This window comes from Winogradskyella maritima, from assembly GCF_042650215.1.
Taxonomy (GTDB): domain Bacteria; phylum Bacteroidota; class Bacteroidia; order Flavobacteriales; family Flavobacteriaceae; genus Winogradskyella; species Winogradskyella maritima.
In genome coordinates, this window is record NZ_JBHSAT010000004.1 from 1 (window position 1) to 461,373 (window position 461,373).

Sequence of the window (461,373 nt, forward strand, 5' to 3'; positions counted from 1 at the left end):
GTAGAAAAAGAGAGGGGATTTTCAATGTTGACGAAGTCTAGGCTTCTACGTGTATAATAACCTTGATCCTCTCTTTTGTCTTTTCTGTTTATAACTCTAAATTTAATGGATTGTAAACTTAAGACGTATATAAGCTATGGCTTGGTCAGTCCACACTTGGAAAATCCTGCGGATTTTCCAAAGCCAGTTTTTATCAGGATAGGTCTATGCTAAAACACGCCACAGCTCATATACATTAACGTTGCCAGCAATATGAACAAAAAAACGCAAAGAAAAATTGAATTAATGAAATTACCTTTTTTTATACTACTTATGGGAATTACATTCTCATTAAACGCCCAAAATCTCTTCCCTGTAAAATTAGACAACTGTAAGACTGATAAATTTTGTCTGGACTGCGGAGACATCCAAGCTGGTTATCAAGAAAAGGAGTTTTCAAAACTTCAAGAAAAATTGAACGATGAATTAAAATTGGATGGAATTAAAGGAGCTGTTATGTTTCAAGTTCTTGTTAATTCAAAAGGACGCGCTTGTGTCTTGAGTCATACAGACAAATCAAAAAACTTCATAACAAAGAAATTAATTAAAGAGCTGAATCGATTCAAAAATTGGACACCCGCAATAACAAACGGTAAAACAGAAGAAAAATCTTCAATCAATATTGTTTTCAAAGTAGATAATAACAAAATTACAGGACAAATTGAGAGAGTTGATAAAAAGGCTTTTGAGAAATCTTTTGACAAGCCAAATAGCCCAGAAATCTATAATGAAAATTATGTTTACAAAAACGAGAACTTAAGTAATTATGAAATAACTGTTTGGAATTCAAAAAACTCAAATCTACCTAATAATTGGAATGACCATATTTCCATTGATAAAAATGGCTTAATATGGCTTACTGTGAGCCAAGGTTTGGTAACTTTTGATGGAAGCGAATTTAAAAATGCCGAACAAAATATTTCTGATAAAGGTAAATACTTCGGCTATTACGAATTAGCAACAGATAACAATAATGTAAAATGGATTTATGCTAAAAAAAACATATACAGTTATGATAATGATAAATGGATAAAATATGACTCAACACAAATTGGAATTAATTCTGTCTATAATATTGTTAACAACCCAAAAACAGGCGAATTATTTTTCTGTTCAAAAAATGGAGTAACTATTCTTAAAGATGGTAACTGGTCAAAAATTGATAAAAGCTTATACAAAGACTTACCTGGTGATAGAGTTTCATTTGCTAAAAGAGATTCAAAAAATAGAATTTGGATTGGAACTTATGATGGAACAGCAATGATAGATGAAAACAATCAAGTAACAAATTTCGAGAAATCATCCACAGTTTTAAAAGGGAAATGCATCACTTCGATGGATGAAGACGAAAACGGAAACCTATATTTTACACTTTACGAATTTGACAGAAAAAACAAAAAGCTGGTTAACAATGATGAGGGAATAGCAATAAGAGATGTAAATGGAAACTTCAAACAATTCACAACTGAAAATTCTGGTATGCCCTTTAACCATACAACGTGTGTTCTTTATGACAAAAAAGAAAAAATTATTTGGATTTCAACTGATAGAGCAGGATTGGTTAGATATGATTTAAATGGCAATTGGGAGAATTACCATACTGAAAACTCTGAAATTCCTACCTCTTACATTTCAACAATGACCTTTGACAATAACGGAGATTTGTATTTGGCAACGAGACAAGGATTAGTAAAAATTGAAAGAAAATAAAATACTGCTGGCAACAATGGCTATAAGTAATTGCCTGTTCTCGCCTACTTTGGCAGTACTTATAAAGTAAAGTACCAACCCACGCCCCTACTCAAAAATAAGCCGTCCCGTAAACACTTCTTCCACCTCAACTGTTGGCGGTTGATTTTTAGAAATGACATTCCCCGTAGAGCGAATAGACCCTGTTAAGGATTGCTGGGGATTTAGTATCATATCATTAGAGCCTCTATGAAAGATGGAGATGTTTTGTGCTATGAGGTTTTCGCCTTCAAATCGGCCGTTGCCTGAAAAGAAGTTAACCACCAAGTTCTCAACTTGTCCTTCCAGATAGTAAAACGATAAATTGTTACTCCCTATTCTTAGATTGTCCGCTTGTATATTGAGCTTAAAATCACCAATTGGAAAAGAGTCGGGTTCGTTAAAATTTTCTGATATAAGGCGTAAAGTCGGAAAGGTTAAAACGCCATCTGACGATATATCATATTGCGTAGAACAGCGAATTTCGGTTAATGTTGGAGTAGTCACATAAACTTTGGTTATCCCGAAATCGCGCACATAATTACAGGTATTATTATCGGTTAGCACCAGACGTCCATCCAAGACTTCAACGGAAATGTCGTTCAGTAAATTCTCGCCGGTTTCTACTGTAACTTCGTAGTTTGGCCCTTCTGAAATGACCAATTCAATCTCGCGGTTGATTAAGATTTTATCAAAGCTGTCCACGGTAAAATCTTGCTGGATGATTGAACCAGCCGTTTGAATGCAGTCTGGCGCATTTTCGGTATCGCAAGACCAAAATCCTAAAATTAATATGATGACACACAGTTTTTTCATAATCTCACACCTATTCCAAATTCAACAGCTTCAGCTTTAGCGCCGTGTGATTTTAAGGTCACAGCACCGAAAAATTTCTCACCGAAATAACGTTTCAGACCAATTCGAATATAGGTGCTTCCTTCAAAATCGAAAGGGTAATAGACGTAATAGCCCAATTGACTTTCAATCGATAATTTATTGATGAATAATTCGTGCCCAACAAATAGACCGATACGTTTATAATCTTCATCGCCAGTAATCTCGCTATTTTCTAATTGTGCCGTACTTTCAAACCGAATCAACTGCTTTAAAAAGTTAGAAAAGAAAACATCCGCCCCAAACTGAACGGCGCTTTTATGATTCAAGCGTTTGTCCGCATAGGCCGACACAATATAAAACGGAAACTGCCCAGAACCGACAATATCGCTTTCGTTAATACCGCTTCTAAAAGCGATGTTATAACGAATTGGTTCTATAAATCGCTCCGAGTTCTCCAGCGGTTGAAACGCCCGGTCTTCCTCTTCAAAATTGTAAGTCAAACCCAAGTTAAGCGCCAGTGTGTTGATGCTGGTGTTTGGCGCTTTTACATTGGCATTGCTGTAATGCACAAAAGACAGACCACCTTGAAGCCCAATGTTTTTAAAAAGACGCTCTTTCTTATAATTCAGCATCAAATAAGTACTGCTTAAAATCCGCGAACCAAAGGCAATATTTTTGGGGTTGCTTTCACGGTCATATGGGTTTGAAGTATGCGCCAAGCCTTGGCCGATACGCATCTGCATATTCCGATTGAAGAAATAAAAATTGAAATGTCCGTAAACGCCTATGTTTTTTCCGAGGTTATCATTCCGAAGGTTTTGAAAAATCACCGACGCTCCGTAATCTGGGTAGTTGTAACGTGCTTCCCAAGCTTTATCACCAAAGGTTTTTTTGTTGTAGCTAAGGATAACACCTTCAGGATGATCCGAAATTAAATGCAGAATATCATTGTTGTGTAAAGCGATATTTCCAGAGAAATACTGAAGGTCTAGATAGGCATCGGACGTTAGATGTTGCGCCCAAAGACTATTGCAACAAAGAAGGAATAAAAACAGGAGTCGCCTCATATATCGAAAAATCGAAAGCAAATGTAACTATAAATTACAATTGCCGTTGATTCATTTGAGTTAGGCTTGCATAAAGTATGCTGTAAGCAAGGCCAAGGCTGTCAATACCACAATCTGAATGGCAAATCTCAATTCAGGTTTTTGTTTTTTAATTGTTTTCATAGTTCATTTAAATTCAGTGCAAATTTGAACAGAATATATGACTACAACAGCACCGCAATGCTATTAAATTGTTAGGTTTTAAGATTAAAACACTTCCGAAGCTATGGTCTTTATATTCTCACTTTTCCCCATGGAATAATAGTGAAGTACTGGTACACCAGCCATCATCAGTGCTTTGGATTGTGTAACGCACCACTCAATTCCCACCTGCCTTACCGCAGTATTATCTTTGCATTTAATGACTTCCAGAATTAAATCTTCCGGCAAATCCACATGAAAACGGTAGGGAACAATATTCAGTTGTTTCTTAGTTGCAATTGGCTTTAACCCAGGAATTATAGGTACCGTTATCCCTGCGGTTCTGCATTTTTCAACGAATTGAAAATACTTCTCGTTATCAAAAAACATCTGGGTCACAATGTAAGTGGCACCCTTTTCAATCTTTTTCTTCAAAAAATGAATATCACTATCCAGACTCGGTGCTTCCATATGCTTTTCGGGATAGGCACCCACACCGATACAAAAGTTGGTTTCGCAACAATTTTCTAATTCCTCATCTAAATATTTACCTTCATTAAGTTCACTAATTTGGCTCACTAAATCACTGGCAAAGGTATGACCGTCTGGCTCTGCCTTAAAATAGGTTTCAGATTTTACGGGGTCGCCACGAAGCGCCATAACGTTATCAATGCCTAAAAAATCGAGGTCAATCAAAAAATTCTCCGTGTCTTCCTTAGAAAATCCACCACACAAAATATGCGGAATAGCATCCACGCCATATTTATTCTGAATCGCCGAGCAAATCCCAACAGTACCCGGGCGTTTTTTAATAATCTGCTTCTTTAAAAGACCATTCCCCGCATCTTTATACACATACTCTTCACGATGATAAGTCACGTCAATAAAAGGCGGATTAAACTCCATCAGAGGGTCAATATTATCAAAAATCGACTGAATATGTTGCCCTTTTAACGGCGGTAAAATCTCAAAAGAAAACTGGGTTTCCTTAGCTAATTTTATGTGTTCTGTTACTTTCATAGGCCTCTTCTAACTCTTCCGACGGAGGAGCATAGTTTTACATTTTAGTTTTTTATTTTTCTTTGGCGTTACCTTTTGCTTATACCTACAAGGTTTTGAAAACCTTGCAGGAGCGCAAAACGTCGGGCTTTCACTACTCGCTTGCTGACAGAAAAAGTCAGCAGAGCTCAGACATGCCGCTCAATCCCTAACGCACTAACCCGCTAAATTGGGGCTTAACCATTTTTCAGCCTCTTGTTTGCTGATGTCTCTGCGCTTGGCGTAATCTTCCAATTGGTCATCGGTGATTTTTCCCAAGCCAAAATACTTGGCGTCCTTGTTTCCAAAATAGTAGCCACTGACGCTAGATGCAGGCCACATTGCCAAACTCTCCGTCAGTTTTACACCGATGGTTTCCTCAACCTTTAGTAAATTCCAAATGGTGTTTTTCTCCAAGTGGTCCGGACATGCCGGATAACCAGGTGCGGGACGAATCCCTTTATACGCTTCTTTAATTAAATCTGCATTGCTTAGGTTCTCATCTTTAGCATATCCCCAATGTTTGGTGCGTACTTCTTTATGCAAATATTCTGCAAAGGCCTCTGCCAAGCGGTCGGCCAGTGCTTTAACCATAATACTATTGTAATCGTCGTTATCCGCTTCAAACTGCTCGGCAAGTTCTTGGGTACCGAAACCAGTAGTGACACAAAATGCGCCTATATAATCTTGAATTCCCGATGCCTTCGGTGCTACAAAATCCGAAAGTGCGAAATTTGGAACACCTTGTCTTTTTTTGAGTTGTTGGCGTAGGGTTAGGAATTTGTATGGCTCATCTTGGTCTTCGACTGCCTGCCTGTCGGCAGATAGGGCGCTCAGACTGACAGATGAGACTTCAATATCATCGTCATCAACCGCGTTGGCTTCAAACAAACCAAAGACCGCTTTGGCTTTAAGTGATTTGTTAGTAATGATGTTTTGAAGGAGTTCTTTAGCGTCGGCAAATAATTCCGATGCCTGCTCGCCCACCACATCATCCTTCAGAATTTCGGGGAACTTGCCATGTAAATCCCAACTTCTAAAAAATGGGGTCCAATCGATATAATCAACCAACAACTTCAAATCAAAATCTTCAATAACCTGTATTCCTAATTGATTAGGTTTTACAATATCTAAGGCTTTCCAATCGATTTTAAATTTATTGGCTCTGGCTTCTTCAAGGCTGATGTATTCCTTTTGCTTCGTTCGGTTTAAGAACTGCTCTCGAAATTTATCATACTCCTCCCGAATCTTCAATTTGTAAATCGTATTGTTCTTATTGAGTAAATCACCAACAACTGTCACCGCTCTTGAAGCGTCATTAACATGAATCACCGTATTGTTATAATGTGGTGCAATTTTTACTGCGGAATGCGCTCTCGATGTTGTTGCGCCACCAATCATCAAGGGAATCTTTAGTCCTTGGCGCTCCATTTCCTTTGAGATGTAAACCATCTCATCCAACGACGGCGTTATTAATCCACTAAGCCCAATTATATCAACCTGTTCTTCAATAGCGGTTTGAATGATTTTTTCGGGCGGTACCATAACACCCAAGTCTACAATCTCATAATTGTTACAGGCCAAGACCACACTGACGATATTTTTTCCGATGTCGTGGACATCACCTTTAACCGTGGCCATGAGAATCTTGCCAGCACTAGACGCTTTCCCGTCTTTTTCAGCTTCGATATACGGTTGTAGATAGGCTACGGCTTTTTTCATAACACGAGCTGACTTTACGACTTGTGGCAAGAACATCTTTCCACTTCCGAATAAATCGCCAACCACATTCATACCCTTCATCAAATGGCCTTCAATCACATCAATCGGACGCTCAGCCTGTTGCCTCGCTTCTTCAATATCCTCAATAATAAAGGCATCAATACCTTTTACTAAGGCATAGGTAATCCGTGCTTGTAGTTCCTTGTTTCGCCATTCCAGCTTGGTGGTATCGGCGTCTTTGGTTGTGCCTTTTACCGTTTCAGCAAAGTCCAATAATCGTTCGGTGGCATCATCCCGTCTATCAAACAACACATCTTCTACGTGCTGTAATAAGTCCTTCGGGATTTCGTCATAAACTTCTAACAACACAGGATTGACAATTCCTAAATTCATACCATGCTGAATGGCGTGATACAAAAACGCAGAATTAATCGCTTCCCTAACCGTGGTGTTGCCTCGGAATGAAAAGGACACATTACTCACGCCACCAGATACATTGGCATACGCTAAATTTTCCCGTATCCATTTGGTGGCTTCAAAAAAGTCGAGCGCATTTCTACGGTGCTCTTCCATACCAGTTGCTACGGGGAAAATATTAGGGTCGAAGATGATGTCTTCGGGCGGAAAATTGACTTGATTGACTAATATGTCATAAGACCGTTTACAAATATCGATTCGTCTTTGGTAGTTATCGGCCTGACCAACCTCATCAAACGCCATAACAATGACACTAGCTCCGTAACGTCTAATCAATTTTGCCTGACGGATAAATTCATCTTCACCCTCCTTTAAGCTAATGGAGTTGACCACGCATTTACCTTGAACCACTTGAAGGCCCGCTTCAATAATTTCCCATTTGGAGCTATCAATCATTACCGGAACACTAGCAATATCTGGCTCAGAGGCAATGAGATTAAGAAATGTGGTCATGGCTTTGACACCGTCTAACATACCTTCATCCATATTGACGTCAATAATTTGCGCACCACCATCCACTTGGTCACGCGCGACGGACAAGGCTTCTTCGAACTTTTCCTCTTTGATTAATCGTAAGAACTTCCGTGAGCCTGTAACATTGGTGCGCTCGCCCACGTTAATAAAATTGCTTTCGGGAGTGACGACCAAAGGTTCTAGGCCGGAGAGGGTTAGGTATCTCCCATCTCCAACCTCTTCCCCAAGGGAAGAGGCTTTTTTGTTTAGTTCTAGTATGCCATCTTTCATTTACTCGACGTTTAAAAGTCCCTTTACTTTGGAAAGGGATTTAGGGATAGGATTTCTCGGTTGATACTTTTCAGCGACTTCGGCAATCGCTTTTATGTGTGCTGGGCTTGTTCCGCAACAACCACCGATGATATTGATAAGGCCGTCTTTTAAATAAGCTTCAATATAACCTTGCATTTCTTCAGGGTTTTCATCGTATTCTCCAAAAGCGTTTGGCAATCCGGCGTTCGGATGCGCCGATATATTAAATGATGAAATATGCGCCAATCGCTTTAGATAGGGTTGTAATTGTTGGGCACCTAATGCACAATTAAAGCCTACGCTCAGTAACGGAATATGCGAGATTGAGGTTAAAAAAGCCTCAACGGTCTGTCCAGATAGTGTTCGGCCAGAGGCGTCGGTTATTGTTCCAGAAACCATAATTGGGATATCGATTTGGCGTTCTTCCTTCACTTCTTCAATAGCGAATAATGCTGACTTTGCATTTAACGTATCGAAAATAGTTTCGACCAAAAGGACATCGACACCACCATCAATCAAGGCCTCGACTTGCTCTTTGTAAGCGACTCGTAATTCTTCAAAAGTGACGGCTCTGTATTCTGGTCGGTTAACATCCGGGCTTAGACTTGCCGTTCGGTTGGTTGGGCCAATACTTCCGGCGACGAAACGCGGTTTTTCGGGATTTTGCTTTGTGAATTTATCCGCAACTTGTCTTGCTATTTTTGCTGATTCAAAATTCAGTTCGTACACCAAATTTTCCATGTGGTAATCAGCCATCGCAATAGACGTCCCCGAAAAGGTATTGGTTTCAACGATGTCTGCACCAGCTTCAAAATACTTGGCGTGCACTTCCGCAATAGCTTCGGGCTGTGTTAAAGATAATAAGTCGTTATTCCCTTTCAGCGAATGTTCGTAGTCTTTAAAACGTTCGCCCCGGAAATCGTCTTCTTCAAACTGATATTGTTGAAGCATGGTACCCATGGCGCCGTCTAGGACTAGGATTCGTTTTTGTAATTGGTCTTTTATTGTGCTCATAAATTTAAAAATGAAAGCTAGTGTTTGGCGTTTTCCAAAGCTTGTTTTAAATCGCTAATAATATCATCGATGTGTTCTAATCCTACAGAAATTCGGACTAATCCAGCCGTAATTCCAGCTTCTAGCCGTTCTTCTTCGGTGACTTTTGCATGCGTGGTTGATGCGGGATGCGTGACTATGCTTCGGGTATCGCCTAAATTGGCAGAAAGGGACAACAACTTTATGCTATTGAGGAATTTTTGACCTGCTTGGACACCTCCTTTAATTTGAAATGCCACAATTCCGCCACCATGCTTCATCTGCTTTTTGCCTAATTGGTACTGTGGATGTGATTTTAAAAAGGGGTACTTTACCGTATCAACTTGAGGATGGGTTTCTAGAAATTCAGCTACTTTTAATGCGTTTTCACAATGCTTATCGGCTCTTACCGGAAGGGTTTCCAAACTTTTTGAAAGTACCCAAGCATTAAACGGCGATAGTGCAGGCCCCGTGTTTCTAGAAAAGAGATAAATTTTTTTAATCAAATCCGCCTTACCAACAGTGACACCACCCAAAACCCGACCTTGTCCGTCAATCATTTTGGTAGCAGAATGAATCACCAAATCAGCACCAAATTTTATGGGTTGTTGCAGATATGGCGTTGCAAAACAATTATCTATTATTAAAATGAGATTATGTTTTTTGGCAATTTTCCCAAGGTATTCTAAATCTAGAATATCAACTGCCGGATTGGTTGGGCTTTCTGCATAAATCACCTTGGTATTGGGCTGGATAAAGTCTTCGAGTTGTTCAGTTTCAGTAATTTTAAAATAGCTGGTGGTGATATCCCATTTCGGAAGGATAGTATTGAGCATGGTTTGGGTAGAGCCAAAAATACTACGACAGGAAACCACATGGTCGCCGGCACTTAACAAAGCACCAAAAGTTGAAAAGACTGCAGACATTCCCGTAGCGAAGGCATACCCACGCTCTGCACCTTCCATTTTGCAGATTTTATCTATAAATTCTGAAGTATTAGGATTAGAATACCTGCTATAAATATTCCTGTCTTTTTCATCGGCAAATGAGGCACGCATATCCTCAGCATCCTCAAAAACGTAACTAGATGTTAAGTATATTGGTACTGAATGTTCTAGATATTGTGAACGCTCAGCCTGGTTCCTAATGGCTAAAGTTTCTAAATTCTCATGCATGTGCAATCTGTTTAGAAATTTTTAAAATATCCGTAAATAAGCCTCGTGCCGTGGTTTCTTTGCCTGCGCCAGCGCCTTGGAGTATTAATGGGCGCTCCGTGTATGTTTCGGAGTAAACTTCAAAAATATTGTCCGCACCTTGCAATTGCCCTAACGGTGATGCTTTGGAGGTTGATACCAACTCCACTTTTAGTTGCTTTGTTTTAACATCTAACTCGCCCACATAACGCAATACATCATTGGTTTGGGATTGCTTTTTCTGTTTGAAAGGCTCATCCAATTCTGAAATTCGGGCTTTAAATTCATTAAGCGTCGTTTTACCATTTAAGTTTGAAGGCACCAGAGATTCCACGTCTACATCCTGAAGGTTAAGCGTCAATCCTAACTCTCTTGCCAAGATGAGAAGCTTTCTAGCGACATCCTTACCCGATAAATCATCACGCGCATCTGGCTCGGTATACCCTTTTTCCGTGGCTTGCCCTACGATGTCTGAAAATGGGGCCTCAGATTCTGAAAATTTATTGAAGATATAACTTAACGACCCTGAAAATACACCTCTAATTTTTTTAATTTTTTCTCCAGAACGATGAAGATTTTGGACAGTTTCCACAATCGGTAATCCCGCACCAACATTGGTTTCATAAAGGAATAATCGATTGTGTTCTTTTAGTTTTTTTCTTAACTTTTTGTAGAATTCAATATCTAAGGTGTTGGCTACTTTATTGGCCGAAACAATATGGCAACCAGCTTCGATTAATTGCGCGTAGTGCTTTACAAAATTTGTGCTTGCTGTGGCATCTATAGCAATAGTATGTTGAAAATCATTGCTTTGTAGAAAGTCAATGATATCTTGGAACTTATAGGGTTCTGAAAATTTTTCGAAATCCAATGACCAACTTCCAGTCAACGCGTCGGAAAAGAAAACATGTGTACTATTGGCAATTAGTGGTATGCGTATATCTAGCTTTTGCAAATCGGTAATGTTATCTTTTTGTTCTAATATTTGCTTGATTAGCGTAGAACCGACATTACCGATTCCGAATATAATGAGGTTTATCTGTTTCATATTTATAGTATTCCGATTGAAAAATCGGTTTTAAAATTGTATTCAATTGCTGGTACTCTATTAGGAAAGCATCGTGCCCATGGATAGACTTTATTTCATGAATGAAAACATTGTCTTTTACAGTTTTTAAATCCAGATAGGTATCCCAATTTTCTTCAGACTTAAAAAACAAGTCGGAAGGAATAGTAACAATATGTATCGTTGCCGTGATACGACTGCCAATATCAATAAAAGATTCTCCATCCTTAGTAATATCTACAGTGCGCAATATTTGGTTCATTATTTTGTATGATGCTAGCTTAAAGCGTTTTGAAAGCGTTTTACCATGATGATTGAGCCAAGATTCCACACTATACAAATCGTCATTTTGATGTGCTCTGTGAAATTTGCTCTTAAAGGACTCTGGCGTCCGGTATAGAGTCATAGCGTGTAAACGCGCATCAACAAGAGGGTCTTTTGAGTTATTGAGAATAGAATCCTGAATATGGCAATTGGCAATTAACCAATCCGTAGCTTTCCAATCTGTAGCAATTGGAATAAAATGCTTCGCCAATTCGGGTTTAACCGCAAGCATTTCCCATGCTATACCGCCACCAACCGAGCCTCCTATCAATGCATACAGCTTTGAAATGGAGAGAACATTAAGGGCTTCCAAAAAAATCAAGGCGATATCTTTAGCGGTAAAACATTTATAATTTTCAGCAAAAGATTCTTGATAATTGCCATAACCATTACCAGGTGTGTTTATACAAATGACAGTAAACTGAGTGGTATTAATTGTTTTAGCATCTCCAATCAGCTTTGACCACCATCCATGCTCGCCACTAACATTACTATGGCCTGTAAGGGCGTGATTTACCATAATAACTGGTGCAGACCCGAGCGCACAACCGAAAGTTTGATAGCTTAAACGCAAAGAGATTTCAGCACCACAGCTTAGTGCAAAGTGTTGAATATCTAAAAATTTTAGTGCTTCCGTCATAACATTAAAGAAATCACCGGGCCACAGAGAATGTAGCCCAATGACTCTATTGATTTATGCCGTTACCGGTGTATTAATAAGAATAAAAGCCGCTTTTAAATCAGCCTTTAAATCTTCAATATTCTCTAATCCCACTGAAAGCCTTACTAAGTCTTCAGTAACACCAGTACTTTGCTGTTGTGCTGTATCAAGTTGCTGATGAGTCGTGCTCGCAGGATGAATAATCAAGGATTTGGTATCACCAATATTAGCCAAGAGTGAAAATAACTTCGTAGTATCAGCTACTTTCTTAGCCGCTTCAAAACCGCCTTTTAGTCCGAAGGTGACAATGCCGCTTTGACCCTCTGGCAGATATTTTTTAGCAAGTTGATGGTATGGGCTTTCTTCTAAGCCTGGGTAATTCACCCAAGCTACCTCCTCTTGCGTTTGTAGCCACTTGGCAAGGTTCAAGGCATTTTCAGAATGCTTCTTAATACGCAACTCCAATGTTTCAAGACCTTGAATAATTTGAAACGTATTGAATGGACTTATGGCTGCACCGTAGTCTCTTAACCCCTCAATTCTAACTTTAGCAATAAAAGCAGCTTCTTCTAAGGCTTCGCTATAGACCAAACCATGATAGCCAGCAGAAGGTTCTGTGAATTCAGGAAACTTACCGTTTGTCCAATCAAATGTTCCAGCATCAATAATTACACCACCAAGTGCTGTTCCGTTACCGTTGATGTATTTAGTCAGCGAATGAATAACAATATTAGCACCATGTGCAATCGGATTCAGCAAATACGGCGTGGCAACTGTGTTGTCCACAATTAAAGGAACTTTATGTGCTATTGCTTCTTTTGAAATCGATTCAATATCCAATACGTCCAATTTTGGATTTCCCAAAGACTCTATAAAAAATGCCCTCGTATTTTCTTGTGCGGCATTTTTAAAAGCATTTTCATCTGATGGATCCACAAACGTAGTTGTAATACCATGTCTTGGCAAAGTCACATTCAACAAATTGTAAGTTCCTCCATAAAGACTGTTTGAGGCTACAATATGATCTCCCGCTCTTAACAACGTTAAAAGTGTTGTAGAAATAGCAGAAGTACCAGAGGCTGTTAAAACCGAGGCAATACCGCCTTCTAATGCAGCAAGTCGTTGCTCCAATACATCATTGGTTGGGTTGTTTATCCTTGTGTAAATGTTTCCAGTTTCCGCAAGGGCAAAAAGATTTGCCGCATGGTCAGAATCGTTAAACACATAGGCTGTTGATTGGTAAATTGGCACCGCTCTGGTACCTCCATTGGCTTGGACATCATGTCCGGCATGCAACGCTTTGGTTGCGAATTTTTGTGAACTCATTTTTCTAGTTTTTTGAGTTAATAAATGATTAAACCAAAAAGTCAATAAGCCCCGAAAGGCATACTTAATAGAAAAATGTTATAAGAAAAAATAAGGTAAATACAGATGAGTATTTACACTTGAGTTATCTATCCAGGTCCGCGAGAAATGATTCGCTTTGCCAAGTAGAATTTAGCACCTTCTTAGTAAGTCTAAGGGTTGCTAAGGCTTCAACGGGTCTATTCCCTCCACCTTTCTTGATAACATTTCAGTAAGTTGTTGAACTTTATGAGCACAAATATTGCAACAGAAAAGTTAGAAATCCAAATAATTTTGGTTATTTATTTAATTATTTGCCTAATTGAATTTGAAAATACGAGCAACTGGTTTTGAATTCAACTTTAAATCTCTATTTTTGCGTTCGTAATAAGAGGATAGATTTGAACTGATTGCAACCTCTGCAAAAAATGCTAAAGAACAGTGTAATGCTTCCTCTTTGGCTACGTCAAATCTTCCGACGAAAACAATAATTTATGGCTTATTTATTTACTTCAGAAAGTGTTTCTGAAGGACACCCAGATAAAGTTGCTGACCAAATAAGTGATGCACTTATCGATAACTTTTTAGCGTTTGACAAAGATTCAAAAGTAGCTTGCGAAACTCTCGTAACCACGGGACAGGTTGTTCTTGCTGGCGAGGTAAAATCCAACACCTATTTAGACGTTCAGAAAATTGCAAGAGATACCATTAACAAGATTGGATACACTAAAAGTGAGTATATGTTCGATGGCAACTCTTGTGGTGTATTATCAGCTATCCACGAACAGTCTGAAGACATCAATCGTGGCGTAGACCGCGAATCTAAAGAAGAACAAGGTGCTGGTGACCAAGGGATGATGTTTGGTTATGCTACCAACGAGACTGAAAACTACATGCCATTAGCCTTAGATTTGTCACACCTTATTTTGAAGGAGTTGGCCGCCTTAAGACGCGAAAATAAAGACATCACCTATTTACGTCCGGATTCTAAAAGTCAGGTTACTATAGAATATTCTGATGATAATGTACCGCAACGTATCGAAGCCATTGTTGTTTCTACACAGCATGATGACTTTGGAAGCGATGAGGATATGTTGGCCAAAATCCGAAAAGACATTGTTGAGATTTTAATCCCACGTGTTGTTGCACAGGTGCCAGAAGAAATACAAGCATTATTTAATGACGACATTAAATATCATATTAACCCAACAGGAAAATTTGTGATTGGTGGGCCTCATGGTGACACCGGACTTACAGGTCGAAAAATCATTGTAGATACCTACGGTGGCAAAGGTGCTCACGGTGGTGGTGCTTTCTCGGGTAAAGATCCAAGTAAGGTAGACCGAAGTGCGGCTTACGCAACTCGACACATTGCCAAAAATCTCGTTGCTGCAGGCTTATGTAGCGAAGTGTTGGTACAAGTCTCATACGCCATTGGCGTTGTAGAACCGATGGGGATTTTTGTTGACACTTACGGTACTTGTCCATTCAATTTAACGGACGGAGAAATTGCCAAAAAAGTCTCTGAGATCTTTGACATGCGCCCAGCTGCCATCGAGGAGCGCTTAAAATTACGTCAGCCTATGTACAGTGAAACTGCGGCTTACGGACATATGGGACGCCAAACGGAAACCGTATCCAAAACCTTTGAACAGCCTTATGGAGAATCAGTGACTTTAGATGTAGAGTTGTTTACTTGGGAGAAATTGGATTATGTGGAGAAGGTGAAAGAGGCGTTTGGGCTATGATTAACTTAGACAAATAAATTTATATAGAGTCTTCATGTTACAGTGAGGACTTTTTTATTGATGAATTATTTTTAATTATATTAGAGAAAAACAAGCTTTATGGATCATCTAAAAAACTTCGCTTTTCTCTGCTTATTATTATTCATAGTACAAAGCTGCGAAAAAGATGAAAGCATTGATACAAATGAAAATTTTATTTCTAATGTCGATTTAGAATTGTTTTCACAAAACTTTGGCGCTACTACTCAAGGTGATTTTTTGGGGGTTATTACTAATAAAAATAGTTTGCCTTTGGAAGGCGTATCCATTACCATAGGCACCTCTAACACCACCACAGACACTAATGGTGTTTTTGTAATTACGAATGCTTCTATCAATACTCGATTTGCTTATATAAAGGCTGAAAAAGAAGGCTTTATAAGTGCATCAAGATCTGTTGTTCCCTCTACAGGAACCAACAAGATTAAAATTATGATGTTACCTATTAATAATGTGAGTAATATTTCTAGTGGGACACCTGAAACCGTTAGCTTATCTAACGGATCGAGTTTAGAACTTAAAGGTGATTACATCGACCAAAATGGGAACAACTATTCTGGTAGTGTTTCCGTTAGCATGCATTATCTCAACCCAGAAGACGACGATATAGCCTTACAGATGCCGGGTATGTTATACGGTGCAAATTCGGAAAATGACGAGCGCCTTTTACGAACATTTGGTATGCTTGCTATTGAACTTCGAGGAGAAAATGATGAAGACTTAAATATAGCTCAAGGATCCAACGCTCAAATTTCCGTACCAATACCTCAAAGTTTATTAAACGATGCTCCAGCATCAATACCGTTGTGGTCTTTTAACGAGACCTATGGCGTTTGGGTAGAAGAAGGTATTGCTAACCTTGAAAACGGTAATTATGTAGGTACTGTATCGCACTTTAGCTTTTGGAATTATGATATTGCTGTTGAAACAGTAAATTTCTGTTCTACATTTGTTGACGACAACGGAAATCCATTATCCAATTTACATATTTTAATTACGAGTCCAACTATTGGTTCTTCTGGTGGTATTACAAATGAAAACGGCGAAGTTTGTGGGCTTGTTCCTGCAAATGATGCATTAGTAATAAGCGCTGGGATACAAGATACATGCGGATTTAATTCTTTTTACGAAACAGATATTGGTCCGTTTAATGCAGATACTAATTTAGACTTTACAATATCAGATACATCCTTACCAGAAATAATTACTGAAACTGTAACTGGCATTTTTGTCAATTGCAACCAAGAATTTGTGACGGATGGTTATGTTAAACTTTCTTATGGAGATGTTGAAGTCATAGATATAGTTACCGATGGTACTTTTGAAATAACGTTTTACCGATGTGACGAATCAACAAATTTTACGTTGACTGGAATTGATTTTACAGACTCTCAATCTACAGACACCATTAATTACAATTTCTCTACGCCTACAACAGATATTGGTCCACTTGCTTCTTGTGTCAATTATGCCTTCAATTTTCTAAATTTTCAAGTTGGGGACTACCCTCCAGTACAACAAATTGAAGCCCCTTTTCCAATAAGCTTAAATACAGATTCTAATTTTAGATGTAACGATGGTGAAATATTAAAAACTGGCTATTCAATACAATCATTCGACTCTAATTTCATATTCTTAGATTTTAATAACTTTAATGGAGTTGGAATATATTCAGGAGATAATGGTGTTGGAGACTTTGATAGTTCTGAATCCTTCACCAATATGACTATAAATGGTATGATTCAATTAGGTGATGGACTTTCGCAACCAAGACTAAGGAATTTTGTTGGTACAGCAGAAGTACTAACCTTTGGTGAAGTAGGTGAGATTGTTGAAATTTCATTCTCAGGCACCATTGACGTATTTCAAGCTAATGGAGTAAATTTAATATTAATTGAAGAAGATGTACCTACTACTGGGTTTATGCATCTTATTAGAGATATGTAACAAAATAGTCATCCCAATTGAGAAAGCTCTATTTAATTGTTATGTTGTAACGCAACCATTCTTTAAAATTAGTATCTACATATAAACCAATCCATTCTTTTATGAGATTTCAAATCAAAACATGCTATCTGCATTTAGGTTTTATGTTACTACTGTTAAATTGTGAAATCGGAGATGATAATTCTCAAAACATTGACAGTAATTCAAATCCTCTTCTTGAAATTTTTTCAGAACGGTTTGGTCAAGATGTGAGTCACGATTTTATTGGAAAAATAATTAACGTTAACCATACCCCACTCTCAAATGTTATAATTTCTATTGGTGACAGTCAAGCAATTACAGATAATAACGGTGTTTTTGTAATAAAAAATGCAACTGTAAAAGAAAGATTTGCCTATGTGAAAGCTAAAAAAAATGGATATTTTAACGCTTCGCGATCCTTGATTCCAACGTCTGGGACAAATAATGTCAGCATAGTGATGTTTGAAAAAAGCATAAGAGGAACAACGGTCAGTGGCGAAGAGACAACAATAAGCTTGTTTAATGGTGCTAGTGTAGATTTAAAAGGCGCTTATGAAAACTCTGATGGTGTTATTCATAGCGGAAATATCAATGTCGTTCTAAATTATCTCGATGCCACAAACAGCGAGATAGAAAATCAAATGCCAGGCATGTTATATGCCATGGATAATAATACTGAGGCGCAAATTCTTAAAACTTATGGCATGCTGACTGTTGAGCTTTTGACCGATAACGGTGAGAAGCTTAACATTGCTGCTGGATCTACGGCTCAGATAACAATACCCCTTAATCAATCTCTCCTAGCAAATGCCCCAAACACAATACCGCTTTGGCATTTTGATGAAACTTATGGTATTTGGGTAGAAGAAGGCATTGCTACTCTAGAGGGCAATAGTTACGTGGGTACAGTTTCACATTTTAGTACTTGGAATTGTGACGTACCGTTTGACACAGCAAATCTTTGTATTAATTTGAATGACAACACGTCTAACGTGATGTCAAATGCAAATAACGTCTCATCCAATCTAGAAGTCGTCCTAAGTGCTCCCGAATATGGCTCAATATCTGGTGTTTTTGACGAACAAGGAGAATTATGCCTTCCAGTTCCTACTAATGTAGCAATTACTTTGAATGTCAATTATGTTGGAACCTGTACTACCGATACGATTTTAGATCAGAATATTGGTTCTTTTTCTGAAGACAGCGCAATAGACATATATATTGATTCCATTCCAAGCCAAAACCTAATTTCAGAAACGATTACAGGTTCTTTCTTAGATTGTGACGGTGGTCCTATTGCAAATGGCTATGTACAAATTAACCATGATGGTCAAGATGTTATAAGTACAATTACTGATGGAAATTTTGAAACTAGTTTACTACGTTGTGCTATGGATAATGATTTCTCAATAATAGGTGTTGACTTTGAATCTAACGAAAGTATTGGCCCAATTTTCTATCAGTTTTCAGAAGATAATACTGATGTTGGAGACATTAGTACATGTTCAGAACTACTCGAATATATGAACATAGAATTAGAACCTTATTTCATTTTTCCAGATGGATACACCAAATCATTGTCAATCTTTGAAAATTTAAGTACTGATTATAGTTTTGATGCACAAATAGATAATGAAGGTAACTTAGTTATAGATTGGGTGCCCTTTTCTGAGACTATAGAATTTAGATTAAATACATGCCAATTTGATGGCGTGGGAAGTTATCCCATAGTTTACCCAGATGGACCATGCGCATTTGGAAACGGAAATGATACCCAAATATACTTCAGCGCATATTATTCTGAAAACATATTACCTTTTCAGTTTTTTTCAGGTACAATACATATAACCTCCTTAGGTGAAGTTGGTGAATACATAGAATTTAATATTACAGGAGAATCATTTTATACCTTCGATGCAATTTTTGACACTACAATAACTGGGCGCGTTTTACGTGATCAATAATTGCTAAAAAAAAGGTAATTCATCTAAGAAATCTCCGCCATTGCAACTATGCTAAGTAGCTAAAAAGGTTTTTTTGATTTTAGTTCCGTCCCCCATCTCGCTGAGGTGAACGTGGCTCTGGCCAAGTACGCTGTTCTCCTGTTCTTGGGTTAATTGGCAAAACAATCTTTTCTCTAGAGGTCGTTTCAGGGTCTTCGGACGCCATATACGTTAAAATAGCGGTAAGAATCGCATTGCTTCTTACATCATCAAAGACCACTTTGTCATAGGTATCTCGGTTGGTATGCCAGGTGTAATTCCAGTACGACCAATTTAAAGCACTCAGATTAAAGGCTGGAGCACCAGCGGCCACAAAGGAAGCGTTATCCGAACCTCCTCCACTCGGAATACCTGGGAAATTAGTTTCAATGTGTTGTGTAATGTCATCTGGAACCGCATTTAACCAGCTCGATAAATAGTCATAAGCATGCAAAAATCCTGCTCCAGAAATGTTAACGACACGTCCCGTTCCGTTATCTTGATTAAATAATGCCTGAACATTCTTCACTATCTCTGGATTATCTTCTACAAAGGCCCTAGACCCATTGAGACCTTGCTCCTCGCTTCCCCAATGCCCAACTAGAATAGTACGCCTTGGGTTTGGATAAAATTTCTTCAAAAGACGCATGGCTTCCATCATAACCAAAGTCCCCGTTCCGTTGTCCGTTGCACCAGTTGCACCATCCCACGAATCAAAATGGGCTGAGAGAATGACGTACTCTTCTGGTTTCTCTGAGCCTTTAATTTCTGCAATGGTATTAAAGGTAGGCACACGACCTAATTCTTTACTTTCAGCTACAATCTTTAAGGTTGGTTTGCTTCCGTATTCGGCCAAACGGTATAACATAGTGTAATCTTCTAACTCTAAATCTACCGTTGGAATTGTCTTAGTACGAGCACTAAATATTTTATTAACCCCAAAACCTCTAGACCAATAACTGGCAATAATACCCGAGGCACCAGCATCTTCCAACGCAGTAATGATACTTCTCCCATTATAACCTGCTCTATTTAGGTTAGCACGCCACTCTTGAGATTGCTCATCTCTGGCTTCTTTCATTTTTTCGAAAGATTCTTCAGTCGCAAATTCTTCCCAGTTATAATCTGGTCGACCTGTGGGTTGTTTCATGCTTACCATCACAAATTTTCCTTTGACGTTTGGTAACCATTTTACGAAGTCTAATGAATCCTTAATGTTTTCTGGTAAGACAATAGCTTCAGCCGTAACGCCATCGGAAGACGTACTCGGATTCCACGCCAACTGCATACCTTGAATTGTTTGTACTCGTGGCGACAACATATCAATATGCGTTATTCCACGTTCCCAGCCACGCCATTCGCCCCACTTTTCATTTCGGGCATCGATACCCCAAGATTTGTATTTGGCGACCGCCCAATCATGTGCGTTCTGCATTTGTGGTGTCCCAACCAAACGAGGGCCAACAACGTCTAATAATTCGTGGGCCAGTTTTTCGAGCTGTGAATTTTCATTGGCCTCTTTGACCATGTTCTCAATGACAGGATTATTGTCTTGAGCAAAAGACAGGCTTACTGCAAACAGCAAAGCCAAACTTAAAATTGAAGATTTTGATATCATAGTTATGTTAGTTTAAGACCTACAAATTACGATTATTGCACCACATCTAAAATCCTAAAACTGTTAAAGCCCATTGCAAAAGTTACAATGGGCTTTCTAAAAAATGTTGTGGAAATATTATAAGGTATAAATCGCTCTAAAGGTGATGAAGCGTGGTTGTAAGAATGTTGCTGAATTAAAGACTGCCAAATTGCTTACATTGTTATTGATATTGGCATCAATATTCAAGATGTTATTGGCTCTTATTTCATACTCCCATTTGGCATCCCTATCCTTACGATAGCCTAAACGCGCACTCCAGGTTTGAAACGAATCTGAACGCTCTCCATCATCTTGATTGGTATACGCATAATCCGTTACAAAGGTCACAGAATTCCAGATGTAGGCATCAAAACGAATCGATGGCGAGTTACGTACAATTCGTGTAGTTCTAGTACCTTGGTCAGCATTAGTAACCGAATAATCATAACGTAATCTTACGTTTGGTGCTTCCCTAAAATTGGTTCTAAATTCAGGACGGTAACTCTGTGTAAATGATTCATTGACCGATTGCCTGCCATTAACAAACTGATTATTTAGGCTGTAATTAAAATTTGTATTCATTCCTACTCTCAATTTCCCAAAGGTTTTGTTCCAACTTCCGAATGCTGATAAGGTTTCATCAGCAAATGGTGAGTTGAAAAATGTCCCTGTTCTAATGACATTTTCAAAATTGGTCAAAGTTCTTATTTGGTCTTCATTCTTACTGTAAGCTACTCGGGCAAAAACTCTAGTATTATTAAATAAGTTGAAACTCTGATAGAACAAACTTAGATTTTGTTGCAAGCCGTTTAACAATTCAGAATTACCATAGCTTAGGTTGTCAAAACTGTTAAGCACCAAGCCTTCAGCTATCCTTGTGACGTCCGTAAACTGATTCGTCATTCTATAATTAAAGGTTAAGCTTTCCGATTTTTTGAATTGCACTCGAGCTTCAAACTCAGGTAAGACTCTAAAGAAATTATCTTCAAAAGTTTCTCCAAACTGTGTGTTTTGGTTACCGTAGGCATGAAGTGAAAGCCCTGGTCTAAATGTGAATTTACCTGTTCTAATATTGTATCGTGTCCCTACATAAATGTCACTAAAATTATATTGTGTATCATTTACGGCACCCAATGGGTTTCCGTCTGTATCATTGATAGTTGGGTCCGCGTTTTGCGTGTTTCCATTATCTAAGAACTGAAATATATTGGAATTGAAATCCTGACGGCTTAAAATAGTACCAAGCGTAAAGCTGATGTTACTTTTGGCATTAAGAATATTATAGTAATCTAACTTCGCATCCAGCTGATTGGATTTCACCTTTTGATTCTGTCCTATATCGTAAAAATCAAGGGTTCTATCTAAGCCCAATTGCTCAGCTGTTTCATCATAGGCGTCGTCATTAGCCGTATCGTTATTAGTTGGGTCATTATTTAAAAACGCATTGTAGAATGGGTCCTCATTCTTAATTAAATGTTGTGCCTCTAGTGCGAAAATGTTGTTTTCGTTGAGCGTGTAATAGTAATTCAAACTTTGATTGATACTGAATGGCGTCACTTCATCTAACTGTGATGTTTGGCCAATAACTGAAGACAATTCGGATTGACGTTCAGAATCTTTTGACAGTCGCCCCAAAATATCATAGTCTAATTGATTATTGAAATTTGGTTTGTACGAAGCGCTCAACTTGGCAATACCTTGGTCTGAAGCCTCACGACCTGTATTAATTGTTTCTTCGTCCGGAATACCCAAATCTGCATCTGTATAGCGAATAAAACTCTCTTGTCTCGTATTCAATCTCGTTGTATTAAAAATTACGAAACCACTTAAATCCAATGTTTTCTTTGGCGAGTAACTAAAATTGGTTGCCAAAAGTTTAGACTCTACCTTTTGGGCGTTACGCGCATTGGTTAATCCCTGTAAACCGTTATCTCCAAGATTAATGCTTGTTCCGCTATCTCTACTAGGCGCTCTAAAACCTCCTCCGAAATTTCGAACATCTCGGTTTGAAAGTGCAGGTTCTCCAATATTATTCATGTCGCCAATAACATTGAGACTGTACTTAGGACTGTAATAAAAGAGTTTGGGCTGTACCAAATAGAGTTCGTCATTTGGTGATGGCGCAGCACCTGCACCTACAGTAATATCACCAAACCAGAAGTTTTCTTTTCCTTCTTTAAGCTTAATGTTTAATGCGAAATTGTTTTGATTGTTCTGTACGCTTCGTAATTGCCCGACTTCAGAAAAATTCCGAAGAACTTCAATTTTATCTACGGCGTTAGATGGTATATTTTCACTAGCCAATTTACTGTCTCCGTCAAAGAAATCTTTCCCGTTAACGGTCACTTTTTGTACCACATTACCTTCGACTTCAATCTGACCATTTTCATTGATTTCTACACCAGGAAGCTTTTCCAGTACATCGCCGAGCTTCCGTTCTGAGCCATTTTTAAAAGAATCTACATTATAAATCAGGGTATCGCCTTTAACCACTACAGGCATATTATAAGTCAATTCTATGGCATCTAATTCATTGTCGGCCTTGAGAATGAAATCTTTTGTAAAACCCTCTTCTTTTGTGGTGATGACTTCTTCATAAGTCTTCATGCCAATGTAGCTCACTTGTAGCTTATACTTGGTGTTTTTACTTAAGGATAAATTATAACGGCCTTTGTCATTGGTTACGGCGAAAGACTCCAAGGTTTTGGTGGAATCATTCATGGCAATGACATTGGCGAGTTCTAAAGCGACGCCAGAGCTGTCTTTTACAACACCTTGCATTTTAATTTGGGCAAAGGCTGTGCTTGCTACACAAAGTAGCACAAGTGTAATTAGATGTTTCATTGAGTTAGTGGTTGATGAAATTAATGTGTGTCAATGAAGTTTAGAATCTGGACCTTCCGCCACGGCCTCGGCCACGGTTGTTCCTCATTTCCTCCATTTTGTCTGTAATTATTTGAGTGTATTCTGCTTTGGTTACGACCTCGCCTTTCTCTGGTACTTTTATCTCTTCTGGTTCGCCTGGATTCATCACAATTTTTGTACAAAGCATAACGGTGTTCCCTGCGCTTAGCTCAAGGATTAACCCTGGTAAGCCCCAATATTCAGCTGGGCCTTGACTTACCGAAACCTGTGGTGTAAACCAAGCAATGACTTCGACCATTTTTTCCTCTTCAGGTTCGTCTTCCGCGGATGCGACGTCTGTATTGGTACTATCCGCTTTCTTGGTTTCTTCATCTCTGTTACCTCGGCGTCTAAACGAATTTTCTGGACTCACCTCCTTTTCAGGTCGCATGGTAATGGCCTTGTAAGCCGTGTATTTTCCGATTTGCTTTGATTCTGAAGTCATTTTCCAATCAAAAGCTTGCATCTCTTCTTTAATCAAAAACTGTTTTCCGAAGAATTCTTGGTCTTGTAAATACGTCTTGGTCTTTACGTTTTTATACTGTGGTCCTGGCGAAAAACTACTTCCCCATGAACCAAACCCACCACCACCAGCTCCAGCTTCTAATTTTTCTTCTTCTTTAAATAGGGATTCTTCTTTATTGAAAGTCAGCACGTAGGTCTTTTCCAAGAAACTTTTCATACGGTCCATGATGGCTTTCTTCTGTTGCTCACTCATCTGACTTCCGCCCCAACGACTCATATCTACTGAGGTCTTTGAGGAATAATAGGCTTTACCTTGAAAGTCTTGGGCACTAACGCCTGTGGTCATTAGTACCATTAGTAAAACGATTCCGAATCTTGAAAAAATAGCTTTCATGCTGTATCTGATGTTATGATTTGAATTCAAATTTAGTTATTAAATCAAGCTGGTTTCGTTTTTAACGTTTAGTTAACCTCTTCGGCGTCCACGATTATTTCTAAACTCCTGCATTTTCTCAATAATCGTTTTTTTGTAATCTACCTTATTTATTTCCTTGCCATTATCTGGCGCCTCAATATCTTCTTTTTCTTCAGGATTCAATATTAACTTTGAACACAGCATCGTAGTATTTCCCGCGCTGACTTCTAAAATTAAACCTGGTAATCCCCAATATTCTGAAGGCCCATGACTTACCGGAATCTGTGGCGTATACCAAGCTTCCACTTCGGTCATAGGTATTTCTGGTGTTTCGCCATCTTCTGATTCTTCATTTTGACGCATTTCTGACCAAGAAAAATTATACCATTCTAACTCCGAAGTCGGGACAGACGCTGTCGCTTTAAAGCAATTGTATTGTCCAATCATCTTGGTTTCCGTTCCCATCTGCCATGCAATCGCCGGTAATTTATCCTTAACTAAAAAGCGCTTTCCGTAAAACTCTTGCTTCTGAACCAACTCGTTATCCTTTACATTTTTGTAGGACTTGCCGGCTGTGAAATTACTCCCCCAACTATCCGTTGCTCCAGACATGGCATCTAGCTTGTCATCTTCTTCAAAAATGGATTCTTCCTTATTGAAAGTCAAAATATAGGTCTTCTCCAAACGATTTTTCATTCGTGCCATAACTTGCTTTTTTTGAGCTTCGCTAAGTCGGGCGCCCCACTGTCCCAAGTCCATTGTGGATTTTGAAATATAATAGGCCTTTCCTTGGAAATCATCATTTGTTGTCGGCTGTCCCGAAAACAGGAATGCCAATAGAATAAGACTGAGTTTTAATGCCAATGCTTTCATAACTAATTGTTCTAGAGTTAATTTTGTTAAACAAATTTAATTAATTGTTGAACAAAACATGTTCGATTACCAAAATCTTAACACAAGGGTCAGATTTTAAACCGACTCTAAAAACAATTAGACTCCCAAGTCATGAATTCGTTTAACCTAAATCAGTTAAACTAATGTTAAGGTTTTATCCACCGATTCTAATTTCTATGGACTCGCCTTCTCGACCATTTCTAGGACGGAAACGCTCCATCATCTCTTTGGATTTTTTCTCCATGACATCGTCAAAATCTTTCTGACTGATTTCTTTCCCTTTTGACGGTTCTTTGATATCAACTTGGTCCTTCGGATTAAGGACAATTTTACTACAAAGGATGGATTGCTTTCCGTTATCAACATCTATTTCCATAATTAATCCTGGCAATCCCTGATAATCAGCAGGACCAGAATTCACGGGAATTTGAAGCGTATACCACGCCGTAATAACGCGTTCTCTCATAGTAGTTTCCGGCTCCTTATCTTCGTCACTACTTCGTCTCATTTCCGTATACTCATACTCTTCGGTGAGCGTCGCTTCATGGCAAAGGTATTCTCCAATATATTTCGTCTGTGGTTCTAATTGCCATTCGCGCTTTTCAATATCATCTTTAATAAGAAATATTTTCCCGTAGGTATCTGTTTGGTTAACGTATCGGTTCTCAGCCGTATTTTTATAGTAGATATCTCCACCACCGCCACTGCCAATGGTCATAATCTGAAAATCTCCACCAATGCCACCAACCTGTGGCTTAGATAAGGATTCTTCTTCCTTATAAATGGACTCCGATTTATTGAAACTGAGCGTGAAGGTTTTTTCAAACTGCTTTTTCATCATTTCAATCATCTGCTGTCGCATAGCATCATTGGCTTTTGTGCTATCTAGCTTAATGTCGATATGACGTTTGGTTTTGTAGGTTGCTATACCTTGAAATTCCTGCGCAAAAGCACTGGTGCTTACCAGTGCCAATACTAAGACTAAAATTCTAATCATTGTTTTCAATTTATTTTTTGTTGTAATATTTAATTCCTGCTTCCCTGACTTTTTTTACACCTTCCAAAAAGTCGTCAATGTTGTTAGTGTTGCCTTCAATCTTGTAAGATACATGGGATTTTACGCCGTTATCTAAGACTCGTCCATTGCAGGTTAGTTTGAAAGTGACCGCTTCTCCTGGCTCGGACTCATTTAAAATTTCTCTAAAATCCTCTACTTTAAATGTAGATTCCAATTCCTGGGCATCATCTACAGTCACTTCAATTTTAAAATCTGTGACTTTTGCATCTTTTAAAGTCGTTTTTTTAGCATTTCCTGTTAATGTCTGGCCAAAGGTAAAGGCGGTCATAAAAATAGCTAAGCTTGTGATAATAGTTTTCATAATATGTTGTTTTTGATTAGTACACTACAAATTTGAAAAATACAATCCATTGCAATAGTTAACCAGCGTTAACGAGTGTTAACCGATTAGTTTTCTTAGGGTTTATGCGCTAAATTGCACCTATGAACGACAGAAGATACCGTTATATATTGTACATAATCATCGTAGTTATTGTTGCTACTATTGGTATTCAATTCTATTGGAATTACAAGAACTACATTACCAACAAGGAGCAATTGATAAGTGATGTACAAACCAGTTTAGACCGTTCCGTAAACAACTATTTTACCGATTTAGCGGAGCAGACGACCTTGGGATTTCAATTATCTGAGAGCAACCATGAAGATGCCTTTAAAGAAGGTGGACTACTTAGCCAGATTACTAGCCAAATAGACCGCCCAGATGGCTCCTACAATAGATTGGATTCTATTAAGATTGATAATATCCAAGACATAAAAGTATTTACAGGCCTAAAGGCGGACTCCATGAACGAGGCCATCCACAAAGAATATAAACCTATAGGATTTGATTCTTTGAAAACAGAACTAAAAAAATGGAAACGCTTTGGAGATTCCTCGCAAACAACAATAAAGGACTTTGAATTTTTGACTAAATCCATCATGATTAAAGTCACCAATGACACTCTAAACCTCAAAACCGTCGAAGATTTATTGGCTAAGGAATTGGAACGAAAAAATATAAATATTGACTTTTCTCTGGAATATGAAAAAGAGGAATCTAATCGATTTAAGGACGACCTTATTATTGTTGAAGCTGAGGAACGGGATTTGGGCGCTTTAATTTTAAGCACCTATTCTGAATCCTCTATGCTTCCGGATAATTCTGCCATAAAAATTAATTTCAGCAACGAGACTAAAGAGATTTTGCAACGGAGTTCAGCGGGCATCCTGATTTCCACCTTATTGGTACTAGCCATTATCAGCTGTTTATTTTATCTCCTGAAAATCATAAAGGAACAAAAGCAATTGGCCGAAATAAAAAACGACCTTATCAGCAATATCACGCATGAGTTTAAAACGCCAATCGCCACCATTGGTGTGGCTTTGGAAAGCTTGAATAATTTTGACGCCCTCGAAGACAAAACCAAAACCAAAAACTACTTGGATATGTCCGCGGGTCAACTCAGCAAGCTAAACTTAATGGTTGAAAAACTATTGGAAACCGCAACGCTAGATAGCGAACATCTAGAACTGAACAAAGAACAAAGCGATGTTTCTGCCTTGTTGAGCACTATGGTAAATCGCTATGCGGTGCAGTTCCCAGACAAAACTTTTAATCCGACAATTGCAGATAATACATGGCTATTAAATGTTGATGTTTTTCATTTTGAAAATGCTTTAAACAACATCCTCGACAATGCTGTAAAATATGGAGGCGACACCATAAACGTTGATTTTACGCAAAACAAACACGAAACCACTATCGTTATATCGGACAACGGCACCAACCTAAAGCCCGAAAACAAACAGCGTATTTTTGAAAAATTCTACCGAGTCCCTCAAGGCAACACGCATAATGTAAAAGGCTTCGGCATAGGACTGTATTACACAAAATCCATTATTGAAAAACACGGAGGAGCAATAAACCTCAGACTTAAAAATAATTGGACCAGTTTTAAAATCAACTTGCCAAATGTCTGAGAAAATTAACTTGTTATTAGCGGAAGACGAATCTGCCTTGGGCCAAATCATTAAGGAAAGCCTAGAAACCCGAGATTTTAAAGTGACGCTTTGCGAAGATGGCAATAAAGCCTTGGAAGCCTATCAGGCTCACAGACCCGAAATTTTGGTTTTGGATGTTATGATGCCCAAAAAAGACGGTTTTACTTTGGCTAAGGAGATAAGGGAAATTGATGACGACATTCCTATCATCTTTTTGACCGCAAAATCGCAAACCCAAGATGTAGTAGAAGGCTTTTCCATTGGCGGGAACGATTATCTCAAAAAGCCATTCAGCATGGAGGAGCTTATTGTTCGGATTCATAATCTTATCAGTCGTACTGAAACACAAAAGACTTCAGAAGTCCTTACTATTGGAGATTTCACTTTTAATTTTCCTAAACAACAACTTACCTACAAAAACGAAGAAGGCGAGCAACTCACTCATCGCGAAGCGCATCTCTTATTTCATCTCATTAAGAATAAAAATTCGGTTTTGGACCGGTCACTTATCTTAAATAAACTTTGGGGCAATGATGACTTCTTCTCCGCCCGAAGCATGGATGTCTTTATTACCAAACTCCGTAAAAAATTGAAGAAAGATGAGCGTCTTCAAATTTTGAATGTGCGTGGATTTGGGTATAAGTTGACGGATTAGATGTGGGGAGATAAAAATTCACGGAGATACACAGATGAACAACGAGTTGCATACAGGTTACGCATGAGTAAGAGTTCCTTCCCTTCGGGAAGGTTAGGATGGGATTTTACCGTATCTTCGTTATATGTATGGTCGGTTTCAACATATCCTTTCCTTGGTTCTGCTCTGTCTTTCGTTTACTTGTTCAGGCCAGAAAGAAATTTCTAACGCTACTTCAGATGTCGCTCAATTCAAAGCTGAAAAACTATTGGATGTTGACCGTTTTGGCAGTTTCTATTTCAGCATGAAGAACAATACCATCATAAAGAAATCCAGTGACACTTTAATCAAATACGCCAACTTCCAATTAGGGGAAATCGATAGGCTTAACGCCTTTAATCCTTTAAAGCTAAATCTGTTTTATCGAGATTTCAATACGGTGGTTTTGTTGGATAATCGTTTGGCAGAAATCACTAAAATAGATTTCAATCAGGGCGAAGATTTTAAAAACGTGAGCTTGGTCTCTCCTGCTTCAGACAATGCCTTTTGGTTATTTAACCAAGATGAACAACGATTGGAATTATTTGAATACCTCAACCGAAAAACGAAACTCGTCACACAACCTGTAAAGTCTAATGCGCTCGATTTAGTAAGCGATTATAACAGCTGTATTTTACTTACGGAGAACAATATTCATTTTTACAATTACTTCGGCAGTATGCTGAAAAAAATTCCAAATAACGGATACACGGAACTCGCTTACTCCGATGGCATTCTCATCCTAAAAAAGGAAAATCAGTTGTATAGACTCAATTCTGAAACCAACGACATTACTTCCGTTGCGTCGCCCGATTTTTTAATCAATCAATTTTTGGTAACCAACGAAACCTTGTATATTTACAGTCGCGATAAACTTATCGAATACCAACTGTAAAATCACTCTATATGCACGTTGCCATTGCTGGAAACATCGGCGCTGGGAAGACCACGCTTACCAAATTACTCGCTAAACACTACAAATGGGAGGCGCAATTAGAAGACGTTGTTGACAACCCGTATTTAGATGATTTCTACAACCAAATGGAACGTTGGAGTTTTAACCTTCAGGTGTATTTCTTAAACAGTCGGTTTAGGCAAATCAATCAGATTCAGCAGAGTGGCAAGGACATCATTCAAGATAGAACCATCTACGAAGATGCCTTTATTTTCGCACCGAATTTGCATGCTATGGGCTTAATGACCAATCGCGATTTTGAAAACTATTCGTCACTATTCGAATTAATGGAATCCTTCGTTAAAGGCCCAGATTTACTGATTTATTTACGTAGTTCTATTCCTAATTTGGTGAATCAAATCCACAAACGTGGACGCGATTACGAAAATACCATAAGCATTGACTACTTAAGTCGACTCAACGAGCGTTATGAAGCTTGGATTCATGGCTACGACAAAGGAAAATTATTGATTATTGATGTTGACAATTTAGATTTTGTCGACAATCCCGAAGATTTGGGCGGTATCATCAACAGAATCGATGCCGAAATCAACGGACTCTTCTAACTCGCTTTAGGGTTAGCTATTTACAGGTTAAAGCACTTCCCAAACTCAATATTTGTCGTCCTTTGTTTTTACTAAACTAAGAGACCATGGCCTCGTTATATAACACCAAATTCTTTCATCGCGATTTATCGTGGTTGCGTTTTAACCACCGTGTACTTCAAGAAGCGTCGGACAAAACCAACCCTCTTTATGAACGCATCAAATTCTTGGCGATTTTCTCTTCAAATTTAGATGAGTTTTTCAAGGTCAGGGTTTCTGATATCCGCCAGATTAAAGACCTAACCAAACCCTTACGAAAGAAACTGATTACCAAACCAAATGCCGTTTTAAAGGAAATTAAAAAGCAGGTGCATTTGCAACAGGAAGAATTCGGCAACATCTATATCACACAAATCCTTCCAGAATTAAAGGCAAATGGCATCCACCTTATTTCGGTTGAGGACTTTTCGTCGGAACAACAGAAGATTGCCGATGATTATTTCAATTCAAATTTGAAAGCCAATCTAAAGTCAGAAACCTTTAAAAGCGGAAGTAAAACGCCTGTATTTGTTGACAACGAAGGGCTTTATCTCACAGCACAGCTCGATGATGACACGTTTGAAATTGTAGAAATACCACAAAACGAAGACCGCTTTTTTGTCTTTCCGGAAGTGGATGGTCAACACTACATTACATTTATTGACGACATTTTAAAACATAGCCTGAAGCTGAAGCACCAACAAAATACGTTGGATTATTACGAATTTAAATTATCCCGCGACGCTGAGCTTTATATCGAAGATGAATTCTCTGGCAACCTTGCCGAGAAAATAAAAAACTCATTGCAGAAAAGAGATACGGGACAAGCCACGAGATTACTGGTTGATTCTGAAATTCCAGATGTGATTCTCAATAATCTAGAAACCGTGCTGGATGTTACTTCGGCTGATATTATCAAAGGTGGTGCACATCATAACTTTAAAGACTTTTTTGGCTTTCCCAACCCGACAGACAAACAGCTTTCCAATATAAAATTAGAACCGAAACCGCACCCGATGTTGGATGAGTTCAATTCTATGTTTGATGCTATTGACCATAAAGACCAGCTGATTCATTACCCCTATCAGTCATTTGAGCCTATCATAAGATTATTGGAAGAAGCCTCGGAAGACCCAACGGTCACTACAATTAAGATGACCTTATACCGTGTTGCTAAAGAATCCCGCTTAAACGATGCCATTGCCAATGCCTCAAAAAATGGTAAAAATGTCGTAATATTTATTGAAGCCAAAGCCCGATTTGATGAAGAAAACAATCTTAAATGGGGCGAAATTTTTAAACAAAACGGCGCAACGGTCATTTACAGTTATCCAGCCATCAAAGTGCATTCTAAAATTCTCTATATAGAACGAAACGTCAACGGAAAAGAAAAACGTTACTGTTATATCGGCACCGGAAATTTCAATGAAAACACCTCAAAACTCTACACAGATTATGGTTTGATGACAGCCAATAAAAAAATCACGAAAGAATTGAATCGCGTGTTTATGGTTCTGCAAGGCAAACTTATTATTCCTAAAGTGAAGAAATTATTGGTGTCGCCATTTACAGCACGTCATAAATTCAGTATGATGGTAGAGCGAGAAATCGCATTGGTTAACGCCGGAAAGCCTGCGTCAATTATGCTAAAATTGAATAGTCTTGAAGATAAAAAAATGATTGAATTACTCTACAAAGCAAGTAACTCAGGCGTGAAGATTAGATTGTTGGTTCGTAGTATTTGCTGTTTGGTACCAGGCATTAAAAACCAAAGTGAAAATATTGAAGTCATCAGTATCGTCGACCGATTTTTGGAACATGGACGGGTGTATTTGTTCGGAAACGGTGGCGATGAACAACTTTATATTGGCTCGGCCGATTGGATGAAACGCAACCTCAGCCACAGAATTGAAGTTGTAACTCCTGTTTTGGACCCAGATAATTTCAAAATTATTAAAGACTTATTGGAGCTTCAATTTAGAGACAACGTCAAAGCCCGAATCATTGTTGCCGAACAGAACAATGAGTATGTGACTTTGGAAGGGAAAGCGGTTCAATCGCAATTGGAGAGTTATAATTATTTCGAATAGTTTGACACGTGCTTCACGTATAAAAAGACACGTATTTCACTCCCGAAACATCGGGATTCACCAATCTGTCTCTATCAAAATCACACAGAGATACACAGAGACAACACGGAGCTTGCGCAGAGTAAAAGACACAAATTTCGCTTAGAGGCACAGAGCTGAGATATAGATTTCTGCGCCCGAGTAAGAGTTTCTCCCCTTTGGGGAGATTAAGAGGGGCCTATAAATCCGTTGGAGCGTGCATGCTCAATCGCTTCCTCACTAGAATTTACTAATAATGCTGGAGTCGATTTGTAATTCTTCAATAAACCCTGTACGCGTATAATTTTCTTTTTGTGCTTTACACTTCTTAGGTAGATAGCCTTAATACGCCCAGGGTAAGCCTCGGCAATTTCAATGTAGATATCAGGGTCATGCTCGCCAGAATCACCTATAAGGATAAAGGGTAAGTGCGGATAGGTTTCCAATAGGTTAATAATCTCATTTTGTTTTTGCGGTTTTTCGCCTTCTTGTCGCTTTTTAAACATGGTTTTAAAACTTCGCAATAAAATGGGACCCTTCGGAAAATCGTTTTGTTTTAAAAACAACTCTAAATAACGGTAAAGATTCCAAGGGCTATGGCTCACATAAAAAATAGGGTTGGCCTTATCGCCCGTAGAACCACGATGCAAGCGATGGTAAAAATCGGCCGCGCCTTTTAGCGGAATTCTATTTTTAGCATGCCTAAAAACCGTATTAACGACCACCCGCCACTTTAAATACGAAACAACGCCTGTATGTAAAATGGTGTCGTCGATGTCACTAGCCACACCGAATTCAGCATCTGGCGCTGGAATTAACAATTCAGCCGGAAAACGATTTTCATTTTGAATGGTACGCTTAATATTTACATCATCGTACGAAACCTCAAAAGTGACCCAGCCTTCACTATTAGCCAGCTTGTCTAAATCTTCAAACGGCTCATCGACCTTAAAGTAACCCTGGTCATCGGTCATCACTTTAAATATTTTTCCGTTGGATAACTTTACATTAAGCCCAACATTCTTTATCTCATCTGTTTCAAATCGTTTCCAGGTATTAACGATAAGATTGATAAGATTTTTGTCTTCGAGATTAATGGTTTCATCTTCAAGCGCACGTCCTCTCACGTAAAAATGTTTGGCTGTGCCGTAGCTTTGGAATGCTATGATTTGAAGTGGGTCTTTTTTAAAAAGCGCCATGGATTGTATTTAGATTTTGAAGATACTAAAATTCATAAAAAAACCACGCCAATGGCGTGGTTCTATATCCTAATAAGTTAAAAATTAATTCTTTTCAATCTTAACTTTCTCTATAACGGGTTTTGTCGCTTTTGCATCAGTTTCATGCTCTGATTCAAATTTGTCAATCTGAGCTTTAACTTCGCTTTTAGTTCCTGTAAAGGTTTCCTTCTTCTGAACTTCTTCGCCATTGATAGTCGTCGTGTAGACTATAGTTGCTTTGGCCAGGTCCTTAGAATCGACATTCATTTCAACTTTAACCTCATCAGATAATTGGGCAACGCCTTCTTCGGTATGACCGCCTAAGATTGGCGCAATTACCAAACCAACTAAACACGTTAGCTTAATTAAAATATTCATAGAAGGTCCTGATGTATCTTTAAATGGGTCTCCAACCGTATCTCCTGTTACAGCTGCTTTATGAGCGTCTGAACCTTTATATTCCATTTTCCCATCAATTTCAACACCTGCTTCAAACGACTTTTTTGCGTTATCCCATGCACCACCAGCATTATTCTGGAAAATCGCCCACATAACACCACTAACACAAACACCAGCCATATAGCCGCCAAGAGGCTCAGCACCGAATACCATTCCAATAAAGATTGGCGTAATAATAGTTATTAATCCTGGAAGAATCATCTCTTTTAAAGCTGCCTTTGTAGAGATATCAACACACTTGGCGTATTCTGGTGTTCCTGTACCTTCCATAATTCCTGGAATTTCTCGGAACTGACGACGTACTTCCTGTACCATTTCCATAGCTGCTTTTCCAACAGATTGCATTGCCAATGCGGAGAACACCACCGGAATCATGCCACCGACAAATAACATTGCTAAAACGTCGGCTTTAAAAATATTGATACCATCAATTCCTGTAAAGGTGACGTAAGCTGCAAATAAAGCCAATGCTGTTAAGGCCGCAGAGGCGATAGCAAAACCTTTACCAACGGCTGCTGTTGTATTACCAACAGAATCCAAAATATCAGTACGCTCACGGACGTGAGGCTCTAATTCACTCATTTCAGCTACACCGCCTGCATTATCAGCAATCGGCCCGAAAGCATCAATAGCTAATTGCATTGCAGTTGTTGCCATCATTGCTGATGCGGCCAATGCTACACCGTAGAATCCAGCTAAGGCATAAGACCCATAAATCGCAGCTGCAAACAAAATAACAGATAAGAAAGTAGATTTCATACCAACAGCTAAACCAGCAATAATGTTGGTTGCAGCTCCTGTAGAACTATTATGTACTATATCCATTACAGGCTTTTTACCTAAGGAGGTATAGTAGGCCGTTACAATTGAAATTAATGCACCTACAGCCAAACCAATTAAGGTAGATAAGAATACATTCAAGGACGAAACCTCAACATAGCCTTCACCGAAAAACTTCATACTCATGGTTTCTGGCAACATCCAGTCAATAAGGAACCAGCCTGAAATCGCCGTAATAATGATTGATACCCAATTACCCATATCCAATGCTTTCTGAACCTGTGGCTCTTTAGCATCGTTGCTTGAAATACGAACCAATAGTGTTCCTACTATAGACGCAATAATTCCGACACCCGCAATTACCAATGGTAATAAAATAGGCCCCATATTATTGAAGTTATCCGTAAACGCAGTTGTCACAGACATATCTTTTATCAAATAATTTCCGAGTACCATCGCCGCCAAAACAGTAGCTACATACGACCCGAATAAATCAGCACCCATACCTGCAACATCACCCACATTATCACCAACGTTATCTGCAATTGTAGCAGGGTTACGTGGATCATCTTCTGGGATACCAGCTTCTACCTTACCGACTAAATCGGCACCAACATCCGCGGCTTTGGTATAGATACCACCACCAACACGAGCAAATAATGCAATGGATTCAGCGCCAAGCGAGAATCCGGCTAAAGTTTCTAAAACTACAGTCATGTTACCGTAGAAGTCACCTTCACCACCCATAAACTGTCCGAGGAAAAACCAGAACAATAAACTTAGACCTAAAACAGCCAAACCAGCAACACCAAGTCCCATAACCGTACCACCTCCAAAAGACACTTTTAGCGCCTGCGGCAAACTTGTTTTTGCAGCTTCAGCTGTACGCGCATTAGCATCGGTAGCAATTCGCATTCCGACATTCCCAGCCAATGCTGAGAAAAAAGCACCAAGAATAAATGCTGGTACAATCATCCAACTCGTAGAGGCTACTACGGTTGAAATTCCAAATAATGCAGCCGAAGCCAACACTACAAAAATCAATAATAAACGGTATTCTGCACCTAAAAAGGCTAGCGCACCTTCTTTGATGGCTTTGGAAATTTCCTGCATTTTTTCACTTCCTGCAGGTTGTTTTTTAACCCAAGACATTTTGATAAACATAAACAGCAATCCGACGATTGCCAATGCCATAGGCACAAAAATCACATTAGCTTCCATATAAATTAAGTTAGATTAGTTTTTAACGGTCGCTAAAGTAACAAAATCAGCGGGAATAGGAAAGCAATAAAGCAAACGACCACAAGACACGCCCTTATAATATTTTTTAATTTCATGGTAAATTAGAAATTAAATTTGCGTCCTGCAGTCGTTTAGACTAACTAATATGTTATGAGACAGACTTTTTTATATGGTAAAGTCGCCATTAGTTTTGTGGTCGCTATTCTCATAACGCTCCACACATTTGTTTAAAATATCGTAAGCTTCTTTGGCATCACCCCAGCCACCAACATCAACACGTTTCTTTTCTAAGTCCTTATAAACTTGAAAGAAATGCTCAATCTCTTTTTTACGGTGTGGATTTAAATCGCTTAAATCGTTGTAAGAATTCCAAATAGGGTCAGAGACTGGTACACAAACCAATTTCTCATCTGGGCCTTTTTCATCTGCCATATGGAAAACCCCAATAGGCTTTACTTCCATAACACACATTGGAAATGTCGGTTCCGTTCCCATCACCAAAACATCTAGTGGGTCACCGTCCAGGGCCAATGTTTCAGGAATAAAACCGTAATCACCTGGATACATCATTGAAGAAAACAACATACGATCGAATCGGATTTTCTTTAAATCGAAATCATATTCGTACTTGTTTCTACTTCCTTTTGGAATCTCAATTAAAACATCAAAGGTCAATTTTCCTTTTGGACTCATCGTAAATTATATTTTGTTTCACGGCTTTAGCCGTATTTAGTCTTATTTTTTCGGGGTGCAAATGTACGGCAAAAAAGAAGTTCTTAAACCAAAAAAACACAAACAAATTGAAAAATTTTAACGCTATCGATTTCGTACCTAGAGAAACTGAAAATCACTATCTTGATAAGCAGAAAGTTTCTCCTAAACAAAACTTAATTTTCAGTTAGCTTACAGTCATTCTAATTGTGGCTGATTTTTTAAAAATTTAAGAAAGGAAATAAAATCTCAATCAGATGAAAACCACACCAGAACATAACGCCCGAGTCGCCAATATGAAATTCTTTTCTGTCTATCCACATTATGTCACTAAAGTGGAGAAAAAAGGGAGAACCAAGGAAGAGTTACACCGAGTTATTACTTGGCTGACAGGATTCACAGATGCTGACATCCAAGACAAAATTGACCGAAAAGTCACCTTTGAAACTTTTTTTGAAGAAGCTAAACTTCATCCTAATGCAGAACTTATTAAGGGCGTAATTTGTGGCTACAGGATTGAAGAAATAGACAATGAATTAACCCGAAAAGTGCGTTACTTAGATAAGCTTATCGATGAATTGGCTCGTGGTCGAAAAATGGAAAAGATTCTGAGAACGGTTTAGAAACTAAAGCCAAAACTTCCCGTCACACCAAATTTTCTGGCATCGGGATTATCGAGATAATTGCCTCTAAAATTAAAATCGATTCGTAGAATTTTAAAGATGTTGCCTACCCCAAAACTATACTCGTAATAAATCTCGTCATTTGGCGCGACATAAGGTACGCCCGTAGCGTTCAAAGCTTGATTCTCATCAGATATTGAACCCCAAGCACCACGAACACCAACAATGGCACGTAAGTTATACTTCTTTAAAAATGGAATACGACTGAAAATACGTCCGTTGAAATTATGCTCCATGTGCATCGACGTGTAGGTATCGGTCACAAACTCATAAAAGTCGAGCTGAGAAAAGGTATTGTATATTGAAAAATAGGTTTGGTTACCAGGCACAACACTTAAGAGCGCCAAAGGCACTTCCCCAAACGTTTTACCTGCTTCAATGGTAGTTGTCAATCGTCCAAAGCCACCAACTTGCCAAGGTTGAATGTAAGAGAACTGTACTTTGGTATAATCAAAATCCCCATTAAATACGTCCGAATCCCCTAAAGTCACTTGTGCAAACAAATTGGCGAAACCGTCGTTGGCTACTTTCCGTTCTACGCCAAAGCCTGTCATTTTTCGTTTAGGAAAGAACGAGGCCGATAAGGTAGTTTCATACTGCCTAACTTCTGAAGCTATGCCGTTTGGTGCGGTATCATCAAAATAATCCAGACTAAATGTGGGCGATGCCGATTCCAATGTTTTATAAGTACCGCCAGCGCGTAAAATGAAATTCCGCAGAGGTTCTATTTCTATACCAAAGGTTGATAAGTTCACATTGGTCAACTCATTGTTTGGTGCTGTGGTAACCACAGCTGATGAGGCCAAATTTCGACCTAAAACATCCGTAGAGGCTGTTAAACTCGCGCCCATCTGTTCCACATCGCGACGGTTACCTCCAGAGATAATGAGTCGACTCTTCTTATCGAGCAACCATTTGCCTGAAATACCATATTTAAATTTATCGTCCCTAAATCCGTAAGCCAAAAAGCCTTCCAATCGCCATAAATCATTCGGGCCAAAATAAGTTCGGCCACCGCCACGCAATCGTAAGCCTTCCACTTCATTAAATCCGAATACAGAGAACACAGGCCCGACATCCAAATTCAAACTAGGAAATTCAATATAACCTGATGCCAAAATGCTTCCAATGTTGTAGAGGTTCTTAAACTTTTTTACAGTCTTCAGCGTGTCTAACATTCTGTAAACGCCTTTCTCGTCACGGCTTAAGGCTTCCATTCGGTTTTCAGCCCAAAAATCGTCCTCCCGATTGTACACATCCTTATCGTAATTGTAGACTTCTTGTGCGTAGAACTTTTCGTCCTTCGGCTCATCAAACACATAATTGTCATACAAGGTGGTTCGCTTTCCGTAGACACCCCGAGATTTTTCCTTTTTATTCAGTGCGAAATCAGATAACATATAATCACGCTTAATCAAAAAAAGTGAATCGTTAACGACATCAAATTCCTGTTCAATATAAATTTCCTTCACCCAGTTAATATTTGCACTTTTTGATGCCTGAAGGTTAATATCCTTAATCGCATAAGTAGAATCGTTCACCCAAAAGTCCCCTTTAAAAGTCAACTCGTTTTTTCGGCGCGGATAATAAATAATATTGTAGCACCATTTGTTATCGATAAATGCGCTGTCGGACAAGACATAATTATAGGTCTGAACGCCAGTGCGCGACAATGGACTCACAAAACTCTTATCAAAAAACTTGAGATAGTTATCATAGATATCAAAATCGGAATATAGGTCATCCACAAAATCAATAATCACCTGATTGTTGCTGAACCCCGAGTTTTTATTTCCCAATAATTCTTCCTTTTCTTCATTGAGTAGATTATCACCGTAGACCTTGCTCACCGCTTCGTTGATGAAAATCGGTAAATAGGTTTTTCCTGTGATTTTCGAGGTATCCACTTCTTCAAACACAAATTCCATTCCTTTAAACAGACGACTTTTAATCAAGGCGCTGTCGATGGTATTCAAATCGAATTCTACCTTTTCGTATTTATCGTATTTGTATTGTTTAAATTGCTTTAGACCATTCTGGCGTTTGCGGGCCCAAATCTTTTTCAGGATGGCAATGGCTGGGTTTTCAGATGCTTTTTTGGATTGTTTTCCGGTAACAATAACGACTTGGTCTAATGATTCTGTGACTTCCTTTAGGGTGAATGTCAAATCGAAGTTGACACGTTGAGGCAATTCAAACTGAAGCGTTTCATACCCCAAAAAAGAAATGGTAATGGCTTCCCAATTATCATCCGATTCTAAGTAGAAGCGTCCATTTTCATTGGTAATGACTCCAATAGTTGAGCCTTTAAAAATAACATTGGCAAAAGCCACTGGAACGCCATTTTCGTCAGACACCACACCACCAACCTTGGTCTGGGACCAGGCCAAAAGTGAGACAAACGTAAAGTAGATGAGGAGTACTAATTGTTTCATTTATGTGTTTAAGCTCAATTTTATACCAAAAAAACTTCATCACCTAGCTTCAATTCACTAGAGGATGAAGTTTTATTAACGCAGATTTCTGCGGATTATTTATTTATACATCACTTTTTTGACCGCTTTAACGACCTCGTCGCTGTTTGGCAACCATTCTTCCAACAATACTGGAGAATATGGTGCAGGCGTATCGGCTGTGTTTATCTTTACGATCGGTGCGTCTAGGTAATCAAAAGCTTCAGACTGTACCAAATAAGTGATTTCAGTCGCCACGTTACCAAATGGCCAAGCCTCTTCTAATACCACCAAACGATTGGTTTTCTTAACAGATTCTAGAATAATATTTCTATCCATTGGTCTGACAGTTCTCAAATCAATGATTTCGCAAGAAATGCCCTCTTTTTCCAACTCATCCGCCGCTTTGTAGGCTTCCTTAATAATCTTTCCGAAAGAGACAATAGTAACATCGGTACCTTCGCGCTTTATCTCGCCAACACCAATTGGAATTGTGTATTCGCCCTCAGGAACTTCACCTTTATCACCATACATCTGCTCACTTTCCATAAAAATAACTGGATCGTCATCTCTAATGGCTGATTTTAATAATCCTTTGACATCATAGGGATTTGAAGGCACAATAACTTTTAGACCTGGTGTATTGGCAAACCAACTTTCAAAGGCTTGGGAGTGTGTCGCCGCCAACTGACCAGCAGATGCGGTTGGCCCTCTAAACACGATAGGGCATTTAAACTGACCACCAGACATTTGTCTAATCTTGGCCGCGTTATTAATAATTTGGTCAATCCCTACCAATGAGAAGTTAAAGGTCATATATTCCACAATCGGGCGATTTCCCGTCATTGTAGAACCAATAGCTACACCAGCAAAACCAAGCTCGGCAATCGGCGTGTCAATCACACGTTTTGGTCCAAATTCGTCTAACATACCTTTAGATGCCTTGTACGCACCATTATATTCAGCAACCTCCTCACCCATTAAATAAATGCTTTCATCTCTGCGCATTTCTTCGCTCATGGCTTCGGCAATCGCTTCTCTAAATTGAATTGTCTTCATTCCGTTCGTTGTCTTTTTCTAAAGAAAGCCTTGTAAAGGCCTATTAAAATCGAATAGCAAAAATAAGGATAAATGATATAGTTCAGGGAAGTATTAATCTGACTTTATGAAAAATTTATTATGCACGCATAGTAAAAATACGAATTATTATATTTATCTTCGTAACCGCTTAAAATTATACTTAAAAACAATATACATATGAAGATTTTAGTCTGTATTAGTCACGTTCCTGATACAACGTCCAAAATCAATTTCACGGATGATTCTACCAAGTTTGACACCAATGGTGTTCAGTTTGTAATCAATCCCAATGACGAATTTGGTTTAACCCGCGCAATGTGGTTTAAAGAAAAGCAAGGCGCAAGTGTAGATGTTGTAAATGTAGGAGGTCCAGAAACAGAACCAACCTTAAGAAAAGCCTTGGCCATTGGTGCTGATGCTGCAATAAGAGTAAATACACCAGCAACAGATGGTTATGCCGTTGCCGAACAATTAGCCAAAGTAGTCAAGGACGGTGGTTATGATTTGGTCATTGCCGGGAGAGAGTCTATTGATTACAATGGTGCCATGGTACCAGGAATGTTAGCCGCCATGACGGGCGCCAATTTTGTAACTAATTGTATCAGTCTTGACGTCGATGGCACTTCTGCAACTGCAGTACGTGAAATCGATGGCGGTAAGGAAACTGTTTCAACCTCATTACCATTGGTTATTGGTGGACAGAAAGGATTGGTTGAAGAAAGTGACTTAAGAATTCCAAACATGCGTGGGATAATGATGGCACGTAAAAAGCCATTGAATGTTGTTGAGCCTACAGATATAAACGCTGAAACAGCAACAGTAAGCTACGAAAAGCCTGAACCAAAAGGTGCAGTGACTTTAGTTGACGCTGATAATCTCGATGAATTGGTTAATCTGCTTCATACTGAAGCCAAAGTAATTTAAGAAGAACATGTCTATTCTAGTATATACAGAATCCGAAAACGGAAAATTTAAAAAATCAGCTTTTGAAGCGGTATCCTATGCCAAAGCCATTGCTGATAAAATGGGAAGCTCAGTTACCGCAGTTGCCGTAAATGCAGATGGTGCTGATGCCCTTGGAAATTATGGTGCATCCAAAGTATTAAACATCTCTAACGATAATCTTAAGACCTTCAATGCAAAATCTTATGCGGCCGCTGTTCAGCAAGCTGCAGAGCAAGAGGGTGCAAAAGTGGTCGTATTAACATCAAGTGCTGACAGTAAGTATTTGGCACCATTGGTCGCGGTTGGTCTAAAGGCCGGCTATGTCTCTAATGTGGTTGAAGCACCATCAAGCACTTCGCCATTCACGGTGAAGCGTACAGCGTTTACCAATAAAGCATTCGCAAATACTGAAATCAATACCGATGTAAAAGTCATAGGTTTATCTAACAATGCTTTCGGTGTTGTTGAAGTTGGAGGCTCTGCTTCAGTTGAAGATTTTTCACCTTCAATTCCAGAAAGTGGTGTAAATGTCACATCTGTAGATAAAGCTTCCGACAAAGTTAGCATTGCAGATGCCGAAGTTGTAGTTTCTGGTGGACGAGGTCTAAAAGGGCCTGAAAACTGGCATTTGGTTGAAGATTTAGCAGAGGTATTGGGTGCAGCAACAGCATGCTCCAAACCAGTTTCTGATTTAGGTTGGAGACCACATAGTGAGCACGTTGGCCAAACCGGAAAACCAGTGGCTTCAAACTTATATATTGCTATTGGAATTTCTGGTGCTATTCAGCATTTAGCTGGTATCAACGCCTCTAAAGTAAAGGTAGTCATCAACACCGACCCCGAAGCGCCTTTCTTTAAGGCTGCAGATTATGGCGTGGTTGGAGATGCTTTTGAAGTTGTACCAAAACTCACAGAAAAACTAAAAGCCTTTAAGGCACAAAACGCATAATTTTAGTACCTTGTAACAGTTGAAGGACTGTTTAAATTTGGAAAAAGTGAACCAAACTGTTTTTCTCAGTTGGTAAAGTCCTAATTTAAACAGTTCTTTGCGTTGTCCCTATTCCAAAAGGAAAGATAAATTGGACACCTCAACAAGATGGTTGAGGCATTTTTAAAAACCTTATGAGTCTAGTACGTTTAAATATAAAAGGCATTTCTTACAGCCAAACCCAAAATGGCGCGTATGCCTTGATTTTAAATGAGGAAGGTGGCGACCGAAAATTACCGATTGTCATTGGTGCTTTTGAGGCGCAATCTATCGCCATTGCTCTAGAAAAAGAAATTCGCCCACCACGGCCCCTGACGCACGATTTATTCAAAAATTTTTCAGACCGTTTTAGCATTGTCGTTAAACAAGTCATTATACACAAATTGGTAGATGGTGTGTTCTATTCTAGTTTAATTTGTGAACGCGAAGGCATTGAGGAAATCATCGATGCACGCACCAGTGATGCCATTGCTTTGGCACTACGCTTTCAAGCGCCGATTTTCACCTACAAAAATATTTTGGACAAGGCCGGAATTTATTTGAAGGTCAATCCGAAGAAAGATGATGAAGACCAAGACAGCATTTTAATGGACGATTTGGTCGCCGAAGAAGTTGAGGCTGCCACATTTGGTGACGCCAATGACGGGAGCTACAAAGACCTATCCTTAGAAGACTTACACAATATGTTAGATGAAGCTGTGGCTAATGAAGATTACGAAACCGCCGCAAAATTAAGAGACGAAATCTCTAAACGATAATCCCTATTTTATGAAATCAATGGTGTTGGCTCTCGTAGCCATTTTTTTTGGAATTGTAACGCTACAAGCTCAAGAAATTTTGAGTAACGTTCAAGATTCAATAGATCTTTCTGTCCAAAACCCTAAAGTAAATATATCTAAAACTTCGGAAGTTGATGAAAAAACAAAGTTTTGGCAACTTTCGGAATATATAATTTATGAAAGTTACCCTGACAGCATTAGTTCTACAAGAGAATTCAACGTCGGAAAGGAATTTTTAAATCTCAAAATGAATGGAGAGTATGAAGCTGTTCTTAATGGAGGCTTTAAAAAAGGGATTTGGCTTCAGAATAACAACCTCATAGTATTTAAACAGAAAGTACCTACCACAGTTGACATCTATTATGAAATAACAGGAAAAGATTCCAACTATTTAAACTTGAAAAACGGCAATGACGTATTGAAGTTTGTTTCCGATGGACATCCTTCATTTGTAGCCGAAACTCCTTCCGATAATACTATAATAAAAAGTCAAGGGTTTTCATTTACAAGCTTATGGAGAGGTGTTTTAGGGATGATTTCTCTTATCATTATAGCATTCTTATTCAGTAGTAATCGAAAAGCGATTAACTGGAAAACGGTCGGAATTGGCTTAGCATTTCAGCTAATAATTGCAATTGGTGTCTTAAGAGTTGGATTTATAAAGAACATATTTGAAGGAATAGGTCAAGTTTTCGTCAACATATTAGACTTTACTCGTGCAGGAAGCGAGTTTCTATTCAGCGGAGTCATGGACGTTAATTCTTATGGGTTTATTTTCGCCTTTCAAGTATTGCCTACCATACTTTTTTTCTCAGCGTTGACCTCTGTATTATTTTACTTAGGCATCATTCAGAAAGTGGTTAAAGGCATGGCTTGGTTGTTGACCAAAGCGCTTCAAATTTCTGGCGCGGAAAGTTTAAGTGTCGCCGGAAATATTTTCTTAGGTCAAACAGAAGCACCTCTATTAATCAAGGCGTATCTTGAAAAAATGAACAAGTCTGAAATCCTGCTCGTTATGATTGGTGGGATGGCTACAGTGGCCGGTGCGGTCTTAGCGGCTTATATCGGGTTTTTAGGTGGTGATGATCCCGCTCTTCGTTTAGTTTATGCCAAGCATTTGTTAGCAGCCTCGGTTATGGCGGCGCCTGGGGCAATTGTCATTTCAAAAATATTATATCCTCAAACCGAAAAAATCAATACCGACGTTTCTGTATCACAAGAAAAAATTGGATCTAACATCTTAGATGCCATTGCCAACGGAACGACGGAAGGTCTTAAACTAGCCGTCAATGTTGGCGCCATGCTATTGGTATTCGTAGCCTTTATCGCCATGATTAATGGGATTTTAGGCTGGGTTGGTGACATTACTAGCATCAATGAATGGGTCTTAGCCAATACACCTTATCAGGCTTTGTCTCTCGAATTCCTGCTCGGTTATTTATTCGCACCATTGATGTGGCTTATTGGCGTTGCCGCTGAAGACATGGCCTTAATGGGACAACTCTTAGGGATTAAACTCGCGGCGAGCGAATTTGTAGGTTATATTCAACTTGCCGAACTTAAAGATGCTTCAGCCTTGATTCACCTTAATTATGAAAAGTCGATCATCATGGCTACCTATATGCTTTGTGGTTTTGCCAATTTTGCATCTATCGGTATTCAGATTGGCGGGATTGGTTCTTTGGCACCTGGACAGCGAAAAACCCTTTCGCGCTTCGGTATCAAAGCCTTAATTGGTGGGACTATTGCGTCTTTGATTTCTGCTACGATTGCTGGAATGATAATTGGTTAAGCCCAATTTTTTTAAAGCAAGAATAACATTCTGAATATTCTCATATTACACAATGAAAAATATTATTAAGCTTCTTTTCATCACATTATCCATAAATATTTCAAGTGCTCAATTTGTAAAAGAAAAAGCTATAAAAGCTTCTATAGGCTATGGGCAATCTGCACCCTACGAAGATATTGATGTTACTGGTTCAGGTTTTTATGCACAAGGTGAACTAGTATTAACTGTCACTTCTTGGATCGATTTTAGACCTTATGCAGGCGTTCTTTTCACAAAGCCAGACGAGCAAGAAAACCCAGAAATAGACCCTTCATTTAAGTCAACCGCAAATGCCTTTATGACAGGTGTAAAAACCCGACTACGTGCTCCCGTTCCTTGGGTTGCCCCCTATTTTGAATTTGGTGCTGGTCTATCAGTTGGTTCTTTCGAAACAATAACGGCAAACGTAAACATAGATAAATCTGGCGTCTTATTTCATGTGCCAATATCTATTGGTTTGGAAATTGGAAGAAATCATAATTTTGATTTTGGTATAACTTTCAATTATCATAACGCCGCACAGCAATTTTCGGGCGCCACATTGATTGGTCTTACATTCCCGATTGATTAAAACTGAGCCCTGCTATTCAAGCTCCTTTAGTTAATAACTTTTAATAGAATAAATCGCCTCAGGCCATTCGGGTTTAAGCTTTTTTTTACTTTCGTTTTGAACGGTTTGGATACGTCAGTTCCTTAAATTTGGGACGACGTAGATTCAGATGGAGAATAAAATTAACGAGATTTCCACTTTCGTGGAAATAAAATGAGATTCCCACCTTCGTGGGAAATGCTATGAAACAGTATCACGATTTAGTAAAACACGTTTTAGAACAGGGCAACGAAAAGGGCGACAGAACCGGAACCGGAACAACATCGGTATTCGGCTATCAAATACGATTTGATTTAAGTGAAGGCTTCCCAATGGTGACCACCAAAAAATTGCACCTTAAGTCCATAATTCACGAACTGCTCTGGTTCCTAAAAGGTGATACCAACACAAAATATCTAACGGAAAACGGTGTCCGTATCTGGAACGAGTGGGCTGATGAAAATGGCGATCTTGGTCCTGTATACGGCCATCAATGGCGTAATTGGAATGACGACGAAATCGACCAAATAAAAGAAGTCATTCAACAATTAAAAACCAATCCGAACAGTCGTCGTATGATGGTGTCTGCTTGGAATCCTTCGGTATTACCAGATACTTCAAAAACGTTTTCAGAAAATGTAGCGAATGGTAAGGCCGCTCTACCGCCGTGTCATGCATTTTTTCAATTTTATGTGGCGGACGGAAAACTCTCTTGTCAACTTTACCAACGTAGTGCCGACATCTTTTTAGGCGTACCGTTTAATATTGCATCTTACGCCTTGTTTACCATGATGATGGCACAAGTTTGTGACTATCAGCCAGGCGATTTTATTCATACGTTTGGCGACGCCCATATCTACAACAACCATAGAGACCAGTTGGAGTTACAGCTCTCACGAGAACCACGACCATTGCCGACGATGAAAATCAATCCTGAGATCAAAGATATCTTCGATTTTACGTTTGAAGATTTCACCCTAGAAAACTACGATCCGCATCCTCATATTAAAGGGGTTGTTGCGGTTTAAATTAGGAATTATGAGATTGCTTTTTCTAGTATTTTTTATCGCATGTTTTTCGGAGGTTTACGCACAGAATGTTAAACTGAAATACAATCAAGCAGATTTAATATTTCCGGGATGTGAAACTGCTGAAGACCAAAAGAAATGCTTCAAGGTTAAAACTGAAAGTTATATGCTTTCAAACCTAACAGATTCATTAAAACAGAAGCTTATAAAACTATCCCAAAGCGATACAATAACACTAAGTTTTAAATTGTTATATGACGAATCTGGCGAACTAATAAAAAAACAATCTAATGTCTATAGCTCAGCTGACAGTACGTTCAAGGAGTTAAATGTTATTGCTTATAAACTACCAAAGGTGGCCCCTCTCAGAGATGAATATGACCGTGGCGTCGGTGCTTCAATTAGTTTTATTCACGGATGGCTAATTAATCGTACTGACAATTCATTGAATCCAATTTTAGATTTTGAACCTATCGAACTACCCTTAGTCATGGTTGATAAATTTCCACACTATGAAGTTTGTGAGCCCTACTTAAATTCAGAAAATGAGACTAAATGTCTTAGCGGCATCTACAGGCAGGTAGTACAAAATAACTTTAAAGGTGACGCACTTGCCAATGGCCTCGATTTAAGTCGTGGTATTCACGCTATCTTCTTGTATTTTAAAATTACGTCAGAAAAAAAGATTGAATTTATTAGTGCGAGAGCTCCACATCCAATGCTTGAGCGAGAAGGCAAACGGCTTGTCACTCTCTTTCCCGCACCGAAAGAGCCAGGGTTTTATAAAGAAAAACCTGTAGACGTACATTATATTTTACCAATTAAGTTTTATGTTGATTAGATTAGTCAAGTACTGCTTCATATACCTAATGTCCATTGGTTCATTCTGCCAAGCTCAAGAGGGCAAAACGCTTAAAGAATTAGACTCCATAAACGAGAATAGTAAAGTGCCGATGCCTCTTCTAGCAAAAAGCCTAAAATTCCCCGTTTATAAAGGGTGTCATAAAATTGAAGATAATAAGGAAGCTAGAGATTGTAGCATCCAAAAAATTAAGGATTTTATAAAAATGAGCTATGATTTAGCAGTAGCAGATAGAGCTCTACCTTTGGAAAGATCTACACAGTTTCAGCTCGATTTTATCGTAAATAAAAAAGGAAAGGTTGAGCAAGTGACTGCAAAAGCCAACCACCGAGCCATTGCTATTGAAGCTATTAAAACAGCCAAGCGTCTTCCAAAATTTAAAACGCCCGGCATGCTCAATGGTAGTGCCATTGACACGCCGATGACGTTGACTATGGTTTTATACTTTTAATTGAAAATCAGAATTTAAAATTCCAATTATAGATTTAGAACGCTGTTTTCAGTAGCAAAAGCATTGGCTGTATAAGCATCTGCCTGAGCGTCGTTTTGCCATTCACCGTCTACTACATACTTGAACTCGTAAGATTTTCCAGACTCAAGATCTAGAGTGCCTTTAAAGTTTCCATTTTTTAATTTTTTGAGTTGCGTTTCGCTAGTGCTCCAGTTGTTCCAGTTTCCGGCAACCACTACCGATGTTGCTTCATCACCAGGTAAGGTGAAGGTCACTTTACACACTGGTTTACTTTTAAGATATTGCTTTTTAATTGGCATAATTAGATAATTTAATACTTCAAAACTAGAGAAGAATACTTAGCCACCCAAGAGTTAAGAGGCTTTAGCTACAAGAATTATGGATTTTTCAAAAATATATGGTGATAATTCCATTTTACCGAAAAACAAGGCTTTAAAATTAGATAGTCCTCAATACGTAAAACACTCATTTTCAATCGATTTTTAACGAAAACGATTGCGAAATCTTGCATTCAACCGCTATTAGCTCCAGAACATTTCAAATTATTGTATTTTTACTTTAAACATCACCAATTTTATGTTCGGAAAGAAAAAAACAAGTCCACAAATTGATAAAGAACAATTAGAACTAATCGAAAATGCACAGCGCCGAGTGAAGCAAAAAAAGCGCTTGTATGTGCACTTTGTTATTTTTCTGATTGGTGCGGTTTTTCTCATTTTAGCAAATACAGTTTTAGGTATTGGGCAAGATTTTACCATTCTCAATATCAATTGGTTTGTTTATGCTATTCTTGCGTGGCTATTTTTATTTATTTACCATTTTGTCAATGTCTTTATCACCAATAAGTTTATGGGCAAAGACTGGGAAAAACAACAGTTAGACAAATTGGTTGAGAAACAGAAGAAACGCATTGCCGAACTTCAGGCAAAGGTTGACCAACAGCACACCGTCATTCCTGCCAGTGCTACTTCTAACGAAAAAAAAAAGAAGCGTAATCTTACTATTATTGTAGCGGCTGGCGAAGATAACGCCATTGGTAAAGATAATGATTTGATTTGGCACCTTAGTGATGACCTAAAGCGCTTTAAAAAATTGACCAGTGGCCATTACATTATTATGGGGCGCAAGACTTTTGAAAGTTTCCCAAAACCGCTACCAAACAGAACCCACGTCGTTATTTCTAGGCAGAAAGATTACGTAGCGCCTTCGGGAGTGATTGTCGTTAACTCTATGGAAGATGCTTTAGACGCCGCCCGTCACGATGACCAACCTTTTATCATTGGCGGTGGTGAAATCTACAAACAATCCATGACGTTGGCAGACACCTTAGAATTGACCCGCGTGCATTCTACTTTTCCTCTAGCGGACACCTATTTCCCTGAAGTGGATTTAAACCAATGGACAGAAGTGAGTCGTATAAAACATGAGGCCGATGCCAAACATGAGTTTGCATTTTCTTTTGTGACCTATGTTAAGAAGTAATGAGTTTAAAACCACTACTCCTACTAATATTACTCTGTTTTTGCTCCTTAAAATTAGTTGCGCAAGAACCGGATGGCAAGTTTAAATTTCACAATATAACAACTGGAACGGGAGCTTATACACTCGAAAAAATTAAAGGCAACAGAGGTTTTTCTGTATCGATAACTACCAATTTTAGAATAAAGAAAAATGTAATTGGTATCAATTGGAATGGTGGTTTTGGCGCATCAAATAAAGACGACATATTAAAAAATGCAATACATAGTTATTCAGAAATCAACCTGCTTTACGGAAGGGAATTTAATATAGCTCGAAACTTATTTCTGAATGCTTACGCCGGATTTGGATTTACCGACCAAACTAAGTTAAGGGATGATCGTACTGAAGGAACAGTAGGTTTTCCTGTGAGGAGTGAAATTGTTTTCAAAGCATCAAAATGGATTGATGTTGGCGCTATCGGTAATGTAAACTTCAACAAACGAAATAACATTCATAGCTTTCAGGTATTATTGCGATTTAATTTCAATTAGCCATGCAACCATTTGCGATTATTGTGCGTCTATAAAATAAAACCTGTAACGCTTTGTGAAAATAATCGTCTTACTTACAACTAATCAATCAAAATAATATCTCATGAGTATTTTAAAAATCAACAATCTTTCAAAAACCTATCCCAGTGGCGTAAAAGCATTAGATAATGTTTCTCTGGAATTGGAGAACGGCATGTTTGGTCTTCTTGGTCCTAATGGTGCAGGAAAATCATCCTTAATGCGAACCCTTGCCACTTTGCAAGAAGCCGACTCTGGCACTGCAACTTTAGATGACATCGATATTTTAAAACAGCCTGCCGAAATCCGAAAAGTCCTAGGATACCTACCACAGGAATTTGGGGTTTACCCAAGAATTACTGCCGAACAATTGCTGAATCATCTTGCTGTTTTGAAAGGCATTTCAAACACGTCTGAACGTAAAGAGTTAGTTAAATACTTATTAGACAAAGTGAACCTTTACGAAAAACGAAACAAATCCGTAAAAGGTTTTTCTGGCGGTATGAAACAGCGTGTCGGTATTGCCCAAGCCTTAATTGGCAATCCAAAATTGGTCATTGTTGATGAGCCTACGGCTGGATTGGATCCTGGTGAGCGCAACCGATTTTACAATCTGTTGGCTGATGTTGGTAAGGACGTCATTGTTATTCTTTCTACACATATTGTTGATGATGTACGTGAGCTTTGTACCAATATGGCGATTATGAATTTTGGTGAAATCGTTTATAAAGGCGCACCGCAAAGTGCTATAGAAGCCTTGGATGGCCAGGTATTCCAAAAAATGGTATCTCGGGATGCACTAAATGAATACGCAGAGAATTATCAAATTATATCAAACAAAATGGTTGGTGGACAACCTTTGATTCATGTATTGAGTGAAACGCATCCACAAAACGGATTTGAGCAAGTAAAGCCAAATCTCGAAGATGTGTTCTTTTCAAAAATCAATACGGCAAACGTCCTTGTTTAATCCTTAACACCAACACATTATGTTTAAGACCTTTTTTCTTTCAGAATTAAGATATACGCTGAAGCAGCCGATGGTGTATATTTTCATGTTTATACTAGCGCTTATGGAGTTCTTTGCTACCGTAAGTGACAACGTTCAGGTTGGTGGTGCCATTGGCAACGTTATGCGGAATTCGCCCTATACTTTGACCATTCATGTTACCGTTTTTACCATTTTCAGTTTGTTAATGGCGGTCGCCTTTTTTAATAATGCAGCACTACGTGACCACAATAATGAATTCAACGAAATTCTATTTACCACACCGCTCAGCAAGCCTGGCTATTTCTTTGGCCGATTTTTAGGAGCGCTTTTAGTTTCCACATTGCCCCTTGTAGGTGTTTTTATCGGAATGTTAGTAGGAACCTACATGAATTCAATTTTCAACTGGATTGACCCAGAACGCTTTGGTCCATTTTATTTGGAAACCTTTGTCAACAACTATCTGCTTTTCATTCTACCTAACATGTTTTTGGCAGGAACAGTGATTTTTGCCATGGCCAATAAATGGAAAAGTACCGTTATCTCTTTTGTTGGAGGTATGGTCATTATCGTCGCTTATATTATTGCGGGTTCATTCGCCTCGGATGTGGATAACGAAACCGTAGCCGCATTGACAGACATCTTCGGAATTAATACGTATTCTATTGAAACAAAGTACTACACGCCTGTTGAAAAAAACACGCTTAGTCCTTCATTTTCTGGCTTGTTATTATACAACCGCTTAATATGGATTAGTGTAGGATTCATTATTCTGGCTATATCGTATTTCAGTTTCTCCTTTAGGAAAAAGAACAAAAAGGTTAAGAAAAGTAGCGCCACTGAAAATACTTCAGAAAGAGTATTTAGCCCACCTCAACTCAGTTCTTCATTTGCAAAAGGCACCAACTGGCAACAGTTTAAGAGTTTTTTCTATACTAATTTCTTAAGCATTATTAAGAGCGTCACCTTTAAAATTCTGTTCTTATTCTGTATCATAATTTTGGTGGCGGATCTTTCTGGAGGCTTCGAATATTTTGGATTACAGTCGTATCCGGTGACCTACAAACTCATCGATTCCATTAAGGACAATACCGATATTTTTATCATCATCATCGTGGTGTTTTTTAGTGGCGAACTCATTTGGCGAGATCGAGATTATAAAATCAATGAAGTCATTGATGCCACAGCGCATACCTCTTTTATATCTATGGCCGCCAAGGCCCTGTCTTTAATCAGTATTGCCACAATCTTGAATCTGTTCTTCATGTTTATTGGCGTTCTGTATCAATTACTCCACGGCTTTACAAGGGTTGAAGTTGGCGTTTATCTATTGGATTTCTTCTACGATAACCTACCATTATTTATTGTCTTTAGTGCCGTTACGATTTTGGTACAGGTGTTATCGAGTAATAAATACATCGGTTACTTTGTTGCTATTCTTATTCTACTCGTTTGGGAAATCGTATTGAGTATTTTAGACATTAGTTCTAATATGATTGATATTGGGGGTAGTCCTTCAACTTTCTATTCGGACATGAACGGTTTTGGACCAGGTGTTACTGGAGCACTTTGGTTTAATTTATATTGGGTACTATTTTCGGTATTAGCCCTACTCATCGCAGGCGCACTTTGGAATCGTGGGTCTAAAAGCTCATTATTTAGTCGGATTAAAACTGCTCGACAAGAAGTGCCTAAAAGTTATTCGGGCCTTATCATCGGAACTGCTGTTGCTTGGATTGCTCTAGCTGGTTTTGTCTATTACAACACACAAGTTTTAAATGCCTACGACTCTAGCGACACTTTAGAACAATTAGCGGCGGACTATGAAAAAACCTATGGAAAGTATAGAGACATGCCTACTCCTAAAATTCTAGACACCAAATATGTCATTGATATTTTCCCTGAACAAAGGGATATTCATGCCAAGGTTGAGCTAGAAATGTTGAATGCCACGGACCAACCTTTAGATTCTATTCATGTTTATTTTCAAGAGGATTGGGAATCTGAAATAATCATACCGAACTCCAAAGTGGTGTTTGAAGATGAGACGTACAATTTCAAAATTTTCGAATTATCACCAGCATTACAGCCAGGCGAAAAAATGGATGTCACCTTCAAAAGTAACTACATAACGCAAGGCTTTAAGAACAATCGCGGAAGTACTATGGTGGTTAATAACGGAACATTCTTCAATAACGGAAGTCTCCTTCCAACAATAGGCTATAACGAGAGGTATGAGCTTAGCGATAGAAACACACGGAAGAAATACGACTTGCCAGAAAAAGAGCGAACACCAGAATTAACGCCTGGCGTGACCGACTTACACATGGCCAATTATATTTCGGGCACGCAAGCTGACTTCGTTAATGTAGAAACCATAATTTCCACCTCTAAAGGCCAAACAGCAATTGCTCCAGGTTCGCTTTTAAAGCGATGGGAAGAGGATGATCGTAGTTATTTTCATTACAAAATTGATACGCCATCATTAAATTTCTATTCATTCATTTCTGCTGATTACGAAATCGCAAAGCGCAAGTGGAGAGACGTCGATATCGAAATCTATCACGATAAAAAACATACTGTTAATATCGATATGATGTTAGATGCCGTGGAACGTTCCTTAACTTACTATTCTGAAAATTTTGGGCCTTATTACCACAAACAAGCACGGATTATAGAATTTCCACGGTATGCCAATTTTGCACAAGCCTTCCCTGGAACAATGCCGTATTCCGAATCTTTTGGGTTTATCACAAATCTTGAAGATGAGACCGACAATAACGTCATTGACTTTGTAATTGCGCATGAGATGGGTCACCAATGGTGGGCGCATCAGGTCATCGGTGCAAATATGCAAGGTGGTACCATGTTAAGCGAAAGTTTTTCGCAATATGCGGCCAATATGACCATGAAGAATATCACGGAGAATCCCATGAAAATGCGTAAGTTCCTAAAATACGACCATGATCGATACCTTTCTGGACGTAGTGGTGAACGTCTCAAGGAATTACCACTATACAAAGTAGAAAACCAATCGTACATCCACTACGGAAAAGGAAGTGCCATACTTTATGCCTTGCAAGATTACATCGGTGAAGACAAGGTGAATACCGCTATGAAAAGCTTCTTGGAAGAATACCGCTATGTTGGGCCTCCATACCCAAGTTCGCACGACTTTTTACGTCATTTAGAACCTCAGGTGCCAGATTCATTAAAGTATCTCATTACGGATTGGTTTAAGGAGATTACACTTTACGACAATCGTCTTAAGGAAGCAACGTATAAAAAACTAGACAACGGAAAGTACCTTGTTAATTTAGATATTGAAAGCCACAAAATTAAGTCGGATAGTTTAGGTAACGAAACTCGTGTACCAATCAACGATTGGATTGACGTAGGTTTCTTTATGGATAATGACGAAGAACAATTGTACGCTCAAAAGCGAATAAAATTCAACAAAGCCACCTCTACTTATTCCGTGGAATTAGACTCATTGCCTGTAAAAGCTGCCATAGACCCGAGACATATTTTAATAGACCGCGTCTTTAAGGATAATGTGAAAGGGCTAAGTGAGTTGGATTAGGCTTGCAAAAAACGCTCTGTAAAATAAAGCCTTGGTATTAATTTCATCAGGGCTTTATAATTTTTACGCCTATTTATACGTTTCGAAACTTATGAAACGATACGTGTTATTTCTTATTCTTCCTTTACTATTCTCAAACTGTAATACTTCTACGAAAAATTCTAGCTTACAAAATCACCCCTTGTATTTAAGTTTAGATACAATTCCGATATATAATACAGAGTCTTACGACGACTATAAATTTCTATATGAGAAAAACAAAAATCTTTGGTCTATTGATATCTGCGAATTAGATAGCTTAAAAGCGGAAATAGACAACTTTAAAAGTGAGTTTAAATATTTCATAGGCTATGAAGATGAATATATAATCAAAAGCATCGAAAACTTACCAATCTATTTAAAAGAGAGCTACAATATTGACACAATTATCATAGACTCAGGATGCATTAGAACTGGACTGGACAAATACGACAATTGTTATCCTAAAGTAATGTCTCAGAAACTTAAAGATAAGTATGGAAACGATTTTATAGAAAAGGCTAAACGTATAGTTGACAGTATCTATCTAATCGAAAACATAGATTTAGTTCATAAGAGAAGTGAGGTTTATCAATTACATAACAACAATATTTTTCCAAAATATTTGAAATTTCAAGATTTAATTGGTAATGAATTGTCAAGACAGCTGAATTTTCCAACAAATTTTAAATTAAAAGAAAATTCTTTGTCTAGTATAACTGTCATATTCAACCTTTATAAAACTGGTAAAATAGATAGTTTAAGATTATTATCTCATGGTCTGGAAAAACACCACGATGACAACTTAAAATCGCAACTTGAAAATTTAATTCAAAATAAAGAATGGCTCCCTAATGAAGCATATGGTATGGTATTAAACACCGAAGAAGTTTACTTTGTTCCATTAGAATAATGAAGGTTGTTTAATTATTCTATTCATATTTCTTCCAAGTTAAATTCATATTTTTGCCACTATTAAGTTTTGAAAATTATGAAAGCATATATATTTCCTGGTCAAGGCGCACAATTCTCCGGAATGGGACTTGACTTATACGAAAACTCCCCAATGGCCCAAGAGTATTTTGAAAAGGCCAACGACATTTTAAAATTCTCCATCACAGACGTCATGTTTGAAGGTTCTGCGGAAGACCTTAAAGAAACTAAAGTCACACAACCAGCTATCTTTTTACATTCGGTGATTTTAGCCAAAACTCTTGGCGACGCCTTTAAACCAGATATGGTTGCAGGTCATTCCCTTGGCGAATTTTCGGCTTTGGTTGCCGCTGGAGCACTCAATTTTGAAGACGGATTAAAACTGGTGTCTCAACGTGCCCAAGCCATGCAAAAAGCGTGTGAATTGCAACCAAGTACCATGGCAGCCGTTTTAGGATTGAAAGATGCCGTAGTAGAAAATATTTGTGCAAATACCGAAGGTATCGTTGTCGCAGCAAATTATAACTGCCCAGGTCAGTTGGTAATTTCAGGTGAAATTGATGCCATTAACAGAGCCTGCGAAAGTATGAAAGAGGCTGGTGCCAGACGTGCCTTAGTCTTGCCAGTTGGAGGCGCATTTCATAGTCCAATGATGGAGCCTGCTCGCGAAGAATTGGCGGCCGCTATTGAAAATACTGTCTTTAGCGCACCAAACTGCCCCATTTATCAAAACGTGACTGCATCTGCGGTGACCAATGAAAATGAAATTAAGTCGCACTTAATCTCACAATTAACCTCTCCGGTGCGTTGGACACAATCTGTACAACAAATGATTGCTGATGGCGCCACACATTTTACGGAGGTTGGCCCAGGGAAGGTATTACAAGGCCTAGTTAAAAAAATAAATAGAGAGGCTGAAACGGCATCTGCAACATTTAATACAGAAGCCTAATCGTTTATGAAATTATCTAGAACAGCTCAGATTATAATAATCATTGTCCTCAACATTGCTTTGGATCAAATAACCAAAATCATTGTGCGTAATAACATGACGTATGGTCGTGAAGGTGAAATTGATGTTTTGGGGAAATATTTTCAATTAATCTGGGTAGAAAACAAGGGTGCGTTTTTAGGCATGGGAAGCGACATGGCTCCTGTATTGAAACTTATCTTTTTACTGATTCTACCTGCATTAGTTCTCAGCTATGTCGTTTATTACATTCTAAAGACCAAAACTTTGGACCGCATTAGTCTTATTGCTTTTTGTTGTATTGTTGGTGGCGGTGTTGCCAATGTTTTTGATCGAATAGCTTTCGGGCAAGTGACCGATTTTATGTACATGGAATTTACGGACACTCTAAAAACGGGCATATTCAATTTTGCCGATGTCTCGGTAACCACCGGTATTATCCTCTTGGTATTCAGTAATTTTCTTGGAAAAAAGAAGAAGAATCTTGAAGAAGCAAGCGTTGCTTAACGGGCAATTACGCAGTCTTCGCAATCTTTGATTTCGCCATAGTAGGTTTCGCGATATTTGTGAAGCGTCTTAATGGGAATGTTCAAAAATTGTTTTTTAATGTAAGTGACCTTGGCTTCTAAAGTTCCCATTTTTGTGGAAAATCGAGCTTCGGTTTGGGTCTGTCTTTTTATGCTAATCAGTTTCATAGTCCTTAAATTCATTGGTGCAAAGCAACAAAGAATACATGCTACACCCAAGAATATAACGTTAAAACCCCGTTAAGCCTTGTTTTGACTTAGAATTCTCTAAACAAACCAAGAGAACATAAAAAATCCGTTAAGCAATTGTGTTTATACTTAACGGATTCTGAATGCTATTCTATTTAAGTTTAGTCGTTTTTATAGACTTTTCCTTCTTTCATGACAAATGTTACATTTTCCATAGTGTTTATGGTTTTGGTAGGGTCGTCGTCCACCGCAATGATATCCGCTATAAAACCTTCAGCAATTTGACCCAACTGATCTTCCATATTAAAAATCATAGCATTGGTCACAGTTGCACTTTGAATGGCTTCCATAGCTGGCATTCCGGCTTCTACCATGTACCCAAATTCCTTTCCATTGTCGCCGTGATAGAATACCGCAGCGTCTGTTCCGAATGCAATTCCAACTCCGGCTTTATAAGCTCTTCCAAACATATCTTGAATTTTAGGCCCAATGTTTAAAGCCTTTGGTACAATGACTTCAGGATAATAGCCATCGATTTTTGCCTTATCAGACACAAACTTGCCTGCACTGATTGTCGGGACTAAATACACATCGTACTTCTTCATTAGTTCCATGGTTTCAGCACTCATCAATGTACCGTGTTCTATAGTTTTAACACCGCCTAAAATAGCGCGCTGAATACCTTCATCACCATGCGCGTGAGCCGCTACATGAAATCCATAATCCTTTGCCGTTTCAGTAATCGCCTTAATCTCTTCAATAGTGAATTGCGGATTTTGACCATTTTTAGCCACACTCAGTACGCCACCAGTGGCCGTGATTTTTATACAATCTGCTCCATTCTTATAGCGTTGTCGCACTGCTTTCTTGGCATCTTCAACACCATTGACTACTCCTTCTTTTGGTCCAGGATCACCCATCAACGTTGCTTTTGAACCATTGGTAGGGTCTGCATGACCCCCTGTAGTTGCCAAAGCTTTTTCTGCTGTGAAGATTCTAGGGCCGACCACATCACCTCTAGCCGTTGCTTTTTTGAGTGCCACGTTTATACCAGAACCACCCAAATCCCTAACGGTCGTAAAACCGCTCATCAAGGTAATTTCAGCATACTTCACCGAACGAAATGCCATGTCAGCTTCATTAAGCGTGTATCCCTCTAAATATCTCCCTGGACTCGTTTCACTTTCGATATGAACATGCATATCGATCAAACCAGGCATTACAGTTTTCGATTTTAAATCAATAATAACATCATCAGCTCTTCGGGTAATCATGTACCCGTCTCTGACACTTTCAATTTTTCCATCTTTAACAATAATGGTTTTCTCAGTGAGTACTTTTCCTGATTTGGTATCAATAAGTTTCCCGCAATGAATAAAGGTAGACTGCGCAGTAATACTCAGTGCTAACAGACAGATAAAAAATGTAACGTAATATTTCATAATCTTAGGTTTTTCTAATGTATTGCTCCCATTTCCAAGCTGATTTTACAGCATCGTCGAGTGAATATTTTGTAGCCCAACCAAGGACATTTTTCGCTTTTTCAGTATGGGCATAAGCTGAAGTAACATCTCCAGATCGTCGATCAGCTATTTTATAATTTATGGAAGTTTCGGATACGCGCTCAAAAGCATTAATGACTTCCATAACGGAACTTCCCGTTCCTGTACCAAGGTTGAATACTCCGAATTGACTATCGGAAGCCTTATCAATTAATCGTTTTAAGGCTATAACGTGTGCTTCGGCCAAATCCATCACGTGAATATAATCACGAATACATGTTCCATCTGGTGTTGGATAATTATTTCCAAAAACAGATAACTTATCACGCAAACCAATCGCAGTCTGCGTAATAAATGGCATCAAGTTCTGTGGTACACCTAAAGGTAATTCACCAATCAAAGCCGATTCATGTGCGCCAATGGGATTAAAATAGCGCAATGAAATCGCTGAAAATTCAGAATTGGCTTTGCACGCATCCTGAATAATCTCCTCTCCTATTTGCTTAGTATTCCCATAAGGCGACATTGCAGTCTTAATCGGTGCATGTTCTGTAATTGGTAATTCATCTGCTTGTCCATAAACAGTACACGACGAACTGAATATAAAATTTTGATGCGTTAAATACTTCATATTTTGAAGCACATACACCAAGGTATTAATATTGTTTTCGTAATAGAGTAAAGGATTTTTAACACTCTCTCCCACAGCTTTGCTTGCTGCAAAGTGAATGATTCCCGAAAGGTCTATATTACGTTCAAAAAAACGTTCAACATCGGTCTTAACCCTTAAATCCAATTGATGGAATTCTGGTCGTTTTCCTGTTATTTTTTCAATTCCATCCAAAACCTCGATGGACGAATTGGATAAATTATCGATAACGATGGGTTCGTAGCCTTCATTTTGTAGCGCCACCACTGTATGCGAACCAATATAGCCGAGTCCACCTGTTACCAGTATTTTCATTTACACGTTTGAATTAATAAAACCTAAAACCGCAGATGCTATAAAGTCAATCTGCTCATCATCCAACTCTGTATGCATCGGTAGTGAAATCACAGACTTCACCAAACTATTAGTTACCGGAAAGTCAGCTTCGTTATAACGATCGTCTTCGTACGCCCTTTGTTTATGTAGCGGTATGGGATAATAAACTCCACATGGTATTCCTTTTTCATTGAGGTGCTTGACTAAAGCATCTCTATCTACATCTTTTAAATTAAGTGTATATTGGTGAAAAACATGGCAATCGCAGGTGTCACAAATGCCTTGGCAGGTATCCCTACCGCTAGGAACGGTAATCTTTGGATGATCCTTAAAGGCTTGGTTGTATTTTCTGGCGGCGTTTCTCCTTGTATTATTATATGTATCCAAGTGAGGTAACTTAGCGTCTAAAACAGCGGCTTGTATGGAATCCAATCTTGAATTCACCCCAACCACATCATGATGGTAGCGCTCATACATGCCATGGTTCACAATACCTCTTATGGTATGTGCTAAATCATCATCATTGGTGAAAATAGCACCGCCGTCACCGTAACAACCTAAATTCTTCGAAGGAAAAAATGACGTGCTAGCCACATGGCCAATCACACCTGTTTTGGTTTTACTTCCGTCGCTATGCGTGTAATCCGCGCCGATACCTTGGGCATTATCTTCTATAACATAAAGGTTATGTTCTTCAGCTAGAGCCATAATCTCATCCATATTCGCCGCTAAGCCAAATAAATGTACTGGGACAATGGCTTTGGTTTTTGGTGTAATGGCTTTTTTAATAGCATCAACATCAATATTGAAATTTACAGGATCTACATCTACTAAAACTGGTGTTAATTTTAAAAGTGCAATGACCTCAACCGTTGCCGCAAAGGTGAAATCTGCTGTAATGACCTCATCGCCTTGCTCCAATCCTAATCCCATCATAGCAATTTGCAGGGCATCCGTACCATTGGCACATGGAATCACATGCTTAACACCTAAGTAATCTTCTAGGTTGTTCTGAAATTCATGCACCTTTGGCCCATTGATATAGGCGGCACTATTTAGAATATCATCGATTGAAGGATTTATAACGGACTTAATTTTGGCATATTGACCTTGAAGGTCGACCATCTGAATTTTTTTCATCTGAGTACGTCTATATTTCTTAATAGAACTAAAGCGAAAGTACAAAATCCTAGTGGCTATGACAATGCAAATTTCTCAAAGAACCGTATTTTAGCTTTAAATACCACAACGTTTGAAAACCCTTTACTCCATAGCTATTTCTGTTGTTTCCTTGCTTCTGCATATGGCTGGGCTTTATAATCCAAAACTAAAAAAGGGCATTGTTGGACGAAGAGAAACTTTTGAAAAACTCAGAAGTGCAATTCAGCCTAAAGATGCCGTTCTTTGGTTTCATTGCGCTTCTCTTGGAGAATATGAGCAAGGTCTTCCGGTTTTTGAAGCGTTGAAAGAGAAATATCCTAACCGCAAAGTCGTGTTGTCTTTTTTCTCGCCTTCAGGATATGAGAATAAAAAAAATGCACCAATTGCAGATGTGGTGGTGTATTTACCTTTGGACAAGACGTCTTCAATGAAAACCTTTTTGGATTTGACACATCCAGACCTTATTGTATTTGTGAAGTACGAATTCTGGCCTAATTTACTTTCAGAAATCAAAAGACGGCAACTTAAAGCCATACTTATTTCGGCTATCATCCGTAAAGACCAATCCTTCTTCAAATGGTACGGCGGTTTTATGAAAAAAGCCCTCTTTGCGTTTGAACATATTTTTGTTCAGGATGAAGCCTCAAAACGCAATCTTTTGGATTTGGGCTATCAAACCGTAACGGTTTCGGGCGATACACGATTCGATAGAGTTACCGCACAATTACAATTAGACAACCAACTTGATATGATGGACACGTTTAAAGACGGTAAACTCTTGGTTGTTTTTGGAAGTTCATGGCCCGCGGATGATGATTTATTTATTCCCTATATAAATGAATTTGAAAACAATAATGTAAAATTCGTCATCACACCGCATGATGTTAAGCTGAGTTACACTGAAAAATTGGTGAGACAAATCGATAAAAAAATGGTAACCTATTCAGGTTTGAATACTTCAGAATTGAAGGAATCTGTCGTATTCATTGTAGACACCATTGGTATTTTAAACAAAATATATAGTTATGCCGATATAGCTTATGTTGGCGGCGCAGCAGGAACAACTGGATTGCATAATATTTTGGAACCTGCGGTATTCGGAATACCGGTGATTATTGGTAAGAATTATTCTAAATTCCCAGAAGCATCTAAACTTATTGATTTGGGAGGCGTAGTTTCTGTAGATTCCCCGAAAGAATTCAAAAAGACTATAACTCATTTATTAAAAGATGAGTCAACCCGATTACGGATTGGAAAAATCAATCACGATTACATTACAGAAAATTCTGGCGCCGTGACTAGAATTATGACTTATTTCAGCAAATAAAGCAATGTTGAGGGCAAATGCGCAAAACACCAGAGAGGCTTCACTGTATCTTGCACCCATTAACACAAATTTAATCAATATGAAAAAAGTAATTTTAAATATGAGTTTGGCTCTTGCCATGATCGTAAGCTTGTCTTCTTGTAGAGAAACAAAAACTGTTGAAAAAGAAGTTGAAGTAGAAGTCAAAGCTGATGACGAAGGCACATTAGAGCGTATCGGAAAAGGCGCTGACAAGGCAGTTGAAGGCGTGAAAGAAGTTGAAAATGAAATAGACAACGACAACTAGCATTTGATATCGCATAACGTTAAGAACCCAAGTCTAATCATTTGGGTTTTTGCTTATAATTAAATATGATTCTTCTGCCAATTTAATGGAAAGCATCTAAATTGAATTTTTCAGCGTATGTTAATCAAACTCAACAATAACCAATAAACACTTCAAATTATGAAAAAAATCGTGATGAATATTATGCTCGTAGCTACAATTGCAGTATCACTCAACTCTTGTAAAGATGCTGAGAAAAATGCAGAAAACGCTTTAGAGAATACTGAAAATGCTTTAGAAAATGCCGGAGCTGAGCTTGAACAAGCAGCAGAAAATCTGGCAGCCAATGCCGAAGCAGCGTATGAGAATGCCAAAGCTAAGGCCAATGAAATGGTAAATAAAGCTGAGGTAGAATTGAAAGAAGCCGAAGTTGCTTTGGAAAACGCAACTGGCGAGGCTAAAGTTGCCGCACAAAAAGCATACGATGACGCAAAAGCAAATTTAGTTGCAGTTAAAGAAAAAGCACGGGCGCAACTCGAAGCTGCTGAAGAAAATTTGGAAGATTTAGCTGATGAAACCGAAAATGAGTTAGAAGACGCTAAGGATGCCGGCAACAAAGCTATTGATAATGCTCAAAAAGCAGGCAATGACGCCATTAACAAAGTAAAGACAGAGAATTAAAAAATCTTTTTTACTCCATAAGAAAGCCCGGACTTATTTAAGCTCGGGCTTTTAAATGATTTATATCTTCTCTGTTATTGCTTTACCAATTTTAAGGTTTTGCTTCCAAGGTCGGTAGATACTTTTGCCAAATAAATACCAGCTTTTAATTGTGTAGCATCGATAGATACTTCTGTATCGTTAGGTGCAAGCGTTTGAACTTTCTTTCCTAAAATATCATAGAGCTCTATATTTTGGATTAACATACTGTTTGTTTTTAACTCCCAGTTTGCAGTAGCAGGGTTAGAACTTACGGAAATAGATTCAGACAAAACAAATCCCTCTATATCTAAAACGGTTTGCGCACTATTTTCCCATACACTACTTACAGTAAGATTCTCACTAAGTTGAATATACCTATTTGTACAAATACCGGCTGCACACGGACCATTGCTTGAGGCCGTATTTGGATCACCTTGAGCAAATTGCTCATCATCCGTATAGTTATCTACTGCAAACTTATATTGCCAAGATTTTTCATCAAGTGATAGTGTCGTAGACCAAATCCCAGAACCTTGGTCTGTCAAAGCATTAGCCGTACCGTCAAAACCATTGAATTCCCCAACTACATATACTGTAGTAAAACTTGGCATGTACGAACTCATGTCAACCTCAAAAGTAATATCGTGTGGCCCTGGATTAGACAAATCTTCCGCGCAACCTTCCCAAGGTGCTGTTGGCAAAACAATATCCGCACCATCAACTTCCAATGTTCGGTTAGTAAATCCAAAGTTAGTCACTGTACAGACATCCTGCGCTATATGTGTTTCGTAAGTAGCACCTCCGTTAATAGTGAATTTATATTCGTATGTACCGTCATTAAGTGGCAATGTCACTTCCCAGATATTACCCCCCTGATCAGTTAAGGGGTTACAGCCTCCACAGAAACCATTAAATGTAGCATTAACTTCAACGGTAGTAAACGTACCCGCTATAGGGGTCATATCGACACTAAATGTCACGTTTTGTTGCGCTGATAGAGATACAGAACAGATTATTAATGCAACTAAAAGAGTAATTTTTTTCATAAGTTATTTATTAAAAGGGTTAAACAATTTTTTATAAAAATACGAATATATTAGACTACAACTTCACAAATCACCTATACAACACCTCTACAAATGTGATGTAGGCAATAATTTAACATTGTTTTTAATAATCTAGAACTTAAGATTTTCGTTTTTGTCCCAGAGTCCCCAATATGCCCCAACGTCGCCCTCATCACCCGTTTTCCACGATTCATCAAAGGATGAGAAATAGAATATAGGGATGTCGTTTGTTCTCGTCCAGCTAATGGCGTCAACAAAATATTTCATAGCCGCTTCTTCACCAGCATAAGCACCTTTGAGGCTACCACCCTGACTTGGCCATCCAGTTTCAGTAATTATTATTGGTTTTCCCTGAGCAGCATCTACAACTTGTCCGTACATGGACTGCATATGACCCAACGCGTATTCTATCGGACAGCCTTCCCAGTACGGGTAAAGATTCGCCAATAACACATCTGAATGCTCTACCAACTCAGGGTGTCTTGAAAATTCATAATAGGCGTCGACATAACCTATTGGAATATTAAGTCCAACCAAAGCTTCTCTTACACGCTTCATATAACCCAATAATTCTTCTAATGACAAGTCGTTTCTGTAAAGCACTTCATTGCCTACAGCTGCAACATCTACATGTCCAGCCTTAGCCAATGTAATAAGACCTTCAATTTCTTTTTCATTATCATCCTTATTGTCGCTGAGCCAAGCACCAACCAATGTTTTTAAACCGTGTTTTTTGGCGACTACAGGAACATGTTCATTTCCTTCAATACAAGAAAATGAACGAATAGCACGCACATATGGTTTCAATTTTAAAACACGTCGCTCCACTTGCTCTATACTAATAGCATCACCTGGCTCCTGACCGTCTTCATACATACTAAAGCAAATACCATGGATACCATCTTTTAACGTTTTTCGCCAAAGTGCTCTAAGTTCCTCGATAGATACGTCCGTAGTATCTATCCCTTTTGTTGTAATTTGACTATAGCCTTTTGGGCTATAATAGGATTCATCTCTGTAAGACATTTTTAATATTTTAATTTTTCATCTTTATTCCACAAGCCCCACCTTGCTCCAACCTCACCTTCTTGTTGAACTTTCCAAGACTCATCAAAAGAGGAGAAGTAAAACAGAGGGATATTTGTCTTTGTGGCCCAATCTTGTGTCTGAACAAAATACTTCATTGCATTTAACTTACTAGGCTTAGCATTACCTACAGTCTGCCCTTCACTTGGCCAACCTGTTTCTGTTATTATAATTTCCTTTCCATCAGCAATTAGTTCTGTAAGAGCATACATTTGTCGTAAGTTAACTAGGGCATCATCTACGGCAGAGCCTTCCCAGAATGGGTAACAGTTAACCAAAATGATATCACACGCCTTTACAAGGTTTTTATTGATTTGATATTGATAATAGGTGTCAGCGCAACCTACCTTAACTGAAGTATCAGATAAAGCCTCTTTCACTCTATTTATATAAATAATCAATTCTTTTTCTGAAATATCACCACGATGTAAGGCCTCATTTCCAACAGCAACAATCTCTACATTACCATTTTTGGCTTGTTGAATAGCTGATTCAATTTCCAGTTCGTTACGATTTTTATCATCACTTATCCAAACGCCTAACATCATATTTGCACCATTCGATGCTGAAATACTTGGAATCAACTCATGCCCTTTGGTACTTGAAAAGGATCTCACCCATTTGGTATGTGGAGCAATAATCTCCATTCTTCGTTTAATCTGCTTTTGATAAATGGTATCTGAATCCGTTTGATCTTTAAGAAACGGACTAAAACATAAGCCGTACACGCCATTATGTAATGTTTGCTTAAATAATTTTGAGATTTCTGAATCGCTATGACTCGATAAATCCTCACTCGCATAATCCGTTAGCTTAAGATTATCCACCAAATTCTTTAAATGGCCCGCATTATAACCCGAAGATTCTACATCCAATATGGTCACTTTCCTACTTTCTAATTGCGCGCGTACTTCAGCCGCTCTAGCTTCATCAACACCATAATCTTTCATTACCCACATAGCAATTAGCGTTCCTATGATAGGTACGCCCGAAAAGAACATTCTTAAACCATCTACAGCACCTTCTGGCTGTGTCGGAGCATCAGGTGTAAAGCCCACAAAATCCATGATTAGACCACTACATAATCCAGCGATGGCAAAACCAAATTTTACCATCCACCAATATATAGCTCCAAATATGCCTTCGCGTCTTTTTCCGGTATTCAATTCATCAAGATCTATAACATCTGCCGTCATTGACATCATTAAAACAAAAAGACTTCCTATACCAAATGAGAAAAAGGGTAGCGCATATATAAACAGGTATGGTTTACCAGGCACAAACAAAAACCAAAGCATTATATAACCAACAAGGGAAATCCCTTGTGCCGTCATAAATGCTCGTTTTTTACCAAGCTTACTAGACATTTTGGTAACAATAGGAATCACCATAAAAGTGGTCACCAAGGCCCCTAAACTTCCAAAGAGTGTAGGCCAAATACCTGCATCACCTGCATTTCCTCCAAAAAGATGATAGACAACAATGAAAAATGAAAATGCGGCAATAGTATTAAACGCATTAAAGATAAAGAAGGTCGAAATACAAAGTTTTCTAAATGGTTTAATAGAAAAAGCTTCAACAAAACCTTTGACGATTTCTTTTAAGCTACCTCCAATAGTTCTAAAAGTTAGTGGTAAGTAATCCTCATCTAAAGTCGATCTGCTTTTTAGGAAAATTGCTGGTACCATAGCAAAAAGCGCACAAATAATCCCGACCCATATGGCCAGTGTCCTTGTGGCAACATCCGCTGAAGGGAACATATCTTGGTCATACATTATAACCCAAAACCAAGGCGCAATAACCCATGCCCATTGACCAATCCATTGGGCTACAGCCATAATATTGGTTCGCTCATGAAAATCATCGCTCATCTCATAACCCATAGCTACATATGGCACACTAAAAATTGTAAGCCCTAAGTAAAAGACAAAGGACCAAAGCAGAAAATAGGTGAAATTATAGTCGACACCATTCTCTCGATACAACTGCCACATTACTATAAAAGAAATACCCATAATAAGCGCACCAAGAAATACATATTGACGTCTTCTTCCCCACCTGGATTTTGTATTGTCTGAAATAAAGCCCATGATCGGGTCCGTTATTGAGTCAAATATCCTTGGAGCAAAGAATAGTACACCCCACATCCAACCAGGGAATCCTAAATCCTGAACTAATACAACCATAAATATTCCCAAAACGGCAGGAAACATCTGGTTAGCAAGCATACCTACGCCAAAGGCGACTTTTTGACCGAAAGGAACTTTATTTTTGTAGGTGGACATACTTTTATTATTTATTAGTTAGTTATTATAATCGTTTGTAACGATTGAGCATCTATCTTCATAGAGGTGCTTTTTTCATTTAAGTTCAGATTGAATTCTTGTCCTTCTTCGCCTTCATTAAATACTACAACAGCAATAGTACCATCTGGATTTTTTGCAGCGGTAACCTGTAAGTTTTCGTTAAAGTTAGTCACATCAATAACATCAGCACCTGGTCTTATATATTTGCTAAAATGTGCCATTGTATAATACAAAGGGGTAAAATAGACCTCATCATTATCTGGATCAACAATAACTGGTGCAGCACACCAATTCTTAAACCAGTTGGGACCACCTTGTCTGTCTAAAACCATATTCCAATCTACCCAACCATCAACCCAATTGTTTAGACAACCAATGATATCTCTTGCATATCTGTTTACAGGAGCATACTTTGGATGCAGGTATTTCTCTTCCTCTGAAGCCCAATCCCAGCCCCAATCGGTAGCTTCCTTAGACCAATACCATTTATCATCTTTCCATGCTGGAACTTCAGAGTCGACACAACCTTCTGTTTCTATGAGGTATTTATCTGGTGCTTTACTATGTGCATATTGAAGGGCTTCTGGGAACACCTCATAGGTACTCTCATACCAATGAATAGCTGTACCGTCATAATATTTTGAAGTTTCTTCATTGGCATACATTACATCAACCCATTCTTTCAGACCTGCTCTGTTTTGGTCATAACCCAAAATGATTTTATCCCCATGCCCATCGGTCTCTAGTTTTGGCCCTAAATGATTCATGACGAAATCTGTCATTTCTTCTGGAGAAAAGTGCATGCTTTCCCAATTATTACCGTTACCGTGTGGTTCATTTTCTACAGTGAATCCCCAGATATCTATGCCTTCAGCTTTATAGGCATCTACATATTTTGAAAAAAACAACGCCCATGTAGGATAATGTTCTGGCAATAATTTTCCACCGACCCATTCCTTATTATCTTTCATCCAAGGTGGCGCTGTCCATGGTGAGGCAAATAATTTGAACCCATCTTCAGAAGTTGCCATTGCCTCTTTTATCATAGGAATTAAGTCATCCATATCTTCCTTGACAGAAAAATCCTTGAGCTCCTTGTCTTCAGTTGGTGTGTAGGAATATTGACTCAATGAGAAATCACACGAATTCATGTGGGTACGGGTCAAAGAATAGTTTGCGCCTTCCCTGCTGAAATAGGCTTTAATAATGGTATCCCTATTTTTTTTGCTGAGTTGATTTAATAGATAAGCGGAGGATTCTGTAAAAGCCCCACCAAATCCCGTTATTTTTTGAAAGGTTTTTTCAGGATTTAAGGTTATCGAAGAGCTATCCCTCACAGAAGTAGTTTCAAAATTTTCAAGTTTTGTTAGCGAATTACCACTAGCAGAGGTTTCATAGACCTCAACCATTAGTTTGTTGTCTTCAGGTTTACAACTTGTCATAACCAATAATAAAATACAGTATGTAAGTATAGCTTTTGAGTTCATTTTAATTTACTGAGTGTATTAGGGCGCCGTCAGCTCTAGGTGGCACAAGAACCTCTAACAACAATGCATCTAAATCACCATTGTAAGTTTTTCTTATTGCATTTCCATTTCGGGTGAGGCCTTCAAAAATGCCTTGATCTACTAAATCCCAAATAGGATATTTCGCACTACCGTCAATCTTAAACAATCCGAAATGGTTTTCTGAGCCATTAGGGTGTTGAGCATCTTTCCACTGTTCGTTAAAGGCTTCGAAATAAAAACAAGAAATACCATTGAGATTAGTCCATTCTCGCATCATTTTATAATAAAGGCCTTGCTTATATTCATCCGTTGCTCTTGAACCATTTGGTCCATACAATCCTTTTGAGACGGTTGCCCAGCCAGTCTCCCCAATATGAATGGGTTTAACAACACCAAGGCTTGCCATGTAGTTTGAAACGCTATCATATTGTGCCTTTGAAAAATCTATAGCACGTTTCATAGCGTTATTTATTTGATCTAACTCAGGTTTATCAACATCCTCAGCTGGTACTTTCCAAAATTGTGGATTGTAATGTGTATTGTGATAAGGGTACGTGTGCATTGACACATAATCTACCGCTTTAACTAGCTTTTCTAAGTCTTCCGTGTGATATAAAGAATCTCCACCTCCCCATGATGAGAAATCATCAGAGCTTGTAATCCACAAATCATTTGGCAAATCACCACGCTTCTTTAATTCTTGAAGATGATTCACCCATTTAAGAATAACCCAAGGCTCTACGTAGTAGCTCGTTGCCCATTTAACCATAGCTTCGTTACCAACAGCAATGATCTTTACAATCTCAGGATATTCGTTGGCTAAGGCTACAGCACGTGCGATTTCGCCTTCGTTTTGCGCGCTCTCCACATTATGGTTTGGAACTTGGTCTGTCCAAGCATTTAAGCAATCTATCCAAGCACCCAACATCACATACATTTCGAAATCTGGATTTTCAGATTTTAGTTCTCTTATCGCCTTAAGGACATTTTTTGCATGATCTAATTGTACATTGTAGGTTCTAAGGACTCTAATGCCCATAGCGGACAAAATAAGCATATCATTTTTTAACTGTGGGATTGTAGGTTGACTGTCTCTTGATTTCAAGCGGTAGCCCCCATAAGATATGGCGAGGTAGCTTGAATCTCCAAGAATGTCTTTAGCTGTTACGTTTTTGGGTGTTTGTTTCAACTGGTTGTCTTTTTTATTTGTATTGCATGACATGATGAAGACTAAAATAAAAAGGATTGCTATATTATTTAGTTTCAAATTCATGCTATTGGTGTTTATCTTAATCTTGATTCTGAAAGTTGCACATCAATTTTTTCGATTTGATGTAAACGTTCAAATACCGACTGGCTCAATTCTGAATTTAGGCAGAGCCCTTTAAACTGTTCTGTACGGCCATCTTGCATTGTCACTTTGATAGTTTCTGTGTTATTCAAACTATAAATAATTGGCACCTGGCAATAGGTAAATGCCAATGATCCAACGTCCAAAGGAATTTCCTTATAATTGCTTGCTACGTCATAATAGGTATAAGTCCTTGGTTTTATTATAAGCTCATCTCTTTTAAGTAAGCTTGGTTGAAAACAAATTTGACCGTCTGACATCTTTACACCTAATTCTCCAATGCGTGAGAGGATATCTTCTTTTACCTGCCCTGTCATTCCTGGTTGTTGTGCACCTCTACCGAATGGTGTGTGCGAGTAAGGGTCAGTTGGGAAAGCGCCATATAATTTGGGTGGTTTATGTGCTCCTATACCTGCATCTATCTCATAATAATGTTCTAACAATCGACCAACAGTTTCGGCTGAAGCTTCTTCTTCAATAGCTTTTAAACAACATTCTTGCACAGCCAATTTTAATTTTGACACCATGTGCCAGTAAATAGACCCTAAGCCTTCATACCCGTAAAATGTGCCAGAACGACCAGTAAACGCCTTGTGGTTGAAAACCTCTTCAAATAGGTCTAAAAGTATATTTCCTTCTTTTTCAACCAAGTGCTTATGATTACCCGAAGCTAATTCAGCTAAAGCCTCTTTTAAGCTATTAGCATTATTGAAATTGCCGTTGAAATGATAATTGCCATGTATGTCTTTTGAAACCAATGAACGGTCACCGGCCTCGACCAAAGTTTGAATCAATTTAGACTGTTCAGCATTTTCTTTAGGAATAATATTCTTCTTTGTAAATGTTGGCAGATCTTTATTAGGGTATAATAGGTAGCTGTACTGGTCATCTCTAAATAGTGCACTTTCTTTCATAGCATCCAAGACGCTAAGTGCTTTTTTAGAACTAAGATACTGCGAGCTCAATACCGCTACTTGTCCTTCAAGCATTTCGTCTAAATGGCTTATAGAAATTTCCTCACCATTCTCCACGGTCATTAAATTATAAGCATGGTAAAGATGGTCTTGTCTTCTGTTGGCGTCAATAGAGTGTTCTAAATAGCGTTGAGTTGTAGTTATAAAACTGCGGATAGCACTAACTGAAATTACTTTCTTATGACCAGAAAAAGAATCTTTATATATTTTCTCCCTAAAGTCACTAGATGCCTGACCTACTTGGTCTAGGACACTTTTTCTGTCTTTATTGGATAGTTGCCCTTCGAGTAGATGATGGTGAGTTTCAAAAGCTTTAAAGATACTATTAAACAACTCTAATAATTCTTCAGAAATTTCTACATTATTGGTTTCAGCCTTTGCAATCATTTTATCAAAAACCACCAAAAAGCGCCTTAAATAATAGAGTGTAACCATAGACACACCATTACCTACCAAGGCATTATTAGCGTCATTCCATTCTGGGCGTTGGGTGTTCATCCAAATGCCTGCTTCTGGAATAAAGTTTGAAAGTTTAGCCAAAACCGTGGCTAAAATCTTCTCGATGAAATTGACTTTACAGATAAAGAAATTTTCGTCTCGCAATAAGGCACCATCAGCACCTAACTCGTCGCGTTTTACCCTTATTTTATGATCTAGCTCATCATCGAATTCAATAGTATCCTTTGGGTTTTTAAGTAAGTCTTTATATGGTTTAATTTTGTACGGCACATTGGCATAAACAAATGCATCCGAATTAAAATAACTTTCTAAGACACCTGGCTTGTAAGTTTCTATAAACTCCAAGAATTTAGATAAATAGATGATTTGATGGTCGCCCCAATACCCAATGTAAGACCAAGGGTCGTCTGGCTCAATCGTTTCCCAATCGAAACCGCCTTTGGTGACTCTGTAAGGATTATAACCATCAAACGTTGTGGCGTTTAAGAACTTATGAATCATACTCTCGGTAAACTCCGGAAATGCATGTGCCAAAGCTTCCCAATTCTGGAATATATCCCGCCAGTTGCCTTCATAATCTAAAATCTTGGAACCATCAATCTCATTCCTTGTGTTGATTGAAAAACGATTCCAAGGGCGACTTGGGTCACCATGTCGTCGGCTAAACTTAAGTGGCATATACTCTAAACATAATCGTCTAAAGTTTTTGTCATCACTCTTATGAGCTAATTCTTTTAGATGCTGTAGAGAAAATGTTTCAGGTAAATTGGCCAATACGTCACTTGCCTTTGCGTATACTTTCTTATTAGCATTTTTGATATAAGCATCAAAATCCCCTCTTTCAATAGTGTAATTATCATCAAAAACACCACCCCGCATGATATTAAAAAGGGTGTTTGAGTAATGTCTGGAATCTCCTTGTTTATCGGCCGTAAGCTGTAAACCGTCTGAAGAAGCATTCAGTTTATTTAAGCGTTCTGTTCCGAGATTAATGTCATTATTAACGGCATTGTACAAATCATCATTTTCTTTTATTTCTTTGGTGAGATTTGCGATTTTTGAATGGTCTTGGTTGACATTACCTATGAGCATCCAACGCTTTTCAGATTTTGCATCCAATTCTAGCGCTGTACTTACAAAGTAGGCGCCTTTTTCGGCTTTTACATCCTCTTCCTGATAGACCTCACCGGTCTTTCTGAAATTTTTTAGTTGCAATGAAGACAGTAAATAGTTTACATCCTGAAGTCCTAAAGACCAAGCTACATTCGCTTTTAAAGCTTCACTTGGTTCAGCTTTATCAACGATTATAGCACTTAATGCATAGATTCCCAAACCTGCGTCCGAAACCAATTCACTTCTTTTGTAAGCATCGACAAGGTTGCTTACCCTTACCTGAGTATCTGGTTCTACGCCATATGGTATAATGTTTTGAAACCCATCAATCATTTTTACTGAAACGCCATTTGCACCTGTATTTATCAGGCGTGATTTCTTAACAAAACCATATTCGTCACTAGAATTCCATTGATAACGAAACGTTAGATTGAGGTCATGATTAATCTCTTCGAATATGACCTTATTCCCATATTTGTTTTTGTACAAATTTCGTTGCGTATTATACAAGCCTTCTTGACGTATTGAAAATGGTTCCCAAAGATGAGTACCATTAATCCAAAAAATAGATTTGCTTCCCGTTATCTCTGCCGACTCGGTAATTTTATCATCTGTGTAATAAGGAAAGAAAGAATACTCATTATTTTTGCGTCCAGCTGTTAGCCCTCCATTGCTCGAAATAAACATCCAATGGTCGGAATCGCTAACTATACTCATAAAAAACGGGCGCATGTCATCGACGTCTGTTATTTTAAAGAAATATTCCCCGTCGATTTTTTCGCGCTTCATAATGGTCTCATGCAGGTCTCCATTATCTAATTCCACATCTGGTTTTAATGTCTTTTGTTGATTTGATTCCATCAAATAATTCTCACTTATATAGTATAAAACAACCTGCAGTTTAATTAATTAACTGCAAGGTTGTCATTGTTTAAAAAAATGCTTTTACGGTCTATTGTGCGGTCATTGACACATTATCAATATTTATAGTTCCTCCACACGTTGCTGCACCGCCACACACCAATTCTAATAGGAATGATACTCCTCCACCAACATTCCCAGCAGTTGTAAAGGTATATGTTCTCGTTTCCCAATTGGTTGATACGGCTCCATCTGCTTGCACTAAAACATGTTGTACTGCAGGATCGTTAGAGCCATCAGCAGGTTCAGAAAACATAAATGCGTTGAGTATTGCACCATCAGCAAGTGGATCTGAAGCATCAGCTTTAATGTCGAATGAAACAATATAAGTAGTGTTAGGCATAACAGTGCCAATACCAAAACGTTCTTGCTTTATACCTGGATTTGCACCTGTAGCACTAGTGATCTGGCCCGAACGTGTACCACCTCCGTTGCTGACTGTTGAAGATATGCTTGTTGATCCACCATTATCAAATAAAGCCCAACAGCTAGAATTAGCTTCAAAATCACCATCCGCAATAAAGTCACCAGCAGGAGGAGCAGGACAATCACCGGTGCCACCACCACCGCCTCCGCCACCAGAGCCTGAGTCTATGAAAAGCGATACATCATCGATATTTACAACACCAGCTTCTTCTGCCAAATCAAATAAGACACGTGCATCTGGCGCACCAAATCCGTTTGCCAATAACGTTAACTCGTACCTTGTTCTTGCAGTTGTAATGCTGACGGTTTCAGAATTATTTGCAAAATCACCACCGCTTAAACCAATACCTGCAACAATAGTTCTATTGACATCAGACCATGCGTCAAAAGCCAAAATATAAGTTTCACCATTTATGATTTCTGTTTTTTGACTTACGTTAATATTAAAAGGTTGCCCAGGTGTTGGTGATGTAACATTTATTGAATAGAATACATTATCACCTTCCGTGCTTACAGGTGCCGGATTAGAGTCATCTACGCCTTGAATCCATTCTGTAACGTTTCCGTTTGTATCTAAAGTCTGAAAGTCTCCATTCACCAATAAACCATCATCAAACGGCATACCGCCACCATCGCCATTACTACATAATCTTATATTGTCAAATTGAATCGTCCATGCGTCTGAACCATCTCCAGCTGTACCATTATCCATAATTAAGGTGATACCAGTAACATCACCCATGTTTCCAGCCACATCAGCAAAATCATAGGTTATGGTTTCCCAACCTGCTCCTGAAGTCGGTAGTATTTTTTCAATTCCCAGACCTTCAAGTTTAAATAGTAATTGTCTTACAGCGGAAGATTTAACATCAATAGAAAAAGTACCTGCATTGAATGCAATATTCGCATTTAATCCAACAGTAATTCCTGCAAAAACTTCGCCTGAACCTTTAACATACTGTGCCAACTTAGCACTCATATTTACAGAAGTATCTGGATTATCGATGATTGTACCGACACCACCACCAAAGTTGCTGAAAATGGAATCGTCAGCAGTTTCAAAATCGTTGACCAAATCGCCTCCACAGTTTTCAATAGACCCAGTATCACCACCTGTATCGCCATTGCTACAAAGTCTAATATTATCAAATTGAATGGTCCAATCCGATGAACCATCTCCAGCAGTACCATTATCCATTATTAAGGTAATACCCGTAATCTCACCCATATTACCGGCAACATCACTAAAGTCATATGTTATTGTCTCCCATGCTTCACCTGAAGTTGGTAAAATTTTCTCAATACCTAAACCTTCTAGTTTGAAGAGCAATTGTCTTACAGAAGATGATCTTACATCTATTGAGAATGTACCTGCATTAAAATCTATATTAGAATCTAGACCTATGGTAATTCCTCCAAAAACTTCCCCATCGTTCTTAACATACTGGCCTAATTTGGCACTACTGTTAATTGAAGTTTCATCATTGTCTATAATTGTGCCGACACCGCCACCAAAATTATTAAAAATGGAATCATCAGATGTTTCAAAATCATTGATCAAATCTCCACCACAGTCTTCAATCATTCCATTATTAATGGTATCAATTTGTGTGATGTCATCAATAAAGAATGTTCCAGCAGTTGTTCCAAGGCCATCTACGAAAAACGTTACTTGGCTAAATGCATCTGTTGAAGTAAAAGTGAAGGTTATAATCTCCCAACCTGTACCACCGTGACTTGCAACCACCTCTGCATCGGGACCTGAGCCTTGCTCTAATTTTAATAAAACATCAACCGGTACTTCTGACCAAAAATTGACTGAAATAGTTTGCTGAGTGGCAAGGTCTAGGTCTTCGCCTAATTCAAAAAAGAAACCTTCAAATGTAGCACCACTATTAGTAATTTGACCAACATTTGAGGCGACTGCATTTGACCCTGATAAATCTGGATTTTCCACAACTTCAAAAGCAACACCGCCAAATGTGGTTGCATCAAAAGCAACCAAAGGATTGTCAAATGCAATAGGAAACTGAATCTCCAAAGGAATTTGAATACTTATGGTATCCTCAAAAGTATCTTCACCACCAGCTCCATTTGAAGCCGTAAGTGAAACAGTATACTCCCCTGTTTGATAGGTTTTTATAGGGTTAATTTCTTCTGAACTATCTCCATCCCCAAAAGCCCACTCAAAATCGCTTGCGTTTTCTGAAACATTGATGAAAGTTACCGTACCGGTATTTTCATTAAGCGTGTACGTAAAACCAGCGATTACTTTTGGTAATTCTGCGTCATCATTTTCACAGCCCACGAAGGATATGACCAACAGTAAAAGGGCAAATTGTTTCGCTTTTCTAATTATTTCTTTCATCATAGTTCTAATTTTGATTGTTGCTTTTATAAACTCTTACGTAATCCACAAGTAGTGTTTGTGGAAATACGGTTTCTTCATTTGGAGATCCTACAAATGTGCCACCAACAGCAAGGTTGATAATCATATAAAAAGGATCATTAAACACCCATTCTCCAGGGACGTCATCTGGTGTGATTTGATTGTATAATACATCGTCCACATAATAATTAATATAATTTGGTCCCCACTCAATACCAAAGACGTGGAATCCGGTATCAAAACGATCATTAACTAAATCATAGCTTTTAGAAACAGCATTACCAGCGGAATATCCTGGGCCATGAACGCTACCAATAGTTATTGTAGGGTCTTGACCTCTGTATTCCATAATATCAATCTCTCCAATCTGTGGCCAGATTTCTGTCCCGTTTCTATCATCACCTAACATCCAGAACGCGGGCCATATACCTTTTCCATACGGAAGTCTCATACGGGCTTCAAACCTTCCGTAACGTTGTTCAAAAAGGTTATCGGTCTTTATTCTTGCTGAAGTATATGGAGAGCCATTAAAGTTTTCTTGACGCGCAGTAATGATTAAAAAACCATTTTGCACCGTTACATTTTCTGGTCTATCGGTATAATATTGAAGTTCATTGTTTCCCCAACCGTTTTGTCCTGTTCCGATATCAAATGTCCAGATATCAGGATTTAGAGGGCCATCAGTATCAAACTCCTCAGCAAGTACTAAATTGGTGAACTCAGCCACGGTTTGTTCGTCATCATTAAATTCACAACCCATTACTAAAATGAGTAAAGAAGTTGCCAATAAACTTAATGTTCTGGTTATTGCTTTCATGTATTTCTTGTTTCTTTTCATAGCGTAAAAAAATTAATTTCTGTAGAAGTAGATATTGTCAACTGCAAAGGAACCGCCGTTAGACACCAATACTACCCTAGCAATATTATTCTGATTAGGAGAACCCGCAAATCCGCCTCCAGTGGCCTGTGTAAAAGCATCTAATGGAATGTCAATTCCAACCCAATCTCCTAGAGATAAATTTGAGGTAACGACCGAGCCACCGCCGGTATCGTCACCGCCACCGTCCGAGTTGTCTGCTCCAAAGTCAATCAATTCTACAATTAAACTTGCACTGGCTGGGTCTTTCAATTGTACATCAATATGCAAATGTGTCATATTAGAAACATCTACTGTACCATCCCAACCAAGCCCTACGAACGACAGGTTATCATAATTAGCAATTTGATCCCCCCCAAAAGTTTGGGTAGATATCTGTACATTCTGATCGTTGAATACTGCAAAATTTAAAGCGTTTACATTGGTGTATGCGTCGCTAAAAATAGAGATGACATCATCAGGGTCTCTACTTGGTGGTGTCTCAGCACCTTGAAAGTTCCCCGTAACATCTAGTGTAAGTGAGCCTTGAGCCGATACACCACCCAAAAGAGCAGTAATTTCTGCCTGACCTACACCGACTATTGAAATTTCGCCACGTTCACTAACTCTAGCTACATCAACATCTGAAGACATAAACTGGTAATAAGATGGTGCCACGTTAACTGTAACATTTTCGCCCGATGCTGTATTAAACGTTTGTGTAAGACCAGTAACATTTATGGTAGATCCTGTAAAGGACTGTTCCGAAAGGTCTTCCCCATTAAATATTTTGGGTTGTGGTTGAGCCACTGTTCCCAATCTTTCAAATTGAATATTGTCAAACCATAAAACATAACCCCCCTCACCACCTGGTGCAGAAGCCCCTTCAGCCAACCAAAACAGACCTGTCTCGTTAATTAATTTTGAAGGATCTGGTATAGGTAAAATATATTTTTTCCAATTTGTAGATACCTCTAATCCATTTTTTGTGACTTGGAATTTATTGCCTGTTTCACCAGAAATTCCAAACCCAATGGCGTCAATAGTTGCCGCTTGTGAGGCTTTGGCATAAAACGTTAAGGCATCAAAACCTGATAGGTCCCTAGCTACCGTTGTATTAAATGTCGCTCCGACAAAACCATTCCCAAAAGAAGGCACATCAAAGCGCATGGCTGATGACCCCTCAAATACATCATCTGTAACTACAGAAAACGCTTCCGGGTCAGCACCCGCATCCACAAAAGGGAAATAATCTAGACCCGCAGAAAAGCCATCAATAAATACCTCTCCGTTTTTGAAAAACGTGGCAAACTCCACATCATCCGACACTTCTCTTTCGCAACCAAAAAACAATACCGACATCAGACCTAAAATCATCACAGGTACTGAAACTTTGCTATACTTTTTCATATTATATTTTCTCATTACTTACCTATGTTTATATGAACGTATGTTCTAATTTCCCACTCACTGCCCCAATCAAATCCTGTAGGATCAATAATTGGTGCATCGGCAAAAGGTGCTGCATTATTAGGGCTATATCTTGGAGAAAACTCGTTTAGGGATCTCCAAGTCCCTCTAATACCAACCTTTGTACTCGGAAGAATAAACCAATCTGGCTTACCAATGCTTGTTGAAAGATCTAACATAGCCTGCATTGGAAACGTGAGGTTAAAATCACGATGATAATCAAAAGGCCCCCAATCGTTAACTTTAAAATGGGATTCGACTTTCCATTTTTTATATAGTACCCTAAGATCCGATCCAAAACGTTCAATAGTTCTGGGGTCACTACCTCTGGCTTGTGCGTTACCGAAGTAAAAATTAGCAATAAGCCCTAAGTCTGAATCTACTTTTGATACAACCCTAGAATTTACCTCCCATAAATCTTTTGCTGGCGCGGATCCCGGAAAGGCAATAAGTGTTCTATTATCCAAAAAACCAATAGCCGCATCTTGAGCAGTAGGATGATGTCTAAAAACGAAACCTAAATTCATGGCGAATTTCGCATCCTCTGAACGGTCATTATCCCACTCATACATCCATGTTCCTGGTGTAGGATCGTAGGTGAATAATATTTCTCCAGCTGTGGTTTCCCTATTGCCTCTTACGGAGAAAGGATCATCTAATATATTTCTTAAACGGCCAGGTGCTTGTACATCATTAGGCATAGGGCCAACAATTGGCTTTTGCCATAAAAAGTTTGGTGCAATTTGAAATTTACCAACGTTGTAGGTAAACCCTGTTAAAAAGTTGGTTTGGTTACCGCTACCGCTATCTTTTAAGCGCCATCCGGTAAAGGTTTGCGTATAATCTCCACCGCCGGCCGCCACAAGACCCATCGCTGCACCTTGAGCATAGAAATTAAACTTGCCACCCGAATATGTAAACTTTGCTTTGGCTCCCCAATTGTCTTTTTCGTTAACACGATCAGTAAACACAGTATAATTACCTGGCCCACCTTCAGTAAATTGAAACTCACGCCCATTAAGGGGTTGACCACCCCAAAGTCCTCCAAGCTCTACACCAACTTTACCAAACTCACGTTCTACATGAAGTGAAGCACGTCTTGTACGAGGCATTGGTATGGCGTTAGACGAAACAATTTGTCCTTGATCATCAATGTCTTCATGAAAAATACCAGTGACATCAAACTTTCCGATGGTTCTGCTGTATTTTAAAAGAACAGCTGGGTTAGCGCCCCACCATAATTGAGACCCATAAGCAGCTTTAAATCCCTCTAAGGAACGTTTGCCATCAAATTCCATTCCCAGGATTTCGCCATTATAAATATCTAAGTTAGGGCCATAGTTTGCTTCAGGATAAAGTCCGAAAAAGTCACCTTCATAACCCCAGTGGTAATGTCCTGTTCTGTAAAAGCCTCTCAACGCAAAATCTTTTGCATCCCAATCAAATGAGGCATTATACACTTGTACTCTATTTGGGTCAGTGATAAGGATTTCACCATCTTCACCTTCAACAGTAATTGGACGACCTCTATTTTCATAGAATATTTCATCTATAGGATTACCTGCTATATTGCCCAAAACGCTAAAATTGATTTCTGCATTCATATTGGGAGCAGGGTTTCCTTCAACACCAAAAAAATAGGATTGCATATGGTCGAAACCCAATTGATCTGGGAATTGGTTTGAATCTGGGTCTGGAGAATCTGGTGTAGTTATTAAGCGACCACCTGTATTAAATGTTGTAAATTCTGCCCTAAGATTACTCAACCTCACTTTGCCTGCACCGCCAGCGCCCAATGCAGCCTTGTCGCCACGAGCCTTGAGAACAGCCTCCATAAGATTAATGTTATTAAAATAATTTTCGACAAATGCTGCATCTACACCATCTTCATAGGGGTTGAGTTTGTGCGCTTCTTTTAAAGCGTAATAGGCAGCTCTTGGATATAATTCGTATAAACCCCGTTCATTAGTTGGTCCTTTAGCTGTAATTCCAAACCATTCTTCATTCATATTATTTTCACCAGGCTCAAGATCAATGGCATATCCTCCGTTTGGCCATGTAGCATTAGTATCGTGCTGATCGGCATATTTACGATCATTAAAACCATATTTCCACCAACCATCACTAAATTGAAATGTAAATCCTCCAAGAGATATGCCTGTTTTTCCAAGACCGGCGGCGTGCTGATAAATCTCTTTCCAATTACCTACCATATAATAGGCTTGCATTTTTTGATCTTCTTTATTCTCTTTAGCATTATAGGCATCTGACCCAAACTCTGTAAGGATTAATGGCATATTTAATTTTTCCTTTACCGTATCGAACAAATCCGTGAAAGAAACACCTCTATAGGTATTAGTACCATAGATATCTACGTCCGTAAATTCTTCGGCAACTATATCAATAAATAGCACATCGCCATTACATACCGCAATTGGGACATTAGCATTATTAGCTTTCATCTGCTTAGCCGCTTCATTCATTAAACGGTACATAGGACGACCACGATTTTCACCAATGAACTTTTTCTCTTCTTCATCATCAGGAAACTCTTCTGTTTCAGCACCCGCCCAAAATAATCCGTAGTTATTTTCATTACCGAGTAGAAACATCAATAGTCCAGGCGTACCTCTAAACTCATCCACCAATTCTTTCATGTCGGACAACAACAATTCTTGCGTTTTTGGGTCGGAATAATCAGTTACTGGTGTCCAAACACCATCAATGGTCAATCCGTATCGCCCAAAAGAATGGTTAAGCATTGTATATATACCATAGTTTTCATAGATGTATTTAATCCATCTTGCAGGCACACCAGTATATTGACGGATAACGTTAACACCCATATTTTTGAGTAGTGACATCTCTGTATCTAGACCTGCTTTGATGATATCATCTGATTTTTCCCAAAACTTAGCATTGACTGTATTTGTTCCTATAGGTATATAATCCCAATTCATACCATTAATCATAAATGGTTTCCCATCGACCATCAGTGTAAATCCACCATTGCTTTCAACAACTTCGATGTTTTGGGATTGGGAAAGCGACACGTACCCAATAAAGAGAAAAAGCGTTGTTAGAAGTGCGTTTTTCATAGTTCAGTTATTTCTAATGTTTGATTATTAGTTTAATGTTTGATATAGGCACAAACATTATTTTGATTAGTCAAAAGGTTAAACAAAATTTGAGGAGTCTTATAAGTTAATAAGATTACTTCAAACTATATATTATTTTAATGCATTATTCTTAATTAATCATGCATTTTATTTCAGAATACCTATAAATACACTGTTCTTGCAAATAGTTAATGGATGTCGCTTGCAAATAATAACTAGACCCTAGACAACGCCGAACAGATTTTGTTAATCTTTTTAACGTTTTTGTTTAACGTTCATCCTATTATTGGTAAACCCTGATATAGTCAACCTCCATGGTAGCTTCATCAAAGCCAGTAGCAATAGTGCCACCCAGGGTACCACCCATAGCGACGTTCATAATAAAAAAGAAGTCTGCGTTAAATGGTAGGTCCGCATTATTAGGAACCGTATGGAATATCTCATCATCCAAAGCAAAATAAATCGCTTCTGGTGTCCATTCCAGTGAATAGATATGGAACTCGGAGGTTGCATTTTCTATAGGTGCATCTGCTGTGTTACCAGTACCAGGCGAAACTGCCGGATAATGTGCCGTTCCTTTTATAATGGATTTATCTTGCCCGGTTTGTTCCATAATATCGAGCTCTCCAGAAACTGGCCAGCCGACCTCTGGGAAGTTTGCACCCAGCATCCAAAGCGCAGGCCATGTGCCTTGTCCTTCGGGAAGCTTGGCTCTGATCTCTACCCGACCGTTGGTGAATTCATACAGATCTTGAGATTTTATTCTAGCGGACGTATAAGCACTACCATTAAAGGATTCTGATTTCGCCGTAATTACTAAATTACCGTTAGATACTATTACGTTATCAGCGCGGTCTGTGTAGTATTGTGCTTCTCCATTTCCCCAACCATTATCACCAGTACCAATGTCATAGGTCCAACGAGATGGGTCTGGTGCACCATCTGTATTAAAATCGTCCTCCCAAGTCAGATTATTATAAATGGTTATGTCTGAAAGTCTATCAGCGTCAGAATCGGCACCTGGAGGTGTAGTTGAAAATTTATGATACCACGCTAAAGCTGGGTCTAAACCATCAATAGTCCTCACATATAAAAAATCTTCAGTAATTTCAATAATCTCATACGTTGATGAGCTTACATAATAGCCCATAAAACCGCCATCTGAAAAATTAAGTTGTGTAGCACGAGCTTCGAAACTTGGGTCAGGAACTAGTGACCAGTCTGTATCACCCGGCGCCAAGGTTACTGTACTTGTTCCAGAAGTATCAAAATCCAAACACAAGTCTTCACCGCCCGGCCCTCCAACTATAGCCTGATGCGCTCCATTGAAGAAAGTCTGACCATTATTGTTAAGCTGATATGTCATTTCATTGTTAGTATCGATACTAAACGTTAATTCATCATTACACAAACAGTGATCGGCGAAGTCATCACAGAAATTATTTGGTGTCGCAGCAAAAAATGCAGGGAAATAAAACTGTGTTGGTGTACCAAAAATCTGAAGATCTAAATCCAAAGACGGCCCAACACCTAAATGACCTGGCTCAGAAGCCGCCAAATACCAAGTCTTAGTATAGGATTGAGAATTATCAATGGTAAGATTACCATCATTGTCTTGTGTGGTCATTGCTCCAGTTAAGAACGAACGTGCCTCAACATCATCAAAGGCACTGAACACTTGTACAGCCACAACAGAGGAAGTAGTTACACCGCCTGTGCCTGATGCAATGGCAGTGATATTGTATGTGTTTAAGCCTTGCTGTACAAATCTATGTGTGATTGTTCCATTAGGAGCGACATCAGCTTCAGTACCGTCTCCAAAATCAAAACGGTACGTGATTGCATTATCCGCTGAAGCTGCAAATTCCACCAAGCCAGAACCATCCCCATTGGGGTTATCTGTATCTTGCCCAACAATATTAAAACTGACTGTTAAATTTGTTGGTGTAGTTATATCACCAAATTCAATATCATCCTCTTGACAACCTGTAAGGATAAGTATTGAGAAAAAAGCAACTAGCCATCCTTTGTATTGAAAATTTTTCATTCGTTTAGTTGTATTAAATTTCATCATAATCTAGATAGTGAAACGTTATCAATATTAACCAGTCCCGTTTGCGCTCCAGAATCAAACAGTACTCTGGCATCAGGCGCTCCAAATCCTGTAGCTGTTAGTGTTACCATGTAGGTTGTTCTCGTAGATGTAATATTCACCTCTTCGACAGATGCGGAAAATGGAGGTCCACTAAGGCCAATCCCTGCAATTATGCTTCTATCGCCTTCTGACCATGCATCAAAAGTTAGAATATAGGTCTCATCCGCAATAATCTCTAATTTCTGACTGACGTTGACATCGAATGCGTTTCCAGCAACAGCAACATCAACTGAGTAGTACATATTAGAACCATCTGATACAACAGGCGCTGGGGAATTATCGTCTACGCCAACAATCCAAGGCGTGCTACCAGATTCAAACGTACCGTTAGATAAAAGGTTTCCATTACCTTCAAATAAGGACACATTATCAATATTGACCTGACCAGTTTCTGCGCCCATATCAAAAATGACCCTTGCGTCTGGAGCTCCAAAATCTGAAGCGGTTAGGGTTACAGAATATGTTGTTGGTGTTGTTGAAATAGCTTGTGATACTACAGCGGCTGACCATGGCGGTCCGCTCAACCCTATACCAACGACAATTGAACGGTCAACATCTGACCATGCTTCAAAACTCAGTGTATAGGTATTCCCTTGAACAATCACAGTTTTTTGGCTAATGTTAACATCAAAAGCATTACCAGCACTAGCAACATCTACAGAATAATAAGAATTGTCTCCATCCGTAGTAACTGGTGCCAGATTATTATCATCTACACCAATAAGCCATGCGACACTACCTGATTCAAAATCTCCATTTTGCAATAATCCGTCATCAAAATTTGACGTATTTGTTTCTGGTGTCTTATAAAAATATAAGTTGTCTATATAAATCGTAGAAATATTTCCTAAAGTATCAAAAAGCAATTGTGTGACCTGAGACCTATCCATATTGAAATCATCTAGTGGAATCTCTACACTTACCCATTCTCCTTGTACAATGTCACCTGCAGACTCAATATCCTCTTGTACAGGATCTACAGCGGTGTTAACAATTTTGAAGGATAATGTAGTAGCATCGGCAGTCCAATAATCAAAATGAACAAACTCCATAGCAGTAAGATCTGTAGGATTACCATAGTCGGTAACTATACCAGTAAATGCTAAATCAAAATATTTAATAATGTCATCGCCATCCACTTGGATTTCTTCAAAACCAGTATTAGACCAAGGTGTTGGTAGCTCATTTACTGTGATTGGCGTATAAGCGTTACTGTAAATAGAAATAACGTCTTCCGGACTTCGTTCTGGAGGTGTTGGTGCTGCCGTAAGCGGTTGTAGGATTTCAGTCACCACAAACTCCTCCGTATAAACCGTTGTTTCTATGGCAGCGCCCACAGCAGTTACAGTAATTGTATATGTCCCTGCTTCCGCATACAGATAATTAATGGTTTCACCAATATTTGAAATTACAGGATCAGTTCCATCACCAAAATCAACTGTATAGCTCATAGCAAAATCGGCATTGGCAGTAACATTAACCTGTTTAGAAATGCCTGTATCATTCTCTATAGAAACCATTAAGTTTTGTGGTGCTTGAAAAGACACTACTAACTGTTGCGTATATTCAGTAGTTAATCCATTAATTCCGATTCCCGTCAATGTTAAGGTGTAAGACCCTTCCTCATAAACATTATCAAAACTTTCGCCTGGCGCTAAGGTTATGACTTCTTCAGAACCTTCACCGAGATTCAATTTAAATTCAGTTGCACCTACACCAGCTGGTGTCAATGTTACCAAACCACTATTGTCTTGTGTTGCAATTACGGCAATAGATAGTTCTGAAGGTGCAGCTACATTGTCAATGAAATCTGTAGCTCTATCTTCCCCTGTACACCCTACCATCATAAGTAGAATAAACAGACTTAATATAAATCTTAAACTTTTCATAGGTTTTGTTTTTTTAATACCCTGGATTTTGATCCCACTGATTTCCTGCCAATTGAATCTCAATTAGGGGAATAGGGAATAATTCATGCTTACCACTTTGGAATCCAGGAATTTCAGCTGCAGCTCTTCCTGTTCTTACCAAATCGAAAAAGCGATGGCCTTCACCGACCAACTCTCTTCTGCGCTCATCATAAATAGCATTAGTCAATGCGTTGCCAGATGCTGTAATATTGTTATCCATATTTCCAAAAGCACGCTCTCTCACTCTGTTGAGGTATTGCTGTGCTCTTCCATCATCAATACCACCTCGATTTAAAGCCTCAGCAGCCATTAACAAAACATCTGCAAACCTGATAGATCTATAATTATTAGGATTGGTAAGGTTAGCATCACCTGTATTAAGGTCACCCTGTCTTGGTAAATATTTTCTATTGAAATAACCTGTATGCTCAAAACCAGTACCGAATGTAGCACCAGTCTCAGCAGCCCAAGCATCAATGTTCAAAATTGCTACATCACGTCTTAAATCGTCATCTTCAAAAGCATCATAAACTTCTTGGGTAGGCACATTAAAACTAAAACCTGATTCAAATACTGGCCCTGAGTATTGTCTTATGCCGTTAAAACCTACAGCCACATTTCCTTCACTACATTGTAAACAATCAAAACCTGCACCTTCTACATCTGTATATTGAACCTCAAAAACAGATTCTATATTATTCTCGTTATCGTTTAGGAACATGGTTGAATAATCAGTAAGGAGATCATGAGGTCCATTAGCAATTAAATCTTCAAGCACAGTAGCTGCTTGAGAAAATTTATCTTGGTAGAGATAAGCTTTCCCAAGTAATGCCTGTGCGGCACCTTTTGTTATACGACCCGTTTGAGCTTGTATATAGGGAAGATTGTCTGCTGCAAAAATGAGGTCTGCTTCTATTTGGGCATAAATCTCTGCTTTAGGTGTTCTAGGAATGGAGAATTGATCCCCAAATTGAATACGCTGATCCACAGCAAATGGCACATCACCAAACCATTTTACCAATTCAAAGTAATAATAGGCTCTTAAGAATCGTGTTTGGGCAATAACTCCTGCCTTCCCAGGAAAATCTGTTTTATCTTGAAATTCCATGATATAATTAGCACGATTTACACCACTATACATCCAACCCCAGATGTCTCTCAGCTGTTGATTTACGGGTGTATGAATCATGTCATCAATTTCTTGTATGCCAGGAACATCAATCGCACTCTCGCCACCAGCTAAAGTATTGTCTGATGCTATTTCTCCCAACAAGACATTGAGATAGGTGGACTGCAACATATCATAAGCTCCGATTAGAGCTGATTGGTATTCAGCTTCAGAATTGAAAAAATCTTCGGAATTCTGATCCTGAGATGCTACATCTACAAAATCATCACTACAGCCCAAAAATGCCATAGTACAAATACCGAGTAGCACAATACCCTTAAGGATGTAAATTCTGTTGTTTTTTATATAAGTCTTCATCTCCATTAAAATTTTAAATTCATTCCAAGTAAAAACGTTCTAGGATTCGGATAAAAACCGTAATCTATACCGCCACCTATTGGTTCTCCTGTTGATGCCGTTGGGTCATAACCTCTATACTTAGTTAATGTGACCAAATTTGTTACAGACGTGTAAATCCTAAATTTGCTCATTCCAATTTTTTCTAAAGTTTTTTCTCCAAAAGAATAGCCTAATTGCACATTCTGAAGGCGAATAAAAGAACCGTCTTCTACAAAGAAGTCCGAAAACAAACTATTACTGTTTGCGCCACTTGTTACCCTTGGCGAACTGTTGTTAGTTCCTGGCCCTGTCCAACGATCTAGATTATAAATTGTTCTATTGGTTTGCGGTTGGTTACGCTCATAATTTCTAACGATATCATTTCCAACGGAAGCAAAAGCGTAGGCTCCAAAATCGAAGTTTTTAACATCCAATGTTAAGTTTAGACCCATAGTAGCATCTGGCAGAGGGTCACCAATATAGGTTCGGTCATCATCATTGATGATACCATCTCCGTTGGTATCAACAAATCTTAAATCACCTGGCTGCACATCGTTATTAATTATTGCAGCGTTATCTATTTCCGCTTGGGTTTGGAAAACTCCATCGGTTTGAAACCCTCTAAAATAGCCAATAGGAAATCCTTCCTCCATACGAGATGGTGGATCTTGACCAACGCCAAAAGCACCTCCGGCAAGGAACCCACCATCTGCGGTCACTTCAACAACATTGTTATCTAGCGTGGCTACATTATATCGTATGCCTAACTTTACATCGTCACTGAAATTTTCGGTGTATCCAATGGAAAATTCAATACCGCTATTCTCAACAATACCTGCATTAACAACGGGAGGGGCTGCACCAGGAGCTGTTACTCCAAGTATTCCTGACACTTGAGGCACCACTAGCAAATCCTCAGTTCTCTTCTTATAGTAATCCGCCGTGATATCGATTTTATTATTCCAGAATCGTGCATCTAGACCAACATCAAATGTTTTTTGTCGTTCCCATTTGATTTCCGGATTTGCCAAAGCTCCAGTAGCCGTACCGAAGACCAATTGATCATTAATGACATAAGTTCCCTCGCCGTTCAATAAAGACACAAATCTGAAATCAGGAATTCTATCATTTCCGAGTATACCATATGACGCTCTGAACTTGAGAAAATCTAAAAAATCACTGTTGTTTAGAAACTCTTCATCGGAAGCAATCCAACCCACAGATCCTGAAGGGAAATATCCAAACTTATTTTCTGGACCAAATTTGGTAGAACCGTCACGTCTTAATACAGCTGACAATAAGTACTTCCCTTTGTAATCATACTGAACCCTTGTGAAATAAGATAGTAATCTAGAATCAAAAGCCGCATTACCATTAGGGAAAATATTTTGAACATCATCAAGATTTTCAATATTGGCATTAGCAATAGTATTACCTGGCACATCAAATCCTACAAACCCACTAAAGTTTCCTTGGGTTTTAAACACTGAGGTTCCCAATAAGACATTCAGGTTATGGACATCGTTGAATTTATTTTCGTATTTAATAAAGGCATCGAAGGTATAGTCTTTAAAAATGTTCAACGTTTCGACAACCTCATTTCTATCTCTGTTGAAGACCTTACCACTTCCAAAAAACGCAACTGGGTTAAAGACTCTTCCGTCTACCTCTGCATAGTTAAATTGGTAATTTGCTTGAGCCGTAAAATGTTCCAGAAAATTATACGATAGTCCCACATTACCATTTAATTTATCAACTTGCGATCTGTTGAAGGTATTTTCAATTTGTGCCAGTGGATTAACGACTTCGTTCCCCAAGCCCTCTGCTAATGAAAATCCACCATTGTCATTAAAAACAGGTATGGTTGGCGCCATGTTTAAAGCATTAAACAATACAGAACCCAATCCTGATTCATTTAAGCCTCTTCTATTGGTATGTGTCCATGTGATACCACCATTAAATTTAAAATTTTCTAAAAAGTCTAAAGTATAATTTAGTCGCTTTGTAAATCTTGTAAAGTTTGCTTTGTTACCTCCAACTATACCATCTTGGGTTAAAATACTAGTTCCATAAGCATAGGTGGAATTTTCACCACCACCTGTAATTGTAACTGCCGTATTAAAAATCGGAGCTCTTTGAAACACTTCATCCTGCCAATCGGTGCCCTGCCCTAATAAAGACACATCCGGGAACGGCGCTGACTCCCCGTTGGCAGCAAAAGCTTCGTTTAATAACAACCCATATTCTGTAGCATTAAGCACCGGAATTTTTCGAGTTGTTTCTTGAAATCCGCCAAAACTGTTTATCTCAACGGAAAGGTCTTGATTTTTTCGACCCGACTTTGTAGTAATTAAAATAACGCCGTTGGCGGCCCTTACACCATATATACCGGCTGTAGCATCCTTAAGAACATTCACTGACTCAATATCATTAGGGTTAATGACACTTAAGTCCTCAACCACTGTACCATCAACTAAAATTAATGGACGACTATCACCATTTGTGGAAACCCCTCTAATACTAATTGTAGAAGATGCTCCTGGCGCACCAGAGTTTGATACAATGTTAACACCGGCTACCTGACCCTGAAGCGCTTGCTCAATTCGAGTTGGCTTTAAGGTTTCAATGGTTTCACTAGAAACAACAGCTACGGCTCCTGTGATTTCCTTTTTGGTCTGTGTTCCATATCCAATAACAACGACTTCGTTGAGCGATTCGGCATCTTCAACTAAAACTACGTTAAGTGGCTGATCATTGGTTATTGTGATTTCTTGAGTTTTGAAACCAACATAAGTAAATACCAAAACAGAATTTTGAAGCACGTCACTCAAGGTAAACTTTCCATCAAAATCTGTGCTTGTACCTCTTGTGGTATTTTTAATCAAAACATTAACACCAGGTAAAGGTTGTCCTGTAGTGTTATCGGTAATTGTTCCTGTAACATTTACACTTTGACCCAAGACCTGAAGCGAAAAGCACATCAGAAAAACTATCAAAATTTTTGAGTACATATTTTTTTGAATTAGATACTGCAACTTATTTCATCGGATTGAGAAATCCATAAAAAAGAGCCCTACAAAAAACATACATAGCTGTCTAAAGGGTAAAATATTGCCAAATTATCAGGTAAAACCTAAAATACTGCGGATTTCAAAGTACTATATAAGAAACGAAAACGTTTGAGAAATAGAGAAAAACAGTATTTGTATAGGTAATGTATAGGTATTTGCATTAGTTGTATAGTAGCTATACACTAATAACATAATCAGTTAAGCTTTGATTAGCACTTAAATTCATCTTTTTACGAAGTCTGTAACGTTTTACTTCAACACTTTTATGGGAAATATTAAGTAGTGGTGCAATCTCTTTTGATGACAAATTAAGCCTCAAATAGGCACATAAACGTAAATCATTTGATGTTAAACTTTCATGCTTGGATTTCATTTTTTTTATAAAATCCTTATCGGCATTATTGAAGGCTTCTTCAAAAAGCTTCCAATCATCTGTGGCATTTAAATTTTTATCTATGGTCTTTACTACGGCTGTATAGTCTTTGGGAGATTCTGCCTTTAAAAGTTCTTGCTTAATTGCATTTAAAATTTCGTTCTTCTTTATAAGATTCATGGTCGACGTCCCTAACTCCCTGTTTTTATTTTCTATATCCTGACGTAGGTTTTCATTCTTAAGTTCCACTAATTGTCTTTGCGATTCAATTTCTTTATATTCTAATTCTCGCTCCTTTTCAACCACTAAAGCTTTCTGCTTCTTTTTATAATAGCGCGTATTTAAAATCTGTACCAACGCTAAGAACCCAACAAACAAACCTACGTATACTACTATGGCCAATGGCCTAAGGTACCATGGTTTCAAAATTGAAAATGAATAGGACGCCACATTTCCTGATATCTGGCCTCCCACCTTCGCTCTTACTTCGAAGACATAATCTCCAAAAGGGAGGTTCTCAAAAAACTCATTGGATTTAGTTGTCCACGCACTCCAATCTGTATAAATATCTTTCAATCTATATTGATAGACAGAGGTTTCGAGACTCTCATAACCTGATACACTATATTGAAAATGAAGATTATTATGGTTGTTTGGCAACTCAATGCCGCCCTCTAAATTTAGATATTCCTTATCTTCATTTAAAACACTAAAGGATACCCTATCAATTTTTACGTCGTAATCCCTTTTGTTGGTAATACCTAAATCTACAACTATGTAACCCTCCGTAGTTCCCAAGAGGTATGATTCATCTTGAATCTTTAAAATATTCTCGAATCCGTATTTGCTTTTCCGCAAGGAGGCTGGTAAGTCTATAGCCGTAACTTGTGGTTCGTTACTCAAATTCCCTGGGTCTACATATATAATTTGATTGTCAAAAAATGCCCAAAGACGCTTTTGCGATGCGTCCACCACCATTTTACCCGACACATAATTATCTTCGGCATAATAATCTTTCAGAAAATCTGACTTTGAAAAATTTTCATTTTTATATGTATATACCCCTTTGTTATTAGCATACATAATAGTTCCATTATATTTAAATAGTGTAGAACCAATACTTTTTGGAACATTTAGAGATTCGTAGGATTCAATTTTCGACAAATCTTCACTCAGGGTCAATCTAAAAACACCTTTGTATTCATGACTTACCAAAAGTTCTTTTTCACTTGAAAACTCTAGAAATCGTGATGAAATATAAAAACCTTCCAACTTTCTATCAAATTCCCAATTTCCATTGACATTTTTTAAAATTGATAATCCCTTATAGGTCCCTTGGATAAGATATTTTGGTTGACCATCTATAGTTTGGAATTGCCACACACCATTATCTGACATTATTCGGTTGGCACGCACTCCAAAAATTTGAAATGTCCCCGTATCGTGACCGCACAACAGCGTATTATTAATAATGTCTAGCTCCCAAACCTGCCCCTCCGTACCGGCAATAAGAGCAAAATCGTCATTAGAGCCTTCAACTCTATAAAATAGCCCTTGGTTGGTTCCCAGATATAATAAACCATCATGTATTGCTGAAACGTACACGGTCCCTAATTCCCCCTTTCTATCATTGAAAACCTTGTAAGGCGAATTAAGATTCAGCACATTGACCCCATTATCCAAGCCAAGCCAAAGGTTATTAAAATTGTCTTCAAACAAAGAAAGAACCGTATTATTTAATAGTCCATCCTCTTGCTCCATCCTTAAAACAATAGCGCCAGAAGTATCAATTATGATGACGCCATTGGATATGGTTCCTAGAACCATATTTCCATTTTGGAGTTGTAAACTGCTATACACATTAACCCCGTTTATGAGGTTGTTTAAATTTGTAAACCATGGTTCAGTTTTACCATTGTTGAGCTTAAAAAAACCTTTATTCCTAGTCAACAAAAGCAAATGCTTATCATTGAGGAACACATCAAAAATTTCATTCTCAACAACTAAAGCGTCGTTGGATATGAGGACTTCCTCTCCGTTCTCAATTTTAAACAAGCCCTGACCTAATCGTTGAAAAAATATGGAATCATCAACTCGAAATAAACGTGTTATACGAGCATCAGATTCAATAATCCTAAAATTTTGATTTTCTTGGTCGAAAACATAAATGCGGTCAAAAGACTGAAAGAGAATCCAATTCTTAAATCCAATAATATTCCAGAACTCCTCATCTTGAATCAAACTCTCCCCAACACTATTTGCCAATGATGTGTAGTCTAATCCGCCAAAATCATTGCGTTCCCAATAACCAAAATCCATATAGCTCCCTGTAAACACTTTATTATCAATAAAAGCCACAGACCTAATTATAGCCTGATTCTCTACCGCATGAAGATTCCATTGTGCACCATTGAATTCCAACAGGCCTCTATTATTAGCAATAAGAATAGTATTGTTTAAACCTTGGGTAATCGACCAGTTTTGGTCGCCCGCACTATAATCTGAAGATGAAAAGTGTTGAATGGGTGGGAATTCCTGAGCAATCGCATTTGAAGAAAGCCATAATAACATCAAACATATCAACTTACCAAAACGAAATCTTACCATTGAAACGTAACACTTAAAATTTACGATGTTAAGGTACATATTTAAATTTTATATTGAAAATAATGGGGTTTGTAAGGATTTATATTTGAAATGTATAGTTTGTTTTAAGTACTATGAAACAACTTTACATTATTGTAAAAGAAAACATTTGTTTACTGTAAAAGAAAAATAGAGAAGAAAGTTGAAGGACTGATTTCTCCTCTTTCATAGTTAATCCGGGAATCTCCATAACACATTATAGTAATACAAATATTATCTTCGACTCGTACGGTCTCAAGATGAGGGGAAAAGCAAATCCAAGATATTGGAACTATTTTATTTTAAAAACCTGAATTCAAGCAAGCTTGGCTCAGATTTTTGAAACAAAAAAGCCGAAACTCTCGTTTCGGCTTTTCATCTGTACTGAAGGCGGGACTTGAACCCGCACGACCTAATGGTCATTGGATTTTAAGTCCAACGTGTCTACCAATTCCACCACTTCAGCATAACTGAGTGTCTACCTCCCGATACTTCGGGACCACCACTTCAGCATCTTGATTACATCAATATAATCAAACTTGGTATAATTTTATAAAGCGAAAGACGGCCCCGAAGCGTCGGGGTGAACCCCTGTCTGCCGACAGGCAGGCGCGACTCGTCGCTAATCACTCTCCAGATAACAAAACAATTAACTTGGTATCTGCAAATTTCATTTTGAGCGAAAGACGGGATTTGAACCCGCGACCCTCACCTTGGCAAGGTGATGCTCTACCCCTGAGCTACTTTCGCAGTTTTTAATGAACGTTTCGCCCTAAAAGCGGATGCAAATTTAAAATATTTCTTAGAAACGCAAAGGCTTTTTCAGAAATAAATGATTTTTCTTTAGGCCTGTTTTTTCTTCACCAACATTCGTTTTATTTCGTTGAGTTTCATCAGTGCTTCAACTGGGGTTAAGGTGTCGATGTCCGTGGTAAGTATTTCTTCTTTGATATCTTCCAACAGTGGGTCGTCTAAATTGAAGAAACTCAATTGTACGTCATCCTTAAGCGACCTTACCTTATCAGTAAGTTCTTCACTACTGTGCGATTTTTCAAGCTTAGCCAAAATCTTATTAGCGCGTCGCAATACTTGCTGAGGCATCCCTGCCATTTTTGCAACATGAATACCAAAACTGTGTTCGCTACCGCCTTCAACAAGTTTTCGTAAAAAGAGGACATTATCTTTTAATTCCTTAACCGCAACATTGAAATTTTTGATGCGACCAAAGGTTTCCGTCATCTCGTTCAATTCGTGATAATGCGTCGCAAATAAGGTCTTAGGTTTTGCAGGATGTTCGTGAAGATATTCGCTAATAGCCCAGGCAATAGAGATACCATCGTAGGTACTCGTCCCACGTCCAATCTCATCCAATAAGACCAAACTACGCTCGGAAATATTATTTAAAATGGAAGCGGTTTCGTTCATTTCTACCATGAAGGTCGATTCGCCCATGGAGATATTGTCGCTGGCACCAACGCGGGTAAAAATCTTATCCACCAAGCCAATATTGGCTTCGTCGGCAGGTACAAAACTTCCAATCTGTGCCAACAAAACAATCAGTGCCGTTTGTCTTAAAATTGCCGATTTACCCGACATATTTGGCCCTGTAATCATAATGATTTGCTGGGATTCCCTATCTAAATAAACATCGTTGGCAATATAGGTTTCGCCGAGCGGTAATTGCTTTTCAATGACCGGGTGACGACCATTTCTAATGTTCAAAGCAAACGAATCATCCAAAGTCGGCATCTTATAATTATTGGTAATCGCCAACGTAGCAAAACCGCAGAGGCAATCCAGTTGACCAATAAGATGGGCATTTTGCTGTACTTGTTTAATGAACTGATGCATCCATAAGACCAAATCTTCAAAAAGTCGCTGTTCAATAATTGAAATTCGCTCCTCGGCACCGAGAATCTTGGCCTCGTATTCCTTTAATTCTTCTGTAATATAGCGCTCAGCATTGACCAAAGTTTGCTTTCTAATCCACTCTTCGGGCACTTTGTCTTTGTGCGTATTTCGGACTTCGATATAGTAGCCAAACACATTATTGGAGGCAATTTTTAGCGATGTAATTCCGGTACGTTCAGACTCGCGCTCCAACATGGCATCGAGATAATTCTTCCCAGATGTTGACAAATCCCGAAGTTCATCCAATTCCGAATTAAATCCGTCCGCAATCGTCTTTCCTTTCAAAATATTGACGGGCGCTTCTTCATTAAGCGTAGCTTTAATTCGTTCACGCAACAAATCACAGCTGTGCAATTGCTCGCCTATGATTTTCAAAGCCTCATTGTCGCTTTCTGAAGCCAAAGATTTAATGGGGATAATCGCTTCCAAAGAGTTTTTTAACTGTACCACTTCGCGTGGACTGACTTTCCCTGTAGCAATTTTAGAAATTAAGCGTTCTATATCGCCGATATGTTTAATATGGCTCTGTATTTTTTCTAAAACCGTGTTGTTATCCACCAAATAAGACACCACATTATGGCGCTGTTTTATCTTATCCGCCTGCTTTAACGGCAGTGCCAACCAGCGTTTCAGCATGCGCCCACCCATCGCCGAGATGGTCTTGTCGATGATATTAATCAGCGTAACGGCATTGGCGTTTGTGGAATGGTAGAGTTCTAAATTTCGAATCGTAAACTTATCCATCCACACATAATCATCCGTTGCAATTCTCGAAATTGTAGCGATATGTTCCAACTGATTATGACGAGTTTCAGACAGATAATGAAGCGCAACACCCGAAGCTATTACCCCTTCATACAAATCCTCAATCCCGAAGCCTTTTAAGGTTTTGGTCTTAAAGTGCTTGGTCAAGGTTTCGTTTGCGTAATCGGCTTGAAAGACCCAATCTTCCAGGAAGAAGGTATGGAAATCAGTCCCAAAATCTTCCGTAAAAGTCAACTTTTGCTTCTTGGAAATCAGGACTTCACTAGGTTGAAAATTCTGAAGCAGTTTGTCCACATATTCCACATTCCCTTGCGAAGTCAAAAATTCACCTGTTGAAATATCCAAAAATGCGACACCTATTCGCTTGTCTCCACCAGCAGTTCTGCTACTGTCAAAATGAATGGAGGCTAAAAAATTATTCGACTTAGAATGAAGAATATCATCATTAAAAGCCACGCCTGGCGTTACCAACTCCGTAACCCCACGCTTTACAATGGTCTTGGTTTGCTTAGGGTCTTCCAACTGGTCACAAATCGCCACACGTTGTCCTGCCCTAACCAACTTTGGTAAGTAAGTGTTTAAGGAATGGTGAGGAAATCCGGCCAATTCCGTTTCACTTTCACTCCCAGCACCACGCTTGGTTAAGATAATGTCTAAAATCTGCGACGCCTTTACGGCATCTTCACCAAAAGTTTCGTAAAAATCCCCCACGCGAAACAGCAACAACGCATCCGGATACTTTGCCTTAATGGCATTGTATTGCTTCATCAACGGAGTTTCTTTTTTCGCTATTTTAGCCAATTTTGATATATTTTAGTTCGAAATTGCGTCAATACGTTCTAAAAACGCAAGTCTGTAAATGTAGCCAAATGTCTTTGTTTTTTAAATCTGAAAAAACACAAGTTATTTACAATTTTGAAGGGTTTTTAAACATTTTTGAAGTGATTGATTCTAGTTCGGAAGCTTGAAGGTTAAACTTAGCTATCTTTGAAAAATTAATATCGAATTGAATAACACCCCTAAAGTCCCCTCAAGGGGACACTAGTTCTATTTCGAATTTGTGGCATGTCCCCTTGAGGGTTATCGAAACAAAAATTAATAATTTTGTTGAAGATACCGAGCGTAGCGCTTAGGAGTGTGCAATTTCTATGAAGCTTCTTATTTAGAACATGAAACGTAAATTAAAAAACAGCGAGCTAGACCGATTGAATCCGTCTGACTTTAAATCAGCCGAAAAGTCGCCCATCATCATTATTTTGGACAACATCCGAAGCCTGAATAATATCGGTTCCGTATTCCGCTCGTCTGATGCCTTTTTGATTGAAAAGATTTACCTCTGTGGCATCACCGCACAGCCACCGCATAACGATATTAGAAAAACAGCCTTGGGAAGTACAGAAACGGTGGATTGGGCATACGCCGAGTCTACGCTTGATGTTATCAACCAATTAAAGTTAGAGGGTATTGAGATTTGTAGTATCGAGCAAGCTGAACATGCCGTAATGCTGAATGATTTTCAACCTAAAGCCAACACCAAATACGCTTTTGTTTTTGGGAACGAAGTCAAAGGCGTTCAACAAGACGTAGTTAACGCTAGTGATACCGTAATTGAAATACCGCAATTTGGCACCAAGCATTCCTTGAATATTGCGGTAAGTGCTGGGGTTGTGATTTGGGATGTGTTTAGTAAAATGAATAAGCCCATCTAAATCTTCCCGAAGGGAAGACTTTTTAGCTCTCTGTCATTCCTGCGAAAGCAGGAATCTAAAAGTTTAGCGATTATAAAAAAGATTCCTGCTTTCGCAGGAATGACAAATTAAAAATGGTAAAAAAATCAAAACAACCCTGGCCCACAAAAGCCGTCATGAACCAGATTTATGAACGTCATCTTTGGGGTGGGACGGATTTTGATTTTTATTCTGGTTATGGGTCGCATCAATTTGACATTGTTAATCCGTATGTTGAATCCGTTATCGAATTTTTAAAATCGCATGAGCAAAAACTAAGCATTTGCGATTTAGGTTGTGGCGATTTTAATGTGGGACAGCATTTGGTGGTATATTCCAAAACGTACACCGCAATTGATATCGTTGATGACTTAATTGAGCGGAACAAACAACAATTTCAAGACCCCAAATTGGAGTTTCAATGTCTCAATATTGTAGAGGATGACCTGCCGAAATCTGATATTGTAATTCTACGTCAAGTGCTTCAACATTTATCCAATGCTGAGATTATGAAGATTGTTGAGAAACTTTCGCAATACAGATTTATCATTCTTACAGAGCATATACCTGTTGGCGATTTCATTTCGAATAAAGACATCATTACAGGTCAAGGCATTCGGTTGAAACAAAATTCTGGGGTAGATGTTTTAGCTGAACCTTTTGGTCTTCAAATTAAAGAAGAAACGGTTTTGAATACGGTGATTTTGGAGGATGGAAAGGAGCAAATAACGACTATAGTCTATAAAATTAACAATCTCAATACAATATTATCTAGTGAAGGTAGAACTTAAATTGGTTTCCTACCGAGAATAAGCGAGCTTAGATTGTCACAATTTTTAAAAGAATCTCTCATATTACCTTCGCCTGTCAATACTAATGCTTTAAAGTATTCATTACCTTTGAGTGATTCAGCATCTGTCATCCATAAGGTTTTAATTAAAATATTTGCCTTTAGTTTTTGAAATCGAGGTGCAAAATGTAAGCTTATCGGTTTATTATTTTGAAGTAATATTTCTTCATCAATTTGATAATTATTTTTAAGTTGATTCAATATTAGTTTCTTATACTTACTTGGTATTATAATTTTTTTCACAAAGAAAGCTTCAGGTCTTCTCTTTTGATACTCAAATAAATCATAACTTTCTGTTGAAACGCTTTTATCTAGCGGATATGAGTCCCATAGCATAAAGCAACCACTTTGACTTCTCATTCTAGGGTTTGGAGTATTAGATTCAAAAAATACTATTTCTCCTTTATCTCTTTGAGTTTGAATCTCATTAAAATCAGAAAACTTTAAAATCTGTTCATAATCTGCTTTTTTAGCAACGAATAATGCTCCATCCTTATCTTTAATCTGACTATCATAACATGCAAAAAAGAGACCGACAAGAGGGTCTTTTGACCAGTCTAAAAGTCGAGTTGGAATTCCATAATGCTGACAGGTCATAAGCCATTCTAAGTCATGATTTGTAACTGTAAGCGGGCTCATTGGGATATATGGCTTTGATTGAAGTAGCAAGTTTTCAAATACCACAGTCTGATATCTCAACAAATTTTTATATCTATAAACAGATGGTTGCAGTCCCCAATCAACATTATTCTGCCCACGATATATAAATTCGCTAGTATCTAGACCGTTTTTGTACAAAAACTGTAAAGCCTCATTAAGGGATTTAATAGTATTGAGCATAAAATTAATTTATTACTTTTCTCAACAACCATAAATAATCCTCGCGATTCTTTACAAAATCCCTATCTGAAATGTCAATGATTTTTACGTTTAAGTCAGTTTGACTTTTTAAGAATTCAAGATAGCCTGCGTTCAGTTTTTCGAGATACGTGTCTTCGATGTTTTTCTCGTAGGCGCGTCCTCGCTTTTTAATGTTGGCTTGTAAGCGCTCTGTGTTTTGATAAAGATAAACGTATAAATCGGGCTTGGCGATGTCTTTATATACTTGGTAGAACAACTTTCGGTATAATCGGAATTCATCTTCAGGCAAAGTCACTTTTGAAAATATCAGCGATTTGTTCACATCATAATCACTGACCATAAAATCCTTGAATAAATCGAGTTGCGATAAATCGTCACTAATCTGCTGATAGCGGTCAGCCAAGAAGGACATTTCCAAGGTAAAGGCATAACGCTCTGGTTCCTTGTAAAATTTAGGGAGAAAAGCGTTGTCCGCAAAACGCTCTAAAATCAATTTGGCATTAAAATCTTGCGCAATTTTATTGGCTAGACTTGTTTTTCCGGCGCCGATATTCCCTTCAATAGCGAGGTAATTAAACCCGCCAAAATCAAAAGCCTGACTTGGATTTTTCAACCATTGGTGTAAAGGTTCTATGTGGGATTGGTCTTCAACTTCGGATAATAAGACGTCAACCGTTTTTTCAAATCTGGGATGGACGGTATCTTTTCCTACATCACATAATGGCTGTAAAACAAAGCGTCTGTTATGCAATTCGGGATGTGGTAATTGAAGCGACTTAGACTCAATAATTTCGTCATTATAAAAGAGTAAATCCAAATCAATTATGCGAGAAGCATAGCCTGAACCTTTTTTACGTTCGCGCCCTAAGTCCTTTTCGATATTCAGTAACAGCTTCATTAAGGATTTAGGCTTTAAATCCGTCGTCACTCGGACACAGGCATTGTAAAAATCGGGGATATTGTCGTCATCAAATCCAACCGCTGGCGTTTGATAGATTTTTGAGATTTTTTTGATGCTTCCAACCTGTCTAAAAATAGCATCAACGGCCGATTGCAGATAGTCGAATCGGTTGCCCTTGTTACTGCCTAAGGCAATGTATGCGGTATTGGTTGGAGTCATAGCTACAGCAAAATTATTCTTTTTATCTTTACTCAAAACTATTTACCCAAATAATTTAAATGTCCCTTAAAGACAAGCTTCTCGCCCAACGTATTTACCTATTTTTAGGCGCACTTTTTATCACATCGCTTGTCGTTTCGAACTTAATTTTTCAAAAATTTTTTTATTGGTATCCCATAGATGTTTCCGTTTTTGGCACCAAATTATTTGAAATTTCAGTCGGGATTTTGCCTTATCCCATAACCTTTTTAATTACCGACCTCATCAGTGAAATCTATGGGAAGAAACGTGCCAATGATGTAGTTGTGGCTGGCATTTTTGCCTCCTTTTTTTCCATGTTGATTATTTACACGGCCAATGCCGTGCCCGCAACATCATGGTCGCCGGTGCAGAATGAGATTTTCACTTCGGTTTTTGGCAATACCGCCGTGGCTGTTTTTGCGAGTATGATGGCTTATTTACTGGCGCAGTTTGTGGATATTCAGATTTACCATTTCTGGAAAAACTTAACCAAAGGCAAGCATTTGTGGCTAAGAAACAATGCCTCAACCTTCTTTTCGCAATTGGTGGATACAGGAACGGTGCTTTTGTTACTTTGCAGTTTTGGCGCCATTCCTTGGTCTCAATTTTTAGGTCTTTTAACCGCCGGTTTCCTCTTTAAAGTCTTTGTAGCTTTTGTAGATACGCCGTTTTTATATGCGGGTGTTTATCTCTTCCGAAGACGCTTCAAACTAAAAATAAACGAAGAAGTCAACTTAATTTAATCGCTAAAGCAACAGCATTGTTTGGGATTGGGTCAACCAAAACCCCATTAGTGCCGTATCTTGTGTATCCGCTTATATCAATCTTTGAAGCGAAAATCTTATGAAAAAATTATTCAAAATTATAGGAATCATTCTCTTGCTAGGCATCATAGTCTTAGCAAGCATTCCATTTATTCTCGAATCTAAAATCGATACCATCGTTCAGAATTATGTCGACAAAAATGTCAACGCAAAGGTTGAATTTGATGATATTAGTTTGAGTTTGTTGAGCAGTTTTCCGAATGCAAATGTGAATATCGAGAACTTGAAAATCACGACTTACGCGCCGTTTGAAGACGAAACGCTAGCCAACGCCAAGCAGATTACGCTGAAAATGCCGATTAAGGAAGTGTTTAAAAGTGCGAGCGATGACCCAATGAAAGTGACCGAAATCATAGCTGATGAGGTATTGTTGACCCTTCAAACCAAAACGAATAACGAGGTTAATTACGATATTTTAAAATCCACAGACAGCACCGCTTCGGGCAGTTTCAGTTTTGATGTGGAGGATTATAAAATTAAGAACAGTGCCTTTACCTATTTGGACGAAAGTTCTGAAACGGTCATTTATATAACAAATATTAATCATGAAGGTAATGGACGCTTTACCGAATCTATTTCAGAATTAGACACCGAAACCACAGCCAAAATGAGCTTGGCGATTGATAGTGTTGAATACCTGAAAAATCACGACATTAAATTAGATGCGCTGATTGATTTAGACCTAGACAATGATAAATACACCTTTAAGGAGAATCAGGGCTTTGTGAATGACTTGCCTTTAATTTTTGAAGGTTTTGTTCAGAATGTTGATGATGGGCAGTTAATTGACATTACATTTAAGAATCCTGAATCGGACTTCAAGAATTTCTTAGCTATCATTCCTGAAGTGTATCGTAAAAATCTAGAAAACGTCAAAACGACCGGCGATTTTAAGGTCAACGGTATAATTAAAGGTTTGGTGTCTGATGAGACCATCCCAAATTTGGATATAAACATGAGTTCCAACAACGCCTCATTTCAATATCCTAACCTTCAGAAGTCGATGCAAGACATTGTTATTGATGCATCCGTAAAAAACAACACCGGAAAAACCGAAGACACCTATTTGGACATCAACACGCTTAATTTTAGAATTGACCAAGACGTATTTCGTGCTGAAGCACACCTCAAGGATTTGATGGAGAATATAAAAGTTAATGCTAAAGTGAATGGTGTATTAAATTTAGCCAATCTGGCCAAGGCCTATCCTATTGATATGGAGCAGAACCTGAGCGGTATTTTGCGTGCCGATATTGCCACAAATTTTGATATGAATGCCGTAGAGACCAATGCCTATCAACGCATTAAAACTACAGGTAAAGCCAGCATTACTGATTTTGTATTTTCTTCGGAAGAAATGGCAAACCCATTACAAATCAATTCCGCAAACATCAACTTCACACCAAGCACCGTTACTTTAAATGAATTCACGGCAAAAACAGGAAACACAGATTTAGTCGCTAGTGGTACGCTTGAAAACTTTATTGGATTTTTGGTTAGTAGTGACCAGCCACTTCGTGGTAATTTTAATGTCACAAGTCAACGCTTTGAAGTTTCAGACTTTATAGTCAATAAAACAACGGGCGAAGAAGGGTCAGCAAGCACCGCCACAGGCAAAGAATTGAAGCTTCCTGCATTTTTGGATGCCAACGTTAAAGTTAAAGCAAATACCGTTATATATGACAATCTCACGCTTAAAAACGTGAATGGCAAATTGTCCCTAAAAGATGAAACCGCACGCTTAACCAATGTCACCACGGACATTTTCAATGGTAACTTGGCGCTATCTGGATTGGTGTCTACAAAAAATAATGTACCTACCTTCAACATGGAATTGGGTATGAACGGTTTGGATATTTCAGAATCGTTTAAAGGCTTCGATTTGTTGACAAAATTGGCCCCCATTGCCGATATTTTAGAAGGTAAGCTGAATTCCGCAATAAAATTAAATGGTGCTTTAGACGGCAGTTTTTCGCCAGATTTATCTTCAATCACGGGGGATGCCTTGGCCGAAATCTTAACCACAAAATTAACAGCAAGCCAAAGTGAAGTCTTAAAGGGCATAAGTAGTAAACTCGATTTTATCGATTGGGATAAGTTTGATTTGGAACAGCTCAAAACCAACCTCAGCTTTGAAAAAGGTCAAGTCAGTGTAAAACCGTTTTCGTTTAGTTATAGAGACATTCCTATTAATGTTTCAGGAACACACGGCTTTGATAATAGCATGAATTACCAATTGGTATTGGATGTCCCTGCAAAATATTTAGGAAGTGAGGTCAACCGTCTAATTGGAAAAATAAATGACAATGAGGTAAACCAAATTTCAATTCCTGTGACAGCATCTTTAAGCGGTAGCTTTGGAAGCCCTAAAGTAAGCACAGATTTACCAAGTGGTGTGAAAAACTTAACGGCACAGTTGATTGAAATTCAGAAACAAAAATTAGTCGGAAAAGGAAAAGATAAAATCAAAGACCTTTTGGGAATGACGGGAACGAAGCCTAACCAGACGAATGATTCTACGGTAGTGGTTCCAAATACGACGCCTATTACTCCGGGGACTGATTCCATTCCGGCGCAAACCACCCAACCAAAAGGCGTTAGGGAAACCTTGAAAGACCTTTTAAAGAAGACCAAAAAACAAACGGATTCTACCAAAAACGGCGGAAATTAATTTAAATCACATTGATTTTAGCCAAAAAACGTTAATAATGGGCGTTTTCTTTGGAATTCCCGATTATTCCATTATACTATAGGTTGTAACAATTTAAACAGAGCAGATATATGAGGCAATTAAAGATTACCAAGCAAGTCACAAACAGAGAAGACAAGTCACTGGACAAATACTTAAATGACATAAGTAAAATACCATTGATTACTGCGGATGAAGAAGTAGAGTTGGCTAGACGTATAAAGCAAGGTGACCAAATTGCCCTAGATAAATTAACCACAGCTAACTTACGTTTTGTGGTGTCTGTTGCGAAGCAATACCAAAACCAAGGTTTAAAACTGCCTGATTTAATTAATGAAGGTAACGCTGGTTTGGTCAAGGCCGCTAAGCGTTTTGATGAGACCAGAGGTTTTAAATTTATCTCTTATGCCGTTTGGTGGATTCGCCAGGCGATTCTTCAGGCATTGGCAGAGCAATCTCGTATTGTACGTTTACCATTGAATAAAATCGGAACGATTAACAAAATCAATAAAGCTTACGCCTATTTAGAGCAAGTAAGTCAGCGCCCACCAAATGCTGAAGAAATTGCAACTGAATTAGATTTAAGTGTACGCGAAGTAAAACAATCCATGAAAAACGCCGGACGCCATCTTTCAATGGATGCGCCGTTAAAGCAAGGTGAAGATTTTAGTTTATACGATGTGGTTTCTGCGGATAATTCACCTCGTCCAGATAAAAGTTTAATGCGCGAATCCCTTAATGTGGAAGTAGAACGTGCGTTGGAAACGTTAAGCGAGAAAGAAAGTGATGTGATTCGTTTAAATTTCGGAATTGGCGACCAACCCCCGATGAGCCTACAAGAAATCGGTGGTATGTACGATTTAACACGTGAGCGTGTAAGACAAATTAGAGAAAAAGGCATCAGAAGGTTGCGACAAACAAGTAAAAGTAAGATATTGCGAACTTATTTAGGATAAACAAGACATTTAGACATGATTAAAATTGAAATTAAAGAAGGTGAAAACATAGAACGTGCATTAAAACGTTACAAGCGTAAGCATAGAAATGTACAGATTATGCAGAACCTTAGAGAATCTCGATATTTCACCAAGCCTTCGGTAAAACGAAGACGTGAAATTCAGAAAGCCGCATACATTCAAGGTTTAAGAGACCAAGAAGATATATAAATTGAAGAGCGACCAATAGGTCGCTTTTTTATTTTAGGAACTTCGCTTACCAGCCTGCTCAGTAGACAGGCGCTCTAAAAAAGTTCACATTCCGTTAAAACCATATTTTTCTGTAAGCAATCATAAAACTCAACTACAAAGGGATTATGATTGTTTTATTTTTAATAGCCGGATTTTTAGCTTCAATAATTGGAGCTTTGCCTTTGGGCGCCTCAAATATTGCAGTAATTAACACCACCATTAAGCATGGAAAATCAAATGCTCTTAAAATTATAATCACAGCGGGTGTTGCCGAAGTCATTCTCTCCTACTATGCTTTAAGCTATAATATGACGGTGATGGATTTTTTTGAATCCAACCAATGGATTCAAGTTTTAGTTGCCCTTACTCTATTATTAATTGGAGGAATGCTTTTTTTTAAAAAGACTAAGACATCAAAAGCTAAGCATAAGACACAGCCTTCTGCTAAATCTAACTATATCAAAGGATTCTTCCTGGGGTTGTTGAACCCGCCTGTTTTGGTATATTGGCTCATTGTTTTTGGAATATTGAACACCAATGAACTTATGCTAAGTTTAAAATCGCCTTGGCTAGAAGTCGTTTTATTTTTTATAGGTGTTTACTTTGGAAAATTTTTGACGCTATACCTTTTCAGCACATTCAGTTTGGTTGTAAAACGAAAGTTCTCAAATGTCAATTCGGTAATTAATAGGTTTACCGGAAGCTTACTTTTCTTTGTGGGAATCGTTCAAGTAGTGAAGTTGTACCTCCTTTAAATACTCAGATCCACCACCAAACCTTCATTAGCACGTACATTGAATACAGTGTCATCTTCAAAAATGAGGTATTGTCCTTTAATCCCGACCAGCTTTCCAGAGAATTCTATATCCTTTTTAAGATTAAGACTTTTGGGTTTTTCAGGATATTGGTTAACGGGAAAGTGTAATTCGGTTTCTTTGTTATTCTGAATAAAATACGCTTGTGTTTCTTCAGGCAAAAAGGGTTTCAATTTGTCACGCCATTCGGTTAAATCCAAATCCTTGATATCATTTTTTAGCATTTTTCGCCAATTGGTTTTATCGGCGACATGGTCTTTTAGAGCAACTTCGGCGATTCCTGCTAAATACCGGTTTGGCACTTCTACAATTTCCACAGCTTCGTGCGCGCCTTGGTCTATCCAACGCGTAGGCACCTGAGATTTACGCGTAACGCCAACTTTAACGTTACTGCTATTGGCCAAATAAACAATGTGGGGTTGTAGCTGTACCTTTTTTTCATACGCTAAATCACGGTCTTCTTGGTCTAAATGTGCGGTGCTTAATTCGGGACGCATAATCCAATCGCCAGCAACAGGTTTATCAAAAAAGCAGTCTTTACAAAAGCCTTGGCGATAAATTTCTTTGTTTAATCCGCAACTCAAGCATTCATAACCCAAATGTTTTAAATGCATGGTTTTATCCAACAGTTGATTCATGTGGACAAAATCCGTTTTAAAGACCAAATAATACTGAATGGGGTCTAAAAATTCGGTTTGCATTTTAGTGAGGACACCAGTGTAAATCATTCTATAATTTTATTAATTTTAGGCTTTATTAAATTGACCGATTCATTTAATAACTTAATGCCGTTTAACGGCTAAAGATAGCCAATCCATGCCAATTCCGATAGTAAATTCCATTGCTTCGTGGTTTTTAAAAAAGCGATTCCACCAGATTGAATTGTTTTTAAAATACCCACACGATGTGCAGAACGAATTGCTTTTCAGTCTTTTGAAATTCGCTAAAGACACCGAAATTGGGAAGCAGTATGATTTTGGCTCTATCAATTCCTACGAAACCTTTGCAGAACGCATTCCCATAAGAAATTATGAAGGTGTGCAAGATCAGATTGAGCGTTCGCGCTTGGGCGAAGCCAATATCTTCTGGCCCACACCGATTAAATGGTTTGCAAAATCTAGCGGAACGACCAATGCGAAAAGTAAGTTTATTCCTGTTAGTACCGAATCTCTAGAAGATTGCCATTATGCGGCCAGTAAGGATTTACTCTGTATGTACCTCAACAATAACGAAGGATCTCAATTATTCACAGGCAAGAGTTTGCGCCTTGGTGGCAGTAAAGAATTGTATAAAGAAAACGGAACGGCCTTTGGAGATTTATCAGCCATTTTAATAGATAATATGCCGTTTTGGGCGGAATTTAGTAGTACACCGAGTAGTAGAGTCTCCTTGATGAGCGAGTGGGAAACCAAAATGGTGGCCATTGTCAATGAAACTATAAATGAAAATGTGACAAGTTTGGCTGGTGTGCCGTCTTGGATGCTGGTCCTTCTGAATAACATTTTAGATAGAACGGAAAAGGATAGCCTCTTTGATATTTGGCCGAATCTTGAAGTCTATTTTCATGGCGGTGTGAGCTTCAATCCATATATAGAACAGTACAGAAGTATACTTCCGAAGAAATCCTTTAAATATTACGAAATTTACAATGCGTCTGAAGGCTTCTTCGCCATACAAGACCAGAACTATTCCGGTGATTTATTGTTGATGCTCGATTATGGGATTTTCTACGAATTCATTCCGATGGACATCTACAACACACCGCAGGAAAAAGCCATCCGATTGCAGGATGTAGAACTCAATAAAAACTACGCAGTCATTATTACCACCAATGCTGGTTTGTGGCGTTATAAAATTGGAGACACGGTGCGCTTTGTAAGTTTGAATCCCTATCGTATCAAAGTTTCTGGACGGACAAAACATCATATTAACGCTTTTGGCGAGGAATTGATTATTGAAAATGCCGAGGACGCTTTAAAGAAAGTCTGTAAAAAAACGGCTGCTGAAATCAAGGACTATACCGCCGCGCCTATCTTTATGCAAGGCAAGGAAAAGGGCGCTCATGAATGGATTATAGAATTTAAAACCCCTCCAAAGGACATGGGCTATTTTAATGAGTTATTTGACAATGCTCTAAAATCGCTCAATTCCGATTATGAAGCCAAGCGTTATAACAATATGACGCTGAACAAACCGACCATACATGCCGCGCGGGAAAACCTCTTTTACGACTGGTTAAAGGAACATGATAAATTAGGTGGACAACATAAAGTACCTCGTCTATCCAATAGCCGAGATTATATCGATGAGTTGTTAGATTTAAACCGAATGTGCTAAGTCATTCATCGGAATAATTATCAAATAAATTTATTATAACGGATATATCCGTGGCTTAATCCAAAAGTGAGACTACAAACGTCTATTTCCCTACAAGAGGTTTTATATTAGCGATATCCTACGATATATATCCTATAATGGACCACTATATATGGCAGTGTTAATTGTTATTAATCCAACATAACCAAAGAAAAACCACAACAAACGTTGTGGTTTTTCTATATATCAATAAAAGTTTTTAGTTTCTCAATCTACGACACCGCCTTCAACTTCTTTAAGGTCGATTTACTCAATTTATCTTCGGCATATTCCTTATCAATTTCTAAGGTCTTTTCATCAGATCCTGGTAAATGGAACATGGCGTCGGTTAAGATTTCCTCACAAAGTGAGCGTAACCCACGAGCACCAAGTTTATACTCTATGGCTTTTGAGACAATGAATTCTAAGGCTTCGTCTGTAAAGGCTAAATCTACCTCATCCATTTTAAAGAGTTTTTTATACTGCTTCACAATGGCGTTTTTCGGTTCCGTTAAAATGGCTCTCAAGGTGTTGGCATCTAATGGATCCATGTGAGTCAAAACAGGCAAACGACCAATGATTTCAGGAATCAATCCAAAATCTTTTAAATCTTTAGGAATGATATATTGTAAAATATTGTCACTATCTACATTATCGGTACTGATTGAGCTATACCCAATCGCCTGCATGTTTAAACGTTTGGTGATGACACGTTCTATACCATCAAAAGCACCACCAGCAATAAATAGGATATGCTCCGTATTGACCTCAATAAATTTTTGGTCTGGATGCTTACGCCCTCCTTTTGGTGGAACGTTTACCGTAGTTCCTTCCAATAATTTTAGTAAAGCTTGCTGGACACCTTCACCAGAGACATCCCTAGTAATAGACGGATTATCACTTTTACGTGCAATCTTGTCAATTTCGTCAATAAAAACAATGCCCCGCTCAGCTTTTTCTAGATTATAATCGGCCGCTTGTAATAATCGGGTTAAGATACTTTCTACATCTTCTCCAACGTAACCAGCTTCTGTTAATACCGTTGCATCAACTATGGCCAAAGGTACATTAAGCATTCGGGCGATGGTTTTAGCCATAAGGGTCTTACCGGTTCCTGTCTGTCCCACCATTATAATGTTAGACTTCTGGATTTCGATATCGTCATCTGACGGTGGTTGCAACAAACGCTTGTAGTGGTTATATACAGCAACGGACATCACACGCTTCGTATATTCCTGCCCTATGATGTATTCGTCCAAAAAGTTTTTAATCTCAATGGGCTTTCTCAACATCAACTCCGCGCTTAATTCGGAATTGTTGCTTTGTTTAGATTCTTCTACTACAATACCGTGCGCCTGCTCAATACAGCGGTCGCAGATATGTGCGTCTAATCCTGCAATTAATAAATTGGTTTCTGGCTTTTTCCTACCACAAAATGAACATTCTAATTCTTCCTTTGCCATGATATTAGTTTCGAGTTCAATGTTTCAAGTTAAAGACATTGAACCTATTTTAATCTTTAGTATCCGTAAAAACGGATGTTTTCATATGATGGGTTTCGACTTATGATTAGACTTCGACTACGCTCAGTCTGACATCCACTATATATTCAAAATAAGAGTCGAAACTATATTGTATTACTTTCGTTCTAAGACTTCGTCAATCATTCCGTATTTCAATGCTTCTTCGGACTTCATCCAATAATCTCTGTCGGAATCTTTTTCAACTTGGTCGTATTTCTTTCCGGAGTGCTTTGCAATAATATTGTACAATTCCTCCTTTACTCTCAAGGTTTCACGTACAGCAATTTCCATATCTTTTACCTGACCCTGCGTGCCACTCATCGGTTGGTGAATCATAACACGAGAGTGTTTTAAGGCCGAACGCTTTCCTGGTTCACCCGCACACAATAAAACGGCTGCCATTGAGGCTGCAATTCCTGTACAAATAGTTGCTACGTGTGGCTTCACAAACTGCATGGTATCATAAATCCCCAATCCGGCATATACCGAACCACCTGGCGAATTGATATAAATTTGAATATCCTTAGAAGCATCCGCACTCTGTAAAAACAATAGCTGTGCTTGGATGATATTCGCCACTTGGTCATTTACGCCAGTGCCCAAAAATATGATGCGGTCCATCATTAAACGCGAAAATACGTCCATTGCCACAGCGTTCATCTGACGCTCCTCAATGATATTCGGTGTTAAATTGGTTGGGTACATACTGGTAATAATCTTACCGTAATAATTGGAGTTAATACCTTGGTCTTTTATAGCAAACTTTTCGAATTCTTTTCCGTAGTCCATGTAAATAGTTCTGTTAATATTGATAAATTATAAAGGCGCAGAATCTCCTGATTCCACGCCTTAAAGGTACTGATTTTTTGCAAGAGTATTAACTCGTATCTATAGGGTCTTAACTGTAAAACTCTTTAACGAAATCATCATAAGTGATTTCCTTGGTCTTTAAGTTTGCGTTTTCCTTGTAGAAGGCCAATAATTTTTGGCTCATCAACTGCTCAGACATACGCTTCACTTCTTCTTGATTGCCCAATATACGTGCCGCAATATCCTCTAATTCTTTATCTGAAGGATTCAACTGACCAAACTGTGCCATCTGACCTTTAATCATCTCCTTGGCATAGTCTTTTAATTCTTCAAACTTTACCTGAAGGTCATGCTCGTTGATGATTTTACCCTCAATTAACTGGTACCGCATGCTTTTTTCAGACTTTTCGTATTCCTCTCTAGCCTGCTCTTCAGTCATTGGCTCTTCACCCGCCGTTTGCATCCACTTTTGAAGGAATTCTGCAGGTAAATCAAACTTTGTACTTTCTATTAAATATTCTGTAACGTCATTCAATAGCTTTTGGTCGCCTTGTTGTTTGAATTGCTTTTCAGAGTCTTCCTTGATTTTGTCTTTCAATTCAGTAACGGTCTTTACGTTCCCCTCCCCGAATAGCTTATCGAACAAGTCTTGGTCTAATTCTGCCAATTCGCGTTCGTTGATTTCAGAAATAGTGAAATTTACAGGAATATTTAAACCATGAGCATCATCGTGAGCCACCTTTAAATATGTCATCAAAGCATGGTCGTCGTTGAATAAGCCTTTAGTTTTTAATTCAATGGTATCGCCAACCTTAGCGCCAATGAATTTCTTAGGATTTGTCTTTCCTTTTAAAAGGTCTAAAGTGATAGTTGTACTATTATTAATGCCTTCATCTTCATTGACAAAAGTCCCCGTGATTTCAGAGTCTTTGGTCACTTCGGCCTGAGAGACAATCTTTCCATATTGCTTCTGTAAATGCTTCACTTGGTTGTCAATCATCTTATCATCCGCAACGATGTTGTAGTGTGTAATGGCTTTTTTGCCTTTTACCTTAACATCGAATTCTGGTGCAAGACCCAATTCAAACTCAAAAGAAAACGCATCGGCATCCCAGTTAAGGTCGTCCTGTGCTTTTGGTAACGGATTACCCAAAACATCTAACTTTTCCTCTACCAAATACTTACTTAACGCATCTTGCAATAATTTGTTGACCTCATCTACCAACACGGCTTTTCCGTACTGTTTCTTAACCATTCCCATTGGCACGTGGCCTTTTCTAAAACCAGGAATGTTAGCCGATTTGCGGTAATCGGTTAAGATTTTTTCCACTTTATCACTGTAATCTTCTTTAGCGATATCAACCTTTACGACGGCGTTCAACGCATCAATGTTTTCTCTTGTAATATTCATTGTTTTCTAATATGAAAATTGGGGTGCAAAAATACATATTTTTTTGCACCCCAACAATAGTTTCTTTGTATTGATTTTGAGCTACTTCTTCTCATTAAATACAGACTGTAAAAACCATTGTAAAATAGATAACAAAACACTGAATAATATGGCCGTCCAAAAGCCACTGACGGCAAATCCATCAATAAGTTTATCTGCCAACAGAATAATAAGGGCATTAATAACCAAAAGAAATAATCCTAAAGTCACAATGGTTACGGGAAGTGTCAGTATCACTAAAATAGGCTTGACTAACAAATTGAGAATAGCTAATACTACCGCGACGATAATTGCGCCCACGTAGCCATCGACGGCGACACCGTCTAAAACATGAGCAAGAATAAATACGGCTAGGGCGTTGAGGAGCAATCGGATGATGAGTTTCATGTTCTGTGGTTTGTGGTGATAAAGTTAAGAAAAGAGATTATATATTTTCTCGTTAAGTCGCAAACCTGCCTGCCGGCAGGCAGGGGTTGCAAAGCAGAACGTTACAACAACTATTAACAGTTGCAACATCGTAAGCTAAGTTGCTCCTCCATTTGGGAAAATATCCACCTAAGTCGGACAGATGGGAATTTAATTCTGTAAAAAAAACATCACCGCTTCATAAAAATCCTTCGGGTTCTCCGCATGCAACCAATGACCAGAATCAGCAATTGTTTTAATTTCTGAATTCGGGAAATGACGCTTAATTAATGGTGCATCTGTTTCGGAAATATATTCGGATTTATCGCCTCTTAAAAATAAGGTCGGATTTAAAACTGAAGCGTGCGTTGGCAAAGCTTCGCCAACTTCGGAAACGGCGATTTTTAAAGCATCGAGATTGATGCGTAGACCGAGCTGTCCCTTTTCTACCCAATAGAGATTTTTTAACAAAAACATCCGCGTTCCCATGTCAGGAACATATTGCGATAGTGCTTCATCAGCTTCGCCTCGGGATTTTAGAACCGTAAAATCGAGTAGGGAAAGGCCTTCTAAAATCGCATCATGATGAATGGGATAATAGCGTGGCGCAATATCGGCAACGATAAGCTTATCGATTAACTCTGGATACAGACTAGCAAAGCGCATCGCTGTTTTACCACCCATTGAATGTCCTAATAGTATGATATTTTGAAGCTGATGATGGTCGAGATAAACTTTTAAATCCTCAGCCATCAACTCGTAATCAAAATCTTCAGAATGAAAACTACGCCCGTGATTGCGCTGGTCGACCAAATGCACTTGAAAGCCTTCAGATGAAAATTGTCTGGCTAAGGTTTTCCAATTGTCGCCCATACCTAAAAAGCCGTGGAGGATGACGAAGGGTTTTCCGGTGTCGCCTATGATGTTGGAATGTAATATCATTTTAATCTATGCAAATACATCTGCACCACGTTTTCAATTCCGAGATATAGACTTTCCGATATTAAAGCGTGACCAATCGATACTTCTAATAAACCTGGAATATTTTGTTTAAAAAATTGAATGTTATCCAAAGATAAATCGTGTCCTGCGTTAACCCCTAAACCTAATTCATTAGCAAGCTCAGCACATTTGGTATACGGTTCAATAGCTTTAGAATTTCCTTTGGCGTATTCTTCGGCGAAGGCTTCGGTATACAATTCTATTCGGTCTGTGCCTGTAGCTTTAGCGCCTTCAATATGCTTTAAATTTGGGTCGACAAAAATCGACGTTCTAATGCCATTTTTTTTGAATTCAGAAATCACTTCCTGCAAAAACGATTTATGCGTAATCGTATCCCAACCAGCATTCGATGTTATGGCATCCACCGCATCTGGTACTAAAGTGACCTGAGTGGGTTTAATCTCTAAAACCATATTGACGAACTTTTCAATGGGGTTGCCTTCAATGTTGTATTCGGTATAGACTTCAGGCTTTAAATCATAAGCATCTTGGTAGCGGATATGGCGCTCGTCTGGCCGTGGATGAATGGTAACGCCTTCAGCCCCAAAACGCTGTATGTCTTTGGCAAATTGCACCACGTTGGGCTGGTCGCCTCCTCTACTGTTTCTAAGGGTTGCAATCTTATTTATATTGACACTTAACTTCGTCATACTTCAAATTTTGAAACACAAAAATACGAACTAGCACACGCAATTACTGCCTAAAATTGATTAATTTGCAGTTTCAAAATCGCAGATTTATGCAACTTCAGAACTACGTTATCAACGATATTAAGCCTTTAAACATTAATGAAAAAATCAGTGATGTACAGATGGTTTTTAACCAGTTGACCTATTCCCATATTCCGGTTGAAGACAACGGTGTTTACTTGGGTTGTATTTCTGAGACCGATGCCCATTGCTTCGACGCCAAAAAATCCATTAAGGAATGTAATTATGCGATTGAAGGCTTTTTTGTTCGTGATTATACCAATTGGCTCGATGTGCTTGAAGCTTTCGCTCAAAACAGTTGCAACGTGATGCCCATTTTGGATAAGAACAACAATTATTTGGGTTATTACGAACTGAACGATATCATAGGGCTCTTCAATGAAACCCCTTTCTTTTCTGAACCTGGTGGGACTTTGATTGTTGAAAAAGGTATTAAGGATTATTCATTTAGTGAAATTAGCCAGATTGCAGAATCCAATAACGCTAAGATTTTAGGGGCGTTTATTTCGAATATGACAGGTGATTTAGTTCGTATTACCCTAAAAATTGGGAATGCGAGTTTAAATGAAGTCATTCAGACCTTTAGACGCTACAGCTACAATATTGTATCTGGAAGTGATGACGACGGTTATATTGAAAGTTTGAAAGACCGTTCGCAATACCTCGATAAATATTTAAACATGTAGTATGAAAATCGCCATTTACGGACAGAGTTACTACAACGAAAACAACTTTAAGGCGCTCAACATTTTGTTGGAAGCACTTCGGAAGGAATCTATAGATATATATATTGAAGAAAACTTCAAAGACCTTCATGCACCGAAGCATAATCTTGAAGCCTTTTCAAGTTTAGATAACTCCTTCGATTTAATGGTAAGCATTGGTGGGGACGGTACCATTCTAAGAGCAATTACCTATGTCCGCGATTTGAATATTCCTATCGTTGGAATTAACACCGGACGCCTCGGATTCCTCGCAACGATTAGAACCGAAGGTATTTCCGAAGCCATGCGTCACATCCTTGAAGGCAATTATAAAATCACGGAACGCTCTCTTCTCGAAGTGTCTTCAGACCCAAAACATGAAGACATTGAGGCCACAAATTTTGCATTGAATGAAATTGCCTTGAGCCGGAAGAACACCACGTCCATGATTACCGTAGAAACCCATCTCAATGATGAATATCTTACCTCTTACTGGGCCGATGGACTGATTATCTCAACACCAACGGGGTCTACGGGATATTCGTTAAGTTGTGGAGGGCCAGTAATTACGCCAAAAACCAATAGCTTTGTGGTAACGCCGATTGCGCCTCATAATTTGAGTGCGCGTCCTTTGGTGATTCCAGATGACACCAAAATCACATTAAAAGTCAGTGGTCGCGAAGACCAATTTTTAATGTCATTGGACTCCAGGATTGTAACGCTTCAAAACACTACAGTAGTTACCGTTAAAAAAGCCTCGTTTTCAGTGAAATTGGTAGAACTTTTGGACGAAAGCTTTATCGACACACTTCGCAAAAAACTACTTTGGGGCGAAGACCGACGTAATTAGGCAATAATTCGGGCTTAAAACTGTTTATCTCTAGGAACTTGTTGGTGCAAATTGCCCCCAAGTTATCTTAATTGTTATATTTGCAAACTCTTAAATTTTTATGAGATATTTAGTCCTTTTATTGGTCACGGTATTTACCATAAACACTAGTCATTCACAGATTTACGAAGCAGGCATCTTTGTCGGTGGCAGTAATTTTGTGGGCGATATTGGCGCTACCAATTATATAAATCCAAATCAGCTGGCCATTGGCGGTGTTTTTAAATGGAATAGAAGCCCAAGACACGCCTACAGATTTTCAGTCATTTATTCTGAATTGGAAGGTCTAGACAGTAAATCGAACGACCCAAGACGTCAACAACGTAACTGGGCTTTTAATAATGATATTTTGGAACTTTCTGTCGGACTTGAATTCACCTTTTTCGATTTTAACCAACACGATTTGGCCGTAGGAGGTACTCCATACTTATATGGTGGTTTTAGCTATACCAAATACGACCATTACTATTTTACGCCAGGAGGTGTACAGTCATTTGATAATGAATCTAGCTGGACACCAGCTATCCCATTCGCTTTAGGTTACAAATACCTTGTTTCTCCAAGCCTAGTATTATCGGCAGAAGTTGGGGTACGTTATACCTTTACCGATGAGATTGACGGAAGCGTACCGAGCAATCCAGAGCGCACTGATTTAGCTTTTGGGAATACCAACAGTGATGACTGGTATGTATTTTCGGGCCTTACGCTGACCTATACGTTCGGACAAAAACCCTGTTATTGCTATATTCCCCGATGAGTTTAAAAGACCAAATAAATACGGAAAAACTGCCGAGCCATATTGCTATAATTATGGATGGCAACGGACGCTGGGCCAAGCAGAAGGGTATGCTACGTGTTTTTGGTCATGAAAACGGCACAAAATCGGTACGGGAAACTGTAGAAGCTTGCGCAGAATTGGGTATTAATCATTTAACATTGTATGCGTTTTCAACAGAGAACTGGAATCGCCCGAAACTAGAAGTCCAAACCTTGATGAAACTTTTGGTTAAATCCTTGAAAAAGGAGATTAAAACCCTTCAGGACAACAACATTAAATTGTCCGCCATTGGCGCATTAAAAGACCTACCTAATTCCGCCCAAGCAGAATTGCAAGATGTTATAGAAAAGACAAAAAACAATTCACATATGACATTAACTTTAGCCTTGAGTTATGGTTCTCGTGAAGAAATTGTTAATGTTATAAAAGAATTATCACTTAAAGTTAAAAATAATATAATTTCGCCCGATTCTATTGATGAATCGATTATTAATAAGCATCTTTACACGCAAAATTTACCAGACGTAGACTTGCTCATTCGCACTAGTGGAGAACAGCGAATCAGCAATTTTTTATTATGGCAAATAGCATACGCTGAATTATATTTTACCGATGTTTTGTGGCCCGATTTCAAAAAAGAAAATTTGTATGAGGCCATTTTAAATTATCAAAACAGAGAACGACGATTTGGAAAAACAAGCGAACAACTTACCTAAACTAAGCTACATTAAAACCGTATTTACATTTCTACTGCTTTTTTGCGCTACGTTTACGGTAGCTCTATTTGCACAAAATGGCCTAACTAAAGGTGCTACCTATATTGTTAGAGATATTACCGTGACTGGTAATACTGCCTATAGCCCACAAACCGTAATTACCTATTCTGGTCTTCGTAAAGGAGAAAAAGTGGTTGTTGGTGGAGAAAAGATTGGAGATGCCGTTAAAAAACTTTGGAAATCAAATCTTTTTAGTTCTATTGATTTCTACTTCGTGAACATTGAAAACGATTCCACAGACCTTGAAATCAACTTAAATGACTTACCTGAACTTAATGAGGTAAGGATTGAAGGCGTTAAAAAAGGAAAGAAGGAAGAAATACTAAACGAGAACGATCTTAAAAAAGGAAAAAAGGTTACAGAAAACCTTATTACGACAACCCGTAACTACTTAACGAATAAGTACAAGAAGAATGGTTTCCTAAATACAAAAGTGAACGTTATTACCCGTAAAGTGGATAATGACAGTATTGAAAAGGAACGTGTTGATATGTTGGTGAATATCAACAAGGGTGAAAAAGTAAAAATCAAGTCTATTGACTTCGTGAATAACGAAAAACTCAGCGATAAAAAACTGAGAAAAGCTATGAAAAACACGAAACAGAAATTTCTGTTTCGTGTTTTGAAGCGCTCAAAATATGTTGAGGAAGATTTTAAAGACGATTTGGTTAGCGTTGTAGATGCCTATAAAGAAAATGGTTATAGAGATGCACGTGTACTTTCAGATTCCATTATCTATAATGATGATGAAACCATAAGTCTTCAAATAGCTGTTGAAGAAGGTGAAAAATATACCTTCGGGAAAATTGATTTCGTAGGTAATACCGTTTATTCAGACCAGCAATTAATGGCGGTTCTTAGAATTGAAGAAGGCGACACCTATAATGGTGTAGAGTTGAGAAAACGAATTGCGGACGAAGAAAAGCCAGATGGATTAGATTTAACCAATCTCTATCAGAATAATGGTTATATGTTCTCTACCATCAATCCGGTGGAAGTAAGCGCAGATGGTAATGTTATTGATTTAGAAATTCGTATTTCCGAAGGTAAACCAGCTTACTTCAATTCTGTAACAGTGTCTGGAAACGATGTGACCAATGATCACGTTATCTATCGCGAAATTAGAACACGTCCAGGCATGCTATACAGTAGAGCTGATATTATTCGATCAATAAGAGAGCTAGGGCAATTAGGCTACTTTAATGCACAGGCCATTGCACCAGAGATTAAAAACCCTAATCCGGTGGAAGGCACATTAGATATTGAATATAAAGTTGAAGAGCAAGGCTCTAGCCAAATAGAACTACAAGGTGGTTATGGCGGTGGTGGCTTTATCGGTACTTTAGGATTATCTTTTAACAATTTCTCACTGAGAAACATTTTTAATAAAGACGCCTACAAACCGGTACCACGTGGTGATGGACAAAGTTTAGCCTTACGTTTACAGGCAAGTCAGTTCTTTCAAACTTTTAGTTTTTCGTTTAGTGAGCCTTGGTTTGGGGGCGAGAAACCTTATCAATTATCAACGTCATTGTCCTACTCAAGACAGTTTAGGTTCGATCCCTTATCTAGACGTGCAAACAAAGACCAAAGCTTTAATATTGCTGGTATTACGTTAGGTCTTTCAACACGTTTGTCGAAGCCAGATAACTGGTTCTTATTATCACAAGCAATAAGTTATCAGAATTATGACCTTAAGAATTATTTTACAGGGTTATTCAACTTTGGCAATGGTACATCAAACAACTTGTCTTACACTATTGGTTTAACAAGAAATAACACCAACGTAGACCCTATATATCCTACAGGCGGTTCTAACTTTAGTGTATCGGCAAAGTTCTCATTACCATACTCATTGTTCAATAATGTAGACTACGAGGCACTCAGAGAAACAAGTGATGCCATTAACGCCATTCCTCCTGCACAACGAACCCAAGCACAAACGGACGCTTTGGCTGCTGCAGATCAAGAACGTTTTAGATGGTTAGAATTCTATAAAGTAAAATTTAAAGGGGATTGGTATACACAAGTTGCCAAAAAATTAGTCCTCAGACCAAGTGTTGAGTTTGGTTTCTTAGGCGCGTATAACAACGATAGAGGTATTATTCCCTTTGAGCGTTTCTTCTTAGGTGGTGACGGTCTCGGAAATTTTGCATTGGATGGTCGTGAGGTTATTCAATTGAGGGGTTATCCTAATCAGTCTCTATCTTCTGGTGACGGCGCCTCTGTTTATAACAAATTTTCTTTAGAATTACGTTACCCTATTACTTTGGGACAAGGTGCTAAGATTTATGCACTAACTTTCTTAGAAGGTGGTAACTCCGTAAATAACTTTAAGGACTTCAATCCATTTGATTTAAAACGTTCTGCAGGTGCAGGTCTTAGAATCTTTATGCCAGCCTTCGGATTATTGGGTATTGACTTCGGTAGACGATTTGATGACATTCCAGGACAAGCCGGTTCTAGAGGGAATTGGGAAACACACTTTATAATCGGGCAGCAATTTTAACTTTGGCACGATATTTTCTAATAGCATAACAACGAATTACAATAGGTGTTAAAATTTTTAATAATTTATTTCGTTAATTTGAAGTATCACAATACTTTCAAAACATGCTAGCTAAAAATAAAACACCCATGAAATTCAAAGTTCTTTACATATTGGCAATTATTGGTCTAATGAGTTACACGAGCAATGCGCAACGTGGCGTTAGAATTGGCTATATAGACACTGAATTTATTCTTCAGAATGTTCCTGAATATCAAGAAGCTTCCTCACAGCTCGATCAGAAAATCGAAAAGTGGAAAGCAGAAATTGATCAACGCTTAAAAGAAGTTGAACAAAAGAAGCAGGCGCTAGAAAATGAAAAGGTATTGTTAACCAAAGAACTCTACGAGGAGCGTTTTGAAGATATCACTTATGAAGAAGCCGAAATTCTAGACTATCAGCAAAAACGTTTTGGTCCAAACGGCGACATGATTATTCAACGCAATCAGTTGATTCAGCCTGTGCAGGATCAAATTTTTTCTGCTGTACAAGAGATAGCAACAAACCGTAAGTACGACTTTGTTTTTGATAAATCCGCTGATGTAGTAATGCTATATTCAGCCGAACGTTATGACATTAGTGAGCAAGTTTTAAGAACGATCACTAGAGCATCTAACCGAAAGCAAGCAGAAACAAGAAAGGAAAGACGTGAGTTAGAGGAAGAGGAAGTGGTTCCAGAAGAAGTAAGTCCGGAACGTGAAGCACGAGCACAAGCCCTAGAAGATAAAAAAGCTGAGCGTGAAGCCCAATTAGAGGAGCGCAGAAAGCAACGTGAAGCACAGTTAGAAGAACGTCGTAAAGCGCAGGAAGATGCAAGACAAGCTAAACGAAAAGAGATTGAAGAGCGTCGCAAAAAAGCAACTGAAGCAAGATCTGGCGGTAAAGCTAAGGACACTTCAGAAGTTGCAAAGGCAAAGGTAAAAGTTGACTCTACAAAAGCGAAGACTGCTGTTAAAACAGACAGTACTAAGACAAAAACAAGAGCTCAACTTTTAGAAGAAAAACGAGAAAAAGCAAAGCAAGATAGAGAGGCAAGACAAAAAGCGCTTGAAGAACGACGCAAAAAAATCTTAGAAGACCGTAAAAAAGCACGCGAGGAGCGTGAAGCCCAAATAAAGAAGAACGATTCCATCCGAAAAGCAAAAGCTGGAGGTGGATCTGGAGATGAAGGAAACTGAATTAATAATATAACACGTAACACTTAATTAAAATGAAACAATTTAAAACTCTATTATTCGCTGCAGCACTTTTTGTAGGTGCTACAAGTTTTATGACTGCCCAATCTAAGGTAGCGCATATCAACACGCAGGAATTAATAAAAGCAATGCCAGAAACAAAGGCTGCAGAAGCTGAAATGCAACAGTTAGGTAAAACCTACGAAGCGCAGATTGCTGATTCTATTAAAGAATTAGACAAAAAATTAAAGCAGTACCAAGCCGAAGGCCCAAACCAAACGGAGGAAGAAAACGCAAAGCGTATGCAAGAAGTTGAAGGTATGAAGCAATCTATTGCTCAGTTTCAGCAGAATGCACAACAAGATTTATCTAAGAAGGAGTTCGATAAATTAAAGCCTATCACAGATAAAGCTAAAGCAGCGATTATGAAAGTTGCCAAAGCTCAAGGCTTTGACTATGTACTAGATGCATCGACTTTAGTTGTAGCAGAAGGTAAAGATCTTTTAGCTGACGTTAAAAAAGAATTAGGGATCCAATAATTAGGTTCACCTTAAAAATTTACAAAAAGCCACTTTATTTAAAGTGGCTTTTTACATTTGTAATATGAGTCATTCTCCCATTGGCATATTCGATTCTGGTATTGGAGGCACCTCTATTTTTAAGGAGATTGCCACACTGCTACCTCATGAAGATATTATCTACTTAGCAGATAGTAAATATGCGCCTTATGGTAATAAGTCCAAGGAAGACATCCTAAAGCTCAGTATTAAAAACACGGAATTACTATTAGAAAAAGGTTGTAAACTTATTGTTGTGGCTTGTAATACGGCAACGACTAATGCCATAGATTATTTACGCGAAAACTATGATGTGCCTTTTATTGGCATAGAGCCTGCCATAAAACCAGCCTCCTTAAATTCCAAGACCAAAGCCATTGGGATTTTAGCGACTAAAGGAACTTTAAGCAGTGCCTTATTCCACAAAACCATGAACTTGTACAACGAAGGAGTCACTGTCGTAGAGCGTGTTGGAGAAGGCCTTGTGCCTCTTATTGAAGATGGTGATTTGGAAAGTGAAACGCTTCAATCCTTGCTACAAACCTATATGCAACCCATGATTAAAGCCAATATCGACTATTTGGTGCTCGGTTGTACGCATTATCCATATCTTGTCCCAATGCTCAAAAAAATGTTGCCTGAAGATATAACAATCATTGATTCAGGATTGGCAGTGGCACGGCAAACCAAAGCTATTTTAGAATCCCATAATCTACTAAACAACTCAAAATCCACACCTAAAATTGAATTTTTTACTAATATAAATCCAGAAGTGCTTCAATCTTTTGTGAATAAAGATTACGAAGTTTCTTATTCAGACTTTTAATAAAGGTTAGCACCTCAATGACAACTAAGCCTCTATGGAACTCATTTTTATCTACAATGCTAAATCCGGATTAAAACAATCGCTCTTCGATATGGGCCATAAGCTTTTCAGTCCTAAAACCTATCCATGTCGTTTATGTGCCTTAACCTTTGACACCTTCAGTGAAAATCATATTTGGAAAACGTTTAGGGCAACTAATAAGGCTGCTATGGTTTTCTATCACAGTGATGAATTTGAAAATCACTACCCCAACGCAAAGTATGAATATCCCATCATTCTGAATAAATCAAAAAACGTATTGAACGTTGTTCTATCGGCCAAGGAATTAAACAAAATTGAAAATGTACATGGGCTGATGACTCAGCTTAAAAGATTTACAAATACTACTCCCTAAACCAACTGGAATATTCAACATAGTTATTGGCAATTCTTCCGATTTCACCATCAATTAAGTCTTTACTGATGTCCTTTACCTTTTTGGCAGGAACCCCAGCATAAATGCTTCCCGATTCAACGTGGGTATTTTTTGTCACCACAGCTCCGGCAGCAATAATTGAATTGGACTCTACGATACAATCATCCATTACAATACTGCCCATACCAATAAGCACATTGTCTTTTATGGTACAGCCATGCACAATAGAATTATGGCCTATAGATACGTTGTTTCCAATAGTCGTTGGTGATTTTTGATATGTTGCATGAATAACTGCACCATCTTGTATATTCACCTTGTCCCCTATTTTAATATAATGGACATCGCCTCGCACTACCGCATTAAACCAAATACTACATGAATGGCCCAAACTGACTTCACCAACAATCGTGGCGTTTTCTGCAACAAAGCAATCATCGGGGATTTGAGGATGTTTTCCATTAACGGGTTTTATGATTGGCATAGGGTTATTGGTTATTGGTTATTGGTTATTGGTTATTGGTTATTGGTTATTGGTTATTGGTTATTGGTTATTGGTTATTGGTTATTGGTTATTGGTTATTGGTTATTGGTTATTGGGAAAATACGAAATAACTTATTTTCCCAAAGAAATGAATATCAACTTTTAAAAAATCATCAATTACTTAAAGTAAGATAATAAATCGGCCTTCTTTGATGCAGAGACCATAACTTCCTTGCCATTACTTAAAATAACGCTACCGCCTTTCCCTTTCACATACTTTACAATCTCACTGACATTAACCAAATAACTTTTATGAACACGGGCAAAATTATAATCGATAAGGGAGCCTTCGATATGTTTTAAGGTTTTACTGACCACTTTCTTCTTACCATTCTTCAAATAAATTTCAGTATAGTTGTCATCTGCCTTGCAAAACATAATTTCTGAGGTTTCAATGACTTCAAATCCATCTTGTTGGGGCAAGGTAATTTTACCGTTGACTGCAGTCGTTTTTGGCTTTAATACTTGATCTTGTAGTGCATTTTCCTTTGTTCTGATTTCAGTCACATAATCTACGGCTTTAATTAACTCGTCAATAGAAATTGGTTTCATGAGATAGTAACTAGCGTGCGCATTCAATGCCTCAATGGCGTAGTGGTTATAAGCGGTAACAAATATAGTTTCAAAATTAATGTCGCCGACTTTTTCTAATAAATCAAAGGCATTTCCATAAGGCATTTCAACGTCTAAAAACACGACATCCAATTCGTTATTTCTTATCAAAACTAAGGCGTCTTCAACATTGGATGCTTCACCTACAATATTGATATTGGGACAATATTTTCCCAAGTAATTTCTAAGAATCTCTCTACTGGTTTCTTCATCTTCTACAAGTATGGCATCTAATTTCATGGCTAGTCTTTTTTAAGGGTTACGACAACTTTGGTTCCTGTATCTTCTGCATGTTGAAAATCTGAAATACTCACATCAACCTTGTCTTTATACATAGTATTTAAAATGGCTACGCGCTTTTTAATATTGGTAAGACCCTTGGAGTTGTGTTTTTTCTGATTGTCTGTTTTCATGGCTTTGCTTCGAGCTCTACCGATACCATCATCCATGATACTAATGCTTATCTCATCTTTAGAGGTCTTGGTTATATCAACATGCAACAGCCCTTTTTCAGTCTTGTACCGAAGCCCATGCCATACGGCATTTTCAATATAGGGTTGCAAGAGCATTGGTGGAATCATAAATTCCTGCACATCGATAGTGTCATCAATCGTGATGCTATAATCAAACTTATCTTTGAATCTAAAGTGCTCTAATTTTGTGTAGAGTTCCAATAATTCGATTTCCTTTTCCAACGGAATAAAATCTTCTTCACTATTCTCCAAAACAGCACGCATCAGAAATGAAAAATCAGATAAATATTTGTTGGCGGTGCGTTCATCATTTATAGCGATAAAACTATTTACAGAGTTTAAGGCATTGAATATAAAGTGTGGATTCATTTGACTCCTCAGTGACTTTAAAGCCAACAGGTTATTTGCCAAACGCTGTTGCTTAATGTATTTATAGGTTAGATAGCCTGCAATTAGCAATAGGATTAAACCGCCAATTAACGAGTAAATGATAATCTCTTGATTCTGGTTTTTTGCTTCCGTTAATTCAATATTACGAAGCGACAGCATACGTTCATTTTCTAGGCTCGTAATTCGGTTTTGGTTTTCGGCAATGTTTCTGGTAAAGCGTGCCACTTGCGCCAATTCCTGCTCCTTCTGGCGGTATAGCGCATCAACGGTTTCTGTGTATTTATCAAACTCTGCTTTGGCTTTTTCAAAATCACCTGCACTTTCATAAACATCGATTTTCTTTTTTATGGCGTCCTTTTTCACCACAAAATCGCCTCGAGAATCAGCTTCCGCAATACTCTTATCTAAGTATGGAATGGCTTCATCATAATTCTTTTGAAGGAATAGCGCTGTCCCTATTTTATAGTTCTGTTTTTGTGGTGTTAATGCACTTTCGTTGGTGATGATGGAGTCTTTTTCAATTTCCTTAACCTCTTCAACTACCTCTTTTCTTAATGCTATTTCGTCATCATAGTCTTTGAACTGATTGTTGAATTCCGCAACAGTTACCTTTTCCTCTACTGAGCGTTCTTTGGTTTCTTTTTGAGCAAGACTCAAAGAATTGTCAAAAAACCCCTTTGCTTTTAAACGATTACCATCGGCGCTGTAGGCTTGAGCAATCTTTGAATTAAAATCTGTAATCTTCGATTTTATCCGAGCGTTCTTAGCAATTTGAAGGCCTTTTTGGTAATTGACAATTGCCTTATTATAGGCTTTGGTTTTTAGGAGTACGTCCCCGTAGCCTTGATACAGTTCCGTTTTAAGATAGTTGCTCATTGAAGCTCCTATTAGACTTTCGTAAATCTGAATACTTTCTTGGTAATTACTATTAAGGCCATAAGCCTTCGCCAATTTTAATTGAACCTCAACTCTGTCTACGTTCTGAAGGCTGATACGGTAATTGCTCACCGCAAGATCGTGCTGTTTCCAAAACAAATAAATATCGCCTAACGTTTCATAAGCATCTGCGTTTTGTAATTGTGAGGTACTGTTATCCAAGGCGTCAGCAATAAACTTAACACTTCGCTCCACATCAGATTTTAAGTAAGTATCGGCCGAATCAATGAGTTGGTTAAAGGTCTGTATGCTTTGCATGCGCAATTGCTTGGCAGAAGGCTCTGATTGTTCTGGAATAACTTCAATTCTTATCCTCTCATCATCTACGATGGTATAGTAAACGGTTTCAAAATCTTTGTGCTTAACGACCAACTGATCGCCGACTTTTACCTTGATTTTAAAATTACCATCTTTTCCTGTTACGGCATAAGCGCCACCATTGACTTCTATATTAACAAATGGAATCGGTTCATAAGAAAATTTTTCACGCACGGAACCTCTTACTGTAAACAAATCCTTGGTTTGACCTTGGGCCAAATCAGCAAACAGTAAAATACTAAATAGAAAAAGAGATTTTAATAAGGTTTTCAAATGAATTACACTTTAATGAAGACTAAACATACTGCAAATTTCTAAGTTGTAAAAATGTGCCTTACCTGAACACTCCTTGAAATACCTCGTATTTGACGACTCTACTCAATAGTTTATGCTATTCACTCATCCAAATGCTACAGTGACGCATTGTGGATTTTAAATTCAGAATTATAGCCTGAAAACAAAAAAAAGACCTTTTTCAAGGTCTTTTTTAAATTGTTAGTTTATTGCAGGACATTCACAATCGTACTTCTCTCGTCGACAGTTAAAGTTATATCCGAGCGTGATTTGATGAAAACCACCGGTATTAAAATTCACAGTATTGGCCTGATAAGAATATGTATAGGCAAATACAAATTGTTTGTAGTCCACACCAATAAAAGGTGTGAAATACTGTAATTTTTGACTGCTAACGCCATTACCATCTCTAAATTCGGCACCATCTAAACTACGTCGGTAAGACAATCCACCCCAAAGTTTACCGAAATCCATTTCTCTGTAGACTTTAGCGTTTATATCAATAGTTGATTCTTCGGTGGCATCTCTATACATATACATAATAGACGGCTCATAAGACCATTCGCTCCCCGGTCTATGGAATACATTACCCAATGATGCTAAATAGGTTCTAAGATTATCAAATTCAAACCCTTGGGCATTAAAATTTATACCTTCATTTGGTAGAATATTCTTTGCAGTAACGTGAGCATAAAAATCTAGAAAATGATAAGAGAAGCCAACATCAATATTAAAATTAGTAGCGCTTTGCTCAATGCCAGCGATAAGCTGATCGAATTCACCAGGGGCTAAAAAGTCCGTTTCATCTAATTTATATTGAATAAATCCAGCACTTAATCCAAAAGACAGCATGTTTAAATCCACCTCATTTCTCGAAAACATTAAGTGGTGTGCATACGTCACATAACCTCCCGTATTTGAATGGTAACCGTTCTTATCATTATATAAATTGACACCAACTGCAGATTGTGATTCACCAATACGGCTGTGTATACTTAATGTTTGAAGGCTTGGTGCATCATCAACCCCAAACCACTGCTGGCGAGCGGTTAATCTCACCTTTGCGCAGTTGGCCACGCCAGCCATAGAAGGATGGATTAAATAATAGTTATCCGTAAGATAATCTGAATATACAGGCAATCCTTCCTGTGAAAATCCGGTTAAGGAAATTAATGCCGTTAATGCTATTAAACAACTTTTCTTTATACTCATAATTTAGCGTTTCAAAGTAAAATGGGCTTTAAACTCTTTGCGTTCACCTGATAAAGGTTCGGTATATTCTACCAAAAACCAATAGTCTGATGTCGGCATTGGTTGTCCGCCAAAGGTTCCATCCCAGCCTGCACTCAATGGACTTAACTGCTTGAGCAGTTTTCCAAATCTGTCAAATATATAAATTTTGGCTGTAGGTTGTGTGTTTATACCAGCGATGTTCCACAGGTCGTGGTTCCCATCACCGTTTGGTGTAAAATAAGGTTTATAGTCTATAAGCAACACGTCCGTACTAGACACACCACAGCCTAAAACATCTCTTGCATAAACAGTATGTGCACCCCCAGTTACGTTTTCAAAATCACCAGAACTTTGCCAAGGCCCATTATCTAAACTGAATTCATACGTGCTTGTTCCTGTCGCTGTCGCCGTAATACTATGGTTGCCTTCAAAAGCCTGTGAGTTTACTTGTACGGTCACTACAGGTGGCTCGCTCTCTATCACAATTGTACTTTGTGTAGTAGAACAGAATGTTTGGGCAGATGTTGTAACGTCTGTAGCAGCGACCTCATACATACCGCCTTGCGTAGGCGTTAAACTTGGACCTGTCTCACCTGGTATAACTGTGCCGTCTAAACGCCATTCAAAATCATGCATGGTGTCTGAAAGTCCTGTATCAATAACAGGAGGCACGTCGACCACTTCAGTTCCATTTATAGATGTACATAGGACGTACTGCTCCTGCAATTCAAATTCTGGATAGAGATTCACTTGCAAAGTCATCTCACCAACTTCATAGCAGATATCTGGCGATATGTTATTACTTACTCTCACAAAGATGATTTGCGGGTTGGTTAGATTTTCATACAGTGTTGGCAATGGCTCCATGTTCATGTCTGCGTTGTCGAAACTTGTATGAAAAGTAACGGTATAATCGGCAGGATCTTGTGTGTCGAGGATTTCGGGGAGTTGTGTAGTAAAATCAAACTGACCAAAACCATCATTATCATTGACGTTGTCACATAATTCATATACTATCGCATCACCATCTGGACTAAAAGAGGCACCTTCCATGACTTCTACATTAAACGTTATAGCACTTGTAGAACAATTTGTTACCGTGTTTGTTATAGCCACATATATAGGTTGTGGATTAATGGTATTAGTAAAAGGGCTACTCAGCGGATTCATTAAGTCATCTGCTTCGGCCTGAGTTTCATGATAGGTTACTGTGAATATGGTTGGGTCTTGACCGTTTAAAATCTCATTAGTTTTACTTTCCAAATCAAATTCGAATACGCCGTCTGTATTATTCTCACATTCCATTAAATCAGTCACCGCAACAGTATCTGGTAGCGGATTTACAGAAATATCAAAATCAACAACAGCAAAACAGTTGGTATTGGTATCCTCAACCCGTACAAAAATAGTTTCGGGAGTCGTTGTGTTTTGATAAGCCGTTGGATCTGGAATACTAGCCATATTGCTGATAGCATTAGCTTCTGAAGTAAAATAGGTCGCAACTAAATCTGGTTGCCCGTTAAAGATATAAGTTTCATTTACGGTGAGATCAAATTCTTCTTGTAAATCATCAACCGTTATATCATCACACAATATCAAGTCGTCTGGATCCGTATTGGGTTGTGGATTTACGGTCCTTAGTACAATATGTTCTCCCAATCCTAGACACGAATTATCGGTATCACTATCTACCCTTACCACAATATTCTGTAAAAACGGTGATGCATCATTTCTATGGTTAGAAATATCTGGAATCTGATTTTGCTCAGCTAAGGCATCTTCAATTGTTTCGAAATAGGTTACCGTTACATTTTGCCCTGCAGGATACAAAGCGACAATCTGTGCCGTAGCATCACTGAAGTCAAATGTTGAGACCCCATTTCTAATATCATTGTCTACAGAACCGTCATCACAGGCATTGTAGGTTAATTCAAAATTATCGGGAATCTGTGTTGTAGAGACAATCAAATCTAACTGGGCAATTCTATAGCATCCGTTCGCATCTTCGGCACGGACAAAAAGCACATCGGGATTCGACGATGGGTCTGTATTGGTATAAACCGTAGGATCCATAATGGCAGCGTTGCCCATTTCGGCGTCCGCCTGAGACGTGTAATAGGTGAATGTTAAGTCTGAAGGCATTGATGAAATCAATTCTTCGGATTCGGTTAGGTTAAAATCTGAAAACCCATCATTGTCATCATCACACTGTAATAGCTCAACCATATCAGTAATAACCGGTAATGGATTTACAACTAGTGTTACGGTTGAAGTTTCGTAGCAATCCGTATTAAAATCATTCTCTACACGTGCAATAATTTGCTCAGTGCCAGAGGTACTATTGATATAGCCATTAGGCAAGGGATTCATACGCATATCCGCATCAGTAATATTGGCATGATAACTTACAGAAAACTGAGCGGGGTCTTGAGCGCCAATAACCAACACATCAATTTGTGAAAGATCAAAGGTTACAAAGCCATTGGTGTCATCACCATCGGTATCGTCATCACATAGCTCAAATGTAGCATCATCCGCTGTAACAGTTGAAAATAGGTTCAGCGTAAATGAACCTGTTTCAAAACAAATACCACTATCGGCGGCTTCTATTCTAAAAAAGATAACTTCAGCATCGGAACCAGTATAGGTGTCTGGGTTTGCAATTGGGCTGTTGTCCATTTGCGCGTCATCCAATGAATTGTGATAGGTAATATTGAAAAGTGCTGGGTCTTGCGTTCCTAAAATAATACTGTCATTAAATGTAAGATCAAATGGTGCCGTTGCAGATCCACTACAGGTACTGATGTCTGAAGCTGTACCTTCAATGACTGGTGCAACCCTAAATTCAACTAGAACAGAATCCTCAACATCACAGTTTACATCAAAAATTACATTCACTCTATATGTACCTGGTTCTGTTACTAATAAAGTGGACTCGGTTTCTCCTGTAATTTCAATATCATCCTTGTACCAAATATGCTGAGCGCCTGATGCTTGTGTATCCAAAATCAATGGGTCTCCACTACACTCAGCCGTTCCATTAGCTATTGTTCTATCCTCGCCTAATTCACCCCCGAGATTGAAACTACCTGCTTCTATAAAAATGGCAGAGTCCCATACTCTATCATCACCTGCGCCTTGATCTGAAACGACTAACTTAATTTCATAAGTCACATTAGGTGTAACATTTGCCGTAGCAGTCAATACTTCGGTTCGTCCTCCAAAATTTGTTTCACCCAGATTATACCCAGCAAAAAATTCTTGATTTGCACCGCAAGCATTAGAGTTATTAATATTGGTAACACTTATAGGGGTTCCGTCAGGAAGAACTGCTAAATTTTGGTAGGTGGCCTGACCAACTTCGCGAAGTAGAAAGGCAAAACTATCAGCAAATTGGCATTCAGTGTTCCCGTCGTATTCCTCAGAAGCCATTAAATATCTAAAACTTATTTGATCTATTGTCGGTGTAAAATTGAATTTTATTGAGGTAGCATCCTGTGTATTAGTTATTCCAAGAGCGGTTTCCAAGTCTGCATCCGTCCCTAGTCCATTATTCGTACTTTGCAGACCAGGAGCTAAAACATTACCTCCGTCAGAAGCTCTACCAGTGCTTAATACAATACCTTCATCAAAGGGGAAATCAACAGACCCCCCTTTAGTAAAATAGCCATAACTTTTCGTGGTTAGATCATTGGGATTGCCCGCGACAGAGATTTCAAAATTATCCACTTCTGAGCAGCCACCTGTAACCAACACGTCTCTAATTAAGTCTTCTGGACCCAAAGACGATTGTGGGAAAGCCGCATTATTTATCGTCACAATGGATCCGTTAACGACTACTGGGATTGTGGCGGTAACCGAACAACCCAAAGGATTATCATCACTAACGGTCAATGTTACATTATAACCCCCAACAAAATTAAATTGATTAGACACCGAGGTGCCTGTCGCCGTTGCGCCGTTACCAAAATCCCAAGTATAAGTTGCATTAGAGGCATCATCTGAAAAGGTACCACTACCAGTAAAGTCTATGGTTTGGCCTGGAATAATTTCTATAGCTCCTGAGTTACCAGCCATGGGGTTAGAGCTATCTATAGATGCTGTTATAGTTTGGCAATCTTCAACACAACGTATGGCGGCATCCCAACCTATGGTAGAACCGATATTGTCAGACGTAAAGGTTATCGTTAAACAGCCTGTTTGCCCTGTTGCTAAAACTATGCCGGGGCTATTTGTGCCGGAGTACTCCCCAATCAATGCTGCATTAGTAGAATTACCATTATAAATACGCATTACATCTAAGTCTTGTTGGGTGCTGAACTGCGAAAAGTCTAATTGTACAAAATCGCCACTCGCATCCGGGCAGATGGTTATGGTAAAGTTTTCATTATTCCCGTAGGAACCAGTAGGCCCACCAGAATCAAAAAAACGGTCTGGCGCACAGCGGATAAAATTGCCGTTTTGCATAAGTAAGTCTTGTGCAAATGACAAACCTGATAAAAAGAGAAATACAATAAATAACAGTCTTTTCATGGACACCTTATTTTCAGACTATTACGCCTAAAAGGGTTCGTAAATTTGTTCGGGCACGAAATTTAAGTATTTAATCTGACTTAGTCTGTAAATTCTTTCAATATCATACGTTAAAGTCATAACGTTTAAAAGTCTGATTTCATATTTTTGCAAAAAAATTAAATGGACCATTTTTCAATAAACATCATAGAAACGAGCAACCCTGCGATTCTAAAGTTTGAAGCAAATCAGTTCTTAACCGAGCATCAAAGTTTTGAATTTAACAATATCGACGAAGCCAAACCATCGCCCCTCGCGCAGCAATTATTTTATCTGCCCTTTGTAAAAAAAGTGTATGTCGCTTCAAATTTCGTGGCCATAGAACGCTATGATATTGTCGCTTGGGACGATGTAAAAGATGAAGTCGCATCACAAATTGAAACTTATTTAAACTCTGGCCAAACCGTGGTTGAAGCCACTGAAACAAAAACTAAAAGTGCCGTAACAGTTTATGCTGAAAGCACACCAAACCCAAGTGTTTTAAAATTTGTAAGCAACAAAGCCTTGGTGTCTTCCATTTACGAATTCTCATCTATTGATGAAACTAAAGACGCACCTCTTGCTCAGGAATTATTTAAATTTCCATTTGTCAAAGCTGTATTTATGGATAAGAATTTTATTTCCATTACAAAATACGATGTGGCTGAATGGGAGAACATAACTTTTACGCTACGCGAATTTTTAAAGTCCTATATAGAAACACAAAAACCCATCATTACCCGTCCTCAACAGTCAGAAGCTCAAGAAACTAAGGCGGAAATTAAACAACCGAAAAAATCTTTAGACCCAACATCACAACAGATTGTTGATATTCTTGACGAATATGTTAAACCTGCTGTAGCTAGTGATGGTGGCAATATAGAATTTAAGTCATACGACAACACTTCAAAGAAAGTAGAAGTTTTACTTCAAGGGGCATGTAGTGGTTGCCCATCTTCTACATTTACGCTCAAAAATGGTATAGAAAGCATGCTAAAAGAAATGCTCGGTGACCAAGCCATAACCGTTAGTGCTATTAACACATAGTTAACACCGTTTTGTAAGCGAATCCTTATATTTGAAATTCATTTTTTTAAACCAATTTTAAAACAAAATATTATGGCAGTATTAAAAGTTATCGAAGTCCTCTCAAACTCCAACACAAGTTGGGAAGATGCAACACGTAAGGCAGTAAAGCAGGCGTCTGAAAGCGTAAAAAACATAAAATCTGTCTACGTACGTGAACAAAGCGCCGTAGTTGAAAACGGTGAGGTCAAAGAATTTAGAGTAAATGTTAAATTGACTTTTGAGGTAAAATAGCTTACATAAAAATATATTGAAAAACTCAATCCTAGGATTGAGTTTTTTTTGAATAGTAACTAACCAAATACTTCTATATGGAAACCCAAGAATGGATAGACAAAGGCTACGATCTTATCGTTGAATTTGCCCCAAAACTTATAGCCGCAATACTAATATGGATTATTGGAAGCTATATCATATCATTATTGCGTAAAGGCGTTAGAAAAACCATGACCAAATCGGGTTATGATGAAAGCTTAAAGAAGTTTTTACTTAATCTAATCAACTGGACCCTAAAAATAGTTTTGATTATTGTAGTCTTAGGAACTGTTGGCATTCCAACAGCATCTTTTGCTGCTGTCCTTGCTGCAGCAGGTTTAGCCATTGGTTTGGCTCTTCAAGGCTCATTGGGCAATTTTGCTGGTGGCGTACTTATCATGATTTTTAAGCCCTTCAAAATTGGAGATCTTATAGAAGCACAAGGGGAAACGGGAGTAGTAAAAGAAATTGAAATATTCACGACTAAACTGACCGGATTATCTAACAAAGAAATCATTATCCCTAATGGTGCTTTGAGTAATGGTAATATCATCAATTTCACTACCGAAGGGACACGCCGTGTAGATTTGGTTTTTGGCGTTGGATACGATTCTGACATTAAACAAACCAAAGAAGTCATTATGAATGTTCTCACCTCTCATGAATCTATTCTTTCAGAGCCAGCGCCTACTGTAAATGTTTTAGAATTGGCGGATAGCTCCATCAATTTTGCAACACGTCCATGGTGTAAAGCTGAAGATTATTGGAAAGTTTATTTTGAAGTGACCGAACGCGTCAAAGAAGCCTTAGATACTGCGGAAATCGATATTCCGTATCCACATCAAATACAAATACGAAAAGAAGCTTAAAACTTCTTCGACTTAATAGCCACAAAATCTTTAAGATAAAAAGGCTCAAAATAAGCGACATCCTCGATGTCGCTTTTTTTGTACTTCATTTCTGCTATGATACCCATTGTAGAAGCTGAGGGCAACTTATCGTCTATGAATCTGGCATTGGGATGTGTAATTACAGTTTTTGTCTTTTCAACCGCGTTTCCAATGAAATAGACTATTCCATTTTCTAAATAATCATGATAGCTATCATTTTGAAGAATTTCTGCTTTAATCTCTCGAACTTCTTTGTTTTCAGAATTAAAAACAGCCGCATAGACTTCCATACGCCGTGCATCTAAAACAGGAATAACAATTCCATCCCGTTCTTCAACTTGAAGCGCTAATGCCTGAAGTGTTGATACCGAAATCAATGGTTTCCCTAAGGCATACGCTAAGCCTTTTGCACTTGCTACACCAATTCTTAGGCCTGTGTAAGAACCAGGACCTTTACTTACGGCAATCGCGTCAATGTCTTTAGGTTCAATATTGGCCTGTTTAAAAACATTATCTATAAACAGATGCAGTTTCTCTCCGTGGGAATAGCCTTTGTCCGCTTGTTCCTTTAAAACCAAAGTCTCCCCATCTTTAGATAGGGAGACCGAACAATTGGTTGTTGTAGTTTCAATATTCAATATCAGAGCCATAGATTAGTCTTTTGCCTCTTCCGTACTTTCTGCTTTTTTATCTTTTATTTCAATAGCATCACCAGGCTTTAAGGTTTTTGAAACCATATTGTATGGCCCCGTGATTATTTCATCACCTGCATCCAAGCCCGATGTAATTTCAATATTGGAGTCATCTTGAATACCTGTTGTCACCACTTTTAGTTTTGCTTTGCCGTTTGAATTGACAAAAACACATTCAAACTTTTCTTCTTCTTTGTTTGAACCACTTTCAGCTTCTTCAACTTTAGACGCATAGCTTTTTTTGACGGACGTAGTATCACTTTTTATCACAATAGCGCTAATAGGGACGGATACTGCATTTGGACGCTTATTAGTAATGATATCTACAGTTGCTGTCATACCTGGTCTAAATGGCGAATAACTTTCGGGTTTGCCCTCGGTTAATTCTGCATAAGACTCTTCCACAATTCTTACTTTTACTTTGAAATTTGTGACTTGGTCTGCAGCCAATGTTCCAGCGGCAGAATTTGCAATTTCAGTGACAACACCTTTAAATTCTTTTTTCAAATAGGCATCCACCTCAACAATAGTTGTATCCCCTATCTGTACTTTAACAATATCATTTTCATTGACGTCAACTTCAACCTCCATGTTATTTAAGTTGGCAACTCGAAGAATTTCAGTACCGGTCATTTGCTGGGTTCCCACAACGCGTTCTCCCAATTCTACGCTCAATAATGAAATAGTGCCCTCCATTGGCGCATAGATTGTTGTTCTGCTTAAGTTATCTCTGGCTTCATTAACAGACGCTCCTGCACTTTGAACCGAGTAGTATGCCGAGTTTTTTGCGGCAACTGCTGTTTCGTAATTAGCAATAGAACGATCCCAATCTGCCTTAGAAATCACGCCTTTTTCGAATAAACTCTTGTTACGGTCATAATCCGCTTTAGCTTGCTTTAAACCTGCCTCAGCTTGCTCCAGTCCCGCTCTAACGTTTTGATATGAGGCTTGGGTTCTGTTTAATGCGGACTGAATTAAATCAGGATTCACCCGCACCAGCAAATCGCCTTTCTTTACCTGTTGCCCTTCAGCAAATGGCAATTCAATAATTTCTCCTGAGACCTCACTAGAAATTTTAACTTCTACCTCAGGCTGTATCTTTCCGGTGGCCGATACAGTCTCAATAATTTCGGTTAGTTCCACTTTTTCCGTGGTCACAGTTTTAAAGTTTCCTTTTTTACCGAAAACACCCATTTTTGATGCTACAACTAATAATAGAAGAAGGCCGGCAACAACAGCAAGGATTATTTTAGTTCGTTTACTCATTATTTAAAATTTTAATTCTGTAGCAGGAATACCAAAATACAATTCTAATACTTTCAATTTAAAGATATAATCGTATTTGGCTCTGTTTGCGTTTATTTTTGCGTTATCGTAACGTAATTTAGATTGGCTAAAGTCAAAAGCGTTGGTTAAGCCAACATCATAGCGTTCTTTAGCATATTCGTAGGCTAACTCTTGAGATTCTAAGGCTTTCTCTGCCGCTTCATACGCTTTCAAAGATCCCTTGGCATCAACGTAGGCTTGATATACCGTAGATTCTAAATCGAGCTCTGCTTGCTCTAAATTAAATTTAGTACGCTCAACATTTATTTTATTTCGTTGTACGTTAGCTTTTGTTGAAAATCCATTTAAAATAGGGATGTTTAATGAAAGTCCATATCCGATACCATCATTTTGATATAGTTGGTCAATGAAAGGGTCTGCTCCACGCTCTACTAAAATAGTATTTGGGAATTCGCCAACAACAACCTCTCCAGTATTTTGTACGGTTCCTATAGGTCGAACTGAGATTGGGTTATCTGGATTAATTTCTTGATTGAAAGATGTGGCATTAGTATACCTAGTGTCATAGCCGAAAAATGCAGACAAGGTAGGCCAATAGGCGCCTTTAGCGATTTGAAGATCTTTCTCTGCCAAATCTACGTTAGCCTTAGCGATTTTAACCTCATTTCTTGCTTCTTTGGCTTTCGCTATTATTTCTTCAGCACTTAATTCCGAAATGCTCCCTTCAATGATATCGTATCCTTCGTCTTCCACATCAAAACTGGCATAATCTTCGATTTGAAGCAACTGTGCTAAGCTGATTAGTGAGATTTGAATACTGTTCTGTGCTGCAACAATAGACTGTTGTTCATTGGCATTAGTTGCTTCAATTTCCAATAAATCACCTCTTGGTAGTACTCCTGCATCTACCAATTCCTGGGTTCTTGTGATTTGTTCTTGCGTAACTTCGTTTTGAGATAATAAAACTTCAAGATTAGCTTTATTCAAAATGACTTGAAGATAGTTGTTGGCCACAAAAAGCGAGATATCATCGGCCATTTTATCCAGTCGATACTGACTTGCCAATTTTGATAACTCTGCACGCTGTAACTGTCTTAGATTACGAAGTCCATTGAATAAAGTATAACCTACATTGATTCTTCCTGTGGCCGAAAGAAAGGTTGTGGTTTGGGCATTATTGGTAACTGGGTTAAAACTAAGACCTGTATTTTCGGAAACACTGGAACTAGCGCTTAAGCTAGGTACAAAATTACCGATGGCCGTCAGCTTTTCAATGTCTGTGGATTCTAAATCGAGCTGACTTTGCTTAATACTGATGTTATTTTCTAAAGCGTATACGACGCACTCCTTAAGCGTCCATTTTTTCTGGGCTTGTACCGTTAGGCCAAATAAGAGTGCAAAAACGAAGATTGATTTTTTCATAATTTGGTTATATGTCTATGGAAAACATAAAGTGTTACAGAATAATTAAAATAGTTTAGTTACGGCTATATTTTGGTGGGCCTTGAAGTTGGTTCCAAACCTTGATTTTATCAGATTCTGAAACGCCACTAAGGACTTCAACATTAATTCCGTTGCTGATACCTAATTCTACATCACGACGCTCAAATTGCTGGTCGCCTACTTCTACTTCTACAAACGGTTTTTTAGTTTTAGGATCGTACTGTACCAATGCTTCTTTGATGGCCAAAACATTTTCAGCTTTATCTAGAATGATTGATGCATTGGCGCTTAAACCTGCTCTTATAAATGTAGAATCTATTTTTTCAAGTGAGCCCTTAATTTCAAATTGAATCGCACCATTTTCCGCTACACCTTTTGGTGCGATATAATCTAAAACCGCATCAAATTTTTGATTTTCTATGGCGCCAACAGTGATTTCTAACGGTAAGCCTTCTTTTATTTTTCCGACTTCACTTTCATCAACTTTACCTTCAAAAATCATTTTCTTTACATCAGCCAATGATGCAATTGATGTACCCTCGTTGAAGTTGTTAGCCTCAATGACTTGGTTTCCGGCTTTAACAGGAACGTCTAATACCATACCTGAAACTGTTGCTCTCACTTGGGTTTGTGCAAAATCGCCTAGACCACTCGTGGTACCCGTTTTAATGATATCATAGTTTTGACGTGATTGTCTAACATCAATTCTTGCTTGGTCTACACGTTGCTTGGCTTGCAAATAGGTATTATTGACTTGATCAAAATCATTAGCGGAAATAACGCCTTTTTCATACAACGCTTTCTGACGGTCATATAAAGACTTTTGTGTCTTAAAATTAATCTCTGCTGTTTGCAGAGCCGTACTTGTTGATGATATATTATTCTTGGCATTGGTCAGGGAAGAGACATTTGGAATGACTTTAATCTTAGCAATTAAATCCCCTGTCTGAACAAATTCACCAGCCTCGATATAAACTTCTTCAACTACTCCCGAAATATTAGGTTTAATAAGAATTTCCTCTTCAGGCACAATGCTTCCTGTGGCAACTGTATTGACAATAATCGTTTCTTTTGAAGGCATTTCCGTTGTGTAAGTCACAGGGTCTTCTTGATTTTTTTGCCATAAGTAAAATAAGGCAGTACCAAAGACAACAACAATGGCAATTAAGATGATTAAAGTTGAGGTTCGTTTCATGTGTAAATATTAATTATTCTATTCTTAATGCGTCAACAGGTTTTATTTTAGTTGCTCTACTTGCTGGAATCAATCCTGCTAAAACTCCAGCTAAAATCAACATCGTCAGAGCTACAACGACAATGCCCATGCCTACGCTTGGATTTGCGAAATTTTCTACAGGGCCAACCGAATCTAAAATGTAATTCATTCCCCAAATAACAGCAGCAGCGAACGTCACACCGAGCATTCCTGATAAAATGGTTAGGATTAAACTTTCCTGAAGGATCTGTCCCTTTATTGCCCAAGGTGTGGCACCAAGTGCGCGTCTCACACCAATTTCTTTAGTACGCTCTTTAACGACGATAAGCATAATATTATTAATACCTATGACGCCCGAAGCCAAGGTTAGAATCCCAACAAAGTAACCCACTATCATAAGAATGTCGAAAAGGCCATTAACACGCCCGAACTGTTCGGCTAAATCTCTATGTCCGACCGCACGTTCATCGCTAGGGTGGATATTATGGCGGTTTCTAATTAGCGCAAAGACTCTATCTTTTAGTAAAGTAATACTTGTATTATCATAGGCTGTTATAGCCATCCAACCAACTCGGTCTCCATAATTAAACGCTTGATTGAATGTCGTAAATGGAATAAAGACCGTATTTGCTTCTTCTTCAGAATCTCCTTGAGAATTGGTAATCTTAAAAGTACCAACTACTTTAAAATTGACGCCGTTAATTTTAATGTAAGACCCAATGACCTCTTCGCCTCTTTCATAAAGGCCTTTTACAACATCTGGTCCAATGACACAAATTTTACGCTTCGCTTCAATATCTGAGTAATTCAAAAACCGTCCTTCAAGGATATCCATGGGCTTTTGTTTTATAAATTCCGGGTAATCTCCATAAATCTGAAATGCTCCAGTGCGTGTTCCGCGAATTACGTTATTAGCGCCTTGGTAACCTCCAAGAGAATTTCTCGGTGATACATATTTTAATTCTGGAAACTCTGCTCTGAGTGCGTCAACATCAGCGGTCTTAAATTGTGTGCGTCTTCCCTTCGGCATGCCTTTATACGAAATAGAGCTTCTTTGTCCCCACATAAACATGGAGTTGGTGGCGAAGTTACCAAAATCGGCAGTGACGCCTGTGCGCAAACCATTAGTCAGAGCTAAAAGCAATACCAAAATGGCTATTCCCCAAAATACACCAAAGGCAGTCAATAAAGTTCTAACTCTATTGGCATTGAGTGCTTCGAGTATTTCCGCCCAGCGGTCTCTGCTGAAAATCTTACTCATCTCGTAGGGCTTCAATAGGTTTTATCTTTGCGGCACGATATGCAGGAATAAAGCCAGCGAGTGCACCAGCGGCTACCAAAATAAAAACCGTGGTAATGGCCGTCGCAAAATCAACTTGAGGATATTTTATAAATGGGCTGTCCACTTGTGGCCCTACCAATTCTAATAGACCCAATCCTGCAATCAACCCGAATAAGCCCGCTATCATGGTCACGAAGACAGCTTCTTGAAGAATCATGGCAATAATGGACATAGGCTCAGCACCCAAAGCTTTTCGGACACCAATTTCTTTGGTACGCTCTTTTACAATGATTATCATAATGTTTCCAACACCAACCACACCAGCAATAATGGTAAAGATGCCTATAATCCAAAACACCAATTTAATGGTATCAATAAGCGAATAGATTTTCTTGGCTTCTTCTAACGTATTGTATACCCTAATGGCGGCTTCATCTTCTGGTGCTACGATATGTCTTTGTTTTAAATCATTTTCTATGGCTAGCGAGAGATTATTGGATAGCTCTACGGCCTCATCAAAATTTTCAGACATCTTTACCGTGAAGGACATATTCCTAATATCGTTTCCTCCGTTAAACGATTGCTGAACGGTGGTTAGTGGCAAGTAAATATTACTCTCTTCGCGTTCACCGCCTGGATCAAAATACACACCAACAACCTTAAAATTGATTCCTGAGATGATTATGGATTCGCCAATAGGGTCTTCGCCTTTAAATAAATCTGTTTTTATCTTGTTACCAATAACGGCGACTTTTTTCCCTTCGTCTAAATCAGATTGATTCAAAAATCGTCCTGATCCTATATCTGAGTTTTCGATGAACTGGTAATCGGGCATCGCGCCTTGAACACGGTAATTTCCAGATTCATTTTTATAATTCACTTGCCCACCCCAAATACTGTAGTTGGCTGAGCGGTATTCTAAATAGTCATCGTAATCATTATTGACTGCGCTGAAATCTTCATCTTTTAATTGAATACGTCTCCCAGGATTAAGGCCTTTATAACCCTTTGTAGTTATTCGAGTTCTGATGCTGATTTCATTAGTGGCGTCTTGCTGAAATTCCGAAGTCACACCGTTTTCAATCCCCGAACTAAAGCCGAGAAGAATAACCAGAATAAAAATACCCGAAGCCACAGACAAACCTGTTAAGAAGGTTCTCAACTTATTCTTTCGAAGCGTTTCAAATATTTCTTGCCAGCGCTCTAGGTTAAACATTTTGCTTTGCTCTAACTTGTTCTACGGTACTGTCGTCAATAATAACACCATCTTTAAGATTAACGATACGCTTGGTCATGTGGGCGATATCATCCTCATGCGTCACTACCAAAATCGTTTTTCCTTCATCATTAATACCTTGTATTAAATCCATGACTTCGTAAGACGTTGTAGTATCTAATGCACCTGTAGGCTCATCGGCCAAGAGGACTTTAGGCTCACTTGCCAAGGCTCTTGCTATAGCGACACGTTGTTTTTGTCCACCCGACAATTCACTCGGTAAGTGATGCGACCAAGGGCCCAAGCCCACTTTCTCGAGATAGTGTTCTGCTTTTTCGGTACGCTCTTTTCGAGAAATACCCTTATAGTATAATGGCAAAGCCACATTATCGACTGCAGACTTATAATTTATAAGGTTGAAGGATTGGAATATGAATCCCAAAAACTCATTTCTATAGCGAGCGGCGATTTTTTCGTTTAGATTTTTAATGGGAACATTATCGAGATGATACGTGCCTTTGTCGGCTTCATCGAGCATACCCAATATATTTAGAAGTGTAGATTTCCCTGAACCCGACGACCCCATGATTGAAACCAGTTCGCCTTCTTTAACATTGAAATTAATGCCCTTTAAAACATGAAGCGAATTGTTCCCCATGTGGTAAGACTTGTGCAGGTCTTTGATTTCAATCATAATTGTGATGGTTAGCAACCACAATTTTACAACAAATAGGCTCTTTTTTCTGCCAACAAACTGTTAAGAAACTATGGAATGGTCTATGCTTAAGACTACTGAAAACTTAGAATGTTACAGGGAAATTGAATAAAATTTGAACTTTAAGCCTCTTTTCTGAATTTTCTATAGATGGCATAGCCGATACCTGCAACCACTAAATACGGAATGGCCATTAAATAGACGATGCCATTATTCACTCCTTCAGCTGTAGATTGCCCTTCTTCACTTTCTAAAACAGCACGGCACATGGCGCATTGGGCTTCTGCATCTTGAGAAAAGAAGATACTTAGGATTAGAATAATTATGAAGACACTCTTTTTCATATTTTTATTATCCCGAGTTCCGCGGGATTAATTCAAACAGCAAGGTTACGGTGGGCTGTCGTCCTTGAAACCTTGGTTTTTATTAATAATACGGTGAAATCATTAAATAAACGATGACGCCTGTCACTGCAACATATAACCATAGTGGGAACGTGATTTTCGCAATTTTTTTATGACGTTCAAAATCATTGGTTATGGCTCTAACATAGGTAATCAGTACAAACGGAATGACAACTATTGACAATAAAATATGCGTCAACAATATAAAATAGTAAACATATCTTATCATACCTTCTCCACCATATGTCGTAGAATCGCTCGTCATGTGATAGGCTACATACATGGCTAAAAACGACACCGATAATACAATGGCAAATTTCATTAAGCGCTCATGTAAAGTTCTGTTGCCTCCTTTAATTGCTCTTAACGCCAGAATTAAAATTACGGCCGTAACCCCGTTAATCGTTGCATAGATGGGTGGCAAAAAGCTTAAAGGCTCTACTTCTATTCCGAAATCCTGAAGCTTTATACGTGATAAAATCGCAACAACAATCGGGATGATGATGGATAAGATAATAATCCAAACGTTGTATTTTTTTGAGGTCTTAATTTCTGTCATGTTATTCGTTGAGTAATTTGGTAATATCTTCTTTCAACAATGAAATTTCTTCCTTAATGCCTTCATCATCGACACCTTCCTCTTCAGATATGATACCGTTGTAATAAATTAGTGGGCTTCCGGATTCTGTGATTCTAGAACGGATATAACCTTCTTTATCAATCAGCGCAAAATTACCAGAATGTTCAAAACCACCTTCCACTTCTTCGTCTTGCTTTGTATATAGATAAAACCCCTCGTTAGCCAACTTATAGATGGTTTCTCGGTCGCCTGTTAAGAGATTCCAATATGGATTTGTAATCTCGTAGTTTTCTGCATAGGCCTTTAAAACTTCAGGTGTATCGTTTTCAGGATTTATGGTGAATGAGGCTATTCCGAAGTCAGACTCTTCCTTAAAATAATCCTGAAGCTTCATCATGTTGTAATTCATCTTCGGACAAATAGTAGGGCATGTAGTGAAGAAAAATTCCACCAAATAGACTTTCCCCAAATAATCTTCGTTTGAAATCGTTTCGCCATCTTGATTGGTAAAACTAAAGGCTGGCACTTTTTTACGTTCGCCATTTGGACTGGTAATGTACACCAAATCTGAATCGTCCGTGGTTTCCATCAACTCAGAATTAACCGGATTACTCCGGCTTTCATCCGTACGATTAATGTCATTATTGGAGACGCGGTCTATGATTTTTGGCACAAAAATAATCCCGAAAACCAAAATGATAAAGGCAATGCCTACGTAGGAATAATTTGTTTTTTTACTCATCATCAATTTTTATATCGTCAGCACGACGCGAAGTGGAATCAAAATTTCCTTTTCGCTTTTGGCGGTATTCCGTAAATAGAATTCGCATATCGTCACTCATCTTATTTTTTATGGTTCCTACATCGATACAATCGTAATCAAAGAGGCTCGATTTCGGTTTATTGGCTTCTTTCTCTTTATCGTCCCGCGCATCTAACCGGCCACGTTGATTCAAGTCCTTGTCAATTATAAAGACGTTTTGTGTGGACAGGTTTTCGTCTAAGGCTTCAGACGACTTCAAACTATTATACAACTTTTTTATAGCGACTTCAGACCCGTACGCATAATGCCAAAATCTTAAATCCTCGTACGTATTGATTTCTTTCTTTAATTCTGAAATGGCTTCAGACGTACCTTCAGGCACTACAATTACGACTTGAAACTTTTTAAAGCCTTTAAATTTATCGTATACCAGTTCTTTTAAGTTTGAAGCGCCGATGGCATTTTCCAACGGTTGCTTCCCTAAAAATCCTAAAACGGTGATATGGTCTTTTAATTGAATTGTCTCTTCTTCGAACTGAAAATCATTCAATTCAGACACGTTTTTATGGACAATATCTAACGGAATATAGTTGTGTTTTGCCGGATAGAGCATCAGCAAAAACGCTACTGGTAAAAAGAATAAAATACCGAGGACTATGTTACGTTTTGTCTTGCTTACTGCCATGGTGCAAAAATAAAAAAGGCGGTTTAAATAAACCACCTTTGTATATCATTTAACGCTTTAAATAACGTTTAGAAATCGCGTTTAATTAGAGTATCTCCAGTGTTATACACATCGAAAACATATCCGCCTTCTTGTAATAGGATGAAGATTAAATAGCAGATTAAGAATACTGCTGTCCAAACCACCATACGACGTAAGCTTGCCTTTTCATCGCGCATGTGCATAAAGTCCCAAGTAATGTAGTAGGCCTTTACGATTGTTAATACAATGAAGATAAGGTTAAGACTCTTCATGTAGATAATTGGCGAGAGGAAAATGTTACCTAAAGTTGCCAAGAAACCACCTTCAAATTCGCCTAACATTGGTGTCATTAAGCTCTCTGGTTTGTAGATACCTAAAACAACTTCTACTGCTGTGACGATAGATAATAGAATCAATACACCCCAGATTTTCTGTGTGTTTGACTTAAATTTTAATCGCCCTCTAAATATTGCTAAGTTATGTGCGTGTGCCATAATTTTTGACTGTAATTGCTATTATACCAAATAGAAAAATGTGAATACAAATACCCAAACCAAATCGACAAAGTGCCAGTAAAGCCCAACTTTCTCGACCATCTCGTAGCTTCCTCTTCGTTCGTAAGTTCCTAAAATCACATTAAAGAATATGATAATGTTAATTACGACACCCGAGAATACGTGGAAACCGTGGAATCCTGTAATAAAGAAAAAGAAATCAGCGAACAATGATGTTCCGTATTCGTTGACCACGAGGTTCGCACCTTCTACAACCAACTTCCCGTTATTCTTTATTTGGCTTAAGGATTCTTCTCTAGACAGTACGGTCTTTTCGCCTTCCTCATTAATCAACTGTGAACGTACCTGTATATTTGAATTTGCTTCTAAACCTTTATAAACTTCGCCTACTGTATATGTTGGCAACGTACCTTCATCTTGAAACCATAAACCGTTAGAACGTTCGTGTTGTGTTCTATCTTTGGCTTCAACCGTTACGAAATCAGCCAAAGCAACGCGTTTAAATTTTTGTTCGCCGTCAACATCGACATACTCACCAAACTGAAGAATATTTCCACCTTTAGTCTGTACAGCACCGTAATCCCCCTTTATGAATGTTGCCCATTCCCAAGCCTGTGAGCCAACGAAAATGGCACCACCAATAATGGTTAAGAACATGTAAAGAGTGACTTTTTTCTTATTCATATGGTGACCAGCGTCCACAGCCAATACCATAGTTACCGATGACATAATCAAAACAAATGTCATAAATGCCACGTAAATCATTGGCAATTCCTGACCATGCAAAAATGGAACGTGTGTAAATACCTCATCCGCAATTGGCCAAGAGTCGATGAACTTAAATCTTGAAAAGCCATACGCGGCCAAAAACCCTGAGAAGGTTAATGCATCAGAAACGATGAAAAACCACATCATCAGTTTTCCATAACTAGCACCTAATGGACGGTTACCACCACCCCATGTATTGCCTTCTGTACCAGTATTTGCTACTGCTGTATCCATATAAATTCTTTAAAATTCTAAGATTGGCACAAAAATAATCAAATTATATCTCTAAAAAAATATAAAAACAAAAAGAGATAAACCCATAGCAGGTCTACGAAATGCCAAAAATTGGCAGCCAATTCAAACCCTAACATTTTATGGGAGTTATACTTCTGTTTAAAATGATTATAAATTACAACCAAAAGGCAAATCAGCCCAACAACGACGTGGGCAATATGTACAGCGGCAATCAAGAACACATAAGACATGGTAATGTTGCTCGTTGGCCCCGTAAAATTGTAGCCTTCAGAAATGATTTGATTGAAGCCTTCAAACTGAAAATAAATAAATACAATTCCCAAAATAAAGGTCAGTAGCAAAAACACCGTCACTTGACTTCTATTATCTAGTTTCAGCGCACGCTTTGCTAAAATCATGGTTGCACTGCTTACCAAAATCACTACCAAACTGATGAAGAAGGCTTGAGGCAATTCAAACTCCGTCAACCAATCTTCTCGCTTACTGCTTACAATGAATGCACTCGTCCAGGCTGCAAAAGACATAATTAGTGATCCAATACCGAACCACAGCATCATTTTTTTGGCGCGGTCATTCTTTTGTTCTGGTGTTCCTTGAGTTAAATCCATTTATCTTAAAAATTTATCGACCACATATATAATTTGAAGCAACGTAATGTACGCTACACTAGACAGCATAAGTTGTTTGGCCGCTTTGGACGTTCTAAGCTGAAACAAACGCAAGGCATAATACAACATGCCCAAGCCCAAAAGCCCGACGACAATCGCTCCAACAAATGATAAGCTTAATTCGCCCGTAAATCCAAATACAGGGATAATTGAAGCAATCACCGTCCAAACGGTATACATGATGATTTGTACCGCCGTTCCTTTATCTCGTTTCCCTGTCGGCAACATAAAGAAGCCTCCTTTTTTGTAATCATCAAACAAAAACCAGCCTATAGCCCAAAAGTGTGGGAATTGCCAAAAAAACTGAATAGCAAACAGCGTACCTGGTTCAATACCGAAATCATTTCGTGCGGCGACCCAACCCAACATAAACGGAATCGCGCCTGGAATTGCGCCGACAAATACCGCCAACGGCGTTCGGGTTTTCAAAGGGGTATAAACACTAGTGTAGAGAAATATAGAAATAGCCCCATACATTGCTGTACGCGGATTGATGATGTATAATGTAATGATTCCTGCGATGGTAAATGCAACTGCAATGGTGAATGCAGTGTTTACGGTCATTCGGCCTGCAGGAATTGGACGGTTCTTAGTGCGGTCCATTAAGGCGTCTAAATCGCGCTCAATAATTTGATTATACGCGTTGGACGCGCCAACCATAAAATAACCACCAAAAGCCAATAATAAAAGCGTTGTGAAACTTACCGTTTCCGCACCCAACAAATAACCGGCAACCGACGAAAATACAACACTAATGGATAAACCCATTTTAGTGATTTCCTTAAAATCCGTAAGCATTGATGCTGATGAAATTGCCGTTTTTGAAGTACTCAAGTGCGCTCTGTTTCTATCGCTTTCTAAGCGACTGCAAAGATAGTTTGAAATTTGATTATGAGCAATGTAAAAGCACAGTTTTGAAAAAGAAAAGCCATCCACGTTAGTTTCCCTATTTTTATACGACGATTAGACCTTAAAACCTCTGAAAATGAAATTACTCGCCATTAGCTTCAGCCTCCTCTTTACCACACTCTCTTCTGCCCAACGCTTTGATGATGTCGAAATTAAAACCGAACAGTTGTCAGACCATACCTATGTACTCTTCGGCGCTGGAGGTAATATCGGCGTTTCCGTTGGCGATGACGGTGTTTTTATCATCGACGACCAATTTGCACCGCTCTCAGAAAAAATTCTTACTGCTATAAAAGCGCTTAGCGACAAACCCTTAAGGTATGTTGTTAATACCCATTACCATGGCGACCATACAGGTGGCAACGAAAACATGGCCAATGCTGGAGCAACTATTGTAGCGCATGATAACGTGAAGGTACGTTTAAAGCAACCACGCCGAGACGGTAGTGAAAATCCTATTGAGGCATTTCCTGTAATCACCTTCAATGATAAATTGAATATGACTATCAATGGCGAAGATGTCGCTATATTTCATGTCGACAATGCCCATACCGACGGTGATGCCCTACTATACTTTACCCAAAGCAACGTATTGCATACTGGCGACACCTATTTTAACGGGCGCTATCCTTATATCGACTTAAATTCTGGTGGAAGTGTTGAGGGTTATATTGAAGCGGTAAAAAGAGGTCTGATGGTGATTGATGACTCTACCAAAATCATTCCTGGTCATGGAACTGTGTCCAATAAAGCTGAATATGAAAGGTTTCTGAAACTATTAGAAACGCTTAGAAACCGAGTCAACAAAGCCATAGCAGAAGGAAAGTCTGAAGGTGAAATAAAAGCCGACACTAGTATTACCAAAGAATGGGACGCTTTGGATTATGGCTCAGGGTTTATCAATAGTGAACGTATCCGCTTGACGTTTTATAAGAGCTTGATGGGGAAGTAGGTTTTAGTATCTAAAGTTGTTCAGTCACGTTGGAACAGAAAAAACCATCAAAAATCATTATACCAATTAAACAAGTCCGTTCGTAGTCCTATGGTAAACCAAACCGTATTGCTTTGTTGCGTAGAAGTGGTTTCAACAGTTGGGTCAAAATTTCTCAAAGTAAGATTGGAAAACAGTCTTAAATTAGTTGCTGGATTCACAATATATCCCGCTTGCAAATCCGCTTGAAACTGAGACACCTTATTCCCTTGACCAATTGCAATACCCGTGTCAGATGGTCTGTTGTTCTCATTGCCATAAATAGAACCCCCGTAGTAAAAATCATCTTCGGGTGTATTAAAGCTAACACCACGCGTCCCCATAATAAACTTGGCATCACCAAACCAACGCTTATAATTGTAACGCCCAATCAACACCAACTCCCGAAAATTAGCGCCCCATAAATGTGCCATAGACTGATTATTATGCCCGTAATTAAGCACAACAGTATTATGAGAAAAGGTATACGGACGCACTTGATTATATTCCGCTTGAAGGAGTAATCCATCCACATTAAAAGCATCAAAGTATTTCATGCCCAACTGATAACCAAACTTGTTTTTCCAGCTCTTTTCGCCGGCACGGATATCCGAAAGCGAGAATTCATCCAGAATAAACTGACCATACAGATTCACTTTATTGTTGTACTTGTATTTTGCTGAAAGCCCAATTAATGCATTCCCGGCATCTTGCCCTGTTTCAAACTCAACAGCTCTTAAGAAAATCAATGGATTCAAGTAGTTGACATCAAAGCCTCGGTCGTTGGCATTGTTCCAAATAACAGATTCAAAAAAACCAAGGTTGAGGCGTTTGGAGACATTCCAACTTAAGTAATGATTCGCCATGTATTTGGTGAGAAACGCACCATCTTGCACCACCTCATCGCGAACATCCTTTAACCACATCCAAGAGCTGGTGTATTTAATCTTCCAAAACTTAAGGTTTGTTTTTAAGAATGGTGATGGACTTGCTACATCCGACTGAAATAAGGAACGATAACCATCTCCAATAAAATTCCGTCCGTGACCAAATTGAACATTTAAAAATTTCGCAGGAGTGTAGGATAGGTAGGCTTCCGCTACTGGATAATCGTAGGAGTCTTCCTTAAAGCGTTTGGCAATACCTCGCCCGGGAATAATCGCCGGGTCGGGGCCAAAGGCTTTTAAACTTTCGGCGTAATCATTGAAGTATTTAGCAAAGCGTCCTTGACTTTCATAAAATGAGGTCATAAAATTAAACCGTTTTCCAATGCCTGCTTGTATAAAAACACCTCTCGTGTTATTGTAGGTTGAACCGCTTTCAGATTCTGAATCAGCACCAACTTGCAAATCTAAAATCGGGTCGATAGTAAACCAATAGTCTTTCCCCTCAACGCGCACCATACGCTCGTTCCAGAGTTTTCGTTCTATAAGACCATTTATATCTTTGCTGAGGGATTCTTTTTCGGATTTAAAATCGTAATACGGTGCTACATCGTCATACAAAAAGGGTTTGGACGCTGTATGGCTGTTCGTGCCGATGGCGTTCATATTTTTATCGAACTTAGCGTAATAATTATGTGTAAACGGAATATTTAATTGACTGGAATATTCACGATGCGAAAAAGGCTTCAGGGATTTGTTGATGCTATCGATTTCATTGGAAAGTACTGCATTGAGATTGGGGTCTTTTTCTCGTTTCTTCTTTGGTTTTGATGTTGTATTCTCTTCAGCGACTTGTATATCAGTTTCAGAAGGCACATCTAATTTTACAGGTGCGTCCATAGGGACTGTAATTTCCGTAGTGTATTGTGAAAAGGTTGGTCTACCATCATAAGTAGCAGGCTCCACTCTTGGCAATTGTTCAAAAACGCGCTGGGTTTCTGTCTTTAATTCGTCATACTCAGCATCGATGTAAATGAGTTGGAAAAATCCTTCTTTATCGACTTCAAACAATAATTTTAAAACGCCTGAGTAATTTTCCGAATTTAAATTTTCGGGCATTTTAAAGGTCTTAAAAAAGCGAGTGTTGAAATTAAACCTAAAACATTCCTTTTGCTGGTCAATGATTTGGTCTTTACATTCTTCAAAAACTGGGGGCTTTTCGTAGGTAACTTGTGTTTGAGCCACTACCGTTAATTGGACCAAAACCAATAGTGCGAAAAAAAGATGCTTCATAGCAAAAACTGCATTTAAGGTTGAAAGATACTATTTTTTGTGTGGGAATGAAATAGCACAACAAAGCCGTTACTCCATAAAGAATAACGGCCAACTGCTCGTTTTATGATGATGATTGATTAGTCCTAATTCTGAACCTTGAAGGTGATTGGCAATGAATAGATAACGTTCACTTCCTTGCCTTGTTGCTTCCCTGGTTCCATTTGAGGTATTTTGTTAATGACACGTTGCGCTTCTGCTTCTAATCTTGGATGTGGCGCTCTAATTTTAATGCCTGTTACTAATCCCGATTTATCAACTACAAATTGTGTTTGAATTCTTTGAATACCAGATAAGCCATATTCACTAGCTAGCTCTGTATCAAATTTACGTTGGACAAGTTTTGAAATCTTTTCTGACATACATTTTTTACGATCTTCGTTGTTAGAATACTTTTCGCATCCAGGATAAATCGGTGCTATTTCTACAGCCCCAATCCAAAAGTCTTCCTCTGGTTCGGTTGGTAGATTGTCCAATTCTCCCCGATCCATTGGCTGACTGGTTGGCTGAGGTACTTCTGGAGTAATGATGGTCTCAACAAAATCGTCAGAGTGATCTGGAAGTGGCTTATAAACATCAATCAGCTTCGTTACCTTAGGTTCTTGTTTCTGAACTTCCGCTTTCGGTTTGTAGATCTTAAACTTGTCGAACGGAATGGTGATAGGCTCATCAATGATTATTTCATTAGCCGCAATTTCCAAATTCGTGGTTTTGAACTGCATCTCAAACAAGGCGAAGGTGGCCAGCAAGCATAGAATTAGTCCTACTTGAAAGTACAATGACGAGTTTTTTCGTAAATTGACTTCGTGCTTTTGCGATTTTTTAACTTCAGGAGCGCTCTGACCAGCACTTCTGTCGCTTTTCATTAAGTTTTTCATAATACGTTAAATTAAAATGTTAATATTTTGAAAAAATCACAATAAGCATACCAAAACGAAAATCCCGTCCAATTAATTTTGAACGGGATTTTTATTTAGTCGAAAAAGAATGGTGTCCTAGTCTTGTACCTGGAATAAAATTGGTAACGAATACGGCACTGTTACGGCCTTACCTCGTTGTTTACCTGGTTGCATTTTTGGCAATAAGCTAATCACTCGTTTTGCCTCTTTTTCTAGACCTGGGTGCGGTGCTCTAGCACCTACATTTACAATGTTTCCGGATTTGTCAATCTTAAAGAATACCGAAATACGCTGTCTACCAGATAATCCTAAATCACCTGCAAGGTCAGTATTAAATTTCTTGTTGACGAATTTTGCAATCTTTTCAGACATACAATCACGTCTAGCTGTATTATTCTTTTCTTTTTCACAGCCTGGAAAAACTGGTACGTTTTCAATAACCGAAAACGGTACCTCAATATCTTCTTCTACTTCTTCTACCTCAACTTCTTCTACTTCGATAATCTCAGTATCTTGTTCGGTTTCCGTAGATTCTATAATAGTTTCTTCCACCTCTTCTTCATCTTCAACAACCTCGATAACTTCAGGTGCTGGTGGCGGTGGCGGTGGCGGTGGTGGTGGTTGCACCAACTGCTCCGTGATTGGAATTTCTTCTTCTAGCTCGTCATCCAAATTTAACATACCAATATCAATCGCCGACTTATCATAGGTCTTGTAATTGATGGTTAAATTGGTGACAATCAGCATCAAGGCCAAACCAACAGCAAAATAAATTGCGCTATTACGGCTGACGTCTGATTTAGGATTCTTCTTCGGTTCCATAAGATTTCATTGTTAAGAACGCTAATTTAATCAAATAATCGATAAAAAAGCAAGGGATTAGAGTAATTTAACGTTCGATTTTCATATAGTATTTTGCAACAATTATACCAAGAATAACGCCGATGATATTAGCTATGATGTCATAAACATCAAAATGACGATTGGGATTTAGTTGTTCTTGAAATATTTCTAGAATGGTGGAAAAGGCAACTGCCCAAACCAAAGCAATCACAAAAAATGCATTGAGTTTAAGTTTTGCCAGCGCCATGGACCAAGTAAATGTAAAACCTAGGTACATGATGACATGTGCAAACTTATCAAAATGTGGAATATTGATGTCCTCCTCAGAAACTGGAGGGTCATTAAGACTGAGATATAAAACCAAACCCGTACAGATGATTGCTAAAATCAGCCATAGGTTTTGATTCTTAGCCATTCACCAAAGCCTTGTAGTCGTCAGCGGACAATAATCCGTCGAGCTCAGAAGCGTCAGAGAATTTTATTTTAATCATCCAGCCATCGCCGTAAGGGTCGGAGTTAACCACTTCTGGCTCGTCCTCTAAGGCTTCATTAAATTCTATGATTTCACCAGATAATGGTAAGAACAAATCTGATACTGTTTTTACAGCTTCAACCGTACCGAAAACCTCTTCAATATCTAAAGTTTCGTCGACGGTTTCAACCTCTACATAAACGATATCGCCCAATTCGCCTTGTGCAAAATCCGTGATTCCAACAGTTGCGGTATCACCTTCAATCTTCACCCACTCGTGGTCTTTTGTGTATTTTAATTCTGATGGAATATTCATTTTAAAAAGCAATAAAGGATTAAAGAAACAAATGTAATTTTTTAATCAGATGTTATCAAACATTAATTACCAAAATTATACCTCAAGGTCACCCCAGACCTGATAGAGGTTTGCGGGAATGATGTTGATATGGCAAAGTCTGAAAAAGCATAATCGAAATAGAAAATCCCTGTTAAGTTTTTACTGAAGGTGTATTCAGCATTGTACTTTAAGTTCCAAATGGTCTGCCCCGCCGTGATTTGATTGTTCTCCAAATCCAGGTAACGAATAATGGTTTTATTATCACGTACCGAGGCATCTAAACGCATATCCAAATCACTTTTAATAATTTGTTTCGCGCCTGCCAGTTTGGACCTGATTTTTACATCTTTCAAACGGTATCCTAAGCCCAAAGTGTATTCCTGACCTTGAATTTCAGTCATTAAATTATTGTCGAAACTTAAAGACAATAAACGGTCTCGCTTCACTTCCATCTTAACCTGAAGCGAATTTTTCATAGTAAATTCTAAATTAATCAGTGGAGAGAATAATTCTTCAAGATTAATATTACTATATAAAGTTTCACTTTTGAAATCCCCCGACTGGTTAATTACATCTGGCGATTGGTCTGCATAAGCACTACCTTCGACAAATAAGTTCGGGTCTAAATCCAAATTGGTTCTAAACTGATTGATAGTATAATTAGAACGGTACCCATGTTGAACAGAGAATCGTTGGAAGTTTTCTCTAAACCATGGAATTTTCATAAGTCCCGTGTACTTAATCGTCCAGTTAGGAATTGGAATATCCCTAAACGCACCCAACCGTACTGACTCTGCATCTACACCTTGATAGGCTGATAAAAAGGCCGGAAGCAATACGCGTTGACTGTTTTTACCAAAACCTAATGGAAAGCCTTCTGCATCTCTAGTAAATGTGTCGCCACCGTAGAATTCACGTGCTAAACGATCTGCGACTATCAATCTATTGGCTCTAAAATCATCAAAGGTGACTGACTCATTCTCGTTACTTGGATTGAAGGCTGTTTTAATCAATGCCGTGGAAATGTTATAATTTCCAAAGCTATTACTGATTAAGGCATTGTAAAAACGTTGACCGTCTGGGTCTTGATCAACTCTAAAGTTTTCTGTGAGGTTTTCAGCATAAACCCTGTTTCCTACAATATCAATCTTTAAGTCTCTCGTCGGCTCTAAGGTCGCCGAATAATCCATGTTTCTTGTGGTATTCTGTGTATACTGCTGGTTGAAATCTTGGTATTGAGTCAACCAACCGTTACGTGCCGCCAATTGAGTGATATCACTTTGCAATCCAAACGTATAACCCACTGTTGGCTTTAAGGTACCGATAAATCCTGGACGTCTTAAATACCCTGGTAAATACGTACCATTGGTTTCAGAATAGTTGAATTGTACTCGCTTAATCATTGTAGCGAAATCCACTAGGAAATTACCGCCGTTACGCGATGGTGCTTGGCGATTATTTGCATTGTTGTTAGTTGCGTTTCTGTTTTGCGCCGGGTTTCTATTTCTAGCGGTTCTCCCTCTATTCTGTTTTATCCCCAACGTACGGTAAAGGGTATTCATATCTAACGTGGTATTCAAGGTATGCACGTTTGAATTCTGAATGGCATTCCCCAAATCTACTGTTCCACCGACTGCATTTCCGTTCTCATCCGTAGGTTGAAAATTCTGAAATAAATCCGATCCTTTTTGCCACTGGAATGTACCTGTATAAGCATAGGTTGACTTTAAGAAACTTAAAATCGGAATTTTGTATAAAGGCAATTCATAGTTAACCTGTAACTGTTGCGTCTGTATATTAGGGTCACCTACATTGAAGAAATCATCCCAAACACCAAGCTCAGGATCTTGACGCCCATTTAAGCGATCATCTATAAAATAGTTACGGACAATGTTACTATTGGCTGCGTTGAAATTCAGGGTTAGCGCATCAGTTAGATTGAAGTTCAGGGCATACTGAAAATCGAAGGTATAGTTTCTTCTAAATAATTCCTCAATGCCAATATTGTCTCCCGTAAGGTCAACCTCTCTAAACTTCTGCTTGTTGAACTGACGGACAAACTCTGTATTTACCGTGAAATTGGTCGGCAACGGATTAAAGTTGAAATCCTTTAAAATTTTCCAATAATCTCCTGTAAACAATGAATCATTCTTTTTGAAAGGCTCAATGCGCAACGGCTGAAAGGCGTGGACATAGTTAACCCCTGTTCTAATATTTTGTGTCAATGCATTTTCAATTTCAAAATCACGATGCTCTTCCTTGTTATAAGAATAATTGAAGGTAAGGTTTTCAACATCATAGAATTTTGCGGGTTCATCGTCTGTTCTGTTCTTTTTAACCCCGATAAAACTGATGCTTTTTCGTTTGGTGTAATTTTCAGATTGCTGACGGATTTCTTCGCGTTCATCTTCAGAATTGGCGGCATCTAATCTAGAGTCTAAAGACAAATCGTTGTAAAAGGCATCAAACTGCGGCGTTATCAATTCTTCGCTCTGTGCATAATTCATCGGTAATTGAATTCCCCATGTCTTTGGAAGAAGTTGTCCCAGTTGCACATTGGTAACTACATCATAACCCTGAACATCTTCTCGGCTTCTTTCGTTTGGCGACTGCTCAATGCCTCCGAAACCTGCGGTACTCATTCTACCATTGGCGCTTACCGTTGCAAAATCTGCAAAGTTGGTGTCCATACTTGCTACAGCCGCCCAACCGCCTTCGTTATCCAAATCGGACATACGGAGTTCGTTAAACCACACCTCACCACAAGCAGGCGTTCTATTAATTCCTGAATTCTTAACACCAACCATCAACACCCTAATGTTTCCGAAGTTAGGATTTCCCTTTATCGCCACACGCTGATTGACGACACCTCCGACAGGAAACTCTGGTACGGCATCTGGACTTAATTGACCATTAATATAATCGTAAAATACTGGATCTAGATTCCCTAACGTCTGATCCGAAATACCTCTAGATTTAATTTCCTGTAGGATTTCTAGAGGTATATTAATTTCGTTTTCCTCTGGCCAAATGCGTTCATCTAACGGGCGATCTGTACCAATTAATTCTGTCGGAGTTAAAGGCACTTCGATATGATAGAAATTCTCAGTAAAATCATTACCCATTCTAATAAAGGCGACTAATTCACCATCATCCAATGGCTCTGTTTCTTGGGCTTCTGCATGGACAAACATGCGCAACTTCTTGTACTGTCGCATGTCCACACTTACATTTTTGAAGACCCCTTTAGAATCTGTTGGATTAATGTTACAAGCTTCCACAACCAAAGACTGCTCGTTTTGGCGAATCACATTGTTGTTATTGTTTAATTGCTCACGTTGCACGCCTGGTGGAATCACGTAGTTACCATCATTCTCTTGCACACCAATAACACCTACGGCGACTTCTGCATTAGGACTATCATTGTTTGGATTGTTATCCAACTCTTGTGTAAAACGTCGCCAATCACTTCGCACCAAATCCAAGGTTGCAAAACGCAAGACCGTATTTTGAACGAACTCTGTGAGGTACATTCTAGCAAAACGCACCGATCTTATATCTTGAATACCTCCCACAGCAGCAGTCGGTTCAGAAATTGGCAATCTAAATTGATACCAACGTACTTCGCGCGTATCACCGTTTGGTAGGGTGACGCTTCTAGTTTTGGTATCGTTAATTAACGGGTTATTTTCATTTAATGTATTTGGACGGATATCTACTTCATACTCAAAATAGCTATCAATGGTATTCATGGTATTATCCCTGTTGATATCCTCCACATCTGGCTGAACATTTCTTCCTCTGTTGTCGTCTGTAAATTCGTCTGGCGTGTTTCCTTCTTGACCGTTATAGCGACGATAGCGCTCAAATATATTTCCATCAGCTTGAAGAAAATACAGATAGTTGTCATTGGAAGGATCAGGGCCATAATCTAACGACTGAGCAGTTTGCTGTTGCATGAGGTCAACAATATCTTGCTCCTCTGCATCATCGTAACCATCATACCCTACATCTTGATTGTCTCGTTCCGCACCAGTTGTTCCGAAGGTATAGACCAGCGACTGACTCTGTGGTACAACGTAAGGCGTTTGTGGTGTTACATTCTGAAGGAATTCTATATTCCCATCTTCTGGCAATCCATTTTCAAATTGTTTTTTACCATCCTTTAAAACATCCTCGGAAATATTCCCTAAGTTGATAGTCAACTTCCCTCCAGGGTTGGTTGGGTTATCCAAAAACGGATCTTGAACCCAAAAATCGATATACTCTACGTTGGCTTGTTCAAAATCAGTAGTTGTAATCTGTCTGGTAATTCCAGCCCAAGATTCCAACGGATTCAAAACAGCACCGTTAGCCGCATCTGGATCAAAGTTATAAGGCCCTCGTTCAGTTGGATAATAGGCTAAATCTAACGTATTGATTACGGCATTTTGCCCTTGTACCAAATCAACCTGTGGAAATATTTCGTTGATGAATACCCGTCTTGTATATAAATCTGAAATATCATTATCTGAAATGCCATCTGGACGTTGCGCTCCACTGTAGAAAATAGGATCAATAGTATACCAGTTCATTAAGGCTCTATCGAATCCATTTTGAATCCCGTTGTCATCCTCATTGCCAAATTGTCCATACATTCGTCCAAGCCCTCTTGGTCTACTCGACAGGTTCCATGCAAATGGCGATAGTAAATTGATCGCACCTTGCGTTCCTTCAAAATCATCAATATAGGCTGTGGCCTCGCCATTAAAATTGGTGCCTTTTGGCGCACCTGGTGCTAAATAGGCAAATTCACCACGAACCGAAAGATTAGAAGGTACATCGGTGTCTATATTTGGGAGTTTATTTACCAATCGCGTAAAAAACGGAACTTCCGTTGAGAAGTTAGCATTGGCTCCGAATATAGTATTGTTGATAGGCTCCGAGTCGAAATTAGCCTTTTGGGTAATTGGACGTTCGTTTAAGTTTAAAAGTGTCGCTCCAACTAAAAAGTTCTCATTGAACTGGTGCTCTACGTTAACCCCTGTAAAACGGCGTGTCTGCTGTCCAAACAGTGTATTGTTTTCTACATCAACATTTATCGGTGTGTTAGATGCGCGCAAAGCAGGGTCTAATATTTCAACACGACCAGCAGCATAGTTCACCGTGTAGTCAACGCCTTCAATTAACTGACGTCCTCCAGCCGTAACGCGTACCGAACCTTGTGCCGCACCAAACGGAATTGGAATACCACCACCGCCACTGCTCTTGTAACGTCCTTTAATCTGAAACTTGTTCTTTTCAGCATCGTCTAAAGCTTGCGTTTTCGTAGACTTATACAACAAGTCATAGACATACTTTTCTTGATTCTCATTGAAGGTTTCAGAGTCGTAATCGCCTTCGTTATCTAAGTTGTTGCCGTCATCATCCAAGACATCAAAAAGGTAACGTCCAAAAGGTTCAACTTTGGTGAAAATGATTTTTCCGTTTTGGGTAATCACCGTCTGATTAGGTACAAAATCAAAAAAACCATCACCACCTTCTTGTGGATCGTTATTGAAATTCAATCGGTCTAGATGGAATAAACGAATTAACGGTGTTTCTTGTATTGGCGTATCGTCAGCCGTATTTGGCGTATTATTATCGTAAGGCGGAAAGGTGGTGCCTTCAACCGGTGTGATGTAGTTTAATGGTGACGCCTCCGTATAGAAAATATTTAATCTGAAATCTTCTCTATCTAATTGAAAAGCACCTGTATCGTAGATGTTTTTCATCATTAAATCCCAAATAGGTTGGTCTACCGCAGTCACGGCACTTTTCAGCATCTTCGTTACCAAACTCTGGTTATTAACCAACTGATTACCATTAGCAACATCTTGTACGTCTGTAGCATTTACACCATCGTTCGCAAATTCACCAACCTGAAAAATTTCGCCCCCAACCGTGTACTGAAACGCCACACCAAGAACTTCATCATTCAATAAACGTGAGTTTAAAGAGATATATCCTAATTGTGAATTAAGAATAAAATCTTGTCCTTGTACAAGTTGTCTCGCTGTTTCAAGCTTGCCGTAATCAAAGCCTTCATTCACTTGTGTGTTTATCCCCTGCTCAACTGTTGTAATATCTCTTACAGCATCGGTCAACAGTGAACCTGGACCTCCAATATTAAAGGGGTTAAAATCATTATTTGGGTTATCTGGTAAAGCCCCTGGATTATTTACAAACCCTGCTGGAGGCGTACCGCCACCGAGTCCTATGTTTTCTGCTTCAGACTCTCCCAAGTCCTGAAATGCTACAATGTTTCTAACATTTTGGGTATTGTTATTTCTGTTGGTTACCCAAACTTCAATACGGGTAATCTGTACATTATTGTTGATGTACGGATAGGTCAACATGGAGTTGTTATAGGTATCCCTGAAATAGTGCGCTAAGAAAAAGTGTCTATTCTCATCGTAATCACGGGCAAAGAATTCAAAATCTTCGACCGTACCACCGCCTTGAGCTTGCACTGAGCGCGATTGTGATTGTTGTTCAGAAAATACAGCCGTTACCCGGGTTTTTCCGAATTGTAATTCGGTTTTAACACCAAACAAACTCTGTGCTCCAGTAATCAAAGTGCTATTGAGTGGCATACTGACGTTACCCACTTCGATTTTTTGAATGATATCGTCTTCCGTTGGCGTGTATTCTAACTTTACTAAATTCTGAAAATCGAAATTCGCCTGAGTGTCATAGTTAGCGGTCACCTGAAGGCGCTCCCCTACTTTTCCCAATAAGCTTAAACTGATACGCTGGTCAAAATCAAATGTAAAATTACTTCGGTTTCTGGGTGTAAAAGCTGGATTGTCTTGTCTTGTGTAAAGAATTCCTAAGTCTACATCAACAGTACCTTGTGGCACCACCTCAATGGTATTACCACCAAAAATGCTTTCAAATAATCCTGAATTGACATAAAATTCCGGCAATAAATTCTTTTGGGCATCTTCGCTACCTTCTTTTAATCCATCTGCGGCATCAATTTTGGTTTTATAGTATTCTTTTAATCGTTCTTGTAGTACCAACTTCTGAAACTCAGCCGGCGTTAATATTAACGGGTAGTTGATATTGAATGAACCTATTTTTTCCGTGTAGATATATCGGTCTAAAATAGGGTCGTAAGTGTATTTAGATTCTATACTGCCAGGTTTTGGTGGCTTAATCTTCCCTAAGGCAAAAGTGGTTTTGGTAGAATCTGCTTCGGTTGTTGGATCTTGCGCAAATGATACGTTTACAACCAACAGTAGCAGTAAGGTCAGCTTCCAAATTTTAGTCAACGAGAATTTATTATAGTTGGTTGTGCTCAATACGTTACAAGTTTTTTAATGCGTCCTTGATAATTTGTTCCGCAGAAGACTCTGGGTTTTGCGAAACAATCTTGTCAACAACTTTCTCCGATTGCTTTTTATTAAAGCCTAAAACTTCTAATGCAGATAACGCTTCAGCTTTGTTTGTATTGTTTGAAGATTGTGAAACTTCGTCTAAGCCATACACCCGTAAAACTTTATCTTTTAAATCCAATATTACACGTTGTGCTGTTTTTGCCCCAATACCTTTAACCGATTGTATCACCGGCACATCGCCAGAGGCAATGGCATCCTTTACCTGGTCTGGGTTTAAAGAGGATAGCATTGTTCTTGCCGTACTTGCACCAACGCCACTTACCGATATTAAAAGCTTAAATATTTCGCGCTCTACACGTGTAGAAAATCCATAGAGTGTGTGTGCATCTTCGCGCACTTGAAGATAGGTGTATAACTTCAAATTTTCCCTATCGGGAATTTGAGAATAAGTGTTCAAAGAAATGTGTAGTAGATAGCCTACACCGTTGCAGTCAATAACCACGTCAGTAGGATTCTTTTCAACAAGCCTACCCTCAAGGTGTGTAATCATGAATTTGTCACAGGTTAATGACCCAAATGTAATAAAATTATTTACAAACGAAAGGGCTTATTCCACCTATGGAATTTGAAGCTTTAATTGACGTTTTTCCTTTTCCTGAGCATCGATGACTGCAATGGCTGCCATATTGACGATTTCGTCAACGCTCGCATCTAATTGAAGAATATGAACAGGCTTGCGCATCCCCATCATTATGGGGCCAATGGATTCTGCCTTATTAAGTTCCTTTAAAAGTTTATAGGTAATGTTAGCACTATCCAAATTAGGGAAAATGAGTGTATTGACTTTTTTCCCTGCTAATTTTGAAAACGGAAAAATATCTTGAAGCATCTCCGGATTTAAGGCAAAATCGGTTTGCAATTCACCATCCACAACCATATCTGGCCGTGCTTTGTGCAAATAAGACACAGCTTGGCGTACTTTACTGGCGCGCTCATTACTAGAAGACCCAAAGTTTGAATAACTAATCATAGCCATGACCGCTTCCATACCAAACATACGCACAACACGTTCGGTCATTTGCGCAATAATGGACAAATCCTTTGCCGACGGGTCTATATTGATGGAGGTGTCACTTAAAAACATAGGGCCACGTTGGGTCATCATCACGTTAGTGGTGGCCACACGTTTTACACCATCAGCCATCCCGATTAATTCTAACATGGGTTTTACCACACTTGGATAACTGCGGGAATATCCAGTAATAAGGGCGTCGGCATCACCTTCATTTACCATCATAGCTGCAAAATAGTTGCGCTCACGCATCACTTTTTCAGCGGAGTATTGAGTTTCCCCTTTTCTGCTTCTGTTCTTCCAAAAAGCTTCGGCATATCTGTTTTTTCGCTCAATTTCTTCGTCAGATTTTGGATCGATGATTTCTACATCAGCATCAAATTCCAACTCTTCCATCAATTCCTTAATGGTATCAGTCCGTCCTAATAAAATAGGAATCGCGACACCTTCATCATGTACAATTTGGGCCGCTTTTAAAACGTCTAATCTGTCCGCTTCAGCAAAGACTACGCGCTTTGGATTGGTACGCGCTCTATTCAATAATAATCGAACCAATTTATTATCTGAACCTAAACGATCTAACAACGTCGTTTCATATTTCGCCCAATCTGTAATTGGTTCTTTAGCAACACCACTTTCCATAGCAGCCTTGGCCACGGCTGGAGGGACTGTTGCGATTAGTCTTGGGTCAAATGGTTTTGGAATAATGTAATCACGACCAAAATTCAACTTAGTTTCTCCGTAAGCAATATTAACTTGTTCTGGCACAGGTTCTTTTGCTAATTGTGATAAGGCTTTTACAGCACCGATCTTCATGGCTTCATTGATCTTGGTTGCCCGAACATCTAGCGCTCCCCTGAAAATAAAAGGGAATCCTAGTACATTGTTCACCTGATTTGGATGGTCACTTCGACCTGTTGCCATAATGATATCATCTCTTGTATCAATCGCTAATTGGTAACTAATTTCAGGATCTGGATTAGCCATAGCAAAAACAATAGGATTTGCCGCCATGGACGTTAGCATGTCTGGCGTTACAATGTTGGCCATAGACAAACCGATGAATACGTCGGCCTTAGCCATAGCTTCATCTAGCGTATCTATTTTTCGATGTGTGGCAAACTCAGCTTTTTCAGTTGATAGATGTTCTCGATCATCCCTAATCACGCCTTTGCTATCTAACATCACAATATTTTCACGCTTGGCGCCAAAGGCCATATACAATCGTGTACAAGAAATAGCGGCTGCTCCCGCGCCACTAACTACAATCTTTACCTCTTCAATAGTCTTTTCAGCAAGTTCTAAGGCATTCAATAAGGCGGCAGCGGAAATGATAGCCGTTCCATGTTGGTCGTCGTGCATTACAGGGATATCCAGCTCTTCTTTTAAACGGCGTTCAATTTCAAACGCTTCCGGGGCTTTGATGTCTTCCAAATTAATTCCTCCAAACGTTGGCGCTATGCGTTTTACGGTGGCTATAAATTCTTCAACATCCTCTGTGTCTACTTCAATATCAAATACATCAATATCTGCAAATATTTTAAAGAGAAGACCTTTTCCTTCCATCACAGGTTTAGAGGCTTCGGGGCCAATATTCCCCAAACCTAAAACTGCAGTTCCGTTAGAAATTACGGCAACTAAATTTCCCTTTGTGGTGTATTTGTAAGCGTTGTCTTTGTCTTTTTCAATCTCTAGACAAGGCTCTGCAACACCTGGGGAATAGGCTAAGGATAAGTCGCGTTGGGAGGCATATTTTTTTGTAGGCACCACCTTTATCTTACCTGGACTTGGCTTAGCGTGATATAAAAGTGCTTCTCTTCGTTTGCTCTGCTTACTCATAGGGTTGCGGTTGGATTAAGCGACAAAGATAAGGAAACTGACTATGTTTAGTTAGTCCTTGAGAAAGTTAATGTTTCGTTGCAACCCCGAAAACTTCGTCCGTTTTACCGCCGATTTTTTAAAGACCTTCTTAAAGGTATCTTCGGTAATCTCTTCCCAATCTTTTTTAGTCATGGATAAGAGTTCTGGATGTGGATTGAAGAGCGGTTCGTTATGACCTTTAGAAAATCGATTCCAAGGACACACGTCTTGGCAGATGTCACAGCCGAACATCCAATCATCAAATTGGTTTTTGTAATCGGTTGGAATGTTCTCTTTTAATTCAATTGTAAAGTACGAAATGCACTTGCTCCCATCCACCACATAAGGTTCCGTAATGGCTTCTGTAGGGCATGCGTCGATACAAGCTGTACAAGAACCACAATGGTCTGTCACTGGCGTGTCATAGTCTAGTTCTAAATCGATAATCAGTTCGGCAATAAAATAGAACGAGCCTACTTTTTGAGTTAAAAGATTGCTATGCTTGCCAATCCAACCCAAGCCACTTTTTGCCGCCCAAGCCTTGTCCAAAACCGGTGCAGAATCTACAAAAGCCCGACCGTTGACTTCGCCAATTTCGGTTTGAATGGTATGTAACAGTTCCTTCAACTTATCCTTTATCACATAATGATAATCGGTGCCATATGCGTATTTTGAGAGCTTGTAACTGTCTTCAGTTTGAAATTCATTGGGATAATAATTCAACAATAAAGACACTACAGATTTTGAACCCTCAACCAATAGCGTCGGATCTAGGCGTTTATCGAAATGGTTTTCCATGTAACGCATTTCGCCATGTGCATTATTCTTTAACCAGCGCTCCAATCGTGGTGCCTCCTCTTCTAAAAATTCGGCTTTGCTTATACCACATGATAAAAAACCGAGGCGTTTTGCTTCGTCCTTAATTAATCGTGTATGTCGTTGCTTGGCATTCAAACTATAGAATGCTAATTTATAACATCGATGGATTAATTGACCGTCTAATAAAAAAAGGTTTTTAAAAAGGTTGTTCAGTTAACCATTTTGAGCACAGTGGATAATATTAAAATTTTAACTGAAAATGCATTTCGACTGCGCTCAATGTGACAGGACTATATGTTTCAGACCTTTTTAAAAACCTTTTATAATTGAGTTAGTTCTAAATTAATCCAATGTTGGATCTGATGCAGGCACCAACGGATTTGTGTGATGGAAAACGCCCATGGGATTTTCCAAACCAATCCAGGCGTGAAGTGTATACCCACCAGCACCACAGTTTTCTTCCCACTCGTCTTCATCGCCAATAAAACTATCTGGCAACGGTGTTCTTACCTCAACTTCGCATTCAAATGGCGGCGTCATTCCCCATTCAGCAATTGGCACAAAATATTCTGCAGCTCCAAAAATCATGTTACCGTCTTCATCTCTATGGTACACTAGAATTTCAGGTTCTAAAAGATTAAATTCTCCATTAATCTTAGCAGGATTGAGATAGTGATACCCCATATTAGGCACGTACATATTTGGTGGCGGCCCTATAAGCTGTGTATAACCTTGAGCTTGTGCTACTTTAAAATTGTGGAAACGACGCATTTTTTGAGATAGTAAATCGACTTGCTCCTGCCATGTCGTTGGTTCAGATGTCTTGTTGGTTAGAAGTAAATTGCTTTCTTCAAAACTGGTTTCATCTAGACTTTCAGATGTACATGCAAAAATACATGTGGCTAAGACTACAAAAAATAGAAGAGCCACGTGTGAGTCGTGGTGTTTGAAAATTGTTTTCATGATTAAAAAATTTAAGTTAATAGCTTTAATACCAGACACTTTGTGAATGGTGAAGCTAAAGTCTCAAATTTTTAAGCGATTGGTTATGAGTTATGTTTCAAAGACTAACACTGTTGTGTCATTACACTATTCTTATGAATAAATTTGAAAGTATGTTGATGATGGAGTTTGAATGTGCTCAGTCTGACATAAAAGAATTAAAAAAGACCACCTTGCGTTGGACCTTTAATTTTCCCTAGGTGTTTATATGCTTGTTCCGTGACTTCTCGTCCTCTTGGCGTTCGCATTATGAAGCCTTGCTGGATTAAAAATGGTTCGTAAACTTCTTCAATAGTTTCGGCACTTTCACTCACTGCTGTTGCCAAAGTTGTGATACCAACAGGACCTCCCTTAAATTTTTCAATAATGGTGGTGAGGATTTTGTTATCCATTTCGTCCAAGCCGTGGGCGTCGACGTTTAAAGCTTCCAAGGCAAACTTTGCTATGGCAATATCTATACTGCCATTACCTTTTATTTGCGCAAAGTCCCTTACCCGTCTAAGTAATGCATTGGCAATACGCGGTGTTCCCCGACTTCTCCCTGCAATTTCTATGGCCGCTTCCATGGTGATAGGCATATGTAATATGGAAGCACTTCGCTGTACTATTGTTGTTAGTAATTCAGTGTTGTAATATTGAAGGCGACTGCTAATCCCAAAACGGGCGCGCATCGGGGCTGTTAACAATCCCGAACGTGTTGTGGCACCAACCAATGTAAATGGATTGAGATTGATTTGAACCGTACGTGCATTGGGCCCGGTTTCAATCATGATATCAATCTTGTAATCTTCCATCGCTGAGTATAGATACTCTTCAACAATAGGGCTTAGTCTGTGTATTTCATCAATAAAAAGCACGTCGCGTTCATCAAGATTGGTGAGTAATCCTGCTAAGTCGCCTGGTTTGTCCAATACTGGACCCGAAGTAACTTTAATTCCCACATCTAATTCGTTGGCTAAAATGTGTGCCAAAGTGGTTTTTCCCAATCCAGGAGGCCCGTGAAATAAGGTGTGATCTAGAGCTTCTTCCCTTAGATTGGCTGCCTGTACAAAAACCAATAAATTCTCAAGCACTTGGTCTTGACCCGTAAAGTCGTCAAAGGTGAGTGGTCTCAACTTCTTTTCGACATCGAGTTCTTCAGGTGAGAAATTTTCGTTTGTTGGGTCTAGGTTTTCGTTCATCTTCAGTTCTCCGTGCCAAAGCATCTGGAGCGGGAATCTTATTAATACCCTTCGCCTGCGCTCAGGGTGACATTTCTATGTGATTTAAGATTGAACCAAATATAAAGAAAAAGACCTTTGGAATTTTAAAGCAATCCAAAGGTCTTTTTAAATAGTTATAAGAATTTCATATTCATGAAACTACTAATGCTGTAATTCCTCTTCACCATCGTATAATGGTACATTCTGTGGGACAAAATCCTCCTCGTGACCGGGCTTACTGTAATCATAAGACCAACGGTAAACATGAGGAATTGCTCCAGGCCAGTTACCGTGCATGTGCTCAACAGGTGCTGTCCATTCTAAGGTATTTGAACGCCAAGGATTTTGCTCTGCTTTTTTACCATAGAATACGCTATGGATGAAGTTATATAAGAATACCAACTGTGCCAAACCTGCAATGATTGCAAATATAGTAATGACCATTTGCGTGTTAGTGGTATCGTCAAATAATGGGAAATTAGAGTTCGTATAATAACGTCTCGGAAGCCCTGCCATTCCAATGAAGTGCATTGGGAAGAACACCCCGTACGCACAAATCGCCGTCACCCAGAAATGTAAATACCCTAAGTTTTTGTTCATCATACGCCCGTACATCCTCGGGAACCAATGATAAATTCCTGCGAATACCCCGTACAAGGCTGAAATACCCATAACTAAATGGAAGTGTGCTACTACGAAATAGGTGTCATGCACGTTAATGTCTAATGCCGAATCACCAAGAACAATTCCTGTTAAACCTCCAGTGATGAATGTAGATACCAAGCCGATGGAAAATAACATGGCCGGATTCAACTGTAGATTACCTTTCCAAAGCGTGGTAATATAATTAAAGGCTTTTACCGCGGATGGAATCGCAATCAATAAAGTTGTAAATGTAAATACCGATCCTAAAAATGGGTTCATACCTGAGATAAACATGTGGTGACCCCAAACGATAGTAGATAAAAATGCAATCGCTAAAATCGAAGCAACCATGGCACGATAACCGAAAATAGGTTTACGCGAATTAGTCGCAATAATTTCTGAGGTTATCCCTAATGCCGGTAATAATACAATGTATACTTCAGGGTGACCTAAGAACCAGAATAAGTGTTCAAATAATACTGGTGAACCTCCTTGATAATGTAATACTTCACCTTGAATAAAAATATCCGATAAGAAAAACGACGTTCCGAAACTTCTATCCATGATCAACAACAAGGCTGCTGATAAAAGTACAGGGAATGAAATTACCCCGATTATTGCAGTTACAAAAAATGCCCAAATGGTCAATGGTAAACGAGTCATTGACATTCCCTTTGTTCTTAAGTTGATAACAGTAACGATATAATTTAAAGATCCTAAAAGCGATGAGGCAATGAATATCGCCATAGATACCAACCATAAAGTCATACCTGCACCTGAACCGCCTTGTGCCATTGGCAAAGCAGATAGTGGAGGGTAAATGGTCCATCCTGCTGCTGCGGGCCCCGCCGTTACAAAGAACGATGCAATCATGAAGACACAAGACAAAAAGAATAACCAATAGGAAATCATATTCAAAAATCCTGATGCCATATCTCTTGCTCCAATCTGTAATGGAATCAATAAGTTACTGAAGGTACCACTTAGACCAGCTGTAAGGACGAAGAATACCATAAGCGTTCCGTGAATGGTCACTAATGCCAAATAAATATCGGCATCCATGACGCCATCTGGAGCCCACTTACCAAGAAGCGCTTCAAAAATAACGTTGGGCTGTTCTGGCCATGCAATTTGCATACGGATCATTAACGACATCATAATACCGATAATACCCATAATAAGTACTCCAGTAATCAAATACTGTTTAGCAATCATTTTATGATCTTGGCTAAATATGTATTTGGTTACAAAGGTTTCTTTGTGGTGGTGAACTTCGTCGTGAGCGTCGTGAACGTGGTTTTCTGCTGTTGCTGACATAATCTCTAATTCTTTTTCTTAAAACAATTCTTAATTCAATGAATTCGCAAAGGTCTTCTGTTCGGCCATCCAGGCATCAAACTCCTCTTGCGTTTCAACGATAATTTTCATTTGCATATTGTAGTGGGACTCACCACAGATTTTGTTACATAGCAATAAGTAATCAAATTCGTAAGTTAGGTCTTGTCCGCTTTCTTCAATTTCTGCTCTTCGTTCCGCACGAAGCGCATTAATATTTTGTACTTTTTCCTGCATGTCAGGATTCAAGCGCATTTCTTTCGTCGTTACCGTTGGTGTAAATCCAAATTGTGTTACCATACCAGGGACACAGTTCATCTGTGCTCTAAAGTGAGGCATGTAAGCTGAGTGCAATACATCCTGAGAACGCATTTTGAACAAAATTGGGCGATTTACAGGCAAGTGTAATTCTGTAACTATGACATCATCTTGGGCGTTAGGATCACTTTCTGCTACACCAAGAATGTTCGCACGGCCTACATCAATTAAACGTACGTTGGCTTGGCCTAAGACATTGTCTTCACCACCGTAACGCGCTTTCCAGTTAAACTGCTGTGCATATAGTTCAATGACCATTGGATCATCTTCTTCCACATCGATATTCATGATATCGTTCCACGTGAATAATCCGTAGATAATCAATCCTGCCAATACGATAACCGGAATGATTGTCCAAATGGCTTCAAGCGTATTATTGTCAGCATAGAACAAGGCTTTTTTCCCTTTTTCACCTCTATACTTATATGCGAAATAATGTAACAAAAATTGGGTCACCGTCTGAACGAAGAAAATTACAGCCATTGTAATGATCATCAAATTATCAAGCCCAGGTCCGTGCTCCGACGCCGAATTAGACATTAGTGGCAAATCTCCTAAGTATATAAAGCAAAGGATAGTGATAACGTAGATAAAGATGAGGAAGCCAATCATAAGATAGCCATTCATTTTGTTGTCTTTATCTGTTGCTACTTGGTTATTGCCTTCAGACTTACCTACCTGCGCTAAATCAAATATCTTGACCATTTGCCAAATGGCAATAGCTACAAAAAGTACGATTACGAATATTAACAAGGTTGTCATTATATCTTCTTTCTAGTAATTTAATTAATAATGAAAGTGTTCGCTTTCTTTTATAAATGGGTTGCCTTTGGCCAATAATGGTGCTTTTCCTAATGCGGTAAACACCACAAGTAAGAACAAACCACCAAATAATAATATCGCTCCGATTTCTGGCGCTCCAATAAACCAACGGTCTACAACTGTTGCTGGCATAATCATATTGAAGACATCTACATAGTGTCCACAAAGAATGACGATACCCGCCATAACTACAAACCAAGGAATACGTTTATAATCACTATTCATAAGGAGTAATAGTGGGAAAACGAAGTTCATCGCTACCATACCAAAGAATGGTAATTTATACTCTTCAATTCGTGTAACGAAATAGGTTACCTCTTCTGGGATGTTTGAATACCAGATTAACATAAATTGAGAGAACCACAAGTACGTCCAGAAAATACTGATGCCGAACATAAACTTAGCTAAATCATGAATGTGACTATCATTAACAAAGGTTAATAATCCTTTCGATTTCAAATAAATTGAAATCAACGCAATCACGGTAATACCACTTACAAACATGCTTGCAAAGACATACCAGCCAAATAGGGTAGAGAACCAGTGTGGATCCACACTCATAATCCAATCCCAAGACATCATAGATTCTGTATAGATATAAAATACCAAGAATGCCGCAGAGATTCTGAAGTTCTTTTTAAAGTTTCTGTTATCATCTGCACTATCTTGAGCAATAGAGAATTTTCTTGAGAAATAACGGTATAAAGACCAGCCAGCAATAAAAATCAAACCTCTAATAATAAACCAAGGTAAGTTTAACCAGTCTTGTTTACCAGCGACCAATTTATCATACTTACCACTGTCTGGATTCATTAGGTCACCATCCATCCATATAAAAATACTGTTATGACCGATATAGTGAGAGGCAACAGCGATACCTAAAACGATAAGACCGCCTGGTAATACATACGCTGTAATCCCTTCCATGACTCTAAACAAAACTGGAGACCATCCTGCCTGCGCAGCATATTGAATGGCATAGAAAGCCAATACCCCTAAGGCTATCATAAAGAAAAAGAAAGCACCAACATATAATGCAGCCCAAGGTCTATTATGAATTTGATGTAAGACATGCTCTTCATGGCTCATTTTGTGACCTTCAGCAACGTGATCACCGTGATCAGCTTCTGCATTATGACCAGCTTCAGCACTATCATCAACAATGTAATCTTGGTTTTCACCATGCTCTACATCTTCAACGTGATGTGCATCACCTTCATGATCACCATGGTGCGATTCGCTAGCGAGTAATTCTTTAACATCGTCTTCAGTCTGATACTGATGTGCATCCATGAAACCCCATGCAAGACCCAAAAGCCCTAGCACCATCATTACAATAGCACCGATTCTTAAACGATTTGAAATTTTATATTCCATTTATATAATCTTTATCTCAATCTTATTTTTCTAATTCAGCTTTCAGTTTTTCAACATAAGCTGTGACTTGCCAACGCTCTTCTTCATTAAGTTGATTTGCGTAAGACCCCATTGTATTTTTTCCGTAATAAATGACGTGGTAAATACTTCCGGTGGTAATTGCTCTTCCCTGATCATCATAACTCGGTACACCTAAAATCTTTTCGCGCTCTACCAATTTTCCTTTCCCGTTACCTTTTGTACCATGACAGATACCACAGTAGATATCATATAACTCCTTACCTCTAGTGTAGTCCACCTGTGTAGAATCCAATGGGTTGGTTAATGTAGATTTTGCCAAATCATAACCCGCATTGGTATCTTCTATTTCGTATATAGAACCACCTCTAGGTAATGTACCTTCTGCTGGTAATTGGGCTTCCATATTCTTGTTAAAGACACCGGCCTCTTGATAAGCTTCATATCCTACAGATTCGTACATATTTGGCATATATTGTTTACTTCGTCTTGTTTCTTTTCCACAAGAGACGATGCTCATAAGCATTACAAATACTACTGTTATTTTAAGTATAGACTTCATATTAATGTTCATCTTCTTTATCAACAATATTAACTTCAACAGCACCAGTATCTTTTAAGAAGCTTGCCAATTCCTCTTCATTACCATGTAAAGCAATCTCCATTAAAAAATGGTCATCCGTTGTTCTAGGGTCAGGGTTTTCAGCCTTTTTAAAAGGCCACATTCTACTTCTCAAATAGAAGGTGATAACCATTAAGTGAGCTGCGAAAAATACAGTAAGCTCAAACATAATTGGCACGAAGGCTGGCATGTTTTCCAAATAACTAAAACTTGGTTTACCACCGATATCTTGTGGCCAATCTTCAATCATGATAAAATTCATCATCAAAACTGCAACGGTTAATCCTACGCAACCGTACATAAATGCCGTAATGGCAATACGTGTTGGTGCCAAGCCCATAGCTTTGTCTAGCCCGTGCACCGGAAACGGTGTATATATTTCTTCAATGTGATGCTTCTCTGCCTTTACCTTTTTAACGGCAGACATTAACACATCATCATCGGTATAAATAGCATGAATTACTTTTGAAGCTTCCATATACTATATTAGTTGTTTATTAATTTTTCAGCTTGTCCAGCCCAATCATCACGTTCCGCTCTTCCTGGGAAAGACCCCGTGAGTTCGTCTAACAAGTCGTATTCTGTTTTGGTCATCTTGGCTACCTGACGGTATTTATAGATACCAATGCTATTCAGTACACCTTCCATCTTAGGACCAACACCACTGATTTTCTTTAAATCGTCAGGGAATTCCGTATCAGGGTTATAGGTTCCAATGTTTCCTAATAGCGCATTCACTTTCTCAGAATCATTACCTAATGGTTTTGTTTCAGAAGACGTTGTCGCTGGTAAAGGCGTTACAGACGTTCTAGCGTCTGCTCCTGTACCGACTAAACTATCACCACGCTCTCTGATTTTTTTGTAACGCTCTCCTGAAGATTTCAAAATAGTCTTAACCTCCGCTTGCGCGATTACAGGGAATGTACGTGAATATAATAGGAACAATACAAAGAAGAATCCGATGGTTCCGATAAAGATGCCGATATCAACAAAAGTTGGAGAGAACATCGTCCACGAAGATGGTAAGTAATCTCTGTGCAATGACGTTACGATAATCACAAAACGCTCAAACCACATCCCTATGTTTACCACAATAGAAATAAAGAACGAGAACATGATGCTAGTACGCAATTTCTTGAACCACATAAACTGTGGCGAGAATACGTTACAGGTCATCATCGCCCAATAGGCCCACCAGTAAGGTCCCGTTGCTCTGTTTAAGAAGGCATATTGCTCATACTCAACACCAGAATACCATGCGATGAAAAGCTCCGTGATGTAGGCAACACCTACAATAGAACCTGTAATCATGATGACGATATTCATCAATTCAATATGTTGAACGGTGATATAATCTTCGAGATTACACACTTTACGCATGATAATCAATAAGGTATTTACCATGGCGAATCCTGAGAAAATCGCACCAGCAACGAAGTATGGTGGGAAAATCGTGGTATGCCATCCTGGGATTACCGACGTAGCAAAGTCAAACGATACAATGGTGTGTACAGAAAGTACAAGCGGTGTAGCTAAACCAGCAAGTACCAAGGATACTTCTTCAAAACGTTGCCAATCTTTAGCACGTCCTGACCATCCAAAACTTAATAAAGAATAGATCTTCTTTTGGAACGGCTTTACCGCTCTATCTCTAATCATGGCGAAATCCGGTAATAAACCTGTCCACCAGAATACTAATGAAACCGATAGGTATGTAGAAATCGCAAATACATCCCAAAGTAACGGGGAGTTAAAGTTTACCCATAAGGACCCAAATTGGTTAGGGATTGGCAATACCCAATAGGCTAACCATGGACGACCCATGTGGATAATTGGGAACAAACCTGCCTGTACTACCGAGAAAATGGTCATCGCTTCCGCAGAACGGTTGATGGCCATACGCCATTTTTGACGGAAGAGTAAAAGTACCGCGGAAATCAGTGTTCCTGCGTGACCAATACCTACCCACCAAACGAAGTTGGTAATATCCCAAGCCCAGTTAACGGTCTTGTTAAGACCCCAAACACCGATACCTGTTGATATGGTATAAATAATACAACCTATTCCCCAAAGGAAGGCCACAAGCGCAATGCTGAATACTATCCACCAAGCTTTATTGGCTTTACCTTCTACAGGTCTAGCAACGTCCACGGTTACATCGTGGTAAGATTTCTCTCCTGTAACTAAAGGTCTTCTAATAGGTGCTTCGTAATGAGACGCCATAATTATATACGTATTTCTTTATTTTAGACTATGCTTTACTAGTATTTCTCACTTTGGTATGGTAGAATACGTTTGGCTTTGTCCCTACGTGCTCTAACAAGTGATACATACGGTCACTTTCTTTTAAATCTGCAATCTTGCTTTTCTTGTCGTTGATGTCACCAAAAATCATAGCGCCATTACCACAAGCAGCAGAACATGCTGTCTGGAATTCTCCGTCCTTCACCTCACGGCCATCGCGCTTAGCATCCAAAATGGTCTTTTGTGTCTTTTGAATACACATAGAACATTTTTCCATCACACCACGAGAACGTACTGTAACATCTGGATTCAATACCATACGACCTAAATCATCATTCATAAAGTAATCGAACTCATCATTTTGGCTGTATAAGAACCAGTTGAATCGACGTACTTTATACGGACAGTTATTGGCACAGTAACGTGTCCCTACACAACGGTTATACGCCATATGGTTTTGACCTTGGCGACCATGCGCTGTAGCCGCAACCGGGCAAACCGTTTCACACGGTGCGTGGTTACAGTGTTGACACATTACAGGTTGGAATGCTACTTGAGGATTATCAGCAGGACTTTCCATCTCACCAAACTCACTCAATGAACTTCCAAGTCCAGAAATATTTTCTTTCTTTTCGTTATCTGAAGCAAAGCTGTCTTCGGACGAATAATATCTATCAATACGCAACCAGTGCATATCTCTACTACGACGAATTTCAGACTTACCAACAACAGGAACGTTGTTTTCTGCATGACACGCAATAACACAAGCACCACAACCTGTACAGGCATTTAAATCAATAGATAAATTGAAGTGGTGTCCGATAGAACGGTCAAATTCCGTCCATAAATCTACATCCGGAGAAGTTACCGGCGTTTCAATATGGTCTTTTGATACTTCTGGAATTGGATTCCAGTAGTGCTTATCTTTTGTATTGAATACTTCTAGGGTCGTTTCACGAATGATATCACCACGACCCATTAATGTGTTATGCAACTGTACACAGGCAAACTCATGAATTCCTGCTGCCTTACTAACACTTACATTTTGTAAAGCATTAAAGCCTTGGTACAAAGGATATGCATTAACACCAGTTTGTAATTCTTCTTTTAAACCGTCTGTTCTACCATAACCTAAAGCCAGACCAACAGAACCTCTCGCCTGTCCTGGTTGAATGATAACCGGTACATTCTTAACACTTACACCGTTAACCGTAACATCAGCGTAACTTCCGTTGAGACCACCATTAGCTACATTATAATTTTCTAAGCCCAGTCTTTCTGCATCAGCTTTAGACACCGTTAAGTAGTTATCCCATGACGTTCTTGTAATAGGATCTGGAAACTCTTGTAACCATGGGTTATTGGCTTGTTGCCCATCGCCCATACCAACTTTGGTATATAAAGACAATTCCATGCCTTCGGACTTTGCCGACCTTGCCAAAGCAATCGCCGCGTTTCCGCTTACCGTTGGTGCTTCAACAGTTTCTGTCTCGTCTGAAGCAGGTTCAATAGCAGGAACATCTTCCGACACTGAATTTCCTTCTGAAACATAAACACCATCATGAAGTGCCTGGTTATAACCAGAACCACCTAAGATAGAGTCTTGCCAATTTTTCTTTATATAATCGCTGTAGGACATGTCGTTATCTGTCCATTTCAACAACGTATCTTGAAATTGTCTTGTATCAAACAACGGACGAATCGTCGGTTGCGTTAAGGCATAATGTCCCGCTTTAAATTCAACGTCACCCCAAGATTCTAAATAGTGAGGTGTTGCCGCTATATGAGTAAAGTTTTTAGACGTTTCGTCCTGCTTCATGGTGAAGGCAATCGACACATCTGTTTTTGCCAAACCTTCTGCAAAATCAGAAGCATTAGGTAACGTATACATTGGATTGACACCAACAGTAATGATGGCACCAATCTTTCCGGCTTTCATATCGGCAACCAATTGGTTCACCGCTTTATCATTTCCTTGACGTGTCAATACAGTCGTCTTTGAATCAAAAGCTTTGCTTGAAAGCGCTTCGTTAATTTCGAAAGCAACAGTCTGCGCATTCACATCTTGAATACCAGTAACTACAACAGCATTACTTCCTGCACGTTTTAATTGCGAAGCCGCATCTTGAACTGCCTTGCTTAAGTTTTCAGGAAGATTCACAGAACCTCCACCAACAATTAAGCTATGTAGTTGTGCCAAGGCTAATTTTTGCTGGCTTGGTGTCATCGGCACACGCTTATCCGCGTTTGCACCAGTGAGTGACATGTTCGCTTCAAACTGAATATGTCTAGACATTTTTCCGTTTACCGGAATTCTATTTTTAGCGTATCCGCCATCAAAGCCGCCGCCTTGCCAATCACCTAAGAAATCAGCACCGACAGAAACGATAGTCATCGCTTTTGAAAAATCATAATTCGCTAAACCACGCTTGCCATATTTTGCTTCGTAAGCATCTAAAGCCGCAGATTCTGAAACCGCATCGTAAACAACGTGTCTTACATTCCTGAATTTTTCAGAGAACTCAGAAATCAATTTCGCCGTTGATGGGCTAGCAAAAGTTTGTGTTAATAAGGCAATCTCTTTACCACCAAGGTTAGAAAGTGCGCTTCTCGCTTCATCATCAAACTGAGACCATGAGATTGGTGCACCACCTTTTAAAGGCGACTTAACACGCAAGCTGTCGTACAAGCCTAAAACCGAAGCATTAACTCTAGCATTGGCATGACCATTAGTCTTTGCCATCTCATTATTCTCGATTTTAATCGGGCGACCTTCTCTAGTCTTTACCAAAACACTTGCAAAATCGTAACCATTTGCAATAGTTGTGGCATAATAGTTAGCAACACCAGGAACAATCTCCTTTGGTTGCACTACATAAGGAATGGATTTAATCACTGGTCCTTCACAAGCGGCCATAGAAGCGGCTGCAGTACTAAAACCAACATATTTTAAGAAATCACGACGTGTCGTATTTGATGATTCCAAGGCTGCTTTATCGCCTAAAAATTCATCCGTCGGAATTTCCTCAACAAATTCATTCTGTTGTAGCGTCTCAACAATAGAGCTGTTTGCGTCTAGCTCTTCAACACTTTTCCAGTATTTTTTGTTTGATGACATATTCTTGATTTATAATTTTTGATTTTCGATTTTCGATTTTGGACAATCGTCATTCGTCAATCGTAATTCTTCAAATTTTTGTTTTCTCTTTATGAGATTCCTGTTTTCACAGGATTTAATAGTGACATTTTCCACATTCCAAACCACCCATCATAGCTACTGTCAACTGATCGACGTTATACTTTTTAGAGAGTTGCTCGTGGATTTTATCATAGTAAGCGTTGTCTTTCACTTTTACATTGGTTTCACGGTGACAGTTGATACACCACCCCATAGTCAATGTTGAGTGTTGGGACATGATTTCCATTTCCTCAACAGGACCGTGACAGGTCTGGCACTCAATACCACCAACCACCACGTGTTGCGAGTGATTGAAATATGCAAAATCTGGAAGGTTATGAATTCTAATCCATTTTACAGCCTCAGTTTTGCCAGTATACGCCTGTGTAGTTTCGTTCCAACCCACGGCTTGATATAATTTCTTGATTTCAGCATTGTAGTCTACACCATATTCTTGACCTTCAGCATAGGTTTCTGGTGCAACTTCTGAAATGGATTTGTGACAGTTCATACAGATATTCAATGATGGAATACCTGAATGCTTGCTCACTCTTGCAGACGAGTGACAGTATTTACAATCAATGCCGTTGTCTCCAGCATGGATTCTGTGCGAATAGTGAATTGGTTGCACCGGTGCGTAACCTTGGTCTACACCTACAGACATCATAGCGCCGTACATAAAGTAAGCACTACCCAATAAGAAAAGAATAGCAGTAACCATCAACAAAAACTGATTCTCAACAAAAGCTTTCCATAAGGGCTTTCCTTTTGGCTTTTCCTCAATAGCGATGCCTTTGTCTTCCGCAAAACGCTTTAATGTTCTGTTGACCAAAAATAAAGCACCTGCTAACAACATGAATAATAATGCTAAAGCGCCTAGTATGATTGTATTCGAACCTCCTCCAGAACCAGTCCCAGCAACATCACCCTCTTTTGGTGGCGGTGGCGGTGGTATTGGTTCCGCCGTGTAGGCCAAGATGTCAGAAATATCCTTATCGCTCAACTGAGGAAAGGCGGTCATTGCCGTTTGGTTATACTCGTTGTAAATTTTTACAGCATAAGCATCGCCAGAGGCAATCATCCCAGCACTATTTCTAATCCACGCATTAAGCCATGTTCTGTCTAAACCTTCTTCTTCGGCAAGGCGTGTTTCTACATTACGCAATGCTGGCCCAGTCATTGGCTTATCTAACTTGTGACAAGAGGCACAGTTGGTGTTAAACAGCGCTTTCCCAGCTGCAGGATCACCAGCAGAGGCATCCGCTGTGGCAGGTGCATCAGTAGTTTCCGCAGTGTCTTGAGCTAAAAGTGGGGTTGCAAACGTAAATAAGAAAACAAAACCTAAACGAAGAAATTTTGAGGCTAGTTGGCGGTAAATCACCTGTTTCATATTATATGTTGAATTATCTTCTAAACTTTGGTATGATTTTTTCATCTAAATCTGAAAAAAATAAGGTTATAAAAACTCATGCAAAAGTAAGATATAAAGTCGATTTTATAAATGTTAGCGAAGTGTTAATAGCTAATTTATAAGCGTTCTAAATAAGATTTTTTTGACCTTTTACGTTAATATAATTTACCTTTGAATTTAAATAGATTACCCATGAAAAACTCAATATTAAAATCCCTTTTAGTTTCGGCAATTTTTGCCCTCGGCTTTGTAGGATATGCGCAACAGGGCGAAGTAGAAGTAATCCAAGACCCAAATATTGAAAAATTGTTGGAATATAAGAAGGATTTGAGGACGGTGAATGTCTATAAAATTCAGATTTTTCAAGGCTCACGTGCCGAAGCAGAACGCGTGCATTCCAAGTTTAAATCGCTCTACGGTCAATGGCCAACGTCCATGGAATTCAATACACCAAACTATAAGATTTGGGTTGGGAATTTCAGGGATCGATTGGAAGCTGATCGTGCGTTGGCTCGTATAAAACGTAGTTATATGAATGCCTTTATTTTTCAGCCGAAGAAAGGTTAAGACCTTGAGAATTATAGTTAATAAAAAAGCCTCGCAATGCGAGGCTTTTTTATTAATTTACTCATACCTGCCAGGTCACCAAGACCTTGCAGGACCACTTAATTCATTATAGGTTTACTTCAGCTTTTTCTTCACTTCCACTTCTTGGAAGGCTTCTAATACATCACCTTCTTTGATGTCATTATAATTCTTGATTTGCATACCACAATCGTAGCCTTTAGAAACTTCTTTAACGTCATCCTTAAAGCGTTTTAACGAGGCCAATTCACCTGTGTAAATTACCACACCATCACGGATTAAACGGATACCTGAGTTTCTATAAATCTTACCGTTAGTCACCATACAACCGGCGATACTTCCGATTTTAGATACTTTAAAGATTTCTCTAATCTCAGCCGTACCTGTAATCTCCTCTTTTAATTCTGGAGATAACATACCTTCCATAGCATCCTTCAAATCATTGATGGCATCATAGATAATGGAGTAAGTTCTGATATCGATTTCTTCCTTATCTGCTATCTGACGTGCGTTACCCATAGGTCGTACGTTAAATCCGATAATAATAGCATCCGACGCTGTGGCCAATAACACATCACTTTCTGTAATGGCACCAACCCCTTTGTGGATAATATTCACTTGGATTTCTTCCGTAGATAATTTCTGGAATGAGTCAGTCAATGCTTCAACAGAACCGTCCACATCACCTTTAAGGATAATGTTCAACTCTTGGAAATCACCGAGGGCTATACGTCTTCCGATTTCATCAAGCGTAATATGACGCTGCGTTCTAACGGATTGCTCACGCTGTAATTGCGTACGTTTTGAAGCAATTTGCTTCGCTTCGCGCTCGTCTTCAAATACATTGAACTTATCACCTGCTTGTGGCGCACCGTCCAATCCTAAGATAGACACTGGCGTTGATGGGCCTGCTTCTTGAACATCATTACCTCGCTCATCTTGCATGGCTTTGACTTTACCAGAATTTTTTCCGGCTAAAACATAATCTCCAACTTTTAATGTACCTGCCTGTACCAATATTGTAGAAACATACCCACGCCCTTTGTCCAAGAAAGCCTCTACAACCGTACCAACGGCTGGTTTATCTGGATTTGCCTTTAGCTCTAATAATTCAGCTTCCAACAATACCTTCTCTAATAATTCTTTAACGCCTGTTCCGAATTTAGCAGAGATATCATGAGACTGGATTTTTCCACCCCAATCCTCTACCAATAAATTCATCTGTGCCAATCCTTCCTTAATCTTCTCAGGATTTGCATCTGGCTTATCAATTTTATTAATCGCAAATACAATAGGAACGCCCGCTGCTTGCGCATGCGAAATAGCTTCCTTTGTTTGTGGCATAATATCATCATCTGCCGCCGCTACAATAATCGCAATATCCGTTACCTGGGCACCACGTGCACGCATCGCCGTAAAAGCCTCGTGACCTGGTGTATCCAAGAAGGCAATTTTTTGACCATTGTCTAACTGTACACCATAAGCACCGATGTGCTGTGTAATTCCACCAGACTCACCAGCAATTACGTTCTCTTCACGGATGTAATCCAGTAAAGACGTTTTACCGTGATCAACGTGACCCATTACCGTAACAATAGGCGCTCGTGATACTAAATCTTCTGGCTTATCTTCAACTTCTTCAATCGACTCCTCGATATCAGCAGTGACAAATTCTACTTCGTATCCGAACTCTTCAGCGACGATAGATAAGGTTTCCGCGTCTAAACGCTGGTTCATCGTCACCATCATACCAAGAGACATACAGGCTGAAATAACTTGAGTCACCCCAACTTCCATCATCGTAGCAACTTCACTTACGGTTACGAATTCTGTAACTTTAAGTGTTTTGCTTTCCTGTTCTGCCAACTCTTGGTCCATCTCCGTTTGTTGACGGTGCTGATCTCTTTTCTCTCTACGATATTTGGCACCTTTTCCTTTAGAACTCTTTCCTTGAAGTTTTTCTAACGTTTCACGGATTTGCTTTTGTACTTCTTCCTCGGTAGGCTCCTCTTTAACCACTTTAGGGCGTTGGGCTTGTCCACCTCTGCCTTTACCGCGTCGGTCGTTAGAGTAGTTTCCTTTATTATCTCCGGCTTTGCTGATACGGCGTCTTTTTCGCTTGGCACCACCTTTATCGTCGGATTTTTCTTCTTTCTTTTTCTTTGGCTTATCGAACTTGGTTAAATCGATTTTATCACCAGCGATTGTAGGGCCAGAAAGCTTTCGGTAATTGGTTTCCACTACTTCTTTAGCTGGCTCTTGCTCTTCTGTAGTTTCTTTCGATTCCTCTTTCTTTTTAGTCTTTGGCGCATCTTTTTTAGCCGCAGGCTTTTTAGCCTCTTCTTTCTTAGCTGTTGGTTTTTCTGCTTTTTGAGGCGCTTCTTCCTTTTTGGCTTTTTCAGGTGCTTTCCCTTTTGCCTTTGGACCGTCTAAATCAATCTTACCAACTTGTTTTGTACCACTAAGTTCGGCCTTGGCCTTAAGAACTTCCTCTTCGGCAACTTTTGCTTGCTTAGCCTCGTCTGCCTTAGCTTTTTCTTCAAGTTCTTTTTCGCGCTTAATGCGAAGCTCTTCTTTTTCTTTCATTTTGGCTTCACTAACCTCCTGCGCTTTTTCGCGCTTGGTCGCGTCCGTCTGAAACTCATCAGACAAGACGTCGTAAACCTCTTGTGAAAGTTTTGTATTAGGACTCTTGTCTATCTCGATGCCCTTGGATTCTAAAAAATCCACGGCACGATCAATAGAAATATTGAGTTCTCGTAATACCTTGTTTAATCTAATTGTTTGAGCCATATATGCTGTAATATAACTTATATTTTATATTAATCTTCGAATTCTTCTTTTAGAATCCTAATCACTTCTATTACAGTTTCTTCTTCAAGATCTGTACGTTTTACAAGATCATTAACATCTTGTTCTAATATACTTTTAGCAGTATCTAATCCTGCTTTGCTAAATTCATCGATAATCCATCCATCGATTTCATCCGAGAATTCTTTTAATTCTACATCTTCTTCTGCACCTTCTCTAAATACATCAATTTCATAACCCGTTAGCTTACCAGCTAAACGAATGTTATGACCTCCACGACCGATGGCTTTAGAAACTTCTTCTGGCTTCAATAATACCTCAGCACGCTTGTTTTCTTCATCAATTTTAAGTGATGTAACACGCGCAGGACTCAAAGACCTTGTGATGTATAGGTTTAGGTTATTGGTATAGTTGATGACGTCAATATTTTCATTCCCTAACTCACGGACGATACCGTGGATACGAGACCCCTTCATCCCCACACAAGCGCCAACTGGGTCAATTCTATCATCGTAAGAATCTACAGCTACTTTTGCTTTTTCACCTGGAATACGAACTACGTTTTTAACGGTAATAAGACCATCAAACACTTCAGGGATTTCCTGCTCAAATAACTTCTCCAAAAATACTGGAGAGGTTCTAGACATTATAATCGCTGGTTTCGTCCCTTTCAACTCTACGCTTTCAATAATTCCTCTGACGTTTTCTCCTTTTCTGAAGAAATCTGAAGGAATCTGTTTGTCTTTTGGCAATATGATTTCGTTACCATCGTCATCTAAAAGAATGATGGCTCTATGACGAATATGGTGTACCTCCGCCGTATAGATTTCACCTTCTAATTCCTTAAACTGCTTATAGATATTTGTGTTATCGTGCTCATGGATTTTTGAAATCAAATTTTGACGCAAGGCCAAAATAGAACGACGTCCTAAGTCAATCAGTTTTACTTCCTCTGCTACATCCTCGCCAACTTCAAAATCGGGCTCAATTTTCTGGGCCTCAGACAATTCAATTTCTTGGTTTGGCTCTTCAACCTCACCATCAGCAACAACGATACGGTTTCTCCAAATCTCTAAATCCCCTTTATCTGGGTTTATAATAATATCAAAATTGTCGTCATCACCATACTTCTTTTTCAATGCGTTACGCAACACATCTTCCAAAATCGCCATTAGCGTAACTCTATCTATTAATTTATCATCTTTAAATTCTGAAAATGATTCAATTAACGCTACATTTTCCATAATTGATAGGAATTAAAATTTAATTATAACTTTTGCCTCTTTAATATCGTCGAAGGCTATTTTTGCTTCTTTATTTACTGTGACTTTACCTTTACCTACAGGCTTTGGCTCACGTGTTTTCCATCTTAAAACAACACCGTCTTCATTAGCTTCATCGAGCTTTCCTTCAATCGTTTGGTCGTCTTTGGTTTTTACTTCTAAATGACGTCCTACGTTTTTGGCATATTGTCTCGGCATAGTAAGCGGTGATGTGGCTCCGGCGGATAGCACTTCCAGAGAAAAATCTTCTTCTTCTCTATCTAAGTTATGCTCAATAGCACGACTGATAAACATACAGTCTTCAACCAGCACACCATTGTCTCCGTCAATAACAACCTTAATGTGGTTGTCAGCACTCATATCCATTGAGATTAAGAACAAGTCTGTGCGCTCATCCAAGGCGCCTTGTAATAATTCTTCTACTTTCTGTCTTAACATAGGATTATAAAAAGAGGGGACTTTCCGTCCCCTCGTCTATTCATTTTCGTAAACAACGGTGCAAATATACGATATTATTTGGGTTTTGCAAGACCTTAATTCGCCTCTTAATCGACCTTAAACACAATAATTTTATTCCTAAATACCAGAAAACAAAAATCCCAACCATAACAATGATTGGGATTATCAATTTTAGTTGGCCCACTAGGGCTCGAACCTAGACTCTTCTGGACCAAAACCAGACGTGTTGCCAGTTACACCATGGGCCATCATCCTAAAATGAGGATGCAAATTTAAGACAAACTTTCAGTTGGGCAAAAAAATCATTGAAAAAATAAACGTTTTTACTTAACGTTACCTTAAATAGCTCCTGAATGTGCTAATTATTACTAAATTCGCCAACATCAAATCCGAAGACATTTATGACCGCATTTAACTTTAAACGGTGGAATACCATTATTAGTTGGACTGCCTTTGCCATAGCATTTATCACCTACGCGCTAACCATAGAGCCCACAGTAAGTTACTGGGATGCTGGGGAGTACATTTTAACCTCATCAAAATTACAGATTGGACATCCGCCAGGCGCACCACTCTATCAGATTATGGGTGCTTTCTTCTCAATATTCACCTTTGGAAATACGGAATACGTCGGTATGATGATGAATATGATGAGCGCAACCGTTAGTGCATTCACTATATATGTGATGTTTTTGACCATATCATTGTTACTGAAAAAACTCGTTAAATACAATCCTGAAACTGATAATCACCCAAAAGCCTATGCCATTTTAGGTAGTGCTTTAGTGGGCAGTCTAGCGTTTACCTTTACGGACTCATTTTGGTTTAATGCCGTAGAGACCGAAGTGTACGCCATGGCGACGCTTATCATGTCCATATTGTTTTACTGTGCTTTGCGTTGGGAGCAAGACATGCACCAACCTCGTGGTCACCGCTGGTTGATTCTTATTGCCTTTTTAATCGGGTTGTCTTTTGGGGTTCATTTTATGGGACTATTGACGATTCCGGCTATTGGTTTGATTTATTATTTCAAAAACTATAAGACGATTACGGTTAAGAATTTCATTCTGGCCAATGTCATTTCCGCAGGTATCCTCTTGATTATTTTCAAGTTTATTGCGCCTAACTTATTGCGCTACTTCAGTTGGATGGAAATCAACCTCGTCAATGCATTGGGTCTGCCCTTCCATTCCGGAAGTATTATCGCCGGGCTTCTATTAATCGGGTTGTTTTATTATGGTTTGAATTATACTAGAAAGAAAGGTCACATCCACGGTAACAACATCATTTTGTGTCTCATGTTCATTTTCATTGGGTTTTCGTCTTGGTTGATGTTGCCGATTCGGTCTAATGCGGATGTGATTATGAATCAGAATGCACCATCGGATGCTAGACGACTGCTCGCCTATTACAACTTGGAGCAGTATCCTGAAACACACCTGTTCTACGGCCCTCAGTTTACCGAAGTGTATTCTGGCGCAGATGAAAACAAACCCTTTGTAGACGATAAAAAGTACTACGAAAAGGATTATGAAAAAGGCGAATACGTGGTCATCAACGATTGGAAAAACGCCAAACAAAACTACAACTCAGAACACGCCATGTTACTCCCACGGATGTGGAGTACCGAACATAACGAAAACTACATGATGTTCACTGGGCTTATCGATTTTAAACTAAAGCCCGATTTAGCTACAACCTTTTATGAAACGGCACGTGGTGCTGGCTATCCAGAAGAACAAGCCAACGCCTACTCTAGCGAGCGCATGCGCGAACTGAACAATATGGTTCAGGATTTTAGGATGCGCGTTGCCCGTGGCGAAATTGATTACGAAGATTACGACCGCTTCTTAAAAGATAATGCCCAATCTTATTTTGAAGTGGAAAAGCCTTCCATGCTAGACAATATTGTTTATATGGTACAATACCAATTTGGCTATATGTACTGGCGTTATTTTATGTGGAATTTTACCGGACGCCAAAACGATGAGCAAGGTAAATACGACGATTTTAATGGCAATTGGATTTCAGGAATTCCTTTTATCGATGCCCTTCATTTAGGGATGTCTCAAGATAATCTTCCGACCGATGTTACAGAAAACAAAGCCCGAAACACCTATTATTTTCTACCATTCATTTTAGGATTAATTGGTTTTTTCTTCTTGTTTAATTCAGATAGAAAACGCTTTTGGGTGCTCTTGGTGTTTTTCTTAATGACCGGATTGGCCATTCAATTTTACACCAATATTAGACCGTTTGAACCGCGTGAACGTGATTATTCCGTAGTAGGGTCTTTCTATGTCTTTGCAATTTTTATCGGATTTGGTGTTTATGCGCTCTATAATTTATTGACCGCAAAAGCCAAGCAAAGCAAACTACCGGTTATCGGTGTAACACTGGCTTGTTTGGTGCTTGTTCCTGGGATTTTAGGTGCGAACAATTGGGACGACCATGACCGCTCAGGCAAATACACCGCCAATTCTATGGCGCGGAAATATTTGGAATCCTGTGCGCCAAACGCCATTCTGTTTACCATTGGGGACAATGACTCTTTCCCGCTTTGGTATCTTCAGGAGATTGAAGGTGTTCGTAGAGATGTACGTGTGGTCAACACCAGCTTATTGCAAACCGATTGGTATATCGACCAAATGAAACGCAAGGCCTATACCAGCGAACCTATGCCTTCAGAATTGACTCACAACCAATACCGATTCGGGACGCGTGATTTCATAATGCGCCGTGAGATTTCGGGTGATACCATCCCTATTCAAACGTTCATGGACTTTATTTCGAGCGATAAAGCCAGTACAAAACTCAAATACGTGGTGCAACAACAAGGCGAAGACCCTAGAGGTTATCCAAACGCTATGTTGAATAGTAATTATTTCCCAACACGAAATATTAGCATTCCTGTTAATAAGGAAAACGTATTGGCTACTGGCTTGGTTAAGCCCGAAGATGCTGAAAAGATTGAAGACACCATCTATATGAATATCAGTAGCAGTGCCATTTATAAAAACCGTCTGTTTATGCTAGATATCATAGCCAATAACGATTGGGAACGCCCCATTTATTTTAGTGGCGGTGCCTTTGGTGATGAGGACTATCTGTGGCTTAAGGATTATTTACAATTAGACGGCATGTGCTACAAACTCGTGCCGATTAAAACACCTGTTGACCGTGCGAATCCTTTTGATATGGGTCGTGTGGACGTAGATTTGATGTACGAAAAAGTAAAATCCTGGGATTGGGGTGGCAGTGGTGAAGATATCTACCATGATACCGAAACCCGTAAAAACGGAATTACCTATCGTGGAAATTTAGCCCGATTGATTGAAGGCCTAATAAATAACGATGAGTACGAAAAAGCCGAAGAAATCGCAGACTTGGCAATGGAAAAAATGCCAGTGGATGACTTTGGATTCTACACCTTGTTAGAACCTTATATTAGTGCTTACTATCAAATTGAAAAGGAAGACAAAGCCCGAAAATTATACAACGATGTCGCTGTAAAATACCAAGAGCGTTTAAGCTATTTTGGTGGTTTGGATGTTGATGTGCAAGAACGATTGATTGAAGAAATCTTTACCGATATTCAGAAGTATCGCTCTTTGGTGGATGTCACTGTGGCTTATGGTGATGAGGAATTCTCGCTACAGGAAACCCGAAAATTTAATAAGTATCTGAGCTTATTTGATAGATTGCTTGGCCAAGACACACCAGAATTGCCAGACCCAACGGATGTGGATATTCAAGATTTATTGAATGATTCTTCGGGAACCATTATAGAACCAGAGTCTGAAAATGATTCTACAGTAGACAACTAAATCATGAAACTGGTTCCGGCGAAAACGCCGACTTTGGTTAAGCGTTTATTCCCCAATTTTATTTGGAATATCGACACCAAAGAAAAAGTGCTGTACCTCACATTTGATGATGGCCCAACACCACAAATCACCGAGTGGGTTTTAGAAATTTTGGAGGAGTACAAGGCCAAAGCCACTTTCTTTTGTATTGGTTCCAACATTGAAAAGCATCCTGATATTTTTGATGCTATTTTAAAATGTGGGCATGCGGTTGGGAATCACACCTATAATCATCTTAAAGGTTGGAAACACAAGACTACGGACTATCTTTTTGATATTGAAAAAACTCAAAGTCTTATAAATTCCAAAATCCAATTACTAAATTCCAACGCACACTCGGACGCCGATTGGAATTTGGAGCTTGAACATTGTAATTTGAAACTGTTCCGTCCTCCCTACGGCAAACTCAAAACCAAACAAGCTAAACAACTTCAAAACCTCAACTACAAAACAGTCATGTGGGATGTGTTATCTTTTGATTGGGACGCTTCAGTATCTGAAGAAGCCTGTTTAAAAAATGTCACCAGCTCCGCCAAAGAAGGAAGCGTTGTGGTGTTTCATGATAGTGTAAAGGCGTCTCGGAATTTGCGGTATGTGTTGCCGAAGGTTATGGAATATTATTCTGCGTTGGGGTATTCTTTTAAGAATATTTACTAAACATACTCCTGTACCAAACCAATCAAAGTGTCTGCATCTAGCTCACCGCTTTGGCGCCATTTCATTTCGCCATTTTTGTAGATAATCAATGTCGGTAAGCCTTTAACCCGAAGTGCTTCAGCCAATTCCTTGTTTTTGTCTACATCGATTTTAATGACTTTGGCCTTATCTCCCAAGGCCGCCGCAACATCCCTAAGTACGGGATGCATTGCTAAAGATGGTTCGTTCCATTCGGTAAAGAAATCCAATAACACCGGAATCTCTACATCTATTAATTCGCCAAATTTTGACATACGTAACAGTTTTTGATAAAACTATGGTTTCACAAACCTAAGCATTTTTATGAGGCGCTTTAACCCAAAAGGGATAGTTCGCTAATTATTATGCTTTTATAAATATACTAAAAACCTGAAACACCACCATATTTTTAGGCGTTTTGCGGTGCTTTTCCTTTTTTAAGTTCTATCACAGTAATTTCTGGCCAAATGCCCACACGTCCTGGATAACCCAAATAGCCAAACCCACGATTCACGTTGATGTACTGCCCTACTTCTTCGTAGATTCCCGCCCATTGCTTGTAACGCCATTTAACGGGGCTCCATTTTATCCAACCTGGGATTTCAATTCCAAATTGCATCCCATGCGTATGTCCGCTTAGCGTTAAGTGGTAATGGTAGTCGTCTGGTACAACTTCAGCTTCCCAATGACTAGGGTCGTGACTCATCAGTATTTTAAAATCTTCAGGCGTGATTTTTTCTTTAGCTTTTTGAAGGTCACCCGCCTTTTTAAAACCGCCTTTACCCCAATTCTCAACCCCAACTAACGCCAAACGCTGGCCATCTTTTTCTAAAAAACGACTATCATTCAACAACAAATCGAACCCAATATCTTTTTGTAGGGTCTTTAAATCTTCCAAATTTTGGGCTTTGGCTTCTGCTGTTGGCCAATCCACATAATCCCCATAATCGTGATTACCAAGTACAGAAAACTTACCGTCTTTGGCCTTCAAACGTTTAAAGGTGTCGCGCCAGGGTTCCATTTCGCTAGATTTGTTATTCACCATATCGCCTGTAAAAAGAATAACATCAGAAGCTTGTTCATTTACTAAATCAATGGCGTATTCAATCTTCTTCTTGTTATCAAAACTGCCAGAATGTATATCGCTCAATTGCGTAATTCTATAACCGTCAAAAGCGTCAGGAAGGTCTTCAAAATGAAGCGTATAATTCAACACCCTAAAATTGTATTTGCCTTTATACATGCCGTAAAGCAAAGAGGTGAAGGGAATGGCGGCCAATCCTAATGCGATTTGACTGATAAACTTTCGGCGGGAAGGCAGGTAGAAAGACTCGCGTGTGACCAACTTATCATAAACACCTAAAGCACCACGTATGATGTCTTCGCCCAACATTATCGGGACAATCACCAAATTAAAGGACATAAACGCCAACAGAAAGCCAAAGGCGTAACTCTTGGTTGGATTCAATACACGCCCTTCTGAAGTAATCGCAAATTGATATATGAAATTACCAATGACCAGCAGGGCAACGGCAACATACAGATAGTAAATCCATTGTTGCTTAGTCGCTGTTTTTACAGCCTGAAAGCCATAGATGGTAAAGAAAATATATATTATTCCGAAGATAATCCAACGTGTCATAAAACCGAGTTATGCGGTAAAATTAAGGAATCCTCAAAGCTTCGGTCTTACAAAAGTGTTAAAGGTCTTTATTTGAAGGTCATCTAATTCGGTAGCATCTGTTTTAAATTGGATAGCGCGCGTTTGGTTGGGCAACAGGTCGAAAAAATTATCCTCAAAATGCCCTTTTAAATTTGAAAACATGAAGACATCTTTTTGAAGCGTTTCACTTTGAAGTTCTATTAAAAATCCATCTGCCGTTTTTGAAATGCTTTTATTAATTAAGCTTTGTTTGAGTTTTAAGTTTTTTGGTCGTTCAAAATAATGTAAAAAAGTTTGTCCTTGATACGTGGCGACAAGTACAGCTTCTTCTTTTTTGAAATCCATTCCGAGTAAGGATTGCCTCATGATGCGTTGACTAGTGTTAGGTGCAACACGTTTTGGCCCTGTATTTTCCCATACAATGCGTCCATCAAAGTCCATAATCTTCAACGATAATTGCCCAGACTGTGCTTCTAATTTATCGTTGACTATCCATACGCTCAATGTATCATTTTCCAAATTTGAAGACACCAAAACATCCCTAAAACTGCGTTTGGTTTTATAGTGCAAGGCTTTCCAATTGCCCATAAAATCGATACTACTCCAAGACACCACTGGCCAGCAATCATTGAGTTGCCAATAGAGCGTTCCCATATTGTAAGGTCTTGCACGGCGTTGAGCTTCAAAACCCATGGTCATACCATGAGCTTGAAGAAGTTGGCTCATATAGACATAATCTTCATCGTTATCTGGCACAGGAAAATCACGCTTCATATACTCATCAATCAGTTGAAAACCTCTCACATGTTTTTGGTGGTTTTTAAAGCCTTCGGACGAAATGTCTAAACTATCATTTTGGTTAATGTACTTAATGGCTTCGTAACTCGGGAAAGACTGAAATCCGAATTCCGACATAAAGCGCGGTACGTTGTCCTTGAGATGTTCAAACGGATAGGCATCGTGCCAAATCCACCAATCGTGTGCATCGCCTTCCGTTTTGTATTTGGGGTTGCCACGACCGTATTTTGGAGAGCTTTCCCAATAATCAGTATTCGTAAATTTTGAAACCGTTTGTGGCAAGATAGAATCGAAGACCGCTAGGTAGTTGTTCCAAATCTCCTCTTTTTCTTCCTCGCTTCGTCCGGCTTGCCAACCCCAACGGTGCCAACCTTCAGAGTTTTCGTTATTACCACACCAAAGTGCGATTGACGCATGATTTCGAAGGCGTTTTACATTGTATTCGGCTTCTTGTTTTATTTTATTCAGAAAATCAGTGTCGCCGGGATACATGGCGCAGGCAAACATAAAATCCTGCCAGACCAGAATGCCTTTTTCATCACATAACTCGTAGAAGATGTCATTCTCATAAATACCGCCACCCCAAACGCGGAGCATGTTCATATTGGCATCAACGACATCATTCAACAGTTTTTCATAATAGGTATCTGTTACCTTATTTTGAAAGCTGTGTTGTGGAATGTAATTGGCGCCTTTAGCATAGACTGGCTCACCATTGACTTTAAAGTAAAAACTCTCGCCAATACTGTCTTTTTCGGTTACCAATTCTATCTCTCTAATGCCGTACTTTGTAGAAATACTATCTAAAATTTTGTTGCCGCCTTTTACTACGACTTTAATGTCGTACAAATAAGGTTCTCCCAAATTGTGAGGCCACCAGAGTTTTGGGTTTTTGATTTGAAGGGGAATCCAATTTGGCATAAGCGGGTTTGGATTTTTAAATTTGGAAAATAAACTGTCATTGACGAACACATTATAAGTCAATTCTTGGTTTGACACTTCTGCATTATCCATCTCAATCAACAAACCAGCTTCAGAATTATCTAGACTCAATTGTTTAATATGTATGTCTTCTATCTTATACGCATTCCAAGCTTCTAATGTTATCGGTCGCCAAATCCCGCTGGTATTCAATATTGGACCCCAATCCCAACCGTACTGAAATTGTGCTTTTCGAGTAAAAATGCGTTCGCCTTCAGGGAGTTCGTAAGTGAGTTTTTCTTTTTCGATGGTTTCCTGTTTTGAAGTACTTTCAAATAGAATGCGTAAGTCGTTTTCGGGTTTGAGAATGGCTTTCACATCAACCTGCCATTTGCGAAAGGCATTATTGGCTTTTAGGATGAGGCTGTCATTCAAAAACACGGAGGCGTAGGTATCTAAACCTTCAAAATTCAGTGTGATGTGCTTTCGATTTAAAATTTTATCATCTACAGAAATCATGGTTTTATACTCCCAATCTTCGCTCGAAACCCATTGCACTTTCTGTTCGTTATCGCCGATAAATGGGTCTTCAATCACATCGTTATCTAACAAATCTGAAAACACATTGCCAGGCACCGTCGCCGATTGCCAGTTTGTGTCGGACACTTTTTTGAATTGCCAATTGTCATGAAGATTGATGGTGATTGGCACATCATGTTTAGGTTGGCAATTAAAAAGTAATGCCAAAAGTGCTAAAAGACTAAATCTCATTGAGTATAGCTTTTATCGTTTGAATATCTGACACTGTTTGAGGCATTCCAAACAGTGAAGGGTCTTGGTCAATTTTTCTGGACGCTGAGGCGTGGATTTCTTCCAGTCCGGCATCCTTAAATTTTGAGGCATTTTTAGGCGAAATACCACCTCCCGCTAAAATCGTTATCCTGCCTTTGCTTTCAACATGGAGTACTCTGAGCAATTCCAACCCTTTTTCGGCAGATGACCCTTGGCCTGAGGTTAAAATTCGGTCCACACCCAAATCAATCAATTGTTGTACAGTCTCTTTTGGGTTGATGACCTCATCAAACGCGCGATGAAAGGTAAACGGCAACGGCTTCGATAGCTCTACCAATTGTCGTGTTCGCTCCACATCTAAAGTTTTATCAGCATTTAAAACACCTGAAACAATACCGTGGCAACCCAAATCTTTGCATAATTGGATATCGTGTTTCATGATTTGAAACTCATCATCTGTATACACAAAATTGGCACTTCGAGGCCGAATCAATACACATACTGGGATGGATAATGTGTCCATCACCTGCTTCAATAAGCCATAGGATGGTGTAATACCTCCAACAGATAGTTCTTGGCATAACTCAATGCGGTGTGCACCTGCCTCTTGGGCGTTTTTTGCAGATTGGTATGAGTTGGTGCAGATTTCCAGTTTCATCGTTAGTTCCCGCTTAAGCGGGAATCTTATTTGTCATTCCTGCGTAGGCAGGAATCTTATTTATTTGAGTTTAGGGGTATCTTTAGTTCACAATAATCTCATCAATAAAGGTCCAAGCCTTATTCCCAGCACCTTGTTTTCCGTCTGGGATGGTGCCGTAGTTCGGTACTATTAGGACTATTTCTTTGGCATTAACTTTCTTGAAAGCGGAAAAATCCCAACGAAATGACTTAATATTCAATGGTTCTAAATCTTCAGCAATCAATTTATTAGCTAATACTGTATCATCTTCAAGTAATATGCGAATAGCCATATATTTTGGCGCATAAATCCACTGCCCATTACCATCATAAAATCGGGTTTCAATGGAATTAATTTCCGTTTCCTCGCCTAAATCAATCTTAACCTCAATATCCTCACCCCAAAAGCCCAGCCATTCTTTATCGCCATAACGGGTATCGCTACCAGAAATACCATTGATTAAACCTTGTGCGCCACTGCCAGAATACGCTTTGTGCGGGGGTTTATCAATCGAAATTTTTGCGCCAACGGCTTTATGAGAATTGATGTTTTGCGTGAAGGTTTTTCCTAATTTTTCATCGCCCTTAAATACCGAAGCCTTAATAGTCACGCTCTCATCTATAGGAATTTGTGAGACGTAAATTGAAGAATTAGAATTCGGTTCTGAGCCATCCAACGTATAGCGGATGTCCTTCCCTGCTATTAAGGTTTCCAACTCATAAAAAGCCATGCCATTTTCAGAAAACATCTTACCTTTTGTCTCATAGAGATGGTTGGCATAATTGATATCTAAAATATCTAATCGTTTATGAAAGTATTCTAGGCGTTTTACAAAGTCTGCATAGTTTTTATTATCAGGTGTTGTCCAATTGACCTCAGCCATAGCCAGCATTCTGGGAAATGCCATGTTTTCTACGTGGTCTTCAGTGGGCATATATTCCGTCCAGACATTGCCTTGAGCACCTAAAACGTATCTGGCTTCTTCCTTACTCAATTCTTCAGGAATTGGGTTAAATCCATACACCTTTTCCAACGGCAAAAAACCACCAATGGCCAAAGGTTCGTCCTCGTTATCGGACTGGTAATAATCGAAATAAGCATGTGAGGTCGGTGTCATAATAACGTTATGTCCGGATTGTGCGCCTTTAACTGCACCGTCTGTACCTCGCCAAGACATCACGGTAGCATTTGGTGCCAAGCCACCTTCCAAAATTTCGTCCCAACCGATGATTTGTCGACCTTTGGCATTCAGGTATTTTTCCATGCGTGTGATGAAATAATTCTGAAGCTCGTGTTCATCTTTTAGGCCTTCAGATTGTATTCTTGCTTGGCAATCTTTACAGGTTTTCCATCGTGTTTTGGGGGCTTCATCACCTCCGATGTGGATATACTCACTAGGGAATAATTCCAATACCTCATCCAACACATCTTCCAAAAATTTAAAGGTTTTCTCCTTCGTACAGTAGATGTCTTCGAACACACCCCATTTGGTGGCTACATCAACCTGTTCTCCCGTGCAACCGAGCTCAGGATAGGCCGAAATCACTGCCTGACTGTGCCCTGGCATTTCAATCTCGGGGATGACCGTAATCATTCGTTTTGAGGCGTAATCGACTATGTCCTTAATCTCTTCCTGCGTATAAAAACCGCCGTAGCGCTTCCCATCAAATTGGTGCGGTTGGTCGCTGTAATGACCAATCAAGGTTTCGTTTCGGTAAGACGAAATCTCATTCAGTTTGGGATATTTTTTTATCTCCACACGCCAACCTTGGTCGTCGGTTAAATGCCAATGAAAAGTGTTCATCTTCAGCATGGCCATAGCATCAATGTATTTTTTGATGAAGTCCACAGAATACATATGACGCGACACATCTAAATGCATGCCTCGGTAGGGAAATTGTGGAGCGTCTTTGATTTTCAAAGACTGTATTTCAATCCCTTCGGACTCATAGTCTGGAACTACAAATTCTGGTGGTAAAAGTTGAAATAAACTCTGAAGACCATAGAAAGCCCCTTCAGGCGTCGGCGCTTTTAGATGAATTAAGTCTGGGGTTATATCTAGTGTATAGCCTTCAGGATTCGTTATGTTTTCATCAAGAGAAACTCTCATTTCGTTAGTTTTTCCCGTATTCGAACCTAAAACGGAAGACGATAAAGTTTTCCAAAAGTCAACGGCGGGTTGCAGTTCTTTATCGAATGTTAAATAGGTATTTGAGCTTAATTCAAATATGCCCTCTTCAATTTGAAGGCTCTGTGGTGCGGGAATAATCTGAGGAACAACACCTTTAGACGCTTCTGTTTTGCAAGCCAGCATGGCGCAACAGAAAATCACTAGGAGGGCCTTTTCTTTGAAATGCATTTTACTATCTTAGGTGCATTAAAATTAGCAACTTTCCTATGAACCTGAAACCTATTTTGGCGTTATTGGTCATCTTATGTGTCTTTAGTTGCAATACTGACCCTAATATTGAGCCTGCCAAAAAGGACCAACCTCTCATTAACTATGTTAATACATTTATCGGAACCGGTGGTCACGGCCACACCTATCCTGGCGCTTCTGCACCGTTTGGGATGATGCAGTTGAGCCCCGATACACGGCTTGAAGGTTGGGATGGTTGCTCTGGTTATCACTACACCGACAGCTATATTTATGGTTTTTCACATACACACCTTAGTGGGACAGGCATCAGTGACTATGGCGATGTGCTTTTAATGCCAACCAATAAACCGATTTTTAATAATGGTGCTGACGGCAAGGAAGGCTATCGTGCCCATTTTTCGCACGACAATGAATTTGCCGAGCCAGGCTATTACAAAGTGAAGCTAGATTCGGTGAATATTGATGTGGAATTGACCGTTTCAAAACGAAGTGGCATCCATAAATATCAATTTCCTTCATCCGAAAACCAATATGTGATTCTGGATTTGGCACATCGAGATAAGGTATTGGACCATAAATTCACACAACTATCGCCAACCATCATTGAAGGTTATCGTCATTCTGAAGCTTGGGCAAAAGACCAACGTCTCTTCTTTTCTATGTCCTTATCCCATGAGGCAGAAATCACCTATTCTGAAGGCGACAATCCGTTAAAAGGAGCTCTTAAATTGAAGAATCCAAACAATGAAACGGTGTATATTAAAGTCGGAATTTCAGCCGTAGATATTGAAGGCGCCCGAAAGAATCGCAAAGCAGAAATCGGAAGTAAAGATTTTGAAACTATAAAAACTGAAGTTCAGGAGTATTGGGAAAAACAACTCGAAAAAATCGTCATTGAAGATGATAATTTAGATAACAAAACCAATTTCTACTCCGCATTATATCACACCATGTTGGCGCCCAATCGCTATCAAGATGTCGATGGACGTTATAGAGGTATGGATTTAGAAATTCATAACGCTGAATTTGATTACTACTCCGTCTTTTCTTTATGGGACACCTATCGCGCCGCACATCCGCTATATACCATCATAGAACAAGAGAAAACCAATGATTTCATTAATACATTTTTAGCTAAGTATGACGAAGGCGGGATTATGCCGATGTGGGATTTAGCTGGAAACTACACCGATTGCATGATTGGCTACCACGCCGTTCCCGTAATTGCCGATGCTTACTTAAAAGGTATCCGCGGTTATGATACGGAAAAGGCGTTTGAAGCTATGAAACACTCAGCGACTCGGGATAAATTCGGGTTAAACGCATACAAAGCCTATGGTTTTATTCCCGTTGACGAGGAGAGCGAATCCGTCTCCAAAACCTTGGAATATGCTTATGACGATTGGACAATTGCACAAATGGCGAAGGATATGGGCAAATCTGAAGATTACAAAACATACATTCAACGGGCACAGTATTACAAAAACGTTTTTGACCCCGAAACCAAGTTTATGCGGGGACGCTTCAGAAATACCTGGTTTGCGCCGTTTGACCCGTATGAAGTCAATTTCAATTATACCGAAGCCAACGCTTGGCAGTACAGTTTTTATGTGCCTCAGGATATTTCGGGATTTATCAATTTATTGGGAGGCAAAGACCAGCTCGAAGCTCAATTGGATGAACTTTTTTCTGCTAAAACTGACTTTACGGGTCGTGACCAATCGGACATTACTGGTTTGATTGGGCAGTATGCACACGGTAACGAGCCCAGTCACCACATGGCCTATCTCTATAATTTTGTGAACAAGCCTCACAAAACGCAGGAAAAAGTCTATCAAATCCTAACCGAATTATATCATAACGACTCCGACGGGGTTTCGGGGAATGAAGATTGTGGGCAAATGAGTGCTTGGTACGTGTTGAGTTCTATGGGTTTTTATTCCGTTACGCCAGGAAGTAATGAATACATCATTGGAACGCCCTTGTTTGATAAGGCGACTATCAATCTAGAATCCCGAAACGGGTCGGGAGGGAAACAATTTACCATCAAAGCCAATAACCGCAGTGAAATCAATAAATACGTAGAACGGGTGGTCTTGAATGGAAAAGATTTAGATGTGACGTTTTTAAAGCATGAAGACATAGTCAACGGAGGTACATTGGAATTCTTTATGACAGGCAACCCCGCCGTTTGGGGAAGTCGAGAAGGTAATGAACCAACAACCAAAATCGAAGACCATATCATTTTGCCATCGCCATATATTGAAAAAGGCGACATCACTTTTAGAGGGTCAACGGAAGTCGTTTTGAATACATCAGAACAAGATGCGAAGATATTTTATGCTTTGAATGAAGGTGAGTTTGAAACCTATAAACAACCTTTTAGCATTTCTAAAGACACCAGAGTGAAACTCTATTCAGAAAAAGGGAATCTAAAAAGTCCCGTTTTAGAAACACCCTTCTATAAAATCGACCCGAATTTAAGCATTACCCTAGAATCTGAATTCGCCAATCAGTATTCCGCAGGTGGTAACGATGCTCTAATTGACGGTATTAGAAGTACAAAAAATTACCGCACTGGTAGTTGGCAAGGTTATCATGACCAAGACTTAGTAGCGACAGTGGATTTAGGCTCACAACGAAATTTAACTGAGATTTCAGTTAATTTTCTTCAGGACCAAGGCGCTTGGATTTTCTTGCCTACTAATGTTGATATTTTAATATCGGACAACGGAAATAAATTTCAATCACTTGGTAGTTATAATGTTAATAATTCAAAAAAAGATGATGAAATTTTAATACAATCATTCTTATTTAAAAAACCGCCAAATTTGAAAATTAGATATATAAAATTAATCGCCAAAAAGCTAGGCAAATTACCCGAATGGCATATTGGCTATCCCATGGATGGTCGTAGCTGGATTTTTGTGGATGAGATTTCGGTGAAGTAATTTTAAAAAGAGAACAAAAACTAACTAACATTAATAACCAATGACAAATCAAAACAACAAATCTGCCTTAACCACATTGGTAACGGTATTTTTCTTTTGGGGCTTTATCGCCGCTTCAAACGGGGTGTTTATTCCATTTTGTAAGACTTACTTTAACATTGACCAGTTTCAATCGCAATTAGTGGATTTCGCCTTCTATGGGGCTTATTATATTGGAGCTTTGTTGCTTTTTATACTATCGAGTTCGCTTAAGAAAGACATTCTGAATAATTGGGGTTATAAAAATGGTATTGTTTATGGTTTACTCCTATCAGCAATTGGGGCTTTTGTTATGATTCCTGCAACAGCTGGTGCCGAACAAGGGCAAACGGCAGTATTTTATTTTGTTTTAGTCGCCCTATTTATTGTTGGTCTTGGCTTTTCACTACAGCAAACTGCCGCCAATCCTTTTGCGATTGCTCTTGGCGACCCCAAAACAGGTTCTCACCGATTGAATTTGGCTGGTGGCATTAATTCCTTCGGGACAACCATAGGACCCTTAGTGGTTAGCCTTGCCATTTTTGGTGCGGCCTCTTGGTCCACCGAAGAACTAGCTGGCATGATTGAACGTAACGAAATAACATTGGTTACGGTTCAGGGCCTTTACGGTGCTGTCGGCGCTTTGTTCCTAGTTGCGGCTGCGTTATTCCATTTTTCAAAAAAGTTGCCAGCTTTAAAATCAGACACCGCTTTTGAACCTGCAAATAAAGCCAAAAACTTACTCATTATTCTTACCGTAGTCATTCTTGGATGCTTTGGTTATATTTTCAGTACCTATTCTGGTGGTGAGGAAGCTTCAGAATCATTAGAACAAACGAGATTGGCCCTATTATTTATAGCATTACTCGCTGTTGTGATAAGTATCGTCATTGCAAATAACAGTGCTTCAAAATCCGAAAAAGGCTGGGGCGCCATGAAATACCCGCAGTTAGCATTAGGGATGCTAGCAATCTTTACCTATGTTGGCGTTGAAGTGACCGTTGGAAGTAATTTAGGAGAATTGCTAAAACAGGCGGTTGCCGATACAGGTATGAACGCTTTGGGACTCCCTGTATTAAATGACGCACAACTAGCGCCTTTTATATCCTTGTATTGGGGCGGACTAATGATTGGCCGTTGGGTCGGTGCAATTACTGTATTTAGCCCTAGCAAAGGCCTAAAACGCGTCTTACTTATTCTTGTGCCTTACGTTGCTTTTGGTGTAATCCTTTTGGTGAATTATTTGAGTGGTAACGATTTTACCAGCCAACAAATCCTATTTTTCGGCATTTGTATTGCGGTACAGGTTTTTGGCTTCTTTTTAGCAAAAGATAATCCTGTAAATACTCTGAAAATATTTAGCATCTTAGGTGTATTGGCAATGTTAGTGGGGTTATTTTCTTCAGGAAACGTAGCCCTGTTCGCCTTTTTATCTGGAGGTCTATTCTGTTCTATCATGTGGCCTTGTATATTTACACTGAGCATCGCTGGTTTAGGAAAATACACCTCTCAAGGTTCTGCATTTTTAATTATGATGATTTTAGGTGGTGCCGTTATTCCGCCAGTACAAGGGAAGTTGGCTGATGTGTTTGATATTCAGTCCTCATATTGGATTGCTGTATTCTGTTTTGCCTACCTCCTGTTTTATGCCTTCAGAACAAAAACAGTGCTTGACAAACAGGGTGTTATGTATTAATAGAAAAGCCTTCAATTTAAATTAACCAATTATGAAACGTCGTAAGTTTATCAAAAATGCCTCTTTAACCGGAGTTGGATTAGCCGTTGGAAGCGCATTATCGTCTTGTAAGAACAAGGTTTCTGAAGAAAGCACGTCAATTCCAACTATTCAAAATTCAAATACAAAGCCAATACTACCTTTAGTCATCGCCACATGGCATGTTGAAGCGGCCACAGCAAAAGCTATGGAAGTATTAGAAAATGGAGGTTCAGCGCTTGATGCTGTTGAGAAAGGTTGTAGGGTTGAAGAAGCCAACGAAGCGGGACAGTCCGTCGGTAAGGGCGGTCTACCTGATCGTGAAGGTAATGTTACTTTAGATGCCTGCATTATGAATAAACATGGCGACTGCGGTGCCGTTGTCTATCTTAAAGACGTTAAACACGCCGTTTCAGTAGCTCGAAAAGTAATGGAAGACACACCACATGTGATGCTTGCTGGTGAGGGCGCTAAACAATTTGCGTTAGAAAGTGGTTTTAAAGAAGAAGATTTACTGACCGAAGCTTCTAAAAAAGCTTGGGAAAAATGGAAGGTTGAGGCCAAATACAAACCCATCATAAATATTGAAAACCACGATACCATCGGCATGCTTGCCGTGGATAAAAACGGCGATATTTCAGGCGCATGCACCACCAGTGGTTTAGCTTATAAAATGAATGGTCGTGTCGGGGATTCACCGATTATTGGGTCTGGTTTGTTTGTGGATAACGAAATAGGTGCGGCAGTTGCCACGGGACTTGGCGAAGAAGTGGTAAAAACAGTAGGAAGCTTTTTGGTTGTTGAATTGATGCGCCAAGGGAAATCACCTCAAGAAGCCTGTGAGGAAGCCATTGGCCGAATCGTAAATAAGCCAAATAGTGATTATAAAAACTTTCAGGTAGGTTATATTGCCGTCAATAAAAAAGGAGAAACAGGCTCATATTCTATCCATCAATGGTTTAGCATGACCAAATTTCAAGATGGGGTGAATCAGCAAATTCAGTCAGACTTTTACAACAAAGCCTAAAGCCACTTTAACGTAATATCTACCAGTTTCTGAACAAAAGGCGTATATGGTGGCTTTAACAAGCTTATAAGACCTGGAGAATGGCGCACAATCACTGAGCGTTGGTTAGAAAATGCTTTAAACGTTTCAAATCCGTGAGCTTTGCCAATACCGCTATTATTGACACCTCCAAATGGTAGATGATGGTTGGTGTATTGGATGCCGTTGTTTCGTATTCCAGTAGTTCCTGCTCGGGTTTCGGTCATTATTTTATCTATTGTAGATTTTGAATTACTATAGATATACAAGGCCAACGGTTTTTCTTTCGAATTCACATAATCAATAGCCTCATCCAAATCTTTGTAGGTGCGAATTGGAAGAATCGGCCCAAATATTTCCTCTTTCCAAAGTAGTGCGTCTTCTGGTAAGTTTGAAATCAGGGTCGGTTCTATGTAACATTCTTCTTCATGCACTTCTTCACCACCAACTTCAAAGGTGCCACCTTTGTGTTTAGCATCTTTTAAATACTCTTTTAGGCGATTGAAATGTTTCAAATTAACGACGCGACTGTAAGAATTCGATTTTTCAGGGTCTTCTCCGTAAAACTTGTCACAGTAATACTTAAAGTGTTTTACAAATTCGTCTTTAACCTCTTCATGAATCAACACATAATCTGGTGCGATGCAGGTTTGCCCATTGTTATAGCCTTTAATCCACAAGACATTTCGGGCTGCAGTTTTTACGCTAGACGTACCATCGACTATGACTGGCGACTTACCGCCTAATTCTAAAGTTACGGAAGCCAAATGTGCAGAAGCCGCTTTCATGACAATTTTTCCAACAGCGGGTGAACCTGTAAAGAATATATGATTAAATGGAAGTTTTAAAAGATGTGTAGAGGCTTCAACTTCCCCTTCCACTACAGCCACTTCATCTTCATTAAAAAGATCAGATACTATCTTGGCGATTAGGCTTGAAACGTTAGGCGTCATTTCAGAAGGCTTAATAATCGCCGCATTCCCAGCCGCAATAGCCCCAACCAAAGGTGAAAACGTTAAATTAAACGGATAGTTCCATGGTGAAATGATTAAACAGACGCCTTTTGGCTCATATTTGTAGTAAGATGATGTCCCAATTAAAGCAATCGGAGTTTCTACGCGGTGCTTTGCCATCCACCGACGTAACATGAGCTTGGCGTGTTTGATTTCTTTGAGTACCAAATAGATTTCAGATACGTCGGTTTCAGGAATAGGTTTCTTAAAGTCATCATAGATGGCTTGGCGTATGGCCGTCTTATAGGTCTTTTGCAATGCAGACTGCAGTTTATCGAGCTTCTTTAGGCGTTCTTTATAAGATGTCCGCGCAATTGCCCATGAACGGGCTTTTTGTGCATTAAATAGATATTGATACGGATTAACTGTAGTTTCTGTCATTTTATCCAAAAAATTAACGATTTTGTTGGGCTATAAGCCGAAATTGTGTAGTTCATCGATGTTTTCTGAATGCATTTCCCATTCATCTAATTCTATCTTGGTTTCGTCCAAAATTTTGCCCAAAAGGTCATTACCTGTTGTTTCTTTGAACCGAAGTTAAAAACAAAAAAGCTTTACACAATGAAAAATGTAGTTATCATATTAGTATTACTGTTCTCTCTGACCGGAATGGCTCAGACTCAGAACACTACTACTGTTGAGCCTACAGAGCGTATTGAGGTTAAAGCATCTGAAAATGTTGCCTCTAAGGCTTCAGCAACTTTAAAAGCTAAAGTTTTAAAGCTGAACCACAAAAAGAGTAACGACATCATCAGCATTAAGGCATACAGAAAAAGCCTTAACGTAAAAGTGAGCACAAAAAGACTTTGCTAAGAGTTTTTTCAATTATAGGTTTAAATTGAGTTTAAGGCCTCTCCGAGAAATCGGGGAGGTTTTTTTCTGGAAAAAATTTGAATAAAGTAAACAAAAAAGCCCATCCAGAAACTCTAGATGGGCTTTTTACTAATAGATATTATTTGATTTTGTTACCATTTTTATCGTAAAAATGGTATTCAAGATAGGTGTAAGCATCTCTGGGTAAAACTTTTACCCATTTTTTGTGTTCAAAAAACCACTTTGAACGTGGTGATGGAAACCCTTTGGTTAAAAAGGCTGCTATAAATGGGTGCGCATTTAGGGTCACCTTTTTATAGTCCTTCTTAAAAATCCGTTCTAGGTCTTGGGAGATACGCTGTACCACTTTAATTGGTGCTTCTATCTCATCGCCTCCTGTATTGTTGGGATTTTCTTCTTTGGTTTTAATATTGTGCTCTGGCCTAACGCGCTGTCTGGTAATTTGCACTAGTCCAAACTTACTCGGCGGTAATATTTTATGCTTCGCTTTATCGTCTTTCATCTCGTCCCTGAGATGGTTATAAAGCTTTTTTCTGTTTTCTGCACGGCCCATATCTATGAAATCGATGACAATAATGCCACCCATATCACGCAAACGTAGCTGACGGGCAATTTCCGTAGCAGAAATTAAATTTACCTCGAGGGCTGTGGCCTCTTGGCTCTTTTCTTTGTTAGATCTATTGCCACTATTTACATCTATAACATGGAGGGCTTCGGTATGTTCAATCACCAAATAGGCGCCTCTTGCCATGGATACGGTTCGGCCGAATGATGTTTTAATCTGGCGTTCTATACCAAACTTCTCATAGACCGGAATACCGTTTTTGTAGTGCTTTACAATAGATTCTTTATGCGGTGCAATTTGATGCACGTAATCTTTTACTTGTGTATAAAGGGCTTCATCATCGACGATGATGCTAGAGAATGAATCATTAAAAATATCCCTTAAAATAGAGGATGCTTTGTTCATTTCTCCCAAAACCTTGGTTGGGTGGTGGGCTTTATACAATTTTTTACACATTGCTGTCCATCGATCCAGCAAATTCTGTAAATCGCTATCAATCTCGGCTACTTTTTTTCCTTCTGCAACCGTTCTGATGATAACACCGAAACCTTTAGGGGTAATACTTTTTACCAGTCGTTTTAAGCGGTCTTTTTCTTCTTGCGATTCAATCTTTTGTGAGATTGAAATACGGTTAGAAAAAGGCACCAAAACAATGTAGCGTCCTGCAATAGACAATTCTGAACTAATGCGAGGTCCCTTTGTGGAAATCGGTTCTTTTACAACTTGTACCAATAAAGACTGATTGGATTTAATAGCATTAGCAATTTTGCCATGCTTATCCAAGTCTTTCTCCATCGGAAAGTCTTTTAGAGAGTAGTCTCTCAATTTACCTGTGCTTACACGCTTAATGAATTTTATAAGTGAAGGCAACTGTGGTCCCAGGTCGTGATAATGCAAAAATGCATCTTTCTCATAGCCTACGTTAACAAACGCGGCATTGAGACCTGGCATCACCTTACGGATTTTGGCAATAAAAATATCACCAACCGCAAAGTTGTTGTCGTCTTCATCTTTATGCAATTCAATGAGTCTTCCATCTTTTAATAAGGCAAAATCAACAATATCTGAACTCGATCTGATAATCAATTCTTTGTTCATAATGTTAATTTATATCCATCCACCAATGGCGGACAAATGGATTGTACTTCATTAATTGACACAGGAATCCCAATTAAAAATTGGGCAAATCCAGCAAATTTATAAGGCTCTATTAAACCTTATAAATTCTATATCAAAGAACGTTCTTTTTAAAAGCGAAAAAAGTAGTTACAAAACTACTTTTACCGCTTTATTTCTTTTTGTGACGATTAGCGCGTCTACGTTTTTTACGCTTATGCGTCGCTACCTTGTGTCTTTTTCTTTTTTTACCACTTGGCATAAATAATGCTTTTTTAAATTAATATATCGTTTATACTACGTTTAGTTAACTTCAACATTAGATTTAACGCCTTCTAAAAATACTTTTGCAGGCTTAAATGCAGGAATGTTGTGTGCAGGAATCTTAATCGTCGTATTCTTAGAAATGTTACGACCCGTTTTCTCTGCTCTTGTTTTGATGATGAAACTTCCAAATCCTCTTAAGTAAACGTTATCTCCGCTTTCAAGAGATGTTTTTACTTCTTCCATAAAGGATTCTACAGTTGCTTGTACATCACCTTTTTCTATACCCAATTTGTCGGATATTCTAGCTACTAAATCAGCTTTTGTCATTTTTATTCTTTTAGGGTTACTATTAATTATAAGGGTTGCAAATATATGTAATTTATATTCAATATTTCAAGCGTAAATGATTAAAATTTAAGCCTATAAACCCTTACTTTGCTTCCAATAATTTAACTTTTGAATGAATTTTTCAGAAACCATAATCAATTGGTATTCAGTTAATAAGCGCGACTTACCATGGCGCAATACCAAAAACCCATATTTTATTTGGCTGTCCGAAATCATTCTACAGCAAACCCAAGTCAATCAGGGTTTACCCTATTATAACCGTTTTGTTGAAGCGTTTCCTACCGTTATTGATTTGGCAAAAGCGCCTGAAGAGACCGTACTAAAATTATGGCAAGGCCTCGGTTACTACTCTAGAGCACGCAATCTTCATGCCACAGCTAAACACATTGTTGAGAAGTTGGATGGTGTTTTCCCTAGTACCTTTTCAGAGCTTATAAAATTGAAAGGCGTTGGCGATTACACGGCTAGTGCCATTGCATCTATCGCCTTTGGAGAACCAACTGCTGTGGTGGATGGCAACGTATACCGTGTGCTCTCTCGCTACTTTGGTATAGATACGCCCATTAATTCAACAGCGGGCATAAAAGAATTTAAGGCGTTGGCAACGGAATTGATTGACCATAAACAACCTGCTACTTTTAATCAGGCTATTATGGAATTCGGGGCGCGCCAATGCAGACCGAAGAATCCAGATTGCATGTTTTGCCCACTTCAAGCTAGTTGTTTGGCTTTTAATAAAGGGAAAGTGTCCAATTTACCCGTAAAATTGAAGAAGACTAAGGTGAAACAAAAATTCTTTAATTATTTGGTTTTTATCGATTCTGAAAACAACACAATATTCGAAAAGCGTACAGGAAAGGGCATTTGGCAAAATCTATACCAGTTCCCTTTAGTGGAAAGTGAACGCTCTCTTCAATCTGAAGAGTTTTCAGACATTGAAAACAACTATTCAAAATTAAAAAAGTACACGTTCGATTATAGTTTATATAATTCTGAAGACATCATCCATAAACTGTCGCATCAACATTTATATACCAAGTTTTGGATTGTTGAAATTGAAGGTACTCTAGACCAGGGAATTCCCTTGACATCTTTGAAGGATTATCCTGTTCCGGTCTTGATTGCTGATTTCTTAAAACGATTCATAAACAAAGATTAAGAAGCCATTCATTTTTTTATTACTTTTAAAGTTACCTTAAACAAATGCGTATTTTTGCGCGCTCAAAACCATAGATTATGTCTGGAACCCTAAATAAAGTTATGCTTATTGGCCACCTCGGCGACGAGGTTAAAATGCATTATTTTGATGATAAAAATTGCGTGGGCCGTTTTCCTTTAGCAACCAACGAAACTTATACGAGCAAGCAAACTGGCGAGCGTATATCCAATACCGAATGGCATAATATCGTTGTTAGAAACAAAGGCGCAGAAATTTGCGAAAAGTATCTAACCAAAGGCGACAAGGTCTATATTGAAGGCCGAATTAAAACCAGAAAATGGACCGATGACAAAGGCATGGAACGCTATTCTACAGAAATTCAGTGCAACGACTTTACGTTTTTAACCAATAAGAATGAACAAAATAGCAGTGGGCAAAAACCAAATCCGCAACCCAATGTTTCAGAACCGTCTGCCACCATCAATGACCCTATGGATGAAGGCAACGATGATTTACCGTTTTAACTAAAACCGAACCGAATTGGATCCCGAACCCTCGCGATTTTTACTAACCTTAGTTTCTACCGACACCTCTTTTGTAATAAGCATAGTTGTGCTTATTCTTTTACTGTTTTGCTCTGCCATGATTTCTGGCGCAGAGGTCGCCTTATTTTCTTTAACTAAAACACAGATTAATGAGGGCGTTGAAGGTAACTCCAAAGCGATGGAGTTGATTTCAAAATTGCTAGAACGTCCTAAAAAATTACTGGCAACAATTCTTGTCGCCAACAACTTTATTAATATCGCTATTGTATTACTGTTTGCCTTTATTGGCGACACGCTTTTTAAAAACGTAACCGTTGATTGGCTGCGCTTTGTATTAGATGTGGTTGTGGCCACCTTTCTCATTTTACTTTTTGGAGAAATTCTTCCAAAGATTTATGCTAGCCGAAATAGTGTAAAATTTGCTACAGCTCTAGCGAAACCGCTTAAGGTCTTGGATGTATTATTTTCACCGATTAGTATGCCAATGCGCTATCTAACCTTAAAAATCCACCAAACGTTAGGCAAGCAAAAGTCTAGTATTAGCGTAGACCAACTCTCCCAAGCGTTGGAACTCACGGACTCAGAAGATACTACGCAGGAGGAACAACGTATACTGCAAAGTATTGTCTCCTTCGGAAATACCGATACCAAACAAGTGATGCGCCCTCGGATGGATATATTCGCCTTAAATGTTGAAGCCTCGTTTGAAAGCATTATGCCAGAAATTGTCGATAATGGCTACTCACGGATTCCTGTATATAAAGATAATATTGATACCGTAACCGGAATTCTATACGTTAAGGATTTACTGCCTTTTATCAACGATACTACGTTTGACTGGACTACGATATTAAGAGAACCATTTTTTGTGCCTGAAAACAAAAAGTTGGATGACTTAATGGAAGAATTTCAGACTAAAAAAGTGCATTTGGCGGTTGTTGTGGACGAATATGGTGGTACCTCTGGATTGGTATCACTTGAAGATATTATAGAAGAAATCGTGGGTGACATAAGTGATGAATATGATGACGACGATTTAATCTACACCCGACTGGACGAGCACAATTACCGTTTTGAAGGTAAAACCGCTTTAAAGGATTTCTATGATATTATTAATTTGGAAGACCCTTCAGATTTTGAAGCCAAGAAAGGCGAAGCCGAAACCCTTGCTGGTTTTGTGCTTGAAATTTCTGGTGGTTTCCCAAGGGTGAATAGTAAAATAAATTTCAAGAATTTCGTTTTTAAGGTAGAAGCCATGGAACGTAAACGTATCAAACAGATAAAAGTAACGCTATTAGACCTCTAATATGAAGAAATTGATAATGCCTTTGGCCCTACTTTTTGTGTTTAGCTGTGGTGACGACCCAGTACCTAAACCTTCAGCCTATTTGCGTTTGGACTATCCTACGCCTAAGTATCAGCGCACTTCTATTGATGCACCTTTCACATTTGAAAAAAACCAGGAATCAAACCCTATTACTGAAGTCAAGTCCAAAAACGGAGGCACTTCTTTTGATGTCACTATTCAATACCCAAAGTTGAAGGGGACTATTTATCTAACATATAAAAAGGTAAATGATTCTAATCTTATTGACTTACTGCGAGATGCGCAAACACTCACTCAAAAGCATACATTGAAAGCTGATGCTATAGACGGCAACCTCTTTGAAAATAATGAGAAACGTGTGTACGGTATGTTTTATGAAGTTGGAGGTAATGCAGCATCTCAATCTCAATTCTATGCTACAGATAGCATTAATCACTTTTTAAGTGGCTCTTTATATTTCTATGCCAAACCTAATTACGATTCTATTTATCCGGCAGCCGTTTATCTAAAAAATGATATTCGACGCATTATGGAGAGTTTGGAGTGGGAAGATTAAAAATTAATCTTTTTCAAACATAAAAAATGCCCATCGATTGATGGGCATTTTGTTGATTTGATAGTATCTTACTACTAGAAGTTGTATCTCAAACTTGCGTTCCAAGTTCTCCCGATACCTAAGTAATAACCAAATGCATTTCTTTGGTTAATATAAGCTTCATTAAATAAGTTGTATACGTTAGCTCTAAATGTTACTCGATTTTCACCTAAGTCAAAACGGTAAGTTAGACCAGCGTCGGCTAATGTGTAAGATGGTAATCTAACCGACTCATACTTTTCATTATCTAAGGCAGCCTGTACTACATCTTCTACATCCACAAACTCATAAAGATCCGCAAAAATATTATAGTCCATATCAACGGACAAACCTTCAAAAAGCTCTACTCTAAATCCAGCTCCAAAAGATGTTTGAGGCGCATTCCCAACTTTCACATCTGTAAGGTTCACTTCACCGTTTTCTTCAAGGAAAATTCCAGTATCATCGTTTTGAAGTGTAAAAGGCGTTGAACCTTCATATTTCCAGTTTCCAATAGAACCGTATCCTCTAAATGTAAAACTTGAGGCCAATGGACGATATTCGAAATCAAATTCAGCCCCTTGATGAATTTGGGTAACATCTGTAAATCTGTAGATACCAAACTCATCTAATGGAAGGTTTGTCCCAAAGCTTAAGAATCTGTTACCCCAATCAGTACGGTAGACATCAACATTTACCCTAAATGTATTGTTTTGGAATCGGTATCCTCCTTCAAGACCAAGAATTTCTTCATTTTCAACTTCTGGTTCAACCAATGCATTAGAATATCTAATATTGGCGAATACATTATCTAAGAATGGTTGACGTGAGAATGTCCCTGCGTTCACAAAAACTGCATGTTGATCATTAATTTGATAAGATGCACCACCTTTTATCTGATATCCCACTTTATTGAGTTTTTCTGACTTACCTAAGCCATCACCAACACCAGTAAAAAATCCTTCTCTTTGATAAGATTGAGTTGAAAGCGCACCTTGCACGAATACTGAAAAGTTATCAGTTGCGTATTCAGCCTGCCCAAAACCTCCGACATAATTGATGAATTCTTCGTAGTTTCTATCATATCTCTGGTCGTCGTCAGCAAAATTGAATAAGGCAGCCCAAGGATCAGCTTCAAATGTTTCTGTAATCACATAATCATTTGGTCGATCTGTACGGAAATTATCTTGGTAACCGTTAAGACCAAACTTGTTTATAAGTTGTCTAAAGTGGATACCATTATATAAACGTGTGTCAATACCAACATTAAATGTCCAGTTCTCGTTAGTTTCAATATTCAAATTAGAAAGTAATCCGTACCAATTGTGGTTATTAACTGAAGCTCGTCTTAAATAAGAGTCACCAAAATTTCCATTTCCATTAGCATCTGCAGTAGCGATATTGTTTTCTTCAATGGCATCAAAATTAATCTCTCTTTCGTTAACCCCGAAGATTCCAACATCTTGGTTTCTGATTCTTCCACGTCCTAGGTTTCCTGTTCCCCCTCCACGTCCCCAAGAGGCGTAAAGCACTGTAGATAAGTCTAAACCATCATTTATATTCAAATCCCAGTTAAGGTTCATCACTGGTTTATGGTAGTAGTTACGTCTTTCTGAAAAACGCTCTCCATTGTAAAAACCTGAATTGTCATTAGCCTTTTCTCCATACTCCTCGTAAAACTCTAAATCTTCCGAGAAATTCTGGTCATGCCATTGCGGAGCTCCAGTTAGCAAGAAATTAAAAGTATTCTTTTCATTTGGTTTGTAGCCAACTGAGAATAGATAGTTTTGCCCTTGACCAGCAGTTCCAATAGAATACTTTCTGTGAGCTTGCCAGTGATCTAATAATACAGAAAACGCCCATCCATTTTCTTTAAGACCAGAATCGTATGAGGCTGTGGTTTTGATGTAACTATCATTACCTCCCGTAAAGCGAACAAAACCGCCTTCATTTCTGTTTGTTGTTTTTGAAACGATGTTAACAGTTCCACCAACAGAAGAAATAGCAAGCTTAGAAGACCCCAAACCTCTTTGAACTTGTACAGCGTTAGCAACATCTGCCATACCTGACCAGTTAGACCAATACATCCGACCATCTTCCATACCGTTAATAGGTTGACCATTTAACAAGTATGCAGTATTTGTATCATTAAATCCACGCAAGAAAATCTGACTATCCCCAAAACCACCTGCTTGGTTAGAAACGTATACAGAAGGTGTGTTTTTAATAGCTTCGCCGAATTCAGCATTTCCAGCAATTTTCAATTGAATGTCTTTGCCTCTTACTGTAGAAACGGCAACAGGTGTTTTTCTATCTTCTGCTAAGTCAACAATACCTGTACCAACTATTACAATTTCATCTAAGGAGTTGTCAACGGCAAGGTTGATTGTCCCAAAATTTTTGTTACCGCTAAATTTTAAAATTACGCTTTTAAAACCAACATAAGATATTTCTATCTGCCCCGATGTAGCTATTGTAGCTAAAGTAAAGTTCCCATCTGCATCGGTCGTAGTTCCGTTCGAAGTACCAACTTCAATAATGTTTGCCCCAGGTAATGGGCCTTCTAGTTCAAGATCAAAGATCTTTCCCGTAAGTGTACTTTGTGCGATAGCAGACATCGAAAACAACGCCACTAAAACCACTAATAAACCTTGAGTAAATTTTTTCATGTGTTAGAAAATTATTTGATTGTTTAATTTTCGGCAAATGTACACATTAATTAATGTGTAATATTACCAAAATGTTAATATTTTTAACACTACAATATAATTCAAATCAAAACAGACATCAAGTTAAAATCACAAGATATCTTATTGGTTTTTAACAAAAACACTATTGATTTTTGTACTGTTTAAGAAGGTTCTCGGTTGAAGAATCGTGCTTGTTAATAAAATCACCCGTTTCTAACTCTGACAAAATGCTCTTTGCCAACTGTTTTCCGAGTTCTACACCAAATTGGTCGTAGCTATAAATATTCCAAATAATACCCTCTACAAAAATCTTGTGCTCATACATGGCGATGATTTTACCCAAACTTTCAGGCGTTAATTTATCAATAAGAATAGAGGTCGTTGGTTTGTTGCCTTCAAATATCTTGAAGGGGACTAATCGGTCAATTTTTGAAGCTGATAGTCCAGAGTTTTGTAATTCAGAAAGTACTTCATCTTTAGTCTTACCATTCATCAGAGCTTCAGTCTGTGCAAAGTAGTTAGACATTAACTTATCGTGATGGTCTTTGTTACCATTTAAGGATGATTTAAAACCAATAAAATCCGCAGGAATCAATTTAGTTCCTTGATGAATCAATTGAAAAAAGGCGTGTTGAGAGTTGGTGCCAGGTTCCCCCCAAATCAAATTGCCGGTTTCATAGTTAACACGGTTGCCATCTCTATCTACAGACTTTCCGTTACTCTCCATAATCCCCTGTTGCAAATAGGTCGTAAATTGATTGAGGTATTGGGTATAAGGAATCACAGCCTGACTTTCAGCATTAAAAAAATTATTATACCATACGGACAACAAGGCTAAAATCACAGGGATATTCTCTTCAAAATTTGAAGATTTAAAATGATTATCCATTTTTTTGGCTCCATTCAAAAGGCTTTCAAAATTATTAAACCCAACACTTAAACTTATAGATAGGCCCACAGCCCCCCATAATGAAAACCGTCCACCGACCCAATCTCTCATAGAAAAGATATTGTTTTCATCAATTCCAAATGCTTTTACTTTTTCAACATTGGTACTTACCGCCACAAAGTGTTTTGCAACAGATTCTTTGGGCATGGATTTTAAAAACCATTCTCTGATAGAAATAGCATTAGACAGAGTTTCTTGAGTCGTAAATGTTTTAGAAACGATAATAAACAAAGTCGTTTCAGGATTTAAATCCTTGATGGTTTCATAATAATGGTCACCATCAACGTTGCTTACAAAATAAGTGTTTAAATGATTCTTATAGAAGGTTAAAGCCTCCACAACCATGGACGGACCTAAATCCGAACCGCCTATCCCAATATTTACAATGTCGGTAATGGCTTTGCCTGTATGCCCTTTATGACTGCCAGAAATAACAGCGTCAGAAAAGGTTTTCATTTTATCACGAACAGCATAAACTCCCGGAATCACATTTTCGCTATTAACGAAGACTTCCAAGGATTTATCAGCTCTCAGAGCCGTGTGCAATACAGCTCTACCTTCCGTTTCGTTAATGATGTCTCCTTGAAAGTATTTTGAAATGGCTTCTTTCAAATTAAGTTCTTCGGCCAAATCAATTAATAAATCAAGCGTTTGTGACGTCATTCTGTTTTTTGAAAAATCCACATAAAAATCATCCCAAGCCAAGGACAACTCATTTGCTCTGTTCAGGTTTTCAGAAAACAATGTTCTTAAATGTTGTTGTTCTATTTCCGAAAAGTGCGCTTGTAATTTCGACCAAGTCTTGGTCATTGTTGGATTTTTTCGTGCTAATGCCATGCTATTGTATTTCTGAAATCTCAGGCTGTATTTCCTCTGCAGGAATCACATCCTCAACCACAGTGATGTTGTCTAATTGAAACTTAATTGGGGAAATGTACTCTAAAAACTGAGCCTTCAAGCTGTCTGAAATCGGTTTGGCCTCAGGCAATTTTTGCTTAAACGGGTCTACTTGTTTACCGTTTTTCCAGAAGCGATAGCAGACGTGGTTTCCTGCTGAACTTCCAGTATTGCCTACAAAACCTATGACATCGCCCTGTTTTACAAACTGCCCAACTTTTACGTTACGGCGAGACATATGCAGATATTGCGTCTCGTAAGTTGCATTATGTCGCAATTTTACATACTTACCGTTGCCTCTTGTGTAGCTAGCTTTGGTCACCGTTCCGTTGGCTGTTGCCAAAATCGGTGTGCCGTTTGCTGCGGCAAAGTCCGTCCCCCTATGGGCTTTAACACGATAACCATAATGTGCAATCCGACGCTTCAAATCATATTTTGAAGAAATACGTCCAAACTTTAAGGGCGATTTTAAAAAAGCGCGTCGTAAATTTTTAGCTTCATGATTAAAGTAATCTATAATACCTTTTACCGAATCGGTTTCAAATTCAAAAGCGTAAAAGGGTTCTTTATTGTGCTCAAAATAAACGGCTTTAATTCGGTCTACGCCGGAATAAATACTGTCATCGATATATTTATCGGTATAAATCACCTTGAATCGGTCGCCAGGTTGCACGCGGTTAAAATCAATGGTCCAAGCAAATATTTCATTCGCCATTTTGTTGGCCAATAACTGACTCAGTCCTTTTTCTTGCATCACCATGGAAATCCCGCTTCCTTGAGGAATTACACCAGACGCTTCTTTTTCAATATATGTTATGGGCTTGCGTTTGGTATAAGCATGAATGGAGTCCGTTAAACTCACCACCACATAATCTTCCTTGGTCGGTTGGTAAATAAAACGTTCTGGTTTTTGAAGGCTATCTTTAGAAAATAAAATAGTATAAGGTTTTCCGGCAGTTAATCGCCTGACATCAAACGAGTCCTTAGTTTTTTCGGCAATCTGAAAAATTTCAGGATATCCCAGTCGGTTTCGTTCTAAAATCTCACCAAAGCTATCGCCGCTTTTTACGGTGTCTCGCTTTACGGTATAATCATCGAGATTAAACCCAAATTCAACATTCGGTTTTACTTCAACTACTGCAATCTCTTCCTGTAAGGGTTCGGAAGGCTCGTTCTTACATGCAAAAATTGAAACAGTTATACAGGTTAGGGCTATTAATCGTTTCAAATTCTATTCGTCTATTTATTAGTTATACATTTTCTCCCCAATGCTCTAATTCCTCTGCTGACCATAGGTCTGGAAAAAAGATGCGGCGCTGGTATTTGGGATGCATGTATTTTTTCCAATCACTGCCTCCCGTTGCTTCGCCATCGCCAATGCCACTATCTATGTAATGCTTGGCGGCATTGTAATGTGCCATGACCCATTTTATGTTTACCGTATAGTCATAATGCCTCATGGCTTTGACCAAATCTTCATCTTTTTGGTCTTCTGCTGGTAACTCCTTAAAACGCGTGTACAAATTCTTGGTGTTGTAGGTTTCCATAAACCTTAAAAACTCGTCTTTGTAACGCGCTTCAAAATTAACTAAAAGTGTGGATTTTTTGCCAGTTTTATGGTCCTTTCCTGCGGCTTGCCAATATAAATGCTCAAAGGCATGTGTAAAAGGCGTGTCTCTATCTATATTTTTTCTGAATCTGTAATCGATTAGATTAATCAATTCGGTAGAGGCGAATTCAATCAAACGGTATTGTGCACTCTGAAAACCACTTGCTGGAGTAAGCGTGTAACGGAACTTCATGTACTGTTCTACCTCCATGCCTTCACGCATAATATTGAAAGAGGTGGTTAACATATCAAAATAACGACTAACACGCATTATTTTACTTTCAAAAAACGTTACGTCTAAAGTCTCTTTTTCGGCGACTTGGGATATTTCCCAAAGTATCATTTTAAAGAGCAATTCGTTGATTTGATGATAGGCGATAAACACCATCTCGTCTGGCAAAGTCGTCCGTTGCGTTTGAAGACTTAAAAGCGCATCGGTTTGTATATAATCCCAGTAGGTAATGGGTTTGCTATACAAAAGACCAAATAGGTGGTCATCCGTGTCTTGGTCTATTTTGGTGTACTTCTCTTGAAGCTGTTTTAGAATATCGTCGTAATTCGGTTGGTCGGTCATGTATTGTTTTTAATCCTTCACCACTACTTCAAAAGAATGTTTTAAACCCTTAAAGGATTCTAAATCGGCCCGCAAGGAACCAACGGCTAAATCGGCCTTAATCTTTAGTGGAATTTTATTATCGTCTGCACTGACCCAAAGGGTTAAACTTTCTTCTTCCTTAAACACGCGTCCGGCCATAACGTAAGGTCTAAACTTTAGAGTTTTTACCCTAACTTTGTTACCATTAACGTCCACTTTTATAGTTTCTTTCCCTAAGTATTTAAGTCTGAAGGGATAGTTCTCCTCATCAAAAAACATACTTAGTTTCACCACATCGCCTTCTTTAATTTTATCGGTATCGTAGTTGTTTCTAAGATAGTAAAAAGCAGACACCATATCCTGTACATTCTCATGAATATCTACCGTGTTCTTTTTATTGTGCTTTTTATTATGTACCAAGGCCTTATTAGTGGCGTGGTTAAAATCTATCTCAATGTCTTTGGTGTGTCCGCCTTCATCAATTTTACGGATGAATTTATAAGGCAATCCGGTCTGTGCATCAAAATAACTTTCGTAACGGTCTCTCACCTTAAAGAAGGCATTGATTAATCCTGTGGTTTTTCCCTTACCGATGACATGGTACACCGGTTTTCCGTTAAGCGTTTTCTTTTTAATATTTAAAGTAGCCTCACCGGCTTTAAGCCAGCCGCTATAACTCATTCGGAATTTAAACCATTCACCTTCCTGAAACGCCGATTGGGTTTGCGCTACAGAAAACTGAAGACCAAATATTAATACCGCTAAAAGTGTAATTTTTTTCATAACGTAGGTATTGCAAAAGTAACTCTATAATCTACTTTTTATTGTTGTTATAGTATGATTTGCAATTACTATTCCAAAAGTATTAAAAGAATAAAACACCATCAAAGATTGATGGTGTTTTAACTGAAATTATGAAGTTTTATAGCGTCCCCCGCTTCTGCTGTTCGCGCTCAATAGATTCAAACAGGGCTTTAAAGTTTCCTGCACCAAAGCCTTTGGCGCCCATACGTTGAATGATTTCAAAAAACAATGTTGGGCGGTCTTCCACAGGTTTGGTGAAAATCTGAAGCAAATAACCTTCCTCATCGGCATCCACCAAAATGGATAATCGTTGTAGTTCGGCAATGTCTTCTTTCATCATATCCCTGTGTTCTCCTAATCTTCTTGGAATATCATCGTAATAGGCTTGCGGTGGTGGCGGTAAAAATTCTACCCCTCTAGACTTTAATTGTTCCACCGTATGAATAATATCGTCGGTAGCCACAGCGATATGCTGTACACCAGCACCTTCATAGAAATCCAAATATTCTTCAATCTGTGATTTTTTGGCGGCCTTTGCCGGTTCGTTAATTGGGAATTTGATGCGACCGTTACCATTACTCATCACTTTACTCATTAAAGCGGAATATTCGGTATGAATTTGCTTATCATCAAAGGACAAGAAGTTCACAAATCCCATTACATCCTCATACCATTTAACCCAAGTATTCATTTGTCCCCAGCCGACATTTCCGACCATATGGTCAATATATTTTAATCCGACTGGCTCTGGATTGTAATCACTCTCCCAAGTCTTAAAGCCTGGCAAGAATGGACCGTTGTAATTTTTTCGTTCCACAAACATGTGAACGGTTTCGCCATAAGTATAAATCCCAGCACGGACGACTTCGCCATGCTCGTCAGATTCTACTTCTGGAGCCATATAAGATTTCGCACCTCGTTTTGTGGTTTCTTCATAGGCTTTTTTGGCATCATCTACCCAAAGCGCCACGACTTTAACGCCGTCGCCATGCTTTACAATGTGGTCGTTAATAGGCGATTTGCTGTTTAATGGCGTAGTTAAAACCAGGCGGATTTTGTCTTGCTTCAACACGTAACTCACCTCATCTCGGGAGCCTGTTTCCAAGCCTTTGTAAGCATAGGATTGAAATCCAAATGCTGTCTTATAAAAATGTGCGGCCTGCTTAGCATTGCCCACGTAGAATTCCACGTAATCGGTTCCTAATAAGGGCAAGAAATCCTCTGCACCTTCAAATATTTTTTCGAGACCGTAGTCTACTGATTTTATGTCTTTCATACTATAAGCCCCATCTAGCTTCCCCAGAGGGGAAGAACTCTCACTCTTGGGGTAAAGAGTTTTTATTTGTTTTATGTTCTAAATTAAATATTCTCCAAACGCAATTTTTAAGTTCATCCGTTCCCCTCCCTCGGAGGGGTTAGGGGAGGCTATAACCACGATTTATAATATTTTCCATCCGAAATCCGAAGGCCATCCTCTGTCACTTTCAAAGGTTTAAAGGTATCGACCATCACGGCAAGTTCTTCAGTTTTTGTTTTACCAATACTTCGTTCCATAGCGCCTGGATGCGGTCCGTGTGGAATCCCAGCCGGGTGTAATGAAATGTGTCCTGGCGCAATGTCATTTCGACTCATAAAATCACCATCCACATAATACAACACCTCATCACTATCAATGTTACTGTGATTGTAAGGCGCTGGTACTGCCAAAGGATGATAATCGTACAAACGTGGCACAAAACTACAAATGACAAACGCACTCGTTTCAAAAGTTTGATGCACTGGTGGCGGTTGGTGCACACGTCCGGTAATCGGTTCAAAATCATGAATGGAAAAGGCATACGGATAATTATAGCCATCATAACCCACAACATCAAATGGATGTGACGCATAGATCATATCAAAAATTTCGTCTTGCTTCTTTATTTTGATTAAAAAATCACCCGACTCATTATTGGTTTCTAACTCATAAGGTCGTCTTAAGTCACGCTCACAGTATGGCGAATGTTCCAACAACTGCCCAAACCAATTACGGTAACGCTTTGGGGTATAGATTGGGTGATAGGATTCTACAATAAATAAACGATTGTCGTCTGTATCAAAATCGAGTTTATAGATAATCCCTCTTGGAATGACGAGGTAGTCGCCGTATTTAAAATCGAGATTACCGAGATGTGTTCTCAGTTTTCCAGAGCCTTTGTGGATGAATAATACTTCATCGGCATCCGTGTTTTTATAGAAATAATCTTCCGTTGAAGATTGAGGTGCCGACAAAATGATATTGCAATCGTTATTGGTCAAGATTGTTTTTCTGCTGTCCAAATAATCTTCTTCTGGCTCGACTTGAAATCCTTTCAGCTTTAGCGAGTGCATATTATTCGCCTTCGCAATTTTTGGCGCTACGCTATACTGCCCTTTGATTTCTTTGACCTGAGTTGGTCGTTGCTCGTGGTAACTGTTGGTAGACATCCCGTCGAACCCAATAGTACCGAACAGTTGCTCATAATAGAAACTGCCGTCTGGTTTTTTAAATTGGGTATGGCGTTTGGGCGGAATTTGCCCTAATTTATGGTAAAATGGCATTTTTATAATTGTTTATAGGTTGATTTGTCATGGTATTAAACCATAAACAAATGCATTTAAAGGTACAAAAAATGAAAAGATTCCTGCCTACGCAGGAATGACAATGCGAGTTTATTCTGGATTCCTTTTAATAAGGTAATGTAAGTGTAGTTTTAGGTATGGCCAGAATGGTTTCATAGTTACACAAAGTTAGTAAAGAATTTTAAAACCAATACCCTACATTAAAAAACCAAAAGCCACTATTGTTTTCTGGTGACCAGGTGTATTTGGCCTCTACGGGTCCAAAAAAGGTTTCTACAGAATAACCAATAGCATATCCCGAATAATCAGGCGTACTAAGCCACTCGCCTGTGGTAAAGATATCATCTTCAATGTTGGCAAAGTTGGCCGATGCTAAAATGTGATGCTTTTTAAATAATTCGTAATCAGCGGTCAATGTGGCTTTCACGAAGCTGTTTCCTGTTAAGGAAATAAAATCGTAGCCGTAAAAGCTTCCGAAGTTATTAATGAAATTATTGGCATAACCACCAATGGCAAAATCTAAGAAATTGGTGCCACCTTCGTCAATTTGAAAACCTCCTGACGACTCTGCCAAAAACGATAACGACTTGCCAAAACTAAAGGCATAGCCAATATCTGCTTTGGCAATGGCGAAGCGATTGAAATTTTCGTTAAAATGCGAAGCGCTCAAATACCAATGCAGGTCACCATTGAAGGAAACACCATTATTGGGGAAATACCGATTGTCATAAGTATCTAATTTTAAACCACCAAATAGACTCAGATAATCCGTGTTTTCAAAGGTAATACCGCCTTCTTGGGACGGGTCTAAAAGGGTTTCGGACTTTATTTTGAGACGCTTGTGTTCTGCACCAACACTTAAGGCAAAATCTTTCTGAAATAGGGTTTGAAGATAAAACTGATTCGTCTGGTCGCGCAATTCAGCTTCAATCTTATTAATGTCATTCAGTCTTGGGTCATCTTCAGGCAGAATCAGTTGCGCATTGATATTACGATTAAACTGACTGTATCTAGATTTCAATCCAATACTAATATAAAATCCTTTGTCAATGAAATAATCAAAATTATAGCGTGAATTATCACCCAAAATCACATCCAAGGATGCCAAATCATTCTTGAATAGAAGACCCTTACTCGACACATTAACAATAGCCGCCGCTTTGTAGAGATTATCATAATGCAAGCCCATTCTTAAAAACGTACGGTCTTTGGATTCGGTGACTTGAGCATTCATACGATAGGTGCCATCCTCTTGTTTTTTTAATCGATACCGAAATGCATCAAAATTATTGGTAGCTACCAAATTACTTATGCCTTGGCTCAACTTATCATAACTCAAGGTGTTTTCGCCTTTGAGTTTCAATTTTCCTAACATGTATGACCTTGTGTAACGCTGGTTGCCTTCAAAATATACCGTACTAATGGTTAACTCTTCTGGTATTTTTAGCAATGGTCTATCTACTACACCAGTCTGTTTTGCTCTCAATTCAGATAAAGCATTGAGTTGCAACATAGCGGCCTGCTCTCCGTTTTCTATTATATCCCGACCTTCGGAAAACGAAATTACCGAGAAGTCCGATATATCTGGTTTAATATAGATATCGGTTAGCTCACGCTTTCGTTTCATGTCGTTGATGGTGCGGTAATTGTTAATCTGAACCAATATTTCGGGAGCTGAATTCAACTTTTCTCGCTTTCGCAATTCATCTTGAACATCTACCCCAATAATCACATCCATCCCTTTGGCTTTCAATTCTTCAATCGGGTAGTTATTGGTCACACCACCATCGATTAATATCTGATCTTCAATCGTAACCGGACGAAATAACGACGGAAAGGCACCACTCGCCAAAACGGCTTCGGCCAAAATACCTTCTTCCATCTGGAGCGCTTCACCGGTCTCCACATTCGTTGCCATACAGAAAAACGGAATGGGTAGTTCGCTAAAATTATTAATCTCACTAACAGGCATCATCATCTTGTAGAGCAAACTATAGACATTCTGTCCTCTTGAAATTCCGGAAGGTAAACTGATTTTAAAATCATTGAACGGTAAACTGAGCGCATATTTTTCAAAATTTGAACGCTCGTAAAAGGATTTGGAAGCCCTAGAAAATTGGTCATTGATAACTGCATCAAAATCAATAGTTCTAAACAAAGAATCTAACTGCTTCGCCGAATAGCCTGAAGCATAGAGCGAACCAATAATAGCGCCCATACTTGTTCCGGCGATATAATCAACTTTGATACCCAAACTATCAATAACTTTTAAGGTGCCAATATGTGCAAAACCTTTAGCACCACCACCGCTGAGGACAAGTCCTACTTTAGGTTCAGTAGTGGTCACTTGTGCCTGGCTAAGGCCAACATTTAATAAGACAATCGCTATGAGGATTAATTTAAATTTCATGTTTAGTAGTTCTCTCCCGATTATTCGGGACCGCTCGAACTGACAGGGTATTTAATTTTTATGTAATTATTCTTTATGGTAATGGTCATATACTTTGTTTGCCCTGCTTGTACCAACGACAGCTTCCAACTCATCGAGTTTAGCGTTAGCAATACGTTTTACACTTTTAAAGGCTTTCATTAAATCCACAATCGTTTGTTCGCCTACGCCGTTGATGCTTTCTAACTCGGAGGTTAGAGCACCTTTACTTCGTCTGTTTCTATGATGCTCAATTCCAAATCGGTGCGCTTCATTTCGTAACTGTTGAATGATTTTTAGCGTCTCACTTTTCTTATCTAAATATAAGGGAATTGGATCATCTGGATAGAACAATTCTTCTAAACGTTTAGCGATACCAATTATTGCAATTTTGTTTCGCAAACCGAGTAAGTCCAAACTTTTTAAAGCAGAAGACAGTTGCCCTTTTCCACCATCTATAATAATGAGCTGTGGTAAGGATTGGTCTTCCTCCAATAAGCGTTTGTAACGTCTGTAAACCACTTCTTCCATAGAAGCAAAATCATCGGGCCCTTCCACGGTTTTTATATTGAAATGTCTATAATCTTTTTTACTAGGCTTTCCATTTTTGAAGACCACACAAGCGGCCACGGGATTTGTTCCTTGAATGTTACTATTATCGAAACATTCAATATGGCGCGGTTCTTCAGACAAACGTAAATCAGCTTTCATTTGGGCCATGATTCGGTTGGCATGCCGGTCTGGGTCCGTAATTTTTATCTGCTTCATCTTATCCATGCGATAGTACATGGCATTGCGTTTCGATAAATCTAAAATCTTCTTTTTATCGCCTAATTTTGGAATTGACACCTTGATGTTTTCGCCTAAGTCTACTTCAAACGGTACATAAATTTCCTTCGATGTGGAGTTGAAACGTTGCCGGATTTCTGTAATGGCTAATTCTAACAATTCCTCATCGGTTTCATCGAGTTTCTTTTTTAATTCCAAGGTATGTGACCGAATAATTGAGCCGTAAGACAATTGCAAAAAGTTGACATAGGCGTAGCTTTCATCGCTCACAATAGAAAACACATCCACATTACTGATTTTAGGATTGACGACGGTTGATTTGGCTTGATAATTCTCCAAAATCGTTAGCTTTTCCTTTACTTTTTGGGCATCTTCAAACTGCATCGCTTCGGCATAATCCTTCATTTGCTTTCGGAAGCGCTGTAAGGAGTCCTTAAAATTGCCTTTTAAAATTTCGCGAATAGCTTCAATATTACGGTGGTATGATGCTTCTGACTCTAAGCCTTCGCATGGGCCTTTGCAATTGCCAAGATGATATTCTAGGCAGACTTTAAATTTTCCGGCTTCAATCTTTTCCTCAGACAAATCGTAATTGCAAGTGCGCAATTGGTACAAGCCTTTGATTAATCCGAGAAGTGTTTTTACCGTTTTCATGCTCGTATAAGGCCCAAAATATTCGGAGCCATCCTTAATGACACGGCGGGTTGGGAATATTCTAGGAAAGCGTTCATTTTTAACACAAATCCACGGATAGGATTTGTCGTCCTTCAGCATCACATTGTACTTGGGCTGGTATTTTTTAATCAGGTTATTTTCCAACAGCAAGGCATCCGTTTCTGTCTCAACAACGATGTGCTTTATGGTGCGAATATTTTTTACTAATACGCGGGTCTTTCCATAGTCGTGATTTTTGGTAAAATACGAGCTGACCCTTTTTTTGATATTCTTTGCCTTTCCTACATAAATCAAGCGTTCCTTAGCATCGTAATACTGATAGACACCAGGCTGATTGGGTAGGGTTTTTATTTGGATTTCGAGACTTGTGGCAGACATAGTTTCAAATTTAATAATTAGTGTTGGACGATGTATTTTCAAACCGAATTATTATTACATTCGCCCCCTAATTTTTTGAACCCCCTTGATAAATAAAAAACTATTGGGACGTGTCGACCGTGTTGATTTCCCAGAATTAAATCTCTTTGATATTGCGGTGAAAATCGATACCGGAGCGTATACATCAGCCATTCATTGCTCGGATATTCGATTAGAAAACAACCAACTTATTTGCAATTTTGAAGGCCACACCGTTAGCTTCAGCGATTTTAGTTTAACAGACGTTAAAAGTAGTAATGGTTTTAAGGAAAACCGTTACAAAATAAAAACCAAGGTGATATTCTTTGGCAAAAGCTATAGGATTAACTTAACTTTAAGCACTAGAGACGACATGAAATTTCCTGTATTAATAGGACGACAGTTTTTGCGCCAAAAATTTTTAGTGGACGTAGATATTGAAAATCAATCATATAAGCACAAAGCCAATGAACATAGTTATACTTTCGCGTAACCCCAACCTATACTCTACGCAACGATTGGTGGAGGAAGCCCAAGGTCGAGGTCATGACGTGGAAATCATTGATCCGCTTAAGTGCGATATCATTATTGAAAAGCAAAAGCCTACCATTTATTATAAAGACCGTTATTTGGACTATGTTGATGCGGTCATTCCTCGCATTGGCGCTTCAGTAACGTTTTACGGCTGTGCGGTTGTACGTCAGTTTGAAGAGATGGGCGTGTTTACCATTGCAGCTTCGGATGCTATTTTAAGATCCCGCGATAAATTGAGAAGTCTACAGCGTTTAACCCGCGCTGGAATTGGCATGCCTAAAACTGTATTCACCAACTATTCTAGAGATGTAGAAGAAGTTATAGAACATGTTGGAGGCACACCGGTAATCATTAAATTATTGGAAGGCACTCAAGGTTTGGGTGTGGTACTGGCAGAGACTAAAAATGCCGCCGAATCGGTGCTCGAAGCCTTTAATGGTTTGCAAGCTCGTGTTATTGTTCAGGAATTTATCAAAGAAGCGAAAGGCGCAGATATTAGGGCTTTGGTTGTAGATGGTCAAGTGGTTGGCGCGATGAAACGACAAGGTAAAGATGGTGAGTTTAGATCTAACCTTCATCGTGGGGGATCGGCTGAAATCATAAAATTAGAACATGACGAACTAAAATTGGCCATGAATGCGGCACGGGTATTAAAACTTCCTGTTTGTGGGGTGGATATGTTACAATCCGCTAGAGGACCATTGTTGCTCGAGGTAAACAGTACGCCAGGTTTGGAAGGTATAGAAGGCGCCACAGGGCGAAATATAGCACGAGCGATTATAACATTTATTGAACGAAATCGATAAACCATGAGCGAAAAGGAAGTCTTGGATATTCTGGGCGTAAAAGTGGGATTGGGTCAAAGCGCTACGGTAAACTTTAATGTTGCCAAATTGCACACACAAAATTCTATTGATGTTCCCGTGATTATTGAGCGTTCAAAGAAACCTGGGCCCACAATTCTCATTACTGCAGGAATTCATGGTGATGAGGTCAACGGTGTAGAAATTGTTCGCCAGATTATCGCCAAAGGCATCAATAAGCCAAAACGCGGCACTATTATTTGTATTCCCGTCATTAATGTGTTTGGATTTATTCATATGGATCGACAGTTTCCAGATGGTCGCGATTTAAACCGTGTTTTTCCAGGTAGTAAGAAAGGGAGTTTGGCGAGCCGTGTGGCGCATCAACTCATGGCCGAAATTGTTCCGCATGCAGACCTTATCCTAGATTTTCATACAGGTGGCGCAGACCGCTTTAATGCCGCCCAAATCCGGATTATTAAAAACGAAGTGGTACTCGATGAATTGGCGGAAGCCTTTGGTGCGCCTTTTATTTACTATTCAAAGAATTTAAAGAACTCCTTTAGGAATTCAGCCTATAAATTAGGTATACCTATGCTGTTGTTTGAAGGCGGAAAATCCTTCAATATCCACTCTACCATAACTAATACAGGAGTTAACGGTGCCAAGCGCGTCCTTAATCATCTAGATATGTTACGCTCACAGTTTAAGGCTAGTAAACCGAAGAAAAACGCCGTGCGCATTTTAGATGCCAAATGGTTACGCGCCAACTATTCTGGGATGTTTAAATCGGCCGTAGCAATTAATAGTTATGTTGAAAAAGGTGAAGTCATCGGTAATATAACCGACCCTTATGGTAGTTTTAATCATTTTGTGAAGGCTCCAAATTCTGGCTATATCTTTAATATTAATGAGTCTCCCTTGGTGTATCAAGGTGATGCTATTTTTCATATTTCCACAAAGGTTGAAGGGGAATGACAAAGCCTGAATTACGTCAAAAATACAAAGCGCTCCGCCAATCACTAAGTGCTGATGCTATTGAAGAGAAAAGCTTAGCTATTGCCAATCGCTTATTGACTTTGGATATTTGGTCGCATGATTTTTACCATGTGTTTCTAACTATTGAAACCCAAAAGGAAGTCAATACCGATTATTTGCTAAATATCTTAGCAGGGAAAGACAAGAATATCGTCATTTCAAAATCTAATTTTGAAGATTTTAGCCTATCACACTACCTTCTAACGGACAACGCCAAATTAGAACTCAACGCTTACAATATCCCTGAACCTGTTAATGGCATCCCAATTGAAGCACAACAACTCAATGTGGTATTTGTGCCACTTTTAGCCTTTGACAAATCAGGAAACCGCGTTGGTTATGGTAAAGGTTTCTATGACCGATTTTTAGCTAACTGTAAGCCTGAAACTCTTAAAATTGGATTGTCTTTTTTTGAAGCGGAAGACCAATTGATTGAAGCTTCTGAGGATGATGTCGGGTTGGATTTTTGTATGACGCCAGAGAGCGTCTATGTCTTCAAAAAATCAGACTAATTACTAACGCTTCAGTGTGAAATGCCCAGAGTATTGTTTTCCATCTTCCCGATTGACCACAAACCAATAGTCACTGGTAGGCATTGGGTTTCCATTGTAAGTTCCATCCCAACCATTACCTATTGGGCTTAGTTGCTTCAATAGTTTTCCGTATCTATCAAAAATCCTAATGACATTCGTCGGCTCAACAAATCCGTTGATGATTTGCCAAGTATCATGATTGCCATCACCGTTGGGTGTAAAATATCTAGGATAATAAAGCAAATAGACTGTTTCGGTCGCTACACCACATCCCTTTTTATCTCTAACATATACCATGTATTCACCAGCTAAAAGTTGTTCAAAAACATTGGAATCTTGAAACAATATACCATCGATAGAATACTCATAATCACCACTGCCAGTAACATTAATTGAAATACTATTCTCAGTTTGGGTCCAGTCATTGATGTCTATATCTACAATACTTGCAATCTGCGACTCTTCAACAGTAATAGTTTTTTCTGCCTCACAAATGAAATCGTTGTAATCATTCCAAACTCTCACTGAATATTGACCCGGATTTTCAACCGTTATGGATTGCGTAGTTTCACCAGTTGACCAACTGTAATTGTCATAACCCGAATCAGCATAAACCTCTATTGAACTATCTTCACAGATAGACCACAAGTCATCCATCAGTAATACAGGTTGCTCATAAACTTCAACCATAAATTGAGTTGTAGAAAAACATTCAGGCGCAGTGGTATTCTCAATACGTGCAAATATTAGTTGAGGATTTTCAGAGTTGGTAAATACCGTTGGAATCTGATTGATATCGTCTTCTGCATCATCAAGACTTGTGAAATACTTAATTTCCAAATCCGGAAAGTCTTGGTCATTTAAAATAGCATCATTCTGAATGCTTAAATCAATTTGTGTAAAACCATCGTTTATATCATCATCACAAGTCCTAAGGGTTTCCGGTTGATATGCAAACGGTGAAAAATTTACACCTAATTTAAACTCAGATATTACGAAACAGTCGTTATTTAAGATATTTTGGAGTCTTGCAAAAACAGGTGTTTCTTCTGAATCCACCAAATAGTCTGTAGAGAGTGAATTTATATTATCAATGGCGTCTGATTCAGTTTCAAAATAGAGCACTTCAAAAATCTGGTCCGATTGACTCCCAAATACCTGATCGTTAAAACTAGACAAATCGAAGACATATTCCCCATCATTTGAGCTATCATCACAAACAAACTCATCTTGGATTTCATTAGCAATCGGAATTTCAGCCACAATAAAGGTTATGGTGGTTTCATCAAAACACAAAGGATTCAATGGGTTTTCAACCCGAGCTGTTATAGTTTGCGTAGAGGTTAAAAATGGGTTTGGTAATGGATTTGGCATCAATGCGCCATCCCCATCATAAAAATTGAGTAGGATCTCTGTTTGACCATTTAAGATGATAGCATTTAAGTTTGAAATGTCAAACGCATGTATACCATCGCCATCTTCATCACACACTTTAAAATCTTCAACGGGGTTTGCAATGACGCTGTTTGAAATAACAAGACTCACAGTAGTTTCAACGCTACAACCACTATTAGGATTCAATGGGTTATCATAAGTCATCGTAGCAAAAATATTAAGTATCGGTGTGTTGCTTACCAGTGGATTTGGCAATGGGCTAGGATAAACATTACCCATCTCATCTACATAAGTAAATGTAATGTTTTGGGATTGCCCTAGGCTTAATTCATCTTCTATACCTGAGGTATCGAAAGATTCTAAACCATCATTCCCGGCATCACATTGTTCAATAATAATAGGGCCTGTCACCAAAGGTACCTCATCAACGACGAGCGTTATGTGGTGTCCTAGACCCAGACAATCATTATTTAAAGCGCTATCAACCCTAACATAAATATCTTGGGAATTTGGATACCCTTCATTTCTATAATTTGAAGTATCCAAAATGGGATCGTTTTCAGAAAGGGCATCCGCTTCATTTCTATAGTATGAGATATTAAGTTGTTCACTTGGAGGGAAAAGACCGTCTAATGTATTTTGTATATCACTAAAATCAAAAGTAGCTATTCCATCTTGCTGGTCTAAAAGGTCGTCACAACTATAATAAACCCTAATAAAATCATCTGGAATTTGCGTCGCAGAGACTATTAGGTTGACTTCAGCTGTATCAAAGCAACCTTGACCATTTTCCACTCTAGCCCAAACTTTATCAATGGTTTGTACTTCGTTGATATAAACCTCGTCATTTAAAATAATAGCCATTCCACTCTGAGCATCTTCTAAAGATTCATGAAATGAAATGGTGAAATTTTCATGGTCAACAGACAATTCAGGGTTTACCTCTTTAAGATTAAAAGCACTAAAACCATCCGTGTCGGTATCGCACTGTTGCAAGGTTACGACATCTGTTACAACAGGATTATCAAAAATTTCCAAATCTAAAGTTAAAGTACATCCTGAATCCGATACATATTCAATCGTCGTGGTACCGGCCATAACTGCAGTTAACAGTCCTGTATCATTAATACTAGCAACCGTTGTATCTGAAGAGGACCAAGGCATAGCATCAGTTGTATTACCAGAAGCCAAATATTGAATAGAGTTCCCAACACAGGCCTCAGTCGGGCCATTTAAAGATCCCTGACCCAAATCGATAGTTAATGGCTCGCTTTGAAGACAATTTACAAAAGATTCAATCCTAATCTTATAGTCTGGGCTCGGCACCAAATTGTCAGGTAGGGTGAACATTATCGTTCCATTACTATCTGTAACTGTTGAGCCAAGTTCAATGGAGTTTTCAAAATTACCGAACTCATCACTAAGTACTACAGTAAAAACCGACATAGCTGAAAAAGATCCATCTAAAGTAAAGTTCACACTAAACTCGCTATTGTCGCATAGGGTTAGCGGTATGTCTGGCTCAATAATATTTATATTTTTTAGTATATCGTCATACACATTCAAGAATATTCTTCCATTCTGCTCATAAACCACTAAAAGGGTATTTTCGGTATTATCACGTGCCAGGTTGTGAGAGGCTCCATTTGCTATCACAATTGGTGTATTGAAAGTGTTACCTTGATCGGAACTAATAGCCATAACTAGATTTCCATTGATATCCTTATAGCCATCAATTAAGGTCCCAGTATTATCAGCATAAAGTGTTCGTCCCTCTGCCTCTACTTCACTTAAGCCAAAGTTAATTGGAGATAAGTCACCAGTAACCACATCCATACGAAATCCTAATGTTGTTGATGGGTCAAACAAGCTACCGGCAACAAAAATATAGGTGCCGCAAGGCCCATCACTCAAAGCATAACTAGAGAAAAATACATCTTCAGCTGGATTAAGATTGGTTTGTGTTAAAGAACTACCTTCATCCTCACTACTAAAAAGTAAAAGATTAGGGTCGTCCATAGGTAGATAAATTTTTCCGTTTGCATCAGTCAACACATCTGAATATGCCATAGAAACACCAGAAGACACACTGTTATAAGAACCCACCCCTTCCGATGCATTGGAGTATAGTATAGATCCATTTTGCCCCAAAATATAAACGTTTGGACCATAAGTTGACATATGAAGGGTTATTGAATTCATTGGGCCTACCGTTACTGGCGGGCCAAAGGTTTGGCCTTGATCTAGGCTTCTTGCCAGCAGCGCGACACCATTTTCTACCCAAGCCACATAAATTATTCCGGTATCTCCAACAGTAATTTCTGGGTCGGAAGAACCAAAGTTGCGGACTAATGTACTTGGCAAAAAACTTTCACCACCATTTATACTCCTGGCAAGTCTAATGGCCGAATCTGTTCTATACACTACATAAATATTCCCTTCACGATCTGTGGCGAGATTTTTACTAGTATTTGCAGATCCAATAGAATTGCTTATACCGAAATCACTAACAGCTACGCCAGAATGTAGGGGTGTTTGGGAGAATAAAGTTGATGACAACAACAAAAGAAGTAGACAACAAAAAAAATAGTCGAATCGCTTGAATCGCCTTAGCAGCATAATTGATTAGTTAGGAACATCAAATATAGCAGATTAGTTTAAAAACCTCAAAAGGATTAGGCGATTACAGTTAGGCGTTGGTTTAGATTATCCAAATCTTTCTCATAATTAATCCTTCCGGCTTACTGTTATATCCCCATCAATAGATTTAAGCGCCCAAAGCGCCACACCAAACCCTAAGTCATCAACATGGGTTGTGCCATTACTCGATTGCGCTTCAATTACCGCATTTTTTGTTTTAATGGTAATATCTCCATCAAATGTGTTGATGTTGGCAATCTGTGCTTCACCTTTAATACGGCAACTGCCTTGCATCAGTTCAATATTAAGATTGGCAAAATGACCTTTGGCATCTACCAAGCCAATATCACTTTGAATTCTGAGATTCTTTTTTTCGGGCATTTCAATGCGAAGAGTTGCTGCCACGACTTTATGTGCATTCCGTTTATCGTCCGGAATAGTTTTAAAAGGTGTTTGGCGTAATTCAATGTAAAGTGTCTGGTCTGGGCGAACTTCCGTATGAATTTTAAAGTCGTTTTGATACTCGCCGTCGGTTAGGGATTTAACAACGACACTATCTTTTTGTGTGGTCTTGACTTCGATTTTAAAAATTTGATAGCCGTTGACGCTGACACGGCTAATGTCCTTTGCACTAAGGGTTTCAATGTTTGTGTTTTGAGTGAAAACAGAAAAACTAAAGGCTAGAAAAAAGAGTATAAAAAAAGCCTTGGGACCCCAAAGCTTTATATGTTTGATATATTTCATTTGCTACGAAACGATTGTGTTTATCCTATGTATTTACCTTTCGACTTACTTTGTGAGGTACTTTCGTTGAAAATACATTTTCCACTCAGTAATGCTCAAGGCGACACAGAACAAACGACAACAATTTATTTCTGCATGTTTTTAGCTTCAATGCTCAACGTGGCATGAGGCACCAACTTTAAGCGTTCCTTGTTGATTAGCTTTCCAGTAACACGGCAAACACCGTAAGATTTGTTTTCAATTCGGATAATGGCATTCTTTAAATCACGAATGAACTTTTCCTGACGAATCGCCAATGCAGAATTGGCTTCCTTGCTCATGGTTTCAGAACCTTCTTCAAACGCCTTGAATGTTGGCGATGTATCGTCCGTACCATTGTTATGGTCATTCATATAGGCACTTTTTATCAATTCTAAATCGTGCTCCGCTTTTTCAATTTTTTCTTGAATAAGCACTCTGAATTCTTCTAAATCTTTATCTGAATATCTGTTTTTTATATCTGATGCCATAATTTAATGTTTTTGAATAAACAGTTTGGTATTTACATCATCGAACACAATTTCTATACCACTGTTTAGATTATCGATTAATTCTAACTCTTCGGTTAAGGTTTCGGACTTAATATACTCCGCATTTTCAGCAATAGCTCTAGCTATGTTTTCATCATTCTGAAGCTGAACATCAATACGGTCAGTCACTTCAAAACCTGAATCCTTACGTAAATTCTGAATGCGATTAACAAGTTCTCTCGCCACACCTTCGCTACGCAATGCGTCATTGATGGTTACATCTAAAGCTACTGTCAATGCGCCTTCATTGGCCACCAACCAACCTTCAATATCTTGCGATGTAATTTCTACATCATCAAGACCCAAAGTAATATTTTTTCCATTAATGTCAAGCGCATATTCACCGTTTTGTTCAATTTTGTTGATAATTTCTGCATCAAAATTGTTGACAGCCACGGCAATCGCTTTCATGTCTTTACCAAAGCGTGGTCCTAGTGTCTTAAAATTCGGTTTTATTTGCTTGACTAAAATATCGGAAGCATCCTCCAATAACTCAATCTCTTTTACATTTACTTCGTGCTTTATCAAATCCGCAACAGCTTCAATTTCAGATTTTTGCTCAGATGAATTCACCGGAATCATGATTTTCTGAAGCGGTTGACGCACCTTTATTTTCTCTTTAGCACGTAGCGACAATACCAATGACGAAATTTTCTGTGCGGCTTCCATCTTACGTTCTAAACTCTTATCAATGGCATCAGCATTTGCTTGAGGAAATTGCGATAAATGCACACTTTCAAAATCTTCCTTATTGGTTACAGCATTCAAATCTAAATACAATCGATCCATAAAGAATGGTGCAATCGGCGCGCCCAACTTGGCAATCGTCAACATACAGGTATATAACGTTTGGTAAGCCGAAATCTTATCGGTTTGGTAATCACCTTTCCAAAAACGGCGTCTGCTTAAACGCACGTACCAATTACTCAAATATTCCTGTGTAAAGTTTGAAATGGCTCTGGCGGCCTTCGTCGGTTCGTAATCGGCGTAGTATTCATCTACTTTTTGAATCAAACTGTTTAATTCTGAAAGAATCCAGCGGTCCAATTCTGGGCGTTCATTTAATGGGATGTCTTCTTCAGAATAATCGAAACCATCCAAATTGGTATACAGTGCGAAGAATGAATAGGTATTATACAGCGTCCCGAAGAATTTTCGACTCACCTCAGCGATACCATCCACATCAAATTTTAAATTATCCCAAGGATTAGCATTGCTAATCATGTACCAACGTGTGGCATCGGCACCGTACTTTGAAAGCGTTTCAAACGGGTCAGTCGCATTGCCCAAGCGCTTAGACATTTTCTGTCCGTTCTTATCCAATACCAGTCCGTTTGAAACTACGTTTTTATAGGCAACAGAATTAAAAACCATAGTACCAATAGCATGAAGCGTATAAAACCAACCACGTGTTTGGTCTACACCTTCAGCAATAAAGTCTGCTGGAAAAGCTTCATTTTTATCAATGAAATCCTGATTTTCGAACGGGTAATGCCACTGTGCATAGGGCATAGAACCAGAATCGAACCAAACATCGATTAAGTCACTTTCACGTTTCATCGGTTGCCCAGAATCGGACACCAAAACAATCTTATCGACAACATTTTTATGAAGGTCTATTTTATCATAGTTTTCTTCAGACATGTTGCCTACTTCAAAGTCAGCAAAAATGTCTTCAGATAGCACTCCAGCGTTAACAGCCTTTGCCATTTCAGCTTTCAATTCTGCCATAGTGCCTATACAAATTTGCTCCTTGCCATCTTCGGTTCGCCAAATTGGTAATGGAATGCCCCAAAAACGAGAGCGCGATAAATTCCAATCGTTAGCATTGGCTAACCAGTTACCAAATCGGCCTTCGCCAGTAGATTTTGGTTTCCAATTAATGGTATTGTTTAACGCATGCATTTTATCCTTAACGTCGGTCACTTTAATGAACCAAGAATCCAATGGATAATACAGAATTGGTTTATCGGTACGCCAGCAGTTAGGATAGCTGTGCTTGTATTTTTCAACCTTAAAAGCTTTGTTTTCGGTCTTAAGCTTAATGGCCAATTCTACGTCAACAGACTTTTCTGGTGCTTCGCCATCCGTATAATATTCGTTCTTTACATATTTACCGCCAAACTCACCCAGCTCTGGTCGAAACTTACCTTGTAAATCTACCAATGGCACCAAATTGTCGTTCTCATCTTTTACCAATAATGGCGGAACTTCTGGCGATGCTTGCTTGGCAACGAGCGCATCATCTGCACCGAATGTCGGCGCTGTGTGAACGATTCCTGTTCCGTCTTCGGTCGTTACAAAGTCTCCAGAAATAACACGAAATGCATTTTCGGGATTATCGTTTGGAAGGGCATAGTTGAGGAGTTGTTCGTATCGAATGTCTACCAAATCATTGCCTTTACATTCGGCGATAATTCGATATGGAATGGTCTTGTCTCCACTTTTATAAGCTAATAATTCTGAAGCTTCTTCAGTTTTATTGAATTTTCCAGAGAATTGTTTGCCAATTAAACTTTTTGCCAAAACCACATACTGTGGCTTAAAGGTATATTGGTTATAGGTGGCCACCAATACGTAATCAATCTTTGGGCCAACTGTCAATGCCGTATTACTCGGCAATGTCCAAGGTGTGGTTGTCCATGCGAGGAAGAAAAAATCCCTTTCATCCCATCCTAAATCCTTCCCGAAGGGAAGGACTTGCTCACGGTTGCTTAAATTAAATGCTTTATACAAGTCATTTTCTTCCCCCTTTCCTTTGGAAAGGGATGGGGATAGGAACTGCGCTACAACCGTTGTATCTGTAACATCTTGATAGGTGCCAGGTTGATTCAATTCGTGCGAACTTAAGCCTGTCCCCGCTTTAGGTGAATAGGGCTGAATGGTATAGCCCTTGTATAGTAAATTTTTATCGTAAATCTGTTTGAGCAACCACCATACGGACTCCATGTATTTTGGTTTATAGGTGATGTATGGGTCATCCATATTCACCCAATAGCCCATTTTTTGGGTAAGGTCATTCCAAATATCCGTGTAGCGCATCACAGCTTTTTTGCATGCGGCATTGTACTCTTCTACGGAGATTTTAGTGCCGATATCTTCTTTGGTAATGCCTAATTCTTTCTCAACACCAAGTTCAATGGGCAAGCCGTGGGTATCCCATCCAGCTTTGCGCTTTACCTGAAAGCCTTTCATGGTTTTATAGCGAGGAAAAATATCTTTAATGGCACGTGCCAAAACGTGGTGTACACCTGGCAATCCATTGGCTGACGGTGGTCCTTCAAAAAACACATAGGGTGGTTTGCCCTCGCGAGTGGTGACACTTTTATTGAAGATATCATGGTCTTTCCAATAGTTACCAACCTCATCGGCAACTTTAGATAAGTTAAGTCCTTTATATTCAGTGAACTTTTGGCTCATGTTCTGCGCATTTTATAAGTGCGCAAAATTACAGAAAATTGGGGAAAAATTAAGGGGTTTAGGAAAGTAACTCCTCCTATGTTGTTTTAGTTTATAATGAAGACAAATCTAAACCATTAACAGCATCCGAAATCTCATATCCCAAACGCAAACCTTCGGTAGAGTCCATACTGCAATGTACGCCTAAAGGCACCCTGGAATAGGCATTCTCCTCAGCCATATCAGAAAAAGAGCTGAATGTTCTTGGCATACCCCTAAACTCGGTGCGTCCTTCATGGGAGTAGTCGGTGAAAGTGATGTCATTTCCTAACTCATTTATAAAAACGCCCGCCGCTGCAGAAGCAAAGGCCGCATGACCAGATGGATAACTTGGAAATGAGGGATTAGGCCAAAAAATAAATCGGTATAAATTGGTTTGAAAGTCAGTATCAATATGTTCTTGAATATATACACTCGGGCGCATGGTCATATATTCATACTTATCGGCCCACGCAGAAACCGCCGCATCGTTTAGAGAAAATCCCAATTTTAGCAACAATGCCAAAGTGGTATCAAATTCTAAATTTTCTTGTTGAATGACTTGATTTGCTATTGATAATTGTCTTCCGGGTGGGCTCATCATTAAATTTTCTACATCATCTGACCAAAATTCGGCAATCCATAAGGCTTCGTTGTCATTTTCTTTGGCATCATTATTACTCTCGTAGACCTCCATCATGGCATTGTAATAGTCGCTTGAAATATCTGTATCATAATTCATTGGAGGGGCTGTACTCGAAGATTCCTCTGGTGACATAACAAATGTCCTCACCGATTTCCAATGTGGAAACCATGCACGTTCTTCATCTGCACTGTAGGTCCAATAACCTTCAGCAACAGGAGGCTCATAAGAGAAAGGTTGCGGATCCAAGATCTGTGATTCGGCTTCGGTATCTGTTTGGCTGTACGCAATGACCTGGTCGGCGATATAGGTGCCCCAATTGGTCGAGGCCTCATATACAGCGTCTGAAACGCCCTGTCTTAAAGCGACATCATTTTCAGCCTGAACTTCAAATATCTTCGCTTTGATATTCTCAGGTATATTCTGCATAAAATGGCTGATCATTTTAGGATAGCATGTATTTAAAGCAATATTTCGGTTAAGTGTTTCTAGTGGTGGATTGCCATTTATCTGAAAATCTTCCAAACGCCCGCTATTGGAAGCATAGCCTGGCATATCAATAATTGCGGTTTCATAGCCCGCCAAGTGAATGTAAGCCAAAGCACGAGCCGTGGCATTTGGTCTTGTCGCCGTGGCATAACGATCTACTTCTAGCCATAATGCGTTCCAATCAATTATAAGTTGCCGAGTTGATTCTGAAGATACAGCTTGATCAATCCTCGGCTCAGAATCTTTAGTACAGGATTTAACTAAAAAAATAAGTAGAATTCCTAAGAAGATATGTGGAAACCGTCGATTAGTCATGCTGGTAAAATTTTTCTTAAAGTAAATTGGAAATTGTAAGTCTTGAAAATAAAAGAGGTGTTTTTCGATGATTTGCTTGTTTTCAACCATGAACTTATTTAATCGAAACAACTAATAACCAATGGTTTATTGATTACGAAATACTTGCGGTATCACAACGTTTAATTACAGTAACCCATCCACCAAATCCTCAATTTTTGAAATAAGCTGAATTTTGATACTAGTATTTTTTAAACCAATCTTATTGTATTTAGATACAAAAATTGTAGCAAACCCCAATTTTTCAGCTTCCAAAATACGTTGTTCAACTCGCTGTACGGGTCTAATTTCGCCAGACAAACCGACCTCAGCGGCAAAACAATAATCGCTTGGTAAGGCTTCATCCTCGTTAGAGGACAGTATTGCTGCAACAACTGCCAAATCTATCGCTGGGTCATCTACTGTAATGCCACCCGTAATATTCAGAAAGACATCTTTTGCTCCAAGTCTAAATCCTGCGCGCTTTTCCAAAACAGCTAAAAGCATGTTGAGGCGCTTGGCATTGAATCCGGTAGCTGAGCGCTGTGGCGTGCCATACACTGCAGTACTTACTAAAGCCTGAACTTCAATCATCAGCGGTCGCATACCTTCTAAAGTCGCAGCGACAGCATTACCTGAGAGTTCGCCGTCTTTTTCGGAGATTAAAATTTCCGATGGGTTGCTGACTTCTCGCAATCCGGAGCCTTGCATTTCGTAAATACCGAGTTCATTAGTTGACCCGAATCTATTTTTGTTTGCTCGAAGAATTCTAAAGACATGATTACGGTCGCCTTCAAATTGAAGCACTGTATCCACCATGTGTTCCAATATCTTTGGCCCGGCGATGTGACCATCTTTGGTGATATGCCCGATAAGAATAACCGGCGTTGCAGTTTCCTTTGCGAATTTTATAAGCTCCGTGGTGCATTCCTTGATTTGGGAAATACTTCCGGGAGACGACTCTATGTAATCTGAATGGAGGGTTTGAATGGAGTCCACCACCACAATGTCAGGCTCCAGATCTTCAATTTGTTTGAAGATATTTTGAGTTTTTGTCTCTGTAAGAATATAGCAATGCTCACTGTTAGGGTGGATACGTTCCGCCCGCATTTTAATCTGCTTTTGACTTTCTTCGCCAGACACATAAAGTGTTTTATACTGCAAATGCAATGCGATTTGGAGTAACAAAGTACTCTTTCCAATGCCAGGTTCCCCGCCCAATAAGGTTAATGACCCAGGTACCAATCCACCACCAAGTACACGATTGAATTCGCCATCGTGCATGTTCATCCGAGCATCGGCCGAGGCATCAATTTCATTAATTTTTAAAGGTTTTGAAACTCTTTTTTTGGTAGAAGAGCCTGAAGGTTTCCAGTCATTCTTCGTTTCCTTTTGAACAACTTCCTCTACAATTGTGTTCCATTGTTTACAAGCAGTACATTGCCCTTGCCATTTGCTATATTGACTGCCACAACTCTGACAGTAGAAGGTAGTTTTTACTTTTGCCATAGGCCCCATCTAGCTTCCCCAAAGGGGAAGAACGCTTAGTCTTGTTTTTTGTTACACAAATCTAGTACCCAAAATCAGCTTTAATCTCATCGGCTTTCTCAAGCAACAAATCTTTTGAAATACCAGCAATTTCTTCTAAAATATATGCCGATCGATAGGTCTTCATTGCTTTTTTGGGTTCGCCTGTTTTTTCGTAAAACATCCCGAGATAATAATGCCCTAAAAGTGTGTCAGGATATTGTTTACGAGCGATTTTAGATAAATCTTCATAATACTCCCATTTTTCATTCTTCCGAATGGCTGCATCAATGGCTTTAAAATCATTGACTAATATTTGTTTGTCCATCCCGAATAAATCCTTGATTAAATCGTACTTCTGTGTTAAGTATTCAACAGGAGATGTTGTCAACTTTAAGATAGATTCGGTGTATTCCTTTTTACTGATGGGTTGAAACACAAAAAAGATACGCTCTAAAGCCTTAGGAATGGCGTGTGTCGGTAAAGCATAATGCGAAGGCCCTTCGAATAGATCGAACGTATACAGTAAATTATTATTTTCTATTGCTGAAATACCTTTATCTAAACTCTCAGTAGCTTCTTTAATTTCTAGAACATCCTGTGTTGACGTAGCCATATAATAGAACACCTTATTTTCAAAGGCCTTCATACGTTCTAATAAATAGTTTTGCATTTCGGGTGCCAAATCTGGACTCACAGAAATGTACGCATTGAAAATTGGTGGTTTTCGCAATAAATAATAATTGATGAAATTGGCGGTTTGCCCATGACCGACGGCTACCCTAAAGTTTTCGGTTTTATAGTTTTTTTGAATGTGAGGAATGAGGTCTTTACCAACGAATTCAAAAAATGCGGCACCTGATTCTACGGGTAGTGAATTCTGTTCAGAATAATATAAATCATCCTCGCGCGTATCATACTGATTGACACCAACGACTATGGATTCTGGAATATCTTCCCAGTAAGCAAAATAGTCTACGTTTCCGGCGACGGCTTCAAACAAATAATCACCATCAAAAACATAGATAACTGGGTAGGCTTTTTCTTCGTTAGGGTCGTAACCACGTGGTAACAATACTTTTATCTCACGGTCTTCGCCGAGCGCGTTGGAATATATGGTTTCGTATTTTGCTTGAGCGAAGGTAATAATCGTACTCAGCAAAAAGAGGCATATTAGGTTTAAGCGTTTCATAACGTGTTTAGTTTGGGTTAACTAGGGCAATATAGAGATTATTATTAAACCAAGTGAACAAACTCTAGCCACTAGAAATTAGACCTTAGAGCGATGCTTCTTTACTAGCGATTCTTTTCTTCCTGTTATAAATTGGTAAATAAATAAGCGAAAGACCCCCAAGAACAATAATCATTAGGGTTTGCGAGGACCACATAATCCAACCAAAGGCCCTGCTTGGGTCAGCTGCCAGTCCAAAAAGTCCGAAAGCGATAACAATGGCTTCAGGAAAAGAGCCAATACCTCCATTTGTCGCGGCAATACTAAAACTCGCCATGATGAAACCAATAAGGATAGCGGCAAAAGAGATGCCATTCAATTCGGGTACCGCTAAACTGGTAATGTAAAACATAAGCACATACATGGACCAGATAAAAATAGTATGAAATATAAACGCCCATTTGCGTTCCATTTTAAAGATGCTCATTGCACCTTCGACAAGTCCTGAAACAAAACCTCGAATTTTTTTAGCGAATTTTGAAGTACTCTTCCGAATAAAAAAAATAAGCAAAGCAACTAAAGAAAGGCCTGCTAACCCACCAATCAGTAATGTAGAACCATTGAATTTTTCAATGAAAAAGCTATAGATAAAATCAAACTCCAAAATTAGAGCCAAAGCAATTATAGCAAGCAAAACAATGGTATCGGCCACACGTTCAGCAACAATTGTCCCAAAGGCTTTATCAACGGGCAATCCTTCATAATTTGACAATATTGTGCCTCGGGCTACTTCCCCTGCCCTGGGAATCGTAAAATTGATGAGATAGGCGGAGAAAACCGCCATAGCGCTATTCAAGAATTTTGGCTTATAGCCTAAAGGTTCTGCCATGAACAACCAACGATAGGCTCTAGACAAATGGCTTAAAACACCGCAAAATACACCAAGGGCTATCCAGTTATGTTTGGCATTTTTAATGTACAGCCACAACTCATCCAAGGATATTTGAGATAAGGAATACCACACCAGCGCTATACCTAACAGCAGTGGAATCGCAATTTTCAGTATAGAGCCTATTTTGCTCAAAGTATTTATTTTAGAAGGTTGGTGGCTTCGTTTGGGAATACCAAGGAAGGTTTAAAAGTTTTAGCGGCTTCAATATCCATCATAGCGTAGGTAATTAAAATCAAGGTATCGCCAACAGCTACTTTACGGGCTGCGGCACCGTTTAAGGTGATTTCGCCACTGTTACGTGGACCAGGTATGCAGTAGGTTTCGAGACGTTCGCCATTATCATTATTTACAATTTGAACTTTTTCGCCTTGTATAATATTCGCCGCTTCCATTAGGTCTTCATCAATGGTAATACTCCCAATGTAGTTCAGGTCTGCACCCGTTACTTTAACGCGGTGAATTTTAGATTTTACAACAGTAATTTGCATAGGGCAAAGATACTTAATTTAGAGCGATATTATCAATCAACCGAATCTCACCGGCATAAACTGCAATAAAGGCTCTATAGTTTTTTTTGTTAGATTTTCGTTTTAGTGGTCTTAGGGTTTCTGTATCAGCTATTGTGAAATATTCCAATTTTAGCAATGGATGCTTTTTAAACTGACGCTCAACCCATTCCGCCACTTTCCTAGCACTTTTTGTGCCAAATTTTTCTTTTGCCGTTTGAAGTGTTTGGTAGATGAACGGTGCTACATCCCTGTATTCTGGCTTTAAGCGCTCGTTTCTTGAACTCATCGCCAAACCGTCATCAGCTCTATATATTGGACATCCTATAATCTCTACATCTATATTATGGAGTTTTACCATTTTTTTGATGATGGCCAATTGTTGAAAGTCCTTCTCACCAAAATAAGCCTCATCAGGATTTACAGCCATTAACAATCGCTTTACTATAGTCCCTACACCATCAAAATGCCCTGGTCTAAAGGCGCCTTCCATTTCGTGCTCAAGACCTTCAAACGTAAAGCTTTCAGATTCTACATTATGGTCGTAAATATCATCTGGCGTAGGTGCGTAAACAATGATGGTCTCTTTTGAAACAGTTTCTAGAAGTGCAACGTCTCGTTTTAAAGTTCTTGGATATTTTTCTAGATCCTCGGCATTGTTAAACTGAGTGGGATTCACAAAGATGCTGACTACAACCACGTCGCTTTGTTGAAGACCTTTTTCAACCAATGATAAATGACCCTGATGCAAGGCACCCATTGTAGGTACCATACCAACGGATTTTCCTTTTGCTTTTAAACCTTCTAAATGCTGAGAAAGCTCGGATTTGTTGAAAAAAGTTTTCAATTAGATAACATAAGTTTAACGCGTGCAAACTTAATCTTTTACTAGCAAACTGCATAAAATTTTGTACTTTTGCATGTTTTTTATCCTTAAACAAAAGAAGCAGATTTATGAAAGATAAGCGAATATTATATGTATCGTCGGAAGTCGTCCCATATTTACCAGAAACAGAGATTTCTTCAATGTCCTTTGAAGCGCCTCGGATGGTGAATAAACAAGGAGGGCAAATCCGAATATTTATGCCTCGCTTTGGAAACATAAATGAACGTAGACATCAGTTACACGAAGTGATTCGCCTATCGGGAATCAATTTAGTAATTAACGACCTTGACATGCCTTTGATTATTAAGGTGGCTTCAATTCCAAAGGAGCGTATACAGGTTTATTTTATTGATAACGAAGAATACTTTAAGCGTAAGGCCACCTTGACAGATGAAGATGGCAACTTGTTTTCTGACAATGATGAGCGTGCCATATTCTTCGCCAAAGGTGTTATTGAAACCGTTAAAAAATTGAATTGGGCACCAGATATCATTCATGTTAATGGATGGTTAGCATCTTTGCTTCCTCTATACTTAAAAGAATACTTTAAAACAGAACCTTTGTTTGCCGAAAGTAAAGTTGTGACCTCTGTATACAATCAAAACTTTGAAGGCACGTTAAATAAAGACATGATTAAAAAGGTTGCTTTTGATGGCTTGGATGCCGAGGTGATTAAGACTTTGGAAACGCCAGATTACAATAACCTTATGAAGTTAGCAATAGATCATTCTGATGCTATTATCAAAGGTTCAGAAACTTTACCAAAAGAATTAGAAGACCATATTGATGGCCTAGATAAGCCAACGCTAGACTATCACTCTTTAGAAGAATTCGCAGAACCATACACCGAATTCTATACAAACAGTGTGTTAAATAGCTAAACAGATTAAATGAAAACTTACAAATTTGCCCTCAGAACCTTAAGCCTCTTAAGTGTTTTAACCCTATCCTTTGTGGCCTGTGAACAGGATTTTGCCAGTATTGATTCTGACATTATTAATCCCGATACGGCGACAAATTTTGAAACAGATAACACGCCTTACTCTGTTATTACTTATACTGATGCTTTAGGGCCAGTGCAGACTGACAACTTGGCCATTAATTTTTTAGGGGTGTATGATGACCCTAATTATGGAGAAACCATCGGAAATATCGTAACTCAATTACGCCCAACAACGCTTTCTCCAGATTTTGGCAGCGGAGCTATGTTAGAGTCAGTTGTTATCACTATACCTTATTTTAGTAGAACAACTGGTTTTGATGACAATAACAGGCCTTCCTATAAATTAGACTCAATTTATCCATATAGTGAAGATGATACTTACAGTTCAATTAAATTGAGTATTTATGAAAGTAATTATTTTCTTCGAGATTTTGATCCTAATTCTAGTTTTGGTGATGTACAAAACTATTTTTCTAATGGTGCTTTATCTGAAAATGAAATGATCTCAGTTGCTGATCTTCAGTTTGAGCCGATTGATATTATAGATGAATTAGAAATTTCTAATGATGCTATAGTCCTTAATAGTGGTGAAGACAATGAAACTATTCAACCTCCTGCTATTAGACTTGAATATACTGACCCTAGTTCTGATGCATTTCAGTTTTGGCAGACAAAAATTTTAGGACTTCCCCAGAATGCTAACGAACTATCCAACAGTAATAATTTCAACAATTATTTTAGGGGTATCTTTTTTAAAGCAGAATCAGTGAGCTCAGGCCAAGGTAGCTTAATTGGTCTTAATCTTTCTTCGGATAATGCAAATATCACATTGACATATTCTCAAGACCCTGAAGAAGAAGGTGACGAAAGACCTCAAAACACATATGTATTAAGATTTAATGGTAACAGAATAAACCTATTAAACAATAATTTCACTAATCCAATTACTGACGGCGACCCTAATAATGGTGACTCTAAGTTATTTTTAAAAGGGGGTCAGGGTGCCGTAGCTAAGATAAAGTTATTTAACGGTGACGAACAAGAATTCGAAAACTTCAAAACTACTTATGCTAACTACGATAATGAGACTGATGCGTTTGTAAGCTATAGAAGGCTAATTAACGAAGCAAACTTAATTTTTTATGTTGATGAAGCAATAGTTAGAGGCGAAGAGCCAAGTCGCATTTTTATCTATGATACAGAAAATAATTTGCCCTTAGCAGACTATTTTCTTGATCTTACAATAGCCAACACTCCTATATTTTCAAAACCTAATCATTTAGGCATTTTAGAGCGAACAGAAAATGATTTTTCGAGTAATGGAATCAAATATAAGTTCAAAATTACTGAGCACCTCAAACGACTGATTGAAAATAGCTCTACTAATGTGACTTTAGGATTGGCAGTTTCTGGTAATGTAAATCTTGAAGAAATTATACCTCAAAGAAATGTTTTAGGTCAACCTGAAATCCAAGTTCCTGTCAGCTCTGTTATAAATCCTAGAGGAACCATCCTTTACGGAAGTAATGCTACAGACCCAGAAAAACGTGTTCAACTCGAAATTTTTTACACGTGTTTATCATCTGATGAGGATTGTCAATAATTAATATAAAAATTTATGTGCGGAATTGTCGGATATATTGGTTATCGAGAAGCATACCCCATCATTCTTAAAGGGCTACAACGCTTAGAATATAGAGGTTATGATAGTGCCGGAATAGCACTATATGATGGCAATAATATTAAACTTTCCAAAACTAAAGGCAAGGTTGCTGATCTTAAAAGTAGATTAGAGAAAGAAATAAGTACAGACGGTTCTTTGGGTATAGGTCATACGCGCTGGGCTACACATGGTGTTCCAAACGATGTCAATTCCCATCCGCACTACTCAAATTCAGGAGACCTCGTAATCATCCATAACGGTATCATTGAAAATTATGATTCCATCAAAAAAGAATTGATAAAAAGAGGTTACACATTTAAATCTGATACCGATACAGAAGTCTTGGTCAACCTTATAGAGGAGGTCAAGAAAAAGGATGATATAAAATTAGGTAAGGCGGTTCAAATTGCACTGAATGAAGTAGTAGGTGCTTATGCTATTGCTGTATTTGATCGAAACAAACCTGATGAAATTATAGTAGCTAAATTGGGAAGTCCTTTAGCTATTGGCATTGGTGACAATGAATTTTTTATAGCTAGTGATGCTTCTCCCTTTATTGAATATACTAATAATGCAATTTATCTCGAAGATGAAGAGATGGCCATCATTAGAAGAAATAAAGATGTAAAAGTACGTTCTATAAAAAGTGATGCTCTCATTGAACCCTATATTCAAGAACTTAAACTCAATCTTGAAGAAATTGAAAAAGGTGGTTTTGATCATTTCATGCTTAAAGAAATTTTCGAGCAACCAAGAGCTATACGTGATACGTTTAGAGGGCGATTATTGACTGATGAAGCCATAGTTAAGATGTCTGGTGTAGAAGATAACATGAAAAAATTCCTCAACGCAGACCGTATCATAGTGGTGGCTTGTGGAACATCATGGCATGCAGGCTTGGTTTCAGAATATATTTTTGAAGACTTAGCAAGAATTCCCGTAGAAGTGGAATATGCTTCAGAATTTAGATATAGAAATCCTGTTATCACAGAAAAGGATGTTGTCATTGCCATTTCTCAATCTGGTGAAACTGCTGACACGCTTGCGGCCATTAAACTGGCAAAATCTAAAGGTGCATTTGTTTTCGGAGTTTGTAATGTCGTAGGTTCTTCAATTGCTAGGGAAACAGACGCTGGCGCCTACACACATGCTGGGCCAGAAATAGGTGTTGCAAGTACAAAGGCATTTACAACACAAATTACAGTCTTAACCTTAATGGCATTGCGTTTGGCAAGAGCTAAAGGAACGATATCAAGTTCTGACTTTAGACGATACTTAATAGAATTAGAACTCATCCCTGAAAAAGTTAAAAAAGCACTGGAATCCGATGCCTACGTAAAAACAATTGCAGACATCTATAAAAATGCAAAGAACTTCCTGTATTTAGGTCGTGGCTTTAACTTCCCTGTCGCTTTAGAAGGCGCTTTAAAATTAAAAGAAATCTCTTATATCCATGCAGAGGGCTATCCTGCGGCAGAAATGAAACACGGCCCTATTGCTTTAATTGATGAGCAAATGCCAGTAGCAGTGATTGCAACCAAGAAAGGCCATTATGAAAAAGTCGTCAGCAATATTCAAGAGATTAAATCTAGAAAAGGAAAAATCATTGGTATTGTTACTGAGGGTGATAAAACAGTGAAAGACCTAGCCGATCATGTTATAGAAGTGCCAGAAACAGAAGAATTTTTAACTCCATTGCTAACAACAATTCCGTTACAGCTCTTGTCTTATCATATCGCCGTGATGCTAGATAAAAATGTAGATCAACCGCGTAACTTGGCAAAATCTGTTACAGTAGAATAATTACAGATTAGTCATTACAGACGAAATGTGAAATCCCTAATGAATCTTAGATTTTTTAGGGATTTTTTAGTATTAGTATCTCACAATTAGTAAAATATGCTATGCACGCATACATTTCTGATGATTTCTTATCGAGTTTTCATATATTTAATTAAATTGCTCGTCTAATTCAATTAACTAAATCTCTATAATGAAGACATTCTTAAAACTATTTGTAATGCTTTTCTGTGTGGCGTCTTTTGCCCAAACCACGGTAAAAGGTAAAGTTACAGACGATACGGGCCAGCCTCTACCTGGAGCCAATATCATTATTGTAGGAACTACTACAGGAACAAGTTCTGACTTTGACGGAAATTACGTCCTAACTACAGATCGTAATCCACCGTTTACTATCCAGATTTCCTACACCGGATTTGAAATGCAAACCAAAGAAATTACCTCTAACGCTGAGACTGTTGATTTCTCAATGAAAGAAGGCAACGAACTTGATGAAGTTGTTATCTCAGCATCTCGTACCCCAGAACGTATTTTTGAATCGCCGGTTACGGTTGAACGTTTTGGTTTAAAGGAAATTAAGAATACCGCATCTATTGATTTTTATGATGGATTGGAAAACCTTAAAGGTGTTGACATTAACACAAACAGTTTAACGTTTAAATCCATCAATACAAGAGGTTTTGCAACCTTCGCCAATACACGTTTTATGCAATTGGTGGACGGAATGGACAACTCCGCTCCTGCTCTTAACTTCCCGTTAGGTAACCTATTGGGGATGACTGAAACAGATGTAAATAGTGTAGAACTTTTACCAGGTGCCGCATCTGCACTTTATGGTGCAAACGCGTTCAACGGTATTCTTTTTATGAGAAGTAAAAGCCCTTTTGATGTACAAGGTATTTCTGGTTATGTTAAGCGAGGTATTACTTCACAAGAAGCCGCAGGTGATAATCCTTATACCGACTTAGGGATTAGAATGGCTTACAAATTCAGCGATAAGTTTGCGGCTAAAGTTAATTTTGGGTACTTAAAAGGTACAGATTGGGCAGCAACGAATAGAACGGACAGGTTTATTCCTGGACGCACACGTGCTGATTTAGATTATGATGGTATTAACGTGTATGGTGATGAAGTTGCTACAAACATTAGAGCTGCAGCCGGTGGCCTAGGTATCGTCCCAGATGTTGTAGTCAGTAGAACAGGTTATGACGAAAGAGACTTAACTAATTATAATGCCGAAAGTATTAAAGCTGACTGGGGTCTTTACTTTAGACCTTGGGCCAATGATTTCGAAATTCAGTATGTTGGCAAAGTAGGATCAGGTAATACCATTTATCAAGGTGCTAACCGTTACAACATCAAAGGTTTCTTCTTACAGCAACATAAATTAGAAATTAGAAACGACAATTTCTTTGTGCGTGGCTACGTAACTGAAGACAAGGCTGGTGATTCTTATGATATGGTCTTTACCGGGATCAACATCAACAGAGCATGGAAATCTGATGAGCAGTGGTTTGGAGAATACATAAATACGTATGTCGGTGCATCTTTATCTGGAGCAACTGATGAGCAGGCACACGCTGCCGCAAGGGCGCAAGCAGAAACAGGTCGCTTAATTCCTGGTACTCCTGAATTTCAAAGCACTTTCAACAGAATTACAAACGACCCTGACTTAAGTACAGGTTCACGTTTTCAGGATAATTCAAAAATTTATCATGGTGACGCAAACTACAACTTGGGACACTTAATTGATTTTGCTGAAATTCAAGTCGGTGGCTCTTACAGACAATATCGTCTGAATTCCTTCGGAACAATTTATACGGACGTAGACGGGCCTATTGATTATTCAGAAGTTGGTGTGTATACACAAATTCAAAAGTCTTTAGAATTATCTGATGCTGTTGAATTAAAATTAACGGGGTCTCTCCGTTATGACAAATCAGAATTATTTGATGGGTTCTTTTCACCAAGATTGTCTGCTGGTTTTACAGTAAATGATAATCACAACTTTAGAGCCTCTTACCAAACTGGTTTTAGAAACCCAACAACACAAGATTTATATATTGGTTTAGATGTTGGTCGTGCTGTTCTTGTTGGTGGTGCACCAGACAACCCAGCAAGATATGTGGATACCTACGGGTTAAGTCCTACAGGAACTGCAATTACTGGCCAGACATCAATTGATTTCACAGGAGAAGGTGCTTATAACAATTCTTTCTTTGCGTCGTCTGTTCAGGATTTTGCAGCATCTCAAAACCCTGCAGATTTAGCCATTGCTAACTCTAATTTAGCTCAGCCAGAACAAGTCACCTCTTACGAAGTGGGTTACCGTGGTAAACTCGGTGATTTTATTGTTGATGGTTCCGTGTACTATAATCAATACCAAGATTTCTTAGCTAATGAAACTGTAATTTCTCCGTTTTATGGAGATGTGCAACTACAACAAACTTTACCTAATGGTGTACCTCTAGCAGTTGCTGCGATTGCTAATGGGGATTTCCAGGCGTATCAGACATATACTAATTCTGATGCCGATGTAAATTCTTATGGAGCTGCAGTTCAGGTATCAACTAAAATCTTTAATGGATTTGACTTAAGTGCTAACTACACCTATGCAAAATTAGATTTTGATACGGAAGAGAATCCAGATTTTAGAACCAACTTTAATACTCCGGAGCATAAAACCAAAGTCTCTTTTGGTAATACAAATCTTTTTGAAAACTTTGGTTTCAACGTGTCTTGGAGGTGGAGTGACAACTATCTGTGGCAAGCTTCATTTGGAGACGGGGAAGTACCTTCTTACAATGTGTTGGATGCACAGATCAACTATAGAGTGCCAAGCTTAAAATCTACATTTAAAGCAGGTGCCACTAACTTGTTACAAGATGAGTACTTTACAGCATTTGGTACTGGATTCATTGGATCTCAATACTACTTGTCTTGGACCATCAATAATTTATAAAAAAACGGAAAAGAAAATAATATGAAAAAACTAAAATATATAGCACTTTCATTTTTTGCATTCGGCTTTATGGCCTGTGAAAATGAATTAGTCGAAGACTTTAGGGAAAGAAATGGAACGGGCATAGAAGAACCGCTTCCAGCATTAACCGCTGGTTCCGCAAATTTCTCAACCTACGTTTCTATGGGTAATTCCCTTACAGCAGGCTTTACTGATGGAGCCCTATTTAGAGCTGCACAGGAAAACTCTATGCCTAACATCTTAAATGGTCAATTTCAATTAGTTGGAGGCGGTTCATTCACGCAACCATTGACTAGTGATAACCTTGGTGGCTTGGCTATTGGAGGTAATAGAATAGACGGATTTAACCCAAGACTAGTTTTTAACGGTAGTGGCCCTGCGGGATTGGAAACTGTAATTGGCCCAGTTACCGTAACAACAGACTTATTGAATAACCCTTCTGGACCGTTCAACAATATGGGTGTTCCTGGAGCAAAGAGTTTTCATTTATTAGCTCCTGGTTATGGTAATCTTGCCAACCTTTCATTGGGATTGGCTAATCCTTATTTTGTTAGAATGACAGGAAGTACGCCTAACGCAAGTGTTCTAGAATTATCAATGGCGCAAAGCCCTTCTTTTGTTTCGCTTTGGATTGGTAATAACGACGTTTTAGGTTATGCCTTATCTGGTGGTGAAAGCAACCCTTTATCTGAAGATTATGATCCTATTACACCAATGGATGGCCCTCCTGGTGTAGGTTTCGCTCAGTCGTATGGTGCTTTGGCTCAACAATTAACTTCTGGTGGGGCGCAAGGCATTATGGCCAACATCCCAGATGTAACAAGTATTCCTCATTTTACGACTGTACCACACAATCCTTTAGATCCATCAAATCCTTCTTTTGGACCTTTGATCCCTCAATTGAATCAGATTTATGGCGCACTTAATGCTGTATTTGCCGCTTTAGGTGAAGGCGATAGAGCTGTTGTATTTTCTGAAACGGAAGCAAGTGCTGTTGTTATTAGAGATGAAAGTTTAGACGATATCTCAGATCAGATTACGTTTGCTTTAAGTAACAGTCCAACTTTCCCTGCATTTATAGGTCAATTTGGATTACCGCCAGAAGCTGCGCCAATAGTTGCAAACTTATTGGGACAAACGTACGGGCGAGTTAGACAAGCTACAGAAGCTGACTTATTTGTATTACCAAGTGCCTCAATTATAGGAACCGTTAATACTGATGTAGCCGCAGCGCTTATCGGGCAAGGTCTTCCTGCTGCAGTTGCTGGGCAGTTTGCTGTAGAAGGTGTGACTCTGCCCTTAGCTGATAAATGGGCCTTAACGCCTACAGAGCAAGCGGAAATTGCTACTGCAACCGCTAACTTTAACAGTGTTATCAAAGCCTCTCAGGAAGCCGCAGGATGGGCATTTTTGGATGCTAATACCCTGCTTAATAATTTATCTACCGCTGGTATTGACACAGGAGACTTTGTATTAACGTCGGACCTTGTTTTAGGCGGTGCATTTTCTTTGGATGGCGTACACCCAACGGCAAGAGGATATGCATTAATTGCTAATGAGATGATGAAGGCTATTGATGCAACCTATGGTTCAAATTTTGAAGCCTCTGGAAGCTTGGTCGATGTTGGAAATTACCCAACAAATTACTCGCCATTGTTGCAATAACAATAGTATACAAAATAGATGGAAAGCACGTTCAGATTGAGCGTGCTTTTTTTATGCAAAAAAGCTTCAAAAAATTCACTTTTATATTTAAATAAAAACATATCTTTGCAGCGCTAAAAAAGGGCTTATTTTCCATAAAAAATGTGGCATCTTTTTTCAGAATTAAATTATTGCAAAACAAAAACATATAAGTAATGTCAAAAGTTACAGGTAAAGTTGCACAAATTGTAGGTCCGGTTATCGATGTTGAATTCGCTGCTGGAGCAGAACTTCCAAAGATTTATGATTCGTTAGAAATTAAAAATGCTGATGGTTCAACATTGGTACTAGAGGTACAATCTCACATTGGTGAGGATACGGTACGTACTATTGCTATGGATTCGTCGGATGGTTTAAGTAGAGGAACAGAAGTTGTTGCTACTGGTGCACCAATCCAAATGCCAATCGGTGAAGATGTTTACGGACGTCTATTTAATGTTATCGGTGACGCCATTGATGGATTGGGTGATTTACCAAAAGCTGGAGACGCAGGTTTACCAATTCACAGACAAGCACCTAAGTTTGAAGACTTGTCAACGTCTACTGAAGTATTGTTTACAGGTATTAAGGTAATCGATCTTATTGAGCCTTATGCAAAAGGTGGTAAGATTGGATTATTCGGTGGTGCCGGTGTAGGTAAAACGGTATTGATTCAGGAGTTGATTAACAACATTGCGAAAGGTCACGGTGGTCTTTCTGTATTTGCTGGTGTTGGTGAGCGTACTCGTGAAGGAAATGATTTACTCCGTGAGATGTTAGAGTCTGGTATCATCAAATATGGTGATGACTTTATGCATTCTATGGAAGATGGCGGATGGGATCTTCAAAAAGTGGATAAAAACATAATGAAAGAGTCTAAAGCGACTTTCGTTTTTGGACAAATGAATGAGCCTCCAGGAGCACGTGCTCGTGTAGCACTTTCAGGATTAACCATAGCAGAATATTTCCGTGATGGTGCTGGAGAAGGACAAGGAAAAGATGTACTTTTCTTCGTTGATAATATCTTCCGTTTTACACAAGCTGGTTCTGAGGTATCTGCACTTTTAGGTCGTATGCCTTCTGCTGTAGGTTACCAACCAACATTAGCCACCGAGATGGGTGCGATGCAAGAGCGTATTACATCAACAAAAAGAGGTTCTATTACATCTGTACAGGCGGTTTACGTACCTGCGGATGATTTAACGGATCCTGCACCAGCAACAACGTTTGCTCACTTGGATGCAACAACGGTATTGTCTCGTAAGATTGCTGAGCTTGGTATTTACCCAGCGGTAGATCCATTAGATTCTACGTCTCGAATCCTTACAGCTGACATCTTAGGTAGTGAGCATTATGACTGTGCACAACGCGTTAAAGAGTTATTACAGCGTTATAAAGAATTACAGGATATTATCGCCATCCTTGGTATGGAGGAATTATCCGAAGAAGATAAAATGGCCGTTGGTCGTGCAAGACGTGTACAACGTTTCTTATCTCAACCGTTCCACGTAGCGGAGCAGTTTACAGGTATTCCAGGTGTATTGGTTGATATTAAAGAAACCATTAAAGGCTTTAACATGATTATGGATGGTGAGTTAGACCACCTTCCAGAAGCGGCATTCAACCTTAAAGGTTCTATTGAAGAAGCAATTGAGGCTGGAGAGAAAATGTTAGCGGAGGCATAAAACTAGTAGGCAGTTGGCAGTCGCAGTTGGCAGTTATGCTACTGAGTACTAAATACTGAATACTGAATACTGAAAAAACATGTATTTAGAAATTGTATCGCCAGAGGCGACTTTATTTAGCGGGGAGATTGAAAGTATTACGGTACCTGGTGTCGATGGTGAGTTTCAGATGTTGAACAATCACGCACCAATCGTTTCTATACTTTCTGCTGGTGAGGTTAAAATCGCTGGTACTATTACCTTGGAAGAAGACGTTCAGGATAAATTTATCTCTAAGGACGGGAAAACAGTATTGACCATTAATTCTGGTACTGTTGAAATGAAAGACAATAAAGTGATTGTATTAGCAGACTAATTGCATATCACTCAAAAAATAAAAAAGCTTCAAGTCATCTTGAAGCTTTTTTGTTTTCTAGGATTTAGTCTACCGCATTCCAAATATCCAGATACATTTTCCAGTGTCCATTTATTTTTTTCCAAACAATAACATACTTGCCTTTCCAAGCCGACTCCTCACCTTTTGCATTTTTGGTCTTGCCCTCGTAATAACCATAGTCGTAAGCCGTATCTTCTATTACTGTAATTTCAGTTTGAGTAATTTTATGATATGATGTGCTTAACCCCTCTGGTAAAGTCCAATATTTGATAATATCTTCACCTTCTAATATTTTGGTATTATTGGGGAAGATTTTTGCGTCTTCTGTATAGGATGAGGCTATTTTTTCATAATCTGATGCCATCACATATTTTGAGAAATTTTCTGTGTTTTTCAAAATAGTTTTAATGTCTTTTTTGTTTCCTTTCAGCGTCTGTGCTTCTATTTGATTGAAGCATAAAAGTGCTAATAGTAGTAATTGTATTGTTTTCATAAAATTAGTGGTTTTGATTAACGATTTTTACGATTTTTAATTAACTCAAATACTTTTTCCATATAAATGTCTCTATTTTCTATTCTTGATTGAATGTTCGTTTTAACGGTAACATCTGGCATAATTCCTTTTGATTTATCAAAGTTATTCGGATTAACCATTACATCCACTACTTTCTGACCGACTTGTAGAAAAAGTCCAGTATTCTTCAAGATTGTATTTTCTTGACCACCGTTGCAACTATATGTTGAGCCTAATTCTTCTCCGACAAAAATCCCCAAATCGTGTTCTTTAATCAAAGCAGAAAAATGTCCTGTTGAAGAAAATCCAAATCCATCAATTAAAATATAGGGCTTATTCTGTAGTTTGAAACCTAAACCATCTTGACTTTTTAATAGTTCTGGATAATCTATATCATCTCGATAATATTGTATTGGTTCATTAGAAATCGCTCTCAACAAATACGATGAACAATAAGGGTCTCCACCTTGATTACCTCGTAGATCAATAACCAGATTTTTAAGATTTTTCTTTTTAAGAACTGCGAATGAACTGTCTATAAATTTGTGAAATCTAAGAACGTTATCGTAAAATGAAAAGGTTTTTATTGTCAATATTCCTGTGTTCAATTCTTCGTCTATTTCAAAATTTAATGATTCATCTGCAGTTTTTGAAAAGCTTTTATTTGCAATCAGTTTTGAGCATTTAAAATCAAGTGTTTTTATAGTATCTCCAAATTTGTAAGACAACTCATTAAAATCATTAATGCCAAATAGTGAATGATAATAATACGTAAATCCCTTACTTGCCATTCTTTTTCGATAGCTTATATTATAACCATCAGCTGGCATACTGGCTAAAATAAATGTTAAAATATCTTGAATTGGTTCTCCATTTATACTTTCGATACTTGCACCAAGTGGTATGACTTTGTTTTCGCTAAGATTTTCTATTACATATAATTGGTTGTCTTCTATGACAAAGCGATAAGGTAAATAGACTAATGATTTTTTGGTAGAGGCATTGTAATCTACATTATACAAATTCGTATGACCACAACCAATTTTCGCTACTATTGGTAAGCAAATCCTGTAGAAATTTTCGATAGAGAGTCCATCAGCTAATTTAGTTTTCTGAGTATTGACTAAAAATTTCCAATCCGACTCTGAAATAAATGTATTGATTTGTGGGTGATTTTCCAACTCATCTATCATTTGATTAAAATCCTCCTCCAATTCAATTTTAGAGTATTCGATATTTTTTTTGTTGTTCTGACTTTGACAGTTCATAAGGAAAACAAACAAAACTATACAAGTTGTCTTAAACATTTTATTTTTGGTTTTTACACAGTTTAAATCAATTAACGTTTTTGATTAACAACAGTCCTGATTGTATCCGCCATATCCATAACATTTTCAAACTTTTGATTTTTTAAAATGATGATATATAATTCCTCCTTAGGATAATATCTAATGACCGACTCATAGTTGCCTTGTTCGCCATGATGATGATGAACCTCTAATGTATCATCATCCCATTCTAAAACGCCTAAGGGCGATTGTGAGCCTTCTCGTTCAGAAAGTAATTTTACAGCTTTTTTTGATAGTAGTTTATAGCTGTGCAAATGACTGAGGTATTGATACATATCCTGTGCAGTAAATAACATTAAAAACTTAATACCGTCCATCTTAAAAGCATCAAGATTGTTGTCTTTATTAAAAGGATAAGCAGGTAAGGTTTCATTTTTCCAAGGCATAGCCTTTGCAAAATAGCTACCACTCATTTTTGCAGGTCTAAAGATATTCTGAGTCACATAGTCCTCAAAAGATTGACCAGAAACAGCTTCTACTATATGAATGAGCAATATAGGATTGTAGTTTGAATAGAGATAGTCTGAACCGGGTTGAAAGGCGAGCTGTTCCACTTTCTTTAAATCGTTCAGCAACAACTCGTGAGTAACAGTCATTTCGTTTTCGCCATAACGCTCCCACGCTACTCTTGGTAAACCACTGGTGTATTTGAACAATTGCTGAATGCTTATCTTCGAAGCCCAAGCTGGTAAATCTTTAAGGTATTTACTCACCTTGTCATCAAGCTTCAACTTTCCACGTTCGTAGAGTTGCATTACGGCTACGCCTGGAAATTCTTTAGAGATAGAGCCAATAGCAAAACGATGCTCGGTCGTTAAGGGTTCTTTAGTTTCGGGATGGGCAATACCAAAAGATTTTTCATACAAAACAGCGTTGTTCTTTACAACGAGTATATTACCGTTGAGTTCTCCTTCTTGGTATATTTCATCGACATAAGCATCTACAGTTTTGTAGTTTTTACAACTAGAAAAAGCACATAATATAATTACTATGTAGCACTGAGATAATTTAGTGTTCATCAGTTCTGCTTTCTATAAAATATTTTGCTCACGACTTTCCACTCGTCATCGATTTTTATAAGATTCATGTAATCTATGAAACTGAAGGTTTCATAATCTATCTGAAGTTTTGCACTTGCTACGTTTCCTGAAACGTTGATGTAAGAAATGTGCGTTTTTCGGTTCTGTTTTGGTCCAGGCTTAACAGCATTTTTAAAGAATTCTAATGCGTTGACTTCTTTGTATTCGCCGTTGCGGATAAATTTCATAGTCGCAGTTTCATGAAAGGCTTTTTTCAACGTTTCGAAATCGTTATTTGTGCCACCGTCTAGGTAATAGGAAACTGTTTTTTCAATTTCGTCGTAATCCGATTCTTGAGCCAAAGCTGTAAAAAGACTTAAGCATAGTAATAGTGTTGTGATTGCTGTTTTCATTTTTAATTGTTTTTAGATTGATTATTTTTTGTTTTCAAGTTTGGCAACAACCAATTCTGCTACTTCTGCTGAAGCTGTTGGGTCTTGTCCTGTTATAAGTCGGTCGTGGGCAATGGTAAAACTATCCCAACCTTTTTTAGAATACTTGAAATCTCCTCCATGAGCTATAATTTTTTGCTCTATAGAAAACGGAAATTCCTTATAGTATGCCTTCTCCTTTCTCTCAAAAGCATCCGGAAATCCGTTGACTTGTTTTCCTTCAACGATATAACTACCATCACTTAATTTTAAGTTTACAAGTCCTGCGGTACCGTGACAAACTGCTGAAATAACGCCATTTTGCTGTTCATAAATAGTCGTAGAGATTTTTTGAATAGCCTTATTTTCAGGTACCTGATACATGGCCGAACCACCACCGACATAATAAACTGCTTTATATTGCGAAGGATTTACTTCTGAAGGTGTTAATGTAGAATTAAGATGCGCCATAAAATCACTATCATTATAATAGCGATATTGTAAAGGGTCTTTGGCTTTGTAATAATGCCCCAAATGAATGCTACCGCCATTGGGTGTCAGAAAATCAACCTTGTAATTATACTTTACAAAAACATCGTAAGCATGTACGATTTCGGCAAAACTGGTGCCCGTTTCAATATCTGAATTGCCATAGGTTTTGGCATTAGACATAATGAACAAAATGTTGCCTTTGCTTTCTCTTTCTGAAGACACTTGAGCAGACAATCCCAAAAATGAACATAGGATTATCGATAATATTTTAAATTTCATGATTATCGTTTTTTGATGATGTTATCAAAATTCGATAAACAGTTCTTAAAAGCAATCCGTTCTTATAATAGAAAAGTGCAGAATTATAATTTTGGACAAGAAACCACTATGATACCTGCTTTTTGTAAATCGCAGGTGTGACGCCCGTAACCTTTTTGAAGGTTGAATAAAAAGATGATTTTGAACTAAAACCAGCTTCAAAACCAATGGCTTCTAGCGTGTAATTTTCGTTATCTTTTAATAATTCTTTAGAGGCTTCTACTCGCCATCCGTTTATGTATTGCGCAAATGATTGGTCTAAATTATCATTAAGTAATTGCGATAAAAAATGTGAAGATACATCGAGCTTATCGGCTAAATCCTTTAGCTTAATATCTGGATTTTTATACAATGCTTCCGTTTCCATAATGACACTTAACTTTTTTTCTATGTCATTAGCCTCTACAGAAGTAATTTTCTTTGACGCATATTTTTGATGCTCTTCAAAGAAAAGCGAGGTTTTTCTTCGCTTTAAAATCCAAAATAGAATGCTTAAATACAATACAAAAGAAAATGATAGCGCACCGACAATATAGGAAGTGTATCTGCTTGTAAAGTAGGCTAACCATATAATAAAAACACCAATGGCTACTGTGGTCATCCAAATCTCTTTACTGCTTAGTTTTTCGGTTTTAGATGGCAATTTTAAGAGAATAGGCTTTATAAGGCCAAAGGCCAAAATGATATAGATAAACCACTGTGTAAACATAAGCCAAGACAAATAGCCTTGCACCGAACGTTGCCACAAATATTGATGATCGCTATATGGAAAATAATAACCGAGTATCGTCATTATAATAATGACTGGTAAAATATGAATGAGCCAACCATAAAAGCCGTGCTTTTTAGGTTTCATAGCCTCTCTAATATAGAGATACAAAAACGGGCCAATCAGCAAACAGGCCGATAGACCCACTTGTATAAAGTGTGTTGAAATATCATCGTAAAACGTAAGAAAAACAGATTTTGTTACCCTAACGCTGACCACAAAAAGCAACCCAGCCAAAAAGTAAGTGCTTCGATTTCTGTTTTTTATAAAAAACGCGAAATAGGCACTCAGAAATAAGCCATTAAAAGCCCCCAAAGCACTAAAGAAGAATAATAATTGAGAGCTGAAATTCATTTGAGGCTAAGTTAGTTTGATGCTGAACATCAAATATATTCAATTTATAAAAAAAGAAGTTAAGACATTAAGCCATCCGCTTCACAGCCTCCAACTCCACTTTCAATTCTTGAAACATGCTCATGATGCTACTCAATTTTAGTTCCTTTTCATCATACTCTTGAGTATTGATGCAACAGGTAAATTCCCAAAGTTCTAACACGTTGGCTTTGGGCACCACATAGGGTTGATAGGCTTTGTTATCGGAGCTCAGGAGTAGGTTTTCATTGTCATTGTCTGGCGTGTAGATACGTTTGTAGACCAAGCCATCATCTTTGGTCAACACAATATAGGTGCGCCCATTTTTTACATCAGAAAGTTGTTCTACAAACTTTGCTACGATAAAAGCTCCGTCCTTAACGGGCAACATGGAGTCGCCTTTAATGGGGAATGCACGATGCGTTCCCGTTGGCAGAAAGGGCAATTTTATTTTCTGAAGTTGCTCAATATATTCAGGGTCATCGTAACCTGATAAGTATCCCGCCGAGGCTTTTGCCGGAATAATCTCTATTAAATCCTCATTGTCTTCGTTGACGGTCACCGGAAAGAGCACTCGCTTATTACCAACCTCGATAAACGACGTGTCTTTGGCTTTTCGCAAATCCTTTCGTACCAAAATATCGATGGGAATATCAAAATAATTAGAAAGGTCTATCAAGCGTTCAATCGGTGGCTCAGAACGGCCTTCTTCATAAGAACCCACCACAGAGCGCGTCCAGCCCAAATCGTCAGCAAATCGCTCTTGGGATAGCTTCTTTAAGGCTCTTAGGTGTTTAATATTTGCTTGTATGGGTTTCATATCATTTTCTTTAACATATTATTACTACAAATGTAAGCAACAAAAACTACATATCGTAGCTAATTTTGTTTTCCTATGTATTTAAACTGCCATACCTATTACAGCTTGCGCTACGGCACCATAAAACCCGAGCAATTATTGGCTATTGCTTCAGAAAATGGGGTGCAAACCCTAGCGCTTACGGACATCAACAGCACTACGGCCTGTTTGGATGTGATGCGCCTTTCAAAAAAATATAAGATAAAACCCGTGCTTGGTGTGGACTTTAGAAATAAGGCCGAACAGCAGTTTATCCTCATTGCGAAAAACAATCAAGGTTTTCAAAATATCAATGATTATCTGTCGACGTTTCTTCATGATAGCCGTTTGAAAATCCCTACACGACCAGAACAAAATATCGACCATTGTTTTGTTGTGTATCCCTACCAAAAAGGAAAGCATTTCGAATTAAAGTCTAATGAATTTCTAGGCATCAGTCCCCAAGATTTGAATCAGCTGAAATTTTCGAAATGGAATAAATTCCGACATAAACTCGTCGTTTTGAAAACAGTCTCCTTTCAGAATAAAAAAGGTTTTAATACCCATCGTTTGCTTCGCGCCATAGATAATAACACGCTCTTGAGCAAATTGCCTAAATCTGAAGAAGGACAACCTACGGATATGATGCTTCCTTATGACGAACTCTGCGAACATTACAATGAGTTCCCTGAGCTTATCGACAATACAAATAGTATTCTTCACGACTGCACTACCGCTTTTGATGTTGAAAACCCCGAGCCTAAAAACCTAAAATGTGTTACCGAAACTGAAGTATCAGACTATCAGCTTTTAGAACAATTAACTCATGAGGGTATCCCCTACCGTTATGGTAAAAATCCAAAGCCGGAAATCTATGCGCGCATCAAAAAAGAGCTTCATATCATTAAGGAAAAAGGCTTTGTGTCCTATTTTCTTATCAATTGGAAAATCCTAAAATACGCCCGTAGCAAAGATTATTTCTACGTGGGCCGTGGTAGTGGCGCCAATAGCATCATTGCCTTTTTGTTACGAATTACGGATGTAGACCCCATTGAGCTCGATTTGTATTTTGAGCGATTCATCAATCTTTTTCGGCAAAATCCACCCGATTTCGATATCGATTTTTCATGGAAAGACCGTGATGATATTACCCAATTCATTTTTAGGGAATTTGAGCACACGGCCTTAATCACAGTATATAACACCTTTAAATTTAGGGCATCGGTACGAGAATTGGGAAAAGTCTTCGGGCTCCCAAAATCTGAAATGGATACCCTTACACGCGGTAAATACCAAACCTCCCAGCTCGATAGTATGGCGCAACTAGTCATTAAATACGCCAAATTCATTGAGGGGTTTCCCAATTATCTGGGGATTCATGCGGGCGGTATTTTAATTTCAGAACGGCCGATTCATTGTTACTGTGCTACGTTTATGCCTCCTAAGGGCTTTGCCACTACTCAGTTTGATATGGTTGTTGCGGAAGACATCGGGCTTTACAAGTTTGATATTCTAAGCCAACGTGGCCTAGGAAAAATCAAAGATGCCGTTGAGATTGTAGCCTACAACCAGCCAGAAGCAAGTATCGACATCCATAATATCAATCAATTTAAGGAAGACGAGCGCATCAAAGATTTACTGCGTAACGCAAAGGCTATTGGCTGTTTTTATGTGGAGTCGCCCGCCATGCGGATGTTGCTGAAAAAGCTTAGGGTAGACGATTATCTTGGCCTTGTGGCCGCAAGCTCTGTGATTCGCCCTGGTGTTTCCAATAGTGGTATGATGCGCCAGTATATTTTACGGCACCGTCACCCCGAAAGGCGTACCGAAGCCCATCCTGTACTCGCCGAAATTATGCCCGAAACCTACGGCGTCATGGTTTACCAAGAAGATGTGATAAAAGTAGCGCACTATTTTGGTGGCTTGGATTTGGGGGAATCGGATATGTTGCGTCGGGGCATGTCTGGGAAATTCCGCTCGCGCGAAGAGTTTCTAAAAGTGAAGCAAAAGTTTTTCGACAACTGTGAAAACGACGGAAAACCTTACGAGCTGGTCGCTGATATTTGGCGCCAGATTGAAAGTTTTGCTGGCTATGCCTTTGCCAAAGGCCATTCCGCCTCCTATGCTGTAGAGAGCTACCAAAGCCTCTTTTTAAAAGCCTATTTTCCGTTGGAATACATGACGGCAACCATCAATAATTTTGGTGGGTTTTACCGTACAGAACTCTATGTCCACGAAGCCCGAATGCATCAAGGCACCATTGAACCACCATGTATCAACCAGTCCTTTAACGAAGCCATAATCAAAGGCAAAACCATCTATCTCGGCTTTATGTTTTTACAATCTTTGGAAGCTAAAACCATTTTGAAGATTTTAAACGAACGTCAAAAAAACGGCCATTTTAGTAGTTTGGATGATTTTATAGACCGTATTCCTATTTCTATTGAACAGATACGCATTCTCATTAAAATTGACGCTTTCCGATTTACCGAAATCAACAAGCGTGAATTACTCTGGGAAGCACATCTCAAAATCAGTAAAACTGTGGTACAAGAGCATATTGTTACGCTTTTTAAAACTGAGCGCATCAATTTTAGCACACCAGAGTTGCCGAGTACCGATTTGGAAAATGCCTTTGACCAGATAGAGCTGTTGGGCTTTCCGTTGTGCAACCCATTTCATCTGTTGCAACGCCGGTCTACAAACCCCTTACGCGCCAAACATTTAGAGCGTTTGATAGGGAAACATATACGCATTGAAGGCTATCTCGTCACCACAAAAAATACTAGAACGTCAAACAGTAAAGAGATGTTTTTCGGTACATTTTTAGACCGCGACGGTGATTTTATAGATTCGGTTCATTTTCCGCCAGTGGCCCAAAACTATCCGCTGAGAGGGAAGGGCATTTATGAAATTACAGGAAGAGTTATGTCGGAGTTTGATTGTATTACGATTGAAGTTTCCAAAATAGAACACCTCGCTATTATTGAAGACCCGAGATATAAAATAGAGTCTGAAAACCCAACCTTTCAACGCAAAAAGAGTTTTGAAGATTTGAAATTACAACGTAAACATAGACCTCTTGTTAATTCTAATTTAAAGCATTGAACAATACCGTCACTTCGAGTGAATCTGTGAAGCATGAACAGATTGTATGGGGAAGAAAATATAAAGTTCTCGATACATCTTGCTATCGCAAGACACTCGAACTGACAACATCGATAAAACATATTATAACACTTCATTCCTAACGAAGGAATAAACTAAAAAAATGACAAACAACCGCTCCATCGTCCATATGGATTTAGACACTTTTTTTGTGTCTTGCGAGCGCCTGCTCGATAGTAGACTCAACGGTAAACCTATACTTATTGGGGGCACTAGCGACCGTGGCGTGGTGGCCTCCTGTAGTTATGAAGCCCGAAAATTTGGAATCCACTCGGCCATGCCCATGCGGATGGCGAGACAGCTCTGCCCAGAAGCTATTGTATTGCGGGGTAATTCGGGGACCTATACCAAGTTTTCAAACGAGGTTACAGATGTTATCAAAGAAGCGGTACCTCTTTATGAAAAAACTTCTATCGACGAATTTTATATTGACCTCACGGGAATGGACAAGTTTTTTGGGTGTCATAAATTGGCTTCAGAATTGCGCCAACGCATCATAAAAGAAACTGGACTGCCTATTTCCTTTGGTCTTTCAATCAATAAAACCGTATCTAAAATTGCAACGGGAGAAGCCAAACCCAATAATGAGATTCGGATTTCAAACGGTACTGAAAAACCTTTTTTAGCCCCGCTTTCCGTAAAAAAAATTCCTATGGTTGGTAACGTAACCTACAAATCTTTATGCGATTTGGGCGTAAAGCGCATAAAGACGGTACAAGATATGCCGATGGAACTGATGCATAAAGTCCTCGGTAAAAATGGCTTGTCTATTTGGCGAAAAGCTAATGGTATAGATAATAGTCCTGTGATTCAATATCACGAACGTAAATCCATTTCTACAGAACGGACCTTTGGAAAAGATACTACTGATGTTTCAAAACTCAAAGGTATGGTAATTGCTATGGCAGAAAATTTGGCCTTTCAATTACGCCGTGGAAACAAACTAACAGCTTGCGTGACCTTTAAGATTCGCTATTCCGATTTTCAGACCTATACCCAACAGAAACGTATTCCGTATAGTGCCATGGACCATAATATTATTCCTGTGGTTTTAGAATTGTTTCAAAAACTCTATAACCGACGTTTGCTAGTGCGACTTATCGGCGTACGATTTAGCCATTTGGTAGAAGGTGGTCATCAAATCAATTTGTTTGATGACAATGAAACCCACCTCAACCTTAGTAATGCTATGGATAAGATGCGAGAGCGCTTTGGCGATAGGGCGGTGATGTCGGCCGCTGGCATGGATGCCAAAACCATTAGCCGTTGGAATCCCTTTACGGGAGAGCCACCGCCGTTGTTGGCGAACAGGCATCAGTAAATAGAATTTCTCTTCTCATTTCAATTTCAAAATAATCAACTCCCAATCCTCACCGCCTTCGGTATGTACATCTAACAGCTCAAAGCCAACGGCTTTGTGAGCCTCTGAGGAACGTCGATTTTTAACGTTAACTTCGGTAACCAAGGCATCAAACTCAGATTGTAACTCGGTAGTTAAGAATGCATATAAGCCACGGAAAATACCTCGTTTTCGGAAATGCTTGTCAATACAGATTTGTCCCATAATGAGGTAGTTGATTTCGTCCAATCCCTTTTCCTCAAGGATACCGTCCATGTAATTGAACATCTCAATGAGCTCCGGCACATCATCTCTAAATTCGTTTAACATACATAAGGCATAACCCACAACCTGGCCTCCCGACTTGGCTATCATGTGAGGACAAGCATCATTCATTCGTTTTAAAGCATCGAAAGTGTGGTCTACAGACACAAAGCCTTCTGATTGCTTATCGGTTTCAGACAGCACTACTTTGAGATTCTGCTTCTGGATTTCTAAAATTTGATGCAACTCTTCATCTGTATATGCACGGTGGTATGTGATTTCGGTATTCAAAACGTCTTCAAACTATTTTTTACCCAACCAAGATGCTCTGTTTTTCGTCATGTCTTCAGACAATTCAGTCATTGGTATGATTTGATACGATGGGTCACTTTTTAAGACTAAGGTGGTTTCTTTCGTTTTTCCAAAGCGTTCAAAAATTATCTTCAACGTATCCTGAGGCTTGTAACCATTATTCAAAATGGTATTGACATCGCTGGTTTCACTAATGGTTACATCGTCAATTTTTAAGATTTTATCGCCTTTTTCTAATCCAGCATCATAGGCTGAAGAGCCAATAGCCGTATTGCTCACAATTTGATTATTCCGCAATCGCATCCCAAAAGCTGGTTTATTTTCATCAGTCTCCATGGCAACACCAACGGTTTTAAAAAGTCGCTGAAAATCAGGCATCTCACTTTTGTAGATGTAACTATTGAAGAAAGCGTCACCAAAGTCCTTGCCAGCGTAAGTGTTTAGAGTTTCGTGCAAATCGCTGACCGTATAAGGCTTAAATGGTTTTCCGTAGGTTTCCCAGACCAGTTTCATATAATCATCGAGATTCAGGCCTTTTTCCCGAAGCGATAAATCAAGCGCCAAACCAAGCATACTGCCATAGGAATAATAGGAAATAAATGTGTTGTTTCTATTAATATCGTCCACAGCCGTGGCCGCGTCAACAAATGGTGCCTGATAGCTCATCTCAATAGGATTAAAAAATTGGCGCCCCGGAAAATTCCAAACGTAGTTAAATGTTCCGGTTAAACTCTTGATGTAATCCTCCTGAGACGTAATCCCCGCACGTGTCATGGTTAAATCATCATAGTAACTTGTAAAGCCTTCTGCAAACCATAGCTCGCCACTCATATTGGCTTTTGTAAAATCGAAAGGTTCTAAACTTGCCGGACGGATGCGCTCAACATTCCAACAATGGAAAAATTCATGTGATACCGTTCCCAGATTTCGCTTTTGTCCGCCATTGGCCAGACTTCTAGTGCTGGTTAGTATCGTAGAATTTCTGTGCTCCATGCCATCACCAGATACATTGGGCATGTAACAGCCTAAAAACGTATAAACTCCGTAATCGAATTTGGGCAATTCTTCAAAAATGACTTTTTGTTGTAATACGATTTTCTCTGTATCCGAAATATACTGGTCAAATTCCTCGGCGGTACCATTATGGTGTAAAGCAAATTTTATGGTTTGTCCATCCACATCAAATTCGCGAACCATATGGTCTGAAATTTCTGTGGGACTGTCCATAAAGTATTGCAAATCTTCCGCCATAAAGGTGTTGTCTTCTAGGGGTTTTAATTGTGTAGCCACTTTCCAGTTTAGCCCTTCTGGCAGGTTAAACGTGATTTTAAAATCGTTGTTAGCCAAGCTTGGTGCATACATAAATGTCGCTGGCATATTGAGGTGCGCATGGGTTTCGTCAATTTGCGAATAAGTACCATCAGCACGATTCGCATAAAGTGTATAGGAAACGTTGACCGTACCATCATGGTTTTTAACTGCCCAAGAATACGGGTCTGGGCGTTCTGCTTCCAATGCATTGCCCTCAGCATCCGTGAATTTAACGTTGTAGACGTTTTTGGCAAACTCGTGAATAGCATAACGCCCTGGTGAAGAACGTGGCATTCGGATTTCGGCATGTCCTGAAGGTAAACCCGAAAAGGTGATATTGATATTAGCTTCGTGATGTGCTAAATTATCGAATGAAATGCTGTATTGGGAATCGCCTGAACCGCTTTCAGCTTTGGAAGTATTTGAGGTCGATTTTGACTTATCGTTACACCCAAAACAAACTAGAGTGAATACTAGCAACAGTAATTTTTTCATGCTTCATGATTTTATGGGAATGAAGATACGATTTGAACAGAAAATAACACGCACAAGATTTTGAAATCCTTAGACGTGAATAGTACTACTCCTCCACAAACTCCAAAATATCACTCGGCTGACAGTCTAAGGCCTTGCAAATAGCTTCTAAGGTAGAAAACCGAATGGCCTTGGCCTTGCCCGATTTGAGTATAGACATGTTTGCAGGCGTGATGTCTATGATTTCAGCAAGTTCCTTGCTTTTCATCCCACGTTTTACGAGCATTATATCTAGGTTGACTACTATAGGCATGTTAGATTGTTAAATCATTTTCTTCCTGTAACTTATGTGCTTCCTTAAAAATCTGAGCCATTACAAAGGCAATTAGAGCATAAATTATATAGACGAAATTCACTGATATTTTCATTTGCATTCCATAGTTATAACGCATAACCGTGTAGCTCTGAAGTACTAGTATTCCCAATATGCAAAACCCAATTCTTTTAAATAATTTATCATTGCCTGAACTAAATGTTTTTAAACTTTTAACTGACAGCATAATCTTTTCAAAGGAATTAAAAGCTACAAATATTAAAAACAAAATTCCTATTGATTTAAGATAAAATACATACTTAGTTAATGTTTTAATCTTATCTATTGTAAACGGAGATTCATTAGCTTCGGCTCCACGATATGTTTCTGAACCAGTAATGTGATAGCCAAAGGCACTATTAGATGAATTCGCAATTTTTATCTCCACCCCTTTAAATGCATTTTGGTCAATTTCTATGTAGATTAACAGCCCTGTTAAAGCGATTGCTCCAATAACCACAATCACTTTTAAAATTCTTGAAATAATTACAGTGATATCAAGCAGTGTATTTTTTGTCATAATTATATAGTTAAATCGTTTTCAGTTTGCAATTGTCCCCCTCGTTTCAACACCTTTGAAAATAAGAGTAGAAACAAGCCTAAAATCATTAGCATTAAATACAAGCTTTTAGAATCTATATTGAGATAGGCCTGACTGCTAAAATCCTTGACGACGACTAAATTCAACATCCCAGCGATTGAAGCGACAAATCCGACGATTCCCGATAAGAGGAATAAACGCCCTGATTTCTGAAAAGATTGAATTAAAATGAGGTTAAAAAAATCACCTTTTACCAAATAGCTCAGTTTGCTGATAAGCACATAAGTACCAATAATGAACACGGTGAGTGCTATGGCTTTTGTGATGAATATCAGCTTAATATTTAAAGACAAATCATAACTTGATGCATACACACCGGTATTAAAAGGGTCATGATTGAAGAAAATCCCAATCGTTGATATGATGATGTTCCCGATGATAGCAAGCACTAATATCAGAAATACGAATAATATAGGACGCGTATAATTTTTCATATAATTATCGTTTAACAATAACAAATGTATCAAAATTATTGAAAAACAATAATTTTTTCATTTTTATTTTAACGCTCTATCCCTTTTTTGGCAAACAAATAATTCTACCTTTGCCGAAAATTTTTAGCACTTATGTCACGTAACCAACGTCTTTTACTAACCTTTTTAGCTATTGCATTAACGCTGAACCTAACAGCTCAAGATTTCCCAAAACAAGATTTAGATTCAATAACGCTCAGTGCCGCACGGATTGATTTACCCTTTAAGGAAAACTCCCGAACCATAAATATCATTACAGCAACAGATATAAAAAATAGCGCCGCTATTACACTGGTAGACGTTTTGCAACAAGTCGCTGGCGTAGACATTCGCCGTCGTGGTACTGGAGGCAGTCAGGCAGATTTATACATTAGAGGTGGTGGTTTTGACCAAACGCTTTTATTGATTGATGGTATAAAAATGGATGATGCACAAACGGGTCACCATACCATGAATGCCGCGTTGCCGCTCGAAGTGATTGAACGTATAGAAATCATTAAAGGCCCTGCCGCACGTGTGTTTGGACAAAATGCATTTACGGGCGCCATTAATATTGTCACCAAGAAAAATTTAAACAATACCGTTTCTATAAATGCTGAAGCTGGTTCTTTTGGACAGTTAAACGGCTCTGTAACAGCAGGTGTGCAACAGGCCAATGCCTCGCATATCATTCATGCTGGAAAATTGACTTCTGAAGGATTTAGAAATAACTCGGATTATGACAACTCCAACTATTTTCTGAAGAGTGTTTTCAATCAGAATGAACAACCCATAGAATTGATTGCCACTTTCTTCGAACGTAACTTTGGTGCTGAAAATTTCTACACCACCAATCCATCTTTCAACGAATACGAAGAAACTCAGAATAGTCTAATAGGGCTTACTACGGAGTTTAAATCGGAAAGATTCAAGATTCAGCCACGTGTGTATTGGAAGCGCAACCAAGATATGTTTTTGTTAAGACGCAATGAGCCGTTATTCTTTAGAAACTTTCATATTTCTAACAAAATCGGTGCAGAAGCTAACGCGCAATATACCTCTAAAGCAGGAATCACTGGCTTTGGATTGGACGTTTCAAAAATCTATTTACGAAGCAACAACCTAGGCAATCGTCAGCGTTTTATGGCTAACCTTTTTGCTGAGCATCGTTTTAGTTTGGCCAATGATAAATTGGATATTACACCTGGCGTCGCAGTGACTTATTTTTCGGATTTTAAATTCAATGCCTTCCCAGGATTGGATATTGGTTATGAAATTTCGGACCGTTTTAAAGTCTATGGAAATGTCGGTTATACGTACAGAATCCCAACCTATACCGATTTGTATTACAATGACCCAAGAACAAGCGGTAACCCAGATTTAGAGCCAGAGGAGGCCTTTGCCCAAGAAGTTGGCCTGAAGTATGTCGGTACGCGTTTTAACGCCACAGTTGCTGTTTTTAATCGCGATGCTGAAAACCTTATTGATTACATTCGTCCAGATACAGGAACCGATATTTTTACCGCCACCAACATTAGGGAGGTCAATACCAAAGGATTTGAATTTGATGCATCTTACAATTTTAAACTTGGCGCTTTCAACCAAAATTTGGCCTTTGGTTATGCCTATTTAGATGATGATATTTTTGATTTGAATGAAGACCTATCGCGTTATTCATTAAATACCTTGAAGCATCAATACACCACACGTTTTAGCTCGCAATTGTTTAAAAACATTCGCCAAAACATTATTTACAAATATGCAGAACGTACTACGGGACAAACCTATAATGTCTGGGATGCTTCCTTGGTCATGACCTTAAAAAAAATGCAGTTTACGGTAACAGCGAACAATATTTTCGACGCTGATTATATTGAAACAGGCTTTACCCCAATGCCTCCGAGCAATGTGCTTTTTGGTCTGCGCTATAACTTTTAGAAAGCAAAACAAAATCAAGTTTGTAACTTTACCTCATTGAATAAGACCTATTCAGTGAGGTAATTTTTTATTATGACATTTCTCTTTATTCGTCCTGTCCCCATTATGAGACGGGTCTTTGGAATTCTTCTTTTTGGATTAGCACTTTTTATTATTATAAATGATATTAAGGGTCTAATTCTCTGTGGTATTGCCACCTATTTTATTCTTACAGAAGGCACGGAATTTAATTTTGAAACCAACAAATATCGCTTGGTAAAATCTTTTTTAGGTTTGAATTTTGGTGCCTGGAAAGCCATTCCGGATATCGAATACGTTTCCGTTTTTAAAACTACCGAGAAAACCGCTGTACGCTCTCGAAGCGCGGAAACTACGGTTTCAAATTCGGTGTATCGTTTGAATTTATTCTACAACACCAACCAGAAAATTAGAGCCTACACGACGTCTGATAAAGATGATGCGTTTGAAAAAGCTGAGTTATTTTCAAAATACTTAAATACAGAGATTTATGATGCTACGGAGGAATAGCATTATAAAAACTAAGGCAACTGACATTAAAAAGTCACTTTCAAACTGTAACAAAATTCTGTCTTTTACTACTGATACTATAGAGGTTGTTTAAAACGTTTCCAAAAAAATTTCTTTAAACAATAACCTTAGCAAACCATCAAACTCTTCCGACTCTACAAGTCCAAAAACGTCTTTTTAGACTTCAGTTTACACCTTGTATTTCGTCATTGACAATGATTGTTTGTGATTTGACCTTAACCTTCAGAAATAAGACTAAAAAATCTTACAATGATTGTATATTTATAAACTTTTCAAACCTTTAGATTATGGCAGACTGGTATTCGAACTTAGAATTCTTACCAAAGTTATATTGGACGATTGCTATCCTAGGTTCCATCATCTTTACTATTGTAATGATTATGGCCTTTGCAGGCGGTGAAGCTGATGGCATTGAGGATGTAGATAGCGATATAGAAAGTGATACGGGTATTGGCTTTCAGTTCTTGACCTTTAAAAACTTGGTTGGCTTTTTTACCATCTTTGGTTGGAGTGGCATAGCTTGTATCGATGCAGGATTAACGCCAACGTTAACGGTTGTTATCTCGGTGATTTCAGGCCTGATTATGATGACCATCATGGCCTCTCTATTTTACTTTATGAGCAAACTCACAGACAGTGGAACCTTGAACTACAAAAATGCACTCGATGCCATTGGTGAAGTCTACTTACCTATTGGCGCAGACCGTTCCAAAATGGGAAAAGTTAGCATCCGTGTGCAAGGCACTATGCGAGAACTGGACGCTTTGACAGATTCGTTTCAAGATTTAAAAACCGGAACAATCATTAAAGTCGTGGACGTGACCAAAAACGGCATTTTAATTGTTGACCATACCAGAAAACCTATTGAACCACAAAAACCAAACAACTATGAAATTACTGAGCATGCAGGAGACTCTTGATTTAGGAGGCATTGGAAGTACAATGACGCTTATCTTCGGCGTATTATTTATTGTACTTATACTTATCGTTTTAATTAAGCGCTACAAACGATGTCCGTCGGACCGAATTTTGGTCGTCTATGGTAAAGTTGGCGGTGGACAATCTGCCAAGTGTATCCATGGTGGCGCGGCCTTTATTTTACCGGTAGTTCAAGATTACGAATTCTTGGATTTAACACCGATTTCCATTGAGGTGAATTTGGTCAATGCGCTATCCAAACAAAATATTAGGGTTAATGTCCCATCTCGATTCACCATTGGGGTTTCTACAGAACCTGGCGTAATGCAAAACGCTGCCGAGCGTTTATTAGGTCTGGGATTACAGGACATCCAAGAATTGGCCAAGGAAATTATCTTTGGACAATTACGTTTAGTTGTGGCGTCCATGGATATTGAAGAAATCAACAACGACCGTGATAAATTCTTGACCAATATTTCACAGAGTGTTGAAACCGAATTGAAAAAAGTAGGTTTAAAACTTATCAACGTAAATATCACTGACATTGTTGACGAGTCGGGCTACATTGAAGCTCTTGGTAAGGAAGCCGCTGCGCATGCAATCAATGCCGCACGTAAATCAGTTGCTGAGAAAACTAGGGATGGATCCATCGGTGAGGCTAATGCCGTGCAAGATGAAAGAACCCAAGTTGCTGCAGCAAATGCTCAAGCCGTTGAAGGGGAAAATGCGGCAAAGATCTCGGTCGCCAATTCCGATTCTTTACGTCGTCAGCGCGAAGCTGAAGCAGAAAGAGTGGCAATTGCTTCAGAGAAGGTACAATCTGCAAAGGCTTTAGAAGAATCCTATGCTGCGGAAAAAGATGCTGAAATTGCTAGAGCTGAGCGCGAACGTTCGTCTCAAATGGCAGACATTATTGTACCTGCGGAAATCGACAAGCGTAAAGTAGAAATCGATGCTGAAGCTGAGGCAGAACGCATAAGACGACGCGCCAAAGGTGAGGCTGATGCTATATTGTTTAAGGCACAAGCTGAAGCAAAAGGTTTGTATGAAGTCTTAACCAAGCAAGCTGCAGGTTTGGATGAAATCGTAAAAGCTGCAGGAAACAATTCCAAAGATGCCGTGTTGTTATTGATTGCCGACAAACTTCCAGAATTGGTTAAAACGCAAGCTGAGGCTATCAAAAACATCAAAATCGATAAAGTCACTGTTTGGGAAAATGGAGGCGGTAAAGATGGACAAACCTCAACATCTAACTTTATTTCGGGGATGTACAAGGCTGTTCCTCCGTTACAAGAGATGTTTAACATGGCTGGAATGGATTTGCCAGAATATTTGAAAGGCAAAGACAAAACAGAAATCGAATCAGACGATGCCCAAATTGATAAATCTGAAGAATAGATAATTATAAATCCGCCTAAGTGGCGGATTTTTTATGCGTAATTTATCCCTAGAAATTTAAAGTTTTATAATACTAAATCCAATCTCGCCACGTTTTCTTAACTTTGCTCGCATTATAAACAATCGTCAATTTGCAACTGAATCTTCAAGATATTCCTCGTGTAAAAACCATTACCAAAGAGGACTTCATAAAAAACTATTTTAAACCACAAAAACCCGTGGTGATTGAACGTTTTATTGAAGATTGGCCAGCCTACAACAAATGGAATCTCGATTACATGAAACAGGTTGCAGGTAATATCACAGTGCCTCTATATGATGACCGCCCCGTAGATTACAAAGACGGTTTCAACGAAGCCCACGCCAAAATGAAGATGGCAGATTACGTGGATTTATTAAAGCGCGAACCGACGAGATATCGTATTTTCCTTTGGAACATCTTAAAAGAAGTCCCGCAACTTCAAAAGGATTTTAAATTTCCCGACTTTGGTTTACGACTGATGAAAGGCCTCCCGATGCTCTTTTTTGGGGGTACCGATTCTTACACCTTTATGCATTATGATATTGACTTGGCCAATATTTTCCATTTTCATTTTGAAGGTAAAAAGCAATGCATTTTGTTCGACCAAAAACAGAATAAGCATCTTTATAAAATTCCACATTCCCTGATTGTACGTGAGGACATCAATTTTAGCAATCCCGATTTTGAAAAATGGCCAGCACTTAAAAATGCCAAAGGTTGGGTTTGTAATTTGAATCACGGTGAAGTTCTTTACATGCCTGAAGGCTACTGGCATTATATGCGCTATATCACACCAGGATTTAGTATGAGTTTGCGCGCAATTGCCCGTAATCCAAAAAACTTAGGCAAGGCTTTATACAACATATTCATAATGCGAAATTATGACAATTTGATGCGTCGCTTTAAAGGCCAAAAATGGATTGATTGGAAAAATGAGCAGGCCTTAAAGAATACTTCAGCAGGTTAACTATTTCACCAACTCCGAAAGCTTTTCATATACCAAATGGCTTTCCCATCCGCGATACAAAAGATAATCCGCTACTTTCTTTTTCTTTTTGTAAACGTTCTTTTCTTTGACTTGATTGATGCGTTTTAAGGTCAATTCGTGAAGAGTTTCCACATAGTCATCTTCATTTATTTCCTTTAGAGCTTCTTTTATGGCATAAGCTGAAATATCTCTAAACTTTAACTCCCGCGTCAATCGATTCTTACCCCATTTTTTAATTCGGAATTTACCCCTTACAAAGGCTTTTGCAAATCTTAATTCATTTAAGAAGTTATGATTGATGAGATGTACTACAATTTGGTCAATGGCTTCTGGAATCATTCGCATTTGCTTCAATTTATCGGTTACCTCTTTATGACAACGCTCTTGATAGGCACAGTAGCTTTCTAACTTTTTTGTCGCTTCATCGACGGAATATGTTTTTTGTGGAATCACGGTTCAAAAGTAATGCAATTGTGTTAAAAAAGTACGGGTTTTCAGTAGCTTACATCCGTTTCTTTTAATTAAATTTGAGCCCATTTGATTATTAAAGTTTTGTTAAAATCCCTATGACAAAAAAATACGCACTGTTGATTGCACTGATTTCTGGTGCTATCTATTTTAGTTTTTCACAAACCACAATTGCCATTCAAGATTTTGATGGCACTGCCCCAGAGTGGTCTTTTACAAATGATGTTACTTTTTTCGATAATGGTGCTGATGGCTTTTACGGTATTCATGACGATAATAATCTTCTAACTGACGGAACTCCAAATGATACTGGTACGGGAAATCCTGCTGATATCAACGCTATCGATTTTACCAATATTCTATCGGACTTTTTGTTTGTCAATGATCTCGAAGACGAAGGTGTAAATGGAACAACTGGAAACGCCACAGTAACCTTCTCTCCTGTCACGGTAAGTGGATACAACACAATTTCATTAAGTTTTGATTATGACATCGTTGGTTTTGAACGCAGTGCAGATGAGATTAATTATCAAGTCTATTTAGATGGGGTTGGACAAGGATTAGTTAGAATGGTTCCTTTTGCTAATTCAGGAGCTTATACAAACGAGGGCACTGCGAGCATAACTATTCCAGATGGTACTACAACAATTTATTTAGAACTTATAGTGAAACAGAATGGAGATGCAGATCAGGCAGGTTTTGACAACTTTAAAGTCACGGGGATACCTAGCTGTGCTCCATCACATACAATTTCTACATTTTCACCAAGTGAAGGACCAGTCAACACCTTAGTGACCATAACAGGAACAGGCTTTACAGCAGGTAGTATGGCAACTTTAAATGGGACAACTGCAACTATTGTATCGCAAACCGCAACTGAATTACAAATATTAATACCTGCTGGAGCTAGTTCTGGAATTCTTACTATCACTGAAAATGGTTGCGATTTGGCATCTTCTAACTCTTTTACAATAATCGGAAGTAAAAATGCATCCTGCTCTGGAAGCGTCAGCACCAATGAACTTTTCATTTCAGAAATTACAGATGCGACTGCAGGAAGTCTTTCTTACATCGAAATTTACAATAGTACTGGAGCCACTGTGGATTTATCGGACTATACCATTCAGTTGCGTTATAATGCTGGTGGTACAACCAACATTATATCTCCTTCTGGAAATCTACCTGATGGAGGAATCTATGTGGCATCAACTACAATTGATACCCAATGCGCCGGGATTGTTGGTGCCGACGCAAGTTTGAGCAATGTTACTTCGGGTATAGGTGGTATTAATACAGCTAAGAATGACTCAGACTGTGTTTCTCTATATAAAAATTATGTGTCTTCCGCTAACCCAGGCACCCTAATTGATGTCTGGGGAGATTGCGCAGACAAGAATTGGCGTGAAAACTTAGGCGTAGCCATAGGAAATGAAGGATTCGATTTTAGACGATTGACCAATTCATCACCACCAAGCGTCAATTTTACACCAAGTGATTGGGATATTATTGATTGGGATGACGATGCCTGTACAGATGATGATTATTCCGATATTGGATTTTTTACACCTGGACTCGCACCATCAATCACAGGGTTTTCAACAGCCGGCTCTGGCTGTAGTGGCGCAAGAACAATTACAGTATTGGCTACCGAAGGATTTGATGATGCCGCAGACACAAAGGATCTGGTCTACCAATGGTATGTTGTTGCACCTGGTGCTTCTAATTGGACAGCATTAACTGATGTTACTCCTTATTCTGGTGTAACAACTTCAGTACTAACAATTTCGGATATTAGTGGATTTAACGGCTATCAGTATTATTGCCAAGTTATGGAAGACGACGCGGATTGTTTTGTAGCGACAGACGCGACCTTCATTTCTACAGAAACAGCCACCTGGGATGGCACTACTTGGAATTGGAGTGATGGCACAGCATCAGGCACCATACCAACTTTGAGTAATGCCGTTGTGATGGATGGTAATTACAATACTAGTACAAATGGTAGTTTTGAAGCCTGTAGCTTAATCATTGACTCAGGCACATTGAATATTGCCAATGGTAACTATGTCAATGTTGTTAATGACGTGACTATTTATGGTGGTCGACTTACTGTACAAACCAAAGGGGCGCTTATTCAACAAGGTGTGGGTATAGATGCAGGGAGCTTTACCCTTTCTGGAGGGAACTCAAACGTAAATAAAAGAACTGCTAGACTTCAAAATTACTATGATTATACCTATTGGGGTTCGCCTATAACCAATGGAACAGTAGGTACGTCTCTATTTTCAACAAACCCTAACCGTCGCTATTGGTTTGATGCCAGTAATTTTATCGACTCCAATAATGATGGCATTGATGATAATGGTGATGCGTGGACACTTGCAGATGCAAGTTTAGCCTTAACCCCAGGTATGGGTGTTGCTACAACGCACGATCAAAATTTCTTTACTCCCAATACGGCCTACACTTATAATTTTGAAGGCCCACTTAACACAGGTGATATATCCTATTCGGTTGTTTACAATACAGCAAACGACAATACCTTACACTGGAATTTATTAGGAAACCCATATCCTTCTGCGTTGGATGTAGACACCTTTTTTACAACGAACATTAACACTCTAGGACGAGCGGTATACATGTGGTCTCATGTTAGTCCGCCTCTTGGCAGTAATCCTGGCAACGAGGTATTAAACTTTAACCAGAATGATTATGTAACCATTAACCATGCAGGAGAAGCTGGTAATGGTGCGGATACCGATGGTGATGGCGATATTGATGGTGATGACACACCTGTACGCCAAATCCCATCTGGGCAAGGTTTCTTTATGGCAACCATTACGAGTGGTTCAGTAAACTTCACTAACGATATGCGTGTCAGTGGTGAGAATAGCAATAACCAATTTTATAGAAACACCAATAACCTAACGAATCAAAGTCCTTATAAAGAAAAGTTATGGTTGAATCTCTCATCAGAGATTGGCATTTACAGCCAAATTTGTTTGGTATACATGGATGAAGCAACAGCCGGATTTGACGGCAACAGTTACGACACCACAAGGAACTATGCGGGTAATGCTGGGATGCTATATTCGTTGATTGACGACCAAGGCGAAACCCCGTTTGTCATTCAGGCTAAAAGTTTAAGCGATCTTAATGAGGACGAAGTCGTGAAGATTGGCTTTGGTGCGTATGTCAGCACTATTGAAACTTATACCATTGATCTTTTAAAGTTTGAAGGTAACTTCGTATCCAATAATACGGTATTCCTGAAAGACAACTTACTCGGTATCTTACACGACCTTACAGCTTCTAAATATGAATTTGAATCGGAAGGCGGACAATTTAGCGATAGATTTGAATTGGTCTTTAAACAAAATTCCACACTAAGCTCTGACGAATTTGAATTAGAGGCAAACGCTTTGAAAATTATCGAACTAGAGCATGGTGAAGTCCAATTCTTATTAACGAATAAGAACTTGAGTATTCAAGCAGTTTCCATCTATGATCTTCAAGGGCGATTGATCTATGATTTGGAAGGGTCTTCAAATTCTGAAACCTATGATTTTTCGGCACTGAGCACTTCGAGCTATATTGCCAATGTAAGGTTGTCTAACGGGCAAATCATTAGTCAGAAGGCGATTAAACAGTTTTAGTTTATAGCTTGTATTTCAGTGCAAGGATTAAGTTTCTCCCGGCAGCAGAAATTCCAGAAGAGTAAGGTCTGTAGCGCTGGTCTGTAATGTTTTCTATACTTGCGATAGCTTCAAACTGTTTGGTAACGTTATATTTCGCTCTAAAATTAAGAGTATACCAAGAAGGCGAATAAGGATTGCCGTTTTCATCAGAAGCGTATAAATAATCCTTCGATAATTCCGAAGGCGCCAATTGATTAAAGGATAATTCGTTATTATAAACGGCGAAAGCATCCAATTCAAACTTGCCTTTTTTGTAGGTTAAATGGGTATTCCCGAAGTTAGGTGCTACATGTCTTACAGGAACTTCAATACCATTTTCTTCCTCTTCAGACCCACCGATAACATTGTACTGCGAACGTAATTTTAAGGCTTCAGAAAAGTTGACTTCCACACCAGCTTCAAATCCGTAAATCCATGCTTTAGAGGCATTTTGTATGGCTTGCACATTACTGATTTCACCATCATAGTCAATTTCGCTTTGACCGTTTAGGGTGAAATCTCTTCGGGTTAGGGCATTGTCTAAAAATGTATAATAGGTCGCTAAATCAAAAATAACTTTGTTGTCAAAATTCAATTTTAAGCCAAGTTCACCACCATAGGCATACTCTGGGCTTAAATCTTCGTTAGGTACAACAACAGAGCCCGGTTCGGAATCAAAAACCTTACCTATATCATCAATATTTGGTGCTCTAAATGCTGTAGATGCATTGAGATTCCATTGAATCATGTCGCTTGGCGCCCAAATTATGCCTGCCGTACCAATAAGCGCTCCAGAATTGACATCCGCATCATTAAATGGCAAGTTTAAAAACTGGTTATTCTGAGTAAAATCAGCATTGATTAAAATATGATTGTAGCGCAAGCCAGATTGAAACACAAACTTGGGATTCGGCTTGTACTTAAGGCTAGTATAAACGGCCGCAGACTGCCAGGACGACCCGTCCGGATAACGGCTAACGGTTGGTATAATTGTATTGCTTTCTATGTTTTCTTGTCTCCCTGTGGAGTTGACATTATTATACAAATATTCAGCACCGTAGAAAAAACTACTCTTCTTAGACAACTTCTTTTCAATATCCAAATTGAAGGACAGCGCATCCACAGATTCCTCTCTAATATCCCTTAAAGTGGATTGAAAATCTCGGTCAAATCGCCCTTCCTGAAAATTTTGATAAGCGACCGACGCATGAATTTTATCATACAAATTTGAATTGCTAGACAGCTTAGTCACCTGAGCATTGGCCATAAACCATTTTTGCGGGCCGTAGTTCCATTCCGCAGAGCGCAATCCATCACCTCTAGGGCGAATAATCCTATCATATCGAGAAAATTCCGATGTTGCTGAATAGTATAAACCAAAATCAAAAGACAAATTATCCTCTGGTTCAAATCGTGCTTTTTGCAACAGATTTATTTGGTTATAACCCGTTGGGGTTTGAATTTCAGGGTCTGGATTATCAACCAATACATCCGTTCCATTTTCCGTAACCACAAATTGATTTCGCAAATAAGCATCAGGACCATGGCTTCCCATTCTTAAATCATCAAAGCTTGTGTAACTCACACTGGTTAAAAAAGCCCATTTTTTGTAGCCCAAATTAAAATCTAAATGCCCCGTGGTTTCGCTATTGGCAGTTGAATAACGCAATAAACCGTTGGCGCTGAAAAACAATTCATCCTTATAGGATAGCTGTGGCTTTTTGGTATAAAAACTCATCACGCCACCAATAGCATCGCTTCCGTAAACCACAGAACCTGCACCGAGTGTGACTTCGGTATTCTGAATAGAAAACGGGTCTATAGAAATGACGTTCTGCAGGTTACCACCCCTAAAAATGGCGTTGTTCATCCGTACGCCATCCACGGTAATCAAAAGTCTGTTGGTAGAAAACCCACGAATGATAGGGCTACCTCCACCCAATTGCGATTTTTGAATGAATATATTGCCTGTACCTTCCAGTAAATCAGCACTGGTTTGCGGATTGGCAAAACTAATGTCATTGGCACTTAGACTTACAATGGTTTGGGGAATATCGCGTTTGCTCTGTTCAAATTTTGAAGCGGAAATAACCACCTGATTCAAGCCTTCAACATTCAATTCTAAAAACACGATGTTGTTCTGTGCAACAATCTGCGCTTTGGTAAATTGTCGTTTTTTATAGAGGAAATTCTGAAAGAAAATAAACTCGTCATTGGTAAATTTTGAAATGTCCGCCTTACCATTAATATCGGTAAGCACAGATTTCGATTTACTGAGATTAAAGATAACCACACCCGGAATCGGTTCTTTGGAGCCCAATTCTTTTACCTCAATGACCTGAGCCATAAGGCTAGTGCCAGCAAACACGCATACAAAAAGTAAGAAGATGTGCTTTAAAGTCGTCAACAGATTAGCTTTGGTGGTTTTTAACCCTTAGTGAAAGACTTCGTTAAGGATTTTCAAGGATTTCGGTTTTCTAAAACTGCCCAAATGTAACTCAAAATAGTATAATAACATATTCAAAAAGTCCTGTCTTTCTTGGGCCGTTATTTTTATAGTTTGAAGTGCCTCAAAATCCATACCCAAAAGGTCTTTTAGCAGTGTTAAATTTTTCCCTGAAATAGAATAGATGCCGGAAGGCTGACTTTCAAATTGACCGGTCATTAAATTGAAATGTGTATAGCTTTCAGAAGAACTTTCAGGATAAAAACCTAAAAACTGAGTCAATCGTAACAGGAATAATAAATGAAAGTTTGAATAGGCTTCCACATCATCCAAATATTGAAAGGCGCTTTCCAAATAATCATACAATGCCTCATTTTTTTCCTCTTCTTGAAGCACCGAGGTCAATAATTCCGACAGAAACAAAACAATAGAGCCTTTGTAGATATTGGTATGCAGGCTTTTGTAAATATACTCTGGCCTTACTTCTTTTAAGTACTGTAAATCTCGTGAAACCTTGTAGGCTTCTTCAATTTGCAACTGGGATAAAGGCTGAAAATAGACCGCTTTCGCCTTCGCAGTTTTTGAGTTTTTTAACCCTCCTTTTATAAGATAACTTACCGCACCACGATGCTTGGTGTAGCATTTTACGATGAGGTCGTAGTCTTTGAATTTTAGTTTTGAAAGGACGATGGCTCTAGATTTAATATCCATCTATCGCACAATTAGAAGCTTTAACACCTTGGTTTCAAAAGTATCCAAATCGGAAATGAGGATAAGATATACACCTGAAGCCACGACGTTGTTTCCTAAGTTTTTACCATTCCAAATACCTGTACCTCCGTCAATGGCAAAATTATAGCCTATATCGGAACTTCTTCTATTGATTCTAGATTGTGCCTCAGCAACCAAGTTACCAGCTATGTCAGTAATCTTAACGTTGACGTTCTCAGTAAGCCCTACAATCTTTATTCCCTTGGTGATATCGTTTAAATCATCAAAACCTAGAATATCGTAATTAGGTCTTACTGGGTTTGGGTAAACATAGGCGCTTTCTAAATCCTCAACAGGTTGAGAGCCACCTGCCCTGAAAGAGACCATACCATTAGGCGTGGCAAAATAGACGGTACCATCATTGTCATCGATGACGATATCATTGATGGTGTTGTTAGGTAATGGCGAATTAGCTTTAGTAAATCTATAAATAATTGTTTGTCCATTAGGAGACACTAAAAACACACCAGAATCGGCTGTACCAATCCACTTATTATTAGAGCCGTCTACTTTAATATCTGTAATAAATTGGTTCTCCAACAACTCTCTAGCCAGACCATTTTCTAAAAAGATAATAGGTTCAACCGTGATATCATCTTCGAAAAATTCAGAGGAATTAAACATAACACGAAGGCCTTTTTCCGTTCCAATCCACAATTGATTTCTTTGGTCAAAAGCTAGCGCCCTTACGGCATTGCTGGGCAAACCATTTTCAAGACCTATAAAACGTTTAATAGGGTTGGCCAGAGTTTCATTGTAGCCAATAATACCGTTTCGTCTTGCGCCAACAAATTTAGTCCCGTTCCTATCAATAGCCATTTCTGGGAATCCTTGTTCATCATTTAGTGGATCTTGGATTGCATCTTCAAAACTGTATTGTTGCCACTGTTGCGATGCTGGATTATAAGCTGAAAGCGCATCATCTACAAGGCTTGTTGTGGTCCACAATCTACCGTCCTCGTCAAAGGTAAGAGCTGCAACTCGGATACTTACAAAATTAGGAGCTCCAGGAAGTATAATTGATTTTAAAGGGCTGTTTGTATTATCAAATAGTGTCGTCGCTTCAAAATCATTAAACTCCAAGAGGCCATCATGGAAGGAGCCAATGAAAACTTGATTGGTATTGTTTGGATTTATTTTAGGATTGGTCAGTGAACGTGCACCCAATATAGAATCGAATGGTTTACTTTGCCATTCACCTTCCATCAATCGACTGATACCACGACTGTCTAATGGAAAGGGATTCAAACCGATATCATAATCGCCAAAGGTTGTATATAACACCGAATTTAAAATATCCAGTTTAAAGGTGTCGTTTCGTAATGGTCCATTTGGTCTTATTTCTAATGGCTCAATAGGATTTAGCGTCTCAGTAGCCAAGACTCCAAAATCTTCGGTCCCTATATAAATATCATCTTCGAAAAGCATAGCCGATGTGAATCGAGTATCAAATTCTGGTATCGGATTTATTTGAGCGACTAGATTAAAACCGTCATCATAGATGTATACATTGGTCGGTGTAGTATACAGCAGACGATTTTCTGCAACTTCGGTATCGACAGGAAGTGAATTAAAAGTCTGTATATTAACCGCTGTATTGTTTACTACTTGGATGAGTCCACGGTTTGAGCGTAATGCATATATATTATCATTCAACATTTCTATTGATCTAAAATCACCAGAAATGATGTTTTGCCATTGCTGAAAATCAATAAGGTTTGGATTGTCTACCGAGGCGGTATATATTCCAAAGTTCATACTACACGCCGCATAGATCTGGCCATTGGCTACGGTTGTTTTTTCCACGGGAATCTGACTCCCAGAAGGCCCTATAAAATAAGTGTCTCCAAATTCCAATCTGTTAATATCATAAACCGAAATTCCAAAATCTGTAGACACATAGGCCAAATCTTCAAATAAGAAGAAGTCGTTAATTCCTCTGATACTCGGATCGATGGTGATTTTTTCAAGAATATCAACGACAGAAAGCACAGTTTTATCATCTTCAAAATAAACCTCAATCAATCCTGAGCCATAGCCAATCAATAAGAGTTGTGCAGACTCACTAAATTCAATCGTCGAAATTCTATCTCCAGAAAGTCCATTTATAGTGGTAATTGTTTCAATATCACCTGTTGTAAAATCGTATGAAAAGATCGCATTTTCAGCTGCCGCATAGAGTTTAGATTCGCTTCTTGTTTCATCAACAATGGCGTTATATGAAAAATGATCTTTCCAAAGGATGGAAAAATCTTGGGCTAAGCTTGAAGAAAATGAGGCGCAAAGACAGATAAAAACGACTAAAATTCGTTTCAACATTTCAGAGATTTTTTCAAATATATCTAATACTAACGGTAATTTATGGCTTATCATATACAAAAATAGAAAAGCCCAAATCCGCAATGGGATTTGGGCTTTAATCTTATGATTTGGTCTTTACACTACACCTTGTGCTAACATAGCGTCAGCAACTTTTACAAAACCTGCAATGTTTGCACCTCGGATGTAATCTATAGAACCATCGTCGTTCTTACCGTACTCTACACAAGAATCGTGGATGTCTTCCATAATGTCTTTTAATCGATCGTCCACTTCATTTCTAGTCCAGCTTAAACGCAAGGAATTTTGGCTCATTTCCAATCCAGACGTGGCTACACCACCAGCATTAGAAGCTTTACCTGGTGCGAATAAAATTTTCGATTTTTGGAACTCATGAATCGCATCTGGCGTTGATGGCATATTAGCACCTTCGGACACACATATACAACCATTATCTATCAATTGTTTGGCTTCTTCGCCATTCAATTCATTTTGTGTAGCACATGGCAAAGCAATATCACAAGCCACTGACCAAGGTCTTTCACCTTTAAAATATTTGGCATTTGGATATTTATCTACATATTCACTGATACGGCCTCGCTTTTCATTCTTCAATTCCATAACGAACTTTAGCTTCTCTGTATCAATACCGTCTTCATCCAAAATATAACCTCCAGAATCTGAAAAAGTCAATACCCTTGCTCCAAGCTCTATGGCTTTTTCAGCAGCATATTGCGCTACATTACCAGAACCTGAAATCACAACTTTTTTACCGTCGAAAGAATCACCTTTTGTCTGCAACATATTTTGGGCAAAATACACGTTACCATAGCCTGTTGCTTCAGGACGAATTAGAGAACCACCCCAAGACTGACCTTTACCGGTTAACACGCCTGTAAATGAGTTCTTTAATTTTTTGTACATACCAAACATGAATCCAATTTCCCTAGCGCCTACACCGATATCTCCAGCTGGAACATCTGTGTTATGCCCGATGTGCCTGAATAATTCAGACATAAACGCATGGCAGAAACGCATAATTTCGTTATCGCTTTTTCCTTTTGGATCAAAGTCCGATCCACCTTTACCACCACCCATAGGCAATGTGGTCAAGGCATTTTTAAAGACCTGCTCAAAAGCTAAAAACTTTAAAATACTTGCATTTACAGAAGGGTGAAAACGCAAACCGCCTTTATATGGGCCAATAGCCGAATTCATTTGAATTCTATAGCCTCTATTAACGTGTAGTTCTCCTTCATCGTCTACCCAGCACACTCTAAACGAAATAAGGCGTTCTGGCTCAACCATACGCAATAGTATATTTTTTCCGTTATAAATATTGTGTTTTGCGATGTATGGAATCACTGTTTCGGCAACTTCCTCAACAGCTTGCAAAAATTCTGGCTCGTGGCCATTTCTTTTTTTGACCTCTGCCAAAAATGCATCTATTTTTTCTCTCATATGAATATTATTAAAAACATAAGAATTTTATGCCCCAAAGATACGTTATATGTAATAATGACAGCTTAATTTTTTTAAATTCTCAATGGCATTAAAATTTTGCTATCTTCGTACTACTTCCCTGATTGATAATAATAAAAATGCATTTCGTCCGTTTTATTTTGTATTTCGTCGATATTTTCTATATTTGTCCCGAATGCAGCCTAAATCTATAATAACCTATGGTTCTACATTTTAAGCGATTTTTTGTTTTGGGGATGGCTTTGCTATCCGCTCAGCTAGGCTTTTCGCAGTTGGGCTTTTCCCATGAACTTGGCGTTATTGTAGGGCCTGTGCAGTTTCGCTCGGATTACGGACAACGCCTCAATGAGGAGAATAATATTGGAAATACTGGCTACGGTATTGGGTTAATTCACTACATCAATTTCTCTTACCGAGCAGACTGTAATTGCTACACAGCAGATACTTATTTTAATGATCACTTTAAGCTTAGAAGTGAAATTTCTTATAACCAAACGAACCTAGATCATTTTGGCAAGTGGGTTGACCCATCTTTAACTAGTGAAAATGCAGAACGATTGAGACGCCATTCTGGGCAGGCCAATAACTTTGATATTGGAATGCAGTTGGAGTATTTCCCATTCAGCATTCGTGCCTTTTCATCGCATCGTGGCGCTTGGGGCCCTTTTATAAGTTTGGGTGCGCATTATACTACATCTTCGCCAAAAGCATTTACCGATTACACCTCTGTTAATGGCGTACAGGACAATAATGTTTTCAATCCTAATAACATATACCAACCTTGGATTGCGGCCAGTCAGGGCGAATACCCAATAGACTTGGACCAAATCAATGCCTGGTCAGTCGTGACGAGTGTCGGGACGCGCTATAAATTGACAATTCTTTCCGATTTGATGATTGACCTCAGGTTCCAATACTATTTCAGTGATTGGATTGATGGATTTAATCATAAATTACCGTCAAATAAATTCAACGATGTTTTGGTTTGGTTGAATTTTGGCTATATCTATTATTTAGATTAGAAAAGTCTTCAAATAAAAAAGGCCTCAATTGCTTGAGACCTTATTTTATATTTTATTCTAAAAATTACCCGATGGCTTGTTCTAAATCGGCAATCAAATCCCCCTCATCTTCAATCCCAACACTTAATCTAATTAAGGAATCAACCACACCAGTTTTTTCACGTTCTTCTTTTGGAATACTTGCGTGAGTCATACTTGCTGGATGTCCGGCTAACGATTCTACACCACCTAAAGATTCCGCCAAGGTGAAGATTTTTAAGTTTTCTACAATCTTAATGGCTTCATCATAATTATTGCCTTTGGTAACAAAGGAGACCATGCCACCAAAATCATTCATTTGTGCTTTAGCCACATCGTGGTTAGGGTGATTTTCAAATCCTGGCCAGTAGACTTTTTCAATCTTAGGGTGATTATCTAAATATTCGGCTACGGCTCTACCGTTTTCAGAATGGCGTTGCATTCTAATGTGTAAGGTTTTAATCCCGCGCAGCGCCAAAAACGAATCCTGTGGGCCACAAACTGCACCACTTGCATTTTGAATATAATACAAACGTTCCGCTAGAGCATCGTCTCTTACAATCAAGGCGCCCATGACTAAATCACTGTGACCGCCAATATATTTTGTTGCTGAATGCATGACGATATCCGCACCTAAATCTAAAGGTTGCTGTAAATAAGGTGTTGCGAATGTGTTGTCCACTGCCAAAATAATATTGTGCTTTTTTGCAACTGCCGAAACCGCTTTGATGTCAATAATGTTCATCATTGGGTTGGTTGGTGTTTCTACCCAAATCAGCTTAGTATTTTCATTGACATAGGTTTCAATATTAGAGGCATTTTCCATGCCCACAAAATGAAATTTAATGCCAAACTTCTTAAAAATCCCTGTAAACAAACGGTAACTTCCTCCATATAAGTCATTAGTTGAAATAACCTCATCGCCTGGTTCCAATAACTTGATAACCGCATCAATTGCGGCCAATCCTGAGCCAAAAGCCAATCCGTGTTTACCGTTTTCAATACTTGCTAAAGCATTTTCCAAGGCATTTCTGGTTGGGTTGTGCGTGCGTGAGTATTCATACCCTTTATGCCCTCCTGGCGTGGATTGTGCATAGGTTGATGTTTGGTAAATCGGAGGCATTACCGCGCCATAAGCTGGGTCGTGTTGTTGGCCTCCGTGTATTGTTTTTGTATTAAATTTCATAGTCTGAATTTGAAAAAATTAAAGTGCTTTAGACGATTCTGTTAGCGATTGCTTACGTTTGAACCATCGTTGTTTTGAAGCGCCACAAATTTAACGGTTAATTCGGTGTATTCAAATTCATATCATACCTTTAACTTAGTATTAGTCATTGAATATTATTATTTTTTATTCAAGTATTTAAAATCTCTTATGCTTAGAAAATCTGCTCTTGTCCTCTTACTCGTTTTTTCGTTTTTATCCTGTAAAGACGAAGTAAAGCCACTCGCTTTTGAGACTACAAATATTGAAGGTGATTTTGCTTCGGAGATTGAAGTCAGTTATGCTCTTTTTTCTGAAGGAACTGCGAGCGACGCTATAAACATAACTCTGTCCGAGAGGATTAAAGAAGAAATCGGACAAGAAACCAGCGAAACCGTAGCTTCTGCCGTAAAAGCCTTTGATGATGAATATAAGGCCTTCAAAAAAGACTTCCCCGACAGCGCACAACAATGGGTGCTTAGTATTGAAACTGAAGTGCTTTATCAATCGGAAGACATCTTAAGTCTTGCTCTTAGCATTTACCAAGATACCGGAGGCGCACATGGTAATGACCGTATTAATCTACTAAATTTTGACCCAAAAACCGGTAAGCTTTTGGCCTACGATGATGTTTTTAGTGATATGGACGCAATGAAAACAAAAGTTAAATCAGAGTTCTATAAAACCGTTTCCGATGACGACGAAGACGAGAACCATGACTATTTCTTTGGGAAAGACTTCCAGCTTCCTGAAAACTTTGGCTTTACAGAAGACGGCGTTATCTTTTTATACAACACCTACGAAGTTGCGTCTTATGATAGAGGCTTTGTGGAGTTTGTGGTTGGTTATGAGGAAATCGAACAATATTCAATAAAAAATTAATCCACTTTATACCGCTCCGTAATCCGCTTAATTATCGGTCCGACAGTCAAACCTTGTCCAACAATAGAGACAATGACCACTAAATAAGTAATCACTAAAAACAACTCGCGGTGCATGTCTTTGGTTAAACTTAAGGCTAAGGCTATGGAGATTCCTCCGCGTAATCCACCCCAAGTCATGATAAGGGTTGTTTTTGGGACAAACTCCAAGCGTTTAGCAAAGAATTTTATGGGTAACCATAGCGAGAGGTAACGACAAATAAGAATCAGCGGAATGGCCAATAAACCAGCATAGAGATAGTTCTCTTGGTAGGTCAACACCAGCATTTCCATACCAATCATCACAAATAATATGGTATTGAGTAAAACGTCTATCAGTTCCCAAAATTTATCCACGTAGAGCTCTGTGATTTCGGACATACTCGATTCTCTAACTGTATCATTCCCCACAAACAAGCCTGTGGTGACCATAGCCAAAGGTGCCGATAAGTGAAATTTATGCGCAATTAAAGTACCGCCCATCACCGCGCCGATGGTTAAAATCACTTCGACTTCGTAATTGTCTATGGACTTCATTAAGCGATAGGTTATCCAGCCCAAAATGAGTCCCAAACCGATACCGCCAATGACTTCTTGTAGAAAGAGCTGAGCTATTTCAGAAAAAACAATCGCTTCGTTAGGCGCTTTGGCTATGGCATAAATCGTTAAAAAAACCACCACACCAACACCGTCGTTAAATAGGGATTCGCCCACAATCTTGGTTTCCAATTTTTTGGGTGCACCAGCTTTTTTCAGTATGCCTAAAACGGCAATGGGGTCGGTTGGGGAAATCAGAGCACCAAACAATAAACAGTAAATGAACGGCACGTCGAGTCCCATCCAGCCAAGGACGTAAAACATAATGCCACCAACCAAAAAGGTACTGATTAACACCCCAAAAGTAGCGAAGACCAATATGGGCCAGCGCTGTATTTTAAGTTGGTCGAAATTGGTATGCAAAGCGCCTGCAAAAAGTAGGAAACTCAGCATGATATCGAGTAAAACTGTTTCAAAATCAATGCCCGAAATGAAAGCTTTTTCGCGTAGCAGTAAAGTATCATCAAATTGCGCAATAACTACCACCAAAGCTGTAAATAACAGAGTGATAATCATCAACCCAATGGTAATTGGCAACTTTAAAAACTTCACATTGATGTAACCAAAAACAGCAGAAAGCACCACCAAAATGGAGGCAATAGTATAGTATTCCATAATTAAATAACGCGTTGTAAGGCGAGGATGTAGCCTAAATGAATCCCCTCGTGAAAATTGTTAAAGTCAATAGCATCATCGACGTTGGTCAAAGTGTTTTTTGTGGTTACGGTGTATTCGTTATAAGTTTGAAACACTTCGTTATCATAATCTTCCGCCGTTTTTTCAATGGTGGAAAACATTAAGTTTTTAATGGCGTCTACTTCGGCTTGGGTGACATCGCCTTCGGCTTTTGTGCCTTTTCGGTAGCGTGCTATCATATCTTCGGGCACCATGCACGGCAGGCCAGACAAGCGATACACCAGTAATTGCTGTGTGACGATGGTGTGCGCCACATTCCAAATGATGTTGTTGTTAAAGCCTTCCGGCACCTTGTTCAATTGTTCCAAAGAGAGGTTTTCCAATAAACCGTAAACATATTTTCTGCTTTTCAGCGTTACATCCAATGCCCAAGTCATGCGTATAAATTTTCAATAAAAGTACAGATTTTTTAGCCTGAAATGGACGTACTTTGTGGTTAGAAATTAAGTTTAATTCGGATGAAGCCTTGCTCTTCCTTAAATAAGATTCCCGATGCCTCGGGAAGTTAGCATGAAAAAAGTCTATTACCTCAGCACTTGCGATACTTGTAAACGTATTTTGAATGAGCTCGATTTGCCTTCAAACTTTAGCCTTCAGAATATAAAAACTGACGCTATGACCAAAGCTCAAATCGACGAGATGGCCAAACTCGCAGGAAGCTACGAAGCTTTATTCAGCAAGCGCGCACGACTTTACAAATCCTTGGAACTGAAAGACAAAAACCTGAAGGAACCAGACTTTAAACACTACTTGTTAGACCATTATACCTTTTTAAAACGTCCCGTAATTATCAATGGTGACCAAATCTTTGTTGGAAATTCAAAAAAGACCATAGCCGAAGCCAAAACAGCCATACATGAAAGCTAAATCCTGGGCTTTAATTGCTCTATTTGCGGTTCAGGTGTTGTATGGACTCAACTATACCTTTGCCAAAACCGTTATTAATGATGGTTTTGTAGAACCATTTGCGTTGGTAATGCTAAGGGTTGGAGGAGCTACATTATTGTTTTGGATTTTGAGTCTGTTTTTGCCTAAGGAAAAGATTGATAAACGCGACTATTTTAAGTTTTTTATCGCCGCAATTTTCGGCGTCGCTATCAACATGATGTTGTTCTTGAAGGGTTTAGAACTGACCTCGCCCATTCATGCGTCTTCTATCGTCACCATAACACCAGTCATTATTCTTATTTTATCAGCAATCATATTAAAAGAACGGATTACTAACCTTAAAATTTTGGGTGTTGTTCTGGCCTTAGCTGGTGCGCTAGCATTAACCATCTACGGCAAATCGTCTCGCCCTGCTGATAATGTACTTCTCGGGAATACCTTCATTTTTGTAAACGCCGTCTCTTACAGCATCTACATTATTTTAATTAAGCAATTAACGGCAAAATACCATCCGCTAACATTTATAAAATGGCTGTTCCTATTTGGCTTTTTCATGATACTGCCATTTAGTTACGAACAACTTATGGCGGTTGAATGGCACACATTTACGCCTTCGGTAACTTTTGCCATTTTGTTTGTCGTCGTCGGGGCAACCTTTGGCACATATCTTTTAAATCCTTTGGCTTTGCAACGATTAAAAGCCTCAACTGTTGGTGTGTTTATTTATTTTCAACCCGTTATCGCTGGTTTGTTTGCTACTGTTATGGGTGTGGACACCATAGACATTGTAAAAATTCTCGCCATGTGTCTTATCTTTTCAGGTGTGTATTTGGTATCTTATAAACCAAAATCGAAATCCTAGTTGAGTTTAACCGCCGAACGTTTTACTAAAGTTGATGATATTCCTGCTATCTATTGGGCAGACTTACACTGTACCCAAAACAGTTATTATTCGCCCGAATTTCTAAAAGCTTTTGAAGTCGGTAATAATGACATCACGTTTCATTATATTTTTATTTTGAAAGACACTACCGCCGTCGCCTTTGCAAATACTCAGTTGGTTACCATTGGCGTCAAAACCATTACCAAAAACATTAAAATTGTGCCGTGGCTGAAACGACTTGTAAATGGAATTTTCTGTGACAATAAAATCAGGGTTTTGTTTTGTGGGAATGTATTTCTCAGTGGCGAATATGGCACGTTTCTGAAAGTTGGAGAACCTAAAGTTGACACGTTTAAAGCCATCGCCAGTTCGATTGATGATTTGGTGAAATCCATAAGGGTGAACGCCATTTTTGTAAAGGATTTTGAAAACGAATCGCTATGCATCACAGACGAATTGAAGGATTTTGATTATGCCTCCATGCGAGTAGAGCCCAACATGACGATTGGCCTTAAACCCGAATGGCACTCCTTTGATGATTATAAAAATGCGCTCCGTTCCAAATACCGCGTTAAGGCCAACAAAGCAGACAAAGACAGTGACGCTTTAACCGTAAAGCTTTTTAATGAGCACGACATTGCGGAACATATCAATGCATTACAAGCTTTGTATGAAAACACTATAGCCAATGCCGATTTTAATGCGCAAGTGCTCGATTTGAATACCTACATCAGTTTGAAAGCCCAGTTTAAAGAGCGCTTTATTATTCAAGGGTACTTTTACGAAAACAAGCTCGTTGGGTTTTTGTCGGCGATGAAAAATCAAGACAATTTAGATGCCCACTTTATTGGGATTGATTATGAACAGAATCGGGATTTAGCTATTTATCCACGTATTCTAAATGATTATGTGCGCCTCGGAATTTCACTTAAAGCCGAGCGCATCAATTTAGGAAGAACTGCTTCAGAAATAAAAAGTACACTTGGTGCTCAACCCGAAGAACTCATGTGCTATGTGAAACACAAATACAAATTGCCTAATAGCACTCTAAAACCGTTTATTAAAAATGTGAAGATTAAGTCGTTTAGACAACATCGGGCGTTTAAGAAGCTGTGAGATGTAAGACTTGAGACGTTAGATGTTAGAGATGAGATAATTTTTCAGTCATTTCGAGCGTAGTCGAGAAATCTCAGCCTGTTTCATGAAGAACTTGCACCAAGACTCGCAGATTTTCACTAAGTTTCACGGAGAAATCTCACCCCCCCTCTTAAAAGCACTTCGACTGCGCTCAGTGTGACAATCTATTTTTTACTTAAATGGTGGAAATGCATTGCCTAAAAAAGTTAACTACTTACTACATCAGAGGCTTCGGCTTAACCCCATGTTTACGAGTATCTTCCTTGGTCAACACTTTAAAGCTTTCAGACTTTGGAAAGCGATTTGCGAGTTGCAATAAATCGTCTGGTAATCCCGTCAATTTTCTAGTCGTTAAATCAATCCAACCACCTTGCATCTCACAAAAGGCCAAATGCTCGCCTTTGTGGTTGTAGAAGTTGTGTTCAAACATAAAAAACATGCCATCTTCACTCAGGCCAGAAACCTCAATGGTTACCGTAATCGGTTGGCCCAAAAATGATTCCTTAAAATAGTACATGTGCTCATAAAATACCACAGGTCCCAGTCCGTTTTTCTTAATGACACCCAAGGAAAAACCTTGGTCGCTAAAGAAAGACATCCGCGCATGACTCATAAAATTAGTGTAGGCAGAATTCGCCAAATGGGCGTTGGCATCTACATCGCTCCATCGTATTTCAAATTGCTTCTTGTACATAAATTTCTGATGTTTTAAACAAGGGCAAATTTAAAGAACTCGGTTGGTCAACCCTAAGCCTTTTCAAATTAAATGAGACGGATATAAACCATGGAGTTTTGTACCTTTGGGCAACATTTAATGTTTACAATGATACAATCCATGACCGGTTACGGGAAGTCTGTGATTCAACTTCCGACGAAAAAAATATCCATTGAGCTTAAATCACTCAACAGTAAAAATCTCGATGTCAATGCGCGCATGCCGTCCATGTATCGCGCCAAGGAATTAGACATCCGCAAAACTCTTGCAAAGCATTTGGTACGTGGAAAAATCGATTTTTCCTTATTTGTTGAAATCACTGGTGAGGACACGAGTTCTACTATCAACAAAACCGTAGTCAAAGAATATATTAAACAACTTAAAGATGTGGTTGATGGGAACGAAACGGAACTCCTAAAAATGGCGATTCGTCTTCCAGATGCAGTTACCACCGAGCGTGATGATATTGATGAAAACGAATGGAAAGTCATTGCGCAGGAAATTGATTCTGCCGTTGAAAAAATAGTGGCTTATCGCACAGATGAAGGCCAAATTCTATATGAAGATTTTGTAGCACGTATCGAAACTATTAGAAGCTTACTAAAACGAGTTATTGAAATGGACCCCGAACGGATTGATGGCGTCCGTGCAAGATTGGAAAAAGGTATAGCAGACATTAAAGAAAAAGTCGATGAAAATCGGTTTGAACAGGAGCTGGTCTACTACATTGAAAAATTTGACATCACGGAAGAGAAGGTAAGATTAGAGAATCATCTCAACTACTTTTTATCTACAATTGATAGTGCTGGGCAAAACGGAAAAAAACTCGGGTTTATCGCCCAGGAGATTGGGCGAGAAATCAATACTATTGGTTCAAAATCCAATTACGCACCAATGCAGAAATTGGTGGTACAAATGAAGGATGAGTTGGAAAAGATTAAGGAACAGATGTTGAATGTGTTGTAAATTTCAATAGCTAAAGCACCAAATTCCAATGATGAAAAAAGGCAAACTCCTCGTATTCTCAGCACCTTCGGGCTCAGGAAAAACCACAATTGTCCGGCATTTGCTCGCGCAAGAGGAATTGAATTTGGAGTTTTCCATCTCGGCGACATCGCGCGAAAAGCGAGGCACCGAAGTCCATGGAAAAGACTATTATTACTTAAGTCTGAAGGATTTTAAATCGAAAATTAAAAACGATGAGTTTTTGGAGTGGGAAGAAGTCTATCGGGATAATTTTTACGGCACCCTAAAAACAGAAGTGGAACGCATTTGGGCTTTGGGAAAAAACGTGATTTTTGATATTGATGTCTCAGGTGGCTTACGTATAAAACGAAAATTCCCAGAAGAAACCTTGGCTATTTTTGTAAAGCCTCCAAGCATTGACGAGCTTAAAATACGATTGAAAAAACGAAAAACGGAAAGCGACGACAAAATCAATATGCGTGTGGCAAAAGCTTCTGCGGAACTAGCTACAGCGCCTTTGTTTGATAAGATTGTTGTGAATTCAGATTTAGAGCAAGCGCTTGATGATGCTTATCAGCTGGTTTCTGAGTTTTTGAAGAGTTAGTAAGTTTGAATTAAAGATTCCCGCTTGCGAAGCGTTGGGACTGTAGGACAGTTGAAATTAAAAGGATTCCCGTTTTCACGGGAAGTAAACATGAAAATAGGATTATACTTCGGCACATTCAATCCCATACACGTTGGGCATTTAACCATTGCAAATCACATGGCGGAGCATAGTGATTTAGACCAAGTGTGGTTTGTGGTGACACCGTTGAGCCCCTTTAAAAAGAAAAGTAGTCTGTTGGATAATCACCAACGTTTGGAAATGGTCTACCGTGCCACCAAAGACTATAATAAATTACGTCCTAGCGATATCGAATTCGGGTTGAAAGAACCCAACTATACCATTGACACCCTGACCTATCTACTCGAAAAATTCCCAGAACACGAATTCTCCTTATTAATGGGCGAAGACAACTTGAAGAGCTTTCACAAGTGGAAAAACTACGAACTCATTTTAGAGCATCACGATATTTTTGTGTACCCAAGGATTTCTTCGGGCACCATAGAACATCGGTTTAAAGACCATCCAAAAATCCATAAAATTGATTCCCCAATTATGGAATTATCCTCTACGTTTATCCGTTCAGAAATCAAAGCTGGAAAAAACATCCGTCCTATGTTACCAGAGCATGTTTGGGAATATGTAGATGAGATGAATTTTTATCGGTAGTAAACTATAGCTCCTGAAAGTAATTGAGAATTAAGAAAAGGACCTGTCTAATTTTAAACACCTGACAGGTCCAATATTACTCAATAAATATATAGTTGCTCTATTTTAATCCTCACAAGTCGACTGCAAAGCTTCAATATACATAGCCCAGCTTCGTCCAGAGAATGATATAACATTGTAACCTTCTGTATCTAAATCCATTTGTCTAAAGACACCGCCTCCACCGTCGTTTCCATCGCCGTCATCGCTATCATCATCAGATTCATCACCATTATTTCCAGCCCAAGCTGTTTCTTCTCCATCTGGCCCAATAACTTCTGCATGGGATGCAAAGCAAAATAGGTCGGATTCTGGCATAACCTCTCTGCTAATTAGATAAACTACTTTGTTGATATCAGCGCTGTGTGGTTCGGTATGGCCAAACTTTCCGATTTTGGGATTTCCAGAACCAGTAGTTGGCACCCATTCTTCGTTACAATCTCCAATACTCACGTGGGTTGTTCCGATAGTCCAATCCGCATCGGTTTCGTAGGTTAGAACAAGGTCTTCATCTGTCATTGATACAGAAACTGTACCCATAACCATATGTTGTCCTGCGACTAAATCGACTGTAAAGCAAGGGGTTTCTTCATTTACAGAACGGCTAGATGCCGAATTATTCACGGTATATTCCGAAACTCTAAAGTAATTCTGTTCTGGAGTCCCCTCAACTTGTTCCGTAGAACAGCTAAATATAAATGCAACGCAAAGCACGGACAGTAGGTGTAATTTTGATTTCATGGTTTTATTATTTGGGATTATAAAAAGTGAAATTTAAACGTAATGAAGATAAACACCTAATTTTTTCGATGAAAGGTTAATCGTGTGTTAAATTTGTAGGATTATACTTATTTGAAATTGTTGTTAGTCTAGAATTGACAATTTCGGACATTGCTCACGTTTCACTAATTACCGTATTTAATCCTATTAGAAATGATAAAAAGCATTTTCTAAATGCTCAATGTCGTAAGTTTTTCCATTCTTCACAATGGCAATAATGTCAAACCGGACTTCAACATCCAAATCGTGAATGGTGACATACTCATCCACAGCCTTGACCAAATTCTTGATTTGTTTCGGTTTTACAAAATCTTGTGGATTTCCAAAATCTATCGTAGACCGTGTTTTGACTTCAATAATCGCCAAGGTATCTTCTAACCGAGCTATAATATCAACCTCTGCTTTATCGAATCGGTAATTTTGCGCCACAATGGTATAGCCATGGCTAAGTAGAAAATCCACTGCCATTTTTTCGCCTTTTTTACCAAGTTCGTTGTGTTGGGCCATTTGTTAGTCAACAGTATTTAGTATGCAGTAAGCAGTCACTGTTGGTTTTCAATTAATCGATATAGGTCAACGTACTGCTGTCCTTTTGCACCTTTAACTCAACCGTCTTGCCCATAACCAAAGCTTTATTCACTTTTTCATGACCAGCTGGCATATTAAAGGCAATCGGGAAATCGTATTCCGATAAGGCATCAATGATGAGTTGCTCTACAGAACTTCCCCAGGGTGTTGTGTTTTTTCGCATCTTGGACATGTCGCCTACCAAAACACCCGCACAGTCTTCAAAATAACCGGCACGCTTTAAGCTTTGCAACATGCGGTCTATATGGTATTTGTATTCGCCAATCTCTTCAATAAAAAGTATTTTACCTTTGGTGTCGATGCTGGTATCTGAGCCCAACATGGTGTGTAGCAATGTTAGATTCCCTCCTACTAAAGGGCCTTTGGCTGTTCCTGTTTTGTTGTAGTCTGAACCTTCCAAGGTGTAGGCTTCTGGCGCACCAAATAAAGCCGATTTAAACGTATCTATGCTCGATTTCACATCCTCTAAATCCTTGGTTAAACTTACACACATTAGTGCATGTAAGGATTGAAACCCTTCGTTATTCAGTTGATTATGAAGCGCCGTAATATCGCTGTAGCCAATGAGCCACTTCGGCTTCTTTTTAAATTTTGAATAGTCTAACTTATCTAAAATTCTTACGGTTCCATAGCCACCACGCGCGCACCAAATAGCACTGATTTTAGGGTCGTCCATGGCGTTTTGCAAATCTTCACAGCGTTGCATATCCGTACCTGCAAAATGGTCGGACTTGGAAAATACATGTTTCCCAACTACAGCATGCAAGCCCCAGCTTTTCAATAAGTCGACGGCTTGCTGTACTTCGCGTTCACGGTTTTTCAAAATGCCTGAAGGTGCTACAATGGCCACGGTATCGCCTTTTTTTAAAAAATCGGGTTGAATATAATTTGTTTTCATAGATTCCGTCTCCGCATTATTTTGAGCATTTAGGCTAAAACTACACCACATTAAAGTACAAACGCACAGATATTTCAGCATATTAAATAAGTTCATTGTCGCTTTTCTGTAAATATAATAAGGTTGCCTGTAATGTCAATCATCGAAAAATTTTAAACTTTTCTTAACTTTTAAAGTCTAAAGTGTATATTCAAACCGTACATAGACAATAGGTTACCCCAAATTAGCGTATTGTCCAACCAAAAAAACCTACATATGGCAACCATGACTTCCTGTATTACCGGAACGCTTCAGCCTTACGTTTCTTCACCTGAAAACCCTTGGGACGAAACCCGTGTAAGACATGCCTTCCGACGCTTGGGCTACGACGCTTCTAAATCTGAGATTACGAACGGACTAAGCCAATCACCGAGTAATTTTATTGACCAACTTGTTGATTCGTCAGCTGATGCAATGGCTTGGCCAACACCAGCTTGGTCTGATTTTGTTTATGCCGATTACCAAAACCTTGGATTGGATTTTGATGAACAGACCCAAGCAAATCATATGGAAGTCCGCAATGCATTTATGGATTATATGCTTAATTATGGCCTTAGGGGAAAACTCATGCTGTTTTGGAGCAATCATTTTGTGACGCGATTAGAAGACTACTATTCTAGTAATCATCTTTACGAGTATTTTACAACACTAGAAGCTCATGCTTTTGGAAATTTTAAGGACTTTGTGGATGCCATAGGTAAAACAAGCGCCATGCTGATTTACTTGAATGGCCTTGAAAATACCAAATTCAGCCCTAACGAAAACTATGCGCGCGAGTTATATGAATTGTTTACCCTTGGTGTGGACAATGGTTATACGCAGCAAGATATTGTAGAAACCTCAAAAGCGTTAACGGGCTATAACCATAGAACACATTGGACCGCTCCGATTACCTATGATGAATCAACTTTTGATACTTCTAATAAACTTATTTTTACACAAGAAGGGAATTTTGGTTATGAAGATGTTATTAGAATTCTTTTCGAAGAAAAAACACCGTTAATAGCCAATTTCATTTGTAAGAAGTTGTATCACCATTTTGTAAGTGCTACGATTAACGAGGCTGTGGTTGCAGAAATGGCGAGCATCTTTCAACAAGATTTAGATATTAAAAATGTGTTGCGTGTCCTATTTAAAAGCGAACATTTTTTTGATGCGAAGACTATCGGCGTTTCTATTAAGAGTCCTTATGATCTTTTTATGTCTTATCTAAAGGTGACGAATTTTAGCGTAACTCAAGATTATCTCGAAGCATTTCACTGGTTTACTTCAACGCTGGGACAAACACTATTTGAGCCTATTGACGTGGCTGGGTGGCAAGGCGATAAAGACTGGATAAACTCCAGTACATTAACAGGTCGCTGGCAGGTGCTCGGTTGGGTGGTTTGGCACACTTGGGACAACTTTAGGGAAGAATTGAGAACCTTTGCGGTAGAAAGTTCTTCTAACAGTACTGATCCGTACTTTGTGGCCAAAAGCATTATTGACCGATTTGTACCGATACCGCTTCATACTGAATCAGATTACCAAGTTGCTTCGGATATCTTTAAGCATAATGTGCCTCAAAATTACTACGACGATGGATTATGGAACTTGCAATGGGATACCGCACCATACCAAGTTGTTTTGCTTTTAAGACATCTAATTACCATTCCCGAATTCCAACTTAAATAACCTACGCTATGTGCAATCACGATAAAAATATACAACACAAATTTGGAATAAATGCCCACGATGAAGAGCACGAGCAGTGGAACAGGCGTTCCTTTTTACAAGCTTTAGGTTTAGCAGGTACTGGCACAATGCTCTTAGGGGGCACACCACTTTCTGCATCGACCAATTCTAAATTGGCCGCTGCGCTGAGCGCTTCAGAATCGGACAGGGTCCTTGTCATTATACGACTGAAAGGTGGTAATGATGGTCTCAATACCATAATACCTATTTACGATTATGACACCTACGCGCAAGCTAGGCCAACAATTAGGCTTCGTCAAGAGAATCTCGTAAACCTTAGTGCTGATTTTGGAATGCCAAGCTATATGTCAGATTTATTGAACCTTTGGGACAATGGTGGTATGAAGGTGATTCATGGTGTAGGGTACGAAAACTCTAATCAATCGCATTTTGCAGGATCGGATGTTTGGGCTTCTACAGACCATAACAATGTAACACAATCTGGTTGGTTGGGTCGTTATTTTGAAGAACTTTATCCTGAATATCTAGTCAATCCCCCAAGCATTCCGGCCGCAGTACAGATTGGAAGTACAGGGAACCTGATTTTTGATGGTGATGCTACTAATTATGCTTTTTCGGTCGCTAACCCAAATCAGTTAGAAGCTATTGCTGAAAACGGAACAGTACATGACATGAATAACCTTCCCGATTGTGTTTACGGTGAGCAATTGGAGTTTATGCGCGGTACCACCAATACAACTTACCAGTATGCAGGTGTGATACACCAAGCTTATGAAAATGGTACTAATGGCGCTACGTATTTAGATTCGGACCTAGGACAACAATTGTCCATTGTGGCTCGTTTAATAAAAGGAAATTTAGGGTCCAAGGTTTACATGGTAACTCTTGGTAGTTTTGATACGCATGCCAATCAACCAGATGCCCATCAACAACTACTTACAGATCTTTCCAACTCTATAAAGACCTTCTATGAAGACTTAGCAACAACAGGAATAGATCAAAATGTTTTGACGATGACCTTGAGTGAATTTGGTCGTCGTGTACATGAAAATGGGTCAGAAGGTACTGACCATGGAACTTCGGCGCCGTTATTCTTTTTTGGGCCAGCGCTACAAGGCAATGGCTTCGTTGGAGAACACCCTAACCTATCAGCTTTAGTAGGAGGAAACTTAGAATACAAACAAGATTTTAGAGGTATCTACGCTACAGTTATGGAAGAATGGTTATGCGTAGATCCTAATTTAGTGGATGAAGCATTACTAAATGTTAACTATGAACGTGTAGATATCGGCTTTGGTTGTAGTCGATTGAGTACTGACGATTTTAATCAAGTCCGTTTTAAACATTACGTTATCTATCCAACGGGCGACCCCATACTCAAATTTGTTAACCCCTATGCTCAAAAAATTTCAGTAACTATCTATGATATTATGGGTAGAAAAATCTCAACACTACAAAATGATATGCTATTTGCTGGGGAACATAGTATTGATATTAAAAAAGCGGTAAAGACCAAACTTCATGTTGGGCAATACATTTACAAGATTACGGCAGGGCGCCAAAATTTCAGTAAATCTATTTTGATTCAATAAAATTAAGCGGTAACACCTTAGATTGAATACCGATTCAGCAACGGTTTTCTTTTTGTGACTGCATCTAAAGTCGTAATTTTGGGGCTTTCAAAATTTATAGATTCATGTCCAAAAGATATACCGTCACCGCCGCTTTACCTTACACCAACGGCCCTATTCATATTGGCCACTTGGCTGGGGTGTATGTGCCTGCCGATATTTACAGTCGTTATTTACGGTTAACGGGCAATGACGTCGCCTTTATTTGTGGGAGTGACGAGCATGGTGTGCCCATTACCATTAAGGCGAAAAAAGAAGGCGTGTCGCCTCAAGATATCGTGGATAAATACCATGCCATCATTAAACAATCGTTTGAAGACTTTGGGATTTCGTTTGATAATTACTCACGGACATCAGCTAAAATTCATCACGATACTGCATCAGAATTCTTTAAAACTCTTTACGATAAAGGTGAATTTATAGAAGAAACCTCACAGCAATTCTACGATGCCGATGCGGACCAATTTCTAGCCGACCGTTTTATCGTTGGCACTTGTCCTAAATGTGGTTTTGAAGAAGCGTATGGCGACCAATGCGAAAGCTGTGGAACGAGCCATAACGCTACAGATTTAATCAACCCGAAATCGGCCATAACTGGAAACACTCCTAGCCTCAAAGAAACCAAACACTGGTTTTTACCGTTGGACAAGCACGAAGATTTTCTAAAAGAATGGATTCTTGAAGGCCATAAAAAAGATTGGAAACCGAACGTCTACGGACAGGTAAAATCTTGGATTGACGACGGCTTACGACCACGTGCTGTAACGCGCGATTTAGACTGGGGAATTCCCGTGCCTGTCGAAGGCGCTGAAGGTAAAGTGCTTTACGTCTGGTTTGATGCGCCAATCGGTTACATTTCCGCGACCAAGGAATGGGCATCTACCAACGGAAAAAACTGGGAAGACTATTGGAAAAATGAAGACACAACGCTAGTTCATTTTATTGGGAAGGATAATATTGTCTTTCACTGTATCATTTTCCCGGCGATGTTAAAGGCTGAAGGCTCTTACATTCTGCCTGAAAATGTTCCAGCAAACGAGTTCCTAAATCTCGAAGGGCAGAAACTCTCCACCTCTAAAAACTGGGCGGTTTGGTTACCCGATTACTTAAAAGACTTTCCTAATCAACAAGATGTCTTGCGGTATGCTTTAACAGCCAATGCGCCTGAAACCAAGGACAACGATTTTACATGGAAAGATTTCCAAGCCAGAAACAATAATGAATTGGTGGCTATTTTCGGGAATTTCATCAATCGTGTTGTGGTGTTGACCAACAAATATTATGATGGGATTGTGCCAGAACCTTCAAATTTAGAATTGGTAGACCAAGAGACTTTGGCCGCTTTAAAGGCATACCCCGCCGTTATTGCAAGTTCTATTGAGCGCTACCGTTTTAGGGAAGCAAGCCAAGAATTAATGAATCTTTCAAGACTTGGTAACAAATATTTAGCCGACGAGGAACCTTGGAAGAAAGTTAAAGTTGATGAAGCACGTACCAAAACCATCATGTATGTGGCTTTGCAGATTGCTTCGGGATTAGCAGTACTTTGTGAACCGTTTCTACCATTCACGGCTTCAAAATTGAAAGGTGTTTTGAATCAGATTGAAAGTGCTTCAAAATTAAGTTGGAATGACATCACAGAAAAAGATATTCTCCTTCCGGCAGGTCATCAGGTTGAAAAAGGTGAATTGCTGTTTTCAAAAATTGAAGATGCAGACATCCAGGTGCAATTAGACAAGTTGGAAGCCAGCAAAACCGCAAACGAAAAAACCAATGCGGAAGTAGAGCCTCAAAAAGAAGAAATTACTTTTGATGATTTTACCAAATTAGATTTAAGAGTGGGCACCATCCTCGAGGCCGAAAAAATGCCTAAAACCAAGAAGTTATTTGTTCTAAAAGTAGATACAGGGATTGATACTCGGACGATTGTATCGGGTATTGCCGAATCTTTTACCCCAGAAGAGGTGGTCGGTAAAAAAGTAACGGTTTTAGTGAATTTGGCACCAAGAGCCTTACGTGGTGTTGAGAGTCAAGGCATGATTTTAATGACCGAAAATGCTGAAGGTAAATTGGTGTTTGTCAACCCAGATGAAGCTGAGGCGACTAACGGATTAAAGATTAGTTAAAAAGAAATAGATTCGGATTTTCCATTCGCACTAACATTTAAAGCATTTGCAATAAGCCTAACCTAGGCGTCTACTTAATTTTGAAATAAACTAAGTAGAACAATTATGAAAAAAATAATATTAGGATTGCTCACCGTTTGCTTTTTAGCCTGCGGTGCATCCAAAACTGTACGCGAATCCCGAAAAGTCATTAAAGGCGACTGGATGCTTAGCTCAGTAAGTTCATCGGCCATCGGGGATTTAAAAATTACCTTATTGAATGATTCCACCAAAGACTGTTTTGAAGGCAGTAACTGGAGTTTTGTACCCAACAACAATACTGGAACCTATACTTTAAATGGTACGGGTTGCAATGACGAAGAACGAAATTTTGTCTTTGTGATTGATGAAATTGACGAAGCTACTGGCTTGTACGATTTCCTTTTAAAACCAACCGACAAAAGAGGACGTTCAGAAGCAAATGTCGGCTTTAGAATGAATTTGACTGCGTTGTCGGATACAGATATGATATGGACACAAAACGCAAACTTGGATGGGTCTAACATCACAATATCAATGAAATTTAAAAAACAATAATTATGAAAAATCTAGTATATAAATCAGGACTATTAAGTTTAGCATTGCTGGTGTTATTCGCTTTTACCAACTGTAAAGCGGTAGACAATGCCAATAACAAACAAAAGGGTGCTGTGATTGGTGCCGCAGGTGGTGCCGTTATCGGAGCAATTATAGGAAACAACGTGGGTAAAGGCGGTAATGGAGAAATCGGAGCCGTAATTGGTGGTGTTGTAGGTGGTACTGCAGGTGTATTGATAGGCAAGAAGATGGACGAGCAGGCCAAGGAAATTGAACAAGAGATTCCAGGTGCTGTTGTAGAACGTGTGGACGATGGTATCGTTGTCACTTTTGATGAGCAAAGTGGTGTATACTTTGCAACTAACAAATACAACATTAATACAGCGTCACAAGAGACATTGAATAAACTGGCGGGTGTATTTAAAGAATACCCAGATACAAATATTTTGGTTGTAGGCCATACCGATAGTACCGGTGATGCCGATTACAACATGACCTTGTCTAAAAACAGAGCCTACGCAGTAACCAATTATTTAACTGGCGCTGGCTTATCCCCAGGACGTTTTACCACCAACTGGTTTGGAGAAACACAACCAATGCACGATAACAGTACAACTGAAGGTCGTTCAAAGAATAGACGTGTTAATATTGCCATTTTGCCAAATGAAGATATGATTGAAGATGCAAAACAAGAGGCAGGCAACTAAATCTTGAAGGCCTTTAGACAAAATCCCATCTGATTTTTCGGATGGGATTTTTTATTCGACTTAGGTATTTAAAAAAGATGGATTAATATGATTTTCAAAAATCAAAACGACTTAATGAAATTTAAAAAACATAAATCTACGATTTAAGTAATTTTCTGTTTTTAAGTAAAGCCTTTTCTGTCTCCTACTCTTATAATGATAATATTATTTCAACTAGGATTCTTATCTTTACAAGACTCAATTTTACAAGCCTATTATGAAAAAAAAATTACAATCCCTTATTATTGCTTTTATTGGTCATTGTTTTTACAAGCCAACTTAATGCGCAAAACAGCGGACTCACAATCGTTGAGGATATCCCTGTAGACTGGGACGTCTGCACCTATTATCCGGCAGAAGTTCCCATGAAATCTTATGTAAAAGTAAGAGAATCTATTTTGCAAAAAAGGGCCCAAAACTTACCAAATTGCTCAACAATAAATGTCACCTACAATGGCTTTACAACTCAAGCTCAAACAGCATTTCAGTTTGCAGTAGATATCTGGGAAGACTTGTTAACATCATCTGTCCCTATTACAGTAAATGCTGATTTTGGTCCACTAGACCCTGGTGTCTTGGGTGGTGCCGGACCTGCAGGATTTGTAGGCTTAACAAGCGACCCTATGAACGTCACCCCAGATAATACCGAATTCTACGCACGTGCTTAAGCAGAGTCACTTTTAGGTGAAGAAAGTAGCGGTAACGGCACTGTGACAAATGACATAAATGCTACATTCAGCAGTACAGCCAATTTTTACTTTGGGACGGACGGAAACACTCCTATTGGACAAATTGATTTTGTTACCGTTGTACTACATGAACTTGGACACGGCTTAGGCATATTAGGCTTTGGCGAAGTAGACAATGATGATGCACCTACGCAAGGAGAAATTAGAGCCAGCGGTTTCCCAAGTATTTGGGATAGATTTATAGAAAATGGCTCAGAGGTTTCAATTCTAGATTTTGCAGACCCATCAGCAGCTTTGCTAGCTGAATTTCAGAGCAATGATTTATTCTGTAATTCTGAAGCAGCAACCTTTTACAATGGTAATGTAAAACCAGCAATTTATGCGCCGGGCAGTTGGGAAGCTGGTTCTAGCTACAGCCATTGGGATGAATCTACATTTCCTACGGGGTCAACTCAGGCACTAATGACACCTTTTGTCGCTAATGGTGAGGCCATACACGACCCAGGTAATGCCATGCTTGGGTTTATGCAAGATATGGGTTGGATAATCTGTGACAACAGACTCAATACGGAGCAGGTTGTCATTTCTGATTTTTACATTAGTCCCAATCCATTTGTAGATAGACTAGACATTCAATTAAGTTCAAACTTAAGAAATGACAGTTTTGATGCCACTATAACGGACATTAATGGTAAGGTTATTTTTAAAGAGACCCTTCAGAACGAAAATGGCCAGTTAAGCATCGAGCAATTAAGTATGTTAAAAAGCTCGCTATACTTTTTAAGCTTAACAAGCAATACCACAGGACAAACATTAGTTAAAAAGATAATTAAGCGTTAAAAGCCATCGGCACAATATTATTAAACGATTAGATATTAAAAAGGGGAGCGCCATTGGCGCTCCCCTTTTTTTTGGCTAACCTTTTAAAGGTTTATTTTCCGAGCATCAACAGCTCGCTACACACAATCTCTGTAATATAACGTTTTGTACCGTCCTTGTCTTCCCATTTGCGATTGGTCAGTTTACCGGTAACGGCTACTTCTTTGCCTTTCCCTACATACTTTTCTACAATCTCTGCGGTCTTGCCCCAGGCCACAATATTGTGCCACTGCGTGTCCGTTACTTTTTCGCCCTTGGCGTTTTTGTAACTCTCGTTGGTCGCCAGCGAAAATTTAGCGAGTCGCTTTCCCGAGTCTAGGTTTACAATTTCTGGGTCTTGTCCCAAGTTTCCAATCAACTGTACTTTGTTTCTTAGCGTTGTCATAATTTAAATTCTTTAATGCCTGCATATTTAGCAAGCGCGTTAAACAGTTAATACTATTGAACCTTTGTGATACTAAAACTCTTTCAGCACAGATTCAACACTGCAAATATGAAACAGCCTGCAAATGTAAATCGGTGATTACGCACTTACTATCGTTTGCAAATGTTTGTAGTCGTTTGAAAACGTGTAAATACCTGTAATTAAAGAGATTAAAGTTTTTTAACGATATTTGGGGTATTGCGTATATTTATGAATTGGCAGTAATTTGCCTGAATAAAAAACAATATCAATGAAAAAAATATTTCTCGCTTTAATATTTATTTCTATTGTATGCACACAATGTAAATCTGTTGGAGATTCTGAATTAACATTAGATGAAAAACAATCTATTGAAAATTTGATTCAAAATGAGATTAATACTATGATTGAAGCTGTAAACAAAAAAGATATCAAAACTTATATGGAGAAAATGCCATTGGACTTTATTATCTATGATGAAAATGGAGAAATAATTACTCGCGAAAAGCAAAGAGAACGTGCTTTGAGAGATTGGTCCATTATTAAAAAAACTTTAAATAACCAAATGAATATTGACAGCATAGACTATACTTCAAGAGATAGTCTTTATGTTTATACTTCCCAGAGATGGGAAAGGTTAATGTTCCAACGAGATGGAATAACGACTGATACAGTATTAACCACTCAAAAGCATAAAGAACTATGGAAAAAAGGAAAACTCGGGTGGATTGGTTATGATATTGAAGAGCTTGGTGGTAACATTTTCATTAATGGTAAAAAATATAAAAGATAATAATAACTACTGCCAACAATGTATAACCGTATGGCATAAAAAAACATAATGAACAAAAATTTAATCTTTCTAATAATATTGCTGTTAACCCTTCAAGGATGTAAGGGGCAAACTCAAGAACAAAATGATATTGTTACAATAAATGGAGTCACCATTAATCAAAAAATCTTAAATGAACTTAAGAAAAAACTAAAACAAGAACCAAAAGAATTTGAGAAAGTAAATTATTATTACGAAAATGTAGATTCAACTTGGAACGAAGAAACTGATACAATAAGGAATGGGTTCTATTTTAAGCAAATAAGTGAATCTAATGCTAAAAGAATAATTCAAGATTATTCAGAACAACTCACGGAATCAGGACACTATATATTCCTAAAAAATCTTGACTTTGACGATAGTTGGAATAGCTTGTATGACGTGACAATTGTAAAAGCTGAAAATCAGTATGATATTTTGAAGATTATGAATACGCAAGGACCTAACTATGATGTGACAAACGAACAAGTAATTAAAAAGATTAAAAAATGGGACGAAAAAGTAGGGCTTAAAATAATTGTTGCTGATGAAGCAAGAGTTGAAGCCCTTATTTCAAAACTACCCGACGACTTGTTGAACTTTACTCAAGAAATTTATGAATTGTGTCCAGATGTTATAGAGCAAGGTTATAGCGATATGGACGAAATGATTAATGACTATAAAACGAATAAATATTTTTGGATGTGGTGGGATTAAATTACGCCACACAACAACGGCTATAATTCATTACGGCTGAAATTCCTAATCAGAATTTCAAGCCTTTTTGCTAAATTTATGGATACGGCGGAATGATACACAAACACGTTAAGCAAGCTAAAAAACCGAAAATGCTGAAATCACTAATCATAATTTTTATTCTACATTTTTCATTGAGTCTACAATCTCAGGAAAATATGACATTGTTAGAACAGCAAAAGCTTATCATAAAAAACTTAAGTGGAGACATTGAATTGGCAAATGGAAAAACCCTAAAAGCTAGAAGTACAAAAGAAGAAAGAAAACTTTCAAGAGAATACTTATCAGAAATAATAATATCTATAGGACTTAAACCTGAATATCACTCATATAAAATGCCCAATATTAACCCATTGGTAGACTTACTTTTCAATCCATTCAAAGGTGCCAATATATATACCATTCTTCCAGCTACTACAGAAAGTGATGAATATATAGTAATCGGCGCACATTTTGACTCAAAACGAAATTGCCCAGGCGCAATCGACAATGGTTCTGGAATAGCAATTACCTTTGGTGCTGTTTCAAGATTGGCCGATTTACAAAGTCGAAGAGTCAATATTATTCTTGTTTATTTTGACCAAGAGGAAGAAGAGTTGGTTGGCAGTCAGGCATTTGCCAAAAAACTCAAAAAAGAAAAGTTAAATATACTATCTGTTCATACCATTGATACTATGGGTTGGGATAGCGATGGAGATAATGCGATTGAACTCGAATTGCCAACTGAATATCTAAAAAGTATATATGTTGAGGCTGGAAAAAAATTAGACATACCAATATATACTACAAAGGTGAATTCTACCGACCATCATTCATTTAGAGAATTAGGATTTAATGCAACCGGTTTAACGGACGAACTTGTAAATGGCGACTTTGCACCATTTAAGGACACTGAAAAAGACACTTATCAAACAGTCAACTTTGATTTCATAACTTCTTCAACACAACTTTTGTATGAAGTCATTAAAACTGAAATCGAGTAAAATCTAAAAGGGTGAAATTTTCTAAGCTATCTATTTTAACAGGAATTTCAATCATATTCTTTTTAGTAAAAGGAATTCAATATGCCATAATTGGTAGTTATGTTCCGCTACTGATAGTTTTAATTGTTTTAGGTAGTCTGTATTTGAGTTTTTTAAAGAGTAAAAAAGCACATCGAGCAATCTTGAGAATATGGGCTGTATTAATAATTATATGGGCTATCGCAAGATTTATTGTGTGGATGATGTTTGAAGTTGACCAAAACCTATCTGAAACACATATTAGAGAACAATTTGGTATATTTCAACATATAATCTCAATAGTTATACTGATTATAGGCATTATGATATTTAAAAACAAAACAGAGAAGCCGGCAGGTAACAATGGCAATAAGTAATTGCTTGTTCTAGCCTATTTCTGGATCCCGAAGCATCGGGACTCGCGGATTTTCAGTTTGGTATGTACTTGCAAAGCTAATTGTTAACCTACGCAACTAGTCATACCCGAGACGTTGGCAGTAATTATTATAACAACTAATAATAGAAAATATGAATAGTAATTTTTATGTAATCGTGATGATTCTTTTTTTCACTATAAGCTGTAAAAACGAAACACAAAAGGTTGAAGAAGTTTCAAAAACAGAATTAATTGAAGAGTCAAATGTATTTGGCAACTACGTTTCTGAAGATTATTCAAAGAGAAATCAAGGCTATGATTGGGTCGCCATATCGGTGACGGAAGGAGAGAGTAATCATTTGAATGTTTCGGTCCGCTCACGTGCAGACAAGAAAAAACCTACCTGTACATTTGATGCAGTTGCTAAAAAAGTAGATGACAACGTTTACCAGACTCAAATTAATGGCAAATCCATTCTGTTTGAATTTACTAATGCACAAATCAGTATAGCTACAGAAAAAGAAGAAGATGAAGGCTTACTCTATTTTTATTGCTCTGGTGGTGCAAGTATCGCCGGAACATACTTAAAAATAAATGAAGCAATTGACCAAATTCAAATTGACAAAACAAAATTCAATAGAGTACTGAATTTACAAGACGTTGGATTTAACGTTTCTTCAATAGAAAATGAAGGCAAAAACACCCTAAACGTTTCCACTTTTGGCTTAGAAGAGCAAGAATACAACGAAACGTTCAATATTGACGGTGAAGAGGTCATTAACGCCGAAGTGGAAGACCTTAATTCTGATGGCTCACCTGAACTTTTCGTTTTTACCCAGTCAGTTGGAAGTGGAAGTTACGGATATGTATACGCATCTTCCGTTAACAATAAAAAATCGATGAGTGAGGTCTATTTTCAACCAACAGCCGAAAACGGCAAGATAAATGAAGGATACATGGGCCACGATGAATTTTCTCTGGTTGAAAATACTTTAGGTCAACTTTTTCCAATCTATAAAGAAGGTGATAAAAACTCTAAACCAACGGGAGGAACAAGACAAGTTTCTTATAAACTAGTTGAAGGAGAAGCCATGAGAAAACTTGAAGTTGATAAAATCACTGAATACTAAAAAACAACTTCAAACATGGCTATAAGCAAATGCTAATTCTGCCTATTTCTAAAAATTGTAGAACTAATCTCAGTAGCACGTCTTAAAAAATCCATTACACAATCACCAATGCACCTAGAAACCAAAGACCTCATCCTCCGCCGAATGCAACCCAGCGACCTTGAAGGTTTGTTTGAGCTAGACTCCGATCCCATCGTCCATAAATACTTGGGGAATCAGCCTCGGACTCATATTGAAGAATCCCAAAAAGACCTTGAAGATAACATGCGCCAATGGGACGAGCGCGGTGTTGCCCGTTGGACGTCCATAGAAAAGTCCTCTGGTGATTTTATCGGTTGGTCGGGCTTGCGCCTCAACAACGATTTAACCTATAACAACCACACCAATTTCTATGATGTAGGTTACCGTTTTATACCACGGTATTGGGGCAAGGGTTACGCCACGGAATCTTCCATTGTGGCGTTAGACTATTTCTTCAATGTCATGAAAAAAGAGTTACTTTGTGGTATAGCAGAAACGGAGAATATAGCGTCTAACCGCGTGTTGCAGAAAGTCGGTCTGCACTTTATAGAAGATTTTACCATAGACGACATCCCTGCTAAATGGTACGAATTAAAACGAGAAGATTATGGAAAGAAAATGTCCTGAGTGTGGCACCAAAATCCTGGGGCGTATCGATAAAAAGTTCTGTAGTGACGGCTGTCGTAATGCACATAACAACCGCATCAATAAAGATTCCAAGAATCTCATAAGAAACACCAACAACCGTCTACGGAAAAACTATAGGATTTTAGAAACGCTCAATCCCAACAAAAAAACCAGGTCTTCACGGGCAAAGCTGATAGAAAAAGGATTCGATTTTAATTATTTCACGAGTATATACACCACCAAGTCGGGCACAGTTTATTATTTTGTATATGACCAAGGCTATCTCCCGTTAGAAGGGGATTACTACGCATTGGTAAAACGAGACGATTAGCGGTCAGCGCCAGATTTTGTAGTACTGTTCCAATTTTCACCCTTCAGTTGCAAGGCTGCTTTAAGAATATCCTTTTGGCTGATTTGCCCAATAAGCTTACCATTTTCAACAATCGGAAAACGTCGTCGTTTAGAGGTTAAAAATTTGTTTGCCGCATCAAAAACATTCATATCGCCATCAATGGTTTCCACATCGCGCACCATACGTTTTTCCACATTATCATGCTCCAATGGCATGTTGTAATACCGACTTTCACTCAATTGCTTAAGGCAATCCCCTTCAGAAATAATCCCAACCAACTCATTACGTTCGTTGACAACTGGTCCACCAGAAATCTTGTTTTTAATAATGCCTTCCACAACTTCCTGTACCGATTGGTCGGGCCGAAAAGTGACCAAATTAGTGGACATATAGTCCCGAACTCTTAACGATGAAACCGCTTGTGACGCCTGCGCCGATTGCTTTCGCGCGCCCTGAAAACTTTTAATGCCCATAACCCAGAAATTTTAGTGAATCTTAAAGTTACTGAAAATTAGCTCCTTAAGCAAATGAAATTTCAAACCAGCTTATCGTACTTTTGGCATTCAAATCACAAAGCATTGAAACAGAACATAGCCATCATCGGTTGCGGTTGGTTGGGACGTCCCTTGGCCCATCATTTATTGTCTTTGGGTTTCGCTGTCGCAGGAAGTACCCGAAGTGCCGAGAAAGCCAAACAACTCAAAAGCGAAGGCATCGATGCTACAGTACTTCTGTTAAGTGAAACCACGCTTGAAGGTGACACGGACAGATTATTAATTAATGCTACGCAGGTCATCATCAACATCCCGCCCGGACTGCGCGGTAATCCTAATAAAGACCATGTGGCCGAAATCGACCAATTGGTGAAACGGATAAATGCTTCAAATGTAGCGCATGTTATCTATTGTAGCTCAACATCGGTGTTTCAAAACGATGAATCCTTTCGAGTAATTACAGAAGAAAGTCTCCCGAATTCAAATGATAATTCTGGTCGACAGCTTATTCAGATTGAAAAAAACCTTAAAGAAAATTCAAACTTTATTACGACTATCATCAGACCTTCAGGATTAATCGGAGCAGACCGTCATCCAGGGAAGATTCTGGCAGGTAAAAGTGAAATTTCAGACCCAGAGTCTCCAATAAATCTTATTCATAGGGATGATGTTATCGGGGTTATTTCAGAATTACTTGATGAAAAACATTGGGGACAAACCATCAACCTCGCTATGCCACAACATCCCAGCAAAAAAGACTATTATAGCAACTACGCAAAAACACACGGTTTGGAAGCGCCAAATTTCGATTTAGACACACCTTCAAAAGGAAAAATTATAGACAGTGGCCAAAGCCTTGACCATCTTACCTATAGACTAAAACACAGTTTGTAGATTTAATACGGATTTAAGAACTAAACCCAGATTTTTTTTTAGTTTAGCGACCACTAAATTTTTGATGAATGAAAACGTTGACTACCGCCCTAATGGTGCTATTTGTAAGCTTATCTTTTGCACAGGGCAACACAGATTTAAAAGCGCATTTTGAAGCGTATTACAAACAAATGAAAGCCCAAGGCGATGTGCAAGGCGTCATTAATGCCATGACCCATCTCGATGTTTTGGAGCCTTTACAGACCAGAAGAGATACATTAGCTTACCTATATTTAACTGAAGGCCGTTACATGCAAGCGCTTAACACTATTGGTGTTGAGAAGAATGCTACTGACTCGGATATCAATGTTGAGGTAAAGGCATTGGCCTTAAAAAACCTTAACCAACCAAAGTTAGCTTTGGAGCAATATGAAGTCTTATACCAAAGAAGTCCAAATCCAGCATTGGCTTACGAAATTGCTGATTTAATGATTCTTACCGACAATACAGCCGGTGCCAAAGCCAAGATTGAATATGGTTTGGCCAACGTTAAAGACGATATGAAACGCGCGTTTTACGAGCGTCAGCAACCTTACCAAACCTCATTAAAAGCGGCCCTTTTATATTTAAAAGGTTTGGCTCTGTTTAAGGAAAACGAAACGGCAAACTTAGATACTGCTTTAAAGTTTATGAACGATGCATTAGCCATTGACCCTAACTTTAACATGGCAAGAATTTCCCGTGAAGCTTTAGAAGCTAAGAAAGTAGCGAAGAATTAAGCCTTATAAAAAACCGAAATAAAGTCTCGACATTCAATTATCGGGCTTTTTTCATTCCGGTCGCCCAATATCATAATCCTCCAACTCCAGCTTTTTATTTATAACAAAGTTAAGATTGGATGACGCCACCAATAACTCCTGAATACTATTCACCTGTTCTGCAACTGCGATGTTATCCAAGGTTAAATCGTTATGCAGTTTTAGAATTCGCGTTTCCAAAACCAAGAGACGTGCATTGACGGGCTTGGTATTTATGTTGTCTGGGATATTGGTTTTCATATTGTTTAAAAACGTTTGAAGCGTTACCAAATCCTGAGTAAAAAAAGTCACATCAGCCGTTTTTAAAAATTCAATATGCTTAGACAATTCTAAAAATTCATCCCAATTAGACACAGTTTCTTCGGTGTCTTTACTTAGAATATATTCGTTGTATCTAAAGTCATTAATTGCTTTTGCCGTTAAAGTAGTGCTCTGCTTTTCTGTAGTTGCAGAGGCATCTTCAGACTGGGATTGTTTTGTTTCGCATTGTAAAAACAATACAAAACACATGACAACTAAACTTCGATATATAACCATTGCTACTTAAAAATTTGCGCTGTAAATATAACGAAAGTCCCACGGCCGTATTTTAAAATGCACTGCTAAATTCGTATTAAAACTGGCTTTATTTTTTTAATTATTAAAAACGGAACGGTCAATTCTTAGTATTTTTGAAGGATTAATTTTTAGACAGACGTACATGCCTTCAAAAATTCTAATAATCGGTGCTTGTGGGCAAATTGGCACTGAACTCACCACTGCGCTTCGTGCTAAATATGGCGTTGACACTGTTATTGCGAGTGACATCAATACACGTAATCTGGATTTGGTAAATTCTGGACCATTCGAAATTATAGATGCCAAAAATTATAATGCCATTCACGATTGTTGCATTCAGAATAACATAAAAACCGTCTATCTCATGGCCGCTCTGCTCAGTGCTACAGGCGAAAAGTATCCAATGGAAGCTTGGGACTTAAATATGAATTCACTATTTCATGTTCTTAAATTAGCTCGACTAAAAGTTATAGACAAGATATTTTGGCCAAGTAGTATTGCGGTTTTTGGCCCAACAACCCCTCAACAAAATACCCCACAACATACCATTTGCGAACCAACAACCGTCTATGGTATTACCAAACAGGTTGGTGAACGTTGGTGCGAATATTATCACGACAAATATGGCGTGGATGTTCGCAGTGTCCGGTATCCAGGCATCATTAGCCATAAAGCCATGCCAGGCGGTGGTACTACAGATTATGCTGTAGAGATATATCATAAGGCGATTACCGACAAAGCCTATACGAGTTTCCTGTCTGAAGATACCGAACTCCCCATGATGTTTATGGAAGATGCCATAAATGCTACTATTAAGTTAATGGAAGCGCCAGCAGAAAACCTCAGCATTTGGTCGTCATACAATGTGGCCGCCATCAGCTTTACGCCAAAAGAGGTCGCTGAAACCATTGCTAAGGAAATTCCTGATTTTAAAATGAATTATGAACCCGATTTTAGACAAGCCATTGCTGACAGTTGGCCCTCATCCATCGATGATTCTGTAGCACGAAAAGATTGGAACTGGGAACATCAATTCGATTTAAAAAAGATGACCCAAGAAATGCTAGATAATTTGAAGGCAAAGTACTCGGTCTAAATTCAACATATCTCATTTATTTTAACTTGAAAATCATAACTTAGCGGAAAGCAAACCCGTAATTATGATTACAATTAAGGAATTGGCCAAGGAACTTAGTGTTTCAATTTCTACGGTTTCAAAAGCACTTAACGACAATCCCGAAATCAGTGAGGATACCGTAAAGCGCGTCAAGGAATTAGCAAGGCTCCGTAATTATAAACCCAATAAAACAGCGGTTAACCTTAAGAATAGTAGCACCAAAACTATTGGTGTTATCATCCCTGATATCCTTAATCCGTTTTTTGCAAAAGTTCTTTTAGGCATAGAATCCCAAGCCAACAGCAAAGGCTATAACATCATAACTTGTGTCTCACAAGAAACTGAAGCCAAAGAAAAAGAAAACCTGCAACTCTTAGCAGACGGTACCGTCGATGGCTTTATTTTGGCTGTGGCTGAAGAAACCCAAATCAACAAAACCACCCAGCATTTTACAGATATTATCAATGATGGTTTTCCTATTGTAATGTTCGACCGTGTATCTGATGCCATAGATTGTGACAAGGTCATTATCGACGACTTTGATGCATCCTATCAAGCTACAAAGTTATTGATTGACGAAGGCCGAACCCATATTGTATTACTCAACTACATTAATGAACTCAGTGTGGGCCAATTACGAATACAAGGCTATTTAAAAGCATTAGAAGATAGCGCGAAAGTTTTGGAGCCACATTTAATAACCATTGATAAATCCGAAAGTCTTGACGATAGCATCAAAGCTATGTTTTCCAATGACCCTAAAATCGATGGTATTGTTGCTATTGATAATACCTCCGGAATTGCGTCTCTAAACATTGCAAAATCATTGGATATAAAAGTTCCTGTGAAACTATCCATAATTGGCTTTTCCTCCGACGAGCTCCTCCCCTTTTCCTATCCTAAATTATCAACGGTATCCCAAAATGCGACAGAGATTGGAAAGGTGTCTGTAGATTTATTGGTGGCACGTTTAAGAGACACATCTTTAGAAAAACGTATAGAGACTGTGGCTTTTGATATTAGTGAAAGAGACACGACAAAATAAATCATTTTACTTCACAAAAAAAAAGTCCAACATTTCTTTTGAACTTTCTTGCTCCTCTTCTTGGGCTCGAACCAATCCCGATAGCTATCGGGACTCTGATTAACCGTCTTAATATTGATTGAGTAATTTATCTCTCATTTCGGGATATTTTTTCAAATTCTCAATATAAACTTTGCTCTTCATTCGTTTTATATGAGCTTCTATTGCCAGTCCTTGTCTTTTAGAAATACAGCCTATTTTAAGGTATAATATCCAGTCTGTAGCGTTGTAAGTGTATTTTCTCGCTTCAGGATTTTTATGAAATATTTGCCTCACATTATAGTCAGAACTATATCCGACGTAATACGATTCAATTTTTTAGAATATAGTATGTAACAGCAATGACTCATTAAATTAAAGTAAACAAAAAAACCGATACTTGCGTATCGGTTTTGTTTGCTCCTCTTCTTGGGCTCGAACCAATCCCGATAGCTATCGGGACTCTTATTAATCCCGCAGTTGCGGGACTCTAACCTCACGACGCTTCGGGATGAGCTAAAGAGGAATTTAATTTTCTTTTTTTAGTTTTTATAAGACACTTTACTTTTTTCCTCCGCAAACTCACTTTACTTTTCCAAAGCATAAACTTCTCGCCAATGCGTTCCACAAAAAAAGTCCAACATTTCTGTTGAACTTTTTTGCTCCTCTTCTTGGGCTCGAACCAAGGACCCTCTGATTAACAGTCAGATGCTCTAACCAACTGAGCTAAAGAGGAAGGTTAATTTCGCTTTTAGCGAGCGCAAATATAAATTAAATTTTTAATTGTCACCAAACTAAAATGCAATTTTTCAATGAAAAATTACAATTCTTTTTAGTTGGTAATTGCTTTAAATATGTCGTTTCCATTGGCAAACAATACCAACGCAATTAAGATGAAAAAACCTATGACCTGTGCACGTTCCAAAAACTTTTCGCTTGGCTTACGTCCAGATATCATTTCGTACAATAAAAACATGACGTGTCCTCCGTCTAGAGCTGGAATTGGCAATAGATTTAAAACACCTAGCATTATTGACAAAAAGGCTGTTAATCTCCAAAATGCTTCCCAACTCCAAAATGGCGGAAAAATATCAAATATGGCTTTAAAACCTCCTAAACCTTTGTACGCTCCTGTACTGGGAGTCAATAACACCTTTAATTGGTCAAAGTATCCTGTGAATTCTTCGTAAAACATCTCAGCACCCCCGCCCCAGCTCTGGGCAAAAGTATATTCTCTTCGAGTTACATCAAAATATCCTAACTCTTCGAATCGTCGTTCTGATAACCCAGGGTATATTCCAATTTTACCTTCACCATTCACCTTTAAATCTCTAAGTATTGTATCAGTATCACGCAGAAATTTAGCTTCTACAGTTTGATTTTTGTAACCACTCATTCGTGCTTCCAATTGGTCATAATAGCGTAATTCTTTACCTTCTACTGATAGTAAAACATCACCCTTCTTCAAATCCACTCTAATATTTTGAGAGCTATCGCTTACTTCTGCAACCATAAATGGAATACGTTTACTGAAAAGGCTTGAACGTTTTTTTGAAGACAATTGACCTAAAAAATCCTCAGGAAGAGAAATGTTTTCAATCTGACCTTTTCGCTCAACGGTAAACTCTTTTGCGGTAATTAGGTTTCTAATAACATCCGAATGGGCTTTAACCTCTTCACCATTTACTTTTAAAATCTTATCTCCTGTCCTTAGGCCTACATCGTTTAAAACCTCATTTTCGATCCAATATCCATCTTTAAAACTACTTAAGTCATAATCAGTATTTCCATATGTAAGTGCAACAAAGACGAATATTAAATAAGCCAAAATAAAGTTCACGGTAACACCACCCAACATAATAATAAGACGTTGCCATGCTGGTTTGGAGCGGAATTCCCATGGTTGTGGCGGTTGCGCCATTTGCTCCTTGTCCATACTTTCATCAATCATTCCAGCGATTTTTACATAACCTCCAAGAGGCAACCAACCAATCCCATAAACCGTATCTCCAATTTTCTTTTTAAAGAGCGAAAACTTCACGTCAAAAAAGAGGTAGAACTTCTCCACCTTGGTTTTAAATGCTTTTGCGGGTATAAAGTGTCCCAGCTCGTGCAAAACAATAAGCAGGGATAAACTCAGTAGAAATTGGGATATTTTTATTACAAACTCCATGTATTCATTTTCAAAATTCGATGGACAAAAGTAATCTTTTACAACCACTTAGAAAACCTCTTGTTAATGGCTCCTCTATTTTTAACAGCAGATTATAAATTCTGAAAGAAAACACTTCAAATTCAAGTGATTTTAGCTCTAATTTTAGTGTTAAAACAGACTCGAAAATTGAGTTTGGATTGTATTTTTGCATTTCAAATTAAAGTGTATGTCATTCCTTTCGTTTTTTAAGGACTATAAATACTTCGCCATAGGTTTCGGAATTTTATGTGTGGCCATTATTACGATTATTTATAACGTTTTAAATGTACAGCAACCACTCCCTATATGGCAACCGGCCATGATTAATGCCGAAATGGTGGACGAGGACATTCAGCATAAAATGAAATATCACAAAATTGCTGATTTCAGTTTGACCAATCAGAACGGGGAAACAGTGACTCAGGCCGATTACAACAATAAAATCTACGTTGCCGATTTTTTCTTCACCACATGTCAATCAATTTGCCCCATAATGACGGACCACATGTTGCAAATTCAAGAAGCGCTTATAGATGATGAGGACATCAAACTCTTGTCTCATTCCGTAACACCAGTACGTGACAGCGTTGCAATTTTAAAAACCTATGCTCTAGAAAAAGGCGTGGATGACCGTAAATGGAATTTAGTAACTGGGGATAAAAAACAGATTTATGAACTTGCCAGAAAGAGTTATTTAGCCGTAAAAACTTCAGGCAATGGCGACAAGTATGATATGATTCATACCGAAAACTTTATGCTTATCGATAAAAAAGGCCAAATACGAGGTTTTTACGATGGCACTGAGCCGACGGACATTGAAAAACTCTTGGCGGATATTGAAATCTTAAAATCCTTTGGCGGGTCTTAAGTTCCCAAATAATTCAAAAGACCTTTTACCGCTAGCAAAATTCTGATTATTTTTGCTTCTTTAAATTCAATCTAAATAAGAATAAGCTTGACACTAGCAGAACTTAAACGCGGACAAAAGGGCATCATCGTAGATGTGTCCTCAGCGAAAATCCCTCTAAAGCTTCTAGAAATGGGGTGTTTACCAGGCAACAGTGTCAAACTGGTTCAAGTAGCGCCATTCGCCGACCCTATGTATCTTAACATTAACGGAAGCCATTTGGCCATTCGTAAAGAAACGGCTATCCACATAAAAATTGAAATGACCGATGAGTAAACAACTCAATGTTGCGCTTATCGGAAACCCAAATACCGGTAAAACCTCGGTGTTCAATGCCTTAACGGGTCTCAACCAAAAGGTGGGAAACTATCCGGGCATTACCGTAGAGAAAAAGGAAGGCATTTGCAAACTACCTAGAGGTGTAAAAGCCCATATTCTCGATTTGCCTGGCACTTATAGTTTGAATGCCTCATCACTCGATGAAAACGTTGTCATAGAATTATTACTCAATAGAAACGACAAGGATTTCCCTGATGTCGCTGTTGTGGTGTCAGACGTTGAAAATTTGAAGCGCAATCTTTTGTTATTTACACAAATAAAGGATTTGGAAATCCCTACGATTCTCGTCATTAATATGGCAGACCGTATGGATTACAAAGGCATTTCTTTAGACATTCCTTATCTCGAAAAACAGCTTAAAACCAGAATTGCCCTCATCAGTACCCGAAAAAATAAAGGCATTTCAGAATTAAAAGAGCTAATCACCAACTATAAAGAGCTTTCTACTCTACCTTGTTTAAATGCCTCTTCTATTGATGAAGATTACTTTAACAACCTGAGAAAGGCGTTTCCAAATCAGCTGTTGTACAAATTATGGTTAGTCATTACCCAAGATGTCAACTTCGGAAAAACTGATAGAAAAACAATTGATGCCGTTGCCAATTTTAAGACAAAGTCTGAAAGTGACCTTAAACGTCTCCAGCAAAAGGAGACGATTAAGCGTTATCAGTTTATAAATGATACGCTTAAACAAGGTCAGACCATCGACTTGGCAACCGCGAAGGATTTACGGATTAAGTTAGACAGGGTCTTAACCCATAAATTTTGGGGCTACCTCATCTTTTTTGTCATTCTGCTAACCATTTTTCAAGCGATTTATGACTGGGCAGAAGTACCCATGGATTTTATAGACAGCACCTTCGCCTCGTTTAGTGAGTGGACGAAAAACGCATTGCCAGCAGGAGCTTTTACAAATCTTATTGCCGAAGGCATTATTCCTGGATTGGGCGGTATCGTTATATTTATTCCGCAAATCGCCTTTCTCTTTTTATTCATTGCGGTATTGGAGGAAAGTGGTTATATGAGTCGTGTGGTATTTTTAATGGACCGCATTATGCGACGCTTCGGACTAAGCGGAAAAAGTGTTGTTCCTCTAATTTCGGGAACTGCTTGTGCCATCCCAGCCATTATGGCCACCCGTAATATTGAAAGTTGGAAAGAGCGCCTCATCACCATTTTAGTGACACCATTTACTACGTGTTCTGCTAGACTTCCGGTATACCTTATTATCATCAGTTTGGTGATTCCCCAAGGTCGAATTTTAGGTCTTAGCTATCAGGCCTTAACCTTAATGCTATTATACCTCATCGGTTTTGGCGCCGCAATAGTATCAGCGTGGATTCTGAATAAAATCCTGAAGATTAAAAGCAAAACCTTCTTTGTGGTAGAAATGCCCAATTACAAGTTGCCTTTATTCAAAAATGTGGCCCTGACAGTGTTGGAAAAAACCAAATCCTTCGTGTTTGGTGCGGGTAAAATCATATTAGCCATCTCTATTGTACTATGGTTTTTAGCCTCTTATGGTCCAGGAGACAACTTCAGAAATGCGGAACAAATCGTAACTGAAAAATATGCTAATGTCGATATGTCTGAAGAAGCCCTTCAACAAGAAATTGCTTCCCATAAATTAGAACATTCCTTTATTGGTATTACTGGTCGTACTATTGAACCAGCGATTAGACCTTTGGGATACGATTGGAAAATCGGGATAGCTATCGTTAGTTCTTTCGCTGCGCGTGAAGTTTTTGTTGGTACTTTAGCAACAATTTACAGCGTAGGTAGCGACGAAGAGGAAACCATTAAAAACCGAATGGCAGGCGAAGTGAATCCTATTCTCGGCGGGCCTTTATTTAATTTTGCATCTGGAATTTCGCTTTTACTCTTTTACGCCTTCGCCATGCAGTGCATGAGTACCTTAGCCATTGTAAAACGTGAAACTAATAGTTGGAAGTGGCCGATGTATCAGCTCTTCATCATGAGTGCTTTTGCTTATGTTGTGGCTCTGGCCGCCTATCAAATTTTAAAGTAAGCATGAACGAACTTCTTCAAAACATATTGGTTTTTTTAGCGATAAGTGCTTCAATGGTCTATTTGGTTCGAAAATTCATCTGGAAACCAAAAAAGAAAAGTGCCTCAGGTTCTTGTGGTACTGATGATTGTGGGTGTCACTAGTTCCCGCAAAGGCGGGAATCTCATTATCGGAAAAAGTACTTAGCCTTTTAACTTAAATATTTGACACAACCCTTTCGTCTTTATCCTCCTGTGGCGAATAAATCCACCTTCCCTAAACTAGGGTAGGAATTTTAAATTGCACTTAATTTCAAAGCTCCCAAACACCAACCCGCAAAATATATTCCGACGGCTTCGTTGGTTTTAAGGCTAAGGGATAAGGACTTAAATCATAAATTTTGATTCTGTAACCATTGACTTCAAAAACGGTTTGGTCCTGAATACTTTGCGAAGCATTCGGATAAACATAAATTGTCTTGGTCTCTATCAACGCATCATCGTTGTATACTTCTAAAAAGACCACAGCTTCTCCCGACCTGTTGCAAATTACATCCTTTGGACATCTAGAATCTATGACTTTGGTGAAATTAACATAATAACCGTTTAACTCTAGCTCATCCTCCAGATACAGGTCATAACTAGAGACTTGAGACCTTATTGACGATGTCAACCCGACCAAAATAAACAGACCAACCACTATTGTTTTCATATCCTAAAGACGAGAGAATAAATACTAAGTGACAAAAAATCAATCGAACACATTCAATTGATAAATTTTAGTTACATTTGAAAACTTTTTAAGTATACTTAAATTTTAATTAAAGCCATTAAAAATGTCAGTTGCTATTGAAAACTTCGTAAAGGCTATATATAATAACGAAAAGCAAGACAGTACGGATACCAAGCCCGGCAATATAGCATCCAAATTGGGTATATCTAGCGCGGCCGCTACAGATATGGCTAAGAAGTTAGATGCGAAAGGTCTACTCAATTATGAAAAATACAAAGCCCTTCGCCTTACGAAAAATGGCGAAAAAGTGGCTCTTAACGTAATCCGAAAACACCGTCTTTGGGAAGCCTTGCTTCATAAAACGTTCGATATGTCATTGCATGAAATCCATCGCGAAGCTGAACTTTTAGAACACGGAACCTCTGATTTTCTTGCCGAAAAAATAAGCGAATACCTAGGTCACCCAAAGTTTGACCCGCATGGCGACCCCATTCCCAATAGTCATGGTGAAATTACCACCAAAGACACGTCTATTTCACTTCTAAATGCAGAAGAAGGTAAGACGTATGTCATCTCTAGGCTAATGAGTACCGACAAAGAATTTTTTGAGTTCTGTGCCCAAAATGGTCTTAAATATGGAAACACCCTAACAGTGGTCAAGCAATTCGCAACCACCAAAATGACACAACTTAATATCTTAAACAATACCATAGTCCTTAATGAGGACTTTACACAAATCATTTACGTCAATGAAACTAATTAATAAACTTTACAATTTTTCTATTTATTGTCACCCAGAGCGCAGTCGAAGGGCCTCAATTACTAGACCATGTTTTTTAATCATTTTTTTAATTTCTTCATTGTCTTATTCTCAGGACATTGACCCTCGTTTTGAAAACCCATTGGTCACTGACCGACCAGACGCTACAGAAGCTTCTTCAACGGTCGGCAAAGGTGTATTTCAGATAGAAACCGGTGGATTTTACGAATCTTTTGAGGCTAATAACATTCAAAATGAACTGTACACCTACAATACAATGCTCATCCGTTATGGCTTGTTAGACCGCATTGAATTCAGAGTTGGGTGGGATTTTGTTGAAGGTATTACTAAGGTCAACAACACTAAACTCGATAATGTTACAAGTGGCTTTTCACCTATTCTTCTGGGTGTTAAGGTGGATATTGTCGAAGAAAAAGGGTTGCTTCCTGAAATTGCATTACTCCTTCACACCAATCATCCGTTTTTTGCTGGTGAAGATTATAAAACCACAAGTACAGGCACGGATTTTCGGTTTTCATTATCACACACCTTGAGCGAACGTTCTAGTCTAGGTTACAATTTGGGTATGTCATGGGATGGCGATACAACACGAGCAAGTTACCTCTACACGCTGGCCTATGGTTATAGTTTATCAGATAAAATAGGTGCTTACGTGGAAGTTTATGGCTACTTACCTGAAGGATTGAGCTTTAACCATTATTGGGACGCGGGGTTCACCTATTTAGTAAACAACAATTTACAGTTCGATGCCTACTTTGGAACAAGCCTCACCGAAGGCCAAGATATCCTACTCGGTTTAGGCGCCAGTTTTAGAGTATTACCTTCAAAACAGAATTAATCATGAAACGATTTATAGCACTCACTTTTATCACGTTCTTGTTCTTCAATTGTAAAAACGAAAAGGAAGACAATGGCAAACTCAACGTGGTCACCACTACAACCATGATTACCGATTTGGTGAAAAACATCGGTGGCGACAAGGTTAATCTTCAAGGATTGATGGGTTCTGGCGTAGACCCGCATTTGTATAAAGCCAGTGAAGGCGATGTTTCTAAATTGGTCAATGCCGATATTATCATTTACAACGGACTTCATTTGGAAGGTAAACTCGTTGAGGTTTTCGAGAAAATGGAGAGTAAGAATAAAGTGCAATTGGCCTTAGGCGAAAAGCTTGACAAATCGGGCTTAATAGGCTCGGATTATTTTGCCTCAAATTATGACCCACATGTTTGGTTCAATATTGCATATTTCAAGGAATTTGCTATTCAAGTTGAAAAGACCTTATCTGAAAACGACCCAGATAATGCTGAAACGTTCAAAACAAATTTGAATACTTATTTAGAAAAGCTCACGCAACTCGAAGCAGAAATAAATTCAGTCATAAGTACACTTCCAGAGGACAAACGAATTTTAGTTACTGCGCATGATGCCTTTAATTACTTCGGAAAGAATTACGGATTCAATGTTGTTGGTCTTCAAGGTTTATCCACCGCTACTGAAGCTGGTGTTCAAGATGTTCAGAAGTTAGCCAAGTTTATAATTGAAAATAAGGTCAAAGCCATTTTTGTAGAAAGCTCTGTACCACAGCGGACCATTGAAGCGCTTCAAGCTGCTGTGAAATCGAAGGGTACTAATGTGGATATTGGAGGAACACTTTACAGTGATGCTTTAGGCAACGCCGGCACGGCTGAAGGCACCTATATTGGTATGTTTAAATATAACGTGAACATAATAGTGAACGCTTTGAAATAAAACCAAGACCTGTCAGGTTTTCAAAACCTGACAGGTCTGAAAATTAAAATGAAAAAAGAAATAGAAAATAATGAAACCCCTACTCCCGACGACATTCGGGACTCAGGTGTACTGGCAGTAAAAGTAGACGACCTCACCGTAGCCTACAACTACAAACCTGTACTCTGGGATATTGATTTGGAAATTCCCGAAGGGGTTCTTATGGCCATTGTTGGGCCAAACGGTGCAGGAAAATCGACCTTAATAAAAGCTATTCTAGGGATACTAAAACCGATTGCTGGAAGCGTTCAGATTTATGGAAAGTCTTATGAAGAACAGCGGTCTTTAGTTGCCTATGTACCGCAAAAAGGCAGTGTGGATTGGGATTTTCCTACTACAGCTCTAGATGTTGTCATGATGGGCACTTACGGAAGCCTTGGCTGGATAAAGCGTCCTGGGCAAAAAGAGAAGAAAGCCGCACTCGAGGCTCTAGAAAAAGTAGGTATGCTCGCCTTTAAGGGCCGACAAATCAGTCAGCTTTCTGGAGGACAACAACAGCGTATTTTCTTGGCCAGAGCGTTGGTGCAAAACGCATCGATTTATTTTATGGATGAACCTTTTCAGGGTGTTGATGCCACAACGGAAATCGCTATTATTAACATATTAAAAGAATTGAGAAAAGCAGGAAAAACAGTTATTGTTGTTCATCACGATTTACAAACCGTCCCAGAATATTTTGATTGGGTGACCTTTTTAAACGTGAAGAAAATAGCCACAGGCCCTGTAAAGGATATTTTCAATGATGATAATTTAACCAAAACATACGGGATTAATTATAAAGTGAGTATACAAGAGTAAGAAGACAAGCCCCCTAGCCCCCAGATGGGGAATTCACTAGTCCTGCAAGGCTTTTAGAACCTTGTAGGTATTATTAAATAAAAATTGTGAAACGTAGGATAATCCCGAAGTTTCGGGACTGCTTTCGCAGGAATTTATGAACATACAAGACTACATAGAACTCGTTTTTACCGACTACACCCTACGAACCATAACACTGGGAACGGCAATACTCGGTGCCGTAACAGGAATGCTCGGCAGTTTCGCTGTACTCCGTAAACAAAGTCTCTTGGGTGATGCCATTTCTCACGCGGCGCTACCCGGAATTGCTATTGCTTTTTTATTAACGGGAGCCAAAGACAGTAATGCACTTTTATTGGGCGCATTAGTTAGCGGTCTCATCGGGACGTTTTGGATTAGAGGTATCGTGAAAAAGACACACTTAAAATCGGACACGGCACTTGGGTTAATTCTATCCATATTCTTTGGTTTTGGGATGTTGTTGCTCACATTTATCCAAAAACAACCGAATGCCAAACAGGCCGGGTTGGATAAATATCTATTTGGACAAGCAGCAACATTGGTGGAGGCCGATGTTTGGTTAATGGCCATTGTTACAGGAATTTGTCTGGTGGTTTTATTACTCTTTTGGAAGGAATTCAAAATCCTCTTGTTTGACGCCGACTATACCAAAACGCTAGGATTTAACACCAAAACCATCGATGTTTTAATTACCAGCTTTATTGTTTTGGCAATTGTTTTAGGACTTCAAACTGTAGGCGTAGTGTTAATGAGTGCTATGTTATTGGCGCCAGCAGCAGCTGCGCGACAATGGACCAATAGCCTTTCTAAAATGGTTGTTTTAGCGGCACTTTTTGGCGCGTTTTCAGGCGTTTTTGGAACGGCGATTAGTGCCAGCCAAAATAATCTATCCACTGGACCGGTTATTGTCATCGTGGCAACCATATTCGTGATGTTTTCATTTATTTTTTCGCCTTCACGTGGTTTGTTGTTTAAACAACTCAGGATTATAAAAAACCGACGCGATTTAGAACTCTTCAAGACCTTAGCTTTTATGCATCAAATTGCAAAAACCCATGACGATTTATCCCATCCACATACTATTAAAATTTTAAACAATTTTCAAGGCTACACCAAAGCTACGTTGAACGAACTGGTTGAGCGCAACTGGGTGGAGCTAGAAGGTAACATGTGGAGCCTCACGGAAACAGGATTTAAAAAAGCGGCCGATTTGTACAATCAACAATCTTCAGACGATGAATAGCGCACAACTCGAAATTCAGCTTATCGCCAGTTTGGTCGCCGTTGCCTGTGCCATACCGGGGACATTTTTAGTCCTTCGGAAAATGGCTATGATTAGTGATGCTATTAGCCATTCTATTTTACCGGGAATTGTTTTGGGCTTTTTCATTACGCACGATCTTAACTCGCCAGTTTTAATTGTATTGGCTGCACTTACAGGTATCATCACAGTTGTATTGGTAGAGTATATTCAAAAAACCGGATTGGTAAAAGAAGATACAGCCATAGGCTTAGTGTTCCCCGCTTTGTTCAGTATCGGTGTTATTCTAATTGCCAAAAATGCCAACGATGTCCACCTCGATGTGGATGCCGTACTATTAGGCGAATTGGCTTTTGCACCCTTTGACCGACTGGTTGTTGGCGACGCCGACTGGGGTCCAAAATCCCTTTGGATTATTGGTGTCATTTTGTCCATCACTATCGGATTGTTAATTGCGTTTTTTAAAGAATTGAAAATTAGCACCTTTGATGCTGGTTTGGCTTCAGCATTGGGTTTTACGCCTGCAATTATCCATTACGGATTAATGACCGTGTCTTCAGTAACTACAGTTGGTGCTTTTGATGCCGTTGGTGCTATTTTGGTGGTTGCGTTAATGATTGCACCTGCAGCAACCGCCTATTTATTGACCACCGATTTAAAGAAAATGCTGGGCTTGGCTATTAGTTTTGGCGTGCTGAGTGCTATTGCCGGTTATTGGTTTGCGCATTGGTTAGATGCCTCCATTGCAGGTTCCATCACAACAATGCTTGGGTTTATCTTCCTTTTGGTATATCTCTTCGCACCAACAAAAGGAGTGATTGCCGTGCTATATAGAGAAAAACAGCAACGCCGTGAGGTATCTCTCATTACGTTTTTACTTCATCTTAAAAATCATAATGAACTCGAAGAACGCCATGTCAACCATCTGCGAGAACACATTAATTGGCAAAAAGTAAGAGCAAAGAGCGTGTTGGATTTAGCCTTAAAAAATAATATGATTACGATTGACTCGGACATCGTTTCACTCACAGAAAAAGGGGATCTTTTTACATCAAAAGCGATTGATTATATCATCACCAATGAAGACGCTCAAATTGAAGACATTAAAGATGATTTCTTTTTGTTTCGTGGATAATCTTAATTTTGAAAGCGAATACCAATCATTCCGACAAACCTTCAAACTAAACCATGAAATTTATAGATTACGTAACGGGTCAAGGTGGCTTAATGCTTTTGGGCTTGATTGTGGTATTGGTACTTTTAATCCGAAAGTATAAAGAGAAACGCTACTTTAAACACATTGAAAAGAGTGATAAAATCAAGAAGGAATCTGATTCCAAGTCTTGATTACCTAGCACAATTAACGCATAGCAAGCTTTGAGGTCTAATAAATATTCTTCCCAACGGAATAGTCTGTTTGCATTTTACACAAATCCCGAAATCTGGTGTACCTACATTCTCCAATACACGTTTAAGATTAGACAATTTGGCTTCCGCCTGACGTAACGAATTTTCATTAACGCTTTATTATTAATCGCATCCATACGACTTACACGTCCAATGGCATCATTGGGAGAAATAGGTTTAGTCAATTCTTGTAAACGTAAAATCTGCGCTTCGGTTTGAGCAATTTCTTCTTCGAGTTTGGCTTTAATTTCTTCTGAAGTCATTTCAAATTACTTAAACCCACGTTCTTTTTGAATATGCTCATAGGCCTGTTGCACCTGTCTAAATTTCTCTTCAGCTCCAGCTTGGTGCTCCTTTCCTAAGTGGCTTACACGATCTGGATGGTATTTTTTAGCCATGCGTCGATACGCTTTTTTCACCTCATCGTCGGTTACAGATTTTGAAATTTCAAGGATTTTATAAGCATTATCGCTACTGTTGTAGAACATGGCTTTAATGCTTTCAAAATCACGATTGCTGATATTGAGATAACCCGCAATTGTATAGATCTGTTTCAATTCATCCTCAGTGACAATACCGTCGGCTTTCGCAATTCCGAATAAAAAATGTATCAACTGTAAACGTGAGGGGTGATCCATCATCACTCGGATTTGCGTGCATACTTGTCTGGTAGAAATAGTTTGCTTCGTGACGTTTTTGAATAACTTAAAGGCGTGATTGGCGCGTTCCTTCCCATACATATTAGTAAACTGCTGACGAACAAAATCGAGTTCGCGTTGATCCTGCTTACCGTCTGCTTTTATCACAATGGACGCCAATACCAAAAGACTGACTTCAAAATCGCCAGACTGTGTTCTTGGTCGTTGTTGGGATTGGCTGGTGCGTTGCTGTCTATAGGGGTCACGTGATCCTCGTCTGTCGGATTGACGTTCCCCTAACAACGGGCTTCCGTCACCATCGGTTATACCGTCAACAATACCGCCCAGGGCCATGCCAATTATTGCTCCGAGAGGACCTCCAAAGGACCAACCGATAGCAGCACCTATCCATTTTGAAAAACTCATGCTTTAATAGATTTTATCAATGTGTAAATCTGCTTATCTTCAAGTTCATTTTTCTTTTAAACGTTCATGCAGATTCACGAGGACAAAATTATAACTTTAAAAATTGTCCCGAGTAAATATACCATTTGTTAGTATCACCGCATCCTGATTTGTTAGAGATGTGGTATCTTTGCCACTCAAATCAATAATAATTTAAACACACATATATGTATCCAGCAGAATTAGTAAAACCGATGCGCGAACATTTAACCAGCGCGGGGTTTTCAGAATTACATACAGCAGACGCTGTTGATGCCGCAATTACTGCAGAGGGAACAACCTTGGTTGTCGTAAACTCTGTCTGTGGTTGTGCAGCAGCCAACGCAAGACCTGGGGCTTTAATGAGCCTAAATAATGATAAAAAACCGAGCAATCTTGTCACTGTTTTTGCAGGTGTAGATCGTGAAGCTACAGATAAAGCGAGAGCACACATGGTACCGTTTCCTCCGAGCTCACCGAGTATGGCTTTGTTTAAGGATGGTGAACTTGTACATATGCTAGAGCGTCACCATATTGAAGGTCGCCCTGCAGAATTGATTGCCGAAAACCTTATGGACGCTTACAACGAGTATTGTTAAAAAGCCTTTCTCCCTAACCCTCTTTCCAAAGGAAAAAGAAAACTCAGGCGGAAAGCTTCCTGAAAATTTATTAAAAACTGTCACCTTGAGTCAACTCAAAATATGGCAGTTTTTTATTTTTACCGTATGACTAAACTTCTGGCTTATCCTTTAACCGTTTTATACTTTGTGTGCTTTGGGTTAACCTTGGTGGTATTTCATCCTATTCAATGGTTTTGCCATAACGTTTTTGGCTACAAAGCCCATAAGGTCAGTGTGGATTGGCTACAGTTTTTCATAATGCGTTGCTTAAACGTATTGGGCACTCGATTCTCGTTTTCAAATCCGCATCAGATTGAAAAAAACAGACCCGTTATCATAGTATCCAACCATCAGAGTATGTATGATATTCCGCCTTTGATTTGGTATCTACGTAAACACCATGTTAAGTTTGTGAGTAAAAAAGAACTAGGCAGAGGCATCCCAAGTGTATCTTATAATCTGCGTCATGGCGGTTCGGTGTTGATAGATCGAAAAGCACCCGTAAAATCCATTGAAGCCATTAAAGCATTTGCAGGACGCATAAGGACAAATCATTGGGCAGCCGTCATTTTTCCTGAAGGTACCCGAAGTAGAACTGGCGAGCCAAAACCATTTAAATCAAAAGGTTTGTTGACGATGTTTGAAGAAATTCCCGATGCGATTGTACTTCCAGTGACAATTAATAATTCATGGAAAACCTTGCGTTATGGAAAGTTTCCTATGGGTCTTGGAGCGCATATTACTTTTGAAGTGCACAAGCCACTAGAGCTAAATCAGTTTGAAGACCGAATTGCTTTAATAGAAACTATTGAACAGCAAATTACAAATGCTATAGTTGTATGAAAGACCATGCCTTAATTGAAGCCACAAAAACATTTGTAAAGTCTGAATTACAAGGTGCTGAAGGCGGTCACGATTGGTTTCATACAGAGCGTGTTTTTAAAAACAGTTTGCTCATCGCCAAGCATGAAAAGGTAGATGATTTAGTGGTTAGTCTAGCCGCACTACTACATGATATTGCAGATGCTAAATTTCATGGAGGTGATGAAACCATCGGTCCAAAAAAGGCCAGACAATTTCTCTTTCAACAAAATGTGGATAGTCAAATTATCAATCATGTCGTGGCTATTATTGAACATATGTCTTTTAAAAATTCCTTAGAGTCTGGAAAAAGATTCGATTCTTTGGAAATGCAGGTCGTTCAAGATGCAGACCGACTCGATGCTATCGGTGCCATTGGTATTGCACGTTGTTTTAATTATGGTGGATTTAAAAATAGGGCACTCTATAATCCTGATATATCACCCAATTTGACTATGAGCAAAGAAGAATACAAAACATCGACTGCACCTACCATCAATCATTTTTACGAAAAACTATTACTCCTAAAAGACCGAATGAACACCAAAACCGGGCGGCGAATCGCTGCTGATAGACATATTTATATGGAAGGTTTTTTAGAACAGTTTTATGCGGAGTGTAATGGAAAGAGCATTTCAAAAAGCAACTATTAATCATCTTTTCGCAGGTGTTTAGCATTATAATTTACTTACAGTACATTGGATCTTTATTAACCCATGTAAATCAATCTTTTCATAGGATTTCGTAAATTTATCTCTATATGAGACTCATCTATGTTTTTCTTTTACTTTGTTCATTTTCGTTTTCACAAAACGAAGCAAATCACTGGTATTTTGGAGAGTTTGCTGGTTTAAGATTTACAGGTGCAGAAAACCCCAGTATTTTATTAGATGGAGAACTTAACACCGGTGAAGGGTGTGCTACTATATCTGACACAAATGGAGATTTGTTATTCTATACTGATGGTATTACCGTCTTCAATAAAAACCATAATGTCATGGAAAATGGGAATGATCTTAATGGCAATTATACTAGCACAAACTCAGCCATAATTATCCCTAAACCTAATTCAGAAAACATCTACTATATTTTTACTACTGATGCTCAAGGTGGCCCTAATGGATTACAATATACGGAAGTTGACATGTCTTTAGATTCTGGCTTAGGGGCAGTGACAGATGACAAAAACATTATGCTGTTTACACCTATATCAGAAAAACTAAGTGCAATACAAAATTCATCTTCTACCGGATATTGGGTCGTGGCCCATAAATATGGTAACAACCATTTTTTATCATATAGAATATCTTCTAATGGTGTAGATACTATTCCCGTAGTTAGTACCGTTGGTAGCCCTATAAATGTTACGGGTGATGGTTTTACCACGCTTGGTCAAATGAAAATTACTCCAGACGGGAGAAAATTAGTTATGGGTATTCCTAATAGTTCATTTGAATTGTACGATTTCAACAATGAAAATGGGAGTATTAGTAATTCAGTAAGTATAGGTTTTTTTCACCCTACCAGTAATCAATTAGTTACGCAACCTTATGGCTTTGAATTTTCTCCGGACGGCAAATTACTTTACGTTTCCTCTGGTTCTGGAATATTTCAATTTGATATTACAACTACAGCTGGGATACTCGATTCTCAATATACCGTAAAGTTAAATACTGATTCTACCTTTGGATATGGCGGGTTACAACTTGCTCCAAATGGTAAAATTTATGTTTCAGAATGGGATAATTCTTTTTTACACGTCATAAATTCACCGAATAATCTACAAGAAAATTGCAACTATGAGGAAGACGGATTGTATCTAGGTGGTAGAAAATCTTTATTAGGCCTTCCTCCGTTTATTCAATCTTTCTTTTATTCAGGCTTTCAGGCTGACAATACATGTGAAGGCGAGATAACTTTGTTTAATGCCAATATCGGCGAGCCTTATGACAGTATTTTATGGGATTTTGGAGATGGAAATACGTCAACTACTGAAAATCCAACACATTTTTATGATACAAGCGGGAATTACGAAGTGACTTTAAGTATTAACTCCAATGGTAATACTTATAATCAATCAAGAATAGTTACCGTCAACGAAATTCCTATAGTTGAAAGTATAGTTGAATTGAGTCAATGCGACAATGACTTAGATGGAATAAGCAGTTTTAATCTTAACGAGGCATCATCTTTAATCTCTATAAATCATGAAAATGAAAACATTACGTTTTATGAAACTCTAATCGATGCAGAAAACAAAACAAATATCATTACTAATATTTCAGCCTATACAAACGAAATACCAAGCATAGATGTGGTGTTTGCAAGAATTGAAAATGATAATTTTTGTTTTAGTACATCAATTGTAAACTTATTAGTATCAACAACACAAATTCCAGAGAATTTTTTGATAAACCTGTACTCATGTGATGAAGGATCCAATGAAAATTTAGGTATTGCCTCATTTAATTTAAATTCTACTATCGTAGACATAAAAAATCTGTTTCCAACAGAACAAGAATTGTCAATAACTTTCTATAGAAATATCCCAGACGCTCTATTAGAATCTAATACTATTATCAATACTTCAAACTATAGAAATATAAATTCTCCAAATGTTGAATATATATATGTTAGAGTAGAAAATAGTATAGATAATAGTTGTCTAGGAGTTGGACGCCACATAAAGCTAAATGTTTTGGATAATCCTGTTTTCGAAGAATTACCTGAACAAATTTTTATTTGTAGCAATAGCACTATAGATTTAATTGCTGATCAGGGATATGATAGCTATTTATGGTCTACTGGAGATGCAACACAAATTTTAAATGTCGATCAAGCTGGGGATTTTACATTAACAGCATCGTTAATTTATGATGATGTTGCTTGTGTTACGGTAAAAACAGTTACTGTTTTTGAATCAGAAACTCCAATAATAAGTGATATCGACATAGTAGACTGGACTAACAACAATAATATTATTACTGTTTTAACACAAAACAATGGTGACTTCGAATATTCAATAGATGGAATAAACTATCAAGACGAAAATTATTTTAATAATTTACAAGCTGGTGCCTATATAGTATTTGTAAGAGATAAAAATAATTGTGGGCTCGTAAGTAAAGACGTTTTTTTATTGAACTTTCCAAGGTTTTTTACGCCAAACGGAGATGGAGTTAATGATTTTTGGCAATTAAATAACGCTACTCAAGAACCTCTAAATATCATTTATATATTTAATCGTTTCGGGATGTTAATAACAGAACTTAGTGCAAATCAAAGAGGGTGGGATGGAACATTTAATGGAAAAAAATTACCTACAGCAGATTATTGGTTTATTTTGGAAAGACAAAATGGATTAACTTATACTGGTCATTTTACATTGAAAAGATAATATTAAAATAACTTTAATTGTTCATCTTTATATTGTTCATGCAATTCACAATTCAATCTGGGCATTGCTTTATTTTTGAAATACTTCTGTCGCGCTAAAGCCACCATCATATTTATTTGTTCTGCAATCTTACCTTCACCTCGCATGCGTTTGCCGAAACGACTTTCGTTTAGCGTGCCACCGTGGCAATCTTCAATTTGATGCAATACTTTATCCGCGCGATCTGGTAAAGTTTTATGAATCCAATCTGTAAATATTTCACCGATTGCCCCGTTTAATCGTACGATAGTATGCGCTATACTCAAAGCACCTAATTCTGAAACTTTCTTGGCTAATGGCAATATTTCATGGCTGTTAATGGATGGAATTATTGGCGCCATCATCACCTTGACTGGAATACCATTCTCACTAAGAATTTTAACGGTCTCTAATCGCTTTTTGATGGTTGCCGTTCGCGGTTCTAGAATTCGTCTTGTCTCTTCTGACAATGAGGTAATGGAAATGTTGACGGCAATTAGATTGTCTTTAGCCAATGCCTTGAGTATATCCAAATCCCGAAGAATCAATGCGTTTTTGGTTATAATACCAACCGGATGTTTGTACTTTAAAAATACCTGGAGGCATTCTCGCGTCAGCTCAAATTTCTTCTCTGCAGGTTGATAACAATCTGTGTTGCCAGACATGACGATGGTATTGGCTTTCCAACTCTTCTTTTTTAGAAAGGCTTCCAATAATTTGGGAGCTTCTTTTTTAACGAGAATCCGACGTTCAAAATCCAACCCAGCACTGTAGCCCCAATATTCATGGCTGTTACGCGCGTAGCAATAGATACAACCATGTTCACAGCCTTGATACATGTTCATGGAAAAGGCCATCCCCACATCTGGGCTGGTTACCTTATTGACAATCGTTTTAGGAAATACAGGGAGATAAAGCGTCTTGTTTTTATCGGCCAGTTCACCTTCTTTTTGGCAGTATTCCAGAAAGTCATTGCGTTGCTCATGGGAGAGTTCAAAAAAACGATTGTGAACATTGCGCTGTGCACCCCTACCTTTAATAATGGCCTCATCCTTCATTCTATAAAATTAGAATGAAAATGGGTTGTGTCTAGCTACAGGGTGTAGTTTTAAAAAAAGTTATTTTGATGGCGGAGGTGGAGGCGGTGGTATATTTAAAAAAACAAATTTTTCAAATAATATATGATATTTGAAATAGTCTTCTCCCTTTTCTAAAGCAATACGATTGAATTCGTTGTAAATTTCACTTAAAACCTTTTTGGTAGTTGAAATGGGGTATTGGTCCTCTATATTTAAATTGATTATCGCCGTCTTCATTTTGTCTTCCTTATAATGATGCGTATAAGTTTTTTGGATTAAATCGTCAATGTATTTACCTAAATATTCAATAGGTTGCTTCACTTTAGTTTTACCCCTAGAAGTATATAGCGAATCGTTTTTGATAAAAATGTGATTGACTCTAAAATAGCATAATATATCTGCTGAAATAGGACAAGGTACAGATCCTATCAGATTGTATTCCGTTTTATCATATACGAAACTTAGACCCGATATCTTACGATCACAACTTAATTCTCCCATTCTGTCTATTAAAGTTGAAAAATTTTTAATTGAGTCTAATTGTATTTTTATAAACCTTGGATTGGTCATAACTTCTTTAAACTCTTTCGTATAAAGAATAGAAAGACCCTCCTCTTCAATAGTAATATTTTTTTCATTATTACAACTAAAGAATAAAATTAATGTCAAAAAATTTATGAGTCTTTTCAATTTAATATTTGTTAATTATTCCCCAGGAAAATCCGCCTTACGTTTTTCTAAAAATGCCGTGGTGCCTTCTTTAAAATCAGCCGTCCCAAAGCAGTTGCCAAAGGCTTCAATTTCTGCTTCAAATCCGTTGATACCATCTTTATAGTTGGCATTCACCGCATTGATAACTTGAGCAATAGCAACCGAAGAGTTTCGCATTATTTTAGAGGCAATGGACTCACAGAACTCCATCAATTCCTCTTGAGCCACAACATGATTCACTAACCCAAAAGTATATCCTTTATCCGCATCAATCATACCTGCCGTCATAATCATCTCCATAGCGCGTCCTTTGCCAACCAATTGTGGCAAGCGCTGTGTACCTCCATAACCTGGAATCACACCTAGCGAAACTTCCGGGAGTCCCATTTTTGCATTAACGCTGGCAATTCTAAAATGACATGCCATGGCTAATTCTAGACCACCACCCAATGCAAAACCATTGACCGCCGCTATAACTGGCGTGCTTAACTGTTCTACAAAATCGAACAATAATTCCTGACCTTTAGCCGCCAATTTGCCACCTTCAGCTACATTAAAATCGGCAAATTCACTGATATCTGCCCCAGCGACAAAGGCTTTGTCACCACTACCCGTGATGATGATGACCTTGATACTTTTATCTTGGTCTAAAGCGTCAAAAGCATTGTGCAATTCTTCAATCGTTGCTTTGTTTAGCGCATTGAGTTTACTTGGTCTATTGATGGTTATTGTAGCGATTCCGTTAGATTCCGAAACCAAAAGATTATCGTAGCTCATAGCTGGTCGGTTTTAAATTTTTTTTTTCTGAAAGTTTCTTATTCCTTAGGGAAGGACACCGTAAACATAGTGCCTTCGCCAAATGTGGACGTAAAGTTAATACTTCCGTTGTAGGTTTCCACAATGTTTTTTACCATGGCCAAACCAAGGCCCATACCGCTGGTTTTAGTCGTAAACTTTGGCTCAAAAACCTTAGGCGTATTCTCTTCGGAAATACCGCTACCGTTATCTTCTACGGTAATAAATACAGAATTGTCTTCTGAAAATACCTTAACGTCAATTTTAGGATTTGGGTGGTCTTCCGGAATTGCTTGAATACCATTTTTAACTAAGTTGGTCACCACTCTAATAAGTTGTGTACGGTCAAATTTGGCAATGATTTCTTCAGATGTGGCTTGGAACGTAATATAGTGCTCGTTAAAAATATCCAAAGCCAATTTAACGATGTGTACAACGTTAAGAATTTCGCTCTTCTGTGCTGGCATCTTCGCAAAGTTTGAAAAAGCCGACGCGATGGAACTCATGGTATCAATCTGTTGAATCAACGTACTACTATATTCATCAACCTTTTGATGGATATTATCGTCTGAAGGATCAAACTTACGTTGAAAGCTCTGCACGCTCAATCGCATTGGAGTTAGCGGATTTTTAATCTCGTGAGCCACCTGTTTTGCCATTTCACGCCACGCCTGCTCACGCTCACTAGTCGCTAATTTAACAGCAGATTCTTCAAGTTCATCAATCATACTGTTGTAAGAATTGACCAAGGTTACAATTTCTTCACTCGACGAATCTATTTCAATTTTTTTGTTGCGCTTTTCCAGTCGGGTTTCGTCCATCTTTTGACTTATGGTTTTCAGAGAACGTGTGATATATTTCGACACAAAATAGGCTAGTACAATTGCGGCCAAAATCATGGCCAAATAGGCTAAGCCCAAACGCCCTAAAAATTCTTTTAGTTCCCTCTCGTATAAATCGTCATCTTGTAAATAAGGGATGTTGAGGATGGCAATATTCTTAAATTTTTCGTCTTGTATATAAGTAAATGAAGATTGGAAAACCTTCCCATTTTCTTCAATTTTGCGAACATAGCGGTGCTCGGCTGTATTAGACAGAGCATTTAATACTTCGGCATCTAAACACTCTTGAAGACTATCCCTTTCAAAAGATACTACTGAGCTTTTTAACAGACCGCCATCCAAATCATAAATGTTGACGTGGAGATTATGAACATTCCTGATTTTATAGATTTCGTCCTTAAAAATTAGTGGGATTTTCTCGGTGTTTACCGGGAATGTGGTTTCGCGAATAGTGTATTTGACACTCTCACGAATGTTCTCTTCCTTCCGCTCCAAGCGTTCTTTATGGTATTCTTGCGCCTCTTCATTGTACTGGTAAATCGTCACGGCGGCAATAAGCACAGAGGCCAACAGCACCAGGAGAATCATGGCGGTAAAGATTCGGGCTCGTAAGGATAATTTTTTAAGCTTCATGCTAGGGCTTGAATTCTGCTAAATATAGCAATAATCAAACCAAAAATGCTTGCAACAAATTCCAAATTAAAAGTTTGAAATTTCAAGGTCTTTCGGTGGATTGAAATCTGTATATATCAAGTTTTAGAATTTTGCGCTTGGCTATTTGGCACTTGCCTTTTCCCTGATGCGCTTGTAAATCTTGAAGCCAAGCATCAATAATAATCCTAACACTAGAATGCCCACGACTCCGAAAACCCATGAAAACGCATTTCTGAGCATCACCAAAAAGATAACTGCAAATAGAATAAAGGTGGCACCTTCATTCCAAAGTCGCATAAAATTCGATGATTTTTTTACGATGCCTTGTTGCAATTGCTTGTAATAGCGTTGGGTCATAAGTTGGTAAAGCCAAAGCAATAGAATGAATCCTAGTTTTACCTGCATCCAGGTATCTGTGACGTAAAAAGGGCGTAGATATAAAAGCGTCAGCCCGAAAATTGTGCCTAAAATCGCAGATGGCCATGTAATAATCGTCCATAGTCGTTTGGCCATCAACGCCAATTGCTCGCCCAAAATTTCCTTAGCCGGAGATTCTTTTTCGGAAGCCTCAATTTGATATACAAAAAGTCTCGGGATATAAAATAAACCTGCGAACCACGTGATAATGAAAATCAAGTGGAGTGCTTTGATGTAGTTGTAGTATTCTGCCATATTAATTTCCTGTGAGGTAGTCCAGAAGCTTCGGGTTTACTTGTCATTTATGTTATTAAAAAAAGGGTCTCGACTCCGCTCGACCTGACAGAAGAATTGTCTATTAAAATATTCTAAATACTTTCACATCGAGCACCAATACTCTGAAAATAAATTTTCAACGAAGTTACTTTTTTGAGTAATTCGAGAGATGCCTTTGAAGCAAAAATAAACTATGATTTCTGAAAATTTTTAGAATGTGTGTCATTTTTACAAACAGCTAAGTCTTTCAGTAAATCAAAATCCTCATTTGCTAGAGCCAACTTCTTTTTTCTACTCCATCTTTTGAGTCTTTTTTCAAACATTTCTGCTTGTTCAAATTGTAAAAACTCTTGCCTGAAAATTAATTTTAAAGGTCTTCGATTATACGTGTAGCATTCTTCATTTAAACCAAAAGCATGCTCTTTAAATCTTCTTTCTAAAGTATTGGTAAGACCTGTATAGATGGTCTTGTCTGAACATTCTAGCATATAGACATAATAAAATTTCATGCTTTTGGATTTAGAGTGTCTAAATTTAATTCACAAGATGCTATTGACAAAACGGACTTTGTTTTCAACAAATGCCCGACTTAACAGAAGAACTGTCTATTTAAATGTAATAAACACTGTCACATCGAGCGGAGTCGAGATGCTCTAAACTTCAAAAGCATCAATCCTCAACAAACAAATAATTCAATTGCTTTTCATTAAAGGCTTTATTGAAGGCTTTAATTTCGTCGTTTAAGATTTTATCAAAAGTATTGAGTTGGGTATTTATCTTTCCTGTTAATTCGTTTTTAACTGCAATATCTTGTGCTGTTGGCGGGAAATCACCCATACTGACTAGCGAATTTAAATGCCCTAATTTATTGGTTAACCTTATCGGGAAATTCAACGGGTCTTGCCCACTTCGGTTTTTGGTTTGGTACAGTTCTTTTTCTATATCTGATAACTGCTCCTGAAGTGCTTTGGCCTTTTCTAACAAATCCTTCACGTTATCATCGTCTTTGTATTGCTTTTGAAAGGCATCGAACTGCTTATTAATTGCTCTTATTTTCTTAATGGATTTATGAGCTTTATCCATGGTAGCGTTGACGTCTTTTACAAAATCGAATTGCTTTTGCATATCGGCTTCTGTACTTTCTGCCCTTGGATCCGCAACAATTTTAAAGTTCTGGGTTTTCACGTCGCCATTGACATTCAGCGCTACTTTGTAATTACCCGGTACTGCTCTTGGGCCTTGTAAGCTTGCCCACCAGAGAATCATCCCTGGTAGACGCTCGGCACCATCGTAAACCGTATTCCAAACAAACTGATTAGCACCTTTCTCCACCTTCAACATGTTCTTTTTATCAGTATTTGAAAAGGTTCTTATGGTATCTCCCGCTTTATCAAAATAAGTAAGGCTCACTTTGTCATCGTCCTTTAAATCCTTCAAGTTAAAATAAGTCACCACCCCATTTGGGTGATTGGTTCCAGATGTTTTACTTCCTGTTCTACTGCCTCCCCGCATGCGATAGGTGTCTTTTGGTTTGAACAAGACTGTGCCTTTCAAATCTGTATCATACAACTGATGAATCAAGGATAAATCATCAATCATCCATAGACTTCGTCCTTGGGTCGCCACGATAAGATTATCATTTTTTATAGTTAAATCGGTAATAGGAACAATAGGAAGATTTAACTGAAACGGCTTCCAGCTTTTCCCTTCGTTGAAACTGATGTACATGCCTGTTTCTGTTCCGGCGTAGAGCAAGCCTTTTCGTTTGGGGTCTTCTCGAAGTACCCGTGTAAAATGCTCGTTGTTGATACCGTTTGTGATTTTTGTCCAGCTTTTGCCGTAGTCTGTTGTTTTGTAGAGGTATGGTGCAAAGTCCCCAGTCTTGTATTTTGTACCGGCAATGTAGCAGGTGCCAGCATCAAAAGCGCTTGGTTCAATGCTGTTAATCATCATCCACTCAGGCATGCCTTTTGGTGTAACATTGTCCCAAGTTTTTCCACCGTCTTGCGTAACGTGTACCAAACCATCGTCACTACCTACCCAAAGTAAGCCTTCTTTTAATGGGGATTCTTGAGCGGCGAAAATTGTGCAATAATATTCTACCGAAGTATTATCTTGTGTGATGGGCCCTCCAGAGGATTTCAGTTTTTCGGGGTCATTTCGGGTTAAATCGGAACTGATAATGTCCCAAGATTGGCCTTCGTTTTCGGTGACATGCACATGTTGGGAAAAGGTGTACAATCTATCTGGGTTATGCTTTGAAAAGATAATTGGGAAGTTCCATTGAAAGCGATATTTCATGCCTTCTGCACCATGCCCCATTGGGTTATCTGGCCAAACATTAATGGCTCTTACAGTGCCAGTTTCATGATTGACTCTGGTTAAAAAGCCGTCGTAGCTACCACCGTAGACTATATCATTATTTTCAGGGTCTACAGCAATATGCGCCGACTCGCCGCCTGCTGTGCTTTCCCAATCGTCTTCAGAAATACTGAAGCCGTCGGTGCGATGTGGTATTCGTATTGTTGAATTATCTTGCTGTGCTACGTAAATGCGATATGGAAATGCATTATCCGTAGTCACGCGATAAAACTGAGAGGTCGGCTGATTGTGATAAGTACTCCAGGTTTCACCACCATCGTAGGTAACTTGTGCACCACCGTCATCGCCAATGATCATACGGTTTGGGTCTTCTGGGGCAATCCATAAATCATGATGGTCACCGTGTGGAGCATTGTAGGTGTTGAATGTTTTACCGCCATCAGTACTTTTATGATATCTTACGTTTAACACGTAAACGGTATTGACATCTTTGGTGTCCGCATAAACACGTGTGTAATACCACGCACGCTGGCGCAATTTACGCTCGCTATTGACTTGGTTCCATGTTTCGCCCCCGTCATCGCTTCGGTACAACCCACCGTCATCTTTATTTTCAACTATCGCCCAAACGCGTTGGTTATTTAATGGGGAAACGGTAACGCCTATAATCCCCAAAGTGCCTTCAGGAAAGCCTTTTTTGTTTGAAATTTCCGTCCATGTTTCACCACTATCGGTACTTTTCCAAAGTGCAGAACCGTCACCACCAGAACTTAAACTATATGGAGTTCGTTGTACACGCCATGTGGACGCGTAAAGAATTCTAGAATTGGTTGGGTCCATAATCAAGTCTACAACACCAGCATGCTCATTGGCAAATAAGGTCTTCTTCCATGTTTTCCCACCGTCGGTACTTTTATAAACGCCACGCTCTTCGGTAGGTTTATAAATGTTTCCTAAAACCCCTGCGTAGACAATATTGTGATTGTTGGGGTCGATGGTAATTCTTGGAACGTGTCTTGAATTGTTCAAACCCATGGATTGCCAAGTTTTTCCTGCATCAACAGTTTTCCAGATGCCGTAGCCCGAAGAAACATTGCCTCGTACTGTTTTCTCACCACCACCAACGTACATGACATTGGGGTCACTTTTAGCTACTGAAATGGCTCCAATACTACCACCGAAGTAGCCGTCGGAAATATTCTCCCAAGCACGACCACCATCAGTCGTTTTCCAAATACCACCTCCTGTAGAGCCGAAATAATAGAGGTTCGGTTGGTTAGGCACACCTGTAACAGCGGCACTTCGTCCACCACGAAATGGCCCGACCAATCGGTATTCTAGAGCTTCATAATGGGATTCATCAAAATCTTGTGCTGAAAGTTGGGTAGAAATAATACATAAAACAGAAACAGCAAGCGTTTTAAAAATTCGCATGGTAATAATTAGGAATTGGTTAATGGTTCCTAAAATTAAGAATTCTAAGTCAGTCTATGGATGCTGGTCTTAAATTTAACTTTACTTCACGATTTAGGAAATAGGCTGTAACTATGGTTGAAAGTAAGTCGGATATCGGGAAGGCCATCCAAACGCCTAATTCCCCATAGAACTTCGGCAAAATAAAAATCAATGGTATAAAGAAAAAACCTTGTCGCGTTAAGGTCAATAACAACGCCGGAATGGCTTTACCAACTGCTTGAAAATAGGCGGCTCCAATTAATTGAACTGCGATAATCGGTGTTGCCAAAAAGACCCATCGCATGGCTGAGGGTGTCTCTTCAATTACAGCAGTGTCTTGTGTAAAAAGACGTGTTATAAATTCGGGGAAAACCATTAATGAAATAAAGACAAGAGTAGCCAAAAGCGCAGCAAATTTTATCGCTGTGGTGATCGTTTTTCTCACACGTTCATATTTTTGCGCACCATAATTATAACCTGCAATGGGCAAAAACCCTTGGGTAATTCCATAGACTGGAAACAGGGCAAACATTAGCATACGTCCTACAATGGCATAGGCAGTCACAGAAGTTTCACCACCCAAATCAAATAAAATATTATTCATTAAAAGGTAAGTGACACTGACAATAGCTTGACGACTTAAGGTCACAAAACCTAATCCTCCAATTTCTTTTACAATTGGAAGGTTTAATCCAAAATGAGGTAGGCTAATCTTTAATTCAGAATGCTTCGATTTAAAAAACCATAAAATAAACAGGAAACATAAAACATACGATCCTGTAGTTGCCCAGGCCGCACCTGCCATACCCCAATCGAATATTTGAATGAACAAAATGTCTAGTAGTAAGTTTCCAACCGAAGGAAACATCATGGCATACATAGCAAATTTAGGTTTGCCTTCTGCCCTAATTACGGTGTTACCCATCATACACAGTGCCAAAACGGGTACACCGTAGAGCACTATAGTATAGTAGGTTCTCGCAGGTTCAAAAATATCGCCTTTACCACCAAAAGCAGGAATCAATTCATTAGCGTAAATCAAACCAAAAATCGCAAAACTTACTGTAAACAGTAAGGTCAGCGTAATTTGATTACCAAATACTTTGAGAGCTTTTTCGTAATTAGATGCACCCAATGCCCTAGAAATAATGGATGAACCTCCAACACCAATGGCCATACCTAAAGCGGCAATAAAAAAGGAAACAGGAAGTACCACATTAATGGCGGCAATGGCCGTTGAGCCAATCCAGTTTCCTACGAAAATAGTATCCACTAAAATATTTAGGGACATCACCAAAATCCCAATGGATGCTGGGACAGCTTGCTTAATCAATAACTGACCAATGGGTTGTGTTCCTAAGTCCTGTGAGGTGATTTTTACCATTAAACCGAAGCGGTTTCAGGCGTGGTTGCCCATTCTTCAATCATGGTTGCTAAGACTTGCGCAAAATCGTCACGGTCATTTAAGCATGGTATCACAGTGAAGTCTTTACCACCAACTTCGTGGAAAATCTCTTCGCCTTCCATAGCAATTTCTTCCAAAGTTTCTAAGCAATCACTAACAAAAGCAGGTGTGACAATCGCCATTTTTTTAACGCCTGCCTTGCCCATGCGTTCTATGGTTCGGTCTGTGTAAGGTTTTAACCATGGGTCAAAACCTAATCTTGATTGAAAGGTTGTTGAATAAGTCCCGTTTTTAAGGCCTAATTTTTTAGCGACGTTTACTGTAGTGATTTCGCATTGATGGCGATAACAGAACTCATGCTGTGGACTGCCTTTTTTGAAACAGCATTTGCCGTTCATTTTGCAATTGCCGTTTGTGATATCGCTTTTACGGATATGTCGCTCAGGAACGCCGTGGTAACTGAAGAGAATGTGTTCATAATCCAAGCCTTCCAGCTTTTCAGCAATACTTTGAGTTAAGACATCGATGTAGTCTTGGCGGTGATAAAATGCAGGTGTTTTGGTAATGGTGACCTGTGGAAAATGTTCCGTAACCAACTCATCCACTAAGACATCAATAGTCTCTGTGGTTGCCATCGCAAATTGAGGATAAAGCGGTACTGTTTTTATCTCGGTACAGCCTTGGTCCACCAGTTCCTGAAGCCCTTTTTTAATACTCATACTACCATAACGCATGGCCAAAGCCACAGGGTAATCTACCTTGCTTTGCACTTTGTTTTGAAGACGTTCTGACAACACAATCAACGGGGAGCCTTCCTCCCACCAAATCTTTTGATAGGCTTTAGCTGATGCTTTTGGGCGTGTATTGAGAATAATACCTTTTACCAGCAAGGTCCTCGCCCATAATGGCACATCAATGACACGCTCGTCCATTAAAAATTCACCAAGATATTTTTTCACATCCTTTGGCTTTGGACTGTCTGGAGAGCCCAAATTTATTAATAAAACGCCTTTTTTCATATTAATTTTATGCTTAGAACGGCATGGCTTTTAATTCGATTTAATTTTGAATTGCAAAAATACGACACTACCAAGCTTCTATAAATTTTAGTCATTAAATATTCCTATTGAACCATTACGAAACAGACATCACATACTTCTTAGGCGTGGTGCCATACTTCTTTTTAAAGGCCGAAATGAAATGGCTTGCGGTACTGTATCCCACTTTTAACCCCACTTCATTAACGTTGTAATCACCGGATTCGAGTAGTTTTCGGGCGACTTCCATTTTATAATCGAATAGAAAGCTATAGACCGAATCACCATAAATTTGTTTGAAACCTTCTTTGAGTTTCTTCAAACTTAAATCTATCGTATCAGCCAATTCCTGTAAAGACGGTGGCTCCGCCATTTGCGAGATGATGATGTCTTTGGCTTTTTTCAATTTGGCAACATTAGACTCGTCGACTAAAAACGGACACTGCTCAATATTGGCATCTTCGGTACGGTTGAAGAATAGACTCAGCAACTCATAAGCCTTGCCTTTAAAATATAAGGGCTTAATAGACGAGTGTAAATTGAAGCTTACCATTTGGTTCAACACCACTGCCATTGATGGATTAACGATACCGTCCTTATAGTATTTTTTATCCTTGTTCTCATCCGTTAAAAACGTGATGTAATTGGCATCCCGAGAAAATAGCGTATGGAATTTTTTAATTGAAATCACCAGAGATACCAAAATAGATTTGGGCTGTGACTCTAAGTGAATGGGCAAATCGCGTTGCGGATTGTAAAGTAATAGAGAGGTGTCCGGCAAAATATCCAGTCGGTAAGAGCCTTGGTTAAACACAAACGTCGACTTTCCCCTTAAGCAAAAATGATACTGAATGTAATTGCTATCAATCTCACGTTCAAGGACTTCAATGCTTTCCGATTCGTTTTTATGCATCAGTACGAAAAAGCCATCTTCCAAGAAAATCTCATCAAAGGTTCCTTGAGCGATACTTTTTAGCTTCGATTTATTCAAATTTTGAAAATTGTTATTTAGATTCATTCTAAACAAATGTTTTAAAAGACCTTTATTTACTAGCAAAAATACGGATTTTAGAGTTTATAGCCATTTATAACGCGAACCGACATTTAAAGTTCCTTGAGCGTTATTTTTTTATAGCCTACCCATTTATTTTTGCAGAGCCTTAGTTGAGGGCTTTCTTACATATGAGTGCTACAAAAACAACACATTTTTACGCTATAGGATTAAGCTACCGCAAAGCAGACGCTGTTGTACGTGGGCATTTTAGCTTAGACGACACTGCTAAGGAAAATCTTTTATCCCAAGCAAAATCGCAAGGTGTGGAAGCACTCATCACGGTTTCAACCTGCAACCGCACCGAATTATATGGTTTTGCAGAACATCCATATCAGCTTATTCAGCATTTGTGTGAAAACACTAAAGGTACGGTTGAAGAGTTTCGGGAAGTTGCCTACATACACAAAAACAAAGAAGCAATTAACCACATGTTTCGCGTAGGTTCAGGACTAGACAGCCAGATTTTAGGTGATTTTGAAATTATCGGTCAACTCAAATACGGTGCACGCCAATCTAAAAAAGTAGGCCTTCTAAATTCTTATTTAGAGCGTTTGGTTAATGCCGTGATTCAGGCTAGTAAGCGCATTAAAACGGAAACGATTTTATCGTCGGGAGCGACTTCGGTGTCCTTTGCATCGGTTCAATATATTTTGAATAACACGGAGAACGTTTCAGACAAAAAGATTCTTTTATTCGGAACAGGTAAAATCGGAAGAAACACTTGCGAAAACCTTGTGAAGCATAGCAAAAACCCGAATATTACTTTAATAAATAGAACAAAAGATAAGGCCGAAGCCATTGCTGGGAAATTCAATTTGGATGTAAAATCCATTGACGAATTACCCCAAGAATTGAATGCTTCAGATATTGTTATCGTTGCGACTGGCGCTAACGAACCAACGGTTTACAAGGATTTAATTTCGACTGAAAAACCACTTCTTATTTTAGATTTATCCATTCCGAAAAACGTCAACGAAGACGTCATGACCAACAAAAACGTCACATTGGTTCATTTGGATGATTTGGCAAAAATCACAGATGACACTTTGGAAAAAAGACGCTCCCATATTCCAAAAGCGGAAGCCATTATTTCCGAAGTAATGTCTGATTTTACGGCTTGGTTAGATACTTTAAAATTTGTGCCGACCATTCAGGCCATCAAACACAAATTGACCGATTTAAAGAATTCTGAAATCAGCAATCAGCGCAAAAAACATTCAGATTTCAACATAGAACAGGTAGAATTGGTGAGCAATAATCTCATTCAGAAAATTACCAATCAGTTTGCTCACCATTTGCGTGAAGACAACAATGCGTCGGACGAAAGTTTGAGGCTTATCAATAAAATTTTTCAGCTAGAATCTTCAGATAATGTCTAGAGTTATTCGCATTGGCACGCGCGACAGCGAGCTCGCTATGTGGCAGGCAAAAGCCGTTCAGTCTCAATTAGAGCATTTGGGCCACAAATCCGTTTTAGTTCCCGTAAAATCTACTGGAGACCTCGTTTTAGATAAACCTCTTTACGAGTTGGGCATTACAGGTATTTTTACCAAAACCCTAGACATCGCCATGCTCAACGAAGAGATTGATATTGCGGTGCATTCCCTGAAAGATGTCCCGACCATTTTGCCCAAAGGCATTGTGCAAGGCGCGGTTTTAAAGCGTGGTAACGTCAATGATACCTTGGTCTTTAAAAGCAACGAAGAGTTTTTGTCAGCGCGAGATGCTGTGGTAGCTACGGGCAGTTTAAGACGCCGTGCACAATGGTTAAATCGTTATCCGACACACACTGTTGTGGGTTTACGAGGCAATGTGAATTCTCGATTGGAAAAACTGGAAACCAACGATTGGGATGGCGCCATATTTGCGGCGGCCGGTATTGGAAGACTGAATCTTAGACCAGAAAACGCTATCAACCTAGGATGGATGATTCCTGCGCCAGCACAAGGTGCAGTAATGATTGCCGTGCTCGAAGCGGATGCCGAAATGCGTGAAATTTGTACAGAAATCAATCACGAAGAAACCGAAATTTGTACCACTATTGAGCGCGAATTCCTCAACCGACTAGAAGGCGGATGTACCGCGCCAATTGGTGCTTTGGCGTTTATTAAAAACGAAGAAGTCAATTTTAAAGGCATTCTTTTAAGTAAGGACGGTTCTCGTAAATTGGAAGTCACCAAAGTGCAACCCGTCGGAAATCATGATGGCATAGCAGAATTCTGCGCCGATTATATTATTGAGCGCGGTGGTAAAAAACTGATTGACCAAGTAAAGCGAAGCGAAAAAACCACCAACATCTACTCCACAAAAACATTGACGGACGACCAATTGCAATTGTTTCATAATGATGTGGTTGCCGAGAGTAATGATGCTATAAAAATTAGTTTGAATCGTATTCAGAAAAGTGCCGTTCGTTCAGAATTAAAGAATGTCATCATTACCAGTAAAAATGGTGTGGAAGCTTTGTTGCACAATTTTTCGCCAGAGCAATTACAGTTTAAAAACATCTATTGTGTTGGTCGAAGAACCCGACGCATGATTGAAAAACGACTAAGTCAAAAAGTGGTCCACATGGCTCCAAATGCCAAGCAATTGGCCGAATATTTAGTCGAATATATTGAAGGGACTGAAGTGACGTATTTCTGTAGCGATTTACGATTGGATGATTTACCAACTATCCTTTCTGACAATCATATTACAGTCAACGAAATTGAAGCCTATCAAACCAAATACGACCCTATAAAATTGGAAACTCCCGTCGATGGCGTCCTGTTCTACAGTCCATCCACAGTAGATAGTTTTTTAAAGGCGAACAAGGCAAACGCCATTGCCTTCTGTATTGGAGAAACTACTGCTAAGCATGCCCAAAAACGTTTTGAAGATGTACGTGTGGCCAAAGTGCCAACGGTGGAGAGTGTGATTGAGTTGGTGAATGAACATTATTTGGGGTAACACCAAAAATAAATTGTCATTCCTGCGAAAGCAGGAATCTACATAGAAACAATAAATTAAAATTGAGATTCCTGCCTTCGCAGGAATGACAGATATGATTAAAAACGACCTATTTCTTCGTGCCTTAAAAGGCGAAACCGTAGAGCGTCCACCAGTTTGGATGATGCGTCAGGCAGGGCGCTATCTTCCAGAGTTTATGGAGATAAAAGCCAAGTACGATTTCTTTACACGTTGCCAAACACCAGAATTGGCTAGTGAAATTACAGTGCAACCGATTCGCCGTTATGGTATGGATGCCGCTATTTTGTTTTCGGATATATTGGTGATTCCACAAGCCATGAATATTGAGGTGCAGATGAAGCCTAACTTTGGCCCTTATTTGCCAAATCCGGTACGTTCTCAAAAGGACGTAGATAACGTTATTGTACCAGATGTTAAAGAATCGCTTAATTATGTTTATCAGGCCATAAAAGCCACTAAGGAAAAGCTCAACGATGAAATTCCTTTGATTGGTTTTGCTGGTTCACCTTGGACGATTTTATGTTACTGTGTGCAAGGACAAGGCAGTAAAAACTTTGATAAGGCCAAGGAGTTCTGTTTTACCAATCCTGTGGCGGCACATCAATTATTACAGAAAATCACGGACACCACCATTGCTTATCTAAAAGAAAAAGTGAAGGCAGGTTGTAACGCCGTACAAGTATTTGATTCCTGGGGCGGGATGCTATCGCCAGTGGATTATCAAGAGTTTTCTTGGCAATACATTCAACAAATTATTGATGCTCTAAAAGACGATGCCCCTGTAATTGCCTTCGGAAAAGGCTGTTGGTTTGCTCTTGATGAAATGGCCAAATCTGGTGCCTCTGCTTTAGGTGTCGATTGGACCTGTTCGCCGAAAAACGCGCGTTACTTAACGGGTGGCAACATTACACTACAAGGTAATTTTGACCCAACACGTTTGTTTTCGCCACCGGCTGAAATCAAGAAAATGGTACATCAGATGATTGATGAGTTCGGAAAAGATAAATACATTGTAAATTTAGGTCACGGTATTTTGCCGAATATTCCGTTGGAAAATGCCAAGGCATTTATCGACGCTGTTAAAGAATATAACACCTAACCAACTTTGAGAAATTCATTTAAACAATTAGCAGGGAAGTACAAGCTTTTAAAGCAAGGCTGGTCACCTCAACAGAATCTGTTCTACGGTTTTCTTACCTATATTTTTGTAGGGTTTGTGCTTTTGAGTCTCCCTTTTATGCAGAAGGAAAGCGCTTCGTTTTTAGACCATTTGTTTATCTCTACATCCGCGGTATCCACGACAGGACTCGTAACTATTTCAATTTTTGACACCTATAATTTCTTTGGGCAATTTATTATCATGACACTCATTCAGTTGGGCGGTATCGGCTACTTGTCCTTTACTACATTTATGCTATTATCCACTACTAGGAAGATGACCTTTTGGCATAAGAAAATTCTATCGACTGAATTTACCCTTCCAAAGACCATAAAAATAAATGACTTCTTAAAGTCGGTCATTCTGTTTACATTAATAATGGAAACCTTGGGGGCCATATTATTTTTTATTGCCTTTAAGATGGATGGAATGCCAACTACAGAAGCGCTGTGGTCATCGGTTTTTCATAGTGTTAGCACCTTTTGTACTGCAGGATTCAGTCTTTACAATGATAGCTTTATGGGGTATATTGACAATGGCTTCATCAACGCTATCATCTCCATGTTGGCCATCTGTGGGTCTTTAGGTTTTATTGTTATCACCGATTTTGGAATGGTCATAAGGAATAAGGCCCACAAAATCAGCTTCACTACAAAAATCATTCTTTATGGTTTCGTGACGCTCTTAACGATTGGTACTGCATTTTTCTATTTTGCCGAGCCGACCATTGCCCAGTTGGAAGATTCGCGGTTTTTAGCGGCATTTTTTCAGGCTATGACGGCCATGACAACCGTTGGGTTTAACACAGTAGATTTTGGACTGTTTTCCCAGGCCATGATTTTAATTTGCGTGTTTTTAATGTACGTCGGCGCATCACCTTCAGGAACTGCTGGGGGCATTAAAATTACGACGTTAACAGCCGTGTTTTCAATTATGAAAAGCCGTTTGAGAGGTAATAAGCAAATTACATTTCTAGGTCGTGTTATTCCATATGAGCGCTTATATATTGCGACTTCGGCATTTATCTTTTATACCTTATTGATATTCATTGGCACCTTTCTCATTACTATAACCCATGTTTCGGAATTGAAAGATATTTTGTTTGAAGTTGCTTCCGCCTTGGGTACTGTTGGTATAAGTAGAGGTATTACAGGAGATTTAACCGTATTCGGAAAGTGGGTCATCATCATTTTGATGTTTATTGGTCGTCTCGGCGTACTTACCTTTGGATTGGCCATTTGGTCTAAAACCATAACCGAAGAAGAGCGAGAGGTTTTAAAAGAAGATATTGCAGTATAATGAAAGGCATATTTGAAGGCATAAGAGCATATTCCGGAGTATTTAGACTGATGTCTGAATTAAAGCTCTGGAAGTACTTTTTTATTCCTGTCATTATAAGTGTCATAACCGCTAGCATTATTGGCTTATCGGCTTGGGGGCTATCTGATAACATTGGCAACTTCATCGCTCAGATTTGGCCTTGGGACTGGGGCAAAGAAGGCTTTAGTACTTTTTCTAGTTTTATAGGCGCTATCTTTATTATGGCCATAGGCTTTATCCTTTATAAGCACATCATCATGGCATTGTCTGCGCCATTTATGAGTCCGGTGTCAGAAAAGATTGAAGCACATCTTTTGGGGGTTAAAGACCATTCGCACAGAAATACCTCATCGCGCGAACAGTTATGGCGAGGCATTCGATTGAATGTTCGGAATTTGGCAAAAGAACTTTTGATTTCTCTTCCGATTTTGATTCTGAAATTCATTCCGGTTGTCAATATATTTTCAACGGTATTATTGTTTTTAGTTCAAGCCTATTATGCCGGTTTTGGTAATATGGATTATACGTTGGAGCGACATTTTAAATATCGCGAAAGTATCGATTTTGTTAGAAGGCACCGTGGCGTCGCTATTGGGAACGGCATAGTATTTATGCTGTTTTTATTCATCCCAGTCATAGGAATTATCATCGTTTTACCTTTAAGTGTGACGGCTTCAAGCCTAAAAACGGTAGAACTTATTTCGAAGGAACAGCAAACACTTCAAACTAAAGTTGTCTGATGCTACTCGTTGATTACATAGAAATCGCACCGATTAAAATACACGATGCTTGGAAGCTTTGCAATTTCGCAAATGCCAATGAACCTCATCTGAAGCGGTTTTTTCCGAAGACCTTGGAGCAGAATCTCACACCATCGCTATCTCAATATTTTGTGGAGCAAAAGGTGAAACAATTTGAGGCTAAGGACGAGTTTTTGTTCACTTTGAAGCATGAAGAATATCGCGATTTTTTGGGGTTGGTCTACATCAAGGAACTCGATTGGGTCAAAAAACAGGGCGAGTTTGCATATTGTGTAGATTACCGCTGGGGCGGAAAGAGCATTGCCACAAAATCGGTCGGTGCTTTGTCCGAGTATGCGTTTTCTGAGTTTGGTTTGGAAACACTTCAAATTATAGCGCATAAAACAAATATCCCAAGTGTAAAAGTAGCCTTGAATAACGGATTTACTTGGATAAAGACCTTAGAAAAATCATACGCCCCGCCAATGGAAGAGGCTTTGGATATGGAGCTTTATGAATTGTATAAACATGAAAGATAAATTTTACATCTACATACAAAACCTTCAAAATACCATCACGGGGAAGCTCGAAGCAATTGATGGCAAAGCTAAATTTCAAGAAGATTTATGGGAACGCCCAGAAGGTGGCGGAGGCCGAACACGCGTGATTGAAAACGGCAATGTGTTTGAAAAAGGAGGCGTCAACATCTCAACAGTCCATGGCGAATTACCAAAAACCATGCGACAGCATTTTGGGGTCGAGGAGGCCAATTTTTTCGCTTGTGGGTTGAGCTTGGTGTTACATCCTAAAAATCCCATGGTGCCTACGGTGCATGCCAATTGGCGCTATTTTGAAATGTATGATGGTGACGGAAACATCGTTGACCAATGGTTTGGTGGCGGACAAGATTTAACGCCATATTATTTGTTTGAAGAGGACGCTAAACACTTTCATACAGTTTGTAAAACAGCTTGTGACAAACACCACAAAGACTTTTATCCAAAATATAAGGCGCGCTGTGACGAGTATTTTCACAATGCACACCGCAATGAAGCGCGTGGTATAGGTGGTTTGTTTTTTGATTATTGCAAAGCCAATGAGGACATGTCCATGGAAGATTGGTATAACTTTGTAACCGAAGTTGGCGATAGTTTCTTGGATGCTTATGTTCCGATTGTTGAAAAACGAAAAGATTTAGAATATACCAAAGCCCAGCGCGATTGGCAAGAAATTCGACGTGGGCGCTACGTGGAATTCAATTTGGTGCATGATAAAGGCACCTTATTCGGGCTAAAAACTAACGGACGAATTGAAAGCATCTTGATGAGTTTACCACCGCATGTGCAATGGGTGTATGACCATCATCCTGAAGCTGGAAGCGAGGAAGAAAGATTACTGAAAATACTTAAAAATCCTATTAAATGGGTTTAATAAAACATAGACCTGTCAGGTTTTAAAAACCTGACAGGTCTGGAAAAATAAAATTATGTATCCATTAAGACGAAACCGAAGACTAAGACAATCCGAAGCCATTAGAGGTTTGGTAAGGCAAAACTATATCTCTCCCAACGACTTTTTGGTCCCTTTATTTATTGTAGAAGGAAAAGGTATAAAAGAGGAAATCAATTCCATGCCCAATTACTTTCGCTATAGCTTGGACTTGTTGAAAGTTGAGGTGAGATCATTATGGGATTTGGGTTTAAAGTCTGTTCTGCTTTTTGTTAAAGTGCCTGACAATTTAAAAGACAACAAAGGTACCGAAGCCCTAAATGCCAACGGATTGATGCAACGCGCAATAAAAACTGTAAAAGACGTTTGCCCAGACATGCTGGTTATGACCGATGTTGCGCTAGACCCTTACTCCTCTTATGGTCATGATGGCATTATCGCAGACGGAAAAATCATTAATGATGCTACTGTAGATGTTTTAGCACAAATGTCTGTGTCTCATGCGCAAGCTGGTGCTGATTTTGTGGCACCTAGCGACATGATGGACGGTCGTATTCTCGGTATCCGTGAAGCTCTGGACCAACTCAATTTTACAGATACTGGGATTATGAGTTATTCGGCTAAATATGCGTCTTCGTTTTATGGGCCATTTAGAGATGCTCTAGATTCTGCTCCGGTAGACCTTCAGGATATCCCGAAAGACAAAAAAACCTATCAAATGGATTTTGCCAACCGAGATGAAGCCATAAGAGAAACCGAAATGGACATTGCCGAAGGAGCCGATATTGTTATGGTAAAACCTGGGCTTTGCTATTTGGATATTGTACGAGATATTAGAAATAACTTTGATGTGCCTATTGCTGTCTATCAAGTATCTGGCGAATACGCCATGCTCAAAGCGGCATCAGAAAAAGGCTGGCTAGACCATGACAGTGTAATGCTAGAGCAAGTCACATCCATTAAGCGGGCGGGTGCGGATATTATTGCAAGTTATTTTGCGAAAGATGTGGTGAAGTTGCTCGGCTAATCCTTCTTCCCAAAAGGATTTCCTGCAATTGATCTTAATTCATTTTGTGTCACAAGTTTTCCCTCCACAGGTTCTGAAATAAAATCGGCTTCTTCATCATTATAATCAATATTAATTGCTGTGTAGATATGCATTCTACCACGTCGTACTTCCAAAACCATCCCAGGAAGATTACTACTATCTCTAGGGCCATGTTTATATGGTATGGATTCTGTATACCATGCAAATATTTTGCCCTTTTTAGACTTTGCCAGTTTACATGGATAATCTAAAATGATTTTAGTAGAATCGATTAATTCCCAATCTGGAGCTTTAGAAATTACACGGAGTTTATTCTCCATAAAGTTCATTTGATGTGTCATAAAATTATCAGACCAATCTGTATAATATGTCCCATCTCCGCCTGCTAAAATTCGACCCATATCATAATCTGCTCTCTCAAGACCAATGCCGTCGGAAGCGTGATTCCAAATGGGAGGGCTAGGATTGAGACGAGGTTCAACATAGAAAAAAGATTTTTGTTTATTAAATAATAGATACGCTTCTATCGGTTCCGCATTCATTAACATTTTATGAACATTAACTTTAACTTCATCCAAAGATTTTAGAGAATCTAAAGGCTTAATACTATCCTTTAAAATGCTGAATCTATATGTTATTTTCCCTTTAGTTTGCGCATGAGTTATGCTAAATCCCACAACAAGAAGCAATAAAACTAATTTTTTCATCTTATGAAGTTACGAAAAAACCATTAGCGCCCATTAAAGTGATTTCATTTTGTAACTTTACATAAACAATCCAACAGAACTACATGGGCTTACTGATTTTCTACGCCACTATCTCTATATTCTTTTCGTTTTTATGTTCCATATTAGAAGCTGTGCTTTTAAGCATCACGCCAACCTTTATCAATTTAAAAAAGAGCGAGGGCAAAGGCTACGCTAATGATTTAGAAGCCTTAAAAAAAGATGTGGACCGTCCGCTCATTGCTATTTTAACCCTAAATACCATTGCGCATACCGTTGGAGCTATCCTGGTTGGGGTGCAGGCCAAAGTGGCTTATGCTAATATGTACGGTACCGAAACCCGCTCTATTCTAGGTTTAGAATTGACCGAAGATGTTATGGTCGGTTTGGTGTCAACAGTGATGACGATACTTATTTTGGTAGCTTCGGAAATTATTCCAAAAACCATTGGCGCAACCTATTGGAAAAGCTTAGCCAACTTTACCACCAAAGCATTACACGTATTGATATTTCCTCTTAAGTACACAGGCATTCTTTGGTTATTACAACTCACCACAAAATTAATTGGCGGAAAAGGCCACGGCAGTGTTTTAAGTCGTGAGAGCTTTGTGGCTATGACCGAAATAGCGCATGAAGAAGGCGTGTTTGCAGAAAACGAAAGTAAGGTTATTAAAAACCTTTTGAATTTTAAAGACGTACAAGCCAAGGACATCATGACGCCACGTACTGTTATGAAAGTTGCTGACGAAGCCATGACGGTTGCTGACTTTTTTCAGGCGAATTCAAACATCCGTTTTTCCCGAATTCCTGTTTACAGAAATGACCGTGATAACATCGTTGGCCTGGTTCTTAAAGATGATGTCTTTAAAGAAATGGCCTTGGGGAATGGCGAAAAAACCCTATCGGATGTTAGGCGCGATATCATTGTCGTTAGCCGAAGTATGCCTATCCCAACTTTGTTTGAACAATTGGTAGAAAACCGAAATCATATGGCACTCGTTGTTGATGAATACGGTTCCAACAGTGGTATTGTAACTATGGAGGATGTCATTGAAACCCTGCTCGGATTAGAAATTATGGACGAAAGCGATAACGTCTCTGACTTACAACTTCTCGCTAGAAAAAGTTGGGAATACCGCGCCAAGCGATTGGGGCTTATTGAAAACGATAATCCTGAAAACTAATGGCCATTTGTTACATGGAAACGCCTTTGGGTATCGCCAAAATTGAAGGCGATTCTAATGGTATTTCTTCGGTTTCCGTTTTAGATGAAACCGTCACTGTTCCTAAAACTATTCCTTCTGAGCTTCAAGAGTGTGTAAAACAATTAAAGGCCTATTTTTCAGAATCCCGAAAAGACTTCAAACTAAAATTAAACCCTAAAGGAACAGAGTTTCAGAAACGTGTTTGGACTGAGCTTAAAACGATTCCTTATGGTAAATCTTACTCTTACTTAGAGTTGTCAAAACGCCTTGGCGACGCTAAAGCCATAAGGGCTGTAGCTTCTGCCAATGGTAAAAATCCGTTGTGGATTATCGTACCATGCCACCGCGTTATTGGGACGGACGGCAGTTTAACTGGTTATGCGGGCGGATTGCACAGAAAAGCTTGGTTGCTTAATCATGAAAGTGAGGCCAAACAGCAATCGCTTTTTTAAACGTAATTGTTCCTATATTTAGGCTATAATTTTCGCTTATGAAATTCCTAAAAAAACTAGTTAAAGTCATTGTCGTGCTTCTAGCACTTATCGTCGTAACGCTATACATCACGGACACCGACTATCTTTTAAAAGCTGTCCGAACCATTTACATGAAAGGTCATACCACGGCATTTTTAGAGGATTATAAAGAATTCGACAACCGAACGCTAGATGCAAGTGACCAACCGCAACCTTGGCCAAATCATTCAGATTATAACTCTGAAAAAGTAACGGAACGTTTGGCAACTGCCAACAAGGATTGGGGCACAATTGCCTATGTGATTATTAAAAATGACAGTATTTGGTTTGAAAAGTATTATGATGGTTTTGATGAAGATTCAAAATCGAATTCCTTTTCCATGGCGAAAAGTTACGTTTCGGGATTGTTGGGCAAAGCCATTATGGAAGGACATATCAAAAGCCTAGACCAACCGGTTTGTGATTTTCTTCCAGCCTTTTGTGACGGTATGGCCAAAGACATGACTGTTGGGGATTTGTCGTCCATGAGCTCGGGCACCAATTGGGATGAAGCCTACTATTCGCCTTTATCTATTACCACACGCGCCTACTTTGATGATGATTTAGCAAAAGTGATGAATGGACTTAAGGTCGTCAATCAACCAGGTCAAAGCTTTAAATATGCTAGTGGCGACACCCAAATGTTGGCCATGGTTATTGAAAAAGCTACCGGTAAGAAACTCTACGATTACCTTGAGGAAAGCTTCTGGAAACCCTTAGGAAGCGAAAATCAAGCGTTTTGGCAAGTCGACAGCGATGACCACGATTTAGTCAAGGCCTATTGCTGTATCGCCAGTAATGCCACGGACTTTGCCCGCTTTGGAAAACTCTATAAAAACTATGGCAAATGGAACGGGAAACAACTTTTGGATTCTGCATTTGTCGCCAAATCTATAAAACCTCGATTCCCAAATGCACCACAATACGGCTACGGTTGGTGGTTAAAAAAGCATCTAGGTAAAGACTTTTTTATGATGCGCGGGCACTTGGGACAGTACGTCATCGTTCAACCTGAAGACAACGTCATAATCGTAAGACTAGGCCATCAAAAATCACCCGATATCGGTACTAAAACTTTTACGGATGATATCAGTTTGTATATTGAAGAGGCCTATGACATGTTAGAGAACTAAAGTTCTCACAATCTTCAAATTGGGAAATAGAAAAAAATAATATCTTAGTGATAAGCTATTAACCAATGATTTCTAAACTAAATCTAGAACATATCCTGTTTTTGGACATTGAAACAGTTCCCGAAGCGCGGACCTATTCGGAATTGGATGACACCAAAAAAGAACTTTGGGAGGCCAAATCTAAATACCAACGTAAAGACGATTTTACACCCGAGGAATTCTACGACCGTGCTGGCATCTGGGCAGAATTCGGAAAAATCATTTGTATTTCAGTAGGCTATTTTAGCTCAGCTGGCGAGCCCAGACAATTTAGGGTCACTTCCTTCTTTGGTGATGAGGTAAAGTTGCTAAAGGACTTTAAGAACATGCTCATTTCGCATTTTAGCCAGCGCATGCATTTACTTTGTGCACATAATGGTAAGGAATTTGATTTTCCTTACATCGCCAGACGTATGATTATCCATAACATTGAATTACCACATAAGCTGAATCTCTTTAGTAAAAAACCATGGGAAGTCCCGCATTTAGACACCTTGGATTTATGGAAATTCGGAGACTACAAAACCTATACGTCGCTTAAATTATTGACCAACGTACTTGGTATTCCCTCACCAAAAGATGATATCGACGGAAGCCAAGTGTACAAAACCTTCTATGAAGAAGATGGCCTAGACCGTATCATCACCTATTGCGAAAAAGATACTATCGCCGTGGCTCAAATTCTATTGCGTCTTAGAGGTGATGAATTACTTGATGATAGTGAGATAAAGCATATTTAGGTTTTAATTGATATAACCAAAAAGAGCTCAGATGTATTCTGAGCTCTTTTTGGTTTAAATTATAGCTAAGCTTTAGCGTTTTATAAATCGCTCTACTAAGGTCTTATTTTCAACTTTAAAACTGATGAGATATACGCCAGCTTCCAAATTCTCCACATCAATTCTATCGCCATTTAATGGTCCGCGACCAACTTCTTGCCCTAACGCATTAAAAATACTGTAAGCCTCAATCTCCAAACTAGTCTTTACTCTTATCGCCTGCCCTGAACTTGGGTTTGGATATAAAGTTATAACATCAAAGATTGACTTATTAGGCTCTATACTTATTTCTTCATTTTGATAACCTCTTGCCGCGGAAGCAGTATTTAAACTAATGTTATCAATGGCAATATCGGCCTGCCAAGTTCCTCCTGTTACACGGTCGAATCGTAACTGTACTGTGTTACCCAGATAAGTAGATAAATCTATAGTCTGACTTAGCCAAATATCGCCTTGATTACCAGTTTCTATCCAAAGGGTTGTCCAACTGATTCCATTATCATTGCTCGCTTGTAGAGCAATTGAACCCATATCTGTACTGCCAAACATATGATAACTAAAACTGAAGGTTGCAGATGATTGAGTGGTTAAATCAAAACAAGGAGAATTAACAATAGCTCGTTTATTTGGATAACCTGTTCCGTTGCCGGAAGCTTCAACAAAAATATAATTATTGCCTTGGATAGCGGCCAATGGTCCGGTTCCACTTGAAGGAGTTCCTGATGCATCAACCGTCCAGTCAATATCATCTGCGGCGGACTGTGTCCAGTCACCTAAACCAGACTCAAAGCCTTGTGCATAAGGAAAACTTGAAACCTCAGCTATACAAGATGGTGTTTGTACCACACCTTCTACCAAACTCAAGTTATCAATAGCAATATCAGCTTGCCAAGTGCTTCCAACAAATCGGTTAAACCTAAGTCTTATACCCGCCCCTGTATAAGGACTTAAATCAATATTTACTGCTTGCCAGTTGTCACCTTGATTCCCGGTTTGACTCCAAATGCTAGACCATGTAATGCCATCATCACTACTTAATTCCACATCTAAAGATCCCATATCGGGAGCCCCAAACATATGGTAATTAAAAGAAAAGGTCGCTTCAGAAACTCCATTGAGATTAATGCATGGTGATGTTAAAATAGCGCGCTTGTCCGGATAACCAGTATCTAACACAGAGGCTTCTACATAGATATAGTTGGTTCCTTCTATAGCTGCACTTGGACCAGTGCCAGAGGAAGGTGTCCCGCCACTACTAAGCAACCAATCTAAATCGTCATTTAAGGATTGTACCCATGACCCAAAGGAAGATTCAAATCCTTGGCTGTAAGGCAAACCAACTCCGTTGGAGCAACCAGTATTTGGCTCCTCGACGATAATTAAGCGTGATTCTACAGCTTGATTTCCAGCCATGTCATTTACTGAGTAAGTAACAGTATAATTTCCGGAAATGTTAGTATCCACTGTCCCTGTAATACCAATGGAAGATGTTATATCCCCATCAATATTATCTATGGCAGTTGCACCTTGCTCTATATAATTATCTCCAATATTTAAATTAATTGTTGATGCACCAATCAAAGTAATGACTGGTGGCGTAGTGTCAGCTATTACATTTATGGTTCTAACTTCGTTGGCATTATTGCCTGCTACATCGCTTACGGTGTAGGTAATGGTATATACGCCTGCATTTGCGGTATCTACAGTTCCTGTAATCACAATTGTAGTCGTTAAATCCCCATCAATATTATCTATGGCAGTTGCACCTTCTTCTATATAGTTATCTCCAACATTTAAAGTTATTGAGGATGAGCCTTTAATGGTAATTATTGGTGCTGTAGTATCTGGTTCTACAGTGACGGTCCTAGATGTAGCCGCTGTGTTACCTGAAGCATCCGAAACCTCATAATTAACACTATAATTACCTGCTACAGAAGTGTCTACTGTTCCTGAGATTATAATATTTGCGGTCAAATCTCCATCTATATTATCCGTTGCAGTTGCCCCTTGCTCTATATAAGTATCATTTAACTGAAGATTTACAGTTGATGCACCCAAAAGAGTTAAGATTGGTGGTGTTTCATCTAGTATTACATTTACAGTCCTAGTGACGTCAGAAACGTTTCCTGAGCTATCCGTAACACTGTAGGTCAATACATAAGCCCCTGCCGTATTAGTATCTACCGATCCAGAAATAACGATGGTATTGGTTAAATCACCATCAACATTGTCTGTAGCTGTGGCACCTTCTTCATTGTAAGGGGAACCTAAATTTAAATCAACTACTGATGCTCCTACTAGAGTGATTATTGGAGCTACAGTATCTGGAGTGACTACTATGGTCCGAGTTTCTGTAGTGCTATTTCCAGAACTATCACTAACTGAATAGCTCACAGTATAATTACCAACAGTGGACGTATCTACAACGCCAGAAGTTGTGATATTGGCAGTAATGACGCCATCCACATTATCTGTTGCCGTTGCACCAAACTCTGTATAATTCTCCCCAACACTTAAATTCACATTCTCATCGCCAATAATGCTAATTATTGGAGCTGTATTGTCTGGAGTTATGACGTTAACTGTATTACTCTGGTCACTACTGTTGTTTGCAGCGTCTCTAGCGATGACGTGAAAACTATAGCTTTGTCCTGCGGACAGAGAGGACACATTATAATTTGTGTTCGTAGATGTTCCTAGAAAAATACCATTTTGGTATACATCATACGCGGTGACACCCACATTGTCAATAGAAGCAGTCCATGATAAATTAGTCTCTGTTTCAGTTGTATTATTTGCCTGTAAATTTAAAGGCGCTGAAGGACTTTCTGTATCAGGTGGATCAAGTGTAAGGATAACCTCAACATTACTAGATCCTGAGCTGTTACCCGCGGCATCTTTAGCAATAACGTTATAATTATAGGTCGTACTCGGAGATAATCCTGTAGCTTGATAATTCAATTGTGTTACTGTTGCAATAAGACTATTGTCTTGATAGACTTCATAAGCAACCACGCCCACATTATCAGACGATGCATTCCAATTTAGGTCAACACTATCAACAGTAATGTTGGTCGCTAATAAATTTTGAGGTGGTGACGGTGGAATAACATCTGGACCCGATGATATCCCTTTGATAATAACTGCATCAATAAACACTTGGTCATTATTTCCCGAAGCATCACAGACAATTCTAAATCTAGAATTTGAAGCAAAATTATAGGTATTGGAATCTATAGTAATCACTTCTTTGTTAAAATTGCCATTACTAAAGTCTGCTCCGCTAGTAAACGTAGCAACCGTGTTATACGAACTACCATCAAAAAACTGAACCCAGAAATCTTCTCCATTTTCCATACTATTCGCGAAGAAATGAAAGTCTATTTCTAAACTATCAAAACCCGTTGCATCGATTACTGGAGATGTCATTGAAGATGCTACACCGCTATTATCTCTTATTCGTATTGAAAACGAGCCTTCAAAGGATGAAGTCGATTGTATACGGGCACAATCATTACCTCCTTCTATCCAACCATCAAGACCTGTTTCAAAATAGCCTTCACTTAAGACATTATCCTGAGTGGTAAAAAATAGTGGCGATGAAAAAACAGAACTCGATGTGGCACAATTGGCATTAACCTCAACTTCATAGGTTGTGGAAAATGTAAGTCCCGTCAAATCAAAATTCGTTGTAGTTAGACTCGGAATAGTAATCCAATTTGTAGCTCCGGCCGTTCTATATCTTAAATCATAGGTCGCAGAAGGTACTGAAGCCCATGAAATTTGTGCCATATCCGACGTAATATTACTTGCGCTTAAGTTCGCTGGCGGTACGGATGCATCACATGGCAATTCTATGGTTGTAACCTTAAAATCATCAAATGTGAAACCTTCAAAATCGACATTAACGTATGAATCTTCCCTATTGCTACCGTCGGTTCTAAAATCGAATCGGAAAAAGACATTACTTTGACCTAGTAAAAATGAATTCTGACTGGCATCGATGACAATTTCTTCCATAGTCCATCGATCTTGAGTATCACCATCATAAAGAGGCTCTCCATCAGGCTGAAAATTATTATTGGTTGACGATTTTCCTGAATAGGTATTATTAATATTTGGCGCGCCAGGCTTCGTTAGGCGACCACAGAGCGGTGTCCATGTAGATCCATTTGTAGAGGCTTCAATTTGAACGTAATCAAAACTACGTTCCAAATCCCATTTGGCATAATATTGAAGAATAGCTTGAGAAGCACTCGATAAGTCGATAGTATTTGTTAGTTGAAGTTGTGTACTTATGCTGTTTCCATAAGCCCCAGAATTAGTGGTGATAGCCGAGGTTCCCGAAAAAGCATCCGAAGTTACAGCCCAGGAGCCTCCGTTTGCTGTCCAATTATTTAATCCTGTTGCATCTGGATTGTCCGCTAAAACAACGTTTGGTGAATAAATCTTTTTGATGTTGGCTTCAAACAATACATTATCCGTAGTATAATCATTGGTTAATGTGACCTTATACTCGATTTCTTCGTTTGGTTGAATACCCGAATTGAGTGTGTAGTTAATAGACACATTATTCTGCTGTAAAACAGCCATACCGTTTAATGTCACTGCGCTACCGATACTCGCAATATTTGAAGATACAGGTGTCACTGTAACTGTAAATGCACTCGCTTTTTGTCCCAAATTTTCAACTGCAAAATCCAATGTGCCCGAAAGCGTATTGATATCGGTTTGGCTCAAGTCATGAAGCTTGGCGTACTTTCCACTGAAGTAAGCGGCCAAGAAATTCATACGCATGGCACGCTTGGCAATTGGAACAAAATTTGACGGTGCCGGCCAAAAGCCACTTCCTGTTGCTCCAGCCTCGGCACTAGATCCGTTTTCTGGTGTCCAAGCCAGTGTTTGTTTTCCTGAGCCTGTGCCCGTTGGTGTTCCATTGGCACTTACTCCCGCTGGCCCTCCAAGCATCCAATCGTTCATATTGCCACTATTCAATGCACTAATCGACGTACTCGGCCCATGAGCATAACGATTATAGGCCGTCATGTCGTGGTTGTATTTTGAATATTCATCCGGTCGAGGATTCGTGATTGTTGTTCCTGCGTAAGCGTGAAGCATTGCGTTTTTAAAAGAGTGGTGATTTAGGGCTAATTCAAAATCATGCAGTAAAAAGAAATCGCGCATAATCTGGGTTTCATTCTCAGAAAACGGCGCAGACCCTAAATAAGTTTGGCTACACGGATCTGAAGAAGCTCCTCCGTTACCCCAATAATATGCGGAGTTACGATTTAAATCCACTCCATAATCGTCTGATGTACTTACTGTTCCACAAGATCCAACAATGTTTCTGTTTTTACGTTGCAAACCTCCACCATTTGGCGCTATATTTTGATTGTGCACAAAACCATCAGGATTAAATACAGGGATAAAATAAAGCGCTTGATTATTCACTAAAGCACGTACGGCTGGGTCAGAATCATAATTCTCTAGCAAATACCACATAAAGAACAGTTGATTCATCACCGTTGCAGATTCCCTAGAGTGAATTAAGGATTGGTATAGTGTTTCTGGCTCATTGGGTTCATCTATATCTGGATTATCCGAAATGCGTACATAGTAAACTGTTCTGCCTTCAATTGTAGTTTGTCCACTTGGTGAGGCATTTGCTTTAGCCGATATTAAGTTAGGATATTGAGACCGCATGTCGTCCAACTCTTGAAGCACCATATCAAAAGTGAGACACCCTCCAAAGGAATTAGGTGAAGGATTAGGGTTTAAATTGAAATTATTGGGGACTGCCCAATCAATTTCTTCGCAATCATCATGTTGGCCCACATTATTAATAACTTCCGTAACGCTAAATGTGCGCTGCATGGCCGATTGCATTTTCATGCTTTGTAATTCTGCTTTGGCGGATTCCAATTCTTGCTCTGAGCGTTTAGAATAGAAATCGATAAGGTCTTCAACCAAAACATTATACCGAATCCCGTTAGCATCTAAACGTTGTAACTCAGTACCACTAAGCTCTAACTGAATTCTACCATTGGTGTGAATAACACCACAGCCCAAATCAATGCCCAAGGCATCTAATTGGTTCATGGTTGCATCACCTAAACTTGGTACTTGAACCCGTTTATAAATTGTATTATTTTCTGAATTAGAATCGGAATTCTGAGCATTTAGTCCAACACTCAATAAGCACGCAAGTGCAAGAAGGGAAATAAGTTTCATCACAATTGATTTAATAGCCGCAACAATGTATGAAGACGGCTCTGCATTTGAGGGATGACGATAGTTAAATTTCAACAGATTACTGTTAATAATTCCAGCTTTAATTTCTTCCGATTACGGTTTTTCCGTAATTAAAAAACCCAGATTATCGCTAATCTGGGTTTTCAGTTTATATACCTTTAAGTAATTATTCTTTTACAAATCTTTGAACCTCTCTAATACGATTTGAAGATTCTAAAACAACCATATAAATTCCTTGATTAAGTTTTGATATGTTGAGTTGCTTTTCTAAACCTGAATTTGACATGGAAGACCAATTTTGAGTATTAACAACTCTACCGTGTAAGTCATAAACTCTCAATGAGAAATCTACTGCTTCGTTGTTCCTAGTATCAAATCCTAGTCTAATATTTAATTCTGATTTTGCAGGATTTGGATAAACCGTAAAATCCTTGATATCAAAATTATTTCCTACATCAATAGTTGCTACATTGCTATTAGCCACCGCACCAGTACTTTGCTCACAAAAATCTATAGTCGAGAGAGAGATACTTAAGGACGTAGAGCTTCCCGACACACCGTTGCTTAAGGATACCGTAATTTCAGAAACAAATTCCGAAATACTCACATTTGCCGTACTCTGGTTAGCACCGCTATAAGTATTAAATGTTTGTGTCTGTCCATTAGAATCCACAAATGTTACTGTTGCTACTTCTTCAAATCTATTCCTTGGATTACCATTAATTCTTCCATCTAATCCAGAGATACTAAAGCTTACATCTTTAGAAAGATTAGAAAACGAATAACTTACTGAACTTGATCCTCCTCCAGAGTGATTTAAAACACTAGGGCTAAAGTTTGCTGTTCCAGAACTACAATCACAATCATCTGGCACTCCATTTCCATCAAGATCTACATTATCGTCGCCACCTGGGCAGATATCGTCACCATCGCAAACACCATCGCCATCGGTATCTGCAAACGTACCTGCACAATTACAATCTGGCCCATACACATCATTTATGGTACAAGGATCGCCATCGTCACAACTGGTACCAATGAGATTATCGTCAAGTTCTGGACAAACATCATCCTCATCACAAACACCATCACCATCTGAGTCTGTACAATTTAGTGTTACACAAGATTGTACTGAGCTGAGTGTAACACTCATTGTACTTCCTGCGTTACCGTCAAACGCATCAGACAAGGCTACAGTAACTGACTGTACAATACCTGTTATAGATACGTTAACACTACTTGTTGTATTACCTGTGAAGGTTCCAAAATTCTGGGATACGCCATTACCATCAGTGTATGTAATAACTACTCTGTCTATAAATCTCCTGTTTGGGTTACCACCTGTTCTTGCATTTAATTCTGTAATCGTAAAACTTACATCTTCATGATTACCGCCACCGAAATTAAGTGTCGTTGTTGTTGACTCAGTTCCCGAGTGATTCAAAGTGCCTGAATTAAAGTTGCTCGTGGTTGGTGAACATTCTACGCTAGTTGTTACTGACACACTGTTACTCTGAGCAGACAAATTTCCTGAAGTATCTCTTGCTCTTACAGTAAATGCATATGTTGTCGACTGAGCCAAACCTGTAGCTTGATAAGACGTAGCGCTAACCGTAGCAATTAATACGCCATCTCGGAATACATCATAGTCTTCAACAGCGACATTGTCTGTAGATGCGCTCCATGATAAATCTGCTGAAGATGCCGCAACATTAGTTGCAGAAAGATTAGTAGGAACTGAAGGCGCTTGAGTATCCGGATCTAAAGTGGTTGCTTGAGTCGTTGCGCTTTTAGCGGATTCATTATTTGAAGCATCTCTAGCTAAAACTGTAAAGCCATACGTTGTAGATGCGGAAAGACCTGAAACTGATAAATTCGTCGAAGAAGTAGTTCCAATCGAAGTTCCATCTTGAAATACTTCATACTCTGAAACTCCTATATTGTCTGATGATGCATTCCAATTTAAATCTAAACTGTTTGTTGTAATATTAGAAGCTACTAAATTTTGAGGCACTGAAGGCGCTTCGGTATCTGGTACCGTTGTCGCAGTAAAAGTCCCTGTAAATACACCTCTACCATAGGTAGATGCTATTATGATATTATCTGTATCGTCACCACTTCTATCCCAATAGTCAAAAGCGGTTACACTGGCATCACTCATACCATTATACGCTTGTACCCAAGTAGGACTAGCATCATTAAAGTTAGACGTAGACCATGTTCCAAGTTGTGTCGCCAATACGGCTTCATTTCTATTTAATGGGTTTTGTAAAATATCCCTAACTGGGATATTTGGCAAATCACCTTCCTTACTCACCCAATTTGCACCACCATTTGAAGTAGCCCAAACACTAGTTACACCGTAATTATGAATGGTTACAAAAATATCATTTGCTGTTTCTCCATATCTTATCGAAGATACAGATCCAACAAATGGCGTTGAAATATTAGTCCAAGTAGCACCATTGTTTGTAACACCTGTAAGTTTAATTAAGTTTCCATTTTTAAGACCTACATGCCATGCATTAGCTTCAAAAGGTGAAGCTCTAAAGGCAGACGGCGCGGCAGTTAATAATGCATTTGTTAAGCTTCCACTAGATGTTGTTGCTACATTAATTGACTTTATAGCATTTCCTGTACTGTTAGAATTATTAGTTAAAAGTCTGTTGGCATCATCATCATAATCCATTTGATTGACAAAATCTCCTCGAGATTGGTCACTTGATAAGGTAGTTGCTCCTCCTTGACGACGACCCAATCCATTCCAAGGCAAATTGAACCTGTAAATCACATTAGCAACAAAAGTGGCTATCATGTATTGCCCATCTTGATCAACAAAAGTGTAGAAACCATCACCATCAGATAATTCCTCAGAACCATTAATACCTGGAGAGGCATTCGATCCTCTAAAAGCCTGTGATCCATTATCTTGAGCACCTGCGGTAAAGATAATATTGTTAGACCCAACGCCATCAGGGCCAATTCCTGCCTTAACATACTGAGTAACATTGTAATTATTATTTCTTACGCCTATTGCAGTTGAAGAATTAGAAGCGCTAGACAAACTTGAAGAATAATAGATACCGCCATCTGTTCCAAAAATAGCTTGATTAGAATTACCAGGTCTAAACGTCATAGCGTGCTGATCTGCATGAACTAAAGGTACAGGTAGCGTACTTAACCCCGGGTTATTTGACCATTTTGAAATTTGAGTCCAAGAGGAAGCTCCATTGGTTGACCTAAATAAATCTATACCCCCAACATACAGTACGTTGTCATTATTTGGGTCAACTTCAATCATTAGGTCATAGAACGCTTGACCTCTGGTGAAGTCATTTGATGGTATGCCTTGATCAGCATCATTTGGTAAAGCCCCATTAGAAACACTAGCAAAGGCATTTGTCGTTGTATAAATATTGACTGGACTTGTGCTTGTTGTGCCTTCTGTTAAGGCATACATTTTATTAGGATCAGTTGAAGATACTTCAATTTCAACTCTATCGGAATTTGGAAGTGGTGAAGCACCAGCTACTGTCCATGTAGTTCCGTTTGTAGAGCTAAAAACCTGTCCGCCACCAGCACCAAAACCGTTGGCAATTGTTGACATCCAAAGTGTGTTGTTTGCACTAATCTCAAAATCATTTGGTATCGCATAATACGTATTTGCTCCAGAAGTATTGGCTTCAAGATTTGCTGACTCTATTCTATTCCAAGTTGAACCACCATCAGTTGAATGATATAATCCCGCAGTTTGCAGTCCTAACCAGTTACTAGGGTTTGCGGCATCACCATATACGAATGCACCTACTCCAACGAATAATTCCGTATTACCATTATTATTCCATGCCTGTATATCATTCACATAAAATAAACCTGATAAGAATAAATTCGTAGCGCTAAATTCAAAAGTTCCTGCTCCTGCTGGAGGAATATTAACGGCATTCCAAGAGTTACCTCCATCATTGGTAACATAAACACCATTACCTACAACATCTCCTGCAGTATATTGCTCACCTGTACCAATAAACCAACGGTTAGAATTATTAGGATCAATACTAAATGTAGTAACTGATAAGTTCCCTGGAACATTCTGAATACGCTCCCACTGCGAATTAGTATTAGTAATATCTGTATTTTTCCAAAGACCTCCACTAACACCACCTGCATAGACTGTGTTGTTAGATGCATCGTTAGGGTCAAACCAAAGAGCTCTCGTACGGCCGCCAATATCATTTGGGCCACGTTCTTCCCAATCATTACCTGCTTCTCCAGGATTTCTATTTAGAGCACGTTGTTGCATAAGCTGTTCTCTAAGTATAGTCAATTGACCATCATCCAATCTACCTGTAGAAGGGTTTACGGTCAACTCCCACATTTGCTCAAAATATCGATTTGGCGGTAAGCCTTCTAGCTTTCTCTTTTTCTTATCCCAAGTTAAACTCTCTTTAAAGGGTGAATTGGCCAAAATTTCTGCATGATTAGCTCTCTGCTCTTCAACAGTAACTTGATTATTGACTTCTTCATCCTGAAGCCCAAAAGTAAGACCCCCAACGATGATAGCAACGCTTAGAAAAGCTCCAATTAGTAATCGTAAATTTTTAGTCATTTTTGATGGTTTTTATCAATTTTTTTATAATTCGCTCAAAGTATGAATATTATCTATTTTAAGTTGTTAAAATTTTAACTTTTCGATAATATTCAGTCTGAATCCTCCAAAATTTTCATGTTAATCGACTTTATCTTTTCAAATACTATCAATGGACTAAAAGCAAGGTGTATACGCAACAAAAAAAATCCAGACCATTTCTGGCCTGGATTTTTAATTGAGAAAAGTTAGTTAGTACTTATCGCTTTATCAATTTTAAGTTATCTCTTAGTCCATTAGTAGACTCTATGGATACCATGTAGATACCACCATTTAAGTTACTAATATCAACTTGCTTTTGGAAACGAGATGAACTGATGCCTGTCCACTGTGCTTGTTTTACAATCTTACCTGAAAGATCAAACACACGGAAGGTCACGTCTTGTGCTCCTGCCCTAGTATCCAATCCAAGGCTTACATTGATGTAAGACGATGCAGGATTAGGGAATACCTTAACTGAAGTTTCTATAACTGCTGGTTCAGCTTCCAATAAGTCCGTCGCAACATCATTTGCTTTTGTAGTTACACCTGCTGTTAAGCTGATATTATCAATAGCGACATCCGCTTGCCATGTGCTCCCTGTAACGCGATTGAATCGTAACTGCACGCTATTACCCGCATAGGCCGATAAATCAACAGTCTGGGATAACCATGAATTGGCTTTGTCTCCAGTTTCACTCCAAAGGGTTGTCCAGCTAACACCGTTATCATTACTGGCTTCTAAAGCAATGCTTCCCATATCGGCTGCACCATTCATATGATAGTTAAAGCTGAAACTTGCACTTGCTTGAGATGATAAGTCATAACAAGGTGATGTAATGATAGCGCGCTTGTTAGGATAGCCTGTTCCGTTTCCTGAAGCTTCCACATAAATGTAGTCACTTCCTTGAACTGCAGAAGAAGGTCCTGTACCGCTTGAAGGTGTGCCATTAGCATCCACTGTCCAATTGATATCGTCTGCATTAGACTGTGACCAATCTCCAATTGAGCCTTCAAAACCTTGACTATACGGGAATGACGTCACACCTCCTGAACACGATGGTGTTGTCACCTCACTGTTCGTTAAGCTGATATCATCTATCGCTACATCAGACTGCCAAGTTCCTCCAGTAATTCTGTTGAAACGCACTTGTATGCCACTTCCTAAATAAGATGCTAAATCTACATTTACGGTTAACCATTGGTTGCCTTGGTTTCCTGTTTGACTCCAAACACTCGTCCAAGTTGCACCTTCGTCATTGGTCACTTCTAAATCAACTCGTCCACCGTCCGTTGAACCAAACATGTGGTATTTGAATGAGAAGGTCGCTTCGGTCGCTGATGATAAGTCAAAACATGGCGATGTAATGATGGCTCTTCTATTAGGGAATCCTGTTCCGTTTCCTGATGCTTCAACATAAATATAGTTACTCCCTTGTATTGCACTTGCTGGTCCAGTCCCACTAGATGGTGTACCGTTGGCATCCACCGTCCAATTGATATCATCTGCACTAGACTGTGTCCAAGCACCGATACCGCTTTCAAAACCTTCAGCATAAGGGAAGGATGAAATCCCCCCAGAACAGCCATTGGCTGCTTCACTAACATTTATTGTTCTTGATACTGGTGTTGCCGCGTTTCCTGCAACATCACTAACATTATAGGTGAGCGTATATGTACCCGCCACATTTGTATTCACAGAACCCGCAACAACAATACTTGCTGTTAAGTTTCCATCTATATTATCTGTTGCTGTTGCACCTGCATCCGTAAAGGTGTCGCCAACGGTTAAATTGACTGTAGCTACTCCGTTTAATGTAATTACCGGAGCCGTTGTATCTGGATTTACAGTTACTGTTCTAGTTATTGATGTATTGTTACCTGCCGCATCACTAACACTATAAGTTAACGTGTAAGTTCCTGCTGTATTTGTATCAACCGTTCCTGTAGTTACAATACTTGAAGTTAGGTTTCCATCAACATTATCCGTTGCAGTGGCACCTTGCTCGTTGTAGGTTTGACCTAAATCCAAAGTAATGGAAGACGGTCCGTTTAACGTAATTACTGGCGCCGTTGTATCAGCATTCACATTCACAGTACGTGTTGCTGTCGCAGAGTTTCCGGCGGCATCACTAACCGTATACATAACCGCGTAAGTTCCAGCATTTGACGTATCAACTGTTCCTGAGGTTATAATGCTCGATGTTAAATCCCCATCGACATCATCCGTTGCGGTTGCACCCAATTCGTTATAAGCCTGTCCAACGAAAACGTCTATCGTTGAAGCACCATTTAAGGTAATAACCGGCGCTGTAGTATCAGGTCCAGAACCTTCAATGACTACGGTATAATCTTCAACTTCACCATACGTAAATGACTGACATGAGGTCGGTGTTGCATTATAACTCATGGTGACACGCATACGGGTAGAAACTTCAGATGCTGATGCAGGCACCGTAAACGATCCTGATACTGGCGTCTGCTCTGTTGGCGATTGTGAAAACACAAGCTCACCGGCATCCGTAAAGTCACCATCTTTGTTATAATCAATCCAAACACCATAACCTTCGTTATACACAGTTCCTGTCCATGTTGGCGTGATAGAAATTGTATACTGCGAATCTTTTGTCAATGTTGTTGAAATACTAGTAAAGTCTGAATAAAACTGTGCTCCAGAGGCATTGTCAATTGTATTCAATTGAACACGACTGATAAATTCATCATTCACATTAGAACTTTGAGATGCACAATAGGTAATCGGAACTGCTTCAGTAGTTACAGAAACCGTATTACTTTGATCTGAAATATTTCCAACAGCATCTTTAGCTCTAACTAGGAATGAATAGGTTGTCGCCGCTGCCAAACCATTTGCTGTAAAGGATGTATTGGCTGTATTCCCGACAACAACACCATCTCTAAATACATCATAACTTGTTACAGCGACATTATCTGTAGAAGCTGTCCAACTTAAATTGGTTGACGTTGCTGTTGTAGCAGAAGCCGAAAGACTTGTTGGTGCAGAAGGTGCTTGCGTATCTGGCGCTAAGGTTGTGACATTAGCTACATTACTCACAGCCGACTCATTGTTTGAAGCATCCTTGGCTCTTACTGTAAAAGCATAAGTCGTATTTGCCGTTAAGCCCGTTGCTTGATAATTAGTTGTAGTACCCGAAACCGTCGCAATAACAACTCCATCCCTTAAAATGTCATAATTCGCAACGCCTACATTATCTGTGGAAGCTGTCCAGCTTAAGTCAGCTGTCGTTTCAGTAATATTTGAAGCTGTTAAGTTTGAAGGCGCTGTCGGTGAATCCGTATCAACAACCGTAGTTGCTGTGAAAGTTCCAGTAAATACACCACGACCATAAGTTGAAGCAATGATGATGTTGTCTGTATCATCACCACTCTTATCCCAATAATCAAACGAGGTAACACTAGCATCGCTCATACCGTTATAAGCTTGTGCCCAAGTTGGATTCGCTGCATTGAAGTCTGATGTTGACCAAACCCCTAGTTGCGTTGCTAAAATTGCTTCGTTTCTATTCAATGGGTTTTGAAGCATATCTCTTACCGGGATATTAGGCAGATTACCATCTTTGGCAGTCCAGCTAGATCCTCCGTTAGAGGTCGCCCAAACATTAGTTACACCATAATTGTGAACCGTAACGAAAATATCATTCGCCGTAGCGCCGTATCTTACGGAAGACACAGACCCTACAAACGGAGTATTAATCGTTGAGAATGTCGCTGATGTATTTGTGACATTAGACAATCTTAATAAACCGCCATTAGCCAAACCGACATACCAAACATTGTTTGCAAAAGGTGAAGCTCTAAATGCCGTCGGCTTAGCGGTTAAGGCCGCATTGGTAATACTACCATTGCTGTTAGAGGCTACGTTGATTGATTTAATTGCATAGCTCGTTCCTGCTGAATTGTTAGTTAATAAACGATTGGCATTACTATCAAAATCCATTTGGTTTACAAAGTCACCACGAGATTGATCGCTAGATAATGTTGTTGCACCACCTTGACGACGACCTAAGCCATTCCAAGGTAAATTGAATCTGTAGATTACGTTATTGACGAATGTTGCAATCATATATTGTCCATCCTTATCAACAAAGGTGTAGAATCCATCACCATCACTCAGCTCTTCAGAACCGTTGATACCTGGTGTTGCATTAGCACCTCTAAACGCTTGTGACCCGTTGTCCTGTGCACCAGCTGTAAAGATGGTGTTTGAACTACTTTGCCCATCAGGACCAATACCTGCTTTTACATATTGCGTTACATTATAGTTGTTGTTTCTTACACTAATAGCAGAACCAGATCCTGTAGCAGCAGATAAACTTGATGCATAATAGATACCACCATCATTTCCGAAGATCGCTTGATTAGAGTTACCTGGTCTAAACGTCATGGCATGCTGATCCGCATGTACCAATGGCACGTTTAAGGTGTTCAATCCTGGGTTGTTAGACCATTTAGAAATCTGTGACCATGATGTACCGCTATTTGTAGTTCTGAACAAATCAATACCACCAACATAAACGATGTTATCATTGTTAGGATCGGCTTCAATCATTAAATCATAAAACGCCTGACCTCTTGTAAAGTCATTTGCTGCAATACCGTTATCTGCATCATTAGGCAAAGCTGTTTCCGTAACGCTTCCGAAAGCATTTGTTGTTCTGTAAATATGAACTGGTGCCGCTCCTGCACCCTGTGTTAAAGCGTATAATTTATTTGCGTTAGATGCTGAAGCTTCAATCTCAACACGATTAGAATCTGCCAAAGGCGATCCTGCTGCTTGGGTCCAGGTGGTTCCGTTTGTAGAACTGTAGACACGTCCACCACCACTTCCGAAGGCATTGTTAATAGTACCCATCCAAAGTCGGTTGTCAGCACCAACTTCTAAATCATTAGGGATAGCGTAGAACGTATTTGCCCCAGAAGTATTAGACTCCATTGCTGCACCTTCAATTCTGTTCCACGTTGCTCCACCATCTGTTGAATGGTACAATCCTGCAGTTTGCAATCCTAACCAGTTGGTTGGGTTACCAGCATCGCCATAGACTTGCGCACCAACACCAACAAAAAGTTCTGTGTTTCCATTGTTATTCCAAGCCAAAACATCATTAACATAGAATAAACCAGACAAGAATAAGTTAGAGGCGTTAAAATCAAAAGTATCTGCACCTGCTGGCGGAATGTTTACAGCATTCCACGTGTTACCGCCATCATTAGTGACATAGACACCATTACCTACAACATCACCAGCTGTATATTGTTCTCCTGTACCGATAAACCATCGGTTTGAGTTATTTGGGTCAACCGTAATAGAAGATACCGCTAAATTCCCAGGCACGTTCTGTACACGAGACCATTGCGAACTCGCACTGGTAATGTTTGTGTTTTTCCAAAGACCACCACTAACACCACCTGCATAAACGGTTTGGTTGTTTGAGTCATTTGGGTCGAACAGAATAGCTCTGGTACGTCCGCCAATATCATTTGGCCCACGTTCTTCCCAAGCATTTCCTGCGTCTCCTGGATTACGGTTAGCCTGTCTTTCTAAACGTAATTGCTCTCGCGTAATATTAAGTTCTTCATTATCTAATTTTCCAGTTGCAGGGTTAATGGTTAATTCCCACATCTGCTCAAAATAGCGGTTAGGAGGTAAACCCTCACGCTTACGTTTTTTCTTGTCCCAAGTCAGGGTTTCTTTAAATGGCGAGTTGGCCATTACTTTTTCATGAGCTTTGCGTTGCTCTTCTAGGGTAAGTTCTGTAGATTCGGCAGTTGAGGACGGCCAAAAGTAAACTGAGGCCATAACTATAGTTGCCAAAGCCACCAAGCTACCACCCAATACTCGTAATTGTTTCGTCATGTGTGATTTTAATTTATAGGATATTAAACAGCCAAAAAGGGACCGTTATTTTTTTTAACGGCTGAAAGTATTAAAATTTTGTTAATGCACAATTGCGTTGTAAATTTTTTCGATGAAATGTTGATAGGTTTTCAAAATTTTAGTGTCTCCATTACGAATTAGAAAATTTATATTTGTTTATGCAGAAAAAACCATTGCTTCAAATCGAAAATTTAGCCGTCGCCTTCAAATCAAAAACCGATTGGATCGAGGTTATACATCATATTAATTTTCAACTTGAAAAGAATGAAATATTAGCCGTTGTGGGCGAATCTGGTTCAGGGAAATCTGTTACCTCATTGGCCATTATGAACCTGTTGCCTAAAGGCATTTCAAAAATTACTTCTGGGTCAATTACTTATGAAGGTATAGATATTGAAAGTCTTTCAACATCTGAAAAACAACAGATTATCGGCAACGACATCTCCATGATTTTTCAGGAACCGATGAGTGCCTTAAATCCGTCCATGCGCTGTGGACTGCAGGTAGCTGAAATATTGAATCAGCATTCTAGCTTATCGTCTTCAGAAATAAAATCTGAAGTCCTAAATCTTTTCGAGAAAGTAAAACTTCCCGACCCTAAACACGCCTTTAAAGCGTATCCGCATCAACTGTCTGGCGGGCAGAAGCAACGGATTATTATTGCCATGGCGATTGCCAACAAACCAAAACTGTTGATTGCGGATGAGCCGACTACAGCGTTGGATGTTACGGTGCAAAAGGAGATTTTAGTGTTGTTAAAATCCCTTCAAGAAGAATATGGCATGAGCATATTGTTCATCTCACACGATTTAGCTTTGGTTTCTGAAATTGCAGACCGAGTCGTCGTAATGTATAAAGGAAACATTGAAGAACAAGGCGCTGTTAAAGACATTTTTAGAAGGCCTAAAGCTGACTATACAAAAGCCTTATTAAAGTCAAGACCAACAATGGATGAACGGTTAAAACGGCTTCCGACGATATCTGATATTGTGAACGATTCATTTTCTCCTGAAGTCATTTCCAAAGACACACGAAAAAAACAACACAAGGATATCTATGGTAAAGCGCCACTTCTGGAGGTTATCGATGTCGAAAAAGTGTATCTCTCAAAGTCTGGATGGCTAGGAAAACAGCACCAATTTAAAGCCGTAGATGGCGTAAGATTTAACGTATTTGAAGGCGAAACTTTAGGTTTGGTGGGTGAATCGGGTTGCGGAAAGTCTACACTTGGTAATGCTATCCTTCAGTTAGATAAAGCCACTTCGGGTATTATAAAATACAATGGTGTTGACATTACCAAACTTAAAGGAAATGCGCTTCGTCGTTTACGAAAGGATATTCAAATCATATTTCAAGACCCGTTTGCGTCGCTAAATCCAAGACTGACAGTTGGGCGTGCCATTATGGAACCTATGGAAGTGCATGGTATTGGAACATCATTTAACGACCGAAAAGAGAAAGTCCTTGCTCTTTTAGAACAAGTTGGTTTGGAAGCATCCCATTTTAACCGCTATCCGCACGAATTTTCGGGAGGCCAACGCCAGCGTATAGGTATTGCACGCACTATTGCCTTAAATCCAAAATTGATTATCTGTGACGAGTCGGTATCCGCACTAGACATATCGGTACAAGCGCAAGTACTCAACTTATTGAATGACTTAAAAAAAACATTTGGGTTTACCTATATTTTTATTTCGCACGACTTAGCCGTTGTAAAATACATGGCAGACCAATTGTTGGTGATGAATAAAGGTAAAATTGAAGAGGCTGGCGAGGCGGACGCTATTTATGCCAACCCTGAAAAAGAGTATACAAAAAGATTAATTCATGCTATCCCAAAAGGGTTATAGCATGAATATCTTTTTTGCTAATTTAAACACACCTGAGACTAACTGAAGTGTATTTTCCATAGAAGATGGGGCGTCTTCTAAAGTAGGTTCTGGTAGATTCGGTTGTTGTTTCATAGGTTTAAATTTATGGTAGATTTGGGGTCTAATACCACTTACCATTCGAAATTACAGCAATAAAACGCTCTTTTTTCCTTTCTAATTCAATTGAAAAAGAAGCCGTAGCTAAGGCTATGCCTTAATTTTTAAATTTCTTATAAAGAAAAAAATCTTCATTTTCTTTTACTATAATTTCAAACGATAATTGGTATAACATAAATTAAGTTTATGGTAAACTTGGTTATTGATTTGGGATTGCTAATATGAAAACAATTATCGATTAATCAGCTAAAAAGCATAATTAATCGATGAAATACATATTATTTTAACCATTATTCAGTTTTTTCGTACAAAAAAGCCCGACACTGTCTTTCGGGCTTAGTAAATTTTTTGACGTTTGTTTAAACTATCATCTCTGGAATAATCCCCTCAACAATTAAATGCCCTTCCGTGGCTTTCTGTATCTCCTCCACAGAAACACCTGGTGCACGCTCCAATAATTTAAACCCTTTTTCCGTCACCTCTAAAACGGCAAGGTTAGTCACTACTTTTTTAACGCAACCCACACCAGTTAGGGGCAAGGAGCATCGTTTTAGTAGTTTTGATTCTCCTGCGCGATTGGTGTGCATCATGGCGACAATAATATTCTCTGCGCTAGCTACCAAATCCATCGCGCCACCCATACCTTTAACCATTTTTCCTGGAATTTTCCAATTAGCAATATCACCGTTTTCAGAAACTTCCATAGCGCCTAAAATGGTAAGGTCTACATGTTGCCCGCGAATCATGCTAAAACTCGTGGCGGAATCAAAAAATGATGCGCCAGGCAATGTTGTTATGGTTTGTTTTCCGGCATTGATGATATCGGCATCCTCTTCGCCTTCAAACGGAAAAGGTCCCATACCGAGCACGCCGTTTTCGCTTTGGAATTCAACCTCTATATCATCTCGTACATAATTGGCAACTAATGTAGGGATACCAATTCCTAGGTTGACGTAGTAACCATCCTTAACTTCTTTTGCTATGCGCTTTGCTATTCCGTTTTTGTCTAACATATTATATCTGTCATTCCTTTGTCTCGATTAATCGGGAGCAGGAATGTTATTAATTTATATATATTGGTTTACCATTACCCTTCGACTGCGCTCAGGTCGACAGCAGCGCTCAATTTTAAATTACAATTTACTTATTCTCTAGAGCGAACCGTTCGTTGCTCAATTCGTTTTTCATATTTGGCGCCTTTAAAAATGCGTTGCACAAATATCCCTGGAACATGAATTTGGTTAGGGTCCAATTCACCTGCAGGCAGTAATTCTTCTACCTCAGCGACCGTGATTTTAGCTGCGCCACACATATTAGGATTAAAGTTTCGGGCGGTTCCTTTGAAAATTAAATTACCCGCAGTATCACCCTTCCATGCTTTTACAAAAGCGTAATCTGCATCAAAAGCATATTCCAAAATATGCATCTTTCCATTAAATTCTCTTGATTCTTTACCTTCTGCAACTTCAGTTCCATAACCTGCTGGGGTATAAAAGGCAGGAAAGCCAGCTTGGGCTGCTCTACAGCGTTCGGCGAGAGTGCCTTGAGGAATAAGCTCAACATCCAACTCACCACTGAGCATTTGGCGTTCAAACTCATCATTCTCCCCAACATAAGAGGATATCATTTTTTTGATTTGCTTTTGTTGTAATAAGAAACCAAGTCCAAAATCATCCACACCTGCGTTATTGGAAATGCAGGTCAGTCCTTTTATATTTCGTTCAACAAGCTCGGCAATAGCATTCTCAGGTATACCGCTCAGCCCGAAACCGCCAAACATAAAGGTCATATTAGAAGCAACACCACTTAGTGCCTCCTTAACGGAAGCCACTTTTTTATTAATCATGCTTAAGTTTGATTTAGAGCAGTGAAGTTACAAAATATCTTAGGGATTATTACGCTCTAAAAATCGATTTCGTCTGAAACATTCTCCTCATCGTCGGCATCCTCATCCGTATCGTAATCTGCGAAATTGGTGCAATCTAGATTGATGGATAAGTTGCTAGGCCTTTCAAACTCTTCTTCGGAAACATTGAGGTTATCATCGGCATAACAAGCTTTCATGTACAAGCCCCAAATAGGCAATGCCATAGCTGCCCCCTGCCCATAATTTATACTTTTAAAATGAGCTGCCCGGTCTTCACCACCGACCCAAACGCCAGTGACTAAGTTAGGTACCATTCCCATAAACCAACCATCGCTCTGGTTTTGTGTAGTACCTGTTTTTCCTGCAATAGGATTATCAAACTCGTAAGGATATCCAGTTCCTATTTCCTTAAAAAGCGTCTGATTGACACGCCATTTATCACGTAAACGTTGCCCGGAACCATATTGTGTTACACCTTCCATAAGATTAACAGTAACATAAGCCACTTCTTCACTTAACACATCGCGGCTTTCTGGTTGAAACTGAAACAAAACCGTTCCGTTTTTATCTTCTATACGCGTGACTAAAACTGGCTTATTGTATACGCCTTTATTGGCAAAGGTTCCGTAGGCAGCAACCATTTCATACACACTAATGTCTGGCGTCCCCAAAGCAATGGCTGGTACTGGTAAAATGTCTTGTTCCACGCCTAATTTTTGTGCCATTTCTACGACCGGTTGAGGGCCAATTTCGTTCATTAAACGTGCCGTAATCGTGTTTGTTGAATTCGCTAAAGCAGACTTTAAGGTTTGAAACCCTGAATACCCACCGCCAGAATTTTTAGTAGTCCAAGCCTCTGGATTACCGAATTTATTTGCTTCAATAGTAATAGGTGCTTTAGGAAACGAGTCACAAGGCGACAATTGCAACTGGTCAATCGCTGTAGCGTAGACAAAAGGTTTAAAGGTAGAACCAATCTGACGCTTCCCTTGTTTTACCATGTCATATTGAAAGTGCCTGTAGTTCATACCTCCAACCCAGGCCTTGACGTGCCCTGTTTTAGGATCCATAGACATCATAGAGGCCCGTAAGAATTTTTTATAATAGCGTATGGAGTCTATAGGCTTCATAACTGTGTCAATCTCTACGTATTGTCCCTCTCTCCAAGCAAACACACTCATAGGTGTTGGTTTGTTAAAAGACGCTTCAATCTCCTTGTCTGTTTTGCCCAAATCGTATTTCATGTGACGGCGACGCTCAGAACGGCGTATGGCAGACTTCATGATACCATCGATTTCCTCGGATTCTAAATCTAAAAATGGCGCTGTAGGATTTCTATCTGGCGTATTCTGATTATCAAATTCTGCTTGCAATCTCGGCATGTGTTGTGCAATTGCATCTTCAGCATATTTCTGCATACGCGAATCTATAGTCGTATAGATTTTTAAACCATCATTATACAAATTGTACTTGGTGCCGTCTGGTTTTGGATTTTCTGCAATCCATTCTTTCATCACATTGGTTAAATGTGCTCTAAAGTAAGTCGCCAAACCTTCCCGATGTGATTCCGGTGTATAGTTTAAGTCGAGTTCAGTAGCCTGTAATGAGTCTTTGGTTTCTTCAGAAATGTAATCGTATTTCGCCATTTGTGCTAACACTACGTTTCTTCGGTTTCTGGTCCCAACCGGGTTTCTCGAAGGACGAGGATTGTACAAGGATGAATTTTTAAACATCCCAACCAACATCGCAGATTCTTTTACATCTAATTCTCGTGGTTCCTTTCCGAAGTAAATTCGAGCTGCAGAGCGAATACCATCGGCGTTGTTTCCAAAATCATAGATATTGAAATACATGGCAATGATTTCTTCCTTGGTATACTGTCTTTCTAAACGCGTTGCAATCACCCATTCTTTCACTTTCTGAAGCAGAGCGTTGGTTGTACTTTCCTTGTCTCGCACACCAATGAATAACTGCCTAGCCAATTGTTGTGTAATAGTACTTGCACCACCTTTATCTCTCAACGTCAACTTAGCAAATACAGCTCTTAAAAAGCCGCGTGCATCTATACCAGAGTGGTCGTAAAAACGAATGTCTTCCGTTGCCACCAATGCATCTACCAGATTCTTTGGTAATTCATCATAACCTACCGGCGTACGGTTGTCTTCAAAATAAAACTTGGCAAGGGTCTGGTCGTCTGAAGAAATGATTTCTGATGCCAAATTTGTTCTGGGGTTTTCTAAAACCGTATGGTCTGGCATTTCACCGAATGCACCCCAACTGGCTAATAAAAAAACGAATGCGAAGATTAAAACGCCACCTGTAAATGCCATCCAAAACCAGCGAATGTATTTTGAGAAATCTTGATTGTCAGCCTTTTTGGCCTTGGTTGTTTTAGTTGCCATTTGCCCCTAATTTGTGTGTTCTATTCTAAATCCTACTTCAGTAATACCTTCCAAAGTATCTACACCTGAAACGTCGCCCGACTTACGCATCGCCTGTTCAATGCTAATGGCGTACTCACCTTCTTCTATAAACTGAAATGGTTCTTCATGCCCTTTGTACCAGAGTTTACTTTCCTTAACATCGGTAAAGCCTTTACCTAATAATTCACCATTTGGCGCAGCCATTTTATATTCTAAAGTATCTGTAATCGTCTTTCCGTTTGGGTAAGACAACTCTGCAATTAAAAACAAATTATTGTATTTGTAATCGTTATTTGTCCGTACATTAATGAACAGATTGTGACTGCTTGAGGTGTCCAAATCTTTAACTTGAAACCTTATAATTTCATTCTTATCCCAACCCTTTGGTAGAGATTGGTACTCATCATACACACGATTTGAATCACAGGAACTGAAAGCTAGAAGCGTCACTAGGACGACTAAAAACTGATTAGTTCTTTTTGGCATTGTTCTTTGGATTTCGGTTGCGGTTACGATTGTTGTTTGAGTTACGTCTCTTATTTCTACGTTTCTTATTACCTTTTGGACTATCGAAACGTGTTAAACTGTCTTGACCTACAACGTTTTCAAATTCGGTTTTAGTCTCTACAATATGCTCAGCAGCATATTCTTCAAGACTGGCCACTTTTTCTTTTTTCTTGTTTTTGGTTATAATCTCATTGGCTTGGTCGGTGGTTAATACATGCCAATTCATCCATTCGCCTTCGTAAGCATACCACATCAATCCTTTGAATATATCTGTTTTTTGGCAGACCGCTTTTCCTTTTTCCGTGTACAACCGTGTATCTGTCTTCGGAAAGGCCTTTAATGCATCGAGGTAAGAATCTAATTCGTAATTTAAGCAGCATTTTAGTTTCCCGCATTGGCCCGCTAACTTTAAAGGGTTGAGCGATAATTGCTGATAACGCGCTGCTGAAGTACTTACCGAACGAAAATCCGTTAACCAAGTTGAGCAACACAATTCTCGCCCACAAGAGCCTATACCTCCAAGACGTGCGGCTTCTTGCCTAAAACCTACTTGACGCATTTCAATCCTGGTTCTAAATTCGCGAGCAAATACTTTAATCAATTCTCTAAAATCAACGCGTTCTTCAGCTGTGTAATAGAATGTCGCCTTGCTGCCGTCACCTTGAAACTCAATGTCTGAAATCTTCATCTTAAGATTCAAGTCTATCGCATACTGACGTGCCTTCACCTTCATGGGTTCCTCTTTGTCTCTAGATTTTGACCAAATGTCTATGTCTTTTTGGGAGGCTTTTCTGTATATTTTAAGCACATTTTCCTCGTCGTCAAGCTTAATTTTTTTGCGCTTCATCTGCACACGCACCAGCTCACCCGTTAGGGTAACCATGCCTACGTCATGTCCTGATTTTGCTTGGGTAGCGACAATATCGCCAATGCTCAATGTGAGGTTCTCTGTATTTTTGTAGTATTGTTTTCTGCCATTTTTAAATCGGACTTCAACACCTATAAAAGGGTCTTGTCCGTTTGGGAGTGACATGTTGGCCAACCAATCAAAAACCGTGAGTTTGTTGCAGCTATCTGTACCGCAAGTCCCGTTGTTTTTGCATCCTTTTGGTTGCCCGTCTTTACCAGTTGCACAACTGTTACAAGCCATAAAATTGTTATATATAATTCAGAATCAATATATTCTGAAAGGCGGATTCATAAATCTTCTAAGGACTAAATATAAAACTAATTTATGGACTTGTGAAGCTTTAAAAGCGACAATCGGAACTTCCGCTATTCCTTTGGTTTTATAGTATCAAAAATATTGCGGAGGTCCTTTTTATACGCCAAATGATCAGCCCTTCCTTTTTTGAAAATATCATTGCTATTTCCCTGACCGCGTCGCAGTGCTTTCTGTTCTTCGATCGGAAGTCTATTGACTTCCATACATTGTGTAGAACAGCAATTTTCCATTTGTTTTTTGCAATTTTCGCATTGAATAAATAACAAATGGCAAGCTTCGTTGGCGCAGTTGGTATGTAAATCGGCAGGCTCGCCACACTGGTGGCAATTGGCAATAACGTCATCTGAAATTCGTTCCGAACGACGCTGGTCAAAGACGAAATTTTTACCAATAAATTTATTGTCTAAGCCTTTTTCATTGATTTGACGAACGTAGTTTATGATACCGCCTTCTAATTGATAAACATTTTTGAAACCCTTGTGCTTGTAGTAAGCACTGGCTTTCTCGCAACGGATACCACCAGTGCAATACATCACCAATTTTTTGTCCTCTTTATGATCCTTCAGATCTTCTTCAATTAAATCCAAGGACTCTCTAAAGGTGTCAACATCTGGTGTTACCGCGTTTTTAAAATGGCCAATCTCACTTTCATAATGGTTACGCATGTCTACCAAGACCGTATCTGGATCTTCGATAAGTTCATTGAATTTTTCAGCATCGACATGAATACCTTTGTCGGTGACATCAAAGCTGTCATCATTTAGTCCGTCGGCTACGATTTTGTTTCGGACTTTGACTTTCAACTTTAAAAAGGCAAAATTATCATGCTCAATGGCGATATTCAGTCTTACGTTTTCAAGAAATTCAATGGAATCCAAATGCTTTTTAAAGGCTTCAAAATTATCAGCAGGGACAGAGAGCTGTGCATTTATGCCTTCAGTGGCCACGTAAATTCGACCAAGGACATCGAGCTCATTCCAAGTGATGAACAAGTGATTTCTGAATAATTCTGGGTTTTGGATTTTGGCGTACTTGTAGAAAGAGATGGTTAGGCGGTCTTGCCCGGCATCAATGATGAGTTGCTCTCTTTCCTTTGCGCTTAAGTTATTGTACAGTTGCATGCTATACCATATTTAAGATTAAAGTGAAAATTGTGGCGCAAAGATAGCTTTTTTAGGTAGTTAGGGAAATTTTGACAGCCAAACATAAAGCAATAAAAAAAGCGCCCTGACTTGGTCAACGCGCTTTTTTGAGGACTAACTCGTTATTATTAATTTTTTCATTAACTAATAAAACGAGTTTAGCCTCCATCGGCTTTACAGCTGCTGTTTAGTAAAATGGCAACTGAAACACCCAAAGTTTTACTGAATACAATTTTGGTAAAAAATTTCACTTTTTCAAAACTTTTGCCAAGGGCATTAATAGCAATTCTTTCCTTTTTCATTTAGTAGATGCAGAAAAGACGAAATGGTTGCGTCATAAATTGTAATCTCTTAAAAGAAATGGTATTTTTAACCTTCAGATTAACAGTGAAAATATTGACTATATGAGCAGTGAAAAAGACGCAAAATTAAAAGCATTAAAACTTACATTAGATAAGCTAGATAAGGCCTACGGTAAAGGCACAGTAATGAAAATGAGTGACCAATCCATAGTTGAAGTAGATGCTATTTCAACAGGGTCACTTGGCCTGGATATTGCCTTGGGAGTTGGCGGTTATCCGAGAGGTAGGGTTATAGAAATTTATGGTCCAGAATCTTCAGGTAAAACTACATTAACGCTTCACGCTATTGCTGAAGCTCAAAAGGCTGGAGGTATCGCTGCTTTCATTGATGCCGAACACGCTTTTGATCGCTTTTATGCCGAAAAATTAGGTGTAGATTTAGAAAACCTCATCATTTCACAACCTGATAATGGTGAGCAAGCTTTAGAAATTGCCGATAATTTGGTTCGCTCTGGCGCTATTGATATTATTGTTATCGATTCTGTTGCGGCCTTAACACCTAAAAGCGAAATCGAAGGCGAAATGGGAGATTCCAAAATGGGACTACATGCAAGATTAATGTCACAAGCCTTAAGAAAGCTAACAGGGTCTATTAGTAAAACCAACTGTACCATGATTTTCATTAATCAATTACGTGAAAAGATCGGTGTTATGTTTGGTAATCCTGAAACCACAACTGGTGGTAACGCCCTTAAATTTTACGCCTCTGTAAGACTAGACATAAGACGTTCTACACAAATTAAAGACAGTAACAGCACTGCAATGGGAAATAAAACCCGAGTTAAGGTTGTGAAGAACAAAGTAGCGCCGCCTTTTAAAATGGCTGAATTCGACATTATGTATGGCGAAGGCATCTCCAAAGTTGGGGAAGTTTTGGATATTGCTGTGGAGCATGAAATCATTAAAAAGAGTGGCTCCTGGTTTAGTTATGACGACACCAAACTTGGGCAAGGTCGTGATGCCGTCAAGGCATTGATAAAGGACAATCCCGAATTAATGGACGAGCTTGAAGAAAAGGTACGAGACGCTGTAAACAGTAAAACGGCTTGATATTTTAAAAAATCCTGATAAATTCAGGATTTTTTTAGTTTTAGACGCAACCATTTATACAATTTTGCATCTACGTAAGTAGCAAACTCAAATTGAAATATTTTAGAATGAAAAAATTAATAGTCCTTCTAGTAGCTCTTGGTCTTATGACCTCTTGTGACATCGGTGAAAGCGATCGGCCAAATTTCACTTTGGAAATTATGTCCATACAAAATGTTGATATACCTGACGAATTTATGTTAGGGGAGACTTATGAGATATCTATGGATTATACACGTCCAAATGGTTGTTATGAGTTTAGTGATTTTATTTATCAGGTAGATTTTAATGAAAGAACTGTTGCTGTCGTTGATGCAGTCTTTACTGACGTAAATTGTACTCAGGCCACTGTACAAGCTACCGTTAGTTTTGATTTTAGAGTAACCAGTAGTGAGGACTATGTGTTTCGGTTTTACCAAGGCCAGGTCGATGGAGAAGATCAATATTTAGTCGTAGAAGTGCCTGTTGTTGAATAATTAAACACCAAATGGTTTAATGTGAGTCTAGACCAACTCATTATAGATTGTAAAAATGAAAATGCTGCAGCACAAGAGCAACTCTACCATCGCTATGCTAGTAAACTGTTTTCGCTCTGCTTAAAGTATTCACGCAACTATGCCGAGGCGGAAGATGATTTACAAGACAGTTTCCTTATTATTTTTGAAAAAATAGGTCAATATAAAGGGAAAGGCTCTTTTGAAGGATGGTTAAAGCGGATTACCATTAACAATTCGCTACAGAAGTATCGCTCTGCTGGCGTTTATGATTTAGTCAATGAAGATGCGCTCGAAGACGATACAGAAGTTGAAATTGAAACAGATGACATTAGTTTAGACTATCTGTTAAAGATCATTCAAGAATTGCCAGAGCGGTATAGATTAGTGTTTAGTCTTTATGTTTTAGACGGCTATTCACATAATGAAATAAGTAACCTTTTGAAGATATCAATAGGCACCTCAAAATCAAATTTGGCCAGAGCCAGAATGATATTAAAAACAAAAATTGAAGAATACAAAGCGACTAAAAGTTCGCAAAGATTATAAATGAGTGAAAAGAAGAACATAGATCGGCTTTTTCAAGAAAAGTTCAAGGATTTTGAAGCCCATCCGAAGCCCGAAGTTTGGGACGCAATTCAAGCACGCTTAAATGCGAAAAAGAAAAAACGGCGTGTCGTGCCTATTTGGTGGCCATTGGGTGGTGTTGCCGCCGCCTTGCTATTGTTTTTTGCTCTTGGAGGTGCAAACATTTTTAATTCTGAAATTGAAACGGACACACCGATTGTAAATACAGAGCAAGATTTTAATATTGAAAACACCATTGAGAATTCTGAGGTTGAGAATCCATCAAGAAAAAATACGACTACCATAGAGACTATTGAAGTAGCTTCAGAAAACAAGAATGAAGATTCTGCTCCACTTGAAAAGACTTCAGGTAAAAACATGAAGTCTTCAAATTCGTCGAATACTTATAAAAAGTATAACGAAGCCGTTGCTGCTACCTCGCAAAATTCTTCAAGCTTAAAAGATAAAAAAGAGATAGACGACACCCTCAAATCTACCATTTCCAATACAACAACAGCTGTTTCAGACGTTGAGAAGTCTTCTGGAAAAACGCTGGAGAAAGAAACTGATGACAAGCAAGACAACGGTTTAAACAAAACGACAACTCTTCCTGTGGAAACAGAAAAGATCGCCTCTGTAGACCCAGAAAAAACCGAAGACAATTCTGAAAATCCCGGTATTGACATAAATGAAGCTATTGCTGAGGCAAACCCAAATAATGAAAAAGAAAAAGAAGAAGAAACGAAACTAAACAGGTGGAGCATTGCCCCCAATGTGGCGCCTGTTTATTTCAATTCTTTGGGTGGTGGATCAGCAGTTGGTGAACAATTCAGAAACAATTCTACCAGTGGTGATGTGACTATGAGCTACGGTATTTCTGGTAGCTACAACATCAATCCTAAACTTAAAATTAAGGCTGGGGTAAACAGAGTGGATTTAAACCATAGCACCGAGGGTGTTATTACGTTTGGAACGTCTGATTTTGCTTCACGTTCTCTTGCGTCAAATTTAGATAATATTAGTCCTGTTGCTGGCAGTGATGTCACGGTTATTAATTCTACAAACCTTTTGAGATCGTCCTCGCCAGGATCAGTAAACACTTTAGGAACAAGCAACTTAGATCAGCGTTTTGGTTTTATTGAAATCCCTGTTGCCGTGGAATATCGATTGTCCGAATCTCGATTTGGCGTTAATCTCTCTGGTGGTTTTAGTACGTTTATTTTAAATAAGAATGAGATTTTTACCGATGTTGCTGGTCAAAACACATTGATCGGTAATGCCAATAATATCAATGACACCAGTTTTAGTGCCAATTTTGGATTAGGCCTTGATTATAATCTGAGTGATACATTTTCACTGAATCTAGAGCCGACCTTTAAATATCAGATAAATACATTTAATAATACAAGTGACAATTTTAGGCCATTTTTAATTGGGATTTACAGTGGCCTGAGTTTTAAATTTTAGTTTTAGTTGGTTAGAATGTTGCCATAGAATATCCTTCTTTTGTGGCAACGCAGAAAGTCGCTCCGTCCCAAGAGCGACTTTTTTTTAGTCTGAAGACAGCTCTGCCAAAATAATGTTCCTTACATTTTCATTTAAAGATTTAGTATCTTCGATTGTAAGGTCTTCTGTCGGAAAAAAGTTATGAATTTTAGCTTTCATACGGCCAGGACTGCCACTAAAAAATGTATAAGAGAATCGTTTCTTATTGTCATAAAAGGTCAGGGGCACAACTGGAATTTTGTGATTTATGGCTAATCTAAAGGCGCCATCTTTAAAGGTGTCTAATGTAATCTGTTCGTCTGGCACACCTCCTTCTGGGAAGATACATATGCTTAAACCTTGTTTCAATCGGGCTTGTGCTCTCAGAAAAACGGCTTGTCGGCTTTTAGCACTAGTGCGATCCACAAGGATACAAGTGCGTTTATAGAAAAAACCAAACAACGGAATCTTGGCAAGTTCCTTCTTTCCAACAAAAACAAAAGGATTTTTTACCGCAATAAGCATGAGCATTATATCCGCCATTGACGTATGGTTGGCCACGAACATGTAGCTTTTTTTGGGGTCTGGCTTTTCTTCCTTGATGATTTTTGCGCTAAAGCCCATGCCAATTAAAATAAATCGCGCCCAAAAACGAGCGAGCCTAAAAAAGAACGGATACCATGACTCCTTAGAAATGGAAATCAACAAAATAGGAAACAATACAATGATTGGTATGGTCACCAAAATGTAAAACCAAATACGGTATAACAGCCAAAAAATGTATTTGAAGACTTTCATCATGCCAAAACTAGGCTATTTTAGTGAAATAGTAATAGAGAAAAATTTACCTTTGCCTTTGAGCTACGAAGCTTTGGCGAAGTAGCCTTATTATAAATTAAATAAGATTCCCGCTTTCATGGGATTTTAATATGGCCAGAATTTTAACCGGAATACAAAGTACAGGAACACCACATTTAGGGAACATCTTGGGCGCAATTTTACCCGCCATTGGCATGTCCCAAAAACCTGAAAACGAATCATTTTTGTTTATCGCCGATATGCATTCCTTAACGCAAATTAAAGATACAGAAACATTGAGAACCAATACTTATTCTACAGCTTCGGCTTGGTTGGCTTTAGGGTTGGATGTTGATAAAACCGTGTTTTATCGCCAAAGCGATGTGCCACAAGTCACGGAATTGTCTTGGTATTTGAGCTGTTTTTTTCCCTATCAGCGTCTCACTTTAGCGCACAGTTTTAAAGACAAGGCTGACCGGTTAGAAGACGTTAACGCGGGATTATTTACTTACCCGATGCTCATGGCCGCCGATATTTTACTGTATGATTCTGAAATTATTCCCGTAGGGAAAGATCAAGAGCAACATATTGAAATGACTAGAGACGTGGCTTCTCGCTTTCATGCTAAAATGGGAGAGACGTTTGTTTTACCGAAAGCTGATGTTCAAAAAGACACCATGTTGATCCCCGGTACTGATGGTGCAAAAATGAGTAAGAGCAAAGGGAATATCATCAACATCTTCTTGCCCGAAAAAAAACTAAGGAAGCAAATCATGTCTATAAAGACGGACAGCACCCCGCTTGAAGACCCCAAGGATTGGGCCACTTGCAAATGCTTTGCTATTTATAACCTACTAGCGAATGACACCCAAGTTGCCCAAATGAAGTCCAATTACGAAAAAGGAGGCTATGGTTATGGACACGCCAAACAAGCGTTGTTTGAATTGATTTTGGAACGTTTCTCCGAAGCCCGTGAGCGCTACGATTATTTTATGGCCAATCTCAACGAAGTTGATGAGCGTTTGGCTGTTGGTGCTGAAAAAGCAAAGACGGTTGCGGATGAGGTGTTGAGACGCGTGCGCGATAAGGTTGGGTATTAATCGCCAAATTCCTGCGAAGGCAGGAATCTTAAGAAAACATATAAATTCTTACACCCCTAAAGTCCCCTCAAGGGGACAATCCTAAAATCATACTTAGAACCATTATCCCCTTGAGGGGACTTTAGGGGTGTTTTTAATATTTCAAAAAACTCATCAATTCATTATATCACCTCAAATAACTTCCCAGGCAAAGGCCTAACCACACCTTTCAATTCCATATTCAATAAAATACCAGCAATTTTGTAGGTGGGCATGTTACAATTTAACGCAATAATGTCAAGCATTTGTTTGTCGTTCTCTTTTAAGTAGCGATAAATGGTTTTTTCGTCATTATCCAATTCTACAAACAATTGTTTTTGTACTACAGGTTTCGCTTTTTCTTCGAGTTCCCAATTGAGGATATAGGGCACATCCATAGGATTAGACAATAAATGTGCGCGCTGAAATTTTATGAGATTATTACAACCTACACTTTGGCTGTCTGTGGTTCTACCTGGAACAGCAAACACTTCCCGGTTATACGAATTTGCAATATCTGCCGTGACCAAGCTTCCGCCTTTTTCTGCAGATTCTATTACGATTGTAGCTTCACTAAGACCCGCTATAATACGATTTCGTTTTAAAAAATTATTACGGTCAAATTCATCAGAACTCCAAAAGTCGGTAAAGAAACCACCGTTTTTTTCTACATCGGCAACATATTTTTCATGGGTTTTAGGATAGATCTGATTCAAGCCATGCGCCAAACAACCCACCGTTTGCAAATTGTGTTTTATAGCCGCTTTCTGCGCCGTAATATCCGTTCCATAAGCAAAGCCCGACACAATTACAGGATCAAAAGGTGACAGTGCTTCCACCAATTTTTCACAAAAGGCAATACCGCTTGTGGTGATTTTTCGAGTGCCGACAATACTGATGATGCGTTTATCCTTTAAATCGATATTCCCCGACTGAAACAACAGAATTGGACTATCAATACAATGCTTCAACTTATCAGGATAATTCCTGTCCATAAAATAGGAATAGACAATGTCGTTGTCTTTAATGAATCGAAGTTCCTTTTCTGCCTCATCACGATGAATGCTATCAAACAGTCCTTGTAGTGTAATTGCACCAACACCATCAATCTTCAACAGATTGGTTTTCTTTTCCTTTAAAACCGCTTCGGCAGACCCACAATGCGCTATTAGTTTTTTAGCAGTAGTCGATCCGATTTTTGGAACATGTTGTAGCGTTAAAATATGAAGCAGTTGCTCGTCAGACATCATTAAAAATTAGAGCTTAAAAATAACCAAAATTTCAGTTGTTAATAACTCTGTTTTATTGGGTTTCGGTGGCATACAAAAATTTTTAACTTTGTTAATATGCAACTACAGACCTACATCAGCGACTTACTCTACCGTTACGATTGTGTAACAGTACCTCACTTCGGTGCGTTTTTAACCAATCGTGTTTCGGCTAGGATTCACGAAACCACACATACCTTTTACCCGCCCAAAAAAGTGTTGAGCTTTAATGAGCAACTTCAAAACAACGATGGCTTATTGTGTCATTATGTAGCAGATGTTCAGAAAGTACCGTATGTGGTTGCCGTTGAAAAGGTGTCTAATTACGTGAAATCACTTAAGTCTGAATTAGTTCAAGGCGAAACCGTAACCTTTGAAAACATTGGTGCATTAGCTTTAAATGCTGAAGGTAAAATCACATTTGAACCCTCACAGAGCATCAATTATTTAACCGATGCTTTTGGGCTTTCGCATTTTACATCAAAAGATGTGACACGAGAAGTTTTAAAGCAAGAAGCGCAACAACTTGAAGATAAAGCACCGATTGCCATTACTCCTGAGAAACGTGGCAATTCCAATTGGCTCAAATATGCGGCAGCTGCAGTCATTGTTTTGGGCTTAACCAGTTTTGGTGCGGCCAAATATTACGAAGGTACCATCGTTGACCATAACGAACTAGCACAACAAGAAGCCAATGAGCAGTTAGAAGCCAAAGTGCAAGAGGCGACGTTTGTGATTAGCAATCCGCTTCCTGCGGCAACGCTAACTGTTGAAAAACCAAAAGGCAATTATCATATTGTAGCCGGTGCTTTTAGAATTGAAGAAAATTCCAAGAAAAAAGTAAAACAACTTCGAGATAAAGGCTACAAAGCCAGAACCATCGGTAAGAACCGTTATGGGCTTTACGAAGTCGTTTACGAAAGTTTTGAAAAACGCTCCGAAGCCACTAGAGCTATGTATAAAATTAGACGAGAGTCTAATCGTGAAGCATGGTTGTTAGTGCGAAATTTAGAAAATTAAATATCTGCTTAATGTAGTATCCAGACCTGTCAGGTTTTAAATATCTGACAGGTCTTTTTTGTTACCTTTGCAGACTCATAGTTTCTTGATATCTCGAAACCATTTTTTTTACAAACCTATGCAAGCACGTACCGCATTTCAGTCTAAAACAGTAGTAACCGACTTGGTCTTGCCAAGCGAAACCAATCCCATTAACAATCTATTTGGTGGCGAGTTATTAGCTCGGATGGACAGAGCTGCCAGTATTGCCGCACGTCGTCACTCTAGACGCATTGTGGTGACAGCTTCTGTAAACCATGTAGCATTTAACCGTGCTGTACCATTAGGAAGTGTCGTTATGATTGAAGCCAAAGTCTCCCGTGCTTTTACCTCGTCTATGGAAGTGTATATGGACGTTTGGATTGAAGATCGCGAATCGGGCGAATGTATTAAGGCAAACGAAGCTATTTACACCTTTGTTGCTGTGGATGAAACTGGTAGACCAGTTAAAGTACCTGAGCTTATCCCAGAAACCCAGTTGGAAAAGGAACGTTTTGATGCCGCTTTGCGACGTAAACAGTTAAGTTTAGTTTTAGCCGGAAAGATGAAACCAGACGAAGCCACAGAATTGAAGGCTTTGTTTAAATAAGCTATTTTTTAGCCAACCAATATTCTGGATTAGTTTCCTTGTCGTTTTTATAGACCCTAAAGCCCAGTAAGGTTTCTCCTGTAAATTGGTTAGTAAACACCTCTCCTATCTCTTGGCCAACGCCAATTTTGTCTCCAGGCTTTACATATACCTTTGATAAATTAAAATAGACGGTGAGGTAGTTTCCATGGCGTATCATAACTCCTGGATTTGCATTTTTTATCACCAAAATTCTTGAAACTTCGCCACTGAATACTGCTTTAACTTTGGCGTTCTTTTCTGTGGCAATTCGGATGCCTTTAAAGTTCTGTGTTACCGAATTATCAATAGTAGAGCGTTGGTTACCATATCGTGTTCTTATAACACCTCGTTCTACTGGCCAGCCTAACTTTCCTTTATTTGCTTCAAAATTAGATGCCAACTTTTTTCCTTCTGGCGTCAACACAAATTGATTTGAATTTGTGGATTTCCCCGCTTTTTTGTTCGAAGCCGCAATGGCTTCCCGAATCAATCGGTCAATCTCTCTGTCTATTCTTTCCTTTTCTTGACGCTTCTTTTTTAAGCTCGCCAAATGTTTATTCATATCCTTTTTAACCGATGCCATTAAGGATTCTTGCGCTTTTACTTCCTCTTCGAGCTCACGTTTGGCTTTTCGGTTTTCGGCAATCAATTTTTGCTTGTCTTCCTTTTGTTTTAAAAGCGTAACGTTCAAATCTTGTAGCGATTGGGTCTTCAATTTTATATCGGCAGCCTGCTGTTTTTGATACTCTTTGTACTGATTGATATATTGCAATCGCTTGTAAGCTTGTTTAAAGTTTTCGGACGACAATAGAAACATCACTTTACTCTGCTCAGAACGGCTTTTATAGGTCTTCACCACCATTTGGGCATAATCTTCTTTTAGCTCCTTCAACTGCTCCCTAAGGTTGGTAATCTCTTTTTGATTAGCATTAATTTCGCGCGTCAATTGATTGGCTTGGTCGTTGGTAACTTTGATTAAATTTCTTCTGACGGAAATCTTGTAATTCACATCTTCGACTTGCGTGAGAATTGAGCGTTCTTTCTTTTTGTCTGAAGAATACAAAGCATTCAACTCCTTAATCTGTCGCAATAAGCTCTGGCGTTCGGCCTCCAATGCTTTCTGCTTTTCGCTTTGCGAAAATGCAAATTGCGGACCTCCAACAAGGACAAACATAAAGATGACTATGAAAGACTTCAGCTTCATTATTTGATTTTTATTTCGGTATAACCTGAAGGAATGGTAAATGGGAAACGTACCTCATCATTCAGTTTCATGGACTTTAATTCCATGTCTATAATCACTTCCTCGGTGTCTTCAACGGCTATGATTTTAATGGTCGCTGGAAGTACCACTTTGTCCACGGTTTGGTACGAACTATAATCGATTTGAAGAAAACGACGCTCCTTAATTTGTTGCAATTGCAAAGAATCTAGTTTAAAGTATGAAGGGTTAATTAAGTAGAAAAGTTCCATTATCTCATTCTGAACTTCGGGCGATAGTACATACGAATTATTCATTACCTCCACCTGATGCGGTTGGGCTTTCAAATCAAAAATTGCTTGTCCCAATAACACATTCTGAACCTTTTGAAAATCTAAATCGATACCGGCAACATCGCTCAACAAACTAAAATCGCCATCGAAATACGTATTGTCGCCTTTGTTGTAAAACCGAACACGGTCTGGCGTAATCATCAATCGTGCGAGATTCAACGGCGCAGATAACCAAATAACTTTGTCCTTTTCCATTCGAAGACTAAAGGTAGCGCCTTGGGATTTTTCATTTTGGGTGAGGTCTATTTTTGCTCTACCTTGTAGCGTATTGAACTTGGTTGTTCTATTTAAATGTTCCTTCATGACCGTTTTTGCAGGTACTTTAGCACTTGCCTTGCCTTCGGCAATTAATCGTTTTGTAGAGCTACATGAGGAAAGCGTGACTACCAACAAAAGTAACATTGATAATTTACGGGATAAAAGCGAAGCGGTTTGAGGCCTTAAATTCATACTTAGTTTTGGGCTTTTAGTTTTTCTGCCTTTTTAGCAAACGCTTCAGACTGCGCCATATTGTTTTCGAGCCTGTATGCTACACTTAATTGCTGGTAAAAATCAGCTTCCATTTTTGGGTCATCAATCAGAAAATCGAGTCCCATCTCTAACTGTTCAATGGCCTTTTTGGGTGCATTCAGTTTGTTATGTGCTACACCATTGATTAAATATAAAATCGGTTGCGCAGGATACAATTCTAAAGCTTCACTACTTCGAGCTTCGGCAGTATCAAAGGCTTGCGAATCGAGCTCTAGAAGCAATACGTTTTTAAGAAAAAGAAAATTATTAGGTTCCTTGGCTAGAGCATCTTTATAGTTTTTTAAGGCTTTGGCTTTGTCGCCCGACTTTAAATAATACTCACCTAAATCGCTTAAACTTTTGGTCGATGTATTGATCTCGGTTTGCGAGGTGACTTCTAGTAAATCGTCTTCGTACTGTGGATTCTGCTCTACAAAATCCACAAAATCCTTAAGCACTTTGGCCTTTGCGTCGTTATTGATTTCTGGTGCGCTTAATACAATTTTCATGGACGAAATGGCCCCTTCGGTTTGGCCTCTATCCATATAGAATTTGTATAAAGCCAAATGCACCAATTTGGAATCGGGCTTTTGTTGTAGCCAGTTCTCTGCCGCTTGAAAGGCCTTATTTTCTTGACCAGCTTCACTGTACCTGTATATGAGTTTTAAATGGTTTTCTTCATTATTAGGATTGGCCGCTACACGCTTTTCCAAATCTTTGATACGGTCTGTATCATTGCCTGAAATGTCATAGATGTCATTTCGCATTGTGTCTCTCAACTCATTTGCGCCAAGTTCGCTGTCTAGCTCGTCCAGTAATAATAAAGCGTCTTGATATTGCTGTTTTTTCACATAAAGCGTCGCCAAATCCATTTTATAATCGGGATGAAACTGTACCAATTGTTTTACAGTTGCAATGGCGTTGTCCAAATCGTTATTTAGTGCGTAAACATCATAGAGCTCGTCTAGAATCCATTCGTTATCGGGTTGCATAGATACCGCTTTCTTAAGATTAGATGCGGCCGCTTCGTAGTTATCTAATAATTTATAATTCTTACCCAATTCGTAAAACAGAACGGGTTTAGAGCTGTCTAAATTCAAGCATTTTTGAAGGGCGTCAATAGCACGTTGGTAATTCTCAATACCCTTTTGTTTTAAGGCTTCAAAAAAGAATTCTTGGTATTCGTCTTCAACGTTGCCTAAATCATCGTCTGGTTTTTTGCTGAAATCGACTTGTGCGAATGCAAATATTGGCACTAGTAAAAGTGCAAGGGTGAGTTTGAGTATGTTTGATTTTAAATTCATTCTAGTCTTAGCTTAAACACTAAGGCAAACTTTATACCAATTGATTATCTAAAACTTCATACACTGTCATTCTGAACTTGTTTCAGAATCTCAAATACTAAATTTAGATAGACGCTGAATCAAGTTCAGCGTGACAAAATATTATTCTTTATTCCATAATCGTGTAATCCCCAATACTAATCTTAATAAAATTACCGTCGTATTTAACGTGATTACCAATCATAGCTTCGTCCAAAGTAGCATTTTTAATCGTCGTTTGCGTCTGAATTAGACTATTTTTAACGGTTGAATCACTTATGCTTGTGCCTTCGCCAATAGATACATTAGGGCCAATAGTGCTATTTTTAAGCACGACGTTTTTACCTACAAAACATGGTTCTATAATGGTAGAATTTTCTAAAACTAAAGAATCATCAACCATTTGCTCTTCGCCATCAGACTTTAAAAAACCTAACATCTTGGCGTTAGTTTCTAAGGTGACGTTTTTATTGCCACAGTCCATCCACTCGTCCACAGTCCCTGTTTTAAAGATGCGCCCATCGGCCATCATGCGTTTTATGCCGTCGTTGATTTGGTATTCGCCACCATTCATAATGTTTTCATCCAACACTTGCTGCAGTTTATCTTTCAATACTGCGACATCCTTAAAATAATAAATGCCGATTACGGCTTGGTCGCTTACAAAGGTTTCAGGCTTTTCAACCAATTCTATGATTTGATGTTGGTCATTTAATTTAACAACACCGTAGGCTTCAGGATTTGCAACACGCTTGGTCCAAATGACACTATCTGCAGTTGGGTCTAATTCGAATTCAGCCCTAATCAAGGTATCCGCATAAGCAATTACCGCTGGGCCAGAAAGCGACGGTTCAGCGCTCATAATAGCGTGACCTGTACCTAAAGGTTGGTCTTGTCTGTAAATTGACGCTTTTGCGCCTAAATCATTGGCTAACTGCGTAAGGCTTTGTACCACATCATCTCCAAAAAATGCTGGATCGCCCAAAACAAAAGCGATTTCTTCAATCGGTTGTTTTAAGACTTTGGCAATATCTTTTACCAATCTATGGACAATTGGTTGGCCTGCAACTGGAATTAATGGTTTTGGCACGGTTAAACTATGCGGTCTTAGACGAGAGCCTCGGCCCGCCATGGGTACTATTATTTTCATCGAAAAATGTTGATTCGGTTATTTGTTAAGTCGTTTATTCGGTTCCGGTACTCCCAAAACCACCCTCTCCTCTATCGGTAAAAGATAATTCTTTAGAAATTTCCCATTCTGCACGCTCGTGTTTGGCAATGACCAATTGGGCAATACGCTCTCCGTTGTTTATTGTAAAGTCCTCGTTGGATAGATTGACTAGAATAACCCCGATTTCCCCACGATAGTCCGCGTCAATCGTTCCAGGAGCGTTTAGTACGGTGATGCCTTTTTTGGCCGCTAAACCGCTTCTAGGACGTACTTGCGCCTCGTAGCCGATGGGTAGTTCTATAAACAAACCTGTTCCGACGATGCTTCGCTCTAAGGGTTTCAAAGTTCTTGATTCTGATAGATTCGCTCTTAAATCCATACCAGCAGACGCCTCAGTTTCGTAATGTGGCAGATCATGATTGGATTTGTTGATTATTTTAATTTTCATATTTTCAGTGTTCTGCCTTCCCTGAGGAAAGACACTCTTTTCTTTTTACTATTTAACGCTTTCGAAGTAGCTTTTTCAAGTCGTTTTTCTCGAAAAAAACCACCATCAGAATGAATACACACAAAAATAATGTTCCTATGAGAATATCGCCTTCAAACTGATAATAACTTAAAAATGCTAAGGCTGTAGACACTACGAGATATAAGGCTATTTTCCCTAATTCATAAGGCACAAAATAATGTCTTCGTCCTATGGCTAGTGATATCAGCATCATACTTCCATAAGCCAATAATGTAGCGTAGGCGCATGCCATGATTCCAATTTTTGGAATGAAAATCACATTAATTGCAACGGTAATAATGGCTCCAATAATTGAAATGTACATACCGTATTGTGTCTTATCCGTTAATTTATACCAAATGGAAAGGTTGTGGTAAATCCCTAAGCACAGATTGGCGAGTAAAATGATGGGCACAATGTCCAAGGCTAACAAATACGATTCTTGACCAATAAATAGTGGTTGAATGAGTTTGAGATAAACTGTAATAAGCAGTAACCCCAACGCACCGACGATGGTGAAATACTTAAGGATTGTGGCATAGGTTTGTTTGGCGTTAACTTCTTCGGAATGATTAAAAAAGAAAGGCTCTGCGCCCATTCTAAACGCTTGAATAAACAAAGTCATAAACACCGCCAACTTGTAACAAGCACTATAGGCACCATTGATGAACTCGCCTTTGTAATAAGGCAACAACCACTTATCTAAATTCTCATTAATAACAAATGCCAAACCGGCTACCATTATTGGTAATCCGTATCGTATAAGTTGTTTGAAAATGGCTTTATCAAAGACCATTTTTATCTTGAAGACAAACGGCAATACAGCCACAAGAATAATGGCGCTCGCTATAAGATTGGCTATAAAAATATACTCTACAGGGTTTTCAACCGGAAACAGATTCCTTAGCATTTCCGACCCCAAAGTCGCTGATAAAAAAAGGATGTTCAAAATCACAATGACTCCCACATTGAGCAATTTTAAAGCTGCAAATTTTAGTGGTCTTCCCGTTACTCTCAAATAGGCAAATGGGATGACAATTAACGTGTCCAATAATGTTATGGATACCAAGATGGTATAAAAGTCTTTATTGATTCTCAGCAGATCCGTAATGGAGTCACTAAATACGAATAACAGCAAGCCAAAGCCAATAGTACTTACGACGATTGAAATTAAAGCAGTTGATAGCACTTTTGCCTTTTCTTGTTGGCGACTAAAAAATCTAAAGAATGAGGTTTCTAAACCATATGTGAGGATGACATTGAAAAAGGCAGCGACAACGTAGAATTCCGTATTTTCCGAATAGCCTTCATTAGGTAATACGTCTGTATGAAGCTTGACTAACAGGAAATTGATTAAGCGTGGCAACACAATGGCCAGCCCATAAATTACTGTGTCCTTAAAAAACTTTTGGAGTACGCTCAAACCTGATTTTTACTGGCTTAAAAATAGAGTTTTTAAGCTAAATTCATCAGAGATTGTACGTTGAAAAAACAGGTTTAGTTTTTGGGCAAGTTATTTTGAGACTGAGGCTTGGCCGAAGGATAGAGATCAGCAGGCTTTTCTTTGATGTCAGTCAATTTAAAGTATTTAGTTTTATCGCCGTCTTTATAACTGACTACACATGCATTATCTTCTAATTTGAATGGGTTTTCACTTTTAGGCTCACTATGACTTTCAACTGAAGACCCTAAGCTCGGCTCGTTCATTTGGTTGCCTTCATTAACAAAGCGACCGATATACATTTTTGGACTTGCAGACTTGGTTTCAAGTTGAGCTACCTCGCCCCTAAAATATATGCTGTCTAAAACCACATTGTCGGACATGGTTTCTATAAAAACATTGATACCTGAGCCACCACCTTCTACACCAGCCACCCAACTTTGCATGTAAACCTCACCAAACTCTGTTGGTGCTTTCTCTTGAAGTTTTGGTATACTTGAGCATTGCATAAATAGTGAACATATTAGAGCAAAAACAGGTATTTTCATCACGGTTCTTATATTAATCATACTTCAGCTTTAAATAAAGTGTGCTATTTCTGTGCCAAAATTTAATTGACTGTAAATGACCATATTTGACCAATTGTTTTTACACCTGAATCATCAATGGTGTCCACGCGCCAGTAATAGGTTGCCCCTGCTGTTGCCGTTACGTCGAAATTCTCTGCACTTAAATTAGACTGGGTTAATGGTGGGTCAGTGGCTTCACCGAAGTATAGATCGTAAGACAATACATCATCAGTATCCGTGTCACTACCTGTCCAATCTAAAGTTACTGTACCTGCTGTTACTGTACCGCCATTTGCTGGAGCGTTCAACGCGGCAGTAAATGGAGCGTAATTTGATACGCCTTCTCCTGAGGTGTAAAAAGCTAAGGTTGATGATGCGGCTGAAACATTGCCTTGATTATCCGAAGCGGTAACATTCCAATAATAAGCTCTACCTCGTTGCAAGGTGATTGTTATACTATTGGTAGAAACTGTCCTGTTCTCCACAACATCCGTTAAATCTCTATCGTTTGCGATGATTAACCTGTAGATGATAGGGTCGCCATCTGGATCTGTAGAGGCCGACCATTGAAAATTTACTGTATTATCCGTACATAATAGGTTTGCTGTAGGAAAAACAATTTGAGACACTTCTGTTGGCGCTGCATTTGGAGGCGGTGGTGGTGGTCCATCATCGCCACCGCCACATGACACCAATAGTGCAAAAACAAATACTCCAATACTTCTTTTTAAATATAAACTCACAATTTTTATTTTTTTATAATCTTTATGGTTTGAGGTTCCTCTAATCCAAGCTGTACAAAATAGACACCGCTTCCAAAACGTGTAAACGAAAGATGTATTTTATTGGAATTTTCCACCTCAATGGTGTTTCCGTAAACTTGCTTACCTGTAATATCATAAACAAAAACGGGTAGATTAGATTTTTGAGTATTTGGTAGATTAATGTTAAGGATATCCGAAACAGGATTCGGTCCAAAAGACAACTCTCGGTTTCCACCCATTTGTATTAATTGACTCACTAATCCTTCACATTCCTTCGCCGATGTAATTTCCAAAAGGCCTTCTCCCGTAGTTACAACCTCAAATGTTCTCGAAGAAGAAACACTCACAACTTCGCCATTAAAACTGGCAGTAAACGGTGCTGTACCAGTTTGGATATTTACCGATGTAGTTTGTGAGGTTTCGCCATTTGAATTTCCATTATTATTTGCTACTGAAAACACAGCGTCTAGAGACTCCGCACTATCTATATTAATTTCAAAACACTGTTCAAAATCTCTTCCGTCAACAGATACACAAACTGTGTAGGCTCCAACAGGCAAATTGTCCAGCGTTAAAGAACTCCCAGCAATAGCTTGCGACTGATTAATGCCAGAGCCAAGTATAGCAACCGTATAATCAACAAAGGTTTCTACAACATTTATAATAATTTCTCCATTGTCTTGGCCTTCACAAGCTTCAGCAATGACTTCTAAAGAAATATTTTGAGGATCCTCGTAACTGGTGTCGCAAAGATCTCCAATAGTGTTATTATTGGCATCTTCTTGGTTTGGGTTTGCTGTCTCAGGACAGTTATCTTCACCATCTGCGACACCATCGCCATCGGCGTCTTCACAGGCATCTCCTATTCCGTCTCCATCCGAGTCTGTTTGATTTGCGTTTGAAGTGTTGGGACAATTATCATCGCTATCTAAAACACCATCTCCATCTGTATCTTGGCAAACATCCCCAATACCATTGTTATCTGAATCTGCTTGATCTGGGTTTGGCGTATTTATACAATTATCATCACTATTTATGATTCCATCTCCATCATTATCTCCAGTGTCATCAATATCAAACTGACCTGAAAAGACCCCTCTTCCGTAGGTGGAGACAAAAACCATATTATCGTCTCTTAAATCCATATCCGTTACACGTACATTAGACATACCATTCATTGCGGGCAACCAATTAGGACTAGGATCTCCAAAGTTTGACGTAAACCATACGCCGAGTTCTGTACCTATGATCACCTCATTTGGATTTAGAGGGTTCTGAAGAACAGCTTTGACTGGTAAATCTGGTAGATCACCTTCTTTTGCTTGCCAATTAACACCTCCGTTATTTGTGTACCATATATTTTGAACGCCATAATTGTGCACCGAAACAAATATCTCATCTTCATTGGCTCCGAATTCCACATCTGAAATACTTCCAATGATTTGGTTGTCGGCATCTAATTCTCGCCAAGTTGGACTGGAATTTGCTCTTTCTGCAATTAAAATATTACCCAATAAAGTACCAACCAAAAGTGTTGAATTATCCGTCGTGTATGGAGATACATTCATTGCCGTTGGACGACTCTGAAGTAGCGGGTCGGTAAGATCGGTTCTTGTTACACTTCCAACTCCTGGCTTCACATTTGAATACCTTCTTATAATAGAATTTGCTCCCGAAGAATAATTTGAATATAGAATATCTAAATTTGAATCCAATGCCTGTGGATTGATAAAAGAACCATTGCTCGCATCTTCAGAATTGATGGTTTTATCTTGGCCTGTTGTTAAATCTTCGGATCTAACAATACGGTTAAACACAAAATTTGTAATATAATATTGATCGCTACCATCTTGATCAAAAAAACTATAGGCGCCATCACCCCCAAACGCTGTCGACGAACTATTGATTCCTGAGTCAACATCATCGAAAAGTTGTGTCCCATTATCTTGAAGACCTCCTATGAAATGATCCGTATTTCCAGTAAATGCCGCTGTTGGCGCCACACCGACAGTGTAAAATTGTGATGTAATAAAACCTAATTCTCGTGAAGCAATGTTTTGACCTCTATCGCCAGAATAGTAAACACCTCCATCAGTACCAAAAAGAATTTTTTGGTTATCATTATTTGCAAATGTTACAGCATGCTGATCTGCATGCACAAGCGGAACATTTAAGGATGCAAGATTATTATTATTAGACCATTTAGAGATTTGAAGCCATAAAGACCCTCGGGTATCGGATCTAAAAAGATCAATCCCTCCAGCATAAAGAATCTGATCGCTGGTTGGGTCAACTTCAAGAACAAGGTCGTAAAATGCTTGTCCTCTTGTGAAATCGTTTGGAGGAATACCGTCATCGGCATCATCTGGTAAAGCCATATCAACAGTACCAGAAACAAAACCATCTGACGTTCGTTCCATTCTAACACCACCATTGATTTGCGCTAAAACATAAATGTTTCCCGCGTTTTGGGAAGATACTGCAATTTGCGTTCTAATACCGCCTGGAACACTATAGGCAAGAGTAAAATTTTCTCCGTCTTCGGAAGAAAATATCTGTCCGCCACCTTCACCATAAATTGAGCTTCGTGTTGTAGACATCCAAATTTTTCCATCGGCACCAATCTCAATATCATTAGGTTCATGCTTGTTTCCGTTAGATGTTAAAGGCACATTGACTTCGTTAAAAGAGATACCATTATCGACAGACTTATACAGACCCAGTTCTGGACCCCCTAAAAATGTTGGAACATTAGCATCGCCATAGATCGATTCTCCAGCTGCAATATAGATTTCGGAGACACCGTTATTATCTTTAATTTTTATGTCGTTAATATGTTGAATCCCATGGACCAATGTTCCCGTAAAATCACCAGTTGCTGGATTCAGAGAGCCGTTGACTACGCCTGAGGCCAATGCTGCCTCAATTAAATCGCCGTCTGCTTTTGAAATCATAACAGCAGGAATCGTTATTGTGTTATCCGTTCCAGCCATATTTATAGGAGAACCAGGTACATTATTAAGTACAATGGCCGCAATAGCCCCTGCGTCTTGAGCGTTCTTTACTTTAGCAACAAATGGACAATTCCCACGTCTAATCAACGCAATTTTTCCGCTAACATCCGCCCCAAAAACTGTACAACCTTCGGTAGCTTCTCCTGATGTATCATCTGCTAACACAAAATCAGCAGTAATAGTTGAATTAACCGTTCCTCCAAAACTATTAGTTTCAATGGAAGAATAGTCCCCTGCGATAGTGTTTGGTGAATTAACAGTTATATTTGAAGCAGATTCAAAAGTAGTATCTCCGGAAATACCTCCAAAAATTTGATTCCATGTTTCACCTCCATCTTCAGATTTCCATACCCCATCTCCATTGACATCACCACTCACGTAAGACTCTCCGGTGCCCGCATAAATAATATCAAAATTATTAGGGTCCTGAGCTAAAACCGTAACATTTAAATTACTTGGTATATCAACGCGTGTCCATGCTGAGCTAGCACTCGATATCTGTGTATTTCTCCATAGACCGCCACTAACGCCTCCAGCAAGAACAGTCTCGTTACTTGGATCATTCCTGTCAAAAATAACAGCTCGCGTTCTACCACCTACATTATTTGGGCCTCTTGACTCCCATGCAGTGTTCGTTGTCTCTCCAGGAGTTCGAAGTAATCGCTGTTGGTTAATATAGTCTCGTATATTTTTCAGATTCTCAAAAGTAGGCCGACCAAATATTGGATTCATTGTGAGTTCAAACTCTTCCTCATAGTACCTATTAGGCGGAAGGCCTTGCGCTTTTCGTTCCTTTTTTGACAACTTTAGTCTATCCTTATAAGGACTCTTCTTTAAATTTTCGTTGTGTAGATTTACGATATCATCGTTACTCTTGTTGGGGCTTTCTGTATTCTCGTTAAAAAAAATACTTGGCCAAACCAATACAAATAGTATTACTAGTGCAAAACTAGCGAAGATTAAAGCTTTCTTTTTCATAGGGTAAATTCTGGATTACTAATATCACATATAATTCATAAATTCTGTAGTATTCAATAACTTTTTAGCCAAAAAAATGACACGATAAATATTAATAGTCGAAAAATGTTTGTCATAATAACTTCACAACACAAAAAACCCAACGCATTGCGTTGGGTTTTGATATGTAATTAAAAGCTTTCCTTAATTATTCAAAGCCTCAGCGCCACCAACAATTTCTAAAATTTCATTGGTAATAGCTGCTTGTCTTGCCTTGTTATAAGTCAACTTTAATTGATCTCTTAGTTCTGTTGCGTTGTCAGTTGCTTTGTGCATTGCCGTCATACGCGCACCATGTTCAGAAGCGAAGGAATCTCTTATGGATTTATAGAGTTGAGTCTTTAATGACTTCGGAATTAATTCCTCAACAATCTCCTCTTTTGATTGTTCAAAGATATAATCCAAATTGGTGTTGGCTTCTCCTTCCATTGGAACAATTGGCAAGAATTGCTCGGTCATAACAATCTGTGTTGCCGCGTTCTTAAAGGAATTGTAAACGATTTCAATCTTATCGAATTTTCCTTCAACGAACATGTCCATTAAACGTTCAGCGATAGCGGCAGTATGGTCAAAAGTTAAATCATCAAACAGGGCACTTTCGTTAGCAATAACAGTATCGCTTTTTGAAAAGGCATCATTCACTTTCTTTCCAATAGCGAATATAGAAACATTCTTACCACTGTATTTCTCATTCTTCAGGTTTGCCACCTGCTTAATGATACTTGAGTTGAACGCTCCTGCCAAACCTCTATTAGAACTGATTCCTACAATAAGAACATTATTCACTTCGCGCTGATCAGCAAACTTACTTCCTGAGTCTGCATCTAAAGTGGCACTTAAACTCTGAAGTAATTCGGTTAGCTTATTAGAATAAGGACGCATCGCAGTAATAGCATCTTGGGCTTTCTTCAATTTTGCAGCAGATACCATTTTCATGGCACTGGTAATCTGCATCGTTGATGATACCGATGATATTCTGTTACGTATTTCTTTTAGATTCGCCATTCTTTATAGTTATAAAGACTCCTAGCCGAGACTAGGAGTGACATTAGTTTATTAAGCTCTATATTTTCCTGAAAGATCCTTAGCGACGCTAGTTAGCGTATCAATAACCTCATCAGTCAATTTCCCAGCTTTAAGGGTGTTCAAAGTATCTCTATGCTTCGCATTTAAGAACTCTAAATAATCTCTTTCAAATTCTTTTACTTTCTCAACAGGGACGTCTCTCAACAAGTTCTTAGAACCTGCATAGATAATTGCTACCTGATCTTCAACCGTAAAAGGATCATTCTGTGCTTGCTTTAAGATTTCAACATTACGCTTACCTTTTTCGATTACATTTAATGTTGATGCATCCAAGTCTGAACCAAACTTAGCAAAGGCTTCCAATTCACGGAACTGCGCCTGGTCTAACTTTAATGTACCAGATACTTTTTTCATGGATTTAATCTGTGCATTACCACCAACACGAGATACAGAAATACCTACGTTAATTGCTGGACGTACACCAGAGTTGAATAAATCACCATCCAAGAAGATCTGACCATCTGTAATAGAAATTACGTTTGTTGGAATATACGCAGATACATCCCCAGCCTGTGTTTCAATAATTGGTAAAGCAGTTAAAGAACCGCCACCTTTTACGATTGGCTTTAATGAATCTGGTAAATCGTTCATTTCTTTTGCAATAGCATCATCATTTATGACTTTTGCAGAACGCTCTAATAATCTTGAGTGTAGATAGAAAACGTCACCTGGGTAAGCCTCACGTCCTGGTGGACGACGTAATAATAACGATACCTCACGGTAAGCTACCGCTTGCTTAGATAGATCATCATAGATGATTAATGCCGGACGACCAGTATCACGGAAATATTCTCCGATAGATGCTCCAGTAAATGGCGCATATACCTGCATTGCTGCAGGGTCAGAAGCGTTAGCCGCAACAATAGTTGTATATGCTAAAGCGCCTTTTTCTTCTAAAGTCTTAGCAATGTTTGCTACTGTTGACGCTTTTTGTCCAACAGCCACATATATACAATATACAGGCTCGCCTGCATCGTAAAATTCTTTTTGATTTAAGATGGTATCGATACAAACCGTAGTCTTACCTGTTTGACGGTCACCAATAACCAACTCACGCTGCCCTCTACCTACAGGGATCATAGCGTCAATTGCCTTAATACCCGTTTGTAATGGCTCAGTTACAGGCTCTCTGTAGATAACACCTGGTGCTTTACGCTCCAATGGCATCTCATAGGTTTCACCAGTGATTGGGCCTTTACCATCGATTGGGTTACCCAACGTATCAACAACACGGCCAACGATACCCTCACCTACATTTACAGAAGCAATACGAGAGGTACGCTTAACGGTAGAACCTTCTCTTACACCTGTTGATGCACCTAAAAGTACAATACCAACATTGTCTTCTTCTAGGTTAAGAACGATACCTTCTAAGCCACCATCAAATTCAACCAATTCACCATATTGTGCATTAGCCAATCCGTAAGCACGTACAATACCATCACCTACAGTTAATACTGTTCCTACTTCATCTAATGAAGCACTCGCCTCAAAACCTGAAAGTTGTTGTTTTAAGATTGCTGAAATCTCAGCTGGTTTTACTTCTGCCATCTTTTAAATATTTAGATCCTTCGCTATGCTCAGGACAAGTATTAGATGTTAGACACTCAAGGTCTAACGTTTAGTTTAATGTAAATTCTCTTTTTAATTTTTCGAGTTTGTTTGCGATACTAGCATTGTACTGAATATCCCCAACTCTTAGTATGAAACCACCAATGATGCTTTCATCCACGATATTTTCAATCTCTGCCGACTTACCAGTCAATTCTTTGACTTTAGCCAAAACAGCTGTTTTTAAATCCTCAGTTAACGGCACTGCTGTAGTAACTTTAGCTATCTGAGAATCTCTCATCTGGTCGTACTGCTGATTGTAACTCTGCGCTACATCATCTAAAAGCGCCAATCTTTTGTTGGCAATCAACGTATCAATGAGATTATAAGTATTAACATTAGCATCATTAAACACTTTGGTCAATACCACTTTTTTGTCTGAAGATCTTACTACAGGACTCTGAAGCATTTGATCTAACTCAGTACTCTGAGCAATGGTTTCAGTAATGGATTTCATATCCGCATTTACTGCATCCGCTGCGTTTTGATCTTTCGCTAAAGTCAATACCGCCTTAGCATATCTTACTGCTGCTCTTGATCCTGACATTTATCTTAGTTTAAAGTTGCTTCACCTAACATCTCTTCAACCAACTGTAGTTGCTTGTCCTTGTTAGATAATTCATTGCGCACGACTTTCTCAGCAATCTGAACTGACAAGCCAGCAACGTGGTTTTTCAATTCTGCCATAGCAGCTTTCTTTTCGCTTTCAATAGCGGCTTGTGCCTGCTCTATCATTTTGCTTGCTTGCGTCTGAGCTTCCTCTTTAGCATCAGCAATCATTTTGTTCTTCATGTCACGGGCATCTTTCAACATGGTTTCACGCTCAGCACGTGCTTCCTGTAAAATACGCTCGTTATCTGCATGAAGATTCTCCATCTCCTGACGCGCCTTTTCAGCCGAAGCCAAAGCATCTTTAATCCCTTCTTCTCTATCGCTAACGGCGCCAAGAATTGGTTTCCAAGCAAATTTTCTTAAGATAAAAAGTAGAATCAAAAAAGTGATTAGCGTCCAAAATACCAATCCAAATTCCGGTGTAATTAAATCCATCTATTTTGTGTTTTACAACTTAAATTTTACGTTTCAGCCTTAGCTGAAAAATGAATTCTTCTTCGCCTTAAGCTTCGAAGAACTAAAATAAACACAGAAGCAACCAACCGTTACTTCTGTGTTTAAGTGTTTTACCCTTGTAAGAAAGCAACAACAACACCAAAAAGTGCTACCGCTTCTACGAAGGCTGCTAAAATTAATGCAGATGACTGGATCTTTCCGTGCATCTCTGGCTGACGAGCCATAGCTTCCATAGCTGACCCACCAATTTTACCAATACCTACACCAGCTCCAATAGCTGCTAAACCAGCTCCAATAGCTGCAATTCCTGCGATTTCCATAATATAAAATTTAAATTAATGATGTTCTTCTTCTGTTGCCATCCCAAAATAAAGCGCTGACAATATTGTAAATATGTATGCTTGTATAGCCGTTACAATCACTTCAATCACTGTAATAAACAATGAGAATGCTACAGATACCGGTGCAATTGCGTAAGACTTAAATACAAATATTAATGACATAAGCGCCAATATGATAACGTGACCTGCCGTAATGTTGGCGAACAAACGAATCATAAGAGAGATAGGCTTAACAAACATTCCTATAATCTCAATTGGCATTAAAAATATTTTCATCGGTACAGGAACGCCTGGCATCCAAAAAATGTGTTTCCAGTAGTTTTTGTTACCGCTAAATGTTGTGATGATAAACGTGATGGCCGCTAATGTAAAGGTAAACGCAATGTTACCACTAAGGTTGGCGCCGTTTAAAATTGGAATGAGACCAAAAATGTTATTAATCCATATAAAGAAAAATATGGTCAATAAATATGGCATGTATCTTCTGTACTTATGCTCACCAATCATTGGGCGTGCAATTTCGTCTCTTACAAATACGATTAGTGGCTCTACAAAACTTGCAATACCAGAAGGCACATTGTCATCAGACTTTTTGTAACGACGTGCAGCTGTTAAAAAGATGAACAACAACACAGCGATTGACACCCACATCATAAAGACGTTTCTTGTGATTGATAAATCAAATTTTGGGCGATGTGCATTTGTTGGGTGGTGCTCAGCATCATATTGTACTGCAGTAGCGCCTTCATCCAAAACATATACTTTTTCGTGAACGTTTACGAAACGTTGTCCGTTTTTCTCTACAATCACCTCACCGTTGTAATCATGGTGAAATTCTGAAGACGAAAACGTCGTTAAACCTTTATCTGTGTATGTAATTACCGGAAGTGGAATTGAAATCGGGTGGCCGTTCCAATCAAATAAGTGCATGCCATAAGCGTCTTTAACGTGATGTAAAATCATCTCCTTTGGATCAAAGACTTCATCATCGCCGCCTTCTTTAGGATCACTTGCAAAACTGAAATTTCCAACTGCTAAAAACAGTATGGTAAATAGTACGCTTTTAAAGGTGTTTACTGTCATTTGATATCGCTTAAAAATACCTTACTTTAAATTCGCTGCAAATGTACGACGTAATTATGAATTGGCAAACAATAATGAGCCTATAATTTTTATGCTTTATCCTGAAGAAGAATTGCACACCAAATAATCTTCAAATATCCTTTGTTTATGCCTTATTTAAGAACTTTGTTAAGGCATAGACTTCAAAAAATAAATACAGAAAATAAGGGATGAAAAAGTTGATAACGTCAGGTTGCTTATTTTCAAAGTCTGAAAGCAACAAGGGTAACAAAAACAAAATCGCTAAAACCATCTTAGCCAGGGTCATACCCATAAATAAATTGAAGATGTTTTTTTGTCCTGAAGAAAACTTGTAATTGATAATGGTATAAAATACAGTGGTCACCACAACATGAAACCCATAAATATGCCACACCGGAAAAAAGAACTCACGTTCCCCTCCCAAATAATGCAATAGGTAAGCATGAATCCCAAACAACACGGCAGATACCAATACCAATTGCAACATAAATACGCCTTGGCGTTTCTTAAAAGCGTCTGTCATCTATCCTTCTTTTTTTGACAGTGCAATAATACGCCTAATTACGTAAACAATGGATGCCACAACGGCGAATAAGACACAACCCAAAGTATAAAGATTGTTCTCATTGGGGTAGCGCTCATCCAGCTTCACACCAACGAAAGTGCCCACTGCGATAATGGCCACCATTTGTATGGCAATACCCGAAAAGCGTGCATAGCTATTAAGCCGGTCTTTCTGCGCTTTTAGCTGGTTGGGGTTGTCCTTGTGTTGGTTTTGGTCTTTGGAGGGCATCGTTACTTAGGGATTTAACAGCGCCTTTCATGCTACACGTTGCATTGAATGTAGCACCTGGCTCTACCGCCAATTTATTCACTTGCACTTCGCCTTCAATATGAGCTGTGGATTTTAAGGATAAGGTGCCACTGAGAATCAATTTCCCAGAAAACTTTCCTTCGTAATCTACGTTTTCGCCTTGAAGCGTGCCTTTAATGATTCCAGATTTGCCGACGACGACCTTGCCTGATGTTTTAAGATTACCTTCAACGGTGCCATCTATTCTAAAAGGGCCTTCGCTCATAATGTCACCCACTAATTTGGTGCCTTGTGCAATGATATTTTGCTGTGTTCCTGTCTCCATAGTTGTCGTTTTTTGTTTTTTGTTGTCTGAAGAAAACATGATTATACGGTTTAAATTACTGCGGTGTTAAAAACTGGTCTAAGTTTTTATGACGTTGAACAATAGCATAGTTAGGGGACGATATTACAAAAAACGGTCTTGCAATATCTTTTGATTCTTTATCTTTATATTCTTCCAAAAAGCCTGTAAATCCCTTGGCTCTGGTTAAAAATTCCATACCGTGAACCACAACAAACGTGGTATTGGCGTTATACACATCTTCAGAAACCGTGAGGTTGCGCAACGGCGTCTTGGCAATTTCCGTTTCCAGATTTTTAATAAATTCTAAAACCGTTTCTTTAGATGTATTGTCGAACTGATATACGACTTTAAACTCGCCTTGGTCTTCATCGGGAATAAATTCTCGTGATTCCAATGCCGGAAGCGCTGTCGTTAATATCTCTTGCGCACGTTTCCCTTCTTCGGTGCTTGGGTAGGTCAGCGCGATGTAATTGACACTTTCCTTATAGGCTTCAAAGCCTTGAAGTCGGCCAATAGCAGATGCTTTTAAAATTTCAAACTTCGGAACAAAAGCATCGCCCTCGAAATTTTTGATAGACTCATCGGCCTTTTGAATGACCTGAGCATAATTTTGTTCTTCAAACTGCGCATAAGTAGCCTCGTAAACCGATTCCGGACTGTTCTCGTCCTTCGCTAATTGCGATTGCGGATTCCTCAATATCTCCGCATATCGCGAATCTGGAAAGTTTGAAATAATCTCGTTTTTAGCAATATCTGCTTCGCCCGTTTGCCCCAAAGCTTCATAAATCTGCTGTAGGTTGTATTTCGTTGGAAGGATTAAACGCTCTTCAGGATTAAACTTCAATAAATTCTGAAGGCGACTCTTCGCCAATTCATATTCCTTGAATTTTTCCTTATAAATAAGTCCTAATTGGTAATAGGCATAATTTCGATCTTTGGCTAAGCTATCAATAGCTGTTTGTTCGGTCGGAATTAGTCCGATGTAAAATTCAGGATTGTATCGGTCTTCATCTGTCGCAGTTGCAATGACATCTTCAATACCAGCATCTGTGGCATCTGTACCACGCTTATCGGACAAACGCCAGTTATCTTGAAGTTTTCTATCACCCCAAAGCCTTTGAAATTCGTTTTTACCGTATGCAACCGTCGTTGGATTATAAAAGTAGAAATCACCCGAAGCCCCAGGCCCACCTGCATTTGCACCTGGGAGTCCAGGCCCACGACGCTGAAACCCTGGTGTATTACCCACGTTTTTCGCGGTCGCTTGGGCTAAAATAATAGCATCTTTTTTGTCCTGCTCCGCTTGTGCCTCATCCGCAGCTTTTAATTCATCAATATATTTTGAGAACAAAGCCAAACGGTCTTCCTTCGGCATATTAACCAATCTTAAAATACTATCGTTGGTCTTTGCAATACCTTCATACAAGATTACATCTTCTAAATTTTCACGCTTTTTACTGGTGACACGATAAGGCTTCGATTTTTGCACCATGTTGGTTAGCGTACTGTCGTAATATGCTCCTGCTGTTTTGTAGATGGTGCGGTCAAAATACATATCGCCCAAAGTGAGATAATTTCTGGCATTGAGGGTCTTATCTCCTGTATTGGCACGAAGTGATTTGTTATAGTAGGCTTCTGCAATACTATCCGAACCCTGAGACAAATGATACTCAGCAATTTGGTAGTAAATTTTGTTGAGAAACGGCCGGTTTTCACGGTTTTCTTCGAGCTCAGCTAAATATTCTTGAAACGCTAGTTTGTCACCGTTGTCCGCATCAAAATTGGCGGCTTTGGCCAAATGTGCATTGATATAAAATGCACGCGGAATTTTGCGGTGCATCTCAATAATTTCATCAAAAGCTAAATTGGCACTGTCTTTCTTCCCGAATTCACTATAAAGTTGCCCACGGATAAAGTGATAACGTGCTTTCTGCTCCTTGATTTTGGTTTCTTCGGCAGCCACGGTAATGTAGGCCATGGTGCTGTCCTTTTGTTCCAGATTTAAAAAGGCTTCCGCCAATACCGCAGAAATATCCGCCAAATCCTGGCCTTCAATCTCCTCTTGGTCTAAGTGTCTTCTCAGGTTTTTAATGGCGAGTTCATCATTCCCCAAACGCATATTGGTTTTTTCGCGCCAAACTTTTACCTGATTGATTTTATCACTAGATGGATATCTATTTAAAATATTATTGAAAGCCGCCAAGGCTGGCACAAAGCGCTGATCGTAATAACGCGCTTTACCAAGCATAAGATACGCTTCGTCTATCTGTGGGTTTTTTTCGCGCCCACCGATATTCATACTGTGTTTTTGTATGGCCTTGATGGCCTTTTCTTCAGCACGCTCAAAGTCGGAGTTGTTGCCTTCGCTATCTAACCGTACTTCATCCTTGACCTCAAAACGCTCAATTGGCAACAGCTCCCAGAAATTCTCGGTGAATGCATTGTTTACACTTTTAAGACCATTTTGCAGGGCAACATCGCCATTATAAAGGGTATTGTACTCTGTGGTTACAGCATGGTAATTTCGACTTAAAAAGGTGTCTTTTTTACGGGAACAGCCCGTGAGGCAAAACACGATTCCCAGAAATATAACTACGGCTTTTGTGATAGGTTTCAAGCTGAATTCTTTTTGGTGTCATCACAACGGAAACTGCTAGGTTTTGTTGTATAAACAGACAGATATTTAGTGTTGGTGAAGGTAAAAATAAACATCTTTTTGAATTAACACGGGGAAATGCGTGTTTTTAGGGGTTTTGAAAGCCAAAAAAGCCTGATGTCTTCTCAAACATCAGGCGCAGCATTTTAAATATTTATTCCTATTCCTCCTCTTCCGAAGAACGCAGCGTACCACTCGCAAAGTGCGCTTCTAATTCTTTAAGGGTTGCAGGATTAGTTTCCAAATCTTTAACCACATTACCTTTTTCCAATACCACAATACGCTCACAGACATCGGTGACATGCATTAAATCATGGCTACTGATTAAAACGGTGACGCCTTGCTTCTCAGCCAAGTCTTTAAGAATTTGCTTGAGTCTTATTTGCGTAGTCGGATCGAGATTGGCAAAGGGCTCATCTAGGATAATAACTTCAGGATTACCGATGAGTGCCGCTACAATTCCGGCTTTCTTTTGGTTTCCTTTACTTAAATCTCTAAGGTACTTCTTCTTCCCGATGATTTCGCCGTTGAAAAAGTCTTCAAACTGAGACGTTAGCTTATCCACATCGGCTTTATTCTGACCTCGTAAATCCCCGATAAAGTAGAAATACTCTTCGGGTGTGAGATAGCCTATTAAAAAACTTTCGTCGATGAATGAGGCGGTAAAGGGTTTCCAATCTTCACTTTCAGAAACGGTGATATCGTTATTACTAATACTTCCTGTTGAAGGTTTAATTAAGTCCAGCAACAAACTGAAATAGGTGGTTTTTCCTGCGCCGTTATTTCCGACTAATCCAAAACTTTGCCCTTTTGGAATGTTTAGGGATTCAATGTTCAATACGGTAGTACCGCTATATGTTTTTGATAAATTTTGAGTCTGTATCATGGTGAGTTGTATTAAGAATCTTGACTAAAAGCGTCAATCATTTTGTATTTAGAATTTAGGTAACGTTGAGTGATGATTTTCATGAGTTTTTTGTGGAGCACAATGCCGGTTAATCCTAAAACAATGAGGATACCAACGGCAACTTCAAACCCAATCAGCCAATTCGCAATACCGAAAATGGCCATCGGAAGAATCAGTAGCGGAAAACCAATAATCCATTGCATGGCACCCGTGCCTTGATAATTGAAGGCGGCGCGTTGGTTTAAATCAATCTTTTTACGGTTAAAAGACCCTCCAAATAACACCACATGGGAGTTCACGCCAATGTTATAAATGGCTGCCGCGAAATGTGCGATTAGAATCTTCCAGCCGAAATACACATAAGGGATTCCGAGTATGAAAAGAATGATAACACTCATAGCAATCAGCATAAACTTTGAACGCAAGTACTGCTCATATTTAATGTTTTGGCTCATCAGCATTTTATAGTAACCGCTGTCCCACGCCGGAATGAACTGTCCAAAGTTGACCAAGAAAATCCCTGTACTAAAGACGCCAATAAAAGCAAACATAAAGGTCATGTCTCTGTACATCGGTTGCGGGTAGAAAAACAAGCCATACAACAAACCTAAGGCCAAGATGAACAAGGTTGATTTAGGTCGTTTGTTTCGCCAGAGTAATTTTAAATCGAGCTGCATAAACGGCGCGACATCACCAAAGCGTTTGGTCCATGCTAAATCAGACGTTTTCACTTCCTGCGCTTTCGATTTTAAGCCAGCATCCAAAAACAATTTTTCTCTTAAAATCTTATAGTTATAGAGATAAACGGCAACTAAAATCAAGGCCGGAATAACGATTAATAACGGATTATTGGCAATGGAAAGAATAGCGTTTCCGATTAAATCCTTTAAAGAAAACAACTGGAAATAATCTATAGCAAACAAACCTCCCGCCACAAGTATCAACGGCAAAAATCCCAATTCCTTTTCAGCTGAAAAGGCTTCGATAATAAAGTTAACGAAGTTGCTGATCAACGAAATAAGAAGCATCGTCAGTACCCAAGTAGCGACCATGCCAAAGGCATACCCCTTGCTAAGTAATACTACGGCAAATGGAACGGTGAAAAACAGGGGCAAAAAGTTAAAGAAGGACAAGGCTGATTTACCTAAAACAAAATTAACAATCGTCGACCGTTTAATGTTTTGCGTGAGCAAGGGTTTTACGCTCATGACAGGCAACTTCTGAAAAAAGAAGCGCATCAACAAATCACCAAGGATGAAATAGAACATAAAACTGCTAGCGACTACAAAGGGATCCTGTTCAGGATAGGCTTTCTTTAAAATAAAATAGGCGCCGACGCCCATGCCTATGAATATGGCAACAAAATAAAGCGCCATAAATACCATAAGGATATTGAGCGCTAGGTTTTTCTGCCAGTAAGACGAACGGAAGTATTGCTTCCATTCGAGATATAAAAAACGTTTAATCATGGTTTTTTAGGATGGTTTTTCTATAAGTAAACATAACTGTTAATTTGTTACAAACAAACCCGAAATAAAATTGGCATGTCCTATTTTTGCTGAAAATTTCTACAATGTCACAATTCCATGCCCTTAAAATAAAATCTATCGTTAAAGAAACTGAGAAATCCGTAAGTATTTCTTTTGAAGTTCCTGAACACTTAAAAAACGATTATAAATTTAAAGCAGGTCAGTATATCACTTTAAAAGCCACAATTAATGGCGAAGACGTTCGTCGTGATTACAGTATCTGTAGTTCGGTGAATAGCGGCGATTTAACGGTTGGTGTAAAGTCTGTGGAGAATGGGACGTTTTCTGTCTATGCCAATGAAAAACTTATGGTGGGTGATACTTTGGACGTTGCACCACCAAACGGACGTTTTGTGTTTGATGCCAATAATGCCAAAACCAGAACCGTTGCTGCTTTTGCAGCCGGAAGCGGTATCACCCCAATTTTAAGCATTGCAAAAACACTTTTGGAGGATGAACCATTCAGTAATTTTATCTTGGTGTATGGCAATAAAAGTTTGAAGGATGCCATGTTCGCCCAAGACCTGTTACAGCTAAAAGAAGCCTATGGCAATCGTATCCATGTGCATTTTATTTACAGTCAGACCAATGAAGCTGATGCGCTTTTCGGTCGGATTGAAAAAAGCACGGTGAACCTCATTGTGAAAAACAAATACAAAGGTGTCACCATAGATTCATTTTACCTCTGCGGACCAGAACAGATGATTCATACGGTTAAAGATGTACTTGAAGAAAATGGCGTAAAACCAAAACAAATTTTCTTTGAATTGTTTACTGCGCCAACCGCTACCGATGACGCTGAAACGACCATCGTCGGAGACGGGCAAACCGCTATTAAAGTTTTGGTGGATGATGAAGAATTTGAATTCAACATGTCGCAAGACACCTCTATTTTGGAAGCTTCCCTAAAAGAAGACATTGATGCGCCGTACTCTTGCCAAGGTGGTATTTGTAGCAGTTGCATCGCCCGTATCACAGAAGGTACTGCCGAAATGCGACAAAACAACATTCTTACCGATAATGAAGTTGCAGAAGGCTTAGTATTGACCTGCCAAGCGCATCCGACATCTACGACTATTGTTGTGGATTATGATGATGTGTAAAAGAGATGTTAGACCGCTTCGCTGTTAGATAAAATCGTCTTTACTTTTTCGATTATGGTTTCTACGGAAATACTTCCAGCAGCGTCTTCGTAGCCTTCTGGGTATGTGTTGCCGTAAATGGATGTTGGGATTTTTGGAAATTGGTTACGGTCTGCGGTAAGGGCAAAATCTAGTGGCTGATTAAAAGGCGCAAAACCGGCGTACGGATGTGTAACTCCCCAAATACTCAATACCTTAATGCCTTGCATGGCCGCCAAATGGCCATTACTAGAATCCATGGCAATCATGAGGTCTAAATGGCTGATGAGTTGCAATTCGTCTTCAAACGAAAGTTTCCCTACTATGGATGAAATAGCTTCGGCGGTTTCGGCAATTTCTGATAAGATAGCTTCTTCCTTTTGACCACCGCCGAATAAAATGATATTATGCTCCTTTGCCAATTCTGAAATGACCTGCTTCATTTGTGACAGTGGATATTGCTTTCCAGCGTGAGCGGCAAAGGGTGCAATTCCAATGGTTGATTTCGAATCGTCATGGATGAAGCCTTGTAGTTTTTCCGACAGTCCTTTTTTCTCTGGAAACGCTGGATTTTCTAGCGAAATCGGAAATCCTAATTTTGAAAACACATCGGCATAACGTTGATGCGTCGTCTTTAACTGTTCAAAGATTTCGCCTTTAACTAAGGCTTTTTTTTCAGCTCGTCCTTTATCAATTTGAATGACTTTTTTTCCAAAGAACAATTTTAAAATTTTAGTTCTGAGCACATTATGCAAGTCTGCAACAACATCAAACTTTAAGGTTTTGAGTTCCTTTGATAGTTTATAAAGCCCGAAAAATCCTTTGTGCTTCCCTTTTAAGTCGGCTCCATAAACCGAAACATTGGGAATAGCGGCAAACATGGGTTTGAAGAATCCTCTAGTGAGTACGGTGACTTTTACATCTGGATATTTTTCAACCAAAGCCCGTAACACTGGAACGCTCATCGCCGCATCGCCCATGGCTGATAATCTTATGACAAGGATGTGGGTTGGTTTGGGCATCTTCTAATGGAAAAGACCTGTCAGGTTTTAGAAACCTGACAGGTCTGTGAAAATTATTTCTGACCTCGAAGAACAGGATTCAGCTCATCATCATTATACATTTTCATCTGCTTGTAGACTTTCATGTATTTATCGCCATTTGAAATATCTGTTAATAAATCATCGATGGCTGTACTTAAATCCGTGCGTTGTTCTAGCAAGACATTCAGCTTTTTCTGGCATGTGGCTTTATGATCTTCAGAGGCATCATCTCTTACCGTTTCTAAGTGCATGTGGTAAATTTTCAAAGCCAAAATAGACAAGCGGTCAATCGCCCAAGCCGGACTTTCAGAATTGATTTTCGCATTCGGTTTTACCGCAACATCCTTGTATTTATCTAAAAAGTAGCTGTCTATATATTCAACGGTATCCGTTCGGTCTTGATTAGAAGCGTCAATCATGCGTTTTAATTTCAAAGCAGCAACAGGGTCGATATGCGGATCTCTAATAATATCTTCATACGCCCACTGCACGGTATCTATCCAGCATTTTCTGTAGAGTAAATGTGCGATGAGGTCATTAGTTTTATCAAACTTATTGGTGAAGGGTTGGTCGACCGTATTCAATAATTTATACGTTGCGATAACATCCTGAAATATGGTGTTTGCTTTTTCTGAAAACTGCATGAAAATAGATTTAGACTGCAAATATAGTTTGAATTATTAACTTTAAAATCTAAAACTCTCAACCATGACCATTCATAATCTATCTGATACAACTTCAATATTAAACACTTTTATTGCTGAATTGCGCGATGTTTCCATTCAGAAAGATGCCATGCGCTTTCGGCGTAATATTGAACGGATTGGAGAAATTCTGGGTTATGAGCTGAGTAAATCCCTCAACAAAAAATCATCTTCAGTAAAAACGCCTTTAGGAGTGGCCGAAACACCTCTAATTTCTGAAGACATTGTGCTATGCTCTATCCTTCGCGCTGGAGTTCCATTACATAATGGCTTGCTCAATTACTTTGATGCTGCCGAAAATGCCTTTATTTCGGCCTATCGACAACACAAAGAAGACCCAGAGTCTTTTGATATTGTTGTGGAATACCTCGCTTGTCCAAGCCTCGAAGATAAAACCTTGATATTAGCAGATCCTATGCTTGCGACTGGTCAATCTATGCTCGCTACGTTTGAAGCACTTTTACCTTTCGGCAAACCAAAATCCGTGCATTTGGTTAGCGTTATTGGAGCACAAAAGGGCGTTGATTTTGTTGTTGACAATTTTCCTGAAAACACCAATTTGTGGATTGCGCAAATTGATTCAGAATTAAATGAAAAAGGATATATCACCCCAGGACTGGGTGATGCCGGCGATTTGGCTTTCGGGCAAAAATTACAGCACTAAACGTAATAATGGCGTTATGATAAGTAAGGACACAAAGACTTCCCTAAACCAGGTTTCTTCAATTCGCTCAATATAATTACTCATCATTATAGAGAATGGCGCCAAAAGAAAAATGAATTCGCTTCCGTCTTTTACTGGTGAAATTACAGCAACAAGTACTGCGATTATGGCTGACCAAACGATAAGAAAATAAACAGGTCTTAATGTTTTGTTTCTGTCTTTTATTTGCTTGAAATAATACACGGCCATCCAAACGAACATACTCGCACCAATGGTCAATGTTAGAATCCCCGATGCCGAATTATAGGCTGAAAAATTCAAACTTGAGTACGGGATAAAGGTGTTATCTTGAAGGTAATCACCATGCATCATAATATTAAAGGTTACTAAAATGATTGCCACGGTAAGTACTCCCAGAAATGGAATTACCGCATTTTTAATATCATTCTGCCAGTAATATATAAGCGCAACGATGATAATGACAAAGAACAGCAAAGCCCAAACATAGAACAAGGACGCCAAAGCCATCCAAAACCCAGCATCAAAAAGCTTTTTTTTAATATTCAGTTTAGAGTGTAAACTAATAAGTCTTCGCAAGGCGAACATGATAAATAGATTGGCGACGATGAGGTGCAAATACATCAATACTTTAGGAAACAATGCCAAGAGTAAGGCAAAAGTCATTATAGCATAACTATTGCGTTTGGTAAGTTTGTTTTTGGATACAATGAATTCCAAGAGGAAAATGGCAAACATTACAATAAACAATTTTGCCAACTGCTGAAAATAACTGTAGTTCTCTTCGGAAACCGCATTGAAATTCACGGCAACATACAACGCCATTACAAAAAGAACCACAACAACAATGTTTATGGGTTTAGATTTTTTAAAAATGGCTGTAATCATGTATGGAAATTACTCGAAGTATTTTGTATTTTTGCCTTCATAAATTTATGAAGTTATGAAGGATTTCTTTTACGCTATAGAAGATTTATTTGTAAACACACTTTTTGCACCGTTTGATGCATTGAGAGCTTTAGAGTTAGAAAGCTGGTTTTTAGCCAACGCCATCTCTTGGATTTTTACCATCATCGGTTTTGTTGCTTTCACCTATTGGATGCTTCAATTACGTAAATTCAACGACAACAACGAAGAGGACAAGAGCGTTACGGCACACTCTTATTTATAGGTCAAACCCTATATCTTTTCTATAATACATCTTATCAAAACGTAGCTTGTCTATAGTTTGGTAAGATTTTTTTATGGCTTCATCATAAGTTTTCCCATAAGATGTAATCGCCATAACACGCCCCCCTGAGGTTACGATTTTTCCATCTTTTTTCTGTGCTCCGGCATGAAATGGTATGGAATCCGTTATAGTCTCCAAGCCATGAATCTCTTTGCCTTTTTCGTAAGCTTCCGGATAACCTCCTGAGACTAGCATTATGGTCGTTGCAGCACGTTCGTCAATCTCAATCTCTATTTCTGATAGCTTCTTTGAGCCCATCGCTTCAAAAATGGCAACCAAATCAGTCTTTAGTCTTGGCAGTACCACTTCGGTTTCAGGATCACCCATGCGCACGTTGTATTCTATGACTTTAGGCTCGTCTCCTACTTTTATGAGTCCAATAAAAATGAAGCCAACGTAAGGCAGGTTGTCTTTTTTAAGACCTTCAATCGTTGGTTTTACTATGCGTTCTTCAATTTTAGATAAAAAATCTTCGGATGCAAAAGGCACTGGTGAAACGGCGCCCATACCGCCTGTGTTTAGTCCGGTGTCGCCCTCGCCAATGCGCTTGTAGTCTTTAGCAGTTGGAAGGATTTTGTAATCCTTACCATCAGACAACACAAAACAACTCAATTCTATACCGTCCAAAAATTCTTCAATTACCACTTTGGCACTGGCCTCTCCAAATTTTTGGTTGACAAGCATGTTCTTTAATTCGGATTTTGCTTCGTCCAAGTCGTTGAGAATCAAAACCCCTTTTCCGGCCGCTAAACCATCGGCTTTTAAAACGTAAGGCGGGTCTAAGGTTTCTAAAAATTTAAAACCGTCTTCTACATTTTCGGAGGTAAAGCTTTGATACGCCGCTGTTGGAATTTTGTGGCGCATCATAAATTCCTTTGCGAATTCCTTACTGCCCTCAAGTTCTGCCGCCGCTTTTTGTGGGCCAATGACCGATACGTTTTTTAGCTGATCGTCATTCAAGAAATAATCATGTATGCCTTGCACCAAAGGATCTTCTGGGCCTACTACAACACAATCTATTTTATGGGTTAGAACTGCACCTTTTATCGCATCAAAATCTGTGACTGAAATCGGTAGATTGGTTGCTATTTCTGAAGTTCCTGAGTTGCCTGGTGCTACAAAAAGTGCCTTACATTTTGAACTTTGTGCTAATTTCCAAGCAAATGTATGTTCTCTACCACCAGAACCTAAAACTAAAATATTCATGTTGCGTTGTGTTGTTTGGCGCAAAAATAATTGCTTTTGCCACGAGAACAATTTAAACTTTTATAATTTGCTGAAAAATCTTCGTTTTTTGAGATTATTCGACATTGCACTTCAATTAAAAGGCTTTGACATTAAAAAAGCTACACGGGTTTTACATGATATTCAATCGCTGAACAATCATGAATTTGAAGCACAATTAAATCAAAAGAAAACAGCTATTGTCAACTATCATCTTAACAACAATCCATTTTACAAATCCTTAGTCGGAAACCAAAATGATGTCTCTTGGAACGAACTTCCTATTATCACCAAACGCGATTTGCAAAGGCCTTTGACCGAACGTTTGTCAACTGGTTTTACGACATCTAATGTTTACATCAACAAAACATCTGGCTCCTCTGGCGACCCGTTTGTGTTTGCCAAGGATAAATGGTGTCACGCCATGACTTGGGCGGTCATTATGAATCGGTTTTCTTGGTACAACATTGATTTTAATTCATCTAAGCAAGCGCGGTTTTACGGTATTCCGCTAGACAAAAAAGGCTATTACAAAGAACGCTTAAAGGATAAGATGGCGAATCGGTTTCGGTTTTCTGTATTTGATTTGAGCGATGAGGCGTTTGAAAAAGCCCTTTATAAATTTAAAACTACTCCGTTTGAATACCTCAATGGATATACCAGTCCGGTTGTGCAGTTTGCCAAGTTTTTAAAACGGAAATCTGTTATCCTCAAAAATATCTGTCCAAGTTTGAAGGTTTGTATGGTCACGTCGGAAATGCTTTTTGATTCCGACAGAAAATTATTAGAAACCCAATTTGGTGTGCCCATGGTTAATGAATATGGCGCTTCGGAATTGGACCTTATTGCGTTTGAAAATCCAGTAGGTGAATTTCAACTTAATGGTGAAACCTTGTTCGTGGAAATTGTAGATGATACCGGAAAATCAGTCCCAAACGGAGAAGAAGGACGCATAGCGATCACCTCGCTTTATAACAAAGCACATCCGTTTATTCGGTATGACATTGGTGATATTGGAATTATTTCAAAAAGCTGTACTGCCCAAAAACCAATCCTTAAAGAATTAGTTGGGCGCACCAATGATATTGCCATTTTGCCAAGTGGAAAGAAAGCCGCTGGCCTTACATTTTATTACATCACGAAAAGCCTAATTGAGGATTCTGGCAACGTAAAGGAGTTTGTCATTGAACAATTAAAAACAGATCAGTTTTTGATTAGATATGTTAGTTTAAAACCACTTTCTGAGGAAGAATTACTAACGATCAGAGAAAAGATGATTGTCTATCTTGAAGATGGTATCCAAATACAGTTTAAGCGAGAAGAACAATTAGAACGCCAAAAAAGCGGCAAACTAAAACAGTTTATATCGCACCTTTAGTATGAAGCAGCTCCTAATTTTTACGAATTACTTCCCGCCAGAAATGGGTGCGGCTTCTAATCGTATTCATCATTTGGCTGAAGGCTTAAAGGACGAGTATGAAGTCTCGGTCGTTACGCCTTTGCCCAATTACCCTACCGGTAAAATATTTGAAGGCTATAAAGGTAAATGGAGGTATACCTCAACTGAAGATGAAGTGACCGTTAATCGGCTTTGGGTCTATGCGAGCAATTCCAAAAATAAATTTAAGCGTTTGCTCGCCATGCTGTCTTATAGTTTTAGCATATGCTGGTTTATACTAACTCGTAAAGTTCCAAATAAAGTCATTGTGCAATCACCGCCGCTTTTGGTGGCATTTACCTGTATGCTTTTTTTAAAATCTAAAAAAAGAAAACTAGTGCTCAATGTTAGCGATTTGTGGCCTTTGGCAGGATTGGAACTCAACGCCTTAAAAAAAGGATTTGGATATTCTGTATTGGAAAAGATTGAGCGTTTCAATTATAAACGTTCCGATTTAATCTTAGGGCAGAGTGAAGAAATCTTAAGTCATGTAAAAACTATTGTTCCAAATACCTCAACATTTCTGTATCGTAACTTCCCAGATTTTGAACCTCCTGAATTGGCCTCGAGAGACAAAAGTAATACTGGTAAAATCAAAATGGTTTATGCAGGTTTGTTAGGTATTGCCCAGGGTGTTTTAAAGCTTTGCAAGGCTCTTGATTATTCAAACGTGGAGTTTCATATTTATGGATCGGGAGCTGAGGCGGAGTTAATATTAGAATATATTTCCAACAACCCAAATTTACTTATTTACTATCATGGAAGTTTGAAGCGCGAAGAGCTCCATAAAGCTTTGCTTCAATATGATTTAACCATTATTCCATTGGTGAATAGAATCTATGGTTCTGTGCCTTCAAAAGTATTTGAATATGCACGATTGGGATTACCGATGCTCTACTTTGGCGGAGGCGAAGGGGAATCTATTGTTTTACAAAATGATCTAGGTTGGGTAGTAACTTCAGGAGACTATGAAGCGCTCAACACGTGTTTAGGTAAACTAAAAATTTCAGAATTAGATATAATGCGAAATGCTATTCAAACAACTGCGCTAAAAGCATTTAATTTTAAATCACAAATTACCGCTCTAAAACGAAAACTTTAATACGCCTTCTTATCGCCTTTAATAATCAATACTATTGTGTCGATTATTATTTTTATATCGAGTAACAAAGACCAGTTTTCAATATAGTAAATATCGAATTTTACCCTATTTATGATGTCTTCATCTTTTTTAACTTCACCCCTAAAGCCTTTGGTTTGTGCCAGTCCGGTAATTCCCGGTTTCACGTTATGACGAATGACAAAATTATATTTGTCAATCTTTTTTGAATAGTCATCTGTAAACGATAGCATGTGCGGTCTAGGACCAACCACGGACATGTCGCCAAACAACACATTATAAAACTGAGGAAGTTCGTCCAAACTGGTTCGTCTTAAAAAAGCACCTATTTTGGTAACGCGGTGATCTTTTTTCTTAACATACTCGGTGCCGTTTTCTGAACCTAATTTTAGCGATCTAAATTTATAGCATTCAAACTCTTTGTAATTGATGCCATTCCTTTTGTGCTTGTAATAGAGAGGTCCCTTAGATTCTAATTTTATAAGAATGAACAGAATAATACTTAGCCACGACAGAATAAATATGATAACGAATAGTGAAAATATAATATCAAAACCACGCTTTACAACGACATTGAATGGTTTTTTCAATGTCACCTCTTGGATGGACAATACTGGTAGATAATTGTAAAAATCTGTTTTTAAGTGCTTACTAAGTAAATTTTTCGAAGCTGGAATAAACTTGATATTGCAATGATTGATATCTGCATATTTCACAAATGTATTGACTTGTTTTTCGGATAATTCATCCATAGCGCAATATACTTCATCGATACCTTGGTCTTCTTTTAGGTGTTTAATACCATCTTGTATATTACCATCAACTTTAAGGGAATCTAAATTACTGTAGACCCCTTTTAGTTCATATCCATAATCTCTTTTTCGTTTGAAAAAATCTTGCAATTCTTTAGCAACATCGTTATTGCCAATGATAAGAACGAAACGTTTATTACCGTTAAGGTGTCGTCTGTATTGTCTAAGGGCAAAATAACTGGCAAACTTAATGATGCTAATAAATAAGAAAGCATAGCCTATATATTGGAGAATTGTAAAAGCACCAACAGTAATGCTTCTAAAAAAACCTACAAAAGCAAAAGTCCCAACGAAATAAAGTGCCATTTGCTTAAATAGTAAGGTGGCGATGTCAAGTGCTGATGTATATCTATAAACATCATAAAACTTAATGCTGTATGCTGATATTAACCAAAGAATAATTGCATAAATAACAAAAAAGTAGCTTTTATTCTTAGCTAAATAAGAAAACCAAGCTTCAATAGGTTCTCTGTCAAAATCGAAGAAATAAAACGCTAATACAAGGATCGTTGCAGTATCAAAAAGGATCAATGATGGTCTAATTAACCAAGAATATCGTCCGCGGATATAGCTCATCTATTGTTTTGAAAGTTTTAAAAGTTCTTGGTGAACGGCATCATCCTCTCTACGTTTAGAAAACTCCAGTACGTTTTCAAGATCGGTCAAATCAAGAGGGTTTTCCAGTTTAAAATACGAAATTTCGTTCACCTCTGAAGGCGTTAAAACAGTGCCGTCTTCAATCAGTTTTTCTTTGATTTTTTCTCCTTTTCGTAATCCAATGACCTTAATCTCAATTTGCTTTTCAGAACTTATGCCGGCGTGTTTGATTAATTCCTGTATGACAAGGCTGATTTTTTGAGGTGCTCCCATATCTATGACAAAAATTTCTTGTCCGGTCGCTATACTGGCCACAGCTAGTATTGATTGACACGCCTTTTTAATTGAAATAAAGAAACGTTCAATATTTGGATGAGTAATCGTAACCGGGCCTCCATTTTGAATTTGGTCTTTAAAGAGTGGTATAGCAGATCCATTACTGTTATAAACGTTTCCAAATCTTACAGTAGAAAAAACAGTTTTAGTGACATTAATACTTCTTAAATAACGCTCAACAATTTGTTTGCTCATACCCATGACACTTGAGGGTTCTACCGCCTTATCAGTGGAAATAAATACAAATTTGTCAACCTCATTTTCAATCGATAATTTAATGAGGTTAAGAGATCCTAATATGTTGGTCTGCACTGTTTCTGAAGGCTGTGCCTCTAAAAGGGGTAATTGTTTAAGTGCCGCGGCATGGAAAACAACATTGGGTTTATGGGTTTCGATGATTTTTTCAATATGTGCTTTGTTTCGAATATCCGCTAACTTAAATACAATGTCTCGGTAGGTATGTTGCTCAGATACTTTGATCTGCAATTTGTATATAGCTAATTCAGAGTTATCTAATATTACGATTTCCCTTTTGGCATAATCGAGTAGCTGCAGGCATAGTTGCGTTCCTATGCTACCTGCTCCACCAGTTATTAAAATGCTTTTATCCTTGTAAAATGCTATATCCATTTAAAACGTACTCATAGCAGATTCTACCGCCACTTGAATTCTGTAAAGATCATCATCTGTTAAATTCGAGCCACTTGGTAAGCACAGCCCTTTTTTAAACAATTCTTCTTCATAACGATTTCCAAAATATTGGGCTCCTGCGAATACAGGTTGTAAATGCATGGGATTCCATAATGATTTTGTTTCAACATGAGCTTCTGAAAACTGTTTCTCCAAACACTTTTTTAACTCCATATTATCGACAACTATGCAATTTAACCAAAAGTTTGATCTTATGTTTTCACTGTATTCCTTTTGCACCGAGATGCCTTTAAAACGGCCAAATAAATCGGAGTAAAAATTATGAATATTTTTCTTACGCGACAAGCGATCTTCGAGGCTCTGGAATTGGACATTGAGAATGGCTGCGTTTAGATTGTTCATTTTATAGTTATATCCCGTTTCTGAATGCTGGTAATAAATTGTCTCATCTTTAGCCTGGGTTGCTAACCGCACTATTCTCCTTTTTTGGTCTTCTGTTTTACAAACAATTAAACCTCCTGAAGCTGCCGTGATTATCTTGTTAGTATTAAAAGAAACGATGCCAAAATCCCCATGAACACCACAGGCTATTTTATTTACCTTAGACCCTAAAGCTTCGGCGGCATCTTCAATAATAGGTATTCTGTATTTAAGAGCAATCTGTTTAATACTTTCCATATTACATGGCATGCCATAAGAGTGGACAACTACAATCGCCTTAGGTTTTTTACAATATTTTATTCTGTTTTCAATAGCCTGCTCAAGCGTAGAGGGGCACATATTCCAAGACTGTTTTTCGCTACCTACAAATACAGGTGTTGCTCCACAATATGTTATTGGAAATGCGCTCGCCGCGAAGGTAAATGATTGGCATAACACCTCATCTCCTTTTTCCACACCCGCCATAATAAGCGCTAAATGAATTGCTGAGGTTCCTGAGTTAGTTAAAACTACATGTTTATTATTGAAGTATGCTCTAAACCTTGTCTCTAATTCTGTAATATATGTTCCATAATATGACAGTTCGTTAGAGGCTAAAGCCATATCAACCGCATCAAGCTCAAGCTTGGACACGAAGCTTGGTGATAATTTTATATTTGATTTTGGCTTTTGATTCATTTAACTATGAAAAACCTAAAAATACAGTAAAAAACTATCAGACAAAGAAAAGACAGACCAAGAACAAAAACTGAATCAATGGTATAAATTATACAGTATACTACGAAAGCACAAACCAACAGGTGTATTAGCCCATAAATAGCTGTGACTTTTAAATCAGTGTGCAAGTCTCTGTAGACTAGTTTTTCATAGAGATGATTTCTATGTGCTTTAAACGGATTATGCCTCTTAAATATGGTATGTGCGAGTGTCACTGCAACATCAATGCAGAAAACACTAATTATTAGAAAAACCATGGGATTATCCGTCACCATATATAATTCAATACAAAACCAAATCAATATAAACCCTAAGGATATGCTGCCTACATCGCCTGAAATGAAAATTGGTGCTTTTCTAACATTTCCAAAAGCAAATACTAGACAAACGCAGATTAAGCCTAAAAGCGCATTGTCGTGTACAAAATAAAACTCTAAGTTAATTATGAAAAGGGCCGATAGAGAAATAACTGCATTGACTATTAGCATGCCGTTTATGCCATCCATAAAATTTGAAGCATTTAGATAGCTTATAATTAAAAGTACACAGCCTATTTGCGCAAACAATCGATTATCAACATCTAAACCTGAAAACAATTCGCTTACCAGCGAGAAAGTAGCTATTAGTTGTACCACAAGCCTAGGAACGACGGGCAAAGACTTTATGTCATCAATAAAGCTAGTCACGGCCAAAGCAACAAAAGCCAACTGGGGTATAATGGGCACATCATCAAAAAAGAGCAATAGTAACAGAATACCAACTGGAAAAATAAAACCAGCTCCAATAACTGGCTGTGACTGAGAGTAGGTTCTTCGTATATTAATTGTTAGATTAAATGACTTAGCAATTTTTACATATATATAAAGCAACATTGTAAAAAATAAGCAAATTATGGTTGCTGTTGCAATTTGCTGAATCATAACTAATATGCTTTTTCTTCGCCTCTTATAGCATTAACTATGGTGCTAATAATAATTTTTATATCCAAAAACAGGGACCAGTTTTCTACGTAAAAGATATCATATTTTACTCGTCCTATTATATCCTTATCAGTTTCTATTTCTCCCCTAAAACCTTTTACTTGTGCCAAGCCAGTAATACCGGGTTTTACGAAAAGTCTCACCATAAACTTATCTACCTTTTTAGCGTAGGTTGTAGTATGACTTAACATGTGTGGGCGAGGTCCAACCACTGACATGTCCCCAAAAAATACGTTGAAAAATTGAGGTAATTCATCAATACTTGTTTTTCTAATAAACTTTCCCACTTTTGTTATTCTAGAATCTCCTTTTGTAGCTTGCTCTTTGTCGGCAATAGAATTCACTGTCATTGACCTGAATTTAAAACAGTAAAATTTGGTGTTATTAAATCCGTTTCGTTGTTGCTTAAAAAAGATTGGGCCTCTGGATTCTAGCTTTATCAAGATGGCAATTAATGGTATCAACCAAGATAGGATTAATACGATGACTACCGAAGAAAAAACAACATCAAACGTTCGCTTTACAAGTTGCTTTAATGGTTGTTCTAGAGGTATGTTTCTAAGCCAGAGTATTGGAATAAAATCATAGTACTGATATTTTAGGCGGCGAGAATATATTTGTTTATTGTCAGGTATAAATTTGAGAACCTTGAGATTATTATCGGCAAATGCAATAAGTTCAGACATCTGTTTATTACTGATTTCAGATAAAGAGCAGTATATCTGGTCTATTCTCTCATTGAATACATATTCAGAAAATTCATCAAGATTAAATCCGGACTCAGTGTTTGCATCAAACGTCTTAACATGAATATAGCCATACTCTGGTTTATTGTTAAATAATTTTTCCAAATCTTTTGATCTCTTATTTTTCCCAACAATAACTATTTTCCTAAAATTGCCTCCATATGCAATCCTGTATTTTTGTAAAAAATAGAAGAATGAAAGTTTTGTCAAAGCAATTGAAGAGAATACCACCGATATATAACTGAATAAGTATGAGTGCTCAAAACTGTAAATTCTAGTTAGTCCTAAATAAGCGTAGACTAGTACCGTAAAGTATAAACATTGTTTAAAAATGAGCGATGCGATTTTAACCTCTTTAGTATATCTGTATACCTGATAGAATTGAGTATAAATAGATAGGGTAATCCATATTACTGAGGATATTGAAATGAAACTCAATACATCAATAAAATTTTCAAAATAAAGATAGGATACTGCGTTGATAATTATCAAATCTATCATATAAGCAATTGGGCGTAAAAAGCCTGAATATCTACCTTGGTTAAATAAATTCAAATCTTATCTCTTAATATGTTTTTCAAATCTCTTATGCTCTGTTTTATATAGTGCTTCTTTTGGAAGATTCATAAAGTAGTTAATAGTCTTTTCAATTCCTTCGGCCCTGTCCACCGCTGGCTCCCAATTCAAAAGTTTTTTTGCCAAACTAATGTCTGGCTGTCTCTGAAGTGGATCATCCTTTGGAAGATCTTTAAAATTAAATTTAATACTCTGAGAGGATAGTTTTTCCATCTCTTTAGCCAAATCGATTATGGTAATTTCTTTGGGATTACCTATATTGACGGGTAGCTCATAAGAGCTAAATAAAAGGCGGTAAATACCTTCTATTTGATCGTCTATATAGCAAAAAGAGCGTGTCTGCTTTCCGTCACCGAATATAGTCAATGGTTCTCCCCTGAGAATCTGGCCTATGAATGCAGGAATCACTCTTCCATCATTTAAGCGCATCCTTGGGCCATAAGTGTTAAAAATCCTTACAATTCTTGTCTGTAGGCCATGAAATCTGTTATACGCCATAGTGATTGACTCTTGAAACCGTTTAGCTTCATCATATACTCCCCTGGGCCCAATAACGTTTACGTTACCATAATACTCCTCACTTTGTGGGTGCTCTAAAGGATCTCCATAGACTTCCGAGGTTGATGCAATAAGAATACATGCATTCTTTGCCTTTGCTAAGCCTAAAAGATTATGTGTTCCTAACGAGCCTACTTTCAAGGTTTGAATAGGGATTTTTAAATAATCAATTGGACTAGCTGGAGAGGCGAAATGCAATATGTAGTCCAAGTCTCCCTCAATAGATACGAATTCAGTCACATCATGATATATAAACTGAAATCGCTCATGGCTAAGCAAGTGTTCAATATTTGATTGGTCGCCGGTGATTAAGTTATCCATGCATATTACATGATAACCTTCATCAATAAATTTATCGCATAGATGCGACCCCAAAAAACCCGCCCCTCCTGTAATTAGTACTTTTCTCATAAATCGTACGTAAATTTAAAGCAATCTAATTTACAGGGTTTCCAGCACCTATCTTATAAACTGAAAACCCAATGCTTTTGAGATTATTGACATCAACGATTCCTCTACCATCAAACACGAAGGCTGGTTTTAGCATGCTTTCATAAATTTTATTCCAGTCATAATGACGAAACTCTTCCCATTCCGTTAGAATCGCGACAGCATGTGAGCCAATAATTGCCTCATACGGACTTTCGAGCACTTTAACTAATTTTAGATTAGTCTCTGGGTCTCTGGTGTTAAGTAAATTTAAATCTTTATAAACTTGATCTTGGTCAACCTTAGGATCAAATACCGAAATTTGAGCTTGTTCGTTTAATAAATTATCTGCGACCTGTATCGCTGGGGACTCTCGAGTGTCGTTGGTATCCTTTTTAAATGCCCAGCCAAAAAATGTGATTTTCTTTCCAGAAACGGTGTTGTACATTGTAGTTATGATTTTATCTGAAAACCTGTTTTTTTGATAATTATTCATTTCAACGACCCCTTCCCAATAATTAGCAACCTCGTCTAAACCATAGGATTTTGCAATATACACCAGATTTAGAATATCTTTCTGAAAACAGGAACCCCCAAAACCAACTGATGGCTTTAAAAATTTAGAACCTATCCTAGAGTCCATTCCTATTGCTTTAGCCACCTCATACACATCCGCTCCCGTCCGTTCACATATAACCGACATTGCATTTATGGAAGAAACGCGCTGGGCCAAAAAAGCATTTGCTGTTAATTTTGATAGTTCCGAAGACCAAACATTTGTGGTTAGGATTTTTTCCTTGGGCACCCAATTAGAATAAATATCTACCAATTCTGCAACCGCTCTCTCACCTTCGATGGTGGTATCGCCTCCGATTAAGACCCTGTCTGGTTGGAGCAAATCTTCTACAGCAGTTCCTTCAGCTAAAAATTCAGGGTTCGAAAGAATTTGATACTTAACGTTATTACCTGTATTATCTAAAATACTTTTAATCGTCGAGGCTGTTCTTACAGGAAGAGTGGACTTTTCGACCACAATCTTATCATTCTTTGATATTTTTGCAATTTGTCTGGCGCAAAGTTCAATATATTTAAGGTCAGCAGCCATACCCTTGCCCTTACCATAGGTTTTGGTGGGTGTATTTACAGAAATGAAAATCATTTCGGCTCTATCTATTGCTGCGTCTACGTCGGTCGAAAAGAACAAATTTTTTCCTCTAGTCTCTCTTACTATGGAATCAAGCCCAGGCTCAAAGACCGGGAGTTTGGTAAGGTCATCATCGTTCCATGCAATGATCCTTGCCTCGTTTATGTCAACAACCGTGATATTAATATCTGGGCATTTTTGAGCTATGACAGCCATGGTTGGCCCTCCTACGTAGCCCGCTCCTATACAACATATATTTTTAATAGCCATATTTTAGTGTCTATTCTACTAAGATCAAATATAATATTACTAAAGAGAAAATTCCTTGTTTTTAAATTCTTTCCCGAGTGAAATTGTCGTCAAAAAAAATAGAATACAAGATAATGGCACATAAAATAGGTTGCCACTAAAAATGGATAAGATTAAAGTACTAAAAAAATAGACCTTAGATATTCGGGAAATTGCGTGAGTCTGATAGAACTTAACGGAAAATACAGCATATATTATTACACCTAGACATCCAAAGAACAACGCTATATCAATAAGCTGAAGTTCTAAACGCACAACATTTAAATCTGTGGCTCCAATAATATAATTATAATTATCTCCATTAATCAAATTGAGCAACTCAAATGCGTTTTCAATTCGATAAGAGAAAATAGCGGTAAGCCAACCATCGTCATTGATAACATCCTGAAATATCGGCATACTCAAAATTATTAATAAAAGAGCCCCAAACAACAGAAAAGTAATTAAAATATAAAGCGCTTTTCTGCTGAACTTGAGATTTCTTTGAGATATAATTAGAAAAAAAATAAAAAGCGCTTCGCCCGCATACACCGCCTTAACTCCAGATAAAGCACTTATGATTAATAGTATTATGATCATTAAATAATCTCTAAAATACAGGAAGTAGGCCATTGCGGTTAAATAAACATATGGCAAAAATCCTTGGCTCAAGATAATCCCATTAAATCCAAAACGGGTTGCATTATAGGTTTTTAAAACCTGAATTCCAGTTAAAAGAGCGAGGATGACTAATAGTGTATTTAGTATAATTATAGCTTTAAAGAACCTATACAATGAAACCTGTAATTTACTATTACTTTGATTTTTTAGCGCGTAGGAAAACATCAGAAAAAAGAAAGGAAAAATATACCTCAAATACTCGTTAACATACAACGTCGAAAAGTTACTTTTGAAAAAGAAAATTGCTGTTATAGTCAAAAGCAATGCTATGGGGTTTATATAAAGTCTTGATATAGCCCGATATTTATAAATCAAGAATAAGATAATGGTCAGCAAAACAATAGCCTTAAAATATCTACCGAAATTAAATAAGTTGAAATCGTAAAAGAGATCTAATTTCTTTATGAAATCGAAGATGAAACTTAGAGCTAAAAATGCGATTATGAGCCTCCTTGGCTCCCAATATTTTAAAAGATCTCTATGAATGTTTTATCTAGTTATTTGATATTTGTTAAAATTAACTTTTCGTAGCTGGCGTTGACGGACTCCCAACTAAACCGTTTTTCTATCTTTTCCGCGTTTTTTGCGATAAATTTGTCTCGATGTTGGTTGCAGGTATTATCTTCTAAAAGACTAGTAATATCGGCAGAAGCTTTAAAATAAAATGCATCTTCCAATAGAATACTGCGATTAAAAATATTGTTATGCGCAATAATTAGCGAACTTGATGCCATAGCTTCTAATAATGATGGATTTGTTCCACCTACCGAATGCCCATGGAAATAATATCTAGAGTAATATCTCAAGTTATTTAAATCTTCTTGGTTGTAGTTTGGTCCCACAAACCTAATTCTCTTGTCATGTGCGAACTTTTTTTGAAGTTTTTTACCAAAATCGTTTAATCCTCCAAATATTAAAATTGGGGTTTGAACTTTTGACTTACTAAACCCCTCAACTATAGTTTCTATATTGTTTTCGGGTTCCAAACGAGCTATAATCATATCATAGTTTCCTTCAGTAACATTATAGTTGACAAGTACCGATTTATCTGGTGATGAGAAAATTGTTGCCCCGTATGGGATATATGTTGATTCTTTGAGATATGTTTCTCTAATATAATCTTTTATGCCTATGGAGTCCGAAATTAGGACGTCGCTAGATTTTATAGCTAAATTTTCTGCATACCTAAGAAATTTTCTCGTAGCCGTTGAATATTTTGATCTTTTCCATTCAAGCCCATCCATATTAGTAACTATTAAGGAATCTTTAGGGAGCATTCTGTGCCAAATAGAGCTCGATGTGTAACCTAATTGAAGTATCGCATCAAATTTCCTCTTCCGACTGTCCCTAATACAGTTTAAGTCATAAAAGAATTGCCCAGCTGTGCCTATTTTATACTCAGGATCAAAACAATGTATAATATTTACTCCTTTAAAAGTGGATTTTTTATAAGGATGATTGTGAGAATTATAAACGAATACGCTATGTCCTTTCTCTGCCATATAAACCGAGAAACATTCGGCAAATTGCTCAAATCCTCCATGGTTATTTGGTATGCCTCTTGTTCCTAGTATTGCTATTTTCATATATGTGCTTGGTGTTGGCTAAAATTAATAATACTGTTGTAAAAAAATAAACGCCTCTTACTCTTCCGAAAATTGACTCAGACAACATCACAAATATCATGAAAAGTGCAAAGGTCATCATTAGCTTATCTTTATTTATAAGGCCAATATAAAAACTGTAAACAGGTATCATTAAAAGAAAAATTAGTCCAATTATACCCGTTTTCCATAATGTTTGAACATATTGATTATGCGGGTTGTAGCTCTTGTGCTTAATCAGCCCTAAATTCTCAATTCTATTATACAGTTCTACATTGGTGGATTTTTTTACACCTTTACCAAATATATAGTCCGTAGGGGTCATGGTAGCAAATGTTTCTCTCCAAAGTAGCAGTCTCAAAGTAAAACCGTTCAACCTTTGATCACTGTAATCAGTAATCATGGTCTCCTCGAGAATGGAAATATCATCAGCACTCAGAATTTCTGAAAACCTATGTTTAACGGGCAAAGAGACTAAAAGCGCAACAACAACTATTACGAAGCAAAAAGCCTTTATATTGAATTTTAAAAATTTGAGAATTATTAATAAAAGTGTAAAGGAGAGGACAATTTTAGAGCCAGAAAACACTAAAAGGATAAATAGCAAACCTAAATACAGATACCGGTAGGATTGTTTCTTCTCATAAAGGATATAGATTATCGAGAAAAACAATAAATAAGAATAATATACTGGGTGCAAAAATTTAGAAAAATTTGTGAATGAGAAAAATTCAAGGTTATTGTGAATTTGAAAGTCAATGATTGAGGTGACAAACAAATACGCCCCAATTAAAAGAGAGACAGCTAAAAAATTTTTTAGATCCGTCCTTCTGCCGTATACTGGAATTAAAAACGATAACAGAAAAAGTGGCAAAAGCCTCTCGATTGTATTAAAGCCTTTAGCGCCATTTAAAACACAAATAATATTATTAACAAGGTAGATTAGAAAAAAAGCAGTGATGATGAGGTGCAATTTGTTATTTGGAAGCCAATATCTTTTTCGAAATTTAATCAAGCCAAATGTAAATAACATAATTAATACAATATTGTAAGTTGGAGGGGGTAAAAAAATCGACAATATTAATGCCGTCATTAAACATTCCATTAACTTGAATTTTTTCGGAATACTAAAATTTAGGTTCCTCGAGAAAAAGAAGGCCAAAAGAATAATTGGTGTGAGACTAAGAAAAAAAATGTGAATGTCTTTTAAATCAGAAGAGTATGAAAAAACTTTTGAAGACTCTAGATAACCATTCTCTCGCTCTACACGGAAACTTAGTATTTCATTTTCCAGGTTGACACCACCAAGCCCACTTGGAAATAGACTTTCTAAGCTTTTATACTGATAAGTACCCGTATCAGTTGAAAAATTTAATTTAAAAGTCAATTTCTCTCCTGGAAATTCAAAATATATCCGGAATTTTCGCAGTTTAGTGTCATCAGGAATTTCTAAGTGGTATTCGAGATTAGAAGTTTTTTTTAATTTATAAGGCCTATTGAAGGTAATAACGGACTCCTTATCCTCTGAAAAATAAATGGTTGGTAGTTGGTTGAAGGTTGGTGCATCCTGATATATGATCCCAATTGACTTAATATGGCCATCCGCCATGCGATAGTTCATGAAATAGTAAACTATAGCAGTGAATAGTGTAATTAAAACTATTGCCACTAATACAAGCGTCTTTTTAATATTATAAGATTTTAATGTCAACCTTCAGAGTATCGGTGTAGTGTATTAAAATAATTACTAGCTATGTTTTTCCAATTGTATTTTCTAAGTAGGTTTTTGTAAAGATGAATATCTGGCTGTGTAATATGCTCCAACTGAAGCATCATTTTTTCCTGAATCTCTTCAACGTCATCTGGATTGAATGATATTTTTTCAGGAAAATGAAAATCCGCCATAGCCGTTCTGTCACTGCATATCATTTTAGCCCCATAACTCATGGCCTCAAGGGGTGGTATTCCAAACCCTTCTGCAAATGATGGAAACACAAAAAGTTCGCAGTTAGAATAATATGCGGCCAATGTATCATTTGATACTGATTCCAGCCAAATTAAATGATTTTCATTAAGATCTTTATTATTTTCGAGATACGTCTCTAATTCTTCACAGAAAAGATCTCTTTTCCCGATAAAAACTAGCTTATAGCCCTGTTCATAAAGTTTTGATGCAATAAAGGCTTTTATGAGATTAAGGTGATTCTTTCTTGGCTCAATTCTAGAAACATATAAGATATATTTATTTGGAACCTTTAGTTGAGTCTCCGAATTAATAATATACGTCTTGGGTGCATTAGGCGTTATTTCAATTTTATCTGGGTGAATATCATAATGCTTCACAATTTGTTTCTTTGAATATTCAGAAACCGTCAAGAGAATATCTGCTGTTTTTGCTGACCATTTAAAAAGATTATGGTTCATAAACCTATATCTTTCTGGAAAAAACATTTTCAGCTTTTCCTCTTCAAATAAAATATCATGCAGAGTTACAATAAATTTACAGTTTTTATAGGGGGGTCTTATATATTGAAAATGAGCATAATCGATTTTATGCTTCCAAATTAGATAAGGTATTTCGAAACCCAATCTCAAATATTTTGACTTATACTTGAGAGGGAGAAACGTAACGTTCTCATTCTTAATAATTTCTCTTTGAAGAATGTCAACGTTTCTTGCAACGAAATAAAAATGCCAGTCTTTAGCGATAGGTAAGAGTGCATTGTACAAACCCTTGAGATATGTCCTAGTTCCTTGATGTTTATCATCGAATACGTGTGCATCAATTAGTATTTTTTTCTTTGCCACACTGAATTTTTTTTACTATTCATTGCCTTGTTGTGAAACAATAGGCCCAACAGCAAAAGTAGACATTAGCAATGAAAATTGCCGTTTTTTAAATGAATATGTTCGATAAATGAGGAAACGTTACAGCTCTTTTCAAAATCATGCTCAAAAAAATATCTATCTCAACATTCAATCGATATTCTCCTAGAATTATAGCTATAAATATTCTAGATTGTGGGGATATTCAAAGCATTCGATCTCTTTAAATTTGCTTGAGTGATCTTTGATATAGATAGTAATGTTACAACGAACCAAAAAAGCTGCGTATTAAAATTGGCGTTTATTATCAAGATAATAAATACCCCTTTGAAAAAGAGTCCTTTTCCCTTTATGCAGTCATATAGAAAGATCAAAACCAAAGTGGCGCCAAAGAAGCCATAATCATATAAAAACCCTGGCACAAAAGGAGGTCGAAAAACCATGTGTGTATTCCACTTCTCAGGATAAATAACTTTAGAAAAATATGCTTCAGATGCAGAAGCCCCATGTCCGAAATATGTTTTATAACTCAACCAATCCGTTTCAGTCAAATAAACAAAAGTTGGCGCCACCCTTGCGTGAACACTTGAATCTAAATACCTTAGCTCTTCAACAAAATTAGAGGTGTCGGACACAATGAATACTAAAACGTCTTTAATTCTTTCTATACTCTTACCTCCAATGTCAGTGAATGAAAATATAAGTAACGCAAATGCTATTATAATAATAGTCAATTGAAAATACGTTTTGGAGAATGTAATCTGACTCATTATTAAAAGCCCTAGTAATATAAAACCAATTGAAGATTTAAAACTGGTGAGCATATAAATAGTTATAAACGAGAAAAATATCAGGTTCATCTTTGTTAAATATCTATATAATAATGAGAATGCTGTAAGTACTATTATAGCAGCATACGATGGCTCTGAAGATAGAGAATAGAATCGGTAGAATTGCCCACGGTTATTGTATTGAATACCAAGCTGTCCCGTACTTTGGAAATATCCTTCTTGAGACTCTAGTTTTTCTAACCCAAATAGAACAATTAACTGAGAAATTACGAGTATTACGAAAAAGCTTATAAGCACATACTTCAAAACTCTCAAAAAACATTTCTCATTAAAATATATACTTGAGTAAAAAATAATAAAGGAGTAAAGAAATAAGAATATATAAGAATATATTAATGAGGTCAATCTAAAGCTTTCAACGTTAAGTATTGAGCTAAAAGTAATATAAAATGTAATTGCCAGTATTGCTGTATTTCTATAAAAGAAAAGCTTCTGCTTTAAAATAAGAATTAGCAGAAAGGAAATTATTCCGACAATTAAATAAATAGAATAGCTCGTGTTTTCAGATTTTATTGCATACAATCCTGTATAAGAGAGAGATAATATTGTGACTGTCAATAAAATCTGATATAACTTTACATTGCTTACATTCACTAACACACGATCTTTTCAATCGCATTAGCGATTAAATTAATATTTTCTGGCTCTATGCTCCTAGGGTTGCCAAATGCGTCAGACATAACTCCTTTGAAGGAATTGCTCATCAACCAGTTTGAAAAGCCCTCGTTAGATAATCCAGTATTGTTTTTGGACATAAGCTCTATAAAAGTATTGTGCTTAAACTCGTCTAAAGATATTTCTCTGCAACATTTAAGTTTATTAAAAAATGCTGGCGCAAAGGTAAAAGACATGGTTGACATTAACGCAGCCTCGTAAGCGACTGTTCCAGAGACTGTAAAAATTGCGCTACTAATCTCTATGAGGTCATAAGAGTTAATGCGGTTATCTATTAAGAAAACATTTCTCAGGCTTTTAACTTTGCTGTAGAATGAATAGCTTCTATCGCCAATAGCATTAGAATGTTCTTTTACAAGCAAATAATAATTTTCTGGCAGAAAGCGCCATATGTTCTCTATAAGTGATAATTGGTTTTCGTAATAACGACCAATGACGTCTATGGAGGCTTCTGGTTGCTTGTGAAGTGTAAACAGCACAAACTTTCCATTTTCAGGAAGTTTTTCAATGGTTGTTTCTGAGACAAACTTGTTGAAAATAAACCGATTAATTATTTCTGTTGTTCTGATCTTAAATTGATTGTAAGGCGAACTGTAAAGCGTTACATCATTTGCATCTTGATTTGTCCTAAAAATAAAGTTCTTAAGTAATCCTATATTATGAGATATTGATTTTTTCTTATCAATCCATTTATCATTGAGTTTAAGATATTCAGGCTTTTCTGCGGTAATTGTCGAGAACACCTCATTATCTACTCTCTTTACCTCTTTGATACACGATTGAAACTCATCAGTAAAAAAGGCAAATCGTCCATTGGGCACTCTTATAGTATGCGGATTTAGAAATTGTGTTTCGAGCTCAGTGTGGAAGGTTGATAATCTATATGCTAAAATCTCATGAGCCCATGTTATTTCCCCGAAGATGTAGCTTATTTTGTTTGTTTTAAAAAAGTTGTAATAAAGAGAAGTTAAGTTCTTTAGGTAGTTGTAACTCCAGTTTCTTGATTCATGTTTCAGAACCCTATCGTTATATATAAGTTCATTCAACTTTAAGTCAACATCTATTTGTTTTGTCTTTGAGGCTAAGACCTCCTTCTTCCCAATATATAATAATCTATCTGATGGAAACTTAGAGAGCAACCAGTCGTACTGTTTTTTAGAAGATACAATCCAAAAAACAGTGTGGTTTTTTTTCTCCAGAATTTTTGAAACCTCTAAAAAAACATCGGTTTTATAATAATTTGCAATAAAGCATATGTTACTCATATCTTATTATCTCAGCTTATAATTTCTTTTGTAAAGAATCCAAACAGTAATGGTTAAACACCCAAAAGCACTCAAATTCATCGCAAGGGCAAAACTACTAAGAAAGTCGTTATTATATGTCCACAACACAAACATAAATATAGCCCCAGAAAGTATAGCCAAATAAAGTTTAAAAATATTCTTGTTTTCTCTTGAATAATGTACTTCTAAATACGCTATTACGCAAGAGAAATAGGTGCCCACAACCAAGAGAACAGATATGGTTAACTCTCTAACTGCAGTCTCGTAGCTATAAGCCACATAACCAACCACAAGAAATAGAATAACAAGCATGGTTGTAGTGAGCAAAATGATATACTTATTGAAATATTTCTTTTGAATGCCATATGTTTCTCCTATAAATATATCCTTTGCGAAATACGACAGGATCGATGTATGCATCAAAAAAATAACCATGGAAAAGCGCTGGGTTAATGATAATAAAACTCCGTCATCCAAATTAAGTTTTGTTAGGGCATTTATTTTACCGTAATTAGTTATGTACATCATAATAAAAGCTTGGAGTATAGTAGGCCACGAAAACCTCAATGACCTAAAGAAAATATTTTTTAAACTATTAAAATCAAGGTCAGAATGTTTACTCATTACAAAGCCTATAATAACAAATATTATATAAATAAAAACACAAATGATCTGGCCTAAAAAAACTAATATCAAAGAAAAATCTATGTCAAGAAAAAAATAGGCTCCTATGAACAGTATAGAAATGACATTGGATGATAGGGTTACATAAAGTGCTTTTTGAGGCTCACCTGACAGCCTGAAGTATGATGAATAATAGACAGAAAGTATTGTAAATAATACTCTAACCACTATAAATTCAATAAATATTATATCTACTAAATCGTTTTTCTGAAACAAAATTAAACCCAAACCAATGGAGCTTAGGGTGAGAAATAAGACATTAAAATTTCTAGTAAACTTTTGTTGGGTTGCTTTGCGGTCTTCACTGTGTCTATATGCGTAGTAGAAATAACTTGAAAGCCCTAAATCTACCAAAGGAATTACAACAGTTGATACCGAGTAAATATATTCAATATTGAGATAGATGGCTGCATCATCAAAAAACTTAAATACCAAAAGAGGAATCAGGAAAATTATGGCCTTGTCAAAATAGCTAAGAGCCATATATTTCAGTAAACCTTTGTTGTTTAAAAATACTGACTTTAGCCCTTTTAAGGAAAATCTGTGAAAGGAATTGTTTGTCATTAATAATAGGTTTGGCTAGACAAAGAATTATTAATCGAAACCTTATATTAGATTGATTAAAGGATTGTTTACCTAAAATCCCTCCTTAACAATGAAATAATATAAGAGTTGTGAAATTCACCATTTTCAAAACAATTATCTCTAAGAACACCGTCTTTTAAAAATTTATAATTCTTCGTGAAAAATGAAATCTTTTTGGAATCAAACTCATATAATTCCATCCAGATTTTATTTAAATTTAGATTACCAAAGCCGTAATTCAGCAACAAATGTACAGCCTCCTTGCACTTAGGGCTTTCATCAATATAAATGTCATCACCCCCTATGTAAAAAGAGAAATCTGCAGATCTAATAATCCAATTGATATATAATAGGCCTGCAGCCCCAATGGGCGTATTGGTTTCTAGGTCGATGACCACAAACATATAGTTGATATGCTTTGTTTTTTGGAGACTTTCAAACCAACTTTCTTGATCGGCTAAAGAAAGCTCTCTGACCTCCCGAAAATTTTTTCGGAATTTTATTTTATTCCTCCAATCTCTTAGGGTGCTGAGATCTTCTCTCTCCAAGGCTCTAAGTCCAATATATTTACCTACAATCATATGCTATCACGTGTAAAGTGTTCTCCAAAAACAAGATTATTCTTCAATTCCTTTCCGACCAAATTCTCCCATTCATAGGGGTGAAACGAATTTTCACCAATCGGTCTAAGAGGAATTAAATCCTCCTTGGTTATAACATGACCCTTTTCTAAGTTAGATGCGGCACAAATGCATCTTCTTTGAACAATATAGGATTGTTCTTCATTAGGTTCAACTCGCTTAACTCCGTCGCCAAGAGCATTAAGTAGTTCGTAAGACCTATCAACCATATCTCTCCAAGATTTGGGATTCATCGCAAAACCATGATCTGGTCCAATTTGGTCGTTATCATCTGTAAAGTGTTTCTCAATGACCCTTGCTCCAAGCGCGATACTTCCTAAAACTGTGGCATGACCTGCTGTATGATCTGACAAACCAAGAATTGTATCTGGATAAAGTTCCCTGTATTTTTTCAAGACACTAAGATTGCAAAATTTAAAATTCTCCGGGTCACCAGTATAGTTTGTATTACATTGCATTAAAACTATGTCGTTTGGTTTTCTTAAGGCCAAACTCATCATCCGATCTACATCATCGAGACTGCAAGCTCCAGTAGCCAACAATGTTGGCTTACCCTTACTTAACACATATTCAACAATTTCTAACCAAGAAGCATCTCCAGAGCCAATCTTATAAAGTTCTACATAGGGGTCAACTAAGTCTACAGCCTCAAAATCGTATGGACTTGTGAAATAATCCAACCCCACCTTGTCGCATTCTGCCTTTAAGATAGAAGTCCATTCCTCGTTGATACTTGCATCTTCGTAAACCTCATATACCTTTTTCTTCCATTTGGATTGGTGTGATAGTTTGACTTTAAGATTATCAAAACCTACCTGGCTTACGATTTTTTTCGCTGAAAAGTTTTGAAACTTCGCGGCATCCCCGCCTGCTTCTTTTACCATATGGATAAGTTCTTTAGCCTTTTCCAGTGAGCCATTATGGTTGGCTCCAATGTCTGCAACGAAATAAAGTGAATTATCGTTTATTAATTTACGTCCTAGTTTGATGCTCTTCATAATTTTGTTTTATACTTATCATTATATCTTGCATATTTGGAAGTTTTCTGCAAAATTTAGTTTGGTAATACGAACTGTCTAGAGTTTGGTCCGTTGACCTTTTTGCCCTATCCTTCATATCTACGATAAAGCTTCTGTTTACACAATTTTTGCCTAAACCTAAGGTGTCTAAAAGTTGAATACCAAAATTATATTTAGTAATTCTATCAGTACCCACAATATGCAATATTTCATTGGGAAGCCTGTTAAGGCCAACCAAATATTCTATTTCATTAGCTAATTGCCAAATGGTGATAGGGGTAAAATAAACATCATCAAATAGGCCAATTTCTATTTCAGCTTTTGAAGATTCAATTATCCATTCTAAAAACCCTTTTTTAGAAACATTGTCATTAAGCCCAACTATGGTTGTCCTTATTGTACAAAAAGATCTTCCGCTATTGGAAACAAAATATTCTCCCAGCTCTTTAGAACGCCCGTAAATACTCTCTGGCGAAACCACATCTTCTTCTGTTGCCATGCTGAGGCGACTTGGAAAAACGGCGTCAGTTGAAATATATATAATTTTAACGTCTTCTGTTGTATTGTTTAAAAAGCTCTTAATTGAGAATCCGTTGGCCTCGTAAGCTTGTCTTGGATTTTTCTGGCAAATTGATCCATTTGTTAGTGCACCCGATAAAATTATGACTTCGGGACGTGACCATTCAATGAGCTCTGTGTAATCGCCGTTTAAAAAATCAAAAACTTTATAGTCTACAGATGCATCATAAAAAGCTGAACCTCCGGTAGCGTATACCTTATGTGCCTTAGACAAAGACTTACATAGCGTTGCTCCGAGCATTCCAGACGCACCTGTTACAAGAATTCTCAAATTAATTGGTTTTGGATTTTATCTTAAATTCGGCGATTTTCCAATCTTCTTCGGTGTCTATATCGTGACAATCCATTTCGCTCATCTCAATAAATCCAGTATTATCATTCCATAATGCTTTCTGAGATACTATTTTTTGAGTCTTGAAGAAATAAAACTGCCCTAAGTCATGGTAACGATTTTCTAAATCCTGCGTCCTAGTTTGCATATGTTGAGGGCTTATCATTTCAATTCTTCCATCATCATTAAGCCTTAGCGCTCGCTGAATGGGATGACCATACTTACTTACGGGGAAAATGCAATCGTACGATTGTAAATGTAAAATTTTTAAAGCATTCTCTAAATGCCCTACCGTAATAAATGGAGCGCATGCATATAGGCAACAAGTGTTTTCGTATGTCAATCCTCTATCCTCGTAATTATTAACCACCTCCGTAATAACGTCTATTGTAGTAGAGAAATCATCTGCATTTTCTTTGGAACGAAAAAACGGTACTGAAGCACCATAATCTGATGCTACTCGTGCTATCTCTTCATCGTCAGTAGATACCATTACTTCATCAAAGAGACGGCTTTTAATTGCCGTTTCAATAGAGTATGCGATTATGGGTTTCCCCAGAAAATTCTTAATATTTTTCCTTGGGATCCTTTTGCTGCCACCTCTTGCTGGAATTATTGCTAATGATTTCATTTTAAATTTTAGACTTTAAAAGAAGAGTCAACATGGTTTTTAATGAGTATTCTCAGGCTTTCTACGGTCTCCCACTCGTCATTGTCACCAGAATTATAGTTAAACCCAGCTTCTACTTTTTTTGCGTTGAAATGAGAAATATAATCATCTAAACTCCAACTATGTGTAGCAGGAAGGATGGCATAATATTTTCCAAGGTCATACGTATAAAAAGAGTCGGATTTAGTTATCATCTCTTCATGGACTTTCTCTCCAGGTCTAATTCCAATCACAGGTTTTTCGCAATCAGGCCCAATAGCCTCGGCCACATCTAAGATTCTGTATGACGGGATTTTTGGCACAAAAAGTTCACCGCCCCATGCATGTTCTAAAGCATGCATAACCATATCAACACCCCCTTGAAGCGAGATGTTGAAGCGTGTCATATTAGAGTCCGTGATAGGTAAAATATTGTCTGTTTCCTTTTTATTAATAAAGAAAGGAATGACGGACCCGTTAGAGCCCATAACGTTTCCATATCGTACAACAGAAAATTTTATTTGAGAATCCCCTTTTATGTTATTTGCGGCAATAAATAATTTGTCAGATGTCAACTTAGTGGCGCCATAAAGATTAATAGGCGCACAGGCCTTATCTGTTGATAATGCGACCACACGCTCAACATTAGTTTTAAAACAAGCGTCCAAAACATTTTCTGCACCACCTATATTTGTTTTTATGCACTCGTCAGGATTGTACTCAGCGATATGAACATGCTTCATAGCGGCCGCATGAATCACATAATTTACGCCCTGAAATGCTCTTTCTAGTCGATCCTTGTCTCTCACATCGCCTATAAAATATCTTATCTGAGGATATAGTTCAGAGGGAAATTCTTGAGCCATTGCAAATTGTTTTTGCTCGTCCCTTGAAAATATTATCAGTCTTCTAACACCTGGGTTCTGCTTTAAAATGTGCCTGGTGAGTGCTTTACCTAATGAACCTGTACCCCCTGTAATGAGGATTGATTTACCCGTTATGTCAAACATGTTTTTTTATACTTTTTTTGATATTAAATACCCAATTTAAAAATTTTCTCTCCCCTACAATTCAGACTCTATTTTATTATATAGATTGTCATTTGAAATAATGAATGGGTCATAATTACCATCTACAACAAATCTTGAATAGCCAGATTCTGTATATTTCATAAATCCATTGTGTTGAAAATATCTAGGAAAGCTATCTTGAATTATGCTAATTGCTTTTCCGCTATACGACATCTTGATATATTCTAAATCCACATCGCCAATATTTTTCCTTACTGTATTTCCAAAATCTAGTCTTATAGAAAATGGAATTTCATTTTCAGGAAGAGAGAACATAATCGTTTGAAAAGAATCCCTTCCGTCAATGTTTTTTGAGATCACCTTATCTCCATTAAACTTCTCTTCTGGATAACTCGAGGTGTAAAATAGCGTGATATTCTCATCCTCATAGGATCGCATTTTAACTTCAATTTCGAAATTCTTATCATTAGAAATCTCTTTCTCGGAACTTGTGGGTTCTGAATTATTTGTGTCGTCAATTTTTGTTTCTTTAGAATTAACGCATGAGGTCAAAACCAAAAAAATAAAAAACATTTTTTTAATCATTTTTGCTATATTTAATATGGTTCATAATTAGAGTTTTCGAAGCTTGGCAACAATAAATCTTTTTCTGAAATGAGTATTTGGTCTTCACTTAATTTCCAATCTATTGCTAAAGATTTATCATTATATATGATCCCTCCTTCAGACGCTTTGTTATAATAGTTATCACATTTGTATGAGAAGATCGCCATGTCACTCAAAACAATAAATCCATGTGCAAAACCCCGTGGAACAAAAAGTTGCTTCTTATTTGTACAAGACAATTCCACTGAAACATGATGACCGTACGTTGGGGAATTTCTTCTCATATCGACAGCAACATCAAGAACGTTACCACTTATAACTCTCACTAATTTAGCCTGTGCGTAAGACCCGTTTTGATAATGAAGTCCTCGCAAAACACCTTTTGAAGAAAACGATTCATTATCCTGAACAAATCTTACTTTGGCATTAGTGTTTTTATAAAATGTCTTGGCATTGAAACTCTCAAAAAAATAGCCCCTTTCGTCATAAATAACTTTTGGCTCTATAATAAAGCAACCTTCAATTTTTGTTTCAGTTAAAGTCATGACATATTGTTGATTAGGCCCAATAGGTTCTTTCCATAGCCGCTTTTTAGCAGGGAGGTTGCTAAATTCTTAAAATCGCCCTCAGAAATCAATCCCATTTCGTAGGCTGCACCTTCAATAGAACCAATTTTCAATCCTTGTCTTTCCTCTATAACCTCTACGAACTGAGAAGCCTGCATCAGCGATTGAAATGTCCCAGTATCTAACCAAGCCGTCCCTCTGTCTAAAATACTGACTTTTAAATTACCTTTTTGCAAGTACGCCTTATTCACGTCTGTAATTTCAATTTCCCCTCTACGGCTTGGCTTAATATTCTTAGCTATTTCAACTACATTGTTGTCATAAAAATATATGCCTGGAACTGCATAATTAGATTTTGGATCTTTTGGCTTTTCTTCAATCGAAATTGCCTGTCCTTTATTATTAAATTCTACAACTCCGTAGCGCTCTGGGTCATGAACTCTATAGGCGTAGATTATTCCCCCATCTGGATCGTTGTTTTGTTGTAGAAGTTTAGACAATCCTGTTCCATAGAATATATTATCTCCTAGAATCAAAGCGACTTTGTCATTTCCGATAAAGTTTTCACCTATGATAAACGCCTCAGCTAAACCATTTGGGGCCTCTTGCGCAGCATATTCAAATCTACAACCATATTTCTTACCGTCTCCAAGAAGCTCTTTAAATAATGGAAGATCCTTAGGGGTTGAAATAATAAGTATCTCTGTTATCCCGGAATAGATAAGCGTAGATATTGGATAATATATCATCGGCTTATCAAAAATTGGCATAAGCTGTTTACTTACTGCAAGGGTCAATGGATGTAATCTTGTGCCAGATCCACCAGCTAAAACGATTCCTTTCATTTAACTTTGATATTGCTTTTTGTAATATTGTTGATAAGCTCCACTAGTAACTCTTTCTAACCACTCTTTGTTGTTAAGGTACCAGTCTATAGTAATTTCAAGACCTTCTTCAAAAGTTACCGAAGGATAAAATCCTAAGCTCTTATTTATCTTTGATGCATCAATAGCATAGCGCAAATCATGACCAGGTCTGTCCTTAACGAAAGTAATTAGCTTCTCTGAAGCCCCTACTTGCCTATTGAGTCTGATGTCCATTTTCTGACACAATAGTTTAACCAAATCAATATTTTTCCACTCATTAAACCCCCCTATATTGAACGTTTCATTATACTCTTTACTATGAAAAACCATGTCAATAGCCGAAGCATGATCTTTTACATACAACCAATCTCGAGTATAGTTTCCATCACCATAAACAGGAAGACTTTCATTATTAATAATATTATTAATAAATAGAGGAATTAGTTTTTCGGGAAATTGATTTTCACCATAGTTATTAGAACAGTTTGTAATAACATAAGGAAGACCAAATGTCTCTCCGTATGCCCTTACGAAGTGGTCTGAACTAGCTTTCGATGCAGAGTACGGGGAGTTAGGGTCATAAGCTGTGTTTTCTTCAAACAGGCCTGTAGCACCTAAGGTGCCATAAACTTCGTCTGTACTAATGTGATAAAATAATTTTTCTCTATAATTGTTATTCCATAATTCTCTAAAAGCGTTAAGCAGGTTTACTGTGCCTATAATATTGGTTTTAACAAATGCTAAAGGGTCATTTATTGATCTATCAACATGCGATTCTGCAGCAAGATGAATTACACTATCAAACTTATAGAGTATAAATATTTCTGTTATAAAACCGCCATCGTTTATGTCTCCTTTTAAAAATGTATAATTATCTCTTTCTTCAACATCCTTCAGGTTCTCTAAATTTCCAGCATAGGTTAAGGCGTCCAAATTGTAAATTTGGTAATTAGGATATTTATTGACAAATGTCCGAACTACGTGTGAACCAATAAACCCAGCTCCACCCGTGATGAGGATTTTTTTTTCTGCATTCATTAAATCGTCTCTAAAAGAATTAAAAAAATTAAATCAACTAACTACCATCCCAGCTGCAACCGTTTCATTGGTGTTGCTGTCTACTAATATGAAGGACCCTGTTGTTCGGTTTTCCCTATAACTGTCAATCATTAATGGCTTGGTCGTCCTGATTTTAATTTTGCAAATATCGTTTATTTTTAAGGTTTTATCTTCATTTTTTCGAGCTAATGTTTCAATGTCGATTTTGTAGATAATTTCCTTGACCATTGCACTCTCTTCATTAGAAGTATGTTTTAGAATATACTTTGTTCTCGGCTTGGCTTCATCTCTACTTAGCCAACAAATCATAGCTTCAATGTCTTGTGAGGCTTGGGGTTGGTTGTTGCTTCTTACTATCATATTGCCCCTGCTGATATCGATATCATCTGTTAGGGTCATGCTAATAGACATTGGTGCATAGGCCTCCTCCAAAGACCCATTAAATGTGTCTAAACTTTTTATCGTTGAGGTAAAGCCTGAGGGTAAAGCGGTTACCTCGTCACCGACCCTAAATACGCCACTAGCGACCCTCCCTGCATAACCTCTATAATCTCTATGGGATTCGGACTGTGGCCTAATAACGGTTTGTACCGGGAATCTTGCGTCAATTTTATTAATATCGCTACTGATGTGCAGGGTTTCTAAAGTATGTAATAATGGAGCTCCTTGATACCAAGACATATTCTCAAACCGATTCACCACATTATCTCCTTTTAAGGCGCTAATGGGAATGAAACGGATGTCCCTAACCAATAATTTTGAAGAGAATTCTTCAAACTGGTACATCACCCTATTGTATGCATCTTCTTTGTATTCAACCAAATCCATTTTGTTAACGCAAACAATAATATGTGGTATCTGCAAGAGGGAGGCAATAAAAGCATGTCTCTTGGTCTGCTCAATTACACCATGCCTAGCGTCTACCAAGATAATGGCTACGTTTGCAGTGGAAGCTCCAGTAACCATATTTCTAGTGTATTCAATATGGCCAGGCGTATCGGCAATGATAAATTTGCGTTTTAGTGTGGTGAAATATCTGTATGCTACATCTATAGTGATACCCTGTTCTCTCTCGTCCCTGAGACCATCGGTAAAAAGAGCCAAATCAATACCATCGTGCCCTTTCTTTCGGCTTGTATTTGCAACAGCATCTAATTGGTCTTCAAAAATAGATTTTGAATCGTATAGTAACCTTCCTATTAGGGTGCTTTTTCCGTCGTCCACGCTACCCGCGGTTGTAAATCTCAATAACTGACCTTGTTGTTTCATGCTCTCCATCGGTTAAAAATAGCCTTGTTTTTTTCGGTCTTCCATAGCTGTTTCTGAGCGTTTATCATCTGCTCGGTTGCCACGTTCGGTATGACGCATGGCCGCTACCTCTGCTACAATTTTTTCCAATGTGTCTGCAGAGGATTCAATGCCGCCCGTAATTGTAATGTCGCCCAAAGTTCTGAATCTTATGGTTTTGGTTTCTATTTTTTCGTTGGAATCAATCTTCAAAAACTCTGAATTTGGAATCCATGAATTATTGCGCCACACTACTTCTCTTGCATGGGCATAATAGAGTGATGGAATTTCAATCTGCTCTCGTTTTATGTAATTCCAGACATCCATTTCGGTCCAGTTACTTATCGGGAAAACCCTAAAGTGTTCGCCTTCAAAATATTTGCCGTTAAAAATATTCCAAAGTTCAGGCCGCTGGTTTTTGGGGTCCCATTGACCAAAATCGTCACGGTGGGAAAAGAATCGCTCTTTAGCTCTCGCTTTTTCTTCATCTCGTCGGCCACCGCCAATGGCACAATCAATATGATGCTCTTCAATAGCATCCAATAACGTTGTGATTTGAAGGGTGTTTCGTGTCGCATTCTTACCTCTTTCCTCAGCAACCCTTCCGTCATCAATAGCTTTTTGAACGGAACCAACAATCAAATTAACCCCAAAGTCTTTTATCAATTGGTCTCTAAACTGAATTGTCTCGGGAAAATTGTGTCCTGTATCTACATGCATTAGTGAGAATGGAATCTTAGCTGGATAAAAAGCTTTTCTAGCCAAGTGAGTCACCACAATTGAATCCTTTCCTCCTGAGAACAAGATTACCGGATTCTGAAACTGAGCCCAAACTTCGCGAAGCACAAAGATGGCTTCGCTTTCTAACTCATCGATATAATTTAAATAATACTTACTCATTTTTTAATTCAATTTTCGGCAGAACTACAGCCAATAGTTGGCGAACTGCATCATCAATAGATGTTTCTTCCGTTTTAATAACTACGTCAGCGTTTTCTGGCGCCTCATAAGGCGCACCTATACCAGTCATATTGGTAATTTCACCTTTTCGGGCCTTTTTATAAAGCCCCTTGACATCGCGTTTTTCACATTCCTCAAGGCTGGTGTCTACAAAAACTTCGATGAAATTTTGTTCACCAATAATTCGTTTTACAGAAGCCCGATCTTCACGATACGGAGACACAAACGCAGATAATACCACAAGGCCTGCATCTGTCATGAGCTTAGCTATTTCGGCAATACGCCGAATGTTCTCCGTACGGTGTTCGGGAGAAAAACCCAGGTCTTTATTTAGTCCCGTACGCACATTATCACCGTCCAAAATGTAAGTTCTAATCTCGCTATCCATCAGCTCCTTTTCTAACGTATCAGCCAAGGTAGATTTACCAGATCCCGAAAGTCCCGTAAACCAAATTAATAAAGACTTGTGACTGTTAAGCCTGTTACGATCTTTTTTCGAAATCTTAAAGCGATGTTTTGTGATATGGGTGCTCAAGGACATGATTGTTCTGTTGGCACAAAAATAACTATTCTTTGTCCAATTTTAGAAAGAAACCTTGAAGTAAGGGTTTAGTAAATTCTCCTTGTTATAGCCTAATGGCTTATTGGTTTCTGAAGATATGACCGAAGCACCCATGGCTTCGCAAAGGGCTTGGCCCGCACCAGTATCCCACTCCATCGTCGGTCCAAATCTTGGGTAGACATCCGCCAGGCCTTCGGCTATAATACAGAATTTTAATGAACTTCCCTTTGAGACGATTTCTACGTTGTGGTTGTTGGCTTCAAGATCACGAATAAATGCTGTTGTTTCCTCATTCATATGAGAACGACTTCCAACAACCCTGATTCGGTCACTTTCATTGCTCTTTCTGGTTAAACGGGAGTTCTCTTCAAATAAGTTTGAAGGCATTTGATGAGTTATCAATTGATGCTTGTATGCTCTATTCTCGGAAACATCAGCGACATAAAACGTTTTGGTAACAGGAACATAAATAACACCGAATTGTGGCTTGCCGTACTTTATTAGAGCGATATTGACGGTAAATTCTCCGTTGCGCTTTACGAATTCCTTAGTGCCATCCAACGGATCCACCAACCAATAACAAGACCATTTTTTTCTGACGGTGTACTCAATTTGTTTGTTTTCTTCGCTAATAATGGGAAATGGTGTAGTTTTAAGAAAAGCGTTGATGACCTCATTAGCGTTTCTATCCGCAAGAGTCAAAGGGGAGTCGTCTGCTTTCAGCTCTACCCCAAACTCTCCATCGTAGACATCCATTATGGTCTTTCCTGCCTTGATTGATGCTTTAATAGCTATTTGATAATTTAAATCCTGAAGGCGCTCCACCGCTTTTCTAAGACTGCTTTTATATTCCGGAGTTTTAAGATTGAAAGCTTTTTCAATCTTTGAGGTGTCCATGACGCTGTATTTAGGTCGTTTTGCTCGGGTCTGGTAGTCCGAGATGGAAATAGGGTTTACTTTGGTCCTTAACCCTGAATATTCGAATATACTTTTTGCAAACTGAAACCAACTTATTCCTCCCTTATTACTAAAATGATATAACCCAAAAGTCTTGCTCTTGGATTGAATAATCTTTAAAATGACATGAGCCAAATCTGGGGCGTAGGTCGGACTTCCAAACTGGTCATTAACAACGGACAATTCTTCTTTTACAGAACCATGTTTCATCATGGTTTTAAAAAAGTTCTGATTGAATTCAGAATATAGCCAAGAGGTTCTGATGATAAAATGGTTCTTCAAAATGGCTGTGATGGCTTTCTCGCCATCTAGCTTGGATTGTCCATAACTATTTAGAGGGTTTGTTCCATCTGTTTCTTTGTAAGGTCTTTCTGAGTTGCCATCAAACACAAAATCGGTAGAAATATGAACCAATATTACGTTGTACTTGGCACAGAGCTCTGCAAGAAAAGACGGGCCTAAACTATTAATGCGCTGTGCAAGCTCAATTTCAGTTTCAGCCTGATCTACCGCGGTATAAGCGGCGCAGTTAACACAATACTCAAAATCATGATGCTTAAAATATTGCTCTAATTTCTCTTTATCCGTGATGTCAAGCTCTTGGGAGTTAGTGTATTTTAGCCTTAAATCCGTGTATTTATATGCTACGGATTGTATTGATAAGCCGAGCTGACCACCGCCTCCCATGATGAGAATTTTTCTTTTCACTTAACTAGAATTAAATATGTGTCCTTAACCATGTTAAAGAGGCAAAAATCGCATAGCATTTCTGTCCCTGTCTCTCAACCAAAAATAAGTTTAAGTCAAGCTCGAGTTAAAATTCCGCTACGGCCTTAGATAGGTACGAGAACTATAGCTTTTTACGTATTTGTTAAGGCTTACAAGACTAAAAAACAGAATTGTGAATACTAAACTTATGATAGGTAAGATGATTTTTTTCTTTTGATACCACTCCTGTATATCATATCCAGCTGTAGGAAAATCCGAGATCACAGAAATCACATCCTTATCTCTAACTCTAGTATAGTTTACAGAACGGATCTGCTCGTTAAGTTCCAATTTTTCTTTCAAAAGAGGAGCTTCATTAACCAGTAGTTTTGATCCCTGTGCATCAGCCATGTATATACTTGTTCCGGAATTTGGTAGCGCTGTCTTTTCTGATTCTCTAACTCTAATTTTTAGATACGTATTTATAACAGAATCCAATACTTTCTCCTGCTGAATTAATGTTCGCTCATTTCTTTCAAGATTTTTCTGACTTATCATAAGCAGTGAATCCAAGTATGCGTTCTTTGAAATAACCGAATCAAAGTTTTTATTTAATTTTTCATAAATGAGATTGTCCGTAGAAGCAACACCTATTTTATGGATTTTAAAGCTATATACATTTAATGATTCCATGTATGATTCATAGGTGGTGGTTGTTTTGGTCAAAGAGTCCAAACCATTATAAAATTCGGAAAACTGTTTAATGCTTCTGTTTGGATCAATTACTGGGCTAATATGAAACTCTTTTAATTTTGCTGCTTCGGAAACCTCCAGCCCCAAAAGTTCTGCGATACGTATAGAATCGTTTTCTATACTAGCTAGCTGATTTAGATTTTGAATATTTTCGTAAACCTGATAAGCAGATCCTAAGTTAGTCTCAATATACATATTAGCTCCGTAAAGTTTTTCTGAGGTTTTGTCTAAAAAATAACCAACAACCAACCCCAAAACAACAGCTACCGCATACCATTTAACATTTTTAAACAAATGCGCCAATATCAACATCAACACATGGAACAACCCCTTAAAAATCGAAGCTATAAAATCAAAAAACTTCTGAAAGGCATTGCCAATCATCTTAAATAGTTGCCCTAAGTCTACCTCTTCATTTTGAGGCGCTGGCTTTAAATTTTCACTCATGTCTTAATCGTTAAATATCTGTTCTAATATTTTGTTTGTAATCACATACGTTGGTCGTACACCCGATGTTCCCAATCCGCCTGAAGCCAATGTGCTTCCGGTTTCTAACGGGTTATCACTGGCATAATACGCATACCTCACTTTTACATCTTCATTGATACTGCCTCGCACTCTCGCAGCGGCCTGTATCGCTTTTTGATAGTGCGCCCCTTCCATTTCAAGGCCTATAACGTTCCATGTAGATTTTTTGAAAAACTTCAAAATTTCCTTGTTCTGTAATGAGGTTCCCAAAACTGTAATCATAGAGCCTTCATACACATCAACGTCGCAGTCTACCAAATCGTCTTTAGACAATTCATTTTTAAACGGATAGTTGTCTGCTGTCCCTTCAAAAATATGGGCCGAAGGAATCATTACATCTCCTTTCCCGCCTTGTAAAATCCCTGCTTTTCCCATGATGGAAATAGACTTTACATCTAAATGCACTTTCTGTCCATTCACGCTAACGGGCTTTAACAGCTCGTCCATGGTTTCGTAAGCTTGCTCACCAAACGCATAATCCATGACAAATATAACCGCTTTGTTGTTTTTGTCATCCTCAGGATAGCTAAAATCTGTTTTTGAAAAGTCGATTTTATCAGTATCAAAAATCTGAACATCAATATTTGTACCCGATGTATCCTCAATACTAATCATGCCATACTGTAACGCCTGCTTTTCTACTTTGGCACGTTGCGCTGAATTCTTAGCCTGACTTAACTCTTGAAACACCTCATAAATATCTTTCTTCCCCGAAGCCGTTTTAAGACTTTGCTTTGCAAATAAAGAGTTCATCACACTGTGCATGTTAGCACTAATGATATGGATGGGGCGCTCTAATAGGCCTTTCTCATGAAGAACGGATTTAATATGGTCAGCCCAAATCTCACCATGAATGTGATGCCCCAAGCGCTCACGCAACACAGGGCTAAACGTCACCGTACGCTTTCTGTTTTTAATGGTTTCGTCAATAGCTAATTTGCCCAGCCAGTAGACAATATTCAGTAAACGTTCGGGCTGTGTGTCCGTAGAAAACTGCTCGTAGACTTCAGAGAGTTCATTAAAGGTTCGGCCCAGAATATTCGCCGTATGCGTTATGGCAATTTCACGTTCTTTTTGGGATAGCTTTTTGTTGGATTTTATCGCTTGCTCAAGCTTTACCCAATCTCGTATTGTAGAACCCTGCTCATCAATCAAAACACGTTTGCTTATTTTGTGCGACTCTACAAACAAGAAAGTTAAGTGCGTAAGAATGTCATAAATTTCTGAACGGCCTCGCGTAATTTCAATATTCATTTGCTCCTCGTCAATACGGTAGCAATTACGGCGTCGTTTTGGAGGAATTATAGCTTTAAAGTGCGAATTTCCATAACCCTCATCACTCGTTAAATTGATAAAACTACACTCCTCAATGCCTTGTGGTAAGCGGTCTATAACATATAAAAGCCCTTCCAATTCGGCTTTTTCATCGGCAATGGAGCCGTAAATTTCTGGTCGTAATAATAATAAGGCTTCCCTAAGAGTTTCACCCGAAACGCCCATTGGTTTGTAAAATCCCCGGTTAAACAAATGGCGCATGGTCACATACATGCGCTCAATGGCATTAGAGCTTTCCTGTGCTCGCGTTCTCTCGTGTCTTCGTATCTTCCTCATTCAAATTATTTAACCTGCAAATATAGGACTATTTGTCTAATCGTTTTCCAAAAGTACATCTACAATCTTACGGTCATTGGCCAATCTCGGTAACTTGTTCTGCCCGCCCAATTTTCCAATAGATTTCATGTATAGTTTAAAGGCATCCTGCTTCACTTCAGTTACTTTCAATGGTTGAAGCACTTTCCCAACAATCAAATCTTTATAGTACGTATTTTGAGCCTGAAGCGACTCATCAATTAACCTTGAAAATTCCGCACTGTCTGAAGGTGCTTGTCCAAACTCCACAATCCATTCGTGATACGGTAAACCTGAAACTGGATTAATCTGAGGTGCCACCGTAAATTCCACAATTGTCGCGTTTGTCCTCTCACAGGCATCAGACATCGCCTGCTCCACCTCTTTACCGATAACATGCTCACCAAAAGCTGAAATAAAATGTTTAATTCGACCAGAAACAATGACACGATACGGTTTAAGGCTTGTAAACTGAATGGTGTCTCCAACATTATAGGCCCATAAGCCTGCGTTGCTAGACACCAATAACACATAGTTAACGCCAAGTTTTACCTCGCCAACCGTTAGGCGCTTTGGGTCGTCTTCAAAAAACGAATCGCCTTCAATAAACTCGAAAAACATTCCGGAATTTAACTGAAGCAACATCCCTTTTTCACTTTGTTTGTCTTGGTAGGCAAAGAAGCCTTCGCTAGCAGGATAGAGTTCTATGCTGTCTACCTTTCGGCCTATCATGTCTTCAAACTTAGCACGATAAGGTTCATAGTTCACACCTCCAAAAATGAACAAATCAAAATTCTTGAATATGTCACCGACCTTCTTTCCGGTTTTTGCCATTAAGCGTTCAAAATACATTTGAACCCATGACGGTATCCCCGAAATTACGGTCATATTTTCAGGAAGCGTTTCTTCAACAATCGCATCCACTTTGGTTTCCCAATCTTCGATACAATTGGTTTCATAGCTCGGTAACCGATTCTTTAAAAGATAGTTGGGTACGTAGTGCGCTACAATTCCAGATAATCGTCCTAACTGAACGCCATTTTTCGCCTTTAGAATAGGACTGCCTTGTAGAAAAATCATTTTGCCGTCTACAAATCTAGTGTTACCAGTTTCAGCGATATAATGCAAAATAGCATTCCGAGCAGAGGCAATATGGCTCGGCATGCTTTCCTTAGTAATTGGGATGTATTTTGAACCCGAAGTTGTCCCTGAAGTCTTTGCGAAGTAGAGTGGTTTGCCTTTCCAGAGTATGTCCGACTCACCTTCAACAACTCTGTCTACATAAGGTTTCAAACCTTCGTAATCCCTTATGGGGACAGCCCTGACAAAGTCTGCGTGGGTTTTTATAGCTTCAAACTTATGGTCTTTTCCGAATACGGTATCCTTCGCGCCTTCGATTAATTCCTCCAAGACTTTTTGTTGAGTCTCTTCGGGTTTAGACGCCCATTGTCTCGTCTGCCATGCGACATATTTAGCAAAGGGTTTTGCGAGTAACGCTTTAAGTGATGGCATTATTGAAAGTCTATAAAATTGGTTGGATTAACGGGGTAGCCCTTACTCCATAATTCAAAATGAAGATGTGGCCCAGTGGTAAGTT

376 protein-coding genes, 4 tRNA genes and 1 riboswitch (1 of these 381 only partly in view) are annotated in these 461,373 nt (G+C 38.6%); of the genes, 146 read left to right on the forward strand and 234 right to left on the reverse strand.

Translation table 11 applies throughout. From position 1 onward, the window contains the following. Positions 1–285 precede the first annotated feature (285 nt). The gene (locus ACFOSX_RS01135; RefSeq protein ID WP_386096171.1) at positions 286–1,749 is read left to right on the forward strand and encodes a ligand-binding sensor domain-containing protein; all 1,464 of its coding nucleotides are present in this window, start codon (positions 286–288) and stop codon (positions 1,747–1,749) included. A gap of 87 nt (positions 1,750–1,836) precedes the next feature. On the opposite strand, the gene ACFOSX_RS01140 is transcribed toward ACFOSX_RS01135, so the two are convergent. The 9 genes from ACFOSX_RS01140 to ACFOSX_RS01180 form a co-directional block, all read right to left on the reverse strand. Then, a complete protein-coding gene (locus tag ACFOSX_RS01140; protein WP_386096173.1) occupies positions 1,837–2,583 on the reverse strand; it encodes a head GIN domain-containing protein in 747 nt (248 codons plus the stop codon). Then, complete coding sequence (locus ACFOSX_RS01145; protein ID WP_386096175.1) at positions 2,580–3,671, reverse strand: acyloxyacyl hydrolase; 1,092 nt, start codon at positions 3,669–3,671, stop codon at positions 2,580–2,582. Before ACFOSX_RS01145 ends, ACFOSX_RS01140 begins: the two co-directional genes overlap by 4 nt. Before the next feature lie 246 nt (positions 3,672–3,917). After that, positions 3,918–4,871, reverse strand: coding sequence for a methylenetetrahydrofolate reductase [NAD(P)H] (metF, locus tag ACFOSX_RS01150; RefSeq protein WP_386096177.1), 954 nt, complete (start codon positions 4,869–4,871; stop codon positions 3,918–3,920). Between the two features lie 195 nt (positions 4,872–5,066). Beyond that, the gene (metH, locus tag ACFOSX_RS01155) at positions 5,067–7,832 is read right to left on the reverse strand and encodes a methionine synthase (RefSeq protein WP_386096179.1); all 2,766 of its coding nucleotides are present in this window, start codon (positions 7,830–7,832) and stop codon (positions 5,067–5,069) included. Then, positions 7,833–8,867: a homocysteine S-methyltransferase family protein gene (locus ACFOSX_RS01160; RefSeq protein WP_386096181.1), complete on the reverse strand. Its 1,035-nt coding sequence runs from the start codon at positions 8,865–8,867 to the stop codon at positions 7,833–7,835. Between the two features lie 17 nt (positions 8,868–8,884). Further along, positions 8,885–10,060, reverse strand: coding sequence for a trans-sulfuration enzyme family protein (locus tag ACFOSX_RS01165; protein WP_386096183.1), 1,176 nt, complete (start codon positions 10,058–10,060; stop codon positions 8,885–8,887). Continuing rightward, a complete protein-coding gene (locus ACFOSX_RS01170; protein WP_386096185.1) occupies positions 10,053–11,126 on the reverse strand; it encodes an aspartate kinase in 1,074 nt (357 codons plus the stop codon). The genes ACFOSX_RS01165 and ACFOSX_RS01170 overlap by 8 nt, the downstream gene beginning before the upstream one ends. Then, positions 11,089–12,108 (reverse strand): alpha/beta fold hydrolase, encoded by a 1,020-nt coding sequence (locus tag ACFOSX_RS01175; protein WP_386096187.1) that lies wholly within the window; start codon positions 12,106–12,108, stop codon positions 11,089–11,091. The genes ACFOSX_RS01170 and ACFOSX_RS01175 overlap by 38 nt, the downstream gene beginning before the upstream one ends. 54 nt (positions 12,109–12,162) lie before the next feature. Further along, complete coding sequence (locus tag ACFOSX_RS01180; RefSeq protein WP_386096189.1) at positions 12,163–13,455, reverse strand: O-acetylhomoserine aminocarboxypropyltransferase/cysteine synthase family protein; 1,293 nt, start codon at positions 13,453–13,455, stop codon at positions 12,163–12,165. A 121-nt stretch (positions 13,456–13,576) separates the two neighbouring features. Next, positions 13,577–13,701: riboswitch (SAM riboswitch) on the reverse strand. 266 nt (positions 13,702–13,967) lie between these two features. Here ACFOSX_RS01180 and metK point away from each other — a divergent pair. The 3 genes from metK (at position 13,968) to ACFOSX_RS01195 (ending at position 19,192) form a co-directional block, all read left to right on the forward strand. Then, positions 13,968–15,221: a methionine adenosyltransferase gene (metK, locus tag ACFOSX_RS01185; RefSeq protein ID WP_386096191.1), complete on the forward strand. Its 1,254-nt coding sequence runs from the start codon at positions 13,968–13,970 to the stop codon at positions 15,219–15,221. A 99-nt stretch (positions 15,222–15,320) separates the two neighbouring features. Beyond that, positions 15,321–17,207 carry a carboxypeptidase-like regulatory domain-containing protein gene (locus ACFOSX_RS01190; RefSeq protein WP_386096193.1) on the forward strand — a complete coding sequence of 629 codons (1,887 nt, stop codon included), beginning with the start codon at positions 15,321–15,323 and terminating at the stop codon, positions 17,205–17,207. Positions 17,208–17,308: 101 nt separating this feature from the next. Further along, positions 17,309–19,192, forward strand: coding sequence for a hypothetical protein (locus tag ACFOSX_RS01195; protein WP_386096195.1), 1,884 nt, complete (start codon positions 17,309–17,311; stop codon positions 19,190–19,192). 79 nt (positions 19,193–19,271) lie between these two features. On the opposite strand, the gene ACFOSX_RS01200 is transcribed toward ACFOSX_RS01195, so the two are convergent. From ACFOSX_RS01200 to ACFOSX_RS01225, 6 genes are all read right to left on the reverse strand, one after another. Beyond that, complete coding sequence (locus ACFOSX_RS01200) at positions 19,272–20,828, reverse strand: M20/M25/M40 family metallo-hydrolase (protein WP_386096197.1); 1,557 nt, start codon at positions 20,826–20,828, stop codon at positions 19,272–19,274. A 117-nt stretch (positions 20,829–20,945) separates the two neighbouring features. Then, positions 20,946–23,693, reverse strand: coding sequence for a carboxypeptidase regulatory-like domain-containing protein (locus tag ACFOSX_RS01205; RefSeq protein ID WP_386096199.1), 2,748 nt, complete (start codon positions 23,691–23,693; stop codon positions 20,946–20,948). 40 nt (positions 23,694–23,733) lie between these two features. Then, on the reverse strand, positions 23,734–24,612 hold the full coding sequence (locus ACFOSX_RS01210) for a GLPGLI family protein (protein WP_386096201.1): 879 nt from the start codon (positions 24,610–24,612) through the stop codon (positions 23,734–23,736). A 72-nt stretch (positions 24,613–24,684) separates the two neighbouring features. Further along, a complete protein-coding gene (locus tag ACFOSX_RS01215; protein ID WP_386096203.1) occupies positions 24,685–25,506 on the reverse strand; it encodes a GLPGLI family protein in 822 nt (273 codons plus the stop codon). A gap of 175 nt (positions 25,507–25,681) precedes the next feature. Further along, positions 25,682–26,524, reverse strand: coding sequence for a GLPGLI family protein (locus tag ACFOSX_RS01220; protein WP_386096205.1), 843 nt, complete (start codon positions 26,522–26,524; stop codon positions 25,682–25,684). Positions 26,525–26,534: 10 nt separating this feature from the next. Then, complete coding sequence (locus ACFOSX_RS01225; protein ID WP_386096207.1) at positions 26,535–26,906, reverse strand: hypothetical protein; 372 nt, start codon at positions 26,904–26,906, stop codon at positions 26,535–26,537. 122 nt (positions 26,907–27,028) lie between these two features. Here ACFOSX_RS01225 and ACFOSX_RS01230 point away from each other — a divergent pair, with 122 nt between their 5' ends. The 5 genes from ACFOSX_RS01230 (at position 27,029) to ppk1 (ending at position 32,890) form a co-directional block, all read left to right on the forward strand. Next, on the forward strand, positions 27,029–28,567 hold the full coding sequence (locus tag ACFOSX_RS01230; protein WP_386096209.1) for a sensor histidine kinase: 1,539 nt from the start codon (positions 27,029–27,031) through the stop codon (positions 28,565–28,567). Continuing rightward, complete coding sequence (locus ACFOSX_RS01235; protein WP_386096211.1) at positions 28,560–29,243, forward strand: response regulator transcription factor; 684 nt, start codon at positions 28,560–28,562, stop codon at positions 29,241–29,243. The genes ACFOSX_RS01230 and ACFOSX_RS01235 overlap by 8 nt, the downstream gene beginning before the upstream one ends. 124 nt (positions 29,244–29,367) lie before the next feature. Beyond that, the gene (locus ACFOSX_RS01240; RefSeq protein WP_386096213.1) at positions 29,368–30,156 is read left to right on the forward strand and encodes a hypothetical protein; all 789 of its coding nucleotides are present in this window, start codon (positions 29,368–29,370) and stop codon (positions 30,154–30,156) included. An 11-nt stretch (positions 30,157–30,167) separates the two neighbouring features. After that, complete coding sequence (locus ACFOSX_RS01245) at positions 30,168–30,782, forward strand: deoxynucleoside kinase (RefSeq protein ID WP_386096215.1); 615 nt, start codon at positions 30,168–30,170, stop codon at positions 30,780–30,782. An 86-nt stretch (positions 30,783–30,868) separates the two neighbouring features. After that, positions 30,869–32,890: a polyphosphate kinase 1 gene (gene ppk1, locus ACFOSX_RS01250; protein WP_386096217.1), complete on the forward strand. Its 2,022-nt coding sequence runs from the start codon at positions 30,869–30,871 to the stop codon at positions 32,888–32,890. A 206-nt stretch (positions 32,891–33,096) separates the two neighbouring features. On the opposite strand, the gene ACFOSX_RS01255 is transcribed toward ppk1, so the two are convergent. The 3 genes from ACFOSX_RS01255 to ACFOSX_RS01265 all read right to left on the reverse strand — a co-directional run bounded on the left by ACFOSX_RS01255 (position 33,097) and on the right by ACFOSX_RS01265 (position 37,302). After that, positions 33,097–34,107: an App1 family protein gene (locus ACFOSX_RS01255; protein ID WP_386096219.1), complete on the reverse strand. Its 1,011-nt coding sequence runs from the start codon at positions 34,105–34,107 to the stop codon at positions 33,097–33,099. Positions 34,108–34,191: 84 nt separating this feature from the next. Beyond that, a complete protein-coding gene (locus ACFOSX_RS01260) occupies positions 34,192–36,588 on the reverse strand; it encodes a sodium-translocating pyrophosphatase (protein ID WP_386096221.1) in 2,397 nt (798 codons plus the stop codon). 186 nt (positions 36,589–36,774) lie between these two features. Continuing rightward, positions 36,775–37,302, reverse strand: a complete 528-nt coding sequence (locus ACFOSX_RS01265; protein ID WP_386096223.1) for an inorganic diphosphatase — start codon at positions 37,300–37,302, stop codon at positions 36,775–36,777. A gap of 275 nt (positions 37,303–37,577) precedes the next feature. On the opposite strand from ACFOSX_RS01265, the gene ACFOSX_RS01270 reads away from it, so the two are divergent. After that, complete coding sequence (locus ACFOSX_RS01270; RefSeq protein ID WP_386096225.1) at positions 37,578–37,943, forward strand: DUF2200 domain-containing protein; 366 nt, start codon at positions 37,578–37,580, stop codon at positions 37,941–37,943. On the opposite strand, the gene ACFOSX_RS01275 is transcribed toward ACFOSX_RS01270, so the two are convergent. Both ACFOSX_RS01275 and ACFOSX_RS01280 read right to left on the reverse strand, forming a co-directional pair. Beyond that, the gene (locus ACFOSX_RS01275) at positions 37,940–40,438 is read right to left on the reverse strand and encodes a DUF5686 and carboxypeptidase-like regulatory domain-containing protein (protein WP_386096227.1); all 2,499 of its coding nucleotides are present in this window, start codon (positions 40,436–40,438) and stop codon (positions 37,940–37,942) included. The genes ACFOSX_RS01270 and ACFOSX_RS01275 overlap by 4 nt on opposite strands. 99 nt (positions 40,439–40,537) lie before the next feature. After that, positions 40,538–41,515: a pyruvate dehydrogenase complex E1 component subunit beta gene (locus tag ACFOSX_RS01280; protein ID WP_386096229.1), complete on the reverse strand. Its 978-nt coding sequence runs from the start codon at positions 41,513–41,515 to the stop codon at positions 40,538–40,540. Positions 41,516–41,713: 198 nt separating this feature from the next. Between ACFOSX_RS01280 and ACFOSX_RS01285 the strand changes: the two genes are divergently transcribed. The 8 genes from ACFOSX_RS01285 (at position 41,714) to ACFOSX_RS01320 (ending at position 49,009) form a co-directional block, all read left to right on the forward strand. After that, the gene (locus ACFOSX_RS01285; RefSeq protein ID WP_386096231.1) at positions 41,714–42,460 is read left to right on the forward strand and encodes an electron transfer flavoprotein subunit beta/FixA family protein; all 747 of its coding nucleotides are present in this window, start codon (positions 41,714–41,716) and stop codon (positions 42,458–42,460) included. Between the two features lie 7 nt (positions 42,461–42,467). Then, on the forward strand, positions 42,468–43,430 hold the full coding sequence (locus ACFOSX_RS01290) for an electron transfer flavoprotein subunit alpha/FixB family protein (RefSeq protein ID WP_386096233.1): 963 nt from the start codon (positions 42,468–42,470) through the stop codon (positions 43,428–43,430). A 173-nt stretch (positions 43,431–43,603) separates the two neighbouring features. Beyond that, positions 43,604–44,227, forward strand: coding sequence for a bifunctional nuclease family protein (locus tag ACFOSX_RS01295; protein WP_386096235.1), 624 nt, complete (start codon positions 43,604–43,606; stop codon positions 44,225–44,227). Positions 44,228–44,237: 10 nt separating this feature from the next. After that, positions 44,238–46,040 carry a NupC/NupG family nucleoside CNT transporter gene (locus ACFOSX_RS01300; RefSeq protein WP_386096237.1) on the forward strand — a complete coding sequence of 601 codons (1,803 nt, stop codon included), beginning with the start codon at positions 44,238–44,240 and terminating at the stop codon, positions 46,038–46,040. 52 nt (positions 46,041–46,092) lie between these two features. Next, on the forward strand, positions 46,093–46,650 hold the full coding sequence (locus ACFOSX_RS01305) for a hypothetical protein (RefSeq protein ID WP_386096239.1): 558 nt from the start codon (positions 46,093–46,095) through the stop codon (positions 46,648–46,650). 221 nt (positions 46,651–46,871) lie between these two features. Then, on the forward strand, positions 46,872–47,696 hold the full coding sequence (locus tag ACFOSX_RS01310; protein ID WP_386096241.1) for a thymidylate synthase: 825 nt from the start codon (positions 46,872–46,874) through the stop codon (positions 47,694–47,696). A gap of 10 nt (positions 47,697–47,706) precedes the next feature. After that, the gene (locus tag ACFOSX_RS01315; protein ID WP_386096243.1) at positions 47,707–48,537 is read left to right on the forward strand and encodes a hypothetical protein; all 831 of its coding nucleotides are present in this window, start codon (positions 47,707–47,709) and stop codon (positions 48,535–48,537) included. Then, entirely contained in the window at positions 48,527–49,009 is a 483-nt protein-coding gene (locus ACFOSX_RS01320; RefSeq protein WP_386096245.1) for a hypothetical protein, read from the forward strand. Before ACFOSX_RS01315 ends, ACFOSX_RS01320 begins: the two co-directional genes overlap by 11 nt. Before the next feature lie 26 nt (positions 49,010–49,035). Here ACFOSX_RS01320 and ACFOSX_RS01325 read toward each other — a convergent pair whose 3' ends face one another. Further along, positions 49,036–49,329: an isoamylase early set domain-containing protein gene (locus tag ACFOSX_RS01325; protein ID WP_386096247.1), complete on the reverse strand. Its 294-nt coding sequence runs from the start codon at positions 49,327–49,329 to the stop codon at positions 49,036–49,038. Positions 49,330–49,606: 277 nt separating this feature from the next. Here ACFOSX_RS01325 and ACFOSX_RS01330 point away from each other — a divergent pair, with 277 nt between their 5' ends. The 7 genes from ACFOSX_RS01330 to lspA all read left to right on the forward strand — a co-directional run bounded on the left by ACFOSX_RS01330 (position 49,607) and on the right by lspA (position 58,059). Next, positions 49,607–50,512 carry a dihydrofolate reductase gene (locus ACFOSX_RS01330; RefSeq protein WP_386096249.1) on the forward strand — a complete coding sequence of 302 codons (906 nt, stop codon included), beginning with the start codon at positions 49,607–49,609 and terminating at the stop codon, positions 50,510–50,512. Next, positions 50,512–51,042, forward strand: a complete 531-nt coding sequence (locus tag ACFOSX_RS01335; protein WP_386096251.1) for a hypothetical protein — start codon at positions 50,512–50,514, stop codon at positions 51,040–51,042. Before ACFOSX_RS01330 ends, ACFOSX_RS01335 begins: the two co-directional genes overlap by 1 nt. Before the next feature lie 103 nt (positions 51,043–51,145). Further along, entirely contained in the window at positions 51,146–52,030 is an 885-nt protein-coding gene (locus tag ACFOSX_RS01340; protein ID WP_386096253.1) for an ABC transporter ATP-binding protein, read from the forward strand. Positions 52,031–52,049: 19 nt separating this feature from the next. After that, complete coding sequence (locus tag ACFOSX_RS01345; protein ID WP_386096255.1) at positions 52,050–55,631, forward strand: ABC transporter permease/M1 family aminopeptidase; 3,582 nt, start codon at positions 52,050–52,052, stop codon at positions 55,629–55,631. A gap of 91 nt (positions 55,632–55,722) precedes the next feature. Next, positions 55,723–56,562, forward strand: coding sequence for a hypothetical protein (locus tag ACFOSX_RS01350; RefSeq protein WP_386096257.1), 840 nt, complete (start codon positions 55,723–55,725; stop codon positions 56,560–56,562). 78 nt (positions 56,563–56,640) lie between these two features. Further along, positions 56,641–57,534, forward strand: coding sequence for an ACP S-malonyltransferase (gene fabD / locus ACFOSX_RS01355; protein WP_386096259.1), 894 nt, complete (start codon positions 56,641–56,643; stop codon positions 57,532–57,534). 6 nt (positions 57,535–57,540) lie between these two features. After that, positions 57,541–58,059, forward strand: a complete 519-nt coding sequence (gene lspA / locus ACFOSX_RS01360) for a signal peptidase II (RefSeq protein WP_386096261.1) — start codon at positions 57,541–57,543, stop codon at positions 58,057–58,059. On the opposite strand, the gene ACFOSX_RS01365 is transcribed toward lspA, so the two are convergent. The 4 genes from ACFOSX_RS01365 to ACFOSX_RS01380 form a co-directional block, all read right to left on the reverse strand. Further along, the gene (locus ACFOSX_RS01365; protein WP_386096263.1) at positions 58,056–58,247 is read right to left on the reverse strand and encodes a hypothetical protein; all 192 of its coding nucleotides are present in this window, start codon (positions 58,245–58,247) and stop codon (positions 58,056–58,058) included. The genes lspA and ACFOSX_RS01365 overlap by 4 nt on opposite strands. 182 nt (positions 58,248–58,429) lie before the next feature. After that, entirely contained in the window at positions 58,430–59,710 is a 1,281-nt protein-coding gene (locus ACFOSX_RS01370) for an amidohydrolase family protein (RefSeq protein WP_386096265.1), read from the reverse strand. 4 nt (positions 59,711–59,714) lie between these two features. Further along, the gene (gene galE, locus ACFOSX_RS01375) at positions 59,715–60,734 is read right to left on the reverse strand and encodes a UDP-glucose 4-epimerase GalE (protein WP_386096267.1); all 1,020 of its coding nucleotides are present in this window, start codon (positions 60,732–60,734) and stop codon (positions 59,715–59,717) included. Further along, complete coding sequence (locus tag ACFOSX_RS01380; RefSeq protein ID WP_386096269.1) at positions 60,735–61,895, reverse strand: DegT/DnrJ/EryC1/StrS family aminotransferase; 1,161 nt, start codon at positions 61,893–61,895, stop codon at positions 60,735–60,737. 112 nt (positions 61,896–62,007) lie between these two features. Between ACFOSX_RS01380 and ACFOSX_RS01385 the strand changes: the two genes are divergently transcribed. The 3 genes from ACFOSX_RS01385 to ACFOSX_RS01395 all read left to right on the forward strand — a co-directional run bounded on the left by ACFOSX_RS01385 (position 62,008) and on the right by ACFOSX_RS01395 (position 64,189). Then, positions 62,008–63,243 (forward strand): 3-deoxy-D-manno-octulosonic acid transferase, encoded by a 1,236-nt coding sequence (locus ACFOSX_RS01385; protein WP_386096271.1) that lies wholly within the window; start codon positions 62,008–62,010, stop codon positions 63,241–63,243. A 79-nt stretch (positions 63,244–63,322) separates the two neighbouring features. Then, a complete protein-coding gene (locus tag ACFOSX_RS01390; RefSeq protein ID WP_386096273.1) occupies positions 63,323–63,529 on the forward strand; it encodes a hypothetical protein in 207 nt (68 codons plus the stop codon). Positions 63,530–63,688: 159 nt separating this feature from the next. Beyond that, a complete protein-coding gene (locus ACFOSX_RS01395) occupies positions 63,689–64,189 on the forward strand; it encodes a hypothetical protein (RefSeq protein ID WP_386096275.1) in 501 nt (166 codons plus the stop codon). 74 nt (positions 64,190–64,263) lie between these two features. On the opposite strand, the gene ACFOSX_RS01400 is transcribed toward ACFOSX_RS01395, so the two are convergent. The 18 genes from ACFOSX_RS01400 to mutS all read right to left on the reverse strand — a co-directional run bounded on the left by ACFOSX_RS01400 (position 64,264) and on the right by mutS (position 98,373). Then, a complete protein-coding gene (locus ACFOSX_RS01400) occupies positions 64,264–65,256 on the reverse strand; it encodes a T9SS type A sorting domain-containing protein (protein WP_386096277.1) in 993 nt (330 codons plus the stop codon). A 132-nt stretch (positions 65,257–65,388) separates the two neighbouring features. Continuing rightward, a complete protein-coding gene (locus ACFOSX_RS01405) occupies positions 65,389–66,303 on the reverse strand; it encodes a glycoside hydrolase family 17 protein (protein ID WP_386096279.1) in 915 nt (304 codons plus the stop codon). 2 nt (positions 66,304–66,305) lie between these two features. Then, a complete protein-coding gene (locus ACFOSX_RS01410) occupies positions 66,306–68,648 on the reverse strand; it encodes an MFS transporter (protein ID WP_386096281.1) in 2,343 nt (780 codons plus the stop codon). A gap of 14 nt (positions 68,649–68,662) precedes the next feature. After that, on the reverse strand, positions 68,663–70,111 hold the full coding sequence (locus tag ACFOSX_RS01415; RefSeq protein WP_386096283.1) for a glycoside hydrolase family 30 protein: 1,449 nt from the start codon (positions 70,109–70,111) through the stop codon (positions 68,663–68,665). A 46-nt stretch (positions 70,112–70,157) separates the two neighbouring features. After that, a complete protein-coding gene (locus tag ACFOSX_RS01420; RefSeq protein WP_386096285.1) occupies positions 70,158–71,450 on the reverse strand; it encodes a glycosyl hydrolase family 17 protein in 1,293 nt (430 codons plus the stop codon). Between the two features lie 11 nt (positions 71,451–71,461). Next, on the reverse strand, positions 71,462–74,935 hold the full coding sequence (locus ACFOSX_RS01425; RefSeq protein ID WP_386096287.1) for a hypothetical protein: 3,474 nt from the start codon (positions 74,933–74,935) through the stop codon (positions 71,462–71,464). A gap of 91 nt (positions 74,936–75,026) precedes the next feature. After that, positions 75,027–77,792, reverse strand: a complete 2,766-nt coding sequence (locus ACFOSX_RS01430) for a carbohydrate binding domain-containing protein (protein ID WP_386096289.1) — start codon at positions 77,790–77,792, stop codon at positions 75,027–75,029. A 4-nt stretch (positions 77,793–77,796) separates the two neighbouring features. Further along, complete coding sequence (locus ACFOSX_RS01435; protein ID WP_386096291.1) at positions 77,797–78,627, reverse strand: glycoside hydrolase family 16 protein; 831 nt, start codon at positions 78,625–78,627, stop codon at positions 77,797–77,799. 33 nt (positions 78,628–78,660) lie between these two features. Then, positions 78,661–80,076, reverse strand: coding sequence for a hypothetical protein (locus ACFOSX_RS01440; protein ID WP_386096293.1), 1,416 nt, complete (start codon positions 80,074–80,076; stop codon positions 78,661–78,663). A gap of 14 nt (positions 80,077–80,090) precedes the next feature. Beyond that, positions 80,091–83,234, reverse strand: coding sequence for a glycosidase (locus ACFOSX_RS01445; RefSeq protein ID WP_386096295.1), 3,144 nt, complete (start codon positions 83,232–83,234; stop codon positions 80,091–80,093). Positions 83,235–83,538: 304 nt separating this feature from the next. Next, positions 83,539–85,302: a family 16 glycosylhydrolase gene (locus ACFOSX_RS01450; RefSeq protein WP_386096297.1), complete on the reverse strand. Its 1,764-nt coding sequence runs from the start codon at positions 85,300–85,302 to the stop codon at positions 83,539–83,541. A gap of 23 nt (positions 85,303–85,325) precedes the next feature. Beyond that, positions 85,326–87,299, reverse strand: coding sequence for a carbohydrate binding domain-containing protein (locus tag ACFOSX_RS01455; RefSeq protein ID WP_386096299.1), 1,974 nt, complete (start codon positions 87,297–87,299; stop codon positions 85,326–85,328). Between the two features lie 13 nt (positions 87,300–87,312). Further along, positions 87,313–88,737 carry a RagB/SusD family nutrient uptake outer membrane protein gene (locus ACFOSX_RS01460; RefSeq protein ID WP_386100155.1) on the reverse strand — a complete coding sequence of 475 codons (1,425 nt, stop codon included), beginning with the start codon at positions 88,735–88,737 and terminating at the stop codon, positions 87,313–87,315. A 74-nt stretch (positions 88,738–88,811) separates the two neighbouring features. After that, on the reverse strand, positions 88,812–91,838 hold the full coding sequence (locus ACFOSX_RS01465; protein WP_386096301.1) for a SusC/RagA family TonB-linked outer membrane protein: 3,027 nt from the start codon (positions 91,836–91,838) through the stop codon (positions 88,812–88,814). A gap of 235 nt (positions 91,839–92,073) precedes the next feature. Then, positions 92,074–94,842, reverse strand: coding sequence for a helix-turn-helix and ligand-binding sensor domain-containing protein (locus ACFOSX_RS01470; RefSeq protein WP_386096303.1), 2,769 nt, complete (start codon positions 94,840–94,842; stop codon positions 92,074–92,076). A gap of 436 nt (positions 94,843–95,278) precedes the next feature. After that, positions 95,279–95,362 (reverse strand) — tRNA-Leu (locus tag ACFOSX_RS01475). 212 nt (positions 95,363–95,574) lie between these two features. Beyond that, a tRNA-Gly gene (locus tag ACFOSX_RS01480) sits at positions 95,575–95,646 on the reverse strand. A gap of 93 nt (positions 95,647–95,739) precedes the next feature. Further along, entirely contained in the window at positions 95,740–98,373 is a 2,634-nt protein-coding gene (gene mutS / locus ACFOSX_RS01485; RefSeq protein ID WP_386096305.1) for a DNA mismatch repair protein MutS, read from the reverse strand. 368 nt (positions 98,374–98,741) lie between these two features. Between mutS and ACFOSX_RS01490 the strand changes: the two genes are divergently transcribed. Further along, positions 98,742–99,281 (forward strand): RNA methyltransferase, encoded by a 540-nt coding sequence (locus ACFOSX_RS01490; RefSeq protein WP_386096307.1) that lies wholly within the window; start codon positions 98,742–98,744, stop codon positions 99,279–99,281. Between the two features lie 155 nt (positions 99,282–99,436). Then, on the forward strand, positions 99,437–100,090 hold the full coding sequence (locus tag ACFOSX_RS01495; RefSeq protein ID WP_386096309.1) for a class I SAM-dependent methyltransferase: 654 nt from the start codon (positions 99,437–99,439) through the stop codon (positions 100,088–100,090). On the opposite strand, the gene ACFOSX_RS01500 is transcribed toward ACFOSX_RS01495, so the two are convergent. Both ACFOSX_RS01500 and folK read right to left on the reverse strand, forming a co-directional pair. Then, a complete protein-coding gene (locus ACFOSX_RS01500) occupies positions 100,087–100,989 on the reverse strand; it encodes an FRG domain-containing protein (RefSeq protein WP_386096311.1) in 903 nt (300 codons plus the stop codon). The genes ACFOSX_RS01495 and ACFOSX_RS01500 overlap by 4 nt on opposite strands. Before the next feature lie 4 nt (positions 100,990–100,993). Continuing rightward, positions 100,994–102,130 carry a 2-amino-4-hydroxy-6-hydroxymethyldihydropteridine diphosphokinase gene (gene folK, locus ACFOSX_RS01505; protein ID WP_386100158.1) on the reverse strand — a complete coding sequence of 379 codons (1,137 nt, stop codon included), beginning with the start codon at positions 102,128–102,130 and terminating at the stop codon, positions 100,994–100,996. A 59-nt stretch (positions 102,131–102,189) separates the two neighbouring features. On the opposite strand from folK, the gene ACFOSX_RS01510 reads away from it, so the two are divergent. The 5 genes from ACFOSX_RS01510 to ACFOSX_RS01530 all read left to right on the forward strand — a co-directional run bounded on the left by ACFOSX_RS01510 (position 102,190) and on the right by ACFOSX_RS01530 (position 107,606). After that, positions 102,190–102,894 carry a queuosine precursor transporter gene (locus ACFOSX_RS01510; RefSeq protein ID WP_386096313.1) on the forward strand — a complete coding sequence of 235 codons (705 nt, stop codon included), beginning with the start codon at positions 102,190–102,192 and terminating at the stop codon, positions 102,892–102,894. Between the two features lie 100 nt (positions 102,895–102,994). After that, complete coding sequence (locus ACFOSX_RS01515) at positions 102,995–105,646, forward strand: AsmA-like C-terminal region-containing protein (RefSeq protein ID WP_386096315.1); 2,652 nt, start codon at positions 102,995–102,997, stop codon at positions 105,644–105,646. Between the two features lie 110 nt (positions 105,647–105,756). Next, positions 105,757–106,620, forward strand: coding sequence for a sigma-70 family RNA polymerase sigma factor (locus tag ACFOSX_RS01520; protein ID WP_386096317.1), 864 nt, complete (start codon positions 105,757–105,759; stop codon positions 106,618–106,620). A gap of 15 nt (positions 106,621–106,635) precedes the next feature. Then, positions 106,636–106,830 carry a 30S ribosomal protein S21 gene (gene rpsU, locus ACFOSX_RS01525; protein WP_386096319.1) on the forward strand — a complete coding sequence of 65 codons (195 nt, stop codon included), beginning with the start codon at positions 106,636–106,638 and terminating at the stop codon, positions 106,828–106,830. Between the two features lie 146 nt (positions 106,831–106,976). Beyond that, complete coding sequence (locus ACFOSX_RS01530; protein ID WP_386096321.1) at positions 106,977–107,606, forward strand: LysE family translocator; 630 nt, start codon at positions 106,977–106,979, stop codon at positions 107,604–107,606. Here the strand turns inward: ACFOSX_RS01530 and ACFOSX_RS01535 are convergent. Beyond that, positions 107,603–108,394, reverse strand: coding sequence for a DUF2797 domain-containing protein (locus ACFOSX_RS01535; protein WP_386096323.1), 792 nt, complete (start codon positions 108,392–108,394; stop codon positions 107,603–107,605). The two genes, ACFOSX_RS01530 and ACFOSX_RS01535, sit on opposite strands and share 4 nt — an antisense overlap. Positions 108,395–108,482: 88 nt before the next feature. Between ACFOSX_RS01535 and ACFOSX_RS01540 the strand changes: the two genes are divergently transcribed. After that, positions 108,483–110,003, forward strand: coding sequence for a GH3 auxin-responsive promoter family protein (locus tag ACFOSX_RS01540; protein WP_386096325.1), 1,521 nt, complete (start codon positions 108,483–108,485; stop codon positions 110,001–110,003). Between the two features lie 251 nt (positions 110,004–110,254). On the opposite strand, the gene clpX is transcribed toward ACFOSX_RS01540, so the two are convergent. The 6 genes from clpX to ACFOSX_RS01570 form a co-directional block, all read right to left on the reverse strand. Continuing rightward, positions 110,255–111,484 carry an ATP-dependent Clp protease ATP-binding subunit ClpX gene (gene clpX, locus ACFOSX_RS01545; protein WP_386096327.1) on the reverse strand — a complete coding sequence of 410 codons (1,230 nt, stop codon included), beginning with the start codon at positions 111,482–111,484 and terminating at the stop codon, positions 110,255–110,257. A 174-nt stretch (positions 111,485–111,658) separates the two neighbouring features. Continuing rightward, on the reverse strand, positions 111,659–112,333 hold the full coding sequence (locus ACFOSX_RS01550; protein WP_386096329.1) for an ATP-dependent Clp protease proteolytic subunit: 675 nt from the start codon (positions 112,331–112,333) through the stop codon (positions 111,659–111,661). Positions 112,334–112,442: 109 nt separating this feature from the next. After that, the gene (gene tig / locus ACFOSX_RS01555) at positions 112,443–113,765 is read right to left on the reverse strand and encodes a trigger factor (RefSeq protein ID WP_386096331.1); all 1,323 of its coding nucleotides are present in this window, start codon (positions 113,763–113,765) and stop codon (positions 112,443–112,445) included. A gap of 81 nt (positions 113,766–113,846) precedes the next feature. After that, positions 113,847–114,191 carry a phage holin family protein gene (locus ACFOSX_RS01560; RefSeq protein WP_386096333.1) on the reverse strand — a complete coding sequence of 115 codons (345 nt, stop codon included), beginning with the start codon at positions 114,189–114,191 and terminating at the stop codon, positions 113,847–113,849. Between the two features lie 189 nt (positions 114,192–114,380). Next, positions 114,381–115,151 (reverse strand): alpha/beta fold hydrolase, encoded by a 771-nt coding sequence (locus ACFOSX_RS01565; RefSeq protein WP_386096335.1) that lies wholly within the window; start codon positions 115,149–115,151, stop codon positions 114,381–114,383. Beyond that, positions 115,148–115,861 carry a pyridoxine 5'-phosphate synthase gene (locus ACFOSX_RS01570; RefSeq protein WP_386096337.1) on the reverse strand — a complete coding sequence of 238 codons (714 nt, stop codon included), beginning with the start codon at positions 115,859–115,861 and terminating at the stop codon, positions 115,148–115,150. Before ACFOSX_RS01570 ends, ACFOSX_RS01565 begins: the two co-directional genes overlap by 4 nt. A gap of 89 nt (positions 115,862–115,950) precedes the next feature. Between ACFOSX_RS01570 and ACFOSX_RS01575 the strand changes: the two genes are divergently transcribed. The 9 genes from ACFOSX_RS01575 (at position 115,951) to ACFOSX_RS01615 (ending at position 124,568) form a co-directional block, all read left to right on the forward strand. After that, complete coding sequence (locus ACFOSX_RS01575; protein ID WP_386096339.1) at positions 115,951–116,607, forward strand: acetoin utilization protein acuB; 657 nt, start codon at positions 115,951–115,953, stop codon at positions 116,605–116,607. A gap of 1 nt (position 116,608) precedes the next feature. Next, the gene (locus tag ACFOSX_RS01580) at positions 116,609–117,475 is read left to right on the forward strand and encodes an NAD kinase (RefSeq protein ID WP_386096341.1); all 867 of its coding nucleotides are present in this window, start codon (positions 116,609–116,611) and stop codon (positions 117,473–117,475) included. A gap of 100 nt (positions 117,476–117,575) precedes the next feature. Continuing rightward, a complete protein-coding gene (gene porG, locus ACFOSX_RS01585) occupies positions 117,576–118,271 on the forward strand; it encodes a type IX secretion system protein PorG (protein ID WP_386096343.1) in 696 nt (231 codons plus the stop codon). Next, positions 118,268–119,008 carry an isoprenyl transferase gene (locus tag ACFOSX_RS01590; protein WP_386096345.1) on the forward strand — a complete coding sequence of 247 codons (741 nt, stop codon included), beginning with the start codon at positions 118,268–118,270 and terminating at the stop codon, positions 119,006–119,008. Before porG ends, ACFOSX_RS01590 begins: the two co-directional genes overlap by 4 nt. Beyond that, positions 118,980–121,577 carry an outer membrane protein assembly factor BamA gene (gene bamA / locus ACFOSX_RS01595; protein WP_386096347.1) on the forward strand — a complete coding sequence of 866 codons (2,598 nt, stop codon included), beginning with the start codon at positions 118,980–118,982 and terminating at the stop codon, positions 121,575–121,577. Before ACFOSX_RS01590 ends, bamA begins: the two co-directional genes overlap by 29 nt. Positions 121,578–121,705: 128 nt before the next feature. After that, positions 121,706–122,794: an OmpH family outer membrane protein gene (locus ACFOSX_RS01600; RefSeq protein WP_386096349.1), complete on the forward strand. Its 1,089-nt coding sequence runs from the start codon at positions 121,706–121,708 to the stop codon at positions 122,792–122,794. Positions 122,795–122,826: 32 nt separating this feature from the next. Then, positions 122,827–123,330 carry an OmpH family outer membrane protein gene (locus ACFOSX_RS01605; RefSeq protein ID WP_386096351.1) on the forward strand — a complete coding sequence of 168 codons (504 nt, stop codon included), beginning with the start codon at positions 122,827–122,829 and terminating at the stop codon, positions 123,328–123,330. A 64-nt stretch (positions 123,331–123,394) separates the two neighbouring features. Next, complete coding sequence (murI, locus tag ACFOSX_RS01610; RefSeq protein ID WP_386096353.1) at positions 123,395–124,174, forward strand: glutamate racemase; 780 nt, start codon at positions 123,395–123,397, stop codon at positions 124,172–124,174. 34 nt (positions 124,175–124,208) lie between these two features. Next, positions 124,209–124,568: a GTPase gene (locus ACFOSX_RS01615; RefSeq protein WP_386096355.1), complete on the forward strand. Its 360-nt coding sequence runs from the start codon at positions 124,209–124,211 to the stop codon at positions 124,566–124,568. On the opposite strand, the gene ACFOSX_RS01620 is transcribed toward ACFOSX_RS01615, so the two are convergent. Next, positions 124,558–125,073, reverse strand: coding sequence for a gamma carbonic anhydrase family protein (locus ACFOSX_RS01620; protein WP_386096357.1), 516 nt, complete (start codon positions 125,071–125,073; stop codon positions 124,558–124,560). The two genes, ACFOSX_RS01615 and ACFOSX_RS01620, sit on opposite strands and share 11 nt — an antisense overlap. On the opposite strand from ACFOSX_RS01620, the gene ACFOSX_RS01625 reads away from it, so the two are divergent. Further along, on the forward strand, positions 125,063–125,239 hold the full coding sequence (locus tag ACFOSX_RS01625; protein ID WP_386096359.1) for a hypothetical protein: 177 nt from the start codon (positions 125,063–125,065) through the stop codon (positions 125,237–125,239). The genes ACFOSX_RS01620 and ACFOSX_RS01625 overlap by 11 nt on opposite strands. Before the next feature lie 11 nt (positions 125,240–125,250). Here ACFOSX_RS01625 and ACFOSX_RS01630 read toward each other — a convergent pair whose 3' ends face one another. The 4 genes from ACFOSX_RS01630 to ACFOSX_RS01645 form a co-directional block, all read right to left on the reverse strand. Next, positions 125,251–125,985, reverse strand: coding sequence for a LytR/AlgR family response regulator transcription factor (locus tag ACFOSX_RS01630; RefSeq protein ID WP_386096361.1), 735 nt, complete (start codon positions 125,983–125,985; stop codon positions 125,251–125,253). Positions 125,986–125,987: 2 nt separating this feature from the next. After that, entirely contained in the window at positions 125,988–128,135 is a 2,148-nt protein-coding gene (locus ACFOSX_RS01635) for a histidine kinase (RefSeq protein WP_386096363.1), read from the reverse strand. Between the two features lie 222 nt (positions 128,136–128,357). Next, positions 128,358–129,368, reverse strand: coding sequence for a PorP/SprF family type IX secretion system membrane protein (locus ACFOSX_RS01640; protein ID WP_386096365.1), 1,011 nt, complete (start codon positions 129,366–129,368; stop codon positions 128,358–128,360). A gap of 3 nt (positions 129,369–129,371) precedes the next feature. Beyond that, complete coding sequence (locus tag ACFOSX_RS01645; protein ID WP_386096367.1) at positions 129,372–133,922, reverse strand: choice-of-anchor L domain-containing protein; 4,551 nt, start codon at positions 133,920–133,922, stop codon at positions 129,372–129,374. Positions 133,923–134,084: 162 nt separating this feature from the next. Between ACFOSX_RS01645 and ACFOSX_RS01650 the strand changes: the two genes are divergently transcribed. The 3 genes from ACFOSX_RS01650 (at position 134,085) to ACFOSX_RS01660 (ending at position 136,150) form a co-directional block, all read left to right on the forward strand. Further along, entirely contained in the window at positions 134,085–134,987 is a 903-nt protein-coding gene (locus ACFOSX_RS01650) for a NifU family protein (protein ID WP_386096369.1), read from the forward strand. A gap of 72 nt (positions 134,988–135,059) precedes the next feature. Next, positions 135,060–135,260 (forward strand): dodecin family protein, encoded by a 201-nt coding sequence (locus ACFOSX_RS01655; RefSeq protein ID WP_386096371.1) that lies wholly within the window; start codon positions 135,060–135,062, stop codon positions 135,258–135,260. A gap of 77 nt (positions 135,261–135,337) precedes the next feature. Then, on the forward strand, positions 135,338–136,150 hold the full coding sequence (locus ACFOSX_RS01660) for a mechanosensitive ion channel family protein (protein ID WP_386096373.1): 813 nt from the start codon (positions 135,338–135,340) through the stop codon (positions 136,148–136,150). Here ACFOSX_RS01660 and tsaB read toward each other — a convergent pair. From tsaB to cyoE, 15 genes are all read right to left on the reverse strand, one after another. Further along, on the reverse strand, positions 136,147–136,821 hold the full coding sequence (gene tsaB, locus ACFOSX_RS01665) for a tRNA (adenosine(37)-N6)-threonylcarbamoyltransferase complex dimerization subunit type 1 TsaB (RefSeq protein ID WP_386096375.1): 675 nt from the start codon (positions 136,819–136,821) through the stop codon (positions 136,147–136,149). The genes ACFOSX_RS01660 and tsaB overlap by 4 nt on opposite strands. Before the next feature lie 3 nt (positions 136,822–136,824). Then, positions 136,825–138,129, reverse strand: coding sequence for an efflux RND transporter periplasmic adaptor subunit (locus ACFOSX_RS01670; RefSeq protein WP_386096377.1), 1,305 nt, complete (start codon positions 138,127–138,129; stop codon positions 136,825–136,827). A gap of 3 nt (positions 138,130–138,132) precedes the next feature. Further along, the gene (locus tag ACFOSX_RS01675; protein ID WP_386096379.1) at positions 138,133–139,572 is read right to left on the reverse strand and encodes a TolC family protein; all 1,440 of its coding nucleotides are present in this window, start codon (positions 139,570–139,572) and stop codon (positions 138,133–138,135) included. Between the two features lie 55 nt (positions 139,573–139,627). Next, a complete protein-coding gene (locus ACFOSX_RS01680; RefSeq protein WP_386096381.1) occupies positions 139,628–140,788 on the reverse strand; it encodes an efflux RND transporter periplasmic adaptor subunit in 1,161 nt (386 codons plus the stop codon). Positions 140,789–140,801: 13 nt separating this feature from the next. Then, on the reverse strand, positions 140,802–142,061 hold the full coding sequence (locus ACFOSX_RS01685; protein ID WP_386100161.1) for an ABC transporter permease: 1,260 nt from the start codon (positions 142,059–142,061) through the stop codon (positions 140,802–140,804). A gap of 1 nt (position 142,062) precedes the next feature. Continuing rightward, a complete protein-coding gene (locus tag ACFOSX_RS01690) occupies positions 142,063–143,307 on the reverse strand; it encodes an ABC transporter permease (RefSeq protein ID WP_386096383.1) in 1,245 nt (414 codons plus the stop codon). After that, positions 143,300–144,001, reverse strand: a complete 702-nt coding sequence (locus tag ACFOSX_RS01695) for an ABC transporter ATP-binding protein (RefSeq protein WP_386096385.1) — start codon at positions 143,999–144,001, stop codon at positions 143,300–143,302. The genes ACFOSX_RS01690 and ACFOSX_RS01695 overlap by 8 nt, the downstream gene beginning before the upstream one ends. Positions 144,002–144,144: 143 nt before the next feature. Continuing rightward, positions 144,145–144,366 carry a hypothetical protein gene (locus ACFOSX_RS01700; protein WP_386096386.1) on the reverse strand — a complete coding sequence of 74 codons (222 nt, stop codon included), beginning with the start codon at positions 144,364–144,366 and terminating at the stop codon, positions 144,145–144,147. Positions 144,367–144,448: 82 nt separating this feature from the next. Then, entirely contained in the window at positions 144,449–144,985 is a 537-nt protein-coding gene (locus tag ACFOSX_RS01705) for a DUF420 domain-containing protein (RefSeq protein WP_386096387.1), read from the reverse strand. 1 nt (position 144,986) lies between these two features. Next, entirely contained in the window at positions 144,987–145,748 is a 762-nt protein-coding gene (locus tag ACFOSX_RS01710) for an SCO family protein (protein WP_386096389.1), read from the reverse strand. Continuing rightward, positions 145,741–146,454: a hypothetical protein gene (locus ACFOSX_RS01715; protein WP_386096391.1), complete on the reverse strand. Its 714-nt coding sequence runs from the start codon at positions 146,452–146,454 to the stop codon at positions 145,741–145,743. Before ACFOSX_RS01715 ends, ACFOSX_RS01710 begins: the two co-directional genes overlap by 8 nt. A 68-nt stretch (positions 146,455–146,522) precedes the next feature. Then, positions 146,523–146,969 carry a cytochrome C oxidase subunit IV family protein gene (locus tag ACFOSX_RS01720; protein WP_386096393.1) on the reverse strand — a complete coding sequence of 149 codons (447 nt, stop codon included), beginning with the start codon at positions 146,967–146,969 and terminating at the stop codon, positions 146,523–146,525. 21 nt (positions 146,970–146,990) lie between these two features. Continuing rightward, positions 146,991–147,992, reverse strand: coding sequence for a cytochrome c oxidase subunit 3 (locus ACFOSX_RS01725; RefSeq protein WP_386096395.1), 1,002 nt, complete (start codon positions 147,990–147,992; stop codon positions 146,991–146,993). A gap of 38 nt (positions 147,993–148,030) precedes the next feature. After that, a complete protein-coding gene (locus ACFOSX_RS01730; protein WP_386096397.1) occupies positions 148,031–148,621 on the reverse strand; it encodes a cytochrome c oxidase subunit 3 in 591 nt (196 codons plus the stop codon). Next, positions 148,622–149,479 (reverse strand): heme o synthase, encoded by an 858-nt coding sequence (gene cyoE, locus ACFOSX_RS01735; RefSeq protein ID WP_386100164.1) that lies wholly within the window; start codon positions 149,477–149,479, stop codon positions 148,622–148,624. Between the two features lie 187 nt (positions 149,480–149,666). On the opposite strand from cyoE, the gene ACFOSX_RS01740 reads away from it, so the two are divergent. Next, on the forward strand, positions 149,667–150,542 hold the full coding sequence (locus ACFOSX_RS01740) for an MBL fold metallo-hydrolase (RefSeq protein WP_386096399.1): 876 nt from the start codon (positions 149,667–149,669) through the stop codon (positions 150,540–150,542). A gap of 47 nt (positions 150,543–150,589) precedes the next feature. Here ACFOSX_RS01740 and ACFOSX_RS01745 read toward each other — a convergent pair whose 3' ends face one another. The 19 genes from ACFOSX_RS01745 to ACFOSX_RS01835 form a co-directional block, all read right to left on the reverse strand. After that, on the reverse strand, positions 150,590–152,737 hold the full coding sequence (locus ACFOSX_RS01745) for a gliding motility protein RemB (protein WP_386096401.1): 2,148 nt from the start codon (positions 152,735–152,737) through the stop codon (positions 150,590–150,592). Positions 152,738–152,862: 125 nt separating this feature from the next. Beyond that, positions 152,863–153,642, reverse strand: a complete 780-nt coding sequence (locus ACFOSX_RS01750; protein WP_386096403.1) for an energy transducer TonB — start codon at positions 153,640–153,642, stop codon at positions 152,863–152,865. A gap of 129 nt (positions 153,643–153,771) precedes the next feature. Next, positions 153,772–154,497: an energy transducer TonB gene (locus ACFOSX_RS01755; protein ID WP_386096405.1), complete on the reverse strand. Its 726-nt coding sequence runs from the start codon at positions 154,495–154,497 to the stop codon at positions 153,772–153,774. Between the two features lie 67 nt (positions 154,498–154,564). Then, positions 154,565–154,933: a VanZ family protein gene (locus tag ACFOSX_RS01760; RefSeq protein WP_386096407.1), complete on the reverse strand. Its 369-nt coding sequence runs from the start codon at positions 154,931–154,933 to the stop codon at positions 154,565–154,567. Next, positions 154,926–155,306 (reverse strand): glycine cleavage system protein GcvH, encoded by a 381-nt coding sequence (gcvH, locus tag ACFOSX_RS01765; RefSeq protein WP_386096409.1) that lies wholly within the window; start codon positions 155,304–155,306, stop codon positions 154,926–154,928. Before gcvH ends, ACFOSX_RS01760 begins: the two co-directional genes overlap by 8 nt. Positions 155,307–155,368: 62 nt before the next feature. Next, positions 155,369–162,652: a T9SS outer membrane translocon Sov/SprA gene (gene sov, locus ACFOSX_RS01770; RefSeq protein ID WP_386096411.1), complete on the reverse strand. Its 7,284-nt coding sequence runs from the start codon at positions 162,650–162,652 to the stop codon at positions 155,369–155,371. Positions 162,653–162,656: 4 nt separating this feature from the next. Continuing rightward, positions 162,657–163,238, reverse strand: coding sequence for a Holliday junction branch migration protein RuvA (ruvA, locus tag ACFOSX_RS01775; RefSeq protein WP_386096413.1), 582 nt, complete (start codon positions 163,236–163,238; stop codon positions 162,657–162,659). Between the two features lie 66 nt (positions 163,239–163,304). Continuing rightward, complete coding sequence (locus ACFOSX_RS01780) at positions 163,305–165,599, reverse strand: NADP-dependent malic enzyme (RefSeq protein ID WP_386096415.1); 2,295 nt, start codon at positions 165,597–165,599, stop codon at positions 163,305–163,307. Positions 165,600–165,650: 51 nt separating this feature from the next. Beyond that, complete coding sequence (queG, locus tag ACFOSX_RS01785) at positions 165,651–166,574, reverse strand: tRNA epoxyqueuosine(34) reductase QueG (protein ID WP_386096417.1); 924 nt, start codon at positions 166,572–166,574, stop codon at positions 165,651–165,653. 207 nt (positions 166,575–166,781) lie between these two features. Then, the gene (locus tag ACFOSX_RS01790; protein ID WP_386096419.1) at positions 166,782–167,402 is read right to left on the reverse strand and encodes a hypothetical protein; all 621 of its coding nucleotides are present in this window, start codon (positions 167,400–167,402) and stop codon (positions 166,782–166,784) included. 197 nt (positions 167,403–167,599) lie between these two features. Further along, the gene (ruvB, locus tag ACFOSX_RS01795) at positions 167,600–168,622 is read right to left on the reverse strand and encodes a Holliday junction branch migration DNA helicase RuvB (RefSeq protein WP_386100167.1); all 1,023 of its coding nucleotides are present in this window, start codon (positions 168,620–168,622) and stop codon (positions 167,600–167,602) included. A gap of 183 nt (positions 168,623–168,805) precedes the next feature. Continuing rightward, entirely contained in the window at positions 168,806–170,605 is a 1,800-nt protein-coding gene (locus tag ACFOSX_RS01800; protein WP_386096421.1) for a cytochrome c oxidase subunit I, read from the reverse strand. Positions 170,606–170,635: 30 nt separating this feature from the next. Further along, complete coding sequence (locus ACFOSX_RS01805; protein ID WP_386096423.1) at positions 170,636–171,703, reverse strand: cytochrome c oxidase subunit II; 1,068 nt, start codon at positions 171,701–171,703, stop codon at positions 170,636–170,638. 24 nt (positions 171,704–171,727) lie between these two features. Continuing rightward, a complete protein-coding gene (locus ACFOSX_RS01810; protein ID WP_386096425.1) occupies positions 171,728–173,140 on the reverse strand; it encodes a quinol:cytochrome C oxidoreductase in 1,413 nt (470 codons plus the stop codon). A 22-nt stretch (positions 173,141–173,162) separates the two neighbouring features. Further along, the gene (locus ACFOSX_RS01815; protein ID WP_386096427.1) at positions 173,163–173,720 is read right to left on the reverse strand and encodes a c-type cytochrome; all 558 of its coding nucleotides are present in this window, start codon (positions 173,718–173,720) and stop codon (positions 173,163–173,165) included. Between the two features lies 1 nt (position 173,721). Further along, a complete protein-coding gene (locus ACFOSX_RS01820) occupies positions 173,722–174,258 on the reverse strand; it encodes a DUF3341 domain-containing protein (RefSeq protein WP_386096429.1) in 537 nt (178 codons plus the stop codon). An 8-nt stretch (positions 174,259–174,266) separates the two neighbouring features. Beyond that, on the reverse strand, positions 174,267–176,003 hold the full coding sequence (gene nrfD, locus ACFOSX_RS01825; protein ID WP_386096431.1) for an NrfD/PsrC family molybdoenzyme membrane anchor subunit: 1,737 nt from the start codon (positions 176,001–176,003) through the stop codon (positions 174,267–174,269). A 28-nt stretch (positions 176,004–176,031) separates the two neighbouring features. Then, positions 176,032–179,142 carry a TAT-variant-translocated molybdopterin oxidoreductase gene (locus ACFOSX_RS01830; protein WP_386096433.1) on the reverse strand — a complete coding sequence of 1,037 codons (3,111 nt, stop codon included), beginning with the start codon at positions 179,140–179,142 and terminating at the stop codon, positions 176,032–176,034. Between the two features lie 115 nt (positions 179,143–179,257). After that, complete coding sequence (locus ACFOSX_RS01835) at positions 179,258–180,592, reverse strand: c-type cytochrome (protein WP_386100170.1); 1,335 nt, start codon at positions 180,590–180,592, stop codon at positions 179,258–179,260. A gap of 213 nt (positions 180,593–180,805) precedes the next feature. Here ACFOSX_RS01835 and ACFOSX_RS01840 point away from each other — a divergent pair, with 213 nt between their 5' ends. Beyond that, positions 180,806–181,180 carry an SPOR domain-containing protein gene (locus ACFOSX_RS01840; protein WP_386096435.1) on the forward strand — a complete coding sequence of 125 codons (375 nt, stop codon included), beginning with the start codon at positions 180,806–180,808 and terminating at the stop codon, positions 181,178–181,180. 114 nt (positions 181,181–181,294) lie between these two features. Here ACFOSX_RS01840 and infB read toward each other — a convergent pair whose 3' ends face one another. From infB to ACFOSX_RS01860, 4 genes are all read right to left on the reverse strand, one after another. Further along, the gene (gene infB / locus ACFOSX_RS01845) at positions 181,295–183,991 is read right to left on the reverse strand and encodes a translation initiation factor IF-2 (RefSeq protein WP_386096437.1); all 2,697 of its coding nucleotides are present in this window, start codon (positions 183,989–183,991) and stop codon (positions 181,295–181,297) included. A 29-nt stretch (positions 183,992–184,020) separates the two neighbouring features. Further along, positions 184,021–185,253 carry a transcription termination factor NusA gene (gene nusA / locus ACFOSX_RS01850; protein WP_386096439.1) on the reverse strand — a complete coding sequence of 411 codons (1,233 nt, stop codon included), beginning with the start codon at positions 185,251–185,253 and terminating at the stop codon, positions 184,021–184,023. 12 nt (positions 185,254–185,265) lie between these two features. Next, entirely contained in the window at positions 185,266–185,730 is a 465-nt protein-coding gene (gene rimP / locus ACFOSX_RS01855; protein WP_386096441.1) for a ribosome assembly cofactor RimP, read from the reverse strand. A gap of 196 nt (positions 185,731–185,926) precedes the next feature. Then, positions 185,927–185,999: transfer RNA gene (locus ACFOSX_RS01860), tRNA-Gln, on the reverse strand. A gap of 153 nt (positions 186,000–186,152) precedes the next feature. Between ACFOSX_RS01860 and ACFOSX_RS01865 the strand changes: the two genes are divergently transcribed. Both ACFOSX_RS01865 and ACFOSX_RS01870 read left to right on the forward strand, forming a co-directional pair. Then, on the forward strand, positions 186,153–189,578 hold the full coding sequence (locus tag ACFOSX_RS01865; protein ID WP_386096443.1) for a protein O-mannosyl-transferase family: 3,426 nt from the start codon (positions 186,153–186,155) through the stop codon (positions 189,576–189,578). Between the two features lie 3 nt (positions 189,579–189,581). Next, on the forward strand, positions 189,582–190,274 hold the full coding sequence (locus tag ACFOSX_RS01870) for a polysaccharide deacetylase family protein (RefSeq protein ID WP_386096445.1): 693 nt from the start codon (positions 189,582–189,584) through the stop codon (positions 190,272–190,274). On the opposite strand, the gene ACFOSX_RS01875 is transcribed toward ACFOSX_RS01870, so the two are convergent. The 5 genes from ACFOSX_RS01875 to ACFOSX_RS01895 all read right to left on the reverse strand — a co-directional run bounded on the left by ACFOSX_RS01875 (position 190,271) and on the right by ACFOSX_RS01895 (position 197,504). Continuing rightward, positions 190,271–190,567 (reverse strand): thioredoxin family protein, encoded by a 297-nt coding sequence (locus tag ACFOSX_RS01875; RefSeq protein ID WP_386096447.1) that lies wholly within the window; start codon positions 190,565–190,567, stop codon positions 190,271–190,273. The two genes, ACFOSX_RS01870 and ACFOSX_RS01875, sit on opposite strands and share 4 nt — an antisense overlap. A gap of 134 nt (positions 190,568–190,701) precedes the next feature. After that, on the reverse strand, positions 190,702–191,934 hold the full coding sequence (locus ACFOSX_RS01880; protein ID WP_386096449.1) for a metallophosphoesterase: 1,233 nt from the start codon (positions 191,932–191,934) through the stop codon (positions 190,702–190,704). A 33-nt stretch (positions 191,935–191,967) separates the two neighbouring features. After that, entirely contained in the window at positions 191,968–194,445 is a 2,478-nt protein-coding gene (locus ACFOSX_RS01885; protein WP_386096451.1) for a beta-mannosidase, read from the reverse strand. Continuing rightward, positions 194,435–195,124 carry a copper homeostasis protein CutC gene (locus ACFOSX_RS01890; RefSeq protein ID WP_386096453.1) on the reverse strand — a complete coding sequence of 230 codons (690 nt, stop codon included), beginning with the start codon at positions 195,122–195,124 and terminating at the stop codon, positions 194,435–194,437. Before ACFOSX_RS01890 ends, ACFOSX_RS01885 begins: the two co-directional genes overlap by 11 nt. Before the next feature lie 82 nt (positions 195,125–195,206). Then, entirely contained in the window at positions 195,207–197,504 is a 2,298-nt protein-coding gene (locus tag ACFOSX_RS01895) for a beta-N-acetylhexosaminidase (RefSeq protein WP_386096455.1), read from the reverse strand. A 38-nt stretch (positions 197,505–197,542) separates the two neighbouring features. On the opposite strand from ACFOSX_RS01895, the gene ACFOSX_RS01900 reads away from it, so the two are divergent. The 3 genes from ACFOSX_RS01900 to ACFOSX_RS01910 are packed head-to-tail and all read left to right on the forward strand — an operon-like array spanning position 197,543 to position 203,235. After that, complete coding sequence (locus ACFOSX_RS01900; protein ID WP_386096457.1) at positions 197,543–200,476, forward strand: GH92 family glycosyl hydrolase; 2,934 nt, start codon at positions 197,543–197,545, stop codon at positions 200,474–200,476. Between the two features lie 40 nt (positions 200,477–200,516). After that, positions 200,517–202,190, forward strand: a complete 1,674-nt coding sequence (locus ACFOSX_RS01905; protein ID WP_386096459.1) for an MFS transporter — start codon at positions 200,517–200,519, stop codon at positions 202,188–202,190. A gap of 31 nt (positions 202,191–202,221) precedes the next feature. Beyond that, a complete protein-coding gene (locus ACFOSX_RS01910; protein ID WP_386096461.1) occupies positions 202,222–203,235 on the forward strand; it encodes an isoaspartyl peptidase/L-asparaginase family protein in 1,014 nt (337 codons plus the stop codon). Here the strand turns inward: ACFOSX_RS01910 and ACFOSX_RS01915 are convergent. Further along, positions 203,232–204,647 (reverse strand): aldehyde dehydrogenase family protein, encoded by a 1,416-nt coding sequence (locus ACFOSX_RS01915; RefSeq protein WP_386096463.1) that lies wholly within the window; start codon positions 204,645–204,647, stop codon positions 203,232–203,234. The genes ACFOSX_RS01910 and ACFOSX_RS01915 overlap by 4 nt on opposite strands. 180 nt (positions 204,648–204,827) lie before the next feature. On the opposite strand from ACFOSX_RS01915, the gene ACFOSX_RS01920 reads away from it, so the two are divergent. After that, positions 204,828–205,079 carry a hypothetical protein gene (locus ACFOSX_RS01920; protein ID WP_386096465.1) on the forward strand — a complete coding sequence of 84 codons (252 nt, stop codon included), beginning with the start codon at positions 204,828–204,830 and terminating at the stop codon, positions 205,077–205,079. Positions 205,080–205,218: 139 nt separating this feature from the next. Here ACFOSX_RS01920 and ACFOSX_RS01925 read toward each other — a convergent pair whose 3' ends face one another. Then, entirely contained in the window at positions 205,219–206,763 is a 1,545-nt protein-coding gene (locus tag ACFOSX_RS01925; protein WP_386096467.1) for an Rne/Rng family ribonuclease, read from the reverse strand. A gap of 321 nt (positions 206,764–207,084) precedes the next feature. After that, the gene (locus tag ACFOSX_RS01930; protein ID WP_386096469.1) at positions 207,085–207,375 is read right to left on the reverse strand and encodes an HU family DNA-binding protein; all 291 of its coding nucleotides are present in this window, start codon (positions 207,373–207,375) and stop codon (positions 207,085–207,087) included. Positions 207,376–207,508: 133 nt separating this feature from the next. Between ACFOSX_RS01930 and mutY the strand changes: the two genes are divergently transcribed. The 4 genes from mutY to gldD all read left to right on the forward strand — a co-directional run bounded on the left by mutY (position 207,509) and on the right by gldD (position 210,983). Next, positions 207,509–208,555, forward strand: a complete 1,047-nt coding sequence (mutY, locus tag ACFOSX_RS01935) for an A/G-specific adenine glycosylase (RefSeq protein ID WP_386096471.1) — start codon at positions 207,509–207,511, stop codon at positions 208,553–208,555. 77 nt (positions 208,556–208,632) lie between these two features. Next, the gene (locus ACFOSX_RS01940; protein ID WP_386096473.1) at positions 208,633–209,079 is read left to right on the forward strand and encodes a single-stranded DNA-binding protein; all 447 of its coding nucleotides are present in this window, start codon (positions 208,633–208,635) and stop codon (positions 209,077–209,079) included. Positions 209,080–209,095: 16 nt separating this feature from the next. Then, positions 209,096–210,406 carry a gliding motility-associated protein GldE gene (locus ACFOSX_RS01945; protein WP_386096475.1) on the forward strand — a complete coding sequence of 437 codons (1,311 nt, stop codon included), beginning with the start codon at positions 209,096–209,098 and terminating at the stop codon, positions 210,404–210,406. A gap of 1 nt (position 210,407) precedes the next feature. Further along, complete coding sequence (gldD, locus tag ACFOSX_RS01950) at positions 210,408–210,983, forward strand: gliding motility lipoprotein GldD (protein WP_386096477.1); 576 nt, start codon at positions 210,408–210,410, stop codon at positions 210,981–210,983. Between the two features lie 74 nt (positions 210,984–211,057). Here the strand turns inward: gldD and ACFOSX_RS01955 are convergent, their stop codons facing one another. The 9 genes from ACFOSX_RS01955 to uvrC all read right to left on the reverse strand — a co-directional run bounded on the left by ACFOSX_RS01955 (position 211,058) and on the right by uvrC (position 225,416). Then, positions 211,058–213,670 carry a TonB-dependent receptor gene (locus tag ACFOSX_RS01955; protein WP_386096479.1) on the reverse strand — a complete coding sequence of 871 codons (2,613 nt, stop codon included), beginning with the start codon at positions 213,668–213,670 and terminating at the stop codon, positions 211,058–211,060. 163 nt (positions 213,671–213,833) lie between these two features. Then, on the reverse strand, positions 213,834–215,477 hold the full coding sequence (pgi, locus tag ACFOSX_RS01960) for a glucose-6-phosphate isomerase (RefSeq protein ID WP_386096481.1): 1,644 nt from the start codon (positions 215,475–215,477) through the stop codon (positions 213,834–213,836). 1 nt (position 215,478) lies between these two features. Beyond that, positions 215,479–216,765 carry a M23 family metallopeptidase gene (locus ACFOSX_RS01965; protein ID WP_386096483.1) on the reverse strand — a complete coding sequence of 429 codons (1,287 nt, stop codon included), beginning with the start codon at positions 216,763–216,765 and terminating at the stop codon, positions 215,479–215,481. A gap of 22 nt (positions 216,766–216,787) precedes the next feature. Continuing rightward, on the reverse strand, positions 216,788–217,720 hold the full coding sequence (locus ACFOSX_RS01970) for a tryptophan 2,3-dioxygenase family protein (RefSeq protein ID WP_386096485.1): 933 nt from the start codon (positions 217,718–217,720) through the stop codon (positions 216,788–216,790). Positions 217,721–217,729: 9 nt separating this feature from the next. Further along, positions 217,730–218,524 (reverse strand): DUF3108 domain-containing protein, encoded by a 795-nt coding sequence (locus ACFOSX_RS01975; RefSeq protein WP_386096487.1) that lies wholly within the window; start codon positions 218,522–218,524, stop codon positions 217,730–217,732. 139 nt (positions 218,525–218,663) lie between these two features. After that, the gene (gene hppD, locus ACFOSX_RS01980; RefSeq protein ID WP_386096489.1) at positions 218,664–219,821 is read right to left on the reverse strand and encodes a 4-hydroxyphenylpyruvate dioxygenase; all 1,158 of its coding nucleotides are present in this window, start codon (positions 219,819–219,821) and stop codon (positions 218,664–218,666) included. A 149-nt stretch (positions 219,822–219,970) separates the two neighbouring features. Continuing rightward, positions 219,971–221,125, reverse strand: coding sequence for a homogentisate 1,2-dioxygenase (locus ACFOSX_RS01985; protein WP_386096490.1), 1,155 nt, complete (start codon positions 221,123–221,125; stop codon positions 219,971–219,973). A gap of 202 nt (positions 221,126–221,327) precedes the next feature. Beyond that, the gene (locus ACFOSX_RS01990) at positions 221,328–223,556 is read right to left on the reverse strand and encodes a patatin-like phospholipase family protein (RefSeq protein WP_386096492.1); all 2,229 of its coding nucleotides are present in this window, start codon (positions 223,554–223,556) and stop codon (positions 221,328–221,330) included. 66 nt (positions 223,557–223,622) lie between these two features. Next, a complete protein-coding gene (gene uvrC, locus ACFOSX_RS01995) occupies positions 223,623–225,416 on the reverse strand; it encodes an excinuclease ABC subunit UvrC (RefSeq protein ID WP_386096494.1) in 1,794 nt (597 codons plus the stop codon). 85 nt (positions 225,417–225,501) lie between these two features. On the opposite strand from uvrC, the gene ACFOSX_RS02000 reads away from it, so the two are divergent. The 4 genes from ACFOSX_RS02000 to ACFOSX_RS02015 are packed head-to-tail and all read left to right on the forward strand — an operon-like array spanning position 225,502 to position 228,321. Continuing rightward, the gene (locus ACFOSX_RS02000; protein WP_386096496.1) at positions 225,502–225,927 is read left to right on the forward strand and encodes an ATP-dependent zinc protease family protein; all 426 of its coding nucleotides are present in this window, start codon (positions 225,502–225,504) and stop codon (positions 225,925–225,927) included. After that, positions 225,902–226,774, forward strand: a complete 873-nt coding sequence (rimK, locus tag ACFOSX_RS02005) for a 30S ribosomal protein S6--L-glutamate ligase (RefSeq protein ID WP_386096498.1) — start codon at positions 225,902–225,904, stop codon at positions 226,772–226,774. Before ACFOSX_RS02000 ends, rimK begins: the two co-directional genes overlap by 26 nt. Before the next feature lie 3 nt (positions 226,775–226,777). Beyond that, positions 226,778–227,749, forward strand: coding sequence for a succinylglutamate desuccinylase/aspartoacylase family protein (locus ACFOSX_RS02010; RefSeq protein WP_386096500.1), 972 nt, complete (start codon positions 226,778–226,780; stop codon positions 227,747–227,749). Continuing rightward, positions 227,746–228,321, forward strand: coding sequence for a 5-formyltetrahydrofolate cyclo-ligase (locus ACFOSX_RS02015; RefSeq protein WP_386096502.1), 576 nt, complete (start codon positions 227,746–227,748; stop codon positions 228,319–228,321). The genes ACFOSX_RS02010 and ACFOSX_RS02015 overlap by 4 nt, the downstream gene beginning before the upstream one ends. A 3-nt stretch (positions 228,322–228,324) precedes the next feature. On the opposite strand, the gene ACFOSX_RS02020 is transcribed toward ACFOSX_RS02015, so the two are convergent. The 10 genes from ACFOSX_RS02020 to panC form a co-directional block, all read right to left on the reverse strand. Beyond that, on the reverse strand, positions 228,325–232,296 hold the full coding sequence (locus ACFOSX_RS02020; RefSeq protein WP_386096504.1) for a T9SS type B sorting domain-containing protein: 3,972 nt from the start codon (positions 232,294–232,296) through the stop codon (positions 228,325–228,327). A 168-nt stretch (positions 232,297–232,464) separates the two neighbouring features. Further along, positions 232,465–233,121: a hypothetical protein gene (locus ACFOSX_RS02025; protein WP_386096506.1), complete on the reverse strand. Its 657-nt coding sequence runs from the start codon at positions 233,119–233,121 to the stop codon at positions 232,465–232,467. A 125-nt stretch (positions 233,122–233,246) separates the two neighbouring features. Continuing rightward, a complete protein-coding gene (locus ACFOSX_RS02030) occupies positions 233,247–233,630 on the reverse strand; it encodes a TraR/DksA family transcriptional regulator (RefSeq protein ID WP_386096508.1) in 384 nt (127 codons plus the stop codon). A gap of 3 nt (positions 233,631–233,633) precedes the next feature. Continuing rightward, entirely contained in the window at positions 233,634–237,110 is a 3,477-nt protein-coding gene (gene ileS / locus ACFOSX_RS02035; RefSeq protein WP_386096510.1) for an isoleucine--tRNA ligase, read from the reverse strand. A 91-nt stretch (positions 237,111–237,201) separates the two neighbouring features. After that, positions 237,202–238,575, reverse strand: a complete 1,374-nt coding sequence (locus tag ACFOSX_RS02040) for a vanadium-dependent haloperoxidase (protein WP_386096512.1) — start codon at positions 238,573–238,575, stop codon at positions 237,202–237,204. 165 nt (positions 238,576–238,740) lie between these two features. After that, positions 238,741–240,102 (reverse strand): DNA repair protein RadA, encoded by a 1,362-nt coding sequence (gene radA / locus ACFOSX_RS02045; RefSeq protein WP_386096514.1) that lies wholly within the window; start codon positions 240,100–240,102, stop codon positions 238,741–238,743. A gap of 61 nt (positions 240,103–240,163) precedes the next feature. Beyond that, complete coding sequence (locus ACFOSX_RS02050) at positions 240,164–241,312, reverse strand: alpha/beta hydrolase (protein ID WP_386096516.1); 1,149 nt, start codon at positions 241,310–241,312, stop codon at positions 240,164–240,166. 85 nt (positions 241,313–241,397) lie between these two features. Beyond that, positions 241,398–242,375, reverse strand: a complete 978-nt coding sequence (locus ACFOSX_RS02055; protein WP_386096518.1) for a lysylphosphatidylglycerol synthase transmembrane domain-containing protein — start codon at positions 242,373–242,375, stop codon at positions 241,398–241,400. 5 nt (positions 242,376–242,380) lie between these two features. Beyond that, positions 242,381–242,731 carry an aspartate 1-decarboxylase gene (gene panD, locus ACFOSX_RS02060; protein ID WP_386096520.1) on the reverse strand — a complete coding sequence of 117 codons (351 nt, stop codon included), beginning with the start codon at positions 242,729–242,731 and terminating at the stop codon, positions 242,381–242,383. 13 nt (positions 242,732–242,744) lie between these two features. After that, positions 242,745–243,596 (reverse strand): pantoate--beta-alanine ligase, encoded by an 852-nt coding sequence (panC, locus tag ACFOSX_RS02065; protein WP_386096522.1) that lies wholly within the window; start codon positions 243,594–243,596, stop codon positions 242,745–242,747. Positions 243,597–243,703: 107 nt separating this feature from the next. Between panC and ACFOSX_RS02070 the strand changes: the two genes are divergently transcribed. The 7 genes from ACFOSX_RS02070 to ACFOSX_RS02100 all read left to right on the forward strand — a co-directional run bounded on the left by ACFOSX_RS02070 (position 243,704) and on the right by ACFOSX_RS02100 (position 254,747). Further along, the gene (locus tag ACFOSX_RS02070) at positions 243,704–244,516 is read left to right on the forward strand and encodes a glycogen/starch synthase (protein WP_386096524.1); all 813 of its coding nucleotides are present in this window, start codon (positions 243,704–243,706) and stop codon (positions 244,514–244,516) included. Between the two features lie 9 nt (positions 244,517–244,525). Next, complete coding sequence (locus tag ACFOSX_RS02075) at positions 244,526–246,181, forward strand: DUF4270 domain-containing protein (RefSeq protein WP_386096526.1); 1,656 nt, start codon at positions 244,526–244,528, stop codon at positions 246,179–246,181. 15 nt (positions 246,182–246,196) lie between these two features. Continuing rightward, positions 246,197–248,044: a glutamine--fructose-6-phosphate transaminase (isomerizing) gene (glmS, locus tag ACFOSX_RS02080; RefSeq protein ID WP_386096528.1), complete on the forward strand. Its 1,848-nt coding sequence runs from the start codon at positions 246,197–246,199 to the stop codon at positions 248,042–248,044. 190 nt (positions 248,045–248,234) lie between these two features. Then, a complete protein-coding gene (locus ACFOSX_RS02085) occupies positions 248,235–251,003 on the forward strand; it encodes a TonB-dependent receptor (protein WP_386096530.1) in 2,769 nt (922 codons plus the stop codon). 21 nt (positions 251,004–251,024) lie between these two features. Then, positions 251,025–252,689: a G-D-S-L family lipolytic protein gene (locus tag ACFOSX_RS02090; RefSeq protein ID WP_386096532.1), complete on the forward strand. Its 1,665-nt coding sequence runs from the start codon at positions 251,025–251,027 to the stop codon at positions 252,687–252,689. Positions 252,690–252,883: 194 nt separating this feature from the next. Continuing rightward, on the forward strand, positions 252,884–254,392 hold the full coding sequence (gene atpD / locus ACFOSX_RS02095) for a F0F1 ATP synthase subunit beta (protein ID WP_386096534.1): 1,509 nt from the start codon (positions 252,884–252,886) through the stop codon (positions 254,390–254,392). Positions 254,393–254,471: 79 nt separating this feature from the next. Then, a complete protein-coding gene (locus tag ACFOSX_RS02100; RefSeq protein WP_386096536.1) occupies positions 254,472–254,747 on the forward strand; it encodes a F0F1 ATP synthase subunit epsilon in 276 nt (91 codons plus the stop codon). 64 nt (positions 254,748–254,811) lie between these two features. Here ACFOSX_RS02100 and ACFOSX_RS02105 read toward each other — a convergent pair whose 3' ends face one another. From ACFOSX_RS02105 to ACFOSX_RS02135, 7 genes are all read right to left on the reverse strand, one after another. Beyond that, positions 254,812–255,261, reverse strand: coding sequence for a YybH family protein (locus ACFOSX_RS02105; RefSeq protein WP_386096538.1), 450 nt, complete (start codon positions 255,259–255,261; stop codon positions 254,812–254,814). A gap of 17 nt (positions 255,262–255,278) precedes the next feature. Then, complete coding sequence (locus ACFOSX_RS02110) at positions 255,279–256,589, reverse strand: S41 family peptidase (protein WP_386096540.1); 1,311 nt, start codon at positions 256,587–256,589, stop codon at positions 255,279–255,281. A 32-nt stretch (positions 256,590–256,621) separates the two neighbouring features. Further along, the gene (locus ACFOSX_RS02115; RefSeq protein ID WP_386096542.1) at positions 256,622–257,650 is read right to left on the reverse strand and encodes a serine hydrolase domain-containing protein; all 1,029 of its coding nucleotides are present in this window, start codon (positions 257,648–257,650) and stop codon (positions 256,622–256,624) included. Then, the gene (locus tag ACFOSX_RS02120; RefSeq protein WP_386096544.1) at positions 257,650–258,063 is read right to left on the reverse strand and encodes a nuclear transport factor 2 family protein; all 414 of its coding nucleotides are present in this window, start codon (positions 258,061–258,063) and stop codon (positions 257,650–257,652) included. The genes ACFOSX_RS02115 and ACFOSX_RS02120 overlap by 1 nt, the downstream gene beginning before the upstream one ends. Before the next feature lie 21 nt (positions 258,064–258,084). Continuing rightward, positions 258,085–258,852, reverse strand: a complete 768-nt coding sequence (locus ACFOSX_RS02125; RefSeq protein ID WP_386096546.1) for a type 1 glutamine amidotransferase domain-containing protein — start codon at positions 258,850–258,852, stop codon at positions 258,085–258,087. Between the two features lie 106 nt (positions 258,853–258,958). Further along, complete coding sequence (locus tag ACFOSX_RS02130; RefSeq protein ID WP_386096548.1) at positions 258,959–260,014, reverse strand: helix-turn-helix domain-containing protein; 1,056 nt, start codon at positions 260,012–260,014, stop codon at positions 258,959–258,961. 67 nt (positions 260,015–260,081) lie between these two features. Continuing rightward, the gene (locus ACFOSX_RS02135; protein ID WP_386096550.1) at positions 260,082–260,852 is read right to left on the reverse strand and encodes an XRE family transcriptional regulator; all 771 of its coding nucleotides are present in this window, start codon (positions 260,850–260,852) and stop codon (positions 260,082–260,084) included. Positions 260,853–260,927: 75 nt separating this feature from the next. Between ACFOSX_RS02135 and ACFOSX_RS02140 the strand changes: the two genes are divergently transcribed. Further along, entirely contained in the window at positions 260,928–263,978 is a 3,051-nt protein-coding gene (locus ACFOSX_RS02140) for a DNA polymerase III subunit alpha (protein WP_386096552.1), read from the forward strand. A 163-nt stretch (positions 263,979–264,141) separates the two neighbouring features. Next, positions 264,142–265,359, forward strand: coding sequence for a DNA polymerase IV (gene dinB, locus ACFOSX_RS02145; RefSeq protein ID WP_386096554.1), 1,218 nt, complete (start codon positions 264,142–264,144; stop codon positions 265,357–265,359). A gap of 15 nt (positions 265,360–265,374) precedes the next feature. On the opposite strand, the gene ACFOSX_RS02150 is transcribed toward dinB, so the two are convergent. The 5 genes from ACFOSX_RS02150 to ACFOSX_RS02170 form a co-directional block, all read right to left on the reverse strand. Beyond that, a complete protein-coding gene (locus ACFOSX_RS02150) occupies positions 265,375–265,932 on the reverse strand; it encodes a GNAT family N-acetyltransferase (RefSeq protein WP_386096556.1) in 558 nt (185 codons plus the stop codon). Between the two features lie 12 nt (positions 265,933–265,944). Next, positions 265,945–267,759: a M61 family metallopeptidase gene (locus ACFOSX_RS02155; RefSeq protein ID WP_386096558.1), complete on the reverse strand. Its 1,815-nt coding sequence runs from the start codon at positions 267,757–267,759 to the stop codon at positions 265,945–265,947. Positions 267,760–267,844: 85 nt separating this feature from the next. Next, complete coding sequence (locus tag ACFOSX_RS02160; protein WP_386096560.1) at positions 267,845–268,051, reverse strand: helix-turn-helix domain-containing protein; 207 nt, start codon at positions 268,049–268,051, stop codon at positions 267,845–267,847. Between the two features lies 1 nt (position 268,052). Beyond that, positions 268,053–268,631 carry a DUF2975 domain-containing protein gene (locus ACFOSX_RS02165; RefSeq protein WP_386096562.1) on the reverse strand — a complete coding sequence of 193 codons (579 nt, stop codon included), beginning with the start codon at positions 268,629–268,631 and terminating at the stop codon, positions 268,053–268,055. 2 nt (positions 268,632–268,633) lie between these two features. Next, positions 268,634–269,146, reverse strand: coding sequence for a DUF2975 domain-containing protein (locus ACFOSX_RS02170; RefSeq protein ID WP_386096564.1), 513 nt, complete (start codon positions 269,144–269,146; stop codon positions 268,634–268,636). A 132-nt stretch (positions 269,147–269,278) separates the two neighbouring features. On the opposite strand from ACFOSX_RS02170, the gene ACFOSX_RS02175 reads away from it, so the two are divergent. The 5 genes from ACFOSX_RS02175 to ACFOSX_RS02195 all read left to right on the forward strand — a co-directional run bounded on the left by ACFOSX_RS02175 (position 269,279) and on the right by ACFOSX_RS02195 (position 274,956). Beyond that, positions 269,279–271,102, forward strand: a complete 1,824-nt coding sequence (locus tag ACFOSX_RS02175; RefSeq protein WP_386096566.1) for a TonB-dependent receptor plug domain-containing protein — start codon at positions 269,279–269,281, stop codon at positions 271,100–271,102. A gap of 72 nt (positions 271,103–271,174) precedes the next feature. Further along, on the forward strand, positions 271,175–271,630 hold the full coding sequence (locus ACFOSX_RS02180) for a hypothetical protein (RefSeq protein ID WP_386096568.1): 456 nt from the start codon (positions 271,175–271,177) through the stop codon (positions 271,628–271,630). A gap of 308 nt (positions 271,631–271,938) precedes the next feature. Next, positions 271,939–272,571, forward strand: coding sequence for a hypothetical protein (locus tag ACFOSX_RS02185; RefSeq protein ID WP_386096570.1), 633 nt, complete (start codon positions 271,939–271,941; stop codon positions 272,569–272,571). Further along, positions 272,540–273,967 carry a flotillin family protein gene (locus ACFOSX_RS02190; protein WP_386096572.1) on the forward strand — a complete coding sequence of 476 codons (1,428 nt, stop codon included), beginning with the start codon at positions 272,540–272,542 and terminating at the stop codon, positions 273,965–273,967. Before ACFOSX_RS02185 ends, ACFOSX_RS02190 begins: the two co-directional genes overlap by 32 nt. A 131-nt stretch (positions 273,968–274,098) precedes the next feature. Beyond that, positions 274,099–274,956, forward strand: coding sequence for a cupin-like domain-containing protein (locus ACFOSX_RS02195; protein WP_386096574.1), 858 nt, complete (start codon positions 274,099–274,101; stop codon positions 274,954–274,956). On the opposite strand, the gene ACFOSX_RS02200 is transcribed toward ACFOSX_RS02195, so the two are convergent. Next, complete coding sequence (locus ACFOSX_RS02200) at positions 274,957–275,430, reverse strand: regulatory protein RecX (protein ID WP_386096576.1); 474 nt, start codon at positions 275,428–275,430, stop codon at positions 274,957–274,959. 113 nt (positions 275,431–275,543) lie between these two features. On the opposite strand from ACFOSX_RS02200, the gene ACFOSX_RS02205 reads away from it, so the two are divergent. Next, entirely contained in the window at positions 275,544–279,101 is a 3,558-nt protein-coding gene (locus ACFOSX_RS02205; RefSeq protein WP_386096578.1) for a lamin tail domain-containing protein, read from the forward strand. 1 nt (position 279,102) lies between these two features. Here ACFOSX_RS02205 and ACFOSX_RS02210 read toward each other — a convergent pair whose 3' ends face one another. The 4 genes from ACFOSX_RS02210 to gdhA all read right to left on the reverse strand — a co-directional run bounded on the left by ACFOSX_RS02210 (position 279,103) and on the right by gdhA (position 286,119). After that, positions 279,103–281,469: a TonB-dependent receptor gene (locus tag ACFOSX_RS02210; protein WP_386100173.1), complete on the reverse strand. Its 2,367-nt coding sequence runs from the start codon at positions 281,467–281,469 to the stop codon at positions 279,103–279,105. A gap of 87 nt (positions 281,470–281,556) precedes the next feature. Then, positions 281,557–282,279, reverse strand: coding sequence for a DNA repair protein RecO (gene recO / locus ACFOSX_RS02215; protein ID WP_386096580.1), 723 nt, complete (start codon positions 282,277–282,279; stop codon positions 281,557–281,559). Further along, complete coding sequence (porZ, locus tag ACFOSX_RS02220; RefSeq protein WP_386096582.1) at positions 282,280–284,658, reverse strand: type IX secretion system anionic LPS delivery protein PorZ; 2,379 nt, start codon at positions 284,656–284,658, stop codon at positions 282,280–282,282. 117 nt (positions 284,659–284,775) lie between these two features. After that, positions 284,776–286,119 (reverse strand): NADP-specific glutamate dehydrogenase, encoded by a 1,344-nt coding sequence (gene gdhA, locus ACFOSX_RS02225; protein WP_386096584.1) that lies wholly within the window; start codon positions 286,117–286,119, stop codon positions 284,776–284,778. Positions 286,120–286,340: 221 nt separating this feature from the next. On the opposite strand from gdhA, the gene ACFOSX_RS02230 reads away from it, so the two are divergent. Then, the gene (locus tag ACFOSX_RS02230; RefSeq protein ID WP_386096586.1) at positions 286,341–287,162 is read left to right on the forward strand and encodes a THC0290_0291 family protein; all 822 of its coding nucleotides are present in this window, start codon (positions 286,341–286,343) and stop codon (positions 287,160–287,162) included. Between the two features lie 64 nt (positions 287,163–287,226). On the opposite strand, the gene ACFOSX_RS02235 is transcribed toward ACFOSX_RS02230, so the two are convergent. After that, positions 287,227–288,366, reverse strand: coding sequence for a cystathionine gamma-synthase (locus ACFOSX_RS02235; RefSeq protein WP_386096588.1), 1,140 nt, complete (start codon positions 288,364–288,366; stop codon positions 287,227–287,229). 189 nt (positions 288,367–288,555) lie between these two features. Between ACFOSX_RS02235 and ACFOSX_RS02240 the strand changes: the two genes are divergently transcribed. Further along, entirely contained in the window at positions 288,556–289,266 is a 711-nt protein-coding gene (locus ACFOSX_RS02240) for a DUF3298 and DUF4163 domain-containing protein (RefSeq protein WP_386096590.1), read from the forward strand. Here the strand turns inward: ACFOSX_RS02240 and ACFOSX_RS02245 are convergent. Further along, the gene (locus tag ACFOSX_RS02245; protein ID WP_386096592.1) at positions 289,263–290,516 is read right to left on the reverse strand and encodes a cation:proton antiporter; all 1,254 of its coding nucleotides are present in this window, start codon (positions 290,514–290,516) and stop codon (positions 289,263–289,265) included. The two genes, ACFOSX_RS02240 and ACFOSX_RS02245, sit on opposite strands and share 4 nt — an antisense overlap. Before the next feature lie 2 nt (positions 290,517–290,518). After that, the gene (locus ACFOSX_RS02250; RefSeq protein ID WP_386096594.1) at positions 290,519–290,974 is read right to left on the reverse strand and encodes a DinB family protein; all 456 of its coding nucleotides are present in this window, start codon (positions 290,972–290,974) and stop codon (positions 290,519–290,521) included. A 133-nt stretch (positions 290,975–291,107) separates the two neighbouring features. Between ACFOSX_RS02250 and ACFOSX_RS02255 the strand changes: the two genes are divergently transcribed. Genes ACFOSX_RS02255 through ACFOSX_RS02265 form a run of 3 tightly spaced genes read left to right on the forward strand, consistent with a single transcriptional unit; the run spans position 291,108 to position 293,484 of the window. Then, the gene (locus ACFOSX_RS02255; RefSeq protein WP_386096596.1) at positions 291,108–291,464 is read left to right on the forward strand and encodes an arsenate reductase family protein; all 357 of its coding nucleotides are present in this window, start codon (positions 291,108–291,110) and stop codon (positions 291,462–291,464) included. Then, positions 291,454–292,347 carry a DMT family transporter gene (locus tag ACFOSX_RS02260; RefSeq protein WP_386096598.1) on the forward strand — a complete coding sequence of 298 codons (894 nt, stop codon included), beginning with the start codon at positions 291,454–291,456 and terminating at the stop codon, positions 292,345–292,347. The genes ACFOSX_RS02255 and ACFOSX_RS02260 overlap by 11 nt, the downstream gene beginning before the upstream one ends. After that, entirely contained in the window at positions 292,348–293,484 is a 1,137-nt protein-coding gene (locus tag ACFOSX_RS02265; protein WP_386096600.1) for a hypothetical protein, read from the forward strand. A gap of 238 nt (positions 293,485–293,722) precedes the next feature. On the opposite strand, the gene ACFOSX_RS02270 is transcribed toward ACFOSX_RS02265, so the two are convergent. Continuing rightward, positions 293,723–294,199 carry an acyl-CoA thioesterase gene (locus ACFOSX_RS02270; RefSeq protein ID WP_386096602.1) on the reverse strand — a complete coding sequence of 159 codons (477 nt, stop codon included), beginning with the start codon at positions 294,197–294,199 and terminating at the stop codon, positions 293,723–293,725. Positions 294,200–294,328: 129 nt separating this feature from the next. On the opposite strand from ACFOSX_RS02270, the gene ACFOSX_RS02275 reads away from it, so the two are divergent. The 3 genes from ACFOSX_RS02275 to nadD all read left to right on the forward strand — a co-directional run bounded on the left by ACFOSX_RS02275 (position 294,329) and on the right by nadD (position 296,459). Beyond that, positions 294,329–295,186: a YicC/YloC family endoribonuclease gene (locus tag ACFOSX_RS02275; protein ID WP_386100176.1), complete on the forward strand. Its 858-nt coding sequence runs from the start codon at positions 294,329–294,331 to the stop codon at positions 295,184–295,186. Positions 295,187–295,217: 31 nt separating this feature from the next. Further along, positions 295,218–295,790, forward strand: a complete 573-nt coding sequence (gene gmk / locus ACFOSX_RS02280) for a guanylate kinase (protein ID WP_386100179.1) — start codon at positions 295,218–295,220, stop codon at positions 295,788–295,790. A gap of 90 nt (positions 295,791–295,880) precedes the next feature. Beyond that, complete coding sequence (gene nadD, locus ACFOSX_RS02285; protein ID WP_386096604.1) at positions 295,881–296,459, forward strand: nicotinate (nicotinamide) nucleotide adenylyltransferase; 579 nt, start codon at positions 295,881–295,883, stop codon at positions 296,457–296,459. Positions 296,460–296,564: 105 nt separating this feature from the next. On the opposite strand, the gene ACFOSX_RS02290 is transcribed toward nadD, so the two are convergent. The 3 genes from ACFOSX_RS02290 to ACFOSX_RS02300 form a co-directional block, all read right to left on the reverse strand. Continuing rightward, a complete protein-coding gene (locus tag ACFOSX_RS02290) occupies positions 296,565–297,239 on the reverse strand; it encodes a hypothetical protein (RefSeq protein WP_386096606.1) in 675 nt (224 codons plus the stop codon). Positions 297,240–297,425: 186 nt separating this feature from the next. Next, on the reverse strand, positions 297,426–297,785 hold the full coding sequence (locus ACFOSX_RS02295) for a YraN family protein (RefSeq protein ID WP_386096608.1): 360 nt from the start codon (positions 297,783–297,785) through the stop codon (positions 297,426–297,428). Positions 297,786–297,837: 52 nt separating this feature from the next. Then, positions 297,838–298,764: a S66 peptidase family protein gene (locus ACFOSX_RS02300; RefSeq protein ID WP_386096610.1), complete on the reverse strand. Its 927-nt coding sequence runs from the start codon at positions 298,762–298,764 to the stop codon at positions 297,838–297,840. Positions 298,765–299,019: 255 nt separating this feature from the next. Here ACFOSX_RS02300 and ACFOSX_RS02305 point away from each other — a divergent pair, with 255 nt between their 5' ends. The 7 genes from ACFOSX_RS02305 to ACFOSX_RS02335 all read left to right on the forward strand — a co-directional run bounded on the left by ACFOSX_RS02305 (position 299,020) and on the right by ACFOSX_RS02335 (position 307,106). Then, complete coding sequence (locus ACFOSX_RS02305; protein ID WP_386096612.1) at positions 299,020–300,477, forward strand: DUF1800 domain-containing protein; 1,458 nt, start codon at positions 299,020–299,022, stop codon at positions 300,475–300,477. An 8-nt stretch (positions 300,478–300,485) separates the two neighbouring features. Then, a complete protein-coding gene (locus ACFOSX_RS02310; protein WP_386096614.1) occupies positions 300,486–302,090 on the forward strand; it encodes a DUF1501 domain-containing protein in 1,605 nt (534 codons plus the stop codon). 104 nt (positions 302,091–302,194) lie between these two features. Next, the gene (metG, locus tag ACFOSX_RS02315) at positions 302,195–304,255 is read left to right on the forward strand and encodes a methionine--tRNA ligase (RefSeq protein WP_386096616.1); all 2,061 of its coding nucleotides are present in this window, start codon (positions 302,195–302,197) and stop codon (positions 304,253–304,255) included. 105 nt (positions 304,256–304,360) lie between these two features. Beyond that, positions 304,361–304,831 carry a lipocalin family protein gene (locus ACFOSX_RS02320; RefSeq protein WP_386096618.1) on the forward strand — a complete coding sequence of 157 codons (471 nt, stop codon included), beginning with the start codon at positions 304,361–304,363 and terminating at the stop codon, positions 304,829–304,831. Between the two features lie 2 nt (positions 304,832–304,833). Continuing rightward, on the forward strand, positions 304,834–305,538 hold the full coding sequence (locus tag ACFOSX_RS02325) for an OmpA family protein (RefSeq protein ID WP_386096620.1): 705 nt from the start codon (positions 304,834–304,836) through the stop codon (positions 305,536–305,538). Positions 305,539–305,822: 284 nt separating this feature from the next. After that, positions 305,823–306,245 (forward strand): hypothetical protein, encoded by a 423-nt coding sequence (locus ACFOSX_RS02330; protein ID WP_386096621.1) that lies wholly within the window; start codon positions 305,823–305,825, stop codon positions 306,243–306,245. 42 nt (positions 306,246–306,287) lie between these two features. Beyond that, positions 306,288–307,106 carry a T9SS type A sorting domain-containing protein gene (locus tag ACFOSX_RS02335; protein ID WP_386096623.1) on the forward strand — a complete coding sequence of 273 codons (819 nt, stop codon included), beginning with the start codon at positions 306,288–306,290 and terminating at the stop codon, positions 307,104–307,106. Positions 307,107–307,197: 91 nt separating this feature from the next. On the opposite strand, the gene ACFOSX_RS02340 is transcribed toward ACFOSX_RS02335, so the two are convergent. After that, positions 307,198–307,530, reverse strand: coding sequence for a single-stranded DNA-binding protein (locus ACFOSX_RS02340; RefSeq protein WP_386096625.1), 333 nt, complete (start codon positions 307,528–307,530; stop codon positions 307,198–307,200). Positions 307,531–307,819: 289 nt separating this feature from the next. Here ACFOSX_RS02340 and ACFOSX_RS02345 point away from each other — a divergent pair, with 289 nt between their 5' ends. The 7 genes from ACFOSX_RS02345 (at position 307,820) to ACFOSX_RS02375 (ending at position 312,601) form a co-directional block, all read left to right on the forward strand. Continuing rightward, positions 307,820–308,341, forward strand: coding sequence for a hypothetical protein (locus tag ACFOSX_RS02345; protein WP_386096627.1), 522 nt, complete (start codon positions 307,820–307,822; stop codon positions 308,339–308,341). Between the two features lie 48 nt (positions 308,342–308,389). Further along, positions 308,390–309,076 carry a DUF4253 domain-containing protein gene (locus tag ACFOSX_RS02350; RefSeq protein WP_386096629.1) on the forward strand — a complete coding sequence of 229 codons (687 nt, stop codon included), beginning with the start codon at positions 308,390–308,392 and terminating at the stop codon, positions 309,074–309,076. 131 nt (positions 309,077–309,207) lie between these two features. Beyond that, a complete protein-coding gene (locus tag ACFOSX_RS02355; protein ID WP_386096631.1) occupies positions 309,208–310,098 on the forward strand; it encodes a M28 family metallopeptidase in 891 nt (296 codons plus the stop codon). Between the two features lie 11 nt (positions 310,099–310,109). Further along, the gene (locus tag ACFOSX_RS02360; protein WP_386096633.1) at positions 310,110–310,493 is read left to right on the forward strand and encodes a hypothetical protein; all 384 of its coding nucleotides are present in this window, start codon (positions 310,110–310,112) and stop codon (positions 310,491–310,493) included. 151 nt (positions 310,494–310,644) lie between these two features. Next, a complete protein-coding gene (locus ACFOSX_RS02365) occupies positions 310,645–311,622 on the forward strand; it encodes a PliI family lysozyme inhibitor of I-type lysozyme (RefSeq protein ID WP_386096635.1) in 978 nt (325 codons plus the stop codon). Positions 311,623–311,730: 108 nt separating this feature from the next. Beyond that, a complete protein-coding gene (locus ACFOSX_RS02370) occupies positions 311,731–312,270 on the forward strand; it encodes a GNAT family N-acetyltransferase (protein WP_386096637.1) in 540 nt (179 codons plus the stop codon). Continuing rightward, positions 312,251–312,601 (forward strand): hypothetical protein, encoded by a 351-nt coding sequence (locus ACFOSX_RS02375; protein WP_386096639.1) that lies wholly within the window; start codon positions 312,251–312,253, stop codon positions 312,599–312,601. The genes ACFOSX_RS02370 and ACFOSX_RS02375 overlap by 20 nt, the downstream gene beginning before the upstream one ends. Here the strand turns inward: ACFOSX_RS02375 and ACFOSX_RS02380 are convergent. Continuing rightward, a complete protein-coding gene (locus tag ACFOSX_RS02380; RefSeq protein WP_386096641.1) occupies positions 312,598–313,095 on the reverse strand; it encodes a CBS domain-containing protein in 498 nt (165 codons plus the stop codon). The two genes, ACFOSX_RS02375 and ACFOSX_RS02380, sit on opposite strands and share 4 nt — an antisense overlap. A gap of 105 nt (positions 313,096–313,200) precedes the next feature. Here ACFOSX_RS02380 and ACFOSX_RS02385 point away from each other — a divergent pair, with 105 nt between their 5' ends. Next, positions 313,201–314,010 (forward strand): NAD(P)H-binding protein, encoded by an 810-nt coding sequence (locus ACFOSX_RS02385; RefSeq protein WP_386096643.1) that lies wholly within the window; start codon positions 313,201–313,203, stop codon positions 314,008–314,010. Between the two features lie 68 nt (positions 314,011–314,078). Then, a complete protein-coding gene (locus ACFOSX_RS02390; protein ID WP_386096645.1) occupies positions 314,079–314,768 on the forward strand; it encodes a hypothetical protein in 690 nt (229 codons plus the stop codon). Positions 314,769–314,819: 51 nt separating this feature from the next. Here the strand turns inward: ACFOSX_RS02390 and ACFOSX_RS02395 are convergent, their stop codons facing one another. Then, entirely contained in the window at positions 314,820–315,317 is a 498-nt protein-coding gene (locus ACFOSX_RS02395; RefSeq protein WP_386096647.1) for a hypothetical protein, read from the reverse strand. A gap of 190 nt (positions 315,318–315,507) precedes the next feature. On the opposite strand from ACFOSX_RS02395, the gene ACFOSX_RS02400 reads away from it, so the two are divergent. Then, positions 315,508–316,461 carry an NAD-dependent epimerase/dehydratase family protein gene (locus tag ACFOSX_RS02400; protein ID WP_386096649.1) on the forward strand — a complete coding sequence of 318 codons (954 nt, stop codon included), beginning with the start codon at positions 315,508–315,510 and terminating at the stop codon, positions 316,459–316,461. 64 nt (positions 316,462–316,525) lie between these two features. Further along, positions 316,526–317,527 carry a LacI family DNA-binding transcriptional regulator gene (locus tag ACFOSX_RS02405; protein WP_386096651.1) on the forward strand — a complete coding sequence of 334 codons (1,002 nt, stop codon included), beginning with the start codon at positions 316,526–316,528 and terminating at the stop codon, positions 317,525–317,527. Between the two features lie 680 nt (positions 317,528–318,207). On the opposite strand, the gene ACFOSX_RS02410 is transcribed toward ACFOSX_RS02405, so the two are convergent. Together ACFOSX_RS02410 and rseP are read right to left on the reverse strand one after the other, a co-directional pair. After that, positions 318,208–318,281, reverse strand: a tRNA-Asn gene (locus tag ACFOSX_RS02410). A 96-nt stretch (positions 318,282–318,377) separates the two neighbouring features. Further along, a complete protein-coding gene (gene rseP, locus ACFOSX_RS02415) occupies positions 318,378–319,718 on the reverse strand; it encodes an RIP metalloprotease RseP (protein ID WP_386096653.1) in 1,341 nt (446 codons plus the stop codon). Between the two features lie 208 nt (positions 319,719–319,926). Between rseP and ACFOSX_RS02420 the strand changes: the two genes are divergently transcribed. From ACFOSX_RS02420 to ACFOSX_RS02435, 4 genes are all read left to right on the forward strand, one after another. Then, positions 319,927–320,607, forward strand: a complete 681-nt coding sequence (locus ACFOSX_RS02420) for an SCO family protein (protein WP_386096655.1) — start codon at positions 319,927–319,929, stop codon at positions 320,605–320,607. 81 nt (positions 320,608–320,688) lie between these two features. Further along, entirely contained in the window at positions 320,689–320,922 is a 234-nt protein-coding gene (locus ACFOSX_RS02425) for a FeoA family protein (RefSeq protein ID WP_386100182.1), read from the forward strand. Then, a complete protein-coding gene (gene feoB / locus ACFOSX_RS02430) occupies positions 320,915–323,014 on the forward strand; it encodes a ferrous iron transport protein B (protein WP_386096657.1) in 2,100 nt (699 codons plus the stop codon). The genes ACFOSX_RS02425 and feoB overlap by 8 nt, the downstream gene beginning before the upstream one ends. A 2-nt stretch (positions 323,015–323,016) precedes the next feature. After that, positions 323,017–323,157, forward strand: a complete 141-nt coding sequence (locus ACFOSX_RS02435; protein ID WP_386096659.1) for a FeoB-associated Cys-rich membrane protein — start codon at positions 323,017–323,019, stop codon at positions 323,155–323,157. A 148-nt stretch (positions 323,158–323,305) separates the two neighbouring features. Here the strand turns inward: ACFOSX_RS02435 and ACFOSX_RS02440 are convergent, their stop codons facing one another. Next, the gene (locus tag ACFOSX_RS02440; protein ID WP_386096661.1) at positions 323,306–323,704 is read right to left on the reverse strand and encodes a hypothetical protein; all 399 of its coding nucleotides are present in this window, start codon (positions 323,702–323,704) and stop codon (positions 323,306–323,308) included. A gap of 124 nt (positions 323,705–323,828) precedes the next feature. Between ACFOSX_RS02440 and ACFOSX_RS02445 the strand changes: the two genes are divergently transcribed. The 7 genes from ACFOSX_RS02445 to ACFOSX_RS02475 all read left to right on the forward strand — a co-directional run bounded on the left by ACFOSX_RS02445 (position 323,829) and on the right by ACFOSX_RS02475 (position 329,724). Then, positions 323,829–324,488: a metal-dependent transcriptional regulator gene (locus tag ACFOSX_RS02445; RefSeq protein ID WP_386096663.1), complete on the forward strand. Its 660-nt coding sequence runs from the start codon at positions 323,829–323,831 to the stop codon at positions 324,486–324,488. Positions 324,489–324,585: 97 nt separating this feature from the next. Further along, positions 324,586–325,344: a transporter gene (locus tag ACFOSX_RS02450; RefSeq protein ID WP_386096665.1), complete on the forward strand. Its 759-nt coding sequence runs from the start codon at positions 324,586–324,588 to the stop codon at positions 325,342–325,344. A 2-nt stretch (positions 325,345–325,346) separates the two neighbouring features. Further along, the gene (locus ACFOSX_RS02455) at positions 325,347–326,258 is read left to right on the forward strand and encodes a metal ABC transporter solute-binding protein, Zn/Mn family (protein ID WP_386096667.1); all 912 of its coding nucleotides are present in this window, start codon (positions 325,347–325,349) and stop codon (positions 326,256–326,258) included. A gap of 48 nt (positions 326,259–326,306) precedes the next feature. Then, a complete protein-coding gene (locus ACFOSX_RS02460; protein ID WP_386096669.1) occupies positions 326,307–327,095 on the forward strand; it encodes a metal ABC transporter ATP-binding protein in 789 nt (262 codons plus the stop codon). Positions 327,096–327,231: 136 nt separating this feature from the next. Next, on the forward strand, positions 327,232–328,359 hold the full coding sequence (locus ACFOSX_RS02465; protein WP_386096671.1) for a metal ABC transporter permease: 1,128 nt from the start codon (positions 327,232–327,234) through the stop codon (positions 328,357–328,359). Continuing rightward, positions 328,352–329,512 carry a metal ABC transporter permease gene (locus ACFOSX_RS02470; protein ID WP_386096673.1) on the forward strand — a complete coding sequence of 387 codons (1,161 nt, stop codon included), beginning with the start codon at positions 328,352–328,354 and terminating at the stop codon, positions 329,510–329,512. The genes ACFOSX_RS02465 and ACFOSX_RS02470 overlap by 8 nt, the downstream gene beginning before the upstream one ends. A 53-nt stretch (positions 329,513–329,565) precedes the next feature. Beyond that, positions 329,566–329,724, forward strand: coding sequence for a hypothetical protein (locus ACFOSX_RS02475; protein ID WP_386096675.1), 159 nt, complete (start codon positions 329,566–329,568; stop codon positions 329,722–329,724). Here the strand turns inward: ACFOSX_RS02475 and ACFOSX_RS02480 are convergent, their stop codons facing one another. Genes ACFOSX_RS02480 through ACFOSX_RS02490 form a run of 3 tightly spaced genes read right to left on the reverse strand, consistent with a single transcriptional unit; the run spans position 329,725 to position 330,848 of the window. Next, entirely contained in the window at positions 329,725–329,862 is a 138-nt protein-coding gene (locus ACFOSX_RS02480; RefSeq protein ID WP_386096677.1) for a TraR/DksA C4-type zinc finger protein, read from the reverse strand. Continuing rightward, positions 329,829–330,047: a hypothetical protein gene (locus ACFOSX_RS02485; RefSeq protein WP_386096679.1), complete on the reverse strand. Its 219-nt coding sequence runs from the start codon at positions 330,045–330,047 to the stop codon at positions 329,829–329,831. Before ACFOSX_RS02485 ends, ACFOSX_RS02480 begins: the two co-directional genes overlap by 34 nt. 6 nt (positions 330,048–330,053) lie before the next feature. After that, complete coding sequence (locus ACFOSX_RS02490) at positions 330,054–330,848, reverse strand: TerB family tellurite resistance protein (RefSeq protein ID WP_386096681.1); 795 nt, start codon at positions 330,846–330,848, stop codon at positions 330,054–330,056. Positions 330,849–331,054: 206 nt separating this feature from the next. Between ACFOSX_RS02490 and ACFOSX_RS02495 the strand changes: the two genes are divergently transcribed. The 4 genes from ACFOSX_RS02495 (at position 331,055) to ACFOSX_RS02510 (ending at position 335,744) form a co-directional block, all read left to right on the forward strand. Beyond that, entirely contained in the window at positions 331,055–331,465 is a 411-nt protein-coding gene (locus ACFOSX_RS02495) for a BrxA/BrxB family bacilliredoxin (RefSeq protein WP_386096683.1), read from the forward strand. 126 nt (positions 331,466–331,591) lie between these two features. Further along, complete coding sequence (locus tag ACFOSX_RS02500; RefSeq protein ID WP_386100184.1) at positions 331,592–332,329, forward strand: lysophospholipid acyltransferase family protein; 738 nt, start codon at positions 331,592–331,594, stop codon at positions 332,327–332,329. Continuing rightward, positions 332,326–333,000 carry an HD domain-containing protein gene (locus ACFOSX_RS02505; protein WP_386096685.1) on the forward strand — a complete coding sequence of 225 codons (675 nt, stop codon included), beginning with the start codon at positions 332,326–332,328 and terminating at the stop codon, positions 332,998–333,000. The genes ACFOSX_RS02500 and ACFOSX_RS02505 overlap by 4 nt, the downstream gene beginning before the upstream one ends. 107 nt (positions 333,001–333,107) lie before the next feature. Next, a complete protein-coding gene (locus ACFOSX_RS02510) occupies positions 333,108–335,744 on the forward strand; it encodes a T9SS type B sorting domain-containing protein (protein ID WP_386096687.1) in 2,637 nt (878 codons plus the stop codon). Between the two features lie 2 nt (positions 335,745–335,746). Here the strand turns inward: ACFOSX_RS02510 and ACFOSX_RS02515 are convergent, their stop codons facing one another. From ACFOSX_RS02515 to ACFOSX_RS02560, 10 genes are all read right to left on the reverse strand, one after another. Continuing rightward, complete coding sequence (locus ACFOSX_RS02515) at positions 335,747–336,820, reverse strand: PA0069 family radical SAM protein (RefSeq protein WP_386096689.1); 1,074 nt, start codon at positions 336,818–336,820, stop codon at positions 335,747–335,749. 60 nt (positions 336,821–336,880) lie between these two features. Then, a complete protein-coding gene (locus ACFOSX_RS02520; RefSeq protein WP_386096691.1) occupies positions 336,881–337,531 on the reverse strand; it encodes a hypothetical protein in 651 nt (216 codons plus the stop codon). 15 nt (positions 337,532–337,546) lie between these two features. After that, positions 337,547–338,329, reverse strand: coding sequence for an enoyl-CoA hydratase/isomerase family protein (locus ACFOSX_RS02525; RefSeq protein ID WP_386096693.1), 783 nt, complete (start codon positions 338,327–338,329; stop codon positions 337,547–337,549). A gap of 38 nt (positions 338,330–338,367) precedes the next feature. Beyond that, positions 338,368–339,822, reverse strand: a complete 1,455-nt coding sequence (locus tag ACFOSX_RS02530; RefSeq protein ID WP_386096695.1) for a sensor histidine kinase — start codon at positions 339,820–339,822, stop codon at positions 338,368–338,370. Positions 339,823–339,963: 141 nt separating this feature from the next. Beyond that, positions 339,964–340,515: a CopD family protein gene (locus tag ACFOSX_RS02535; protein WP_386096697.1), complete on the reverse strand. Its 552-nt coding sequence runs from the start codon at positions 340,513–340,515 to the stop codon at positions 339,964–339,966. 212 nt (positions 340,516–340,727) lie between these two features. Continuing rightward, positions 340,728–341,045 (reverse strand): GIY-YIG nuclease family protein, encoded by a 318-nt coding sequence (locus tag ACFOSX_RS02540; protein WP_386096699.1) that lies wholly within the window; start codon positions 341,043–341,045, stop codon positions 340,728–340,730. 160 nt (positions 341,046–341,205) lie between these two features. Then, positions 341,206–344,292 (reverse strand): VPS10 domain-containing protein, encoded by a 3,087-nt coding sequence (locus ACFOSX_RS02545; RefSeq protein ID WP_386096701.1) that lies wholly within the window; start codon positions 344,290–344,292, stop codon positions 341,206–341,208. Between the two features lie 49 nt (positions 344,293–344,341). Further along, positions 344,342–345,697, reverse strand: coding sequence for an MATE family efflux transporter (locus ACFOSX_RS02550; protein ID WP_386096703.1), 1,356 nt, complete (start codon positions 345,695–345,697; stop codon positions 344,342–344,344). Continuing rightward, positions 345,697–346,737, reverse strand: coding sequence for a ferrochelatase (hemH, locus tag ACFOSX_RS02555; protein WP_386096705.1), 1,041 nt, complete (start codon positions 346,735–346,737; stop codon positions 345,697–345,699). The genes ACFOSX_RS02550 and hemH overlap by 1 nt, the downstream gene beginning before the upstream one ends. 115 nt (positions 346,738–346,852) lie before the next feature. Next, positions 346,853–347,773, reverse strand: coding sequence for a helix-turn-helix transcriptional regulator (locus ACFOSX_RS02560; protein ID WP_386096707.1), 921 nt, complete (start codon positions 347,771–347,773; stop codon positions 346,853–346,855). A 164-nt stretch (positions 347,774–347,937) separates the two neighbouring features. Between ACFOSX_RS02560 and hemA the strand changes: the two genes are divergently transcribed. The 8 genes from hemA to hemB all read left to right on the forward strand — a co-directional run bounded on the left by hemA (position 347,938) and on the right by hemB (position 356,477). Next, on the forward strand, positions 347,938–349,188 hold the full coding sequence (gene hemA / locus ACFOSX_RS02565) for a glutamyl-tRNA reductase (protein ID WP_386096709.1): 1,251 nt from the start codon (positions 347,938–347,940) through the stop codon (positions 349,186–349,188). After that, entirely contained in the window at positions 349,181–350,761 is a 1,581-nt protein-coding gene (hemC, locus tag ACFOSX_RS02570) for a hydroxymethylbilane synthase (RefSeq protein WP_386096711.1), read from the forward strand. The genes hemA and hemC overlap by 8 nt, the downstream gene beginning before the upstream one ends. Positions 350,762–350,855: 94 nt before the next feature. Then, positions 350,856–351,881 carry a uroporphyrinogen decarboxylase gene (gene hemE, locus ACFOSX_RS02575; RefSeq protein ID WP_386096713.1) on the forward strand — a complete coding sequence of 342 codons (1,026 nt, stop codon included), beginning with the start codon at positions 350,856–350,858 and terminating at the stop codon, positions 351,879–351,881. A 6-nt stretch (positions 351,882–351,887) separates the two neighbouring features. Continuing rightward, positions 351,888–353,240, forward strand: a complete 1,353-nt coding sequence (locus ACFOSX_RS02580; protein WP_386096715.1) for a TrkH family potassium uptake protein — start codon at positions 351,888–351,890, stop codon at positions 353,238–353,240. Beyond that, positions 353,237–354,001: an EI24 domain-containing protein gene (locus ACFOSX_RS02585; protein WP_386100187.1), complete on the forward strand. Its 765-nt coding sequence runs from the start codon at positions 353,237–353,239 to the stop codon at positions 353,999–354,001. The genes ACFOSX_RS02580 and ACFOSX_RS02585 overlap by 4 nt, the downstream gene beginning before the upstream one ends. Next, on the forward strand, positions 354,001–354,540 hold the full coding sequence (locus ACFOSX_RS02590) for a GNAT family N-acetyltransferase (RefSeq protein WP_386096717.1): 540 nt from the start codon (positions 354,001–354,003) through the stop codon (positions 354,538–354,540). The genes ACFOSX_RS02585 and ACFOSX_RS02590 overlap by 1 nt, the downstream gene beginning before the upstream one ends. Continuing rightward, positions 354,530–355,432, forward strand: a complete 903-nt coding sequence (gene hemF / locus ACFOSX_RS02595) for an oxygen-dependent coproporphyrinogen oxidase (RefSeq protein ID WP_386096719.1) — start codon at positions 354,530–354,532, stop codon at positions 355,430–355,432. Before ACFOSX_RS02590 ends, hemF begins: the two co-directional genes overlap by 11 nt. Before the next feature lie 55 nt (positions 355,433–355,487). Continuing rightward, positions 355,488–356,477 (forward strand): porphobilinogen synthase, encoded by a 990-nt coding sequence (hemB, locus tag ACFOSX_RS02600; RefSeq protein WP_386096721.1) that lies wholly within the window; start codon positions 355,488–355,490, stop codon positions 356,475–356,477. Here hemB and ACFOSX_RS02605 read toward each other — a convergent pair. Beyond that, the gene (locus ACFOSX_RS02605) at positions 356,474–357,205 is read right to left on the reverse strand and encodes a GLPGLI family protein (protein ID WP_386096722.1); all 732 of its coding nucleotides are present in this window, start codon (positions 357,203–357,205) and stop codon (positions 356,474–356,476) included. The genes hemB and ACFOSX_RS02605 overlap by 4 nt on opposite strands. A gap of 83 nt (positions 357,206–357,288) precedes the next feature. On the opposite strand from ACFOSX_RS02605, the gene ACFOSX_RS02610 reads away from it, so the two are divergent. The 4 genes from ACFOSX_RS02610 (at position 357,289) to ACFOSX_RS02625 (ending at position 360,852) form a co-directional block, all read left to right on the forward strand. Beyond that, positions 357,289–358,407 (forward strand): CNNM domain-containing protein, encoded by a 1,119-nt coding sequence (locus ACFOSX_RS02610; RefSeq protein WP_386096724.1) that lies wholly within the window; start codon positions 357,289–357,291, stop codon positions 358,405–358,407. Further along, positions 358,407–358,880, forward strand: coding sequence for a methylated-DNA--[protein]-cysteine S-methyltransferase (locus ACFOSX_RS02615; RefSeq protein WP_386096726.1), 474 nt, complete (start codon positions 358,407–358,409; stop codon positions 358,878–358,880). The genes ACFOSX_RS02610 and ACFOSX_RS02615 overlap by 1 nt, the downstream gene beginning before the upstream one ends. A 38-nt stretch (positions 358,881–358,918) precedes the next feature. After that, entirely contained in the window at positions 358,919–360,073 is a 1,155-nt protein-coding gene (locus tag ACFOSX_RS02620; RefSeq protein ID WP_386096728.1) for a serine hydrolase domain-containing protein, read from the forward strand. 65 nt (positions 360,074–360,138) lie between these two features. Continuing rightward, positions 360,139–360,852 carry a 3'-5' exonuclease gene (locus tag ACFOSX_RS02625; protein WP_386096730.1) on the forward strand — a complete coding sequence of 238 codons (714 nt, stop codon included), beginning with the start codon at positions 360,139–360,141 and terminating at the stop codon, positions 360,850–360,852. A 72-nt stretch (positions 360,853–360,924) separates the two neighbouring features. On the opposite strand, the gene ACFOSX_RS02630 is transcribed toward ACFOSX_RS02625, so the two are convergent. The 3 genes from ACFOSX_RS02630 to ACFOSX_RS02640 all read right to left on the reverse strand — a co-directional run bounded on the left by ACFOSX_RS02630 (position 360,925) and on the right by ACFOSX_RS02640 (position 377,660). After that, positions 360,925–367,122: an immunoglobulin-like domain-containing protein gene (locus ACFOSX_RS02630; RefSeq protein WP_386096732.1), complete on the reverse strand. Its 6,198-nt coding sequence runs from the start codon at positions 367,120–367,122 to the stop codon at positions 360,925–360,927. 187 nt (positions 367,123–367,309) lie between these two features. Beyond that, entirely contained in the window at positions 367,310–371,749 is a 4,440-nt protein-coding gene (locus ACFOSX_RS02635; RefSeq protein WP_386096734.1) for a fibronectin type III domain-containing protein, read from the reverse strand. Between the two features lie 238 nt (positions 371,750–371,987). Next, entirely contained in the window at positions 371,988–377,660 is a 5,673-nt protein-coding gene (locus ACFOSX_RS02640) for an immunoglobulin-like domain-containing protein (RefSeq protein WP_386096736.1), read from the reverse strand. A 179-nt stretch (positions 377,661–377,839) separates the two neighbouring features. On the opposite strand from ACFOSX_RS02640, the gene ACFOSX_RS02645 reads away from it, so the two are divergent. Next, positions 377,840–379,531, forward strand: a complete 1,692-nt coding sequence (locus ACFOSX_RS02645; RefSeq protein WP_386096738.1) for an ABC transporter ATP-binding protein — start codon at positions 377,840–377,842, stop codon at positions 379,529–379,531. 497 nt (positions 379,532–380,028) lie between these two features. On the opposite strand, the gene ACFOSX_RS02650 is transcribed toward ACFOSX_RS02645, so the two are convergent. From ACFOSX_RS02650 to ACFOSX_RS02680, 7 genes are all read right to left on the reverse strand, one after another. Beyond that, positions 380,029–380,682: a CoA transferase subunit B gene (locus ACFOSX_RS02650; RefSeq protein ID WP_386096740.1), complete on the reverse strand. Its 654-nt coding sequence runs from the start codon at positions 380,680–380,682 to the stop codon at positions 380,029–380,031. Between the two features lie 131 nt (positions 380,683–380,813). Next, positions 380,814–381,515, reverse strand: a complete 702-nt coding sequence (locus ACFOSX_RS02655) for a CoA transferase subunit A (RefSeq protein ID WP_386096742.1) — start codon at positions 381,513–381,515, stop codon at positions 380,814–380,816. Positions 381,516–381,571: 56 nt separating this feature from the next. Continuing rightward, on the reverse strand, positions 381,572–383,938 hold the full coding sequence (locus ACFOSX_RS02660; protein ID WP_386096744.1) for a penicillin-binding protein 1A: 2,367 nt from the start codon (positions 383,936–383,938) through the stop codon (positions 381,572–381,574). 6 nt (positions 383,939–383,944) lie between these two features. Continuing rightward, complete coding sequence (locus ACFOSX_RS02665) at positions 383,945–384,445, reverse strand: gliding motility lipoprotein GldH (protein WP_386096746.1); 501 nt, start codon at positions 384,443–384,445, stop codon at positions 383,945–383,947. Next, on the reverse strand, positions 384,429–385,616 hold the full coding sequence (locus ACFOSX_RS02670; protein ID WP_386096748.1) for a PSP1 domain-containing protein: 1,188 nt from the start codon (positions 385,614–385,616) through the stop codon (positions 384,429–384,431). The genes ACFOSX_RS02665 and ACFOSX_RS02670 overlap by 17 nt, the downstream gene beginning before the upstream one ends. A 125-nt stretch (positions 385,617–385,741) precedes the next feature. Then, positions 385,742–386,812 (reverse strand): oxygen-dependent tRNA uridine(34) hydroxylase TrhO, encoded by a 1,071-nt coding sequence (gene trhO, locus ACFOSX_RS02675; RefSeq protein ID WP_386096750.1) that lies wholly within the window; start codon positions 386,810–386,812, stop codon positions 385,742–385,744. Between the two features lie 179 nt (positions 386,813–386,991). Then, the gene (locus ACFOSX_RS02680) at positions 386,992–387,135 is read right to left on the reverse strand and encodes a hypothetical protein (RefSeq protein ID WP_386096752.1); all 144 of its coding nucleotides are present in this window, start codon (positions 387,133–387,135) and stop codon (positions 386,992–386,994) included. 102 nt (positions 387,136–387,237) lie between these two features. Between ACFOSX_RS02680 and recA the strand changes: the two genes are divergently transcribed. The 4 genes from recA (at position 387,238) to ACFOSX_RS02700 (ending at position 390,812) form a co-directional block, all read left to right on the forward strand. Further along, on the forward strand, positions 387,238–388,245 hold the full coding sequence (recA, locus tag ACFOSX_RS02685) for a recombinase RecA (protein ID WP_386096754.1): 1,008 nt from the start codon (positions 387,238–387,240) through the stop codon (positions 388,243–388,245). A gap of 200 nt (positions 388,246–388,445) precedes the next feature. After that, a complete protein-coding gene (locus tag ACFOSX_RS02690) occupies positions 388,446–388,760 on the forward strand; it encodes a hypothetical protein (protein ID WP_386096756.1) in 315 nt (104 codons plus the stop codon). 21 nt (positions 388,761–388,781) lie between these two features. Continuing rightward, positions 388,782–389,327, forward strand: coding sequence for an RNA polymerase sigma factor (locus ACFOSX_RS02695; RefSeq protein WP_386096758.1), 546 nt, complete (start codon positions 388,782–388,784; stop codon positions 389,325–389,327). Continuing rightward, the gene (locus ACFOSX_RS02700; RefSeq protein WP_386096760.1) at positions 389,328–390,812 is read left to right on the forward strand and encodes an outer membrane protein; all 1,485 of its coding nucleotides are present in this window, start codon (positions 389,328–389,330) and stop codon (positions 390,810–390,812) included. It begins immediately after the preceding gene. An 84-nt stretch (positions 390,813–390,896) separates the two neighbouring features. Here ACFOSX_RS02700 and ACFOSX_RS02705 read toward each other — a convergent pair whose 3' ends face one another. Beyond that, positions 390,897–391,628 (reverse strand): lysophospholipid acyltransferase family protein, encoded by a 732-nt coding sequence (locus ACFOSX_RS02705; RefSeq protein ID WP_386100190.1) that lies wholly within the window; start codon positions 391,626–391,628, stop codon positions 390,897–390,899. Positions 391,629–391,759: 131 nt separating this feature from the next. Here ACFOSX_RS02705 and trpS point away from each other — a divergent pair, with 131 nt between their 5' ends. After that, on the forward strand, positions 391,760–392,728 hold the full coding sequence (trpS, locus tag ACFOSX_RS02710; protein ID WP_386096762.1) for a tryptophan--tRNA ligase: 969 nt from the start codon (positions 391,760–391,762) through the stop codon (positions 392,726–392,728). Positions 392,729–392,889: 161 nt separating this feature from the next. On the opposite strand, the gene dprA is transcribed toward trpS, so the two are convergent. Further along, entirely contained in the window at positions 392,890–393,993 is a 1,104-nt protein-coding gene (dprA, locus tag ACFOSX_RS02715) for a DNA-processing protein DprA (RefSeq protein WP_386100193.1), read from the reverse strand. A gap of 99 nt (positions 393,994–394,092) precedes the next feature. On the opposite strand from dprA, the gene ACFOSX_RS02720 reads away from it, so the two are divergent. Both ACFOSX_RS02720 and ACFOSX_RS02725 read left to right on the forward strand, forming a co-directional pair. Further along, positions 394,093–395,034 carry an HU domain-containing protein gene (locus ACFOSX_RS02720; protein ID WP_386096764.1) on the forward strand — a complete coding sequence of 314 codons (942 nt, stop codon included), beginning with the start codon at positions 394,093–394,095 and terminating at the stop codon, positions 395,032–395,034. A gap of 118 nt (positions 395,035–395,152) precedes the next feature. Beyond that, positions 395,153–395,662 carry an acyl-CoA thioesterase gene (locus ACFOSX_RS02725; RefSeq protein ID WP_386096766.1) on the forward strand — a complete coding sequence of 170 codons (510 nt, stop codon included), beginning with the start codon at positions 395,153–395,155 and terminating at the stop codon, positions 395,660–395,662. A 1-nt stretch (position 395,663) separates the two neighbouring features. Here the strand turns inward: ACFOSX_RS02725 and ACFOSX_RS02730 are convergent, their stop codons facing one another. The 21 genes from ACFOSX_RS02730 to ACFOSX_RS02830 form a co-directional block, all read right to left on the reverse strand. Beyond that, positions 395,664–396,887 carry a murein hydrolase activator EnvC family protein gene (locus ACFOSX_RS02730; protein WP_386096768.1) on the reverse strand — a complete coding sequence of 408 codons (1,224 nt, stop codon included), beginning with the start codon at positions 396,885–396,887 and terminating at the stop codon, positions 395,664–395,666. Continuing rightward, positions 396,887–397,687 carry a DUF4292 domain-containing protein gene (locus ACFOSX_RS02735; protein WP_386096770.1) on the reverse strand — a complete coding sequence of 267 codons (801 nt, stop codon included), beginning with the start codon at positions 397,685–397,687 and terminating at the stop codon, positions 396,887–396,889. Before ACFOSX_RS02735 ends, ACFOSX_RS02730 begins: the two co-directional genes overlap by 1 nt. Before the next feature lie 2 nt (positions 397,688–397,689). Further along, a complete protein-coding gene (locus ACFOSX_RS02740; RefSeq protein WP_386096772.1) occupies positions 397,690–399,051 on the reverse strand; it encodes a tetratricopeptide repeat protein in 1,362 nt (453 codons plus the stop codon). A gap of 148 nt (positions 399,052–399,199) precedes the next feature. Then, entirely contained in the window at positions 399,200–400,219 is a 1,020-nt protein-coding gene (locus tag ACFOSX_RS02745; RefSeq protein WP_386096774.1) for a sugar phosphate nucleotidyltransferase, read from the reverse strand. A gap of 34 nt (positions 400,220–400,253) precedes the next feature. Further along, positions 400,254–400,688, reverse strand: coding sequence for a dUTP diphosphatase (gene dut, locus ACFOSX_RS02750; protein WP_386096776.1), 435 nt, complete (start codon positions 400,686–400,688; stop codon positions 400,254–400,256). 52 nt (positions 400,689–400,740) lie between these two features. Further along, the gene (locus ACFOSX_RS02755) at positions 400,741–402,171 is read right to left on the reverse strand and encodes an oligosaccharide flippase family protein (protein ID WP_386096778.1); all 1,431 of its coding nucleotides are present in this window, start codon (positions 402,169–402,171) and stop codon (positions 400,741–400,743) included. Positions 402,172–402,245: 74 nt separating this feature from the next. Then, positions 402,246–402,758 (reverse strand): hypothetical protein, encoded by a 513-nt coding sequence (locus ACFOSX_RS02760; protein WP_386096780.1) that lies wholly within the window; start codon positions 402,756–402,758, stop codon positions 402,246–402,248. A gap of 41 nt (positions 402,759–402,799) precedes the next feature. Further along, entirely contained in the window at positions 402,800–403,501 is a 702-nt protein-coding gene (locus ACFOSX_RS02765; protein ID WP_386096782.1) for a hypothetical protein, read from the reverse strand. 5 nt (positions 403,502–403,506) lie between these two features. Then, positions 403,507–407,514, reverse strand: a complete 4,008-nt coding sequence (locus tag ACFOSX_RS02770; protein WP_386096784.1) for a PA domain-containing protein — start codon at positions 407,512–407,514, stop codon at positions 403,507–403,509. A gap of 183 nt (positions 407,515–407,697) precedes the next feature. Continuing rightward, positions 407,698–408,558 (reverse strand): ATP synthase F1 subunit gamma, encoded by an 861-nt coding sequence (atpG, locus tag ACFOSX_RS02775; RefSeq protein ID WP_386096786.1) that lies wholly within the window; start codon positions 408,556–408,558, stop codon positions 407,698–407,700. Between the two features lie 51 nt (positions 408,559–408,609). Further along, a complete protein-coding gene (gene atpA, locus ACFOSX_RS02780) occupies positions 408,610–410,190 on the reverse strand; it encodes a F0F1 ATP synthase subunit alpha (RefSeq protein ID WP_386096788.1) in 1,581 nt (526 codons plus the stop codon). Positions 410,191–410,260: 70 nt separating this feature from the next. After that, on the reverse strand, positions 410,261–410,797 hold the full coding sequence (atpH, locus tag ACFOSX_RS02785) for an ATP synthase F1 subunit delta (protein WP_386096790.1): 537 nt from the start codon (positions 410,795–410,797) through the stop codon (positions 410,261–410,263). A gap of 5 nt (positions 410,798–410,802) precedes the next feature. Continuing rightward, on the reverse strand, positions 410,803–411,297 hold the full coding sequence (locus tag ACFOSX_RS02790; RefSeq protein ID WP_386096792.1) for a F0F1 ATP synthase subunit B: 495 nt from the start codon (positions 411,295–411,297) through the stop codon (positions 410,803–410,805). A 131-nt stretch (positions 411,298–411,428) separates the two neighbouring features. Then, a complete protein-coding gene (gene atpE / locus ACFOSX_RS02795) occupies positions 411,429–411,638 on the reverse strand; it encodes an ATP synthase F0 subunit C (RefSeq protein WP_386096794.1) in 210 nt (69 codons plus the stop codon). A 15-nt stretch (positions 411,639–411,653) separates the two neighbouring features. Further along, positions 411,654–412,742: a F0F1 ATP synthase subunit A gene (gene atpB, locus ACFOSX_RS02800; RefSeq protein ID WP_386096796.1), complete on the reverse strand. Its 1,089-nt coding sequence runs from the start codon at positions 412,740–412,742 to the stop codon at positions 411,654–411,656. A 145-nt stretch (positions 412,743–412,887) separates the two neighbouring features. Next, on the reverse strand, positions 412,888–413,286 hold the full coding sequence (locus ACFOSX_RS02805) for a hypothetical protein (RefSeq protein ID WP_386096798.1): 399 nt from the start codon (positions 413,284–413,286) through the stop codon (positions 412,888–412,890). After that, positions 413,287–413,556: an AtpZ/AtpI family protein gene (locus tag ACFOSX_RS02810; protein WP_386096800.1), complete on the reverse strand. Its 270-nt coding sequence runs from the start codon at positions 413,554–413,556 to the stop codon at positions 413,287–413,289. It lies immediately after the preceding gene. Continuing rightward, positions 413,486–413,941 (reverse strand): bactofilin family protein, encoded by a 456-nt coding sequence (locus tag ACFOSX_RS02815; RefSeq protein WP_386096802.1) that lies wholly within the window; start codon positions 413,939–413,941, stop codon positions 413,486–413,488. The genes ACFOSX_RS02810 and ACFOSX_RS02815 overlap by 71 nt, the downstream gene beginning before the upstream one ends. Positions 413,942–413,957: 16 nt before the next feature. Further along, on the reverse strand, positions 413,958–416,540 hold the full coding sequence (gene porW, locus ACFOSX_RS02820) for a type IX secretion system periplasmic lipoprotein PorW/SprE (RefSeq protein WP_386096804.1): 2,583 nt from the start codon (positions 416,538–416,540) through the stop codon (positions 413,958–413,960). Positions 416,541–416,739: 199 nt separating this feature from the next. Then, positions 416,740–417,465, reverse strand: a complete 726-nt coding sequence (locus tag ACFOSX_RS02825) for an ABC transporter ATP-binding protein (protein ID WP_386096806.1) — start codon at positions 417,463–417,465, stop codon at positions 416,740–416,742. 11 nt (positions 417,466–417,476) lie between these two features. Next, positions 417,477–418,955 carry a DUF5687 family protein gene (locus ACFOSX_RS02830; RefSeq protein ID WP_386096808.1) on the reverse strand — a complete coding sequence of 493 codons (1,479 nt, stop codon included), beginning with the start codon at positions 418,953–418,955 and terminating at the stop codon, positions 417,477–417,479. Positions 418,956–419,059: 104 nt separating this feature from the next. On the opposite strand from ACFOSX_RS02830, the gene ACFOSX_RS02835 reads away from it, so the two are divergent. Next, positions 419,060–420,118: a 2Fe-2S iron-sulfur cluster-binding protein gene (locus ACFOSX_RS02835; RefSeq protein WP_386096810.1), complete on the forward strand. Its 1,059-nt coding sequence runs from the start codon at positions 419,060–419,062 to the stop codon at positions 420,116–420,118. Between the two features lie 8 nt (positions 420,119–420,126). Here ACFOSX_RS02835 and ACFOSX_RS02840 read toward each other — a convergent pair whose 3' ends face one another. Next, positions 420,127–421,158 carry a glycosyltransferase family 9 protein gene (locus tag ACFOSX_RS02840; protein ID WP_386096812.1) on the reverse strand — a complete coding sequence of 344 codons (1,032 nt, stop codon included), beginning with the start codon at positions 421,156–421,158 and terminating at the stop codon, positions 420,127–420,129. Positions 421,159–421,211: 53 nt separating this feature from the next. Beyond that, on the reverse strand, positions 421,212–421,823 hold the full coding sequence (locus ACFOSX_RS02845) for a DUF4254 domain-containing protein (RefSeq protein WP_386096813.1): 612 nt from the start codon (positions 421,821–421,823) through the stop codon (positions 421,212–421,214). Between the two features lie 64 nt (positions 421,824–421,887). Between ACFOSX_RS02845 and upp the strand changes: the two genes are divergently transcribed. Further along, positions 421,888–422,547, forward strand: a complete 660-nt coding sequence (gene upp, locus ACFOSX_RS02850; protein WP_386096815.1) for a uracil phosphoribosyltransferase — start codon at positions 421,888–421,890, stop codon at positions 422,545–422,547. Here the strand turns inward: upp and ACFOSX_RS02855 are convergent. Further along, a complete protein-coding gene (locus ACFOSX_RS02855; RefSeq protein WP_386096817.1) occupies positions 422,536–423,453 on the reverse strand; it encodes a DUF6427 family protein in 918 nt (305 codons plus the stop codon). The genes upp and ACFOSX_RS02855 overlap by 12 nt on opposite strands. 55 nt (positions 423,454–423,508) lie before the next feature. On the opposite strand from ACFOSX_RS02855, the gene ACFOSX_RS02860 reads away from it, so the two are divergent. Next, entirely contained in the window at positions 423,509–423,736 is a 228-nt protein-coding gene (locus tag ACFOSX_RS02860; protein ID WP_386096819.1) for a DUF6341 family protein, read from the forward strand. On the opposite strand, the gene purD is transcribed toward ACFOSX_RS02860, so the two are convergent. Continuing rightward, positions 423,731–425,002, reverse strand: a complete 1,272-nt coding sequence (gene purD / locus ACFOSX_RS02865; RefSeq protein ID WP_386096820.1) for a phosphoribosylamine--glycine ligase — start codon at positions 425,000–425,002, stop codon at positions 423,731–423,733. The two genes, ACFOSX_RS02860 and purD, sit on opposite strands and share 6 nt — an antisense overlap. Before the next feature lie 88 nt (positions 425,003–425,090). Between purD and ACFOSX_RS02870 the strand changes: the two genes are divergently transcribed. After that, positions 425,091–426,398 (forward strand): phenylacetate--CoA ligase family protein, encoded by a 1,308-nt coding sequence (locus ACFOSX_RS02870; RefSeq protein WP_386096822.1) that lies wholly within the window; start codon positions 425,091–425,093, stop codon positions 426,396–426,398. Between the two features lies 1 nt (position 426,399). Continuing rightward, the gene (locus ACFOSX_RS02875; RefSeq protein ID WP_386096824.1) at positions 426,400–427,560 is read left to right on the forward strand and encodes a glycosyltransferase family 4 protein; all 1,161 of its coding nucleotides are present in this window, start codon (positions 426,400–426,402) and stop codon (positions 427,558–427,560) included. Here ACFOSX_RS02875 and ACFOSX_RS02880 read toward each other — a convergent pair. From ACFOSX_RS02880 to ACFOSX_RS03030, 31 genes are all read right to left on the reverse strand, one after another. Further along, positions 427,557–428,966 (reverse strand): exopolysaccharide biosynthesis polyprenyl glycosylphosphotransferase, encoded by a 1,410-nt coding sequence (locus tag ACFOSX_RS02880; protein WP_386096826.1) that lies wholly within the window; start codon positions 428,964–428,966, stop codon positions 427,557–427,559. The two genes, ACFOSX_RS02875 and ACFOSX_RS02880, sit on opposite strands and share 4 nt — an antisense overlap. Beyond that, the gene (locus ACFOSX_RS02885; RefSeq protein WP_386096828.1) at positions 428,967–429,953 is read right to left on the reverse strand and encodes a polysaccharide biosynthesis protein; all 987 of its coding nucleotides are present in this window, start codon (positions 429,951–429,953) and stop codon (positions 428,967–428,969) included. Then, a complete protein-coding gene (locus tag ACFOSX_RS02890; RefSeq protein WP_386096830.1) occupies positions 429,954–431,093 on the reverse strand; it encodes a DegT/DnrJ/EryC1/StrS family aminotransferase in 1,140 nt (379 codons plus the stop codon). Continuing rightward, on the reverse strand, positions 431,090–432,052 hold the full coding sequence (locus ACFOSX_RS02895) for a hypothetical protein (protein ID WP_386096832.1): 963 nt from the start codon (positions 432,050–432,052) through the stop codon (positions 431,090–431,092). The genes ACFOSX_RS02890 and ACFOSX_RS02895 overlap by 4 nt, the downstream gene beginning before the upstream one ends. A 2-nt stretch (positions 432,053–432,054) precedes the next feature. Beyond that, a complete protein-coding gene (locus ACFOSX_RS02900) occupies positions 432,055–433,413 on the reverse strand; it encodes an undecaprenyl-phosphate glucose phosphotransferase (protein ID WP_386096834.1) in 1,359 nt (452 codons plus the stop codon). 3 nt (positions 433,414–433,416) lie between these two features. Continuing rightward, positions 433,417–434,403 carry a UDP-glucuronic acid decarboxylase family protein gene (locus tag ACFOSX_RS02905; protein ID WP_386096836.1) on the reverse strand — a complete coding sequence of 329 codons (987 nt, stop codon included), beginning with the start codon at positions 434,401–434,403 and terminating at the stop codon, positions 433,417–433,419. A 25-nt stretch (positions 434,404–434,428) separates the two neighbouring features. After that, positions 434,429–435,835 carry a nucleotide sugar dehydrogenase gene (locus tag ACFOSX_RS02910; protein WP_386096838.1) on the reverse strand — a complete coding sequence of 469 codons (1,407 nt, stop codon included), beginning with the start codon at positions 435,833–435,835 and terminating at the stop codon, positions 434,429–434,431. 39 nt (positions 435,836–435,874) lie between these two features. Then, positions 435,875–436,870, reverse strand: a complete 996-nt coding sequence (locus ACFOSX_RS02915) for a hypothetical protein (RefSeq protein ID WP_386096840.1) — start codon at positions 436,868–436,870, stop codon at positions 435,875–435,877. Positions 436,871–437,031: 161 nt separating this feature from the next. Further along, positions 437,032–438,120 carry a DUF1972 domain-containing protein gene (locus ACFOSX_RS02920; RefSeq protein WP_386096842.1) on the reverse strand — a complete coding sequence of 363 codons (1,089 nt, stop codon included), beginning with the start codon at positions 438,118–438,120 and terminating at the stop codon, positions 437,032–437,034. Further along, entirely contained in the window at positions 438,080–439,807 is a 1,728-nt protein-coding gene (locus tag ACFOSX_RS02925; protein ID WP_386096844.1) for an O-antigen ligase family protein, read from the reverse strand. The genes ACFOSX_RS02920 and ACFOSX_RS02925 overlap by 41 nt, the downstream gene beginning before the upstream one ends. Positions 439,808–439,845: 38 nt before the next feature. Then, the gene (locus ACFOSX_RS02930) at positions 439,846–440,946 is read right to left on the reverse strand and encodes a glycosyltransferase family 4 protein (protein WP_386096846.1); all 1,101 of its coding nucleotides are present in this window, start codon (positions 440,944–440,946) and stop codon (positions 439,846–439,848) included. 206 nt (positions 440,947–441,152) lie between these two features. Further along, on the reverse strand, positions 441,153–441,788 hold the full coding sequence (locus tag ACFOSX_RS02935; RefSeq protein ID WP_386096848.1) for a hypothetical protein: 636 nt from the start codon (positions 441,786–441,788) through the stop codon (positions 441,153–441,155). A 620-nt stretch (positions 441,789–442,408) separates the two neighbouring features. Further along, positions 442,409–443,755: a hypothetical protein gene (locus ACFOSX_RS02940; RefSeq protein WP_386096850.1), complete on the reverse strand. Its 1,347-nt coding sequence runs from the start codon at positions 443,753–443,755 to the stop codon at positions 442,409–442,411. Between the two features lie 6 nt (positions 443,756–443,761). Then, the gene (locus ACFOSX_RS02945; protein ID WP_386096852.1) at positions 443,762–445,024 is read right to left on the reverse strand and encodes a hypothetical protein; all 1,263 of its coding nucleotides are present in this window, start codon (positions 445,022–445,024) and stop codon (positions 443,762–443,764) included. A gap of 68 nt (positions 445,025–445,092) precedes the next feature. Beyond that, positions 445,093–445,626 (reverse strand): GNAT family N-acetyltransferase, encoded by a 534-nt coding sequence (locus tag ACFOSX_RS02950; RefSeq protein WP_386096854.1) that lies wholly within the window; start codon positions 445,624–445,626, stop codon positions 445,093–445,095. Beyond that, complete coding sequence (locus ACFOSX_RS02955) at positions 445,623–446,684, reverse strand: N-acetylneuraminate synthase family protein (protein ID WP_386096856.1); 1,062 nt, start codon at positions 446,682–446,684, stop codon at positions 445,623–445,625. Before ACFOSX_RS02955 ends, ACFOSX_RS02950 begins: the two co-directional genes overlap by 4 nt. Next, a complete protein-coding gene (locus ACFOSX_RS02960; protein ID WP_386096858.1) occupies positions 446,659–447,555 on the reverse strand; it encodes an SDR family oxidoreductase in 897 nt (298 codons plus the stop codon). The genes ACFOSX_RS02955 and ACFOSX_RS02960 overlap by 26 nt, the downstream gene beginning before the upstream one ends. A gap of 1 nt (position 447,556) precedes the next feature. Further along, a complete protein-coding gene (pseF, locus tag ACFOSX_RS02965) occupies positions 447,557–448,246 on the reverse strand; it encodes a pseudaminic acid cytidylyltransferase (protein ID WP_386096860.1) in 690 nt (229 codons plus the stop codon). A gap of 8 nt (positions 448,247–448,254) precedes the next feature. Continuing rightward, the gene (gene pseB / locus ACFOSX_RS02970) at positions 448,255–449,274 is read right to left on the reverse strand and encodes a UDP-N-acetylglucosamine 4,6-dehydratase (inverting) (RefSeq protein ID WP_386096862.1); all 1,020 of its coding nucleotides are present in this window, start codon (positions 449,272–449,274) and stop codon (positions 448,255–448,257) included. 54 nt (positions 449,275–449,328) lie between these two features. Further along, on the reverse strand, positions 449,329–449,868 hold the full coding sequence (locus ACFOSX_RS02975) for a hypothetical protein (RefSeq protein ID WP_386096864.1): 540 nt from the start codon (positions 449,866–449,868) through the stop codon (positions 449,329–449,331). A 23-nt stretch (positions 449,869–449,891) separates the two neighbouring features. Next, a complete protein-coding gene (gene rfbC / locus ACFOSX_RS02980) occupies positions 449,892–450,446 on the reverse strand; it encodes a dTDP-4-dehydrorhamnose 3,5-epimerase (protein WP_386096866.1) in 555 nt (184 codons plus the stop codon). Next, positions 450,443–451,312, reverse strand: coding sequence for a glucose-1-phosphate thymidylyltransferase RfbA (gene rfbA / locus ACFOSX_RS02985; protein ID WP_386096868.1), 870 nt, complete (start codon positions 451,310–451,312; stop codon positions 450,443–450,445). Before rfbA ends, rfbC begins: the two co-directional genes overlap by 4 nt. Then, on the reverse strand, positions 451,313–452,371 hold the full coding sequence (gene rfbB / locus ACFOSX_RS02990) for a dTDP-glucose 4,6-dehydratase (RefSeq protein WP_386096870.1): 1,059 nt from the start codon (positions 452,369–452,371) through the stop codon (positions 451,313–451,315). Between the two features lie 33 nt (positions 452,372–452,404). Then, positions 452,405–453,661 (reverse strand): sulfate adenylyltransferase subunit 1, encoded by a 1,257-nt coding sequence (locus ACFOSX_RS02995; protein WP_386096872.1) that lies wholly within the window; start codon positions 453,659–453,661, stop codon positions 452,405–452,407. Positions 453,662–453,673: 12 nt separating this feature from the next. Beyond that, positions 453,674–454,579 (reverse strand): sulfate adenylyltransferase subunit CysD, encoded by a 906-nt coding sequence (cysD, locus tag ACFOSX_RS03000; protein ID WP_386096874.1) that lies wholly within the window; start codon positions 454,577–454,579, stop codon positions 453,674–453,676. Then, positions 454,572–455,180, reverse strand: coding sequence for an adenylyl-sulfate kinase (cysC, locus tag ACFOSX_RS03005; RefSeq protein WP_386096876.1), 609 nt, complete (start codon positions 455,178–455,180; stop codon positions 454,572–454,574). The genes cysD and cysC overlap by 8 nt, the downstream gene beginning before the upstream one ends. A gap of 42 nt (positions 455,181–455,222) precedes the next feature. Beyond that, on the reverse strand, positions 455,223–456,866 hold the full coding sequence (gene rfbD / locus ACFOSX_RS03010; protein ID WP_386096878.1) for a dTDP-4-dehydrorhamnose reductase: 1,644 nt from the start codon (positions 456,864–456,866) through the stop codon (positions 455,223–455,225). Positions 456,867–456,983: 117 nt separating this feature from the next. Then, entirely contained in the window at positions 456,984–458,066 is a 1,083-nt protein-coding gene (locus tag ACFOSX_RS03015; protein ID WP_386096880.1) for a hypothetical protein, read from the reverse strand. 3 nt (positions 458,067–458,069) lie between these two features. Then, positions 458,070–459,758, reverse strand: a complete 1,689-nt coding sequence (locus ACFOSX_RS03020) for a DUF6909 family protein (RefSeq protein ID WP_386096882.1) — start codon at positions 459,756–459,758, stop codon at positions 458,070–458,072. 36 nt (positions 459,759–459,794) lie between these two features. Continuing rightward, positions 459,795–461,288, reverse strand: coding sequence for a GH3 auxin-responsive promoter family protein (locus ACFOSX_RS03025; RefSeq protein ID WP_386096884.1), 1,494 nt, complete (start codon positions 461,286–461,288; stop codon positions 459,795–459,797). Beyond that, on the reverse strand, positions 461,288–461,373 hold the end of the coding sequence (locus ACFOSX_RS03030; RefSeq protein ID WP_386096885.1) for a M23 family metallopeptidase. It continues 784 nt past the right edge of the window; the window shows 86 of its 870 coding nt (coding positions 785–870); its start codon lies beyond the right edge, outside the window; it ends in the stop codon at positions 461,288–461,290. The genes ACFOSX_RS03025 and ACFOSX_RS03030 overlap by 1 nt, the downstream gene beginning before the upstream one ends.

Excerpts from the sequence above, each read along its gene's own strand:
- ACFOSX_RS02505 (WP_386096685.1), top strand. The coding sequence starts at position 332,326 with ATGAAAGACCATGCCTTAATTGAAGCCACAAAAACATTTGTAAAGTCT.
- ACFOSX_RS01550 (WP_386096329.1), bottom strand. The coding sequence starts at position 112,333 with ATGGACTACGGAAAAGAATTCGAAAAGTTTGCTATAAAAGACCAAGGT.
- rfbB (WP_386096870.1), bottom strand. The coding sequence starts at position 452,371 with ATGAATGCAGAAAAAAAAATCCTCATCACGGGTGGAGCTGGGTTTATT.
- ACFOSX_RS02445 (WP_386096663.1), top strand. The coding sequence starts at position 323,829 with ATGTCAGTTGCTATTGAAAACTTCGTAAAGGCTATATATAATAACGAA.
- ACFOSX_RS01625 (WP_386096359.1), top strand. The coding sequence starts at position 125,063 with ATGATTGGCATAGGGTTATTGGTTATTGGTTATTGGTTATTGGTTATT.
- ACFOSX_RS02470 (WP_386096673.1), top strand. The coding sequence starts at position 328,352 with ATGAATAGCGCACAACTCGAAATTCAGCTTATCGCCAGTTTGGTCGCC.
- ACFOSX_RS02530 (WP_386096695.1), bottom strand. The coding sequence starts at position 339,822 with ATGAAGCTTAAAAAATTATCCTTACGAGCCCGAATCTTTACCGCCATG.
- ileS (WP_386096510.1), bottom strand. The coding sequence starts at position 237,110 with ATGAGCCAAAAGTTCACTGAATATAAAGGACTTAACTTATCTAAAGTT.
- trhO (WP_386096750.1), bottom strand. The coding sequence starts at position 386,812 with ATGCAACTGTACAATAACTTAAGCGCAAAGGAAAGAGAGCAACTCATC.
- ACFOSX_RS01940 (WP_386096473.1), top strand. The coding sequence starts at position 208,633 with ATGTCTGGAACCCTAAATAAAGTTATGCTTATTGGCCACCTCGGCGAC.
- ACFOSX_RS02625 (WP_386096730.1), top strand. The coding sequence starts at position 360,139 with ATGATTTCTAAACTAAATCTAGAACATATCCTGTTTTTGGACATTGAA.
- ACFOSX_RS02895 (WP_386096832.1), bottom strand. The coding sequence starts at position 432,052 with ATGATTCAGCAAATTGCAACAGCAACCATAATTTGCTTATTTTTTACA.
- tig (WP_386096331.1), bottom strand. The coding sequence starts at position 113,765 with ATGAATATTACAAGAGAAAACATTGATGCGTTGAACGCCGTCGTAAAG.
- ACFOSX_RS01195 (WP_386096195.1), top strand. The coding sequence starts at position 17,309 with ATGAGATTTCAAATCAAAACATGCTATCTGCATTTAGGTTTTATGTTA.
- fabD (WP_386096259.1), top strand. The coding sequence starts at position 56,641 with ATGAAAGCATATATATTTCCTGGTCAAGGCGCACAATTCTCCGGAATG.
- ACFOSX_RS02510 (WP_386096687.1), top strand. The coding sequence starts at position 333,108 with ATGAGACTCATCTATGTTTTTCTTTTACTTTGTTCATTTTCGTTTTCA.
- ACFOSX_RS02540 (WP_386096699.1), bottom strand. The coding sequence starts at position 341,045 with ATGAAATTTTATTATGTCTATATGCTAGAATGTTCAGACAAGACCATC.
- ACFOSX_RS02040 (WP_386096512.1), bottom strand. The coding sequence starts at position 238,575 with ATGACTAATCGACGGTTTCCACATATCTTCTTAGGAATTCTACTTATT.
- ACFOSX_RS02660 (WP_386096744.1), bottom strand. The coding sequence starts at position 383,938 with ATGGCAACTAAAACAACCAAGGCCAAAAAGGCTGACAATCAAGATTTC.
- ACFOSX_RS01210 (WP_386096201.1), bottom strand. The coding sequence starts at position 24,612 with ATGAAAGCTATTTTTTCAAGATTCGGAATCGTTTTACTAATGGTACTA.
- atpG (WP_386096786.1), bottom strand. The coding sequence starts at position 408,558 with ATGGCGAATCTAAAAGAAATACGTAACAGAATATCATCGGTATCATCA.
- ACFOSX_RS01405 (WP_386096279.1), bottom strand. The coding sequence starts at position 66,303 with ATGTCTTACAGAGATGAATCCTATTATAGCCCAAAAGGCTATAGTCAA.
- ACFOSX_RS01260 (WP_386096221.1), bottom strand. The coding sequence starts at position 36,588 with ATGGAAGCTAATGTGATTTTTGTGCCTATGGCATTGGCAATCGTCGGA.
- ACFOSX_RS01465 (WP_386096301.1), bottom strand. The coding sequence starts at position 91,838 with ATGTACTCAAAAATTTTGATAGTTTTTCTGATGTGCTTTTCGCTTCAG.
- ACFOSX_RS02760 (WP_386096780.1), bottom strand. The coding sequence starts at position 402,758 with ATGATTAATATAAGAACCGTGATGAAAATACCTGTTTTTGCTCTAATA.
- ACFOSX_RS02170 (WP_386096564.1), bottom strand. The coding sequence starts at position 269,146 with ATGAAAAATTATACGCGTCCTATATTATTCGTATTTCTGATATTAGTG.
- ACFOSX_RS01500 (WP_386096311.1), bottom strand. The coding sequence starts at position 100,989 with ATGCTCAATACTATTAAATCCCTTAATGAGGCTTTACAGTTTTTGTAC.
- atpB (WP_386096796.1), bottom strand. The coding sequence starts at position 412,742 with ATGACAGTAAACACCTTTAAAAGCGTACTATTTACCATACTGTTTTTA.
- ACFOSX_RS02905 (WP_386096836.1), bottom strand. The coding sequence starts at position 434,403 with ATGAGAAAAGTACTAATTACAGGAGGGGCGGGTTTTTTGGGGTCGCAT.
- ACFOSX_RS02830 (WP_386096808.1), bottom strand. The coding sequence starts at position 418,955 with ATGATTAAACGTTTTTTATATCTCGAATGGAAGCAATACTTCCGTTCG.
- ACFOSX_RS02560 (WP_386096707.1), bottom strand. The coding sequence starts at position 347,773 with ATGAATCTAAATAACAATTTTCAAAATTTGAATAAATCGAAGCTAAAA.
- ACFOSX_RS01240 (WP_386096213.1), top strand. The coding sequence starts at position 29,368 with ATGTATGGTCGGTTTCAACATATCCTTTCCTTGGTTCTGCTCTGTCTT.
- ACFOSX_RS01340 (WP_386096253.1), top strand. The coding sequence starts at position 51,146 with ATGAGTATTTTAAAAATCAACAATCTTTCAAAAACCTATCCCAGTGGC.
- ACFOSX_RS01580 (WP_386096341.1), top strand. The coding sequence starts at position 116,609 with ATGAAAATCGCCATTTACGGACAGAGTTACTACAACGAAAACAACTTT.
- ACFOSX_RS01560 (WP_386096333.1), bottom strand. The coding sequence starts at position 114,191 with ATGAAACTCATCATCCGATTGCTCCTCAACGCCCTAGCCGTATTTATT.
- ACFOSX_RS02345 (WP_386096627.1), top strand. The coding sequence starts at position 307,820 with ATGAAAAAAATATTTCTCGCTTTAATATTTATTTCTATTGTATGCACA.
- ACFOSX_RS02190 (WP_386096572.1), top strand. The coding sequence starts at position 272,540 with ATGAAATTACTGAGCATGCAGGAGACTCTTGATTTAGGAGGCATTGGA.
- ACFOSX_RS02490 (WP_386096681.1), bottom strand. The coding sequence starts at position 330,848 with ATGAGTTTTTCAAAATGGATAGGTGCTGCTATCGGTTGGTCCTTTGGA.
- ACFOSX_RS02365 (WP_386096635.1), top strand. The coding sequence starts at position 310,645 with ATGAATAGTAATTTTTATGTAATCGTGATGATTCTTTTTTTCACTATA.
- gcvH (WP_386096409.1), bottom strand. The coding sequence starts at position 155,306 with ATGAATATTCCATCAGAATTAAAATACACAAAAGACCACGAGTGGGTG.
- ACFOSX_RS01295 (WP_386096235.1), top strand. The coding sequence starts at position 43,604 with ATGAGTCTAGTACGTTTAAATATAAAAGGCATTTCTTACAGCCAAACC.
- atpA (WP_386096788.1), bottom strand. The coding sequence starts at position 410,190 with ATGGCAGAAGTAAAACCAGCTGAGATTTCAGCAATCTTAAAACAACAA.
- ACFOSX_RS02805 (WP_386096798.1), bottom strand. The coding sequence starts at position 413,286 with ATGACAGACGCTTTTAAGAAACGCCAAGGCGTATTTATGTTGCAATTG.
- ACFOSX_RS01285 (WP_386096231.1), top strand. The coding sequence starts at position 41,714 with ATGAAGATTTTAGTCTGTATTAGTCACGTTCCTGATACAACGTCCAAA.
- ACFOSX_RS02305 (WP_386096612.1), top strand. The coding sequence starts at position 299,020 with ATGGCAACCATGACTTCCTGTATTACCGGAACGCTTCAGCCTTACGTT.
- ACFOSX_RS01315 (WP_386096243.1), top strand. The coding sequence starts at position 47,707 with ATGAGATTGCTTTTTCTAGTATTTTTTATCGCATGTTTTTCGGAGGTT.
- ACFOSX_RS01410 (WP_386096281.1), bottom strand. The coding sequence starts at position 68,648 with ATGTCCACCTACAAAAATAAAGTTCCTTTCGGTCAAAAAGTCGCCTTT.
- ACFOSX_RS02245 (WP_386096592.1), bottom strand. The coding sequence starts at position 290,516 with ATGGAATACTATACTATTGCCTCCATTTTGGTGGTGCTTTCTGCTGTT.
- ACFOSX_RS01400 (WP_386096277.1), bottom strand. The coding sequence starts at position 65,256 with ATGAAAAAAATTACTCTTTTAGTTGCATTAATAATCTGTTCTGTATCT.
- recA (WP_386096754.1), top strand. The coding sequence starts at position 387,238 with ATGAGCAGTGAAAAAGACGCAAAATTAAAAGCATTAAAACTTACATTA.
- ACFOSX_RS02375 (WP_386096639.1), top strand. The coding sequence starts at position 312,251 with ATGGAAAGAAAATGTCCTGAGTGTGGCACCAAAATCCTGGGGCGTATC.
- ACFOSX_RS01715 (WP_386096391.1), bottom strand. The coding sequence starts at position 146,454 with ATGGCAGTAAGCAAGACAAAACGTAACATAGTCCTCGGTATTTTATTC.
- lspA (WP_386096261.1), top strand. The coding sequence starts at position 57,541 with ATGAAATTATCTAGAACAGCTCAGATTATAATAATCATTGTCCTCAAC.
- ACFOSX_RS02275 (WP_386100176.1), top strand. The coding sequence starts at position 294,329 with ATGATACAATCCATGACCGGTTACGGGAAGTCTGTGATTCAACTTCCG.
- ACFOSX_RS02120 (WP_386096544.1), bottom strand. The coding sequence starts at position 258,063 with ATGAAAACAGCAATCACAACACTATTACTATGCTTAAGTCTTTTTACA.
- recO (WP_386096580.1), bottom strand. The coding sequence starts at position 282,279 with ATGGATATTAAATCTAGAGCCATCGTCCTTTCAAAACTAAAATTCAAA.
- rpsU (WP_386096319.1), top strand. The coding sequence starts at position 106,636 with ATGATTAAAATTGAAATTAAAGAAGGTGAAAACATAGAACGTGCATTA.
- ACFOSX_RS02835 (WP_386096810.1), top strand. The coding sequence starts at position 419,060 with ATGTCACAATTCCATGCCCTTAAAATAAAATCTATCGTTAAAGAAACT.
- ACFOSX_RS02525 (WP_386096693.1), bottom strand. The coding sequence starts at position 338,329 with ATGAGCTACGATAATCTTTTGGTTTCGGAATCTAACGGAATCGCTACA.
- ACFOSX_RS02475 (WP_386096675.1), top strand. The coding sequence starts at position 329,566 with ATGAAATTTATAGATTACGTAACGGGTCAAGGTGGCTTAATGCTTTTG.
- ruvA (WP_386096413.1), bottom strand. The coding sequence starts at position 163,238 with ATGATTACACACCTTGAGGGTAGGCTTGTTGAAAAGAATCCTACTGAC.
- ACFOSX_RS02615 (WP_386096726.1), top strand. The coding sequence starts at position 358,407 with ATGGCCATTTGTTACATGGAAACGCCTTTGGGTATCGCCAAAATTGAA.
- ACFOSX_RS01645 (WP_386096367.1), bottom strand. The coding sequence starts at position 133,922 with ATGAAAAGACTGTTATTTATTGTATTTCTCTTTTTATCAGGTTTGTCA.
- ACFOSX_RS01160 (WP_386096181.1), bottom strand. The coding sequence starts at position 8,867 with ATGAGCACAATAAAAGACCAATTACAAAAACGAATCCTAGTCCTAGAC.
- ACFOSX_RS02935 (WP_386096848.1), bottom strand. The coding sequence starts at position 441,788 with ATGCTCACCAGTTTTAAATCTTCAATTGGTTTTATATTACTAGGGCTT.
- metF (WP_386096177.1), bottom strand. The coding sequence starts at position 4,871 with ATGAAAGTAACAGAACACATAAAATTAGCTAAGGAAACCCAGTTTTCT.
- ACFOSX_RS01390 (WP_386096273.1), top strand. The coding sequence starts at position 63,323 with ATGAAAAAAGTAATTTTAAATATGAGTTTGGCTCTTGCCATGATCGTA.
- ACFOSX_RS02680 (WP_386096752.1), bottom strand. The coding sequence starts at position 387,135 with ATGAAAAAGGAAAGAATTGCTATTAATGCCCTTGGCAAAAGTTTTGAA.
- ACFOSX_RS01905 (WP_386096459.1), top strand. The coding sequence starts at position 200,517 with ATGACAAATCAAAACAACAAATCTGCCTTAACCACATTGGTAACGGTA.
- ACFOSX_RS01805 (WP_386096423.1), bottom strand. The coding sequence starts at position 171,703 with ATGACAACCTTGTTAATATTCGTAATCGTACTTTTTGTAGCTATTGCC.
- ACFOSX_RS02700 (WP_386096760.1), top strand. The coding sequence starts at position 389,328 with ATGAGTGAAAAGAAGAACATAGATCGGCTTTTTCAAGAAAAGTTCAAG.
- ACFOSX_RS02435 (WP_386096659.1), top strand. The coding sequence starts at position 323,017 with ATGAACGAACTTCTTCAAAACATATTGGTTTTTTTAGCGATAAGTGCT.
- ACFOSX_RS01990 (WP_386096492.1), bottom strand. The coding sequence starts at position 223,556 with ATGAAATTTAAATTAATCCTCATAGCGATTGTCTTATTAAATGTTGGC.
- ACFOSX_RS01750 (WP_386096403.1), bottom strand. The coding sequence starts at position 153,642 with ATGAAAAGCGACAGAAGTGCTGGTCAGAGCGCTCCTGAAGTTAAAAAA.
- ACFOSX_RS01675 (WP_386096379.1), bottom strand. The coding sequence starts at position 139,572 with ATGAAAAAATCAATCTTCGTTTTTGCACTCTTATTTGGCCTAACGGTA.
- ACFOSX_RS01205 (WP_386096199.1), bottom strand. The coding sequence starts at position 23,693 with ATGAAACATCTAATTACACTTGTGCTACTTTGTGTAGCAAGCACAGCC.
- ACFOSX_RS01175 (WP_386096187.1), bottom strand. The coding sequence starts at position 12,108 with ATGACGGAAGCACTAAAATTTTTAGATATTCAACACTTTGCACTAAGC.
- infB (WP_386096437.1), bottom strand. The coding sequence starts at position 183,991 with ATGGCTCAAACAATTAGATTAAACAAGGTATTACGAGAACTCAATATT.
- rimP (WP_386096441.1), bottom strand. The coding sequence starts at position 185,730 with ATGTTAAGACAGAAAGTAGAAGAATTATTACAAGGCGCCTTGGATGAG.
- glmS (WP_386096528.1), top strand. The coding sequence starts at position 246,197 with ATGTGCGGAATTGTCGGATATATTGGTTATCGAGAAGCATACCCCATC.
- ACFOSX_RS02110 (WP_386096540.1), bottom strand. The coding sequence starts at position 256,589 with ATGTTTAAGACAACTTGTATAGTTTTGTTTGTTTTCCTTATGAACTGT.
- ACFOSX_RS01495 (WP_386096309.1), top strand. The coding sequence starts at position 99,437 with ATGAACCAGATTTATGAACGTCATCTTTGGGGTGGGACGGATTTTGAT.
- ACFOSX_RS01900 (WP_386096457.1), top strand. The coding sequence starts at position 197,543 with ATGAACCTGAAACCTATTTTGGCGTTATTGGTCATCTTATGTGTCTTT.
- ACFOSX_RS02015 (WP_386096502.1), top strand. The coding sequence starts at position 227,746 with ATGACAAAGCCTGAATTACGTCAAAAATACAAAGCGCTCCGCCAATCA.
- ACFOSX_RS02355 (WP_386096631.1), top strand. The coding sequence starts at position 309,208 with ATGCTGAAATCACTAATCATAATTTTTATTCTACATTTTTCATTGAGT.
- ppk1 (WP_386096217.1), top strand. The coding sequence starts at position 30,869 with ATGGCCTCGTTATATAACACCAAATTCTTTCATCGCGATTTATCGTGG.
- ACFOSX_RS02790 (WP_386096792.1), bottom strand. The coding sequence starts at position 411,297 with ATGGATTTAATTACACCGGAATTTGGATTGGTATTTTGGACGCTAATC.
- nadD (WP_386096604.1), top strand. The coding sequence starts at position 295,881 with ATGAAAATAGGATTATACTTCGGCACATTCAATCCCATACACGTTGGG.
- ACFOSX_RS02825 (WP_386096806.1), bottom strand. The coding sequence starts at position 417,465 with ATGATACAGACTCAAAATTTATCAAAAACATATAGCGGTACTACCGTA.
- ACFOSX_RS01600 (WP_386096349.1), top strand. The coding sequence starts at position 121,706 with ATGAAATTCAAAGTTCTTTACATATTGGCAATTATTGGTCTAATGAGT.
- ACFOSX_RS02995 (WP_386096872.1), bottom strand. The coding sequence starts at position 453,661 with ATGAAACAACAAGGTCAGTTATTGAGATTTACAACCGCGGGTAGCGTG.
- ACFOSX_RS03025 (WP_386096884.1), bottom strand. The coding sequence starts at position 461,288 with ATGCCATCACTTAAAGCGTTACTCGCAAAACCCTTTGCTAAATATGTC.
- pgi (WP_386096481.1), bottom strand. The coding sequence starts at position 215,477 with ATGGCATTAGCACGAAAAAATCCAACAATGACCAAGACTTGGTCGAAA.
- ACFOSX_RS01575 (WP_386096339.1), top strand. The coding sequence starts at position 115,951 with ATGCAACTTCAGAACTACGTTATCAACGATATTAAGCCTTTAAACATT.
- radA (WP_386096514.1), bottom strand. The coding sequence starts at position 240,102 with ATGGCAAAAGTAAAAACTACCTTCTACTGTCAGAGTTGTGGCAGTCAA.
- ACFOSX_RS02290 (WP_386096606.1), bottom strand. The coding sequence starts at position 297,239 with ATGAAATCAAAATTACACCTACTGTCCGTGCTTTGCGTTGCATTTATA.
- ACFOSX_RS01680 (WP_386096381.1), bottom strand. The coding sequence starts at position 140,788 with ATGAAACGAACCTCAACTTTAATCATCTTAATTGCCATTGTTGTTGTC.
- ACFOSX_RS01690 (WP_386096383.1), bottom strand. The coding sequence starts at position 143,307 with ATGTTTAACCTAGAGCGCTGGCAAGAAATATTTGAAACGCTTCGAAAG.
- ACFOSX_RS02485 (WP_386096679.1), bottom strand. The coding sequence starts at position 330,047 with ATGACTTCAGAAGAAATTAAAGCCAAACTCGAAGAAGAAATTGCTCAA.
- cyoE (WP_386100164.1), bottom strand. The coding sequence starts at position 149,479 with ATGCTTACGGATTTTAAGGAAATCACTAAAATGGGTTTATCCATTAGT.
- ACFOSX_RS02610 (WP_386096724.1), top strand. The coding sequence starts at position 357,289 with ATGGGCTTACTGATTTTCTACGCCACTATCTCTATATTCTTTTCGTTT.
- ACFOSX_RS02535 (WP_386096697.1), bottom strand. The coding sequence starts at position 340,515 with ATGGCAGAATACTACAACTACATCAAAGCACTCCACTTGATTTTCATT.
- ACFOSX_RS01910 (WP_386096461.1), top strand. The coding sequence starts at position 202,222 with ATGAAACGTCGTAAGTTTATCAAAAATGCCTCTTTAACCGGAGTTGGA.
- ACFOSX_RS01780 (WP_386096415.1), bottom strand. The coding sequence starts at position 165,599 with ATGAGTAAGCAGAGCAAACGAAGAGAAGCACTTTTATATCACGCTAAG.
- ACFOSX_RS02740 (WP_386096772.1), bottom strand. The coding sequence starts at position 399,051 with ATGAATTTAAAATCAAACATACTCAAACTCACCCTTGCACTTTTACTA.
- rseP (WP_386096653.1), bottom strand. The coding sequence starts at position 319,718 with ATGGAGTTTGTAATAAAAATATCCCAATTTCTACTGAGTTTATCCCTG.
- ACFOSX_RS01320 (WP_386096245.1), top strand. The coding sequence starts at position 48,527 with ATGTTGATTAGATTAGTCAAGTACTGCTTCATATACCTAATGTCCATT.
- atpD (WP_386096534.1), top strand. The coding sequence starts at position 252,884 with ATGTCAAAAGTTACAGGTAAAGTTGCACAAATTGTAGGTCCGGTTATC.
- ACFOSX_RS01535 (WP_386096323.1), bottom strand. The coding sequence starts at position 108,394 with ATGATTTACACTGGTGTCCTCACTAAAATGCAAACCGAATTTTTAGAC.
- ACFOSX_RS02940 (WP_386096850.1), bottom strand. The coding sequence starts at position 443,755 with ATGAGTAACATATGCTTTATTGCAAATTATTATAAAACCGATGTTTTT.
- ACFOSX_RS01920 (WP_386096465.1), top strand. The coding sequence starts at position 204,828 with ATGAAAAATGTAGTTATCATATTAGTATTACTGTTCTCTCTGACCGGA.
- ACFOSX_RS02640 (WP_386096736.1), bottom strand. The coding sequence starts at position 377,660 with ATGACGAAACAATTACGAGTATTGGGTGGTAGCTTGGTGGCTTTGGCA.
- pseB (WP_386096862.1), bottom strand. The coding sequence starts at position 449,274 with ATGTTTGACATAACGGGTAAATCAATCCTCATTACAGGGGGTACAGGT.
- ACFOSX_RS02160 (WP_386096560.1), bottom strand. The coding sequence starts at position 268,051 with ATGCCTATAGTAGTCAACCTAGATATAATGCTCGTAAAACGTGGGATG.
- ACFOSX_RS02950 (WP_386096854.1), bottom strand. The coding sequence starts at position 445,626 with ATGATTGTAGGTAAATATATTGGACTTAGAGCCTTGGAGAGAGAAGAT.
- ACFOSX_RS01510 (WP_386096313.1), top strand. The coding sequence starts at position 102,190 with ATGTCCCTTAAAGACAAGCTTCTCGCCCAACGTATTTACCTATTTTTA.
- metK (WP_386096191.1), top strand. The coding sequence starts at position 13,968 with ATGGCTTATTTATTTACTTCAGAAAGTGTTTCTGAAGGACACCCAGAT.
- ACFOSX_RS02255 (WP_386096596.1), top strand. The coding sequence starts at position 291,108 with ATGAAAAAAGTCTATTACCTCAGCACTTGCGATACTTGTAAACGTATT.
- hppD (WP_386096489.1), bottom strand. The coding sequence starts at position 219,821 with ATGAAAGACATAAAATCAGTAGACTACGGTCTCGAAAAAATATTTGAA.
- ACFOSX_RS01230 (WP_386096209.1), top strand. The coding sequence starts at position 27,029 with ATGAACGACAGAAGATACCGTTATATATTGTACATAATCATCGTAGTT.
- ACFOSX_RS02945 (WP_386096852.1), bottom strand. The coding sequence starts at position 445,024 with ATGACAAACAATTCCTTTCACAGATTTTCCTTAAAAGGGCTAAAGTCA.
- ACFOSX_RS02955 (WP_386096856.1), bottom strand. The coding sequence starts at position 446,684 with ATGAAGAGCATCAAACTAGGACGTAAATTAATAAACGATAATTCACTT.
- ACFOSX_RS02875 (WP_386096824.1), top strand. The coding sequence starts at position 426,400 with ATGAAGCAGCTCCTAATTTTTACGAATTACTTCCCGCCAGAAATGGGT.
- ACFOSX_RS01275 (WP_386096227.1), bottom strand. The coding sequence starts at position 40,438 with ATGAAACAATTAGTACTCCTCATCTACTTTACGTTTGTCTCACTTTTG.
- ACFOSX_RS01985 (WP_386096490.1), bottom strand. The coding sequence starts at position 221,125 with ATGCCATTTTACCATAAATTAGGGCAAATTCCGCCCAAACGCCATACC.
- ACFOSX_RS01225 (WP_386096207.1), bottom strand. The coding sequence starts at position 26,906 with ATGAAAACTATTATCACAAGCTTAGCTATTTTTATGACCGCCTTTACC.
- galE (WP_386096267.1), bottom strand. The coding sequence starts at position 60,734 with ATGAAAATACTGGTAACAGGTGGACTCGGCTATATTGGTTCGCATACA.
- ACFOSX_RS02645 (WP_386096738.1), top strand. The coding sequence starts at position 377,840 with ATGCAGAAAAAACCATTGCTTCAAATCGAAAATTTAGCCGTCGCCTTC.
- ACFOSX_RS02140 (WP_386096552.1), top strand. The coding sequence starts at position 260,928 with ATGTATTTAAACTGCCATACCTATTACAGCTTGCGCTACGGCACCATA.
- ACFOSX_RS01515 (WP_386096315.1), top strand. The coding sequence starts at position 102,995 with ATGAAAAAATTATTCAAAATTATAGGAATCATTCTCTTGCTAGGCATC.
- ACFOSX_RS02090 (WP_386096532.1), top strand. The coding sequence starts at position 251,025 with ATGAAAAAACTAAAATATATAGCACTTTCATTTTTTGCATTCGGCTTT.
- ACFOSX_RS02635 (WP_386096734.1), bottom strand. The coding sequence starts at position 371,749 with ATGACTAAAAATTTACGATTACTAATTGGAGCTTTTCTAAGCGTTGCT.
- ACFOSX_RS01145 (WP_386096175.1), bottom strand. The coding sequence starts at position 3,671 with ATGAGGCGACTCCTGTTTTTATTCCTTCTTTGTTGCAATAGTCTTTGG.
- ACFOSX_RS01725 (WP_386096395.1), bottom strand. The coding sequence starts at position 147,992 with ATGGATACAGCAGTAGCAAATACTGGTACAGAAGGCAATACATGGGGT.
- hemE (WP_386096713.1), top strand. The coding sequence starts at position 350,856 with ATGATTAAAAACGACCTATTTCTTCGTGCCTTAAAAGGCGAAACCGTA.
- ACFOSX_RS02665 (WP_386096746.1), bottom strand. The coding sequence starts at position 384,445 with ATGCCAAAAAGAACTAATCAGTTTTTAGTCGTCCTAGTGACGCTTCTA.
- ACFOSX_RS02515 (WP_386096689.1), bottom strand. The coding sequence starts at position 336,820 with ATGAAGGATGAGGCCATTATTAAAGGTAGGGGTGCACAGCGCAATGTT.
- ACFOSX_RS01335 (WP_386096251.1), top strand. The coding sequence starts at position 50,512 with ATGAGTTTAAAACCACTACTCCTACTAATATTACTCTGTTTTTGCTCC.
- ACFOSX_RS02185 (WP_386096570.1), top strand. The coding sequence starts at position 271,939 with ATGGCAGACTGGTATTCGAACTTAGAATTCTTACCAAAGTTATATTGG.
- metH (WP_386096179.1), bottom strand. The coding sequence starts at position 7,832 with ATGAAAGATGGCATACTAGAACTAAACAAAAAAGCCTCTTCCCTTGGG.
- ACFOSX_RS02885 (WP_386096828.1), bottom strand. The coding sequence starts at position 429,953 with ATGGATATAGCATTTTACAAGGATAAAAGCATTTTAATAACTGGTGGA.
- ACFOSX_RS01290 (WP_386096233.1), top strand. The coding sequence starts at position 42,468 with ATGTCTATTCTAGTATATACAGAATCCGAAAACGGAAAATTTAAAAAA.
- ACFOSX_RS01255 (WP_386096219.1), bottom strand. The coding sequence starts at position 34,107 with ATGGCGCTTTTTAAAAAAGACCCACTTCAAATCATAGCATTCCAAAGC.
- ACFOSX_RS01835 (WP_386100170.1), bottom strand. The coding sequence starts at position 180,592 with ATGAAACAGGTGATTTACCGCCAACTAGCCTCAAAATTTCTTCGTTTA.
- ACFOSX_RS01720 (WP_386096393.1), bottom strand. The coding sequence starts at position 146,969 with ATGGCACACGCACATAACTTAGCAATATTTAGAGGGCGATTAAAATTT.
- dinB (WP_386096554.1), top strand. The coding sequence starts at position 264,142 with ATGACAAACAACCGCTCCATCGTCCATATGGATTTAGACACTTTTTTT.
- ACFOSX_RS01660 (WP_386096373.1), top strand. The coding sequence starts at position 135,338 with ATGGAAACCCAAGAATGGATAGACAAAGGCTACGATCTTATCGTTGAA.
- ACFOSX_RS01170 (WP_386096185.1), bottom strand. The coding sequence starts at position 11,126 with ATGAAACAGATAAACCTCATTATATTCGGAATCGGTAATGTCGGTTCT.
- ACFOSX_RS02175 (WP_386096566.1), top strand. The coding sequence starts at position 269,279 with ATGTCACGTAACCAACGTCTTTTACTAACCTTTTTAGCTATTGCATTA.
- porG (WP_386096343.1), top strand. The coding sequence starts at position 117,576 with ATGAGATATTTAGTCCTTTTATTGGTCACGGTATTTACCATAAACACT.
- ACFOSX_RS01870 (WP_386096445.1), top strand. The coding sequence starts at position 189,582 with ATGAAACTGGTTCCGGCGAAAACGCCGACTTTGGTTAAGCGTTTATTC.
- ACFOSX_RS02260 (WP_386096598.1), top strand. The coding sequence starts at position 291,454 with ATGAAAGCTAAATCCTGGGCTTTAATTGCTCTATTTGCGGTTCAGGTG.
- ACFOSX_RS01200 (WP_386096197.1), bottom strand. The coding sequence starts at position 20,828 with ATGATATCAAAATCTTCAATTTTAAGTTTGGCTTTGCTGTTTGCAGTA.
- rimK (WP_386096498.1), top strand. The coding sequence starts at position 225,902 with ATGAACATAGTTATACTTTCGCGTAACCCCAACCTATACTCTACGCAA.
- rfbA (WP_386096868.1), bottom strand. The coding sequence starts at position 451,312 with ATGAAAGGAATCGTTTTAGCTGGTGGATCTGGCACAAGATTACATCCA.
- ACFOSX_RS02390 (WP_386096645.1), top strand. The coding sequence starts at position 314,079 with ATGAAAACGTTGACTACCGCCCTAATGGTGCTATTTGTAAGCTTATCT.
- ACFOSX_RS01140 (WP_386096173.1), bottom strand. The coding sequence starts at position 2,583 with ATGAAAAAACTGTGTGTCATCATATTAATTTTAGGATTTTGGTCTTGC.
- ACFOSX_RS02180 (WP_386096568.1), top strand. The coding sequence starts at position 271,175 with ATGACATTTCTCTTTATTCGTCCTGTCCCCATTATGAGACGGGTCTTT.
- ACFOSX_RS01630 (WP_386096361.1), bottom strand. The coding sequence starts at position 125,985 with ATGAAATTAGATGCCATACTTGTAGAAGATGAAGAAACCAGTAGAGAG.
- ACFOSX_RS02815 (WP_386096802.1), bottom strand. The coding sequence starts at position 413,941 with ATGTTTTCTTCAGACAACAAAAAACAAAAAACGACAACTATGGAGACA.
- ACFOSX_RS01745 (WP_386096401.1), bottom strand. The coding sequence starts at position 152,737 with ATGAAGCATCTTTTTTTCGCACTATTGGTTTTGGTCCAATTAACGGTA.
- clpX (WP_386096327.1), bottom strand. The coding sequence starts at position 111,484 with ATGGCAAAGGAAGAATTAGAATGTTCATTTTGTGGTAGGAAAAAGCCA.
- gdhA (WP_386096584.1), bottom strand. The coding sequence starts at position 286,119 with ATGAGAGAAAAAATAGATGCATTTTTGGCAGAGGTCAAAAAAAGAAAT.
- ACFOSX_RS01415 (WP_386096283.1), bottom strand. The coding sequence starts at position 70,111 with ATGACAAGTTGTAAACCTGAAGACAACAAACTAATGGTTGAGGTCTAT.
- mutY (WP_386096471.1), top strand. The coding sequence starts at position 207,509 with ATGAATTTTTCAGAAACCATAATCAATTGGTATTCAGTTAATAAGCGC.
- ACFOSX_RS01430 (WP_386096289.1), bottom strand. The coding sequence starts at position 77,792 with ATGATGAAAGAAATAATTAGAAAAGCGAAACAATTTGCCCTTTTACTG.
- ACFOSX_RS02400 (WP_386096649.1), top strand. The coding sequence starts at position 315,508 with ATGCCTTCAAAAATTCTAATAATCGGTGCTTGTGGGCAAATTGGCACT.
- ACFOSX_RS02300 (WP_386096610.1), bottom strand. The coding sequence starts at position 298,764 with ATGAAAACAAATTATATTCAACCCGATTTTTTAAAAAAAGGCGATACC.
- hemB (WP_386096721.1), top strand. The coding sequence starts at position 355,488 with ATGTATCCATTAAGACGAAACCGAAGACTAAGACAATCCGAAGCCATT.
- ACFOSX_RS02165 (WP_386096562.1), bottom strand. The coding sequence starts at position 268,631 with ATGACAAAAAATACACTGCTTGATATCACTGTAATTATTTCAAGAATT.
- ACFOSX_RS01815 (WP_386096427.1), bottom strand. The coding sequence starts at position 173,720 with ATGAAGTCTATACTTAAAATAACAGTAGTATTTGTAATGCTTATGAGC.
- ACFOSX_RS01365 (WP_386096263.1), bottom strand. The coding sequence starts at position 58,247 with ATGAAACTGATTAGCATAAAAAGACAGACCCAAACCGAAGCTCGATTT.
- ACFOSX_RS02350 (WP_386096629.1), top strand. The coding sequence starts at position 308,390 with ATGAACAAAAATTTAATCTTTCTAATAATATTGCTGTTAACCCTTCAA.
- ACFOSX_RS01455 (WP_386096299.1), bottom strand. The coding sequence starts at position 87,299 with ATGAAAAGTTTAAGATTTATATTAAGTCTGTTTATTCTACTTATGATG.
- ACFOSX_RS01615 (WP_386096355.1), top strand. The coding sequence starts at position 124,209 with ATGGAACTCATTTTTATCTACAATGCTAAATCCGGATTAAAACAATCG.
- ACFOSX_RS01460 (WP_386100155.1), bottom strand. The coding sequence starts at position 88,737 with ATGGCATTTTTGGGCTGTAGTGATGATTTTGTAGATGTAGCATCTCAG.
- hemA (WP_386096709.1), top strand. The coding sequence starts at position 347,938 with ATGAGTGCTACAAAAACAACACATTTTTACGCTATAGGATTAAGCTAC.
- ACFOSX_RS02320 (WP_386096618.1), top strand. The coding sequence starts at position 304,361 with ATGAAAAAAATAATATTAGGATTGCTCACCGTTTGCTTTTTAGCCTGC.
- ACFOSX_RS02910 (WP_386096838.1), bottom strand. The coding sequence starts at position 435,835 with ATGGCTATTAAAAATATATGTTGTATAGGAGCGGGCTACGTAGGAGGG.
- ACFOSX_RS01955 (WP_386096479.1), bottom strand. The coding sequence starts at position 213,670 with ATGAAAAAATTTACTCAAGGTTTATTAGTGGTTTTAGTGGCGTTGTTT.
- ACFOSX_RS02690 (WP_386096756.1), top strand. The coding sequence starts at position 388,446 with ATGTCCATACAAAATGTTGATATACCTGACGAATTTATGTTAGGGGAG.
- pseF (WP_386096860.1), bottom strand. The coding sequence starts at position 448,246 with ATGAAATCATTAGCAATAATTCCAGCAAGAGGTGGCAGCAAAAGGATC.
- ACFOSX_RS01165 (WP_386096183.1), bottom strand. The coding sequence starts at position 10,060 with ATGCATGAGAATTTAGAAACTTTAGCCATTAGGAACCAGGCTGAGCGT.
- atpE (WP_386096794.1), bottom strand. The coding sequence starts at position 411,638 with ATGGAAATCGCAGGAATTGCAGCTATTGGAGCTGGTTTAGCAGCTATT.
- ACFOSX_RS02620 (WP_386096728.1), top strand. The coding sequence starts at position 358,919 with ATGAAATTCCTAAAAAAACTAGTTAAAGTCATTGTCGTGCTTCTAGCA.
- ACFOSX_RS02115 (WP_386096542.1), bottom strand. The coding sequence starts at position 257,650 with ATGAACACTAAATTATCTCAGTGCTACATAGTAATTATATTATGTGCT.
- ACFOSX_RS01565 (WP_386096335.1), bottom strand. The coding sequence starts at position 115,151 with ATGATATTACATTCCAACATCATAGGCGACACCGGAAAACCCTTCGTC.
- ACFOSX_RS02590 (WP_386096717.1), top strand. The coding sequence starts at position 354,001 with ATGCTACTCGTTGATTACATAGAAATCGCACCGATTAAAATACACGAT.
- folK (WP_386100158.1), bottom strand. The coding sequence starts at position 102,130 with ATGACTCCAACCAATACCGCATACATTGCCTTAGGCAGTAACAAGGGC.
- ACFOSX_RS01305 (WP_386096239.1), top strand. The coding sequence starts at position 46,093 with ATGAAAAATATTATTAAGCTTCTTTTCATCACATTATCCATAAATATT.
- ACFOSX_RS02130 (WP_386096548.1), bottom strand. The coding sequence starts at position 260,014 with ATGAATTTCAGCTCTCAATTATTATTCTTCTTTAGTGCTTTGGGGGCT.
- ACFOSX_RS01420 (WP_386096285.1), bottom strand. The coding sequence starts at position 71,450 with ATGAATTTGAAACTAAATAATATAGCAATCCTTTTTATTTTAGTCTTC.
- ACFOSX_RS01280 (WP_386096229.1), bottom strand. The coding sequence starts at position 41,515 with ATGAAGACAATTCAATTTAGAGAAGCGATTGCCGAAGCCATGAGCGAA.
- ACFOSX_RS02395 (WP_386096647.1), bottom strand. The coding sequence starts at position 315,317 with ATGTGTTTTGTATTGTTTTTACAATGCGAAACAAAACAATCCCAGTCT.
- panD (WP_386096520.1), bottom strand. The coding sequence starts at position 242,731 with ATGCAAATTACTGTTGTAAAATCTAAAATTCACCGCGTTAAAGTAACG.
- ACFOSX_RS01800 (WP_386096421.1), bottom strand. The coding sequence starts at position 170,605 with ATGTCAGCAACAGCAGAAAACCACGTTCACGACGCTCACGACGAAGTT.
- ACFOSX_RS02920 (WP_386096842.1), bottom strand. The coding sequence starts at position 438,120 with ATGAAAATAGCAATACTAGGAACAAGAGGCATACCAAATAACCATGGA.
- ACFOSX_RS02240 (WP_386096590.1), top strand. The coding sequence starts at position 288,556 with ATGCTTAGAAAATCTGCTCTTGTCCTCTTACTCGTTTTTTCGTTTTTA.
- ACFOSX_RS01820 (WP_386096429.1), bottom strand. The coding sequence starts at position 174,258 with ATGGAAGCTTCAAAAGTAATTCATGCTATTTATACCGATGATGATGTG.
- ACFOSX_RS01350 (WP_386096257.1), top strand. The coding sequence starts at position 55,723 with ATGAAACGATACGTGTTATTTCTTATTCTTCCTTTACTATTCTCAAAC.
- ACFOSX_RS01810 (WP_386096425.1), bottom strand. The coding sequence starts at position 173,140 with ATGGAATATAAAATTTCAAATCGTTTAAGAATCGGTGCTATTGTAATG.
- ACFOSX_RS01730 (WP_386096397.1), bottom strand. The coding sequence starts at position 148,621 with ATGGATTTAACTCAAGGAACACCAGAACAAAAGAATGACCGCGCCAAA.
- ACFOSX_RS01975 (WP_386096487.1), bottom strand. The coding sequence starts at position 218,524 with ATGAAAAAAATTACACTTTTAGCGGTATTAATATTTGGTCTTCAGTTT.
- ACFOSX_RS03015 (WP_386096880.1), bottom strand. The coding sequence starts at position 458,066 with ATGAGTGAAAATTTAAAGCCAGCGCCTCAAAATGAAGAGGTAGACTTA.
- ACFOSX_RS02455 (WP_386096667.1), top strand. The coding sequence starts at position 325,347 with ATGAAACGATTTATAGCACTCACTTTTATCACGTTCTTGTTCTTCAAT.
- ACFOSX_RS02495 (WP_386096683.1), top strand. The coding sequence starts at position 331,055 with ATGTATCCAGCAGAATTAGTAAAACCGATGCGCGAACATTTAACCAGC.
- ACFOSX_RS01265 (WP_386096223.1), bottom strand. The coding sequence starts at position 37,302 with ATGAGTCCAAAAGGAAAATTGACCTTTGATGTTTTAATTGAGATTCCA.
- nrfD (WP_386096431.1), bottom strand. The coding sequence starts at position 176,003 with ATGGCGTCTCATTACGAAGCACCTATTAGAAGACCTTTAGTTACAGGA.
- ACFOSX_RS02070 (WP_386096524.1), top strand. The coding sequence starts at position 243,704 with ATGAAAGATAAGCGAATATTATATGTATCGTCGGAAGTCGTCCCATAT.
- ACFOSX_RS01540 (WP_386096325.1), top strand. The coding sequence starts at position 108,483 with ATGCCAATTCCGATAGTAAATTCCATTGCTTCGTGGTTTTTAAAAAAG.
- ACFOSX_RS03020 (WP_386096882.1), bottom strand. The coding sequence starts at position 459,758 with ATGAGGAAGATACGAAGACACGAGAGAACGCGAGCACAGGAAAGCTCT.
- ACFOSX_RS01190 (WP_386096193.1), top strand. The coding sequence starts at position 15,321 with ATGGATCATCTAAAAAACTTCGCTTTTCTCTGCTTATTATTATTCATA.
- nusA (WP_386096439.1), bottom strand. The coding sequence starts at position 185,253 with ATGGAAAATGTAGCGTTAATTGAATCATTTTCAGAATTTAAAGATGAT.
- ACFOSX_RS01180 (WP_386096189.1), bottom strand. The coding sequence starts at position 13,455 with ATGAGTTCACAAAAATTCGCAACCAAAGCGTTGCATGCCGGACATGAT.
- ACFOSX_RS02230 (WP_386096586.1), top strand. The coding sequence starts at position 286,341 with ATGGTTCTACATTTTAAGCGATTTTTTGTTTTGGGGATGGCTTTGCTA.
- ACFOSX_RS01885 (WP_386096451.1), bottom strand. The coding sequence starts at position 194,445 with ATGAGATTTAGTCTTTTAGCACTTTTGGCATTACTTTTTAATTGCCAA.
- ACFOSX_RS01445 (WP_386096295.1), bottom strand. The coding sequence starts at position 83,234 with ATGAAAAACGCACTTCTAACAACGCTTTTTCTCTTTATTGGGTACGTG.
- ACFOSX_RS01450 (WP_386096297.1), bottom strand. The coding sequence starts at position 85,302 with ATGAAAAATTTTCAATACAAAGGATGGCTAGTTGCTTTTTTCTCAATA.
- ACFOSX_RS01655 (WP_386096371.1), top strand. The coding sequence starts at position 135,060 with ATGGCAGTATTAAAAGTTATCGAAGTCCTCTCAAACTCCAACACAAGT.
- ACFOSX_RS01930 (WP_386096469.1), bottom strand. The coding sequence starts at position 207,375 with ATGACAAAAGCTGATTTAGTAGCTAGAATATCCGACAAATTGGGTATA.
- ACFOSX_RS01620 (WP_386096357.1), bottom strand. The coding sequence starts at position 125,073 with ATGCCAATCATAAAACCCGTTAATGGAAAACATCCTCAAATCCCCGAT.
- ACFOSX_RS01670 (WP_386096377.1), bottom strand. The coding sequence starts at position 138,129 with ATGAGTAAACGAACTAAAATAATCCTTGCTGTTGTTGCCGGCCTTCTT.
- ACFOSX_RS01755 (WP_386096405.1), bottom strand. The coding sequence starts at position 154,497 with ATGGAACCGAAGAAGAATCCTAAATCAGACGTCAGCCGTAATAGCGCA.
- ACFOSX_RS01325 (WP_386096247.1), bottom strand. The coding sequence starts at position 49,329 with ATGCCAATTAAAAAGCAATATCTTAAAAGTAAACCAGTGTGTAAAGTG.
- ruvB (WP_386100167.1), bottom strand. The coding sequence starts at position 168,622 with ATGAACGAAAACCTAGACCCAACAAACGAAAATTTCTCACCTGAAGAA.
- ACFOSX_RS01345 (WP_386096255.1), top strand. The coding sequence starts at position 52,050 with ATGTTTAAGACCTTTTTTCTTTCAGAATTAAGATATACGCTGAAGCAG.
- hemH (WP_386096705.1), bottom strand. The coding sequence starts at position 346,737 with ATGAAAAAAGGCGTTTTATTAATAAATTTGGGCTCTCCAGACAGTCCA.
- ACFOSX_RS02730 (WP_386096768.1), bottom strand. The coding sequence starts at position 396,887 with ATGAAGCTGAAGTCTTTCATAGTCATCTTTATGTTTGTCCTTGTTGGA.
- ACFOSX_RS01310 (WP_386096241.1), top strand. The coding sequence starts at position 46,872 with ATGAAACAGTATCACGATTTAGTAAAACACGTTTTAGAACAGGGCAAC.
- trpS (WP_386096762.1), top strand. The coding sequence starts at position 391,760 with ATGGCCAGAATTTTAACCGGAATACAAAGTACAGGAACACCACATTTA.
- ACFOSX_RS02050 (WP_386096516.1), bottom strand. The coding sequence starts at position 241,312 with ATGAAACGCTTAAACCTAATATGCCTCTTTTTGCTGAGTACGATTATT.
- ACFOSX_RS02770 (WP_386096784.1), bottom strand. The coding sequence starts at position 407,514 with ATGAAAAAGAAAGCTTTAATCTTCGCTAGTTTTGCACTAGTAATACTA.
- ACFOSX_RS01895 (WP_386096455.1), bottom strand. The coding sequence starts at position 197,504 with ATGCATTTCAAAGAAAAGGCCCTCCTAGTGATTTTCTGTTGCGCCATG.
- metG (WP_386096616.1), top strand. The coding sequence starts at position 302,195 with ATGTCCAAAAGATATACCGTCACCGCCGCTTTACCTTACACCAACGGC.
- ACFOSX_RS02420 (WP_386096655.1), top strand. The coding sequence starts at position 319,927 with ATGTCATTCCTTTCGTTTTTTAAGGACTATAAATACTTCGCCATAGGT.
- tsaB (WP_386096375.1), bottom strand. The coding sequence starts at position 136,821 with ATGGCTCTGATATTGAATATTGAAACTACAACAACCAATTGTTCGGTC.
- ACFOSX_RS02545 (WP_386096701.1), bottom strand. The coding sequence starts at position 344,292 with ATGCGAATTTTTAAAACGCTTGCTGTTTCTGTTTTATGTATTATTTCT.
- ACFOSX_RS01700 (WP_386096386.1), bottom strand. The coding sequence starts at position 144,366 with ATGAAAAAGAGTGTCTTCATAATTATTCTAATCCTAAGTATCTTCTTT.
- ACFOSX_RS02605 (WP_386096722.1), bottom strand. The coding sequence starts at position 357,205 with ATGAAAAAATTAGTTTTATTGCTTCTTGTTGTGGGATTTAGCATAACT.
- ACFOSX_RS02380 (WP_386096641.1), bottom strand. The coding sequence starts at position 313,095 with ATGGGCATTAAAAGTTTTCAGGGCGCGCGAAAGCAATCGGCGCAGGCG.
- ACFOSX_RS02735 (WP_386096770.1), bottom strand. The coding sequence starts at position 397,687 with ATGAATTTAAGGCCTCAAACCGCTTCGCTTTTATCCCGTAAATTATCA.
- ACFOSX_RS01915 (WP_386096463.1), bottom strand. The coding sequence starts at position 204,647 with ATGACAGAAACTACAGTTAATCCGTATCAATATCTATTTAATGCACAA.
- ACFOSX_RS02010 (WP_386096500.1), top strand. The coding sequence starts at position 226,778 with ATGAGCGAAAAGGAAGTCTTGGATATTCTGGGCGTAAAAGTGGGATTG.
- ACFOSX_RS02030 (WP_386096508.1), bottom strand. The coding sequence starts at position 233,630 with ATGGCATCAGATATAAAAAACAGATATTCAGATAAAGATTTAGAAGAA.
- ACFOSX_RS01695 (WP_386096385.1), bottom strand. The coding sequence starts at position 144,001 with ATGATTGAAATCAAAGACCTGCACAAGTCTTACCACATGGGGAACAAT.
- ACFOSX_RS01925 (WP_386096467.1), bottom strand. The coding sequence starts at position 206,763 with ATGAACAAAGAATTGATTATCAGATCGAGTTCAGATATTGTTGATTTT.
- ACFOSX_RS01590 (WP_386096345.1), top strand. The coding sequence starts at position 118,268 with ATGAGTTTAAAAGACCAAATAAATACGGAAAAACTGCCGAGCCATATT.
- ACFOSX_RS01470 (WP_386096303.1), bottom strand. The coding sequence starts at position 94,842 with ATGTTATTATGGCTTTCTTCAAATGCGATTGCTCAGGAATTCCCACCC.
- ACFOSX_RS01530 (WP_386096321.1), top strand. The coding sequence starts at position 106,977 with ATGATTGTTTTATTTTTAATAGCCGGATTTTTAGCTTCAATAATTGGA.
- ACFOSX_RS02975 (WP_386096864.1), bottom strand. The coding sequence starts at position 449,868 with ATGTTTTTTATTTTTTTGGTTTTGACCTCATGCGTTAATTCTAAAGAA.
- gldD (WP_386096477.1), top strand. The coding sequence starts at position 210,408 with ATGAAGAAATTGATAATGCCTTTGGCCCTACTTTTTGTGTTTAGCTGT.
- ACFOSX_RS01235 (WP_386096211.1), top strand. The coding sequence starts at position 28,560 with ATGTCTGAGAAAATTAACTTGTTATTAGCGGAAGACGAATCTGCCTTG.
- ACFOSX_RS01650 (WP_386096369.1), top strand. The coding sequence starts at position 134,085 with ATGGACCATTTTTCAATAAACATCATAGAAACGAGCAACCCTGCGATT.
- ACFOSX_RS01760 (WP_386096407.1), bottom strand. The coding sequence starts at position 154,933 with ATGGCTAAGAATCAAAACCTATGGCTGATTTTAGCAATCATCTGTACG.
- dprA (WP_386100193.1), bottom strand. The coding sequence starts at position 393,993 with ATGTCTGACGAGCAACTGCTTCATATTTTAACGCTACAACATGTTCCA.
- ACFOSX_RS02880 (WP_386096826.1), bottom strand. The coding sequence starts at position 428,966 with ATGAGCTATATCCGCGGACGATATTCTTGGTTAATTAGACCATCATTG.
- ACFOSX_RS02370 (WP_386096637.1), top strand. The coding sequence starts at position 311,731 with ATGCACCTAGAAACCAAAGACCTCATCCTCCGCCGAATGCAACCCAGC.
- ACFOSX_RS02340 (WP_386096625.1), bottom strand. The coding sequence starts at position 307,530 with ATGACAACGCTAAGAAACAAAGTACAGTTGATTGGAAACTTGGGACAA.
- ACFOSX_RS02105 (WP_386096538.1), bottom strand. The coding sequence starts at position 255,261 with ATGAAAACAATACAATTACTACTATTAGCACTTTTATGCTTCAATCAA.
- ACFOSX_RS02860 (WP_386096819.1), top strand. The coding sequence starts at position 423,509 with ATGAAGGATTTCTTTTACGCTATAGAAGATTTATTTGTAAACACACTT.
- ACFOSX_RS01270 (WP_386096225.1), top strand. The coding sequence starts at position 37,578 with ATGAAAACCACACCAGAACATAACGCCCGAGTCGCCAATATGAAATTC.
- ACFOSX_RS01705 (WP_386096387.1), bottom strand. The coding sequence starts at position 144,985 with ATGACAGAAATTAAGACCTCAAAAAAATACAACGTTTGGATTATTATC.
- ACFOSX_RS02845 (WP_386096813.1), bottom strand. The coding sequence starts at position 421,823 with ATGCAGTTTTCAGAAAAAGCAAACACCATATTTCAGGATGTTATCGCA.
- ACFOSX_RS01790 (WP_386096419.1), bottom strand. The coding sequence starts at position 167,402 with ATGAAAACAATTTTCAAACACCACGACTCACACGTGGCTCTTCTATTT.
- porZ (WP_386096582.1), bottom strand. The coding sequence starts at position 284,658 with ATGTTGAAACGAATTTTAGTCGTTTTTATCTGTCTTTGCGCCTCATTT.
- feoB (WP_386096657.1), top strand. The coding sequence starts at position 320,915 with ATGAGTAAACAACTCAATGTTGCGCTTATCGGAAACCCAAATACCGGT.
- ACFOSX_RS01875 (WP_386096447.1), bottom strand. The coding sequence starts at position 190,567 with ATGTCAAAATTTGGCGAATTAATAGATGTAGAGATTCCGGTGTTATTG.
- ACFOSX_RS01640 (WP_386096365.1), bottom strand. The coding sequence starts at position 129,368 with ATGAGTATAAAGAAAAGTTGTTTAATAGCATTAACGGCATTAATTTCC.
- ACFOSX_RS02100 (WP_386096536.1), top strand. The coding sequence starts at position 254,472 with ATGTATTTAGAAATTGTATCGCCAGAGGCGACTTTATTTAGCGGGGAG.
- ACFOSX_RS02460 (WP_386096669.1), top strand. The coding sequence starts at position 326,307 with ATGAAAAAAGAAATAGAAAATAATGAAACCCCTACTCCCGACGACATT.
- atpH (WP_386096790.1), bottom strand. The coding sequence starts at position 410,797 with ATGTCAGGATCAAGAGCAGCAGTAAGATATGCTAAGGCGGTATTGACT.
- dut (WP_386096776.1), bottom strand. The coding sequence starts at position 400,688 with ATGAAAATTAAAATAATCAACAAATCCAATCATGATCTGCCACATTAC.
- ACFOSX_RS01710 (WP_386096389.1), bottom strand. The coding sequence starts at position 145,748 with ATGAGTAAAAAAACAAATTATTCCTACGTAGGCATTGCCTTTATCATT.
- ACFOSX_RS02325 (WP_386096620.1), top strand. The coding sequence starts at position 304,834 with ATGAAAAATCTAGTATATAAATCAGGACTATTAAGTTTAGCATTGCTG.
- hemF (WP_386096719.1), top strand. The coding sequence starts at position 354,530 with ATGAAAGATAAATTTTACATCTACATACAAAACCTTCAAAATACCATC.
- ACFOSX_RS01605 (WP_386096351.1), top strand. The coding sequence starts at position 122,827 with ATGAAACAATTTAAAACTCTATTATTCGCTGCAGCACTTTTTGTAGGT.
- ACFOSX_RS01330 (WP_386096249.1), top strand. The coding sequence starts at position 49,607 with ATGTTCGGAAAGAAAAAAACAAGTCCACAAATTGATAAAGAACAATTA.
- ACFOSX_RS01440 (WP_386096293.1), bottom strand. The coding sequence starts at position 80,076 with ATGAAAAAGTATAGCAAAGTTTCAGTACCTGTGATGATTTTAGGTCTG.
- ACFOSX_RS02705 (WP_386100190.1), bottom strand. The coding sequence starts at position 391,628 with ATGAAAGTCTTCAAATACATTTTTTGGCTGTTATACCGTATTTGGTTT.
- ACFOSX_RS01395 (WP_386096275.1), top strand. The coding sequence starts at position 63,689 with ATGAAAAAAATCGTGATGAATATTATGCTCGTAGCTACAATTGCAGTA.
- ACFOSX_RS01370 (WP_386096265.1), bottom strand. The coding sequence starts at position 59,710 with ATGAAATATTACGTTACATTTTTTATCTGTCTGTTAGCACTGAGTATT.
- ACFOSX_RS02810 (WP_386096800.1), bottom strand. The coding sequence starts at position 413,556 with ATGCCCTCCAAAGACCAAAACCAACACAAGGACAACCCCAACCAGCTA.
- ACFOSX_RS02890 (WP_386096830.1), bottom strand. The coding sequence starts at position 431,093 with ATGAATCAAAAGCCAAAATCAAATATAAAATTATCACCAAGCTTCGTG.
- ACFOSX_RS02025 (WP_386096506.1), bottom strand. The coding sequence starts at position 233,121 with ATGAAATATATCAAACATATAAAGCTTTGGGGTCCCAAGGCTTTTTTT.
- gmk (WP_386100179.1), top strand. The coding sequence starts at position 295,218 with ATGAAAAAAGGCAAACTCCTCGTATTCTCAGCACCTTCGGGCTCAGGA.
- ACFOSX_RS02550 (WP_386096703.1), bottom strand. The coding sequence starts at position 345,697 with ATGGTAAAAATCACCTCACAGGACTTAGGAACACAACCCATTGGTCAG.
- ACFOSX_RS02440 (WP_386096661.1), bottom strand. The coding sequence starts at position 323,704 with ATGAAAACAATAGTGGTTGGTCTGTTTATTTTGGTCGGGTTGACATCG.
- cysD (WP_386096874.1), bottom strand. The coding sequence starts at position 454,579 with ATGAGTAAGTATTATTTAAATTATATCGATGAGTTAGAAAGCGAAGCC.
- rfbC (WP_386096866.1), bottom strand. The coding sequence starts at position 450,446 with ATGACTTTAACTGAAACAAAAATTGAAGGTTGCTTTATTATAGAGCCA.
- hemC (WP_386096711.1), top strand. The coding sequence starts at position 349,181 with ATGTCTAGAGTTATTCGCATTGGCACGCGCGACAGCGAGCTCGCTATG.
- ACFOSX_RS02155 (WP_386096558.1), bottom strand. The coding sequence starts at position 267,759 with ATGAAAAAATTACTGTTGCTAGTATTCACTCTAGTTTGTTTTGGGTGT.
- uvrC (WP_386096494.1), bottom strand. The coding sequence starts at position 225,416 with ATGTCTGCCACAAGTCTCGAAATCCAAATAAAAACCCTACCCAATCAG.
- ACFOSX_RS02235 (WP_386096588.1), bottom strand. The coding sequence starts at position 288,366 with ATGAAATTTAATACAAAAACAATACACGGAGGCCAACAACACGACCCA.
- ACFOSX_RS01425 (WP_386096287.1), bottom strand. The coding sequence starts at position 74,935 with ATGGAATCAAATCAACAAAAGACATTAAAACCAGATGTGGAATTAGAT.
- ACFOSX_RS01435 (WP_386096291.1), bottom strand. The coding sequence starts at position 78,627 with ATGAAAGCAATAACCAGAACATTAAGTTTATTGGCAACTTCTTTACTC.
- ACFOSX_RS02075 (WP_386096526.1), top strand. The coding sequence starts at position 244,526 with ATGAAAACTTACAAATTTGCCCTCAGAACCTTAAGCCTCTTAAGTGTT.
- ACFOSX_RS02500 (WP_386100184.1), top strand. The coding sequence starts at position 331,592 with ATGACTAAACTTCTGGCTTATCCTTTAACCGTTTTATACTTTGTGTGC.
- murI (WP_386096353.1), top strand. The coding sequence starts at position 123,395 with ATGAGTCATTCTCCCATTGGCATATTCGATTCTGGTATTGGAGGCACC.
- ACFOSX_RS01740 (WP_386096399.1), top strand. The coding sequence starts at position 149,667 with ATGAAATTACTCGCCATTAGCTTCAGCCTCCTCTTTACCACACTCTCT.
- ACFOSX_RS01135 (WP_386096171.1), top strand. The coding sequence starts at position 286 with ATGAAATTACCTTTTTTTATACTACTTATGGGAATTACATTCTCATTA.
- ACFOSX_RS01380 (WP_386096269.1), bottom strand. The coding sequence starts at position 61,895 with ATGAAAAAAATTCAGATGGTCGACCTTCAAGGTCAATATGCCAAAATT.
- ACFOSX_RS02720 (WP_386096764.1), top strand. The coding sequence starts at position 394,093 with ATGCAACTACAGACCTACATCAGCGACTTACTCTACCGTTACGATTGT.
- ACFOSX_RS01215 (WP_386096203.1), bottom strand. The coding sequence starts at position 25,506 with ATGAAAGCATTGGCATTAAAACTCAGTCTTATTCTATTGGCATTCCTG.
- ACFOSX_RS02405 (WP_386096651.1), top strand. The coding sequence starts at position 316,526 with ATGATTACAATTAAGGAATTGGCCAAGGAACTTAGTGTTTCAATTTCT.
- ACFOSX_RS02465 (WP_386096671.1), top strand. The coding sequence starts at position 327,232 with ATGAACATACAAGACTACATAGAACTCGTTTTTACCGACTACACCCTA.
- ACFOSX_RS01245 (WP_386096215.1), top strand. The coding sequence starts at position 30,168 with ATGCACGTTGCCATTGCTGGAAACATCGGCGCTGGGAAGACCACGCTT.
- ACFOSX_RS02310 (WP_386096614.1), top strand. The coding sequence starts at position 300,486 with ATGTGCAATCACGATAAAAATATACAACACAAATTTGGAATAAATGCC.
- ACFOSX_RS02655 (WP_386096742.1), bottom strand. The coding sequence starts at position 381,515 with ATGATTAATAAAAAAGTGGCTTCCGTTAAGGAGGCACTAAGTGGTGTT.
- ACFOSX_RS02085 (WP_386096530.1), top strand. The coding sequence starts at position 248,235 with ATGAAGACATTCTTAAAACTATTTGTAATGCTTTTCTGTGTGGCGTCT.
- ACFOSX_RS02725 (WP_386096766.1), top strand. The coding sequence starts at position 395,153 with ATGCAAGCACGTACCGCATTTCAGTCTAAAACAGTAGTAACCGACTTG.
- ACFOSX_RS02855 (WP_386096817.1), bottom strand. The coding sequence starts at position 423,453 with ATGATTACAGCCATTTTTAAAAAATCTAAACCCATAAACATTGTTGTT.
- ACFOSX_RS01970 (WP_386096485.1), bottom strand. The coding sequence starts at position 217,720 with ATGACCGACCAACCGAATTACGACGATATTCTAAAACAGCTTCAAGAG.
- ACFOSX_RS01570 (WP_386096337.1), bottom strand. The coding sequence starts at position 115,861 with ATGACGAAGTTAAGTGTCAATATAAATAAGATTGCAACCCTTAGAAAC.
- ACFOSX_RS02650 (WP_386096740.1), bottom strand. The coding sequence starts at position 380,682 with ATGTTAGACAAAAACGGAATAGCAAAGCGCATAGCAAAAGAAGTTAAG.
- ACFOSX_RS02745 (WP_386096774.1), bottom strand. The coding sequence starts at position 400,219 with ATGAAAATAATAGTACCCATGGCGGGCCGAGGCTCTCGTCTAAGACCG.
- ACFOSX_RS02135 (WP_386096550.1), bottom strand. The coding sequence starts at position 260,852 with ATGAAACCCATACAAGCAAATATTAAACACCTAAGAGCCTTAAAGAAG.
- ACFOSX_RS01830 (WP_386096433.1), bottom strand. The coding sequence starts at position 179,142 with ATGTCATCAAACAAAAAATACTGGAAAAGTGTTGAAGAGCTAGACGCA.
- ACFOSX_RS01880 (WP_386096449.1), bottom strand. The coding sequence starts at position 191,934 with ATGACACGTTGGATTATCTTCGGAATAATATATATTTTCTTTACCATC.
- ACFOSX_RS02125 (WP_386096546.1), bottom strand. The coding sequence starts at position 258,852 with ATGAAATTTAAAATATTATCGATAATCCTATGTTCATTTTTGGGATTG.
- ACFOSX_RS01520 (WP_386096317.1), top strand. The coding sequence starts at position 105,757 with ATGAGGCAATTAAAGATTACCAAGCAAGTCACAAACAGAGAAGACAAG.
- ACFOSX_RS01840 (WP_386096435.1), top strand. The coding sequence starts at position 180,806 with ATGAAAAACTCAATATTAAAATCCCTTTTAGTTTCGGCAATTTTTGCC.
- cysC (WP_386096876.1), bottom strand. The coding sequence starts at position 455,180 with ATGTCCTTGAGCACCCATATCACAAAACATCGCTTTAAGATTTCGAAA.
- ACFOSX_RS01490 (WP_386096307.1), top strand. The coding sequence starts at position 98,742 with ATGAAACGTAAATTAAAAAACAGCGAGCTAGACCGATTGAATCCGTCT.
- ACFOSX_RS02295 (WP_386096608.1), bottom strand. The coding sequence starts at position 297,785 with ATGGCCCAACACAACGAACTTGGTAAAAAAGGCGAAAAAATGGCAGTG.
- ACFOSX_RS02205 (WP_386096578.1), top strand. The coding sequence starts at position 275,544 with ATGACAAAAAAATACGCACTGTTGATTGCACTGATTTCTGGTGCTATC.
- ACFOSX_RS02250 (WP_386096594.1), bottom strand. The coding sequence starts at position 290,974 with ATGACTTGGGCATTGGATGTAACGCTGAAAAGCAGAAAATATGTTTAC.
- ACFOSX_RS02210 (WP_386100173.1), bottom strand. The coding sequence starts at position 281,469 with ATGGCTCAGGTCATTGAGGTAAAAGAATTGGGCTCCAAAGAACCGATT.
- ACFOSX_RS01220 (WP_386096205.1), bottom strand. The coding sequence starts at position 26,524 with ATGATTAGAATTTTAGTCTTAGTATTGGCACTGGTAAGCACCAGTGCT.
- upp (WP_386096815.1), top strand. The coding sequence starts at position 421,888 with ATGACCATTCATAATCTATCTGATACAACTTCAATATTAAACACTTTT.
- ACFOSX_RS02630 (WP_386096732.1), bottom strand. The coding sequence starts at position 367,122 with ATGAAACTTATTTCCCTTCTTGCACTTGCGTGCTTATTGAGTGTTGGA.
- ACFOSX_RS02840 (WP_386096812.1), bottom strand. The coding sequence starts at position 421,158 with ATGCCCAAACCAACCCACATCCTTGTCATAAGATTATCAGCCATGGGC.
- ACFOSX_RS01865 (WP_386096443.1), top strand. The coding sequence starts at position 186,153 with ATGACCGCATTTAACTTTAAACGGTGGAATACCATTATTAGTTGGACT.
- purD (WP_386096820.1), bottom strand. The coding sequence starts at position 425,002 with ATGAATATTTTAGTTTTAGGTTCTGGTGGTAGAGAACATACATTTGCT.
- ACFOSX_RS01890 (WP_386096453.1), bottom strand. The coding sequence starts at position 195,124 with ATGAAACTGGAAATCTGCACCAACTCATACCAATCTGCAAAAAACGCC.
- ACFOSX_RS01300 (WP_386096237.1), top strand. The coding sequence starts at position 44,238 with ATGAAATCAATGGTGTTGGCTCTCGTAGCCATTTTTTTTGGAATTGTA.
- ACFOSX_RS02670 (WP_386096748.1), bottom strand. The coding sequence starts at position 385,616 with ATGGCTTGTAACAGTTGTGCAACTGGTAAAGACGGGCAACCAAAAGGA.
- ACFOSX_RS02270 (WP_386096602.1), bottom strand. The coding sequence starts at position 294,199 with ATGTACAAGAAGCAATTTGAAATACGATGGAGCGATGTAGATGCCAAC.